We start from the raw sequence: 461373 nt of genomic DNA, 5'->3' as shown, positions 1-461373 counted from the left end.
CAGCTGCGGGGACCCGCAGTGCGAGGCCGATCACGGCTACAGCGGCACCATCGCGCAGGAGGACATCGTCCTGCGGATCAGCGCCGAGGCCGACGGCCTGCAGGCCGTGCAGGATGCCAAGCTCTTCGCGCGCGCCCTACGTGCCGTCAACACCGGCTCCGCGGCACCGGTCCCGCACACCGGGCCCGGTCTGCCGCCCCGACCGCGGATGGGTGTGTTCGGAAACCGCCTCAGCCGCGGCCACCAGCGCTGACATGGCTCACGTCCGTGAGCCAGAGGCTGCCCCGGTGACGGCCGCCGCCGGGTCCTCCCCGCTCCCGCCGGCCCCAGCATTTGGTCACCGCTCGATCGCCGAGGTCCTGACAAGTGCCGCGGCCAGCCTGGGGGTCCCGGGTTTCGAGAACAAATTGCACCTGCCGCCGGCCCAACGGGTCTGTGTGGTGCTGGCCGACGGTCTGGGACGCAACCTGCTGAAGCAAAAGACCGCGCACACGCCGTTCTTGCGCTCGGTCCTTCAGGCCGGGCAGGGCAGCGTCCCGGTGTCACTGGACTCGGCGTTCCCGTCCACCACCGCGGCGTCCCTTGCCAGCTTTGGCACCGGGCTCCCGGCCGGCCAGCACGGCATGGTCGGCTACGACGTCCTCGACCCCGACCAAGACCGGGTAGTGAACATGCTCGGCAACTGGGACGCCGGCGTCGACCCCCAGACCTGGCAGCCGTTCCCCACCGTATTTGAAAGGGCTGCCGACCACGTCGACGTCACGACGGTCAGCCTCCCGCAGTTCAGCACCTCGGCCATGACCCAGGCTGCGCTCCGCGGCGGACGATTCGTCACCGGCATCACCTCACACGCCCGCACCGGCGCGGCGGCCGAGGCTATGGCCGGCGCCGGGCCCTCGCTGATGTACTTCTACGTCAACGAACTGGACAAGGCCGGGCACCGCTACGGCTGCCAGTCACCCCAGTGGGAACACCAGCTCGAAGAGCTCGATGCCACCGTGCGCCGGCTCAACGCCACTTTGCCGCCCGGAACCACCGTTCTGCTTACGGCGGACCACGGCATGGTCGATGTCCCGGAGTCGCAGCGGATCGACTATTCCGCGGATCCGGCGCTCATCGCCGGAGTGCGGCACACCGCCGGCGAGCCGCGGATGGTTCACCTGTACCTTGAGGACGGAACGGACGACGTCGCCCGTGCACGCCTGCTGGAAAGCTGGCGGTCCCGCTTCGGGGACAGAATCTGGGCCTTCACCCGTGAGGAAGCGATCGCAGGCGGATTGTTCGGTGACGTGCGCGCGGAAGCAGCCCTGCGAATCGGGCACGTCATGATCGCGGCCCGGGATTCGCTGGCGCTCTACGATACGCGCCGGGTCCGGCCCACGGCCCTGGAAGTCGTAGGCCAGCACGGGTCCCTTACCAAGGCCGAACGGGAAGTTCCGCTGCTGTGCTTCAAGGCCGACGGTAAGAAAGCGCCCCGCCGCTAAAGCACAGCGGTTGTCCTACTGGTCGTTGCGGGTCCCAAAGACGATTTCATCCCAGCTGGGAACACTCGATCTTTTCGGCTTGGCCGGCTGGCGCTCCGGCTGGTCCGTACCGGCGTCGTTCCGGGTGGCGCCCTGGGACTCGCGGTGCTGCCGGCGCGAGCTTCCGCCGCCGATCAGTTCGTCCAGTCCAGGGCTTGCAGTCGGGTTCTTGGCCGCCGGGCGAAGTTGCGAGGCCGCAATGGTAACTTCCCGCGTCTCAGTGCTGACGCCGTCGTGCAGCTTCAGGACGTCGTCCTCTTCGGGGATGCGCGGTGCCAGGGTCAGACGCGAGAGCATCGACGGCCGGCCGTCGCGGCGGCGCGTGAAGGCATCGGTCTCGACCGGGGCGGCCGCCTCTGCCGAAGGAGTTGCTGGCTGCCCGGGGTCGCTGATATCCGGATTGACGTCGTCAGACTCAACGGCCGCGGGGACGGACTCCGGTTCAACATCCTGCGAAATCTCAGACGCCTCGGACAGCTCCGCCAGTTCGGCTATTTCGGGCACCTCGGCGGGCCGGGGATGGGCCGCGGGGACCCCATTGGTCAGGAGCATGGCGAGGGCGTCGTCGGCGTCCTCGTCCACCCCGATACGGTGACCCCGGCGGGAACGCAACATGTCCAGCAGCCCGTCGGCGTCCTGTTCCTGGTGGATCCGGTCCTGCTGAAGCAGCATCTGATGGATGATGCTGTGCTGGCCTGTCGCCGTCCGGGCTGCGGCCTCGGCATCGGTTTCAAAGTCAAAGGGCCGGTCGGAAACGGCGGTAAGCCGGCGCGTCGGAACGGGGCCTTCGAGAGGCTCGAGTTCGCTCAGCTGCTGGGCCCAGCGGTTCGCGTTGTGCAGCGATTTCCGGGCGGGGTGGAAGGTCCACATGGCCGGCGGTTCCTCGCCGATCCCGGCCGGGCCGCCGGGCTTCGGCTCGAAGCGGGCCACCACGTTCCAGCTGCCGTCGGGACGCCGCCACGAGTCCCATTCCAGACTTGAGGGTTCGACGCCGTAGGCCTTCAGACGGTGCTCGACCATGTCGCTGAGCGAAGCCGGATTGTCCCCGAATACGGACCGGTAGATGTCGTGGCCCGGGGCCGGGGAGGCCACCTCAACCTTGCGCGCCTGTTCGGCGATGTACTCGCGCTCGGCGAGGACCGGCCCTTCATAGCGCTGAACCTTTTCCAGCGGAATGCCGGACAGTTCCGCCACTTCGGTGGCGGTGGCTCCGTTCCGGATCCTGGTCTGGATATCCCGCGGAGACATGGCAATGGGTGCCGCGGCCGCGCTGGAAGCGGCCTTGGCCGCCGTCCGGCTGGCTGCCGCCCGAAGTGCTTCATCGATCGGCAGCTGGAACATCTCGCCGCCGGTGCCACTCAACAGGAGATGCTCTCCGTCGTCGTGGACGCCTACAAGCCGTAGATCCTGCATACAAATCCTCCACCCTGGCATTACTAACAATCGAAACTCTGCCACCAGCGGGACGCATTTCGGGTTAGGACGGCTGGCGCGCCGTGATTTTCCGCGACTTTCCGGCGGTTTTGGCCGGTCTGCGGAAGATAACGGCAGGAAGGGAGCAGCGGGCTCTGGTGTTCGGCAGGAGCTTAAGCAAAAATGACCGACACCGGGCACAAAAACCGCATGTCCGGCGTTGACATCGGAGAACCGCTCCGGGAGCCCGAGGCCACAAGCCCGGCAGGGCTGCCGGGACTGGCGAACCATTTGATCAAATTGAGCAAAATGGTCACATCGATCGAATCGAACGAATGCGGAGTGTGAGCAACAAATAATGGCGACTGATTACGATGCGCCGCGCAAGACCGAAGAAGACCTCAGTGAGGATTCCATTGAGGCTCTGAAGGTGCGGCGTACGGAGAAGCCTTCCGCTGTGGTGGATGAAGACGAGTCCGACCTCGCCGAAGGCTACGAACTTCCCGGCGCTGACTTGTCCGGGGAGGAACTGCTGGTCCGGGTCCTGCCCGCCCAGGCAGACGAATTCACCTGTGCCTCCTGCTTCCTCGTCCGCCACCGTTCGCAGATTGCCCGAGAAAAGGACGGCCTCAAGTACTGCAAGGACTGCGAGGGCTAGGCTCCCGGCAACGGGTGCAAGTCAGGAATTGAGTGTGGCAAGCAGCTGCTCTGGGTGGCGGGTGGATGTGAGCCAGTAAGGGGTGCGGTCCGAGGGGTCCTCGATCTCGATCCGGACCACCGGATCCACCCAGCCGCGGATACATAGGAACGCCAGGCCGTTAAGGCGTGTGCCGCGTTCCGCCGTCGCCTCCTTGCCCCGGAACGCCGTCGCCTTTCCCAGGAACCCGCGTTCGATCGTGGCCCGGCCCACCTTCAGGGTGGTCTTCGTGACGGTGATCGACGGCGTGGAGAGCACCAGAAGTACAGAGATGACGACGAAGAGCACAATGGCTGCGGTGATGCCGGCCCAGATGCTGATGGGCGCCAGCATGAGGATTCCGGCGCTGGAGAGCCCCGCCGACACAAGCCAGATCCAGAAGTTCGGCCAGAGCTTCTCGGCGTACAGGACAGTGGAGTCGCTCGGGGCACTCTTGGGGGCAGGCGCAGCTGCGCTGGATTCGGGCATATGCCCAGCTTTCCATCTTTCGCGGGCTATTTCATCTCGGCTTCACCCGGCTCGAAGTCCATGCCAGCCCCGCTCCTACCCGGCGGCCCGCACGCGCGGCCGGTTGGCAGCCCGCGGGCGCGCAGGCGGCTAGGACGATACTCGTTGCTGGCGTTAGAGTGAGGGACTGTGACTGAAGAAAACACCGCCGTCGCCGGGGCCGCACCAATGGCCCGCGATGCAGAGTATGGAACGCCCACCTTGACGGTACAGCTGAAGATGCTCGACGACGGGCTCGAACCGCCGTCGTACGCGCACCCGGGCGACGCCGGCGCCGACCTTCGCGCCCGCGAGGACGTGGTCCTTGCGCCGGGGGAGCGCCGCCTGGTTCCAACCGGGGTTTCCATTGCCCTCCCTGACGGCTTCGTTGCGCTCATCCACCCCCGGTCCGGCCTCGCCACAAAGCACGGTCTGACCGTTGTGAACGCCCCCGGCACGGTCGACGCCGGCTACCGCGGAGAAATCGCGGTGACACTGCTCAATACGGACCGGGACGAGGCGATCGAGCTGCGGCGCGGCGATAGAATTGCACAAATGGTCATTCAACGCGTGGAGTATGCACGGTTCCTCCCCGTCGAGGAACTGGACGGCTCGGTCCGGGGCGGAGGCGGCTTCGGCTCCACCGGCGGTTTCGGCGGACCGGCCTGAATACAGGTTCCGGCCTGGCCATGAGGGTCATCCGGGATTCTGCAGTGCCGCACACGGCGCTGCAACAAGATCAGCGGTGCAGGGAAAATTGAGCAGGCGGCTGCCGGGTAGCGGACGGCCACGCAGGCAGGCGCCAGGATGGCGCCGCGCGGCGGCACAGGATCACAACTAAGGAGACAACCCCATGGTTTTTGGGCGTGGCAAGAAAGCCAAGCAGGAACAGCTGACAGGGCCCGATACGGACCAGGAGGCTGTTGTTGACGGCACTGCGACTGTGGACGGCACGAAGCCTGCCGGCAACGCAGCCAAGACCGCGGGCCGGGCCTCTACGGGTCCCTTCGACGTCTCGGAAATCGAGGGCCAGGACGGCTACGTGGACCTTGGTGCGCTCCTGATCACCCCCCGCGAGGGACTCCAGCTCCGCCTGGAAGTTGAAGAGGCCACCCAGCGGGTCGTAGCCGTCACGATGGACCTGGAGGGGTCGAGCCTTCAGCTTCAGGCTTTCGCTGCCCCCCGTTCAGAGGGCCTGTGGGACGAAATTCGTGAACAGATCGGCCAGTCGGTCGGCAGCCAGGGCGGCCAGGTCGAAGAGATCGAGGGCAGCTTCGGCACCGAGCTCGTGGCCAAGCTCCCTGCAGGCGGCGCGGACGGCAGCCAGGGCTACCGCGTGGCTCGCTTCATCGGCGTCGACGGCCCGCGTTGGTTTCTCCGCGGCGTCTTCGGCGGCGAGGCGGCACTGGACCGCGACTCCGCGGCCGGGCTGGAAGGGCTCTTCCGGCAGATTGTCGTCGTCCGCGGCGAGAACCCCATGCCGCCGCGCGACTTGCTGCAGCTCCGCCTTCCCAAGGACACGGCGGCCGCGCCCTCCCCGCACGCGGCCCCCGAATTCGAACAGCCCGAACGCGGACCGGAGATAACCCAGATTGGCTGAAGCCGCCGGCAAGAAAGCTACCGCCGCCGTGCCGGTCCGGGACCTGCCGGACCGCGGACGGGTGCTATGCCACGGCTTCATCGAGTCCGTCACGTACGTGCCGGCCAACCAGGTGGCCGCCTTCACCGCCATCGTGATTGATCACGACGCGCCAGCCCCGGTCTCCCGCTTCCTGGGAGCCGGCGCGAAGGGCGGCGCCGGTGCAGAAGCGGCCGGCAGCCTGCCTGCCACCGTGTCCACCCACCGCGTGCGTCCCGGCGCGCAGCGCCAGCGGCCCGCGGGCCCCAAGGACCGGCTGCGCGTCGTATGGCTGGGGCGCCGACGGATTCCCGGTGTCGACGCCGGCACAGAACTCCGGCTCGAGGGCATGGTCACCATCCGTGACGGACTGCCCACCATCTTCAATCCGCGCTACGAAATACTGTCCCGCCAGGAGGAGCAATGACCTTGCCCGAACACCCCGAGCGGGCCCCCCGGCGGGAAGACAGGGAATTGGACCCGCGGGAGCCACGGGAAGCCGCCGGCACCGACCAGGACATTTCCCGCCCCGTCGCGTCCCAGCCGACAGTCTCACAGCCCGTCGCGTCCCAGCCCGTTGCTTCGCAGCCGACCGTGGCCCAGCTTGCCGGCGACTATGCGGCAAAGGCCGGCCTGCACCGGTCGAGCAACGGCAATATTGACGTGCTTAAGAGCGCCGGCGGCATCCAGGGCATCGCGGAGAGCATCCTGCCGGGCCTCGTCTTCCTGATCGCCTTCACCATAGACCGCGAGAACCTGTCGCTGGCCGTCATCGCTTCCGTGGCGGTGGCCGCCGCCTTTACCGTGGCCAGGCTCGTCCAGCGCAAGCCTCTGACGCAGGCACTGGCGGGGTTCATAGGCGTCGGGCTTTCCGCCTGGCTCGCCACCTCGACGGGAAAGGCGGAGAACTTCTACGTCCTGGGGTTCTTCACCAACATGGGCTACATCCTCGCGATGTCCATCTCCGTCGCCGTGCGCTGGCCGATCGCCGGCCTGCTCTTCGGCTTCATCCGCAACGAGGGCCTGGACTGGCGTAAAGATCCGAAGCGGGTAAAGGCCTACGGGATCGGCACGTGGGTGATTGTTTCCGTGCTGGTCCTGCGGCTCGTGGTGCAGGTTCCGCTTTACTTCATGGGGGAAGAAGGCCTCGCCGCCCTCGCCACCACCCGGCTGCTCATGGGTGCCCCGCTCTACATCCTCGGCGTCTGGATTGCCTGGCTGCTGACCCGGCCCGCGCCGGTATTGGCCGAAACAGACGCAGAAGCCGAAACAAAATAGCTCGACCAACCGCTTGAGCTATCAGTTGTGGCTGTTCCCAGTCCTGAGAACAGCCACAACTGATAGCGCAACTGCGGTTTAAAGCCAGTCAGCCGTCGAAGCCGTCGTCTCCGGCCGGCTGGGTCACGTGGCCGTGCTGGTCCGAGGTCACCGGGTGCTGATCATCGAGCGGGGACTCGGGTGCCAGCAGGGCGCGGAGGTCGTCCTCGGCCGCGATAGTAGTCACGAAGAACAACTCGTCGCCGCCGTCGATCACGTCGTCGCGGCTGGGCGTGAGGGGTGCCTGGTCGCGCAGGATCGCCACTAAGGTGGAGTCCTCGGGCCACTGGACATCGCCCACGGTCAGGCCGATCACGTGGGAATCATGCGGGACCGTGAACTCCACCAGCGAGGACACCCCGGTCTGGAGCGTCAGCAGCCGGACCAGGTCGCCGATCTCCACCGCTTCCTCCACCAGTGCGGTCATGAGCTGCGGGGTGTTAACCGCCACGTCGACGCCCCAGGAGTCATCGAACATCCAGTCGTTCTTCGGGTTGTTGACCCGGCCGACGGTCCGCCCCACGCCGAATTCCGTCTTGGCCAGCAGTGAGACTACAAGGTTGACCTTGTCGTCACCGGTGGCGGAAACCACGACGTCGGCGTCCTCGAGTTTGGCGTCCTGCAGCGTGCTCAGCTCGCAGGCGTCACCGACAAGCCAGTGAGCGCCGCGCAGTCCGCTGCGGCCGATGACCTCCGGTTTCTCATCGATCAGCAGGATTTCGTGCTTGTGGGCCAGCAGTTCACGGGCGATCGAGGATCCGACGCTTCCGGCACCGACGATGACGACTTTCACTTAGGACTCCTTGGCGGGGGACTTGGCGAGAATATGGCCGACCTCGGAGCTGCGGTCCACGTTCAGCATGGCGTGGACGGTGTCGCCGTCCTGGTAGGACATGCCGGCGGCGGGCAGGGTCCCCTCGCCGAACCGGGTCAGATACGCGACCCGGATGCCGGCCGCTTTCTCGATCGACGCGAGCGGGTGACCGATCCAGCCGGGGTTGAGGTCCACCTCGGCGAGGACCAGGCGGCCCGAGGGCTCGCGGAAATCGCCGGCGACGTGCTGTTCCGGCAGGATGCGGCGCAGCACCTGGTCGGCGCTCCAACGGACCGCGGCCACCGTGGGGATTCCGAGGCGCTGGTAGATTTCGGCGCGGCCCGGATCGTAAATCCTGGCCACGACGTGGGGAACGTGGAAGGTCTCGCGGGCTACCCGGGTGGCGAGGATGTTGGAGTTGTCGCCGCTGGAGACCGCCGCGAATGCGTAGGCTTCCTCGACGCCGGCCCGCTTGAGGGTCTCGCGGTCGAATCCGACCCCCGTGACCTTACGGCCGGTGAAGCCCGCACGGAGCCGGCGGAAGGCACGGTCGTCTTGGTCGATAATGGCCACTGAATGGCCGGCTTCCTCGAGCGTGTGTGCCAGGGTTGCCCCGACACGGCCACAACCCATGATCACGAAGTGCGCCACATGGGCCTCCTCTTGGTTCTGCGTCTGATACTGCGTAAAACTCTACCGGCCACGGGACGCACGAAGGCCAAGGCCGCGGGCCTCCGGGCGGATCATTGCGCACGCCGACTTCGCCGTCATGACATCGCGTCCGAATCAGACTAGCTTTGTGTGGTGCTGACAATTTTCAATGCCGTGAAGCGGGTGCTGGTAGGCAAGCCCTTCCGGAACGACCGTCTGGCCCACACGCTCTTGCCGAAGCGGATCGCGCTACCCATTTTCGCCTCGGACGCACTGTCTTCCGTGGCCTACGCGCCGGATGAAATCCTCCTGACCCTGGCCCTGGCCGGCGTGAGTGCCGTCGCTATCTCGCCGTGGGTGGGCCTCGCCGTCATGGTGGTGCTCCTGACCGTCGTGGCCTCCTACCGCCAAAACGTCCACGCCTATCCCTCCGGCGGCGGCGACTACGAGATCGCCAACGTGAACCTGGGCAAGTATGCGGGCCTCACCGTGGCCGCCGCGCTGCTGGTTGACTACGTGCTGACCGTGGCCGTCTCCATGTCATCGGCCGCGACCTACCTGACCACCGCGGTTCCCTCCCTGCATGGCCAGCAGGCCGCAATTGCCACCATCGGCGTCGTGATCCTGGCCCTCGTGAACCTTCGCGGCATCCGGGAAGCCGGCAGCGTCTTTGCCGTACCGACCTACATCTTCATGGCCTCCATCCTTGGCATGACCGCCGTCGGCATCTTCCAGGCCGTGACCGGACAGCTGGGCCAGGCGCCGTCGGCGGCCTTCACGATCGTGCCGCAACCGGAATTCGATCAGGGTCTCGTCGGGCTGGCCGGCGCGTTCCTACTGCTGCGCGCCTTCTCTTCCGGCGCCGCGGCCCTGACCGGCGTCGAGGCCATCAGCAACGGCGTGCCCAACTTCAAGAAGCCCAAGAGCAAGAACGCGGCCACCACACTGCTGCTGCTCGGCGTCATTGCCTCCGCCATGCTCGCCGGCATCATCTACCTGGCCAACGCCACCAAGGTGCACATCGTGCAGGATCCGGCCACGGAATTCCTCCTGAACGGCAAGCCCCTGGAGGAGGGGTACATCCAGAATCCGGCCATCAGCCAGATTGCGCAGACCGTTTTCGGCGCGGGTTCCATCCCGTTCTACATCGTGGTGGCCGCCACCGGCGTCATCCTCGTGTTCGCCTCCAACACGGCGTTCAACGGCTTCCCGGTGCTCGGCTCCATCCTTGCCCAGGACGGCTACCTGCCGCGCCAGCTGCGCACCCGCGGCGACCGGCTGGCCTTCAGCAACGGCGTTCTGGCCTTGGCGGCGGGTGCCCTGGTACTGATCATCGCGTTCAACGCCGACGTCACAAAGCTCATCCAGCTCTACATCGTGGGCGTCTTCATCTCCTTCACGATGAGCCAGCTGGGCATGATCCGGCACTGGGGCCGGGAACTGAAACTGTCCAAGGACTCCGCCGTCCGGCTGCGCATCATCAAGTCCCGCACCATCAATACAGTGGGCTTCGGCATGACCGGCCTGGTTCTGGTGATCGTCCTCATCACCAAGTTCACGCAGGGCGCCTGGATCGCGCTGCTCGCCATGTTCGTGCTGTTCCTGATCATGTGGAGCATCCGGGCGCACTACGACAACGTGGCCAAGGAACTCGCCGTGGACGAGGACTCCTCGCCGCGCGCCCTGCCCACCCGTGTGCACGCAGTGCTGCTCGTCTCCCACGTCCGCAAACCCGTGCTGCGCGCCCTCGCCTACGCCCGGGCCTCCCGCCCGTCGCGGCTGGACGCCATCACCGTGGACATCAGCCCGGAGGAGACCGAGGCGACTGTCGCCGACTGGGAGAAACTCGAAATCCCGGTGCCCCTGACGGTGCTTGCCAGCCCGTTCCGCGAAACCGTGACTCCGATCATGGAGTACATCAAGAACATGCGCCGCGATTCGCCGCGCGACCTGATCGTGGTCTACATCCCGGAGTACGTGGTCGGCAAATGGTGGGAGCAGCTGGTCCATAACCAGACCGCCCTCCGCATCAAGACTCGGCTGCACTTCGAGCCCGGTGTCATGGTGGCCAGTGTGCCGTGGCAGCTGAAGTCATCCGAAGAAGCCAAGAAACTGCAGGACATCCAATGACCCAGGACGCCCGGACGCACACCCACACCGAGCTCGTCGTCGACGTCGGGCCTGTCGCCCACGGCGGGCACTGCGTGGCCCGGCATGAGGGCCGCGTCGTGTTCGTCCGCCACGGCATTCCCGGCGAGAAAGTCCGCGTCCGGCTCACCGATGACGGCCCGTCCGCCAAATTCTGGCGTGCCGATGTGGTGGAGGTCCTGGAACCGTCGCCGGACCGCGTACCGCATTTCTGGGACCTTGCCGACTCCGGCCGTTCATGGTCTCACCGTCATCCGCCGGTCGGCGGTGCCGAACTTGGCCACATCTCCCTGGCACGCCAGCGCAGTCTCAAGGCCGAGGTTTTGGCCGAACAGCTTAAGCGGCTGGCCGGCGTCGACCTTTCGCCCTCAGGGCAGATCACCGTCGAAGCCGTCGGCACTGCCGCCGGGGGCCACACCGCGGAAGGCGCAGCGGAGCGCACGGGACCTGACACAGGGGACGGCGATGCCGCCGTGGCCGGCCTGGGCTGGCGGACACGTGCCGCCTTCGCCGTGAACCCCGCAGGCAAGCTCGGCATGCACGCCCACCGCTCCGACGCCATCCTGCCCGTTCGGGAGATGCCGCTGGCCGTGGATGCCATCAACGCACTCCAGCTCTGGGATATCGACCTGCAGGGTATCGACCGCGTCGAGGTCGCCGCCCCGGCGAACGGCTCCCGGCCGCTCGTGCTGCTGGTGCCCGCACCGGGGACCAGGTCCAAGCGGCTCAGCAGCATCCTGGCGCAGCTGCCCGACGACGTCTCGGTGGCCAGTTTGCACCCGACCACCGGCGAGGTCCTGCAACTGCGCGGCCGCACCTATGTTCAGGAATCTGCGGCCGGCCACGACTACCGGGTCACGGGCGACGGCTTCTGGCAGATCCACCGGGACGGCCCGGACACGCTCGTCGGGGCCGTCACCGGCTTCCTGCACGACGGCGGTTACCTCGCGCCTGGCTCCGTGGTGGCTGACCTCTACGCCGGGGCCGGGCTGTTCACGGCGCCCCTGGCCGATGCCGTGGGCGTGACGGGCTCCGTACTGTCGGTGGAGGGGGCGCCGGGAACCAGCCGCGATGCGCGCAAGAACCTGCACGACGCCGCCCAGGTGGAAATTGTCCAGGGCCGCGTGGAGCGGGTGCTGCGGCAGAAACCCCGCAACTTTGACGCCCTGATCCTGGATCCGCCGCGTGCCGGGGCCGGCAAAGCGGTGGTCAAACAGCTGATCGACGCCGGTCCCCGGGCCATCGCGTATGTGTCCTGCGATCCGGCGTCGTTCGCCCGCGACCTCGGCTATTTCCGGCAGGGCGGCTGGGGGATGGCGGCGCTGCGCGCCTTCGACCTCTACCCGCACACCCACCACATGGAGACTGTGGCGTTACTGACTCCCCAACCGTGATGCTACTAGGATGGGCGTAGTAGTCCGTCGTCGCGCTCCATCACACCTGCTGTTAGTGAGACGGCTGTTCCCTGCGTTCCGTACCTGCATCGCCTACAACCATGTACTGATGCCTGTATTAGTTAGGCAGACCTAACTAGCAAGGGTTCAGCGGCGCGACAAAGATGAAACTGTTGCGAGAGGAGTCCTGCGATGAGCATTGTGGACAGCTTCGGTTCAAAAGGCAAACTTAATGTAGCCGGAACCGAATACGAAATTTTCCGGTTGAACTCCGTCGAAGGTGCAGAAAACCTTCCGTTCAGCCTCAAGGTATTGCTAGAAAACCTGTTGAGGACCGAGGACGGTGCCAACATCACGGCCGACCACGTCCGTGCACTGGCAGGCTGGGACCCCAGCGCCGAGCCCGACACCGAAATTCAGTTCACGCCGGCGCGCGTGATCATGCAAGACTTCACCGGCGTGCCCTGCGTCGTTGACCTCGCCACCATGCGTGAGGCTGTCAAGGAGCTCGGCGGTGACCCGAAGAGGGTCAACCCGCTGGCACCGGCGGAAATGGTCATTGACCACTCCGTCCAGATTGACGCCTTCGGCAACTCCGGCGCACTGGAGCGCAACATGGAGATTGAATACCAGCGCAACGGTGAGCGCTACCAGTTCCTGCGCTGGGGCCAGACGGCATTTGATGACTTCAAGGTTGTCCCCCCCGGCACCGGCATCGTGCACCAGGTCAACATCGAATACCTGGCCCGCACCGTCATGACCCGTGAAGTTGACGGCGTGGTCCGGGCGTACCCGGACACCTGCGTCGGCACCGACTCGCACACGACCATGGTCAACGGCCTGGGCGTGCTGGGCTGGGGCGTTGGCGGCATCGAGGCCGAGGCTGCCATGCTCGGCCAGCCCGTCTCCATGCTCATCCCGCGCGTCGTGGGCTTCAAGCTGACCGGCTCCATCCCGGCCGGCGCCACCGCCACCGACGTCGTCCTCACCATCACCGAGCAGCTGCGCCAGCACGGCGTGGTGGGCAAGTTCGTGGAGTTCTACGGCGAAGGCGTCGCGGCTGTGCCGCTGGCCAACCGCGCCACCATCGGCAACATGAGCCCCGAGTTCGGCTCCACCGCCGCGATGTTCCCGATCGACGATGTCACCCTCGACTACCTGCGCCTCACCGGCCGGTCCGAAGAGAACGTCGCCCTCGTCGAGTCCTACGCGAAGGAACAGGGCCTCTGGCACGATCCTTCCAAGGAGATCAAATTCTCCGAGTACCTCGAGCTGGACCTGTCCACGGTTGTTCCGTCGATCTCCGGCCCGAAGCGCCCGCAGGACCGCATCATCCTCACCGAGTCCAAGGCTCAGTTCCGCGAGGACCTGCGCAACTACGTGAAGGAAGACCTCGCTGGCGGAAGCGTCGACGAAGCAATCGACGAGAGCTTCCCGGCGTCCGACTCGCCGTCCTTCACGGGCTCGGCAAGCCACGTCACGGACCAGGCCCCGCACGCCCACGGCCCGAAGTCCAACGGACGCCCGTCCAACAAGGTCAGCGTCACCACCGCCGACGGCCGCGAGTTCGAACTGGACCATGGTGCAGTCTCGATCGCCTCGATCACGTCCTGCACCAACACGTCCAACCCGTCTGTGATGCTGGCCGCCGCACTGCTGGCCCGCAACGCCGTCGACAAGGGCCTGACCTCCAAGCCGTGGGTCAAGACTTCGGTCGCCCCCGGTTCCAAGGTTGTCACGGACTACTACAACAAGTCGGGCCTGACCCCGTACCTGGAGAAGCTCGGCTTCTACATCGTCGGCTACGGCTGCGCGACGTGCATCGGCAACTCCGGTCCGCTGGACGCCGAGATCTCCGAGGCCATCCAGGCCAACGACCTCTCGGTCACGGCTGTGCTCTCCGGTAACCGCAACTTCGAAGGCCGGATCAACCCGGACGTGAAGATGAACTACCTGGCTTCCCCGCCGCTGGTCATCGCCTACGCCCTGGCCGGTTCCATGGACTTCGACTTCGACAACGATGCCCTGGGCCAGGACGAGGCCGGCAACGATGTCTTCCTGAAGGACATCTGGCCGAACCCGGTCGAGGTCCAGCAGGTCATTGATTCCTCGATCGATAAGGAAATGTTTGCCCGCGGCTACGAGGGCGTCTTCGAAGGCGACGACCGCTGGAAGGCACTCGACACCCCGGCCGGTGACACCTTCGCCTGGGACGAGAAGTCCACGTATGTCCGGAAGCCCCCGTACTTCGAGGGCATGAAGGCCCAGCCGGAGCCGGTCCAGGACATCACCGGTGCGCGCGTGCTGCTTAAGCTCGGCGATTCCGTCACCACGGACCACATCTCACCGGCCGGTTCCTTCAAGTCGGACACCCCGGCCGGACAGTACCTGCTGGCCAACGGTGTGGAGCGCAAGGACTTCAACTCCTACGGCTCACGCCGTGGCAACCACGAGGTCATGATCCGCGGCACGTTCGCGAACATCCGCATCAAGAACCAGCTCCTGGACGGCGTCGAGGGCGGTTTCACCCGCGACTTCACCCAGGCCGACGGCCCGCAGGCCTACGTCTACGACGCCGCGCAGAACTACCAGGCCGCGGGCACCCCGCTGGTGGTCCTGGCCGGCAAGGAGTACGGCTCCGGCTCGTCCCGCGACTGGGCAGCCAAGGGCACGGCACTGCTGGGCGTCAAGGCTGTTGTTGCCGAGAGCTACGAGCGCATCCACCGCTCCAACCTGATCGGCATGGGCGTCCTGCCGCTGCAGTACCCGGCCGGCCAGAACGCCGCCAGCCTGGGCCTGACCGGCACGGAAACCTACGCTGTTGAGGGCGTCACCGCCCTGAACGAAGGCACCACGCCGAAGACGCTCAAGGTCACCGCCACGGCCGAGGACGGTTCCGTCACGTCCTTCGACGCGGTCCTGCGCATCGACACCCCGGGCGAAGCGGACTACTACCGCAACGGCGGCATCCTGCAGTACGTGCTGCGCCAGATCTCCGCGAACTAGCGGAGGTCCTCCCGCCGGGAGACACAGCAGTAGCGGCCCCGGCCGGTCATTGACCGGCCGGGGCTTCTGCGTTCCTTCGGTGTTCCTGCGCCGGTCCGGCAGCGGGCGTTCCCCGGAGGCGTTAGAGTTAAAAGGCATGTCTACCACCCGAAGGAGGGGCCGTTGGGAATCTTGGACACCATCCGGAATCCGCAGGACCTGAGTAAGTTGTCCGGGGCGCAGCTGGATCAGCTGGCAGCCGAGGTCAGGGATTTCCTGATCGGCAACGTCTCCCAGACGGGAGGGCACCTGGGCCCGAACCTCGGCGTCGTCGAGCTCACCATCGCGGTACACCGGATCTTCGATTCCCCCCGCGACAGCATTGTCTTTGACACCGGTCACCAGTCCTACGTCCACAAACTCCTCACCGGCCGCCAGGATTTCAGCACCCTCCGCCAGCAGGGCGGCCTCTCGGGCTACCCGGACCGCGGAGAATCCGAGCACGACATCGTGGAAAGCTCGCACGCGTCCTCGTCACTGTCCTGGGCCGACGGCATCTCCCGCGCCCGGCAACTGACCGGCGACGGCGACCGCTTCGTCGTCGCGGTGGTGGGCGACGGTGCCCTGACCGGCGGCATGGCCTGGGAGGCCCTCAACAACATCGCGGCGGACAAGAAGCGCCGCGTCGTCATTGTGGTCAACGACAACGGACGCTCCTACGCCCCGACCGTCGGCGGGTTCGCCGACTACCTTGCATCCCTGCGTCCCACCATCGATTCCCTCCGCGCCGCCCCCGCCTATGAAGGCACGCTCGAATGGTGGAAGCGCAGGCTGCAGAACGGCGGCCCCGCGGGACAGTTCACCTACAAGAGCCTGCACGCCATGAAGAAGGGCCTCAAGGACTGGTGGGCTCCGCAGGGCATGTTCGAGGACCTCGGCATGAAGTACATCGGCCCGGTGGACGGCCACAACCTCCAGGCCATGGAAAACGCCCTCTCCACGGCGAAGAACTATGCCGGGCCCGTGATCGTGCACGCCATGACGGAAAAAGGCCACGGTTACGCTCCGGCCCGCGCCCATGAAGCGGACCAGTTCCATGCGGTCGGGATCATCGACCCGGAGACCGGCGCCCCCGCCGAGGCCGGTGGCGCCAAGTCCTGGACGGCCGTGTTCGCCGATGAGATCGCCGACATTGCCGACGAGCGCAAGGACATCGTCGGCATCACCGGGGCCATGCTGATCCCGGTCGGGCTGCACAAGTTCGCCGCCCGGCACCCGGACCGCGTGTTCGATGTCGGCATCGCCGAGCAGCACGCCCTCACCTCGGCGGCCGGAATGGCGTTCGGGGGACTGCACCCGGTGGTCGCCGTCTACGCAACGTTCCTGAACCGTGCCTTCGACCAGCTGCTGATGGACGTGGCCCTGCACAAGGCAGGCGTCACGATCGTCCTGGACCGGGCCGGGGTCACCGGGCCCGACGGCGCGAGCCACCATGGCATGTGGGACATGGCCATGGTCCAGATCGTCCCCGGCCTCCACCTCGCCGCACCGCGCGACGCCACACGGCTGCGGGAGGAACTGCGCGAGGCCGTGGCCATCGAAGACGCCCCCAGCGTGATCCGCTACTCCAAGGGCAGCGTCGGCGCCGAGGTCGAGGCGCTCGAACGCCTGGGCGACGGCGTCGATGTGCTCGCCCGCCGCCCCGCAGGCTCCACGGAGAACGACGTCCTGATCGTGAGCGTCGGCGCCATGTCCGAACTCGCGCTGGACGTCTCCAACCGGCTCGGCGCCCAGGGGATCAGCTCCACGGTGGTGGATCCCCGCTGGGTCCTCCCGGTCCGGCGGTCCATCATCGACCTCGCCGCGAACCACCGCCTGGTCATCTGCATCGAGGACGGTGTGCGCGCCGGCGGCGTCGGCTCGCGGATCCGCCAGGAGATGCGCGCCGCCGGAGTGGATACCGCCCTCAACGAGGTCGGCCTCCCGGTCGAATTCCTCGATCACGGCACCCGCAAACAGGTCCTCGAACGCGTCGGGCTGACCGCCCAGCAGATCACGCACGACGTCGTCGCCCAGGTCCTGGGCACCAAGGTGCCGTTCGCGCGTCCCTTGCCCGGGCACGAACACCCCAGCACCGGCAGCCTGCCGCTGCTGTAGCCAGCACGTCTGTTGAGCACGACCCCGTACGGCCCCACCCTTGGCGGCGCCGTGCGGCCCAGGAAGGAACTGGCATATGAGTGGAATTATCCGGGTTTACAAACGCGACGAAGAGGGCACCCTGCAGTTCAGGGAGGCCTGGTTTGACGAGGACTACAGCCAGTTCGTGATGAACCACGGCGTCGTCGGTCACCAAAGCAAAACCGACGAGACCGACGTCGAAGACGCCGAAGTTGCCGAGCGCCTCATGGACGCCTTCGCGGTGCAATGCGCCGAGGACGGCTACGCCGAAATTCCGGACGAAGAACAGTTCTGGGTGGTGGCCCAGTACGCCCTGAAGACCAAGGAGGGGACCAGCCGCGACAAGTACCTCGAGGAGAAAGCCAAGGATGCCCTCATCAGCCATCTGGCCTGGCGGGGCCTGGGGATCGTGGACCGGAGCGAGTTTTCAGATGGCCGGCTCAACATCTTCTGCCTCACCCCGGACGTCAACAAGACGGTCAACGCCATCAAGGTCTGCATCCGGGGCGAGGACCTGGACTTCACCAAGCTGAGCATTGGGGCCGCGCCGTTTGGCGAGGAGACCTTCAAGCTCAAACACTCACCGAAACCGGCCAGCAGCTTCACGCTCTAGCCAACACCGGCAAGGAGCCCTGCACGGCTCGCATCAGTTTGGGGGCAACCGACTGAAAGGCAACGCAATGACGCGAAAATCCTCTCAACCAGGCAGCACACCGCTCCCCGCGGGACTGGCGGCGCCGGCGCGCAAGTCGCTCGCGCACGCGGGGGTGGAAACCCTCGAGCATCTCGTGGAGCTTGGCCGTCGCCGGCTTGCCGGGATGCCGGGCGTCTGCCCGCGCACCCTCGCGCAGCTCCAGGACGCCATGGACGAGCACGGCCTGGAACTGCCCGCGGGATAGCCGTGACGGCGGCGTTGGACGGGACGCCCGACCGGCCGTTATAGGGTAAATCCATGACTGAATACCGCCGTGTGGGAAATTCCGGACTATCCGTCTCGGTCGTGGGACTTGGCTGCAACAACCTGGGCCGGCCCGGGACCGTGACGGAATCGCAGGAGGGCACGGACGCCGTCGTGCATGCCGCCCTGGACGCCGGGATCACCTTCTTCGACGTCGCGGACACCTACGGCCGGGAACCCGGACTCAGCGAGACAATGCTGGGCAGGGCCCTTGGCTCACGCCGGGACGACGCCGTGATCGGCACGAAATTCGGCATGGACATGCGCGGCGCCAACGGCGAGGACTTCGGCGCCCGCGGATCCCGCCGCTACATCATCAAGGCCGCGGAAGCCTCGCTGCGCCGGCTCGGCACGGACTGGATCGACCTCTACCAGTTCCACACCCCGGACCCGCTGACGCCCATCGATGAGACGCTCTCAGCCCTCGAGGACCTCGTGACCAGCGGCAAGGTCCGCTACATCGGGCACTCCAACCGGGCTGGTTGGCAGATCGCCGAGGCCGAGTTCGTGGCCCGCGCCCGCGGGGGAGTGCGCTTTATCTCCAGCCAGAACCACTACAACCTGCTGGACCGCCGTGCGGAGCTTGAGGTGACCCCCGCCGCCGAGGCCTACGGCCTGGGCGTCCTGCCGTATTTTCCCCTCGCCAATGGCCTGCTCACCGGCAAGTACTCCGCCGGCCGCGCTCCCGAGGGCTCCCGGCTCAGCCACACCCGCACCAACCTGGTGAACGACGCCGACTGGGAACAGCTGGGTGCCTTCGGCGACTTCGCTGCCGCCCGCGGTCTCACCGAGGTCCAGGTGGCGTTCTCCTGGCTGGCTGCCCAGCCGTCCGTCAGCAGCGTCATCGCCGGTGCCACTACGCCGGAGCAGGTGCGCCAGAACGCCGCGGCCGTGGCCTGGAAGCCCAGCCCTGCCGAGCTCGCCGAGCTGGACGACATCTTCCCGCGCACGCCCAAGGTGGCACTGTTCTGACCAATCAAGCCTCGAGCGATCCGGCGCTGAATACCCAATCGATCCTCATGGACGTCGACACCGGGATCGACGACGCGCTGGCACTGGTCTATCTGCTGTCCCGGCCCGACGTCCGGATCCAAGCCATCACCTGCACCGCCGGGAACGTCGGGGCGCGGCAGGTGGCGTTGAACAACCTGGCCCTGCTGGAGTTGTGCGGCCGCCAAGGCATCGAGGTGGCCATCGGCGCCGAAGTTCCGCTGGAAATCCCGCTGGTCACCACCGAGGAGACCCACGGGCCGCAGGGAATCGGCTACGCCGAGCTGCCGGCGCCGGTCCAACACATCTCGGCGCGGCACGCCGTCGACGTCTGGGTGGAGGAGGTGCGGGCACATCCGGGGGAGATCACCGGACTGATCACCGGCCCGCTGACCAACTTTGCTCTCGCCCTGCGCCGCGAACCGGAGCTCCCTCTGCTGCTGAAGGGGCTCGTCATCATGGGCGGCAGCTACTACTACCAGGGCAACACCACCCCGACGGCCGAATGGAACACCTCGGTGGACCCGCACGCCGCTAAGGAAGTGTTCGCCGCCTACCGCGGGCTGCCCGAGGACAAGCTGCCGATCGTCTGTGCGCTGGAGACCACCGAGCGGATCGAGATGCAACCGGAGCACTTGCGGCGCTTGAGCGAGGCCGCGGGCGCGCCGGAGCCTGAACTGGTCCTCCCGGAGCAGCCCGGGGGCCTGCGCAGCCGGTCCGGGAACCCGCTCGTCGCCTGTCTGTCCGACGCCCTGCGCTTCTACTTCGAATTCCACCGGCTCTACGACCAAGGCTATGTGGCGCACGTGCACGACGCCTTCGCGGCGTGCGTTGCCGCGGGACGCACACCGTTCACCACCCGCCCGGCCACGGTCGACGTCGAATCGGACTCTCCGCTGCTGATCGGCACCACGGTGGCAGACTTCCGCGGGCTCTGGGGGCTGCCGCCCAACGCCAGGATTGTGTCCGATAACCACCCCGAGCGCTGCTTCGACGAACTGATTTCCTCAATTGGTGCCCTTGGACGCGCCGTGGGTGCGCGGTCGCCGGGCACCTGAGGCGTTCCGCCTGAGGCGGGGCGGCCAGTGGGTTCCCGTGCGGGTCCGCGGATCGCTAGGATGGTAGCTGCGCCGAGGTGACATGAGGCGGATGTTGTCGCACCCACCCAAAGGAACACCTCCCATGTCACAGCCAGCTCTTACGGTCACGGACCCTGGACAGGCGGCCGGCCGCGGTCGCCGCCTGCTCGAAATCGCCGGCGCCGCATCCATCGCCGCCACCTACGTCTTCCTGGTGCTGACCCAGCCCGCTGACATTGCCAACGGCCCGGCAAGTTTCTCGGCCCTCGTGGCCCTCGGGGGCTTCCTGCTCGGCGCTGTGCTGCTGATTGTCGCCGTCCTGCCGGTCCTTCCCACTTCCACTCTGGTCCTCATCCCCGTGGCACTTGTCCTGAACGTGGTCCTCGGACAGCTCATGGGCAGCACCGGCCTGCCGTTCTACATCGACGCGATCGGCACCGTGCTGATCGGGGTCCTCGCCGGCCCGGCCGCCGGCGCCGCCACGGGTGCGCTGAGCAGCATCGTCTGGTCCTTCTTCAACCCCACGGTCCTGCCGTTCGCCGGCGGCGCCGCCCTCATCGGCTTCCTCGCCGGCATGGCTGCCCGCGTCGGCCTGTTCCGCCGCTTCTACCTCGCACCCGTGGCCGGCTTCATCACCGGCATCCTCGCGGGCGTCGTCTCCGCCCCGATCGCCGCCTTCGTCTTTGGCGGCACGTCCGGCCTCGGCACCGGTGCGATCGTCAGCGCCTTCCGCGCCATGGGGGACACCCTCCTGGCCGCCATCACCAAGCAGGCCCTGATTTCGGACCCCATGGACAAAGCGATCGTCTTCACCATCGCGGCGCTGCTGGCCTACGCCCTGCCCCGCCGCACCACGTTCCAGTTCCCCTTCGTCCGGCGCTTCCGCGTACTCGCCGGCAAAGCCCCGTCGGCGCCCGACGCCTGAACAATGACGCTGTGACACTGCGGCCCTGATCCTATGACCCTGCGCCTTCACCCCTTCACCGCGCTGACTGCGGCGGCCTGTACTGCCGTCATCACGACGGCGGCAGCCAGCTGGCCGTTGTCCGTCGCCGTCGGACTCGCCTCCGCGGTCGTCGCGGTGCGCCGTGGAGTCGCGGGGCGGGTCCTGTCCGCCGCGGCGGTGATCCTGGTGCCCCTGTTCCTGTCCTTGCTGGTGCTGCACGGGCTCTTCTTCCCCGAAGGCCATACTGTCCTCGCTGCGTGGGGACCGGCACGGGTCACCGCCGAGGGCCTGCGATTTGCGCTGGAGCTCGGAACCCGGACCGCCGCCTGCGTCCTGGTGTTCCTCCTCTTTTCCTTCACGGTGAGCGTTCCGGACCTCGTCTCGGCCCTCTCGGCCCGCCGGATCCCGCCGCAGTTCGGGTTCGTCCTGGCCTCCACCCTGACCCTCCTGCCTGCCGTCGCGGGCCGCCTGGACCGGATCCGGCAGGCCCAGGAAACGCGCGGGATGGTGATCCGCGGCGGCCTGTGGTCGCGCGCCGGCGCGCTGCGCCTGCAGATGATTCCGCTGGTTCTGGCCCTAATGGACGACGCCGGCAGCCGCGCCCAGGCGCTCGAGGCCCGCGGGTTCGGCAGCCCGGGACCCCGCACCAGATACCGCGACGTCGCCGACCCGCCTGCCCAGCGGCTCTTCCGGGCCGCAGCATTCGTGCTCGCTGCCGCAGCCGTCGCTGCGCGGCTCGTTGTCTCCTGGCCTGCCGGAGGCCCGTCGTGACGGCGGCCACCCGCACGGCTCTCCGGGCGCGGATTGATGCCTTCACGTTTCATGGCGAGAGCCAGCCGGCGCTGCGCGATGTAACTCTTTCAGTCACGCCCGGCTCCCTGACCGCCGTCCTGGGCGGCTCCGGGAGCGGAAAGTCCACGCTCGGAAAACTGCTGGCAGCCTGGCTGCGTGCCGGCCAGGCGGGGGAGTTCCGCGGCAGCCTCGAGCTCGACGGCACCCGACTGGAGTTCGCAGGCGCGCCCGGCGACCCGCGGATCAACCCGGCCGAATGGTCCCGCCGCGTGGCCTTTGTCCCGCAGGACGCCGCCTCGATGCTTTCCACGGTGCGCGCCACAGTCGCCGAGGAGCTGGCCTTCGGCCTGGAACTCCGCGCGACGCCACGGGAGGACATGCTCCGCGCAGTCGAGCGCACTGCCGCGCGGACCGGCCTGTCCGGGCTACCGGACCGCGACCCGGCCACCCTCTCCGGCGGCGAGCTGCGCAGGCTCGCCGTGGGCTGCGCCGTCATCACCGAACCGGACATGCTCATTCTTGACGAGCCGCTGGGATCGCTGGACGCGGCCGGAGCCGCCCGGATCGAGGACTTGGTACGCAGCCTCTGTATGGCCGGGACCGGCGTCGTCCTGCTGAGCCAGTCTGCCGACCGGCTTGCCCGCGAAGCCACGCACTGGACCGTCCTCGACGCCGGGACAGTCACCGCCGCGGGGGCGCCGGCACAGCTGATCGGCTCGGCCGAGCTGGAACACGCCGGGGTGCTTGTGCCCGGAACTCACCGCCCTGACGCCGGCGCAGTCCCCGGTCCGGGCCCGGCGTCTCCCGCCGTACCTGGACCCCGGTCGGCAGCGCTCGAACCATGCCTTGAACTATGCGGCGTCGGGTTCGGCTACGGCCAGGACCAGCGGCGGCGCGGGACCGGTCCCCGGCAACGGGTCCTGCGGGACGTGGACCTCGCCGTTCACCAAGGCGAGATCATCGCCGTGACCGGTCCCAACGGAGCCGGCAAGTCGACGCTATTGCGGCAGTTCAATGGTCTGTTACGGCCTTCGGAGGGGGAGGTGCTGGTCTGCGGGCGCAGCATTGCCGGCGTGCCGGTCGGAACTGTCGCGGCCTCGGTAGGCCTGCTGTTCCAGCACCCCCGGGACCAGCTCTTCGAACGGACTGTCCTGCGGGAAGCCGCCTTCGGCCTCCGGCAGCTCTTCGGCAAGGCTGAAGCCGAGGGCAGGGCACGGGCGGCGCTGGACGCCGTCGGGCTTTCCGCCACTGCCGGGGCGGTCCACCCGGCCGAACTGTCCGCCTCACAGCAGCGGCTGCTCGCCCTGGCCACGGTCCTGGCCCGCGAACCGGCAGTGCTGGCCCTGGACGAGCCCACCGTGGGGCTGGACCGGCACGGACTCGAACGGCTCGGCAGAGCCGTCGACGCCGCGGCGGCGCGGGGGACCGCCGTCGTAATGGTCACCCACGACCTCTCCTACGCTCGCGCCACCGCGCACCGGATCCTTGAACTCGACGGCGGGAGCCTGCGGGAGCTCTGACGGGCGGGGCTTGTGACCCTACCGGGCGGTCGGCCAGTAGCCGAGCATTGGGCCATGACCACCACACCGGACGCCGCCCCGGCCACGAGTGCCGCAGTGCCGGCCGTCCTGACGATTTCGTCCGGTATATGGCTGGTGATCGGGGCAGTAGGAACGCTCTGGACACTGATGGGGTTGCTCATGATCCTGGCCTTCGGCGGGATGGTCGCCCCGGCGACGTACCTACCGGCCCTGGCGCTCAACGTTGCCAGTGCCGCAGCGTTTGTGGCCGGTGCTGTGTTCGCCCTGCTCCTGAGACGGGGCCGGCGGCTGGCACGCGTCGTCCTGTCGGCGTATCCGGTGATCCTTCCGGCGCTCTTCTTCGTCCGCGGCGGTCCCTCAGCCGGCGAAGTGCCATGGGGGGACGTTCTGCTGTCTCCCATCGGTGCGATGGGTGTGGTTGCGGTCGTGGCCACGGTACTCATGTGGCTGCCGCCGGCCAACGCCTATTTCACGCGCTGCGCTGCGCAGACGCTGGAAACATCAGCCGGTTCGGAGCCCCCGCCCTACCGCGTGCCGCCAACCGTGGTGGCATCGGTCTGGATCCTGGTCGTCGCCGGCGTTGTTGCCGCGCTGCAGGCGGTGCTGGGGCTGGTCCTCCTTGCGGGAAGTATTGGTTCAGGCGGAAACACGACTCCGGCGCTGGTGCTTTGGCTGACGCTTGCCTCGGTGGCGGCTGCAGACCTCGCCTGTGCCGGGGCGGTCCGGAGTGGAAGACCGTTCGTTCGGCCCATCGTGACCCTTATTCCGCTGGCGGGCCTCGCCCTTGTCGTACTGGCCACGATCGCCGGCTTTGCGTCCTTATCCGCCCAGAGTCCGGCCGCCCCGGGAGGCCTGCTGTCAGGGATCCTCCTGACGGTCTCCACCCAGGGTCTGCCGCTCATCGCCGGCCTCGTTCCTGCGGTCCTTGTCTGGCTGCCCTCTGCCGGTCGACACTTCCACCGCGTCGCGGTGGCTGTTCCGGCCGGCACAGGAGGCCTTGATGCGGCGCCGCCACCGCCCGCACCCGGGTAGGCTGCGGACAGCGGCGGCGGCTCTGCGCGCCCTTGGGGGCCGGTCAGGCGGCGGGCTCGGAGGCTACGCCCGGGGCCAGGAACTTCTTGCCGTTGACTCGCTCCGAGGCGCCCACCCGGTCCAAATACGGGGTGATGCCACCCAGGAACATCGGCCAGCCTGCGCCAAGGATCATGCAGAGATCGATGTCCTCCGGACCGGCCACGACACCCTCCTCGAGCATGAGCCCGATTTCCTCCGCAAGGGCGTCTTGCGTGCGGCGCAGGACTTCCTCCGCGGTGGACGGGCTGCTGCCGAAGGACATCAGCGCGAGGGTCTCGGCCGGGATGACTGGCTTGCCGTCCGCACCCGGAGCCCAGATGGACTTCACGCCGTTGTCGATCAGCGCCTGCAAGTTCGCCGAAACCCGGAACCGGTCCCCGAAGGCCGCGTGCAGCGACTCCTGGACGTGCTGGGCCACCGGCAGGCCCACCATGGCGCCAAGCACAAAGGGAGTCATCGGCAGGCCCATCGGCCGCAGCGCGTTGTCTGCGACCTCCGCCGGGGTGCCCTCGTCGAAGGCGGCGGTTACTTCGCCCATGAGGCGCAGCAGAACGCGGTTGACCACGAATGCGGCGGCATCCTTGACGAGAACGGCGGACTTCTTCAGCCCCTTGGCGAGCTCGAAGGCGGTGGCCAGCACTGCGTCGTCGGTCTTCGGTGCGCGGACAATTTCCAGCAGCGGCATCACTGCCACGGGGTTGAAGAAGTGGAACCCGACGAGCCGCTCCGGGTGTTCGAGGTCCGCGGCCATTGCCGTGACGGACAGCGACGAGGTGTTGGTCGCAAGGATGCACTCGGGCGACACGATCGCCTCGACCTCCTTGAAGACCTGCTTCTTGACGTTGAGTTCCTCGAAGACAGCCTCGATCACGAAGTCGGCGTCCGCGAAGGCTTCCTTGGACACCGAGCCGGTGACCAGCGCCTTGGTGCGGTTCGCGGCGTCGGGGCTGATCCGCTTCTTGGTCAGCAGCTTGTCCACCTCGGCGTGCACGTAGCCAACCCCCTTGTCCACCCGGGCCTGGTCGATGTCCGTCATCACCACCGGCACCTTGAGCTGGCGGGCGAAGAGCAGGGCGAGCTGGCTTGCCATCAGGCCGGCGCCCACGACGCCCACCTTGCCCACCGGGCGGGCCAGCTTGCGGTCCGGGGCGCCGGCAGGGCGCTTCGCGCGCCGCTGCACGAGGTCCAGGAACGCGTAGACGGTCGAGCGGAACTCGGGGGTCTGCATGAGGTCCGCGAGGGTGTCGCACTCGAGTTCGGCGGACTGCGCCTGCGTCAGGGTCCGGTTGGCTTCCATGACATCGAGGACCTTGGCCGGCGCGGGGGAGGCATTGGACGTCTTGGCCTCGACAAAGGCCCGGCCCTTCGCGACGGCGGCCGCCCAGCGCGCTGCGACCTCCGGAGCGGCGGGGTCGACGGCGTTGGCCCGCTCCGGCGCCACGGCGCCGGCAATGACCTTCGCGGCCCAGGCGACGGACTGCTCAATGAAGTCCGCGGGCTCGAACATGGCGTCCGCCACGCCGAGCTCAAAGGCCTGCGGGCCGGTGAGCGTGCGGTTGTTGCTCAGCGGGTTTTCGATCATGACCTTGAGCGCGTTCTCCGGCCCGATCAGCCGCGGCAGGATATACACCCCGCCCCAGCCCGGAATCAGCCCGATGAAGGCTTCCGGCAGCGCCAGCGCGCCGGCGCCCGTGGAAACGGTCCGGTAAGTGGACTGCAGCGCGATCTCCAGGCCGCCGCCCAGGGCCAGGCCGTTGATGAACGCGAAGCTCGGGACGCCGAGATTGGCCAGGGTGGCGTAGACGTCGTGGCCCAGCTGGGCCATCCAGAGGCCCTGTTCACGCCCGCTGACCGACTTGACCGTGGACAGGTCCGCGCCCGCCACCAGGAAGTACGGCTTGCCTGTAACGCCCACGCCGGCAATCTCGCCGCGGGCAGCGCGCTCCTTCAGCCCCTCCAGGACCGTCCCGAGTTCCACGAGGGTGTTGGGCCCGAGCGTGGTGGGTTTGGAGTGGTCCAGGCCATTGTCCAGCGTGATGAGCGCAAAGGTGCCGGGGCTCTTGCCATCATTTGTCTTCCCGCCTGCGGCGGGGAGCTCGATGTCCTGGACGTAGGAGTGTGTGACCGTCTCGTTCGGGAAGAGATCGGCAAGCTTGCGGAAATCAGCGGCGCTCATGCTGTGGCTCCAGTCGTGGTGGTGGCGGATTCGGAGATTGTGTATTCCGTGCCGTAATCCGGGTGGTGCGGGTTCTCCCAGATGACGGTGGCGCCCATGCCGAGGCCAATGCACATGGTGGTCATGCCGTACCGGACCGTGGGGTCTTCTTCGAACTGCCGGGCCAGCTGGTTCATCAGCCGGACCCCGGAGGACGCCAGCGGGTGTCCCACGGCGATCGCGCCGCCGTAGCGGTTGACGCGGGGGTCGTCGTCGGCGATCCCGAAGTGGTCCAGGAAACTGAGGACCTGGACGGCGAAAGCCTCGTTGATCTCGAAGAGGCCGATGTCCCCGATGCCGAGGCCGGCGTTCTTCAGTGCCTTCTCGGTGGCCGGGACCGGGCCGATGCCCATGACCTCGGGTTCGACGCCGGCGAAGGCGTAGGACACCAGGCGCATCCTGACCGGCAGGCCGAGTTCCTCCGCGGCGTCCGCGGAGGCCAGCAGGGCGGCGGTGGCGCCGTCGTTGAGTCCGGCGGCATTGCCGGCCGTGACCCGGCCGTGGGCACGGAACGGGGTCCGCAGCGCGGCGAGGTCCTCCACCGTCGTGCCCGGGCGCGGCGGCTCATCCACCGTGTTCACCGTCCAGCCCTGGCCCGGCTTCATCGTGGCCACCGGCACGAGGTCGGGCTGGATCTGGTCCTTGGCGTAGGCAGCGGCCAGCTTGTCCTGGGAAGCGACGGCGTAGGCGTCGGTGCGTTCCTTCGTGATGGCCGGGAAGCGGTCGTGCAGGTTCTCGGCCGTGTTGCCCATGTTCAGGGCCGCCGGGTCAACGAGCCGCTCCGACATGAAGCGCGGGTTGGGGTCGGCGCCGGCGCCCATCGGGTGGTTGCCCATGTGTTCCACGCCGCCGGCAATGACGACGTCGTACGCGCCGAAGCCGATTCCGCTTGCCGTCGTGGTCACGGCGGTCATGGCGCCGGCGCACATGCGGTCGATCGCGAAGCCGGGCACGGTCCGCGGGAGCCCGGCGAGCAGGGCGGCGGTGCGGCCGATGGTCAGGCCCTGGTCGCCCGTCTGGGTGGTGGCGGCGATCGCGACTTCGTCGATCCGTTCCGCCGGAAGCGAGGGGTTGCGGCGCATCAGTTCGCGGATGCACTTAACCACGAGGTCATCGGCGCGGGTTCCGGCATAAATGCCTTTTTCGCCCGCGCGGCCGAAGGGGGTGCGGACGCCGTCGACGAAGACGACCTCGCGAATGGCGCGGGGACCCACGGTGCGGGGACTCGCGCTGTTGGTTTTCCCGCTGCTGGTTGTTCCGCTCGTGCTGGCTGGGCTCACGTGGTGCTCCTCATTGAGACATGGGTGCCGGATCCGCGCCTGCGGCAAGGCCTGGTGCAGGTCTTGCCGCAGGCAGGAGGAATCCGGGCGACATCATGCATCATGTTACTCGCCAGTAACATAGCTGGCAAGGAGGCGGGGGAGCCGCGTTCGAGGTCTACCGTGAGGGGTGGACTATCCGGCGGAACCGGATGGCACCTCCGCGGAGGCTTTCGGCTCCTTGGCGGGCAGCGGCTCGGGGTGCAGGAAGGCCTCGGTGATGAGCGGAGCGGTGATTTCGATCTGCCACTGGCGTGCTCCGAGGTTCGCGAGCTCCTCGGCCACGCCTTCCTCGCTGAGTTCGGCTGGCGGACGCCATGCGACCCGGCGGAGGTAGTCAGGCGTCAGGAGGTTTTCCACGGGCAGATTCAGTTCCTCGGCCCTGCCCTGAAGCTTGGGGCGGGCCGTGGCAAGCCGCGCGGCGGCCTCAGGGTCCCTGTCCGCCCAGACGCGCGGCGGCGGGGGAGCGTTGGTGGGCAGGTGCAGCGGGGGAAGGTCTTCCAGGGCCCTGGCGGTGGCGATGCAGCGCAGCCAGCGGGGAGCCTCGCGCTGAGCGGCGCGGCCATGGAACCCCTTGGTGCCAAGGAGCTGCGGGACCGTGGTGGGCATGGCCTTGGCGGCGGCGACGAGGGCGGAGTCGGGGATCAGCCGGCCGGGGGCGACGTCGCGCTTCTGGGCCAGGGAATCGCGCTCCAGCCACAGCTCCCTGACCGCGGCCAGCTGGCGGCGGTCCCGGATCTGGTGCAGCCCGGAGGTCTTGCGCCACGGGTCAACGCGCGGCGGGGCCTGTCCGGCCTCAAGGATGGCGGCGAATTCCTGTTCGGCATACTCCAGCTTGCCGTCCGCGACGAGGAGTTCGATGAGTTCCTCGCGCAGCTCGGTGAGTACTTCGACGTCGAGGGCGGCATAGCGCAGCCAAGGTTCCGGCAGCGGTCGGGTGGACCAGTCGGCGGCGGAGTGTTCCTTGGCCAGACCGAAGCCCAGGAGCTGTTCGATCACGGCGGCGAGGCCCACCCGGGGCAGTCCGGCCAGCCGCGCGGCGAGCTCGGTGTCAAAGAGCTTGTCCGGCCACATGCCGAGTTCGGACAGGCAGGGGAGGTCTTGGCTGGCGGCGTGCAGGATCCATTCGACGCCGCGCAGGGCGTCATTGATAATGCTCAAGTCCCCGAACGGTTCGGGATCGATCAACCAGGTCCCGGAGCCTTCGCGCCGGATCTGGACGAGGAAGGCGCGCTGGCCGTAGCGGAAGCCCGAGGCCCGTTCCGCATCCACGCCCGCGGGCCCGTGGCCGGCGGCGAGGGCCGCGGCGCAGCGTTCGAGCCCGGACTGGGTTTCGATGACCAGAGGCACGCCGTCACGGGGGGCGTCGAGGTCGATCACTTCAGGGACCAGGCTGTCGAAGCCTTCCACCGTGATGTGGGCTGTGGTGTCAGTGGCCTCTGTCGTATTGTGAACGGCGCCGGCCGTGCTGATTTCCGGATTTTGAGGGGTCATGGTCTCTACAGTTTACCGACAACATGGCGTATAAGGCCGTGACCGTGGCCGAATAAACGCCTCACGCGTGTCCGCGGGGGCGCCGGGGAAGGGGGGTGACACCCTCGGGCAGGGGCGGCAGCCCGGCGAAGGTGCAGACCATGTCCGACCACGCCTCCAGGTGCGAGGTGATGTCCGGGGTGGCGGGGGTCCAGGAAGCCCGGAGTTCGATGTCGATCGAATCCGGCCGGTCCGACAACGTTCCAAAGCTCTCTGAGAGCACCCTGGTGGCCGTGCCGCCGGCGGAGCGGTAGGGCGCCTGGTGGTTGTCCAGCGCCTCGACCAGCCAGGTCCACGCCACCGATCCCAGCAGTTCGTCGTTGCCCATCTCAGGTTCCAGCTGGGCGCGGATGTACGTGACGATCCGGAACTCCCCGTCCCACACGGCCGAGCCGTCGGGATCGTGGAGCAGAATGAAGCGGCCGGTGGCGAGTTCGACGTCGTCGCTGCCGGACGCACGCGCCAAAGCCGCAGCGGCCGGGCCGTGGATCGCACCGCCGGCGGATTCGCCCGGGCCGATCACTTCTGCGCCCAGGGCGACGGCGAACGGTGCCAGCCGCGACGGCGCCGGAATTTCATCCAGGTGAAGTTCGCTGCGGCACCGAGCCTGTCGAAGGGTCCCCAAGGCGAAGAGGAAATCTGCCGGAACCTGATCGAGGGAGCTCACCATGGAAGATTATGCAACGGCCGTGCCCCTGCCCGGCAGGCTCGCCGCCGGACAGGGGAAGCAGTGCAGGGCTCAGGCAGCTGCGAGCTCGCGCTTGATGGCCGCAATGAACGAATCAACGTCTTCCTCGGTGGTGTCGAAGGAGCACATCCAGCGGACCTCACGGGCCGCCTCATTCCAGTCGTAGAAGCGGAAGGACGTACGCAGCCGGTCTGCGACACCGGCAGGCAGGATGGCGAAGACGCCGTTGGACTCAGTCTTCTGGCTCAGCGTGACGCCGGGGATCGACTCGACGCCGGCGCGCAGCCGGGCGGCCATGGTGTTGGCGTGCGAGGCCGACCGCAGCCACAGATCCCCCTCGAGCAGGGCAATGAACTGCGCTGACATGAAGCGCATCTTCGAGGCCAGCTGCATGTTCATCTTGCGCAGGTAGATCAGGCCGTGGGCGGCATCCGGGTTCAGCGCGATGACAACCTCGCCAAACAGCAGGCCGTTCTTGGTGCCGCCGAAGGAGAGGATGTCCACGCCGGCATCGCGGGTGAAGGCCCGCAGCGGAACGCCGAGGTGCGCGGCGGCGTTGGCCAGCCGGGCGCCGTCCATGTGCAGTTTCATGCCCTTGGAGTGGACATGCTCCGCGATGGCCCGGACCTCCTCCGGGGTGTAGCACGTGCCGAGTTCGGTGGTCTGGGTGATGGAGACGGCCAGCGGCTGGGCGCGGTGCTCATCGCCCCAGCCCCAGGCTTCCTGGTCGATCAGGGCAGGCGTGAGCTTGCCGTCGGTGGTGGGGACCTGCAGGAGCTTGATGCCGCCGATCCGCTCCGGTGCGCCGTTCTCGTCCATGTTGATGTGGGCGGTGGAGGCGCAGATTACGGCACCCCAGCGCGGCAGCAGCGACTGCAGGGACAGGACGTTGGCGCCGGTGCCGTTGAAAACGGGGAAGCACTCGATGCCGTCGCCGAAGTGGTCTTCCATTAGCTTCTGCAGGCGGGCGGTGTACTCGTCCTCGCCGTAGGAGACCTGATGGCCTTCGTTGGCGGCAGCCAGGGCCGCGAGGACCTCCGGGTGCACGCCGGAGTAGTTGTCCGAGGCGAAGCCGCGGACGGAGGGATCATGGAGCCGCACCGCAGTGCTGGCAGGGGCAGTTTCAACTGTGCTGGTCATCGCTTTGCTCACGCTTTCAGTCTAAGAGGTCGGCCCGCAAGGGCTAAGTCCGGTCGCTAAGTCCGGAGACGGCGCTAAGTCCGGGGGCAGTTCAGTGGCTGAGCAGCAACCGCTGGCCGTTCAGTTCCCCGGCGGGAGTGCTGAAGAGCCCGACGGCGGCAGCCGCCAGGTCTGCGACGTCCGTGAAGCCGGGGAATTTGCGCTCGGGGGCCTTGGCCCGCATCGCAGGGTCAACGAGGGCCTTCACCACGAAGATGACGGCGGCGCTGCTCAGTCCCGTTTTGTCTTGGCCGGTGGCGTGCTGCACCGGGCCGGTTGGCTCGGTGCTTCCTGTGCCGTCGGCCGCGGGCCGGCCCCGTCGAAAGCCGTCCGCGACCGCCAGCGTCCAGGCTTCGGCTGCGGCCTTGGCCGCGGCGTAGCTGGCGCCGCCGGCCGTCGGGGCGCTTACGGCCGTTGAGGACACCATGGCGAAGCGCCCGGTGTCCGAGGCTGCGAGGTCATCGAAGAAGACACGGCTGACGTTCCGCAGCGTGGTGATGGCGTTGCGTTCCAGGAAGTCCCAGTCCTCGTCGCTCTGGTCCGTGATGCCTTTCGCGCCGCGCCAGCCGCCCACGAGGTGGATGACGCCGTCGACGCTTCCCACCAGGCCCGCGACGCTCGACCGCAAGGCGCGGACGTCAGACAGGGTGGCGAGGTCGCAGACAAGCGGCGTGACGCCGCTGCCGGCGTCGGCAGCGGCGGCCTCGATCCGGGCGGCGTCTGAGCCGACGGTGAAGACCGCATGGCCCGCGTCGCGCAGGGCGCGGGCCGTCGCGATTCCCGACGGCCCGCTGCCCCCCGTGACCAGCACGTTCAAAGTGCGTCCGGCACTCATCCGGCGTTCAGGGCCTGGGCGCCGCTGCCGCTGGTTTCTCCGGTGTCAGAGGACCCCGTGATGCCGGCGGTGGATTCAATGACCGGCCGCATCTTCTTCTCGAGGGCCTCGTAGAACATGGAGAGCGGGAACTCGTCGTCCAGGACCTGGTCCGTGAGGCCGCGCGGCGGGCCGGCCAGCGGGAGGGCGTCCGGACCCTTGGCCCAGACCGACGCCGGGTTGGGCGTGACCGTGCCGGAGATGAGTTCGTAGGCGGCGAGCCAGTGGGCCATCTTCGGGCGGTCGATCGAGCGCCAGTACAGTTCCTCGATGCGGGCGCCGAGTTCAACCACGACGTCGGCAACTTCGTCCCAGTCGATGCTGAGCTTGCTGTCGGTCCAGTGCAGGACGTGGTGCTGGTGCATCCACGCGAAGAGCAGCTGGCCGCCGAGTCCGTCGTAGTTGCGGACGCGGGTTCCGGTGATCGCGAAGCGGAAGATGCGGTCGAAGATCACGGCGTACTGGACGAGCTTGGCGTGACGGCGTGCCTCAGGGTCGGCGTCCTCGTCCTTCTCGATCTTGACCGACTCGCGGAAGGCGGTGAGGTCGCAGCGCAGTTCCTCGAGCGAGTAGAGGAAGAACGGCATGCGCTGCTTGATCATGAACGGGTCGAAGGGCAGGTCGCCGCGCATGTGGGTGCGGTCATGGATCAGGTCCCACATGACGAACGTTTCCTGCGTCAGCTTCTGGTCCTCCAGCAGTGCTGCCGCGTCGTCGGGAAGCTGCAGCGAGGTGATGTCCGCAGCAGCGCGCAGGACGCGGCGGAAGCGGGCAGCCTCGCGGTCAGCGAAGATCGCGCCCCACGTGAAGGTGGGGGTCTCGCGGACGGCGACGGTCTCGGGGAAGAGCACGGCGGAGTTGGTGTTGTAGCCCGGGGTGAAGTCGAGGAAGCGGATCGGGACGAAGAGCTTGTTGGAGTATTCGCCCTGTTCCAGGCCGCCGATGAACTCGGGCCAGATGACCTCGATCAGCACGGCCTCGACCAGGCGGTTGCTGCTGCCGTTCTGGGTGTACATCGGGAACACGACGAGGTGCTGGAGCCCGTTGACGCGGTGCTGCTGCGGCTGGAAGGCCTGCAGGGAATCCAGGAAGTCCGGCACGCCAAAGCCGCCATCGGCCCAGCGGCCGAAGTCGGTGACGAGCAGTTCAAGGTAGCGGGCGTCGTGCGGGAAGGACGGCGCCAGGGCCGAAATCGCTGCGGTGATGGTTGCGACGTACCCGGCCGCGGCTTCGTGGGCTGTGGTTTCCGGGACGGATCCGTCCTGGATCTGAAGGGCCTGCAGCGCGGTGGCGGCAGCCTTGAGCCGCAGCCATTCCTGGTTGCTGGCCGTGATCTGGGCGGGGGCGGTAAGAGCGGTCGTGGTCATCGTCGACGGTCGCCTTTCTAGTAGCTGTGGTGCGTGTCGCTGGATCTAAATCGAGCGTAGCAAGCAAACAGCAGCTCTAATGCAAAATTGCCTCGAGCATAAGAAAGACTGTGGCAAGTGATTCCGAAAGACTGTTCCAGCGGAAGAAGAGGGAGGGCTGCGGGGCCCGGCGGCGGCGTTTCGGCACCGGCGGGCCCGGCAGGCGGGCTTACTTCCCGGCGTCGTCTGCGGGTACGAGCTTCAGCGAAACGGAGTTGATGCAGTACCGCTGGTCCGTGGGGGTGCCGTAACCCTCGCCGTCGAACACGTGGCCCAGGTGGGAATCGCACGTGGCGCAGCGGACTTCCACCCGGTCCATGCCCATGGTGCGGTCGTGGATATAGCGGACTGTGCCGTCGGCAAGCGGCGCCCAGAAGGACGGCCAGCCGCAGTGCGAGTCGAACTTCTCATTGCTCGTGAAGAGCTCGGTGCCGCACGCCCGGCACTGATACACGCCCCGGGTGTGGGTGTCCCAGTATTCGCCGGTGTAGGGCCGTTCGGTGCCGGCCTGGCGCAGCACCCGGTACTCCTCAGGGGTCAGTTCCTCGCGCCACTGGGCATCCGTCTTTTCGACCGGGTTGTGTTCGACCTGGTTGTGTTCGAGCGGCGTGGTGGCGGTGCCGGCGTCGGGCTCGGCGGAGGGCACTGCCAAGGTCATGGGTTTGGGCCTGTTCTTGAAGATGCTCATAGCCTCAATAACGCTTAGGAGTCCCCGATAAATCCCGAACCGGCGTACAGATGCAGGACGGGCAGGCCCAGCTTGTCCTGTGCCTTGGTGGCCCAGTCGGTGTGGAAGGTGTCGGCGACAGCGTGCGGGCGGGTGATCACCACGGCCTGCCCGGCGCTGAGTTCCTTGACCTTGGCGACCAGGCCATCCACGGCCTTGCCCTCGACGATTTCGCCCGAGACTCCGCCGCCGAGGCCGGCCAAGGCAGCAAGGGACGCTGCCAGGGTGTCGGCGGCCTCGGCCCGCTCCTCGGCGGGGTCGGAATGCGCCGTCAGTTCGCGGAAGGCTTTGGAAACTTCGAGCATGGAAAGGTTTTCCAGGAAATCCACCATCAGGTGCCGCTCGGTATTGGCCGGAACCAGGATCAGCAGGGGCGCATCACCGCCCGCAATCAGGGTTTCGATGTTGACGCGGTCATCCGCACCGAGGGGCTCTTCTGTCAAAATGACGATTGGATCACTCATGACCCCAGCCTAGTCGCGCTCGTGTCGCCGTGCATGGTTCTGTCCCGGCGCGCATCATGCCGTGTCCCGCTGGTGTGTCTTCGCCGCGTGTCGGCCCGGCTCGTGTGTCCGCTCCGCCGTGTCCCCGCTGGCGGGGAACTACCTGCGCGGTGCTGCGGGAGCAACCCCCTTCTTCGTGAAGGGCCATAATGCCGTCGTTGTCGGACAGTTCAGTCAGAATGGTGCCATGGCATCCTCCTTGCGCCTCCCGCCGGATCTCTCCCGGACCGCCACACGCGGAGCGGCAACCACTGTTGCCGCAGCCTCTGCAACGGTCTCTGCTCCATCCGCCGCTGCCGGGCCGTCCGGAAGCGCCAAGTGGGCGGTCGGAGGGATCATCGGAGGCAGCGCCGCTGCGGGCGTCCTCGCCGCCGGATCATCCGCCCTCGCGCTGTATTTCGCCCGCCGTGTCATCACCCCTGCCAGGTTCCGCGACGCGGACCAGGAAGTGCTGGCCGTGATCCGGGAGGGCCGCGGGCTGCAGGTCATCCTGGCCGCAACCCCGGACGCCACGGTGGACGGGGTGTACGGGTTCTTCTTCGACGGCGGCCGGGGCCACGCGCGGATCGGCCGGATCCTCTCCTACTCGCCGGCCGAACGCACCGTGCTGCGGGAAGTCGAGACCGTCTACAGCGGGGACATTTCCACCGCCCGACGCGGCTGGTGGAGCGGGGCGGCCTATCCGGATCCGGCCGCCATCGGACTTTCGGCGGACGACGTGCTGATCGACGTCGAGGGCGGAACCGCGCCGGCATGGCTGGTGCGCGCCGTACCGGAGTCGGAAGACACGGTGTCGGACGTCTGGGCGATCATGGTGCACGGGCGCGGCGCCTCACGGCAGGAGGGCCTGAGGGCCGTCCGGACCGCTCGGGACCTGGGCATGCCCAGTCTGCTGATCTCCTACCGCAACGACGGCCTGGCTCCGTCAGCCAGCGACGGGCGCTACGGGCTGGGCTCCACCGAATGGCGCGACGTCGAAGCTGCCATTGACTTTGCCTTGGAGCAGGGCGCCCGGGAGGTCGTCCTGTTCGGCTGGTCGATGGGCGGCGCGATCTGCCTCCAGACGGCCGACCTCTCGCGGCATCGGCAGCTGATCCGGGCGATGGTCCTGGACGCCCCCGTGATCAACTGGGTCAACGTGCTGGCCCACCATGCGGAGCTGAACCGGATCCCGTCGTCGGTGGGGCGGTACGGGCAACTGATGCTCAGCCACCCTCTGGGCCGGCGGCTGACCGGGCTGGCCGCCCCGGTGGACCTCAAGGCGATGGACTGGGTGTCGCGGGCCGTGGAACTGCGGACGCCGACCCTCATTGTGCACAGCGTTGACGACGAATACGTCCCGTATGGGCCCTCCGCCGAGCTGGCTGAGAAGAATCCCGAGATGGTCACGTTCGAGTCCTTCAACACCGCTCGGCACACCAAAGAATGGAATGTGGATCCGGAGCGCTGGGAGCGGCAGGTCATGGCCTGGCTCCGGCAGCAGCTCGCGCCCCGTGTCAATCCCGGGGACCAGGAGCCGGCGGCCGGGCAGTCCACACCGGGCTGACAGGTGGCGGCGGTGATTCACGCCAATACTGCCGTGATGTGCCGCGCGATCGCCGGGAGAGTCAGTCGTGCCGGGTGCCGATCCTCGCGGTGCGGGCGGCCGTAAGCCGAATGAGCTCGGCCGGATCCAGTTCGATGTCCAGGCCGCGCCGGCCGCCCGAGACCAGGATGGTCGCCAGCGCCAGGGCACTGTCATCCACCACGGTGGGGGAGGACTGGCGTTGCCCCAGTGGCGAAATGCCGCCGAGCACGTAGCCGGTACGTCGCTGCGCGGCGGCGGGGTCCGCCATTGCGGCCTTCTTGCCGCCCAAGGCCGCAGCCATCGCCTTGAGGTCCAGATTTCCGCTCACGGGCACGACGCCGACGGCGAGCCGGCCGTCGACGTCGACCATCAGGGTCTTGAAGACCCGGGCGGGGTCGATGCCCAACATCTCCGCGGCCTCAAGGCCATAGCTCGCTACGGCAGGATCATGCGCGTAGGGGTGCGCGACAAAGGGAACCCCGGCGGCCGCGAGTGCCGCGGTGGCCGGAGTTCCCTGGGATGCCTGTTTTCGGGCCATAACGGCTGATTGTCCTTAGCTGATTGTCTAAGCGCCGCAGGTCAGGACTGCGCCGGCGCGTGCTGGGATCCGGAGGCGGCGACTTTGCGCTTGATCCGGCCCAGCATGGCGGTCATTCCGCGCATCCGCAGGGGAGTGATGGCCCGGGTGAGGCCGAGCTGTTCGGGCATATCGTCCGGGACGGCCAGGATTTCCGCAGCGCTGAGGCCGTCGAGTCCTTCATGGAGCACGCCGGCGAAGCCGCGGGTAGTGGGGGCTTCCTTGGGCGCCTTGAAGTAGAGCCGGACGCGCTCCGGCGCGCCGCCGTCGGCCGGTTCTGTCTCAATGGTGAGGAAGAGCGGCGTCTGGCACTCCACCACCTGCTCGAGCAGTTCCGGGTGGTCCTGGAGCCTCTCCGGAAGCTCCGGTAGTCCCTGCGAGAACTCAAGGAGCAGCTGAAGCCGCTCGGGTTCAGTCAAGGCCTGGAAGTCGTCAACAATTTCCGCCAGTGCGGCGGGGAGGGCAGAAGTATTCATCACTCCCAGCTTACGCACGAGCGGCAATTGTGTCCCGGTCGCAACTGCCGGCGGCGAACCTAGCGACCGGCCGGGACCGTGCCGCGTTCGGCGCCCTTGACGATCGGGACGCGCACGGCGTTGCCCCATTCGGTCCAGGAGCCGTCGTAGTTGCGTACGGTGTCGAAGCCCAGCAGGTACTTCAGCGCAAACCAGGTGTGGCTGGACCGCTCGCCAATCCGGCAGTACGCCACGACGTCGTCGCCTTCCTTGAGTCCGGCCTCGCCCAGGTACAGGGCCTCGAGCTCGCTGCGGTCGCGGTAGGTGCCGTCCTCGGCGGCTGCGCGGGCCCAGGGGATGGAGGCCGCGGTGGGGATGTGCCCGCCGCGCAGGGCGCCTTCCTCCGGGTAGGCCGGCATGTGGGTGCGCTGGCCGGTGTATTCCTCAGCGGAGCGGACGTCGATCAGCGGCTTGCCGAAGTGGGCAAGGACATCCTCCTTGAAGGCGCGGATCGGGGCATCGTTGCGTTCCACCACGGGGTAGGTCCCCGGAGCCGGAACCGTGGTTTCGGTGGTGAGGGCACGGCCCTCGGCGATCCACTTGTCGCGGCCCCCGTCCAGGAGCCGGACGTCCTCGTGGCCGAACAGGGTAAAGACCCACAGGGCGTACGCGGCCCACCAGTTGGACTTGTCGCCGTAGATGACTACGGTGCTGTCCCGGGAAATTCCCTTGGCCGCGGCCAGGGCGGCGAAGGCTTCACCGTCAATGTAGTCGCGCGTGACCTCGTCGTTGAGATCCGTGTGCCAGTCGATCTTGACGGCGCCGGGGATGTGGCCGGTTTCGTACAGCAGCACGTCCTCGTCCGACTCGACCACCACGAGCTTGCCGCCGTCGAGCTCGCCGGCATCAATTGCAGCGGCGAGCCAGTCGGTGGATACCAGGCGCTCGGGGTGTGCGTACGCGGCGAACTTTTCGTTCTGCTCAACGGGGTAGGACATGGTGATGGCCTTTCACTGAAACGGTCAGGAGGCCGGGCGCGGAAAAGAGTGCGCGGCGCCAGCCTGTTACAACACTAGTCACGGCCCCGCGGGAATGCTCCACCGGGTTCACACGGGGAAATGTGGTCTTGCTCACGCCGGCCGCCCGTTCGCATCCGCGCACACGGGGCGGCCTTCCCTTGCCGGTATTCTTGCTGGGGACAAGAGACCAGCAGAACGGACCACCTTGGTACACATCGAACAGCTCGCCGCCCGCACGCCGGCAGTTTCCGTGGACGAACTCCTCAATGGGTTCTATCCTTCGCCGCGGTTTGGTGAGGTGTCGTTTTCGAGCTACCGTCCCGACCCCGCCCAGCCCAGCCAGGCGCACGCGGTCCACGCCCTTCAGCACTTCGCCGCTGGTGTGGGCGCGCGCGACGGCGATGGCCTGTTCAAGCGGCTCTTCGGCAAGAAGGACACCTCCCGGGCGGGGATCTACCTCGACGGCGGATTCGGCGTCGGCAAGACCCACCTGCTGGCATCGCTGTGGCACGCCGCCCCCGGCCCCAAGGCCTTTGGCACCTTCGTCGAGTACACCAACCTCGTCGGCGCGCTGTCGTTCCGCAAGACCGTGGAGGCCCTGAGTCACTACAAGCTCGTGTGCATCGATGAGTTTGAGCTCGACGATCCGGGCGACACCGTGCTGATGTCCCGGCTCATGCGCGAACTCGCCGACGCGGGCGTCAAGCTCGCCGCGACGTCGAACACCCTACCGGGTTCACTCGGCGACGGACGCTTTGCCGCCGTCGACTTCCAGCGCGAAATCCAGGTGCTCGCAGACCAGTTCGACGTCGTAAGGATTGACGGCGAGGACTTCCGCCACCGCGGCCTGCCGGCAGCGCCCGCTCCGCTGCGCAATGATGACCTGACCCACCACATGCAGGCCGAATTCGACGGCAAGACCGTGGCCCGCGACGAGTTCAGCACCCTGATCAACCACCTGGCCGGCGTGCACCCGAGCCGCTACCGCCAGTTGCTGGACGGGATCGAAGGCGTCGTGTGGAAGAACGTGCACACGATCACCGAGCAAGCCGTGGCACTGCGGTTCGTGGTGCTGGCGGACCGGCTGTACGACAAGGACGTGCCCATCCTGGCCAGCGGCGTGCCGTTCGACAAGCTCTTCACTGAGGAAATGATGACCGGCGGGTACATGAAGAAGTACTTCCGCGCCGTTTCCCGGCTTACCGCGCTTGCCCGTGAGGGCCAGAACCACGAACCGTCTTAGCCCCCAATCGGCTTAGTCGAGGACCGGCGTAGGCGTGGACCCGCCTGGGCCGGTATCGTCTCGAGTCTGAACCGTCCGCAGCCGGAACGCGGCGACGTGGTGACACTCCGACGTCGAAACCCCGCTAAGGCGAACCCCTCCATGCAAAGCAACGCGGAGTCACTTCGAGCCCATCCTGAGCTTCCGGATGGGCTCGAAGATCCCCGCGTTGCTTCGTTCGGCGTCGTTAAACGCCGAAGGTGCCGGCGCCGCCTCTCGGCGGGACCGACACCTCGCTGACGTACCTGGGTCAGAGGCCCTGCTGCCGGGTTTCCCCGGCTACAGGAGGCTCATCCGCGACGAGGGGCCGCTCGACGACAGGGGCCGTGGTCGGCCTGTCATCTGCTTGATCCACGAAGTCGGAAGCACCCTTCTGCACTGCATCGACCTTGTCGGCGTACTTGCCGTCGGTCTTCGTGTCGACGAAATCGCCGGCCTTTTCGATGCCGTCCTTGATGGCCTGTTCGTTGCCACCAATGACTTGCTGAGCCTTGCCCTTCAGATCGTCAAGTAAACCCACGGGCACCTCCCTTCGGTCGCGGAGCCAGATCGCTCCTCCGGCTTCCGATACTAACGGCCCGTAGGGGTCATGCCAAGAGTCAGCCCGTTCTCGGGGAACTCCTGTCAAGGGCCTTGTGGCCCGGTCCGGCAGGGCCGGCCCAGATCAACGCCCGATACCGATAATCCAGCTAACATCCAGGACGCCACAAGGGCACGAAAAAAGCAGCTCCAGGGGAGCTGCTTGATGGTGGGCGATACTGGGATCGAACCAGTGACCTCTTCCGTGTCAGGGAAGCGCGCTACCGCTGCGCCAATCGCCCGCAACCGGAAGAATCCGGAGTGGATTTGTGTCAATCATTTACACAAGAGAGCGGACGACGAGATTCGAACTCGCGACATCCACCTTGGCAAGGTGGTGCTCTACCAGCTGAGCTACGTCCGCAATATGAAGTCCATGCCGGCTTGGCCGGTGGTACTGCATCAAGCAAGTTACCTTGCTTTGGTGGGCGATACTGGGATCGAACCAGTGACCTCTTCCGTGTCAGGGAAGCGCGCTACCGCTGCGCCAATCGCCCATTTCATCCGGCCTAAACCGGAAACCATGGTTTTCACCGAGGTGGGTACGGGATTCGAACCCGTGTATACGGCTTTGCAGGCCGCTGCCTCGCCTCTCGGCCAACCCACCGTGTAGGCAGGATTCCGAAGAACCTTTGCCGTGACAGTGTCCTGCGAGCGGACGACGAGATTCGAACTCGCGACATCCACCTTGGCAAGGTGGTGCTCTACCAGCTGAGCTACGTCCGCATTATTGGGGTGCATTTCCTTGCCGCATTCGGCATTTCCTCGCGTTCCAACGAGTAAGAACTCTATAGGAGGTTCTGGGAATCTACAAATCGAGGCCCGATGGCCCCGACTCAATGGCCCTACTTCCTTGATTTCTAGGGGATTTTACGAATTACAGGGCTGTAATTAGCTTCGCAGGCATACCGTGGCGGCGATGGAAGGCGGTCCACCGTTTGGGTTCGGGCTTGGGCTTGGAGTCTCCGGGTTGGGAATTGGGTGGGCGGCTGCGTGCTCGTGGGGGACTCCGTGCCTGGAATCCGGGTGTGGGTCCCAGGGTCTAGGGCGACCCGGCGTTTGGAGTTTCAGGGTCCAGGGGGACCCGGCGTCCGGGGCCCGGGTTGGTAAGGCGACGCTGCAGTCGGGGAGTCAAGGCTCGCCTGTGCTGGTGACGCGTTGCTGGGAGGCGGGTGAGGTGCTTCTCGCGCGGGCAGTGGACTGGCGTAGTGGCCGACCCTTGGTAACGACGGGCGTGACCCCGGTCGAGGAGTCGTCATCGGCGCCGATTTCTGAAATCCGTCCGGGTGGGCTAGCATTCAATGTCGTTGGGGCGATTGGCGCAGTGGTAGCGCGCTTCGTTCACACCGAAGAGGTCACTGGTTCGAACCCAGTATCGCCCACCAACGAAATGGTCCGTTCCGCTGACATGCGGGGCGGGCCATTTTGCTTTTCATCGTTGTCCGACCCCCGTGAAAGAGTCTTTACATGACTGCTCCACTCCTCGCCCACGCCACTGACTATGGCCGGATGTACGCACGCTCCACATCGGCACAATTCTCCGTCCCGTCAATCACTACGGTGATTGGCCAACAGCCCCATGGACTCGATGGCTGGTTCGGCTACATGGGGGCCAACAGCCTTGCCCAGGATCCCGAACTTCCCGGCATTCTGGGGAGCCCAGGCAAGCTGCGGCAGGCAGTCAGCCGGGCAGCCAAGGCAGCGGAGAGCTACCGGGACGAGGCCGCCAAGCGCGGCGACCGGGTCCACAACTACTGTGAGCAGGTTGCGCTGCGCGCGCTCGGCCGGCCGCACCAGATGAAGGAAACCCGCGAAGCCCTCGCCGCCAATGGTGAGGAAGCCTTCGCTGCGCGATTCGATGAATGGTGGGAGCTCTTCCAGGTTGAACCCATCGCCCCAGAGATTACGGTGTGGAACAAGACGGTCGGCTATGCCGGCACCCTGGACCTCGTGGCGAAGATCAACGGCCGGACCTGTCTCATCGATTACAAGACCAAGGGCACCAGCCGGGACGGCACCGTCAAACCACTCGATGACAAGGTCGTGATGCAGCTCGTCGCCGGTATGAAGGCGGAAGAAAGCCTCGTGGATCCCGTGGCGGGGGAGTGGGAAGCATGGCAGCACGGCGAATCGCCAATCCTCCTGGCAGTGGCAGTAGGCGAGACGGAAGTCCGTCCACAGCGGGCCAATCCCGACGTCCTGAAACACCACTGGTGGAAATTCTGCGCTCTGCGCCGCGTCTGGGAAATGTCGGCCGACACCGCCACTGCCGGGGCGGCACTGCTCCCGCTCGCGCCTCCCGTGAAGCGCTGAGCCGGCGCTGCTGAGCCGGAGCCTGAGCCCGAGCTCTCTCGGGCTAACTCTTCCTATCGGGGCACCCCCATGCAGAAGTAGCTCATGGCTCGCCGCCGTGTCACTGCCCCGGCTCCAGCACAGCGCCAGCAACTGCCACCGCCGGTAATTTGCCCGCTGGGGCGCGGGGTCGCATGACATGTTGCCTTGCGTGGCAAAGATGGCATTTGCGGAAGTCTCCCGCGCGCTGGCGTCGTTCCGGCGCCCTCTTGGCTGGGAAACCGCAGTCGCATCCCGGTTTGCTGTCGAATAGCTGCGATGACGTGTTGTTGATGTTTTGTCGGGATGCCGAAACCTAACCGCCGGGCGGGATGCCGTTGTCATCAGGGCTTGCGATTTCACCGCGCGCACCTTGGCCCGGGTGATGCAGCCAATGCCCCAGACTGCCGTAGTGGAACCTGGCCAACTGCCCGGGATGCCGCGCGGGCGTCCGTCAGACGGCCGTAACCGGGAGCCGCCTTCGCTGCCCGGCTACCGCGACCGCCTGGTCTGCGATTCCGTGGTCGTAACTCGGCCCGGGTAACGCAGCGACTGATCCTGCTCGCCGTCGTGCGGCCGTGCCAAGGAGCCGTGGCCACCGCGGACGGCAGCCGTGCTGCCGTTACCCCTGGGTGTGCGATCACGTGGTGGCACGTTGGCCTGTATGACGCCGTCGCTGCCCGAATCACGCCGCGATTGCCGGGTCTGTGATTACACGGCTGGCATCATCGCCGAGATCAGGCCGCCACTGTCCGGGCCGCGGTTATGCGGCCTGAGCGGGTCGGGCGGGTGTGAAGTAGTGGTTGCGGCGGGGTTTCTGGCCGGGGTCGATGTGGGGTGGCGGGATGAACCAGGGAATCCCGGTCCGGAGCCGGATGGTCCACGCTTCCTTGTGGATCAGGTGGTGGTGATGGGAACAGAGCAGGGTTCCGTTCTCCGTGCCCGTGGTCCCGCCGCGGGACCAGTACGTGATGTGGTGCGCTTCGCACCAGGGCGCGGGGATGGTGCAGCCCGGGAAGGCGCAGCCGAGGTCCCGGGTGATGAGGGCTTTGCGGAGGTGGGGCGGGAAGAGCCGGGAGGCCCGGCCGATGTCCAGGATCCGGCCCTCACCCCCGAGCAGGACGGGGATGATGTCGGCGTCGCAGGCGATCTTCCGGACCGTGGAGGCGGTGACGGGTCCGGTGAACAGCAGCGATCCCGTTTCCCGCACCGCCCCCGCGGGCCGGAACGCCCCACCGGTTTCATCCGCCGCGCCGCCCGCCGCGTCGGCCGCACCGGTTTCGTCTGCCCCAGCCGCCGTTTCCTGGCCTTCTGCCGGGCCGGTCTGGCCGTCGGGGGCGGTGCCGAGCCGGGTCAGCAGGTCCCGGTAGTCGATGGTGACCATGATCTGGGGCCGGAGCCCGCCCGCGGCGGGCAGGCCCCCGGTCGCGAGGGCGATCCCGCAGGCACCGACCAGGCCGTCCAGCAGCCGTTGGGCCCGGGACCGGGGATCCAGCCCCGCCGCCCCGGGATCCTCCTCGCACACCGGCTGCCCCGCTGCTGCGGGGGCGTCATCCGGAACGGCATGATTCCCCACGGCGGGAGCCTGAGCCGGGGCCGGGGAGGCAGCCTGGGCATCCGCAAGAGTCGACACACCGCCGGCCCGGGCATCACAGGCCCACACGCCGGCCCCGGCACCCGTGACCGGCCACTCACTGCCGTCACCGGCCGCGTCGACGGGTCCGAGGGTCGAACGCTCGCCGGCGGGAGTGCCGACGACCCAGCCTTGACCGTCGGACAGGCTGGGAGCCCACCCCACGGCGAAGGAAGCTCCGGCGGGCTCGGCGCCCCAGTCAGCAGAAGCGGCGGCACCGGAGGTGGCATCAACCGCCCAGCCGTGACCGGCGGCCGTCTCTGCACCGGAGGCCCATCGATCAGCGGCCGTACCGGTGGCGGAGCCATCATGGGCCCCGGCTCCGGCGGCCCAGCCATCAGCGGCGGCACCAGTGGCGGAGTCCTCAGCGCCGGCCGTGGGGCCCTCAGAAGCGGCGCCGGCGGCCGATACCTCAGAGGCGGCGGCTTTCGTGGGCCCGGCGGCGTGTGTGTTTGTGGTGCGGGGGTTGGTGTCGGTGTTCATGACGGTGAGGAGGTACTCGAACTGTTCGGTGGTCGCGAAAATCTCAAGATGGTGCAGGCCGTGGCGCCGGCGCCGGATGAAGGCGCCCTGCAGCTGGCGCAGCAGCTCCTCGGAGGGCTCGGCACCGTCCTGATCCAGCGCATCCGCCCAGCCCCGGGCCACCCGGGCCAGGAAGTCCGCGTCGTTCTCCGCGGCCGTGCGCGTCAGGGCCTGCTCCATCCGCGCCAACGCCCCGGCGTCACAGACGTGCCGGACCTTCTCCAGCGCCGCAGTGATGATCGTCGCGGCCCGCGACGCGACCTCCCCGGACGCGACCGCCGCACCGAGCTCCGCGTGCACGGCCGGGACGGGCTGGCCGGTGAGTCCCCGGCGGGGCAACAGATTCCAGGCCAGGGAGAGCCTGCGTTTAGCCTCCGGCGCGCTGATCCGCAGCCGCGCCCGGAGGAACTCCGCCGTGTTCCGATACCCGTCATCGACCACCGCCGCGTCACCGGCCGCATCCGACGGCACGCCCTCCCCGGTCAGCGCATCGGGCGAAGCCGCAGCACCGGGCGCTGTCACGCCCGTGAGGGCGTCGGGCGAAGCTGCGGAACCGGGCACACCGTCGATCCCACCGTCGATCCCACCGTTGATTCCGCCGTCGATTCCGCCGTCGATCCCGTCATCGGCCACAGCACCACTCACCGCGCCGGACGGTGCGCCACCGGCGGCCGCGGTGCCGGCGGCCGCGGTGCCGGGGGCGTCGTCGCGCCAGCCCGTCGTCCACGACGTGCCCGCCCCCGCCGCCGTCCTCGCCCCCGCCCCGGCTGCCGCGGCGGACTGCTTCCGGGTCCGGTCCACCGCACCGGCCGCCACCAGCTGCAAAAACTCCGCCCGGCGCGAGAGCTTCTCCACCCGCCCGGCGAAGTCCGCCGCGGCCCGGAAATCCCACGACGCCGCATCCTGAAGCGCCGTCGACCCCACAGCCTCCAACGCGGCCAGGGCAACATCCACACCCGACCGCCCGGCCGGACCCGAACCGGCACATGCGCCGCGGTCCGTGCCGGGATCCGCGCCGCAGCCTGCAGCGCGACCGGTGCACCGATCCGTGCCCTGCCCGTCGTCCCCGAGCGGAATGAAATCCCTGGCGGCTTCCATGACACCAGTCTCCTCCGGGGGTCTGACATTCTTAGCGCGAAGCAGGAGTGATGAACTGAGGGCGGTTTCAGATTTTCGGAGCTACGTCCTGCGGCCGCTTTCAGGGGACGGCGGTCGCCCCTGAGGCCGTTTTCCGTCTACCGTCGGGCCCCAAACGTGAAGACACATGCTGATCTCATTTGACGCCCCAAATGAAGCGAGAGGTCCGGCGCTGCGAGCCTTATAGGCGTGCGCTGCGAACCGTGCGGACCCTACAGGCCGGCCCCACAGCCCGGCCGTCCGGCGCGGCGAACACTGCAGCCCGGCCGTGCGGGCCGGCGCCGCGAACGCTGCGGACAGGCCCTGCGGACACGCCGTGTGGTCCGGCGGCCCGGTCCCCGCGAACCGAACGCCGGCGTTCCACCAGCCAGGCGCACGCGGATCCCCGCACTCGACTCCCTGGACGCCTATCCGCCTGAAGTCCAGGACTCCACGGAGTGCAACTAAACTGGACTGGATCCCTAGCTGCCCACCGTGAGGAAAGACTGCACATGGCCATTTTGAATATCCGCATCATCGGCGATCCTGTGTTGCGCACAGTCGCCGATCCCGTGACGGAATTCGGGCCTGAACTGGCAAAGCTGGTCGCTGACATGACCGAAACCATGGAGGACGTGGAGGGCGCAGGCCTGGCCGCCCCCCAGGTCGGCGTGAGCCAGCGCGTCTTCACGTACCGGATCGGTGGCGTTGAGGGTCACATCATCAACCCCGTGCTGGAAAACAGCGAGGACTTCCAGCCGGACCAGGTCGAAGGGTGCCTGTCCATCCCGGGCCTCGGCTTCCCCGTTCGCCGGCACCGGCTTACCCGCGTGACCGGCGTGGACCTCCACGGCAATCCCGTCACTGTGGAGGGCGAAGGCATGCTGGCGCGCTGCTTCCAGCACGAGACCGACCACCTGGACGGCATCCTCTATACGGATCGGCTCGAGGGCGACGACCGCAAGGCCGCCCTGCGCGCCATCCGCAATGCCAACTACGACGCCATTACCGAACAGACAACAACGAAGCGCGCGAAGACGGTCGGAACGAGCTTTGGCGGGTCCAGCTTCGGAATCACCCCGTGAGGGTTCTTTTCGCGGGAACCCCGGCTGTCGCGGTCCCGTCCCTGGACGCCCTGATCGAGGCCGGGTTCGACGTCGTCGCCGTCCTCACGCGCCCGGACGCCCCGCTGGGCCGTAAACGGATACTGACGCCGTCGCCCGTGGCAGCCCGGGCCGCCGAGCTCGGGATCGAGATCATCCACGCCGCCAAGGTGGACGCCGAGGTCACTGCCCGCGTTGCCGCCGTTGCGCCCGACGTCGCGGCCATTGTTGCGTACGGTGGCCTGATTCCGCGCGCGGCCCTGGAAGTTCCGCACCATGGCTGGGTGAACCTGCACTTTTCTCTGTTGCCGGCCTGGCGTGGCGCCGCCCCCGTGCAGCGCGCCGTCATTGCAGGCGACGACGTTACCGGCGCAGTCACCTTCCGTCTTGAGGAGGGGCTGGACACCGGACCCGTGTTCGGCACGCTCACCGAAACGGTGCACCCCGGCGATACCGCCGGCGCCCTGCTCGAACGGCTGTCCCGTAGTGGCGCGATCCTGCTGGCCCAGACCCTGTCCGCCATCGACGCCGGCAAATCCGTCGCGCTGCCGCAGCAGGGCGAGGTCAGCCTGGCCCCCAAACTCAGCCTCGAGGATGGCCGGCTTGACTGGCGGCAGCCTGCGTTGGCGATCGGGAGGAGGGCCCGCGGGGTGACGCCCGAGCCCGGCGCCTGGACCATGCTGGAAGGCCAGCGGATCAAGCTCGAGCCGGTGCTGCCCGCGCCGGAAGCTTCCGCGCTCCCGCCCGGACAGCTGGCCATGGACGGCAAACGCGTCGTGGTGGGCACGGGCTCGCATCCGGTGGAATTGACCCGGATCCAGCCTGCGGGCAAGAAAATGATGGCCGCCGCTGATTGGGCGCGCGGACAGGCAACACTTGAAAGCGTGGTATTCGAATGAGCGAGTCCGGAACCAGCGGCAGCGGCCGCGGCAGGGGCCACCAGCCCGGCGGCCAGGGCGGCGGCCAGTCCGGCTCCCAGCCAGGCGGCCAGGGTGGTGCCCGCGGCGGCAGCCGGCGGAACGCCCAAGGCCGGGAACGCAACCGCGGCCCGCAGCGCGGCTTCACCGAGAGTGCTCCCTCGCAGCGCACCCGCCGGGCCGACCCGGCCCGGCTAGTAGCCTTCGAAGTGCTCCGCGCCGTGGAAGCCGAGGACGCCTACGCGAACCTCGTGCTGCCCGCCCGGATCCGGCACCACGGACTGGATAAGCGCGACGCCGGTTTTGCCACCGAGCTCAGCTACGGCGCTCTCCGCGGCCAGGGTACATACGACGCCATCCTGGCGCGCTGCGTCGACCGGCCGCTGGACCAGTTGGACCCGGCAATCCTGGATGCCCTGCGGATTGGCGCGCACCAGCTGCTCGCGATGCGGGTGCCCGCCCACGCCGCCCTGGACCAGACCGTGGGGCTGGCCCGCGCCGTGATCGGGGCCGGCCCGTCGGCCCTGATCAATGCGGTGCTGCGCAAGGTCTCGGCCCGCACACTGGAAGAATGGCTCGACCTGCTCCTCAGTACCGAGACCGATCCCACCACGATCGCGTCCATCCGCTACGCCCACCCGGAGTGGATCGTGCGCGCACTGCGCCAATCGCTCGTGGCCCACGGCCGGCCGGCCACTGAGATCGATGAGCTCCTCGAAGCCGACAACGCCGCGCCCGTGGTGAACCTCGTGGCGCTGCCCGGCGTCGGCAGCCTGGACGAGGCCCTGGAAGGCGGGGCCACTCCGGGCGAGCTCGTGGAGGGATCCGCGCTGTCCAGCGGCGGTGACCTCGGCCGGCTCGCCTCGGTTCGTGACGGCAGTACCCGCGTCCAGGACGTCGGTTCGCAGCTCGTGGCCCGCGCCATGGCCGCTGTCGATCTCGGCGCGGAAGCCGCGCAGGGTAGCGAAGGCGCGGGGGAGCGCTGGCTCGATCTGTGCGCCGGCCCCGGCGGCAAGGCTGCCCTTCTCGGTGCCCTCGCGCGGCAGCGGGGTGCCCACCTGCTGGCCAACGAATTTGCTCCGCACCGGGCCAAACTGGTCCGCCAGGCCCTGTCCGCTGTGCCACGGGACGCCTGGGAGGTCAGGACCGGAGATGGCCGGGACCTCGGCACCGAGCAGCCGGAGTCCTTCGACCGGGTCCTCGTCGACGTCCCGTGCACCGGTCTGGGGGCCCTGCGCCGCCGCCCGGAGTCGCGATGGCGGCGCACGCCCAAGGACCTCGTGGACTTGGGCCCGCTGCAGCGCCAGCTGCTCAACTCCGCAATCGACGCCGTCAAGCCCGGCGGCGTGGTGGCGTACGTGACGTGTTCGCCGCACCCGGCGGAGACGACCGCCGTCGTCAGTGACGCCCTGCGTAAGCGGGAGGACCTCGAACTCCTCGACGCCGGCGCCGCGCTGGACAGCGTCAGCCTCACCGGCCACCTTGAGGCCGGGAACGAGCTCACCGCCCAGCTCTGGCCCCACGTGCACCACACAGACGCCATGTTCCTGGCCCTCATCCACAAGAAAGCCTGAACGCCGGGCGATACTTGCCCATAGCCCCGTTCCGCAGGACATGCCCGTTGGACTGAATTTTGGCAGGACCGATTTTCAGCAGAACGGCATGTCCGCACAGCGACTTTCCATCAGACCGATAGACCGACAAGGAATCCCGCATGACCAAGTGCTGCATCAACCCGAGTATCCTGTCCGCCGACTTCGCCAACCTCGAGGCGGAGCTGAGCCGGATCAGCAACGCGGATGCCGTGCACGTGGATGTCATGGACAACCACTTCGTGCCCAACCTCTCGCTGGGCCTGCCCGTCGTGCAGCGGTTGCAGGAAATCAGCCCCATCCCGCTGGACGCGCACCTGATGATCGAGCACGCCGACCGCTGGGCCCCTGCCTACGCCGACGCCGGCGTGGCGTCCGTGACCTTCCATGCCGAGGCCTCGATTGCCCCCATCAAGCTGGCGCGCGAACTGCGGGCACGCGGGTCCAAGGCAGGGCTTGCGCTCCGGCCGGGGACCGGCGTCGAACCGTTCCTGGACATGCTCGGCGAACTCGACATGCTGCTGATCATGACCGTGGAGCCTGGCTTCGGCGGCCAGGAGTTCCTGGACCTGACCCTGCCGAAAATCCGGCGTGCCCGGGCCGCGATCGACCGCTCGGGCCTCAAGGTGGCTTTGCAGGTGGACGGCGGCATCACCGCGGACACGATTTTCCGGGCCGCCGAGGCCGGAGCAGACGTCTTCGTGGCCGGCTCGGCCGTGTACGGCGCAACTGACCCCGCGGACGCAATCGAACGGCTCAGGGTTGCCGGCAGCCGCTGAGGACGGCCCGGGCCGGGCAGCGGCGCGGGGCGGTACGGGGCCGGACTGCCGTAAAGATTACTCGGACCGTAATGTACGCGGCCGGGAATAGCCGGAGACTAGCCCGGGTTGTGTCAGAATAACAACACACATACGTGCTCCGGGGTCGGTGTAAGTCCGAACCGGCGGTGATAGTCCGCGACCCGCGCGCCAGTGCCTCTCTTCGGAAAGGTGCCGGCAGACGGTTGAATCGGTGAAATTCCGATACCGACAGTTAAAGTCTGGATGAGAGAAGCACGTACAGCTGTTACTGCGGCGCCCAGACGGCGCCGCATAATTGTGCTGTCGTATACCCCCGGAGCCATCGCGGTTCTAGAGGGAAGGAACGACACACATGAACTTTCTGCGATGGCTCTTCCAAGCACAGGTCCCGGTAATCGGATCTGTCCTGATTCTTTGTGAAGTGCCTGGCAACATCTCTGGGCTGGCCCCGGCCCTCGGCGGCATGCGCCGCCGGGTATGGGCAGCCTCTAAGATGACCGTCTCCACTGTGGCCGTCCCCGACGTGGGGGTGATGGCATGAGCGGCAGTCACCTGGCCACCACAGCTCCTTTGGGCGAGCCCGACGCCGGAGCCCCCTTCAGCGCCGCGGAACGTGCGGCCATGCAAGCTGCCCTCGCTGCCGCGGCGCAGGGTCCGCGGGGCGCCAACCCGCTCGTGGGCGCCGTCGTCCTCGGAACGGACGGGTCGCCTCTCGTCACCGGGTACCACCGCGGGGCAGGGACTGCCCACGCCGAAGCTGACGCGATTGCCCAGGCGCAGGCGGCGGGTTTGGATCTCCGCGGTGCTTCGATGGTGGTGACCCTGGAACCGTGCAACCACTGCGGACGCACCGGCCCCTGCGCCCGGGCGATCATCAACGCCGGCATCACCGACGTCATCTACGCCATCGATGACCCCCATGACCCGGCCGCCGGCGGCGCCGTGACGCTCCGCGCCGCGGGTGTCCGCGTCCGGTCCGGGCTGGCGGCCGACGCCGCGCTGGATTTAAACCGGCGCTGGTTCGACGCCGTCGCCGCCAAACGGCCCTTCGTCACGCTGCATATCGCACAGACCCTCGACAGCCGCATTGCTGCCGACGACGGCACCAGCCAGTGGATCTCCAGCCCGGAGTCCCTCGCCGACAACCATGCGCTCCGGGGCCGGATTGACGCCATCCTGGTCGGCACGCAGACGGTGCTGGTCGACAACCCCCGGCTCACGGCCCGGAATTCTGACGGCGAGGAGTCCGGCAAGCAGCCGCTGCGCGCCGTGATGGGCTACCGAGGCATACCCGAGGACGCGGCCATCCACGGCGCGGACGGCAACGTCCTGCATCTGGCGACCCGTGATCCGCGCGAGGCCCTGGACCAGCTGTTCCAGAGCGGCGTCCGGCACCTCATGGTGGAAGGCGGTTCCCGGATCCTGAGCGCATTCCTTACCGCCGGTCTGGTCGATGAACTCATCGTCTACCTGGCGCCGACGCTGCTCGGCTCCGGAACGCCCGCGCTCGACGACCTGGGCATCACCACCCTGGCCGATGCCCAACAGTGGGAATGGGACTCCGCGTCCGGGGGCGCCGTCCAGATGCTCGGCCGCGACCTCCGGCTGCATCTTCGCCCGGCGGGTCCCGCGAGCCCGGCCAGCGCGCCCGGCGTGGAGAGCCCGGCCGCCACCTCTACTTCATCCGATACAACCCCGCACCGCAATGGCGCGGACACCGCCGCAGGAGGCAATTGATGTTTACCGGAATTATCGCCGAGCAGGGAAAGGTGCTTTCCGTTGAGCGCAACGGCGACGTCAGCGCCACCGTTCGGCTCCACGCGCCCGGCACCACGGACGGCCTCGCCCTGGGTGGTTCCATCGCGGTCAACGGCGTCTGCCTCACGGCCACGCAAATCGACGGCAAAGACTTCAGCGTCGACGTCATGGGCGAAACCCTCAACCGCAGCACCATCGGTGAACTCACTGCCGGCGATCCCGTCAACCTGGAGCGCTGCGTCCCGGCCGGGGGACGGCTGGACGGTCACGTTGTCCAGGGGCATGTCGACGGCGTCGGGCAGCTTCTGGAACGCGAGGGCCTTGGCAACTGGGACCGGCTCCGGTTCGGTGTGCCGGCCGGACTGGCACGGTACATCGCCGAAAAGGGGTCCATCGCCGTCGACGGCGTCTCCCTCACAGTCACTGCCGTGAGCCCCGCGAACGATCCGGCGCCCTGGTTTGAAGTCGGGCTGATCCCCACGACCCTGGCGGAGACCGGCCTGGGCGGCAAGCCCCTCGGCGGCCGGGTGAACCTTGAAGTTGACGTGCTGGCGAAATACACCGAACGCCTGCTGTCCTTTGCCAGCGGAACGTCGCCCGCAGCGCACCGGGCGTCCGCGGCGCCCGCCGAAGAAGCAGCCCAAGAAGCAGCCCAAGAAGCAGCACTCACGGACGGGGCAGCGAAATGAGCCGCGTCAAGGACCAGGCAGGCCATGTCCTGGCTGAAGAACTCCGCCCCGCCGCGGCGGACTCAGCCGCAGACTCACCTGCACACCCGGCTGCAGACCCCGTTGCAGACTCAGGCAGGACGGGCCTCGATCCGATCGAGGACGCCATTGCCGCCATGGCCGCCGGGCGTCCCGTCCTCGTAGTGGATAACGAGGACCGCGAGAACGAAGGCGACATCATTTTCGCCGCCCAGCACGCGACGCCGGCACTGATGGGCTGGACGGTCCGCTACAGCTCCGGCGTGATCTGCGTACCGCTGGCCGCCGACCGGGCCGACGCCCTCGCGCTGCCGCCGATGGTGGCCGTCAACGAAGACGCCAAGGGCACCGCCTACACCGTGTCCTGTGATGCCGCCGTCGGAGTCAGCACCGGAATTTCTGCCACGGACCGCGCCCTGACAGCCCGGATCCTGGCCGACCCGCAAAGCCAGCCGAAATCCCTGACGCGTCCCGGGCATGTTTTTCCCCTCCGCGCCGTTAAGGGGGGAGTGCGGGAACGTCCCGGCCACACCGAAGCGGCCGTGGACCTGTGCCGGCTGGCGGGACTGGAACCCGTGGGAGTGATTGCAGAGCTGGTGTATGACAACGGAGAAATGATGCGGCTGGACGGACTACGCGGCTTCGCCATTGAGCATGGCTGCCCCCTGATTTCGATTGCGGATCTGGTGGCCTACCTCGAAGCAGGGCAGCACGACAGCTACGCAGCGGATCCCGTCTGATGGAGGAGAAATAGTGACGACTTCTAAGACACGAGAAGAAACGGCCATGGCAGGTCAGCCGCATCCGGTCAGCGCAGGACCCATCGTCCAACTGCCCACCGCATTTGGCGATTTCGTGGCCCAGGCCTGGACCGATCTGGCCACTGGAGCCGAGCACCTGGCGGTCAGTTCACCGATGCAACCTGTGGACGGGATGGCCCCGCTGGTCCGCTTGCATTCGGAGTGCCTCACCGGAGACGTGTTCGGCTCCTACCGGTGCGACTGTGGCGAACAGCTGGCCTATGCCCTCGAGATGATCAACGAGTTCGGCGGTACGCTGCTCTACCTGCGCGGCCAGGAGGGACGCGGAATCGGCTTGGCGAACAAGATGAAGGCCTATGCCCTGCAGGAGGCCGGATTCGACACTGTGGAGGCCAACGAGCAGCTCGGGTTGCCCGTCGATGCGCGCTGCTACAAGGCGGCGGCCCAGATCCTCGCCGATATGGGCCTCCACGAGATCCGGCTCCTGAGCAACAACCCGGACAAACAGGACCGGCTCGCCCAGGCAGGCGTAACGGTGGTGGAGATGGTCCCCACTGAGGTTCCTTCCAGGGAACAGAACATCCGCTACCTGCAGACGAAGAAGGACCGGATGGACCACCGCCTGGTTCTGGACGTTGAACCGGCTCCTGCCGGATTCGAGCACGACCAGGACTGACCCGGCGGCCCTCCGGGCCGTTCCACCCCGCTTCACCCGCCAGCCCGCCGTGCCCGGCAGCCTAAGCTGCCCCGCAGGGCGGACTGGCGGCGGACCAACCACCAGACTCAACAGCAAGGAATTCCCATGAGTGGCCACGGCGCCCCCCAGATCGACCTCAGCACGTTCAAGCCGGAGGAAACCTCGCGGCTCAAACTGGCCATCGTGGCCGCGAGCTGGCACACCCAGATCATGGACGGGCTCCTTGACGGCGCCCTGCGTGCCGCGAAGGACGCCGGCATCAGCGAGCCGACCGTCCTGCGGGTGCCGGGCACGTTTGAGCTCCCCGTCGCGGCTGCCCGGCTGGCACCGCACTTCGACGCCGTCGTGGCGCTCGGCGTCGTCATCCGTGGCGGGACGCCGCACTTCGAATATGTCTGCGAGGCAGCCACCCTGGGCCTGACCGAGGTCAGCGTCCGCACCGGCGTCCCCGTGGGCTTCGGCGTGCTGACGTGCGATACCGAACAGCAGGGCATCGACCGGGCCGGCCTGCCGGGTTCCACCGAGGACAAGGGGCACGAGGCCGTCACCGCCGCCCTGGCCACGGCAGTGACCCTCAAGCAGTTCGGCTGAGCACCGCTTCACCCCAGACAATTCGCCCCGGACAACCGGAGCCCGCACAACTGCAGCTCCACGCGGGGCGGCCGGCAGCCCGCCGGCCGCCCCGCCTGTGATTGACATGCTGTGCAATGCCTCACATCCCGTTCGTCATGCAAGGGCCCGGCAGGCGTTCCCGCGCCGGGAGCAAGTAGGCTTGGGGGCGTGAAGAATTTCGAGTCGCTGTTCGCAGAACTGAGTGAAAAGGCAGCCGTCCGCCCGGAAGGCTCCCGCACCGTCGCCGAACTGGATTCCGGAGTCCATGGCATCGGCAAGAAGGTCGTGGAGGAAGCAGCCGAGGTCTGGATGGCTGCCGAGTATGAATCCGATGAAGCCGCCGCTGAGGAAATTTCGCAGCTGCTGTACCACCTGCAGGTTCTGATGCTCGCCAAAGGACTCACCCTGGAAGACGTCTACAAGCATCTCTAGCCGCGCCCGCACGGGAACCGCCAGGACTCATCCGGCGGAACCCGCGCACCGCGTGGCCGACGTGCCCCAACAGAGACCTTCCACACCCAAGAGAGACTTTCCCATGCTTAGAGTTGCCGTCCCGAACAAGGGATCCCTGTCCGAAGCCGCCTCCGCCATGCTTGCTGAGGCTGGCTACCGCCAGCGCCGCGACACCCGCGAACTGGTCATGGTGGACCCGGACAACGACATTGAGTTCTTCTTCCTGCGTCCGCGCGACATCGCCGTGTACGTGGGCCAGGGAACGCTCGACGTCGGCATCACCGGCCGTGACCTGCTGCTCGACGCCGAGGTCGAGGCCGAGGAACTGCTGCCGCTGGGCTTCGCCGCGTCCACCTTCCGCTTCGCCGGCCCCGTGGGCGATTTCACCTCCATCGAACAGCTCGAGGGCAAGCGCCTCGCCACGAGCTATGACGGTCTGCTGCGCGGCTACCTGGCCGAGCGCGGCATCAAGGCGAAGGTGGTGCGCCTCGACGGCGCCGTGGAATCCTCCGTACGCCTCGGCGTCGCGGACGCGATTGCCGACGTCGTCGAGACCGGCACCACGCTCAAGGCCGCCGGCATGGAGATCTTCGGCGAGCCGATCCTGAACTCCGAGTCGGTGCTCATCGGCCGCAAGGGCGAGCAGAACCCGGCCACCGAGGTACTGATCCGCCGGCTCCAGGGCGTGCTCGTGGCCCGGCAGTACGTGCTGATGGACTACGACATCCGGAAGGAGCTCGTAGAGCAGGCCGCCGGACTCACCCCGGGCCTGGAGTCGCCGACCGTCTCGCCGCTGCGCGATTCGGACTGGGTGGCCGTCCGCTCGATGGTGCCCAAGCGGGAAACCAACCGGATCATGGACGAGCTCTACGACCTCGGCGCCCGCGCCATCCTGGTCAGCAGCATCCACGCCTGCCGCATCTGAGCGCCCACCTGCCGAGTCCCTCCAGCAAACATCAGGAGAAGTCATGACTGTTGCCGTGCGCGTCATCCCGTGCCTCGACGTCGATGCCGGCCGCGTGGTCAAAGGCATCAACTTTGAAGGGCTCCGCGACGCCGGTGACCCGGTGGAACTGGCGCACCGCTACGACAACAGCGGCGCCGACGAGCTGACCTTCCTTGACGTCACGGCGTCATCCGGCAACCGGGAGACCACGTTCGACGTCGTCCGCCGCACCGCCGAGGAAGTTTTCATCCCGCTCACGGTCGGCGGCGGTGTCCGCGGCGTGGCCGAGGTGGACAAGCTCCTGCGCTGCGGAGCGGACAAAGCCGCCATCAACACTGCCGCCGTGGCCCGGCCGGACGTGATCGACGAGATCACCCGGCACTTTGGGTCCCAGGTCCTGGTGCTTTCCCTCGACGCCCGGCGCACCCGCCCGGGTTCGAAGCCCACCCCGTCCGGCTTCGAAGTCACCACCCACGGCGGACGCCAGGGGACCGGGATCGACGCCATCGCGTGGGCCCGGGAAGCTGCCGACCGCGGCGTTGGGGAGATCCTGCTCAACTCGATCGACGCCGACGGCACCAAGGACGGCTTTGACCTGGAATTGATCCGGCTCGCCCGTGCAGGGGTCAAGGTGCCCCTCATCGCCTCCGGCGGCGCCGGCAAACCCGAGCACTTCCCGCCGGCCGTGGCAGCGGGCGCCGACGCCGTCCTCGCGGCATCGGTCTTCCACTTCGGGCCCCTCGACATGATCGCCCAGGTCAAGGCCGCGATCCGGCAGGCAGGCTTCGAGGTCCGCTAGTCCCCACCCGCCCCCTATCCTCGCAAGTCCACACCGGCTCCCTGCCCTCGCAAGCTCGGGCTGGGGCCCTCGCCGGAGCGGCTCCACGGACAGGGACCCTGCGGGCGTGGGCCCACCACCCGCCCCCTATCCTCGCAAGTCCACACCGGCTCCCTGCCCTCGCAAGCTCGGGCTGGGGCCCTCGCCGGAGCGGCTCCACGGACAGGGAACCCTGCGGGCGTGGGCCCACCACCCGCCCCCTATCCTCGCAAGTCCACACCGGCTCCCTGCCCTCGCAAGCTCGGGCTGGGGCCCTCGCCGGAGCGGCTCCACGGACAGGGAACCCTGCGGGCGTGGGCCCACCACCCGCTTACAACAACGCGGGGTCACTTGTCGCCCATCCCGGAGGGGATTATGGGCGGTAGGTGACCCCGCGTTGCTTTGTTGTGGGGGAGTTAGAGGCCGACTTCGGCGGACTGCAGGAGCGCGACGGCATCCGGCTGGCCTTCGAAGGTCACGAGGGCGTGGCGTGTGCGGCCGTGGGCGTGCATGAGGAGTTCCCCGGGCTCGCCGACGATGGCCACCGACACGGGGGCTCGCTTGGCCACGTGCCGCGGGCCCGAAGGGCTCACCAGCACAATGCCCAGGTCCACGCCGCGGTACAGGATGGCCGCCCGCTTGACGAGTTCGTCCCACAGAGCGTCCGAGTAGGCCTCGTCCAGGGCCCGCGGTGCCCAGCGGTCCACGGCGCGGCGCACGTCTTCGGTGTGCACAAAGTATTCGATCAGGTTGGAGCTCTCATCCAGTGCCTTGATCCGCAGCGGCGACAGCGCCGGGGGACCGGCCCGGAAGGCGTTGACCAATTTGGCGTAGTCCTCGGGGGTCTTCAGCGTGCCGGCGAGTTCGGCCGTGGCCTGGTCCGAGGCCTTGGAAAGGCGTTTGATCAGCAGACCAAGTCCGACGGCGATTTTCCGCTCGCGCAGGTACAGGTGCGCGGCAAGGTCGCGGGTGAGCCACCCCGTGCAGAGCGTGGCGGCATCAGGGCCGGCTGCCAGCAGGGTTTCGGCCAGGACTTCTCGGGACGGTTCGACGAAATGCATCACTTGTGAAACTAGCACGAGACGGCCGCGCGTGGGCACAGGAATCGCCGCCGCAGGGGTGCGTGACGGCTTCATCCGGTGGGGGAGCGGCGGGGGAACGCGGAAGGCGCGTCGAAGAGCGGCCAAGTGTTAAGCGGGAGTGTTAAGCGACGGCGTGGACCCGCAGGCCAGCGGCCTGCCCGGAGGCACTAGACTTGATCTGATGTCTGAGCAGCCCGCCCCCGCCAACGCTGTCCCCGGCGACGCCGTCGACACCGACGCCGTCGTATCCGGCGACGCCGCATCCAATGCAGCGCCGTCGGCCCCGGATTCCGCGGCCAGCCCCCTGCCGGCCGGACTGGCGGACGCCCTGAAGCGCGACAGCGCCGGCCTGGTGGCCGCGATCGTCCAGCAGTTCGACACCCACGAGGTGCTCATGCTGGGCTGGATGGACGACGAGGCGTTGCACCGCACCATGACGAGCGGCCGTGTGACTTTCTATTCACGGTCCCGCCAGGAGTACTGGCGCAAGGGCGACACCTCCGGGCACGTTCAATGGGTCAAGTCGCTCGCGATGGACTGCGACGGCGATGCCCTGCTGGTGCGGGTCGACCAGGTGGGCGCGGCCTGCCACACCGGAACCCGGACCTGCTTCGATGGCCGCGAGATCGACGCCGTCGTCGGCCATGGCGGCTAAGCGCCCCCGGCGCGGAAACCCGGCACAGCACTCCGGCACCCCCACAGCTTCACTGACCGGACCACCGGCAGGATCCCACGACCGGATCCGCTACGGGTCCTACTAAAGAACAGGCGGAAAGCACAGCCATGCAGGACCTTGGAATCATCAGCCCTGGCCTTGAAGAGTTCCGTGAACTCGCAGGCCACAGCCGCGTCATCCCCGTCCGGCTCAAGGTGCTCGCTGACGCCGAAACTCCCATCGGGCTCTACCGCAAGCTCGCCCACGGCCAGCCCGGAACGTTCCTGATGGAATCGGCGGCGGTCGGCGGATCCTGGTCCCGCTACTCCTTCATCGGCTCGCGCTCCCGCGCCACCCTGACCACCAAGGACGGCCAGGCGTACTGGCTCGGCGAGCCCCCGGTCGGCGTGCCGCTGGACGGCAACCCCGTGGACGCCATCCGCGACACGGTGGCGGCGCTCCGCACCGACCGTTTCGACGGCCTCCCGCCGTTCACCTCCGGCCTGGTCGGATTCCTGGGCTGGGAAACCGTCCGACACTGGGAGAAACTGACCAGCCCTCCGGAGGACGACCTCGAACTGCCGGAACTGGCCCTCAACCTCGTCACGGACATGGCGGTCCACGACAACATGGACGGCACTGTCCTGCTGATCGCCAACGCCATCAACTTTGACAACAGCTCCGAGCGCGTCGACGACGCCTGGCATGACGCCGTCGCCCGCGTAAAGGCCTTGCTGGAAAAGATCAGCAGCCCCGTCAAGCAGCCCGTCTCCGTCCTGGAAACCGCCGCGCTCGACTTTGCCTCGAGCGTGCAGGAACGCTGGGACGAGGCCGACTACCTCGCCGCCCTGGACCGCGGCAAGGAGGCGATCGTGGACGGCGAGGTCTTCCAGGTTGTGATCTCGCGCCGCTTCGAAATGGAATGCGGCGCGGACCCCCTCGATGTGTACCGGGTCCTGCGGAACACCAATCCCAGCCCGTACATGTACCTCTTCAGCTTCGAAGATGCCGCGGGCCGCGAGTACACGATCGTCGGCTCCTCGCCGGAGGCCCTCGTCACCGTGACCGGGGACGAGGTCATCACCCACCCGATTGCCGGATCACGCCCGCGGGGCAAAACGGTGGAAGCGGACAAGGCGCTGGCCGAAGAACTGCTGGCGGACCAGAAAGAGCGTGCCGAGCACCTGATGCTGGTCGATCTGTCCCGCAATGACCTCTCCAAGGTCTGCGTCGCAGGATCCGTCGACGTCACGCAGTTCATGGAAGTGGAACGCTTCAGCCACATCATGCACCTCGTGTCCACGGTGGTCGGCAAGCTGGCTCCGGAGGCCAAGGCCTACGACGTCCTCAAGGCCACGTTCCCGGCAGGCACCCTTTCCGGAGCCCCGAAGCCGCGGGCCCTGCGCCTCCTGGACGAGCTCGAACCCCACCGGCGCGGAATCTACGGCGGCGTGGTGGGGTACCTGGACTTCGCCGGCGACATGGACATGGCGATCGCGATCCGTTCGGCCCTGCTCCGGGAAGGCCGCGCGTACGTCCAGGCCGGCGGCGGGATCGTTGCCGATTCAGTCAACCCCACCGAGGCCCAGGAAACCGTCAACAAGGCCGCCGCGCCGCTGCGCGCCGTCCACACCGCCGGTTCGCTGCACAACATCACCGCCGACCAGGTGCCCCACGCCGCTGCTGTGACCGACGCCGCTGCTGTGACCGACGCCGGGGCGGACAACTGATGGGGAAGCCGGAAGCCATCGTCAAGACCACCGCAAGGCCGGCCGTTCCTCGCTGGGCCCGCAAGTCCACCCTGGTCCTGGTGATCGCCGCCCTGGCGTTGGCCGTCTTCGGGACCACCACGCAGACCTGGCTGACGGTGCACCTCGATCCCGCCCAGCTCGGCGGCGCCGTGGCCAGCCAGAACGGCCTGCAGGTCCAGGGCAGCAAGGCCGCCACGACCGTCACGGCCCTGGCCCTCGTTGCCCTCGCCGGGGGTCTCGCGGCCTCCATCGCCGGGCGCGTGGCGCGCTGGGTCATCACGGTCATCATCCTCCTGGCCGCCGCGGGCATCGTCGCCGCGGCCGCCGTCGTCCTGGCGGACCCGCTGGCCGCGGCCCAGGGATCCATCGCGGCCGCCACCGGAATCAGCGGCAGCAACGTCCAGGTGGACGTCACAGTCTTCCCCGTCCTGGCCGTCGTCGCCGGGTCCCTGCTGGGGATCTGCGCCCTCGCGATCGTGCCGGCCGGCCGGTACTGGAAGAGCCGCACCAAATATGACGCGGCAGCCGCCACGCGCGCCGACGGCGGGACCGCAGTTGGTGGTACTACCGCCGCAGCGCCCGCGGACGAGATTGACAGCTGGGACCGGTTGTCCCGAGGTGACGACCCCACCTGAGCCGATGCCGCGGGCGCGCCCAGCAGCGCCGCCAGTAACGCGACCAGCAACGCGGACAAAACACACAGCCAAAAAATGGCAGAATGTAAGCAGTATTTATCCTGAGGAGATTTCAATGAGCAAAGCCACTGTTTCCGCATCCACGTCCGCTGCTTCGAAGGGCGTCTACGACGACGTCGATCACAGCGAAGCGCCGGGGCACGGCAACAGCCCGGCCGCGTGGACCTGCGTGATCGTGATGCTGATCGGCGCCCTCATTGCGTCCATCGCCTTCGTCATCGCCAACACGCCCGTCTTTATTGCCGGCGCCGTCGTCATGGTGATCGGCCTGCTGGCCGGCTGGGTCATGCGCAAGGCCGGCTACGGCGTCGGCGGCAGCAAGCTGAAGAACTCCGGCCACTGAGCGTGAGCGTTCTCGACGACATCAATGCCGGTGTCAGGGAGGATATGGAGACGCGCCAGCGCCTCGTCACGCTCGCGGAACTGAGGGAGCGCGCCGCAGCGGCGGCACCTGCCCGCGATGCCTGGGCGGCCCTAGGCGGAAACTCAAGCCCGCGGGACCAGCTCAAAGTGATTGCCGAGGTCAAGCGCCGGAGCCCGTCCAAGGGCCGGCTCGCGGAAATTGCCGATCCCGCTGCCCTCGCCGCGCAATACGCAGACGGCGGGGCCGCCGTCATCAGCGTCCTGACCGAGGAACGCCGCTTCGGCGGCTCGCTGGCCGACCTCGACGCCGTCCGGGCGGCCGTGGACATTCCGCTGCTGCGCAAGGACTTCATGCTCGACGAGTACCAGATCTGGGAAGCCCGTGCCCACGGCGCCGACCTGATCCTGCTGATCGTGGCCTCGCTCTCCGACGCCCAGCTGCGCGAGTTTACGGCCCTCAGCCGCGAACTCGGCATGAACGTGTTGGTGGAGACCCACACGGCTGAGGAAATCGAGCGCGCCGTGGCCGCCGAGGCCCGGATCATCGGCGTCAACGTGCGCAACCTCAAGACGCTCGACGTCGACCGTTCCGTCTTCGCGGAGCTGGCCGGCGGGATTCCCGCCGGTGCGCTCGTGATCGCCGAGTCCGGGGTGCGCGATGTCCAGGACGTCAGCCACTACGCAGCCCGCGGCGCCAACGCGGTCCTGGTGGGCGAGGCGCTGGTCAGCGACACGACCCCCCGCGAACGGATCGCAGAATTCATGGCCGCCGGCGCAACGGCAATCGCCGCCCGCGCCTGAGGCAGGCCGGTCCGGGCGTTTGCGTCCGGGCCGCGAGCGGTTCCGGGCCCGCAGTTGCCCGGACAACGAGCGGATCTCATGTGCAGATCCCCGAAGCTAGCAGTGGAACAGGATGGTGAGACTGATGGTCGATGCGCCAGCAACCGGCTCAGACGAAAGTGCCGTGGACGCGTTCCTGCAGGGCGACCGCCCCCAGGAACATCCCACGCAGGGCGAACCGTCCCTGCGGCACGCCCCGGGACCCTACTTCGGGAACTACGGCGGCCGATGGATGCCGGAGTCGCTCATCGCAGCCCTGGACGAACTCGAGGACACCTTCGAGAAGGCCAAGGCCGATCCTGAGTTCACCGCCCAGATCGCGGACCTGAACAAGAACTACTCGGGCCGGCCCTCACTGCTGACCGAGGCCAAGCGCTTCGCCGAGCACGCAGGCGGAGTCCGGATCTTCCTCAAGCGCGAAGACCTCAACCACACGGGCTCGCACAAGATCAACAACGTCCTGGGCCAGGCGCTGCTGGCTAAGCGGATGGGCAAGACCCGCGTCATCGCCGAAACCGGCGCCGGGCAGCACGGCGTGGCCAGCGCCACCGCGGCCGCCCTGCTGGGCTTGGAATGCGTTGTCTACATGGGCGCCGAGGACTGCCGCAGGCAGTCCCTCAACGTGGCCCGGATGGAACTCCTCGGCGCGACGGTCATTCCGGTGACCAACGGCTCCCAGACCCTCAAGGACGCCATCAACGAGGCCCTGCGCGACTGGGTCGCGAACGTGGGCACCACCCACTACCTGCTGGGGACCGCCGCCGGCGCGCACCCGTTCCCGGCGATGGTCCGCTACTTCCACGAAGTCATCGGCGAGGAAGCCCGGGCCCAGATCCTCGACCAGACGGGCCGGCTTCCGGACGCCGTCTGTGCCTGCATCGGCGGCGGCTCCAATGCCATCGGCATCTTCCACGGCTTCCTCGATGACCCCTCGGTCAAGATCTACGGCTTCGAAGCCGGGGGCGAGGGCGTCGAAACCGGACGCCACGCAGCCACCATCACCCTCGGCAAGCCGGGCGTGCTGCACGGCGCACGGTCCTACCTCATGCAGGACGATGACGGCCAGACCATCGAATCACACTCCATCTCGGCGGGCCTGGACTACCCCGGGGTCGGCCCCGAGCACTCCTATCTCGCTGACATCGGGCGGGTCAGCTACGAGCCCATCACGGACAGCGAAGCCATGGAGGCCTTCCGGCTCCTCTGCCGCACCGAGGGCATCATCCCCGCCATCGAGTCCGCGCACGCCCTCGCCGGCGCCATCAAGGTGGGCCAGCGGCTCGCGGCCGAGGCCGGCCCCGAGGGCAAAGCAACAGACAAGATCGTGATCGTCAACCTCTCCGGCCGCGGCGACAAGGACGTGGCCACCGCCGCGGAATGGTTCGACCTGCTGGACAAGGACTCACCCGAAGCCGAAATCGCCAAAGAGGGGGAGCAACTGTGAGCACCATCCACGACGGCGCCAACCAGGCCGCCGCACAGCACGCCAGCAAGTCGGCGGCCGCCATTGACCGCGCCCGGGCCCAGGGCCGGGCAGCCCTGATCGGCTACCTGCCGGCCGGCTACCCTAGCGTCGCAGACAGCATTGCCGCCGGCATCGCCCTGGCCGAGAACGGCGCCGACCTCATCGAAATCGGCATCCCGTACTCGGATCCGGTCATGGACGGCCAGGTCATCCAGGCGGCCACCACGGAGGCCCTCGCGAAGGGCTTCCACGTCCGGCAGGTCTTCGACGTCGTCCGCGGCATCACGAGCAAGACTGACGCCGCCGTCCTGGTCATGACCTACTGGAACCCCGTGGTCCGGATGGGCGTGGACGAGTTTTCCCGCAGCCTTGCCGAGGCCGGGGGAGCCGGACTCATCACTCCGGACCTGATCCCCGACGAAGCCTCCGAATGGATGGCGGCCTCGGACAAGTACGGACTGGACCGCGTGTTCCTCGTGGCGCCCTCGTCCTCTCCGGAACGCATGAAGCGGACCGTCGAGGCCAGCCGCGGCTTCGTGTACGCCGTCTCCATCATGGGCGTCACCGGCGCCCGGACCTCGGTCAGCTCCGCGGCCAAGGACGTTGTGGCCGCCGCGCACGCCGCGGGCGCCGAACGCGTCTGCGTGGGCCTGGGCGTCTCCAATGCGGACCACGTCCGCGAGATCGCCGAGTACGCCGACGGCGTGATCGTGGGCACCGCCCTCGTCGCGGCCATCCGGGACGGCGGCGTGGATGCGGTAGCCGCCTTGACGAAAGACCTCAGCACTGGCCTTACCAAGGAAGAAGCGTAAGCAATGCAGTCAGTCCTCCACGCGGCGGCGATGATTCCCGCGAGCATTCCGAGCCCTAGCTGGTCCGGATTCGACATCCCGCTGCCGTGGGGGTCACTGCGCATCCACGCCTACGCCCTCTGCATCCTCGCCGGCATCGTTGCGGGCCTCTGGCTCACCTCCGTCCGCTGGGCGCGCCGCGGCGCGCCCGAGGGCAGCGTGTGGGACATCGCCATCTGGGCCATTCCGTTCGGCATCATCGGCGGACGGCTCTACCACGTGTTCTCCTCACCGGATGCCTACTTCGGCCCCGGCTTCAACGGCACCGGCGACCTCTCCCTGATTCCGCAGATCCAGCGCGGCGGCCTGGGCATCTGGGGCGCCGTCGTCCTCGGCGCGGTGGGCGCCTGGATCGGGTGCCGGCGGGCCGGGGTGAAGCTGAGCGCCTTCATGGACGCCGCGGCCCCCGGGCTGCTGCTGGCCCAGGCAATTGGCCGGTGGGGGAACTACTTCAACCAGGAGCTCTTCGGCGGCCCCACCACGCTGCCGTGGGGGCTCCAGATCGACCCCAACAGCCCTAATTTTCCGGCCGGTATGCCCGCCGACACACTCTTCCACCCGACGTTCCTCTACGAGTCCCTGTGGAACCTGGCCGGCGTCGTGATCCTGCTGGCCCTGGACCGGAAGTTCAACTTCCGCCGCGGCCGTCTCTTCTGCCTCTACGCCGTCTACTACACCCTGGGCCGGGTGTGGATCGAAGCCATGCGGATCGACGACGCCGAGCAGATCAGCCTGTTCGGCATCACCACCCGGCTCAACGTCTGGACCAGCATCTTTGTCCTCATCGGGGCTCTGATCGCCTTCATCCTCCTCGGGCTGCGCAAGCCCTCAGGCCCGGACACCCCGTTCCTCCCGGGCCGGGAACCGGCAGCCGAAACCGCCGACGTGGAAACCGCCGGGACGGCCGGGAAGCCTGACGCCGAAGCGGTTCCCGCGGCGGTCTCCGCCGTCGAAACCGGTGCTGCCGCCACTGCTGATAAAGGCACTGCTGACGCTGTTCCCGCCGGCGCAACATCCATCCGCCATGCGGACACACTTGTCTCAGATAGTGAATCCCGTGGTAATCTCCGAGATAACCAAAGCGGACCAGGTCCCGCACCCGCTTCTGTCTCCGCACCTGCGGACGAAGATGCTGGCGCGAGCAAGGACTCCACCGGCGGCACCAAGCCCGCCACCGGAGATCCGGCAGCCGGAGTATCCGGCCGCCAGGCAACCGAAACCGCGCCGGAGGCCGAGGGCACCAAGTAACTCGGCACCGGCAACTCGGGTTGCGGAGCCACCGCTCGCAGGACCCGACACCACAGCGTCGTGGCAAGAGGGAATGTTTTGGACAGCAGATAGGCGCTGTCCACGCAAGCCCTGGCCAGTACCTGCGTAACTGTTACTACAGAAGGCCGGGCTGGCCTACAATTCCAGTTAGAAAAACACTCTGTTGCGCCCATCACACCGGCGTGCCGAGTGGGGCCAATGTTGTCCCTCCCATACGCACGATCAGGAGGAAGGACGTCTCCAATGACCCAAACTCTTCACAGCCCCAGCTGGTCCGATCCGGACCAGCCGACGGCCGCAACGTCACCCTTCGCCCGTTTTGCGTCGATGCCGGCCGCGGCCGGGCTCTACAACCCGGAGAACGAGAAGGACGCCTGCGGTCTGGCCATCATCGCCACGCTGCGCGGTGAGCCGGGCTACGACATCGTCGACGCGGCCCTGACCGCACTGCGCAACCTTGAGCACCGCGGCGCCGTGGGCGCCGATGAGGGCACCGGCGACGGCGCCGGCCTCCTCATGCAGGTCCCGGACGAATTCTTCCGCGCAGTCACCGACTTCGAGCTTCCCGCCCCCGGCCAGTACGTCGTGGGAACCGCCTTCCTGCCGGCCGAGCAGCGCGAATCCGATGCCGCCCGGGCCGGAATCGAAAGCCTCGCCGCCGATGAGGGCCTTACGGTCCTGGGCTGGCGCGAAGTCCCGATTGTGGCGGACCTCGTCGGGGCAATGGCCCGCGCCTGCATGCCGCACTTCTCCCAGCCGTTCTTCGCCTCCAGCACCGGGGAAACCCTCGAACGCAATGAGCTCGATTCCCGCGCCTGGCGGATCCGAAAGCGCGCCCAGAACAAGTTCGGCGTGTACTTCCCGTCGCTGTCCTCGCGGACGATCGTCTACAAGGGCATGCTCACCACCGCGCAGCTGGAACCGTTCTACCCGGACCTTTCGGATAAGCGCTTCAAGACCAAGCTCGCGATCGTCCACTCGCGCTTCTCCACCAACACGTTCCCGTCCTGGCCGCTGGCCCAGCCGTTCCGCACGATCGCGCACAACGGCGAGATCAACACCGTCAAGGGCAACCGCAACTGGATGCGGGCGCGGCAGTCGCAGCTCGCCAGCCCGCTGCTGGGCGACTCGCCCGAAGAGCTGTTCCCGATCTGCACCCCCGGCGCCTCGGACTCCGCCTCGTTTGACGAGGTTGCGGAGCTGCTCTGGCTTTCCGGCCGGCCCATCACCCACTCGATCATGATGATGATCCCGGAGGCGTGGGAGAACCACGCCACCATGGATCCGGCGCGCCGCGCCTTCTACGAGTACCACTCCATGCTCATGGAGCCGTGGGACGGGCCCGCTGCTGTTTCCTTCACGGACGGCAACCTGGTCGGCGCCACGCTGGACCGCAACGGGCTGCGCCCGGGCCGGTACTGGATCACCGAAGACGGGCTCATCGTCTTCGCCTCCGAAGTCGGCGTGATCGACGTCGAACCCTCCAAGGTGGTCAAGAAGGGCCGCGTCTCGCCGGGCAAGATGTTCCTGGTGGACACCGGGGCCGGACGGATCATTGACGACGCCGAGGTCAAGGCCGAGGTCGCCGCGGCGAACCCCTGGGCCGAATGGCTCAAGGACAACCTGATCGACCTCAAGAACCTCCCCGAGCGCGAGCACGTTGTCCACACGGCCGCGTCGGTCAACATCCGCCAGCGGACCTTCGGCTACACCACCGAGGAACTGAAGATCCTGCTCGGACCGATGGCGCGCACCGGCGCCGAACCGCTGGGTGCCATGGGCTCCGACACCCCCGTGGCCGTGCTGTCCAAGCGCCCGCGGCTGCTCTTCGACTACTTCGTACAGTCCTTCGCGCAGGTCACCAACCCGCCGCTGGATGCCATCCGTGAAGAGCTCGTCACGTCCCTGACGTGCGCGATCGGCCCGAACGGCAACCTGCTGGACACCAAGCAGGTCCGGCAGCCGCAGGTCTCGCTGCCGTTCCCCGTGATCAACAATGACCAGCTCGCCAAGATCGCGAACATCGAGAGCGCCGACGGCGACAAGGTCGCCATGAAGGTCCGCGGACTCTACCGCCCCGAAGGCGGCGAGCACGCCCTCCGCGCCCGCCTCACCGAAATCTGCGAGCAGGTCTCCGGCGCGATCAACCGCGGCGTCCAGTACGTAGTGCTCTCGGACCGCGACTCGAACGCCCAGTGGGCGCCGATCCCGTCGCTGCTGCTTGTCAGCGCCGTGCACCACCACCTGCTGCGCAGCGCCAACCGCACCAAGACCGCCCTCGTGGTGGAGGCCGGAGACGTCCGCGAGACGCACCACGTCGCCGTGCTCATCGGCTACGGCGCCTCGGCCGTGAACCCCTACCTGGCCATGGAATCCGTGGAACAGCTCATCGCCTCCGGTGACGTCGTCGGCGTCACCCCGCAGGACGGCGTGTACAACCTGATCAAGGGCCTCGGCAAGGGCGTCCTGAAGATCATGTCCAAGATGGGCATCTCCACTGTGGCCTCCTACACCGGTGCCCAGACCTTCGAGGCGCTCGGCCTCGGCCAGGATCTGGTGGACGAGTACTTCTCCGGCACGCATTCCCAGCTCGGCGGCGTGGGCCTCGATGTCGTCGCCGCCGAAGTCCTGGCACGCCACCGGATGGCCTACCCCGAGAACGGGATCGAACTGCCGCACCAGCCGCTGCTCGGCGGCGGCGAATACCAGTGGCGCCGCGACGGCGAACCCCACCTGTTCAACCCGGAGACCGTCTTCCGGCTGCAGCACGCCACGCGTGAACGCCGCTACGACATCTTCAAGGCCTACACCCGCGGCGTGGACGACCAGTCCGAGAACCTCATGACCCTCCGCGGCCTGCTGAAGTTCAAGGCCGGCCTGCGTCCCGCGGTGCCGCTTGAGGAAGTGGAGCCCGTCTCCAGCATCGTCAAGCGGTTCTCCACCGGTGCCATGAGCTACGGCTCCATCTCCCAGGAAGCCCACGAGACCCTCGCGATCGCCATGAACCGGCTGGGCGGCAAGTCCAACACCGGTGAGGGCGGCGAGGACGTGGACCGCCTGCTCGATCCCACCCGCCGTTCCGCTGTCAAGCAGATCGCCTCCGGCCGCTTTGGCGTCACGAGCCTGTACCTGTCCAACGCGGACGACATCCAGATCAAGATGGCGCAGGGTGCCAAGCCCGGCGAAGGCGGCCAGCTGATGGCGCAGAAGGTCTACCCCTGGGTGGCCCGGACGCGGCACTCGACGCCCGGCGTCGGCCTCATCTCGCCGCCCCCGCACCACGACATCTACTCGATCGAGGACCTCGCGCAGCTGATCTACGATGCCAAGCGCGCCAACCCCTCGGCCCGCGTGCACGTCAAGCTCGTCTCCGAGGTCGGGATCGGCACCGTGGCGGCCGGCGTCACCAAGGCGAAGGCCGACGTCGTGCTCGTATCCGGACACGACGGCGGTACCGGCGCCTCGCCGCTGAACTCGCTCAAGCACGCCGGCGTCCCGTGGGAACTCGGCCTGGCCGAGACACAGCAGACGCTCATGCTCAACGGCCTGCGCGACCGCGTGGTGGTGCAGGTGGACGGCCAGCTCAAGACCGGCCGCGACGTCGTGATCGCCGCGCTGCTTGGCGGCGAGGAGTTCGGCTTTGCCACCGCCCCGCTGGTGGTCTCCGGCTGCATCATGATGCGCGTCTGCCACCTGGACACCTGCCCGGTGGGCGTCGCGACCCAGAACCCCGAGCTCCGCTCGCGGTTCAGCGGCAAGCCGGAATTCGTGGTGAACTTCTTCGAATTCCTCGCCGAAGAGGTCCGTGAAATTCTCGCGGAGCTCGGTTTCCGCAGCATCGAGGAGGCGATCGGCCACGCCGAGATGCTCGACTCCCGCGACGCGATCAACCACTGGAAGGCCGAAGGGCTGGACCTGGATCCGATCCTGCACGGCCTCGAGTTCGACGACGACGCCCCGCTGCGGAACCTCACCGGACAGAACCACGAGCTCGACAAGCACTTCGACCAGCGCCTGATCGCCATGGCGGCCGAAGCCCTCAGCGACCGCACCCCGGTGAAGATCTCGGTGAACGTCATCAACACAGACCGCTCGGTCGGCACCATGCTCGGCCACGTGGTCACGAAGACGTTCAGCACCGACGTGCTGGCGACCGACACCATTGACATCACGCTCAACGGCACCGCCGGCCAGTCCCTCGGGGCCTTCCTGCCGGCCGGCATTACGCTGCGCATGTTCGGCGACTCGAACGACTACGTCGGCAAGGGTCTTTCCGGCGGCCGCATCATCGTCCGGCCGGACCGCACCAACGTGTTCCCGGCCGAACGCAACGTGATCGCGGGCAACGTGATCGGCTACGGCGCCACGAGCGGCGAGATGTTCCTGCGCGGCCAGGTGGGCGAACGCTTCCTGGTCCGCAACTCCGGCGCCACCGCGGTGGTCGAAGGAATCGGCGACCACGGCTGCGAATACATGACCGGGGGCCAGACGCTGATCATCGGCCGCACCGGGCGCAACTTCGGCGCCGGCATGTCCGGCGGTACGGCCTACGTGCTGGACCTGCAGACCGAACGCGTCAACAAGCAGGCCCTCGAGTCCGGCGAGCTGCAGCTGCGTGAGCTCGACGCCGAGGACCGTGACATTGTCCATGGACTGCTGGTCAAGCACGTCGAGGAAACCGAATCGCTCAACGCGGCCCGGCTCCTCGAGAACTTCGACGACACCGCAGCCCGCATTACCAAGGTGCTGCCGCGCGACTACGCGGCCGTCCTGCAAACCCGTCTTGACGCCATCGAAGAGGGCCTTGACCCCGACGGCGAAGAAGTTTGGTCTCGAATCCTGGAGGTGACCGGTGGCTGATCCACGCGGATTTCTGAAAGTACGTCAGCGTGAAACCCAGCCGCGCCGTCCCGTTCCGGTCCGCATCATGGACTGGAAAGAGGTCTATGAAGCCCAGGAGAAGGGCGTCCTGAAGGCCCAGGCCGGCCGCTGCATGGACTGCGGCGTGCCGTTCTGCCACCAGGGCTGCCCTCTGGGCAACCTCATCCCGGAATGGAACGACCTCATCTGGCGGGACAAGGGCGAGGAAGCGATGGAACGGCTGCACGCCACCAACAACTTCCCCGAGTTCACCGGCCGGCTCTGCCCGGCCCCCTGCGAGGCGTCGTGCGTGCTGGGCATCAACCAGCCCGCGGTGACCATCAAGCAGGTCGAGGTATCGATCGTGGACCAGGCCTTCGAGAACGGCTGGGTCAACCCGCTGCCGCCGGCCCGACTGACCGGCAAGACGGTCGCCGTCGTCGGCTCCGGCCCGGCCGGACTCGCCGTCGCGCAGCAGCTGACCCGCGTGGGCCACACCGTTGCTGTGTACGAGCGCGACGACAAGATCGGCGGGCTCCTGCGCTACGGCATCCCCGACTTCAAGATGGAAAAAGAGCAGGTGGACCGCCGCCTGGAGCAGATGAAGGCCGAGGGCACCCGGTTCCGCACCGGCGTGGCCGTCGGCACCGACGTCACGTGGGAGCAGCTGCGCCGCCGTTACGACGCCGTCGTGGTCGCCACCGGCGCCACCGTCCCGCGTGACCTGCCGATCCCGGGCCGCGAGCTCGAGGGCGTGCACTTCGCCATGGACTACCTTGTCCCGGCCAACCGGGTGGTGGCGGGGGAGACCGTCGAGAACCAGATCAACGCCGCCGGCAAACACGTGGTGATCCTGGGCGGCGGCGACACCGGCGCGGACTGCCTCGGCACCGCGCACCGGCACCAGGCCGCCTCCGTGACCACCCTGGCCATCGGCAAGCAGCCGCCCCTCGAGCGTGCCGGCCACCAGCCGTGGCCGACGTTCCCCACCCTGTTCGAGGTCGCCAGCGCGCACGAGGAAGGCGGCGAACGCACCTACCTCGCCTCCACCGTCGAGTTCGTCGGAGAAAACGGCAAGCTCACGGGCGTCAAGGTCGCAGAGACCGAATTCGTCGACGGCAAGCGCCTCCCGAAGGCCGGCACCGAGCGGATCATTCCGGCGGACCTCGTCTTCCTGTCCCTCGGCTTCACGGGAGCCGAGCCGGCCGGGATCACCGAGCAGGTCAGCGCCGACTTCGACGGCCGCGGCAACGTGGCCCGCGACGGCTACTACATGACCAACACCGAGGGCATCTTCGTTGCCGGGGACGCCGGCCGCGGGCAGTCGCTCATCGTCTGGGCCATCGCCGAGGGGCGCGCCTGCGCCGCCGCGGTGGACAAGTTCCTGATGGGCAGCACCATCCTGCCGGCCCCGGTGGCACCGACCGACCGGGCGATGGCCGTCCTGTAGCCCTTCCGGTCACTGGATTTCGGTCATCAGGGATTCACACTCGCTTCAACTTCATCCATGCAACAGACCACTAGGGTAGGTATATGAGACGCGCTAAAATCGTGGCCACGTTCGGACCGGCAATCGCAAGCTTCGAGAACACGCTTGCCGTGCTGGAAGCCGGCGTCGACGTGGCACGCATGAACATGAGCCACGGTGATTACTCCGTGCACGACAACACCTACGAGAACGTCCGCAAGGCTGCCGGGCAGCTTGGCAAGGCCGTGGGCATCATGGCCGACCTGCAGGGCCCGAAGATCCGCCTGGGCCGCTTCGTGGACGGACCGCACCTCCTGGAGGTCGGTGACACGTTCACGATCACCACCGAGGACGTTCCGGGCACCAAGGACATCTGCTCCACGACGCTCAAGAGCCTCACCGAGGACGTCCAGCCGGGCGATGCCCTGCTGATCGACGACGGCAAGGTTGCCCTGCGCGCCATCGAGGTCGACGCCGTCAAGGTCGTTGCCCAGGTGGTTGTCGGCGGCTGGGTTTCGAACAACAAGGGCATCAACCTGCCCGGCGTGGCCGTCAACGTGCCGGCGCTGAGCGAAAAGGACGAGGACGATCTGCGCTGGGCGATGCGCCGCGGCGTGGACATGGTCGCCCTGTCCTTCGTTCGCGATGCCTCGGACATCGTCCGGGTCCACGAGATCATGGACGAGGAAGGCCGCCGCGTGCCGGTCATCGCCAAGATCGAGAAGCCGCAGGCCGTGGAGCAGCTGCCCGAGATCATCGACGCCTTCGACGCCATCATGGTGGCCCGTGGCGACCTCGGTGTGGAGCTTCCGCTGGAGGAAGTGCCGATCGTCCAGAAGCGCGCCGTCGAACTGGCCCGCCGCTGGGCCAAGCCCGTCATCGTGGCCACCCAGGTCCTCGAGTCCATGATCGACAACCCGCGCCCGACCCGCGCCGAGGCCTCCGACTGCGCCAACGCAGTGCTCGACGGCGCCGACGCGGTGATGCTCTCCGGCGAGACCAGCGTGGGCAAGTACCCGATCGAGACCGTTAAGGTCATGGCCCGGATCATCGAATCCACCGAGGTCCACGGCCTGGAGCGCGTCCCCCCGCTGGGTACCAAGCCCAGGACCCGCGGCGGCGCCATCACCCGTGCCGCCGTCGAGATCGCCGACCAGCTGGAAGCGAAGTACATCTGTACCTTCACCCAGTCCGGTGACTCCGCCCGCCGCCTCTCCCGGCTGCGGCCGATCCGGCCGGTCTTCGCCTTCACTCCGGTGGAGCACGTCTGGAACCAGCTCGCGCTGACCTGGGGCATCCAGCCGGTCCTGGTCCCGATGGTGGGCCACACCGACGAGATGACCGCCCAGGTTGACCGCAGCCTTCTGGAACTGGGCTTGGTGGAGGACGGCGACATGGTGGTTATCGCCGCCGGTTCGCCTCCCGGAAAGGCCGGTTCCACGAACCTGCTGAAGGTCCACAAGGTGGGCGACCTCGCCGACGCCGGCAGCCACGGTGCAGCCGCCGTGACCAAGGACAAGCTCGGCCCCTGGCCGGAAAAGAAGAAGAAGAACCGCGGCCAGGGCTAGTCCTGAACGCGTGAACGCTTGAACACAAAAGGGAGGATCTCCGCCGGTTGGCGGGGATCCTCCCTTTTTGTTGCTGAGTTGCTGAGTTGCTTGCGGCCGCGGTTGTGCGGCCGGGGTGCGGCTAGTTGACCTGGTTGATGATGGTTTCGGCGACCTCGCGCATGCTCAGGCGGCGGTCCATCGAGGTCTTCTGGATCCAGCGGAAGGCTTCAGGCTCCGTCAGGCCCATCTTGGTGGTCAGGAGGCTCTTGGCGCGCTCCACGAGCTTGCGGGTGGCGAACTGCTCCTGCAGGTCGGTGACTTCGCTTTCGAGGGCCTTGATCTCCTCGTGGCGGGAGAGCGCGATCTCCAGCGCCGGGATGAGGTCCGCCGGGGTGAACGGCTTGACCACGTAGGCCATGGCGCCGGCGTCACGGGCCCGCTCCACAAGTTCCTTCTGGCTGAACGCGGTGAGCAGAACCACGGGGGCGATCCGGGCCTTGACGATCTTCTCTGCGGCCGAGATGCCGTCCATGACAGGCATCTTGACGTCCATCAGGACGAGGTCGGGCTTGAGCTCCTCGGCAAGCTGCACGGCCTTTTCGCCGTTGTCTGCCTCGCCGACGACGTCGTAGCCTTCACCGCGCAGGATCTCGATGATGTCCAGGCGGATGAGAGTCTCATCCTCGGCGACAACTACGCGGCGCGCCGGCTGGGAAGTGGGTGTTGACTCCGTCTGTTCTGACACGGGAACTCCTTGGAAAGGTACGGCGGGAACTACACCATCATAGGTTTCGTCCGCCGATGTACTTGGACCGGTTTGGTTCGATGCGGCGTCACTGGCGCGATTCTGGAATTCAGCCTATCTGCATGTAGAGTAATTTCGCGCACTGGAAGCGATCGCGTTGCTCACAGCACTGTGGTTGAGTGATTGTTACACTGGTGTACTCCGCGCCCGAGTGGCGGAATTGGCAGACGCGCCGCACTCAAAATGCGGTATCGAAAGGTGTGTGGGTTCGAGTCCCACCTCGGGCACAGTGTTTTCGCAGGTCAAAGGCCTGTTTCCTCTTCGGGTGTTGACAAAACCGCCCAAAGTGTTGACAGCGGCGTACCGTTTTTGTGTGGCCAGCATTCGAAAACGCATCAAAAAGGACGGAACAGCGTCCTACATGGTGTTGTGGCGGGACCCGAAGAGCCGTGAGCAGCAGGGCCTGACCGTCGCCACTCTCGTCGAAGCTGAGACCCTGAAGAGGCTTCTGGACGCCAATGGACAATCCTTCGAGATCGCCCAGCACGCCATCCTCTCCAACGCCAAACGCACACCCACCATCGCTGAAGTCATCCAGGAGCACATTGATCTTTTGGTTCGGCCATCGAGTGGAACCATCAAGACGTACCAAACCATGTTGGATCTCCACGTCCGAAATGTCATCGGTCATGTTCCGGCGGACAAGCTCGACTATCGGTTGCTCGCGCACTGGGTGAAATCAATGATGGCAAAGGGGCTTGCGCCGAAGACAGTCCACAACGTTCATGGCCTCATCTCCGCCGCAATGAATACTGCAGAGATGCTGGGGTACATTCCGCGGAACCCTTGCCGGGGCGTGCAGCTGCCGCCCATTGAGAAGGCTGAGGATGAGGCCATGTTTCTCACCCATGCTGAATTCAGCCTCATCATGGAGGGGATGGGTGAGCGCTACAAGGCCTTCACGAATTTCCTGGTCATGACCGGCACTCGTTTTGGAGAGGCCACCGCGCTGACCGTGGCGGACGTGGACCTCCTGTCCAAGCCTCCGACAGCGCGGATCAACAAGGCGTGGAAACGGGACGGTCACTCGAAGTTTTACGTTGGTGCAACGAAGACCGGTGCCGGCAAGCGGACCATCGGACTTAACCCCGCACTCGTGGAGCTGCTGATCCCGCTGGTCGCCAGCAGATCGGGGAAAGAACTTGTGTTCACTACTCCCAAGGGCGGGCGCATCATTCACAAGCTCTACTGGCACCACTACTGGGTTCCTGCCGTTCGCACGGCCCAGGCTATTGGACTGACGAAGGATCCGAGGATCCACGATCTACGGCATACCCATGCGTCCTGGCTCATTCAGGACGGCGTGCCTCTGTTCACCATCTCACGTAGGCTGGGGCACGCCTCTACAAGGACTACTGAACAGGTTTACGGGCACTTGATGCCGGAAGCCCTGCAGGCCGGTGCGGACGCCACGGAGCGCTCGGTGACGGCCTTTCTCCGGTGAGGGTGCTCAGGTCATGTCGGCGAGTCTTTACAGCGGCATGAAAGTGGAAACCAGCTTCTTCCCTTGGAGGTTTCCATGGACATCGAATTCTTCGAGCCAGCCGAAGCTGCGGCCCTCATGCGCTGCACGGAGTCATGGCTTCGCGACGGCGCGACCAGCGGACGCTTTCCCCATGCCTGCTGGGGAAAAGGGAAGATTGTTTTCACGTCCGAGCACATTCTGGAAATCGCGAAGTTGAGTGAGATCCTTCCGGGTGGCGCAGACGCGCCCCTCGCTGTCAGCCATCGCCAGGCGGCAAAGGAGAGGCTTATCGGCACCCGAGCAAAAATCAGGCTTGCCTCAGCGAACTGAGCAAAGACCATCCGGGGTCCAGCGGATTTGACGAGTGTGACGGGCACCATGCACCGGCTTGCCCGTAACGGGCAGAATGAAAGCTAGCGTGGAACATTTACCGCTGAACATAGAAGGACCAGAAGACCACCCGCCTTCCCGCCAAGGCGTTCGCTGCCATTGCCGCCTTTCTGGTGGCAAGTTCCCTCGCTGGCTGTGACGCCGAGGCCAACACCCTTGAGGTGATGGAGTCGGAATCAAGCGCCACAGTAGGTGCTCCCGTTTCGGTTGACTCGGCCTCTGCCACCGACGCCCTCGTCCAACTGGAGGGTATCCCCGTGAAGGGCCGTGCGCCGAAGACCGGCTACTCTCGCGACGAGTTTAGGTCGGCAACAAAACGACACTGACGACAGTCCGGAACGTCCTGGGCGAGATCAGCACCCGCGAGAAGGCCGGCAACACGCCGGTCGGGCTCGATGACGCCCAGGTGACCTCACTGCTGGAGAAGGAAGCTTCCAAGCGCTGCGACACCGCCCGCATCTACACCGAAGTAGGCGGAACCGACCGCGCCGCGGTCGCAGAGGCGGAGGTCATCGAGGCGTACCTGCCCAAGGCGCTGACCTGTGACGAGGTCGAAACGATCGTCGACGAGGCCATCGAGGCGCTGAAGGCCGACGGCCACGAGCTCTCCATGCGGTCCATCGGCGTCGTGATGAAGCCTGTCACCGCCAAGGTGGCCGGGGGATTCGACGGCAAGACTGTCAGCGAGATCGTCCGCGGCCGCCTGGCTTCGTAGGATTCCGGATAATCCTCAAGACCCCAGTCCCGATCGAGAACGTCGACTTCGGCATGGTTTTCGGGGCCAAGTATTGGATGGTCTGCAAAAACCACCCGGCGAACAGCTACCACAGCAAGATCCCGTGGCAGCGATCCGTGTTTCTTGAGTTCACGCACGAAGACTGCGGATGCCCCAAGGGCGATCTCCTCGTCACATTCATCCCTGATGACCTGACGGATGAGCCGTTTGGCGGTCGGCACTTCAAGAGGGGGATGCCAAGGAGTTTGAGCCGGAGCCTGAAATGGTCCACCTCACGGTCCAGCACCAGAGGTAGCCGGAGCCCAGGTGAAGCCGAATCATCCGAAGCAGCTACGGCAAAGTTCAGGGGAAGCGTTGACCAAGACCATTGAGAGGGGCATCGTGCTTCCGGCCACCGGCAAGAGTCCGCGTGACCCGGACAGGGACCACCGGCAGGAAGTGAAGATCATGGCCCGTACGCAGTAGTCCGGGCAGGAAGTATCCCGGCTCCATATGAAACCCTTCAAACTGCGGAACGTTTGGAGGGGTTTTTCGTGTCTCCGGAGGAACGCGGCACTCCGACGAAAGCATCGACACGTGGGGCTGATTAATGTGGCTAAGTAATCCACAGGGTGTGGATTTCGTCCGCCAGAACGCCTGTAATCCGGGCATTTGGCGGGCCCTTTCCTGTGGATTACCGGTGGGTTAAATGACATACTTGTAATACATCATCTTGGGGTCCGCGTGAGGCTCTTGCACTACATGTAGTATCGACATACAGTTTCAGCGTGCCGCCGGTCGGACAGTGTCGGACCGGGCAAGTAGACTGTGAAGAGTTGGGCCGCTTCCGATGGGTGGCCTACGACGAAGCGCACGATCGGGTGCAACCGGTCATGCGCTTCATTCACAAATAAATAGGGATCGACGCCTCGCGACCAGATCGGTTGCGCAACGGCCCAAGATATGTGTTTTGTCGTTTTCGTTCGAATCAAGGAACGTCAGAACAGACTACGAGCGGTTAGAACAAACTGTCAATCTTGCGCGTTGACTCATGGAAAAGGTCCGTGGAGCCGGGTACGTTGCCTCATCTGAAAAGGTCCGGGAACGACGGGGCCGTGGACATCCTTGAGGGATGGGACTGACGATGAGCCAGCGGAAGGCTGTCACGGTGATCAAGGCCAGGGCGTATGCCCGGGCCGGCCGGCCGGAGAAGGTCCGGATCCTCGATGAGCTGGTGGAGCTCACGGGCTGGAACCGGGACTATGCGCGCCGGGCCCTGCGGCAGGCGCTTCAGCTGCGGCCGGTGCGGGCCCGGGAGCCGAGGCCGCCGGTGTATGGTCCGCGGGTCGTCGAGGCTCTGGTGGTGTGCTGGGCGGTGCTGCGCGCTCCGGCCGGCAAACGTCTGGCCCCGATGCTGCCGGTGCTGGTGCCGTTGCTGCGCCGGGACGGGGAACTGATGCTCTCGGATGAGGAGGCGGAGCTGCTGATGCGGATGAGCGCGGCAACGATTGACCGCCGGCTGGCCCCGGAACGGAAGAAGCTGGTGCTGCGGGGCCGTTCCCACACCAAGCCCGGATCGCTGCTGAAGTCCCAGATCCCGGTCCGGACCTGGGCGGACTGGGACGATGCGGTGCCCGGGTTCGTGGAGATCGACCTGGTGGGGCACGAGGGCGGGGTGGCCTCCGGGCAGTTCTGCTTCACGCTGACGGTCACGGATATCGCCACGGGATGGACCGTGAACCGGTCCGTGCCGAACAAGGCGCAGAAATGGGTGTTCGCGGCCCTGAAGTACGCGCTGGCACGGTTCCCGTTCCCGATCGTGGGGATCGACTCGGACAACGGCACCGAATTCATCAACGACTACCTCTTCGCCTACTGCCAGGAGCACCGGATCACCTTTACCCGGTCCCGTCCGGGGAACAAGAACGATGGCGCCCACGTGGAACAAAAGAACTGGGCCAGGGTCCGGGAGCTGGTCGGCTACTACCGCTATGACACCGCCGCGGAACTGGAGAAGCTCAACGAGATCTGGGAGCTTGACGGGCTGTTCACGAACTATCTGCTCCCGCAGCAGAAGCTGGTGTCCAAGGAACGCCACGGCGCGAAAGTCATCAAGAAACATGATGCCGCGCTCACCCCGCACCAGCGCGCCGCCCGCCACCCGGACACCCGCAAACGCCCCGTCATCACCATGAACGCCCAGTTCAAACGCCTAAAACCCGCGGTGTTGTCCCGGCAGATCCTGGGACTGACAGGTGAACTCGAAACCCTCGCCCAAGCCAAAGCCGCACCCCGCAACTACAAAGTCAACACCTCGTTCAACCCGCCCCTGAACCGGACCTTTTCACGTGAGGCAACGAATCAACCCTCCCGGACCTATTGACGTGAGGCAACAGGTCTTGACAGCGTTCCGTGTCTTGTGCCCGGTGATCCCGGAAAGGAGTAGCCCTTGGCTACACGTGTAGTACGGATCCGCATTAAGCGGACCATCCGTATCCGCCCGACTCGGCGCTAATCGCCAAGCCGTCCGGAGCCGGCGCTCTGAAGTGCTCGACTCAAACGCCGGTGCCACACATTCTTTTTGGAACTACGTAAGGACATGACCTTGGCTAATAACAGCCGCCAGACCAGCAGCAAGGCTGCAACCGCCGCAAGCAATGTGTTGCGCAATCCCCGCTCAAGCGCAGCGGCCAAGACTGCCGCCGCCAGCGCTCTCTCCCAGAAGGGTAAGGGCAAGAAGTGAGGGGCGCGCAGTCCGCACACGAGGAAGATGAACAGGCATTCTCTTGGGGATCGCCTGAGTATCCTCACCCGTTCACCGTGACGTACTACCGCGACAGCGGCACATGGAAACGTGACGAGGTCTAGCTAGGCAGGAAGCCCCGCCAACTCCGGTTGGCGGGGTTTTTTGGTTGCCGTGGATCTCGTTGGATCGGAAATTGGGTTGGTTGGTGGGGGCGGAAGTTCGAGGTATCCGCGTCGGTGGTCGCGGTCCAATGCCTGCCGCCGTCTCCGTGGACGAACGTCTGCCTGGCCTTGATGTTCTGGGCCAGGAGGTAGTCGCGGGGCTTCAACGGGCCAGACATGCTGGGCCTGCGTCTCTTCGCCCGGGTACGGGTTGTTCCGGTTTGGGCCGTATTCGGTGGCCCAGGCGGCTGCTGTCCGCTCGTCCGCCACGCCTGGTCAGATACCCTTCACGCCAGACCGGGGCGAGGGGGCCATAGCGGAGTGTGTGTAACCTGCTTCCGGCCGGTGAAGTGACTGGTCAGCAGGGGTGTGATCGCCGCGGTGGCGATGATTAGGGTAAAGGGCTCCATGCACGTCATGTGTGCGGAAGCGGGCCCAAGGCTCACCCGCCGACCGCAAAAGCCCGGACTGCTGTTCGATAGGGAAAGACCATGCCTCGAAGGCGGAGGATCTGTACGTTTGCCTAGTCCTCGGACTACTCCCAATTCTCCTCTGGACATGTCCAGAGGAGAAGCGTTCAATTGACGTTGCGGCGCCCGAGGCGCCGCGTTGACGGCACCGTTGGCAGTCACGCTTGCTGTTCGCTGCAAGGAGGGGGCGGTATGGACCAGCAAACAATTGAAGGATCGGGGCCGCCGCGCATAGCGGCGGAGGCTTTTCAGGCGCTGCACCTACCCAGCCATCTGACCTTGGCTGGGCTCATTGCGATAGTGGCGGCCCGACGCCGTCGACGTATCGAGATCGAAGCCACGACTATCCTCAACGGTACGTCTGTGTGCGGTCTGTGGTTATCGACGGACACCCGGGAGATAATCCTTCACGCCGTCACAGATTCTGTGTTGCACAAGCAACAGTTCGTCCTTCACGAGCTCGGCCATATGATCCTGCGCCACGATGAGCTGGGTATCTCCTCAGCCTATGCTGGCAGCCTGTTCCCAAATCTCGACGGGGAGATAGTCGCACGAGCCTTGGCCAGAAGCAGCTTCGTGGACGACTTGGAAGTCGCCGCAGAGACTCTCGCAGATCTACTGGCCGACGCAATCCGCGAGAGCACCATGGAACCAAGATCATTTGAACAGGTTTTCGGGTGATCCAGACCGTCGCAGCTTCTGTCATCTGGGGCCTCGTACTGTGCCTCCTGCCTGGTGCGCGCACCCGAAAGGACCACAGCATTCTCGTCGCTGCCGTGGCGATCGCAACCGCGCTTTCCTTGAATGTCGACGTGATTTACATGGTGGGTGATGCGGCCATCGGTGGTCGCAATCTCCTGGATCTTTGCGCGAACATCTTGATGGTGGTGGGAATCTACTTCCTTTCCCAAGCAATCCTCAGGGCGGCCGAACTCAGCGATGCACCTGTACAAAGGAATCGCCTTGGGCTCTTGATCCTGGGCCTTGTCTCCGTGGGACTGGCTCTTGCCTTCCTGCTGATCGAAGCACCCATCTCATCGACGAGATTCATGCTGGATTACGGGGACCAGCCTGCTGCCGCCCTGTATTCTGCCATCCAGTTTTTCTACATTGGCGTGGTGGTCAGTGTGACCGGATATGTGTGTTTCAGATTCCGACGGCGGATGGCCAGTTCCTACTTCCGCGTCGCCTTCACCCTCATTGGCATCGGGTGCTCCCTCGCTCTCGTGGTTGTGTTTGCAGTCCTGGGCATGGACGTCGCCCATCTTCTCGGAGACTTGTCGACGATGGAGAACTTGGCAGCCGTCTACGACACTAGTTTTATCGGCGCGATGGTATTCCTCTGTGCCGGGCTGGCCCTGCCGCCAGTCGCCCGTCGAATCGTTCGACGAAGACAGCTGAGGACTCGAGCTGGCTTACTGGACGACCTCACTTTCACGTGGGAAAAAGCGACAGCTGCCCGGAAGGACGCACGCTTGGCGCCGCCCGCTGAAGTCATCGATGGCGGCGATGCTGCTACCCGGAGACTTCATAGAATGCTCGTTGAAATTCAGGACGCACTCTTGATGGATCCTGCCGCTGCTAAGTTGCTGGATGAAGCTGATGTCCAAACATTGACTCGAACAGAGGACCACCTCGCATCCGTCCATCGCGTGCAAGATGGTCGAGTAGGCTTGGCGCGACGGGGGAGGAGGCACGGTCTGAATGACAGATAACGCCGGTGAACCCTCGGAGTCGCCGCAGGCTAGGCTTGCCCGCAAGATCAACCTCTTGCTCGATCTGTATGAATCTCAAGGGGCGGGGCCGCTGTCCTACAAGGAAATCAGTGAAAACATGGCCAAACGTGGCACGCCTTTGTCGCGTTCTCGATGGGCCTATATGCGAAGCGGCGATAGTTCCCTGGCCATGGACCAGGAGCTGCTGCAAAACCTCGCGGCATTCTTCGGCGTGGATCGCCGGTACCTCCTTGATGCATCCGCAGAGATACCCGACCTGGTGGAGGCCCAGCTCGACCTGCTCAAGACAATGCGTGAAGCTCGCGTCAAGAACTTTGCGGCCCGGCAACTACAGGGGTTGTCTCCTGAAACGCTGGCCCGGCTCCAGGAGGTCATTGATAAACATGTCAGGAGGGATGATGAACACTCCTAGACTCGTGGGGGCGCTGACCCTTGCGGCGGTATGCACTGCCGCCGCACCTCTGCTCGCTGCCGCCTACTTCGCTCGTCGGGTGGTCGTGCCGAGCACATCGCGTCGGGAGGATCTCGCCGTCTGGAAAGTCTTTCTAGGAGACGAGGGGTCGATGCTAATTGATCTTCCCGGCACACCGCTGACGAGGGCACCGGGCCGATATAGCTTGTGGTTCGCTCAGGGTAAGGGCCATGCCTGTATTGGGTCCGTAGTGGCTGAGGACACGAGTGTGGGCACCGTGACGCGGGTCGTTGAGCGCGTCGACTCAGGCGACTTACAGGCTGCCATGGCTGGCATCTGGAGTGGCTACGCGTACTCCAGGCCCGATCAACTGGGCCTGCCTTTTGAAGAGGTGGCGATCCAGGTCGACGGCGGGATGGCTCCCGCATGGAAATTCGAACCGACGGCCGGCGGCCCCGCATCCTCAATATGGGCCATCCATGTTCACGGAATGGGAGGGAAACGAGCCGGCGCACTGCGCGGTGTTCCCATTGCCAGCGAACTCGGTCTGACCTCGCTGGTCGTGTCCTTCCGAAACGACGGCGAGGCGCCGCCGTCCAACGATTCCCGCTACTCGCTCGGCCAAAAAGAATGGCTTGACCTCGAAGCGGCCATCCGGTTCGCGGTCGACCACGGCGCTGAGCGGATCGTCTTATTCGGATGGTCCCTGGGCGGTTCCATGGCTCTGCGTGCAGCGGACCTCTCAGCCCATGCAGCACGGATCAGCGGCCTGGTACTGGTGGCTCCCGTCCTGGACTGGGCTACGACGTTGACGTACAACGGGAGCTCCAGTGGACTGCCGGAGCCGGTGACCAGGGTGGGGCTGAGGATGTTGGGCGCGAAGGCAGGCCGTTGGGTCGCCGGCCTCGAGGAACCCATTGACCTCTCCACGCTGGATTGGGTGGCCCGCAGCGACGACCTCAAGACACCGACACTGATACTGCATGGAATCGAAGACAAGTCGACGCCCGTAGCGGTCTCGGAGCGGTTGGCGGAGCTGCGACCCGACCTCGTTCAGTTGGTTCGCTTCGAAGTTCCGGGGCATTCGCTCGAGTGGAACGGTGACACCGAGAAGTGGGAGGCGTCCGTCACGCGTTTCCTGAAGTCGCTGCCCGCTGACTGAAACTAGCCGCAAGGTCATCAAGCTCCCTTTTGATCTCGTCAGGCTGCGCGCTGTATGTTCCTGCTCCGGGAATGATGATGCCTGACTCGCACAACAGGGTGATGTGTCTTCGGACGGAGGACGGGGAAATGTCGAGGGCGGCCGCTACCTCGCTGCAGGATGCCGGGCCATGGGCGATCAAGTAGCGAATGAGGCGGCTTCGCGTCCGGTTCATCAGGATGTTTGCCATGGAGACCACAATCAAGTGATGAGGAGACTTGACCCGCTGTAGACGGGTCTACACCCCAACGATACGCCGATGCCTAAGTCCATGGAAGCTTTAGCCGCAATTATTGCGAGAGGTGTTGGCCAACGGAATACTGGCAATAAGTAGTGGCGGATTGCCGATTGCTAGATCAAATGGGAGGTGGATGGGTGTCCGGCGATGACGAAGGTCTTATGGATAAAGGTTTGTCTCCCCAGGCCGAGCTGGCACGCCGTTTGAACCTTCTGCTTGATGTCGTTGTTGCTGAGCGAGGACAACCTGTCACGTTCCGTGAAGTCCAAGCAAAGCTGCAGGACAAGGGGATCAAGCTTTCCAGGGCCCGCTGGTTCTACATGAAGGACGGTACGGGAAGACTGGTTAGTGACCCGGCACTGCTGCGCGCCTTGTGCGAAATCTTCAATGTGGATCCAACGTACCTCTTGGGGGGCGACGGCGCCGATCTGCCACAACGAATCGATTCGCAACTCGAGTTCGTGAAATCTCTTCGCGCTGCGAGAGTGAAGACGTTTGCGGCACGCACCCTTGGGGACGTGTCGCCAGAGACGCTTCAAGCGATCACAGAATACTTGAACAAGGACATCAGCCGCCGCCCAGAAGGGGAGCAAGCAGCGACCAGTTCGCAGTCCGAGCCGGGCGAGGCGCCGGAGCACGCTGACTAGACGTTTCTGGCACGTCCCTGACAAACGAGCACAGCTACTGTTCCAGTAAGTACTTGAGGTGAGCGTCGAGCAGTTCCTTGATCCGGACAAGGTTGGCGGAATACCGGGGGGACCGTCCGTGCCGGCGTCCGGGTTCGACGTCGACAATCACCACGCCGGCGTCCTCCAGCGCGGTCAAGTGCTTGGCCACACTGGGATCACTCGCGCTGACAGCCTCGACGATGTCGCCACGGGTTGCAGGTCCATTGGACGTGAGGAATCGGAGAATTTCGTTCCGGGACCTGTTGCCGAAAGTGGCGACGGCAGCTTCGACGTCGGCCGACCAGGCGGCGTCGTACGGCTGCGTAATTCTCGGCATACGGCTCATTCTTCCTCAACACATTAAAAAAAGTAAGAACAGCACTCTTGACGATACTTTAATTATCTTCGACAATAATTCCCATAGCTTCTGCTGATCGTTGATTGGATCTTCGCATCCACCCCTGGAGTGGCGCCTCTCGCGACTCTGCCACGTACTCGATCTGAACAGTCAAAGCGGTGAAGCCATGGAAATCGAAGCCAAGGCGTATCAATCCAGTACGAAATCAGAGACCACCGTTGAGGTCGATGTCTCGTTGCGAAGCGGACCTGCGCCAGGAGAGTCCTTCATCCCGATCGACCAGATCATGGTTGCGGTCGATGGCGTGCACCGCTACGTCGTTTCCCGCCTGACACGCATCGGGCGATCCTGCGACGTTGATGACGTCATGCAGGACATCCGCGTGGCCGTTTGGGACGGTGTTGCAAAGGGTCGCTACCGTGAGCTGCCTGGGATCCCATTTGAAGCCTGGGTTCAAGGGGTCTGCAATAAGATCTGCGCCGCCCATATCCGGCGCGAGCTTAGCCATCGAACGATGCCATTGCTTGTGGACTTCACGACGGCGGAAAGCTCAGCGGAGGTGCTCGCTGTCATAGGCGCGGGAGCGGGTTGGGACAGCGCTGAGAAGTGCATTGATCAGGCCTGGGCTCAAGCCATGCTGGGTCTGGTCCAACAAAGCGTGAGTGAGCAAACCTGGAAGCTTGCCGTGTCCAGCCTGGTGGGGCCACGGCATTACGGACCACCGTCTCCCCAAGACCGACGTCGATGGCACGCCGTAACTGTGGTCCGGCAGACCGCAAAGACACTCAACACCGCGTTGAGCTGCCATCCCGAGCCCGGGTTAGACGTCGATGGTCTCTGCCGGTGCGCTGCCAACTGCCTTCCTACGATCGTCCTCCGAAGAATCGCGGAGGCCATAGTCCGTCCGGGCCTGCGAGGACCGGATCGATCTGTACAGATGGCAGCTCTGGCCGCTGAACTCGGCGTCACCGAGCGGTACATCGCGGTGAATATTGGCTTTGCCCGTCAGTTGTACCGAGCAGCTTGGCGCGTGATCCAGCACGAAGCTAACCGACCGGCTCTTTAGGTGATGGGTGTCGGTATGGGAGCTGGGCGATGAATCTGTTCGGTAGTGCTGGCCGTCGGCACTGGCTTGTTGCAGGGGTCCTGGCCCTGCTGATGATCAGTGCAGTCTTCCTACTTTGGCCTGCGGACAGCCCCGGCCGGGACGAGGTGCCTGCGACGGCCGCCAGCGCCCCGGTCTCGGCGAAGCCTTCAGGCACTTCATCTCTCGGGGCCGAGCCCTCCGCAGTTCCTCTTGAGGAGAAGTCAGCGGCGGCAATTGATGAAGGTTTGCCGCGCACCCTGAGTTACCGGGTGCTCGCTGAAGCGGCCGCGAAGGGAATCTACACCTGGGACAGCCGCTCGTCGTCGTACTCGGATGTGTACGCCCGGGTGCGGTCTTGGTGGGAGTTGCTTCCGGATGGGTCCAATCCCTTGTCCGTGCTAGTTCGAGAATTTGAGGGGACTGGCGTGACACCGGGTGCCTTCGCGGCGCTCGCAGATCAGGCTGCCCGCCGAAGTGGCACCGTTCAATCCCTACGCTGTGATCTTGAGTTGGCAAAAGTCCAGGAGTACCCAGCACCGTGGGATGGACTTCATGTGTGCACCGTGACCGTGCAGGTCGTGGACGAGTCGAAGAACGGCAGGAATGCATATGCGGCGCCGGTTACGGTTATGGTCAACTGCCCGCCTGCGACAACCGCCCCGTCTGAGCGCTGCGCAATGGTTGCCTTTTACGCGACTGCCGAGCGGGTCGTCTACTAGTGGCTGCCCTGGCCGCCTTGGCTGGTGTCATACGACGACGGGCACTGTGGAGGGTTATAGCCAGTGCGGCCACCGCCATGTTGCTCGCCGGCCTTATGGCATTTGTAGGAGGATTGGCTGCGGTTACGGGCATGACCGGCACATCCGCAGTTGCTTGTGCGCCAACCAGCACTGAGGCGAACACGACGCCTAACGGGAGTGGCGTCGGCCTGGCAATCCGCAGCGCCGGGCAGTTGCTCTACGAGCTGAACGGTCGGCAGGAAAGTGTTGCACGGGCGTACATCGCGGTCGGCAAGGAACTGGGAGTTCCGCCCTCCGGGCAAATCATTGCCATCATGATGGCGCTTCAGGAGTCCAGCCTGCGCATGCTTGCGAATCCCAGTGTGCCGGCTTCCCTGAACTTTCCCAATGACGGAGTCGGGAGGGATCACGACTCGATCGGTTCAGCCCAACAGCGTCCCGCGGCAGGTTGGGGGACAGTTGATCAACTGATGGACGCTTCCTTCAATGCCCGAGCGTTCTATGGCGGACCGCAGGGACCAAACCGGGGGAGTCCACGGGGGCTGCTGGATATTCCTGGTTGGCAGGCTATGGACAAGGGGCTAGCTGCACAGGCAGTCCAGATTTCTGCCTTCCCTGAGCTGTATGCGCGTTGGGAACCGGCGGCGACAGCAATCGTTGCTGCGCTGGAGACTGACACGGCTCCAGCGGCCTGTTCGACTTCTTCGGAAGGGCCGCGGCTTGTAGGGTCGTTCGGCAGTTTGAGCCAGCTCCGCCAGGAAATCCTGAGGTTCACTCATGAAGGCTTGGGCGGACGGTATGTGTGGGGTGGCACTGCCTTCAAGGCGTGGGACTGCTCCGGCTACGTGCAGTGGATCTACCGGCAGGCCGGGATCGAACTGCCCAGAGTTGAGCAGTGGCGCGTCGGTGTACGGACCGGAGACCCGCAACCAGGAGACCTGGTGGTTCAAAATCCACAGGGGCCCAACGACTGGGGCCACGTCGGCATCTACGCCGGCGACGGCATGATGTGGAGCGCGTTGAATCCTAGCGTGGGGACTCTGCTGCACCCCGTTAGTTGGAATCCTGGGACGGCCTATTTCGACCTGTTGCAGCGTTAGAGACGTCCGCGTCAACGGTCCGTGGGGAGTCCGCACGGTGTATCTTTCGGAGGCGCAAGCCCGGACGCTCGCGCCTATCTTGGATGGGTTGGAATCCCTGCAAGGCTCTTGCCGCGTAAATGGCTCCAAGCTATCGCTCGACGTGCCAGCCCCGGCCGCGCTGAGGAAGGCGCTGGGAGGCAAGTGAGGTTTACCCTCGTTAATCCCGCGCTGGGATCACACGGATTATGCACCAGATGATGGAACGGAAGACCTGCTGTGTCTGGCCTATTAGGGCTTAGACCCCTTGATGAGGCTCCCGTATACCGGCACACCATAATTGCGCCGCAGGCGCGTAATAAAACCGAGTTGTCGATGTAGCGAGACGGCATAACTACCGGGATCGTGCTCTATTTTTTGGAAGTAGCGCATAATCCGAGCAATATCTGCGTTCGTTATGCGTTCGACCTTGAACACCGCGAGTCGCGACGGATCGTTCGTTGAAAGACTAACAACGCGAATGGAAAACTTCTGGTCTGGCAGTTGACTGCGTAGGACTTCGTCAAGGGCGGGCACCAGCCTTAAGAGACTGTTCAAGGATCGCGAGTTTCCCCCCGCTGAACCCGGGTCCATGCCATTGGTGCGGGCGCCGACTTCAAGAACAATCGAAGGCATGTGCCGGTCAAGGACCTTGTCGTCGAGTCGTTTCCTGAAAGTCTTCCACTTGGTGGTAACCCCGATGGCGAAGCCGATGACCGCAGACGCGATTGTTTCCATGAGCTCCAAATTTTCCTGGACCCACAGGTAGATGTCCATCCAGGGGCCGCCTGCGGCCGCACCTAAACCGCCGACGGCGCAGCGGCGAGTCTTCAGCCCCCGAACGTCGAAGAAGTCCGTGACAACTTTGGCGACTTGATCCTCAATTTTGCGACCGTCGTATATCTGGGGAGCGCAAACGATCGTCGCGAATTCGACTCCAGAAAAGTCGTCGGGTGAACTGCTATCCAGCGGAACCATCCTTCGAGTGTATTGGCAACAGGTGTACGCCTTTGACTCGATGGGAACTGCTCGCCGCAAGGGTTGCGCCGCAGCGACAGACCGTGCCAACCCGCAATGTGCTTCAACGATGTTTGGCCTGCCAGGAATGTGTGCTGCCCACGCAGCTCCCCGCGCGACTTCGTCGTACGTAGGCTTTGTTGTCTCCTGCAGGCATCCAAGCGGACATGGGGCAGTCACCGACTTCGTGTGGGCTAATCGCAGCAGCGAAGAGGCACCATCGAATCTTTCCTCTCTAGGACGGCAGATGGCGTCTCGCTGACTAGGCACACGCGACGCCCGAAAGGTCGATTGCAACGCCGCGATGTTGCCCTGCAGGTTTGAACTTCTTGTCTGACACCCATAAGGACCAGATAGCTGAGGGACCGAAACTCGCATCAGTTTCGACGAAACAATGTTGGTCACAGCACAAATCATGTCGCTCCGTCCCGCAAGTTCCATGAACCTGTGAGCTCATCTGCTCACTCCATGGAACAAGACGGACGGAGCATCCATGTTTTATGCAGCGGTGGACCCGGGGATCACCCCGAACGCGAGCTTTCCCTTCCTGGAATCGCTCAAACAGATCGGCGGCGGCATCCTCGTCGGTGCCTTCATCATCATTGCAATCGTGGCCATCATTGGTGCCGCGATGCTGTTGGCCGGCAAACTTAGTCAGTCGTCACGCCTGGCATCCGGCGGCGGAGTAATCCTCCTCTGGACAGGGCCAGTGGCTGCCATCCTCGGCGGCATCAACGGCTACATCCTCTGGTCGCAGACCGCGTTTCCTCTTGGGTTCTAGCTCATGCCTGTTGAGTGCGACCTCAATGGATGGTGGCCGCCCGGCTGCGGCCTGGTCTCACAAGCGAACGACAACGCCCTGGGCGCAGTCACGTCGCTCTTCGCGAACATCCTTCAGAACATGGCGTCTTGGTTATGGGCTTTCATCACGGGCGCCTTCACCGTGTCGGACGTCGACGACTCACAATGGCTCTCCATCGAAGGGCTGACGAGCTGGTGGGTGGTGGTCATGATGACGCCGCTCGTCGTCGTGATGATCCTTCAAGTCCTGTCAGGCTTGGTGAGCCAGCAGCCACGACGCATCGGACGTGCGATGCTGGGCGGAGCAGCCGCCATTCCACTGGTCGGGGCCGCCGTCTATCTCGTCCGGCAACTGACTCGGGCAAGCGACTTAGCGTCAGCCGCTCTGCTCGAATCGATCGGTTCAGATCCCTACCTGGTCTTTATGAGGCTTTTCGGTTTTCAGCGGGCACCAGAAGGAGCAGGGCGGGAATGGAATCTGGTCTCGTTGGCGCCTGGGACAACCGGGGGCGCTCCTGGCGCCGTCGTCGTGACGGTGATGGCAACTATTGTCGTCTGGATCCTGGCCTTTATCCTGATGTGCTCGATGATCTTCCGCTCCTTCGCGCTCGTCGTGTTGGCTGCCGTCGCTCCGGTGGCCCTTATGCTGCTTCCCTGGGACAAGACAAAGTCTTGGGCACGCCGTTGGTGTGAGGTGGTCATTGCCTTGGTGCTGGCCAAACCACTGGCGGGAACCGTCCTGGCCGTTGCGGTGAAGCTCTTTGCGGAATCCAAGTCCTTTGCGGGTTTGGCAGCCGGCACGGTGGGCATGGCCCTGGCCTGCGGCGCACCTTTGATGGCTTTGCGTTTGGTGAGCTTCGCGGGAGGGGAGCTCGCTGCCGCAGCGCAGACGGCCGGAGGCGGTCACGTTCTGTCCCGGAGCAGCAGCGTGGCGGCCCGCCAGATCAGTAGGCAGACAGGTGGGCGTCTTGCGCTCGCGAACCTGGTAAGTCGCTCCTCCATGACCCGGCCTATCAACTCGAGCCGTAGCGTCTTCCCGACACAAATCTTGGCACCCGCTGTCCGAACCGGGGCGTCTTCCGGAGGTCATGACGGAGGGCAACTGGCTTTGGACACGGCTTCGGCCACTGGTGCCGCGAACGCGCCGCATTCTTCGGAGTCTCCAGGATCCGTGCTTGCAGGCCCTCCCCATAATCAAGGCGGCCGCGCCCCAGCATCTGCCCGACGGAACCCGCCGGGAGAGGCCGAACCGCGAGCGCAGCCCAACGCCAGCGCACCTAGCCCCACGAGAGTGGAAGCTCCGAAACCCCGCCCACCCAGGATTGACCCCCCGAAGGGAGGAACCCCTCATGTCTGAAGATTCGAGGGTTCTTGAGGCCGTCAAATTCCCTAGGTACGAGCGCCGGGGATTCTTCCTCGGGCTCAAGTGGTACCAGTTGCTGATTGTCGCCGGGGGAGGGGCAGTTGCCGTTGTGGCCTCGGCGACTGGCGGTCCCTCAGCCCTATTCTCGACAGGGCCCATGTGGCTGGGGCTCATGTTGCTCGGACTGCTCCAGTATTCCCGCATCCCATATCCGGTGTGGGCGAAGCAGATCGCCATATTCTTCTACCGGTCAGCAGCCGGACAGACGCGTTTCCTCGCTAAGCCAGCCGCGCCACAACTTGCTGGGCGTCTAGCTCTCCCCGGCGGGCTCGGCAATTTGGAGATACGAACAACGGCCAGCGGTGAATGCTTCCTGGTGGACCGCCACGGTAGGGAAGCGATCGCTGTGCTGCGGTGCAGTACGCGATCGTTTGCGCTCCTAGACGCAGACGATAAGGCGTGGGCTGTCCAGGCCTGGTCACGGGTACAGGCCGGCATGGCTCAACGGCAAGGCATCGCCCGGATTGCCGTCCAGGATTACACCGTGCCCTATCCTTCTTCCGCCCTCTGGGAGTTCTACAGAGGCAACGCCATGCTGGCCGACGGTGGCGGCGAAAAGGTCACCTGGGGACAACGCGCGTATGAGGACTTGCTGGGCGCAGCCGGCTCAACCATGAGCCATGAACTCCTGGTGACGATCGTTCTGGACACAAGCAAGGCCCGGCGGCGAATCAAAGAGTCGGGCGGGGGACTAATCGGCCTTGAGCATGTCATGCGGCTGGAAGTCGAAGCCATACAAACGTCGCTGGCTACTCACAACGTGAAGGTGGAGGAGTGGGTCGGAGAACGCGGACTGTTCGGCATCATTCGTGGAGCATTCGATCCCGCATCGCTGCCATCCGCCAAAGCGCCGGTGGCGGCAGCCCCGCCGTCGGACGCGCCGGGAACTGAGGGGATGGATAACCTCCACAGGCATGGTCCGATGGGCGTCGAGGAACACTGGACCTACCTGCGGACCGACTCGGGATTTCACCAGACCTTCTGGATCGCTGAATGGCCCCGGCAGAAAGTCTTCCCAGGATTCCTGCATCCCTTGATCTATGTCGGCGAATTCCGCCACACCTTCACCGAAGTGATACGGGCAGTGCCTACCGCTGAAGCCTTGCATGACATCCGCTCCGCCCAGGAGGCGCATGAGACCCGCCGCCGTATCAACGCCCGGTTCGACAGGCCACTCACACGTGAGCAAAAGGCTGAGGAAGAAGAAGTGAGCCAGCGGGAAGAGGAGATTGTGGCCGGCCATGGCGACGTGCGGCCTGCGGCCTACATGACCGTCACGGCCACCTCCCTGGAGGACTTGGCGCGGCATCGCCAGGAACTTGAGTCCGCTGCCGCAGGAGCATTCGTTGAACTGCGGCTTCTCTACGGACAGCAATGGGCAGCGTTTGTGGCTGGAGGACTGCCGCTTGGAAGGGGACTGCGATGAAGCAGAAGACGAAAAGCCTTGAGTACCTCCCGTCGGGAAAGAATCGATACGAGCGGAAGGCACGACGGCGGAACGCGCCACCAGCCGCACCGTCGGCGAGCGCGGGGGTACGGGAAAAGCAATTCGACTTCGATGGGCTCCGCATCACTAGTGACTGGGGGACTAAAGAGCCGAGCTCCCTGCGGGGTCCCCATCGGCTGCGCCCAGCGCCGCACCGTGCCTCGACTATGACATTCGCCGCTGCCTACCCCTTCCTGACGGAATCAGGTCTGGGGCACGAGGGGACCTATATCGGCACCGACGTCTTTGGCTCCGGGGCCTTCTCCTACGATCCTTGGATCCTCTATGACAAAGGCATCATTAGCGGCCCGTCCATTGTCGTGATTGGTACGGTCGGCACGGGCAAGTCGATGTGCGGCAAATCCCTGGTGGCAAGGTCCATAACCCTGGGGCGAAAGGCGGCTGTCGCGTCTGATCCCAAAGGCGAGTGGGTCGCCGTTGCCAAGGCTGTTGGAGGCAAGGTCATCTCGGTAGGCCCCGGCCGTCCGGCAAGAGTCAATCCACTTGACGCCGGGCCTCGCCCGCGCGCCCTCACCGAAGCCCACTGGCAGGCGGTGGTGAGGCAGCGGCGTCGCTATCTGCTGGTGGCCTTGGTCTCGCTCATGCGGCAGGGCACACCGCTCCTCCCAGTAGAACACACGGCCCTGGACATCGCGCTCATGGAAACCATGGCCGAGAACTCAAACCCCACATTGCCCATGGTGCTGGACCACTTGCTGAAACCATCGAAGGAGATGACGGCCTTGGTTGGTGTCGAGGGAGGAACCGCGGTCAGTCACTCGTTGAGGCGCACGGTGTCCGGCGATCTCGAAGGCATGTTCGATGCGCCGTCCACCGTGGCCTTCGACGCCGACGCCCCAATGATGGTGATGGACACTTCCGCCCTGATCGGGGCGTCGGAGCAGGCCCTGTCACTGGCGGCCGCCTGCGGCGCCACCTGGTTGGAAGCCGCTATTACAAACCCCGACGGCGGCAAAAGGCTTGTCGTCTACGACGAGGGATGGCGGATGCTCGCCGACCCATACATGTTGGCAAAAATGAGCGAACAGTGGCGGCTGGCCAGAACCTACGGGATCGCGAACCTGCTGATCATGCACAAGGTGGCAGACCTCAACGAGATCGGAGACAGCACCAGCGGACACCGGCAGAAAGCACTCGGTCTGCTGACCGAGGCTGACACCAGAATCATCTACCGGCAGAAACACGACGCGATGCGCCTGACCAAAGAAGCGCTGGGCCTCACCGAAGCTGAGTGCGAGCATGTCGAGAACCTGCCGAAGGGGGTCGGGCTCTGGAAAGTAGGGAACCGCTCCTTCATCGTCGCCAACCGCGTGACCACTGATGAACTCGCTGTCTTCGGGACAGACGACAGGATGCTGTGAGACGGCCGGTGAGCTCGCGGGCTGCAAGCGACAATCCACTGGTCACCGCTGGCCTTGTCGGGGCGGCGGCCTACGTATGCCTCTGCGCGATCATCCAGGCTGCAGCGCACATGGCGATCTCTTGGCACTGCGGCGCAACACCGCCGTCGCCCTTCAACCCGGCGGCCGCCGTCGGACTTTTGGCCGACAGGATGGAATGGATAGTTACCCGCCGGGCCGACTGCGCACTTGGCACGGACAGCGTCTGGTGGGTTCTGGCCCCCACGCTCCTCGTGGTTGGTGCGCTCGCCGTTGGTGCACTGGTCGCTTGGCGGCGATGGAAGCAATCGGGCGGGTGGTTGCGCCAGGACATCCTGAACCGCGACGGCATTGCCCGGCGGGCCGAGATTCTCCACGACTTTGGGGCGAGGGCTGTGCAGAAGAGAGGGAGGTTCACTCGCCCAGGAATCGTAGACCCTTTGGTGCAGGACGTGTCGTGGACGCTGGGCCGCTCCCGAGGCGTCACTGTCCATGTCTCCACCGAAGAGTCGATGGTGATTCTAGGCGCCCCGAGATCCGGAAAGGGTCTTTACGTTGTCATCAACGCCATCCTTGATGCGCCGGGTGCAGTCGTCACTACATCAACGCGCGCGGACAACCTGGTTGTCACCATGAAGGCACGGGCGTCCGGCGGAAGACCTGTGACTGTCTTTGATCCGCAGGGCATGTCGGGGATTCCGTCGTCGCTTCGTTGGTCGCCGGTCCGCGGGTGTGAGGACCCGGACATTGCTACCCGGCGGGCGCTGGTCATCACGGCGGACACGGAGATGAAGGGTGAGAACGCAGCGTGGCAGAAGCGCTCACTGATAGTTCTTCAGTGCCTGCTCCATGCTGCGGCACTGTCCGGTGAGGGAGTGACGGCATTTCGGCGTTGGTCATCCAGCCCGGTACTGGCGCGGGAAGCACTGGAGGTGCTCGGCCGGCCCGGAGCGGCACTGGGATGGCAGGCCGATTTGATGGGCATTCTGGAGGACGACCCGCGGAATACGTCCAATTCGTGGATCGGTGTTTCGGCGGCGGTGGCACCGCTGTCATCCCCGAAAGTATTGGCCGCACTGAATCCGCAGGACGAGTCCGAAGACTTCGATCCAAAAGCCTTCATACGGGACCGGGGCACCCTATATCTGATCGGCACGCGGGCGGGGGCAGCTGCAGCAGGACCGTACCTATCCGCGCTGATCGATGACATCGACAATGCGGCGAGGGAGATGGCCTTTGTATCGCCAGGTGGCCGGTTGGAGCCGCCGCTTTCCTTGATCCTCGACGAGATAGCCAACCTGGCCCCGTGGCCGGGACTTCCCGTAGCGCTCTCCGATGGCGGCGGGATCGGCATTTCAACTCTTGTGGTTCTGCAGTCCTTGTCCCAGGCCCGTTCCGGCTGGTCCATCGATGAGGCGGCGACGATTTGGGACTCCGCCATCATCAAGGTGATCTTCGGCGGCGGGTCCGATGAACGGGACCTCCGTTCACTTGCCGGGTTGCTGGGGGAGCGGAGTCTCACTCTCACCACTCGGTCGTGGTCGTACCAGGGCCGGCAGGACGGTGAGCAGATACGCGAAAGTCCGGTCATCGCCTTGGACGAGATCCGACGACTGCCTGCCGGGACCGCGCTCATGCTTGGCCGGCGGACTCGGCCCATCTTGTTGGACCTTCTTGAGTGGCACAAGCGCAAGGACGCAGGGGAGCTGCGCCGCCTGAAGGCCGAAATGGAGCGCGTATTGGCTGACGGTCACCGGCAACGGCAGCAGAAGACCGAAGGGATTCCCGATGAGGAACCATGACGACACTGAAGAGTTCGACATACCGTCCTCGGGTTCCTTTGGGGACGACGAGGTCACTGCGCAGCTGTTCCGATCAGCCTTTGCTCCAGCCATAGTCTCCAAGAACGTAACCCGCCGCTGGCGGGAGATGACGCCAGAGCAAGCGCAGGACGCCTGGGGGTCCCTCGCTTCCTGGGTGCGGTGGCTCATCGCCACCTACCAGCTAACGACGTCGGTCGTTCCGGATTGCTGGTGGCGTCATCCCGAGATCGTGGCTGAGCTCTATGCCCTGCAGCGCGCGGAGCTCGCTTCCTTCACGCCGGACGACCCGGGCTTCGGTCCTCTCGCCTTCCACGAGAGGCTGCCGCACGCCGTCGAACGTCTGAGAATGCACACAAGGACCGCAGGCTGCGTTGGGTTGCAGGTGCACAAGGAACCGGCGCCCCGAATATTGGCGAGCGACGACCCTGCTTTCCTCGAGTGGCGCAAGGCTGCCCATCAGCTGGTTCCTGAATTCTGAGTCATGTTGCTCGTCTGGCTCACAACCATGAACGGGTGTCTGCGCAGCACCGCTGCGATCCAAGAAGCATGAAGGGTGGCTGTCATGGCCGCTAGACCCGAAGTTCCACCATCCATCTCGTCCGACCCGAGTTCCGCGCTCGCCGGACTGGGCGCTCGCCGTCTCGCACCCGAGGAACGCGTCGCAGCACTGATGGACGGCTTGCACTCAATCCTGGAGACGGCTGTTGAGTCGCCCTCACATTGGCAGGTATTGCTCGATGCGTCCGCCAACCTGTGGCGCTATTCCGGCGGGAATGTTGCCCTGCTGATGGTGCAGATGGCACAGCGGGGTACCGAGGAACCGTCACTCGTCGCAGGCTACAAGGAATGGGAGCGACACGGGCGTACCGTCCTTCGGGGTGAGCACGCGCTCTGGGTTATTGCACCCAGGACAGCCCGTGTTCAACAGATGCTTCTGCCCGACGGCACGCGACAGCGGATCCCCGTGGGCGACAGGCTTCCCAGAGGCGCTGTCGATGAGGGAAAGAAGACCTTGATCACCGGTTGGCGAGGGCAGGCTGTCTTTGACGTTTCCCAAACCGAGGGCACTCCGCTCCTGGTTCCACGATCTGCCAATCCTTCTTCCGCTGGGGCACCGCAACTGTGGGCGCCATTGTCCGCAGTTGCCCGCGCTCATGGTTTCTCAGTACACGTCACAGAGGCACAGTACGGGTTGACCAGTGGTTTCACAGATTTCGCCCAGCGCCAGGTTCAGGTGGGTGGATGGCTGAATGCTGAGGAACGCGCTGCAGTGCTGGCGCACGAACTTGGGCACGTTCTGCTGCACGGTCCTGATGACGAAGTCGGCAAGCTTTACGGGAGCAGCGTGGACCACCGTGGACTGGCCGAAGTTGAGGCCGAGTCCGTTGCCTACACCGTGTTGAAAGCGCACGGCATCGATCGGGGTTCCCAATCAGCAAGCTACTTGTCCGGCTGGGCTGACGCAGTGATTGCGGCGGAGCGGGCAGGTGCAGGTGCAGGTGTCTCCCTGAAACAACCTGCTTCACGAGTGGACATAGCGAAGTCGGTACTTGGCCGCGTCACCGTAGCTAGCAAGGTAATACTCGAAGCCACTGACCCTCCGGGATTCGGTGGGAAGGTCCCTGCGACTGAAGCCTCTCACCGAGTGCAGGGCCAGGAATCCTACGTGGGCTTGAAGCAACCGGGCGGGCCGTCGCGTGGCTTGGAGATCTCGGGCCCATAGGTCAGCGGACAGAGTGTTAGACGGGAAAGACCCGTCTGCGAAGGAAAGGACAGAAGATATGAGTACCAAGATTCCGGTCAATATCGCCGGCAATCTCGTCGCGGACCCCGATCTCACCTATGGTGAGTCCGGTGTCGCGCACGCCAAGCTGCGGGTAGCTGTCAACCAGCGGATCCAAGAGGCAGACGGAAGCTGGCACGACGGAGACCCTGTCTTCCACAACGTCTCTGCGTTCCGGGCGCTCGCTGAGAATGCTTCGAGCTCCCTTAAGAAGGGCGACCCCGTTACTGTTTCGGGTGAACTCGAGTTCCGTGCCTTCGAAAAGGATGGGGAGAAACGGGAGGCCCGCCGCATCGTCGCTGAGACCATAGGTCCTGATCTCCGCTTCGGCACAGCCGCATACCAGCGTTCCCCGCGCACGGCAGCTGGCCCTGCAGTTGGGGTAGACACCGGTCTACAAGCGGCGCCTGAGGCAACCCAGCCTGCCTACAGCATCGCTACTAAGGGTCCGGTGGCAGTGCCCCCTTTAGGCGGGCCAGCGCGGAACGAGATTAGCCTCTGACTGCGCGCCTGCGGACGCCGAAGTCTGAATCAGAGTGTGGCCCTTGTGCCACGCCTGAGAACGCGAGCTGGCCTGGTCCTTCCGAAGGATCAGGCCATAGCGTTGTTTCCGGCCTGCTGGGCCACAACATCCGGCTACAGCCCGCTACTGCCCTTCCACTCTTCCGGCCGCACACGTTTGATACCCGATGAGTGGGCCCAGCCCATGTGGTACTTGCCGGAAGTATCCAGCCACTCAATGAGTCCATACTTGGGTGTCCAGCCCACGGCTTTGCCGTAAATACCGCCGACATACACCAGCGGGCGGCCATACTTTGGGAAGTTTTGGATCGGCGCCGGGTCATCTATCGGTCGACTTGCCTCAGCGTCCATCCGAGCCATTATGCGCTCAAGATCTTCAGGGGAGCCAGACTTGATCACGAGGAAAAGTATAGAACATATGTTCGAATGCAGGGATGGGCGCGAGAGCCGCTCAACGAGACCTATAGTCCGTACACTTCCGCTCATCGCTCGCCGTAGTGCTGACGGCACAGGTTCAATTACCCGGCTGAATATCTGATGGGGAATAGGTCCTGGCCGGCCGTCCGTCGCTCGGTGCCCATGCCAGACAGTCAGCGGCCCGTACGAAATACACGTCCGGCCATGGCGTGCCGGGCATTACCTGGGCCGGGTCAGGGGTGATGAGGAGGACGGTTCCTGGCCATAGCGGTTCCGGCAGCGCCTCTATCCAGGCCGGCTGAACATGGTTGAAGCGGTTCCACAGAATGGTGACCCATGAACCGGTGGGTTGCACTGCGTCGACGTTGAGGAGCGTTACTTCGGCCGTGGTGCCGCTGCCTAGCTTGGCATCGTTGAAAGATCTCCACCGTTCCGTTGCGTGGGCCAGCCACATACGGCGTAGATCGGCTTGTCTCCACCAGAGCAACGGCAGCAGCAGCACTCCTGTCAGCAGGACGCCGCCAATGACCGTCTTCAATATCGAAGGGAGTTCAGCGGCAGCTACAAATGCGAGAAAGAGGGCGAGGGCTATGAGGACAACCGTGCTGGCCACTACCAGGCCGGTTGTCGCTACCTTGGGTTTCACCGCCGGATTTACGACCATTCGCCATACCTCTTGCATCAGCTTAGAGCTGCCAGCCGGCACTGGTAAGGACGTCCTGCTGTGGACGGGGCAGATTCATCGCGCTGACGGCTGGTTGAGCCGCATTCGTACGACTGCGAGCACCCTCGATTACTTCGTTAAGTCTTTCCCTCTGCCCCAGCTGTTCCCACTCGTAATCGGCCGGAGCCGGTCCCAGTGGCAGGGGCGAGTCCGATATGCCCCATCTGTCCCTGTAGATGGCGACGTCACGAATCAGGCGACCGGACAGGTCGTCACCCGTGGCCTCTCCGACGGAGGCAATGATGCTGCTCTTCCATTCGGGATCCTGAAGGAGGGCAGCCAGGGCTACTGTTTCGGTCCTTTGCCATATGCGGTTCCTGACTTGATCGATCAGCTCCGCCAAGTCAGGGCGGGAAATATCAAGCACCTCCACCACGGGGTCCGTACCCGCCGTCCGCATCCCCTTCAAACACTGACGCAGCCGCATACTGAGGACAGCCGCGGGATCATGGGCACCCGTTGTGTGTGAGAGAGTCTGCTCCAGGACGTGTTCGGCACCCTCATGGCTGACTGCTGAGGCTTTCCGCCACGCCGCCACGGCCGCACCCCACGATGGCGATTGTCCGAGCCGTGTCGAGATGCCGGGCGTGAACTTGTTCAGACATCTTGTTAGATCCAGGCCTGCTGCGATCTGCGCCAAGTAGTCATACTCCGCGTGGAGCCGCTCAAGGCTGTCCGACTTTGTGCGCTCCGCGTCACGCACTTCATGGGCGGTCCGCTCGGCACCTTCCGCAGCCAGCACCTCGCCCAGAATGCTCCGCCATGAGAGCTGAAGCGAGGGGTCGACGGCAGGATGCTCAGAGTCATCCCCTTCACTGACGTAGGCGAAGTTGGCGAAGCGGCCCCGGGTCATGCTGACGTACAGTAGCTCGCGGGTGAGGCGACCCTCGGTAACTACGGTGTGGCCAGTGTCGACCGTTAGGCCCTGGGACCGGTGAGCGGTGGTCGCGTAACCCAACTCAACGGACGACTCGAGGTAGGCCCGGGGAAGTATGACACTCGCGCCCGTTTCGCGTCGCAGCGCAAGGAGTGAGCCGTCGTGCCTGTTGACGCCTCCGACGTCGAACAGCGTTCCGTTCCGGACGAAGTCACCTTCGCTGTCGATGAGCCTTCGGTCATTTCCACGGGCGATGATCGTGTCACCGGAACCCGCGAACAGGCCATCGTTGAGCAGCAGTGTCTGTTCGGGATCCACCACGCCCTGGGACACCAAATCGGCTTGGGCGCGTTCATTGAGCATGCCGACCGTGTCATTGTCGGCGGCGATAAGGATGGACGATTTGCCCGCCCGGGTATCGGCCTGCCAGGCAAGGTACGCCTGGTCGACCATGTCCTGGTAGGTGCCGTGCCGGATCCGGCCATGCTTCTCATAATCCGGGACCGCGGAGTAGTCTCCCCTCCGCAGCTTGAGGGACGATGCACGCTCCCACTCCTCATGGAATCTCCAGATAGTGCTAAGCCGGGTCGTCTTTCCTTCCCGGTCCAGCCAGCCCAGGACGCCGCCCGCGTCGATCGCGTCCAGCTGGCCCGGGTCGCCTACCAGGAGGATTTTCGCGACGGCCTCCTGTGCTTGCTGCACGAGGGCAGCTAGCTGGAAAGTGGAGACCATAGAGGCTTCGTCGATGATGACGAGTTGATTCGCATGGAAACACCATCGCTGCTGGGTTGCAGCGAGCCGGGCAGCTTCCTGAGCGTACGCGATACTCCGGCGCTCGCCGGAATGTACCCTCGTCAGCCGGGTCTGGATGTCGAAGAAGCGCCCGGCCCTGGAACTTGCCCCTTGGCCCACCGACTCGTGCAGCCACTTGGTGACATTCTCGGTAGCCATAGCAAGTTCCCTGCCCAACACGTCAGCACTCGCCGCCGCTGGGGCAAGGCCTATGACGCTTCCGGCGCCGTACTCTGCTTCCCACGTCGCCTTGACCGCGCCCAGCGTCGTTGTCTTTCCCGTGCCGGCTGGGCCGACGATGGCGTCGAGCCGGTTGCCGCTGAGGACGACGTCGGCAACTGCTGCACGCTGATCGGGGTGCAGCTCCGGCTTCCCGGACCGTCGGACTCGCTCGATCGAATCCATGATGACATCCGCGCGGACGGCCGGGCCGCCGTCGTCCTTTCTTGCCGCCATGATGGCGTCCTCACAGGCGAGCGTCGACGTGTCGGTGTAGAGGCGGGATCCATGGAAGTCGAAGACGCTGTGTTTTCCGAGTCGGAGGTCGAGCCCGGCATCGAGAGGGACACGGTAGCGGCACTCGTTCAGTGGCACTGACTGTTGTTCGGCGGCGGTGGCGACGGCGTCAATCAGCGCGTTCCGGTCTGCAACCGAGCGGCAGCGGAGCTGGGCGCAGACCCTTTCGGCTTCGGCGAGGAGGTTCCACCGGTTCCAGGTTGAGCGCTTGCCCGCGACCCGTTCGCGAGAAATGGTTGCGACGGCGCAGATCCAGCCAGGAGTGAGGTCTGTGAAGGCGAACGGCGAACTCTTGGAGCGGTTGATCGTGGCGGCGAGGACGTTAGCTGGTTGGAAGCCTTTGGCATTCGCTCGTGCCCGCCATTGGTTTGAGAGTTCATGCAGGGGAGTGGGGAGCTCGGCCTTTGGGGCTCGTGTAGCGAGTGTGGCTTGTTGACGGAACTTGATGGTTGTTGCTGCTGTCGGTGGACGACCGTGCTCGGTGACCCATTCCGCCACGAGGCGGTCGGTTTCCAGATTGATGAGACGGGAGCGGTTGGAGAATTCATGGATGAGTTCTTCGTCTACGCCCGTGAGCTGTTGACTGGGGTTGCGGGTGTTGGCGGCGGGGATATGGATTTCGGTGTCGCTTCCGAGGTGCTGGTGGATGGCATCGAACAGGAGCCCGTTGTAGTGTTCGCTAGCGGCGACGGCAGCCTTGTATAGGGTGCGGGAGTCGAGGGTGACCCAGGCGCCATCGGTGATGCGCTGGACGCGGTTGGCGATGACCAAGTGGGTGTGTAGCTGCGGGTCGCCGGCGCGTGATTCCCAATGGTCGAAGGCTGCGGCGATGACGCCCATCGTGCCGACGTGGGCGACGCCGTTCCGTCCGGCGCGTGTGTGGATGACGTTCTCTTCGATCCAAGTCAGGGTTGCTTCGACCGCCTCATGGTGGGTTCGCAGGATCAGGTCCTGCGTACTGCGAGGGCTCAGCGCCCACAGGACCGACACCGATTTCGGGACGCTGAAAGTTAGGTCGAAGCCGACGACGGCGTGCCGTGTGGTGGGCGGGCCGGCCTTTTTGCCGACGACGGTGGGTCGGCCGTGAGGCCGGCCTAGCGGCGTTCCGGTGTCAGGATGAGTCGCTGAATCGAAGACTCCCTTGGCGTCTGTTTCAGTGACGGTGTCAGCCGTTGTTCTGTTGATACCCGTGAGTCCGCTGCCAATCCATCGGCCTTCTGGCGTGCCAGCCTTCATGTAGTACGTGGTGGAGTCCGGGGGAGACGAGGGGAGATCGTCCATCATCGTGGTCTTGAACAAGTAGCGTAGGCCTGATTGTGCCGAGAGCCGCGCGATGGACATCGTCATGGCCGCGGTGCTCCGGCTTGACGCTTCGTTGGATTCCATCCCCGGCGGCGGAGGATCTCCAGCGTTGCGGAGTCGAGTGCGACTCCCTTTGCCTGGGCAAGCGAGACCAGCCAGGCAGCGATGTGGGCGAGGTCCTGGACATTCGTTATTTGGGCGCGTTTAAGGCGGGCGACTTCTGACTGGAGGCGGTTGATGCTCAGGCGCTGTTCGGAGTTCTGGGCTTCGAGTCGGTCGATGTCCGAGGCCTGGGAGCGGAGGTTGGACTGGAGTACTTCGCGCTGGCGTTGGCAGGACTTTGTTTTCGACGCCAGTTGGCGTTTCGTTGCTGTCAGTTGGGCTTTGACGTGAGGCGCCAATGACTTGGGTACGGGAGCCAATCCTGATCGACGGGCTTCTCGACGTTTGCGGTCACGTTGCCGATTGGCGCAGCGCGTGGAGCAGAACCGCTGAGTTCTCCGCGACGGCTCGAAGGCGCCGCTGCACTCTTCACAATCCTTGTTAGTCACACCCGTTCATCAGCGGTGAGAGCCGCGGCGACATGACCCGACGTGGGCGGCTTCCCACGGCCGCGACCTTGGATGCCAGAGGTGTGAGGAAGTGGGAGGAAGTGGGTTGGACGGTGAATGAGAGTCGAGGCGGGCGTCAGTAATTGCGGCCCCATTGGCCTCGGCGAAGTTCATAGCGCTGGGCTCTGGTCGGGGGCCTGGGGTGTGACAACGGGCTATGGCGAGTCTGGTGGGAGTTAAGAAAGCAGGGCCGGCACAACTTAACCGAAGGGAAGCTCGATGAGGTGGCCAGGAAGATGTTCGAACAAAGCAATGTCCGGCTCGGCCACATTGTGGCAGAGCCGGGCATTGCGCGCGGATCGCGCTGAATCACCAAGCTGTGGACCAGATGTCGTTCAAGCTGCGCCCGGTCCTGGGTATCGGTACGCCGTGTCCTTGTCCATATTCCATCCGGCTACCGTCCCGGAACCGATCATGAGGTCGCTGAGCCTGGCCAACCTGTAGCTGGGGTCTGCCTCGAGGGCGAGCTGCAGGAACTGGTGTGCTTTGCTTCCTCTGCCTTCCCACCAATTGATGTAGGCGACAGCGGTGAGTATGGGTGCTGCGTGTTTGGTGCTGCTGAGTGTGTAAGCATGCAGCAGCAGCTGCTGTGCCCATTCGACTCTGGACCACTGTGGCTTGCTATGTGTTTGGGCGAGCAGGATCCGGTCCATGCGTTCGTCAATTCCTGGGATGTCGGCCATCAGTCTGTCTCGGATGGTGGGGATTTGGAGATCCGCGATCAGGCTGACGGTCTTGTCCCGGTCCGGGTAGGTGGCTGAGTCCAGCATGTCTGTCCAGCGCGCCCTGGCTTGCTCGAGCGAATCGCCCAGATCCATGCCGCGAAGTTCCTTCACACGGTTCTGAACAGCGTCAGTGGTTTCGGTTTCTTTGGTCGAAGCTGGCAGGATGATGCGGTTTGTGGGTTCGATGGTGCTGCCGCGGTAGACGAATTCAGCGTTGATCTGGCTGGACTGTGTTGCAGTCAGCGGGAGCGACGGACCGTTCTCGGGACCGCCGTCGTACGGTGAGACTGTCTCATCTCCGACCAAGAGTCCATCACGGATGGACATTCCGCGTTCGGCGAGTGCGCCTGTCAACGCGGCGATGGTTGCCGCGTGCGGCTTCCCCGGGCTGGCCTGCTCTGCTTGTGAGGTGTAAACGGCGAAGAGCACACTCATGGCGTTGGTGTCGTAAGCCAGATATCCAGCGACCGTCTGAGCGTAGCTGATTTCGTTGCCAGGTTTCGGCAGGTCAACGCGGAGCGTGGCGCCGACATGATTATCGGCCAGGGTGATGCAGACGAGACTTTCGCTGGGCCAAAATCCTAGGGTGTGGCCGATGAAGCTGAGAACATCGGCGGGGGTTTGGATGGTGAGCTTTTCCATGTTCTTCTCCTTCTGCGACTGGCGGGCAGATTGTGTGCTCGTCAGAATTCGGCGTCGTTCTGATAGGGGAGCCACCGCTGGGTAGGGGGGCCGGAGTGCAACTTGGGGGACCGGGAACGAACCAAAACTTCGCGAGGAAACAAGCGACGGCGGAGCGCCGAACGAACTTTTGGGTCGTGAGCGGCGCAGCGATGATGGGGATCAGAATGACAAACAGCGACGATGCATCTGCTCATTCATCGGTGGTTTGTGGTGCCGCGGCATGACCTACGGACGCATTAGTCGGCGCAGACCCTGTTGTGGCGCTGGGCCGCGGGACGGGTGCCAAGCTGTGCGATCAGGTTCCGGTCCAGACCACGCTCGTCCACGAGGTCGAGTCGGCGCAGATCCGCGCCCGGGTAGCGTAGCCCGGCCCGCCGGATCAGTCCCTCGACCTTGGCGTGGTTAAATCCGGAGTGGGCCTCGTCGACGATCAGTCGGAGCCGTTCCTCGAAGGCCATGCCGAGCATGAGCGTCTCGTCCTGGGCTTCGAGCGCTTCCAGCATCGGGGCAGCACCCATCTCACGGAGCTTGCGCTTGGTTTCGGTGTCGATTCCGCTCACTTGGCACCACCTACGTAGTATTCGGCGCCGCGCGCGTAGCCGCCGTGTTCAGCCGGTTCATCCAGTGGTGGCCTGAGACCGGCTGCTTTGTCCTGCTCTGTGGCCAGGATCGGCTTCAGGTGCGCATACCGAGGGGACCGCACGCGCCCTGCCAACGCAAGCAGGCAGGCTGCCTCGACCCGTTCTGGCAGTTAGCGTCAGTCGGTACCACCTCGGACTCGAGGTAGATCTGGGCGGTGTCGAGCTTGGCCTGGGGATCGTGCACCACGTTCGGATCCGAGAGGCCTTCGAGGGCGGCCTCGCGGAAGTAGGGTTGGAAGGAGGCAAGGATCTCGTCCGGATCGTTGACGAAGTCCAGCACGAAGGTCTGGTCCCTGCCCACGGCGGTGCGGTTTAGCCGGGACAGCGTCTGCTCGGCGGAGACTCCGGAGAGTTTCTTGTCCACGTACATCGCCACAGGCAGCGGCTGGTCGAAGCCGGTCTGGAATTTGTTGGCCATCAGCATGATCGTGTACTCGTCGGTGGCGAACGCCTCGGGAAGCGTGCGCCCCCTTGAACCCGGGATTCATGTTGAGCTCGGTATGTGCTGCCTCGGCATGACGTCCTCGAATCCTTACGTTTGGCCCAACCACGGAAAGGAATGGCGCGGTGTCGGTGATGGCCGATAGAACTCCTGACCTGTGTCCAATCCATGCACACGGGTCTTGAGGGCCGCGATCCCTCCAAATTTGGGGGTCAACAATTTCTATCAGTTTCATGCGTTGGCTTGGGAAGGCTCGGGAAGAGGCCCCCTTTTCTGTCTCAGGATGGGTTTTGTTTCGGTTCAGTGGAGGAAGCTTTGCGCAGGTGCTCGGTGAGTGCTTCGTCCGCGAGTCCGGTCCGTTCCAAGACGCGCCTGAGCTCGCTGAGTTTCACTTCGAATGGTTTACGCCAGCGTGTAGGGTCTTGGTGGGCCAGACGCTCGTAGATGTTCACCGATTCTTTCAGTCGTGAGATGGCCTCCGCCTCCGATTCAGCAGCAAGGAGGGCGAAGGCCTGGTGGGCCAGTGCCTTGGCGAGGTCGGGTTCGTGCCGGGCGGGGTTGTCTTTGGCCAGGCGCCGGTAGATCGTGACGGCCCCCTCGATCGCGTGCAGTGCCTCGGCGGTGCGCCCCACTGCCTGCTGGAGGGCCGCGGACCGGTTGGCCAGGGCGATGGCGAGGTCGGGTTCGTGCCGGGCGGGGTCGTCTTTGGCCAGGCGCCGGAAGATCTTGACGGCCTTCTCGTTCGCCTGCAGCGCCTCGGTGGTGCGGCCCCCCGCAACGTGGAGGGCCGCGGACCGGTTGGCCAGGGCGATGGCGAGGTCGGGTTCGTGCCGGGCGGGGTTGTCTTTGGCCAGGCGCCGGTAGATCGTGACGGGCTCCTCGGTCGCCCGCAGCACACTGGTGCGGCCCCCGCATCGTGGAGGGCCGCGATCCGGTTGGTCAGTGCCGCAGCGAGGGCTGGTTCGTGCCGGGCGGGGTTGAGCCTGTCAAGTTGTTTGTGTAAGTGAGGCAGGGTGTCATCGGTTCAGGTAGGGTCCGAGCCGGTCGGGGTAGCTCAGGACGAGGATTCCGAGGGCTTCGCTCCAGCCCTGCGTGGCGGTGCCCTCGATGAGTTCGTCGACGGTCTTGGAACGGGTTCTCGCGGGTCTTGCGGTCCAGTTTGGCCCGTTCCCTGGCGCGTTTGTCTTCGATGTTGCAGATGGCGAGCCAGAGCAGTTTCACGGCGGCCGCATCGTTGGGGAAATGTCCTCGGTTCTTGGTGACCTTGCGCAGCTGGTAGTTCAGCGACTCGATGGCGTTGGTCGTGTAGATGATCCGCCGCACCGGTGGCGGGAAGGCCAGGAACGGGATGAACTTCTCCCAGCCGTTGCGCCAGGTCCGCACCGTTGCCGGATATTTCCGGCCCAGCTCGGAGGCCTCGAAATCATCGAGGGCGTCCTGCGCGGCGTCGACCGTCGGGGCGGTGTAAACGGGCCGCAGGGCCGCGGCGACCTTCTTACGGTCCTGGTAGCCGATGAACCGCATCGAGGCACGGATCAGGTGCACCACGCAGGTCTGGACCATCGCGGCTGGCCAAGTCGCGGCGATGGCCTCGGGGAAGCCGGTGAGCCCGTCGCAGCACACGATGAGCACATCCCGGACGCCGCGGTTGGCCAGTTCCGCACAGACCCCGGCCCAGAATTTCGCGCCCTCGGTGGCCTCCACCCAGATGCCCAGGACGTGTTTGATGCCGTCCATGTCCACGCCCACGTCGATGTGCGCGGCACGGTTCTGGACCTGGTACCCGTCACGGACCTTGATCACGATCGCGTCCAAATAGAGGATAGGATAGAGCGGATCCAGCGGGCGCTTCTGCCATTCCAACACCTCCTCGAGGACCTCGTCGGTGATCTTCGAGATGGTCTCCTGGGACAGCTCGGTCCCGAGCGTGGATTCCAGATGATGGGCGATGTCCCGGACCGTCATCCCGCCGGCGTAAAGGCTGATGATCATGTCATCCAGGCCACCGGTCCGGCGCGCGCCCTTGGGCACCAGATGCGGGGTGAAGGACCCGTCACGGTCCCAAGTGGTTCTCACTTCCCGGTTGTACGGCAGATCCGCCGAATAACCGGACACGGCCGCCGTGTCCTTGGCGGCACGTTGCCGGTCCCATGCGTAGGAGCTTGGCTTGCTGGCTCCCACCGCGAGGGCGGCGTCCCTGCGGTGAACTCCTTCCTGGCGCAGGCATAGGTAGTGAAGATGCTTCGCCGATGGGCCTCGGACACCGATGGAAGCTAGGCCGGCGGCCTTGGCCCAGTTGGCGCACGTGGACGGGTTCAGACCGAGCTGCCTTGCGGCCAGAGTGACGCTGCCGACCTCCCGCAGCATGCCGAGGAACTCCTCAACCACCGCAGATGGGTGGCGTTGCGCCGGCCCTGCCTTCAGGTTCTCGTGGCCCGAAACTGCCCTACTTCTGATCGTTGCAGTCCTTCTCTGGATCAGCAGCGACGACCGCGACCAGGGGGCGGCGCTTGCCCTTGTCGGATCGGCTGCCACGCATCTCGCCCGCGAGGCCGCTCTGGTGACCAAACGATTGATCGGATGAAGCTGTGCACTCGCTCGATCTGTCAGCTTGTGATAAGACGCGTCCATCGTCACCGACCTCGAAGGGGTCATGACCACTCTCAAGAACCGCCAGGGCACCCGAGGCGAGGACGCACCTCCTGATTCTCACCATTTGCAGCGCCGATAACGGAGCAGTAACGACGAGGTAACGCCCTTCATGCTGTTATTGCGGTGACTGGAGGAGGACTGTAGGAGCGGGTCGGCATATCGTCGGCCGTAACTACTGCGGTGGTTTCATCCGTCGAAGTATCACGCAGCGTGGACTGCTCTCTGTGTGGATGGGTCACGCGTCAAGGGAGGCAGTCATGTCCATCGCCTACACACTCGATCTCGCCTACACATTCCGCCGTTCGCAGGCGGTCCTCGCCGCTGTCGCCGGAGCTGGAGGGAGCCAGAATGCGGCTACTCTCGCGTCGATCGAGCAGCTGCTCGTGACCGCGGCCGACGACAACCACGCGCGACGATTCACGGCCTCCATTGCTGGCTATACACAGGCGCGGCAGCTGATCTGGGGCCAGCTATTCCCGCTCACGGAGTACATGGACCAGATCGTCGATCACCTCGACATCTCCGAGCCCCTCTTCTCCTACGCGATGGAGTGGCTCAACGTCCTGCCCGTCGAGCAGGGGCTCGACGGCGTGCGGCCTCGCAAGACCGTGGCCGTCGATGCTCCGGTGTACGGCCTGCTCAGCGCAGCGACCGGGCCGGCCGAGGCCGCCGCGGTGGCCGACTACCGGCTGTCGCAGACGCTGGCCGCGAACGGCAGTGTGGAGTCGTCGGCGTTCTTTCTCAACCGTGCGACCGCCGAGGCGCCCACGCTGATCGCCGGCATCACCAAGGCCGAGACTCCGAAGGCCGCAGCGAGGGGTGCCGACGCCGCCGTGGCGGGCGGCGTGGGGCCAGACGCGCTGGACGCCGTGCGAAGCCGGATCCTCGATGCGGGACTCTTCGACGCCGCGGGTCGTGTGGCCATCGACCCCGTCGCGGTCGGCATCCCTCCTGTGCTGACTGTGCAGCAGCGCTCCTATTCGTTCCTGGTCGGCGACGCGCCGCAGTTGATTGCGTGGGCGGAAGGCTCCGCTCCCGACACGGCGAAGCTAGTTGACGTCCTGTACGCTTCTCGCGTCGGGCTCAAGTTCCTTCCGGACGTGCTGCTCGAGCCGAAGAAAGTCGCGGATGTCGCGGCGGGCCTTGCTCATGCCTGGTACTACGAGACGACCCTCGGCCTTGCCGAGGACTACCACGCGCTCGGGCAGTGGGCGGCGGCCGAGATCTGGTACCTCAGGGCCGCGGCCTACACCTACCTGAACGCGGCCGTCGAGGCCCCATATGTCTGGGCCCGCCTCGCGAACCTCTACCTTGCCTGGGGCGACTCGCTGTTCCGTGCCGATGACCCGGCATCCGCTCTGCCCGTCTACGAGAAGGTGCTGACGGTGGACGGCATGGCCCCGAACGCTGCGCTCTACACGCTCGCGCCGCTCACTCCGGCGGCCGACCAAGCGCGGCAGGCGATCTCGCATCTCGCCGACCCGGCGGCGATCACGGCATCTCCTGCGATCACGGCGGTGCTGTTCGACATCCAGTCCCGCTTGGCGAAGATCTCGGGGGGCCTGGACTTCTGGGGTCACTGGGCGCAGCAGGTGCCGATTTGGACGTTCGACTATCTGCAGTCCGTCGCGGTGAACTTCTGCCAGCTCGCGATCGGTGCCGAGCGCGATTCCATGACCTTCTGGGAGAAGGCTGACTCGGGCGACCTCACGCGGACGCAGCTCACCCAGAACATCAGCCAGTCCGCCGCCGAGTTGCAGGCGGCCCAACGGGCCGTCGCTGCCGCCAACGCCGAGGTCGCGGCCTATCAGGCGGGCCAATTGGTCGCGAATCTGCGCGCGCAGGATGCTCGTGACAACGCGAACGAGTACACCGCGAAGTCCTGGGACTGGACGATGCACCAGGCCCTGTCGCAGCAGCTGTCGGGGGGCGAGGACGGCGACGCGAGCCAGCTGAACGCCCTCGCCGACCGCATGATGCAGGGCGGCTACTCGATTGAGGGCGACCGGGGCACGCTCGCGGCGGCCGAGGGGCTGACTTCCGCACGGCAGCAGCGCCACTACGAGATCGACACCCTCAACCGGCAGGCCGCGGAACTCGACGCCGCAGCCGTGCAGGCTGGCAAGGAGGTCGCAGCCTCGCAGGCGCGGGCCGTCGCGGCACAGGCGCAGGCGAACGCCGCCGCGGTGCGCGTCTCCAACGCGCAGCAACTGCTCGCGGCGTTCGACGATCAGCGGTTCACGCCCGACGTGTGGAACGCGCTCGGCGATCGCATGAGCCAGATCTCGGGCCGCTACCTCACGATGGCTCTCGACGTCGCCAAGCGCATGCAGCGCGCCTACAACTTCGAGAACGACGTCGCCATGACCGTCATCCGTGCCGATTACACGGCGAGCGAAGTGCACGGGTTGCTGGCGAGCGATGCCCTCATGGCCGACATCCAGTCCTTCACGTACGACCTCGTCACCTCGACGGCGCCGAAGACGCAACCGATCGCGCAGACGATCTCGCTCGCGGAGCGGTATCCATTCCTGTTCGAGACGCAGCTGAGGCGCACTGGCCGGATGGAGTTCCAGACGGGCCTGGACGATTTCGACCTGAAGTATCCGGGAGCGTATGCGGGTCGGATCGAGGCCGTGGAGGTCGCCGTCGACGGCATCGTGCCGGCACGGGGACTGAGCGGCACCCTCTCGAATGCGGGGATCTCGCACTACCGGGTTCCTGCCGGCGCCGGAGGGGCTACGAAGCATCGCGTGCAGACGAGCGAGACCATGGTGATCTCGGACTTTGATCCGAGAAGGGATGCTCTGCTCGACCACCCGGATCCGCGCCGGCTGCGGGTGTTCGAAGGGGCGGGCATCGCATCCTCGTGGACCCTCGAGTTCCCGAGGGACGCCAACGAACTCCAGTTCGCGAGCCTCATCGACGTGCGGCTGACCTTCACCTACACGGCTCGATTCGACCCCGACCTCAAAGCGACGGTGATCCAGCAGCTCGCGAACCGTCCTGGCGCGAACGATCGCACGCGGCCCTTCCCGCTGCGGTGGGTGTTCGCCGACGCGTTCTTCGCCTTCTACGACACGGGGGTGCTTGATTTCGCGCTAAACCGCACGGACTTCTCGGCCACCGAGACCCTCCCCGTGCTGACAGGTCTGAGCCTAGTCGCAAGCGCGACACCTGCCGCCGGCGCGTCCGGTCTCGTGCTGACGCTGACGGTGCCTGGCGCCGCGCCCGTCAAGGTGACGACCGCTGCCGACGGCTCGGTCGACGCGACCGCACTGCAGGCCGCCGTCACGGGGCAGAGTGCGTTCGGCGACTACCGGATCGCGGTCGACGCAGCCGACAACCCGGGGCGGGTGCACGCGGGTGCCCTCGCACTCGACGACATCGACAACATGGCACTGATCCTCGGCTACTCGTTTACGCCGCGGGCGTGACGGGGAGCGCGCCATGAGCGTTGGAATCGGCTTCGCGAGCCAGGCGCCGTCGCTGCCGGGAGGCGGTTCGGCGGCGGGTCTCGGCGAGACGTTCGCACCCGACCTGTCCACGGGGACGGGAACCCTCTCGGTGCCCATCGAGGTTCCGAACGGTCCGAACGACTGCGGGCCGAAGCTCTCTTTGCGGTACGACTCGGGCAGCGGAAACGGCCCGTTCGGCGTCGGTTGGTCGCTGTCGCTGCCTCGCATCGTGCGCTCCACGATGGTCGGCAGACCCCGCTACGACGACACCGACACGCTCGTACTTGAGGGCTCGGGGCCGCTCGTGCGCCGTGCGGACGGCACCCTCACTCCCCAGGTGGCGACCGGCGACTGGACCCTATCGGCCCAGGGCGACGGATTTGTCGCCATGGACCGCGCCGGCGTGCGCTTCACGCTCGGTACGACCCCGCAGGGGCGGATCCCAGGCGCGGGCGATGTGCCGTGGGCGTGGCTCCTCGAGCGGATCGAAGACAATCTGGGCCAGACGAGCGTGTTCACGTGGCGTGCGGACGGCGCGCAGCGCTACCTCGACACCATCGCATTCGGTCCCTTCACGGTCATGTGGGCGTATGAGCCGAGGCCGGACCGGCTGCGCTGGGGACGAGGCGGCTTCGTGCTCGAGACCGCCGATCGATGCGTGGCGATTGAGCTGCGAATGCCTGCCGACGCGCATCCGCTCGTACGGCGGTGGACGCTCGAGTACAGCCAGGCCGAGCCGAACGGCGCGTCGCAGCTCGCCTCGGTGACCATGACGGGATTCGCCGCTGACGGACGGCACCTGGATGCCCCGACCCTGTCGTTCGGCTACACGGTGCCGGGAACGCCTCGGCTGCGGGCCGTGCCCGCGATCGATGCGGGCGCGGCGCCCCCCGCGCTCGACGGCGGCGGCCGTGTCGAGCTCGTGGACTGGACTGGCGATGGCCTGCCGGACATCATTGAGTTCGGCACGGGCGGGACGGCACGCGTGTGGCCCAACCGGGCCGGTTCGTGGGGCCGTCCTCGCAGGGTCGGAACCGTGCCTGCGCTCTCGGCCCCTGATGCCCGAGCCGCCCTCGTCGACGTCGACGGCGATGGCATGGCCGACGTCGTGCGCGCCGATCTCCCGCTCGCGGGCTACCAGCCGCGGACGGAGGACGGGTTCGACGTGCCGCGGTCGTGGAAGACCGCGCCCGCGGTCGCGCTGGGCGCGACATTCGTCCGTCTCGGCGATCTCGACGGCGACGGCCTGCCTGACCTTCTGTGGAGCACGGGAACCGCACTGCTGATCGCGTCCCGCACTGAGGACGGCTGGAGCAATGTGCCCGCCGTCGTGCCCGCGACGCCCGACGGTCCGCCCACCGACCTCGCCGACCCGCGCGTCTTCTGTGCCGACATGACCGGCGACGGCACTCCCGACCTCGTCCGCGTCGACGGCGCCGGCGTGCGGTACTGGCCCTACCTCGGCTACGGAGCCTTCGGGCCGGCGGTCACGATGACGGATGCTCCGGTTCTGCCCTTCGACACGGCTCCGAGCGACGTGCTCGTCGTGGATCTCGACGGCGACGGCTGCGCCGAAGTACTGCATCTGGCGGCGGGCGTGCTCACGTGGTGGCCGAACCGGTCGGGCGACGGCTTCGGCGCGCCCCGGACGATCGCGCATCTGCCGATCGACGGACTGTCGCGCGTTCGCGTCGCCGACGTCCTCGGGTCCGGCGCGCCGGCCATCGCTTGGACTGCGACCCTGCCGTCCGGCCGATCCCGCTGGTTCGCGCTCGAGCCGCTCGGCGGCGGCCACCCGGGGCTGCTCGCGACGATCGACAACGGCCTCGGACGCCGCACCAAGATCACGTGGACCACGTCGGCGCACGAGGCCGAGCGCGACCGCGCCGCAGCGGCGCCGTGGCCGATGCGACTGCCGATCGTTCTTCCCGTCGTCGCGACGACGACCGTGACGGATGCCGTCAGCGGGCCCGTCGGGCAGACCGACTACGCATATCACGACGGACGTTACGACGGCGTGATGCGTGAAGTCTGCGGGTTCGGCCGCGTCACGATGATCGAACACGGCGACGCGGATGTCGCGACCCTCGTCACCGAGCACACCTTCCACGTCGGGCTCACCGACGCCGGCGCCGAGCCCGCGACCCGCGCCGACCGCCTGCGCGCCCGCGCGATCCGCGGACGCATCCACCGCATCGATCGACGCGGCCTCGATCCGACCCCGACGGGAACGCTCTACGACCGCTTCGAGCAGACCTGGACCGTGCTCGACGGTCCGGACGGCACCGTCGTGCCGCGGCTGGCCGGCTCGACGAAGAGTGTGTTCGAGGGTGCGGTGGACGCGGTCTCGAGGATCGTCACGGAGCAGCTCGCGTTCGACGCCGAGGGCAATGTCGCCGAGGCTCGCGAGCGCTCATTCGACGGCGCCGTGCAGACAGGCGAGCTTCGCACCCATACCGAGTACGCCGTCGACCCGACGGGCCGGTACCGCCAGCGGGTCGTGCGAATCGTGCAGCACGACGGCGGGGGAGCGGTGCTCTCCGACCTGCGCGTCCGGTACGACGGGCTCCCGGCCGGGCAGGTCGGAGCGCAGGCGCTCGTCACCGAGCGGATGGCGCTCGCGCTGACCGCCGCGGACGTCGCAGACGTTTACGGGGGCGAGACGCCCGACTTCGCCTCGCTCGGCTACCAGCAGGTGCCGGGCGACGACGGCTGGTGGGTGAGACTGGGCGCCTACGAGAGGACAGATGCCGGCGGCATCGTGCGCGGCACGGTCACGGGGCCCCTCGGCGGCGTCGCGACGATCGAGTTCGATCCCACCGCGTGCTACCCCGTGCGCAGCGTCGACGCGCTGGGCAACGTCGTGACCGCGGACTTCGACCTCCGCACCTATCGCCCCACGCGCGTCCAGCATCCGTCGGGCGCCCGAAGCGCCGCCGTCTACGACGCGCTCGCCCGCACGGTCGCCACCATCGAGGACGGCGACTCGGAGGCGACGCCGACGGTCGCGTTCGACTACAGCGCGGCATTCGTCCCCCTCGTCGTGACGGCGCATCGCGCGACGCAGCCGGGGTCGGCGCCGACGGTGGAACGGCAGTACCTCGACGGCGACGGACGCATCGTCGAGCGACGCCGCAGCGACACGGCAGGCGAGGTCGCCTACGCCGCGACCGCGTTCGGCGCGCGCGGGCTGCCGGTGCGCGCCTACCTCCCGCGCCGCGTGTCAGGAGCCTGGGCGGCTCCGGCATCCGCTCTGCCTCACACGTCGATGCAGTATGACGCGCTCGGACGGGCGGTGCGCACCGTGCGCCCTGACGGAGCTGTTGCAACGGTCGCCTATGGGCAGGGAGTGATCGAAGAGACGGATGCCGTGGGCTCCCGAACGCGGCGCTACCTCGACGCCGCGGGACACGTCGTGCGCATCGAGCAGCTGCTGGGCGCGGACTGGCTCACGTCGACGTTCGAGATCGATGCGAAGGGTGCCGTATCGGCCGAGGTCGACCCCGCCGGCAACCGCACCGAATTCACCCGGGATCTGCTGGGACGCACTCTCCGCATCCGGCGACCCGAGTCGGCCCAGGTCGTCGTGCTCGACGCCGCGAACAACCCGGTCGAGGCACGCAGCGCGTCGCACCGCGTGTTCCGCGCGTTCGACATCGGCGGACGACCCACCGCAGTGCGGCACGGCACCCCCGGCAGCGCGCCGGTCGTGACGTACCTCTATCAGGACAACGGCGCCCCGGCGCCCGCCGACGCGGGCGCGCACACTGACGGCGGCCGGCTCGTGCGGGTCGACGACGAGAGCGGCTCGACCGTCTTCGACTACGACCTGCGAGGCAACGTCACCCGCAAGACGGTGACTCCCGCAGGCGGATCGCCGCTGACGCTGCAGTTCGCCTATCGCTCGGACGACGTCGTGACCTCGATCGGATATCCAGGCCGCGCGGCCGTGGGCTACCACTACGACATCGCGGGCCGGCTCACGAGCGTCGACGGGGTCATCACGTCCACCGATTACAATGACGCGGGCCACCGCATCCGCACGGTCTATGCGAATGGCGTCACGACCGACGACGCCTTCGATGCCCTCACGGGCTGGCTGGCCAGCACCACGGTCACGGGCCCCGGCGGGACGCTGCGCGAAGTGACGTATCAGCACGACCCGACGGGGGATCTGGCTTGGATCGCCTCGCCCGATGCGGCGCTCGCGTGGACGTACACGTACGACTCACTGCACCGGCTCGTCGGCGCGACCGGTGCCGCGCACACCTACGCGTACACGTACGACGTCGCAGGCAACCTGCAGTCCGACGGCAGCGCCGGGGGAGGCGCGTACGGCTACGGCGGGGCGGGCGCCGCTGCGACCCTGCTCACGTCGGTGGGACCGGATGCCTACACCTACGACGATCGCGGCCACCTTGCGACCGCGCCCTGGGGTGAGCACACAGTCGATGCCGAAGGGCGGCTGCGGCGCATCTCCCGCACCGACGGGGTGACCGAGGACTACATATACGACCACTCTGGCATGCTCGCCGCGCGCCGACGCGTCACCGGAGGCGGCACGAACGTCGTGCTCAGCCCTGATCGGCTCCTCCGCATCGAGGACGGAGTCGTCGTGCTGCAGCTGAGCGACGGCGATCGCATCGTGGCGACGGAGGAGGCAGGGGCGCGCGTCTGGCTGCACACCGACCACCTCGGATCCGTCGTGCTCGCGACCGACGCGGCCGGCGCGGTCGCGGCATCCGTCTCCTACGGACCATACGGCGCGGTGATCGCCCATAACGGCGTCGCACTCGCGCAGGGGTTCGCGACGGGCGAGGCCGCGGACGACGGGCCAGGGCTCGTGCTGCTCGGGGCGCGGTGGTATGCGCCCGCGCTCGGCCGGTTCATCTCGCCCGACTCCATGATCGCCGACGTCGACGATCCGCTCGCCTGGAACCTCTACGCCTACTGCCGCGACAACCCCACGTCGTTCGTCGATCCGTCGGGCCGCAACTTCTGGAAGATCTTCGCCGCAGTCGTCGCGACGATCGCGATCATCGCGGTCGCCGTGATCGTGACCGTCTTCACGTTCGGCGTCGCGGCGCCGGGCGCCGCCGCCCTGACCGTCGGCGGCCTCAGCGTCACGTGGGGGGCCGTGTTCGCCGCGACGATGATCGGCATCGCGGCGGGCGGGGTCATTGGCGGCATCGCCACGGCCCGCGCCGGGGGAGACGCGGGCGACATCTTCCTCGGAATAGTCGTGGGCGGAGCGGTGGGCGGCTGGGCGGCCTTCGGTGCCGCGTTCGCGGGCGTCGTGGTCGCTGGCGGTCTCGGACTCACGAGCGGCACGGTCCTGTGCGGTGCCGTCACCGGTAGCGTCGCCGGGGCCATCAACGGCGCGGCGATGGGCTTCGCGGCGGGATTCGCGGGCGGAAAGAACAAGGGCATCGGCGACATCATGGAGAAGGTGCTCGTGGGGGCCGTCATCGGGCTCGTCATCGGCGCCGCGGTCGGCGCGGTGAGCGGGATGGTCGCACCCAAGACGAGCTTCCAGCAGGATCTCCAGCAGCAGTTCCAGACACCGCAGCAGGGCGGCACGGCCGGGGGGCTGCCCGGTGGCGGCGCACCCGCGGGCGGGCTCACGGGACCCCCTGCCGAGATCAACACGGCGGGCGGCGTGGTCGGCAAGCTCGCCCCCGAGGTCGGCGGGCGCTTCGTAGCCGCGACGGCTCCGCGCATCGCAGGCGCCTTCGCGCCCTACGCGGCCCTGTACCCCGTCCAGGTCGCGCTCGTCGATCTCAACGCCGCGGGCGGCGCGGGCTTCTTCGACGACCTGAAGGAGTACGTGCGCACGCACAAGGTCGACCTCGGCCCGTTCAACTTCATCAAGTCCAAATTCTGATCAAGAGGGGAAGAGATGCCCGGTTGGTATGTCCATCTGGAGGCGGCGCACGACACCGCCAAGCGCCTGCGGGACGGTGTCGTTCCGGACGGCTTCCCGGTGAGCGTCGAGAAGGCGCAGGGCATCGGCGAGCACTGCCATACGTGGCGCAACTAACTGGGACGCTGGCCGCTCGAAGAGCGGGCTCGCGGTGTCGTTGGGCATGGACCGACGGACCGTGCAGAAGTACTTGGCCCCGGCCGAGGCCGAGGGCCTTGTTCCCGGGCTTGGGCTTGCTGCCGAGGAGTGGCGGGACCTGATCGCGGGCTGGTTCCCGACGGCCGTGGACGGCAGGCTGCGGCAGACCACCTGGCCGGAGTTTGACGCCCGGATCGAGCGGGTGAGGGAACAGCTGGAGGCCGGGGTTGCCGGGGCCGTGGTCCACCAGCGCCTGGTCGACGAGCACGGGGTCAGGGCCTCGCAGCGCTCGTTCTACCGGTGGCTGGCCGCGACCCTGCCCGATGCCGGGCGGGCGGGGCGGACCCGGACGGTGCTCAAGCCACCGTCCGCGCCGGGAGAGGGGGCGAGGTCGAATACGGCATGCTCGGGCACTGGCGCGACCCGGACACGGGCAGGGGGCACCGGGTCTGGGCGTTCGTGCTTACGCTAGCTGTGGGCGTATCGGCCATGCAAGGCACCAGAGAACCGGCGGTCCCCGGCTGCTTTGATCCTGCTGGACATAATTCAGGAATCAATCCTACGTTTGTTCAAGATTTGCTCAAGTTCTCCCGAGACGGACGTGACTCAGCGTGGGCCCGCCTTGCATTGAATAACTCGGCGCCTGGTTGAGCGATGAGGTGCCAACGCAGCTGCCGACTGCTTCCGTGCTCGCGGTTGAATGCTTGATTGCAGGAGACTTGATCAGGCTGGCCTTTGTCGGGGCACTAAGGACCGCGGCGGGTGGCTCCCCTGGGCAACTGACCCGTCAGCGCTACGCCTCAGGTCACAGTTGTTTACTGGCCGGCGATAGCGGAGCTCTGCCTGGCCGCTACTGCGTGCCATCTCTCGGGTTCGTAACGAAGCTGTAACGCCAGTCCGCTATGCCTTGAATATGGATTCAATTTGGGGATTACTAGGCGTTGTCGTCAGTGGCCTTCCGGCCATCGGTGGTAAACCAAGCCGCCAGCCATTCCCTGGCGCCGCCGGATACGTCCGATGGCGTGGGAATATACGAATTCTCCATGGAACGTGACGACATGGACGACTATCCGTGGAAACTATTTTTGATTAGAGTCGACCAGTCGCTCCCTGACATTGGAATTCCCCGGAGATATACCGAAACTGTCGGAACCAGTGCTCGCATTCTGGTGGCGAATTGCGCAGGGAAAGGGATGATGAAAATGGCGGCGCCAAGTCCGACATCAAGGTCTCAGACGGCAATTCAGACCCAGCACGAGGATGGCCCGGCTCCAACTGCGTCGCGCGTCGATCCAAATAGAGCCCCAGGAGCGAAGACCGGCGCCCACTAATGCCAGTTGAGGTAAAAATATGACCGACCCGAATATCACTGCTGAACCTCCCTTGTCGCAGTTCCAAAAGTACGGCGGCCCGGGATTCATCCTTCTGACTACGGCAGTCGTCTTGGCCGTCGCGTGGTGGCTTTGGACGTTCGGCGGCGTCCGAGGACAAGGTGCGGCGTTAACCCTTGCTGGGGGTGCCGCGGCGCATCTGCTCAAAGAGACACAGGAAATGCTCAAATTCTGGTGTGTCCGTCGAGAACTTGCCGCCGCCCCGCCGGCAGTTCCTGGAGAGCAGAAGTCAATGCCACCGCCGAAGTAATGGTTTACTTATGGAACCTCATCGATGGCTAGTTCCGGGTCATTGGCGGTGACGATCCAGGCACGGTGGCAATACGCGACAAGCTTACGCGGCGAATTCGGCTGACCCGCTGAAGCATCGGCCAGTGTCCTGAGTAGTTCAGAATCGAATATGCCTAGTTACCAGCAGTAAAAAGCTACTCGCGTCTTCTGCGAATAGATCTCGTGCGATATTGGCTGCCCAATAGGATCATCGCGTTCTTCCCGAGGAATCATGCCCAGATTCTCGTCTGGGCTGTTTCATGGATACGTCTGGTTTTCCGCATAACCAGCGGGAGCTTGGAGCCTTGGCATGCGGCTTCAAGGTTTGTTGGGCAATTGATTACCGAGTGAGTATCAGGCCGCCGTCCGAACGGCACTGGTCATGAGGATAATCGATTTGTAGTTGCCGACGTTGCGATAGCCGCGGCCTGTGTACCTGATCGCGAGACACCTTAGATGCGAGATTCGCATCTAATACTGTAAAACAGTTAACAGATAACGGACCTTCTGTCCGCCGCGGCAGAAAGAGCTTGATGCTGCGGCTGACCGGAATTTCGTTCCGGAAGGCTCCTGGAGCAGAATGCAGAACAGCTTCACCCCGGCGTGGGTGGTGCAATGCTCTGAGTCGGCTAATTTGGGGTGTGTACATTGTGCACCCTTGGGCTTCGGATCGGGTCGTACCGGCATCGTACTGGGCCGGACTGCGGAGGTTTTCGGGGGAGCGGCGGTTTTGCAGGGGCTGGAGTCCGGTTCGAGTCCCACCTTGGGCACGCAAACCCCCTCGTCAGAGTGGGTTCTTGCTTTAAGGTGCTGACAAAGCATCTGGTCAGGTCCTCTGACGGCTGGTTCGCGGGCTGTGGCCTGGCCGCCGCGGTGGTCTATTCGGGTGTGTGGGGTGGGGGAGGGGGCAGGGCCCCGGCTGATGGACCCTCCGCCTGCTCTGCGTTGGGGTGCGGCTCCTCGTTCCAGTTCTGTCAGTTGGCCGTGGATGACTAACACCATCTCATGGTCCGGAACTACGGGTACGACATGACGAGCTCCGAGTCGTGGCCGAAATCTTCTTGGTGTGGGCTTTTGGTCGTCCAGCAGGAGCCGGAGCCAAATTGCTCTGCCAAAGGACTGATTTGGTGGGCAACTGCGTGGCTGCGCCGGATTGGGGGCGGCGGGCCGACGCGTGTTCTAGGGGGCTGTAGCCGGCGCGCATGCTCTGTAGGGCTATGGGCCGAACCGCGGCTCGGGCTGTGGTTCTATCGGTGACGTATTCATCCGGCAGTCCATATATTTTGCGGCTTCGTCCATTTTGTCCCGCCAGACGCTCATCGCCATTTCTCGGTCGCCAGCGTCGATGGCATCGAAGAGGCGTCGGTTCCGTTCTTGGATATCTGCAACGGGGTAGGCGTAGCGGCCGCCCAGCACCGACGCATACATGAGCACCTGTTGCGAGAGGCTTTCCATCGTGACGTGGATACGCCAGAAGCGTGTTGAACGAACGATGGCCGACTGAAACTTCTGTCCGAGGCGGTGGCTCGCTTCGAGTTCGGACTGTGAACAGCGCTCGATACCTTCAAGCACCGACAAAACAGAGGCACGGCCTTCTTCGGTCCACCCTGCTGCGGCAGAGATGATGATTGCGCCGAGTGCCTTGCGGGCCAGGTAGAGTTCCATGACGTCGAAGGCGGTCGGAATGGGGACGGTGGCGCCGTTTCCCGTGTCTACGGTGACCAGCCCGTCGAGGGCCAATTGACGCAATGAGGAGCGGATCTGTGCCCGGGTCGTGTGCAGCCGCTCGGACAGGTAGCGTTCGGTGATGCTGTCGCCGGCGGTGAACTTGCCTGCGGCCATATCCGAGCGGATCGTTTCCAGTACGGTGTCTTCGAGCACCGGCTGATACGTCCAGCGCCTTCCGGCAGATGCGGCGAGATTGCGTCCGACGCATGGGGGAGGGGCGATGCCCTGGCCTTCGCGGTCGATCCATCGGAAGACGGCATGGCTGATGTTGTGCCAGCGTCGTAACCTGTTGCCGAGGTCGCGGAGGCTGGGCATGCTGTCCTGTGATTGCGCGGGCGCGAGGACCTTGTGAAGGTCCTGCCAGGCGCCGGGGTCGTCGCAGGTGATGACGTGGCCGGCGAAGGCCGCGGGGGCCTGGATGGGTGCCGAAGCCACGATCAGCAGATCATCAGTGGGCAGCGGCCCAGTACGCCCTCCGCTACTTCGCCCACGAGACGGAGAACCGGTTCTACGCACTCGATGGAATGCAGTCCATTCCCCGCACCCTCGCCGAACGGCTCGCCCCTGGCGTGCTGCGGCTGAACACCCCGGTCACCGGCATCACCCGCAAGCAGGACAGCGAGGGCAACGGATACTTCAAACTGAGCGTTGACGGCAGCGAACCCGTCGAAGCCCGCGAGGTCGTACTGGCCGTCCCGGCCCCGGTCGCGCTGGCCCTGGCACCGGACCTGCCGCAGTGGAAGCGGGCAGCGCTTGAGGTCGTCAAGACCCCCGGGTCGACAACGTTCGGAGTCACCGTGGATGCCACCGGAATCGACGGCATCGACGACTGGGCCTTCGTTATCACCGCAGACCGGGCGTTCGATGTCATCATCAACCCTCAGCCGGGAGCCGGCCGGGTCGATGCCGAGGGCCGCAAGATCGTGCAGTTCGTCTGCTACGGAAACTCCTCCGGCTACCGCCCCGACCTGGTCGAAGGCGACGCCGGCACGCAGGCCTGGCTTGAAGACTTCCTTGCCGTGGCACCTGAACTCCGCGGCAGGGTGCTGGGGCCCACCTTCAGACCTGGAAGCACTGCTTCGCGATCCTCACACCCGAACGCCTCGCCGCCCTGGACGCGCTGCAGGAATCCGTGAACCGGCTTCACTTCGCCGGTGACCACACCTCCGCCACCGCCGGAACCCACGGCGCCTACACGGAAGCACGCCGGGTCGCCGACCTGATCCGAGCCAAAGTCGTCACCCCCGCCTGACCCAGGCCACCGGCACCGGAACGTCACAACAGGACGCACCGGCTCGGTGCCCAGCACAACCAAACCCCTCGACGAAAGAACTAAGGAAACACACAACATGTCAAAGAAGCTGACCGGCGTACTCACGGCCCTCGTCACACCCTTCGGCCCCGACGGACAGATCGACGAAGCCGCCCTGCGGAAGATCGTTGACCGCAGCATCGACGGAGGAGTCGACGGCGTCGTGGCCTGCGGATCCACCGGTGAATTCTTCTCCCTGAGCAACGCCGAGCGCCGGTTCGTCGTCGAAACCGTCGTCGACCAGGCCGCAGGCCGCGTCCCGGTCGTGGCCCACACCGGTGCGATGAGCACCGCAGAGGCCATCGAACTGACCCTACACGCCCAGTCAGTTGGAGCATCGATCGCGATGGTCGTCGCACCCTACTACGAACCCCTCACCCTCGAGGAGACCGTCGAATACCTTCGCGATGTCGCAGGATCCGTTGACATCCCGATCATGATCTACAACCTGCCCGTCGCAACCGGGGTCAACCTGACACCGGACGTGGTCGGCAAGCTGGCCACCGAGGTCAGCAACATCCAGTACATCAAGGACACCAGCGGCGACATCGCCCAGGCCGGCCAGCTGATCCGGCAGTACAGCGACGTCATCTCCACGATCGTCGGCTGGGACACCCTGATGTTCTCGGCACTGTCCGAAGGAGCCGCCGGTGTCATGCTCGGCATGGCCAACGCCATCCCCGCCGAACTCGTCTCCATCTACCGGGCCTTCTCCGACGGGGATCTGGACCGGGCACGCCAGGAATGGGAAGTTGTCTACCCGCTCCTGAACGCCATCCTGGCAACGCCCTACGCCCAGGGGGTCAAAGCAGCACTCGACGCCCTCGGAGTCCCCACCGGCGGCACCCGCAAGCCCCTGTGCGACCTCGACCCGGCCGACGCGGCACGGATCGCCACGCTTGCCACCGCCCTTCCGCAGAAGTCCAGGCAGGGCTAGGACCCGGGGGACTTCACCTGGACGGCACGTGGCACAGGGCCCGACCGGGCACTTGCCACGGGTGGGCCGGTCGCCCCGCACGACACCGCGGAGGCGGCCGCCTCACCCTCCCGCCGACAGCCCGTCCCTTGACGGACATCAGTGACTGACATCAAGGAAGTTGGTAAACAAGTGACAATCTCAGCAGCAGAAGGCTTCGCCGTCCGCAGAGCCCAGAGCCACCGCATCGATCCCTCGATACTGCCGCCCAAAGGCCAATTCATCCGCGGCCGGTTCATTCCCTCAAACACCGACGCCACCACCCAGCTGGAAGACCCGGCGACCGGCAATCCGCCGACCACCGTGGCCGCCGGCAGCGTGGAAGACGCAGACGCCGCCGTGGCCGCCGCAGTGGACGCCAAGGACGCCTGGGCACACACAACCCCCAGGGAACGCTCCGATGCCCTGCACCGCATCGCCAACATCATCGAAGCGAACCGCGGACTCCTTGAAGAACTGGAATCGGCCAACACCGGCAAACCCGCGGCCGTCGCCGAAGACGATATCTCCAGCACCATCTACACCTTCCGGTTCACCGCAGGGGCTACCCGTTCCCTGACCTCCCTGGCTGCAGGAGACTACGCAACCGGGCACACGTCCGTGATCTTCCGCGAGCCAGTCGGCGTGGTCGGGGTCATCACACCATGGAACTACCCGCTGCTCATGGCCGCGTGGAAAATCGCGCCCGTCCTTGGCGCAGAAAACACCCTGGTCCTGAAACCCTCCGAACAAACGACACTGACCACCCTCAAGCTCGCAAATCCGGTTCAGTAGATCCAGCTCGCCGTAGTTTCGTAGCGGTGGTTACCCATGGCCTGGCCGACGATATGCCAGTTCTTATGCTCCACGTGGGCGCCGTCGTTTTTGTTCCCTGACCAAAACCGGGTGAACGTCTCCGATACGCGCTTCCCGGGCGATCGCCACTTTCTTCTCAACCAATTGGTCATGGATCGATCGATGTACGAGCAAACACGAACCCGCGATGCATGTCTGTCCTGTAGCGGCGAGAATGCCGGCGATCACGCCCACTGCCGCCGCCTCCAGATCAGCATCTTCGAACACGATATTCGGGGATTTACCGTCCAGCACCAATGACACGTGCTTGAAGTCTCTGGCAGCGCTCTCGTAGATCTTCTGTCCCGCAAGCTCTGAACCCCTGAAGGCAACCTTGGCCGTGTCAGAGTGGCCGACCAGTGGCCATGCCTGATCACAGCCATCGTCGTAGTTCCCCAGACACACGGAGCAGTAACGTCGCGATAACGTTCATGTTCAGATAATCAAGGCTGAACGTTCAGGGCCCCATAGGGTACGACCAGCGGAGGCGATCCGAGTTGACGCAAGAGGAAACCGCGCTACCAAATCAGACGCAAGTGCGCGAAGCAAACATCTATACACTTTCTGGCAAAGGGATACAAGTCACTTTCTTTAGCACCGGACTCGATGGTCAACCATCACTTAGCTACCATGACACGCACCTCGCCAAGACGTTCAAAGGCGAGGAAATCCGTCTCGTTCCGGCCGAGAACGGTCAGCTCGCTAGCGTTTCGCGCGAAACGTCCACTGATTTGGGTTACACGTCTTTCACCCTGCTTGTCCCGCGGGTGAATTTGATTCCCGGCCAGAATGCTCACATCACGACGTTGGGAATCACAGGTACGCACCGTCTGACAATCACTACTCCGGCCTTGGGGCAGCTCGACTCTTACGAAGTAACTCGGTTTTCCGGAACGGCGAGCTACGCAGATTTTTAGCACGCTTCAGCAGCGCCGGTGCGTGGACAACTCGGGTCAGGGTGAGATATCAGCCCATGGCTCACACTCTTGGCAGCTCATGCGTGCAACCACTCCGGTGTGCTTGCAACAGGCGACGCCCGGGACAACCGACGTGCAAGAGAGGGGATCTTCTTCCATGAACTCGACAACCATACCGCCAGCGGCGACGCAGCCCGAGGACCACGGCCGCACTCCGATGAACATGCCGACGCCGGTTACCTTCATCGAACTCCTTGCTGCTCGCACCGGAGTCATGTTGAGGAGCGTCGTCCCTGCAGCGACGCCACAGCGCGTCGATCAGGCATCCCTCAGCAGCGCAGACCAGCAGCGCTTCATCGACGCTGTCGACACGCTCAACCTGCCTGATCAGACCGGAATCAGTGCTTTTGGCCGGCTCGTTGCAGTGCACTCGGACATGGGTCATCGGATGCACGCCATGGGCGGAGCTGATCCAGCAACGGACCCTGGCCAGCAGCGCTTCCTCTCCTGGCACCGGGTGTACTTGTATGAATTCGAACAGCTCTTGCAGACCGTGCATCCCGACATCACCATTCCATACTGGGACTGGAGCAGCCCCGCCGAACAGGCGGTGCCGGGATGGCTGGTAAACGTGCGGCCGGTTGTCAACGTCCCTCGGCCCGGCCCCGGGCGGATCACGGTAACTCGGTTCCCCGGCACGATGGGCTTCACCCTGACTGATGTCATAGGAGGCGCCGTTGATGCGAGCATCGCGTCGCTGGCCACTGTTGAGAACGCTACCGACTTCACGAGCTTCGCTAGCGGGCTTGAGTCCATCCACGACCTCGTCCATGTGTGGGTCGGCGGGCGGAGGGGCACTATGGGCAGGCTCGACCGAGCTCCGGCTGACCCGCTGTTCTGGATGCACCACGCCAACATTGACCGTCTGTGGTTCCAGTGGCAGAAAAGTCCGCAGGGCCAAGGACAGCGGCCGAACCTGCAGGGCGGTGACATGATCATGGATCCGTGGGCCTTCACCGACAGCGACACCGAGGACCTGGCCACCTTCAAGTACACGTATCCGTAGCCAGCCTGTCGATAGCGTACCGGAAGCCGACAAGGCCTCCGGCTGTAGGGTCGCCCGGCTGCCTCTATATTCGTTTCCTCGAGAGGTTTGTTGGTCCGCTCGGCGCCCGGCGGACGAGGATCGTCGGGTCGGCCTTGGTGACGAAGCGTTCGGACTAACACCCACGGGCGGTCCCGTACTCGTGGCAGCACGGTGGATCCATATCGCTGGCAAGCGACACTCAGATAACCACGACGGAAGAAGGAAGGGATTTAGATGGTCGACTGGTCCAAGGCAACCGAGGCCGAAGAGGCTGTGGTCCGGGCGTTGGAAGAGCAAGCGCCCAAGACAGCGCAGTCGCTGAACCTCCAGAGCTGCACGATCCTCGAACAGGAGTACGCCGACGCCGTTGCCGAACTGCAGGCTTGTTGGCAGGACAACGACGCGCCTCACCATGCATGTCAAGCTCTCGCTGTCCAGGTCCGCAACTTGAGGCAGAGGCTCCTCGCTGCCGGTTGCCCCCTACCTCCCAACGCATCGTCCTAAGAAAACTGGAGAGGGAGAGGCGGCACGAAATGGCGCCAAACATGGGCAACCTCGCGGGAACCTGGAAGATGGACCACGACGGCTGGAAGGGAACGCTGGTGATAAATCCCTCTGACCAAGCATTCAACGAGGTCGATGGACTGTGCGTGTACCACGGCTTCACCATCGACGGAACATGGACTGGCAACGACGGGGTTCCCTTGGCGGTCAACGGCTCGTTTGGAGGACGTGACCTCAACCGCCGGGCCGGGGAGCAGTGCCCGGCATCCGACCATAAGACGGTCTTTACGATCTCTTTTCCGGGCGTTCCCCCACAGGTCTTCGAGGGCTACATCTTCACGCATGAGACTGGCCGGATGGCCGGCCTTACGTGGTGGCAAGGCATGCCGTTCGCCTGGAACGCAGCCAGGACTGGATGACCCAGATCATACCCAGGCGAACACCGCCCTCGCGGGCTGTCAGCGGAACGCAGGCAGCCCGCGCAGTGTGAGCCGTAGCGGTCCTTTGGGTTTAGAACTCAAGACCAGTGCATGAGTTCTAAACCCAAAGGAACGCTGGTGCTGATTGATTCGCCACCAACGAAGAGGATGAGGGCATTTGGGCCCGGACCCTAGGGCCAGTTCTAAAGGCGCTCAGATCACTCCTTTTGCTTTACAACACCGCAGGATACGGCGGGGCATTGACATCCCTTGCCGAATTGCGGATCCTCGTGGCTAGGAGTGTTCCAGCTCGCAGTGACGCTGGCCCGGGGGGTACCAATGGTGAGCGGCGACTTTTGCCATTTTCAGCTGAGCCTGTTCCAGTCGTGGAAACTCAGCAGGGACTCGTGCATCGTGCATGTTGCGGCGCGTCAGCAAAGGCTCATTACCGCCTTGGCCATTCATGGTCCGCGTCCTCGAAGCTACCTGGTCGGGCTCTTGTGGCCTGAGAGCCGCGAGGCTCGGGCCTTGGAGAGTTTGCGTGTGAGCATGCACCTGGTGTCCCGGCAGGCACCGGGCCTGTTGGTCAACGGGGGCGCCGAGCTATCGCTGAGTGATTTGGTGGACGTCGACTTGCACCGGGTCCGGTCCTGTCTGCGAGAGCTGAGCCAATCCGGGGCTGACGGGGCGGCTGCTTCCTCCCTGAACCTCTTACGCGAGGCCGAACTGCTCCCGGGCTGGTATGACGATTGGGTGCTCTTTGAACAGAGCAGATTGCGGCAGGACCGGCTCCACGCGTTCCACATCATTGCTCGCGAATCGCTGGCACGCGGCGACTTTGAGATTGCCCTGGAAGCCTCGGAGGCAGCCCTTGAACTCGAACCGCTCTATGAAAGTGCGGTAGGCCTTCTCATTCAGGCTCAAAGGAGCCAGGGTAACAATGCCGCCGCGCTTCGGGCCTTCGAAAAGTATCGAGCGAAGCTGAACGAGGATATGGGCCTTGTACCGTCGGAAGGCATCCGGCGCCTACTCGCTGACGTTTTGTGAGAACCTGGTGCGTTACCCGGTCGGCTTCGGCCGCGCTACATCGTTCCGGTGGCAACAATGCGACAACCGGGGTGAAGCTTTCGCTTTGCGGTATCGGGGCGAGTTCCTAATCATCAGGGAGGTCGTCGAGCCAACGGTTCACCGCTGCGACTACTTCCGCCCGGCCGCGAGCATAAGCAACCGTGGGTTCGTTGCCTTCCGCCGATCCGGCGATGATCCGTGCACGGAAGGGTTCGGGACTTTCCGTGTCCCTCCAGACCCGAATGACCAAGCTTGCCTGGATGGGTGCACCACCGCTTGGCCCATCCGGGCCGCCGGAGCCCCCGCACTCAACCCTGCCCATCAAATCAGCTCCCTGGGCTGTTTAGGAGTTTTCGGACAGCGGATTAGTGGTTTTTCTACGCTGCCGTGGCCGGCTGCTGGTAACTATAGTGGACTTCATTCGGCCGTCGGTAGTTGAGCGCCGAATGGCGCCTGCGGCTGTTGTAGAACCCCTCGATGTAGCGGATGATGTCCTTTCGGGCACGTTCCTTGGTGGCATACGTCGTGCGGTACACCCGCTCGTTTTTCAGGGCCGAGAAGAAAGTCTCCGCCTGGCTGTTGTCCCAGCAAATCCCGGGTTTCCCCATGGATGACCGCATACCCAGCCCGGTGACCAGGAAAGACGCCGAGGTATAAACGCTTCCGCGGTCGGAATGCCAGATCGCGTTGGGCTCGATTCGGGTCGTTGCGGCGGCGTTGGACAGGGCCCGTTCCACGAGCTCGGAGCGCATGTGGTCCTCGATCGCCCATCCGACGATCTTCTTCGAATAGCAGTCGATGACCGTGGCCAGGTAGATGAACCCCTGCCACGTGTGCACATAGGTGATGTCCCCGACGAACTTGAAGCCAGGACGAGCGGCGGTGAAGTCGCGTTTGACCAGATCGGGCATGGCCCCGGCCGCTGCGGCGTCGGCGACCGTCGTGGTCCTGAAGGGCCGTGGCTGGCACGGTATCAGGGTCTCTTGCCGCATAATCTGGCGCACCAGCTCCGGGGAACACTCGATGCCCTCGCCGACCAGGTCCGCGTGGATCCGGCGGTACCCGTAGGTCCCGTCTGATTCTTTGAAGAAATGCCGCACACGGGCGGCCAGTGCCTGTCTGCGGGCCGCGGTGGCCGAGACCGGGCGGGATCGCCAGTGGTAGAACCCCGAGCGGGAGACCTCCAGCCAGAGGCACATCGTCAACACCGCCGGCGCCTTCGGCGTTGCCGCGTAGGAGTCGATGAATTCATACTTCGCCACTACCGTGGTTCCCTCGCGAAGTATGCGGCCGTTTTTTTAGGAACGCGGCCTCCGCCTTCAGTTCCTGGTTTTCACGTTCCAGTTCCTTGAGCCGGGCACGTTCGGAGACGTTCAGCCCCGGCTCCGTTTCGGCGCCGCCAGACGCTTCCCTGTACTTCTTCAGCCAATTACGCAGCGTCTCGGCACCCACGCCGTATTCGGTGGCGACGGTCTTGATGGGCTTGGACGACTCGATGACTTCGCGGCACAGTTCATCCTTGAATTCCTGACTGAACCTGCGACGGGTTGATGACATTCTGGTGATTCCTCATTCCGGTAATCCCCATCATTTCATGGGGTACCACTGTCCGAAATCTCCAGAGCAGCCCACAGAGCGTCTACGTGATTTACTGATAGCCAGCTGACCTCGGGTGTTGCATCGACCCCTGGAATTCGCCTCAGAGCACCCTTTCCCTGCTTAAACACACCATCCCGACAGGCCGCCATGAAAACCTGAGGCTAGCCGGCCTCCTGTGGCCCGAGAGTCGGGCCATGGAGAGCCTGCGGGTGAGCATGCAAACCGTGCGCGTAACGCTCCGGTAACGCTCGTCGTACTACATTGGCTTGACCGAAAGAATACGACGGAGTACCGGTAATGGAAAACAACAAAGTTGGGTGTTCGGCTGAGACTCGGGACTGTGACGGGGGCGCGGGCTGGGGGCCGGGAATGGGCGGGGGTGGCGGCCCCGACGCAGGAATCGGTGGGACCGCCGACGCAGGAACCGGTGGTAGCACTGGGCGGGGCGGAGGCGGCGGCGCTGATCATGTTCCCGGTACCGGGTGCCACCCTAATTCTTCAGAATTTCGCGATGTCGCAAACGTTCGCCATGCGAAAATTGCGCAACTCGCTTTCAAGATATGCGAAGATCAAGGTGGGAAGGCGAATATCAACACTGAGCCGCCCGATGAAGCCAGTGGTGAATGGCGAGTGAGAAGCGTGACATGCACCTGGGAGGACATAGGTGTCGTTGATGAAATCTCGACGCCGACCACCTTGGAATGCTGGAATTCGACATTCTGATGTCTGAGCAAACACTTTCTGAAATCCTCCATCGCGCGAGTACCGCTAAGAAGCCGGTGTTGCTGTACTTCGCCGCGGGGGTCCGGTCTTACTCGGCCGTCAGCCGCAAGCTTGAGAAATGCATGTTGAGTGACATAGTTGTCCGAGCGATCGCGGACAACTATGTGTTCCACGTCTACCGCCAGACGATTGGAACCGGGGTGGAGGCGAGCACCAGCTTGGGTGTCCGAACCCTGAACCCGATCTTGATAGTCCTAACTTTCGAGGGAGACGTCGCGCGGCGCTGGGTGATCGAGTCCGTCAACCAAGTACCTGCCCTGCCTCAGGAGCTCGCAGCCTCCCTGGCTGTCTGGGCACGTCAAGCCACGACGACGTCGGTGGAAGTATTTCAAGCGGGCGAATTGCCAAACGCATCCATCGAGCTTTTGATCGAGGCGGCCGAAAGGGCATGGGGCTCAGGTAACGTCCCACAAACAGCGAAGTGGCTGTCAAAGATCACCGAAACCGGGAGCGCGCCGTCAAAGAAAGTAGCTGCTCGCGCGTCATGGCTGCAACTCGTAATCGAATCGTCTGAGAAGACGCGTGGAGTTTGGCAGGAAGCAGCGAAGAACTACCTCACTGAATTCCCAGCGCACGGGCTTCCAGCCATCCGGATGCTCGCAGCGGCCGGAGCCCCCTTCGATGAGTTGGATGAACACACGGCAACGCTTCTCGCGACAGCCAAAGCGTCAGGCGTCAGTCTCGACCTCAACACGATTGCCTACGAAGCGCTGGCGCTCGGCGCAACCGGCGGTGCCCTTCAGGCAGCTGAGCTCCAAACAAAGGACTTCCCAGGGCAGCCGAATTCGTGGGACACTTTGGCGCACGTCCAAGCAGCAAGGGGAGAATTTGCGGCGGCTGTTGAGACTGCTCTGCACGGGCTTGAAGTCGCGACCGAAAGCGATCCCATCAGATGCGTTTTGCAACAGACACTTGGTGACGCGCAGAACCGATCCCCGGGGGAAGTGCGCCCGATCTGCCAACGAAAGTTGAGTAGAAATTTCATGGCCATCCCCGGAGAGGACCCGCTCTTTGTTGATCCGTGGCCCTCAGTCGTTGTGCGCCAAGCTCTGCACGAACCCCTGTGGGAGGTGGTGCAGGAACATGCCTCACTTCTACCCGAGGTTGTGGCGCTACGCATTCATTTCGGCAGTACAGGCGAAGACCTCAGTCTTGCAGCCCTGTCACCCGGGATCTCTTCTGACACCGCCCAGATGGTGGCAGATAAGGTCGCTGCATTGCATCCTCCTCTGCCTTTGCCTGATTTGGACATGGTATTCACGTTCAAAACACCAAACTGACACCTTCCTGCGATCAGCAAAGGTGATGAACGTGCGGAAGCGACCAGGAGTCAAGATGGCTACTTCTCCCTAGAGGCGTCGTCACTAGGGCCATTTGGCTCGGATTCCAGGGCAAGTTTAATGGCGGTTGCTGTTGTGTCCGAGCTGTCAGGTGCCGAGGTCACGCTACTCTACTTCACAAAACTGGCACATCCGGCCGGGCATTGACATGCCCAGCCGGAATGCGGATGCTCGTGGCTAGGACTGTTCCAGCTCGCAGTCACGCTGGATTGGGGGTACCAATGGGAAGCGGCGACTTTTGCCATTTTCAGCTGAGCCTTTTCCAATCATGGAAACTCCACAGGGACTCGTGCAGTGTGCATGTTGCGGCGCGTCAACAGCGGCTCATCACTGCCTTGGCTATCCACGGTCCCCGCCCTCGAAGTTACCTGGTTGGGCTCCTGTGGCCGGAGAGCCGTGAGAGCCGGGCCCTGGAGAGCCTGCGCGTGAGCATGCACCTGGTCTCACGACAGGTCCCGGGCCTGTTGGTCAACGGGGGCGCCGAGCTTTCTCTTAGCGATTTGGTGGACGTTGATCTGCACCGGGTCCGGGAGTGCCTTAGGGAGCTGAGCCAAACCGGGCTCAACGGGAACGCCGCTTCGTCCCTAAACCTACTGCGCGATGCGGAACTGCTGCCGGGCTGGTATGACGATTGGGTGTTCTTTGAACAGAGCAGATTGCGACAGGATCGGCTCCACGCGTTCCACATCATTGCCCGCGAGTCGCTGGCGCGCTGCGACTTTGAGGTTGCCTTGGAAGCGTCGGAGGCAGCCGTTGAACTTGAACCGCTCTATGAAAGTGCGGTTGGGCTTCTCATTCAGGCTCAAAGGCAGCAGGGCAACAATGCTGCCGCGCTTCGGGCCTTCGAAGCGTATCGAGCGAAGCTGAAGGAGGACTTGAGTCTTGCTCCGTCGGAGGGCATTCGGCGGCTCGTCGCTGACGTTTTGTAGGCGCAGGATTGGCTAGTCGGAATCGGGCAAGTTTCTAATCGTCAGGCAGGATGTTTAGCCAACGGTTCACCGCTGCGATGACTCCCGCCCGGTCGTGAGCATAACTAATTGTGTGTTCGTCACCGTTCGGTGATCCCGCAATGATCCGGGCACGGAAGGGTTCGGGGCTTTCCGTGTCCCTCCAGACTCGAATCACCAAGGTTGCCTGGATAAGCGGGCCACCGTTCGGGCCGCCATTCGGGCCGCCATTCTCGCCCTCGGAGCCCCACGACTTTGCGTTGTCTTCCACAATCAGCTCCTCTCGATCCGGCCATAGAGTGGCTCCTTCGATCTGGCTCACCACCGCTGGCGGCTTGGTCTCGCGCAGTCTCTCAGACCAATCTCAAGTTTTTCTGGTACTTCCTCGATATTGGCATGTCCCATGACGCCGGCTTTCCATAGCCCTTATGGCGTACAGTGCCCAAAGTGCGATTTTCAGTATCAGCCAAACCAAATTGCGGTAGCAATGGTGCGACGGAATCACAGCAGGGCCAGGCTCGTTCCGTCGGACCGATGTGGATGGCTCCGCGCCAGGGACGTCGTCAAACTACGCGGCGCCTAAGAGGAAGGGCGAATTCGGGGGTGTTGACACTGTCCACACTTTGGGCTTCGGATCGGTTCGTACTGGGGTCGGATCGGGCCGGATTCCGCATGTTTTCGCGGGTTCCCGGTGTTTGCGGCGGCTGGAATGCAGTTCGAGTCCCACCTCGGGCACAGTGTTTCCGCAGGTCAGCGGCTTGTTGTCTTGTTGCTGTTGACAAAGCTTGACTTTTTGAAGTTTGCGTGGGTGATCTCCCTTCTTTTGGCGGCTTAGGGCGGCCGATGAGGTATCCCTCGGCGGGCCGGAGACGCCGGAACTTGGAAGCAGTCTTCGATGGGAACTTTGGCCGGACACCGGGAAACGAAACCGGTGGCACGCCAGCGTACCGCGGGTAAGCTCGGCCGAGCGGGACAGGGGCACTGCAGGTCCGGGATTTAGAAGCCGCCGGCGTCTCCAGGAGTCAGCTGTGTGCTGCGCACCTCCGTCCCCGCAACCGCCCCCGATCTGTCGGGGCATCCCACTAGAGTGTTTTCTTATAGGAGAACACGCTGACCAACAAGCTCGAGCGGAGGCGACGATTGAGCCCCGGCTCGTTATGAAGGGCGACGACGACAAGCCGTTCATCCAGGGCGAGTTCTTCGTCGCCGCGTACCAGCGCGGCTACCGGTGGGGACGCGACGAAGTGCGTCAACTTTTAGAGGACATCAAGACCCACAAGGGTGAAGCTGGCGGGGGCGCGCCCACCGCCTATTACCTCCAGCCGGTCGTCGTGTTGAAGCGCGATGGTGTGAGCTGGGAGCTCGTCGACGGCCAGCAGCGCCTAACAACCCTGTTCCTGATCACGAAGTACGTCGCCACGAAGATCGCCGGCTCGAAGTTGGACTATCTGCTTACCTACGAAACGCGACGAGGTAGCCGCGACTTCCTGGATACTCTCGACTTCTCGCGCCGTGACGAGAACATCGACTACTACCACATCGCCCAGGCGTACGAGGTCATCGGAGAGTGGTTCGACGAACAGCCAAACGTCACGCAGGCCGCTATCAATTTCCACACGGCGCTTGCTAACTGGGTTTACGTCATCTGGTAAGAGGCGTCGCCGGGCACCGACGCTACCGCACTTTTTACGCGGCTAAATCGTGATCGCATCCCGCTGACGGACTCCGAGTTGATTAAGGCTCTGGTGCTATCAAACAGCGGCACAACCGGGGGCCAGCCGGGGCGGCAACAGGAGATCGCTGCCCAATGGGACGGGTTCGAGAGGGAACTTCGTGATCCTCAGTTCTGGGCATTCCTTACACGCTCATCGACCGAAAGATCGACGCATATCGACTTCCTCTTCGAGTCCATGACGCCGAAAGCGGGTCTAAGAGAACGGCCCCGCTACTGGACCTTCGGCAAAGTCCAGGAGGATATCGCCGAGCGGGGAACGGCCGCCTTTTGGCGGGACGTCGTCGAGCGCCACGGACTGCTGACGGGGTGGTTCCAAGACCGCTATCTCTACCACCGGATTGGCTACCTCATCCAGGTCGGTGACTCGATCCAAGAACTCATCGACTTATCCCGATCCCGGACGCACTCGGTCTTCCGAGAGGCGCTCGTTGAGCGAACGCGCAAGCGCCTTGGTCTTAGTACTGACAAGGTTTCCCTCCTGCGCTACGGGAAGGATAACGGCAAGTGCACCGAGGTTCTGCTCCTCATGAATGTTGAGACCGTGCTCGACAGCAGCGACATCGGGAGCCGCTTCTCGTTCCACGCCTATGTCGATAACTGGTCACTGGAGCACATCCACGCACAAAACTCCGAGGCCTTCGAGAAGGAGACCGAGCGTCGAGACTGGCTGCGCTCGCACAAGAAGAAGATCGAAGAGTGTCACTGGCCACCAGATCAGCGTGCCGGTGTGGACGGGATCATCAACAAGATCAACGCTCATCTGGCCATGGCCGACGGTAAGACCGATGAGCGGAGTTTCGACGGGATCTTCCGGCAGGTCCTGGCGCTGTTCAGCGCTCCTGACACTGACGCCACCGATGACGACACGCACGGACTCGGCAATCTGGCGCTGCTCCAACGCGACCTCAACAGCAAGCTGAACAACGCGGTCTTCGCCCTCAAACGCGAACAGGTGATCGGGCTTGACCAGGATGGGGCCCACATCCTGCCCTGCACCCGCAACGTCTTCCTGAAGTACTACACGGCCGCGGCCGACCAGCAACTCTCTCTGTGGGGTCCCCAGGATCAGGCAAACTACGTTACTGCGTTGATCGACAAGGTGGAGCGCTTTCTGATCGGCGAGAGCTCTTTCGCTAACGAGGTCCACGCATGAAGGGTTACCCAGTCACGTTCCTCGGTCTATTCGACGAAGCCGTCGGAGACCGTCCAGGCGTCACTGAGATCGAGATCCCGATCATTCAACGTGGCTTCGCGCAAGGGAGAGCTGACGAGGAGGTCAGTGCCCTCCGGGACCGCTTCCTTGACAAGGTCATCGAAGCCGTCACGACTGACAGGCACATGGGTCTCGACTTCGTGTACGGCGACGTTCAAGCCGGAGTCCTGCAGCCACTCGACGGTCAACAACGCCTCACTACCCTGTTCTTGCTGCATTGGTACGTCGCTTCGCGAGCAGATAAGCCCGACCCGGACGCCCCTTGGCTGCGCTTCTCGTATTCGATCCGGCCCACAGCTAGAGACTTCACCCAGACAATCGCCAACAACGCGTATCCCGGCGGGTTGGCCTCTCCATCGGCCTGGATCAGCGACCAGCCGTGGTACGTCTACCCATGGCGCCACGACCCGACCATCGCTTCGATGCTGGTCGTCCTCGACGCGATCCATCGGAGGCTCGACTCGCGCACCGACGAAATCGACGCGATCTGGGACCGGCTCGCCGCTCGCCCCGCCGACGTCCAGAACAGTGCCATCTGGTTCTTGTTCCTCCCAGTCGTTGATATCGCCCACGGCGAAGACCTCTATATCAAGATGAACTCGCGTGGGAAGCAACTGACGACGTTTGAAGTCTTTAAGGCGGACTTCGAAAGCATCATCAAGTCAGCCGACCCTGGCAGCTACAAGCACCTCGTCGACAGCATCGACGGCGCCTGGGCCGACCTGCTCTGGGAGTACGAGAAGCGGGCGGCGAGCGACTACACGATCGACGACGAGTTTGAGCGGTACCTCACTTTCATCATCGAAATCTGCGAGTGGCGCGACGGGAGGTCTGACCGAAAGTGGCACGACAAGCAGGCACGAAGGCTTTGGCCGATCGAGGAACGAGCCCGACTCGCATTCGCCGACCCCGACAACGAATATGCCACTCGGAATCTAAACTTCTTCTTCCACGCGTTCGATACGTGGATTCGCGCCGACCCCGTCACCAATATCAGAGTTCCTTCCGACCCGAGCGTCGAGTTCAGCAAGCTGTTCACCGCCGTCGGCGTCGGGGAAGGACCGGTTCCGCTCTTCTCCACAACGCCTGTTCTGTTAGGCGGCTGCATTGTCCGGTATGGAACCGACTTCTCGGCACAAGAGACGCTGCTCCTTTTCGGAGTCCTGCTCGCGCGACAGGCCACCGACACAATCAGTCAGGACGAAATTGTCAAGCGCCTGCGTTCTCTACGCAATATCACTGCCGCGTTCCTCGACTTCAATCGCATGCCTGCCTACGTCGCGCAGACCGAGAAGCTGATTGTTCACGGCGAGCTGGAGGATTCAGGAGCTTTCCGAAGCGATTGGGTTGCTGATGAAGTCCTCAAGTGGTCCTTTCTGGAGGAGCACCCAGAAGCCATCGCCGCCGTGCATCAACTCGAAGATCACCCACTGGTACGTGGACGCTTCATGGCGTTCGAGCTCGATGCGGCCACGCTGGAAGCACGGGCTGAGGCGTTCGCAGACGTGAGCCGACCGGAACTGCGTGACCTGCTGGGAGCCGCTTTGCTCACCAAAGGGGACTACTCACGCGGTGTTGGTTGGGAGGGAAGGCGTCGCCAGCTCGGAAGTTCCCAAAAGGACGACTCCTGGACTGACATGCTCACCACGGGGTCTCGGGCGAATCTAGCCAACATCCGCGAGCCGCTGGGGGCTCTGCTGGAAGACGTCGCCACGCGGGCGGAGACCGGCACGAACCAGCCGAGCAACGCCCTCGAAGCGATCTGTGCCCAGTGGCTCGCTGAACGCGAGTCCCGCAACTTCTACGACTGGCGCTACTACCTTCTCCGCTACGCCGGCGCCCGTAGCTCGAAGGGCGATGGCTACTACCACGGCACATACGACAGCGCGACCGACGGATTCGCTTATCAGCGCCTCCGGATGCTTCGCGGTAGCAACTACAACGCCTATTTCAGCGACGCGCTGCTACGTGCGGCCTGGGTCGACGGCTCACTTGGTTCTGATGCCGAGGAACCAAGCTGGTGGCACCGCGACGACCCAGGCCTCACGCTCAAGAAGTCCCGCATCGAGATTCGCTGTGATGACAACTCTTTCGAACTCATCCTTCCAGACGACCGTGAGACCCTGAGGGGCAAGGTCGCCAAGGCTCTGACGGCGTTCGACTGTGACGACCACTTACGGGTTCTGGTCCAGCAGACTCCCGAGAGCGGTCGGCTGGTGGATAGCGAGAACCGGATACAGCTTTGTGTGCGACTGGTGCGCGCCTTGGCAGTCGAGGGCCTCTGACGCTCACTGCAGAACGCCGTGGCCGCAGTGATTCGCATCCTTCGCTCCAACGTGGCGCACGGTGCAGCCTCGATGACCGCCGTCGAGACCCCGTACGTCATCCACTATTCAAACGGACGAAGCCATGACCCAGGAAAGCCCGAGCTCAAGGAGACCGTGTAGCAGGCTTTCCGGAGCCTGATTATCTCCCTATGCCGGTGATGCCAGCGTGCCGCATCTTCCGTCTTGCGGGGGAATGCCGGGTCGCAATCGGTAGTGACGGCCACCACGCTGTGAGCATTGCTATTACCTGGCCGGGGGAGGGTTGGCAATCAGGGTGACACTTTCCTGGTCGGAGTTACTTCCAGGGTCGGTTTTCGTGGAGCAAGTTGAGAATACCCCGAGCGTCATTGATCTCTTTTGTATTCTTGCTACGGCCGCCGTCGTCGTCGCTGTATTCGAAATCTTCACGGATGCCGATATCGTCGGTGAAAGTATGTGTGGAGGTTCTCTTATAGGTGTACTTGCCTTCCGAGCTCCAACCCTCACCCTCCGTGGTCTGCGTCCGGGTCTTACCCTTGTAGTCGTCATAGCTGTCGATGAAATCTCGCAGTTCTACTGCCTCATGGTCGGTCAGGCGCGCCTTCGATACGTCGATGTGCTCGCCTATGTACGCGCGGGCTTGCTTCTTCTCGTTCGCGTCCATAATTTTGTAGTCTCCGTTCACGCCATTTCAGTTGTCGGCTCCTCGAATAGTACTGCTAACCCCCGAAAATGCGGGCAGGGTCGGCAATGGATTCAGTCCTGAACGAAGGACGGGACGCTGGACTGCCTGAAGGGCTGGAACCCGTGTTCAAACCGCATGGCGCGATGCGGAACTGTCTCAGGAACGCCCGGTCGTCCTCGAACTACTCAAAGATCCGGTCGAACATCGTGTGCAGTCGAAGTATTCGACAGCGGCCTCCTCCAGAAATGTTCCGCCAGCGTGCGGGAACGTCTAGCCTCGATTTTTCATGACGGTGGGTGATGGTCGCCGGTTCGGGCCGGCGGGTTGATCGGCGGTTGTTTTCTGTTTCCGGGCGGGCTGGTGTGGCCCGTTGGATCGCCTGGGTGTTGGCGCCGGTTCCACTTCCGGTGACGGGGCTTCTCGTCGGGACAGGATGGGTGCCCGCTCAGCCGGGGGCGGGCAGGATCTGTTTGAGGCGCCCGGTGTTTTCCAGGAGCAGTTTCAGGAGGTCTTTTTCCGGCGCTGATTCCGGTAACAGCAGCTGGTTGCGGCGGGCGCGGGTGATGATTTTCCCGGCCGTCGCGAAGAGCCGGTAGCGCCAGCGTTTGATGTCCCAGGCCTTGGCGCGGTGGCCGTCCGGGAGGGCCGCGAGCTGGAGCCAGGAGACCAGGTTGAAGGCGAGGGCGGCGATGTTCGCCCAGGCCTGGTTCGCGGCGAAGTCGAAGAACGGCAGCTTCCCCAGGCCGGTGTTTTTCAGGGTTTTGATCCGGTTCTCACACCGGCCCCGGGCACGGTGCCGGGCGTCCAGGAACGGTCCGTGCCAGCGCGGCGAGTTGGTCAGGAACGCGGTGATCCGGTGCCCGTCGACATCGAGCAGGGTCGGCTGCGCTCCGGGGTGCAGCGGCTCGGCCCGGAGGAACAACTGTGTGTCCGGAGGATAGTCCTGGAGCGGGATGATGTCGGTGGCGTTGATGACCCACGCATCGGCGCGGTCGGCCCCGTCCTGGTCCAGGGCCGGCTGCCAGTACTGTTTGTCGGTGATCCAGTCGATCATGTGGGCCTTGCCGAACGGGAGCGTGTAACTGGTGGAGAACTGCACGCCGAGGCTGTGCAGGTGCCAGAGGAACTTCCTGGATGCCCCGGCACTGTCGGTGCGGACCAGGACCTTCTCCCCGGCCAGAGCCCCGGCGTCGTTGAAGAACCCCTCGGGCAGTTGGGCCACGGCGGTGTGGAAGACCCGGATATGATCCTCGGCGCTGTTCGCCCCGGCGTTGCCGGGCCGCAGCGCCGCGGCGAGGATTTCCCCGGAGCCGTTGCCGGCACCGTAATCGCAGGACGCGATGAACGGGGCGAACCCGTAGCCGCCTTTGTAGGTGCCGGCGACGTTTTCCTTATCGGAGTGCGAGGTCACCAAGGTCGCGTCAAGATCGATGATCAGCGGGTCCGCGGCCGTCGCGGACAGCGCCGGGTTCCGGTCCCCGGCGGCGTCCCAGGCCCGGGTGCGCAGGGCCCGGGTGAGGGTCTCAAAGCCGTAGCTGAACAGCTCCGGGTTCGTCACGGTGCGTTCGAAGAACCGGGACACGGTCGCGTTCGAGGGCAGCTGACCGAAGGCGCCGGGTGAGGAACGCAGGATGTCCAGGTCCGAGGCATGTCCGCCTCCGGCGGCGAGCATCGCTGCCAGGGAACCGAGGACTTTGCCCGAACGATGCCGTGCGCCGGAGGGAACAAACTGGCCGAGCCTGTCCTCGCACAGCCGGCCGAAACCCAGGGCGTCCATGAAGCCCGTGAGGACCGTGACTCCGGCATGGGAGATCAGCGACTGGCCGGTGAAAGTGACGGGGACGGACGGAAAAACACGGGTAGAGTGGTGCATCGAAAAGGTGCTCCTTCACGACCGGGATAAATTGGCTTAGACACCACTATTTTCCCTTGTCAGAGCACCTTTTCGCCTTTTAAACACACCCCTCAACGCCGAACCCGTGAAACCCCCGGGCTAGATCATTGGCTTCAACGAGAACTTCGGCCTCATCCAGCGGGCACTCGACCGCCGGCGACGCCGGGTGATCCAGGTCTGTTCGATGTCAGTTCTGTCATGGCTTCCAGCTCAGAGACAGCCCGGAGATGCTCTAATAGCTGGTCGACCATGATGACCGAGGCGTCCACGACCTCACTTCGGCCTGCGCACGAGCTGTTGAAGAAGGTGAAGCAGCGCTACATGAAGCCATGCGATTTCAACGCACTGCATATCAATACGACTTGGAACTTACGCGACCATATTGAGGCCCGCGGCCGAGCTGCCAACGCCGGCCGCATCGAAGTCGTGGGCCCGACCGACTACCCGAACATCGACATCCGGCCCTGGCCGTCGCGCCGGACAGTCGCCGAGCAGATTGAAGGGCTCTTGGGTTCGCCTGCGATGGCTACGGGGTATGCCTCACCCTATAACTAAGCGGTGTAGGTTCCTGTGATGTCGACGCAGAGTCGGTTACCGAAGCTATAGTCCAACCACCTTCGTCGGTGAAGCTGGTGGACAGCCAGGCCGGACGAGATGCCGACTTCTGCTGCTTTTTGCTTTGTCTCATTATCGCGAGTCAGGCCTCGGAACTCCTCGAGGCCCGTTTCCCCGAAAAGTCACCATGTTGGCCGTTGTTCAACCGGAGCCCCAAACTTCCGGGTCGGCAGCATCTTGCGCCCCACGCGGCGTCAAACTCAGGCAGCAGCTAGCCTGGCTGTTCGGTCAGCTGGTGCACGAGGATGAGCTGCGCCGATCCTAGGCGCAGGCATCAGCGCAGAGGAGATGCTGCGGAATGCAACGAAGACAGTCTGTAGCCAGATGCTGGCCACCGTGCAAGACCTCCACCTGATTGAGCGGCTGGGGTAACCGACGGTCGCTGGAGGTCGCCGAGGATCTGTTCACTGAACGTGTCGGCGTGACGGCCACCGTAGGAGTAACTCAAATGGCCGGCGCCTATGTTGCTGAGTTGGGAACAGCCACGCCTGAAAGCGCTTCAGAACCGCTCGGCAGCCAATGGAGTGAGGTTCACGATCCCTTCGATTTCAACCCGCCCGCCAGCGGTTTGTCCTCAAACCATCGTTAATCGGAGGCTCACGCCTCACCAAAGGCTTTTAGCGTGAGATCGGTGTCCCCATCCTCGGCGGTTTCGACTTGTCGCCGGCGCATTGCTTCGACTGCCGCATCTAGTACTCGCTGACCGGGGTCCCTGCCCAGTCGGCAGTGAGCCCGATTGGTTCTTTCGCGGAGCGGCGATTGTCGCCATTATGTCCTGAATTTGCGTCGCGAGGGAGGCGTCCGTCGTGACGTGGTTGCGCACCCATTGTTCGACGACTGACCGGCGCCATAGCCATTTGAATTTGGGGTTGTCTGCGCCTAATCCGAAGTGCGTATACCAAAGAGCTCCCAACAACGAGGCGGCTTTTTTGGCTGTCGGCGACTGACCGAGCGCTCGCTCGATCTCCGGCACACGCGGGCACCAAAGTTGAATCTGCTATTCCCACGCGTCATAATCGTTGATCGTGGTCTTGCGGGTGGTTGGCCCTGAATCCCTCGGTGTCAGGAAGGGCGGAGCTAGCGATCTGGGGCCCTAAGCCCAATCCGTCCTGAAGTTGCGCTGACTTCAGAGCAAGGAGGACGTCTCTTCCGAACCTGTCGTCCCATGTGGGAGGAATGTAGGCCCTGTCGTTGTAATCGTCGTAGGCCCAGTCCAACAGGTTGGAGATTTGTTGAGCGATTGCCGGATCCGGCGAGATATTTTCACGCGCCCAACGCCGCTGAAATTCAGTGTCGGGGTCGTGGTAGAAATCGTCATCGTATCGCTCGCCACCCCACTCTCCGAACCAAAGTGGTAAGAGTCGCGTAACGCACTCGGTTACAGTGGGCGATCCGTCAAGGTGTTCTATCACGGCTCGAATATGCTCTTTGAGGTCGTCTCGTTCAATTCCACGAGGTTCCACGGGGGGCCGAACATTTGTGCTCCCCACCGCTTGCGCCTCGACTGTAGGGGAACGTCCCTGCACTAGCTGCTGGCTGGTCGGCATCTTCCCTGATGTCTCTGGAGACTTGAAACCTCGCGCAACATCTTTGAAGGTGGAGATTTCCTGATCGTGCCTAACCGGGTTTTCTGCCGCGGAAACGGCTGTCTCCATCACGAGGGGCGATGGTTCGGCCAGGCGCAGGTCTATCGCGGGCCAGCCCGTTTTCTTTCGGTCCTGGCGGACAGCAATCACGTGCACCTTGACGGACTCGTTCCGGATGAAAGTGGAGGGAGCTCGCCCGCGGAGAGTGCGCAGGTGGATGAGTCCGTCGATCGCAGGGGTAAGGCGGACGAACACCCCGAGCTTGTCGATTGTGTTCGTCACGCGCCCGGTGCAGCTGGCGCCGGATCTGATGCCGAGATGTTCGAGCTGTTCCCATACGGTCGGGACCGGCAGGTCGGGGAGTTTTATGTGTACCTGCGCGTGGCCGCGCTGCTCGTTGATGCTGGCGGCGAAGCCGGTCACCGACTGACCGATCGCCAGGACACACGTCAAGTCAAGCACCGGAGTAGCGCCAATGTCAGCGGTGACGCATGTGGCCGGTAACCCGTCGGGCAGCTCGAGAATAGCTCGCCCGCCTTGGATGGACTTGACCGTAGCGCTCATCGGGGTTCCGGGCGGGTAACTCGCCCGAGCACTGTCGAGGGTCGGGACCGGCGGCGGCGACTGGAATGCTATATCGGGCGTTGTGGGGGGCAACTTACGTAGGCTAAGGGTGATCTGAGCGGGCCCGATGCCCTTGTCAAAGGACCCAGTTACATAGCCGGTGACAGTGCCGCCTAGGGGGGTGACCTGAGACAGGGGCCGACCGTCGGTCAGGTCGACGTCCCTGGCGGCTACTGACGCAGGTGTACCGTCGGGCAGCCGCAGCCAAGCCCGTCCCTTTTCATCAAGGACGGTGGTGACGACCGCAGTCGTTCGGGAGCCAACCGGGTGCAGCGCCAGGAGAGCCGTGCCTGGCAGGTGAAGCTCGGGGGCGAGTTCGACTCGAGGCCCCGCGGCGTAAACGATAGGTTCGCTGGCCTGGCCCGGGCGAACGTTCGCGATCCGCCTGTGCCGGGATCGGGCCCACAGCAGCCAAACGTCCCTAGCCCAGGTCGCATCGATGTCCAAGGCCGCCAAGTCCAGGGCGGTGGCGGTGGGGATCTCGGTCGTGGATTCGAGGCGAGTCATGGAGGTGCCGACAGGGGGCAGCGGTCGCCCCGTCGGCAGGCCGGCGAGGCGCACACCCGTCACAGTGTCAAGCAGGTGGTGCAACTCGACTAGTGGTCGGCCCTGCAGGGGCAGGCGGGGGGTGGCGCGGCGCACGTCAATCAGGACTGGGGTGCCGGGTTCGGGCGGCGGTGTGCCGTTCAGCGATCCGGACAGCCGGTGCCGTAACCCGATGGTGGTGTCGGTCGCGAGAAGGTGCACCTCGACAAACTTCCCATTTGGATGGGCCGCTTCAACCACTGCCGGAGTGTCTTTGCCGGCCCGGCCAGCTCCAGGTGCGTTCTGCAGATGGGCGGCGGCCAGGTCGAGAAAGGTGATCGTGAAGTGGTCGACGTGGGACCGAGGCAGGGCGGTGGCCACGAGTGTGGCGCCAGGGACGAGGTCGGCGAGCTGGCCCGTGTCACGCTCGCCGAGGGAGATTGCAAGCTGGGCGAACTTGGCCTGCGTGCCGGCATCGGGTGTGGCTTCGCGCAACAGGAAGCGCCCGCGTCCGTCGGTTCGCGTGAAGACTCGCAGGTCGCCGTGGTGGTCGCGGACTACTCCACCGACCCTGACCTCGATGTGGTTGCCGGCTGTCAGGTCGGGGTGCTGGGCGGGTCCCCACACATGGTCCGGGGTGCGCCAATCTGTCCGGAGGAGGATCGCCGGGGGCTGGTTGAACTCAGGCCGGGTGTATGCGTAGATCTCGTACCAAGTGTCGTCCTCGAGAACGGTGTCTGGGTCGGGCACGACGGCTGGGCTCGTCACGTCTGCGTTGATCGCCGTTCCCGCCCGCAGGGCGGCGACTAAGTTGGAATTCTCATCGACAATCCCCACGAACGGTGGCGCCCAGTCGATGCGGGTGTCGCGTCGGTCGGTGCATTGGTGAAGGTTGCCGTCCAAGCACGGCAGACAGGTGCCGCACGCGTACTCCGCCCCTTCGATGTCGCGGTGGTCGAGCACGGCTGTGCGCGCCACGGCGTCGGTGTCCGGGACGGGAACATTCGGACTCGGCCAGCTGGTGTCGAGCTCGGGGGCGGCGTCGGTGACAGTGCCGCCACCGTGGGCTTCCGCGTGCGCCGCGTCGAGCTCAGCCAGCTCCTCCGCAGCGGCGGGCAGGGGGGGCGGGTTATGTCGCGCGTTGACGGCGGCGACGACGATATGCGGGGCGGGGGAGAACCGCATGAGGGCGCGCGTGCCGGCGGGCCAAGCGGCCCACAATAAACCCACAAGGTTTCGGTGCCGCTCGACCATGCCGTCGCGCGCGGACGCGACGAGTAACTCGACGGCGGCGGCCGGCCCGGCCACGCCCCGGGTGCCGTGGGCCCAAGCCTCCGCTGTAACGAAGTTTGACAAGTAGGTGGTGCCGGCGTATCGGGACCGATTGAGGGGGATGCTGCAGGCCGGTGGCGTCGTCACGGTGTTGCCGTGCACTCGGATCGGCCCGACGCCGTCCTTGCCGGGGGACAAGGCGGCGCGGTCACCGGACTCGACCACATCGGCCGCTTCGACTACAGCGACGAGGTCGGCGAGTTCTTCGTCGCTGAGGTCGGCGTCCATGTCCAGGTCAATGCTGCGGTCGATCTGGGGTCGGGGCTTCGCGCCCATCTCAGGGTCCGCGTCGGCGGGGTCGGGATCCGGATCAGCAGCCGCGGGTGTGAAGGCTGTGCCGTCGAAGGTGTGCTCTAGGTGGGCGAACGCGCGGGTGATGGCCCCTCGTGCGCGGCGAAGGAGGGACGGTTCGACGAACCGTTTGACCTCTTCTGACAGGACCGGGGACAGCCCACCCAGGATGTCGCGGCGCACGGTGGCCGCGGCCAGCAGGGTGTCATGGTTCACCCACCACTGAGCCGCCCATGCGGCGCGGGTGCTCGACGGCTCCCATGGGGGGGTGGCCGGATCGGCGCGCTCCCACGCGGCCACGACTTGCAGGACGAGCTCGGCGTCGTCCTCGCAGGCGCTGGCGAGGGCTCGGTGCCGTTCCGCGGCTTCCAGACGCCACTCGTCGGGCCATGTGTGGTCTGACAGCAGCATTCCCCTGGTGGACACCAGCCAGACCCGGCCGGTGCCCTGGAGCAGGGTCAAGATCGTTGCAACCTCCGGCAAGCACGCGAGTCGGTCCGCATACATGATCGCCATGGCGGCACTTGCCGACCCGAGAACCTGCAGCCGGGACAACTCCTTGCCAAAGCTGGTCGGGTCTCCGGCGTCGTCGAGGGCGCCATTGGCGTGCAATGCAGTCTGCGCTCGGGCGAGCTCGCGGATGAACACGCTCCGAGCCGTGCGGGCCGCGGCGTCCTGCATGACGGGGGGTTCCGGCTCGAACGCTGCTGGCCAGACGATGTCGTACACCGAACCCAGCCCGCCGAGCTTGGCGGTCATGACAAGGTCCTCAAGGTTGGAGCGGGTGGCCCCGGGGGAGGTGTCCTCATCCAATGTAAGCAGCTGGTCTTTGGAATAGAGCGGAAATACCCATCCAGGTGCCTTGCGACCGACCCGTCCCCAGCGCTGCTTGATCCCAGACTGAGAGTGACTCTTGGTACGTACGTCGCCTTGCGCCGTGATCACGTCCCATTCGCTCTGGGCAATCAGGCCAGAGTCGACGACGAATCGGACCCCTTCGACGGTCAACGATGTCTCCGCAAGGTTCGTCGAGATGACAATCTTGCGGCGATCACCCTTCCGTCGACCGGCCAGCGCCGCTTCCTTCTCTGGCGTGGGTAGGGACGCGATCAGGGGATACACGTCGACGAGGTCAGCGAGGTTGGCCGTGACGATGGCGCACGCCTCTTCGATGGCGCGGGTAGTGGGCAGGAACGCGAGGATGTCGCCGTAGATGCCCGCTTCGTCCATGTCACTCGTTAGGGCCACGACGAATTCGGCCACGGCGGCGGGCATGTCCTCCTTCCACGCCTTGACAGGGATGGAGGTGCGGGCGCGCATGCCGAACAGCGCGCGGGTTGTGGCGTGCAGGTCTTCGGTGTAGCCAATATCCCTCGGGTCGACGACGTCGTCCGGGCCGAGCGGGTCGGCATACCGTGGCCAGGAAGACGCAATGAGGTTCTCCGAGTCGGAGGGTCCAGGGCCGGGTGCCAAGCGCAGCTCGGGGGCCATGCGGGACCAAGCGGCCAGGGCCTGTTGACCCGCCGGTGGGGCGTCGAGCTCGCTGAAGAGAGGCCAGCCGTACCCGATGGTCTTGACCGCCGGAATCTCGAGCACGTTGGTGCGGTTCGCACCAAAATACTGACGGTAGAACTCGGCGTCGAAGGTGGCCGACGTAATGATGACGCGCAGGTGGGGGTATCGGTCTAGCTCGCGGTGTAGGAACCCGAGGATGAAGTCGATATTGGTGGAGCGTTCGTGGGCCTCGTCGACGATTAAGGTGCCGATGCTCGATAACCGACCTTCTCGCAGCCAGTTGATCACGGTGCCGTCCGTGACGTAAATCAGCTGGCACGCAGAGTCGTGCTGGCGGTTTCCCTTGACTTGGAACCCGACAGGGTAGCCGGGGCCGACGCCACCGGTGCCGGACATCTCTCTACCCACGAACGTGGCCACCCCAACCGTGGCTTGCACGCGCGGTTCTGTGACGATGATCGGGCCGAGGTCGGTGAGGCGAAACGCGTCGTCGGGCGGATCTAGGAGCTTGTAGGGCATGTACGTCGACTTGCCGGTGCCGGTGCCGGCCTTGACGATTAAGACTCGCCGGTCCGGGTCGGAGAGGTGGTGGAGCATGGTGCGAATGTGCGTCTCATCCATCCCGAACCCGAACTTGCCCAGGTCGACGCCAGGGGTATCGGCAACGAGGTGAGCTGCTGGCAGGGGCCCGAGCGCGCCGAGTGGACCGGTGGGGTGGTCCCGATCGGTGACCTCCCCGGTAGTGTCAAGGTCAATGTAGGCGACGGTTAGCCCAGCGATGTCGCCGTTGTGGGCCGCCCGATGCTCCCGGCACCGGTCAGTGCGCGAACCCCCGCGTTCGATGGTCGCCACTGCCCATGCTTCGGGATAGGTGAAGTACTGGCTTCCGTCCTCGCGTGTGCCAGCGAGGACCTCTCGCAGGCAGTCCTTGCACTCGGCGACTCGCACGTTAGGACGCGACCGTCCACGTCCGGCTGCCGGGGTTGTCGGTGTCACGCTGGGGTCCGGGTGCACCACGGGCGGCCTGGTCGGAACGTAGTTGTGCCTGAGTGGCGGGCGACTTCGGCGAACATTGGAATGACAGTCAGCGTTCCGGGGAACGTGAGCAGATGTGTCGTCACCGACCGGTAGAAGCCGACGATAGCCGCGTCGAGGCCAGTCTGGTAGAGGTACAAGGTGGCGGTTCGCTGGCCGTGGCCGGTCAGGGCGGTTAGCTGAGCCAATGACGTGGTGTACACGAAATCGTCGGTCTCGGCCCGAGGGCGGGGACGTGACACCTCTGCGTTCCGAAGCCAGGCGCCGTCCACCACTGTGTCCATTTCGGTGTGCCGGATGGACAGCAATGCCATGCGCAGTTCGATGTGTGTGATGGCCGGCGGGTGGTCGACCATGTCGAGGGCGTGTAGCGGGAATGCCTGACTCGCCGCGGACCCGTCGTCGTACGCGACGTGAACGTCAATACGACTGGCGCCAGCGGCGTGCTCACGTAGGACGTTGGTGATCACGCGGTTGTGCACTCCGGAGGGGTTGATGACGGTCCGGGTCAGCATGTCCGATCCGCTGCGGGCGGGCGTGACGGCGGCGGTGACTTGGTCGCGGAACCTGGCTTCGACAGCGGCGGCGCCGTCGACACCGACCGGTGCAAGCCAAGTGTCGGCGACGGCGGTGGGACCGAGCCGCCCAGGGGGGTGAGGGGTGTTTCCTGGGGCGTGCGCGGTCGTAACGGCGACCACGAAATACCCGGAGTTCAACCAAGTGCGCGTCTGCTCCGCGGCTGCCGGTGGCAGCAACTCGAGCAGGCCTCGTCCGAGGGGATCGGTCAGGTTGGGACCGACAACGGGGAGGTGAGGCCCGAGCGGGGGCGCGGCCAACGGCATGGTCGGTGTGGAGTTGGCGGCGGCGTGGTTGGCGGCGAGTCTTTCCAAAGCGGTGCACAACCGCTCGTACCGGGCGATGTCGGTGCGGTCCCCCGGGTCAGACTTCGTCGCGCGAACGGCAGCGGTCAGTATGTCGCCAACCAGGGCGCGCACATCAAGGCTGTCGGGTATGGCAACCAGGGTGGTAGCGGTGACGGTCATGCGCGAGCCGTTCGGGAGCGGGTCAATGTGGCCTCAAGCAGACGGTCAAGGTCCGAAAGCCGATCGGGGCAGCGCAGCACCGGCACCGTCGTTCCAGGGGGTGCGGGCACGTCAGCAGGTAACAGCAGCGCGGCGGCCCGCCCCGCTTGCAGGTGAGTGCGGACCGTCGCGAGGTCGGTGTCGGTGACGTGGACTCGTGGTGCGACGTGCACCGTATCCGTGATCAGCGGTGCGTCGGTGGTCCACGGCAGGGCAGTCACGCCGGGCAGGTGGAATGTGATGATCGCAGTGCCGTCGTCGATGTCCCAGGTGACGCAGGTGCGGGAATCTTCAACGACGCGCGGACCCGTGCTGCTCCCAGCGTGGTCCGTGCCGTCCAGACGGCGGTGAAACATGCCGCCGAGCAGGGCGGCGCGCGCGGCGTCAGATTCCGCCTGCCGGGCGCTGCGGTCCGTCCACGAGACACCGCCGGTGAGGATGGACGGAGTGTGCTCGCTAGTTGCTAGCAGCATGTCAAGCTCGACGGGGTGCCAGATAGCCGAGGCCATGGTGTAGCAGGCGCGCTCGGGGGTCAAGGTGGTGGTGGCAACCGCGCCGCTGAGGCGGGTGCGGAGACTGTCGGGCATCGAGGTCACAGCCCAGAACAAGGCCCGCGCGTCAGTTGGGGTCAGCGCCGGCGCGGCTGGGTCTACGTATGCGCCCACGGTGCGTGCGTAGCGGGCCAGCGAGGCTGGGATTCTGCCTTCAGGGTGGCCACGGTAGGTGATCGATTTCCCGTTGAGCGCGATGCTCACTTGCCGGTCGAAGCGCACCTCCATCGTGCCACCGTGCGCAAAGGTGTCGCACAGGGTCAGGGTGAGCAGAGCGCGATTAGCTTCGTGAGTAGCGACGTGGGGGACTTCCGCTGTCTGCCAGGCGACAGCGGCCAGGCCGTCGATGGCGGAATCGCCAGCGATCGCGGCCAGCGCCACGATCACATTCTGGCAAGCCAGGCGTACAGGGCGCGCAACGAAGTCACGTGGGTGCTTGTCGCGGTCAATGTAGGCAGCCTTATAAGCCGGGCCGATCTCGTCCAGGACCCGCGCGAGGCCCACGGAGCGGGCGGTCAGCTCGGCCTCGAGGGAGGACACGTACGCCAGCGGGTCGATGTCCAGAACGGCTAGCTGGTGGCGGGGGTGCACTTCGGTGAGGAAGACCCGCACTACGTGCCCGGGTCGAAGGGCTCTGTCCCCAACCTGCAGGGGCTCGAGCACTGTGCAGGCCAGCGACGCCTCGTCCACGACAGACAGAGGTAGCAGGACCCTCGCGATGTCGTCGGGCAGCAGGCGGTGGAGCGCGTCGACGGCTATGGGCGTCGACACCGGGGCCTCTGCATCCACGAGCAGCCGGGTGACCGCTGAGGACCATTTGGTGGTTTGAGCCAGGGCGTGGGAGTGCAACACGTCGTCGGAGACGACCGGTGCACTCATGGGCGATCCGGTCGGGTGAGGGCGGCACGGAGCGCCTGGACCCGCTCGCTGACCACTGCTGGCGCTGGTGGAGGTGCTAGGCCGACGACCTTACGGGCGGCTTCGACGGCTGCCAAACGGGATTTGTCTTGGCCGCTGGTCCCCGGCTCGAGGATCGTATCTGGGCTGTGGTCGTCCCTGCCGAGGCTGGCAGTTACGCCATCGTCCCCCCGGGGCGTGGAGTACTCATGCACGTGTGGGTAGACGTTGCCCAGGCGGGGCATTCCGCGCTCGTCGGTGTAGACGTCGACCTTGCCTGTTTTACTCCTGTACGTGCTGGCCGCAGGCTCGTACAGGTCGCCTTTGGTTACGGGTCGCCACCCCACAGAGGTAGCGGCGATCTCGGATATCTGACGGTATAAGGCATCACGGTCAGGCTCGATGTTGATCGTCGAACCGACATCGGCGCGCTCGATGTGGTTGTTCCCGCAAGCCATGGTGCCTCCTGCCCGGGCCCGCGTCTTAGAACGTCGCTGGTCCTGAAACCTGCGGGGACGGACCGAGACAACTCGAGCGGGTACCATATGATGCTCTGCGGGCGGCCGGCCGGTCAAGCCCTCGCGTTTATTCTTGAAGATGCGCGCGTAGCAGCGCGTCTGTTGGGGTGGTATCCGCCGGCCCAGCACTGTGAGCCATGGAGCCCACCATGACGCTCAGTGATTCCCAGCTTGAGACTGGCCTCCCGCATGTCAGTGGTTGGAATCGAAGCAGGGCACCGAATCCGCGACAAGACCCTAGCGTCGGGTGACGGCGGCCAGCAGGCAGGGGACTCCGCTTCTTATGGGCTGGGGCAGTCCGCTGGACGGTACATCAAAGTGGTCAAAAAGGGGGCGTGTACATTGTCCACATTTCGGGTCTCGGATCGAGCCGTACTGGGGTCGGTTCGGGCCGGATTCCGCATGTTTCCGCCGGAGCGCAGTGTTTGCAAGGTCCGGAATGCAGTTCGAGTCCCACCTCGGGCACAGTGTTTCCGCAGGTCAGAAGCTTTTTGGTTTTTTGGTGTTGACAAAGCTTGACATTTTTAGGCTCAGGTGTCGCGCCAGTCTTAGATCAGCAACCTTATGTGTGCCCGTCGGCCTCCTTTACGGAGCCCGCGAAGCGATCGACAAGTTTTTGAACCTCCGCAACGATCACGGCATGACGCGTGAGCTTGGCGACGGCGGGTCCCCATTAGAGAGCGGATCATAGACTCACCGCCCAACGCGGATGGCTTTCGCTTCTCCAGGATCCTCGCGATTGCGGGAACTTCCCCTAGATAGTTACCGGGCTCCTGCGGCCGTGTGGCACAGCATGGCGATGAATTCGTGCCCCGCTGCGGAGGTCTCGCACGGCCATCACCCCCACTGCGCATGGCTGCAAAAACGGCGTTTGAAGGGTCCGTGGTCGGGCCGCCAGTGCCTGGCTCAGGACGGTGTAATGCTAGGCCCTTGTCAGGCCAATGGAAGGATATCGGTGGCCCGCTCACATGGTCGAGCGGCAACGGGCAAGCGCGAGAGGAACTGGGGGTGGGAGGGCCCGGCAAGGGTCAACCGCGTGAGACTGACTGGTCGAATTTGGGTAGCGAACCGTGATCCGGATGAACCAGACCCTGAAAACCACGCTACTTTCGTCCTCCCCGCCATCGTTAAATTGTGTAACCCGTAGAAAGACCAGATTCGTGACTCACAGCAGATGGATACCGATTCTAAGCTGTTCCTGCCCCTATGCTGGGGTGTCGGCAGCTCCCGGCCATGACACCAGAGAGAGGGTCCTTCTGATGACAGACCGGCCGCCATTGACGGTAGCTGAGCCCAGCCGGCCGGAGGCCACGAAAAGCCAGCACGCTGTCCGCGTCTTGGTCCTGCTCGACAAATGCGGTGATCCGGTTACGGATGCCGATCCGGATGGGTTTGTGAAAGTAATCCGCAGCGAACTGCGCTTGCAGGCTCTCGACTTTTGGCTGAGGAACCCCGATTATTTGGCTGATCAAATCATCAGCAAGGTGGCGGCCGGTGAGCTGCCCGCCAGGAAGTACTTGCCGCTCGCCCAGGATCTACTCGATGGATTGGAGCCGAACCTGCACTGGTATCCAATGCCTAAGTGGCTGCGAGGCGCGTACGAGGCTCTTGACGACGCCTTCTCGTTGCTGCAGTCCTATGGACTTGCCGAAGTTCGTCGCAAAGGCAAACCTCCACAACGGCATCGCAACGAGTTTTTCCTGAGACCAGCAGGTGTCGCCGCGGCGGTCGACCTGGCCGCGGACCCGGTTCTGTCTTGGTATGGACGGCAGGCCGAGCTTGTCGATCTGGTCGCCGGTTCAGACAAGGGTAGCCGGCTCAAGGAGCGACAGTATGAGCAGGCGGAGTATGCCGAGACGCAGTTGGGCCTGAGGATCGCGTCGATTGCGCCGGTTGTGCGGGAGCGGCTGAGTACACAATTTCAACTGAGCGGAGCGCTTAATTGACCATTCTCGGTGCTGAGATCCACGCGAAACTCGTAAAGAAGTGGGAGGGCCTCGAACTCGGTCGGGTCGAACAGATCTTGGCCAAGGAGGGCATCGTAGACCGATCGAATGCCGGCGTCCCCGTGCAACTGCAAATCGTTCGAGTGGCATTCTCGGGGGTGAAGTCGCTAGTGGTGAACAAAGGTGGGGACGCTGTCCCGCCCACTGATCACGACGGAGACAAGCCTCGGATGAACGTGCCGTTCAAGATCGATTGGAGCCCCGGCGCCGGTGTCAACGGCGTCGGCAGCGAGAAGAACCTTCGTGGTAAGTCTTCGGTACTGAAGGTCATAGCGTGGGCGCTCGTGGGCCGATCTCCGCTGCGAGCGGACGTCCAACAGTGGATCAGCAGCGTGACCGTGGAGTTTAAGATCGACGGGACGTTGTTCGCTGTCGTGTTTCAAGCGGTTGACGGGATACCAAACGGGTACCTGTGGCAACGTCTTCGGTCTGGACAGAGTGAGGGCGTCAAGCTGGGTTCGTTCAGCAATTCGGATACGTTCGAAGCGCTGATGAACTCTTTCATGCTTGAGCGCCTGCGGCTTGAGGACCTCAGCGTCTGGGCTAAGGACAAACTGCAGCCGCACGCCTGGCCCTCATATGCTGGGGCGCTGAACTTCTTCGCCGACCAGCTTGACCCCCTCATTGGCAACGTGTCGTCGTTGTCGACTCGGCTCCTGCAGATGTTCGCTGGCACATCATGGGCGCCGCCGGTCGGACACGTTAACGCGGCCCTCGGCCGGTACGAATATGAGAGCAAATTGGCGGCGCAGGAGGCTTTGGCTGGCGCAGAGTTCGCCAGGGCACGGCGCGCTGACGCTGAGGCTCGTTTCGAACAGGCGCGGGCCGCGCTGGATGCATTGCCGTCGAATGTAACGGACGTTGCAAGTGTGTTTGCGTTGGTGAGTCACGCCAACGACACATCGCGGACGGCTCACGCACTGAGGTTGCAGCTTATGACTGCTCGTGGGGCACTCGATGAAGCGCGCGCCTGCGTTCAGGCCGAATCGGCGCGCAGGCGTGCGGCAACAGAGGACAGGTTGGCGCGCAAGTTCTTTAATAGCATGCAGCCGACACAATGTCCTCGTTGCGCTTCGAAGGTGACCGCGGAGCATCGTCGGGCAGAAAATGATGAGCATGAGTGCTCGTTGTGCCACGCCGGACTTGACCTGGCTGCGCTCGATGACCAGGTCATGGTGGCGTCCAACGTCTCTGACAGCGAGCGTGAACAGCTTCGCAGCAAGGCATCGCGGGTGATGGATGTCGTCGACGATGATGATGATGATGATGATGATGACGGGGGCGCTGTCGACGATCTGGCTTCGCTGGAGCAAATTGTTGCCGCCGCCGAGCGATCGGTGGAGTCGATCGAGGCTGACCTGGCTGACGCCGAGGGCTCTGAACAAGAAGCCATCAGCTCGGTGAAGGCGGCTCAGGATGGCCTTGTTGCGGCGGAGCGTCGCCAACAGGCCATGATCGAACTCGCGCATGCCCAAGGCGCCCTGGAGTCGCTAGGACTCCCGCCTGCCGATACCGGGGGGAGTGGCGAAACCGACCTAGTTGGCGCCGTTCTGAGGGCTGCCAAGCCAATTGTCGACAAGTGGTTGAAGGCGGATCAGGACCCCATCTTGGACTTGGTTTCTGAGGAGATCGCACGGCTGGCGCGTGACTTCGGTATCGACAACTTGGAACGCGTGGCTCTCAAGGGCAACGGGAACATGACGGTGTGGACGGGAGGCGCCCCCGAGGGTTACGCGTCAATCACCGGTGGTGAGCGCATCCGCCTGAAGATCGCGACCGCTATTGCGCTGATGCGTGTGGGCAAGCGCGAAGGCGTCGGCCGCCATCCAGGGCTATTGTTCATTGACTCCCCGGCCTCGGAGGAGATTGATGAGACTGACCTAGCGGAGATGCTCGGGGCCCTTGTGGACGTGGCAACGGAGGCGAACGTACAACTGTTCGTAGCGACCGCTCACACAGCCCTGTTGAAGAAGGTTCTGAATGAGGATAACGTGCTGGCCGCTGATGGCGACGGCTATGTCTGGTGACAGACCACGGCCCTCGGCACTGAACCGACACAACCGACGATGAGGCCGAGATAGGGAATGAAGCAGGACACCATCGGGCGTCTGCGCTCGTGTTTGAATGGGCGGGAACCACGAACCTCCATCGTTGCGGACATCGGTGGCTGGGATGCATTGGCTGAAGCTATGGCTACGCTTACCGACGACCCTATGCTCTACGTGGTCGCCAACATCGTGTGCCGGGACCTCGACCCCGCCGACCCGGCTTGCATCGCGACTACACACGCTCTGGTGGAGGTAGTCGCAGAGACGCAGGACCCCATGACATTCGCGTTGGTCACTGAGACCATGTGTGGCTCCCCAGAGTTCCTCGATGTCGCAGGTAGTAGGCTCGCTGACGCTTGTCTATCGCTGGCAGGCCCTCCAGACAGCCAGGGACTACCTGGCACATTTGGGGATGTGGTTCGCGCCGGAGAGGCGCTCGAAGTGCTGACACGTCTTGCTCTTGACGGGCACGGCTCGCGGTTCAAGGTTCTGGCGCTGCTTAGCGATATTAAGGGCGTCCAGCCTCCTCGCTATGCGCGAGCCGTCTTGCGAAGCATTACCGCTGCTTACGACCACTGGGACGGAGTTGACGACGTTGTTGAGGTCTTGAAGGAAGTAACAGAGGACGGGGGCATTGTTGATGATGATGTTGAATGGACGGCCGCCAACATCGAGGTTCTCCGAGCACTCCGGTCGAGCACTGCAACCGCAGCCCTTACGCACTTCAGCGCCGCACGTGCTCGACTCCTAGGGATTGAAGATGAGCGCGAAGACGCCAACATCCTTAACCGCGTGCTCGGCCATCTCGAACACCTGATGGCAATTGCAGCCGCCGGTGGTACGGTTCCCACCCGAGCGTTCATATTCGAGGCTGACGCGTTGACAGCGCTGCGGCGCGACGCTGAGCGGTATGCTGTCAACTCGTCCGGCCTCGGCCACTGGGCAGGAAACCGCAAGCAAGTGGTCGTTGCCAGCTGGGTTAGTCTCGCCGAGGACCTCACATGGCTGGGCGACCAGATTGACCGCGACGTGTTCTACGAAGTCGCTGTTGTCGTTGACCGCATCGTAGCCATCTACGATGCATCGCACTCGTATGATTTCGGCAGCCACCGCGACGGTGTGGGAATCGTCCGAAAGGTCCTCCGTCCCGCCATCGAGGGCGGGTTTGTTCAACGCGCCACCCTACTGCGGCATCTGAGCGACCACGCGGACGCACTGCAGCATCAAGCATGCGCTGCGCCAGATGACGCTGATCGCGATCGTCGGCTCGTAGGCGTACGAGTCCTTCTCGAAGCGGCCCGTGAACGCCTGCTTGTCAGCGAGCCGCCGGGAAAAGACGACGAGCAGGTAGTCGTCCCGCCGCTGCTTGCTGACCTGTTGGAAGGCCGAGCTGAATTGGCCGGTAAGATCGCTCGCACACTTACTGCCGGCGACCTTGCAGAAGTCGCAACAGCCATAGCCACGTACCAACACATCTCCCGTACTGAACCCGACCTCACCGTGGAAGCGATCATCACGAACATCGTCACGAAACTGCATGGCAGTGACGACTTTAAGGGAGACGTGGCAGATGCCGTCACCCGCGTCATCAGGGCCCTCACGTTGTACGTAGCCTCGATGACCAACGCTCAGAAGTCTGAAGAACCGTGGTTGTTCAAGGCTCGTGTGGCGGAATCCGAACTGCACAGCCACCTCCTCGGGTGGTTATGGTCCAACCACTTTCGCCAGCGCGCCAAGTCCGAAGTGCAGAGCGTTGCCGGGGGACGCACCGACATTCAATTCGCGTTTGAGGGGTTTACCCTAGTCGCCGAACTCAAGGTCGACACGACGCATGTCGCACTTGAAGACAAGCCGAAGTACATCCGGCAGACCGCGGCATACGGGAACACTGACATCAAGATCGGGTTCCTCGTAGTCCTACGCACCCCTGCGTCAGGTGCCACCAATCTGGACGACCTGGCCGGTAGTGTCGTACACACCACGATTGATGGTAGTAGCCGTGCGGGCGACCGTCACGTGGTCATGTTCGACATCCCCGGAAACCGAACACCGCCGTCAAGTGGCTGAGATAATTGAACTCATGCTTATTGAGAGACCAATCAACTTCAATTGCCGAGGATGCGGCCTTCCCGAGAATTGCGAGCAAGGCATCGAGTTTTCGTCTGATCAGTATTACTCGGCCGAAGACACGGAGTCGTCTGTATGCCACGTTTGCGGTAGAAAATTGACCGCGGGGTCAGGTTCTGTCGTTCGGCCCCATCCAAAGGTGCCTGCCACCAAGGAACTCCACCAACTAGCGTGGTACCACACATCGGTTGAACCCGAGTGGCCAGCAGTCTCATTCAAATGGTCAGCGAAAGATGAAGTGTCCTTCAGCCGTTTCTCGACCCAAGAGCAATTTGAACAAATCAAGCGTTCCAAGGAAGACCAGGCCTTGCACCTCGGTACCTACGAAGCCGCGATTGAAGCAATGCTCCGCCGCATGGAGCAGCGGGACGAGCGACACTTGCGGTTCAATCTCTACAGGGTGGAGTTGAAGGACGAATTGATTTTCAAGAACGAGGTTCAGAAGGACGAATTCGCCGATAAGATCACGCAGTCGGAGCTTCGCGACATGGAGGTTGATGGCATCCAGTACCTGAATGCTCACGAGTCGGTTGGTAGCATCTCGCTTGCCGTCGCCCGCAAAGCGATCAAATCGACTCAGCGCATAAGCCTGCCCGTGGAGGGTCTTGTTGAGGATCCAGCCCCTGGGATGCTTGACGACTTACGTAGCCTCCGGGAAGCATCGGACAGACAGTTGCAGGCGCTTCATGGTCGCGAGTCGCTCTCGGCAGAGATCGAACGCAAACTCGGTCAAACTCCTACTCGAGTCAAAGCACCTGTTTCGTCGGTTAGGTCTGTACCGGCCACCATGTCCCGACTCGTGGCTGAGCATTACCTCAAAGGTGTCTCGCCCGCACTCCGGAAAAAATACTGCACGGCACTTTCAGGAGCCGGGACAGTGGGCGATAAAGGGGCCGACGACGTGTGGCGCTGCTTGTTCGTAAATCTCTCGGCAGTCATTACTCGCCCTGAGAAGATACTGGCAGCCCTGCACCGGACGATCCCGCAGGATGTGGTTCCGGCGTCGTAAGCCGGGCACCGACGTCGATCATCAAGGGGAGGGGCGCCGTTGCCACGGAACTCCCTTCTGTACTACGAACAGTCAGTCCAAGAGCACCCTGGCGACGGCCGTCTCCCGGCGGAACACCTCGTCGTAAACTCTTGTCCGGCGAAAACCCCTGACGTGCACAAGAGTTGGCCGTGTTACAGCCTTGCGTCGGCGTTGCTTTTGACGAGCAGGTCATGTTGTTCAGAGGTGAAGGAGGGATAACGAAGAAAGATCTTTGCCGTAGCCCAGCGCTGAAATCGGGACTTCCAGTTGCCATCCTGTGGCCCGTGGGTTGGGTCCGCCTCGCCCTCGGCATCGAACCTACAGGTCGGACAAAGAGAGAGTGTGGACAATGTCCACATTCTCCATCCCGGACGGGCGAGTAAACCTGCCCGAACTGGCCCGGATGCGGCATGATCCGCGCCCTCCCACTGTTTCCGAGGCCCAGGAATCGTGTGAGCGCCTAGCCTTTCATAGTCCTCCTCGCATTAATGCGCGGTAATTCCTCCTTTCTCAGATGCAGCCGATCGGCTCTCCGCATATAGGATCCGGGGGTGAATGTTTTCGTATGCGGTGACGCGCTGTGAAGTTCTTGAGGTTGACGCTGGCATGGATCCTTGTTGTTGTCCTTGCTTGGTGGATGACGGTGCAGGGCATTCGCCTGGATCAAGGCATTCCGGACCCGTTCATTGGGTTCACCCGAGGCCAGTGGGCTATTCTGCTCAGCGGGTTCATCGGTGCTGGGTTGAGTGCCGGAATCGCGTACATTGCTTTCAAGCGGACTCTTGTGCTGCAGCGACGCCAGTTCGCGGCACAGGCCAGGTCCGACGAAGAACGGCTGGAGCTGCAGCTCAGGGCACAAAGAAAGCAGTTTTACGAGCAACTCGCTTCCCAGGACGAAGCTCTTCGTGAGCAGCTCGATGCCAATTCTGATGAGGCCAGTAGGGGCCGAGCGCTTGCGGCCGCCGCTGATGCAGTGGCTACCCTTGAGCGGGTCACTGAGGAATATGCAGACTCTCAGGCTTTGACGATGGCACGGCAGTATTCCGTCGCAATCATCAGATGGACGTTCGAACTAACTGATGAGCCGCTTCGAACTGAGCTCAGACTTTGGCGGACTATTGTGCGCGATGCTGTCTTCGAGTCGAGCCTGGAGCATCGAAACATGCGTCCTGTGACCGGTTCTCCTCAACGGTTAGAAGCACTGGCTGAGGGCTTCCAAGAGGCTGTCGTAGCGTGGGAGGCGGGGAGGGCCCAGGAACGCACAGTTGACTTCACTCGCATGCTCACTGAAGCGCGCACAAAATACATCAACACCAAGCTCCAGTCTCAAAGGCAAGGAAGTTAGCTCGGCCCGACTACGCGGCAAGCCCCCTTCCTGCTGCGGACTACGACGGCGGCCAGTTGCAAGGCACCCGACGGGAACCGCAGGGTGCTGTTTCTTGACGAGACGTCAATCGATAGCACCCCACAGTCCCGGTCAACGTGAAACCAGTCCCGTTTGGATGTGGGCCACTGGTGGTGAAACCACAAAGGACCAGAGCTATGTGAGGGCTCTGGTCCTTGTAGTTGCATGTTCTGGACTCGGAGTTAGCGACGAATGATCCTGCCCACGGGTGAGGCTACGTGAGTGTTGGCTATGGCTTCAGGTTTGAGAGCGCCTTGTGCGATTTCTGAAAGGGTCAGAACGGGGGCATACACGATATGCCCGACGATGAAGGCATTGAAGAGTTCTTCGTTTGCCTCCGCACGTTTTTTCGCAGCCTCCCGCAGTAGTAACAATGCAGCGATTCCGATGCCCACCCCTAATACGAGGGCGAGCATCAATTGATCCTCGCTTATCAGGCGGGCGGCCAGAACGAAGGCAAGCAGCAGAGAGGGAAAGACGAGAGCAGCCCGAAAAGCGGCTTCAGACTTGGCCTTGTCGTACTGGTCGTACGCCTTGTCGTGCTTCGAGTGTAGTTGGACAGCCACAATGTCCAAGTCATCTATCAGGGATGTCACGATCTGGTTGTGAAGATAAGTCTCTACTTCAATCTCATCAAGATTCATCGAGGTAAGCCGATCTCGCGTCCGGTCGGCGTCAGAAACTGTCGATTTCAAGACGACGCCGGCTGGTGCCTTGTCCAGCGCGGCCCTGATTTCAGCGGTGAGTTTTTTTGACAGCCGCTGATAACTGGTGGCAGACACGAGAAGGACGGGAGGACCCGACTTCTTCCACTTGCGCTCCAAAAGCAGGTACATGACCGCCCGGTCGAGCGAAAGAACCATGCCCACGAGATAGCCGACGAAAGCAATCAATCCGAGCGACCCGGCCGGTCCGAGATAGTCCATCAAGCGCCTGATGTTGCCCGTTAGGGAATCTCCTTGGTCCACCTTAGCTACGGTGTTTCCGAAAATGAGCCACAGAGTAAGGAGGAGCATCATGCCGGACGACAATGAACTCTTCATGTCGCGCAAGTTCGTCAGGATGAACCGTCCCGGGTTTGATGCCGCTATCTTCTTTGAGAAAGATAGTGATTATGCCCAAGCAGTTCCCTCCCGAGGTCCGTGACCGTGCAGTGCGCATGACCCTGGACAGGTTGTCCGAATACCCGTCTGTTTATGCCGCTTGCAAGGCACTCGCGCCGAAGCTCGGAGTCGGTGCAGAATCGCTGCGTCGTTGGGTTGTCCAGGCCCAGGTCGATGCCGGCGAGAAGACCGGACCGAGCAGTGACGAGCTGGAGGAAATCAAGCGGCTTCGGGCTGAGGTGCGGGACTTGAAGGAGTCCAACGAGATCCTGAAACAGGCCTCGATTTTCTTCGCGAGGGAGCTCGACCCTCGCCGCCGCTGATCTGTCGGTTCATCGACGAAATGCGCGCTGTTGGTTATGCGGTCGAGTCGATCTGCGCCGTCCTGCGGGAGCAGGGCGTGCAGGTCGCCGCACGAACCTACCGGGCGTGGAAGAAGCGCCTGCCTGCCCTGCGCACCATCGAAGACGCACGAATCACCGACGCGCTGCGCAGCTTGAAAGTCCCCGACGCGAAGGGACGCCCCCGGCCCGAGATCATCTACGGGCGGCGGAAGATGACGCAGTGGCTGCGCCGTAACGGCTTCCCCGAAGCTTCCAAACACACCGTGGACCGGCTCATGCGCGACGAGGGCATGAACGGCCTCGTCCGGGGTCGCAAGACCCGCACCACGGTCCCCGGCAAGGATGGCCGCCGCGCCGGCGACCTGCTGGACCGGGACTTCACCGCCCCGGCCCCGAACCGGGTCTGGGTGACGGATTTTACGTATGTCCCGGTGTACTCGGGATTCGTCTATGTCGCCCTGGTCATCGACCTGTACTCCCGGGCGATCGTCGGCTGGGAAACCTCAACCGTCAAGGACACGGCGTTCGTCGAACACTGCCTGCGGATGGCCCTGTGGCGGCGGGAGCAGACCGGCCGGCCCGTGCCGGCGGGACTGATCCATCATTCCGATGCGGGCAGCCAATATACCTCCATCCGGTACACCGACACACTGGCCCTGGAGGGCCTGCAGCCGTCCATTGGCAGCGTCGGTGATGCCTATGACAATGCTGCCGCGGAGACCGTGATGGGGCTGTTCAAGAATGAGGCCGTCGCGAAGGATTCACCGTTCCGCACGGGGGCGTTGAAGAACGAAACCGATGTGATGGAGATCGTTTTCGAGTGGGTCCACTGGTACAACAACCAGCGCCTCCATTCCTCCCTCGGGCACCAGACGCCCGAGGAATTCGAGCAGGCATACTATGCTCGAGAAATCGGCTCGTTACCCGACGACGCCGCCAACAAACAGGCGGCATGATTCCCGGGACGGTTCACCCGACTTGTACAAAAAGGTGGGGGAATCACTAAGGATCAATGCCGAGAGCGTTTCCGGCAGCAGCAAGGCCTGCCAATCCGTTCAAAAGCTATTCCGTACTCTGGCGACGACGGTGCAGTGTGTTGTTGAGTTGCGCAACGAGATTGGGACAGGGCATGGGCGCACGACCGAGAGCATTGCTACAGAGGCGCACGCTCGTCTGGCATTGAACAGCACTGTTACCATCACTGAGTTCTTGCTCGATACGCTGGGCCGGCGAAGGTCTAGTCAGGCGAGTTTCACATTGTGATCTTGATTGAACTGCGCCACTACAGCAGTCACGGTGATAAGTGACACGGGGGTGAATGTCCTTGAGCGTTTTCGGGGCCCCCGGCTGCCACGAAAGTTTGTCTAAACCTGTGCGAGGTCCGCACGGGAGGGCAGCCCAGTCGAAGGGGACTCGCTTTGGGACGCCGGCAAGATTTTCGGGGCGGCGTAGCTGGATAAGGTCGGAGAACTCAAGGAAATACTTGCGACGGAATCTATTGATGTCTTCATACTTCTCGCGTAGCCAGTGCGAGTGTGGAATACGACCCGGTGATATGGCCTCCGCAGTTTCGGGTGCCTGGGGGCTGAAATTCGCGCCCTCGTGGCAGGGTCATGAAAATCAGAGTGCCATCACCCGCATGCGATGACGACGTCAGGTGCTGCCAGGCTGATCCTCCGGTATGCCAGGACGTGTCAGTAGCATCCGCTAGTCTAACGGGATGAACAGCGAGCGTGGGGACTCCCAAGAAGTACTGGACGAAGCAGAGGTTGAGGAGGACCAAGGGCCAAGTCCAGAAGAGCGGCAAGATTATCGGTTCAGCCAGATATGCCAGGATTTCGTCGAGTACCTTGAGTCGGTATCCGATTTGCTCGACGAGTTGGCCCCTCATGTTGAACATCTCGACAATCGGGCGCGGGATGTTGAAACTATTCTCGCGGGCAGCGAACACACTTTCAGTCGGGATGACATCAGTGAGATCGAGGTGTTCTTCGACAAGCATCTATTTGTTGAAGAGCCCAAGCCGGTGGGTGCGCTTATTGGCACCCTCTACGCGTCCTACCAAGACAAGTCATGGCAACCCGGGCTCGTTTATCTTCTATACAAGCAAGCTACATATAAACCAAAGCTCACTATCCTCAATAACTCTCAGATCACCATGATTATCAGCGGGCTCGAGTCAGTGCTGGGAGAATTGACCACGCACTACTTCCGGGTGGCGCCACAGGCGCTGGAAGCGGGGCGAGAGCGGGAGAAAGAATTTTCCCTGGGCGATTTGAAGAAGCTGGGCAGCATAGAGGACGCCGTTGAATCTGCCATTGCCTCGCGTGTAGATGGGCTCCTTCATGGCAGCATCGCTGGGTGGCGCAAGTTTTATAAGGACCGACTCAACTTCGACTTCACCGATCTTGCTATCGATTGGGCCACTGCTGAAGAGGTATTTGAACGCCGACACGCAATTATTCATAACGGCGGCCGGGCGACTAAAAAGTACCTCAACGTGACCAAACAAACCGGCATCGTTGTCGATGAGCCGCTCATATCTGATGCAGAGTATGTACGTTCGGCCATCGATCAGTTGCTTGTTCTTGGTTACTCGTTGGCTATTAGCGTTTGGCGGAAGTTCGCACACAGTAAGGGCCGCCCTGACAGCAGCCTCCTTGACGTCTCCTACAAAATGCTCGTTCGCCGACGTTGGGCCGCTGCCGAGCAACTGTGTGCCCATGGTCTAGAACACGCGGCCTCTGCGGAAAATGCGCATCTGTACCGCGTGAATCTGTGGCTGGCCCGGCGCGGGCTAGGGGAGGCCAAGGCAGTTTCCAAGGAAGTCGAAAACTGGGACGTTTCAGCTTTGAAAGTCGATTTTCAGCTGGCAAAAGCCTGCCTCAGCGAGGACTACGACACTGCCTTTGACCTCCTGCCGGAAATGGTCAAATCAGGCCGGATCAGCGGTGACGATTTACTCCGCTGGCCACTCCTTGAAGGTATGCGCGCGGATGCACGCTTTGCTACGTTCGCGGGTGCCATTGAAGCATCACTGAGCGAATCAGACCTCGTCTACCAACTGCCGGGGGGCAAGGTTTATCACTTAACCTCCTGCGCTAGCCGTGGGGCGGGAGCGAGGTTAGTTCCGCTTGAAGAAGCGACCGAATCAGGAGCTCGCCCATGCAAGACTTGCCACGGGCGAGAGAAGGACGCGGCGTAAACAAGAAAGTATTGCTAGGGCTCGGCAGGTGCCTAATTATGTGAGCAATGGCAACCACCTTCAATCTCCGTTACAGTCGCGTTGTCGCTCCGCGCCCACCCGGATGACGTCAACTTGGGTGCGTATCCGCGCCAAGCGTGCGGGAATTAGAGATGTGGGGTGGTTGGTGAACTACTCGATAGGGGCCTCAAACGGGGTGTGGACATTGATGCTCCTATACACGTCAATGTTCTCTGAGCCAGGTTTCGTAGCGCTGGTGGAAGACATCATCCCGGCTGAGTCCGCGTTCCAGGCGGGACAGGGCGGTGGGCCAGACGTGGAGGGCGTCGGCGGCTTGCTGAAGGGTCAGGTGCTTAGCTGTGCGTGTTGTCCGGAGAGTTCCTGCGTCGGGGGCGGGGCGCGGGTGGCGGAGTTGGTCGTAGATTTCCCGGGCGACGTAGCGTTTGAGGCAGCGCATGATTTCTTTGGTGCTTTTGCCCTCCTGACGCCGTCTGGCTACGTAGGCCCTGGTTCTGCTGTCGTAGCGCATCCGCACGAGGACCACGTGGTGGATGGCTTTGTTGGCCTGCCGGTCGCCGGCGCGGCTGAGCCGGTGACGGGAGGTCTTTCCCGATGATGCGGGGATCGGTGCGACGCCGACCAGGGCGGCGAACCCCGAGAGTCAACGAAATCCGGGGCAGTCCCCTTGGAACTGCATGACTTGCTGAGACTCGGGATCAAATCCTCATGTTCAGCCCGGTCGGCCGCCGGAATTCCTGGGAAAGTCTCGTCATGCCCCTCGATGATGTTCTCGAGCATCGGGTAGGGGCAGCACGCGCACCGCGGCGGCGATCAGGATGGCCGTGACGGCCTCCTCATAGGGGCGGTTCCCCGTCTTGCAGAACTCCGACATGCCTGGGTACTTGGGGTCCTTGGTCCCGCGCAGATGGAACGTCTCATAAGCCTCTCCGGCAGCCTCAAAGCCGTTCAGCCGGACCCCGTCGGTCTCGTTCATGATCGGCAGGCCCTGCCCGTTCCGGCCGCAGATGGTAACCCCGGCGGCGGCGATGATTTTCCGCGACTCGGCAATGACCTCGGCCGTGGCGGTGAGGTCCGGAAAGTAGTGGGTGTAGCCCGTGGGTGCTCCTTATTTGCCAGGAGACTTTGATACCTCATGAGCATTTGCCTTGAGGCCTCCGGAACCCTCGGCCACGGCGCGCTGCAGCTCGGCTCGGCGGGTACTCATCAAGGTGACCCGCACGGTGCCTGCAAAGTCGAGTACAGGATACTCATGACACCCACAGTGACAGGATGCAACAGTTGGCATTCGGTGATCTGACGGGGGAGTACGAGTGACAAAACTACATCGGCCAACGCGCGCACTTTCGATTGGGGCGTTCTGTGCCATGATGCCGGTCATGGCCGGTTGCTCCGGAGCCGCCACGTCTGGGCCGGCGGCCACGGTCACGGTGACGGCGGAGCCGACGGTAACGGCGGTGGCAGCAGCGACGCCCAAGACAACGATTGCTCCCAGCCAATCCTCGCAAGCCCCTATTACTGCCAAGGCAGACACAGGCCACGCCGACTGGATCGAGTATGTTCGCAACCGGGCCGTGAGCGGTACCGTCCGGAGTCAGACAGACGTTGAAATCGTGGCAAGTGCAAAGAAAATGTGTGACCAGATGCGGGGCGGAGATCTGTTCGAGGAGGCGGCCATAAAATTGGTTGCCACTGGCCTGCCAAAACCCTACCAAACCGACATGCAGCTCATCCTGGGTACAGGAACCGCCGCGTTCTGTCCTGAATTCCTCGCTGGTTCAGGCACAGACGACGCCGCAATTCTCCAGAGGCTGCGGACTGTCGCTCCCACCATCGCTCACAACCCCGACGCTGGCATATTGGAACAAGCACGCACCGCGTGTCCGTCCATTTCCGAAGGGCCGGCCGGCGCCGCCGCAACGATTGCGGAGGCACGCCGTGCCTGGGGCCACGACCAGGGCTACAAATTCATCTTCATATCTGCTCGGTACTATTGCCCGGCCCAAATGGAAAACGTCATCGCGAAGAAGTAGCCGCTCCTCGATGCCCGGCCCTTCAAGGATCGGTTGGAAAAGATGGCTGAGCTCATGGAGGGTAGCGAAAAGGAACTGGGCGGGGACACACAAGTAGGTAGCTGAATCCTGCCCTGACCATTGCTCCAGCTGTTCGTCCACTCCGGGATTGTCTGCGATGAGCCTGTCCGGGATCGCCGGGAACTGCAGGCTGGCAACTAGCGCGTAGCAATCGTCATCACTGGGGAAGGTCTTGGAATCGAGCATGTCAGCCCAGAGTTTCCGGCCTTGTTGCAGCGCAGTATCGGTTTGCTGGGATGTGATGGTTTCGATGTGGTGTTCGACGGCAGTCGCCTTGGCTGCTTCCTGGCCGGGGGTTGGGAGGGTGATGCGGTTGGTGGGTTGGATAGAGCTGCCGCGGTAGATGAACTCGGCGTTGATCGCGCTGGTCTGGGTGGAGCTGACGGGCAGTGCGAGGCTGGTGCCTTGTTCGCCGGCGTCCGGGGAGAAGATTTCGTCCCCGACGAAGAGCCCGTGTCGGATGGTGATGCCCTGCTCGGCGAGGACCCGGTCGGTGCGGCGATGGTGCCGGCATACGGCCGGCCTGGCTCGCCGTGAGCACCTGTCTGACGTCAGGTTTGGGTGTAGTCCAACTTGGTTTGATCTCCCGGCGTGCAACGCCTTCGAGGAGGCTGATCGTTGGGTGTGGCGGGCAGCCAACCCTGATTCTTCAGTTCCCTGGCGACCAAATGAGGGTCGGTGGCGTCGCGGCGCACGCAATTCTCGGCGGCCGTGTCAATGCTGGGCATCACTTGCCTCCCCAGGCGGCGATGGCGCGCTCGACACAGGTTGTGACGCAGGCGCGTATGTTGGTTTCGGGGTTGAGGAGCCATTGCAGGCCGATGCCGTCCATCATGGCGGTGAGTAGCCGCACCTCGATTTCGATCTGCCTAGGGGCGAGGGGGGCGATGTCCCCGGCCTCGACGGCTTCGCGCAAGTGCGCGGCGAGGGTGCCCAGGTTGGCGGCGTACCGCTGAGTGATGAACGCGTGGGCAGGGTGGGCCGGGTTGGAGGCCTCGGCTGCAATGGTCGTGAACAGCTCAAGCGGCCCCCGGTTGTCCCGGTGGGCTGCCATGACGTCTGGCAGCCGCCGGAAGTAGTCCAGGCCGCTGACGTCGGTCAGGCTGTTTTCTACGGTCTGTCGGTCCCATTCGTCCAGCACGGCCGTGAGCAGCCCTTCCTTGCTGCCGAAGTGCTGGATCAGGGTGGCGTGGTTGACTCCTGCCTGCTCGGCGATCGTGCGGAGTGAGCCGCCGGCGAAGCCGTGTTCGCCGAAGACGTCCATGGCGATGCCGATGAGCTGCTCGCGTCGGCGGATTCCTGTTCGGTAGGGGCCTCGTGTTCTGGTCTGCGCGGTTTCTGGCATGCCACTACTTTCTCACGGACATTGCTGAAATATAACCGATCGGTTAGTGTTTAAGGTGAGACGGCCCGTGCCGCCCGGGACGTCCCGACAGATCGCCGCACGTGTCAGCCCAGTCCCGAAACTCGCAGATGGGAATCCTTTAGATGAAGTACTCCGTTCTCGGCCCGACCGGCGTGCGTGTGTCACGCATCTGCGTGGGCACGGCGACCTTCGGCGTGGCGCCGAGCGCACACGAAGCTGATGGCGTCGTGGGAGCAGCCCTGGACCTGGGCATCAACTTCTTCGACACCGCGGACGTCTACGGTGCCCCACCCGCCTCAGAGCGCGAGTCCGCCGAGGTCATCCTCGGCCGCGCCCTCGCCGGTCATCGGGACGAGGTGGTGCTGGCCACGAAGTCGGGGGAGTGCCGCTTCGACCCGGATGCCGGACTCTCGCGCCGGTACGTCATCCAGCGGGTCGAGCAGAGCTTGCGGCGGCTGCGCACGGACCGCATCGACCTCTATTACGCGCATTTCCCTGATCCAAGCACGCCGCTGGAGCAGACACTCGCCGCCTACGACGACCTGATCCGTCAGGGAAAGCTGCGTTACGTCGCACTGTCCAACCACCCGGCCTGGCAGGTGACTGAGTCACTGTGGATCGCCGATGACCGTCGGCTGGTCTCCGCTCCCGTGGCTGCGCAGGTGATGTACAGCCTCCTGGACCGAAGCGTCGAGCGGGAGCTGAGTGGCGCGTGCACGCGGTTCGGTCTGTCGATCATTCCCTACGCACCGTTGCATGGTGGCCTGTTGGCCGACCTGTCGGTGCTGGACCGACCGATCGCCGGAGGCAAGCGCCACGGCGGACCCGGATATTCGGAGTCCGAGATCGCGGTCGCCCGCCAGCTCGACCGGCTGGCCCGCGAGTGGGGGTTGGGAATGCAGCAGGTCTCGCTGGCGTGGCTGCTGTCCCGGCCTGCCGTGGCCTCGGTCATCGTCGGAGCCGAGACGATCGATGAGCTCCGCGCCAACGCTTCGGCTGCCGATGTCGAGCTCACCCAGGAACAGCTGGATGCGGTCTCGGCACTGACGGCCGAGACCAGGTCCTGATCGGAAGAGACGAGGAACGTTGATGAAGTACTCACTTCTTGGCCAGACCGGTGTCAGGGTCTCACGGATCGCGCTGGGCACCGCCACTTTCGGGGTCGCACCGACCGCGGAAAACTCAGACCGGGTCGTCGGCGCTGCGCTGGATCTTGGCATCAACTTCGTCGACACGGCAAACGTGTACGGCAACATGCCCGTATTCGACCGGCCTGGAGCCAAGCCTGCCGTGGAACGCGAACCGGCCGAACGGATCCTCGGGCGTGCCCTGCGCGGACGCCGTGATGAGATGGTGATCGCCACCAAGTCCAATGGCATCGTCGGGCTCGGGCTCAATGACCGCGGGCTGTCACGCAGGCACATCATCGATCAGGTAGAGACGAGCCTGCGTCGCTTGCAGACCGATTACATCGATCTCTATTACGCCCACGACATCGACCCGGACACACGGCCAGAACAGACGCTTGCCGTCTATGACGATCTGATCCGACAGGGCAAGATCCGCTACGTCGGGCTGTCCAACCACCCGGCCTGGCAGGTCACCCGCGCGCTGTGGATCGCTGACGACCGCCGGCTGGTCTCCGCTCCCGTAGCCGCACAGGTGAAGTACAACCTCATCGACCGCGCCGCCGAGCGGGAGCTCGCACCGGCGTGCGAGCAGTTCGGACTCTCAATCATTCCCTATGCCCCGCTGCATGGCGGCCTTCTCGCAAACCTCTCGGTCCTCGGACGCGAGGTCTCCGGCGACGAGCGATTCGGCGCACCGGGGTTCACCGAGGCTGAGATCGCCCTGGCCCGCGAGGTGCACCGGCTCAGCCGTGAATGGGGCTTAAGCCCGTACCAGGTCGCCCTGGCCTGGCTGCTGTCCCGCCCCGCCGTCGCCTCCGTGATCGTCGGCCCCGAGAACGTCGATGAGCTTCGCGCGAACGCCACCGCCGCGGACATCGCGCTCGAACCGGTCAAGCTGGATACCCTGACGGCGCTGGTCGTCGAACCACCGGCCTTCCACCACCGTGCCGGGGGCGGGCCCATCAGGCCACCCGACACAGACTCAACCGTCTGAGCCACCACTCACTCGAGTTTTCCATGCACAAACAACACAGTAAGGAACCAACCATGTCCCGTGCCGACCAGACCACCGTCGACTTCCTGACCGAGTACTTCGCCGTCATGGAGAAGAAGGATTACGAGCGCCTCGGCGACTACTACGCCGACGACATCACCCTCACCTTCGCCAACGCCCCGACCGTCAAGGGCAAGGACGTCGTGCTGGCGCAGATGACCGCGATCGGCGGCAAAGTTGAATCCCTAGCCCACCCGTTGATCAACGTCTGGCAGGAAGAAAACAGCGTCGTCGTGTTCGAGGTCGACAGCGCCTGGCGCTTCCTTGACGGGGTCGAGGTGACGATCAGGGCCTGCTCGATCTTCACCATCGCCGACGGAAAGTTCAACGACCAGCGCATCTACGTCGACAACAGCCCCATCAACTCCTACCTAAGCTAAGCCCGGCAGCGATTGTGTGTGGCCCTCCTTTGCAGCGGGTCATCATTTCCAGCACGCGACGACCGGCAGGCACTCGCCCGGGAATTCGGGGCGACCGACGGCCTTGCCGCGCGCGGCGGGGCCTTCGTGGAGAAGGTCAAGGCGCTTACCAATGACTTTGGCGCGAACAGCGTCATCGAGGCAGTCGGCATGGCCGAGGCGTTCGCCCAGGCACGCAGGTCGGTCCGTCCAGGCGGGCAATCGGCTATGTCGGCATCACCCGTGACGTGCACATCCCTGGCGACGAGCTGTGCTTCGACCAGATGCACCTTCACGGCGGACCAGCACCTGTGCGCCGTTTCCTGCCCGAGCTGATCTGGGACCGGAAGATCGATCCGGGCTGGGCCGCCTCGGCTAGCGAAGTTGTCTTTCGACCCGCCTTTGTCCCACAGTCTGTTGCACAATTGCCTTGGGGTCACATCACCGTGCTCTGGAAGAGGCCGAAACCCCGGAACAGCGTTCCTGATGTACCTCCGCCGCCGTCGAGTAAGGCTGGTCGCGGAGCCTACATATGAACATGATGATGAACAAAACGCTGGAATGGACGGGCGCAGCGCCCTCGCACTCCCGGAAGCAGGCGTCCCCGATGCTCGGCCAGAAAAGCGAAGACGCCGACCGGAGCCCACAACTTACCGGCCAGCGCGTCCACATCTAATACCCGCGTTGCGCGTCCTCGCGTCCCTGCATAACCCAACTCAACCATCAGGCACACGAGTCCAGCCGACGCGCCCGATCCGCGATGATTTCAGCAGTCTCCTACGGTCGGTGGCGGGGACCGGGAAGGGAAGTCAATGCTGCGAGTGCGCAGGCGGGCTCAGGCCTGATGCTTGGGCGCACGCCCGTCGGCGTCACTATGCACGGCACTGGCCAGAACCTCAATAACAGCGAGCTGGCCGGTCGTGTCGGGGAGGCCTGGAAACTGTGGAGCATCAGCAGTCGGCACGGGCGGCTGGCTCGCTGATCGCATGCGAAGAAGCGCAACGGCGGAAATGAGGAACCATGCGATGTTCGTGACCACGGAAGGCCATGCTTCGTGGACCGCGCCATTGACAATGAAGGCACAAGCGCCGACGAGGTTTGCCGTCTGGAAGCGCCTGCCGGCCTTCAACCAGCCCATGGAGACGGCCAGATAGGCAGTCAGAATCAGAGCCGCGCCTGCCCATCCGGCGATTTCCCAGAGCACTTCCATGGTGTCCTTTCAAAAAGCGGGCCCACCGTGTTAGCTGCTGGGCTTTCGGAGTTTACTTTCGGTCGGGCCATTGGCGAATGTGTCAGGCGCCGGGCGCCACGCCGCTTTCCGCGGCTTTGTCGACTTCCAGGTACAGCCCTTCCCAAGGTGCCGCGGTGATCCGGGAACTCGGTGCGCTGGGCCGGACCTCGGCGACCGCGGCCTCGTGGCTGGACTGGGTGCCCCAATGTCGGGTGGCCCGACGGTGTCGCAGGGCTACAGAAAAGCGGCGTTGGACGGTGGTCATGATGGCTTCCTTTCTGAAGCTATCGGCAGACATGTGAGGCGCTCAAAAATGAGCGTGCCGTTCATCAGATGAACGCAGAAGGATCATGACATATGTCACTTCCCGCGCGCAAGGGGTCGGTATGGCACGAGCGCATCGTAGACAAAAAAGTGAACACGAAGTTCATTTTCTCTATTGCGCGCGCGAGTGAGCTGCGTCACAATAGAAGTAGTTCATTTATTGAACGTCACGTTCAATTTTCTTCTAGCTGTGGGTGTGATCGGTGATGACACGACGGGACAGGATCGGGGCAGGAGGCCGGAACTCGGCAGAGACCGCGCCGGCCATGGAAAAGAATGTCCAGACCGCGACTGTGCAGAGTCCAATGGCGGATTACGAGGGGGCGCTCTTCCCCGACATGGCGGACTAGCCGCGTCCCTCAGCCTCTGGTCACGTCTTAGGGAAGCAGTCGCCTGACGGCCATGCCGGGATTTATACTCACGAGAACAAGGAAGTTCACCGTGAATCCACCTGTAGACCCGGTCAATGGCCCGTCCGAAACGATGCGAACGACGCCGGATCCGCGCAAGACGCGATTCATCTACAAGCTCAGCGCCATCATCGCCGGCGGCATGTACATCGACGGCTTCATCCTTGGAAGCATCGGTCTGGTCATGCCGGCCCTGAGTGCCGACCTTAACCTCTCCTTCGCATGGCAGGGACTGATCGGGGCGTCGGCCCTCATTGGAATCTTCTTCGGAGGACCGATCGGCGGCTACCTGGCCGACAAAGTCGGACGCAAGCCGATGTTTATCGTCGATCTGGCCGTCTTCCTGATGGGTTCGGCCGCACAATTCTTCGTGGGGGAGGCCTGGCAGCTCTTCGTAGTCCGCCTCGTCATGGGGATGGCAATCGGCGCGGACTATGCGATCGGCTGGCCGTTGCTGGCCGAATTCTCACCCGCCAAACTGCGGGGCAAGCTGCTGGCCTTCCAGGAAGTGGCCTGGTACGTCGGCTACCTGAGTTCCTACGCGATCGGCTATGTCATGTCCAGGGCGATCCACGCCGACTGGCGCGTCATCCTGGGCATGAGCACCATCCCCTCGCTCATCGTGTTCCTTCTGCGTCTCGGCACACCCGAGTCACCCCGTTGGCTCCTCAACAAAGGACGCGTGGACGAAGCCATGGCCATCGCCAACGAGTGCATGGAGCCTTCCGACGTCCGTGAACTGGAAGCTGAAAAGCGGGAAAAGACGAGCTTCCGCAAGCTCTTCTCGCCGGAGTACCGCAGGGCAACCATCTTCATCTGCGTCTTCTGGGTCTGCAATGTCACCCCATATTTCGCCATTGCGACCTTTGCGCCCATCGTGCTCGAGAGCCTGGGCGTCGAAGACGGCCTTGCCGGCGCCCTCCTCCTCAACGGCGTCGTCGTCGCTGGCTCCCTTGCCTCGATGTTCCTCATCGAGCGGGTCGGGCGCCGCAAGCTTTCCATCCCGCCCATGTGGGCTGCCGCCGTCGCCCTCGTCATCATCGGACTGTTCGCGCACGTATCACCGCTCGTCATCCTGGTCTGCTTCGTGACCTTCTCCTTCGCCAACGCCGTCTCGACAGCACTCACCGGGGTTTACCCGGGCGAAGTCTTCCCCACGGAGATCCGGGGCGCCGGCGTAGGCTTCGGCGCAGCCGTCTCCCGCATCGGTGCAGCGGCGGGAACGTTCATCCTCCCGCTGTCCGTGGACGGACTCGGCGCGGGAATCACCATGCTCTTCGCCGCGGCCATCTGCATCATCGGAGCCGTAGTCTCCCAGTTCCTGGCGCCGGAAACCCGGGGGCTGAGCCTGAGTGAAGCGTCTGCGCCCTTCGGTAAGGCTGCGGTCAAGCAGCCCTCCAGTGACCATCCCGCCCAACGGCGGATCGGAGGTTAAGCCCAGCGAGCCAACTAAATGAACACGACATTCAAATTGGGGGCCTAGGATGGGAAAGAGGGCTCTTGTTTCGTCGTGCACACACGATACAGGCGTCCTCGGCCCATAAGTCCCCCGACGAACGGTGTAGAAGTGACTGACTCAGACGTAGAAGAGCTGGCGCAAGAACCCACGGATATGACCAACAAATCGGTCATTAAAGCCGGTGCCCTGCTCCGGGAACTCGGGCGTCACCCGCAAGGGATCACTGTGACTGAACTTGCTCAGGCCGTCGGGATGACCCGCCCCACCGCCTTCCGCCTGCTCCTGACGCTTGAGCAGATCGGGTTTGTCGATCGCGACGACAACCTCTACAAACTCGGCTTCGAGATCGCCCGCCTCGGGCGTCTGGCTGATCCGATATCCGGGCTGGCGGCGCGCCTCCAGCCGATCCTGGATGACCTGGCCGCCGACCTCAACGAGTCGATTGGCTTCGCGATCGTCAACGGCGACCTGGACTACGACCTCGTCGCAGAAAGTTCCGGTTCACGGATCCTCAATGTGCCCCAGCAGTACATCGGCCGAAAGTATCCCCTGCACGCAAGTGCAACGGGCAAGATCCTGCTGGCCGAACTGAGCGACGAAAAGATCGCAGAGGTTTTGCCAGACATGCTGGAGAGCTTCACGCGCCACACCATTAACCGGCGGAGTGATCTGATCCGGGAAATTCACGAGGTCAGGAAGCAGGGCTATGCCACGCTGGATAACGAGCTCGAAGAGGGCCTTTTCACGGTCGGATGCGGGGTACGTGACATCAGCGGGCGCCTGACAGGCGTCATCACGGCGAACGGACCGGGTGAGCGCCTGAGGACCGGCCGCCTGCCGGCCACCGTCGAGAGGCTCCGACAGGCAGCGGACGAGATCGCCAAGGCAATCCTTTGACACTGCCTGACGTTCTCGGGCTGCCGAGCCTCAGAGTGAGGCGAACGTCCGCGGTCCGTTGACATGGGCGGAGTCCGCACCTGGTACCAGAATGACCTTGCCCTGGTTGTCCGCGACTCCAGCGCAGCGTGCGCTTCTCCGGCCTGCTCCAGCGGGAAACGCGCGCCGATCTCGACCTTCAGGATCCCTTCGGTGACCAAATCGGATAGTTCCTGCGACCGCCATCGCCGCTCCTCGGCATCGAGCAGGAAGTCATCGAGCTTGGGGCGGGTGACGGTCAACGAACCGTATTGAGCTGTTGCAGATCGAACGGGGGCACCTGCCCGGAGGCGCCGCCGAAAAGCACGAGCGTGCCGCGGACACGCAGCGCGTCCAGGGAACCTTCGAAGGTGTCCTTGCCGACGCCGTCATACACGACGTCGACGCCTCGGCCGCCGGTCAGCTCGCGCACGCGCTCCGGAACCTGCGCGTACTCAAGGACAAGATCAGCGCCGGCCTTCCGGGCCTGACGGGCCTTTTCCGGAGTGGACGTCGTGGTGATCACGGTGGCCCCGCGATGTTTGAGCAGTTGGGTCAACAGCTTCCCGACACCCCCGGCGCCGGCGTAGGTCAGGACCGTTTCGCCGGGCTGAACCCGGTAGCTGGAATTGATCAGATAGTGTGCTGTGATGCCCTGGGCGAGTAATGCTGCGGCTACATCGTCAGGGACGCCGTCGGGCACTGGAAACGCCTTGTCGGCGTCGAGCACCATGTACTCGGCGTAACTTCCGGTGCCTTCCGTGGTGGCGACCCTGGCGCCCGGGGAGAACCCCGCGACGCCGTCGCCGGTCTCCTCGATGATCCCGGCGGCTTCTACGCCCGGAACCAGGGGGTAGTCGACAGCGTAGACACCTTTGCGCTGGTACGTCTCGATGAAGTTGACGCCGACGGCGGTGACGCCGCACCAACAACTGTCCCGGCCCTGCGACTGGGCGCGGGGTGGCGATCCGCTTGAAGACTTCGGGACCGCCCGGGGGAGGATTTGCATGGCGTAGGGCATGGGTGGAGTCTTCTGGGTTGTCATCCTGCGGCAACTTCGGCCGGCGACGACGGATGGCTCGTGGCCCTTGCTGCTGCCAGTCTTTTCGAGGCTGACACGGCGTTGCGTGCTGCGACGGCGAGCAGCCCGGTGTCCGACGCCGTGGGCATGAAGCGGAAACCGAGGGCGACCATTTTTTCGGACAGTTCCGGTTCGCCCGTGTAGATGCCCGGCGTGACGCCTGCTGCTGTGCAGCGGCGGGCGATGCCGGCCAGGACGCCGTCCTCCCCTTCGCTGGTGAGCTGCTCCAGGGTGCTGCCCAGGCTGAGGGAGAGGTCGTAGGGTCCCACGAAGATCGCGTCGGGTCCGGTAGCCAGGATGGCGTCGAGGTTGGCCAGGCCCTCTGCTGTTTCGATCATCAGGATGCACAGCGTGTCGTCCTGCCGATTGCCTGGAACCGGCTTGGGGTAGCGGGGGCTGCGCCGGGTGGGGCCATAGCTTCGCTTCCCGAACGGGGGGAAACGGCACGCGGAAATGAGGGCAGTCGCGACAGCTGCACTTTCGACGGTGGGGAAGATGATTCCCTTTGCGCCCGCGTCGAGGACCCGGCCGATCGTCCCCATGTCGTGGCCCGGAACGCGGACAACGGACGGCACTGAGAACAGCTGTGCGGCTTCGATCAATGGCTGCATCTCGTGGGTCTCGGGGCCGCCATGCTGGCCGTCGATGCAGATCCAGTCGAATCCCTCGGCGGCCAGGATGTCCACCACCGCCGGATCGCGGAAGCTGACCCAGGCGCCCGGGTGCGGCTGTCCGTCGTCGAGAGTCAGCCGCGGGGTCGGAAGGCCGCTGTGGTGTTCGCTTTCGCCGTAGATCTTCATGCGTTTCTCCTGTTGTTCGTCAAAAGACGTTTGGTGCCCACGGAATGGCGCCTGACCGGCTGGACCGGCCAGGCGCCCGTGTCCGCACGCAGTTACTTCACTAGTGCTTTGCCCAGCGGCGCTGAGGTGTCACTGAGGCTGAGGCCCTTGGTTTCGGGTGCCAGGTACTGGGAGATGATGGCGCCCAGGGCGCAGATGCTGGCGGCGATCATCATGGTGATGCCAACGCCCAGGCTGTCGACCGACATGGGGAGGATGAATGTTCCTGCAGCAGCCCCGATCCGGGAGAACGCGGCGGCGAAACCGACGCCGAGACCTCGGATTTCCGTGGGGAAAACTTCGCCCGGGTACACGCCCGTCAGCGCCGTGGAGACGGCGTTGAAGAAGGAGAAGGTCATGAAGCAGATCAGGATGATCATGGGCGAGACATGCGCGAACAGGCCGATGATGACCAGTGCGACGGCGGCAATCCACATCGGCGGGATCGACAGTTTGCGGCGTCCGACCCGTTCGATCAGGTACATCGAGGCCAGCGAACCCGCGACGACCACGCTATTGAGCAGCAGGGCACCAGCCAATCCGTCCTCAACGCCGAGGCTTTCGAGCACGATGGGTGCGAAGGTGGCGATTGCGAAGTACGGGGTGACATTGCAGACCCAGAACATGCAGACGAAGATCGTTGATTTGCGGTATTGCCGGGAGAAGAGCTTGCTGAACCTGGCCCGCGCCGGCTTTTCGTTCGCCATGTCCTGGACGTCGGCCTCCTCCATGTATTCGTGGGCAATGGCGAGGCCCTCCTCAGTCCTGCCCTTGCTGATGAGCCAGCGCGGGGATTCGGGGGAGCCCAGACGCAGGAGGAACACAATGAGCGAGGGGATGGTGCTCATGCCCAGGATGATGCGCCAGTCAGCGTGCAGCGACGTGGACATGAAGTAGCCCACCGCGTAGGAGAGCAAATAACCGACGTACCATGCCACTTCCTGGAAGGCCATGAGTTTGCCCCGCAGCCTGGCGGGCGAGAATTCGACAAGCAGCGGCCATCCGATCGCGTAGTCGGCGCCGATCGCCATGCCCATGAGCAGGCGGATCGCAAACAGCTGCCAGGGCTCGGCCACGAAGAACTGGGCCGCAGAGCCAACCAGGAAGACGGCCAGGTCCACGATAAACATCGGCTTGCGCCCGACCTTGTCGGCCAGGGCCCCGCCAATGGGACCACCGAAGAAGATGCCGATCAGGGCCGAGGCGCCGAGCAGCCCCTGCCAGGTGGCGGAAAGGTTCAGATCCGCGGTCAAGGCCGGCATGACCAGGCCGATGCCGCCCAGGATGAAGCCGTCGATAAACATGCCGCCGGCGATCACCGCGCTGAGCTTGTACAGGAACCGCTTCTTCTGGGGGTCCAGGGCGGCCGGTGACTTCAAGGACGGCCCGGGGGCCGGTGTGACAGGTGCATTCACGATGGACTTCCTTGTTCTCGTGTTTTTCTAACCAGTGGGGGGCCGATGGCTGGGCAGTCGGCGAAAAAGATATGGCCTGAAGATTCAAGGCTCATACGTTCAGTTCTCGAACGTCGTGATCAAAAATATGACACGCACCACATTGGCTGTCAAGGGTTCTCGACGAACTTGCGGATCTGCGTCCCACCCCTTGACAGTGAGCCACGTAACAATCTAAATTGAACGCAGTGTTCAAGTTATGAACGTTGTTAGTGAAGTTGTCGCATTGCCGGCACGAGTCCAAGGAAGCACCGCTGCCATGAAAAATGAACCTTTGAGCCTGTTTGCTTTTGATGTCTTCGCCCCCTCCCACCTGACGTCCGGGTCATGGCGCAACGACGGCGATCAGGGCCACCGCTATACCGATCTCCAGTACTGGACCGGCGTCGCCCGGATGCTTGAGAAGGCCGGCTTCGACGGCATCTTCTTCGCCGACAACGTCGGCTACCACGATGTCTTCCGCGGAAACGGGGATGCGGCCCTGCGCGACGCCGCGCAGTTCCCCATCAATGACCCGACGGTACTGATCAGCGGCATGGCCGCCGTGACCAAGCACCTCACCTTCGGCGTGACGTGCTCGGCAACCTATGAGCCGCCCTATCTGCTGGCCCGCAAGTTCAGCACCCTGGACCACCTCACCTCCGGCCGCGTGGGCTGGAACATCGTGACCTCCTACTCGGAGGCCGCCGCCCGCAACCTCGGCAAGGAACAGCAGCTCACCCCCTTGGAGCGCTATGACATGGCCGACGAGTACATGGAAGTCGTCTACAAGCTCTGGGAAGAATCCTTCGAGGAGGACGCCGTCGTCCGGGACGCCGAATCGGCAACATACATCGACCCGGCCAAGGTGCTTCCGATCAACCACGCCGGTGAGCACTTCACGGTGCCCGGGTTCCACCTGTGCGAGCCTTCCCCGCAGCGCACCCCCGTGCTGTTCCAGGCCGGGTCCTCCGCCCGGGGCATGGAGTTCGGCGGCAAGCACGCCGAAGCGGTGTTCATCCAGAGCACCTCCGTGGAGGGCGCCAAGCGCACCGTGGCCAAGCTCCGACAGGCAGTGGCAGACGCCGGCCGCGATCCCCGGGACGTCAAGATCGTCATCCTGCTCACCGTGGTGGTCGCACCGACCGATGAAGAAGCCCAGGCCAAGTACCGGAAGGCCGTGGACAACGCGCCGATCGACGGCATCCTGGCCCGTTTCAGCGGCTGGACCGGCATCGATATGTCGGAGTACGACCTCGATACTCCCTTGCGGTCCGTCGGAACGAAGGCGGGGCAGTCCATGGTGGACATGTTCTCCAAGGCCGACCCGGACCGGGACTGGACGCCGCGCCAGATCGCGGAATTCCTCGCCGTCGGCGGCACCGGTTCCACCATTGTCGGTTCTCCGGAAACGGTTGCTTCCGAACTGCGCCGCTGGCGCGACGAGGCCGACGTCGACGGCGTCAACCTCAGCTACACCACCAAGCCCGGCAGCTGGGAAGAATTCATTGAACTTGCCCTGCCGGAGCTCCGCGCCCAGGGAATTGTCGCCCCTGAACGCCCGGAGGACCAGGAACCGGTCACCCTGCGCGAAAAGCTCTTCCCCGGCCACAAGTACACCCTGGACGGGCACCCCGCAACGGCACACCGCACCAAGCACCTCAGCGAAGCCGCCCGCTAAGACCCGCCGCCCACTACATATCAACGGAGATATTCCAATGACTGAACAGACTGACGTAGTCGTCATCGGTGCCGGTCTTGCCGGCCTCATCACCGCCCGTGAGCTCGGCAACCGCGGCCACAGGGTGGTTGTCCTGGAAGCCCGCGATCGCCTTGGCGGCCGCCTGTGGACCGAGCGCCGCCTGGGCCAGAACCTGGAGCTCGGCGGCAACTGGCTGCACTGGACCCAGCCTCATGTCTGGGCCGAGGTCACCCGCTACGGCCTGGAGGTCTCCCGCGGCCCCCGCTCGGAAGAAACCTACTGGCTGGCCGGCAACGAGGTGCGCCGCGGCAACCTCGATGACTTCATGAAGCTGATCGACCCCGGCATGACCCGTCTGCTCGAAGACACCGTGACGTGGCTGCCCCGACCGGACGCGCCGCTGACCGTGGAGAACCTTGCCGAGGTTGACCAGTACAACCTGCAGGAAATGCTGGACAAGCTGGACCTCTCCGAGGACGAGCGCAACGCGAACGAGGCCGCCTGGGTGGGCCACTTCAACGCACCCCTGGACCAGTGCGCCTACGTCAACGCCCTGCGCTGGACCGCCGGATCCTCCGGGCACTGGCACCTGATGCACGAGGCCTCGGCGATCTACCGCCTGAAGCACGGCAACGACACCCTGGTCACCGCCATTGCCGAGGACACCAACGCCGACATCCGCCGCAACACGCCGGTGACCAGCGTCCGCCACCACAGCGACGGCGCCACCATCAGCTACGGCGAGGGCAAGGAGATCCAGGCCAAGAAGGTGGTCATCACCCTGCCGCAGAATGTGCTGCACAAGCTCGATGTCCAGCCCGCCCTGTCCGAGGGCAAGCTCGCCCCCAGCCGGGAAAGGACCGCATCCCAGGGCGTCAAGGCCTGGATCCGCGTCAAGGGACCCATCAAGCCCTTCTTCGCCTACTCCGCCCAGGACAAGCCGCTGTCCGTGATCCGCACCGAGTTCGTCGGAGAAACCGACGCCGTCCTGGTCGGCTTCGGCGCCGACGCGACCCGCATCGATGTCACCGATCCCGAGCAAGTCCAGGAAGCCATCAAGGTATGGCGCGACGACCTGGAAGTCCTCGAGGTCACCGGACACAAATGGGGCGAAGACCCCTACGCCGAGGAAACCTGGCAGATCCAGCGCCCCGGCCAGCTCACCAAATACCACCAGGCACAGCAGGCCAGCGAAGGCGCGCTGCACTTCGCCAGCAGCGACACCGCGAACATCTGGGCCGGCTTCTTCGACGGGGCGATTGAAAGCGGACTCCGGGCAGCCCGTAACGTCGGCGCTGAACTGAGGGCGGAGTCATGAGCGCTCCAGCCATAGCCCGTCCGATCGACTCGCAGCTCTACCGCGCCGTCATGCGCCACCTGCCCACCGGCGTCGCCGCCGTCTGCTCCACAGACCCCGCAACCGGCGCCCAGAACGCCATGATCGTCGGGACGTTCGCATCCCTCTCCATGGAACCCGCACTCGTGACGTTCAGCGTGATGCACACGTCCACGAGCTGGCCCAGGATCGCCGCGGCCGAGCAGTTCAGCATCAGCCTGCTCGCCGAGGACCAGGAGCAGGTCTGCCGCGCCCTGTCCGCCAAGGGCGAGGACAAACTCAGCTCCGTTGGCTGGTCCGAGTCCGGCTGGGGAACCCCGCACATCCACGGGTCCCTCGCCTGGTTCGATTGCCGGATCGAACAGCAGTTCGTCGCCGGCGACCACGTCGTCGTCATCGCCAGTGTGCTGGACATGACGCCCGGTGAGGGCGCCCCCCTCATCTTCCACGGCGGCCGCTTCGGAAGCTTCCGCGAAGTCGCCTGATCCAAATCACCTGATCAAGGAACACTGACATGGACATTACTCCAGCAACCGCCGCCAGCCCCGTGGCTGACATCACGCCCGCTTACTACCGCCAGATCCTGGGCAAGCTGCCCACCGGCGTCACGGCCATCACCGGCGTCAACGACGACGACGAGAAGCTCGGCTTGGTGGTCGGCACCTTCCAGTCCCTGTCACTGGACCCGCCCCTGGTCATGTTTTGCGTCGACAAGTCGTCCTCCACCTGGCCGAAGATGCGCAAGCTGCAGAACTTCACGGCCAACATCCTCTCCGACGACCAGATCGGCATCTGCCGGTCCCTGTCCCGGAAGGGACCTCAGAAGTTCGAAGGGCTGCCCTGCACCACCGGCCCCCTCGGAACCCCGCACCTGGACGGAGCCACAGCCTACATCGACTGCGTCGTCACCGCAGAGGTTGTGGTGGGCGACCACTACATGGTGGTGGGAGCCGTGACCAACATGGACGAAGGAAGCGGCGACGCGCTGCTGTTCAGGGGCGGGAAATTCGGACAGTACCTGCCCATGGAGATCCCGGCACCAGCACAATCGGCACCAGCAGAAGCAAGGAGCGCATCATGAGCCGGCGGGAAACCATTCTTAACGCCTGGAACCGCGCCTGGGGCGACGGAGACCTGGCCGCCTTCGAACAGTTGCTTTCACCGAACTACGTCCGTCGCTCCAAGTCCGGCAGCGAAGACTACGCCAGCCTGAGGAAAACCATCGAAGCCACACACGTCGCGTTCCCGGACACGACCACGGAAATCCTGCACATCATTGAAGATGGCTCGACCGCAGCGATCCATTGGCAGACCAGGGGCACGCACCAGGGCGAGTTCATGGACGTGCCCGCCACGGGGCGCAACATCACCGTAACAGGCGCATCCTTCCTTCGGTTCGACGGCGACAAACTCGCCGAAGAATGGGTTGTTTGGGACCCGCGCGAACTCCTCTCAGCCCTCGGCATCTGGCACTTGGGCGCCGGCAACGCCTGAACACTTCAGTCGAGCCGGCCCAACAACCCCGGTCGGCGGCACGTCGAGGTGCCGCCGACCCCAGCAGGCTTTCAACCGCCCCAGGAGGCGCACCAATGACACTTGAAGGACATTCCCTCATCGCAGGGGAAACCACACCCGGCACCAATGGCACGGTCCACGGGATCAATCCCGCCACCAACGAACAGCTGGAGCCGGCCTACACGCTGGTCAGCGAGCAGCAGCTGAGGAAGGCCACCGAAGCGGCCGCCGACGCATTCGACTCATTCAGTGCACTGGAACCGGAACGGCATGCCAGGTTCCTGGAAGCCATCGCCGAGAACATCGACGCCATCGGTGATGAACTGATTGAACGGGCATCGACCGAGACCGGACTTGGTCTTGACCGGCTGCGCGGCGAACGGGCGCGGACCACGGGACAGCTTCGCCTCTTCGCCGACGTCGTCCGGCAAGGAGATTTCCGCGGAGTCCGGATCGACCCCGCACTGCCTGGGCGGACGCCCTTGCCCAGGGCCGACATCCGGCAGCGCCAGATTCCCCTCGGCCCCGTCGCCGTCTTCGGCGCCAGCAACTTCCCGCTGGCCTTCTCCGTGGCCGGCGGAGACACAGCCTCCGCGTTCGCCGCAGGTTGCCCGGTGATCGTCAAGGCGCATAATGCCCACCCGGGGACCGCCGAGCTCGTGGGCCAGGCAATCGTCAAGGCAGTCCGCGACCTTGACCTCCACCCCGGAGTCTTCTCCCTTGTCTATGGTGCGGGCTCGAGCATCGGCCAGGCACTCGTTGCGGACCCCGCCATCAAGGCAGTCGGCTTCACGGGTTCCCGCGCCGGCGGTACCGCGCTGATGCGCACAGCCGCAGCCCGCCCGGAACCGATCCCGGTGTACGCGGAAATGTCCTCCATCAACCCCGTCTATGTCTTCCCGGGCGCACTGGAAGACGACATCGAAACACTCGCACAGCAGTATGTCGCCTCCGTAACGGGTAGCTCCGGGCAGCTCTGCACCGCACCGGGGCTGGTCTTCGTACCCGCCGGCGAGGCCGGGGAACGTTTCGCCGCAGCTGTCACGGAAGCCGTCACCAAGCTTTCCGGCCAGACCATGCTGACCGGCGGCATCGCCTCCGCATGGCAGCACGGCTACAACACCCTGGCATCCGTTCCCGAAGTCGAGCTGATCGGCGAGGGAACCCCGGGGCCTTCCGAAAACGCTCCGGCCCCTGCCGTCTTCGGCGCAGACTTGGACGTCTTCACCACCAACCCCCTCCTGCACGAGGAAATCTTTGGTGCCGCGAGCCTGGTGGTGCGTTACAAAGGAGTCGACGACCTGATCGAGGCCACCGGCAAGCTCGAGGGCCAGCTCACGGCCTCCCTGCACGTCGCTGACAAGGACTATTCTGCGGCCTCGGGCCTGATACCCGCACTGGAACGCAGGGTCGGCAGGATCCTCCTCAACGGCTGGCCCACCGGCGTGGAAGTCGGCCACGCCATGGTCCACGGCGGCCCCTACCCGGCAACCTCGGACTCCAAGACAACTTCCGTGGGAACGCTGGCGATCGACCGGTTCCTGCGCCCCGTGGCCTACCAGAACTTCCCGGAGCAACTCCTGCCGGCGCCGCTGCAGGATGCCAACCCGTGGAACGTCCACCGTCTTGTCGACGGCAAGCCAGAGCAGGACCGCTAAGCCTGCCCGGCACAAGCTTCCGGCCCCGGACAGACCTCTCCAACAACAAATCGTCCGGGGCCGGAGATCCAATCCCACCCGAAACGGCTTGCCCTCAACGCGATGCCGAGCACGCAAAGGATTTCACCATGTCAACCAACACGCTTGAAGATATCGCGGACACCCTCCGCACCGCCCGGCTGAAGGGCGAACCGATCGCAGCCCCCACGGAGACCTGGCCGTCCCTGGACGCTGACACTGCCTTCGAAGTTCAGAAGATCAACGTCGACCATGCAGTGGCAAACGGCGACCGGCTCGTAGGCTACAAACTGGGGAACATCGCCAAAGTCATGCAGGACGCCTTCGGCCTGGACCAGCCGGACTACGGGCACCTCCTGGCCGGCGGCTTCGCCTTTGAAGGAACCACCCTGGAGCTGGACAAGTTCATCGAGCCCTTCGTGGAACTCGAACCGGCTTTCGTCCTCCGCAGGCCCCTCGGTGGCAAGAACACGACCATCGCCGACGTCATCAACGCCATCGACTACGCGTTGCCGGCCATCGAAATCATCGACTCCCGGGTGCGGAACTGGGCCATCGGACTTCCGGACACGCTCGCGGACAACGGCTCGACAGGCGCGGTCATCCTCGGCGGCACGCCACGACTCATCACTGAACTGAACCTTCGCGACACCCGCGGCGTCCTGAAGTTTAACGACCGCGAAGTCATCACCGGAACGACCGGCAACATCCTTGGCAACCCCCTCGCGGCGGTCGCCTGGCTTGTCAACCGCCTCGCCGAGTACGGCGTCGAGTTCGAAGCCGGACAGGTCATCCTGCCGGGAAGCTGCCTGCAAGCGGTGCCCATGAAGGAAGCGGGCCGCTGGTCCGGCACCTTCGAAGGCTGGGGCACTGTCGAATTTGACGTCTCCGCCTGACAGGAAATGAGGCGGTGTGCCCGGCGGCCCTCTGCAGGCCGGGCACACCACCCACGCTTCGAACCGCTCGACACTTTATCGCCCCCGACCAGAAGGACCACGCGTGCGCCTGGCCAACATTGCCAACCGACTGACGCTCGTCACGCCGGACAGCCACCTCATTGACATCTCACAGGCAACCCGGGGGCGTTTCAGCCCGGCCATCCAGGACTGCTACGAACGCTGGGACGAGCTTGTGGAAGTCGCGGCCAGACTTCACAACAAACCCGGAAAGCCCCTGGCGCACGTGCCGCTGGGGGAGTTCGGCAACCCTGCACCGCGACCGCGTCAGGTCTTTGCCATCGGACTCAACTACGCCGCCCATGCAGCAGAGGCTTCACTTGCCGTACCCGAGGACCTCACCGTCTTCACAAAGTTCTCCAGCTCACTGGCCGGCCCCTACGGAAACATCAAGCTTCCGCCCGGAACCGTGGACTGGGAAGTCGAACTCGTGGCAGTTATTGGCCGCGGCGGCAGAGACATCCCTGCAAAGGACGCGTGGAACCATGTCGCGGGCGTATCCGCGGGACAGGACCTCTCCGAGCGCACGATGCAGGCCCAGGGTCCCGCCCCGCAGTACAGCCTGGCTAAGTCTTTCCCCGGTTTCGGGCCCGTTGGTCCCTTTCTGGTCACCCCCGATGAATTTGACGACCCGGACAGCCTCGAACTGGGCTGCATCATCAACGGAGAAGAAGTTCAAAAGGGCAACACCTCGGACATGGTGTTTCCGGTTCCCGAGATTATCGCCCGCCTGTCCAAAGTCACCACGCTGCTCCCGGGAGACATTATCTTTACCGGCACGCCACCAGGGGTAGGCGTCGGACGAGTTCCCCAGCGCTTTCTCGCACCCGGGGACGAACTCGTCACCCGTATCGACGGCGTCGGCGAGATGCGCCACCGGATGCAGTAGCCCATAGAGGCGCGTACATACGTACGCACCTCTATGCTTGCCGTTCCCCAGCCCATCGTTGTGGCATGCTCAGTGATGGCTCAGCCGGGTATATCGCGCAGCGTTCCGGGTGCTGCCGCTCCGGTCACGTTGCATGCCTGGAACAGCAGGCCATCGCTGATCCAGCCGAGCGAGATCGACGTGCACCCCGCCCAAACGGCCCTCGCGCCGCCGCAAAATACGGCCATGAATTCCGTTGGCGGTTTCCTCATGAGCTGGTGCCCCACTGTGGTGGTCTGGTGTCAATGTGGCGTGTGGGAGGCCTGGCCCGGGATTGCCGCGTATCCGAGAGCACGCTTGAACGGGCCGACAGTGGGCTGCCTTAGGCCGCCATCTTGATGACTTGGGGATTGTCCGCGCTGCAGATCATTACCCTTCCGAGGCCCGCGGACTGGATCAGCCAGAAGACGCTCCGGTCTGCCGCGATGACGTCGATTCGTCCTGTGACCGGAGTGTCATTTCCGTGGCGCACGTGAACAAGGTCGTTGCGGGAAAGCTTGGACCAGTCCGGAACAGGCATGGCCGGCAGCGACCCGTCCCGCGCTTGCCGGGTCATGGGAGGTGTGGTCATCTTCGAGCTCTCGTATAAGTGGTGGAAGCCAGCATTCACAAATTTTGAACGCGTTGTTCAATTTATAGCTTCGCGCCCTGATTTGGTCAAGACGCGGCACGCAAAGAGCCCTCATTGCGCCCAGGACTGCCGGGAACGAGGGGGTGGCCCCCAGAGATTCCGCCCCGCAGATCTTGATTGCGCGTGTGATATGTGCCATAGTCTTACCAGTCGTTCAAAAAGTGAACATGACGTTCATTTTTAGCATCTGCCGCTCACTCAGGTACGAAGACGCGCCTGGGCCGGATCGAAAGGGAAGTCGAATGTCGATCATTCATCGTTTTGCAAAGAACTCCGCGGCGCGCAGGCCGTCCGGCACTATTGCGGGACCGCGGAACCATGTTGAACCCCAGGTGTTCGGCCCTGCTGGGCAGATTGTCTGCTCACCCTGGGAAGGGATCTATCTTGAGCAGGGCCGCTCCTGGGTCCCGGAGGGCGAAGCGGACTCTGCGCTCAGCCTCGAACTTGAACGATTCCTGACGTCGGTGCTCAGCGGAGACAGCGACCTGCGCGGGGAGCGGGTTGAGCCGGACTTCCAGGAGCGCGGCTCGGATGCGGAATGACCATGAGCATCACCGCTGAAGTGACAGGCGCTCCGGCGCCCATAGCCCCGCCAGCCCGTGCCGTCGTCGCCGTCGTTATCGAATGGCGGGGAAAGATTGCACTGCTCAAGCGTAGTCAGCACCTGAATCACGACAGGGGCCGCTGGCACTGCGTCACTGGATTCCTCGAAGCGGGCGTGTCGCCGCACCAGCAGGCAGACCGGGAGCTCTTCGAGGAGACCGGGCTGCAGTCTTCGGATCTCCTCGACCTTCGTCAGGGACCTGCCCTGCTGCTCAATGATGACTCCGGAGGGTCCTGGGTCGTCCACACCTTCACTGCCGTCACCGCGCGACGCCGGCTACAGATTGACTGGGAGCATGACGACTACCGCTGGACTGCCCCCGGGAAAACGCGCCGCTTCGCCAACCGGGTTTCCTGGCTGGATGTCGTGCTCGGCGCAACCGGACACCTCGGCAGCTGACGCCCCGGCGTCCCCGCGGCTGCGTTCAAGCGCCGCGTCGCCAGTCGCTGGGAGATTCGCCGAAGGCATCACGGAGTGGCTGAAGTGGGCGGCATCCAGGAAGTCACAGCGCGCGGCCACAGCCCCCACCGGCACATGGACGCCGGCTATCGGCCTGCTGTGACTCACGGACTCCGGTAGGACCGACTACTCAGTCTGCTGCTCCATCGGTCAGGTTACGGGCTCATCAGCGAACTCGACCGGTTCGGCTATGAGGCCACCGGAGTGCCATTGGATGGCATGGGCCACGCCGTCGGCGATCCGGTGGTGGGATGCAGCGATGCTGGCGGGGGTCCGGACAGAGCGCTTTTCTGTTGCATGACAATGGCGTAGATCTCAGACCAGGTCATTCCCTCTCATTCAGGCTGTGGCAAGCGCCAAGACTTCGGTGCGGCTTGCTTCAGGATATTTGAGGCGGGACAGTCATCTTCTCGTGGGAGGCTTCGGCGCCTACACTAGCCAGGTGGTTCATGGAGGAGTGAACTTAGTTCAGCATTGTTGGCTGGCCGTTTCCCTGGTTCCCACGCAGCGCTTTGGGCTGCCTGAAATGTGGCAAGAAGGAAGTGTGTACAAAGTACACACTCTGGGCTTCGGACTGCGTCGTATGTGGACCGGATCGGGCCGGAATCCTTATTTTTCCGAGGGAGCCCAGAGTTTGCAGGGGCTGGAATACAGTTCGAGTCCCACCTCGGGCACAGCATTCCCCCTCGTCAGAGGGGGTTTTTGCTTTAACGTGCGTACATCGACCCGGTTTGGGTCCAGTTGACGCTGGTCGCGGCCTGTGGCCTGGTCGCCGCGGTGGCCTATTCGGTTTTGTGGGTGGCGGGGTCAGGGTCCTGGCTGGTGGGCCCTCCGCCTGCTGGAATCTAGGGTATGCGGCGTCCTATCTGGCTGTTCCGGTGGCCAGTTGTTGGCCGTCACTCTCATTCATGGCCGGGAGTTGTGGTGACGACATGACGAGGCCGATTTCTCTTCGGGGATCTTCCGCGGATATCTGTTTTTCTGCGAACCGGACAGAGTCCGCTCATCGGGTGCTTGTCCGGCCAAAGGAGGTGTGGACAATATCCACACCTTGTCCACGGCCGGCTTTTCGGGGTAGGCCGATGCCGACAGCGATGATGTCCGTTGCCGGACGCTTCTTCGTTTCCAAATGACCCTGCAGTGTCACCGCTAGCCAGTCCAGAACAAATTCGGGTCCGCACGAAATCTCAAGTCGTTCAGTGGTTTCCAAGAGAATCCTTCCCGACAGGTCCGTGAGAGTCACGGTCGCGTGTGTGGCGCCGATGTCGGCGGCAGCGACCAGCCTTGCACCGGGGTTGAAGGCTAGTCGCGCCGAGGGGCGTCCTCCGGTGGAAGCCGCATCCGACACCGGCACAACTAGCCCGAGTTCCAGGAGGGCCTCGAGGCGGGAACTGATGGCAGCTCGCCCCAAGCCCATTATCCCGGCCAGATCGGCCCTGGTTCGCGGGCGTCCGTCCCGCAGGATGTGCAAAAGTTCGCCGGGGCCGCCGTGGTTCAGGTCTCTCCGTTTCGGGGCTCCAAAGAGGCGAATAATGAGACTGAGGACTTGACGCATCAGGCTCACAGGACCCGGGGGGACCTTATCTCCACTCAGTGTCACGGCGTCCACTCGTTCGCGTCCACTCCTCGATGCCCACAGGATCATAAAGTGCAGCTTCGGTGCGCATTCCATCGCCAAGAGCGTCAAACGGTGCAGACTTTTGCTGGCTGACTGATAAAGCCACGTGGTGCGTGTCACTGTTGGCATGGAAAACGACAGAACCACAACAGCCGCTTCCCGGTTGCGGGTTCAGATAAATATGGGACAAAAGACGGCTGCTTCCGCTTCCGTCTGGGCATGTCCCCTCTCCCAAAATCCTGAGGATGGATCTAATGGCTACTAATTTGTCGAGGCGCGGTTTCCTTGCACTGAGTGTTCTAGCTGGCGCGACTCCGTTGATCGCGTCCTGTACGTCGCGCGGGGCCACGGCGGGCGGCGGTTCCAGTTCCACTCTTGTTTATGTTGGCTCCGATTTCCCCGCCAACTTTGATACCGACAGCGCTGCCGGAGCGAACGTGGCCGGCGAAAACATAGTCGGAAACACCTATGGCGGTGACATCGTGGCATTTGGCAAGACGCAGGTCAATGGCACCTCCATCGCCGATATCCTTGCGAGTGGAATAAAGGGCGGCCTCGAGAATGGATTTGCCAAGACAATCGACGTCTCGGCTGATCAGCGAACCATCACCATTACTCTCAGGGACGACATCGTCTCGAATTTGGGCAACAAGTTGACGTCTGCCGACGTCCTCTGGTCCTTTCAACGCAACTTCGCCCTCAAGCAAACCGGCCTGTTCATGGCCAACTCGATGGGAATCACAAGTGCTGACCAAGTGGTGGCCCTGGACGAGCGCACAGTCAGGTTCGCCCTCGACAAGCCGAATAGCATTTTCTTTAAGGTCGACGCAGCCAAGCTCTATGCAGGACTATTTGACTCCGTTGCCGCAAAGCAGCACGCCACCCCCGACGATCCATGGGCTCAGGGTTGGCTCGGCAAGAACACAGCCGGCTTCGGCGCTTACACCGTTTCGGCTTTCCAAGAAGGCCAAACGGTCACGCTCTCCGCCAACCCGCATTCCTTGACAAGGCCTGACTTCGACAAGGTCGTATGGCGCTCTGTGCCGACCAGCGCGAACCGGCTCGCGTTGCTGCAGTCTGGCGAAGCGGACATCGCCATGAACCTCAGTCCGAGCCAGCTGCAGTCGGCCGAGAAGGCGGGGCTCACCGTCACGTCCTATAAGTCGAATAAGATCCAAGTGATGCCGCTCAATGCGCTCGACCCGAACTTGAAGGATCCCCGGATCCGCCAGGCAATCGCCTACGCCTTGCCTTACGCCGACATCCTGAGCAGCGTGTACCTAGGCACGGCAACCGGCTTGAACAGCCCCCTTCCGGAGGACTACCCGGGCCACACCGCAAAGTATAACGAGTACAAGACCAACCTCGACAAGGCCAAGAGCCTAATGGCGGAGGCCGGCGTGTCCGGATTCAACTTGACGTTGACCTTTTCCAACGACAACTACGAAGATCCGCTGATAGCGCCCATCGTTGCGTCCGCCCTGAAGCAAATCGGGATCAACGTGCTGCTCGAAGGATTGCCGGCGTCGAGCTACTTCGACAAGCTGTACAAGCGCGGGGGTCAAGCCTATCTCGCCGCATTCTGGCCCTTCGTCGCTGACCCAGCCTATGCCCTCGGTGTCTACTGGAAGTCCACGTCTTACCTCAACGTCGGGTCCTGGAAGAACGCAGAGTTCGACACGCTAATCGAAGAGATGCTGGTCGAACCCGAGCCATCAGCCCGTAACCTGAAGGCTGGCCGCGCCCAGCAAATCTGGATGCAGGAGCAGCCCTGGGTGCTCCTAGCCAACCCCGGATGGCACGTCGCGCATTCAAAGCGCGTCTCCAACGTCACGTGGTATCCGAATAATGGGGTCCGCTTCGCCGATCTCAAGCTCGTGAAGTAGGGCCGTGTCTTGGGCCGTTTCCTCCTCCGACGTCTTTCCCTACTACCCGTCCAGCTCTTTGGCTTGCTCGTCCTTGTTTTTTTCCTCACTCGACTGATACCCGGCGATCCTGCCTATGCCCTCGCCGGGGGGCAGGCAACAGCCGAGCAGGTGGAGCGAATTCGCCAGTCGATGGGACTGGACCAGCCTCTGTGGGTCCAGTTCTGGCACTACGTCTCCGGTGTCCTCCAGGGGGACTGGGGCACCTCCATCCAAACCAACAGCCCCGTCGTCCAGGACCTCGTGCAGAGGGCACCCGCAACCCTGCTCCTGATGTTCTTCTCCCTACTCATGATCATCCTGCTGGCGCTAGTGCTAGTCGGGTGGCTGCTCTGGCGGCCACAGGGAGTCGCCCGCAAGGTCGTCAGCGGATACGGGTTTCTCGCTGGCGTCGTTCCCGATTTTTGGGTTGGCCTCAGCCTAGTCTCCCTACTCTACGTGCAGCTCGGAATCGGCGCATCGCCGAGCGGCCAGCTGGACGCGAGAATTACCGTCCCTCCGGTAACGAACGTCGGACTGATCGACGCCGCCATCGCCGGCGATCCACCAGCTGTCGCAAACGCAATAGCACATCTCATTTTGCCCTGCATCACGTTGATCTTTGTCTACCTGGCACCTGTCATCCGGATCATGTCCGCAGTGACCGAGAAAGTCAACGGCTCGGATTTCGCCCGCTTCGCTGATTCCTGGGGTATCTCTCCGTGGCGACGTGTTCGATACATTCTGCGTTTCACGTCGCCAACTATGGTCACGACGCTCGCCTCTACCACCGTCTTTCTCGTCGGCGGAGCCGTCCTCGTCGAAACCGTCTTCTCCTGGGGAGGTGTAGGACAGTATGCAGTGGCAGCTGTGACCCGCTCCGACTACGTGGGCGTGCAGGGCTTCGTTCTCATTGCCGGACTGTTTACAGCCATGGTCTACCTCGCCAACGACCTTCTACACGCCGCAATCGATCCGCAATTGAGGAAAGCATGAAAAGCCTGATACCCACCACACTTGCGGGGAAGGTAGGCGTGATTGGCAGCTTCATCTCCGTCGTCTGTGCCGTCATCGGCCCCTGGATCGCTCCCTACGACCCGGAAAAGCCCACGGTGGATGTCCTCCAGGAACCCAGCTTCACGCACCCCTTCGGAACCGATGCATCTGGTCTCGACATCTTCTCAGTCGTCATCGCGGCCTTCCGTACGGACCTCTCGATCGCGCTGCTTGGCGTCGGCGCTTCGTTCGTCCTCGGACTCCTGCTCGGTTCTATCAGTGGCTTTTCCGCCGCTGGCGGCCGGATCTGGAGGGCGCTCGCCCGGATCGTCGATGCTGCCCTCGATGTTTTCCAGTCGATTCCAGTCACCGTCTTTGCGTTGGCACTAACGGCGATTTTTGGTCGAGGAACCGGTGCCGTGATTACTGCAGTTATCTTTGTGGCCACCCCGATCTTCGCCCGGCTGATCCGCTCATCCCTGCATTCCGTAGTGCAGGGAGGCCTCGTGGCATCCTGCCGTATATTGGGCCTCGGAACGATCCGTACACTTACGCGGCATGCCCTCCCCAATTCCGTTGACAGCGCAGTGGCGAATATCTCGGTCAGCCTCGGTGTCTCCGTACTCCTCACCGCCGCACTGAGCTTCCTAGGGGCCGGTGTCCGTCCCCCTACACCCGAATGGGGCTACGTGATCTCCATGGGAGCCAACTATGTCGCCACCGGCCAGTGGTGGATTAGCCTCATGCCGGGTCTGGTGCTCTGCCTGTCAGTGGTCTCCTTTGCCTTGACCGGCGAGGCCGTCAGGGAATGGCTCGCCGGTGCTGGGCTAAGTTCGGCTGCCAACGAAGAAATCACCTTTTCCACCGGACAAACCGAGAGGACATCATGACCAAGTTCTACACTCCAATGGGGGAGGACCTGGGCAGGCACGTGTTGAGAATCGAGGATCTCCGACTAACTGCCTCCCAGGGAGCCCGGGACCTGGTCAAGGGAGTTTCACTTTCGGTCGCCCCCGGTCGAGTGCTGGGACTTGTCGGTGAGTCTGGCAGCGGTAAAACGCTTACCGGGCTGAGCTGCCTCGGGATGCTGCCGCAGGGCATCGAGCGCACGGGTGGAGAGGTCTTTGTCGCGGGGCAACCGATCCTGGATCTCGCCCCGAATGAACAGCGCCGCCTCCGAGGCTCCGTCGTATCAATGGTGCTGCAGGATCCGCTGAGCGGCTTCCACCCGATGCTCACCGTAGGCAAGCAGATCTTCCACTCCTTGCAGGATCATGGCGTTGGAAAGGAATCCGCACGGGCAAGGGTGCTCGAGGTGCTCGGTCAGGCGCGACTGCCTGAGCCAGAGAAGGTGGCAAACCGGTTTCCGCACCAGTTGTCCGGTGGTATGCGCCAACGGGCAATGATCGCCCTCGCACTTGCCAACCGTCCCAGTCTCCTGATCGCTGACGAGCCTACAACCGCCCTGGATCCTACGGTTCAGGCAGGAGTACTCCGTCTCCTGCGCCAGCTGGCCGACGATGGTCTCGGTATTGTCTTCGTTACGCACAACCTCGGCGTCGTGGCGGGACTCTGTGACGAGGTCAGCGTCATGGAGCATGGGCTCATCGTCGAATCGGGCGACGTTGCACCGGTCCTGGAGAACCCGCAGCACCCCTACTCGATCGAGCTGCTCAGTGCCTCGCCCCGCCTCTCGTCGCCGCACGTTCTGCGCGCTCCCCTCAATGCAGCCCGGACGAATGAACCCGCTGCCATTTCCGTTCAAGGCGCCAGCCAGCGGTACGGCGCGCGGGGTATTTTCGGCCGAGGAGCAGTTGTTCACGCCCTGAGTGACGTCAGTTTTGAGATCCCGCGCGGCAGCACCACCTCTATCGTCGGCGAATCCGGATCAGGCAAGTCAACATTAACGCGTCTGCTGGTAGGCCTCGAAAAACCGACAGCTGGCCGCGTCACCGTAGCAGGTCAAGACATGGCGAGGCTTAATCCGGCGTCAGAACGGGAGTTCCGGCGTAAAGTCCAGCTGGTATTTCAGGATGCCAGCCGAAGCCTGGACCCCCGCAACACGGCCGAAGAGCTCCTCCTCGAGGCACTGGGCGTCGCCGACCGGAAGGCTTCGCCGTCTGCGGTCCTCGAGCTGTGCGATCGAGTGCACCTCCCTCGGACCATTCTCGGACTGCGCACCACCCATCTTTCCGGAGGCCAGCGCCAGCGCGTCGCCATCGCGCGGGCGCTGGCGCCGAATCCGGAAATCCTTGTTGCGGATGAGCCGGTCAGCGCCCTGGACGTCACCAACCAGCAACGCATCATGGGTCTGTTCCAGGAACTCGTGGGCGAAAACAACCTCACGCTGATCATGGTGTCCCACGACCTCGCGCTGGTGAGGGACATGACCGACACGGTAATAACGATGTACAAGGGACGGCTCATGGAAGCGACTCCCGCCGAAGAGTTCTACTGCAAACCGCGAAATCCGTATTCGCAGGCCCTTCTCGATGCGATGCCCGACCCCACCCGAATCGGGGAACTTCCGACCGTCACCGTCCCGGCTTTGCCGGGCCGCGTGGGCTGAAAGCAGGTAACTCGAATGTGCACCCTCCTTGCCGCGCAATCCACGGCCGGACCGGTACTAGGCAGCAACAGCGATAATCCGTATCTCGTTGGCAGCCGGGTCTTGGCATCAACCGAAGGGGCCTATCCATTCATCGGGACGGAAGTGACCACCTACAGGGCCGCTGAGGCGGTCCCTTGGAACTCGGTGATGACCAGGGGCCTGAATGCACGTGGAGTCGCTTTCACTTATTCCTTCGTGCCCGCATCAAAGTCGGAATCCAATGGGTACAGGAAGCTGGTAGACCGGCGGGGAACCCGCGATGCACTGGGCCAGGCGGCTTCGGCGGAGGAACTCGTTTCATTGCTGCAACAGCGGGCTTCCAGACTAAACGACGGGAACTATCTGATAGCCGATGGCAAGGGGGTTGTTGTGGTCACCATCAATGGTCAACGCTCGACCCAGAAAACAATTGAACCCGGGCAAAACATCGCCTGCACCAATTCCTGGTTCGCGGGACAAGAGCCCGACGATGACGCTTGGGTAGGAGAGAGCTTTTCCAAAGAACGCCTCGGCCAGGCCGCCGTCGTGCAGTCCACGCCACTCCTCGAAGTACAGGATGTCCGTCAAGCCCTACATTCGGCCCTTGCCCAAAATGATGACCAGGAAGACGCCAACAGCCAGGAGGCGCGGACCGTCGATGCTCACGGCAAGGACAGCGGAACGATATCCAGTGAGATCATCGTCCCTGCTGAGGGCACCCTTTGGTGGTGCTACGGATGGCCCTCAGGCACGTCTCGCGGGTACGAAACTTTTATTCGAGACTCCTGGGGTGAGTACCTGCCGTTTCAGGTATCGAAGGTGGACCATACAGGACTGCTAACCACAGAAGATGGCACAGTAACTCTCTACGGAACGAAGGTACTCGCAGCATGACCAACCTCCCCGCGCGCATGGCGCCCTCAAAAGCCCGCGGAAAATTTCGCAGGGGGCTAGTCACCCCCACGGCCGGATGGAGCGACGGTTTCACTCAAGCCAACTTAATCGCGGTCCCCGCTGACTACGCCGAAGAAGTATTGGAGTTCTGTGCACTCAATGCCCAGGCCTGTCCGGTTATTGACGTCATCCGGCCGGGTGAAGTTACTAGCGCACTGGCTGCTGGCTCCGACATCCGCACCGACATTCCCGCCTACCGGGTTTGGCAGAACGGCGAGCTGACTGGGGAGACCGATGACGTCACTTCAGTCTGGCGCGATGACCTGGTCGGGATCCTCATCGGTTGCAGCTTCACCTTCGAGGCTGCGTTGGTCAAGGAAGGCATCCCCCTGCGTCATGTCGAGATGGGTCGGAACGTTCCGATGTACCGCACCACCATCGAATGTACCCCGGCAGGGCGGATACACGGCCCAATGGTAGTTTCAATGCGCCCGATGCCGCCGGAATTGGTTGCGACGGCAGCCCGTATCACGGGTGAGGTGCCGCAAGTACACGGCGCACCCATCCATGTCGGTTCTCCGGATAAGATCGGCATTCTGGACATCAACCGCCCGGACTTCGGTGATGCTGTGGAGATACGCCCGGGCGAGGTTCCGGTCTTCTGGGCCTGCGGCGTAACGCCGCAGAGCGCGGTCATGGCTTCCAAGCCAGAGTTCGCCATTAGCCACGCTCCCGGGTACATGTTCATCACCGACGTTCTGGAGAGCAGCTACCGAACTAATGCTCCATCCTGATTGGCGCACTGACGCCGACAGGTTTGGATGGCCCCCTGGCAGGCCTCATGGGAGCAGCTTTTCGGCCCCGTCCACGCGCCACCCGCCACCCGCCACCCGCTGCAGGCTGGAAACGCGCCCGGCCGGGCCGACAACAGGGCCCCCGAACAGGACCAAACGTGGAACATTCCGGCAGCAAGGCCGGCACTCTGACCTGCCCGAGCCCGAAACCGCGCCGATCTCGGATGGGAGCCAGACCCCGACCCCATCGGCGGATTGTTGTTAGCGGCCATGAAAAACTGCCCGTAGCGGCTGAGCGGCGCTGCCGCTCCGTTCGCATCGAAAATTTGCGCATGGGTCACCCCGACCTGTGGCTATGTCTGGGCTAGACGATATGAAGTGTGGTGCGGATCCTGTCCGTCCGGGGCGGCCATTATCGCCGGGCCGTCCCGCAGCGCCGGCTTGGTGTGAACTGTGCGCTCCGGTGGGGCGGCGGCGCTGCGGGGCCTGAATCCCGGCGGTGATGTCCTTTATCCGGACGGGCAGGACACGGTCCAAGTCCGGTGAGGCCGGGACCTTCGGTGTCACAGGGTCCGTGGGTTGCCATTAACGGCTCCCTTGGCCTGCTGGCTCGTCGGGGGTGCAATGGTAGTGCCACATGTGAGTCTTGGGAGGTCCCGGCTATGTTTGAGCATACTTTCATTGGTCTGGATGTTCACGCGGTCAACGTCGTGGGCCATGCACTGACCCCGGACACCGGCGAAATCAGCAGCCACACGATGGCCGCTGACCCGGCCGTGGTCCTGGAATGGGTCCGCCGGTTCGCACCGCCCGTCAAGGCCGTCTACGAATCCGGCCCTACCGGGTTCGTCCTGGCCCGCTACCTGCGGGCCGCGGACATCAACTGCGTCGTCGCGGCGTCCTCGAAACTGCTCCGTGCCCCGGGGACCGGGTGAAAACCGACCGGCGCGACGCGCGTGTGCTGGCCGAGATGCTCGCCGTGGGCTCGGTGACCGAGGTGAGGGTCCCGGATCCGGAGGAAGAAGCGCTGCGGGACCTGTCCCGACTGCGCTCCGGCACGGCCAAAGACCTCGCGCACGCCCGTCAGCACGTAAACGCCATCCTCTTACGGCACGGCGTCCGCTACCCCAAAGACACCAGATGGACGAGGGAACACAGTCGGTGGCTGCACCGCCAGCGCTTTGACGAACCGGCGCTGCAGTTCACCTATCAGGCCGATGTCGAGCAGACCGAACTTCTCGCCGGGCATCTGGCACGCATCGACAGGCAGGTTGCCGCCACGGCCGCGGCCTGCCGCTACAGCTCTGTCATTGATGCGCTGATGTGTTTGCGCGGAATCCAGGTCACGACCGCGTTCGGGCTGGCCGTGGAGATCGGGGACTGGACCCGCTTTACCGGTTCGTCCATCGGGTCCTACCTCGGGCTGGTCCCCAGCGAAAACTCCTCCGGCCAGTCACGCCACCAGGGCCCCATCACCAAAGCCGGCAACACCTACGCCCGCAAACTCCTCATCGAAGCCGCGTGGCAGCACCGGCGCCCCTACGCCCGGCCCGGGGAACGGCTGCTGCGCCAACTCGATCGCGTCGCCCCGGCAACCCGCATCCGCGCCCTGGAGGGAAACCACCGGCTCCACCACAAGTGGGAGCACTTCGACGAACGCCACAAAATGTCCGTCAAGGCCAACACCGCGATCGCCCGCGAGCTCGCCGGCTGGTGCTGGTCCCTGGCCGCCCCGCTCCAGCAAGGAGAACGCATGGACGCGGCCTGACCCGAACGTGCCCCCGGGACGTGGTGCAAGTGCGATGGCAGCACACGGAGCCAACTCGAGAACGCCGCTATGAGCAGACGGTCCCACACCGTCGACGCTCGATGCTAGACCCACCGATAGCGCTCCAGCCGAACACATCGTCATGCGGTAACCAACCCGCGAATATCTCTAATGGTTAGTAGCCGACCCGAGGCCGGCTGGCAGACTGGCTGCCATTCCTGCCGGGCGTGACTCAGCGCATATCTGACCTGTTCGCTATTGCAGTGTCTTGAGACTGACCCGTCCGCCCGGCCGGAGCGGCACCAGTCTGACCCACTGCGATGGCTTGATAGAAGGTTGTCCGTCCCGCCCGTGACCGGCCGGCCGTGACTCGTTAGAGATTTGCCTCGAAGTGACTCTTCCCCCGGACCGGCGCCGTGATGGCCCCTAACGAAAGGAGACGCCACAGTGACCATCGTGGCAGAGAAGTACACGCACGTCATCGGGGTGGACACCCACTCAAGAACGCACACGTATGCCGTGTTGGCCGCGGCGACCGGTCAGGTCATCGACACCTCGACCTTCCCGGCCAGCCAGGCCGGCATTTCCCGCGCCATCAGCTGGATGCAGCGACGAACAACAATCGGGGAAGTCCTGGTCGCGGTTGAAGGCACCGGCTCCTACGGGGCAGGCCTGACCCGCGCCCTCCGCGCCGCCGGCCTTCCGGTGTGTGAGGCCAGACCGCCCAAGCGACAAAACCGCGGCAGCATCGGCAAGTCCGATGAGATCGACGCCCGCGCCGCGGCACGGGCCGTGCTCGGGACCGACATCGCAGCCCTGGCCCAGCCACGGGCAGAAGGCGCACGGGATGCCCTGCGGGTTCTGTTGGCCGCCCGGCGGTCCATGGACGGTCAACGCACCGCCGACCGTCATGCCCTGACCGCACTGGCCCGCACCATGGACCTGGGCATCGACGCCCGCAAGGCCATCACGGACCGACAACTCCACACGATCGCGGCCTGGCGTGATCGCCCAACGGACGACGTCAGCACAAAAGTTGCCCGATCCGAGGCCACACGCCTCGCCACCGCGGTGCTCCGGCACACCAGCGCACTGGAGACCAACCGGGCCGATCTGGCGCAACTCGTGGATCAGATGGCCCCCGGCCTCCAGGATCTCCGGGGTCTTGGACCCATCACCGGCGCCATCATCCTGACCGCCTACTCCCACCCCGGCCGCATCCACTCCGAAGCCGCCTTTGCCGCCCTCGCCGGCGTGAACCCGATACCGGCATCCTCCGGCAACACCACCCGGCATCGTCTCAACCGGCACGGCGACAGGCAACTGAACCAAGCCCTGGACGTCATCGCCCGCACCCGCATGGCATCCGACGCCGACACCCGCGCCTACCTCGACCGGCGCACCCAGGAAGGCAAAACACGCCGAGAAATCCGCCGCTGCCTCAAGAGGATCATCGCCCGGCAGATCTACCGCAAACTCACCACACTCATGGCTTGACACCACCCATAGAAGGGTCAGCCTGACACTGCAGTCGACAAACGACTCGCCACCACCTGTTACCCCACCCGGCCAGACGGTCCCACACCGTCGACGCTCGATGCTAGACCCACCGATAGCGCTCCAGCCGAACACATCGTCATGCGGTAACCAACCCGCGAATATCTCTAATGGTTAGTAGCCGACCCGAGGCCGGCTGGCAGACTGGCTGCCATTCCTGCCGGGCGTGACTCAGCGCATATCTGACCTGTTCGCTATTGCAGTGTCTTGAGACTGACCCGTCCGCCCGGCCGGAGCGGCACCAGTCTGACCCACTGCGATGGCTTGATAGAAGGTTGTCCGTCCCGCCCGTGACCGGCCGGCCGTGACTCGTTAGAGATTTGCCTCGAAGTGACTCTTCCCCCGGACCGGCGCCGTGATGGCCCCTAACGAAAGGAGACGCCACAGTGACCATCGTGGCAGAGAAGTACACGCACGTCATCGGGGTGGACACCCACTCAAGAACGCACACGTATGCCGTGTTGGCCGCGGCGACCGGTCAGGTCATCGACACCTCGACCTTCCCGGCCAGCCAGGCCGGCATTTCCCGCGCCATCAGCTGGATGCAGCGACGAACAACAATCGGGGAAGTCCTGGTCGCGGTTGAAGGCACCGGCTCCTACGGGGCAGGCCTGACCCGCGCCCTCCGCGCCGCCGGCCTTCCGGTGTGTGAGGCCAGACCGCCCAAGCGACAAAACCGCGGCAGCATCGGCAAGTCCGATGAGATCGACGCCCGCGCCGCGGCACGGGCCGTGCTCGGGACCGACATCGCAGCCCTGGCCCAGCCACGGGCAGAAGGCGCACGGGATGCCCTGCGGGTTCTGTTGGCCGCCCGGCGGTCCATGGACGGTCAACGCACCGCCGACCGTCATGCCCTGACCGCACTGGCCCGCACCATGGACCTGGGCATCGACGCCCGCAAGGCCATCACGGACCGACAACTCCACACGATCGCGGCCTGGCGTGATCGCCCAACGGACGACGTCAGCACAAAAGTTGCCCGATCCGAGGCCACACGCCTCGCCACCGCGGTGCTCCGGCACACCAGCGCACTGGAGACCAACCGGGCCGATCTGGCGCAACTCGTGGATCAGATGGCCCCCGGCCTCCAGGATCTCCGGGGTCTTGGACCCATCACCGGCGCCATCATCCTGACCGCCTACTCCCACCCCGGCCGCATCCACTCCGAAGCCGCCTTTGCCGCCCTCGCCGGCGTGAACCCGATACCGGCATCCTCCGGCAACACCACCCGGCATCGTCTCAACCGGCACGGCGACAGGCAACTGAACCAAGCCCTGGACGTCATCGCCCGCACCCGCATGGCATCCGACGCCGACACCCGCGCCTACCTCGACCGGCGCACCCAGGAAGGCAAAACACGCCGAGAAATCCGCCGCTGCCTCAAGAGGATCATCGCCCGGCAGATCTACCGCAAACTCACCACACTCATGGCTTGACACCACCCATAGAAGGGTCAGCCTGACACTGCAGTCGACAAACGACTCGCCACCACCTGTTACCCCACCCGGCCGGCACACGAATGAGCGGCCCCCGGAACCAAAAGCCAGGAGCCGCTCATTCATGCCTCTTGACAACCGGACCTACATATCAGCGGTCCAGCGTCGCTGTCGCGCCGCGGTGGGAGAAAGTATGCGGTTGCCTCGCCCCGGGCTCTGGCCGCGACGACACCCCACAGAATTCAGGGTGTTGCGCTCACCTCCTGAACTCGCCCGTCACTTCTGCCGGTGTTTGCGAGACAGTTCCGCAAACGGAAACAACCGGATGACCGTCTGATGGATCGCGCATTGCGAGCGCACAGATCCAATCGAGATCACCCCAGGAGGTAACCCGAGGGCGGCCCCGTTACCTAGGGGATCCTCCAGGAACTGTCTGCCTTGTTCAGGCTGTCTGGGACGCTTTGATCGCTTCCATGACGCGCTCGGTGACCTCATCAATGCCGCCGATGCCGTCCACCTGGGTCAGGATGCCGCGCTCGGCGTACTCTGCCACAACGGGCTCGGTCTGCTCGTGGTACAGGTCCAGCCGGTGACGGATGACGGCCTCGTTGTCGTCGCTGCGGCCTGTTTCCTTGGCACGGCCCAGGAGCCGCTTGACCAGTTCTTCATCGTCCGCGGTCAGCTGCAGGACGACGTCGAGCTTCTGGTCGCCGTCGGCCAGGATCGCGTCGAGGTAGTCCACCTGCTCGGTGGTGCGCGGTAACCGTCCAGCAGGAAGCCCGGCTCGACGTCGTCCTCGCCGAGACGGTCGCGGACCATCTTGTTGGTGACGCTGTCCGGGACGAAGTCCCCCGCGTCCATGTACGTCTTGGCCTCGACGCCCAGCGGCGTCTCCCCCTTGACGTTGGCGCGGAAGATGTCTTCCCGTGGAGATCGCAACGACGCCGAGGCGCTCCGAAATGCGTTCCGCCGGCCCCTCACAGGGAAGGCGGCACGGGGGTCCCGCGGTCGTTAAACCAGGAAAGCCCCCTCGTTGGGGGGCTTCCTGGTCGTGGGGCAAATTCTTCAGCGCAGGAATCCAAGCGCCGGAGCGCTCAGATCCACTTCGGGGCGGGGGGAACCGTGCCGTTTGATGTTTCAGTGCCGGTGGTGGCTGCGGGCCTGGCGGCGGTGACGCCGCTGTTGCCGCGGCCGGCGGCCCATTCGACGACGGCGGCCAGGGGTCCGGAGACCACCGTGGGGGAGGCCGACGTCGTGTCTCCGAAGGTGAGATCCGGGTCCGTTACCTTGACGACGAGGTCCTTGTCGGTGCCGCGGGTGTGCCAGGCGCCGGTGATGTCCGTCAGCAACCGCTCCAGCACGGGGACCGGGATGTCCCGGAACGCGGCCCCGTTGTCCAGGTCGACGGCGTGGATCCAGACTTCGCGGCTGCGCATCCAGACGGTTTCCGTGGCGGGCACTTCGCGGCCCTGGATGGTCCGGACTGTGTGGTGCCAGGCGTCCTCGGGCAGGTCCCGCCATTCGACGTTCAGGTGCACGGCGGAGTGGTCGAAGAGGTGCCGCAGCGCGATCGGGCTCAGCGTGGCGCCGAAGTTGATCTCGTGGTCCCGGACGTCGGTGGAGGCATACATCGGGGTCTCGACGCCGGTGGCCGCCCACTCGATGAGCCGGGCGATGGCCCGGGCGTTGTAGCCGATGTGCGCGGTGATGTGGCGGCGGGTCCAGCCCGGCAGCAGCGAGTCGCCGTCAAGCTCCGCGTCGGACAGTTCGTTGAGCTTGCGGGCGAAGAACGCGGTGCCGCGCCGGGCCTGCAGCAGGGCCGCCAGCAGCTCCGGTTCCGTCGTCTGGTCGTGGCGGGCAACCATCAGGCTTCCTTGACCACGCGGTTCTTCAGCTCTCCCAGGCCCTCGATGGTGGTGACCAGGATCTGGCCTTCCTGCAGGTAGCGCTTCGGATCCTGGGCGTGGCCGACGCCGCCGGGTGTGCCGGTGGCGATGACGTCGCCGGGGTTCAGCGTGATGATGGTGGAGATGTAGGAAACCAGGAACTCCGGGGTGAAGACAACGTCGTTCGTCGGGGTCTGCTGCTGGATCTCGCCGTCGACCGCGGTGGTCATGAGGCCGCCGTTGAACTCGTCCTTGGTCACCAGGGCGGGGCCGAACGGGGTGGACTTCTCCCAGGTCTTGCCCTGCAGCCACTGGATGGTGCGGAACTGGTAGTCGCGCATGGACACGTCGTTGAGGACGGCGTAGCCGGCGATGTGGTCCGCGGCGTCGGCTTCGCTGATCCGGCGGCCCTTCTTGCCGATCACGACGGCGAGTTCGGATTCCCAGTCAACAGTGGACGATTCCTGCGGCAGGGCCAGGTCATCGTTCGGGCCGATCAGGGATTCCTGGTACTTGGCGAACAGGGTGGGGAACTCGGGGACTTCCCGGCCCATTTCCTTGATGTGGTTGCGGTAGTTGTGGCCCACGCAGATGATCTTGCCGGGGGAGGGGACAACGGCGTCGAGGTCAGCGCCCTCGGACGGGTGCGTGGCGCCGTTGGCGGCCTTCGCGGTGGCTTCCCAGCCCGGGGTGCGGAGGAGTTCTCCGACGTCGGCGAAGCCGTCGATCTCGGTCAGGGTGTCGCCATCCTGGCGGACAGCCTTGGTGACTGTTTTTCCCTCAACGGGGAGGCGGAGGGTGAGGAGTCTCATTTGTTGTTGCGTCCTTCGATGTAGGTGCGGTTGAAGTTCAGCCGTTCGAAAATGGGGGCGTCGCTGAAGCGGAACAGATCGAATTCCGTCTCTGCCTGCAGGGACCAGGCGGCCCAGGACGGGACGACGAAGAGGTCGCCCTTGGCCAGGGTCCTGGTCTCGCCGTTGAGGACCACGGAGCCGGTCCCTTCGAAGACCTGCCAGACGCTGGAGCCGACCTCGCGGACGGTTTCGGTGGTGGCGCCGGCGCGGAGCCGGTGGAATTCGGCCCGGATGGTCGGCATGACGTCCCCGCCGGTGGTGGGGTTGGTGTAGCGGACGGCGGCGTGGCCCTGGGACACGGTGGCCGGGTGGCCCTCGTCCTCGAGGAGCAGCTGCTCGGTCAGGGCCCGGTCCGTGTATTCCCAGCGGTAGGCCGCAATGGGGGAGCTCGTGGTGTCATCCAGCCCGGAGAGCGGCCGCAGCCCGGGGTGGGCCCAGAGCCGTTCGGAGCGGGAGATGTCCGGGGTGGCCTCGTCGGTGACGCGCTCGGTGCCGAACTCGAAGAACCCGGCGTCGGCGTAGTGCACGAACGGGATGTCCAGGCCGTCGATCCAGGCCATCGGCTCATCGGTGTCGTTGTGGTGGCCGTGGAAGTTCCAGCCCGGGGTCAGCAGGAAGTCCCCGCGGGACATCCGGACCGGGTCCCCGTTCACGACCGTCCACACGCCCTCGCCCTCGACGACGAAACGGAACGCGTTCTGTGAGTGGCGGTGTTCCGGGGCGGTCTCGCGGGCACCGAGGTACTGGATCGCCGCCCACAGCGTCGGGGTGGCATACGGGGTACCGGCCAGGCCCGGGTTCGCCAGGGCGATGGCCCGGCGTTCCCCGCCCCGGCCCACCGGCACCAGGTCCCCGGCACGGGCGGCCAGCGGGTACAGATCGCTCCACCGCCACACATGCGGCACCGCCTTCGGGGACGGGACCATCGGCATCAAATCCGCGATCTCGGTCCACAGCGGGACCAGGTTCTCGCGGTCAAAATCCCGGTACAACTCCTTGAGCTGTGCGGCTTCTTCGGGCGTCGGCTCCGGAGCAATATGCCCCGCGGCCACAGATTCATGAGTCGTATTCTCGATCATGGCAGTCTTCCTATTGTGCGTGGACGCCAGCGGCAGCCAGGCGTTCGGCGATGTCGGCACGGAGGTCCTTTTTGTTGATCTTGCCGACCTTGGTAGTGGGCAACTCGTCGAGGACCACGAGTCGCTCAGGTATTTTGAATGCAGCCACACCGGTCTTGCGCAGCAGGTCCTGAATCTGTTCAAGGGTTACTTCGCGTCCGGGTTTGACCGTGATGTAGAGGCAAAGCCGCTCACCGAGCATCGGATCAGGCATCGCGACTGCGGCCGCCATGGTCACGTCTTCAAGACGGTAGACCAGGCTTTCAATTTCCTCGGCCGAGATCTTCTCCCCGCCTCGGTTGATCATGTCCTTGTCGCGGCCCTGGACGATCAGGTTGCCGTCAGGACGCCGCTGGACAATGTCTCCGCTGGCATACCAGCCATCCGGAGTGAACGCCCGGGCGTTGGCTTCGGGGGCGCGGTAATAGCCCCTCGGGGTGTAGGGTCCGCGGGTCAGGATGGATCCGGGAACCCCGTCCGGCAGGTCCTCGCCGGCTTCATCGACGATCCGCACCTCGTCGGCCTCGGATACGGGGCGCCCCTGCGTCGTGCAGATGACATCCTCGGGGTCATCCAGCCGGGTGGTGTTGATGAGACCCTCAGCCATGCCGAAGACCTGCTGCAATGTGGCGCCCAGGATCGGCTTCACCTTCCGGGCAATTTCGTCCGGCAGCCGTGAACCACCGACTTGAAGCACCTGGAGGCTGGCCAGCTGCTTAGTGCCGGTTTCCTGCTGATACTCGATCCATCGCTGGGCCACGGCAGGGACAGCCGTTGAGAGTGTAACTTTCTCACGTTCGATGGCGGCGAAAGCCTTGCGTGGTTCGGGGCTCGGCAGCATGACCACGCGGCCGCCCGCGAAAAGAATACCGAGAATACCCGGGCAGGCCAGCGGGAAGTTGTGGCTGGCCGGCAGCGTGCCGAGGTAGACAGTGTCCTCGGTGACTCCCGTGGGAACCGACGTGGCTTTGACGTTATAGGCGTAGTCGTTGTGGGTCCTGGTGATGAGTTTGGGCAGCCCGGTGGTTCCCCCCGAGAGCAGAAACAAGGCCGGCGAGTCGGGCGACGGCGCAGCAGCGTCCAGCCTCGCGCGGGCACCCGAAACGTCCTTGCCTGGTGCCAGAATTTCCTCGAGACGTACGTTAAGGGGGTGCGCTGCACCGGAAACGAGGATGATTTCCAGCGAAGGAATGCTTGACGCAAGTTCTTCGGCCATCGCCTGGTGGTCAAAGTCCTTGATCACGTCCGGTACGGCGATGGCCCGTGATTCGGAGAGCTCTGTGAGGAACGACAGTTCATATTGCCGGTGTGCCGGCAGAGCCATCACCGGGATGATGCCGGCACGGAAACACGCAAGGGTCAGAACCGTGAACTGCCAGCCGTTGGGCAACTGGACCATGATGCGGTCGTCCGCTTTCAGGCCCAACTGCAGCAGGCGTTCCGCGGCCGCATCCATTCTGTTGGCCAACTCGGCGAAGCTGAGCCGGACGTCACCGTCCACTATTGCGATTTTTTCCGGCAGCCGGTCGGCCGTTTCGAGGATGTAGGCGCCGAGGGGGCGGTCTTCCCAGTAGCCCTTGTTGCGGAATTCTGCCGCAAGGTCCGCCGGCCAGGGGATGGTTCCCTCACTGGTGTGGCTGGTCATTTCATGTCCTCCTCGACATTGATAACTACTGCATCAAGGGCCACGAGCCCGTCATGGGTCAGGCGCAGGGGGTTGATTTCGATTTCTGCAATTGCGTCATTGGAAACAAGCGCATCGCCGAGCCTGACCAGCAGGGCCGCCAAATCCTCCGTCTCCAGCATCGGCCCGGAACGGAAACCGTACAAGAGCTCGCGCGCTTGCAGGTCACCGGGCATGCCCTCCGCCACACGGACGGAAAGGGGAGCGGAACGGATGGAAATATCGGCGAAGACTTCCGCAGTGGTGCCACCCAGACCCAGAACGGCGATCGGTCCGAAGACCGGATCACGGCGGACGCCAACCACGAGGTCGACGCCGGACGGGGCCATGGCTTCGACCAGGAATTCGCGGGCGCCGGCCGCTTCAAGACCGTCCAGCGCCCGGTCCATGGCCCCGGGGGAGTTCACCCCCAGGTGCACACCGCCGATCTCGGTCTTGTGCAAAATAGCGGCGTCGAGCAGCTTGACCGCAACCGGACCGCCCAGCTCGGCGAGAGCGTCGTGAGCCGCGGCGCGGGTGCTGCAGCTTCGCCGGGCAGGTGTGGCGATGCCGAGTGCGCCAAGGAGTTCCTTGGCGCGGTTCTCGTCCCAGGGCCCTTCCAATGCCGGCCAGGTGAAGGCTCCAGCAGGTGCTTCGGCGCGTTGGAATTGTCCCCGGGCGTCGTTGACCAGAGCCGTAATGCCGTGGGCCAGAGAGGTCGGTCCGCAGATCAGTGGCAGGTCGTGGTGGCGGGCTGACTTCCGGGCACGTTCAAGGTCGCCGTCGGGTCCGTCGACGCCGATCAGGAACGGCATTGTGTTAGCCGCCCCGGAATTGGCGACGGAGAGAGGAAGGTCGGCGACGGGTTCGGTCAGGCCGTACACCGCGACTACATTGATGGCCGGGTCGGAGGCCACTGCGGCCACGACCTTTTCGTACCCCGGACCGGGGCGGCCGGTGTCCACGGGGTTCGCCTGGAAGGTCAACGGTGGCAGCAGCGTGCCGATGGTGTCCTGGCTGGCCTGTGCCAGGCGCGGCAGCATCACGCCGGCGCTGTGGAGGGCATCGGCGATCAACAATCCAGGGCCTGCCTGCCCCGTGATGAGTCCGACTCCGGGGTCGGCCCCCGGCGCAAGCCTACGCCCTGCCAAGGCGGTGACAGCGGCAACCAGCTGGTTCTCGTCGTCGACGACCACGGCACCGGCTTGCTTCAGGACCGCCCGTGTGGTGCGCCAGGATGTGGCCAGGGCGCCCGTGTGGGACTGGGCGAACTCCGAGACGTCATTTCGCCCGACAACCAAAGCCACGACCGGTTTGACGGCACTGAGGCGTGAAACGGCGTCAATGAGCGCTGGTCCGTCGGCGACGGTTTCCAGATGCAGGGCAACCGCTTTGGTTTGTTCATCGGAGATCAGGTAGTCGAGGACATCGGGTGCGCTGATGTCGGTCCCCGCGCCGATGCCGACGGCGAGGCTGACGCCCACTCCGGCGCGCTGCAGGTGGAAGGCTAAAACGTGGTTGACTCCGCCGCTTGCCGCCACCACGGCCACCGAACCCGGTTCCAGTTCTGCGACGCCGGGTACGAAGCTGGCGCGCAGGTTGCGGCGGGGCACGAAAAAGCCGGACGTGTTCGGGCCGAGCAGCCGAATGCCGGTGTCGCGGACCGCGGCCTCCACCTGGTGGGCGAACTCGATGCCGGGACCGCCGGCTTCGGCAAACCCCCCGGCGCAGACAAGGGCAGCCTTGGCGCCGTTCGCTGCACTGTCGCGCAGTGCCTGGGCGGTGGCTGCGGCAGGTACGCAGAGCACCGCCAGATCGGGGCCTCCCGGAATTGCGCTTGCGGCGTCGGCGATGCTGGTGTGCATGCCGTTTTCACCGCGGCTGTTGACGAGTTCAACAGGAGCCGGGTAGTTGGACAGCGACTGCGCCATAACGGCGCCGAGCTTCTCCGGACTGGACGAGGCGCCCACGACGATGATGCCGCGGGGTGCGAATAGTGGAGTGAGACTATGCATTGGTTGCCTCCCTGCCTTCCACTACAATGGCGTCTGCCCGGCCGGAGAGCACCAGAGTCAGAGCCGACACCGGTCCCCGGTCATCGACGATGACGCTAGTCAGGCCGCGGCCCAGGCGGGCTTCCTCTGAGAGGAGGATCCGCGTGAACGGATTGCCGCCCTGGATCACGACGGCTGCGGCGCTGGACGGCAGTTGGTCGAAAACGGCGTCAAGTCCGTCTTCCGTATCCGGCGCGGTGAGCAGTAGTCCCGTGTTGGCGTCGGCGTCCGCCGGGTCGGTGGTCAGGGCAATGCTGCCGGCGGCGCCGGTCAACGCCGGCTGACCGTTCCGGTGTGTGAGGGAAAGCAGGCGTCCGCTGAATTCGACGGATCCTGCCGGAAGAGGTGTTTCCAGCGGCGTGCTTCCGTGCCTGTCCAGCCAATCCTGTTCTGCGGATTCAACCAGGCCGGGATCCCGCTGGCGGATCTTGTCGATGTCGATGCTGCGGGAAAAGAAGTGGAAGGTGAACTGGGTGGGGTCGAAGGAGTTGTAGTACCGGGCGAAGTGTTCCCACCAGCTCAGTCCACCCCGCGCCTGGTTCTGGATCTTGGCGACCTGGGGCTGGCGTTCGGCCTCGTAGTTTGTGAAGGCCAGTTCGAGGTCGTCCTGGTGCGCAGCGACTTCTCGAACCAGTGTGATGGCGTCTTCCATGGCCATCTTGGTGCCGGAGCCGACGGAGAAGTGGGCGGTGTGCACGGCGTCGCCGAGCAGGACGACGTTGCCCTTGTGCCAAGTGCGGGTGCGGCGGGTGCGGAAATTCGCCCATCGGGAGTTGTTGGCCACGAGGGGCTGTCCCGCGATGTCTTCGGCGAAAAGCTTTTCGAGGAAGCGCTGGGTCTTCAGGTCGGAGGGGCCCGGAGGCTGGCTGGCGTCGAATTCGTCGAGGCCGGCCTTCCGCCACGTCGTTTCGTCAGTTTCGACGATGAAGGTGCTCAAGTCGTCGCTGATCGGGTAGCCATGGACTGCGAAGTTGCCGAATTCACTCTGTCGGTGGACGAAGGTGAGGCCATTGAACTTGTAGGTGGTCCCGAACCAAATGAACTTGGCTGTTGCGGTCTCTGCGGTGTGGCCCAGGCTCTCACCGAGCTGTTCGCGTGTCGACGAGTTGGCACCGTCGGCGCCGACGATCAGGTCGAATTCCTCGAGCTGGGACAGGTCGGGAACATACTGGCCAAAGCGCATGTCGACGCCGACTTCTGCGGCCCGGTCCTGCATGAGCTTCAGGAGGGTCTTGCGGTAGATAGCAGCCATGCCGTTGCCGGCGAAGGACTTCTGTTCGCCTTTGAGCCAGACCTCGATGTCCTCCCAATGCGTTCCGAAGTCCCGGAGGCCGTTGCGAACAACGGGATCGGCGTCGTTGATGCGATTCAGCGTTGCGTCGGAGAAGACCACGCCAAAGCCAAAGGCGTCCGTCGCCTGGTTCCGTTCGAAGAGCACGACGTCGGCGTCGGGAACGGTCTGCTTGAACAGGGTTGAGAAGAACAGTCCGCCGGGACCGCCGCCAATGCAGGCTACGCGAAGTGCCATCGATGCCACCTTCTAGAGTTTGGGAAGTCAGTGAGAGAGGTCTCACTAAAATTATGTAACCATTCTACGCTGTGCGTCAACCATTTGTTACATGTAGTTTTCGATGACTGCCCGGACGGACCTTCCGATGACTTCCTCGACGAACGTCCGCGCCTGTGGTCCCGGTTGTTCGCGGGCCCGGCTCAAGAGGTTCAACGCAGCAGGGCCCAGCCGCGAGGCCGGGGCCGACTCCGGCGTCTGGTAAAGGACCATGGTCCGTAAGTCTTTGCCAGGCTGTTCCGTGAGTAGCTGGCAGTCTGATGCTGTGGGCCGGCCGGGTCATAGCCTTCCGGACAATCAGGGCGGCGCTACCGGGAAACCGGTTGCACATGACGTTGGCCGAGGCCCGGGACTCCCCGGTCTTGCAGTTGTTTTCGGAGGCGAAGCTGTAGCCTCTTCACGCGGCCGGCTCAGGCTGCCGGCGCAGGCCCTTCCGGAATTCCGTCGTGGTAGCGCACGGTGTTTCGTTTGAATACCTCTGCATAGATGGAGGATCGGGCCGAGGCCACGCCTTCCCGTTTCTGGAGGTCAGACAGCAGCAGCCCAAGGTCCTCCAGTGCGGTTACCGCCACCTGTGCCACAAGTTGCTCGCCGGAGGCAGCGGCCCAGCGCGTGACAGGGAGGCTGGCCACGTATTCCCCCAGCGAGCGTGTCGATGCGCCTTCGCAGGTGATCGTGATCAGGGATTCGACGGGAAAGCCCAGGGCTGCCAGGTCCACAACGGCCCTGATGAACAAGATTCCGGAACTGGTCATCGCATCCAGACGCCGGCTGACGGTTGCCTTGGAGACGGACAGTTCAGAAGCGAGTTCATCCAAGGTCGCCCTGCCATTGCCGTGCAGCAGCATGGCCAGCATCCGGCTGGTGTCATCGAGCGGTGGATGGTCGGTCGCCGGACCGGCTAGGCGGCCGTCCTCATCGGAGTGGAGCGCTGCGTACTGTTGTTTGCTGAGAACATCCGGCGTCCAGCCGGAGGGTGTGCGGAAGTAGTCGAACAGCGGCATCATGGTGAACGATTGGATGCCGTCCACCGTCGCGAGACGGTGGTAAAGCAGCTCTGCGAGTTCATCGGGAGCGAGGAAGATTCCCGCCACTGCCTCGTTCGCCCCTGATAGGGCGCTGACCCACGAGGGCTCGTCCTGGTCGGCGAGCCACGAACAGACCTGGCGCAGCTCTCTGGGAGCCGCCTTCACGCGAAGCAGGAACTCGGCGCGAGAACTGACTGCTGCGGGGTTGATGAAGGCGTTGATGCGTACGGCACCGGATTCGAGCAGTTTGTTGCCGCGGCGTGCCACGGTCCGTTCCTGTTGGCCCAGGACCTCGGCGATCAGCCGCCACGGGGCGCGGCCATTGCGAACTAGTGCGGCCATGATCTGCCGATCGAGCGAATCAAGCTGCTCCATGTCCGGTTCCTTCACTGCTGATTTTTCGTCTTGGACACCGGCTTGGGTGGGTATCTGAAGTGCGCGGGGCGGCCAGGCTGTCCGGACGCCCCGCGCCGTCTCAGTTCCGGCCCAGATAGGCTAGCACTCCGGAAAGCGCCGCACCTGTTCCTCCGACAACGGCAGCGTGTGCCTCCGGCGCGAAGAACGGCGAATGGTTGCCGGCCGGCGAAGTGCCGCCCTCGAAGAGTTCCGAAGCGAAGGCGCCAAAGGCCCAGTAGACACCGGGAACGCCGATGGCGTCGCTGAGCAGGCCCGCATCTTCGGAAGCCATCCCGAGCGGGGCTTCGGTCAGTGCGTCCGTGCCGAAGTCCGCAGTGAACGCTTCGATGATGCGGCGGGTGGCTGCCGGATCGTTGTAGCACCGGGGGAAGGTGTTCAGTTCAGTGATGGTGGGTTCGGGGGCTGCCGAGGCAGCGGCTTCGGCGGAGATGACCCGACGGATTGCTGCGAGCACGGTTGCGCGGGTGTCTTCGTCCGGGGTCCGGACGTTGATGGATAACTCCGCAGACTCCGGGATGATGTTTTCCTTCAGGCCGGCGTGGAAGGTCCCGACAGTGACAACGGCCGGCGTCGACGGTGCCAGCTCGCGCGAGACGATGGTCTGGAGCCGAAGGACCATGGCAGAAGCGGCAACGATTGGATCGACGGATTTCTCGGGCTGCGAGCCGTGTGCCTGCTTGCCGTGGACGGTGATCTTCCAGGAGTCTGCGAGTGTGGCCATGTGCCCGTCCCGGATGAAGAGATTGCCCTTGCCCGCGGGCAGGACGTGTTGGGCCAGCACCACCTCGGGTTTGGGCGCCCGGTGCCACAGGCCGTCGTTGATCATCGCCGTCGCCCCGTACGCTGTCTCCTCGCCGGGCTGGAAGATTAGGACCAGGGTTCCCGCCCACAGCTCGCTGCGTTCTGTGAGGAGGGCAGCAAGCGCGAGTGCGGCAGTGATGTGGGTGTCGTGCCCGCAGCCGTGCATTACCGGGACGGTGGCACCGTCCGGCTGCGTGCCCGTGGCCTCGCTGGAGTAGTCCAGGCCGGTCTGTTCGGCGATGGGCAGGCCGTCGGTGTCGGCCCTGAAGCCGACGACGGGTCCGTCGCCGTTCTTCAGGACACCCACCACACCAGTGACTCCGCAGCGGAAGGATTCAATCCCCAGGCCCGCCAGGTGGGCTTCGATGTAGGCGGCAGTCTCGAATTCCTGGGCAGAGAGCTCGGGGTGGGCGTGAAGGTGCTTGTAGACTCCGACGTATTCGTCCACAAATGATTCGGGAACCTCTATCGCGGCGGTCAGGCGTACGCCCGTGGTGGTGGTCATTTCTGGTTCCCTTTCAGCGGGTGGGTTCGGAGATGTGTGCGGGGGGACTTGCCACACCGGGCGTTGCGGCAGGACCGGACGGCGGGGTTTTGGACCGCGCAAACCAGGAGACGGCGATGGTGATGATCACGGCCAGCGCCGTGGCATAGTAGGTCAGCGCCGGCACGAGCGGAACTACAACGAAAACGATGAGGGCGGCGACGACAACGGCCACGATGGTGGTGCGGCGGCTCTTCAGGGCCATCACGCTCTGCAGGACGACGGCACCGAAGACCGCGGGCAAAATGTAGCCGCGGGCCGTGGCGATAAGCGGTGCGGGGAGCGTTCCCACCAGCCAGGTTCCCAAGACGCCCACAAAGAGGATTAGGGTGGCGATGTGGATCAGCACCGCGCCGATAATGGCGCTGCCGGCGATGAGTTCTGCCCGGCGGGTGCCCGGCCTCTCACCAAGGTTTGCCTGGGCAACAACGGCCGCGGGGAGGAGCTTGTTAGCAATGTTGCCGATCAGGAACGCCTGGTACATGGCTGAGCGCCCCAGGATCGGGAAGTACGAGATTGGCTCAATGACGGCGATGACGCCGAAGGTTGCCAGCACGGCACCGACGGCGGTCATGAGCTCCACCGCCGTGATGCCCATGCCGGAGCCGAAAGCGGCGTAGAGGGCAGCACTCAGGGAGATGAGCAGCCCAAGCCCCAGTGTGATGGGGCCCCAGATGGAGGTGGTGCGGTCAAATGCTGCAAGTCCTGCGGATGTGTCAGCGGAAGTCGTTGTGGACATCAGAATGGCTCCTTTCAGGTGGTTTTCAGGCTGCGGTCATGAAAAATGCGGCTGCGAGGGCCACGATGATGGCGATTCCCAGTCCCCACTCGCGCAGCCAGGGACGCCGCAGCTTGTGGGCCAGCAGGATGCAGACTCCCATCGCCGCCGCTGACACGATCATCGTGACCAGATGCGCGGGGGACTTGACCACTTCGGTGAAGGTGAGAGTGAAGAACGCGCCCAGCAGCGCCGCCGTCGGGACGATGGCCATCACCGCGGGATTAACTTTGCGGAGCGTGGCATCGCCCTTGCTCAGGATAGGCGTGAGGATCAGAGCGGAGAGCATCCAGGCGAGGCCGCCGATGGTCATGGCGGCGAACGCGAGGGCGAAAATCTTCTGGGTGTAGGTGGGCCCGCCCAACTGAGCATGCTGGGTGCCTGCCGAAATTCCGGCGGCGGCGACGTCGAAGGCAGCCGAACCCACCAGCCCGACGCGGGTGAGCACCGCCGGTGTTCCGAAAAGCGGGAGGAGCGAAACCGCAATCAGCGCCACAGCGAGGGACGGCCCGATTGCCGCGACAGCTCCGGAGCGGACTGAACTGGTGACCTGCGCAGGCGTCAGCCCGGCGGCCGGCGCTGCTTTCCGGATGGCCCTGAAATAAATGACGGACTGGAGGATGACCACGGCGAAGACGCCTGCGGCGCAGGCCCAGAGGACCGGATGCTGGATGAGGGTGGTTATCTCTGTGGAACTGGGATCGACAACTGCAACAGCCACGTTGGCTCCCTTGCAAAGTGTGAGGAACACCCACGAACAGGGGTGTCTAAAAGATGGACTAAACGAACAGATTGTGCCGTTATGTTTCATTTGTACAGCACTGAATGTCCATAAGTACATACTTTGTCGATGTCTGGCGTGTATCAGCCACGTCGCATGAACGTAAATTGTTCAGGGCTCTGTCGCCGCCCCGGTTGAGTCGGTGCCGGATGGTATTGCCGGAGGACGCCGGAATCGGGTTGACTCCGGCCGGGGAGGCGAAGGCTGCTTCGGAGCGGATCCGTCCGTGGTGGGACCACGCGGTAAGGCAAATGGCGCACGTCCGGGCCGGGTCGTTGACCCGGGGCAGGGCGGTCAGCGCATTCACGGCCCTGGTGCGCCCGGTGGTCATGGATTTCCGCGCGGTGACCAGGGCCTGCAGGACCGCGCGCACTCCTTCGTTCAGCCGCGGCCGGCGCAGTTGCTGCTCATCCAGGGGCAGAGCGGCTCCGGCGATCCGGTGCGCGTCCAGCGGATCGGATTTGCCGTCCCCGTGCCGGGCATCCATGCGCGCGGCTTCAGCGACCTGGTAGCCGGCCACGCCGACTGCACAGGCCAGCAGGGCGCCGTAGGATCGGCGCCCTCGATCACCCAAAACGTGGCCAAGTCAGCGCCGGTCCGGCCCAGACTAGCTGAAACCGAATGCTCCCATACGACGTTTTTTGCACCGACAATAGGCAGGAGCGGCTGCGGGCGCTTCCTGCACGTCGCAGTACCCGACGCACGCTATATGCGGGCGGCGATCTTGTGGCGGGATTCAACCTCGCCGCTGCCTGCGCTCGTGCCAATGCGCCCCACCCGCTTCGTGGACAGTACTCGCTTGGATAGTGTCGGCGACTGATTGACTCAGCAACTCTGACGTCTAGAGCCGCCAAGTCTCTAGCCGCCCGACCCTACGGGTATAGAAGCATCGGCGGTCGCAGCGCTCCTCCTTGCGGTGGAAAGTCCGCGAGCAGCCTGGACGAGGATGTCGAATGGCAGGCCGCTCAAGGACGGTCTCCGGGCTCCCTGCGCGTGGTGAACCACCCCTCGTGATCCACCTGATCCACGTCAGGCGGTCACCGGGTACGAAGCCTCGGCGCCCGGCTTATGCCACAACCTCCTGGCCTTGCCCGACGGGCTGGCCGATGATGCCGGATACGAACTCCGTGGCCGCAGGGCCGAGCTGGCGGTGCACTGCACCGAAGAGGCTGAACGCTTCGCTGCTCGGCCAGCCCTGGGGCTGTAGTTCACGGGGTAGGTAGGGGTCCCGGAACGGGAAGCGACGGAAGTCCCCGATGATACGCATCCGTTCGATGAGCGCCGTTCGCCCGTCTTTGCCCGCATTCAGGGTCTCGTCATTGAGTGCGGCATAGGTGCCAATGAACTGCCGATAGTCCGCGCCGAGCTGCTCAAGATCCCAGCATCGCGCGGCAAGGTCCCTGTCCTCGTCAAGTTCGCCCGTCCCGCACCAGAGGGCATCCACTTTTGCCAGCGGATATTCCGCGGCGAGCTCGCGGACCTCGGACATGAGGTCGTGGGGACTCAGCCACGTTGACGGGGACAGCTGGCCGAAGCCATGCCACGCGAGTTGTTTTCGGAGCTGTTCGCGGACGGCCCGTTCGGATTCCGGCACCTGGTAGATGGCCATGGTCCAGCGTCCCTCCCAGCTCTCGTCCCGGCGTCGGAAGATGCGTTCGCGTCCTTCGTCAAGGATTTCCAGCATGTGGGGAGTGAGGGAGTACACCGTTTCCCGCCCGACGCGCCGGGTGGTGAACCAGTCCTCCTTGCGCAGGCGCGACATGTTGACGCGGACCGTGGCCGCCTCAATATCAAAGACGGCCAGGAGTTCGGTGATGTCAGCAAGCCGGACCTCGTTCCCGGCGTACCGGAGGTAGTCCCCAAAAAGATCCAGGATTAGGGCTCTGGGCTTCCACTGCATAATGCTTCTCCAATACTTGCGTGCCCGGGCGGCTGTTATTCGCAGAACATGCAACAAGTCTGTTGACGAACAACATATTTATGTTACATTCAGTTGTGGGTCAGATCACAGCCGAACGGCCCCTCATCTCTGGCACAGTCACAACGTCGTGTATATCACCTGGAGTCCCCAATGGCTTTTCAATCGCCTGCCTCACTTCCGGTTCGCCCTCGCAAATCGGCAGCCGCTGTCATCTTTCTCTGTTTCCTGGCCATCGTTTTCGACGGATACGATCTGGTTGTCTACGGTGCAATCGTTCCCAAACTTCTTGCGTACGAACCTTGGGGCCTGACTCCGGTGCAGACCGGCGCGATCGGCAGCTACGCGTTGGCCGGGATGTTCATGGGCGCCATCCTCATCGGGTACCTCACGGACATCGTCGGGCGGCGGAAGGTCATGATGGTTTCCATTGCAGCCTTCTCACTGCTCATGCTGCTGACGGCCTGGGCACCGACTCCCGAGCTCTTCGGTCTGTTCCGCTTCCTGGCAGGCCTTGGCCTGGGCGGTGTCATCCCTACGGCCATCGCACTGACAGTGGAGTTCTCAAAGTCGAACCGGCGCAACTTCAATAACGCCCTGATGTTCTCCGGATACGCTGTTGGCGGGATCCTCGCCGCCCTGGTCGCCCTCGCCTTCCTGCCCGCACTCGGATTCCGGGGGATGCTGGCCCTCGGCGGCGTTCCACTCGTTGCCGTGTTGCCTCTGCTATTCAAGTTCCTTCCCGAGTCCCCAGCTTTCCTCGCTGTCAAGGGTGACCGGGCCCAGGCGGACCGCATCATCGCCGACTACGGACTGGAACCGCTTCCCGAAACACCCGTAGACTGCGGCGCGCCGGTGGCCGGCCGTTTTCGCACCCTGCTGACCGGGCGCCTGCTCGGGGCGATGGTCCTCTTCTGCCTGGCTGGTGTCTGTGGCCAGACGCTCGTGTACGGGCTCAACACCTGGCTGCCGCAGCTCATGGTCATCGCCAAGTACTCGCTGGCCTCTTCGCTGACATTCCTTCTCACGGTCAACATCGGCGCCGTCGTGGGTGTGCTCGTGTCCTCCCGTCTGGCTGACCGATTCGGACCCCGCCCGGTGACCGCAACGGCTTTCGCCAGTTCCGGCATAGCGCTCGTTCTCATGGGGACCAGCCTCATGCCACTTCCGGTCATGTATCTGCTTGTCGCGGTGGTCGGTTTCGGGTCAGTGGGAGCGCAGATCCTGGTGAACGGCTTCGTTGCAACTTACTTCTCAGGCGCAACGCGTGCCACGGCCCTAGGCATCACGCTCGGGATCGGGCGGATCGGCGCGGTCCTGGCTATCTCGGGCGGCGGCGTCCTGGTAGCGGCCTCACTGGGCAACTTCATCAACTTCTCCGTCTGGGCTATAGCAGCAGCAATCGGCGTAGTCGCCGTGCTGTCGGTGCCGCGGCTTCTCGCCGAGGCAACCACCAGCCCGGACGTCGAGGCCGTTCGGCCGACAATATCCAACACCGCCATACCGCACTGAGACGAGCCTCGTTGTCCCGGTTGAGGCCGCCGCCGGTGGAATCCGGGCATCAAGAATTCCTGCAGGCATAGCGCCGGCACATCAGCGCAGCCCGGCAACATCATCAAAAAGAAACCAAGGAGAACAGAGTGCAAACGCAACTCATCATCGACAACCAGCCCCGGAGCGCCCGCGAAGGCAAGACGTTCGAGCGGCGAAACCCGGTTTCGGGCGCTCTCGTGACCGAAAGCGCGGCAGCAAATGTAGACGACGCTCTCGATGCGGTTGAGTCGGCGTCAAAGGCCTTCAGTTCGTGGTCCACAACCGGCCCTACCGAGCGACGGGCCGTGATGCTGAAAGCAGCAGAAATCATGGAGCGACGGGGCCCCGAGTTCATCGAAACGATGATGTCAGAAGTGGGTGCAGCACAGCTCTGGGCCGGGTTCAATGTGTTCCTCACCGCGCAGCTGTTCCGTGAAGCGGCGGGGCTCGCTACTCAGATTCAGGGTGAGACGCTCCCCACGGATAAGCCCGGTACGCTCTCCATGACTGTCCGGCAGCCCGCCGGAGTTGTTCTCAGCATGGCTCCCTGGAATGGGGCAGGCGTGCTGGCGGCCCGGGCCATTGCCTACCCCATCGTCTGCGGCAACACGGTGGTCTTCCGCGCTTCAGAAACCAGTCCGAAGACCCATGCGATCATTGCGGAAGTCCTGCACGAGGCGGGACTTCCTGCCGGCGTTCTGAACTTCCTGACAAGCACCCCGGAGGACTCCGACCGGGTCGTCGAATCCATTATCGCGCACCCGGCGGTTCGGCGGATCAACTTCACCGGCTCTACGGCAGTCGGGCGCATCATTGCGGAAAAGGCCGCCCGCTACCTCAAGCCGGTACTGCTCGAGCTCGGCGGGAAGGCGCCTTTCGTCGTCCTCGACGACGCCGATATTGACGGCGCCGTCAATGCGGCCGTCTTCGGCTCCTTCCTCTACCAGGGCCAGATCTGCATGTCGACCGAACGTTTCGTCGTTGACGACAGCGTGGCCGACGAGTTCGTCTCCAAGTTCGCAGCACGGGCGGCGCAGCTAAGCGCCGGCGATCCGCTGGCCGATGACGCCTGCATCGTCGGTCCGATGATCCGCGAAGAGTCGGGTGCCCGCATCAACGGTCTCATCGATGATGCACTCGCCAAGGGAGCTGAACTTATCGTCGGTGACCGTGCCGACGGTGCCTCGATGCCTGCCACGATCATCGACAAAGTGCGGCCCGAGATGTCCATCTACGACCAGGAAACCTTCGGCCCCATCACCACGGTTGTCCGCGTTTCCGGCGTCGAAGAGGCGGTCCAGGTGGCCAATGACACTGAATATGGACTCGCCGCCGCCGTTTTTGGGGCAGACAGCACCAGGGCCTTGCAGGTTGCCATGCGCATCCAGGCCGGACACGTGCACGTCAACGGGGCAACCGTTCAGAACGAGGCTCAGGCTCCTTACGGCGGCATGAAAAACAGTGGCTACGGCCGGTTCGATGGCCGGGCCGTCATCAACGAGTTCACTGATCTCAAGTGGATCACGGTGGAGCAGTCCGACCAGCAATACCCGTTCTGAACCAAGAGGCCGAGGCATCCGAAAAGGAGAGACATGACAATGCAGGTAACCGCAGCGGTAGCTAGGGAACCGCGGCAACCGCTCACGATTGAAGAGCTTGAACTGGACGATCTGCGCCCGAACGAAGTACTTGTAAGAATGGTGGCCTCGGGCGTGTGTCACACCGATGCCATCGTCCGTGACCAGGTCTATCCCACACCATTGCCCGCGGTCCTCGGACACGAGGGCGCCGGAGTAGTGGAGCGGATCGGGGATTCAGTCACCACGGTACAGCCTGGTGACCACGTACTGCTGGCGGCCGCCTATTGCGGCAAGTGCGACCGCTGCCGGTCCGGGCAGATGGCCTATTGCGAGAACCTCTTCGCTGCGGACTTCGGCGGGCGGAGGCCTGACGGAACCACTGCGCTGAGCAAAGACGGGGAAGTGATTTCCTCCCACTTCTTCGGCCAGTCGTCATTCGCAACGTACGCCAACGTCGTCGAGGAAAGCGTCGTCCGGGTCGATCCCGACGTCTCCCTCGAGGTCGTTGCGCCGCTCGGGTGCGGCATCCAGACGGGAGCCGGTGCGGTCCTCAACGAACTCAAGCCCGCCCTGAACAGCACGCTCGTGGTTATCGGTACCGGCGCTGTAGGTTCCGGGGCCATCATGGCAGGCGCGATCGCAGGGTGCGCCCGCATCATCGCCGTCGACATCCACACGTCCCGGCTCGACCTCGCAAAGGAACTTGGAGCGACGGACGTCATCAACACAAAGAACGGTGACCTGACGGAAGAAATCCTCCGTTTGACGGACGGACGCGGCGCCGACTACGTAGTCGACACCACAGCCCGGCCCGAGTTGCTCCGCAAAGCGGCCGATGCTCTCGCCCTCAGGGGCACCCTGGCGCTGGTCGGCGCTGCCGCTCCCGGAACGGAGGTCTCCTTCGAGATCGGACTTTCACTGGTTAAGGGATGGACGTTCAAAACCGTGATTCAGGGAAGCTCCGTACCCCAGGTATTCATTCCCAAGCTCATCCAGTTGTGGAAGGAAGGTCGGTTCCCCATGGACAAGCTGATGCGCAACTACAGCCTGGGGGAGATCAACCAAGGCTTCGAAGACTCCGCCAACGGCACCGTCATCAAGCCCGTCATCGTTTACTAGCCAGCACCTGGTCTCCATGTGACGCCTTGGCGCTCATTACTGCATACGGAAGAGGACGACGGCGGGATGCTTCCCGCCGTCGTCCTCTTATGTTTGGTTTTTGATGCCTATCGGTGTCCGGGTTATTTGGTGACCTGAAGTCCGGTGTCCCAGTTGAAGTCGGCGAACTCCGGGTTGGCCTGCATGGTCATGAGGACGAACTGGAAGCCTTCGAGTTCCCGGGAACGCTTGAGCGGTCCGACGACGAGGGGGCGCATGCCGCCGGCGCTGACCAGGCTGCTGACCGCTGCGGTGGCGTCGGCGTTGTCGCCGGCGATGAAGACGTCCAGCGGCTGTCCGCCGGACTCGCCGGCGACCAGGGTGCCGGCGAAGGTGGTGTTGAACGCCTTGACGACGTTGGCGCCGGCGGGGGCAAGGTGTGCGATTTCTTCGGCGGCGGAGGTGCCGGGTTCAACGACCAGGGAATCGAAGGTCTCGAAGTTTACCGGGTTGGTGATGTCCACGATGGTCTTGCCGGTCAGGGCCTCGCCGTACGTGCTGACCACGGACTTGGCGGCGTCGAAGGGGACGGCCAGGACCACGATGGCGCCCTGGGGGGCGTCGGCGGTGGTGCCGAAGGTGACGCCGGTGCCCAGTTCGGCGGCCAGCTCCTTGGCCCTGGTGGCGTCCTGTCCGAGGATTTCGACGGTCAGGCCGCCGGCCAGGGCGCGGGTTGCGATGCCGCGGGCCATGTTGCCGTTGCCGATGATGGTGAGGTTCGTCATGGGAGTCTTCTTTCCGAATATGCGGGCCAGGAGGGTGTTCATCAGAGTCTGTTCTCTCGGGGGAGTGATGATTGAAGCTACAACTAAATATAGGCCGTGAAAGTTGAAGCGTCAAGTATTTTTCTGAACAGAATTTGATATTTGCTTTTAACGGCCACGCGACGGGCGGGCATGGTCAAGTGAGTTCTCCCCGGGCTTTGGTGCGGGGATTAGTAGATGCGGAGGCCGGGCTGGCGCTTATGACGGGCGCCGGGCCGCATCCATGGCATCTTGAGCGAGCAGTTCGCTGGTGCGCATGATGGCCGCGCGCCTGCGTTCTCCGTCCGGCGTCCCGGTGATTACGAGGGGGACATTCGGGCTCGAGACCCAGGCGTGGCACAGCGTGACAATGGTCAACAGGAGATCCTCCGCCGCCGGCTCGCTCAATGCCGGAAGGGCATCCCGGAGTTCGGTCACCTTGTTTGCCGAGCGGAGTGCGCGGGTCTCGGCTCCTACCGGATGCCCCTGCTCAAGCCCCTCCCAGAAGGTGAGGCGTGCGAGACTGGGGCGGCTCCTGGAAAAATCAAAGTACCGCCCCGCGAAATCTCCGATCGCAACAGGACCCGAGCCGACGATCGGGAGGTCATCCAGGGCGGTGACGAGTTCGCGGGTCAGTGCCGCTTCGAAGAGTCCGGCCTTGCCGCCAAAGTAGAAGTAAATCCTCTCCCGGTTGCACCCCGAGATCTGCGAAATCTGGTGGATGCGCGCACCGGAGAAGCCCCGTTCGGAGAACTCGGTGATTGCGGCATCGAGGATCTTCTTCTGCGTCGCGTCAGTGTCCCAGGCCATGGGTCCCATCATATCTCCAACCGTTCGTTTGCTTTTACGAAACGCCGGGCAGTAGCATCAATTCCAACCAGACGTTTGGAGATTGAGTGGAACACGAAGGCAAAGCGCTAGCGGCCGATGAAACGGATGCGCATCATCACCGAACCGTCGGTATGGCATCCGTCCATGTAAGGGCTGCTATCACTTGGGTGGCGATCTTTCCGCTGGCCGCAGTAGGGATGAGTATTTTGGCCGCATTGGCGCCGGAGTGGCCTCCGGTCCTGCGCGCTTTCACGCTCACACTTGTGGTCGTTCCCATTGCCGTCTACTTCGCTGTTCCCCGCCTTCTCCTGCTCCAGACGAAGCTGGGCCAAGCTGCGACGCGCACTCAGGCGCGGCACAGTGCGAAACGCAATTCGCGGGTTCGCAACCCACGCCGGGGTGCAGGATCATCCCGGCCACGATGATGAGGAGTCTGCCATGCAGATAACTGCCGCTGTTGCGCGCGAGCACAACACACCGTTCACAATCGAACAGCTTGAACTGGATGCCCTGAGGCCCAATGAAGTCAGGGTCCGCATGGTTGCAACCGGGATCTGCCACACGGACGTGCTCGTCCGCGACGGGGTTTATCCGACACCCCTGCCTGCCGTCCTCGGTCACGAGGGGGCCGGTGTTGTCGAAGCGGTCGGCGACTCGGTCGTCTCTGTGGCGCCTGGCGACCATGTTGTCCTCGCTGCCGCGTACTGCGGTCACTGCAAGCGTTGCCGGAACGGCCAGATGGCGTATTGCGAAAACCTTATGGCGGCGGACTTCGGCGGGCGACGTCTGGACGGCCAAACCTCGCTAAGCAAGGACGGAGAGGCCATCTCATCCCACTTCTTCGGCCAGTCATCCTTCGCGACCTACGCAAATGTCGTCGAGGAGTCGGTTGTCCGTGTCGACAAGGACGTCCCGCTCGAGCACCTTGGCCCCCTGGGCTGCGGCATCAACACAGGGGCGGGAACCGTCCTCAATGAACTTAAGCCGGAAATCGGGTCCTCGCTGGTTGTCTTCGGCACCGGCGCCGTCGGCTGCGCCGCAGTCATGGCTGCGCGCATCGCGGACTGTGCCACTATCGTCGCCGTTGACATCCACGACTCACGGTTGGAACTCGCCCAAGAGCTCGGCGCTACACACGTGATCAATTCAAAGACCGAAGACGTCGCGGGGCGGCTTCGTGAAATCACGGCTGATGCAGGCGTTGACTATGTCGTGGACACCACGGGTCTGCCCTCGCTCCTTCGCCAGGCGGCCGATGCCTTGGGCGTGCGCGGCACACTCGCCCTCGTTGGTGCGGCCAAACCTGGCACGGAGGTCAGCTTCGAGATCGGCGCGTCCCTTGTGAAGGGCTGGACGTTCAAGACCGTGGTCCAGGGCAGCTCGGTGCCGCAGGTCTTCATCCCCCGGCTGATCCAGCTCTGGAAGGACGGCAGGTTCCCCTTCGAAAAACTCGTCAGTGACTATGCCCTTGGCGACATCAACCAGGGCTTTGAAGACTCCAAGAGCGGGAAGACGATCAAACCGGTCATCGTTTTCTGACAGGTGCAAGGCCGGTGGTCTCCAGGGCCCCATGGATTTCCCTTCTTGGGATCACCTGACCGCCGGCCTGCCGGGTGCTTGCTACTGTCCCCAGGGGTACCGCCCGGGTTCGAGCGGGTTCGCCAAGTCAGTAGCCTCGTCCATATGGCCGGATCGGAGAGCCATTGGAGTTGCGGGCCATCCATGGCGGGTTATGAGACCGCGGGCAGGACTCCGCTGGAGTTCTTCCTTGAGGGCATTGTTTTCGGTGGCCTCCGCCAGAGCCTTCGTATTCGCTCGGCGGAGAGCCCGCAACTAGGCGTTGGAGTGAGGCTCCTCATGCACTGCTTCCAGTATTTCCTCCCGCCGGTTGCACTGTCGGAACCTTGGGGCGGCCGCTGGTGGGGCGGCGGTGAAGCAGTGGCAATCGGCATTGTGTCTCCTGATTCACGGTCTGACCAACAAGGGAGCCGCCCCCTCGGGGCGGCTCCCTTGTTAGTCAGTTCCTCGGCCGAGAAGCTCGCCGGGCCCCCGGCGGCGTTCCGGACGGCCACGGTATCCGGGGGGCGGTATCTCTGGGGCTCGACGATTCAAACCCCTGCCCATCCTGGCTGACCCGCGATCACGACGGCCGACAGGGCGTTGTGCCAATTCTCCGGCCCAGACCCTCAGTGCCCAGTAGGAGCCTGAAGGTGGCAATACTTCGCACGCAGCCAGGGCTCAGGGGCATTGGGCCGGCTCTTGGTCCCCCACGGGGCGCAAACGCGCAGATTGCAGTGTGTTCGACTCACCGTCGGCAGGCCCGGGTTACCTGGCCGTCGCGCAGGCGCCGGCGCTGGCGGCAGACATGGACGTCGGCTGCAGCACTTGGCCGTGGCTCTGCAAGGCAGGCGGCGGCAGGCCCGCGGCGGCGGTGGTTGAAGCGCCGTCCGTCGCGGGCCTGAAGAGTTGCGGACGTGAGACACCGCGGGTCAAGAGGGGATCAGCTCAGCTGCCCCGTAACCCACTCGGCAAGGGCTGCGGCGGTGCCGGCATCAAGGCTGTGTCCGCCGGTGGAGCGGACGGCCGTGGTCTCGGCGCCGGACTCCGCGCCGAGATAGCGCCACGTGGCATCCAGCAGTTCCGCCGGAATGACCGTGTCGGAGTCCCCCTGGGCGACGAACATCGGCACGCCCTGCAGCCGGTCCGGAGAGGTGGGAACTCCTGCATCGAATGGCAGCGTCCCATAAAGAATTGCCGCACCCGCAAAGCGTTCAGGGTCGTCCAGGATGAGTCCTCCGGCGAAGGCGGCGCCACCACTGAATCCGATGAGTATCACTGGCCGCCCGGCCGGGGCGACGCCTTCCAGCCACTCCCTGAACCAGGCCATGTTCTGAGCAAGGGAATCCGGCAACGGGCGGCCGATGCCGCGGTTAGCGAACCAGGCGAACCCCCGGCCTTCGGCGATGGGGGCCCGGACGGCCGCGTAGCTTGCAGCGGTGGGGAGGTAGTCTGCCAGTCCGATGATCTCCGTTTCGCGGGAGCCTCGGCCGTGGAGCAGGACTACGAGCGGTTGCGTGGGATCGTCGGTGGAGTGCCACTGGACAAGGGGATCCGGGAGGTGGTTCACGCGTCTGCCCCCGTCAGTTCGTCCGTCGTCGTGAACTCGGCGATGTTGGTCAGGGCGTAGGTCAGCGCGGCGCCGTGCCAGTCGGCATTGATGCTCGATGTCGCATCCGTAACGATGATGGGCCGGTAGCCGTGATCGGCCGCGTCCCGGAGCGTGTGTTCCACGGCCATGTTGGTCCAGACCCCTGCCACCACCACCGTGGTAACGCCCAGGTTCCGCAGCAGCAGATCGAGGCCGGTGCCGTTGAAGCCGCTCATTCGATTCCGGAGGAGAACCGGTTCTCCCTCGACAGCCTCCAGCCCTTCCAGTGCGTCGGCGCCCCATGAGCCGAGCTTGAGCGACTCGGGTCCGATCATCCGGAAGATGGGGGCGTTGCTGCCGCCGAAGTCACCCCCGGGGTAGAAAACAATGCGATTGTGGATGATAGGCATCGACTGGCTGCGCGCCCATTCGAGCAACTGCTTCACGTGCGGCACCAGTTCCTGCTCAACAGCATGGCCGGCGGAGCCTGACGAGGCGAATGCACCGTCAGGATGGACGTTGTCGTTCTGAAGGTCCACCAGCACTAGGGCGGTCTTGGTGAGGTCGAGTGGGGCGGTCTGCATGGAGTCTCCTGATTGGGGCCGTCGAATAATTGCTTTAAGTTTCAACTAAGTCATGGGTGTTTCTATTCCCCTCACGGCGCGGGAGTACTCAGCGCGGAGTGAGGACGAGGTTGGAGAAGAAGGCTTCGGTGCCGATATCCGCGAAGAGACCTATCTTGCCGTCGTGGATGTTGCCGGCTTCATTCTCGAACCGCCGTTTCCGGCATCCTGGCCAGGACCGGAAGGGTGGCCAGCGCGACTGCGGCCACAAGGGCGCCGGGCATCAGGTTCCATCCTGTTGCGTGGGTCAGGAACTCCGCGGCGTAGGGCGCGATGCCACCAAAGACGGCTGTGGCTGCCGTCGCGCCCAGGGCGAGTCCCGTGAGCCTGCCGGCAGGGGCGAACTGTTCTGCGGCGGCGGAGGCGCCGACGGCGGTGATGCCGCCCGCGGTGCAGGCAAGGACGACGGCGCCGGCCAGTGCCGCGGTGACTGAACCGGCCGTCATGAGGGCGAACATGAAGACCGGCAAAGCGATGGCAGCGGCGCAGAGCCCGAGCAGCGTAGTCCGTCGCCCAATCCTGTCCGAGAGCGCGCCGGCGAACGGGGTTACCGCGATCACGGTGACTGAAGCCGCAGTGGACAGCCACAAAGAGTTGCCTTCCGGAAAGCCGGAGACCGAGGTGAGGAAGGTCGGGACGTAGATGATGCCGATGTAGTAGGCAATGGACGCCAGCGCGGAAATGGCGAAGGTTCTGTAGAGTCCGGCGCGCTGGGTGCGGAGGGTGAACCGCAGGGGCCGGTGCGTCCCGCCGGTCGGCTGTCCGGCAAAGACAGGAGTTTCGCGCAGCGTGCTCCTGGCCGCAAGCGTTGCCAGTGCCAGGAAGGTGCCGAAGGCGAAGGGGATGCGCCATCCCCAGTTGTCCAGGGCCGCCTGGTCCAGCATCGTGGTGGTGATGGCGGAGACCGCAACGGCTAGCAGTGCTCCGATTTCGCTGGCCATCGAGGCCAGCGAGGCGATCAGGCCGCGGCGTCCGGGCCGGGCACCTTCGTAGAGGTAGGTGCTGATGGCGGAGTATTCCCCGCCGACGGAAAAGGCCATCAGGCATCGCAGGGCGAGGAAAGCGGCCCCGGCCGTGGCGCCCGCCTGTGCGTGCGTGGGGAGCAGGGTGGTAGCGAACATGGCCGCAGCCATGATGGCCATGCTCGCCAGCAGTACGGGCCGCCGGCCGATGCGGTCCCCGAATCGTCCGAACACTAGTGCGCCTACAGGCCGCAAGAGGTAGGAAACTGCGAACACCGCGAGCGTGGCCAGCAGGGATTCCGTGCCGCCGCCGAAAATGACCCGGGACAGGATGGTGGCCATGAATAGGTACAGGGTGAAGTCGTACCATTCCACGATGGTGGACAGGGCTGCGACGGCGATCGAGGTCCGAGGCAGGGAATCGCCGGCGGCGGTGCCACCGGCCGGTCGTTCAGCCTGGCGTGGTGGGCGGGGGAGGGCAGCGAAAAGGGGCATGGGATCAACTCCTGGGGTTGGAGGCAAGGCAGAGGCCGGCCCATGAGGTTGAGTCGTGCCGGTTCGGGTTCTTTTGGCGGTGAAGCTTAGGTGGTGACGACGAGTTTGCCGCTGGCGCGGCTTTCCTCCATGTCGGTGTGGGCCTGGACGATGTCGTCGAGGGTGTAGACCTTGCCGATGGGGACGGTAGCGGTGCCGTCGCTGACCGCCTCCAGAAACTCCTGGAGCACGCTGCGGGGAAGATCGGCGGCTCCGCCGGTGTAGGAGGTGAGCCGGACGCCTCGCGGGATGTAGTCGATCGGATAGAAATCCGGGACTGTCCACTGGTTTGAGAGCATGCCGGTAAAGCAGACGACGCCATGGATCCGGGTGGCCCGCAACGTGTCGCGCAGCGTCGGGGTGCCGACGAGCTCTAGGGCGGCGTCCACGCCGTCGGGAACGATGCGGCGCACGGCGGCGGCGAGATCGCCGTCGTCGATCAGGACATGGTCGACGCCGATCGCGAGAAGTGCTTCCCGCTTGGCCTCGGTGCGGGTTGAGGCCACGACAGTGAGCCCGCGGCGTTTGGCAAGGATTGCGGCGGCCATGCCGACGGAGGAGGTTCCGCCGCGAATGAGCAGGCTTTGGCCGGGCCGGATGTCGAGGCCGATCGTGAGGGAGCCGTGTGCGGTCTGAAGCATCTCCGGGATGGCGCCGATGACGGACCAGGGCAGCTCTGATTCGAACGGTATGACCTGCCCGGCCGGCACGCACGTGTACTCGGCGTAGCCGCCGTCGAAGACGCGGCCCATGCCGCCCATCAGGGTGGCGACTTTTTGTCCGGCCCGGAATTCGCCGCCGGGGGAGTCCGCCACTTCTCCTACAGCTTCGATCCCGGGCACGCGTGGAAACGTGACGCCCTCGGCCAGGCCCAGGCGTGTATGCAGTTCCGAGCGGTTGAGCCCGAAGGCCCGGACCCGGATGAGCACCTGGCCGACCCGAGGCACGGGGATGGGCCTGTCGCGAATGACCAGCGCCTCGGCCGGCCCCGGCCCGTCCAGCACAACGGCCCGCATGGTGCCGCCGCTCACTGCACGGCCTTCCGGGAGTTCATCGCCGTGGGTTTTAGCGCCGCGGACTCCGGCGAAGGTCGGGGTGTGCTGCGGACCCGTGACAGGAGGTCCAGCAGCGTGTCTGCCTCCTGCCTGGTCAGGGCCGGGGCGAACCAGCGGGCAAGTTCGTCCTCGACCACGCGGCGGCCCTGCTCAACCACCGAGGTCCCCTCCGCCGAGAGTTCCAGAAGGGAGGAGCGCCGGTCGCCCGGGTTCATCTTCCGCGAGCAGTAGCCCGCCGCCTCAACCCGGTCAATGAGCTTGCTGGCGCCGCCCACCGTAATGGACAGCGCCGCGGCAATATCGAACACCCGGCACGCGCCAAGGGATGCAAGCACCACCATCGCTTCATACCTTCCGAGTGGAGTACCGCATTCCTGGCGCAGGCGGGCGTCAACCGCGTCCCACAGTTCCGTCTCAAGCCGGGTCAGCGTGCTGAAGAGCGGATAGAAGTCAGTCTGGTCAGTTCTGGTGTCCATGGACCAAGATTAGCAGTTAGATTCCATGGAAGATACTTCCTCGGATTTCACTCTTGTTGAGGTGATTAGCTTGCGGGGTCGACCAGCAGTTTCATCTTCTGGCCGGCGCGGAGCTTCTCGAAGCCTTCCTGGACCACCCCGCTCAGGGGGATGTCCTCAACCCATCCCGTGGTCTTGTAGTGGCCTTTGGCCATAAGGTCGATCACCGCTGAATAGTCCGCCCCGGTGTAGCAGATGGTGCCTTGGATGCGCCGCTCCCGCAGCACGAGGTTGATGAGCGGCGTCGGGAGCGGCTTTTCATAGATCGCCACGCTGACCAGCGGACGGCGTTCGCCAAGGCATTGAAGGGCTGATTCCACAGCAGGGGCAACCCCGGCGGCGTCGAAAGCAGCGTCAACGCCGTCGCCATTGGTCCGGTCGGCGATGAGTGCGGTGACGTCCTGGCTCATAGGGTCCAATGTCCGTGCGCCGAGTGCCTCGATTGAATTGCGGCGCGTTTCGGACGGTTCGACCACGTCGATTTCGGTCAGGCCCATCCCGCGGAGGGCGAACCACAGGCCGATGCCGATAGGCCCCGCGCCGTAGATCAGGGCGCGGCTCTGGTCATTGACTTCGCCCATGGTCGCGGCGTGATAGGCGACGGACATCGGCTCCACCAGCGCGCCCATTTCGAGCGAGACATTGTCGGGGAGTTTGTGCACCTGGTTGCTTGGCACGACCGTGTACTCTGCCATTCCGCCGTCGGCCATAAGCCCGTGGAATCCGATCACGTTGCACAGGTTGTAGTGCCCGGTCTTACAGGGGCGGCACTCCCCGCAGCGGTAAATGGGCTCCACCGTGACTCTGTCGCCCTCGCGGACGTCGGTGACGTTCTTACCGACTTCCGTAACCACGCCGGAGAATTCATGACCCAGGGTCAGGGGCAGGCACTGGCCCGTGAGGGGGTGCGGATCGGTCGGAGGAATAAAAATAGGCCCGTCGTAGTACTCGTGAAGGTCGGTGCCGCAGATCCCGTTGCGGCTGACCTTAATCTTCACCTGGCCGTCGCCGGGAGATGGTTCCGGAACGTCCTGTATCTCAAGTTTGGTTTTTCCGTAGTAGACCGCCGCGCGCATGGCGCCTCCCAAATGTTGTGTCTAGCCTCAGATGATGCGGATAAGTTTCTTGTTCGCGAACTCGTTGAGCCCGAATTTGCCGAGCTCACGCCCGATTCCGGAGGTCTTGACTCCGCCGAAGGGCAGGTCGGGGGCGCTCTTGATCGTGGTGTTGACACCCACCATTCCGACTTCGAGGCGGTTGGCAACGTACTCGGCCTGCCTCTCGTCCTCCGTAAAAACCGCGCTGCCCAGCCCGTATGGAGAGTCATTGGCCAAGTCGATTGCCTCATCCACAGACTCGACACGGTAGAGGATTGCTACGGGCCCGAAAAGCTCTTCGCGATACGCGCGCATCTCCGGTGTCACGCCGGAGAGGACTGTCGCCGGGTAATAGGCGCCGCGGCCTTCCGGGACATGCCCGCCAAGATGGACTGTCGCTCCCTTGGATACCGCGTCGTCAACTTGTTCGGCGAGTTCCGCCCGGGCCTGGGCAGAGGCCATAGGACCGAGGCGGGTGTCTTCGCTCATGGGGTCTCCGGTTTGCCATTCCGAGGCCTTGGCCGTGAATGCTTCAAGGAATTTGTCCCAGTTAGAAGCATCAATGATGAGCCTTTTTGAAGACGTGCAGGCTTGGCCGGCGTTCCCGAACCGTCCCGCCGCTGCCGCGCTGGCGGCCTTGTCGATGTCGGCCGCCGGAAGCACGAGGAACGGGTCGGAGCCGCCGAGCTCCAGCACGCACTTCTTCAGATACTGTCCGGCAAGTGCGCCGATGATACCGCCTGCTCGCTCTGATCCAGTGAGGGATACGCCTTGCAGTTTGGGGCTTGCGATGATGTCAGCGACTTGTGCAGAGGTTGCGAACAGGTTCTGGTAAACACCTTCCGGGGCCCCGGCCGCGTCAATGATCTCGGCAATTCGCAGAGCTTGTTGCGGGCAGTTGCTTGCATGCTTGAGCAGGATAGTGTTGCCCAGCAGTAGGTTGGGCGCGACGAAACGGGCCATCTGGTAGTAGGGGAAGTTCCACGGCATGATGCCGAGGAGCGGGCCGATGGGAGCTGTGCGTACCAACGCCCGTCCGGCGCCCGCGATCTCGAGTTCTTCGTCAGCGAGCAGCTTTTCGCCTGATGTGGCGTAGTACTCGTAGATGGCAGCGGAGAGCTCGACTTCAGCCTTGGCCTGGGCGATAGGTTTGCCCATTTCGAGGGTCATCAGCTTGGCAAGGTCTATGGAGTGCTGCCTGTGGAGGTCTGCTATGCGCTGCAGGAGGGCGCAGCGCTCGGCAAGATCCTTCGTGTGCCACGACTGGTAAGCGGCGTGGGAGCGTATCAGGGACGTGGTCACCTCGGAGGAGGACATGCTGTCAAACTCCTGCACCACCTCGCCACTGGTGGGGTCGACCGTTGCATATTTCTTCATTGAAATTCTCTTATCATGTTGTGTGCGCCCGGGACGGGGTAGCGGTCTACCGTCCGTCCCGGGCAGCAGCTGGTGTGGTGCTGGTCAGGCCGGCGTCAGCGATTCGGCCGCGGTCATGAAGTTCGGGTACTTGTCCGAGGCCTCCTCAGCGAGGATGGAACGGTATTGCTTTATGCCACCGAGGTAGAACATAACGGTCCGCTTCTTGCCGGGGATGTTGGCCCCGAAGATCCACGAGGCGGCTTGCGGGAAGAGCGTCTGGTGGGCGATATCTGAGCACGTTTCCGTCCAGTCGGCCTCAGTTTCGGCCTTGGCTTCGATCCAGCCGGTACCGGAGGTCGAAATGTGGCTGATCGTTTCGCTGATCCACTCGACCTGGGCCTCGATCGAGGGCGGAAGGTTCGTGAAGGGGCCGTTGGGGCCGAGGATCATGAACATATTGGGGAAGCCGCTGGTTGCCATGCCGAGATAGCTGGTCGGGCCGCCGGCCCAGTGCTCCTTAAGCGTTTCGCCACCGCGGCCGCGAATATCGACTCGGACATAATTGCCATCCACAGCGTCGAAGCCGGTGGCGCAGATGAGGACGTCAAGTTCGTGCAGGGTGCCGTCGGCCGTGACGATGCCCTGTTCCGTCACCTTCTCGATCGGGTTCTCTTTGACATTCACCAGGGAAACGTTTGAACGGTTGAATGTTTCGTAGTAACCGGAATCGCAAAGCGGCCTGCGGGCGTAGAGGTCCGTCGGCGTAAGCTTTCGCCGGGTTTCCGGATCTTTCACGATTTCGGCGATCTTCCGGCGGATGAACTTCGCCGCTTCTTCATTGGCGTCCGGGTCAGTGGCGATGTCCGAGAAGGTCTCGAACATGAAGCGGAACCCTCCGCCTTCCTCCCAGGTCCGCTGGTAGATGCGCTCGCGCTCTTCAGGGGAGACGCTAAACGTCGGAACGGCGCTCTCTACAAAGCCCATGGCGACGGACGAGTTCCGAACCTGGTCCCAGTTGGCCTCGAAGTTCTCCTGGTGCGCCCGCTGTTCCCGCGACGTAAGTTCACGGTTGCCCGCAGGGACGCTGTACTGCGGGGTGCGCTGGAACGAGGTCAAGTGGGCCGCGACGGGTGCGCTGGCCGTAATCACCTGGTTGCCGGTGGAGCCGTTGCCGATTACACCTACCCGCTTGCCAGCCAGATCCAGGTCTTCGGGCCAGGCTCCCGTGTGCACCAGCCGGCCCTGGAACGTTTCCATCCCCGGGAATTTGGGTAGGTTTGTGGCGGAGAGCAGGCCGAGACCGGTGACGAGGAACCGGGACTTGAAGGTGACGCCCCGGTCGGTACGCACTGTCCAGATGCCGTTGGACTCGTCGAATTCGGCGTCGGTCATGCCGGTCCCGAGTTGAATGTGTTCGCGGAGGCTGTACCGGTCAACAACTCCATTCAAGTACGCCAGAATCTGGCGCTGGGGCACATACTTGGTGTTCCACGGAGTCTGCTTATACAGCTCGCGATCGAACGAGTACTGGTAGACGAAGCTTTCAGAGTCGGAGAGGGCGCCGGGATACTTGTTCCAGTACCAGGTCCCGCCTACGCCTCCTGCGCGGTCAATGGCGACCGCGTTGAGACCCAGTTCGTTGCGCAGCTTGTGCAGCATGTAGATTCCACCGAAGCCTGCTCCGACGACGAGTGCGTCGAGTTGGTAGATCTTCTCGGGGACGGCGTTGTCCATGATGTCTTTTCCTCCGACTATTAGGGCTCTGTGAGATAATTCACTTTGTAGTTACCAGTCTGTGGTGGCACAACAAGGACCTTGTGTCCCAATTTGGGACACACCCGTACGGCCGGAAAAGTCGCGATTGATACCACATCAGCAATAATTCCGGTTGCAGAAGAGTGCCGACGTCCGGCATCCGGGCAGGTAGCCGACGTTGCGAAGGAGCGATTATGTCCGACCCGGTGCGGGAAGCGCGGGAGCACCTGATTCGCGTTGGCCTCACTGGTCACTTTGGACCAAACAATGCGGTGCCCGACCTGATTGTGCGAAGCTGGCGCCGATCGATCAGCAGCGCAGTCGAAAGTTCCGTCCCGTCCCAGCGCTATCAGGACGTGGATACGGACTCCCTGCTGTGCCGGGCTGCTCTGCCCGTACTCGACCGCTGGCAGCATCAGTTGGCCGACACCGGGACTACTCTCTTCCTCAGCGACCGGGGCGGCAGCATCGTTGCCCGGCGAACGAGTGACAACAGTGAGCGACGCCGTCTGGACAGCATGCACGCGGCAGAGGGGTTCGATTATTCGGAAGACTCTATCGGGACCAACGGCTTAGGGACGTCGATGGTTGAAAAGCGTCCGGTTTTCGTCAAGGGGAGTCAACACTACAATGACGCCTTGGCCGCTCTGGCGTGCGCGGCTGTGCCGGTATATACGCCGGCCGGTCTTGTCGTTGGTTCTGTCTCACTCGGAGGGCCGCTCGAAGCTGCCAGTCCAATTATGCTGTCGCTTACGCGAGAGATCAGCCAACAGATCGAGGAGAGATTCCGGGTATCCTCCCGGCCTCAGGATCTCGCGCTGGCGATGTCTTTCATGCGCTTCAGCAGCTCGCAGCGTCCTACAGTTGTGATGGATCAGGAGTCCATCCTGGCTAACACGCCGGGTTTGCCTTACGTCAGCGTTGCATCGCACGTCATGCTCTGGGAACTGCTCAATTCCCACAACTGGTCCTCCAGCAGCACACTGCATCGTGAACTGGACGGTACCCCCTACGAGGTCACGGCACGGAGGGTGGTCGACGGTCCGCGCGAGCACTACGTGGTGCACTTCTCCGATCTGAGTGAAGCATCGGATCGCCAACCCGGACTTGCCTTGTCCTCCCGGGCCCAGGGACTGGGCGCATATGCGCTGGCCCCAAGTGCGGCCGCGCCGGCAGTTGTTCTTGTGGATGGACCGCGCGGATCCGGACGGGCCACTGTCGCCGGGAGACTGCGCACGAAGCGGGGAAGTACAGCACGCCTGGAAGTGTTTGTTGCATCCGCGGAGGCGGCCATGCCATGGACGACCATCGAGGACCTCTTGGCAGATGGCGTCGATGTAATGATCCGGCGCTTGGAGGAGATCGCCGCGACCGAAGTCACCCGCATTGCCAGACTTGTCGATTCGCACCGGACGGCGCGGACCGCCGGGCAGCGCGCCAGCAGTCTTCTGCTGACATCCTCGCGCGATCAGGCCGCACCGGCCGTTCAGGCGTGGATCGACACCACAGGACCAGTAGAGCACACGGAGGCACTAGCCCTGACCCCGGAAAGGATTCCCGGTCTGGTCAAGGCCATCCTCAACGTTGTTGATCCTGAATCCCGGCACACCATCTCCCCGGCTGCTCTGCAGTCGATGGTCCAGTGGAACTGGCCCGGTAATATCGCCGAACTTGCTGACACTGTGGCCGGGCTGATCGGGGAGTCGAAAGGCTCAGTCATCGAACGCCGGCACTTACCGAAACATTTGCAGCAGGCACCCCCACGACGTCACATGAGCATGATCGAGACTGCGGAGCGCGGGGCCATCATCAAGGCGCTCGATGCTGCTGGAGGCAACAAATCCGAGGCTGCCGCCCTCCTGGGCATGGGCAGGTCAACCCTGTATCGGCGACTGCGCCAGCTTGGCCTTGATACGGGCGAGGGTTCGATCTGATTCTGCAGACGGCTGGATCGGCAAGTCTTAGGCCAGGCTGGTCTCATCTAGGCTGCCGACTTCTTCCAGCACGGCCTTAAGAGCCGGACTTGCGTCGTCGCGGCGCCATGCTGCCCTCAGATCCACGTCGGCGGTTGCGTCCTCCAGCGGGACGAACACGATGTGCGGGTCCGTCGCGCTTCGGGCGACAGAGGCCAGTGTCAGATGGCATCCGACTTCCGCACTGACCAGGGCCAGTGCAGTTTGGGTGTCGGGCGCCACCTGAACGATGTCGGCGACGAATCCGTTGTCGTGTGCCAACCGCCTGAGCCGGTCGGGCAGGACTGCACCTTCGAAAGGCCGAAGTGAGATAAATCCGTCGCCGGCAAGCCGCGCGATGGAAAGCCGACGAGCGCCGGCCAGTACGTGCGTGTCGGGCAGGGCCACGACGAGCGAGTCCTTCATGATCACACGCGAGGAGACCACCGGGGGGATGACATCCCAGCGCCCCAGGGCGAGGTCGGTGTCGCCCTCGACGAGCTTCTTCATGGCTGGCTGGGCGAAGTTCTGGCTGGACAGCTCGAGCTGGATCCCGGGCCGATTGGACCTGATCAACCTTGCGAGCCGGGCAACAAGCGGGTGGGTGGAGACTCCGGCAAAGGCGATCCGGACGAGTCCGGACTCTCCGTTGTCGGCGGACCGCACGGCCTCTTCGGCGCGGCGGAGGGCCTCCAGCACTTCGGCGGCCGGTGCCAGGAGCGCCTGCCCGCTGGAGGTGAGCTTCACGGAACGGGTGCTTCGATCCAGCAGGCGCGTCCCCAGCTCGGACTCGAGCTGCTTGATAGTGCGGCTGAGCGGTGGCTGGGCGATGTGCAGCCGTTCGGCGGCCCGCCCGAAATGGAGTTCCTCTGCCACGGCCAGGAAGGCCCTGAGTTGGCCCACGTCCATGATTCCGCCCCTAGTCCGCCATTATTGATTCAACAGTATCACTGGCTCGCCTTTGAGATGCCTGACGGCAACAATGATCGAACCTTCGGGGGCGAACTTTCGACGCCCGGGAAGGGACCGTCGGGCTGTCCCGTGTTCATTTCCAGTCGTAGAAGCCCTTGCCGCTCTTGCGTCCGAGCTCGCCGGCCGTGACTTTGTCGCGCAGGACCTGGGGCGGTGCGAAGCGTTCGCCCAGGGTTGAGTGCAGGTACTCGGCGATGCCAAGGCGCACGTCCAGGCCTACGATGTCCGTGGTTTTGAGCGGCCCTACCGGGTGCTTGTAGCCCAGGACCATGGCGTTGTCGATGTCTTCGGCGGTGGCGACCCCCTCCTCGACCATCCGCATGGCCTCCAGCGCGATGGCAACGCCGAGGCGGGAGGACGCGAAGCCGGGTGCATCCTGGACCACGACGGCGGTCTTGCCCAACCCGGACACCCATCGCCGGGCAGCCGCGACGGTGCCCTCCGAGGTCTTCTCGCCAACGACGACTTCAATGAGAGTGGACGCGGGGACAGGGTTAAAGAAATGCAGACCCAAAAAAGACTCCGGCCGCGGCAACGATTCGGCCAGCCTGCTGACCGACAAGGACGACGTGTTGCTCGCCAGGTAGGCATGCGGGGCAAGCTGAGCAGCCACGGCGCTGAGCGCGTTCGCCTTGAGCTTTTCATCCTCGGGAACGGCCTCGACGACGAGGTCACAGGAGGCAAAGCCGGCATAGTCGACGCTCGTCGCAAACCTGTGTAGAACTTCGGCGCGGTCGCCCTCGAGCACGCCTCGGTCGAATGACGCCGCCACGGAGGCCGCGACGCGGTCCCGAGCACCCCGGGCAGCGTCCTCGTTGCGCTCGACGACTAGGACCCTCGCACCATTGATCAGGAAGGCGTGGGCGATTCCCGCACCCATGCGGCCGCCGCCGAGAACGCCGACTGTGGCCGGAAGGAGGCCGGAAGGGGTTCTCAGAGATGTTTCGTTGGTATTTGTCACGGCTACTTCTTCCTGTCCAGGAACTGCTGCATGCGGTCATATTTGGCCTGGGATTCAAAGAGCATGCCCTGAGCCAGCGTGTCGATGAGGGGGTGGACCTCCCGCGGGGAGTGGTAAACGGCCTTCGTCAGGCGCACCGCGAGGGGGTCCTGACGCGCGATCCGGTCTGCCAGGGAGTGGGCTGCCGCCAGGAGTTTCCCGGGTTCAGCCAGTTCTGAAATCAGCCCGGCCTTAAGGCACTCCTCGCCTGTCAGGATGCGGCCGGCGAGGAGGATCTCCTTGGACAGCGGTTCTCCGACGAGTTCGCGAAGCCGCCACGTGGCACCCGCCGCGGCCATGATTCCCAGGCCGGTCTCCGGGTTGCCCAGGCGCAACGCGGCCGTGCCGATCCGGAAGTCAGCGGCGTAGGCCAGCTCCGCGCCCCCGCCCAGGGCGAATCCGTCGAGGGTCGCGATAACCGGCATGGGCAGCTTCGCGATGCGTTCAAAGAGCGAGGAGTTGATGCCTGCCAGAGCGTCATCCCGACGGCGTTCGCGTAGTTGGGCGATGTCGGCGCCGGAAGCGAAGACGGCCTTCATTCCCGTCTCCTGGTTCTCCGGTGTTCCCGACAGGATAAAAATCTTGGGCGCCGCTTCCAGGTGCGCGCAGACGATGTGAAGCTCGCGGACCATGTTCGCATCGATCGCGTTGCGCACCTCCGGGCGGTGCAGGCGGACGTGGATGCGGTCATCATCCTCGGAAACCAGGAGTGCAGTGAAGGCGGTGGCGTCGAGATCCGCGGATTTCTGGTCGGGCGAAGTGCCCAACCCGTCGTGGGTTTGCTGAGTGCTCATTACACTCCCTCCAGAAGGAGGGCGGTGCCCTGGCCGACGCCGACGCACATCGTTGCCAGGCCGAGCTTGCGGACGTTGCCGGCCAGTTCACGTTCCATGCGCCCGAGCAGGGTGACGACAAGCCGGGACCCCGAGGAGCCGAGCGGGTGTCCCAGGGCGATCGCGCCGCCGTCGGCGTTGACGGTGTCCTGGTCCAGCTTGAGTTCGCGCATGACCGCCAGCGACTGCGAGGCGAAGGCCTCGTTGAGTTCCACGGCACCCAGATCACGCACAGTCAGGCCGGCGCGTTCAAGCACCTTGCGCGTCGCAGGGATGGGGCCGATTCCCATGATCTCCGGAGCCACACCGGCAGAACCCCCTTCGAGGATTCGGGCCCGCGGCGTCAGCCCGTACCTCTTCACCGCCGCCTCGGAAGCAATGACGATTGCGGAGGCGCCGTCGTTGAGGGAGGACGCGTTGCCCGCGGTGACTACGGAGCCGCCCTTGACGACGGGTCGGAGCCCGGAGAGGACCTCCATGGTGGTCCCGGACCGAGGACCTTCGTCGGTGTCGACGACGGTTTGGACACCCTTGCGCCCGGTGATGGTGACCGGAACTGTTTCCGCGGTAAAGCGGCCGGCCGCGATGGCCGACAGCGCGCGTTCGTGCGAGCGGACGGCGAAGGCGTCGCAGTCGTCCCGGGACGTGCCGAAGACGCGGGCCACTTCCTCAGCCGTTTCCGGCATCGAGAATGATGCCTTGCCGTCGCGGGAGTGCTGTCCTGTGAGGAAGGCGGGATTGACGAAACGCCATCCGATGGATGTGTCCACGATGTCTCCAGGCTTGGCGAAGGCCTTGTCGGGTTTCTCCATGACCCACGGGGCGCGGCTCATGGATTCGACGCCCCCGGCGACCACGATGTCTGCAGCGCCGGCCTTGATCATATGGCCGGCCATGATGATGGCGGACAGGCCTGAGGCGCACAGGCGGTTGACGGTGATGCCGGGCACGCTGTCCGGGTAGCCCGCCAACAGCCAGGCCATGCGGGCGACGTTGCGGTTTTCCTCTCCGGCACCGTTGGCGTTGCCGAGGATCACTTCGTCCACCACGCCAGGGTCAATGCCGGCGCGTTCGACGGCGGCCCGCACGGTCAGTGCCGCGAGGTCGTCCGGCCGGATGGAGGAGAGCGCGCCGCCGTAGCGGCCGACGGGTGTCCGGGCGCCGCCGATCAGAAAGGCTTCAGCCATGTTTGGGTTCCTTTATTCGTTTCGCTGTCCGGGTTGGTCAGTGGCAGGATCAGCCGGTTCAGTTGAAGGCGGAGATGCCGGTGATGTCGCGGCCGACAATCAGGGCCTGCATGGAGTCGGTGCCCTCATAGGTGGAGACAACTTCCATGTCGGTCATGTGGCGGATGACGTGGTTTTCCAGGAGCAGTCCGTTGCCGCCCAGCAGGTCCCTGGCCTCGTTGCAGATCCACTTGCCTTTCTGGGAGGTGGCCATCTTGACCATTGAGGCCTGGGCGTTGGTGAGCTGGCCCCGGTCCGCCAGTTCGGCCATGCGCGTGCACAGCAACTGCATCGTGGTGAGTTCGCTCAGCATGTTCGCCAGCCGGGACTGGACCAGCTGGTAGGACGCGATGGGTTTGCCGAACTGGTGACGCGTCTGGGCATAGTCGGCGGCGATTTCGAAAGCCGCCATGGCGTGCCCGACGGCCTCCCAGGCGGCACCGCCGCGGGTTGCCTGGAGGACGCGGGAAACGTCGCGGAAGGAGTGGCACCCTTCCAGCCGGCTGCTGGCCGGTAGGTGCATCTCGTCGATGACGATGTCGGCCTGGAGAATGGCGCGTTTGCCCACTTTGCCGGTGATCACGGTGGGGGAGTAGCCGGCGGGGTACCGGCCGTCGTCGTCCTTTTCAATGACGAAGGCGTTGACGTTTCCGTCGTCGGTGTTGCGGGCGAACAGGACGATGACATCGGCCACATGCCCGTTGCCGATCCAGCGCTTGTGGCCGTTGAGGACCCAGTGGTCCCCGTCGCGCCGGGCCCGGGTTTCCAGGGCGACGGAGTCCGAGCCGTGGTCGGGCTCGGTCAGTGCGAAGGCGCCGGTCTTTTCAATTCTGGCCAGGGCGGGGAGCCAGCGTTCCCGCTGCTCGGCGCTGCCGAGAATGTTGAGGGCGCCCATGCACAGGTTGGAGTGGATGCCGAGGAAGGTGTTGAGGCTGCCGTCTGCGCGGGCCATTTCGCGGGCCACCATGCCGGCGGCTTTGCGGCTCATTCCGGGGCATCCGTAGCCCTGGATCGTGGTGCCGATAATGCCCAGTTCGGCCAGCGGCGGCAGCAGTTCCGCCGGGAATTCGGCCTTTTCCCAGTAGTCGTTGATGACTGGCAGGACACGCTGTTCGGCGAACTCGCGGACCTTGTTCCGGATTCCGATCTCCTCGGGGGTGAGGTCGTCATCCAGGCGGAAGTAATCTGACGTCGCGCTCTGGCGGTCGGTGGTGGTGGTCATTGAACTTTCCCTTGTTGAGCCTGCTTGAATTTCGGTGATACCGGCGACGGCGGGTTGGGGTTCCGGGGTGCCGATCGAAGCCATTCGAGAATTGGCTCGCGGTGCGCGTCGTGATCCGGTGGGATGAGGTCGTAGCTGACAGGAGTTTCCGAGAACGTGATGGGGTTGCGGATCCCAGGCAGGGTCTCAGTGCCAACACCGACGTCGACGACGGGATTCAGCCCTATTCGCTCGGCGAATTCAAGGCCTTGTCCGACGTCGTTGATCGGGGCACAGGGGATTCGCGCCTCCGTGAGGACCTCGAACCATTCGGACGAGCTGCGGCTTCCGAGCGCTTCCTGCAGCAACGGCCGCAGCTCTTCACGGTTCAGGCTGCGCTGGTGAGCTGTTGAAAACCGGGCATCGTCGCTAAGGGCCGCCACATCCAGAGCCAGGCACAGCCGGCTGAATTGGGGATCGTTGCCGATGGCGATGACGATGTCGCCGTCCCGTGTGGCCAGCGGCTCATAGGGGTAGATGCTGGGGTGCTCGTTGCCGAGCCTTGTGGGAACGCTGCCACTGAGCAGGTAGCCCGCTGTCTGGTTCACCATCCCGGAGAGCGCGGAGGACAGCAGGTTGACTTCGATCCGTTGGCCCCGCCCGCTGCGTTGACGCTCCTGGAGCGCCGCGAGGATCCCGATGGCTGCGTGCAGGCCGGTGATCACGTCAAAAACGGCTACGCCGGAGCGGAACGCCGGTGTATCCGGCGCTCCGGTAAGGCTCATCAGGCCGGACGACGCCTGAACCAGCAGGTCATATCCGGGCAGCGAGGCCCCGCCGGCCGTTCCAAATCCGGTGATGGAGGCATAGATGACCTTGGGGTTCCCCGCTGCGACCGAATCGTAGTCGAGGCCAAACCGGTCCAGCCCGTACGGTTTGAAATTCTCCACCACGACGTCCGCCCGCCTGGCGATATCCTGGGCGATGTCCCGGTCCTCCGGATCCTGGAGATCCAGGCTGATCGATCCCTTGTTCCGGTTGATCGACAGGTAGTACGTCGACTGGCCGTCGCGGACCGGAGGCTTCCAAGTGCGCGTTTCGTCGCCGTCGGGGCTCTCGATCTTCACCACGGTTGCGCCCATATCCGCCAGCAGCATGGTGCAATAGGGGCCAGCCAGCACTCGCCCGAAGTCCGCGATGAGCAACCCGGACAGAGGTCCGGTACCAGTACGGCCGAACATATCTGACGTGGAGGGCCGCTCCTCGCTGGTGAGGGACTGCTCCCGCGCGGCCTCGGATCCGGCATCCTGCGGCCAGGCAGTCCTGGGGCTTGTTTCAGTCGTCACGGCTCTCCTCGGAATCGTCGTCGATGCATTCAACGATGCCACCGGAATTACCTCCAGTCCAATACTTATTAGAGTGAGTATTGTTGCTTCAGAGGTAATAATCGAACCGAGTTCTCCCTTCTGTTGAAATCAGGAGAAAACACGCCAAGCACCCCGGAAGTTGTCCGGGGTGCTTGGTCGGCTGATCTCTACGGCCGCATGGTTTAGTTCCTCAGACGAGGACCATCCCGCCGTCGATCATGACAACTTGGCCTGTCATGTAGTCGGAGTCCTCTGAGGCGAGGTAGAGGGCTGTGCCAGTCACGTCCTCAGGCGTCCCGGCGCGGCCGGCGAGAATGCCGCCCGAGAACTCGGCGAAGGCCTGCCCCGGCGCCGAGGTGTCCCCGAGTTCCATGAGGTCCAGATCGAGTTTGCGCCACAATGGCGTGTCGACCACGCCGGGAGCGAAAGCGTTGCACGTGATGCCGTGCTCAGCGAGTGCCCTTGCCGCCGCTTGCACCAGCGCGTTGACAGCGAACTTGCTCGCACAGTATGGCGCAAAGTTCGGGTAACCCTGGCGGCCTGCGATCGAAGACGTGAGAACCAGTTTGCCGCCCGTGCCTTGGGAGATCATCTGCTTTGCGGCCTCTTGCTGACAGATCAACGACCCGAGGCCGTTCACGTCCAGCGTCGAACGCCAGTTCTCCTCCGTCACGTCTAGGAAGTGCATCGGGCGGATAATGCCGGCGATTGAAAACATCACGTCCAGGCCGCCGTATGCTTCCACTCCTGCGGCGACGGCAGCTGCGACGTCCTCTCTGTTCACGACATTCCCTGAAGCCGCGATGACCGTCCCGCCCGCAGCTGTGAGTTCATCACTTGTTTCTGCGGCTGCCTCGGCGTTGAGGTCGAAAATTGTTAACCTTGCTCCTTCTGCGGCCAAGCGCCGGGCAACAGCCCGCCCCATACCGCTTCCCGCTCCCGTAATGAGGATCCGCTTGCCGTCAACACGTCCTGCCATGAACTAACCTCCTTGTTATTCGAGGTCCGAGGGGGCGCATAACACATGAGGGGCGCCGACACCGGACCGCGCACCATTCGTTTCTTGTCATTCGCCGGACAGGCGTCTTTGCTGCATCCGGGATTGCGTTGCGGTGTTTCTAAGGTAGGCGGCGTGACTTATCGAAGGGAAATACCTATTTTGGGTCCCATTGATACCCCGCATGCATAGATATCGAATTGTGGCGCACGCCGCCTCCCGCCGGTCGCGATCGAGCAGATCAGGCAGGCCGCGGTTTATGTATCTGCCGAGCTCTCAGAGCAACATGATCAGCACCCGCTTCGGCTGGTCACAGACGGCCAGCATGCTGCGCCGGGCTTGCGGTGCCCAGGACACTGCGTTCGCGGCGTCCCTTCCCGTGGGTCTGGTCTGCCCAGGCATAGCCTCTTGCGCTGCGAAATCAAGGACGCGCTGTAATGGCCCGCATGAATTTCTTGACCCTACTCACCAAGCCGGCTGGAACACCGGTCAAGCCTGCGCCGGCGAGGAAGGATGGGAAGGAAGCGCGTCAGTCAAGGCCGGTTGCCGTGGCTGGACCGGACACGGCGGCGGGATGGCCGCCCAGGGCGTCCACCCTCTAATCCTGTGCGGAGAGCAGCGGACGCCCGTCAGGTGCGTTTGCCTGCGGATATTCTCGTTCAAGGCTGTGCGGGACCACGCATTGTCAGCTGCTTCTCGTGCGTACCGACCCCTATTACTCGCCGCCGGCCGGGGCCTGTCCGCGGGACCAGCTGGCTGTGCCCATGCCGTCAATGGCTTCGCGTGTCTGTGACGCTGGTACCGGTGGGGATGCTCTGAGGGACTCCAATTGATGCTCTTGTTGTGGTCGATCAGTCATCCCAATCCGTAGTTGGACCACGGTGATCAACAGCATGCTTTTCCACCTGGTCGTCCTCGTTGACCTGGCGCGTCATCAGAAAGCCGCATCAACGGCGATGGGCGGGATCCGCGAGGTCGGACCGAAGCCGACGGTGAGGCTGGCCTGTACAGGGTCCCACGGAAAATAGTTTCGGCGATCGTGCGGCTTGACTGAAAAGCCTCGAGCGGGAATTCCGGGCCGTACGACATTGTGTGTGGCTGGTACTCGGCGCACGATGAGGGCCCAACTATCCAGCCGGCACGGCTAATAGCGGTCCAAAGCCCGTAGGAGTGAGATAGTTTGGGCGTTGGTGTCGTGCACCAGGAAGTTACCCACGCCGTTGCTGCCAATCGCGTATGTCTCGCATCCTCGTCTGCCCATATGCAGGGTGATCATGCCGGTATCCAGGCAGCCGAAAATTTTCAAGTTCTAAGAGAAGACCCCGGTTCTTCCGCACCGGGCTGCTCACACCCGGTACTTTGCTGTGAAAAGACAGAGCCTTCAAAGGGCGGTTTGCAGGGGCGTTCTCCAGCCGACTGATCGTAGCGCTCCGGCGGCGAAGGGTCAGGTTCCTGCGGTCATGACTTCCGCCCGGCGTATTTTCGCCGCGTCATATTGGGGGCGTATGAAGACTGCGGCGATGATGCCGGCAAAGACGAGTAGGAGGCCGTTGAGGGTGAACGCGGTGTTATAGCCGCTGACGGGGTCTGCTGCGCCCTCGACAACGCGCCCGACGAAGTATGGGGCGATAGCTGCGGAGAGGGTATATAGGGCGACGTACGTACCCAGAACGCCGCCACGCTGGACGCTGGGCGCGATTTCGGCGTTGATGGTCAGTGTGATCGGGAAGATGGGGGTGCCGAGTCCAAAAGCTAGTGCGAGCAGGATGATCTGCAGCGGACCGGCGGGGGCGGCGACCAGGAGAAGCATGGCCACGCCGGCGAGGAATGTGCAGGCACCGCCGAGCACCCCGCGGGCGATGCGGCTAGATACTCCGCGGCGCATCATGGCCTGCGTAATGAATCCCTGGGCCACCTGTGCTGCGCCGAAGAAGGCCCAAGGGACGATGACTAGGGAACCGGCGGCGGCTTGGCTGTAGCCCAGAGCGTCTTGCAGGTACAGCGGCACCCAGGAAGTAAGTACGGCCAGTGTCCAGTAGACGGCGAAGCCGGCGAAGAGGCTGGAGAGCCAAGTGCCGGTGGCGAAGATTCGCAGGTAGGGCACTTTTGTTGTGGGTCCGCTCTTGGGCTCGGCGGCGGCCAGCGCGGTGGAAGGCAGGGGAGTTTCTTCCCGTTCAGGGCCCTCCCGTCCGATCCGGGCCCAGACGGTGGCCCAGGCTAGGCCGACGATGGCCAGGGCGAGGAAGGCCGAGCGCCAACCGTGGTTGATGATCAGCCAGGTCAGAAGGGGAGAGGCAACGATCACCCCCAGCGGGGCACCCACGGTCAGCAGCGAGGTGGCCACGCCGCGATCTCTGTCGGAGAACCATTTGTGCAGGGCATGGGCGGCTACTGGGTAGGCAGGCCCTTCGGCGGCGCCGAGAACGACCCGGCTGGCGAACAACATTGCGAAGGTGGCGCTCAGGAGAATCGGGATCTGGGCCACCGACCAGAGGGCCGCCATGATGAGCAGCAGCCATTTGGTACGAATTCGGTTGGCCATGAAGCCACCCAGCATCGCCGAAGCGCAGAAGACGAAGAAAAAGCCGCTGGAGACAAGCCCGTACTGGGACGGCGTGATGCCCATTTCCTGCATAAGGGGAGCCGCAGCCAAGCCCAGGACGGCCTTGTCGGCAAAGTTGAGCATCATGAAGAGGACCAATAGTGTCGTTATGCTCCAGGCTTGCCGCCGGGGCCTGGTTTCCGTTGTTGGAGTCATAAGGAGTGCTCCACAACGCTCGCTTGGATCCTCTCGATACATTCTTTGACAAGGATCCCGAACTTCGGCATCACCCGGGAAGGCATGCGGAATGCCGGCGCGGACAAGGCTACCGCCGCCACGCGGCGCTTGTCGTGATCTGTTATGGGCATGGCGAGGGAATTAACTCCGCGCTCGGCACGGCCGATGGAGACGGCATAGGGCCTAATGATTTGGAGCGACGCGTGAAATTCTGCAATGGTCTGTGCGCCGGAGTCAGCCGGAGGGCCATCTGGGTAGATGGCGGCAAGTTCATCTACGTTCATCCCTCCGAGGAACAGCTGCCCCGCTCCGGAGATATGCGCAGGAATCAGGACGCCAACCCGGCTGCCAACACGGAGCGACTGCGATCCCTCGACGGAATCGATGATCCTAACCACGCGACCCTCTGGCGCAATCAGGTGTGCAGTCTCGTCTGTCTTTTCTACTAGCCACTCGAGATGCGGCCGGGCGACCGGCGCGAGGGATTCTGCCGTAAGCGTTCTGTGCCCGCGTTGCAAGGGGCTGAGCGCATAGGACCTGTCGCTGTCCTGGATGGCGAATCCGTGTTCCCTCAGCGTCGCGAGCAGGCGGTGTGCAGTCGAACGGGCTACCCCCAACTCGTCTGCAGCATCGCTGACGCGGAGAACATCACGCTCCTGCAAGAGACGCAAAAGGACAAGCGCGTTACCAACCGAAGATGCATTATTCGACATACAGGAATTGTATCCTAAGAGAATTCCTTGTCTTAGAATTGGACCGATGCCGGTCCATCCCGGTAGAACTTGGGGAATCGGATCATAAGGGAACCTGCTTATGACACTTTCCCTTCCAGCAATCCCTGGGCATGTGCGGTTCGGGCGCCCAAGACCGGGATGCCGATACCCTGGCACACGGACGTCCTGAATAGTGCCAGGTTTCACTCTGGTGTTGGGCCACGAACGAACGTTGAACGGGCAGGCCCTTCGATCATCTGGCTTCCGTTACCCAGGTCTAGGGTTATGGAATCCGCACGAGTTTCTTGTTCGCGAATTCGTTGATCCCGTATTGAGCCAGTTCACGTCCGACGCCCGAACGCTTGACGCCGCCAAAAGGCAGGTCGGGTGCGCTCCGGCTAATGCTGTTGATCCAGACCATTCCGGTTTCAAGCTTGTCGGCGAGCTGCTGGGCCGCCTCAATGTCGGCGCTGTAGATGGAGCTGGACAGGCCATAAGGAGAATCGTTGGCCAGATCGATGGCAGCCTCGGGGGAGTCGACGTGGAAGACCACTGCCGCCGGGCCGAAAATCTCTTCCGAGTAGGCGCGCATCTGGGGTGTCACACCGGTAAGGACCGTCGCAGGGTAATACGCGCCCGGTCCGTCAGGGCCGGCACCGCCTGTGACGGCGGTTGCGCCCTTAGCGACAGCGTCCTGGACCAGCTCGTCAACTTCTTCGACGGCGGACTGGGAGGACAGCGGACCGAAGGTTGTTTTTGCGTCGGTGGGGTCACCCGGCGCGATCCGGGACATGGCATCGGTGTAGCGGCGCAGGAATTCGTCGTAGACGTCACCGACGATGATGAAGCGCTTGGAAGCTGTGCAGGCCTGACCGCCGTTATACATGCGGCCGGAAACGGCGCCGGCCACGGCCTTGTCCAGATCGGCATCCGGCAGCACGATGAACGGGTCTGAACCGCCCAGCTCCAGCACATACTTCTTCAGGTGGCGTCCGGCAACCTCTGCGACGGCGGACCCGGCCTTCTCGGACCCTGTCAGGGAGACGCCCTGGACCCGCGGGTCGGCGATCATTGTGGCGATCTGGCCGCTGGTGGCAAACGCGTTGATATAGACGTCGGCCGGCAGGCCGGCATCGCGGAGGACTGCCTCGATGGCCAGCGCCGACTGCGGGCAATTGCGGGAGTGCTTCAGGATGACCGTGTTGCCGAGCACAATGTTCGGCGCGGCGAAACGGGCCACCTGGTAATACGGGAAGTTCCACGGCATGATGCCAACAAGAGGCCCAACGGCTTCGGTGCGAACCACAGCCCTGCCGGGCCCCATGACGTCCAGGGGCTCCTCGCGGAGGAAGAGTTCGGCATTATCCGCGTAGTAGTCATAGATGGAGGCAACGAGGGCAACCTCGGCCTTGGCCTCCGCCGTCGTCTTTCCTACCTCAAGGGTCAGCAGGGCGGCCAGCTGGTCGGAGCGTTCGCGGTGTAGTACGGCGACCCGGCTCAGGATAACAGCGCGTTCGACCAAGGGAACTGAGCGCCATTCACGGTATTCCGTGAAGGAACGCTTCAGTACGTCCTGTACGTCCTCATCGCTGAGTGACGGGAACTCGGCAACGCGTTCTCCGGTTGCTGGGTTTGTGGTCGCGTAGTTACTCATCGTCCGGAGCTCTTTCTGAAGGCAAAGCATTGTCTTAACCAACACGCTCCCAGCTGCCGGCCATGCAGTCCAATACTTAGGGCATAAAATTCGACATAGCGGAATATTTCGATTCAAGTATTCCTACCGATCGAATTCAGGATTTGCAGTTGACCTCGCAAACGAGGCAGCAAGGGAGCTGAGCGTGTCTTCAACTGTTCGATCCGTTTAGCCTCAGGCCTTTGGGGATTCCCAACCGCGCCGATGTCGCCACTGTGCATGTACTCGGCGTGGAGCGGAGGCACTCAAGCCGAGGTGTCCCTTGGAGTGGCAGCTGACGCACCTCCCCAGCCGAATTTGCAGGGGGAGATGGCCTCATTGTGGTTTGAGGCCACGGCTGTCCTTTTCGATGGTCGGATTACGCCGTGGGACCTCGGACTGTGGAACGCCGAGCAAGAAATAGCCCTCGGCCGGATAGCCAATAGCATCCGCGAACACGGTGCAGTGGCGGGCACCAGGGGAACTAAGCCGGGAATAGATCCTCGCGTTTGTGGAGGACTTTGCCGCGGCCGCCAGGCGTGCACTGGTGGTGGACGCTGTCAGGGCGCTATGGCCTGCGGAACTTCCCGTCTTTTCCGCCCCTGACTTTTTGTCCGTAAACCCAAGCGATGCGCGGGAACGGTGGTCTCTGGCAGACAGCGTACGCCTGGCCGGGCGCGGGGCGTAGACCTCCTCGATGTATGGTCGGGCGGGCTCGTCCCTGATGCACGTATGTCCACGCAGTAAGGCTATGCAGTGAAAACGCGCCTCCGGGCGTTCCAGCGAACCGCCAGCTTATTCCGCTATACGAAACCAGCGGACCTATTCGTGTTCGAGGACGCTGGCCTGAATCCGCTGGACGCATTCCTTGACAAGGGCGGCCACCCCCGGCATCCCCTGGGGAGGCATGCGGAATGCCGGTGCGGACAGGGCGACTGCGGCCACACGTCGCTTGTTGTGGTCTGTTACCAGCATGGCGAGTGAATTGACTCCGCGCTCGGCTTGGCCAAACGAAATCGCGTAGGGCCTGTTGCCTTGGAGGGACGCGTGAAATTCCGCGATGGTCTGTGCCCCGGAACCCGGCGGAGGACCATCGGTGTAGATGGCGGCAAGTTCTTCGGGGGATAACGCGCCGAGGAAGAGCAGGCCCGCTGCGGCGACATGAGCCGGCAACAGGACGCCAACCCGGCTGCCGACGCGAAGCCCCTGTGATCCCTCGATGGAATCGATGACCCGAACCATGCGCCCCTCCGGGGCGATGAGGTGTGCAGTCTCGTCGGTCCTCGACACAAGCCACTCAAGGTGCGGCCGGGCAATCGGCACGAGGGTTTCCGCTGTGAGCATTCCGTGCCCCAGCCGTTGCCGGGGATCGAGGGCGTACGATCTGTCGCCGTCCTGGACGGCGAAGCCATGCTCCCTCAGGCTCGCGAGGAGGCGGTGCGCGGTCGACCGGGCTACTCCCAACTCGCTGGCAGCATCGCTGACGCGGAGGAATTCACGCTCCTGCAGGAGGCGCAGAAGGGCAAGAGCATTACCAACCGAGGATGAACTGTTCGACATAGCGGAATTCTATCGCAAAAGTATTCCTGTGAGACGAATCACGGTCCTACAGTCGGAGGGAAGTCAAAGCAACGCAGCAAAGGAGCTGAGCGTGTCTTTACAAGTTGACCGACCCGCACCGTCCGTAACCGGCCGGTTTTCGGGTGATGAGATTGTGGTGGATCGGGTGTCGCAGTCGTTCCGGTCGCCGGATGGTGGTTCGGTGTTGGCGTTGGATACGACGAGCCTGAGGGTTGCGCCGGGTGAGTTTGTGTGTCTGGTGGGTCCGTCCGGCTGCGGCAAGACCACGGTGCTGAACATGGTTGCCGGCCTGGTGCAGCCCACGGAGGGTGAGGTGACCCTGGCGGGGGAGCCGATCCGGGAGGGGAACCATGATGTGGGTTACCTGCTGGCACGGGACGGCCTGTTGCCGTGGCGTACTGCGGTGGCGAACGTGGCGTTGCCCTTGGAGTTGCGCGGGACCGCCAAGCGCGAGGCGCGGGACCGCGCTGCTGAGGTGCTCGATTCGGTCGGGCTCGGAAAATTCCTGAAGTCCTATCCGTCCCAGCTCTCGCACGGGATGCGCCAGCGTACGGCGTTGGCACGGACGCTGGTCAGCCATCCGGGCACGATCCTGATGGACGAGCCGTTCTCGGCGCTGGACGCGGAAACACGGATGCGGCTGCAGGGGGTGTTCCTGCAGCGGTGGGAAGAGCAGAAGAGTTCGGTCCTGTTCGTCACCCACGATCTCGCCGAGGCGATCGTGATGGCCGACCGGGTCCTGGTGTTCTCGTCCCGTCCGGGAAAGATCATTGCCGAGTTCCGGATCGATCTTCCGCGGCCGCGCAACGTGCTCGAGCTGCAGTCCAGCAGCACCTACCACAAGTACTACCAGGACATCTGGTCCGTGTTCCGCGAGGAGTTGGCATCATGACCGTCAAGAACGCACCCGGGCCCCAGATAATGGCACCGCCGAGCAGCCGGCCGGACCCGCCCCGGGAAGGACGGTCCGGGCAGCGGCCCAGGTCCTCCGGGGCGTCCCTGCGCTCCACCGTGATCCCGCGCCGGCATTATGTGTGGGCTGTGCCGCTGGGGTGGATCATCCTGGGCGTGATCATGTTCGGTTCCTGGGAGCTGCTGGTCCTCAACCACACGCTGAACCCGATCTACGTGGGCCAGCCCTCGGCCATCGTGACTGCCTTGTGGGCATCGCTGGGTACTGATCTGGTCACGGTCCACGCTGTTTCGACCTTCACCGGGGCGATCGCCGGGTGGGCGCTGGCCTCCGTCGCCGGGGTGCTCGCGGCCCTGGCGCTGGCGGCCTCACCGTTCATGCTGCGCGTCATCGAGCCGTACCTGACAGCCATCAACGCGCTGCCGCGCGTTGCCCTGGCCCCGATCTTCCTGCTTTGGTTCGGGATCGGCGTGGAGTCCAAGATCGCCCTGGCCTTCAGCCTGGCCTTCTTCGTGGTGTTCTCCAACACCCTCGCCGGTGTGCAGAGCGCGGACGGGGACCGGCTGCTGATGGCCCGGGTGCTGGGCGCAAAGAAGCACGAGACCTTCACCAAATTCATCCTCCCCGGCGCCGTGCCAGGGATCTTCACCGGCCTGGAACTGGGCTTCATCTTCGGGATGCTCGCCACCGTGGCCGGGGAAATGATCGCCGGCCAAAGCGGCCTGGGCGTCCGGCTGCAATACTTCGCCGCGGCCTTCCGCATGGACCAGTACTTCGCGACCCTGATCATCCTCGTGGCCGGCACCATGCTCATCTCCTGGTGCCTGCGCACCATCCGCACCAAACTCCTCCGCTGGCAAAACAACTAAGACATCCCCAAGACATCCCCTCTATCCGGGCACGCTTGTGCCCGGAGAAGGAACGGCTATGACCATCCAAGCAAATTTCAAGGCCATGTCCCACGATGAGCTGCTCCGCAAGCTCTCACACACCGACCCCACCGCGCTCCTGCTGGCACTCGTGGAAATGACCGGTGACGTCACTCTGCTCCATGAATGCCGGGCCTACATCACCGGACCAACGTCGGCCGACGCGAAGTTCCCTGACCAGGTCCTGAACCGGCTCCGCGAACGCATGGCGAGTGTCCTCACCGAAACCGGCGGTGCGCATCCGGATGCCCCGGCTAGCGGCGAGGTCTTCGATTCACTCGCTGACACCGTCGCCGGACGGGAGATGGCGGGCCACGAGAAACGGGTCATCCTGAAGGAAATGGGGCTGCTCAGCGACGCCTTTGTCGATTGGAGCTCGGTCCGCCCGGAGTCGGCCGATGACTTCTCGGTCACCATCATCGGAGCCGGCATGTCCGGCATCGCGACGGCGATCCACCTCAAGCGCATGGGCATCCCTTTCCACATCTACGACTCCAATGACGAAGCCGGCGGGACATGGGCGGTCAATACCTACCCAGGTTGCGGCGTTGACATCGCAAGCCACTACTTTTCCTTTTCCTTTGCCCGCAGGCAGGACTGGAACCGGTACTACGCCAAGCAGCCGGAAATCCTCGCCTACATCCAGGAATGCGTCCGCATATTCGGCCTTGAGGAACACATCTCCTTCGGTGTCCGCATCGGCTCCGCTTCCTACGACGAGACCACCGCGGAGTGGGTCCTCGAAACCATCACTGGGGCGCGCACGCAGACGATCCGCACAAACGTCCTGGTCAGCGGAATCGGCCAGCTCAGCGTGCCCGCCGTTCCGGACCTCCCGGGCCGCGGAAACTTCCGCGGCAAGGCATTCCACTCCGCAGAATGGGATCACTCCGCTGACCTGACCGGCAAGAAGGTAGTGCTCGTGGGCAACGGCGCCAGCGCCAACCAGATCGGTCCGGCCATTGCTCCGCTCGTCGACACGCTGACCGTCCTGCAGCGCAGCCCGCAGTGGGTGGTCGGCGTTCCGGGATACCTGGAAGACGTGCCGGAGTTCGAGAAGTGGGTCCTGGGGAATGTTCCTGCCTACGAACGCTGGTTCCGAGCGCGGACCATGCTCTCCATGAATGACGTGATGCGCCCGGCTGCCCTCGTGGACCCGGCTTGGGACCACCCCGACGGCACCATCAGTCAGGCCAACCAGGCTCTTCGTGAACGCCTCCTGCGCTACATCTCCGATGAGCTGGGCGAACGCCAGGACCTCCTGGAAGCTTTGGTTCCCACCTTCCCGCCGCTGATGAAGCGGATGCTGCGGGACAACGGCTGGGTCCGGATGTTCCGGCGCCAGAACGTGGAGCTCGTGAACGCCCGGGCACTGGAATTCACCGAGACGGGCGTGATTGACGGGGACGGGCGGGCACACGACGCCGACATCGTTGTCTTCGCGACCGGGTTCAAGGCGGCACGGATGCTCTCCTCCGTGGACTTCGCAGGCAAGGGAGGCGTGACCATCCGCGACGTCTGGGGCGACGAGGACCCCCGTGCGTACCTGGGCATCACCGTCCCGGACTTCCCGAACCTCTTCGTCCTGTACGGGCCCAACACAAACGTGGGGGTCGGCGGCAGCATCTTCTTCCAGGCCGAAGCGCAGAGTGGCTACATCGCGACCATTATTCGGGACATGATCGAACGTGGTATCACCAGCGCAGAGGTGAAGCGCGAAGTATTCGAGGACTACAACGCACGCATGGATGCGGAGCTGGAGAAGATGATCTGGACCGTGCCCACCGGCTCCACGTGGTACCGGAATTCGAAGGGACGCGTCACAGCGAACATGCCCTGGACGTCCGCGGACTACTGGCAGATGACGTCCGAGGCCAGCCTGGAGAGCTACGACGTCGAGCCGTCGCCTATCGGCCTGCCGGTCCCTGCCAGTGAGGCGGCGCAGACCAATGCAGCCCACGCCTGACCCGGTGCTCCCCACGAAATTCATCGAGACCAGCACCCCGGAAGCGGGGGTTTCCCCGTCCACGGGCGTGGTCTTCATCCACGGGCTGGGAGGCAATTCCAACGTCCATTTTCCGCTCCGGAGCGCCATCCAGTCCGGGTATCCGACGGTCTCGATTGATCTCACCGGCCTCGGCCGGAGCAACGGGCGCGGGCCACAGGGGTTCGGGGACTGGATTATCGACGTCGAAAACGCCATCGCGAAGCTGGGGGAAGTCGACAGCGTCATCCTCGTCGGGCATTCGTTGGGAACGCTCATTGCCAGACATGTGGCAGCCCAGGAGCCGCGGGTCCGGGGGATGGTGCTCTTCGCACCGATCGCCGGACCCGAACTTTCCCAGCGGCCGGCATTTGCAGCCAGAGCAGCCGCCGCGCGGGCTAACGGGATGGCGAGCGTCGCGCACGATTTCGGCTTGGCCGCCCTAAGCCCGCACACGCTGAAGTCCCGTCCTGTGGCCGTGACACTCGTGCGCGAGTTCCTCATGGGACAGGACGCCGATCGCTACGCCGAGTGCTGCGCGGCGATCAGCGAAGCCGGTGAAGCCGCTCCTCCGGAGGACCAGGACTGCTCGGTCCTCCTGGTCCGCGGTGCCGACGACGCCATCTCCACGGCCCAGGAAGTCGCCGCATGCGAGGCGGCACTGCTGCCGGCGCGCACGGAGACCGTTGTCCTGAAGAACGTCGCCCACTGGCCGACAGTGGAGGATCCCGAATCCTCCATCGCAGTCTTACAAAGGTTCCTGGCCGAAACGGCCGCATCCTCTCACCCCGTTACATCAGGATTGGAAAGAAAATGAAGCCTCTTGAGGGAAAAGTTGCCATCGTCACCGGAGCAGCCCGCGGGCTGGGCCTCGACTACGCCAAGCGCCTGGCCCAGATGGGCGCCCATATCGCCATCAGCGACCTCAACCTGGACTCCGCGTCCGAGTACGAGGCCGAAAAGAGCCAGCTCGTGGACGGCAGCCTGGAAAAGACACTCGCCCAGTACGGTACCGAGGTCTTCATGAAGCAGGTCGACGCAACCGACGAGGAGGCGACCAAGGCGTTCGCCGACGACGTCTACGCGAAGTGGGGCCGCATCGACGTCGCCGTCTGTAACGCCGGGGGAGGCGGGGATTTCTCGGCCGCGCAACCCACACAAATCGTGGACGAGTCGATGAAGGCAACGTTTGCCCGGAACTTCTACTCCACCGTGTACACCGCCGGTGCGGTGGCCCCTTACATGAAGCAGCAGCAGTCCGGGAAAATCATCACGATCTCGTCGTTCACAGGCGTGATGGCCCTGGGCGAGGGCCACGGCGCCGACTACGCAGTGGCCAAGGGGGCGGTGGCCCACTACACGCGCTGCCTCGCCCAGGAGCTCGGGCCCCATGGTGTCAATGCCAACGCCATTGCTCCCGGTTTCATCGCCACCGGCCAGTTCAAGGAACGCCTCGGCGCAGCTGATCCCGAACGCCTCAAGCAATGGACCCAGATGAGTGCGCTGCGCCGGCTGGGACGGCCCGAGGATTGCACCAACGTCGTCGAGTTCCTCGCCAGTCCACTGTCCGATTTCGTCTCCGGCCAGGTCATCTGCGTCGACGGCGGAATACTCCGCGGAGCGAGCTAGTCAGCTGCCCTCGTTTGTCTAACCCCCTCTCTCTGAAAGGCATCATCATGTTCCGTGCAAAGAAGCACGCAGGCCGCGTCGCCCTTATGACCGCTTCCGCGGCAACCGTCGTTCTAGCCATGACCGCGTGCGGCGGCACGGCCAATTCATCCAGTGCTCCATCCGGTGAAGTAGATCCTTCCTGTCAGAAGGCATATCCGGCCAAGTATCAGTGGTACGACGGCAATATCATCAACATCCAGGCCGCCGTGGCCAAAGACAAAGGGTTCTTTGCGAAGAACTGCATTGCCGGAACCCCGGTAAGCATCGCGTCAACTCCAGCGTCGATTACCGCCATGGTCGGGGGCCAAGTCGACTTCATCAACACGGGGCCGGACAACGTTCCGCCCGCTCGCGCTCAAGGTATCGACCTGAAAGTGGTGACGAACATCCTGACCCGGCCCATCTACAGCCTCGTGGTCCTCAAGGACAAAGTAGGTGGCACCTATGAGGAGACGCTGAACAATATCAAGACCGTGGGTGTGGTGGCCCTCGGGGGCAGCGCGGAATTCCACTCCCACACGAACTTTGAGGACGCCGGCATCGACCCGGGGACGAAGACCTTCGTGGCGCTGGGCCAGACTTCCACGATGCTCGCGGGACTTGAGAACAAGAAGGTCGACGCCGTCTACTTCTACGGCACCGCCCAGGACATCGCTGTCGCGAAGGGATTCGGAGTCATGGTTTCCGACTCACGCAAGGCAGCGACGAATGAGAACCCGGTACCCAAGACGCTCCAGGGGGTGGGCAAGACCTCACTGCTATGGGCGGCGCAGGGCAGCTTCCTTGAGAAGAACCCGGAAACCGGCAAGCGCTTCCAGACTTCCCTGGACGAGGCCAGCCAGTGGATCCGGGATCCGAAGAACCGCGAGGAACTCTACAAGATTCTGCGGAACCAGGTCTCCGTGCCCGCGGATCTTGCCAACGCCGACGAAGTGTACAAGGCCTCCGTCGACATTTACGCCGAAAACGTTGATACGAAAGTCGACCTGACAGCGCTCCAGGCCTATGTCGATTTCACGGTCAAGACCCGGGGCACCAAGATCACGGAGCAGGCCAAGGACATGGTCTGGTCCGAGAGCGTCAAATGACCATGCGAACCCCATCCGACGTCACCCGGGACCCACGGTTTTCGGGTGATGAGATTGTGGTGGATCGGGTGTCGCAGTCGTTCCGGTCGCCGGATGGTGGTTCGGTGTTGGCGTTGGATACGACGAGCCTGAGGGTTGCGCCGGGTGAGTTTGTGTGTCTGGTGGGTCCGTCCGGCTGCGGCAAGACCACGGTGCTGAACATGGTTGCCGGCCTGGTGCAGCCCACGGAGGGTGAGGTGACCCTGGCGGGGGAGCCGATCCGGGAGGGGAACCATGATGTGGGTTACCTGCTGGCACGGGACGGCCTGTTGCCGTGGCGTACTGCGGTGGCGAACGTGGCGTTGCCCTTGGAGTTGCGCGGGACCGCCAAGCGCGAGGCGCGGGACCGCGCTGCTGAGGTGCTCGATTCGGTCGGGCTCGGAAAATTCCTGAAGTCCTATCCGTCCCAGCTCTCGCACGGGATGCGCCAGCGTACGGCGTTGGCACGGACGCTGGTCAGCCATCCGGGCACGATCCTGATGGACGAGCCGTTCTCGGCGCTGGACGCGGAAACACGGATGCGGCTGCAGGGGGTGTTCCTGCAGCGGTGGGAAGAGCAGAAGAGTTCGGTCCTGTTCGTCACCCACGATCTCGCCGAGGCGATCGTGATGGCCGACCGGGTCCTGGTGTTCTCGTCCCGTCCGGGAAAGATCATTGCCGAGTTCCGGATCGATCTTCCGCGGCCGCGCAACGTGCTCGAGCTGCAGTCCAGCAGCACCTACCACAAGTACTACCAGGACATCTGGTCCGTGTTCCGCGAGGAGTTGGCATCATGACCGTCAAGAACGCACCCGGGCCCCAGATAATGGCACCGCCGAGCAGCCGGCCGGACCCGCCCCGGGAAGGACGGTCCGGGCAGCGGCCCAGGTCCTCCGGGGCGTCCCTGCGCTCCACCGTGATCCCGCGCCGGCATTATGTGTGGGCTGTGCCGCTGGGGTGGATCATCCTGGGCGTGATCATGTTCGGTTCCTGGGAGCTGCTGGTCCTCAACCACACGCTGAACCCGATCTACGTGGGCCAGCCCTCGGCCATCGTGACTGCCTTGTGGGCATCGCTGGGTACTGATCTGGTCACGGTCCACGCTGTTTCGACCTTCACCGGGGCGATCGCCGGGTGGGCGCTGGCCTCCGTCGCCGGGGTGCTCGCGGCCCTGGCGCTGGCGGCCTCACCGTTCATGCTGCGCGTCATCGAGCCGTACCTGACAGCCATCAACGCGCTGCCGCGCGTTGCCCTGGCCCCGATCTTCCTGCTTTGGTTCGGGATCGGCGTGGAGTCCAAGATCGCCCTGGCCTTCAGCCTGGCCTTCTTCGTGGTGTTCTCCAACACCCTCGCCGGTGTGCAGAGCGCGGACGGGGACCGGCTGCTGATGGCCCGGGTGCTGGGCGCAAAGAAGCACGAGACCTTCACCAAATTCATCCTCCCCGGCGCCGTGCCAGGGATCTTCACCGGCCTGGAACTGGGCTTCATCTTCGGGATGCTCGCCACCGTGGCCGGGGAAATGATCGCAGGCCAAAGCGGCCTGGGTGTCCGGCTGCAATACTTCGCCGCGGCCTTCCGCATGGACCAGTACTTCGCGACCCTGATCATCCTCGTGGCCGGCACCATGCTCATCTCCTGGTGCCTGCGCACCATCCGCACCAAACTCCTCCGCTGGCAAAACAACTAAGACTGAATGGAGATTCTCATATGATCAAGCAACAGATAGTCGCTTTTATCGGTCTCGGAGCAATGGGACAGCCCATCGCCCGCCACATCAGCGATGGCGGATATGCGTTGCGGGCGGTGGACAGCTTCCCCGGAGCACGGTTACGCGCCGCAGAGGCGGGACTCGAGACTTTCGAATCCGTCGAGGACGCCGTTCCGGGCGCAGACTTCATTCTCATGATGCTGCCCACCGTCGAGATCGCGCACCACGTGTTCGAGTCCGTGGTGGCGTCGGCAGACCCCGGGTCGATGATCATTGAAATGGGTACCATCGGACACGAGGCATCGGCCGCCCACGCGCGTATCGCGCAGGGCCGGGGTGTCAGGTATTTGGACGCGCCCGTGATCGGCGGGGGCCGCGAGGCGGCGGAAGACGGCCGGCTCAAGATTCTCGCTGGTGGGGACGAGGAAACCGTGCAGTCCGCCGATCCGCTGCTCCGCTGTTTCAGCACCCTGACGTACCACGTCGGTGGCGACGGCGCCGGCCAGGTCATGAAAGTCATCCACAACCTCCTACTGGCAGGGATCACTGCGGCGACAGCTGAAGCTCTGGTGTTGGCAGGACGGCTCGGTGTCGAGCCTGACAAGGCTGTTGATATCCTGGATTCATCCTCGACCAGCACCTTTGCGCTCAATTGGCTTTTCCCGCCAGCGCTGCGTGAGGACTACTCGGGCGGGGCGAAGGTGGACATCTTGCTCAAGGACATCAGGCTCGCGATAGGGGATATCCGCTCGGTGGCTCCGGAGGAGAGCTGGACCGTCGCCGAACGCGTCCACAGGCTCTACGAGCGGTGCCAGGAAGCCGGCTACGGCGGAGACGACATGGCAGTCGTCTACCGGCTGTTGCAGACTGACGTCGCATCCGCCCCGCCGGCAGTCTCTAGCACTGCTTCGGCGTAGGTCTACGAAAAGGACCTTCGCCGTGCACAACAACGAAATAGCGCCCACTGACACCGGTCAGGTCTCACGCGGGAAAATTACTGCACGTCTGCTTCCCGGCGGCACCGAACCGGATCCACGCTTCACTCTGGCAAACGAACGCACTTTTCTTGCTTGGATCCGCACATCTCTTGCACTCGTGGCCGGAGGTATTGCCATTGAGGCCTTCACCTCGGGCCTCTTCGTGGAGCCGGCGCGCAAGGGACTCGCGGTCCTGCTGCTGCTCCTCGGCATGATGCTGAGCGCGGGCGCCGCGGTGCGCTGGATCCGGGTGGAACGGAGTATGAGGAACAAGGAGCCATTGCCGATGCCCCTCATCGTGCCGTTTCTGGCAGCAACGGGGGCGCTGGCTGCCATCGTCATCCTCATTTTCATTGTCTGGCGTTGAGGCGAGTGGTCCGAGCTAGCCAGTCCCATCAGGGCCTACACGAGGATCCGGGCCTTCAACCCGAAAGAACGGCTTTAGCCTGGGGCCGGAGCACGCTGGCGCTCGTTACGGTCAGTGCCATCTCCCTGCGATGGCTTCCTCATTACGGCCTGCCTATCCTGTTGCTTGCGGCCGTATCAATAGCCTCTGCTTGCACTATCTACCTCACGCAGCGGTGCCGGTACAGCTCGAGCGCCCGCGGGATCGCTCAGGAATACATGGACACCAACATGCCTGCCATTCTGTGGACGGCGTGCGCCGGAATATCGCTGGGAGGGCTCGCAGTTGCCGTGGTCCTCGGCGGGTGAAGATATTTAAAGAAGGGCATCCGGGCCGATCACCACCGTGAATGGATCCTCCATATCGGACATCAGCCAAGATTTCGGTGCGGCCTGCTTCACGATATTTGAGGCGGGACACTCATCCTCTCGTGGGCGGCGTCGGCGCCTAAACCAGCCGGTTGGTTTATGGAGGCGCGAACTTAGTTCAGCATCGTTGACTGGCCGTTTCGCTGGTTCCTACGCAGGGCTTTGGGTTGCCTGGAATGTGGCAAAAAAGGAAGTGTGTACAAAGTACACACTTTGGGCTTCGGACTGGGTCGTACCGGTACCGGATCGGGTCGGATTCCGCATGTTTCCGGGGGAGTCCAGTGTTTGCGGGGGAGCGAATGCAGTTCGAGTCCCATCTCGGGCACAGCATTCCCCCTCGTCAGAGGGGGTTGTTGCTTTAACGTGTGTTCATTGACCCTGAGTGGGTCCCTCTGACGCTTGTCGCGGTCTTGTGCCTGGCCGCCGCAGTGGCCTGTGAAGTTGTGTGGGTGGCGGGTCAGGTGCCCGGCTGGTGGGCCCTCCGCGTGCTGGGATGTGGGATAACTCTGGTGTCCTTTCTGGGTGCTTGTGGTGGCCGGCGTTCGCCTAGTACTTATTCATGCCGTGTGGTGGTGATGATGACATGACCAGCGGGGATTCCTGAAGAATTCTTCTACAGATTCGTTGGTGGCTGTGGGGTGTGGGCGAGAAGGTTGGCTGTGTGTCCGGCCCCAGGCGGAGTGCACATAGTCCACACCGTGTAGTCGGGGTGCCCCGGCTCATCGGTGACCCTCTCCGTGCTTCCTTTTCTGCTGACATGAGTTCATGCGGCCATGAGTTCTGTGAGACATGACTTTCAGGTTTGGTTCTTGACCTTTACGGGGCATGACACGGCGGCCTATTCGAGTGCTTTGGCGGGACGCCCGCCATGGACTGCATTGACTGGGTGAGGGCTTATTCTTCAGTGGGGCAGCGAAGTCCGGACATCTACGTTGGCGCTGGCATCAGCCTCACTCCGGGCCAGGCCGAGGCCGCTACTGCAGGGCGAGGTGGCTTCCTGGTCAGCCCGGTGTGACACCGGGCCTGCTGGCACACATGCTGTCGCTTGGCGTTCCGGTCCTCCCGGGAGTTGCCAGGCCGGTGAGGTGATGATGATGGTCCTCGAGCACGGCCCGAAGGCCATGAGGTTCTTCCCGGCGGGGCCTGCCGGCGGCCCCGACTACCTCGCCGCCATTTCAGCGCCCATGCAGCTGGTGCAGTTCTGCCCGAGGCGGCGCCAGTCTCGGCTCAGCACCCGGATACCTCGCCTGGCCGAACGACTCCTGCGTGGGCGGCAGCTGGCTCACGCCGAAGGCAGCCGTAGAAAACAACGACTGGGAGCAGATCATCAGGCTCGCGCAGGAAGCTGCCGGACTCAGGGTGGATTGAAGAGGATCACCGGAACTGACCGGTGAGGATGGAGATTCGGCTGCGGCCGTCGGCCACAGTCATCTCTCTCATGACTCCGTTCATGCGAAGGTGCACAGAGATGTACATAATCGCGGAAAGCGCTGAACAGCGATGCTGGCGCTCGCCGGGTTCGTGATGCGCTCGACGACGCCAAAGTGCGGGCGCCTTTGCCTGGGCGAGGAGGCCCCCGCGAGCTGTCGAAGTCCTCAGCTGCCCAGGGCAGACCGGGCTGGCGCTTTCGCGGTGGTCGTACCCAGGCTCAGTTCAAAGTGTGGAGGTTCCGGAACGTGCGGTGAGGTGCTGGCATCGGCTATGTAGCGGGCCGCGAGGCCGCCCAGTTCCACTAATGGCAACGTCATCGTTGTGAGTCCAAACACGGCGCCGCCGCGGGTGCCGCCGATGCCCGCGACGGACACGTCGTCGGGTGTCTTATAACCGGAGGTCCACAGGCAGGCGAGAACGCCCACTGCGATTTCGTCATTGGCGCACACGATCGCTTCCGGAAGCTGACCTGATGCGATGAGCCGTGCCATCGCGTCCCGCCCTGATTCCTGGCGCATGCCAGTCCCGCCAATGACGTGGGGGAGTGCCTGCGCCTCATACATCGCGCGGCGATAGCCGACGACCCGCTGTTCGACTGCTGTCAGACCAGGCATACCGCCAATGAACGCAATTCTTCGATGGCCAAGGGACAGCATGTACCGCGTCAATTCGTAGGACGCAGCGTCGTTGTCTATGACGATCTTCGTCGAATCGAATCCCCGCGGCGCCAGGGCCACGACTCTTGTTCCGGCCCTCACCGCGAGGTTAACCTCCCGCGCGAGCTGGGCGGTCCCGGGTGCGCCCTCAATGTCGCTGCCGCAAAAAACGATCCCGGAGGCCTGGTGTTCCCGGAGGACCCGGAACTTGGTCCGTTCCTGTTCGGGGTCCCTGTTGGCATTGGCCAGAATGGTGACGTACCCGGACTTGGCCGCTTCGATCTCTATACCCCGAGTCAATTCGGCGAAGTAGGGGTCGAGGATGTCGCTGGCAATGACTCCGATGATCTTGCTGCGCTGCTGCTTCAAGGCCTGGGCGGCGGCGCTCGGCGTGTAGCCCAGGGTTTCGGCCGCCGTACGCACACTATCCCGAATTTCGCGCGATACCGGATGCGCCGAACCGTTGAGTACGCGCGAAGCTGTGGCCACTGAAACGGCCGCAAGCTCGGCTACTTCCCGCAATGTGGCCATCGTCCAGACTCCTTCGGTGTATGCCTCGGTCCAGCCTAGCTGGCACTTCGGTATGTCCAAGCCGCCGTCATTTACTTCTTGACAGGTTCCTGCACACCCCATTAGCGTAATGGTAAACCTTTGCCATTGCCACTAGCGGGCATTTACACATAGTGGCAAACGTTATCCGTTTCAAACTCACAGGAGAGATGCAATGACTGACCTTACAAAGCCCTTCGATTTGGTAGTGGTGGGAGCCGGCGCGGCCGGACTTGCCGCCGCGAACCGGGCCGTCGATCTCGGAGGACGGGTTCTCCTGCTCGAGAAAGGCCCTGCCGCCGGCGGCTCCGCGGCTCTGTCGGCAGGCATTCTCTGGACGGCGCCGAACGTGGAAGTTCTCCGCCGCATCCAACCCGACGGCGACCCCGTTCTTGGACCGCTCGTCGTCGAAGGGTATGAGCAAGCCGTGCAGGACGTACGCGACGCCGGCGTCAGAGTCAGCGACGAATGGCTCGATCACCTCGAATGGGGACGCGCGTGCAAGATCGACATTCAGAACCTGATCGCGACGTGGTCAGCAAAAGTCGATTCCACCGGCGGTGGCCTCCTGACCAGCGTCAACGACGTCGAACTCATCCTCGACGACGGCCGCGTGGCCGGAGTGACTTTCATGCACGACGGCGAAAGGAAGACGGCGATCGGCAACGCGACCGTCCTGGCTACTGGCGGATTCCAGGGGGATCCCGAGCTGAAGCAGAAGTTCATCGGCAGCGGTGCGGACGACATTGGCGTTCGCAGTAACCCGCAATCGGTCGGTGACGGTTTCCGCATGGGTGCAGCCGCAGGCGGCGCCGCGAGCCGGCATCTTTCAGGCTTCTACGGTCACACTCTTCCCAGCCCGCTGCCTGTTTCCCCCGAAGTGTTCCTCCGACTCACCCTCTACTTTTCCGCCTACGGAATCGTGGTCAACCGGCTCGGCAGGCGCTTCACGGATGAGTCGCTCGGTGATGAGGTTTCGAACCAGGCCGTGGTTCGGCAACCGGGCCGGAGGGGTGTCCTGATCTGGGATGACGAAGTCCAGCAGCAACGTGCCCTGGCCGTTCCATATCCCAGCGGCATGGCACTTGACCGGCACGCCGAAGCGACCCAACTCGGCGCGCGTACTGCCGAAACCGAGACCCTGGAGGAACTGATTGAAGTAGTGGCCGGTTGGGGGGTCGATCGCGCGGGCCTCGCCACGACGCTGGAGAACTACCGGCGCGCCTCCAACGGAGAATCCGTCAGCCTCGACGCGCCGCTGCCGGAGAGCCCGAGCCCGCTCAAGAAGGGCCCGTTCCGCGCCGTTGAGCTGCAGCCGTGCATCACGATCCCCTTCGGCGGCCTGCGTGTCAACGCCGATAGCCAGGTCCTGGACCGTGACAACCGTCCGGTCGCCGGGCTGTTCGCCGCGGGCGCCGACGCGGGCGGCGCACAGGACCTCCGATACGTCGGCGGGATCATCTTCGGCTTCGTGTTCGGTCGACGCGCAGCAGACGCCGCCATGCTCAGCGCCGCAGCGCCGCGCAGCGGAGCCGAACTGGTTTCAGCCTCATGAAGACCTCGACGCTTGGCCGTGGAGTGGCTTGGGCAGGACCCGAAAAGCTCCTCATCGAGGACCGTCCGTGGTCAACGCCGGCGCCTGACGAAGTGGTGATCCGCATTGAGAGCATCGGCGTGTGCGGCACAGACGTCAGCATCTGGCGCGGCAACTACCCCGGCGTCCCGGCCGGGACCGTCCTCGGCCACGAATTCGGCGGCACCATCGTGGAAGTCGGCGCCAACGTCACGGACCGAAGCACCGGTCAGCTGGTGGCCGTCGACCCCAACATTGTCTGCGGACATTGCCTGGACTGCGCCACCGGCTCCCGCGCCCTGTGCAGTGAGCGTCGGCTGATGGGGCGGGACCTCGACGGCGGCCTGCAAAGCTTCCTCGCGGTCGATGCCGCCCAAACAATCGCAGTTCCCGGAACACCGGATCCGCGGGCCCTTGCCCTCGTGGAGCCCATCGCCGTTGGGGTCCACGCCTGCGCGCGGGCCGGAGTTACCGCCGGTACCCGGCTCGGCATCATCGGCGGCGGTGCGATCGGGATGGCCGGCGCACTTCAGGCCCGCAGCCTCGGCGCCGAAAGCATCACCGTCGTCGAGCCTGACGCACTCCGCCGGGCAACAATCGAAGAGTACGGCGTGACGGCGATCGCCCCCGGGGACGTGCCCGAACAGCGCTGGAACGTCGCGATAGACACCGTAGGGAACGGTGCCACCATCAGCGCCGTCATGGAGCTGATGGAACCCGGTTCCACAATTTGCGTCGCCGGTCTCGCCCCGGGAGGGACGCTCCCGACGGCCCAGGAATTGGTCCGCCGCGAGCTGACCCTGACCGGAACCTTCTGTTACACCACGGCTGACCTCCTCACAGCCGCCGAACTAGTGGCCGCCCACGGCCTCACCGCACTTCCCAATGACCTGATCCACGGTTTCGACGCCGTACCAGCAGCGATCCAAGCCTTTGCCCTCGGTCATCTCGGGCGCGGCAAAACCATCATCATCCCCTAGCCCCCAACGGGACTCAAACGACTGAATCTGCAATGAAGGAGAAATCAGTGAACACCTCCCTGCAAGCCGCCGCGGTCCATCCGCCGCGTGCAAAAAACAGCCCTGCCCGTGCGGCCGTAGCCAGCATGGCCGGCGGAACACTGGAGTACTACGACAACTACATCTACGCACTGGCTGCTGCTCTCGTCTTCGGGAAGGTCTTCTTCCCGGAGGCCGGAGGCGTCGCAACACTCGCGGCGTTGGCCACCTTTGCCGTCTCCTACGTGGCCCGCCCGCTCGGCGCCGTCCTCTTGGGACACTTCGGCGACCGGATCGGCCGGAAGAAGGTCCTCGTATTCATTCTCATTCTCATGGGAACGTCCACTTTCCTGGTTGGCTGCCTTCCCGGATACTCCCAGATCGGCGCATTGGCACCCGTGCTGCTGATTACTCTCCGTATCCTCCAGGGCATCTCCGTCGGTGGCGAGACTGCCGCCGCGACGGTGCTGACCATCGAAGTATCTCCGGAGGGTCGCCGAGGCTTCTTCACGAGCTGGGCGCCTAACGGCATCGTGGCCGGATTCGTTCTGGCGACACTGGTATTCCTGCCGATCTCTGCGATGCCCGAAGCGCAACTCCTCAGCTGGGGTTGGCGCATCCCGTTCCTCCTCAGCGCATTCGTCACCATCGCCGGATTCGTGATCCGGTCCAAGCTCACCGAGCCTGAAGCCTTCCTTGAAGCCCGGGAGGACCACGCCTTGGTGAAGGTGCCCGTCGTGGAAGTGTTCCGGTCCCACTGGAGTGCCATCGTGCGAGTCACTTTCTGCTCGCTGGCCTTCGCCATCGATACGGTCATCAAGGTCTTTGCACTCTCATTCGCCACCGGCGTCTATGCCATCCCGCGAAGCACGATGCTGTGGGTCCTAATCGTCAGCCACATCTGCGCTCTCGCGACCCAGCCTCTGCTGGCCAAGCTGTCCGACCGGATCGGGCGCAAACCGGTGTTCATTGCCGGAAACCTCGGCTGCGCCGGAATGATCTTTGCCTACTTCGCATCAATCCAATCGGGCAACGTGCCGCTGCTGTTCCTCACCGGCTTCCTGTCAGTGTCGTGCGCTTACGCCGCGATCAATGCCACATATCCGTCCTTCTTCGCAGAGATGTTCAACCTCAAGGTCCGGCAGACGGGCATGGCCCTCGGACTGCAGATCGGCTTGATCGCGGCCGGCTTCGCTCCCACGATCTACACCGCCCTGACGGCCGGCAACCCAACGGACTGGCTGCCGGTGGCAGTGATCTCAGCGATCATCTCCCTCGTCGCCGTGGCAGGCGCCCTCACTGCCAAAGAGACCTTCAAAATCCCCCTGGACAAGCTCGGAGCACCGATCTCCACCGACAAGCCACAGACCGCCGCCATCCCGTCAGGAGAGCACTCATGAGTCACCCCTTCCGCGTCGGAATCGTCGGCTGCGGCAACATCGCCGATAACCATTTCCAGTCCTACTCATCCCTGCCCGACGTCGAAATCGCCGGCGTATGCGACGTCGACCTCGGACGTGCGCAGGCCTTCGCGGCCGAGCGCGGCATCGCAGCCGCCGTCGGCTCGGTCCGTGAGCTCATCGACCTGGGCATAGACGCGCTCAGCGTCTGCACGCCGCACCCGACCCACGAGGCCGTCGTGACCGAAGCCGCGGTGGCGGGCGTGCATATCTTGTGCGAAAAGCCCGTCGCCACCGATGTCGCCGCCGCCGAACGGATGGTGCTCGCGGCCGAGCGTCACAATGTCACGTTCGGAGTAGTGTTCCAGCGCCGCTTCTGGCCTGGCGCACAAGCCCTCCGGGCCGCCATCGACGACGGCCGCCTCGGCCGGCCGATGCTGGGACATTGCCAGGTGCTCCTGCACCGCGACACCGACTACTACAACGCTGCCGCATGGCGCGGCACCTGGGCCGCCGACGGCGGGGGAGTGCTGATGACCCAGGCGATCCACTACATCGACCTCCTCCAGTGGTTCATGGGCGATCCCGTCGAAGTCAGCGCCAAAGCCGGGACCTTCGTCCTCGGGGAGGCGATCGAAGTCGAAGACACCGCGGCGGCGCTCATCACGTTCGCGTCCGGGGCCGTCGCCACCCTCAGCGCCACGGTTGCCGCGGCCCCGAATCTCGGGACCCGCCTCGTTGTCACCGGAAGCAACGGTGCCACCGTGAACGTCACGGAGTACCCGGAAGGTTCCGACGCAGTCAATGACCTATGGGCAGTTCCCGGCGAAGAGCAGGCGGGCACCGTGTTTTCGGACGGTCTCACGGGAGACATTCCCGTATCTGAAGTCAACGCAAGGCTTCTGCCGTTGCACAAGCTCCAGGTCGCCGACTTCGTCGGCGCAGTGCGCGCCGGCCGTGCGCCCTGCGTCAGCGGGCGCGAGGCGATGAAGTCCCTGCAGATCGTCGCCGCCGTCTACGAATCAGCCCGTACGGGCCTGCCGGTTCGAATCGGCAGCACCTCCGTGCAATCACCTCGCTTCACCCATATGTCGAACTCACTGGCCGAATCGGGGGCATCCCGATGACACCCCAACCGCACCAGGAGACCACCATCGAGCTCAGCCTCAACCAGGCCACGACACGCCCGTACCCGCTGATCGCGACAGCAGAAGCTGCGATGCGTGCCGGAATCCGACACATCGGCCTCTGGATCGAACCAGTGGAAGAGATCGGCATCGCCCGCACCCGGCGGCTGCTCGCCGACGCGGGCTTGTCCGTCAGCTCTGTGTGCAGGACTGGATTCCTTGCCGACAAAGACGGCGCCGAACTGAGGACCGCGATGGACGGCGTCAAACGGGCGCTCCACCTCTCGCATGCGGTCGGCAGCCCCATGCTGACCCTGATCGCCGGCGGACTTCCAGCCCGGGACCGCAGCATCCGGCACGCGGAGCAGCGGCTGCGCACCGCGCTGGAAGAGCTTGAACCGCATGCCCGGGAAGCCGGTGTCCGACTAGCTCTCGAACCGCTGCACCCCTTGTTCGTGGACGGCCGCAGCATCGTCACCACAATCGCCCAGGCGCTGCGCGTCATCAAGGATCTGCCGGCCGACACCGTAGGAATCCTTGTTGATGCCTACGCCACCTACTGGGACTCCAATTTTCACGACGACATACTGGAGGCCGGCCCGCGGATCGCCGGCTATCAGGTCAGCGACTTTGCACTGCCGCTGCCTGGAGCGGAAAACATGAACGGCCGGCTCTTCCCCGGAGACGGAGGTATCGACCTCGCCTCCCTGACCTCCTCCGTCCGCCGCGCCGGCTACACCGGCCCTGTGGAGGTCGAAATCTTCAACGACGACATCTGGACGTTGCCGTTGGAAACCATCATCGAACGCACCGTAGCCAGCTTCAACCGCTACGTCACCGAACCCGTCAACGCAATGGAGCGCCAACTCGTATGAGCACCGTGAACACCATCCAGCTTCCCGCCCCGGACGGTCAGTACCGCACCGTCAAACTCGCCGAGCCGGCAGAACTTGAAACCTGCAGCACCCCGCCCGCGTCCCGCATCGCTTACGCCGCCGGGCACGTCGTGGCGGATCCGCTCCTGGCCAGTGCCGGTTCCGCGGCCATCGACTGGGACGCGACCCTCAAGATCCGGCATGCTCTCTGGGATCTGGGCCTGGGCGTCGCCGAGAGCATGGACACCGCACAGCGGGGCATGGGACTCGGCCCCAAGGAGGCCCTCACTCTCGCCCGGCGCACCCTTACAGAAGCCCGCGCCGTCGGCGGCTCCGTCGTCGTCGGAATCGCAACGGATCAGCTTAACCCGGGCCCCCATCCGCTGGAAGAAATCGCTGATGCCTATATCGAGCAGCTCGGCGAAATCGAGGCGGCAGGAGGGAACGTCGTCATGATGGCCAGCCGCCACCTTGCACTGTCCGCTAAGAGCCCCGATGACTACCTCGAGGTCTACGGCAAGGTCCTGGACGCCGCGCAGCGGCCGGTGATCCTGCATTGGCTCGGGTCCATGTTCGACCCCGCCCTTGAAGGATACTGGGGCCACCGATCCATCCCGCAGGCAGCCGAAACCGTGCTGGGTCTCATCGAGTCGACGAAGGACAAGGTCGCCGGGATCAAGATCTCACTGCTCGATAAGGATCATGAGATCAGCTTCCGGCGCCGGCTCCCAGCGGGAGTCCGCCTCTTCACCGGCGACGACTTCAACTACGCCGATCTCATCGCCGGGGACGAACACGGGCACAGTGACGCCCTCCTGGGCGCGTTCGCCGCAGTGCCCCGTTTCGCATCAGCCGCGTTCGCCAAGCTTGACCGCGGAGACGTCACCGGGTTCCGGCAAATCCTCGACCCGACCGTCCAGCTGAGCCGCCTGATTTTCGAAGCCCCGACCCAGTACTACAAAGTGGGCGTCGTCTGGCTCAGCTACCTTACGGGGTGGCAGAGCCACTTCCGAATGGTCGCCGGCCTTGAATCCGGCCGCTCAATCCTGCATCTGGCGGACCTTTTCGAAGCGGCGAACAGCATCGGGCTGTTCCCGGACCCCGCAGCATCCGCCGCCCGGGCCTCGGCGTATTTCCGCGCCCAGGGGCTCTGAACCGATGCCGAACCACAGCATCGCCGACGACGCAAGTCACGAACCGACGGCGGAAGTATTCGCCAGACCCAGCGACCCTGGGGGTTTCCGTTGCTTCGTGGTGGGGGCGGCCTCCGGCATGGGCCAAGCAACGGCAGAGCTACTGGCGAGGAAAGGGAACCGGGTGGTCAGCGCCGACCTTGCGACAGCCAATTGGCCCAGCCACGAAAGCCGGTACCCGCAATTGTCCATCGACATCTCAGACGGTCGATCCGTCAAGGACGCCGTTAAACACGCGACCTCACTGCTGGGTGGCATGGACGTCGTCGTTAATACAGCCGGGATCCTGGGGAAGATCCAGCCATCCGCGGAGGAAACCCTCGACGAGTTCGACAAGCTCATCCGCGTCAATCTCACCGGTGCGTTTGCCCTTTCCCAAGCGGTCCTCCCGCAGATGGCTGCCAACGGCTTTGGTCGGCTCATTCACTTCTCGTCCACTGCGGGCAAGGAGGGCGTCCCCGGGATGACCGGGTACTCCGCCAGCAAAGCCGGAATTACCGGCCTCGTGAAGGCCCTGGCAAAGGAGTACGCCACGACCGGAGTCACCATCAATGCCATCGCACCGGGCAAGATTGCTACTCCACTTATCAGCGGCAAGCCGCCGACAGCCGAAGACCTGCAACGGATCCCGATGCGGCGCCTGGGAACCCCGGAAGAGGCCGCAGCACTGGTCGAATACATCGCGTCACCGGAAGCCTCCTACACGACGGGTTTCGTTTTCGACCTCTCCGGAGGCAGAGCAGTCTACTGACAGGGAGAGCGCCTGCCGGTTCAGGAGAACCCGCAGGCGCTTCCCGGGCCTGCCCACACTGTGTCGGAAGAGCCCATGCCTTCTCCCGGGACCCCAGCCCGACACGATGCAGCAGCTGCCGGGGGCGCCGGCTCTTCCATCCCCGCAAATCTGCCGCCCCCGGAAACCCAACTCATGTCATCACCGGCGGTCCCTTGGCCCCACCAGCCTGCACTGTCCGAGACGCTGCACCCCGGTATCACCGCGAAGGAATCCACATGCGAATAGTAATTGCAACTGACAAATTCAAAGGCTCGCTGTCCTCGGCCGAGGCAGCCCAAAACCTGAGCCGAGGAATCAAGACGGCATCACCGGGCACCATCATTGAGGAAATCCCAATAGCCGACGGCGGAGAAGGGACCTTGGACGCAGCCATCGCTGCGGGCTTTACGAGGCACGTCGTGACGGTGTCCGGCCCGACCGGCCTTCCGACAGAAGCTGCGTTCGCCAAACGCGGCCACGAAGCGGTGATTGAACTCGCCCAGGCCTCCGGGCTGGCCCTGCTCCCCGACGGCGTCTTCGATCCTCTCGGAGCCACGAGCCTTGGAACAGGGCAGCTGATTCGGGCAGCTCTGGATGGCGGATGCACCAAGATCATCGTCGGTGCCGGCGGAAGCGCCAGCACCGATGGGGGAGCCGGCCTGCTCACAGCCCTGGGCGCAGAATTCCTGGACTCAACCGGCACGCCCATCGCAAGGGGTGGCGCAGCTCTGGCGGACATTAGCCGCATCCATTTGGAGGGCTTGGACAGACGCCTGCGCTCGGCACGGTTCGTCCTTGCCAGCGACGTCGACAACCCCTTCCTTGGACCGCACGGGGCAGCAGCCGTTTTCAGTCGCCAAAAAGGGGCCGGCAACGACGAAGTAGAACAGCTCGAAGGCGCCTTGGCCCACTTTGCCGGCATGCTTGAAGCGGCGATCGGCCCGCGCGCGGCCAAAGCGGCGCGGGCCGGAGGATCCGGCGCGGCCGGGGGCGCCGGATACGCCCTGATAGCCGTCCTCGCCGCCCGTCGCGAATCAGGAGTGAGCTTCGTCCACGACCTGACTAATTTTCATGCCCGGCTGGCCGGAGCCGACCTCCTTATCAGTGGCGAGGGTCGTCTGGACCATCAAAGTCTGGGAGGCAAAGCCGCCGTCGGCACCGCAAAAGCAGCCATATCAGCAGGCATCCCGGTCATCGCCGTGTGCGGAAGCACAAGCCTCACCGAAACAGAACTCCAGGACGCCGGGTTCCGCAAGTCATACAGTCTCCTCGACCTCGAACCCGACCTTGAGACATGCTTGCAAAATGCATCAGCTCTGCTGGAGCGCACGGGCAGGATCGTCGCCGAGGAACTGCACGCGGCGTAGCCGGAACAAGTCCTCCGCCGTCATGACGCCCGGACTTTACGGCGCGAGCCATCCGAATCGCCACCCTATTGCCTGGAAACACAAAATGAGAGCGAACCCACAGCTGTGATCACACCGACCATCAAACTGGCGAATGGGGTGCAGATGCCTGTCTTGGGTCTCGGCACATGGCCCATGAACAATGTCGAAGCAGCCACGGCAGTCGAAACTGCGGCGGCCCACGGATACCGGCTCATAGATACGGCCGAGAACTATGGAAATGAATCCGGAGTCGGTGAGGGCCTGCGCCGCAGCGGAATCGCTCGTGAGGACGTTTTCATTACTTCCAAGTTCAATAAGCAGTGGCACAGCATCGGCGGAGTCCTCCAGGCCTTTGAATCCAGCGCCTCACGCCTCGGCGTGGACTACATCGACCTTTTTCTCATACATTGGCCAGACCCCGCCCAGGGCCGTTACGTTGAAGCCTTCCAAGGCCTGGAAGCTCTGCTTCGAAGCGGCAAAGTCCGTTCGATCGGCACGTCGAACTTCAAACCGTCCCACCTGCAGCGGCTCTTCGACGTCGGTCTTGTGCCGCATGTCAACCAAATCCAGCTCGATCCGGAACACGTGTCCACCGACATCCGGGAACTTCATGGTCAGAATGGTGTTGTCACCGGTGCCTACAGCCCACTTGGGAGGGGCGGCTCATTCCTGCAAGACCCGGCAGTAACAGCACCGGCAGCAAAGTACGGCAAGACGCCGAGCCAGGTCGTTCTCAGATGGCACACCCAACAGGGAATCCCGACCGCAGCCAAGTCCGCAAATCCGCAGCGGCAGCGGGAGAATTTGGACATTTTTGACTTCGAACTCACCGAGACCGAACTCCTTGGAATCAATTCACTCAACACAGGGAGACCGGCACGGCTAGATTCGGACAGCTACGCCCACTGACACAGGTCCGCTGGCGAGCGCTTGGTGGCCGGTCTCTTGCACCTCACGCGGCGTCAGGAAATTAGCGTTGTCTACATGGCAGAGTCAACCGGGGATGGACCACTGTGGACCATCGGTGAACTTGCCTGTGCGTGCGGCGCCACGGTCCGGACACTCGGGACCCGAAGGGGCATCTGGGCCGGCAGCTGATTCCTGCCGTGGACGGGGCGGAGGGAGGCCACGATGCCGTTCGGGGCTTCTACGTCCTGGACGGTACGGGCAACGGCAACGGGGGCCAGTTCCATATTCTTCGCAATGACATCAGTGACAGGATCTTCCAAACCCACCACCCCCCGAGCTGAAGCTGTCCCTATCTCTCCGCCAGCCCGCCCACGAGCCGTAGCCGGGCGATCCGCCTACTAGCCGCTTCTGAGGGCGAGCTTGACGCAATATCGTCTATCAGCGGGGATCTTCCTGCGATCGAAGGAGCTAGGGTGGGGCTACGTCCTGATCTTGGAGCTGGCCAATTTGGGGTGTGTACAAAGTACACACTTTGGGCGTCGGACCGGGACGTACTGGTGCCGGACTCCGCATATTTCCGGGGGAGTCCATTGTTTGCAAGGGATGGAATGCAGTTCGAGTCCCACCTCGGGCACAGTGTTTCCGCAGGTCAGAGGCTTTTTGTTTCCTGCCTGTTGACAAAGCTTGACTTTCAAAGCCGAATGACTTCTACGGTGAACCGTGCCTCCATCCACTGGCTCGGCAACAAGCGGACGGGCTGGCGTCGCTGGATCGCCCAGAGCCGCGTGAACGTAGCAGACCAGCTGGTTCCTCAAGGAGCTTGTACCAGGCGCGCGGGTCATCTAGGTACGGCGCCACGGCCCACGTTAGTCAACGAGGGCGTCCCCGTCCCGTCAAGACCAAACAGACGCTGAAAATGGAGGGCCGGAGGCTCTGGACCACGCAGGGGCACCCGCACGTATCAAACCAGCCGTTTCCTTTAGGACTCAACCCGAACTACTTGCCGGGTAAGAGCTCGTACCAGGGGCCCGGGTCATCCAGGGCCGTGGGCTCGTCCATGCTGGGGACTACGAGGGCGCCTCCGTGCCGGTTAAACCGCAGCTCACTGAGCTGCGACCACACGGCATCTCTGCCGAAGGCCATGTTTGCGCCGGCGGCATCAAACGCAACATCGGCCGGAGTCAGGCATTAACAGACGCTCCGCTGCGTGGCACTCCGGGACGCTTAGGTCACGGACCTAGACAGTCCGCGGGACCCGCGGATTTTCTGCAGGGCTTGCTTCGTTTTACCTTGACATGACTGGGGACTGTTGTCGCGGTATTACGGTTCCGTCCACATCGTAAATCGCAAGGTTGGGCACGCGGCAACACGCTTTGGAAGATCAGCTCGAGACATCGCAGGCCCTTCGGCCCGGATACTACCGTAGACGACGATGGCGTGCCTTCATCGCTGCGTATATTCGCGAAGCTTGTCCTCGATCCAGCGCTCCACTTTCGAGGACATCTTGTCCGGGTGCTTCGCACGCATGTATTCCATGAATGGCAACATGCCTGCTTCCTGATTATTACCGTGGGTGTCCACCGTTGGACGCTCGATAAGATCATCGAGATCAGCTTTGGTTAGTTCTTCAGCAATAACTTCGAGCCTCATCAGCATGACGTTGCTATGGTCGTAGCTACGGGTGAAATCAGCTTCCGCAAGCCATTTTTCCTTGAGCACCCGGCGCACCGAGGCCGACTTCAATTCCTCTGGCAGGCTGATGCTATCGAGCCATCGTCCACCTTCAAATACTCGATAAAAAGCAGAGGCTGAGAGGCTGCGTCGCTTGGCGTGGATAATACCTTCGACCTCCGCAATCACTTCATCGCTTACGTAGCGTGTGATCAGATCGTAGGCGAGACTTGCGAGCGAGATGTAGTGCAGAGCGAGGTTCGACTCAAGCGGCGTTGCGGGAGTGTGGGCTTTCTCGTTGCGCAGGAATTGAATCGACATGTTCAGATACTTAACTCCATCATAGAAGTCTTTCTCGGCGGGGTTGCGGCTAGCATGACCAAAAATCTTCTCCTGGTTCGACGCTGCAAATGCATCCGTGGCCTTCTCGCTGCCGGTCTTCTCGCGGAGCTTTTCTCGCACGAGCTTGTACGACTCCTCAACCGCGTGAAAGTAGTCGCCGTTGACTAGATACTGGTCAATATGGTTGTAGATGTCCTCGTGGATCTCGATCTGAATCTTATTGGCCGCGACTGTCGCCTCCGTAGTGAAGCTAGCGTGTACGCCACCAGCTAACGGGGTCTTCGCATCTTCCGCCCGCGTGCTGCTCAAGCTGCGCGCGATGTCATCTATTCGTACAACCTGCTCATCAGTGATGTCGGCTCCCAAAGCAGCTGCTGCTTTCTTGACATCGAGGTACTCGGCGAGTGCATGCAGGGAGGTGGCAACCTCTATGTCGGATCCGCTCTTCCAGAGAGCACGGATCCTATTTGCCTTTGAATCGCCGAATCCGGGGTAGCGTTCAGCATCGTAGATATCGATGTTGAGTTCACGAAAGAAATTCGCGAACGAGGCGTTCGAGAAGTCAAGAACGTATCCACTCGTCATGCCGAGAAGGGCTTCGAGGTACGTCTTGTTAGCTACGCTGAGTCCGCTCATTCGACATCTTCTTTCCTTGTCTGGGCGTCCTCACCGAGTGCTCGGGCGGCGTCCGACATTTCAGTTTCGTTTCGATCACGAAGTAGGTTGTAGAGCCAGTCAGGAACAAGTGGTGCATCTCGTCGAAGCGCAAAGAGCTGCGACTGCCATGCGACGAGTTGCTCTGGCTGAATCGGCGCGGTGCGATTGGTAGAGATTGCGTCCTGGATTTCGTTAGCGAGTGCCTCTCTCTCGCGTCCAGCGGCACGCACTTTTTGAAACTCATCCCAAGCGTCCAGGAGAGGGGGCATGACCGGGATGGCAACGACCAGCAAGAAGGTCGCCAGGCTGAAGCCGCTAGTAATGGAGATTGTTACCGCCATAATCGCCCACGTGACCAGCAGGCCAAGCCACAGGGCCGCGTTTCGGTCAAGGAGCCGTCGGGAATACGCGACGTTACCGCGTTGGGCAATCGCGATAGCGACGGCGCCAGGCACATTCTTCTGAATCGAATACCAATCGCGGAGTCTCTCTATCGAGTAGGCATAGCGTCTGCTCGCTCTTGCGCCAGCCCCAGCACCGGTGAGCTGCGATATGTCTTCAGGAAGCACGCGCAGTTCTCGCACTGCGATTGTCGGCATTCCGAAGATCGTTGTATCAAATTGCTCCTGTATGGTCGCCGCGCGCGTTGCGCCACGACGCTCCAAGAATTTGAAGAGAACATGATTTAGGACGTACCAGACTGCGGCCACGGTAGCCGCGGGGACCGCAGCCTCTGGCCAGATAGCGGTCAGAATCGGCGCGCCGATCGCTACGACGCCAACTCCCACCCCACGAACGCTCGTCCAAATCTTCGTCTTTGAGTAGAGCCGCCGCTGAGCGAGTAACAGCTTTAGGTTGGCATCAAGGTTCTGTGCCTTCGCAACATCGTTTGCTGATGGGGGGCGGTAAGACGGGTCTGTTGAGCTCACCTGTTGAACAGCAGCTTCAACTGCTCGATAGCCATGGCCTCATTGCCTTGCTTGTAGTGGTCGAGTGCCTTACTTGCCCTGCTGACGGCAGTCGAGAGCTTGGAGAGGGCGTCGGCCCTGGTTGCGTCAGAGGAACAAGCCGTGAACCGTGAGCCAAGCCCGGTTGGATCATTCATAGCAGCCAGGCTGGCTGTGTGGAGATTGCTCAACCCGAGGTATAGATCATAGATCTGGATGTACGACTGCTGTCCCTCCATGTACTTTGCGGCGCGCATTTCCAAGTAACAAGACGAGATGGGCACTTGCCGCTTGTACTTCCAGACCTTGAGTTGTCGCGCGAGGGTCTTGACGCCGCCGTTGAACTTCCTGTTCACGGTATTCACATACTCGTTGTGGGCTGCTGGGTAGGTCTTCATCCACCCACCAGGCAACGTAGGGTCTGCAATCCAGTACCCATATCCGCTGGTCGCATCGGTCACATAGCCTGGCACAACTTCGATCTCGCAGTCCGAGAAACGGCACACGACCGCTGGACTGCGAACTGAGATCGTCGTAGTCGGGAATCGAGCCATTAGAGCCTCGCGAACCTTGTTAAGCACGGTCGTTGAGGATGCCGGCCGAATGCCTTTCAAGGAAGCGAGGTAGTCGGCATCACTGAACTGCCAGACGCCAGTACCTTGGCGAAGCGAGCCGATCTCAAACATGCGATGGACGCCGATGACGTAGTCGAGTCGCGCCTCGATGGAGGCCCTATGGCTCTTTGCGGCGTCGAAATGAGTAGGTAGCGGTGTGTAGAGCGAGTTCAATCCTGCAAGCCAGGACGAGACAGACTCGGCCATCTACTTATCCCCTTGATTGCTCAGTCCAAAAGAACCGTTGGAAGAACGCGGGGAGCCATAGCTTTTGAAGTCCCAACCGTCCAGGCTCCCTCGAAGGTCGTTGGCGACACGCCAGGCCGTCGTGTGTGGCTCCGCGCACTGCGCATCCTTGGTGGTCCCAGCCATGGTTGTCTCTATACTCCTTGCGCGTGCGCGCCTAAGCCTTGATCCACCGATGCTGATCGGGGCGCTGTCGGCGGTTTAAACCGAGAATGCCTGTCTTGTCGCGGAAAATGGGGTTTGTCTAGAACACCTTTTCACCGAAAAGAGAGGCATCTCGTAGATGCAACTTTCCCATACCGGCGCGTCCTTGTCAGTTTCCTTCGACGAGCCCAACCTTGTGTCGGCCGCCGGCCTGGTCCCGGTCATGGGACTGGCCCTCGAAGCCGGACTCGGCGGCCTGGCCGATGAGTGGCTGAGCGTGCCGACGGACAAGGGCTCCAACGCCGGGCTGAAAGTGGCGTCGCTGGTCGCCGGGATGGTTGCCGGCGCGGATTCCATCGATGACATGGCCCTGCTGCGCCACGGCGGCATGGGCAGGCTCTTCAAGGCCTGTTACGCGCCCTCGACGCTGGGCTCGTTCCTGCGTTCCTTCACGTTCGGGCACGTCCGCCAGCTGGACGCGGTCGCCTCCCGGTTCCTGAGGAATCTGGCGGCACAGGCACCGCTGATCGGCAACAGCGCCGGGGAATACACCTTCGTTGACGTGGACGACACGATCATCGAGGTCCACGGATACCAGAAGCAGGGTTCCGGCTACGGCTACTCCGGGGTCCGGGGCCTGAACGCGCTGCTGGCCACCGTCAGCACGAAGGACACGGCACCGGTCATCCTCGCCCAGCGGCTGCGGAAGGGCTCGGCCGGTTCGCCCCGCGGCGCGGCCCGGCTGGTCGCCGATACCCTGGCCACCCTCAAACGCATCCGTGGCGGGGCCGCCGGCACGGTGCTGTTGCGTGCGGACTCGGCGTTCTACGGGTACGCCACCGTGGCCGCCGCTGCCAAAGCCGGTGCCGCGGTTTCCGTCACGGCCCGCATGGACCCGGCCATCAGGAAGGCCATCACGGGAATCGGGGAGGCCGCCTGGACGCCGATCCAGTACACCGATGCGGTCTTCGATGAGGCCGCGGACCGGTGGATCTCCTCCGCCGAAGTCGCCGAAACACCGTTCACCGCGTTCAGTTCCCGCAAACAGGGCGAACGCGTCACCGGGCGCCTGGTCGTCCGCAGGATCCCGGACCTGAACCCGCACGCCGGCGCCGGACAGCCGACGATCTTCCAGACCTACCGGTTCCACGCGTTTTTCACCACCGGCACCCTGGACACCGTGGCCGCCGATAGGGCCCACCGCGGGCACGCGATCATCGAGCAGGTCAACGCCGATCTGAAGGACAGCGCACTGGCTCATTTACCCTCAGGTGTTTTCACGGCCAACGCGGCCTGGCTGGTCCTGGCCGCCATGGCGTTCAACCTCACCCGCGCCGCCGCAACAGCGGCAGGGAACGGGCTGGCCAAAGCCCGGACCGCAACGGTCCGCCGCAAACTGATCAGCGTCCCGGCCAGAATCGCCTCCTCCGCCCGGAAGCTGCGCCTCCACCTGCCCGCCAACTGGCCCTGGGAAACCGCCTGGACGGACCTGTTCAACCGGATCTTCCCGCGGCCGGCAAAGACCTGACCCGCCACCCCGTACCGAAACGACCAAGGACCACAGTGGAACACCACCGGCAGCGGGGCCGGGCAATCCGCCATGCCCCGACCCCGACCCTCCCGGCCAAACCAAATCCCGGGGGCCCTCAACCAGCCCGTCGGTGGATCAAGGCTAAGATCCCTGAGGTTGAACTCTCAACATAGCAGCGAGCACCGACAAGGTTTGGATCGACTCGTTCCTGCCGTTTCATGGCTGCTGCGACCGTCCCCCCAACAGCGGTGCATCTCGCTTCTGACACCAGCCGCAACAATGCCGGGGGTCGCATGGATGCTACGGCGCGGTGTGCCGGCGGGGGCCGCCATGCCGACTGGGGCAAACGGGGCCGGCGCTGGGGCTGACTGGTGTTCAGTAGAAGGTGTCGGAGTTCTGGTGCTTTCTTTTTTGTCCGTTCACTACGGCCGTTTGACCGTGCGAGGAAAAAGATGCGACTAAAGGTGTCGGCCCCGCAGGTAGGCTTCCGATCAAGTACTGATCCACGCACGTTAGGTGTCTAAAGTAAATGGTCGATCTGGAAGTCGCTGCAAAGTCCCCATCAACGCTTCGGCAGCTGCATCTCGTTGGCGAGATCTATCGGCTGTCAGAAGGCTGGAAGCGACGCCAGATTCCCACAGCCGGCCTGTACAACGAGGGGCACGACTGGGGGATTGATGTCTCCGCACTCCGAAGCGACTTCACTGCACTGATGGCTGCTGGCTGGCTCTACTTTGAGGCGAGTGCTGCCGGCGTGGACGAAATCCTTATTACTCAGGAGGGCATTGATGTTGCCTTGGAGTTCCAGGCGAAGCGGAGCAACCCTCGCCAACGAGCTTCGTCACTAAAAACTGCACTCCTCAACTGGCTCTACGATCAGTACCTCGCGGGGGAGGAACCGATAGACTTTGTGTCTTTTAAGGCCGATCCCGTGGGCAGCTATCTAGGCCTTGCATACACCGACGATGAGATCACACGTACGGCCAAGTGGTTGAAGGACAAGGGCTACATTCAGGCCTGGACTCCAATAAATGGGGATGAACTTCGCTCTAAACAGTCCTGGCGCCGTGCAAAGCAACACCCTCACTGCTGCGCAGGTTGATGAGGCTCGTAAGGTCGCCACTGCGTTTCGTCAGATGCTGCCGATCCTTGGTGTTCCCGAAGACAGCCACGATGAAGCCGTACACGTAATAGCGGAGCTTGAAGAAGAAGCCTCGGCTCCAGAGCCGAACCAGAACCGCATCAAGAACCTTCTCTTCAAGTCCTTGGAGCTCATTGCACTTGGCACAGCCGGCGGTGCGGCTGACGCGCTGGGTGCTATGACACAGTCCGCCATCGACGGTTTGGGCTAAGGCTCCTCAACCTGCGGCAAGTTATCCAGCGCCTTACCGGTGAACTCGCCAGCCTTCTTACCTACTTCCCATCCTCCGCTGATACCAAGTGCGGCGACAATCTTTTCCAGGTCGGGATACTCCGTGTTGATGTTCAAGATGACGCACGTGACTGCCATCATTACTGCGAAGCGCACGAACCAGATCACAACCGTTCGGTCGGTCCTAGAAAGCGCATATAGGGCGGGAAGCTCTTCGATGGATTCCGCGAGGTCGGGGTGATTCTCGAAGAAGTCATCGGTTAGGTCATCAAGATGCTGCTCAGCTAGTTCGGCGCGGAATCCGTCGGCCAGGACCATGTTGATGTAGGACGTGTCGATGGACGCAGCCAAGGATTTGGTAAGTGCTACAACAGGCAATTGGAACTGCTCTTGCAAGCCCAAGCCAGCCACCATGTGGAGCGAAGGATAGAGTCCGCGCATCATCTCGGTGTTGGAGTCGAGGAACATCTTCGCGACGTTATTCACGCCGGAAGCGTCGATGATCATCTTCTGGATGCCGGCCAGCTGGGCCGACGGGTATGCCATTTCCATCGCCGATGCCACGGTCTTCGAGATGTCTGCAAGTAGTGGCGACATCATCTTGTTGAAGTCGGGCATGAGGGAGCTAATGTCAAACATGAAGGGCTTCGCCAAGAGAGGCGACGCGTCCATCGTTGCCCCCACACTGGCAAGACTGGTGGACGTGGCCGAGTTGAGGATGGAGTTAGTCTCGCGAAGCGGATCATTTGAAGTCACCCTTCAAGCGTAATGAGGGGTACCGACATCTGTGGGACGACTACCTTCGCCGACTGAAGCCGTTTGCGACGTGGAGGCCTCGGCGCATAGGGGCTTGGGTAACTCGGCGACCGAGGCCGTTCGCGCCCTCAACAGCGAATCCGCGTTCGGCACTGCGCGGCCCAGCCCAGCAGTTGCTCGGCAGTGCCTGCGTGACCACGAAACGTCGCACCGAGAGCTGACAGCCTCTGGAATCTATAGCTGCGGCGGTAGCGGAGGATTCTTGCGGGTCGATGCCGATAACGGTTGTGTCCGGGTTCCTTTCGCCAATGGAGGTGGTGGATCATCCGTGGCGGGCACCCCGACTTGTAGTGTTTGCATGCCTCTGTCGAGCCACGCCCCGGGCGGGTGTCAGCGGCGCGGCAGGCTATCTGTGAGTCAACCTGAACGAAATGGGCGGCAAGGAGCGTGCGGACCTATGGCGGCTGACACCCTGGCCGCTACAAGACTTCAGATCCCGCGGCAGACCACCACCATCAACGGAACAAGTCAGGTGCATACAAGCGTTCGGCGGCTGCAATCGCGTCGACGATGCCGTAGACCCAAGCTCCAAGAGCAGGTCGAAGCACGTTGTGAGACTCATCGCCCTCTGAGCCCGGACTAGCGGGGCGCCGGCCCGACGTGAATACCCTGACCACGTCATCTGGCGGCACATTTCCGGGCGAGACACGTTCAAGGCGGATGAGCAGAGCTAAACACTCGTTGATAGTCTTACGGAGGTATCTTGTGAGGGAGTAGTTCTTGAAGGTTTTTATCAGCTGGTCCGGAGAAAAGTCACGCGATTTCGCTCTCGAACTCAAGGGCTGGCTTCCCTTCGTGATTCATGATCTTGAACCCTGGGTGAGCGATGTGGACATTGATTCGGGGACGATGTCCATGCAGGCCATACACGATCAGCTCCAAGAAGCTCATTATGGAATCATCTGCACCACAGCCGAGAACCAGAATAGGCCATGGATCAATTATGAAGCTGGGGCTCTCTGGAAGTCTCTGGACAACTCTTCGAATGTTGTTCCGCTTCTGATTGATGTCGATCGTGGCGCGATCAACAGCCCACTGAAAAATTTTCAATCTCGTGTACTAAATAATCCACTGCTGCGAAAGTCAGAAGTGCGGAAGCTAGTTGGATCACTGAATGATGCCAGAAGTCAGCCCGTTGTTGAGAAAGTCCTGGAGGAGTCGTTCGAGACTCAGTGGCCGAAACTTGAGGACGTTATCGAGCATATCGCCTCCAACGTTTACGCCTATGTGCCAGTGATGACGGATGAAGAACGCAAACTTGAGGATATCAATCAGCAGATCTTGAAGCTAGTGGAAAGCCACAAGTCTCATGCAGAGGCCGTAAACGATTCCTTGGATCAGATATTGGAACGCAAAGAAACACTCGAATTTGGAAGTATGTCGGCGCAAGTCAGCAGGCAGGCCAGATTTGAAGAGGTGATCAACAACAGTCTCATCGCGAGAGGTTCATGGGACCGTGCCCATGTTCACAGGGTCGAGCACAACATTTATGCCGTTTACACTGCCGCGAGACTTCCGGATGAGATCAAGAAGGTGGTCGAGCAGTCTGGCATGGCAGTCATGGACGACGTCATGTTCGACTACATGTTGACTATGACGGATGATCCAGGTCCTGACGATCTCTAATTTGGACATGCTCGTAAAATTATTGCGATGGCGGCCGTAGCTTCACGCGGGCTCATCGTCGGACCATCGAAATCCTCCCCGACCTGTCACGACCGACGCCGGCGCGCCGACGACACTCCGCTACTGCACTTTCTTGATGGACCGCAAACGGGCGGGAGTGTCCGTTGTTCGCCGAGGGGCGCCACCGAGGCACTCTCCTTCACAACCTCAGCCGTCTCACAGCAAATAGCGAAACTCGAACACGAAGTCGGTGCTGCGCTTGTGGAGCGGCACCCGAAGGGAGCGGTGCTCACCGAGACAGGACAGGCCCTTCGGGGGTATGCGGACGACATTGACAGGACCATTGACGCTGCCCGGGCCGAGATGGAAGAGTTTGCCGGCCTTCGGCGGGGCCAGTTGCGGCTGGGGACATTCCTCACGGTCGGAACGTCCCTGATGTCGGAAATGGTGCTCGCGTTCCGGTCCCGCCACGAAGGGGGCGTCACAGTCATAACAGCCCGTCGGGAAGGCCTGCTCAAGCGGCGGTCGGCGGGACATCGAACTGACGCTCCTAAACTACCCCTGGCAACCCATCGAGCATGATGACTTGACCCTGGTCACGCTCATGAACGATCCCAAGATGCTGCTCGTGCCTCGCAACCATTCCTTGGCAAGGCACGATTCAGTCCGCATCGATGCCCTGAGCGAGCAAGAATGGATCGTTCGCGATGAGCACCCCGTGGCTGATGTCCCGCGCCGGGTATGCAGTGAGGCGCGCTTCGAACCACGAATTGCCTTCGCAGCCCGCTACGGATACCGCCGTTCTTCCGGGCCTGTTTCACTGGACTGGGGGCCATCCCATGACTCGGGAGGTGGGTCAAGGATCTTCTTCGCGGTCATGATCATGATCCACCCGGACAGGTAGTATCCGCCTGCGCCGATGCTGCCTCCGATGACAGGGGGGAGCCGCTGGCCGAGGAATAACTCGGTCACGAACTCCGGGCCGAGGACATCGTTGGCTCTGTTGATCGCTGACATGGGAATCGAGTCGATAAGCTTCTTCGCCAAATGGGGCACGGTGCGGCTCTTCACCGGTTCCGAGGTGGTGGCACGGGAGAGTACGTTTCCTGCGAGGACAAATTCCAGCAGTTGGGTTCGCCGCTCGAAGTCTTCGGGGTGCAGGCTGTGAATCTCGGCCAAGGTGAGCATGTACAAGGCCGAAGCCTGCCGGAGCTCCCGTGGATCGCCGGGGGCCCTTTGGCCAATCGTCGCGGCGCCAGCGGCCGCGCCAATTCTTCTGACTTCACGGAGAAAGGAACGGTTGAGGTGTGATGCGAGTTCTGCGGGGGATTTGTCAGGGTTGACCCGCCGCAGACGCGCAACCTCTGAGACCGCCAGCGGTTGCTGACTCTGCATGACCTTGTCGATACTCGCCTTGGTAACAGCTTGGTGCGCGAAGTACTCGTCTTTTTTCACGAGTCAAGTATGCGGTGAAGCAGCGGCAGTCGGCCGCTTCTTCTGATGGTCAGTCCGCGTGTTGCTTCATTCTCGGTCGTATCGATGCGCGAAGCATCCAGAGGGGGCCTAGACTACGTGCTTCGGTTCGCCGTTCGGAGGCGGCCCTCGGATAGGGCACTTGACCCCTCAGGCTCCAGCCATGTCGTCATCCGCGGCGCTGGCACGAGGATCCATGCCGCGGCAGTAGAACGAAGTTTCTCAAACTCTCAGGAAAGGGCGTTGACAATGTCAACAGATTGGGCACCGGTTCGGGTCCTACATCGGGGGAACTTGCTCGGATTCGGTATGTTTTCTGGACTTCCCAGTGTTTTCAAGGCCAGGAATGCAGTTCGAGTCCCACCTCGGGCACAGTGTTCCGCAGGTCAAAGGCCTGTTTGACCCCTGAGTGTTGACAAAGCTTGACATTTTTCATGTTTGGTGCGGTGGAGCATCGATCCGTCGTCGAGGTGGATTAAGTTGACGTACTTGTCGCTCACTTAGGTCTGCAGTTGTCCCGGGTCGTGCCGAATGCCGAAACTCCCGGCGAATCACCTTGGGGCCGTCATCGTGGTGAGTGAAGGTTTGGTCTACACCAACGCTGCAGATTGGCTGTACAACGCTATCGACGACGTCGACGGCGATGTAATTCTGGCGAGTCCCTATGTGTCTGCCGAAGTATCCTCCCAGCGCAAGATCCGATTCCGCAGCACTCGAGGACCGGAGCTGCAGACCGACCCGCGGCGCTGAATCTGCCCGGCGATAGTCACCCAAACCCTCGACTTGCAAGTGACACGGAAATCGCGGGAACATCGGGCAGTGCTCAAGAAGGACCCCTGCCTGCCGCAGGGGTCTTCTCTTTGCGAAGGCCAGAAGCACTGCTGATGATCTGCGTGCACAGTTAAATTTGGAGCGACTGCTAACGTAAGAAGTAGATACCAACGTGTGCTTTTACGCGTAGCCAAAACCTATTGACACGACCCGCCATCATGATTCGTATAGGCAGTCTGATAGCCAGCCTTCAGGCCGTGTGATCATCGCCGTTGAATTGGTAACGGCATACGGGGCATACTGTCTCAACAACCTTCGAACCTCTGCAACAGCAGGGGTTCTTTTCTTTTAAGCACTGAAAGGAGCCAACCTCTACGCCCTAAGTCAGCCTCAAAATCAGGACCCCTAAAGGGACCGTCCCCTGGACGGTCCTTTTCTTTTGCCCTTATCCGAAACTTCCGGGCGCCGCAGACGCCCTCAGACACAGAAGGTAACCATGAAGTCACACCCATATGCACGCTTCATCAACTGGACCGCGGCGACTTACATCGAGGAACGCCAACCGGGCACCGGGCAGTCTCAGGCGGTACTCACTTGGCTAAGGGCCTATGGCATTACAGCCGCTAGGGTCGACGCCTTCCTGCGGCTTAGCGGCCGGCACTCCGCGACGATGCCCAACGCGCTTGTCATGGACATTCTGGAGCTCAGCAACTCAAAGGTCCGCCAAACGCTGAAAGACGAATTCCTTCTCGATGCGCTGCTCCATACCTGGAGCTCCCTGGCGAATGTCTACGGCAGGGCCGCTACCCCGGCCAACCGCGAAGTGGCCAGAATCCAGCTGATGGTTGAAGCCGGCCACGCGCTCATCATGGCAGAAGGTACGGGATACCCCGGAGAAGAGACATTGCTGAGGAGGTACTGCCTGGAGACCGAGATGTTGGACCTTTCCCAGATTCACAAAGGCACAGCTGGTTTCAAAGATGTCGGCAGTGACCTCGAGTACATCAAGCGGCAGAGAAAGGAGCTTCCACAGCGGCCAACTCCTGTGCGGCTCCCACAGCAGCAACAACCTACAAAGCCGACGCCAAACGGTTCGGCAAACCCGCGCCCTGGCGCCTTCACGCCTGCCCAGGACCCGGATCGACTCCCGCCCCTGCCGACCAGCGGCCGCCATTGGCGTAAGCCCTCTGCAGATCTGAACGATGGACTGTACGGAAACTGGCGCGACCATTGGGACAACACGTTGCCCGAACGATAAAGTATGCGACTCCAACACCCGCCGCTTACGGCGCGACCGGGGGGTAACGGCGCCCCGTCCCGCCCGTTCGCGCGTTGACACCGCCAACCGCCCCTGATATCTGTCAGGCAACGTCGGCGGAAGGCCTCAAATTGGCGGAACTGCGGCCAAAAGCGGTTGGTCGAAGTTTCATGAACAACGCTGCCGGGTAAACCTTGGGGCTGTCTCGGAGCGCGGGGGAGGGGAGGGGCTTACTCCAAAGCTGCGTGGCGGAGGTACTCTTCGCCGTCTTTCATCGCTGGGGTAGTCGGTGGAAGAGAGCATGTCTGCCCAAAGTTCCCTCCCGTGCCGGAGAGCAGCCTCGGCGGGTTGAGTCCGGATGGAGTCCATGTGGCTTTCGACTGCAGTCTTCACGCCACGGTACAGCCCGGGTTTCCGGTATCAAGGGCCTCCCTTCCGGTCGTATGGCGAGCCATACTATGCTGGCTTTCCATAAAGCGGACGCGGCTGGTGGTGTTAGGCCGGATCTCTAGGGTGTGACTCCGAAGGGGAGGACATGGCTTCTTTCAAGGAACGTATGGCGGCTGCCAAGGATTCGATTGTCAATACCTACAAGGAGGCGGCTGCTGAGGATAAAGCCAAGCGAGAGGCGAAGACAGCCGAGGATAAAGCCAAGCGAGACGCGAAGGCAGCCGAGGAGAAAGCCAAACGAGCGACACTCATCTTGGAGTTGACCAGCGTCAAGGGCTTCTTGAGGCTGTACCCCGACTTCATAGAATGGAAGCTAGGCATAGGAGTTGCTGACGACGTGCAAAGGATTCTGTACAGCGAAGTTAACTCTGTAAGCATGCACGGCTCGATCGCCCCACCGGGCGGCGTTACCGCAACTTTCTTGTCTGGTGGGATGAACCTTTTGGCACCGAAACTGAAATCGATCACGCTGAATGTCGGCGGAGCCGCCCACACGTTTGAGTTCAACTTGGAGACCACCGACAAGGTGCGCGAAGCGGTCGACCTCATCTCCCGGAAATCTTTTGAGGCGAAGAAGAAGCCTATGCAGGCCCTTGCAACGAACGCACCGAGCGCCGCCGACGAGATCGCGAAGTTGGCTGCGCTGCGTCGAGACGGCGTACTCACCGACGGAGAGTTCACCAAAGCGAAGGTCAGGCTTCTCGGGGGCGATTAGGCCGCCCCTCCAGGGGCCAGAAAGTAAGAATCTGCGAAATACGCGGTTCATCGTCGCGGCCCAGCTGCCGACCTCAGACATCGACGAGGATGGCTACGTGGCCTTGGGGGATATCCTGCGTTATTTGATCGACAACAACGGCGCAATGATTCAGGCGGATGGTGAGGGCTTCTACGAGGGCGAGAAGATCATCGTCGCGCTCGACTAGTTGTACGTCCTGCACCCTCGTCTTGTGAAAACCCCGAGCCCAGGCGGAGTTTCGTGTTGGCAGTGATTGAGGGCGGAGCCGGTCGGTTAGTTCAGTTGTCGGCGTTCCGCGCCTAACAGCACCCCCGGTGTGCTCTTGCTGGCGACTTGAATCAGTTCCACGAATCGCTGCTGCATCGGCGGCAGTTCATCAATCCTCCACCAGCGCACGTCCGAGGACTCGTCATCTCCGATCCGGGCCTCGCCGCTGACCCGGCTGCAGCTAAAGGCGACGACGAAGTACTGAACCTTATCCCCGTTGACATACTCCGACTCTGGAAGAGCCTGAATCCAGAGGACTCTATCCACTTTCACATGTACGGTCGTTTCTTCGAACACCTCGCGCACCGCCGTGATGTCTGGGTCCTCTCCTGGATCGGAGAATCCCGACACCGGGGTCCACTCGTTGTTGTCGCTGCGACGTACGAGCAGGACTTCGGGCTGTCCGTTCGAGCTATCGAGAACAATCGCGGTAGCGCCGGGAAGCCAGAGCAGCTCACGGCCAACTTTTTGTCGGTGACGGTCGAAAACTGAGCCATTGTGACGGTTGAAAACTGAGCCACCTTTTCCAAACGATTGGGTGGGTGATCACAGTGGAGGATTGGGCGCTTATTCGGCGGTTGCATCTTGCCGAGGGTGAATCGATGAGGTCGATAGCGGCACGGCTGGGGATTTCCCGGAACACCGTCGCGAAGGCAGTCCGTGCTGAGCGGCCGCCAACCTATGTGCGTGCCCCGCAGGACTCCGGGATCAAGGCGGTGGAACCGGCGGTCCGTGCGCTGTTGAGGGAGAACCCGCGGATGCCGGCGACGGTGCTCGCGGAGCGTGTGGGCTGGTCCGGGTCCCCGGCATGGTTCCGGGAGAACGTGGCCCGGATCCGGCCGGAGTATGCCCCGGCAGATCCCGCGGACCGGATCAGTTACGAACCCGGGGACCAGGCGCAGTGCGATTTGTGGTTTCCCGAGGTGCGGATACCGGTCGGGGGCGGGAAGCCGCGGGTTTTGCCAGTGCTGGTGATGGTGTCCTCGCATTCGCGGTTCATCATGGCCAGGATGCTCCCGTCCCGGATGACCGGGGACCTGCTGGCCGGGATGTGGGACCTGATCGGATCCCTTGGGGCGGTTCCACGGCGGCTGATCTGGGACAACGAAGCCGGCATCGGCCGGCGGAACAGCTACGCCGCCGGCGTGGCTGCGTTCGCCGGGGTCCTCGCGACCAGGATAGTGCAGGTCAAACCCTACGACCCGGAGACCAAGGGCGTGGTGGAGCGGGCGAACCAGTTCCTGGAGACCTCGTTCCTGCCCGGCCGGACCTTCACCTCACCGGAGGATTTCAACGCCCAGCTTGGCCAGTGGCTGCCGCTGGCTAATGCCCGGCTGGTCCGGCGGACCGGGGCCAGGCCAACGGAACTGCTCGCTCAAGATAAGGCGGCGATGCTGGTGTTGCCGCCGGTTCCGCCCGTGACCGGCTTCGCGACCCGGGTCCGGCTCCCGCGGGACTACTACGTCCGGATGGGGTCCAACGACTACTCCGTGCATCCGCAGGCGATCGGCAGGTTCGTCGACGTCACCGGAGACCTGGAAACAGTCACGATCAGCCTGGACGGGCGGTGCGTCGGGAACCACACAAGGTCCTGGAGTGCCGGGTTGACCGTCACCGACCCGGACCACGTCGAGGCCGCCCGGACCATGCGGAAAGCCTTCCAAAACCCCGCACCTACCGCAGACACGGCCGGGCTGCGGGATCTGGCGGACTACGACCGGGCGTTCGGTGTCGTGCTCGATGACGGGCAGGTCGCGTGATGACCGAAGCAAAGGAAACCGCCGGCCAGATCGAGTACTACTCCCGGGCCATGAAGGCACCAAGGATCAGGGAAGCAGCAGCCAGGCTCGCGGAGCAGGCACGTGACGGAGGCTGGACCCATGAGGAATACCTCGCCGCGGTCCTGTCCCGGGAAGTCGCCGCCCGCGAAGCCTCCGGAGCCGAGATGCGTGCCCGGGCGGCCGGGTTTCCAGCCCGCAAGTCGCTGGAGGACTTCAGCTTCGACCATCAGCCCGGCCTCAAACGCGACACCATCGCGCACCTGGCCACCGGCGCGTTCCTCACCGAAGCCTCCAACATCGTCCTGCTCGGCCCGCCCGGAACCGGCAAAACCCACCTCGCCACCGGGTTGGGGCTGCGCGCGACCCAGCTCGGCCACCGGGTCCTGTTCGCGACCGCCATCGGCTGGGTCGCCCGGCTCCAGGCTGCGCATCAGGGTGGGAGGTTGCCGCAGGAGCTGGTCCGGCTGCGCCGCTACGGGCTGATCATCGTCGATGAGGTCGGCTACATTCCGTTCGAGCAGGACGCCGCGAACCTGTTCTTCCAGCTCGTTTCCTCACGCTACGAACACGCCTCGCTGATCCTGACCTCGAACCTGCCGTTCGCCCGCTGGGGCGACGTGTTTGGTGACCAGGTCGTCGCCTCAGCCATGATCGACCGCATCGTCCACCACGCCGAAGTCATCACCCTCAAAGGCTCCAGCTATCGGCTCAAACACGCACAGACAGACTCTTTGCCCTCGACAAGACCGGAAAATACGGCAGAATAACCAATGTCAACGTGGCTCACTTTTCAGCCCGCGAAATGGCTCACTTTTCGACCAGCGCTGACACTTTTTGACGTAGCTGGGCAATATAAGGCGGCATGGCCATATTCGTCCCCCGTTCGAACCGGTGTGTGCAGCCCATGCCCTGCTCCTTGGGTTGTTCCTAGAATGACCGAAAGCTTTTCAAGTAGCGGCAGAAAGCAAGAGGGGCTGCCCTGTAGCATCGCCGACAAGATTTGGAATTGGGCGAAAAGGGAGCTGTTGACAGTGTCAACATCTTTGGCTTCGGATCGGGGAGTATGTTGTCCGGACTGACCCGGATTCGGCATGTTTTCGCGGATTCCCAGAGTTTTCAAGGGTTGGAATGCAGTTCGAGTCCCACCTCGGGCACGTGTTTTCCCTGTTCAGGGGCTTGTGGGCCGCTGAGCGTGTACAAATTTCCTTTTATGGGCTCCTGCGGGGGCCCATTTCTGTTGGTGGCCGTTGCGGTTTGGCGGCTCCTTCCCTTGGCTTGGACAGTGGTGTTGCTGCGTACTCCTTCATGGCCGGGAGGGCTTGGAACTGCATGACTTGCTGTGGCTTGGGGCCACTCGCGCGTCCTTTCTTGCTGTATAGGTCGGGCGTGGTTGGCCTTGTACCTGTTCATCTCCCGGAGTTGTGGTGATGACATGACCTGCGGGGAGTTTCTGGGAGATTTTTCTGGTCCTCGATTCGCTCCTCTTGTTGGCCGGAGAGAGGTGGGCGGGCGTTGGTCCGTCAACGGTTGTGTGGACATCGTCCACGCCGATGTAACGTGATCCCGTAGAACACCGGTGACCTTCCTGCCCCGGTTCAGGCACGAGCCGGAAAGAAGAGGCGATGAACACCCCTCTACACCTGCGCTGGGACGAATCCGGCCGGCAGCAGCTCCTCGCCCGGGCTGAAGCGCTGCTCCAGTGGCGAAGACGGAGCCTGCTCGGAATAGCCGGGCCGCCTGGTGCCGGAAAATCCACGATCTCCGAATGGCTGCTGGAGCACCTGCTCACCAACCATCCCCGGCAGGTAGCCCTGGTCCCCATGGACGGATATCACCTGGCGCAGTCGCTGCTCGAGTCCCGCGGGCTGGAGCACCGCAAGGGCGCTCCGGACACCTTCGACGGTGTCGGGTACGTCGCGTTGCTCCGTCAGTTGCGCTCGGAGACCTCGCGGGAAATCTTCGCACCGGTGTTCCGCCGCGAAGTCAACGACGCGATCGCCGGGGCCATCCCCGTCCCGCCGGAAACACGCCTGATCATCACCGAGGGCAACTACCTGCTTTTTGACGAGGCCCCCTGGAACGAGGTCGCAGCCCTCTTGGATGAAACCTGGTTCGTCGAGCTCGAACAGGACGAACGGGTGCGCCGGCTCACCGCCCGGCACCTGAGGTTCAACAAGGACGCCGCTATCGCCGAATGGCGCGCAACCGGCAACGACGAACGCAACGCCCGCCTGGTAGCAGCAGGAAGCCAGCGGAGCACACTCGTCATCGAGCACACACCCGCGACCGTCTAGAATCAAGCGGCCCCGCTTTCGGCTTGGGTTCGTGTTTCCAGCATCTTGTCCAGGGGCTTGGCGTATCGCTCCTGGACAATCCTCAGGTGCAGCCAGGACTCGACGCTGGCCACGGAGACCATGGCGCGCACGTGGTCCAAGATTTCATACATTTCGTCCAGAGAGCTCACGCCAACGGTAGCCACCAGGTCATGCCGTCCGAAGCAGCTGGCAATGAATTCCACGCCGGGGGTGGCGGAGAAGAAATCGATGGCTTCCTGGGTCCCAGAAGACGTCGAGATGCCAAATCCAAAGGCCATAGCACGCGAGGAACCTGAGCGGCTGCGGATTGGCCCGATCTGCATCACGCGCGCGTCCAGGAGGCGCATGACCCGGTTCCTTGCGGCACTGGCGGAGAGTCCGATGCGTTCCCCGAGCGCCTCGAAGCCCAGCCGGCCATCGAGCTGAAGCTCGCCCAGGATCAGCAAGTCCGCATCGTCCAGTTCCAGCCCCGGATCCGGCGGCTCCTTACCGAGGAAGAGGCTGCGGACGACCTCTTTGTACATGAGGACGTCCACGGCGGCGACGCCTTCGGAGAGGCGGATGGTCTCCACGTCCTCGTAGAGCCGTTCCACGGTCGGCAGGCGCAGCTCGGCGATGATGCCGTACTTGCCGGTGGTCAGCGAAGCGAAGACGGCGCCGTCCATCTGGCTCAACTTGTCCAGGGCCGGCTGGGCGGAGCCGTGGAGTTGGATAGAGACGTGCGCGACAGCGGTCAGTCCGAGTAGTCGCGGGTGGACGGCGGCGACGATGCGCAGCTCGCCCGAGGATATGAGTTCGTTGACCTTGGCTGTCGCCACTGAGCGGGTCACGCCCAGCTGCTTGGACAGGTCGCTGAATGACGCGCGGCCGTCGGCCTGCAGTAGTCGGATCAGCCGATTGTCCAGATCATGCATGGTCTTCACAATAAACGCCTCTTGTTGATGGGCGCGGTTGCGGCGCACCCGGGGCAGCTTGGCGCAGGTAGTCTTGCGTCGAATCAATTGTCCCACGAAAGTCCCTCTAGGCAGTGGATTTGACTGATCTTCCGGTCATAATCATGCAAATACCGTGTTTTGAAGCAATTTGACGACGGATTCGTTTGCAATTGGATGGAACTTGGTTAGTATCGTGACCACCGCCACATCGGCTCCGCCCGCTTTTCGCGCCCGTTCGCGAATCAGATGTTCATTGGAGATCTGCACATGCCTAAGTTCACGAAGGCCGCCATGGCTGCGGCCGCCCTGGCCCTGCTATTGAGTGGCTGTTCCGCTGCCGCGTCCACGAGTTCCGAAGGGAAGGCCCCGGCTGCTGCCGAGGCCCCGAAGGGGCTGGCGACGAGTGGCAAGCTCACGCTCTGCATCGACCCCGAGTACGCGCCTTTGGAGTACTACGCAAACGGTTCAAGCGGCAACATCGTCGGATTCGACGCCGACGCGGCCAGGGCGCTTGCCAAGCACTGGGGGCTTGAGGCCAAGTTCGCGGTAACCACTTTTGACGGGCTGATGCCGGGGCTCCAGTCCCGCCGCTGCGACGCCATTTTCGGTGGCCTGTACATGAGCGAGGCCCGTCTGGCAGTGGCCGACGCCGCTCCGGTCATGAACGCCGGACCATCGATTCTTGCCGGGCCGGCCCTGGCAGGGCAGTTCAAACAGCCGCTGGACCTCTGTGGCCGTAGCGTCGCTGCGCAGACCGCATCATCCAACGCGGCACGGATCGGCAAGCTGAAAGAGGAATGCAAGGCAGCCGGCAAGGACGAGCCGAAGCTCACCGAATACCCGAAGACGGCGGAAACCGTGCTCGCCGTCATGAACGGCAAATCAGATGCCCTCATCGAGACCAATGTCGCCGCTTCCTATATGGCGGCCCAAAACGAGGGCAAGCTGGCCGTCGCGCCGGATGTTTTTGAAACGGACACCACGTTCGGGGTCTTCACCCGCAAGAACGATCCGATCTCCCCGGTTCTCGCCGAGGCCCTGAAAGCCCTCCACAAGGACGGCACGCTGGCCCAGATCGCGAAGGACAACAAGCTCGACCCGGCCATCGTCGACGTTCACTAGTTATCGCGCCGGGACCACGGTGCCGTGGTCCCGGCCCCACCCGAAAGGAGAGTCCGATGGAATTCGATGTCGGTATCTTCGTCCAACAGCTCGTGAACCCGAGCTACCTCTACGGTGCCTTCCTGTCGGTGGCCGTTGCCGTGCTGGCGCTGGTCCTGGCCACCGCCGTCGGGTTTGCCGTGGCACTGGGTCGTACCTCGACTAGCCGCATCGCTCAGGGTGCGGCGGGGTTGTACACATGGTTCTTCCGCGCCATCCCGGCGCTGCTTGTCCTGCTCATCATCTGGAACGCGTTGCCGCAGCTGTTCCCTGTGTTGCGCCAGGAATGGTTCACCCCGTTCATTGCCGCGTTCATCGGTCTGGGTATCGTGGAAGCCGCCTTCATGGCGGAAATCATCCGCTCCGCGCTGCTGAGCGTCGACGAAGGACAGAACCTGGCCGGTCGTGCCCTGGGGATGTCGCCGGCGAAGGTCATGCTCAAGGTCGTGTTGCCGCAGGCCATCCGCATCGCGCTTCCGCCGACGGGCAACGAGTTCATCGGCCTGGTGAAATTCTCCTCCCTGGCCTCCGTCATCTCCCTGCAGGAACTGCTGACCACCGCTCAGGTAGGGGTCAACATCACCTTCCGCTACGCCGAGTACTACGCGGCCGCCATCATCTACTACCTGATCATCGTGAGCCTGCTGACATTGCTCCAGAACTACGTTGAGAAGAAATTCCTATGGACCTCGCGCTCAAAATCCAAGAAGCCATCCACGCTGGAACCGATCGGCCAAGGAGTTCACGCATGACCCAGATGCCACAGCCTACGGAGGCCCCGGTGTGGACACCTGCAGACCCCGTGCTGCAAGTGCGAAACCTGCACAAGAGCTACCAGGACCAGCACGTTCTCCGCGGCGTTGAATTCGACATCCACCAGGGCCAGGTGAAGGCCGTCCTCGGCCCCTCGGGCTCGGGAAAGTCCACAATGTTGCGCCTCATGGCACTGCTGGAACCGGCCAACGACGGTGAGATCCTTCTTCGCGGCCGCCGCCTCGGCGTCCGGGAGCGCGGCGCCACCACCGTTCCGCTGCCAGAGCGGGAGCTCGCCAAGGAACGGCGGGACATCGGCATGGTGTTCCAGAAATTCAACCTCTTTCCCCACCTCAGCGCCTGCCGGAACGTGATGCTCGGACTGACCTCGGTCCAGAGCGTCCCCCACAAAGAGGCTGAGGAACGCGCCATGGCCATGCTCGAACGGGTGGGTTTGTCCCACCGCGCCGGGCACTACCCCTCGGAGCTCTCGGGCGGCCAGCAACAGCGCGTGGCCATCGCCCGCGCCCTGGTCATGAACCCGTCCGTGCTGCTCTTTGACGAGCCGACGTCGGCCCTGGACCCGGAGCTGGTGGGCGAGGTCCTCGACGTCATGGAAGGCCTGGCCAACGATGGCATGACCATGATCGTGGTCACCCATGAGGTCCGTTTCGCCCGCCGGGTCGCGGACCAGGTCACCTTGTTCGACAGCGGCGTGATCGTGGAGCAGGCCTCGCCGGACGAATTCTTCGACAACCCCCAGCACCAGCGCACCAGAAAGTTCCTCAGCCATGTCCACTAACGCCATCTTCACCGACGCGCGGCTGCCCGTCCGGCCCGTGGCCGTCTACACGGACATGGAAGACATCGACTATTCCGCCGGCGTCGCCCTGTTGGAGGCGAACGGCTACGACGTCCGGTATCTCGGCAGCCAGGACCCTTCCGCCATCATGGAACAGGCCAGGGACGCCGAAGCCCTGCTGGTCGGCTACGCCCCCGTGACGGCGGAGGTTATGGACGCCATCCCGGGTTTGAAGATCATCGCCCTGGTTTCCATGGGCTTCGACAACATCGACCTGGACGCCGCCAAGGAGCGCGGCATCTGGGTCAGCAACCTTCCCGGCGTCGCCACCGAGGAAGTCGCCTCCCATGCGCTGGCCCTTGCCCTGGCGGTCACCCGCGAGATCCCGTTTTTCCAGGGCCGGGTGGCCGAAGGCGACTGGAACGGACGGCCGGAAACCACGGTGTTCCGGCTCAGCCAGGAGCGGCTCGGACTGATCGGCCTCGGCAGGATCGGCAGCCGTTTCGGGGAGCTGGCTTCCGGCGTCTTCGGCGAAGTCATCGGCTACGACCCCTACCTCCCGGACACCCCGGCCACCCGGGACATGCTGGCCAAGGCAGGCATCCGCCGGACAAGTCTGGACGAAGTGCTGGCGGAGTCCGCCGTCGTGTCCCTGCACATGCCGCTCACGGAGGAAACCCGGCACCTCATCAACACAGAAAGCCTCGCGGCCATGCGGCCGGGCAGCTATTTGGTGAACGTGAGCCGGGGTCAATTGATCGACAACAGTGCCCTCCGCGCAGCCGTCGACTCAGGACACATCCGTGCGGCGGCCCTGGACGTGCTCGACGTCGAGCCTGCACCGGCCGACCACCCGCTCATGGGTCACCCCCGGATCCTCGTAACACCGCACATCGGTTTCCTCTCGGACCATACCCTGGCCGAGTACATCAGGATCCAGGCCCAGAACGTCATCACCCGTGCCCGCACCGGTGCCCCGGACACCCCGCTGTTCGAACTGGAACCCGCCGGCTAAGGGCCGGCTGGCTCGCCGCGGCACCGCACTACTCCTACACGTAAAGGTCACTCCCATGTCATTGCCGACATCCCATGAAACGTCCGCCGCCGCACCGCCGGCAACCCTGTTCTTTGGCGGCCCCATCCGTACGGTCGACGCCGAGGATTCCGTCGCAGAGGCGATGCTGGTGATCGGCAACCGCATCGCCGCCGTCGGGACGCCCGAGGAATGCCGCACTGCGGCCCGCGAACTGAGCACCTCGGTCCCGGAGGTTGTGGACCTCCAGGGCCGGACCCTGGTTCCGGGGTTCGTGGACCCGCATGCCCACCCGCTGATGTACGGGCAGCTGCTGTCCTGGGTGGACTGCGGGCCTGTTGCCGCGCCGGACATCCCCACCATGCTCGAACGCCTGGCACGGGCCGCGGCGGAGAATCCCGGCGACGGCCCGATCCGGGGCTACGGGTATGAGCACCGCAACCTGGCCGAGCAGCGCCACCCGAGCCGGCAGGAACTGGACACGGTCTCCACCACCCGCGAGGTCTACGTCATGAACGCCAGCGGCCATGGCGGCGTCGTGAACTCGTTTGTCCTGGACAAATCCGGGATTGACTCCGCCACCCCCAACCCGCCGGGCGGCACGTTCTTCCGCGACTCAGAGGGAAACCTGACCGGTGAGCTCTCCGACGCCGCCTGCGACATTCTCACCGGCGAGGACGGAGTGAAGCTCGGCCACCATGGCCCCAATTTCCACCTCGCGGACAGCAGGGAACAGCACCGCGGTCAGCTCCTCCACGCCCAACGCGAGTTCCTCAGCCACGGCGTCACCATGATCGGCGACGCCCAGGTCACCAAGCGCGAATTCGCTGCCTACCTGGACCTGGTGGAGCGCGGGGAACTGGTGACCCGCATCAACGCCTACTTCCTTTCCAGCCTCCTGGATGAAGTCCTGCAGCTGGGCCTCGTGGACCGCTTCGGCGATTCGCTCCTGTCCTTCGCCGGCATCAAGCTCTACGCGGACGGAACCCTGGGCGGCTGGACGGCGTACTTCCCGGAGGGCTACCGTGACGACCCGTGCCGCACCGGTTCGCTCTACCACGAGCCCGCGGAATACCGTTCACTGGTGGTCAGGGCCCACAGCGCCGGGCTGCAGACGGCCACCCACGCACAGTCGCCCACGGCCATCCAGCTCGTGATCGATGCCGTGAAGGAAGCCACTGCCGCCGCGCCACGGACAGACCATCGCCACCGGATCGAGCACTGCGGCCTGCCCACACCCGAACAGATCACCGAAATGGCCCGCCTCGGCATCCTGCCGGTCAACCAGCCCCAGCACTACTTCAACTGGGGCCCGGGTGTCCTCGACGCGATCGGCAGCCCGGGGGAGCGCTTCAACCCCTTGGGCGAATTCGTCGCCGCGGCACTTCCCGTCACCATGAGCTCAGACGCCCCCGTAGCCGACCCCCGCCCCCTCGAGGCCATCCAGACCGCCGTGACCCGCAAGACCCGCTCCGGCGTGCAGCTCGGCTCGGACGGACTGAAGATCGACGCCCCCGCCGCGCTCCGGGCCCACACCATCAACGGCGCACGGGCCATGGGACGTGAAAAGGACCTGGGTTCCCTGGAACCGCAAAAGCTCGCTGACTTCGTGATCCTCGCCGAGGACCCGCTGGCGGCGCCTGCAGACCGAATCAGCAGCATCGACGTCGTGGAGACCTGGGTGGACGGTACCCGAGTCTACAAGCGCTAGCCGCCCGCCCGCACAATCAAAGGACCCAGCCGTGACCAGCACCATCCCCACCAACAACGTCGGCCTCGCCGTCATGACCACCCTGCGGAACTACGGGATCGACGCAATCTTCGGTATCCCCGGCACGCACAACCTCGAGTTCTACCGGCACCTCAAACCGCTCGGCATCCGCCCGGTCACCACCCGCCACGAGCAGGGAGCCGGATACGGCTCCGACGGCTGGAGCCAGCTCAAGGGGCTTCCCGGCGTCGTGATCACCACATCCGGACCGGGACTACTGAACGCCATGTCAGCCGCCGCCACCTCGTACTGCGAATCCCGGCCCATGATCATCCTGTCCCCGGGCGCACCGCGCGGCAGCGAATTCTCAGACATCGGACTCCTGCACGAAACCAAGGACCCCACCGGCGCCGTCCGGGCACTGATCGGGCGCAGCACCCGCGTTTCCAACGGCACCGAGGCCGTGGAACTGATCCACGAGGCCTTCGCGTCCTTCGCCCACGGGCGACCGCGCCCTGTCCACATCGAGATCCCGCTGGACCTGCTGGAGTCCGCCTCAGACGTCCCGCCCGCCGTCCTGGAGGCACGGCCGCTCGGCGCCCCGCAGAAAGCTCCCGACGACGCCGTCGCGGCCGCAGCGGAAATACTCCGGAACGCGTCCAACCCCGTAATTCTGGCCGGCGGCGGATCCCTGGGAACCGGCGCCGCCCTGCTCCAGCTCGCAGAGCTCCTGCAGGCCCCGGTGATCACCACCATCAACGGCAAAGCCGCCATCCCGGAAGTACACCCGCTGTCCCTCGGCTCGGAGATCCGGCTCACCGCGGCCCAGGACCTCTGCAACGCCTCCGATGCGTTGCTGATCGTCGGCAGCAAGCTCGGCGAGTCAGAAATGTGGGGCGGAAAGATCCTCCCGCAGGGTCGCTGCATCCGGATCGACATCGACCCCGTCCAGCTGCACTGCAACCTCAGCCCCGAGCTGGAACTCCTGGGCAACTCGGCCGCCGTAGTGCCCCAGCTGCTCACGGCACTCGCCGGTCACGAGCCGGCAGCGACGCCGGACCTGGCCCCCCTGCGCGCCGAGTTGCAGGCCGAAGCCCGCTCCATGGCGCCCGTGCTGGCCAGGATCAACGAGATCCTCGCCGGCGCACTGCCCCCGGATACCGTCATCGCCGGCGATTCCTCGCAGATCACCTACTTCGGCACCACATCCTTCTTCCCCATGCAGCAGCCGCACCAGCTCCTGTACACGCCGGCCTACGCCACACTGGGCTACGGGCTCCCAGCCGCGATCGGCGCCAAGGTGGCCGCACCGGACCGCCCCGTGGTCGGCCTGATCGGCGACGGTGCACTCATGTTCGCCGTCCAGGAATTCATCACCGCCGTCGAACAACGCGTGGACCTGCCCATCATCTGCATCAACAACGGCGGCTACGGCGAAATCCGCCAGAACATGGAGGACCGCGATCTGCCTCCTGTCGGCGTGAACCTGACGCAGCCGAACTGGATCCGCCTGGCCGAAGGCTTCGGCCTCACGGCCTTTAATGTCGAGTCCCTCGACGACCTGGCAGAGACCGTCACCAAGGCACTTGCCGTGAAGGGCCCCAGCCTCATCCACATGAGCATCCAGTGAGCGCCACAGCCACGGCCGGCACCGCGTTCCGCGTGCTCAATCCGGCCACGGGAGAGGTCCTTGCGGAGTACGCGGAGGCCGCAGCAGCGGAGGTTGATGACGCCGTCGAATCGGCGCGCCGCGCCTTTGCCGGCTGGGGCCAGACGACGGCGGAACAGCGGGCTGCGGTGCTGGGGAGGGCGGCCGGGCTGCTGCTTGAAAGGAAGGAGACGCTTGCCCGGCTTGCCACCGAGGAAATGGGCAAGCTGCTGCGCGAAGCCGCCGCCGAAGTGGAGTTCTGCGCCGAGATCTTCGCTTACTACGCCGGGCACGGGCCGGGATTTCTGGCGGACGAGACGCTGGACTTTGCCGACGCGGTACTGCAGCGACGACCCCTGGGGCCGATCCTTGGCATCATGCCGTGGAACTACCCGTACTATCAGATCGCCCGCTTCGCGGCGCCGAACCTCATGCTCGGCAATACGCTGCTGATCAAACCGGCGCCGGCCTGCCCGCGTTCGGCCCTCGCGCTAGAAGAGCTGCTGCTCGACGCCGGCCTGCCCGCAGGTGCGTACCGCACCGTACTGGCCGGCGGGGAACAGACAGCCGTAATGGTGTCCGATCCCCGCATCCAAGGGGTCTCGCTCACCGGTAGCGAACGGGCCGGCGCTGCAGTGGGCGCCCTGGCCGGGGCCGGACTCAAGAAGCACGTCCTGGAGCTGGGCGGCTCGGACGCCTTCATTGTGATGGACAGCGAGGACCTAGACTCCGTGGTTGACCTTGCCGCCGCGGCGCGGATGGAAAACGCCGGTCAGGCCTGCACCTCGCCCAAGCGTTTCATTGTGGCCGCTCCCCTGTACGAGGACTTCGTCGCCGGGCTGCGCACGAAACTTGCGGATTTCGTTCCGGGGGATCCTTTGGACCCCGGCACCACTCTGGCCCCCATGTCCTCCACAACAGCGGCCCGGAACCTGATCGCCCAGATTAATGCCGCAGTCGCCTCCGGGGCCAAACTACACAGGGGCGGCAGGCTGAGCGGGACGGCCTTCGTGACGCCGGCACTCCTGACAGACATCCGCCCGGGCACGCGCGCCCACCGCGAGGAGCTCTTCGGCCCGGTGGCCGTTGTCTACCGGGCCGAAGACGAGGACGACGCCGTTCGCCTTGCCAACGATTCACCGTACGGGCTGGGAGCCGCGGTCTTCACGCAGGATCCCGAGCGGGCCGCCCGTATGGCCGAGCGGCTGGACGTCGGGATGGTCAGCGTGAACCGGCTGGCGCCCTCCTCGGCTGCGCTGCCCTTTGGAGGGGTCAAGAACAGCGGCGTCGGCCGCGAACTGGGGCCGCTTGGCATGGACGAATTCGTGAACCGGAAACTGCTGGTCCGCTGAAGCAGACGCAGGAATCTTTGAACATTGAGGAAGGAACGCAATGAACGACATCAAGAATGCCGGGCCGAAGTCCACCGCGTGGGAGTGGGTTGAGGAGCAGAAGGAACAGCTCTCCGCTTGGCACACGAACATCTGGGAGCTTGCCGAGCCTGCCTGGCGGGAGTACGAGTCCTGCGCCTGGTACGTGAAGACCCTGCGCGAGCACGGCTTCACGGTGGAGGAAGGCAGCGGCGGCATGCCCACGGCCTTCTACGCCGAATGGACCAGCCCGGCAGGTCCGGGCGCCCGGATTCTTGGCTACGCCGAATACGACGCGATCCCGGGCAACTGCCAGGCGGCGTCCACCAAGCGTGAGCCCCGCACGGGGATGTCCCGGTTCGCGCCAGGCCACACGGATCCCCATTCCGCCTTGGGTATCTCAACCCTGGCCGGTTTCCTCGCGGCGAAGGACGCCATGAAACGCCACAGCATTCCGGGCACCCTGGTGTACACGGGAGAGCCGGCCGAGAAGGTTCAGGGATCCAAGGTGGTCCACGGCCTGCGCGGCTATTACGACAACCTCGACGCCATCATTTCCTACCACCCGTTCTACATGATGCCCCTGTGCAATACCGCGCGCTGGGACACCCACTGCGGCTCGTACTACAGCAAGATCTACACCTTCACGTGCGACAACCCCGAGGGCTGGAACAACACCTACGGTGACAGCCCCATCCCGTCCTCGCACTCCGCTGCCCGGGCTCCGGGCGCCGACGCAGCACTCTTCACGATGTTCTCGCTGACCAAGACCACCCAGGATTCCATGCTGCCGCAGGCCGGCGGCTGGTCGCTGTCCGAGGCGATTCTCACCGCCGGACAGGCCACGGCCGACAACCAGCCGGCAGGCCTGGCCCAGATCCAATACTCCTGGCGCTGCCCGAGCCTGGCAGAAGCTGACTCGGTGCTGGCCGTGCTGGACCGCAACGCCGAACTCGCCGCCGCCGCCTCGCACTGCACGGTCAGCTCGCGCTGGGTGGCACGGAACCGGCCCGGCATTGCCAACCACACCGTGGCGCAGGTGGCGTGGGAGAACATCGCCGCCGTTGGGGCACCCGTCCTGGACGAACGGGCGCGTGAAATCGGGCGCGAAATCCAGGCCTCGTGCGGGGTGGAACCCATGGAAGATCCTTTCCACCCGGCAACCGCCAAGCTCATCAACCCGCAGGACGCCGAGGCGGAGCTGCGGCGCCACATCCCGGCAACCCAGCAGAACTGGACCAGCGACGACTACGTGGAGATGACCTGGTACGCACCCACCATCCGCTTCTACACGGCCCGGCCCACGCTGGCCCCGGATGGAAAGGGCACCGCGTACCCCGGCTGGGCCATGACGGCCATGGGCGGCATCCCCGAAACCATCGACCCCACCATCACGGCCACCGGCAAGATGATCGCAGGCATGGTGCTGGACCTGGTGACCCAACCGGATATCCTTGCCGCGGCGAAAACCGAATTCGAATCCGAGAAGATCCGGCGCGGATCCCTGGCACCGCTCCTGCCCGCCGGATTCAGTGCGCCCACGGACTTCCGCTGGCCCCAATACATCGGTGAGGGCGATGCCCGTGACTGGTGGATCCCCGTTTCCGAGGAAGGGTGGAACACCGCGGTCGGCAGCTAGTGTTCCGCGCCTGAAATCCGGATCCTGGCATGGGGAGTGCCCCATTCGAGAAGGGAGTCTTAGTAGTTCGCAAATATTCAGAGCTGCCAAACACTACCAAATGCATCGCGGGAACCCTTAAAGGAAGAGAGCCGAGGACAGGCCCCACGATGTCGGGGATGCCGCAGGGCGGCGCACAATGTGAGCGCTACCGCCGGGCGCGACGCCCTCGTCCACCGGCCGATGCAGCGGTATCGTGCCCACGGAATTTCAAACCTACAGAGTCTGGAGGCGAGAGTGACTGTTACTAGAGCTTGCGGAATCGGACTTCGCCTGCAACGAGAGTAAGGACTTATGACCATTCAAACGCGGTTCCCCATTTCCGCTCGGTCGTGTTTACCGACTGTATCTGCCGGCACGGGCGGCTCCCTGCACGGTGTCTTCCTCGCGCCGACCAACAGTGTCGCTGATGAGTACGAGTCGGATCGGGTAGCGTCATTGACCTTGTTTCGTTGTCTGCCGCGCGATGGGGGAGTGCCCGCAAAGAGTGTCCCTGTTCCTTGGCAGTGGGACTACGAGGGCCTTCAGGTTGAGTTGACCTCAATGCCAAGATCCGACATTCATCACCGGCTGGAACGACCGATGCCACCCCTTCGTCTGGCCCAAGACGAACGAACAGATCCTCCCGAAAGTCAACCGTCCCACAGCTTCAGAAACGCGATACTGGATCCGAGGGACCCGTATGCGGGACTCCGGCCTGGCTCGTTTACATGAGAGCATCCGGGATGCCGAATCGCCTCCCAATGAGTACGCGAATGGCCGCAAGTAAAGGCTGATCTTCCAGCTCAACGCCCTCGCCTCCGTAATACACGCCGCCCGTTTCGTCGGCCACTGCATCAATGTCTGAAAGCCTGAGAATCTCGCTCACGCGAAACTGATACTCGACGGGGGTCATTTGGCGAGACACACGAACTGGAATTGTGCTGAGTTTGCGCGCGACCTCAGCATCGGTGGATTCGGTCATGGGCGCTCGTCGCGCTAACTGGTTCCGGTGCTGTCCGTGGGAGAAGATGACTTCCTGGTTCGCATCCAAGCGAAGGTCATCGGTGGTGACGCCGGCCAGCGTCAACAGAACGTGCGTCTCGAAGATCCGGATCGCACCGATCTTTCCGTAGATGACCTCGGCACCCTTGGTGAGGCCGAAGTGGGCCCCGATGAAGGATTCGTTCAAATCCCTCGCCGGAACCGCGTACTGATCGATGCTGCCGCCTGGGAAGATCATGTGTTCCTTTCGTAGGTGGACCTTGTCGTGCCGATCCTACGGGAGCGGCAATATGCGGCGTCGGGCTTGTTGCTTGCCCTCTACAGCATGATCGCCGAGGGTATGTGAAGCAGATTTTCTGAGCCTTGGCCGAACGATCGGCTGCCGGACTCTAAAAGTGGGTCAACGAGAGCAGATGGTTGTTCCACTCCTTGTCGGCATATCAGCGCAGGTAGGGCGACCGGCCCTCGGGCGTTACAACGCCTACATATGCCTCGTGTGGACCGCTCCCGACGTAGGCAGTGCCCTATTTGACGTCGATCCATTCGAGGGTCCTCGCTGCGAAATGCGGCGGCGAGCCATAGAGGCAGGAACATCTCCACTGGAACCCCTGGCCAGGGAGCGCAACGCGCACAATATGAATTAATCCTGATCAGGCCTCAGCCGGGGAAACAGCGCCTCGGAATTGCCGCGGTCTATCGCCGCGCGCAGGGAGGGATCCAACGGATAATTCTCATATTCCATATTCAGGAAATCGATCGCCGCAGAGGGTGCGAACGGGAAGTCAGTTCCGTACGTGATGCGGCCCGGGTCAGCTACCTCGAGCAGGCTGGGCAGCGCCGCCGGGCTGGCGGACAGGGCCACGTCGTAATAAAATCGCCGCAAGACGGACTGCTTCTTATCTCCCAGCGCGGCCAGCGCGCTGAGGGCCAGGTCCTTATCGTTGAGCATCGTCAGCAGGATCCTGTGGGCGATGTAAGGCACGAAGCCGCCCGCGTGGGCGAGGATGAACTTGATTCCCGAGAACTTTTCCATCGCACCGGACAGGATCAGGCTGATAGCAGTGCGGGTGGTGTCGAGCATGAAATCTGCGGCAAAGGCGGGTATGCCCGGCACCGCCGGGGCCGGCAGTTCAGCGGGGTGGATGAACACTACGGCCCGGCGGTGGTGCAGGAACTCCAGCAGAGGCTCAAAGCCAGGATCGCCCAGATAGCGCCCGGCGTTGTTGGCCAGCAACACGATCCCGTCCGCGCGCAGGGTGTCCAGGGCGTACTGGGCCTCCGCCAGGGCGCCTTGTACGTCCGGCAGCGTGAGCGTCGCGAAGAACCCGAACCGCTCAGGCCGGGCCGCGACCACCTCTGCACTGTATTCATTGATCTCCCGGGCCCGCCGCCGTGCCTCCGCAGCGTCCCCGAAGTACACGCCGGGCGTGGACAGGGACAAGATGGCGGTCTGCACGTCGTGCCTGTCCATGAACTTTAACGCTGAGCGCTCGGACCACGACGGCAGGCCAATGCCACCGGGGCGGATACCCTTTTGATGCATCCAGCGCGCATACCCAGGCGGAACGATGTGCTGGTGAGTGTCAATGCGGTACGGACGGGCCATCCGGATCCTTGTCCACGTGCTCGTTTCGCTGATACGCGGGACCCTCAGCGGATGTGAACAATCTACTCCCAAATCCGACCCATGAGCAGACCACCGGACCGTGCCAGGGACTCAGCCAGACCGTCAGTGGGCGCTCTTCACAATCGTGTGCACCAACCGCCGCGGGCGCTGGGGGCCGTTCACTTAGTCGCCCTGCTGGTGCTCCGCGGTCAGCGTGCGTCCGGGGGTGTCCCTATGCTTTTGGTCAAGCGGCCTGGAGTGCCTTTTCTTGGTAGAGGGTGCCGTTTTTGAGCATCGCGTGGATGACGTCGCAGCGCCGGCGGGCGAGGCAGATGATGGCGGCGTTGTGTTTCTTTCCTTAGGCGCGTTTCCCGTCGTAGTAGGCATTGGAGAGCGGGTCGTGGCAGGAGGCTATCCAGGAGGATCTGAAGAGCGCATTTTTGAGTTGTTTGTTGCCGGAGCGGGCAGGGAATTCGCCGCGGATGGAGGTGCCGGACCGGCGGGTGACGGGCGCGATGCGGAACGACGACCGGCAAGTACCTTGATCTTCAACGACCCAAGGAATCCGGCGCACAGGACGGCATCCAGTCCCTCCGCCATTGAACCTGTGCTGTCAGTCAATGTGCCTCCCGATTGTGGCCGCCTGAACTGGACCGGATGGCACTTGTTGTCCATTCTTCCGCGGCCTGTGAGCGCCATGGCCCCGTTCTTTGGCGCCTACCGTCCTGATTCGCTGCCAGACAGAATAGGTGTGTTGCCCCGGATCCTGGTGGCGCCATCCTGTCAGAGCACTTTCCAGGAGGCCCGTGATGCGAGGCAACCCCACGATCGGTCAAGCGTCCACCCATCCGTACCAGCGGTCCGGGCCCATCACAGATGTTCCGCGCCTCGGACACAGTCAACCGGATGCGGAGCAGCGGGGCCAGCAACCTGATGCCGGCCGGGCGTGGCCGCCGTCGACGTCGGCCCTGGGTCTCGAGGAGCTCGCCGCCGAGCTGGCCGGGTTCCTGGGAAGACGGCAAAGACCGGGTCTGAACCGGCCGCCATCTGCCACTGGTCTTAGAAGCAGCGTGCAGGATTCTGGCGTTTGGCGGGACCAGCTGCTGGCAGAGATCGAGGATCTCGCCAGGGACCTGAAAAGAAAGGTCGCCCGGTATGCGTCGTTGCGGGCAGCCCACTCCGGCGCGAGCACGGCCCCGGCCGATGCCGCCGCCGTGACGTGCATCCACCAGGCTCTGGAAGATATCGCCGCGACTGCCCTGGGAGTGGAGACCGCATTACGGGAATTGTTCCTTCGGGCAGGGATGAACGCCGGGCGGGCTTTGAAAGTTGGGACAGCACAGGAAGAAACGGCAGCAACCGCAGAATAATCCGCCGCATCGGAGTTAGACAGACCTATCCTCGACGCCACCAGCCCTTTCTGGGTCGACGCCCTCACCGGGCTCCGCGGTACCCCCGGGTCTATGGGGCGTCATGCTGGCAACGACCGAATCGGCCACCAGGCCACGGAGAACTGTGACCGGATCGACGGCACGACCCCCGGTCATCCTCCTCGTCGAGCCGCCACTGGCATTGAGGAAGCCAACGACGCGAAGGCCCAGGTTGCCGTCCGCCTTGCCTTTGGCTCGGGTGACTTCCGCCGCGACACTGGCATGGCGGCCACCCCGGAAGCCATGGGCTACCCGCGCCAAGCTGGTGGTAGCCAGCCGCGTCGGCAACCTACCCGGCCCCATCGACGGCCACGGCCGGCACGAGGACGCCGCCTAAAAGGGAATGACCGGCAACTTGTCGTCACACAGGAAACGCTGAAGAAAATGTGGTGATACACGGGCTGTTCCCTCGCCTCGGTGACATCCATTGCTTCTGTACGCCATGAGGGCCCAGTCCTGACTCCGTTCACAGGTCGATAGCATCGCAGTGACCCGGCCTGCACCAGCCTCTGAAGGTATCTCGGATGAAGATAACAGTTGTCGGATGGAAACTTGGTCCTCTGCCCCAGCACTCCGGCGCTATGGGCATGGGCGTGTCTATTCGGGGCCGCGGATGTCGAGCTGGGGGTCCTCGGGTTGGGCTTCCGATGCCACCCGGTTGGCTGGCCGCTTGGGCGGAATCTGGGCCGTCACCAGCCTCCGGGTTCCACTCCAAAGTGCCGGGGGTGCGTCGATGAAGTAGGCCAGTCGGTAGGCAACTGCCTCATAGTTAAGCCTCCACCCCCGGAAGTGCGGCCACGCCTGTTCCGCCGAATGTTCCACCGGGTACCCGACCGACCGGAGCATATCCACGGCCTCGTTGAATTCGGCAAACGTCAGCTCGGTCTCCGCGTCCGGGTCGACGTCCTCCACGACGGGAATGGAAAGCGCGTAGGCGATCTGGTTCAGGCAGGAAAATCCCATCCGTATGAGACGCCGGCGTTCATGACCTTCCCGGTCGATGCCGGTCTGCCGGGCAGAACAGGTTCCGCGGCCTAGTACAGCTGGATGGTGATGGTGCGGAGGACAGCTTTGCTGGCGAACACCGTGACGGCGGGGGGTGCCTCTATGGTTTTCGTCAAGCGGCTGAGGGTTGTCGTGGTTCGCAGAAGGTGCCGTCTCTGAGCATGACGTAGAGGGTGTCGCATCGGCGGCGGGCGAGTGCGATGAGGGCCTGGTTGTGGCGTTTGCCCTCGGTTCGTTTCCGGTCGTAGTAGGCCCTCGACAGAGGATCCTTCAAGGCGGCGAATGCGGAGAGGAACAGGGCGCGCTTGAGAATCTTGTTTCCTTTCCGGGATGGGTGGTCACCGCGGATGGAGGACCCTGATCGCCAGGTCACCGGTGCCAGGCCTGCGTAGGACGCCAGGTGGCCTGCGGAGCCGAAGTCTTTGCCGACGATCTCGGTGAGGATCCGTGCTGCGGTCCTGACGCCGACCGCCGGCAGAGACGTCAGGACCGGGTGAACAGGGTGGGCCTCCACGAGGGCTTCGACCTGGGTGAAGACGGTCTCCGGGACTCGCGGATGTCGGCGAGCATCCGGGCCAGCTGGGGCAGCACGATCGTGGCCGCGTTGGTCCCCACGACGGTGACTGTTTGCTGGTCCAGGGCTTCGATGATCTCCCCGCCAAGGCGCTTACCCATCCGGGGTGCAAGCTTTGTCAGCCGGGTCTCGATCCGGCGCCGGCCCGCGTGGCGCAAGGCTTCGGGGGTCGGCCGGGTCCGCAGCAGATCCAACACTGCCGGGTGGTCCAGTCGCGGGCCAAGGACACGCTCCAGTGCCAGGTGGATCTGGGTGAGCAGGCCGCGGATCCGGTTCGACGTTGCGGTGGCCTGTTTGGCCAGGTCGTCGTAGAAGCCGCAGAGCATGGTCAGCTCGGCGCGCGACACGATGATCGAACGCACCAGGGCCGGGCTCGTAGCGGCCGCAGCCAACAACCGCCACGGTGGGAGGCCCCGCAAAATAGACGACGCTGCCGCTGCCCGGGCCAAGGCGCTCAAGGGCAAAGGCATCAGCGCCTCTGACATCGGCAAGATGCTCGGAGTCTCCCGCGCCACTGTGTACCGATACTTTCTCTAAGCGGTCTGGCTTCTAGGGTTGATAGACGCCCTGGACTGTAGCGCTTAGGGCACGTTGACCGGGCTTTTGTGGGCCGGGCATAGGGGGATCAGAGGTTCGTGTATTACGGGCGCTTCGGACATCCGGTAGGGGTCATCGGTGGCTCCCGAGGACCCGGTCGCTAGCCAGCCCTGACGAACGAGGTCCCATGGATCCGCGGGCACGGCACCCCTCCGCCCCGCTGGACGTACGCCGTGTGGTGTGGTCAGGTTAGGGAATGGAGCGTTGGGACGGCACGACCAACCGGATCACGGTCCTCCACGACGCGTTCGGGAACCGACCCGGCCTGATCAAGGACTGGGGATTCGCCGCACTCGTCGAGTTCGAGGGGCGTCGGATCCTTTTCGACACCGGAAACGACTCGTCGACGCTTGCCGCCAACGCCGACGCCCTCGGTGTTGACCTGCGCGCGATCGACCTTGTTGTGGTCTCGCATCGGCACGGCGACCACACCTCCGGGCTCGGTCACCTCCTACACATAAACCCCGACGTCCCTGTCTACGCCCCGGCCGAGTTGTACGGCGTGTTCGGCTCGCGCCTGCCCGGCCACTTTTACCCGCGCCGTCCGTCGCTGCCAAGGTCCATGCAGTACTACGACGGCGAACCTCCCGACGTCATCCACCACGGCACGCCGTGGCCCGGCGCACGATTCAGCTGGGTCGAGGAATTGACCCCATTAGGGAGCAACGCGTGGCTGATCCCCGTCGTCTCGGAGGTGCCGGGAACGCGTGAGCTGCGCGAGATCACCCTCGCGCTGTCGACATCGCAGGGACTAGTGCTCGTGGTGGGATGCTCCCACCCGGGGATCGAGCGGATCCTGGAGGCCGCTGCCGCGATCGACGACCGTGTCTACTGCATCGTCGGCGGCCTCCATCTAGTCCTCGCCGACGAGCCCGAGGTGCGTCGCGTCGCGCACGCACTTCGCGACAATTGGCACGTGCAGACCATCGCCCCGGGACACTGCACGGGTGAACCTGCCTTCCTGACACTGAGCGAGGCGTTCGGCGACCGCTACCTCTACGCCGGCCTGGGGGAATCGGTCCCAGTCCCGCGACCCGCCGCGATGTGACGCGGATACCACTGATCTGCGGTCGCCCGTCGCCCGCGCAGCCACGATCAAGGCATCGACACCCGCACGGTGACGTGATCGACTGGGTCAACGCTGCTTGACATGGAAAAGGAGCTCATCACCGCCGAGCCGAATGCCGGCCACATGGCGAGGCCGTGTCGGCGACTCAATCAGTCTGTAGCGAATCCGGCCTGCTTGAGCTCGCGGCGCCACACTTCCCGCCATTGAGAGTCGTCGGCGTACGGGATGTAGACGAGGCCATTGATGGCTCTTCGGACATTCGGTGGCGTGTGGGGCTCGCCGGGTTGATGCTGGGCGGGTAGGGGTCGAGGTCCCCGAGGATCAGTAGTGCTAACTCCCTGATTCCGACCGAGGACCTCGACGTGCTTCACCTTACTTCGGGGTGCGCTGACGCGCGCTCTGCCACCGCCCCGTGTTCCCGTTGTGACCTGCTTGTTGGTCTCGATGGTGTTCATGTCGAGCATGTCGACCGCCGTGAGGACGTGCTAGTCGTGACGGTATCCAGCCCGGCCGCCCCGACCGGATGCCCGGCGTGCGGCGTGATCGCCGTGGGCCGCGGACGACGCCGACGGGTCCTGCACGACGTGCCCAGCGTGACGCGGGTGCGGATCGTGTGGCGGCAACGGGTCTGGCGGTGCACCGACGATGCGTGCAGCGAGAAGACGTTCGTGGAGCAGCTCCCATCGATGGTCGCTGCGCGGGGTTCGATCACGCAGCGCACAACCGCGTGGGCGGTCGGTCAGTTGCGTCGCGAACACGCGACCGTGCACGGTCTGGCCCGGCAGCTGGGCACGTCGTGGAAGACGGTGTGGCGTGCGATCGAACCCGAGCTGGTGCGGCTCGCCGCCGACGAGTCTCGGTTCGAGAACGTCACGACACTCGGGGTGGACGAGCATGTCTGGCATCACGTCGACTCGCGAAAGCGGGGCCCGAAGGAGCTGACCGGGATGGTCGACCTCACCCGCGACGCGAAGGGGAGAACGCGGGCCAGGCTGCTGGATCTCGTGCCCGGCCGGTCCGGGGCCGTCTATAAGGTCTGGCTCGACGAGCGTGGCGACGCGTTCCGGGAGGGCGTCAAGATCGCCGCGTTGGACCCGTTCGCTGGCTACAAGACCGCGATCGACGACAAGCTGCAGGACGCTGTCGCGGTGCTCGACGCATTCCACGTGGTCAAGCTCGGCACCGCAGCGGTCGACGAAGTCCGCCGCCGGGTGCAGCAGGACACGCTCGGGCATCGGGGACGCAAGGGCGACCCGCTCTACGGGATCCAGACCATCCTCCGTGCCGGGGAAGAGAACCTCACCGACAAGCAAAGCGCCCGCCTGCACGCCGCGGTCGAGGCCGACCCCGCGCACGACGAAGTGTTCGTCGCGTGGCAGTGCGGCCAGCTGTTCCGCTCCGCCTACCACCAGAAGAACCTGGCCGACGGACGACGAATCGCGCAACGCGTTGTAGACACGTTCCCCACCTGCCCGATCCCCGAGATCGCCCGCCTTGGCCGCACCCTGCGCCGATGGAAGGACGCGTTCCTGGCCTACTTCACCACCGGGCGATCGCCGGCGTGCAGAAACGCGACGTCTTCGCCGACGTGACCCCGGGAACCAAGACCGCGATCGAGCGTCCCGGGATGAAAAAGCTCCTCGAGTACGCCGAGGATGGCGACACCGTCGTGGTGTGGCGGGTCGACCGGTTGGGCAGGTCACTGATCGACGTGCTCAACACCGTGACCGTGACCGTGCTGCGCGACCGCGGGATCCATGTTCGCTCGATCGCCGACGGCATTGACCCGGCAACCTGGACCGGGCGCATGATGCTGAATATGCTCGCCACCCTTGCCGAGTATGAGCTCGAGCTGATCGTAGAGCGGGTCACCGCCGGCATTGCAGCCGCGAGGCAGAACGGCACACGCTTCGGCCGGCCGGTGTCCGACCCGAACGTCATCGCGGACAAACTGGCGATCGCCCATGACGCCCGCGCGAAGGGACGCACCGCCGAAGACGCCGCCCGCCTCGTCGGCTGGAGCCGCGCAACGCTCTACCGCCACCAGCAAGCCATCGCTGCACGCGAGAGCACCACAACATAGGTGCTCCTGAACGGCGGGTGACGGAGGCCTTCATTTCCATCCTCACCCAGGTAGCGCCCGAGTTAGGCCCTCGGACCTCGCTGCGCTCGGGCTGTAGAAGCTCTTTTTCTTTTTTGCTGCTGTCCTTCGGCCATTGGACTGACCACCCGGAGTCCGGCACGCGCAACGCGTCGGATGCGCTGTTGGAGGGGATCGACCTCGCGGTCGCGGCCGAGGAGTTGGGGGCGGATGGCGCTTACTTCCGTGTCCACCACTTCGCGCAGCAATACGCCTCCCCGTTTCCGCTGCTCGCTGCGATCGGGGCACGGACAAGCGGCATTGAGATCGGTACCGGCGTGATCGACATGCGCTACGAGAACCCGCTCTACATGGCGGAGGACGCCGGCGCGGCCGACCTGATCTCGGGCGGACGGCCGCAGCTGGGCATCAGTAGGGGTTCACCCGAGCAGGTCGTCGACGGGTGGCGTCACTTCGGCTTCGCCCCCGGCGAGGGCGAGTCGGACGCCGATATGGGCCGCAGGCATACTGAACGTCTGCTCGAGGTACTCACTGGCGAGGGCTTCGCGGCGCCGAGCCCCCGCCCGATGTTCCCGAACCCTCCGGGACTGCTGCGCGTGGAGCCGTACTCGGAGGGCCTGCGCGAGCGCATCTGGTGGGGTTCCGGTTCGAACGCCACGGCTATCTGGGCGGCGAAGCTCGGCATGAACCTGCAGAGCTCCACGCTCAAGGATGACGAGAGCGGCAAGCCCTTCCACGTCCAGCAGGCCGAGCAGATCGAGCTCTACCGGCAGGCCTGGAAGGAGTCGGGGCACGAGCGGGAGCCGCGCGTCTCGGTCAGCCGCAGCATCTTCGCACTGACGGACGAGTGCGACTGGCAATATTTCGGCCGCGACCGCCACAGCTCCGACCAGGTGGGCAACATCGACGAGAAAACGCGCGCGGTCTTTGGCCGCTCCTACGCCGGCGCCCCGGATGAGCTGGCGGCGAAGCTGGCGGAGGACGAGGCGATCGCCAGCGCAGATACCCTACTGCTCACGGGCCCCAACCAGCTCGGTGTCGACTACAACGCCCACGTCATCGAGTCGATCCTGAAGTATGTGGCGCCGCAGCTCGGCTGGCGCTGACCCCGCATGGCAGATTCCCCCTAGGAGACTGCTGAATTAGGGGCTTGGTTGGCCAATGCATGGGCGCCTGAGGCGTGTCGGGATAGGTTTAGCCTTCTTCCACCGGCGATCCGGAATCCGGTGCCACCGTGTCGTCGGCCAAGGCTTTACGCCGTCGGTAGATCTGGATGCCGATGGCTGCCGGTATCACGGCTAAGGCAGCTGCCCGCATCCAGGGCCGGTCCAGGACGTGGCCGGTCAGCGAGTCCAGGGAGAAGGGTCCGGGCCCTCCGATGGTGAACGATGCTGCCGCCAAGCCCAGCACCGCGGGGTACTCAAGGCCGCCCTCTGTCGCGAAGAAGCCGTTAGGGGCATGGACGCTGGCCGCGACGCCCATCGTGGTGGCAGCGGCGGCGCCGGCGGCGGGAGTGGCCAGCCCCAGGGCCAGGGCAACACCGGCTCCTGCTTCACCCACGCCTGCGAGGATGGCACTGGGTTTTGCTGGGCGAAAGCCCATGGCGTGCATGCCCTTGCTGGTCCCTTCGATGCCTCCTCCGCCGAACCACCCGAAGAGTTTCTGGGATCCGTGAGCGATGAGCACGCCTCCGAGGGCGACCCGGAACAGGGTTTGTGCGGCGGCGGCAGCCTCAGGGCTGGTTGTGGCATGGCGCATAGGGTCCTCCTTGGATTGGCCGTGGCGCTGCGCCGCCCGGCGCTCCTTGTCCAGCACGATTCTACGTCGGCGGGACGAACCGGTCACGGGAAGGAACGTTCAGGAAGACTCTTCTCCCGCCGCAGGCGTCAACAGGAGTCACCGGTACTGCAAGAAGTCGTGCAGCAACATGACAGCTCCTGAGCGGGTTTGGCGCGCCCGGCGGTGGTGTTCCCCTAGTCGTTGAGTTCGAAGGCGGGATCGAGGTCCTGCAGTGTTCTAAGGCGTGGCCAGGTTGAGGCGACCCGGGCGGTGGGCAAGGTTGACGCGATGGGCATCCGGGCCCCGGCGGAAGTCAAACACCACGCCTCAGGCATCCCGCCTGCCATGATCCGGGCCGTCGTCGGGGTGGCGCACATCGAGGGCAAGCAGGCGCTGTTCTTCGCGAGGACCGGACACACGGAGGCGTCGATTGAGTTCGCCGACCGGGCAGGCGCGGCCCTCTTTGTCTACGACTTCGAGCGCAGCACACTGCAAGCCCGGACCGAGGCCGCTCAGCGCGCTCTTGCCGGCGGCCTCCCTGCCATCGTTCCCGGGCGCTAGGTGTGGCCTGGAGGAGAGGATAGCCGAAGGCCCGATTCGACGCCCGGTATTTGGTGGAATCAAAATAGGCCAAAAACTCGCGTTCCCGGCACACTAATTCTTGAAGTGACAGGTGGGTCCTCGACTTGATCGGCGACCTGCTGCCCGGATTAACGTCATCGTGCCAGATGTTTACTCTGGCTCCCGGGCAGAGCAAGAGACTGGCCGGCCGCATCGGCTGACCAGTCTCTCGGGGACTGTTAGAGCGGCTGGATGTTCTCAGCCTGGGGGCCCTTGGGGCCCTGAGTGATGTCGAACTGAACCTTCTGGTTCTCGTCGAGCGAGCGGTAACCGCTGGATGCGATTGCCGAATAGTGTGCGAACACGTCAGCGCTTCCGTCGTCAGGGGCAATGAAGCCGAAGCCCTTTTCGGAGTTGAACCACTTGACAGTACCTGTTGCCATGCTTGATTTCCTTCACGGGTCGCTGGGCGGTTCCGCTTCTCGGAATACCGTCCCCGCCACTCACATGGACGAGCCTATGTGCGATCGTTTGCAGGGGCAACAGTTGGTGTCGGCAATCTGGTTGACCTGCGCTCCTGGGACTTCGGGATGTGGAGTGCCCCGCAAGCCCGGTCGGGTGAACCGGCCAGTGCGGGGGCCATAGGCAGTGCACTGCTGCCGGTCTGCCTCAGCGGGTCTGAGAGGTGATCCGTTGCCGGGCATCCGGCTCTCCGATCCGGCGGTGCAGGGTCGCGCGGGACATGCCCAGGTCACGGGCCACAGCTCAGAATGGCGGTTATGCACGCACCGGTCGTCTTGCATGGCATGGGTTTCGAGACACCGAGGTTTCGAGACGCCGAGTCGGATTAGCAGAAGGAGTCTGCCTGCCCGCAAGGGGAACCCTCAGCGGGACGCGGTAGGAAATTTCAGCCGGCAGTCAGTTCCTCGTCGTTGGCGACAGCCTCGATCCAATCCACAGCCTCGTCGGAAAGCCGGGGACCGTCTGCTGGTTCGCCAGCCCACCACTCAGAATCGGTCGTGCCGCCCGTAACCGCCATGATGCCTGCGATTACATTCGGTGGCAGCGGCTCCCCGTTGTGCTCAAGGAGCCAGTCGCGTGTTTCCGCATCGACCAGAGGCCACCACTCTTGGATGTTCATGAACGCAGTATTGCATCGACGAAGTCGTGCGTACACATTCCCAGCGGGCCGAACTACGGTGAAGGTACCGGCTAACGAGCGCAGCTTCCCCCGCTAACGACGCCCTTAGGGATCCCTCAACGGGTGCCTTGTGGGTGGCGAGTTCGGAGCCGTGGGGATCGGTTTTCGCGAAGGCTCACGCTGTTTTTGCTGGCGTGAGCTGGATCAGCTTCGCGAGTTCGTAGGCCGTGTGGCGGTCATCTTCGTTGGCGACGAAGACCCGACCGATCAGCAGGGCGGAGTTGTGGGGCACGTCGATCCGGGTCATGCCGTGTGGCGTATCCCCGTGCCATTTGGGTTCGCAGAGGAGGAAGTCGCCGTTAGCGGTTCCAGTGGTGCGTTTGCCCACGTAGGCAAAGTTGGCGCCGCTGGTCGGGTCGGTGAACTGCACGCTGTAATAGCGTTGTTCCATCTCGGGCACGTGCAGCACTTGTGGTCCGGCGGTGACATCCAACCAGCCGCCAAAGTACAGGACGTCGTCGGTGCCGGTCGCGATGACACTGCCGGACAAAGCGGACTGAGACGGGCTCTCTGGCACGGCACAGATCGTGTTCACAGGGATCGGTCCGCCACCCAGCCCGCGCCGGACAAATATTCGTTTGAAGCCGCCCACTGTGATCCGCGGCCAGAAGTAGATGAAGACGATTGTCCCGATCACCCAGATGGCCACAGTTGTCGCTGCCAGCAGAGTGATCGAGCCCAAACCGCCGGCCGCGATTCGCCTGTAGGTGACCCACGCGAAGATTGCCAGGATGGCGATGGTCGCCGGAGTGGCGTGTTTCAGGATCAGGCGATTCATGACTGCACCTGTACGACCGGCGGAGCCTCGTACCAGCCGTCTAGGATGGCCGCTCCGGGTAGATAGACGCGGAGCATGAGCTTGAACCGGCCGGGCGGTGTCGCTACCCAGTTCTGCGCTGTGCCGGATGGCTGATTCGGTTGGAGCAGAATGTCGACTGAGCCGTCGGCGTTCGTCACGAGACCAGAGTGGTCGTTCACGCTTGCCCGCCCGGTTGGGGCGTTGACCATATAGCCGACGGTGTCCGTCGCGGTTAGCGACCAGAAGGCATCATGCGGTGGAAGCTGACCTGCCGAGAAATGAAGGCGATACGCATGTTCCCCACTGAGACGCTTCCCCGCGTCATCACTGGTCGCTGTCCAGTAGGCGGCCTCTTCAAACACGCTGACAACCGGGAGCGCCTTCTGCAAGGCCGCACGAACCAGTAGTCCGTTGCCTGGACGGCCAGCTTTGCGAATCGCGCTCCAGCCATTGACGGTCTTCGTCTCCGTCTTCGCCACGGCGTTCAAGACCAGGACTGTGGTGAGGTACGCGAAGGTTAGGCCCATGATCAGACCCTGGACTATGCCGGAACCCGCGACCCAGGCAAGGAAGCCGCTCACGATGACATCCGCATCACAGCACCCCAGTTCTGAACAGCACGACAACGGTGACCACCGCGGCGACGATGACGCCAGTGGTCAGCCCGCCCTGCAACGAACTGGGATGCCAGCCCGCGTTGGACTTGTTTGGTCGGAACCACGGCTTCGGCGCTTTAACATCCATGAGTGAAAACCTAGCCTGATTCCCATCGCATGAGAGACCAAAGGGCCAGCGCTACGCACGCGTTGTTAGGGCCTCCAGCAACAATGCGACCCGCGCCCGCTAGCCGGTCCCTCAACGGCCCCGCCACTTTCATGGCGTCCTTCCCGTTCTCCACGGCATCAGCCCCACCGTATTCCCGCGTCCGGCGGACTGGCGATCCGGGCTCACCATGACCGGCTACTGGTGGTCGGAAGGTGAGCCGGGCTGGCAGCCACCTGCGGAGCTGGTCGAATACCTCGCGGATGGACCGCCCCCCGGTGTTCATCGGCTTTGGTAGCAGTGCGGCCCTGGACGCAGAATTCATGCTCGACGCCGCGCGCCGTGCCGGGGTTCGCGCGGTACTGCAGGGCGTACAGGGTGTCGCCGGGCCCGATGCCATCAGCATCGGTGCTGTTCCGCACGAATGGTTGTTCCCGCAGACGGCCGCGGTCGTCCACCACGCCGGAGCAGGAACCGCCGCGGCGGGGCTGCGCGCCGGAGTGCGGACGGTCTGCGTGCCGATATATACGGACCAACCGTTCTGGGCCGCACGGATCACGTCCCTCGGCGCGGGCCCGCAACAGGTCCCCTACAAGGAACTCACCACCGAACGGCTGTCCGACGCCATCATGCAGGCCGCCACGACGCCGGCCTGCGCCGCACGAGCACGCCAGCTGGCAGCCACGCTCGCAACGGAAGACGGAACCGCGCCCCTCGCGACAGCGCTGCGGGCCGCTGCTAAGTAGATGTAGCGCGTTCCAAAAACGACCGTATCTGCTACAAATGAGCAAACTCATCAAAGAGATTCAATGATCCCTCGATCTTTGTAGCGAAACTAAGTGCCGGTTTCTATGTGCCGGTTCTTCTGCTTGTTGACGGGTATTGGTACATTTGGGCGCATGGGACATCTGTTGGGCTATGCCCGGGTATCGACCGGCGATCAGGACGCGGCCCTGCAGCAGGACGCCTTGAAGGCTGCCGGCTGCTACCGGATCTTCACCGACACGGCTTCCGGGTCTCTGGAGTCCCGGCCTGAACTAACGAAGGTTCTGGATCAGCTCCGTCCCGGGGACACGCTGGTTGTGTGGAGACTGGACCGGCTCGGCAGGTCCATCCGGCATCTGATCGACCAGCTGGCCGATCTTCAGGATCGGGGGGTTGGGTTCCGGTCCGTGCAGGAGGCAATCGACACTACCTCCTCAGGCGGACGTCTCGTCTTTCACGTGTTCGCGGCACTTGCCGAATTCGAGCGGGATCTGATCCGTGAGCGGACCAACGCAGGCCTTCAGACTGCGCGGGCGCGCGGGCGCGTTGGTGGTCGGCCCCCTTTGCTGACGAAGGACAAGCTCCGGACCGCCCGCCGGATGTATGAGCAGAAGGACATGACGGTCGAGAAAATCGGCGAGGTCCTCGGCGTCAGCCGGACCACCGTCTACCGGGCGCTCCGGCGCGAACCGGGCCCTGTTGCGACGCGGCGGCGTTCAACAGCGGCACAGAAAACAGTCCGATGACGGCCGGAGGCAGCGGCACCCTCACCGGTGACACTGCCTCCATGCCTGATCAGACAGCGTTGGTGCGCTGGCAGATCCTGCGCCGGCATATCGAAGAGGGCGTGCCGCTGACGACTCTCTCCGCAGACGAAGGCATCGGACTGCGGACGCTGCAGCGCTGGCACGCAGCCCACAAACGCGACGGAGGAGTGAACGCGACGGGCGGCAGCGGAGTTCGCACCGGGACGCTCCGGGTACGAACGCCTAACCATCCACAGCCCGAGTCATAGTCGGTGTCGTTGCCGGCACGGAGCGGCCGTTGACTGCACCCCACCTCTCAGTCCGTCGATGTCGTACCAAACTCCCGCGACGCCACTCACACAGAGAAGAGCACCTCATTATGACCACTGTCCTCGTCGCCGGAGCCACTGGTGACCTCGGCCACCGGATCGTCCGAGAGCTGCTCGCCGCCGACCCCGAAGCCTTCGTTCGTGTTCTGACCCGCCCGGGCGGCGGAACCGCCCAGGCGATGTACGGGGAGCGGGACCGCGTTGAGATTCGCGAGGCCGCCTATACGGACCACGTCGGCCTCGTCGACGCCCTCTCGGGAGCCGACATCGTTGTGTCCGCAGTCAGCGGCGGGCGCTCCGTCATCCTCGACGTCCAGCAGGCGCTGCTAGCTGCGGCCGTTGAGGCCGGTGTGACACGCTTCATCCCGTCCGACTACTCGGCTGATTATCGCCGGGTCACCCCGGGCAGCAACCGCAACTTCGAGCTGCGCAGGGAGTTCGCCGCCGACCTCGATGCCAAGCCGCTCCACGCCACGTCCGTGCTCAACGGAGCCTTCGCGGACATGCTGACCGGACAGGCTCCGATGATCCTGTTCAGGCGGCACAAGATCCTCTACTGGTCCTCGCCGGACCAGCTGCTGGACTTCACCACCAAGGACGACGTCGCCCGCACCGTCGCGCACGTGGCACTGGACGACGCCGCGCCACGCGTCGTCGAGGTGGCCGGGGACCGCGTAACAGCCCGAGGCATCGCGCGGATCATGACTGAGCTCACTGGCGCTGCGTTCACCACCCAGTGGGCAGGCACCACGGGAATGTTGTCCGGCATGGCCCGGATCGGGCGTCGCGTATCAAAGGACGAGGAAGCGGCCTTCCCTGCCTGGCAGGGTATGCAGTACTTCGTCAGTATGTTCAGTGGCGAGGCTGAACTGCATCACGTGAACAACGACCGCTACGGGCCGCAGGCTTGGACGAGCGTCCGTGACGTCCTTGAGGCGCACATAAAGCACGGCGCGACCTAGGGCTGAGGACGGCGAAAGCTACTCAGCTTGGCCCGCAGCCACCCAACTCGCACCCTGCGTCCGCCACCCGGTGTTTGTTACTTCCATGCCCGAGTCGGTGCAGCGAGTACACCCGAGCGGTCCTGAACGTTAAAGGATCCGCAAAGGGCACCCGCGCGTCTCGTGCCCCCGCTTGGAAACAGGGTGTCAGGCGTGGTTTTTGAGGCGGATGGTTCGTGCCTGATGAATGGCAGCCAGGGCCGTGGCGCTGGCGGTGAGTCTGAGCGCGTGGACCCTGTACCAGCGCTGCAGCAGGGGCTGGCGGAGGCTTTCGCTGAGTGGTTGTGGGCTGAAGAACAGCTTGGGGTTGATGTTCCGGAGCAGGTACGCGGTCGCGGCCGCACCGGTTGTGGAGCTGGCGGCGGCCACTATCAGCCAGGGCCTGCTGTCGGCGTGCTTCCAGCCGGCCACGAGGGCGGCGATGGCGGCAGGGGCGATGACCGGGGCGATCGGGGCGTAGTACCGGCCCGGGCTTCCGGCGCCGAAGGGGGACCGGGGGAGTTCACGGCTGGCTTCGGCGGCCGCGACCCGGTGCGGGACTTTGACGATGGCCTCGTAGAGATTGCCGAAAAACCAATGCGCGTGGCTGAACTCCGCGATACCCAGGAGCCGATCAGTGAGCACATCCCGATGGTCTGAGGAATTCTGTCCCATGGCGACAACCTACCGCCGATGCCCGGGGCCCGGCTACCGGTCCACGTGGACGGTCGACATGATCATGGCATCCGCATCCGCATCCGCATCCGACTCTGGACCCGGGCCGTGGGGGACTCCGTACGACGGACTGCGTCCAAGAAACGGGGTGTTTCGACGTTTTCAAGACCGCGACTGAACGCGGCGGCTGTCACCGGTGGGCGTAATGTCCAGCGGTCACAAGAGATGCAGAAGGTCGGGTGCTAGTCCTTGGCGCCGGCGATGTTGACCAGCCATGCCACACCGAATTTGTCGTTGCACATGCCGAAGGTGTCGCCCCAGGGCGCGGTTTCGAGTGGCATGGAGACGGCGCCGCCGTCGGCGAGCTTCTCCCAGTAGCCGCGGAGTTCGGCGTCGTCATCACCGCTGAGGGAAACGCTGTAGGTGTTGCCGGGCTGGAACTCCATGCGGGCGGGCGTGTCCGACCCCATCAGTGTCAGCCCCGAGGGCGATTCCAGCTGTGCATGCATCACCAGATTCTCTTCGGCAGGATCCTGGCTCGCCTGAAAGTCGGCAAAGGTGCTGATGGTCAGCTCGCCGCCGAAGACGTCCTTGTAAAACTCCATGGCTTCGCGGGCATTGTTGCGGAAACTCAGATAGGGATTGAGTCGGGTCGTCATCGGGATTCTCCTTGGCTCCGGGTGGGCGATTACGTCACCACCGGCCCATGCTAGCAGTGCGCCACCGGCCCGCAACAGGGGCCCGGCACGACGGTTCAGAGTTCCCTTGTTCTCTGAGATTTACATCGGAGTGCTGCGCTTTAACGAAAGATCAGCAGGAGGAGTAGGAGGAAGAGTCCGGTGAAGAAGAGTACGCCGCGGAGCCACGCGCCGACGGATTGGGCGGTCCTGACCAGCGCCGGGTCCGCGGGGATTTGGACGTTGTAGAGGGCCGCTGCCACCCTCACCTGGTAGCGGACTACCTCCTGGCGGAAGATGAACCAGTTTCCCGCCAGGAGTAGCATCCCGAGCCCAAGGTCCAGACTGATTCCTGTTCCGGCTGAATCGATCCCTACCCCGGGCACCAAGACGACGTATAGGCCACCGGTAGCCAGGAATACGCACCCTGCGCGAGTTAGCTGCCTGCTCTGCCGGTGGCCGCCGTCGCGGTTTCGCTGCAAAGGGGAACGACCGGCTATGAACCCCAATGCCAGGGCCAGTGCGACAAGCGAGGCGCCGGACAGAACCAGCAGTGGCTCGCGCACGGAAATCCTCTCCGAAGATTCAATGAGGCCAGATTATGGTTGGCGCCGGTTTGAAACCAGCATCGGCAATACTCCCGGTAGTTCAGTTCCCAAGGGAATTGGAGGTCAGGTTTTAGGGTTGAGTGTTCCGCGGGCGATGCTGTCGGCGGAGTCGGGCCGGGTTCCCGTTGTACGGCTGGTCGGAGATGTCGACGATGGGGTATTGGGCCAAGTCGACGCCGGCAGGGATGGTAAAGACGCCGGATTCATTGGCGAGGACGCCCAGACTGACCATCTTGGATAGGTCGGCAGAGCCGACCCACACCCCCCGGAACCCGGAAATGTGGTCGTTGGAGAGCCGGATGATCAGGTGCCGGGTTCCATCGGGGAGTTGCTCCACCTGGGCGTCACCGCTGCCGGTGTGCGCGGGCAGTGGAGTCAGGGATGTTTGGGCGAGGATGATGGCGGCGGGACCCGACTGGGTGGGTGCGGGGGCAGGCGTGCCGGTGTGTTCGAGGACTCCGGCGGCGGTCCATCCGGCGGCCGTGCCGAGAACGATTCCGGCGGCAACCGCGGTAATCCAGAGACCGGGACGGGCATGCCGCTTTTTGGCGCCGCGCCGCAGTGGAATCGGCGCCTGTGGTTCGGTGCCGCGCTGCTGCGGTGTGTCCGCTGCAGCAGGACCGGTGGCCGGCGTCCCTGATGCCACGGGAGGCCAGTCGCTTCGCCGGGTTAGGGGGTCCGTCGCGAGGTCCGGGGAGAGCCCGAGGGCTTGATGGATGGCGGTCCAGTTCTGGCTGCCGGGTTTCTCGAGTTCGATGTCCGTGGGGTCGAGGGTGGCTATGTGCACGGTGTGCCGCAGGTTTCGGAGGGTTTCGCCGCACTGGGGGCAGTTGGCGAGGTGGTCTGCGTCGTTGTCTGTGCCCAGGGGCTCGCCAAGGGCCAGCAGACTGAGAAGTTCGGCGTCAAGGTGTTCCATGTTCCACCTCCAGGCGGGTGCGTAAGCGGGTGAGGCTGCGCCGGATGTGGCTTTTGACGGTCCCGAGCGGCAGGTTCAGCCGCGATGAGATCTGGTCGTGGGTCAGGTCTTCGTAGAACGCCAGCCGCATTATTGTCTGCTGTGGATCCCCTAAGTGCTCCAGTTCTTCGTCCAACGTCAGGCGGTCGGCGACCTCTTCGACGTCCCCAGCATCTGGGCGGGAAACGGGGGCAACCACCAGGTGAATGGCCGCTTGTTCGAGATGGCGCTGGCGGGAGCGGGCGGACAAAGCGTCGGAGACTGCGTTGCGGGCAATCCCGATCAGCCACGCCGGCAGCCGCGCCGCCTCGGGGCGAAAGCTGGTCCGTGATTTCCAGGCCCTAATGAAAACCTCCTGGGTGACGTCGTCGGCAGCGGCACGCTCTCCCAGGGATCTCAGCGCCAGCGTGTAAACCAGCGGACTAAACCGTCGGTAGACCTCGGCAAGGATGCGTTCGTGGCCGCCGGCAAACGCCTGATCGAGACCGGGGTCCCAATCATGCGCGGCGGCAGCCTCCATCAGGTGCTCCTTTGAGCGGCAACGGGCCTTGTTGAACCACATTATGCCGCTCCGGCGGGGGACTCCGCCATGGCCGGACGGCGTCAGCCGTCCGGGTGGTCACGGTGCGCGGGCCGGTGGGGACGCGGACAACGCGTCCCCACCGGCAGAACGGGCTGGGCTGCAGGAGCTGCGGAGGGCTACTCGTGGTGGCCTTCGTGTCCGTGCGATGAGGAGTCCACGACCTGTACGGCGACGTCGAGGTTGTCCGCGAGGCTTCCCCAGGCGTAGACGATGGTGTTTTTTCCCTCGGTGACCTTGACGTCGGCGGGGCCGATCAGCGGAGCTGTGGTTCCCTCTGCTGCGACCGAGGCAGAGACGGTTCCGGCCTTGAGGGTGAGGGTCTTTTGATGCGGGTTGGTGAGTCCTTCAATGACTACTGTCCCGCCGGCCAGGACATCGACGGCGGGGGCCGCAGCGACGTGCCGGACGGTCAGCTTGCCCTTTCCATCCGGGCTGGTGGAGGTGTCATTGGTGAAAAGGGTGGCCGTGGGGGTCCCGTCAGCGGCCAGATGAGCGACCGCCGTGTAGTCCCGGCCCGCTTCGAGGTCCACTGTGACCGGGCCTATCACGGGGTTGTCGGCGCTGGTGGCGTCGGCACCGGTGATCGCAATCTTGTGGTCTCCGTCCGGGACGTTCAACGGCCCGGCCAATGTGCCCGGTGTGAAGTTATCCAGGGTGAGCTTGCCGTCGACCCAGACGTCGACGGTAAGGCCCGGAACGCCGTGGAGGACGGACAGTCTTGCTGTTCCATCGTCGCGGTGGTGCCAGGTGCCGGCCTGGGCCGGGGCGGCCAGGGCCAGTGCTGCCAGTAGCGTCATTGCTCCGGCGGCTGCAGAAAGTGTTTTACGCATTTCCAACTCCTCATCGAGGCCCACATGGGGCGGTGGTTGTACTTACACCCTTACTACCGGCCAAAGGCCCTGCCCGGATGCACCCTTACCAAAGTTTTCTTTGGCCCTGGCTTAGCCTCTCGGCGGATTCGGATTCGGATTCGGATTCGGATTCCGGGCGGAGGGCTGTGGCTCCGCGGACCACGGCGCAGCCGGGCTGGTTCATCAAGGGCATGCTGACTGTGCACGGCTTTACGGGATACCCGTGTCCGACGGCGCAGACGCCAGACTGGCTCCATCGTCAATGGACGATGGAGCCAGTCTCTGGGGTTGCGAATCGTCATTCCGAGCGAGAATGACGCTGTGGCGTGCCCCTATGCGGGCTGCTGTGCCACGGCACAAAAGTATGCGTCTGACCTGCGTTTTTCCTTGGCCTCACCCGAGCAGGCCGGCACCCCGAAATCCCAGCTCGCCGCGACTACGGACTGAGCCGGGAAACGGTCTACCAGGACCTGCGGCGGGCACCCGCAGTGCTGGCCGAATCGCCATCCACGATGGAGGATTAGCCGCTATGCGTGTCGACGAGCCTGGCCCGTTTCTGCAGGGGTGTGCTTTGCATGTTCCCGGAGGCTTTCAAGGTTCGGGGCTGGGCGTAATGGTGGCGCTGCGTTCTTCGGGGTTGATAGCGGGCTGGCGGGGCGGGACCCGCGCATCGTAATGATCTGGGGGGAGGCATCCAACGGTGTCATCGGCCGCGGCGGCACCATGCCCTGGCATAAGTGCCGGGACGGGCGCCCTAAAGTCTGACATAGCCGCTATTCCCTCCCGATGCTGCGCGGGCCATCATAAGGATCGAGGGCAGCGCCCCATCCGCGCCAGGTGAAGCCCGCAATAGGAGTGGTTAGTACATCAACCGACAGATCCGAAACTTGGTGCCGCTAGCTGTGACACTGGCCAGCAGCGGTGAGGATCTCTTGATCAGGTCCTTGTCCGGGAACGGTGGCCCATATCCTGCCTGCAAGAGCGCGTGCGTGGATGATTTCAGTTGTCATCCGTACGGAGGTGCTCCTGCTATCGCCTCTGGCCGTTTCGTTGGAGCTCGGTCTGCGGGTCACGCCTGGGTGGTGATCCTAGACCGGATTGGTGTCTGCCGGCGGTGGAACAAGTGCTCTTTTGGCGTATGGTGCTGGCAGGCGGGGTGGGTTTCCTACGGTTCGAACGGGTCCGGAGCCGGTCCATCCTGTGCAATGACATTGGGAGACGGTAGATTTCTGCTGTCGGAGCTTGAGGCAACGCTCAGGTCTTGATCGCCCAGTGTCCGCCGGCATGCGGGCGGCGCCGGAAAGGTTCATGATGTTGGTCCGTTTACTGGGCGAAATCTCAGTTATCACCGATGAGTCGCCGTCCTTTACTCCGACGGGTACGTCGGCTTCCGTCCTTGCGTTTCTGGCGCTTGCCGAGGGCCGTCTCGTCGCGACAGAAACGCTCATAGACGCGGTGTGGGATATCCCGCCCGAGACTGCACGCAATGCCATTCAAGTGGCCGTATCCCGTCTCCGGCGGGGGCTGGGAAGCGGGCTGCTCCTCGGGAACCGATACGGTTACAGACTGAGTGCTGCGGTTCTCAGAATCGACATCGTGGAGGCCGGGCAACTGTTGAAGCAGGCGCTTGTTCATCTCGACGAAGGCAGATTCGGATCTGCCTATGACCTCTCTGAGAAGTCCGCGCAATTGTTCGTGGGGGAGCCCTTGGCGGGTCTCCAATCATCCGCCGCCGTCGCGGCGAAGCAACGTGCCAAGGAAGTCAGAAGCGCGGTAGCCATCGTTCAAGCACAGTCCTCACTAAGGCTTGGTCAGCCTATGGAGGCAACAGCCGTACTGAGGGACGAGATTTCACGCGAGCCCCTGAATGAGGCAGCCTACGCATTGCTAATGGAAGCCCAAGTATCGGCAGGGCGTGGGCCGGATGCACTGCGCTCATATGATTCCTTGCGTCAGGCTCTCGCCGACGAGCTCGGGGTCAGCCCGTCTCGGGAGGTGGAAGAGGCCTTCCTCCAAATCCTGAATGGGACGAATAGGCCCGGTGCCCACTCTTTGGATATAGCGCCGACCCCCGTTTCTTCCCCTAAGGTGGATCTCCCGTTCCCTTCCAGACCCTTGATCGGTCGTCAGGCCGAAGTGCGCTCAACGGCACAAGTTATCGAAGACGGCAACCGGGTCGTTACGCTGGTAGGACCGGGAGGAATAGGGAAAACCAGACTCGCCATAGCTGTTGCAAGGGAAGCGGCGCGGTCGGCTCTCCGTCCCGTGGTGTTCGTCGATCTCGTACCGGCCACAAACGCAGACGAGACACAGAGGGCAGCTGCCCAGGCCGTCGGCTTCGAACCCGCTGATTTGCTATCAGCTCTGGAAGGTTCAGAAGCCCTGCTCGTCTTGGACAATGCCGAGCATGTTCTGGTTCATGTCAGATCCATGGTCTCGTCGCTCCTTGCACGCACGTCGGTAAGTGTCTTGATAACGTCCCGATCGCCGATCCGTGTGCCTGGCGAACGGATCATAGAGGTCGGCCCCCTGGACGTGGGAACCCTGGACAGCCCGGGAGTCCAGTTGCTGTTGTCGCTGGTGGGACCCGAAGCGGACCAGAACCTGGCGCCGCTAGATCTCATTCCACTGGCCCGCGCGATCGACGGTGTTCCTCTTTTCCTCGAGCTCATTGCCGGGGCGCTGCGATGGAATTCAGTCGCAGAGGTGTTGGGCCAACTACCCGAATATCTCCAGTCGCAGGATCCTGGCTTGACCGAACTCCAGAATCAACGGCACCTCAGCGCAGCCAATGTCATCAACTGGAGCATCGATCAGTGCAGCTCAAACTGCAGAGCAGCTCTGGCTGCCCTTGCAACAATCCAAGGCGAATTTTCTGAGCCGGCAGCACACGCGGTCATAGATGCAGCCGCGCCTAGTCTTCTTAGCCGGTCCATCCTCAGCGAATTGCTGGATCTGTCTTTGGTCATGAGAGTGCCCTACCCAGGAATCATAAAGTTCCGTCTTCTGCAACCGGTCAAACTGTATGCCCGAGAATCGGGACGTTTACCGGCCCCCGGATGGGAGGTGCATCGTGCACGCTCAGAATACTATTTGTCGGCCTTGACACGGGTGCACCAGGGCCGGGGACCCTGGTCGGACGCATACACGGAAATGATAGAAGCTGAGGACTCAAATCTGTCCCCGGCACTCGAATGGAGCTTTGCCAATGACACTTCCCTGGTGATGGAATATGGCGCAGCTGTACTGTACGGATGGGGAATCAAGAGCAGGCATGCGGAGGTGGAGAACGCGGTCCGTGGCGCTCTCGGCCTGTCGGGCGGAACGGCCCTGCAAAGGACCCTGCTCAAGCTGTCATGGCTGTCTTCCCTGCTCATGCAGGAGGGTTCGGACGGCCGCCTTCTCGATCAACTTTCGAATGACATAGAGCCAGAAGCATCCGGCTTCAGCGATTACTGGTTTAACGCCTGGGTCGATACCCAGGAGACGCGAATGCGTCTGGAAGGCAATCTCAAAGCAGCCCTTGCCTGGACAGATTCCTACAGAATTACCGGCGGACCGGACTACCGTGCGACATCCCGTGCTGCGATATTTGCCAGTCTCGGCCATTGGAAGAACGCCGCACAAGAACTGCAGAGGAGCGTGGACCAGGGAGCGTTTCCTGACTATTCCTGGAACGACTTCTACAAGAAATCAGCGCTGGGATACCTCTATCTGGTTCAGGGGGCCCTGGAACTGGCAGGCCCGCTACTCGATGACGCGTTGATTTTGGCACAACGTAAGAGCTTGGTGATTCCACGGATAGAGGTGTCGATCAACAAGGCGTGGCTCTCGTTGGCCTCGGGCGCACCCAGGGACGCCTTGCGCTCGGTTCACTCGATTCTCACAGAGCCGATCGGCCTTAACCGTCCCGGATTTTTCATCGAGCTTATGACGCTAAGCGGCCTGTCCATCCTGGAGTTGGGAAACTCTGCAGAAGCCGCACTGATCGCCCGGGAAGTCAGCCGGCGCGCTCCCGCGATCCGCGGAATGCTTGATGCATACGTGAACACCGCTGTGGACCGGTTGCTGGAGGCGACCCGCGCCGAGGCCCCCTCTGACTGGCTGGAAACCATTAACGCCTCCCGGCTGAGCCAGATCATCGACAGCCTTCTTCGCCAAGGACAGCCGAAATCCTGAACTGGGCCTTCTTTCCCAGAGACAGCATCAACGATCTTCATCCGGTGGACTAAGGGCTTCGCGCTGGACACACGGGCATTCGGGCCCAAATCGAAAGGTCCAAGGTTCCTTGTCCACGGAAGAACTGTCGCGTGGACGCGGAAGACCAAGGAAGATCTGTCGCCGCGGGCGCAAAGCGCCAGCAACGGATCCCTCGGGACTCCTGCAGGTGGCTGCACGCGCCACTACCCTAGAGCCGCGCATTAGGACCGTGCAATTCTCGCCAGCCGCTGGCGCTCGACTCTGAGCAGCGCGACTACGCGGGCCGCGCGCAGGCAGGGAGGTAGGCACCTGGCTTCGCAGGCTGCCATTTGGCTCCGGATAAGCGATTGGTAAGCGGTCAGTAAGCGCCCCGGAGGAGATTGGTCCCCATCGAACCATCGCTCCTCCGAATGAAAGCAGCTGATTTCCATGAACAGCAGCATCCGCAACCAATACCGCGCCTTCCTGACAACACTCGCGCTGATCGGGACTGCCTTCGCCCTCAGCCTTCCGGCGACACCGGCATCTGCATACACAGAATCGACCACAGGTTCCCGGCCCGGCAGCGTCTATATGCCCAAGGTGCAAGCCCTGCATTACAACGCCTGTGCCAGCACCCTTTACCCGTGCTACAACCCTGAAATCTTCGTCCCCGCACCATATGTCTACAGGTCCTCTGCCACCACAGGGCAGCAGCGCCTGAACGCCGTCACCGTCTTGTCCCGCTGGAACGGATCGTCCTGGGTTCAGGTCGCCACCAAGAGCGTGACCCGGGTTCTTGAGGCAGGGCAAAACGGCGGCTACCTCACCGACACGGACTTCCGGCTCAGCTCGGCGGGCTACTACCTGGTCTCCATAGGAATCGGCTGGACGAATCCCGGCGAGACGGCCGACTTCGGATCGAGAGTGATGGTCTTCAACACTGCGGGTGACTACACCTGCGTCGGACGGTTTACGGCATCCTGCAACGCCAGCGGCGGCTACGTCTATCTGAGATCACCGGGGCTATAGGTCCCCATTCGTCCCGGGGAGTCACTCGGCTCTCCTTGAACAAGCGGCATCATTCCATACACTGCAAGGAGAAGATCATGAATCACACCCAGAATAAGTTCTCATGCGTCGTCCTGATCACAGTGCTCGGCCTATGGGCGACAGGATGCGGAACGGCGGCGGCATCCCGCCCAGGGTCGGCGTCAACGGCCGAAGTGTCGGCACCGCCGGAAGTGTCCTCGGCCAGTCCCTCACCAAGCCAAACCCCGGATTTCAGGGGCCAGTCTGTCCAACCATCCGCTCCACAGATCCAGTCCAGTGCACCCCAGGGATCGCCTGTGCAGTCACAGGGTTCCTCGGTTGGGAGTCCAATGGACCAGGCGCCGGCCGGGGCAGCACCGCCTCAGATCAAGGTGTCGCCCACGGACGAATTCGGCTACACAGTCGAGGAGTACCTCGATTTCATCATTAGGGATCTAGACAAAAAATGGTCGAACTGGTTCGTATCGCAACAGCTCCCCGAGCCATGGATCACCATCGAGAAAGTCGAACCCGGAACCACGGTGACCACAAAGTGTGATGCGAACCCGATTCCGGCAGATTACAACAATGCCTTCTATTGCGCGGCCGACGCTGATGGCAGAAGCGACGGGTCGCTCGTCTTGCCGGTATCGACATTCCAGAAGATGTGGGTCGGCGACATTTTTCAGAACAACAGCAAAGAATTGGGCGATTTCGCCGCCGCGATCATCACTGCCCACGAGTTCGGTCACCACGTCCAGAATGCGATCTATCTGGAAAACAACGCGGCGCACCCGGACGCCCAATTTCCGGTCCTTGCGCACGGCAACGTCAACAAGGAGCTGATCGCTGACTGCTTCGCCGGTGTCTGGATGGCCTCCACCTACTACGACGGGCTCCTGCAGCCAGGAGACTACGACGAAGCAGTGGCCGCGCTCGAATCCATCGGCGACACCGTCGCCAGCAACGATCCTCATGGAACGCCGGAGCAAAGGAAGGAGGCACTGCTGGCCGGGTACAACGGGATAGAGGGTCAAACGAACTCAGGCGACCCGCTCACTTGCATAGCGACCTACTGGAAGTAGGGGGCGGTTGGAGTTCGAACTGGCGGGCAGCCTGACAGGCTGCCCGCCAGTTCTGCACGGTCCTGCGGGCGACCGCCGTGGCGTTGGGGAAGTCCGGATTTCTGTGCTATCGCATATTGCATTTGTAGAAAGGGCCGTGAGGTCCAGGAATGTGGGCTGGCGAATCAGCAGACGGTCCCACCTTCCGACGAGGCAGTTAGAAGGTGTTGACACTGTCAACACCTTAGTCTTCGTATCGAGTCGCAGACCGGTCGGGTCGGGCCGGTTCGGTGATGTTTTCTCGAGTTCCCAGTGTTTGCAAGGGCTGGAACCCGGTTCGAGTCCCACCTCGGGCACGCATTCCCCCTCGTCAGAAGGGGTTTTGCTTTGACGTGTTGACAAAGCTTGTGGTCGCGTCGCTGACGGCTGGTTCGCGGGCTGTGGTCTGGCCGCCGCGATGGCCTGTTCAGGTGTGTGGGGTGGCGGGTTCAAGTCCCTGGCTGGTGGGCATTCCGCCTGCTGGGAAGTGGGTTCTGGCGTTTCCTCGTTCCGGTTCTCGTTGGGTGGGCCCGGGGTGGCCTACACCTATTCATGGGCCGGGGGAGCAGGGACGACATGACCACAGCGATGTCGACGCATGGCTTCAAGGTGAGGGCTCGGGGGACCGTTCGAGAAGCCCCGTACCTGTGTTTGTCCAGCCAAAGAGGGTGTGGACATTGTCCACACTTATATCCGCTTTATTGAGGGTGCGGGTGGCAGGGCCGCGTCCGGTGTCAGGTTTGGACCTCGGAGTTCTATGCGGCTGTGTCAGAAAAGAACGAAACCGAGCCAAATCTGACGAGCTCTGACCACAGCCTGACGTCAGCTTGGGGTGTACTTCAACCTGACAAGGGTAGTGACCAATGCCGAAATTTGGCATTGGCTCCCGCTGGCCCGGGACCCCCCGAGGGTTCACGGATGGACCTGTTCCGATGTCAAAGGATTGGACCGTTCTCTGGAGGCCCTGCGGTCGACAAACGCCCCGGATGCCCGCCGCGTCGTCCGGGAGCTCGACGGGACCGACGGGCTGGATGAAACCATGACGTTTGGGAGAGTTTGTCGCCGAGGAACTCATCGTTCAGGTCATTCCCAGGCCAAGGACGAGTTCATCTGCCATTCCTGTTTCCTGGTCCGGCACGGGTCCCCACTTCCCGCGAAAGGAACGGCCACTCGTACTGCATCGAATGCGAAGACTAAGACGCTTCTCCTTCACGGCATCCGACCAACAACAGCCTTATCGGCGACCCAGTCCACGCTCTCGCTATTGGCTGACCTTCAATAGAGCCTCAGGCCAAGGGCGAACCGATGAGTGGGCGTATCAGGCGACGCGCCTTTCCTCGCTGAATGGTTCGAACCAGCGCTCCATTGCCATTGGTGCCCGACGAAGCTGGTCGCTCGGAGAGGGTCGCCCGCGGAGGTGCTGGCCGGCGCGGGTGCCGGCGAAAAGCCAAGGCGTATTGGCCACGGCAAAGCCGAGTTCACCATCCGCGGTCTGCGCAAGCATCCACGACCCGACGAAAGCGCTTGCAGGACCGGGCCGGCGTGAGGGGACTGACGGCGGCCTTGGCCCGCGAACGTTATCATTCGCGAAACCCCTACCAGTATCTCAATGCAGACGGCAAGAAGCACCGGGTTTAGCCGCCACGAGCCGTGCGGCGGGACCGCGAGTCAGGTCGCTTCGGGGTCGAAGGCCATCCTCTTAGCCTGCCGGGAGATGTTCGGTCGGGAGGGCCGCAGGAGGTGCTGCAGTTGCCGGTCCGGTGGCGGGAGTGTCGGATGGCGCTGGCGGGATGTCGTCGGTCAGTGCCTCGCGGATGATCCGGCGCGGATCGTACTGTCGGGGGTCCATCTGCCCCCAGTCCAGGTCCTGGAAGTCGGGACCGAGTTCCTCGTTCAGCCGTTCCCGGGCGCCGGATGCCATTCGTCGTACCTCCCGCACGAGGTGGCCAAGCTTCGCCGCGTACTCCGGCAGCTTGGTCGGTCCAAGGACCAAAGCAGCAATGATGAGGAGAACAACGAATTTCTCAGCGCCAATCCCAAACATATCCAATCCTTTGAGTCGGGGAACCGGCACTGCGCGGGCTCCGGTGGGGATTCATAACGAAGCCTAGAGATTCTCCAGCTCGGAACTTGGTGTGGCCTGGTCCGCGGTGGCTTCGGTCTCGGCGGCGCGTTTGACGGCGCGTCGTTCGCGCCGGCGGTCGTTGAGCATGCACAGCCCGATCGCTGCGAAGAACAGGGCCAGCATGGGGACGGCGAGGTAGAACATGCTCGTGGCGTCGGCGCCGGGAGCCGCCATGGCGGCGAAGAGGCAGACCAGGAACACGGTGATCCGCCAGCTTTTGAGAAGTTGCTGGCCCTTGACGATGCCGGCCAGGTTCAGCCCGACCAGGACCACCGGCAGGAGGAAGGCGATGCCGAAGGCCAGCAGCAGCCGCAGGACAAAGGTCAGGTAGACCTGGGCGCTGATGAAGTTGGAGCCGCCCGCCGGCGTGAATTCGGTCAGCACGCGCACCGCGTTGGGCAGCACGAGCCAGGCCAGCAGGACGCCGCCGACGAACAACGGCACGGCCGCTGCCACGAACGACAGGGCGATGCGGCGTTCCTTCTTGTGCAGCCCGGGCACGATGAAGGCCCAGAGCTGGTAGAGCCAGACGGGGCTGGCGATGATCAGGCCCAGGAACACGGATACCTGGATCATGAGGTCGAACGAGCTCGCGACCCCGTCAAAGTTCAGCGTCGCCTGCCGGCCCTGCTGTTCGTTCAGGTCTCGGATCGGCTTGGTCAGCGCAGCCAGAAACGGCTGGTAGACGAGGAAGCCCGCCACCGTCCCGATGACGACGGCGATTGCCGCCCTGAAGAGCCGGTTGCGCAGCTCTTTCAGGTGGTCAAGGAGCGCCATCTTCCCCTCGGGGTTTGATCGACGGCTCATGGTTACTGCCATGCGGTCTTAGGCGCGGGTCGACGGCGGAACGTCGGTTCCGTCGCCCGTGCGGCTTTCCGGGGCGGCGGCCTGCGGGTGGTTAACAACCCGGCCCTCGACCGGCTCGGAGCCGTCCTTGGCGTCGGAGGTGCCGTCCTTCTTCATTTCCCGGACTTCCGACTTGAAAATGCGCATCGACTGGCCCAGGCTGCGGGCCATGCCCGGCAGCTTCGGTGCAGCGAACAGCACCAATGCCAGAACGATGATGATGATGAGATGCCAGCCTTCAAGCCTCATGTCAAGAGGTCCTTTCGTTTGAATAATGTCTATGTCTTGCCGTCTCCCACGCCCGCCCACTCACCCGGGAGGGCCGGGATCCTCGAGCGGGCCGAAGCCCTTGCCGCGGAGCCCGGTGGAAAAGGCGCGGAACCAGTCGGCGAGGCCGCGGACGTCGCCGCTGCGCAGGAAGTAGCCGAGGTAGCCGCCTACATCAGCGATGAAGGACTTGACCCGGAAATGGCGGCGGATCATGTAGCCGCGGTTCCGGTAGTAGAAGTAGCGCTTGAAGGCGGAGTCCGGAACGATCACGTGCCACCGTGCGCCAAAGACGTGCTTGGTTTCGGAAAACGCGTGCGGGTGGGTGATGGCCGCGGTGGTGACCGTGCCGAAGCGGATCCCGGCCTTCCGAAGCCTGAGCGTGAAGTCCACCTCGTCGCCGCGGATGAACAGGCGCATGTCCGGCAGGCCCACCTTGAAGAAGACATCGGAACGGATCAGGGCGCCGTTGAAGAAGTGCCCGTCCCCGGGCAGGAACCCGGCCTTTTCCACCTCGGCGCGCTCGTGCGTGACCTTGCCGTTGAGGCGGAAGAAGAAGGACAGCCGGTCCGGGTGGCCGGGGGCCACCACGAGCGGGACCACGGCGTCCAGGTCCCGGTCCTGCGCTTCGCGGAGCAGCGTGGCGAGGCATTCCGGGTCGGCGGGCTCGGCGTCGTCGTCCATCATCCAGATCCAGTCAGCCCCGCTGGCCACGGCCTTGAGGATGGCCAGCGAAAAACCGCCGGCGCCGCCGAGGTTGGCCTCGGACCGGACGTAGTCCACGTTGGCGTGCCGGTCGGCGACATCCTTGGAGGGCACGGTGCCGCTGTCGACGAGGCAAATGGAGCGGACCGCAGCGGTCTGGTTGTTGATGGCATCCAGCAGGACTGCCAGCTCCCGGGGGCGGTCCAACGTCACGGCAGCGACTGCAACCGAGGGGGTCATCGCGGGGTCCTTTCAGCACTAACGTCAGTGGTCTTCCCTCCGGCGGAGGGCCGTGTGACGCGAAAACAGGTGGCCGTTGGCATTAGTCTCGTGACGACAGCCCACGGTAATACAGCCCAGTCAGGCACTACGCACCGGTGCCCGGGGGTGACCTCCTACGCTCGCGTAACCGCGGAGGAACGGTCAGGTTGAACCGTCCCGGATCGTGGTTTGGTTCTGAGGCGGCACGGGTTGCTCCCTGGGGTGAGCAACCCGTGCCGCTGACTCGGTGCGTCGTTTCTAACCCAATTTCCGGCTCGGTCTGCCTGAAATTATTGGTGGGTGTTGAGTTTCATACCTCCTCATCCGTTTCCGTTGGCACGTGATTAATGTGTGAGGACGGCGATCTTGGCTGAGTCGGTCAGCCGCTGGGCAATATCGAGTACTGTCGCAGCTTCCATAGCCGTGGTTCCTTCCGACGGCCCGCCCGCGGCGTGCCGGGCGAAGGCTTCAGCTTGGAGGCGCAGCGCCTCCAGTTGCGGGGCTTCACCGCTCTCGGGCGATACGACCTCTATGCGGGAGTGCCCGTTCGAGCCGAATACTTCCGCGGTGACGACGTCACCGCCGGGGTAGAAGCGTCCAAGGGAGACGATTGCGGTGGCCCCCTCCGAGAGGGAGATGAGCGCCTGTGCGCTGTCGACATCGTTGGCCGCGTCCGGGTCTTCCGTGGCGGGCCCCGCCACGGCAGTCGCGTCGCACACATTCTGGTCAAGGAGCCAGAGCATCTGATTGATCTCGTGAACACCCATGTCGATGTAGATGCCACCGCTGTGGTTCCGGAAACTTGCGGGCGGCGGCGCTTCATCCCACTGCGAGCACACGACAAGATGGATGTTCCCCAGCTTCCCGGACGCGATATCCTGGCGGAGCGCAACCAGTTCGGGGATGAAGCGACGCCAATACGCGATCTGCAGAGCGACGCCGCGTTCAGCGGCCAGCGCGGCAGCCTTCCGCGCGTCCTCGGCGGAGATACCGAAGGGCTTCTCACAGAGGACGGAGACGCCGGCTTCAATGACCTGGGTGGCCAGCTCGACATGCTGATCGGTGGGTGCGGCGATAATGACACCGTCAAGGCCGCCGGCAGCGAGCATCTCGTCCACGGTCGGGTATACCGCCAGGCCCATTGATCTCAGTTCCCGTGCGGACGGTTCGAAGGGCTCCGCAACGGCAACGCACTCCACGAGGGCTGAATTCTTCAGGGCCCGCAGATGGGTGCGTCCCATCCGGCCGCCACCAATGAGTCCGAGGCGAAAGCGCGGGCTCACAGTCCACGCTCCGCAAGGAAGGTCCTGTTGGCCTGTTGGTCCGCGATGGCGCGCTCGAAGCGCTCCGCAGTCTGGGGCAGGATGTCCTGCTCAACAACCAGCCAGCCCGAGTACCCGATGTCTTTCAGTGTGGAAATAAATGCATCGCAGTCAAGGTCGCCTTCGCCCAGCACAGGGAACACTTCCCGTTCCCAAATTGCTGTCGTAGGCAGGCTCTCCGCAACGACTTCATTGAACCGGGCGATACTCGCGCTCTTCAGATGCACATGATTGATTCGGTCGGCCCAGGTGCGGAGATATTCCACGGGGTCGCCGCCGCCGATGAGGAAATGTCCGGAGTCCAGGCACAATCCGATGTCCGAGATTTCCAGTACCTTGGCGATCTCCTCCGGCGACTCGACATATGTACCGGTCTCGTGATGGAACGTCGGCTCGTAGCCGCGCTTGCGGCAATGTTCAACCACACGGGCAAGCCCGACGGCGAAGGCGTCCCATTGCTCCGGGCTGTAGCCGCTCGTGGGGTTCCTCTGACCGGAGCCAGGAGCGTTCCGGCGGTGTTCCGCACCTGCATCGGCGATGGTCGGTTTCGGCGGCAAGCCCCGTTGGAATTCGGAAATAGCATCGAAGGTGTCCAGCATGGCATCGAGTTCGGGCATCATCGCGTCCAGCTCGGAGGCGTCTGAGAACGGCAACTCAAGGTAGGCGCCGGTCAGACCAAGACCGTGCGCGGCGAGGCCTTTGCCTAGCTCCGCCCCATCACCCAAATAGCCGACAGGACCGAGATCGATTCCGGCGTACCCCGCCGAGCTGACCGCCTCGAGGATGGCAGCCCCGTCGGGGACATTCGGATCGATCCCGACTGTGACTTCAAATGCTCCGTAGCTGATGGGGGCGTTGGCCACCACGATGCCGGTGTTATTGCTCTGCATGATCAGAATCCTTGATTAGTTAACGAACGCGGGTGCGTCAATCGAGCTGGGGTACGCAATGGACTCTCCCTGCTGGATGTATCGAATGATGGACTGGCAAAGAGCCAGGTCGTGGAGTGCATCCTGAGCGTTCGTGAGCGGTTCGGTGCCCTCGACGACGCAATCGTGGAAGGCTTGGAGCTCCAGCTTGAATGAGCTTTCGTACGACACGGTCTCGCTGATGTTTCGGGATTTCGCCGTGCCGACTTCGCCGTCAATGATCTCGACGGTTGCCGGCGCGCTGCGCAGGAAGGGTGACGGGAAGCTCAGCGTAGTGCGGGATTCCGGCCCGTAGAGCGCGAACTCCATCTCGTAACGGGTGATTCCCGGGAGGTCAAGCCAGTGGATCGCCGCGGTAAGGTCCTCGAATTTGAGCACGACGGTGAGGCTTCCGGCCGTCAGGTCGACATATTCCAGGCTCGTGGGTTCGCCCAATACGCCGCGAATGGTGTTCAGTTCATGCACCAGGGTGTCCAAGAGGACCGCGTGGTAGCTCTCGCGCAGGAACGGGTCGGCATCCCCGATGGCCCGGGTGATGCTCTCCTGGGTCTGGGCCTTCCACAGGGCAATTGCCTCGGCGGGAATGGGGGACACCGGCGCCAGGGAGTAGTGCTGGACGTAGGGCAGGAAGGGTGATTCGAAGGTCGTCACCCGGAGAAGACGAGGATCCACCGTGTCGATGGCCAAGTCCCGGAAGCGTTCATAGGCCGGATCGTACCGTTTGGGATAGGCGACCATGAGCACGGTGCCGGCTTCCTGGGCGGCCGCCTGCATTTCCAGGCCTTCTTCGACCGAGAAGCACATGGGCTTCTCGACCAGGACATGCTTGCCCGCTTTCGCCGCGGCGATGGCGATGGGAGCGTGGCTTCCCGACGTTAGGATGAGGACCGCATCAATCGGTTCCTGGAGCATTTCGCGCCAGTCGGAGAAGGTCTTCGGAATGTTGTACCTCTCGGCATTGTTCTTGGCGTTTTCCGCCGAGATGTCGCACAGCGCGGCAATTTCGTACCGGTCAGATAGCTCTCTGAGGTAGTTGAGGTGCATCACTTGGGCGATGAGGCCGGCACCGACGACACCAACTTTGAGTCGACGAGTCATGATTTGGTTCTCCTTGAGATGAAGTAGTTAGGGGGTGAGGTTTGCAAATTGGGGAGACGCGTTTGGCCAGGTGGCACTGAGGGCGCGGTGTATCAGCCCTGCGGCTTCCTTGACGCCTGTCTTGGCGTCCACGAAGGGGTCCTCATGTTCGATGGAAATGCTTCCGACGGGAGAGTCAGCGAACTGGGCGATGAGCCCGCGCCACCAGGCTTCGTCGTGGCCGCGACCCGGTACCGAAAAGTTCCATGGCATGTCCGCCGGGCTGGCCGGCCACCGGTGGTCGAGCAGCCCGTTCAGGGCAAGCGCTTCCTCGTTGAATGAGGTGTCCTTGGCATGGACGTGGCCAATCCTGGGCAGGATCCGCTCGACAACCTTGTTCGCGTCCATGCCCATCCAGAAGAAATGACTAGGGTCCAGGTTCGCGTAGAGGTTCGATCCAAGGGCCGTGAATTTTTCGAACGTCTCCACGTTGTACACCGTCGTTCCAGGGTGCAGCTCGATGCACAGGTTGACGTCGGGGTTCTCCCTCTTGGCGAAGTCGGCGATTTCGGACCAGTACGGTGCGACCCGGTCCTCCCACTGCCGGTCGTGGACGCCCTCCAGATACGGGAGCCAGCCGCCGGCACCGAAAGAAGCAGACACGTCAGCTGCAGTGGCGCCTGGACATCCGGACATTGCCACGATCGTGTTCGTACCGAGGGGCCCGGCAAGACGGATGGCCCGTCGTAGTGCATGGTCGTGGGCGCGGGAGATTTCGGGGTCAGGGTGCAGGGGGTTGCCCCACACGTTGAGCGCATCCAGGGTGATGTCGTGCCGTGCCAGTGTGGAGAGCCACTGCCGTCGGCTCGAGTCGCTGCCGAGCAGCTCCTCCGGAGCGCAGTGCGGGTGCGGCGCGTACCCGCCGGCCCCGACCTCGACAGCGGTTACTTCGGGAACCTCCCGGCTCAGCCAGGAAAGCACCTCTTCCAGCGGGGTGTCGGCGAATGCCTCCAGGACGACTGAAATTTCGCAAGACTTTTTCATGCAGGCACTCCTGTTTGTTCTTCTTGCCTGCTCTTTGCGGTCAACATTTTGATCAGGCGCAAACCCAGCGCTGTGACAACGACCAGAGCGATCGTTCCCAGGAGCATGAGAGAGGCCAAAGCGTTAACTTCCGGGGTAATCCCGAATTTGAGCTGACTGTAGATATAGATCGGAAGCGTCTGATCGCTGCCGATGATGAAATTGGTGACAACGAACTCATCCAGCGACAGCGTGAAGGCCATGAGGGCCGCGGCCACGATCCCCGGGTAGACCAGGGGCAGGACAACAAAGCTGAATCGTTGCACCGGCCCTGCGCCCAGGTCCGATGCCGCGCGCTCGAAGTTTCGGTCCAGGCTCTCCAGCCGCGAGGACACCACGAGGATGACAAACGGTGTTGCCAGGACTGTCTGACCGATCACTGCGATCGGCAACGACGGCTGCAGATGCAGGATATTCGTCGAAAGCACGAGGATCGCGACGCCGATGAGGAGCCCGGGAATCATGATGGGCAAGGTGATGAAGACCCGGACTGCGCTGCGGTACTTGATCTGGGCACGCACCAGCGGGAACGCTGCAGCGGTGCCGATGACCGTCGCGAGTACCGTGACCGCGACTCCTACGGCGAGGGACTTCCCGAGCGCGTCCTGAATGATCAGGTTTTGTGTGAGCGACGCATACCAGTCCAGGGTAAGCCCTGTCATCGGAAAGCCGACCACTTTCGATTTGTTGAACGAAAGCAGAATCATCACGGCGATGGGAGCGAAGAGAAACAGGTAGATCAGGACCCCGTAGGCCGTGAGGATGACTCGAAAGAGCCCGGCGCGGGGGTTTACGACTTCCATGTCATGAGCCATAGAGATCCTTAGTGTCGAGTCCTCGGCGGAAGAGGACAAGGAGGGTGAGAATCACCAGTGCAATCAATACGCTGGCGGCCGATCCGAGCGGTAGCAGATATCCCGCGAAGAAGTTGGCAATGAGGTTCCCCATGAGCACTCCGTTGGTCCCGCCGACGATCGACGGTGCGACATACTCTCCCAGGATGGGGATGAAGACGAAGATTCCGGCTGTGACCATGGCCAGTTTCATCTGGGGGAGCAGGATTGTCATAAGGCTTCGCATGGGCGAAGCGCCCAGATCAACGCCGGCCCGGAGCAGGCGCCAGTCGAAGCGGTCGAGCGAGGAGTACAGAGTGAGGGCGGCAAAGGGAAAATACAGGTAGACAAGGACGATGAAGACGCCCGGGGTGTCGTACAAGAAGAGTCGCACCGGTTCGTCGACGAGCCCCAGGTTCTTCAAGAGAACGTTGATAGCGCCGTTGTCGCCAAGAATCGCGACCCATGCGTAGACCCTCAGCAGGTAACTGGTCCAGAACGGCAAGATGACGAGAAGGAACAGGACTCTCTGCAGCCGCGGCGGAACGTACCTGACCAGCCAGTAGCAGAACGGGAACGCGATCGCCAGCGTGGTTGCGGTGGCGAGGAACGCCATCAGGATCGTCTTGCCCAGTGTCTTGATGTACGTGTCCGTTGTGGCGATTGCTTCGTAGTTCTTCGTGGTGAAGCCTGGCACCAGGGTGTAGTCCTTGGTTTGCCAGAACGAGTAGACAACAATCAGGCAGAGTGGCGCGATAAAGAAGACGCCGAAGACGACGGCGGCAGGGGTAAACCCGACGTATTGCCGCCAGTTCTTGCGTTCGCGCCGGGCGACTCGCGAGCGGGGGTTGGCCGGTCCTGGTCCGGCGTCCGGGACCCTGGTGGCGGTCTCAAGGGTCGCCATCTTAGGCGCCAAAGATCTGGTTGAAGGCCTCCGTGTAGGACTGCTGGTTTTCAGCCGGTCCCTTGAGCGTCATGGCGAGGGCTTTCTCGGGGTTCCCCATGAAGAGGCGCTTGGCGTCCTGGGCGGTCTTCGGATCGTTGAGCAGGATGTTGGCGGCTTTCTCGTTGAACAGTGGCCGGCCGTTGGTCTTGAAGTTTTCAACGATGTACTCGGATGTCTCCATGGCGTTCAGGAAGGGCCGTACCAGCTTCTGGTTGGCGCCCTTGGACGTGATCATCTCGGCGTCGATGAAACCAATCGTGCCTTCCGTCGGGTAGGCCGCCTCAATCTGCGGGCCGCCGGCGGACTTGACGCGGAGATCCGTTCCCAGGTTTGAGATTCCGATCGCGGCCTCACCGCTGGCGAGCATCGAGATAATTTCGTTGTTCTGGCTCGCCAGCTTGAGCACGTTGGGTTTCAGGGCCTTGAGGAAGTCTGAAGCCTTCGTGAGGCCATCGCCCTTAAGCGCATACGGATCCTTGGAGCCGGTGGCAATTCCGCCAATGGCAAGCAGGTCGGTCGGAATGTTTTCGGCAACGATCAGGCCCTTGTACGCGGGGTCAGTGAGCGACTCCCACGAGGTGGGGGGAGTTTTGACCAGTTTGGGGTTGAAATAGATCTGGACACTCGACCAGGAGAAGGGGTATCCCAGGTAGCCTTGAGGGTCTTTGAGGAAGGAGAAGTCCCGGGCTGCCGAGTACAACTCCTTGCTCACTGGGATCTCGTCCATCTGGAACGGATCGATGAGGCCTTCTTCCCTGTACTTCTTCACCCACAGTGCGTCGCCGGAGACAATGTCGAACTGGCTGCCGGTCTGTTTGATCTGCAGGAGGGCATCGGCGTTGTCCGAGAACAGTTTGGGTCCGCCCGTGATTTTGGAGGAAGCGGCGACCTTCTGCAGCTGGTCATTTGAAAAGTGGTCTGACCAGGTCAGCCAGTTAACCTTTCCTCCGGCTGCACCTGAGTCACTGGCACCGGAGGCACATCCCGTCATCACGAAGGAACTCGCGCCCAAAGCCAAAGACCCGAGGAGCAGCGTGCGGCGGTCAAATTTGGTGTTATGCAGACTTGCCATTGTGGTTTTCCTTCTTCTCAAGCTGTTCTACGAGTGGGTGGGCGGCCTTGGTAGACCATGCGAGCTTCACCGTCTGGCCAATCTCGAGCCCGGTTCCGTCATGGTCCTCGAGCGCATGGTCACTGAGCGATGACACGACAAGTTGTTCACTGCCGGAAAGCCGCATCACGATCCGCGTGGTTGATCCGAGGTATGCGCGGGAAACGATCTCGGCGTCGATGAAGCCGTTCGCGGCTATCCTGAGGGATTCGGGGCGGATCACAATCGACGTCGTGTCTTCGGGTGCATTGGCCGAAATGGGCACTGGTGCACCGTTTTCAAGATGGAATACCCCGCCTTCCTTCCGGCCGGCCAGGATGTTGGATTCGCCGATGAACTCTGCAACATAGCGGCTGCAGGGCCTCCGGTAAATTTCCTCTGGCGTCCCGATCTGCTCGATCCGCCCGCCGTTCAGGATCGCGATGCGGTCCGCGAGACCCATTGCCTCCTCCTGGTCGTGAGTCACGAACACGAAGGTTGTCCCGACCTGGCGCTGGATGATGGAGAGCTCGGTCTGAAGCCGTTTCCGGAGCTTGAGATCCAGCGCGCCAAGCGGCTCGTCCAGGAGCAGAACTTTGGGTTTGTTGACAAGGGCTCTGGCAACAGCCACGCGCTGGGCCTGTCCGCCGGAAAGCTTGGTGACGGCGCGGTCGGAGAAGGTGCCAAGGCCGACCAGATCCAGGGCCTCTTGCGCCCTCTTGAGACGCTCGGGTTTTGACACCTTCGCCATCCGCATTCCAAACGCAACGTTTTCTATGACATTCAAGTGAGGGAAAAGTGCGTAGGACTGGAACACGGTGTTAATCGGTCTGCGGTTGGGCGGAAGTTTGGTCACGTTCACCCCTGCAACGCTGACCACCCCTGCCGTGGCTCCGACAAAACCGCCGATGATGTTCAAGGTGGTGGTCTTGCCGCACCCGGACGGGCCCAGCAGGCAGAAGAATTCGCCATCAACGATGTCCAGGTCAAGTTCATGGAGAGCGACTTCGTCCCCGTAACTCTTCCGGATTCCCCTTAACTCAATGGCATTTTTTGCCGTCCCGCCGATTATTGGCCGGGAGCTGGCCGGGCTGTCTTCTACGAGGAGATTAGTCAATGTCGATCGCCTTCCGGGTTTGAGCGCTTTCTTGAATTGCGTGGACCAGCGAAACCAGCCGTTGGCCGTCGGCGAAGGTCGGGTAGGCCACGCCGCTGCCTCCAATGGCCGAATACACGTCACGGATGAGGTTTCTAAACGCGTCACCAAATCCCTCTGCGTGCCCTGCAGGAGTGAACGCGATTCGTCCGGCGTCGACAGAGAGCTGCTCGGGATCCCGGGTAATCGTCAGGACCGAGGCATCAGAACGCCGATGCCGAAGTACGTTGGGGTCGTCGGCCTGCCAGTGGAAGCCGCCATCCACTCCGTCCACGTCGATGGAGCAAGCGTTAGGTTCCCCGGCGCATACGCCCGAGAAGACTGCGGATCCGGGGGTGCCGTCCGAAAGCTGAAGGAACACCCTGACGTAGTCTTCGGCTTCGACGTCGATTTCAACCCCGTCCTTGAAGCGTTTGGGCCGCAGGGTCGAAAACCGCGCCTCCACCTGGCTGATTTGCGAGCCTGTCACGTACTCGACAAGATCCAGCCAGTGGACACCCAGGTCTGCTGTTGCGTAGGAAGTGCCGGCAATCGCCGGGTCGAATCCCCATCCCCAGTTGTCGTGGTTAGAGTCCCAGGACAGGAACGCCCCACGCACTGCCTGTACCTTCCCGATCTCTCCGGAAAGAATTCGGGCGCGCAGCTCGGCAACCATCGGATAGGAACGCTGGATCAAACACACGGCTGCGTGTATTCCTGCGGCGTCGCTCGCCTCCACCAGACGTTGTGCATCGTCAACGGTGGTGGCCAGTGGTTTTTCGCAGATGACATGGATGCCCCGTTTGATGGCTTCGAGCGCATGACCGGCATGGAAACCATGCGGTGAGCAAACGTGAAGAACATCCGGCCTGGTCTCATCAAGCATCCGGCCCAGATCATCGAACGAGGCAATGCCGTCCCCTCCGCGGACGCCGGCCCCCCGACCGGCGGGCTGCAGATCGGCGGCAAGAGCCTGAGCCTTTGAAAAGTCCCGGCCGCAAACCCCGACCACTTGAGATCCCAAGTCGTGGATCCGCTGGCCATGGATCCGGGCAATGCCGCCGGTCCCTACGATGGCGGCCCGAAGCTCGGGCGGGTAGTACGTCTTTGCAACTTCATTCCTGTCCCCGGGCCGGGGCACACGAAGCCGCTCAAGCGTTGTTTTTTGCACGCAATTCTCCATTGAATAAGGGGCAGGGAGCCTGACGCGAATAACCGGCTACTCAGCCTGGTTTCGCCTCCAGTGATCCGTATGTCGACCAACTCTGGACATCGTTTCGCGATTTGTCAAGACATGCTGACAACCGCATTTTTTGGATTGGGCCGTCCCGGCGCAGGTCCGTCAGCACCCCGTTGTACCGAACATTCCCGGTACCCGGAGCTGAGATCTGGCGCCTGAACGTGCACTGTTCCTCGTAGATCGGAATGACGCAATTTGTGGAATTACGAGGATTTGTTAGTAAAAGCATGGACTTGTGGGCGCGCGAAGTCAAGGGGTTTCTGTGGCTGTCATCACATCGTCGATCGTGCGGGCGAGTCCAGACTCCCGCCGCCCCTCCCTGCTTGAAGATCCAAGGGGTGCTTCGCGGGCCACCACCGCACGGAAGGTGGTTGGAATGTTGAGTTGTTTTGTGCAATCTAGGTATGATCTGAAGCGCAGGGTTGGCAGCTTCTCGCTGAGAGGCCGTCAAAGCCGTGGATTTACTCAGGTGTGCCAGCCATAGATTTGCCAGCCGTTAGGGTGTGGAGACCATGATCCGTCCGATGAAGCAGCCGGCCGCCGTGCGGCGCCGCAGGATTGTCGAGCTTGTTGGCCAGGGCGAATATCTCCGGCCGGCCGACATTGCCGCGCAGATGTCCGTGTCCGGGGAAACGGTCCGGCGTGACCTCATGGCATTGGAACGTTCCGGCGAGCTCAAGCGGATCCATGGAGGCGCAATGGCCCCCGTGCGGTTGGTCGACACGGAACCGGACCGCGCAATCCGCTCCACGGAGAACCGGGCGGAGAAGGAAGAAATCGCAGCCGTTGTCGCATCCATGATTTCGGATACGGACACGATCTTTCTCGACGTCGGAACAACTGTCGAGACCGTTGCGATGGCGCTGCCCGGAACCTTTCACGGGATCGTCGTTACGAACAGCCTCTCCGTCGGCTCGATCCTGGGAGGCCGGCCAGGTATTGAACTCTACGTACTGGGCGGAAGGGTCCGCACAGGCGAAATGACGACCTACGGGCCCGAAGTTCTGGCCCAGGTGCGAAGCTTCAACGCGAACTGGGCCTTCCTGGGCGCCGGCGGCGTTGATGTGGCTGCCGGGTTCACCGACTATGCGAGCGAAGACGTACCGATCAAGCAGCTGATGATTCAACAGTCGGCGAAAGCCTATGCCCTCGCAGTCGGCGAAAAACTCGGCCGCACCGCCTTTCGCCACGTATGCGGGCTGGACAAGCTGTCGGGCATCATCACCGACAGCAAAACCAGCCGTACAGACATTGAGGCGCTCCGGGAGGCCGGAATCGAAGTGCTCCAACCCGAGTCCAAAGCACGTGCGAGTTGGCGGGGGGATGGGGAGCCTGCAGTTCGAAACCACAAAACCTGACGGGAAGTTCGGCCGTGCCCGGTCAGAAAGCTGGTTCAAAGACGAAGACGGATTCCCTGTCTTGGTCGGCATCTCTCGATAAAGACGACTGCCAGCGGTTAGTCAGGACGAGGGTGGGTTCATCGGTGCTGAGAGTCCGGTAGTGGTGGGCAAAGCCGATGCGGCTGCAGCGCTGGGGTAGCGGGGGAGGCGTTTTTCGATGCCGGGGGATGCCGAAAAGGATGACTCCCATGGTGTGGCGGTCGTAGTAGTCCCTGACATGCTCGAGCGCCGGAGGTTTGAGTCGGTCGGCCTCAGGAGGTCAAGGCCCTCGTGCCGGCGGGCATTCTGGGGATCCACCCTCCGGTCCTTAGTCGAGGCAACCCGACGAGTCAAGATTTATTCTGACATTCTTACAAATCCATCGCGCCGGTTCATGAAATCGGATGGCACGCCTCCCCGGCACCACCGGTGAGTTTATCGAAATTCCCCGCCGGCGCGGCGGCGCGCCTTGACGTCATTGCCCACATGGCGGCGGTTGAGGCTCGAGTCGACCTTCCGGTCGCGACACTTCAGATTTGCACTATGTCCTGACAAACGTTTGACAGGACATGACTTATGACGGAAAGTGGATGTGGCCCGGCTCACGCGGGCCCCTAAGCACCGAAGCTCAGGCTGCGAAAAGGTACCGAGTTCACACCAGAAAGGTCCACGATCACCGTGACCCACGAACTGCTCACGATCGGGCGAATCAGCGTTGATATCTACCCGAACGACATCGGGGTGGATCTGGAGGATGTCACGTCCTTCGGAAAGTACCTTGGCGGATCCCCGTCCAACGTAGCGGTCGCCGCTGCCCGCCATGGCCGCCGCACCGGCGTCATCAGCCGCACCGGCGACGATGCCTTCGGCAAGTACCTGCACCGCGAGCTGCGCAAGTTCAACGTGGACGATTCCTACGTCACCGCGGTCAAGGAGTGGCCCACTGCGGTCACGTTCTGCGCGATCAAGCCGCCGGAAGACTTCCCGCTCTACTTCTACGGCCGGTTCCCCACGGCGCCGGACCTGCAGATCAGGGCCGAGGAACTGGACCTGGACGCCATCAGGGACGCTGGAATCTTCTGGTCCACCGTCACCGGCCTCTGCCAGGAGCCCAGCCGCACCGCCCACATCAAGGCCCACGAGGCACGTCCACGCACCGGGCTGAAGCCAGGCCAGTTCACCATCCTTGACCTCGACTACCGGCCGATGTTCTGGGCCTCCGAGGAGGAAGCCCGGGAACAGGTCGGCAAGATCCTGCCGCACGTCACCGTGGCAATCGGCAACGACAAGGAATGCGCCGTTGCCGTCGGCGAGGGCACCCCGGACGAACAGGCCGACCGGCTGCTCGCCGCCGGCGTCGAAATCGCGGTCGTGAAGCTTGGACCGGAAGGCGTCATGGCCAAGACCCGCACCGAACGCATCGTCTCCGCCCCGGTGCCGGTGGAAACCGTCAACGGCCTCGGCGCCGGCGACTCCTTCGGCGGGGCATTCTGCCACGGTCTGCTCTCCGGCTGGCCGCTGGCCCAGGTGCTCGACTTCGCCAACGCCGCCGGCGCCCTGGTCGCCTCCCGCCTGTCCTGCGCCGACGCAATGCCGACGCCGGAGGAAGTCACGGGCCTGCTCGCCGAACGCGGCCGCACCATCCCCGGTGCTTCCACTCTTGCAGCATCCACTCTTGAAGGAGCAGTGCGTTGAGCCTGAACACGATTCCCGGCGTTGCCGGTGTAAACGATGATCCCCGCCGTTACGAGCACCTGAGCATCATCCGGCTCGAAGACCCGGACGCGATCGCCCGCGCCGCGAAGGCCCGGCGCCGCCACCCCGGCGTCAAGGCCGGCAAGCAGAACTTCATCGTCGCCGCCGACCACCCCGCCCGCGGGGCCCTCGCGGTCGGCAGCGATCCGGTGGCCATGGCCGACCGCCGCCAGCTGCTGGACCGCCTGCAGATTGCGCTGGCAAACCCGGACGTGGACGGTGTCCTGGCCTCGCCGGACATCATGGACGACCTCCTCCTGCTCGGCTCGCTCGAGGGCAAACTGCTCTTCGGTTCGATGAACCGCGGTGGTCTTGCCGGCTTTGTCGGCGAGTTCGATGACCGCTTCACCGGCCACACCGCGGCCGCCCTCGAGGCCCTCGGCGCCGACGGCGGCAAGATGCTGACGCGCATCTGCCTCGGTGATCCGGACACCGTGGCCACGCTCGAGGCAACGGCGAGGGCGATCGATTCCCTGGCCGAGCGCAAGCTGATCGCCATGGTGGAGCCGTTCCTGTCCGTCTGGGAGAACGGCAAGGTCCGCAACGACCTCTCCACCAACGCTGTGATCAAGTCCGTCGGCATTGCCGAAGGCCTCGGCGCGACCAGCGCCTACACCTGGATGAAGCTCCCCGTGGTGGCTGAGATGGAACGTGTCATGGCGTCTACCACCATGCCCACCGTGCTCCTGGGCGGAGACCCCGAGGGCAGCCAGGAGGACGTTTTCGCCAGCTGGCAGGCGGCCCTGGCCCTGCCGGGTGTCCAGGGCCTCACGGTCGGCCGGACCCTGCTCTACCCGCACGACGGCGACGTCGCCGGCGCCGTGGCAACCGCCGCCTCGCTGCTAAACAACAAAGCGTCCGTGCCCGCAGCCGCAGAGCACGCTGGGATTGCTGGGCCGACCTGGTCGGACCGCATCCCCCTGAAAGCATCGGAGTAACTTCCCATGGGAATGAGAACTGCCTCAGGAACACGCAGAATGACAGTCGCCCAGGCTGTCGTGGAATACCTGTCCAAGCAGTACACCGTCGATTCGATCGGCGGCCGGGACTTCCGGGAACGCCTGATTCCGGGCACGTTCGGCATCTTCGGCCACGGCAACGTTGCCGGCGTCGGCCAGGCCCTCAAGCAGTACCAGCAGCTCGATCCGACGATCATGCCGTACTACCAGGGCCGCAACGAACAGGCCCAGGCACACCAGGCTGTCGGCTACGCCCGGCACACCCGGCGCCGCCAGACGTTCGCGATCAGCACCTCGATCGGCCCGGGTTCCTCAAACCTGCTCACCGGCGCGGCGCTGGCCACCACCAACCGGCTGCCGGTCCTGCTGCTGCCGAGTGACACCTTCGCCACCCGTGCCGCCGACCCTGTGCTGCAGCAGCTTGAGCAGCCCTACGCCTACGACATCACCGTCAACGACGCCTTCCGGCCGCTGTCCAAGTTCTTCGACCGGGTCTCCCGGCCCGAGCAGCTGTTTTCGGCGTTCCACCACGGCCTGCGTGTCCTGACCGACCCGGCCGAGACCGGTGCGGTCACCATCTCGCTGCCCCAGGACGTCCAGGCCGAGGCCTTCGACGTGCCCGAGGAATTTCTCGCCGAACGCGAATGGCGGATCCGCCGCCCCGACGCCGACGACGAGGACGTCCGCCGCGCCGCCGACGCGATCCGCGCCGCCAAGCGCCCCCTGATCATCGCCGGCGGCGGCGTCCTCTACGCCTACGCCAACGAGGAACTCGCCAAATTCGTCGAACTTACCGGCATCCCGGTGGGCAACACCCAGGCCGGCGTCGGCGTCCTGCCTTGGGACCACAAGTTCTCCCTCGGCGCGATCGGCTCCACCGGCACGACGGCGGCCAACGCCATCGCCGCCGAAGCGGACCTCATCATCGGCATCGGCACCCGCTACGAGGACTTCACCACCGCGTCCCGGACCGCGTTCCAGAACCCGGACGTGAAGTTCATCAACATCAATGTCGCCGCCATCGACGCCTACAAACACGGCACCTCCCTGCCGATCGTCGCGGACGCCCGCAAGGCCCTGGTGAAGCTGAACCAGGCCCTCGGCGGCTACCGGATCGGCGCGGACCTCGAACAGCAGATCGCGAACGAGAAGACCCGCTGGAACGCCACCGTCGATGCGGCCTTCGACACCCGCTTCACCCCGCTGCCCGCGCAGAACGAGATCATCGGCGCCACGAGCCGCGCCATGGACGCGGCGGACGTCGTCATCTGCGCCGCCGGGTCCCTGCCCGGAGACCTGCACAAGATGTGGCGCGTGCGGGACCCGTTCGGCTACCACGTCGAATACGCCTACTCCTGCATGGGCTACGAAATCCCCGGCGGCCTCGGCGTCAAGCGTGCCGCCCTGGCCGAAGCCGCGAAGGGCGGGGCGCAGCGCGACGTCGTCGTGATGGTGGGGGACGGCTCCTACCTGATGATGCACACCGAACTCGTCACCGCCGTCGCCGAACGGATCAAGCTGATCGTGGTCCTGATCCAGAACCACGGCTACGCCTCGATCGGCTCGCTCTCCGAGTCCCTCGGCTCGCAGCGCTTCGGCACCCAGTACCGGGCCCTGGATGAGGAACACCACAGCTTCGACGACGGCGAGCGGCTGCCGGTGGACCTGGCCCTGAACGCCGAGTCCCTCGGCGTGAAGGTGATCCGGATCGAACCCGGCGAGAAGGTCATCGCCGAGCTTGAGCAGGCCATCCGCGACGCCAAGGCCGCCCCGGAAAACGGCGGCCCGATCGTCATCCACGTCGAATCCGACCCGCTGCTGGATGCCCCCAGCTCCGAGTCGTGGTGGGACGTTCCGGTCTCCCAGGTCTCCGAACTCGAATCCACGAAGCAGGCCTTCCAGACCTACGTCGACCACAAGAGCCGCCAGCGCAAGCTGCTCGGCTGACCCCCTCACCACCACGAACAGCCACAGACCAAGGAAGTCCATCACCATGTCAACGACGACCGTCACCACCATCAGCCACTTCATCAACGGCGCCGAAACCTCCGGCGAGGGCACCCGCACCCAGCCCGTCTACAACCCCGCGACCGGCGCGGTCTCCGCGGAGCTGCGGCTGGCCAACCGGGCGGACCTGGACGCCACGGTCGCCGCGGCCCGCAAGGCTGCGGACACCTGGGGCGATATCTCCCTGGCCAAGCGCACCGCGGTGCTGTTCAAGTTCCGCGAACTTGTCGCCTCCCACATCGACGAGCTCGCCGAGCTGATCACCGCCGAGCACGGCAAGGTCCTCTCCGACGCCAAGGGTGAGATCGGCCGCGGCCTGGAGGTCATCGAGTTTGCCTGCGGCATCCCGCAGCTGCTCAAGGGCGACTACTCGGACCAGGTCTCCACCGGCATCGACGTCTTCTCCTTCCGCGAGCCCCTCGGTGTCGTTGCCGGGATCACCCCGTTCAACTTCCCGGTCATGGTGCCGCTGTGGATGGCCCCGATGGCGATCGCCACCGGCAACGCCTTCATCCTCAAGCCCTCCGAACGCGACCCCTCCGCCTCCATGCTCCTGGCCAAGCTGTGGAAGCAGGCCGGCCTGCCCGACGGCGTCTTCCAGGTCCTGCACGGCGACAAGGAAACGGTCGACGGCCTCCTGACCCACCCGGACGTGGACGGCATCTCCTTCGTCGGCTCCACCCCGATCGCGAAGTACGTCCACGAGACCGCCACCAAGCACGGCAAGCGCGTCCAGGCCCTCGGCGGGGCGAAGAACCACGCGATCATCCTGCCCGACGCCGACCTCGACAACGCCGCCGACCACCTCGCCGCCGCCGCCTTCGGCTCCGCCGGCGAACGCTGCATGGCCATCTCGGTTGCCGTCGCCGTCGGCGACGCCGCCGACCTGCTGGTCAAGAAGGTCCAGGAACGCGCCCTGGACATCAAGGTCAACAACGGCACCGTGCCCGACGCCGAAATGGGCCCGGTCATCACCCCCGCCTCCAAGGAACGCATCGTCCGGATCGTCACCGAAGCCGAAACCGCCGGCGCCGCCATGGTGGTCGACGGCCGCGACCTCGTCGTCCCCGGCCACGAGGACGGCTTCTGGGTCGGCCCCACCGTCCTGGACCACGTCACGGCCGGGATGACCGCCTACACCGAGGAAATCTTCGGGCCCGTCCTGGTTGTGGTCCGCGTCGAGGACCTCGACGCCGGCATCGCCCTGATCAACGCCAACCCGTACGGCAACGGCACCGCGATCTTCACCTCCTCCGGCGCCAGCGCCCGCAAGTTCCAGCGCTCCGTGGACGTCGGCATGATCGGCATCAACGTCCCCCTGCCCGTGCCGGTCGCCTACCACTCCTTCGGCGGCTGGAAGGCATCCCTCTTCGGTGACAAGCACATCTACGGCCCCGAAGGCGTCTCCTTCTACACCCGCGGCAAGGTGGTCACCTCCCGCTGGCCCGAAACGCATCACGCCTCCGGCGCCTCCTACAACTTCCCCTCCAACTGATATGTAGGTTCGGTTACCACGAAAACGTAGTTGAGCGGCTCCTGGCTCTTTGGTTCTGGGGGCCGCTCACTGTGTGTCGGTCGAGGTGGTGATCGTGCTGGCGAGCCGTTCTTCGACTGCATTGTCAGACTGAGCGTTCTATGGGTGAAATCAAGCCATGGATCGCGTTGACTCTGCCGCGTTCGCCGTTGACAAGGACCACGAAGTCGCCCAGGTAGCTGAATCCGGCCCGCCGCAAACGCTCCAACCCCCGCGTCGTCAAACGCAAAGTCCTCAAATGGGCAGCCAAATGCACCCGCCACAGCCAATGGCCACAACCGGAGCACAGCCCACACATCCAGATCCAAGCTCTTAACTGAACGGTATTGGGGCTAGCCAGGAGCCCCTGGCCGCGCGTTCACGGCGCTGACCACGCAGGCCGTGGCGCGCCGGGGCGCACCACGGGCTGGAAAACCCTCAGGCGGCCCACGAGCACACGGCTCGCCGCCCTGCACGAAGGAGGGTATCTCATCCTTATGCTGACGCGCTCGTTGCTCACGTCTCGATCGTCAAACCCTGTGACGCGAAGGACCGAAGAAGAGGGCTCCATCGTCAGACGACGTGACCGACCCGTCGTCAAATAACGTGCGCGGTAACACCTGGAACCAAAAGCCAGGAGCCGCTCAACTACGCCTCTTGACAACCAGGCCTAAATATCAGCGTCGTGCCTCTACTTGCCTGCCGGGCCGTTTTCGAGGTCTTGGCCAGCGACGGTTTCTGGGCAACGGCGGCCCAGGTGTGGTGCCCTGGGGCTTGTCTGCCAGAGCCGGGATTTTACGGCTTCGCGATCGTAGGCATTCCATACGGTGGCTGTCTCGTGTGCTCGTTCGATCATTTCGGGAGTGGCCTTGTCCTACCAGTCCTCGGGGCCGTCTGCGCCAGCTGGGCCCGGGCAGTAGTGCGCTGAGCCTCAAAGCGCGCTCCCGGATCTCACGGGCGTGCTGTTCCTCTGCTGCGGCGATGTTGCGTACGCCATAGAAGTTCGGGCACGCAGACACGGCGGAGGCCGGCCGCTCCAACGGGCGCCCATAGGCAGCGTCGATGGATCTGCGCAGGCCGTCCATCTTTGGGGAGGGCCATGGCAGGATGGGGCCATCATGGACCGGCGGTCCGGCGCGCACCGAACGCCGAATGGGCGCTGATGTACCGGCTAGAACTGGGTCGGCAACGCATAGCTGCCCTCGTGCGCGCAGAGGCCGCCGGCCGATATTCCTGCGGTGAATGCTGTCAGACGAATTCTGGGCGCATAAAGGTTTTGCCAATTGTACCAATTTGCTCACAGCATGGTGTGGGACGAATTAGCTGCGGAATCCATGACCTCTTCGCTTTCGGCTGGCTGCTCGTTCAAAAGCGGCTCCGCGAATTACCGACTCCACCCGGCGGCAGGCCTTTTTTCGATAAGGGACGGACCGACAGGAACGGCCGGCGCCGGCGCAGTCACTGACCGTGAACCAAGGTCATTGTGAATGCGTATGAATCGGCCACGTAGGCATGGCGACCGATTTCTAATCTGCGTCCGGATTCGTCTATTGCGGTGCGTTCCATGGTCACGAGTGCTGAGCCCGCGTCGGCCTGCAGAACGTTTGCCTGGTAGTCATCCGCGACCGTAGCGCCTATTCGTTGGTTGACCACGCGGATGTCGACTCCCGATGAACGGAGAATCTGGTACAGGCCCCGGGACCCAAGGCTGACTTCGTCCAGGTTCACGATATCGTCCCGGACCCAGTTCTCCATCAGGGCCTGAGGCCGGCCCCCAACCTTGCGCAGTCGCATGAAGTGGTAGACGCGTGCGTTGACAGGAAGATTCAACGATTCCCGGGTCGCGCTGTCTGCTTCCAGATGCGAAAAACGCAGCACCTCCGACGTCGGATCGTTCCCGAGGCGGTGCATGTCGTCAAAGTGACTCAAAATCCCGCGGGCGGGAGTAGCCTGGGTGGCGATCACCTGGGCTCCTACCCCCCGCTTTCGAACCACGAGTCCGGACTGGACCAGTTCCTCAATGGCTTTATGCAACGTCGGGCGGGAGAGGTTCAGCCTGGTGGCCAGATCCATTTCGCTGTCCAGCCGTGACCCTCCCGGAAGCGCGCCAGCGCGGATCGCGGCCTCTATGCTCTGAGCCACTTGATGGTAAAGGGGGACAGGCGATGCTTTATCAATGACAATGTTCAACGAGGATGCCACCGGCATCTCCTCCTATATTGGTCGGTTTGAGCTCGATCGACACGCACCTCGCCTTTGACGCGGATGCCGATCGATATAGCAAGGAATTCCCGCGACTCTTGAACAGCGGGAGCTAAGACGGCGACTCCGCTTTGAGGTGAATTTCGTCTTTCGTCGGGGACGTCTCTTATCTCGTACGTGTGGCCAGCTGCCACTTCGTCGTCCGTGAAGGCCTCAGGGAGAGGCAGCGCATTCATCGGATCCCTTGCATCGGCTCCGTTAGCTGTGTTTTTCGCCTCGGCAAAGCCCGGCAGGCGGGGCCACGGCCTTCACGAGTCCCGAAGCGCAGGGTTCCCAGATTTGATGCCGGCCAGTTTCGCTGCACTTGCGCGCCGCCCCGAATGGGAGCAACGAACCCGCGGGTCTGACGTAGGCCGGGGGTGATTTGTTTCCGATGTGTCCTGTGATGAACAAAGGATGGTTTCCCCGCGCGGGGCCAACGTCATCGTGCGCGATCCTCCCGTGGCTCAGCTGTTCACTGGTTCACCACACAAGTCAGGCCCGAATTCCTCCATCCAGTGGCGGGAATTCGACGGGACCTGGACTGTTGGCACCCGTGATACCAAGCACGACCGCAGGCGTGCCTCATCTTTGGACGTACTGCCCCTACGGCATCACCGGGTCCCGCTGTCCGCGAACGTTCATCCGCGCGGCAATCTCGGCCGGCCGGAGACATTCGCCCCGGCCGACAAGCTCGACAATCCTGCGGCGCCGCACTGCGGCCGGCTGCTTCATCGGACGGTTTATGGTCTCCACACCCTAACGGCTGGCAAATCTATGGCTGGCACACCTGAGTAAACCTACGGCTTTGACGGCCTCTCATCGAGAAGCTGCCAACCCTGCGCTTCAGATCATACCGAGATTGCACAAAAAAACACAACATTCCAACCACCTTCCGTGTGGCGGTGCCCCGCGAAGCGCCCCCTGAATCTTCCTGCGGCGGGTGGCTGGACTCGCCCGCACGATCGACGATGTGATGACGGGCACAGAAACCCCTTGACTTCGCGCGCCCACAAGTCCATGCTTTTACTAATAAATCCTCGTAATTCCACAAGTTGCGTCATTCCTATCTACGAGGAACAGTGCACCTTCAGGCGCCAGATGATCATCGCGGCTTGCACTGAGGGCTCCCGCCAGCACGGCGACCCGCAGTCTTAGTCCTTTCCAGGGGAATACATCGAAGGAGATTCGTCCCCATGACACACAACTCAGTGCCGGGAACTCCGGCCGGGGCGGCCGATGACATAGCCGTCCTCGAGTTCGGCTACGAGCAGGAAATGAAACGCGGCACGGGCCGCTTCGCCTCCTTTGCGGTGGCCTTTGCCTTCGTGTCGATCGCCACGGGCATCTTCACCACCTACGGCGCGGTGCTGAACAGTTCCGGCCCCGCGGGCATTTGGACCTGGCCCATTGTCGTGGTGGGGCAGCTCGCCGTGGCGTTGATCTTCGGTTCGCTGGCAGCCCGCATCCCCGTGACCGGGTACTCCTACCAGTGGATGTCCCGCCTCGCCAACCCCGTGCTGGGATGGATCATGGGCTGGATCTCCTTCACCTTCCTCGCCGTCGTGGTCGTCGCCGTCGACTACACGATCGCTTCCACCGTCTTGCCCGCGCTCCTCGGCTATGGAGGCACACCGGCCAATGCCTGGGTGATCACAAGTATTGTGCTGGTGCTACAGGCCTTACTGGTTGCCTTCTCTACCCGCTGGACCGAACGGGTCAACAACTTTGCCGTCTCGGCCGAGCTGATCGGCATGATCCTGCTGGTTGTCCTGCTGATCGTTGTCGGGGCCGTGGCCAAGGAACTGAACTTCGGGAATCTCTTTTCCACCGGTGCGATCCCGTCGGAAAACTATTTTGGTGTGGGAAGCCTGCTGCATGTCGGCCCGTGGATGATGGGCACGCTGCTGGGCGGCTTCACGATCGTCGGTTTTGAGTCCGCTGCGAACCTGGCCGAAGAAACGAAGGATCCGGCACGGGTTGTGCCCCGTGCCATGTGGCAGGCGGTTCTGGCCTCGGGCATCCTGGGATTCCTGTTTCTCCTGGCCATTACGCTTCTCGCCGGTGACCCGGTGGCGCTGGCCGCATCCGGCACTCCGGTGGCTGACGTCATCGACCGGGTGCTCGGGCCGGTCGTCGGGACCGCGCTGCTCGTTATGGTCGTCGTGTCAATCTTTGCCTGCGGCATGGTGATCCTGATGACCGGTGTCCGCCTGGTTTGGGCCATGTCACGGGACCGGCGCTTCCCGGGTTACGCGCTCTGGCACTACGTGTCACCGCGGTTTGGAACCCCTGCCGCGGCGACCGGGCTGATGTTCGTACTCGCCCAACTCATTCTCGGGGTCTTCGCCCTTCGGCCCGACGCCCTGTTCAGCCTGTTTGGTGCCGCAACCCTGCTGCCGGCGGTCATTTATGCAGCGACCGTCCTGCTCTACATCGTCAAGCGAAAGCACTTGCCCGCCAGCCAAGGCTTCAGCCTGGGCAGGTTCGAGGTTCCGGTGATCATCGTCGCCTCCGCGTGGCTGGTCTTCATACTGATGATCTTCCGGGACGCATCCTTTATCAGCTCATGGGTGTACGTGGCGATCATGGTGGCCATCGGCGCGGTCTACCTCGCGTTCCTCCTCATCAAGCGAGGGGGACCCTCCGGGCTGGCCATGCCCGGCCTGCACTCCATCGATGCGGAACTGGACACGAATGTCCGCCACAAGGAAAGGAACCACCGGAGGTGACCACCGTCCTTGCCATCGACCAGGGAACATCCGGGACCAAAGCCGTCGTCGTCGCCGCCGACGGGAAAATCCTGGGCCTGGCGGAACAGCCGGTCCGCCCGCACTATCTGGACGGCAGCGGAGTGGAACAAGACCCGCAGGAGCTGTTGGACTCCGTCCTGGCCACCGGCCGGGCCGCAGTTGCACGGTCCGGTGCCCTGGTCGACATTGTCACCATCGCCAACCAGGGCGAGACCGTCCTGGCCTGGGACCCGGACACGGGAAAGCCCCTGTCCAACATGATCGTCTGGCAGGACCGCCGGGCCGAGGCCATCTGCGCCTCGCTCGCCGGCTTCAAAGAGGACTTCGCCAAACGCACAGGGTTGGTCCTTGACCCCTACTTCTCGGCACCGAAGCAGGCCTGGATCCGCAGGAACGTCACTCGGGAAGGCGTTGTCACCACATCGGACAGCTGGCTGGTCCACCAGCTGACCGGCGAGTTCGTCACGGACGTCTCAACCGCGAGCCGGTCCCTGACGACCGACTTGGACAGTACCGAATGGGACCGCGAGCTCCTGGAGCGCTTTGGACTGGGAGATGAGCGCCTTCCCCGCATTATCCCATCGGACGCCATCGCCGGATCCACCACCGCGTTCGGCGGGATGATGGCGGTCGGCGGACTCATCGTGGACCAGCAAGCAGCACTGCTGGCCGAGGACTGCCTGCAGCCCGGAGAAGCCAAGTGCACATTCGGCACCGGGGCCTTCCTGCTGGCCAACACCGGCAGCAGCGCCGTACGCTCCACGGCCGGGCTCGCAGCTTCGGTGGCATGGACCGTCCGGGGCCAACCGACCTACTGCTTCGACGGACAGGTCTACACCGCAGCCTCGGCGGTCCGCTGGCTCCAGGACATGGGCTTCATCAAGCACGCCGCCGAACTGGACGTCGTCGCAGCGGCAGATTCAGGCGGAGTCCTCAGCGTTCCCGCGTTCGCCGGTCTGGCAGCTCCCTGGTGGCGGCCGGAGGCCAAGGCCTCGCTGACGGGAATGAGCCTGTCCACCGGACCGGCACACGTGGTTCTCGCCGTCCTTCAAGGCATCGCCGCCCAGGTAGCCGAACTCGGAACCCTCATAGCCACCGACACCGGCCGGCCCCTGCAGCGGCTGCGGGTCGACGGAGGCCTGACACAGAGCCGGGTGCTCATGCAGGCCGTCGCCGATCTCATGCAGATCGAAATCGACGTCTACCCGTCCCAACACGCCACGCCCCTGGGAGCAGCGGCATTGGCCAGAATGGCGCTGGAACCATCACGGACGCTGCAGGACGCTATCGTCCCCTGGAAGCCAAACACAGTTTATGAACCGAAATGGTCGGGAGGCCAGGCAGCCGAGTTCCGGACCCGGTGGACCTCCGCCGTCCAAGCAACCCGGTGAACAAGGAGAAACAAGGATATGTGTAATACCCAGACCAGGACTTACGACGTAGCAGTGATCGGCGCCGGGATCGTCGGCTCCGCCATCGCACGGAAACTCGCCGGCTACCAGCTCAGCATCGCCCTCGTGGACGCGCGCGACGATGTCGGAGACGGCACCAGCAAGGCCAACACCGCCATCCTCCACACCGGCTTCGACGCCAAGCCCGGAACCCTTGAATCCCGCATGGTCCGGGAGGGCTACCACCTCCTCTCCGAGTACGCGAAAGCCACCGGTATCCCGGTGGAACACACCGGCGCTATCCTGGTCGCCTGGGATCAGGAACAGGTCAACGCCCTGCCGGGGCTAAAGGACAAGGCCGAAGATAACGGCTACGACAAAACCGAAATCATCGACGCGGCCGAGGTCTACCGGCTCCTGCCCCACCTCGGCAAAGGCGCCCTTGCCGGGCTCAGCGTCCCCGATGAGTCGATCATCTGCACCTGGACAACCAACCTCGCCCTGGCCACCGACGCCGTGCAGCGCGGGACCGAGCTCCTGCTGGGACGCCGGGTCTCCGGCATAGAGACCGACACGGCCAACCGCATCACCCATCTAAACACCAGCATCGACCGTGTCAGCGCCCACTGGGTGATCAACGCCGCCGGACTGGGCGGGGACACCATCGACCAGCTGTTCGGCTACGACAGGTTCCACATCACGCCCCGCCGCGGCGAGCTGCTCGTCTACGACAAGCAGGCACGCCCGCTCGTGGACAAGATTGTCCTTCCCGTCCCGACCGCGCTCGGCAAGGGCGTGCTCGTCAGCCCGACCATCTACGGGAACGTCATGCTTGGACCCACCGCGGAAGACCTCACCGACCGCACCGACACCGGAACCTCCGAAAGCGGATTTTCCTTCCTGCGCGGCAAGGGCGAGAAGATCATGCCCCGACTCCTCGAGGAGGAAGTCACAGCCACGTACGCCGGGCTGCGCGCGGCCAGTGACTACCCCGACTACCTCATCGAGGTCGACACCGAACAGCAGTACGTGCTCGTCGGAGGTATCCGCTCCACCGGCCTGACCTCGGGGATCGCCGTGGCCGAATACGTCGACGGGCTGCTGAAAAATTCCGGAGCCATCAAGCTCGTCGAACGCGTTGACGTACCGGAAGCGCCGCACATGCCCAACATCGGAGAAGCGTTCCTGCGCCCCTACCAGGACGCCGCACGGATCGCGAAGGACCCCGCCTACGGCAAGATCGTGTGCTTCTGCGAACGCGTCACCGCCGGCGAAATCCGCGACACCTTCACCTCACCCATCCCGCCGCGGACCCTCGACGGGCTCCGGCGCAGGACCCGCGCCCAGAACGGCCGCTGCCAGGGCTTCTTCTGCGGCGCCGAAGTCGCCGAACTCCTTGAGACCCGAGGTAAAAGCCTCACCCCGGCAAACACCGCCGCCACACGCCTTTCCACCCTGGGGACCGCAAAATGACAACGAACGGAAACACCCTGACCCCGCCAGTCGTCACCCCGACCGTTCTCACCCCCACTGTCCTCATCATCGGCGCGGGTCCCTCAGGCCTGCGCGCCGCCGCAGAACTGGCACCCCGGGTGCCAGGCGAGGTCCTGGTCCTCGAACGCGAGAGCACAGCCGGAGGGATACCCCGGCACAGTGACCACCCCGGATACGGCATCCGCGACATGGGAACGTTCATGGGCGGCCCGAAGTATGCCGGGATCCTGCGCGACCGGGCCCTCAAAGCAGGTGCGCGAATCCTCACCAACGCCACGGTCACAGACTGGGCCGGCGACCGGTCGGTCAACGTCACCATGCCCGAAGGGCGCGTCCGGGTCGACGCCGACGTCGTCGTTCTCGCCACCGGAGCCAGGGAACGGCCGCGAACCGCCCGGCTGATCCCCGGAGACCGGGGCCAAGGCGTCTACACCACCGGACAGCTGCAAAACACCGTCCATCTCAAACACGGCACCGTCGGAAAACGCGCCGTCATCGTCGGCGCGGAACTGGTCAGCTGGTCCGCGGCGATGACGCTTCACCACGTCAAGTGCAAGACGGTGCTGATGACCACCGAATACCCGAAACCGGACGCCTACCGCCTGTTCAGCGGCCCCGGAAAGTTCTTCTTCAACACCAGAGTCTCCACACGCACCCGGGTCACCCGCATCATCGGCAAACCCCAAGTCCAAGCGGTCGAAATCGAGAACATCGACACCGGCCAACGACGGACCGTTGCCTGTGACACCGTCATCCTCACCGGCGACTGGATCCCGGACAACGAACTGGCCCGCGCCGCAGGAATCGACATCGATACCACCAGCAAGGCGCCCTTCGTCGATGCCGCGCTGCGCACCAACAAACCGGGCATCTTCGCCATCGGCAACGCCCTCCACCCGGTCGACACCGCCGACGTCGCAGCGCTCGACGGCGCCGCCGTGGCCGACCACGTGCTCGCCCACCTTGGCGGAAGCCGTCCCTCCGGCACCGCGATCAGCCTCAAAACCGAAGCCCCGTTCCGATGGGTCGCCCCGGCCATCCTCCGCCAGGACGACCCCGCTCCACCGCGAGGCCGGCTACTGCTCTGGACCGACACATATGTTCCGTTCCCCACGGTCGTGCTGCGCCAAAACGACCGGGTCATTGCCCGCAAACGCCTGTGGTGGCCCGCAGCGCCCGGGCGTGTCTTCCGAGTCCCATCCAGCATCCTCCAACACATCAACTGGGAAGCCGGACCCGTAACCATCGGCCTCGTCAACTAAACCAATCCCAACCACACCCGTCCGAGTCCCAAGGACTGCCCCGGGACTCCACCCGAACACGGGCGGCACCACCGGTCCTTACGCTGGCCATGCGTCAACTTAGATGGAAACGGACAGGGGCTTTTTGACCCCTTTTGGACCACCCGTTACATTTATTGGGTTCCCGACCGCCGGGGACATGGTCGCTGGACCCGGTATGACTTTCCTGCCCTGTCACTGATGATCCGGGGGGTGTTGTCGCCGGGTCCGGAGGCACTTGTTGACCGCTGATAGGGACAAGGCCGGACCAACGGGTTCAGGTCTCTTCGTAACGTGGGTGCCGGCAGCGGGTGTCGTGACTGCGGCCATAGAGTGGTGCGAAGGAGCGCCAGTATGGATCAGGGATTCGACGTTTACTGCGGACTTGATGTCGGCAAGAGCGAACACCACGCCACCGCGCTGAGCCGCGCCGGCGAACGCCTTTTTGATAAGCCGCTGCCGCAGGACGAAGCCCGGCTGCGGGAGCTTTTCACGACGCTGCAGCAGCATGGGAACGTGCTGATGGTCGTGGACCAGCCCAACACCATCGGTGCCCTGCCCGTGGCGGTGGCCAGGGATTGCGGCTGCGAAGTCGCTTACCTGCCCGGGCTGGCCATGCGCAAAGCGGCGGATCTGCATCCCGGTAATTCGAAAACAGATGCCCGGGACGCATTCATCATTGCCGAGACAGCCCGGGCGATGCCTCACACGCTGCGGGCCGTGGACCGGGACAGCGAAGTCCTCTCCGCACTGAAAGTCCTCTCCGGGTTCGACGCCGATCTGACCCACGAATGCACCCGCGCCATCAACCGGCTGCGGTCCCTGCTGCTGCAGATCTTCCCGGCCCTGGAACGTGCCTTCCCCGGCACGGTCCTGACCCGTCCCCTCGTCCTGGACCTGCTGATCAAATACGCCGGTCCCACGGGCCTGCGCGCCGCAGGCCGCACCAACGTGCTGCGCTGGGCCCGCCACCACAGCCGGAAAGACCCCGTCCAGCTTGTAGATGCAATCTTCACCGCGCTCGGAGAGCAGACGGTAACCGTCGCCGGAACCGAAGCCGTCGAACTCGTCATCCCGCGCGTCGCCGCCCAGATCAAGGAACTCAAACACCAGCGCGCCATCGTCGCCGACGAAGTCGAGAAACTCCTGGACGACTTCCCTCTTTCCCGGGTCTTGATGTCCATGCCGGGAGTCGGCATCAAGACCGCAGCGACGATACTCCTGACCATCGGCGACGCAAGCAGCTTCAAAACCGCCGGGCACCTCGCCGCCTACGCCGGCATCGCGCCCGTCACCCGCCGGTCCGGCACCTCCATCCGCGGCGAATTCCCGGCCCGCTCCGGCAACAAACAACTCAAGAACGCGCTCTTCCGATCCGCCTGGATCGCCTCGTGCCATGACCCGCTCTCCAAGGCCTACTACGACCGGAAACGCGCCCAAGGAAAGAAGCACAACGCCGCCATCATCTGCCTCGCCCGGCGCCGCTGCGACGTCATCCACGCGATGCTCCGAAACGGGACACTCTACGAGGAAAAAGCTCCCCAGGCCGCTTGACCAAAAGCATAGGGACACCCCCCCCGGGATTTCAAACGCCGATAAGGGACCTTCTGTCTCCCGCGGCAGAGGGCGCCTCGTGCTGCGGCTGACCGGAATTCCATTCCGTAGGGCACCTGATGTATGAATCAGAAGAGCCTCACCTCTGCGACGTAGATGCGGCTGATGGCTGCATGCCTTGAGCTGGCAAATTTCCGGCGACCCACCGCGTTATCCAGGTGACCATGGGCTGAGTGAAGCTGAGGAAACATGAAGTGGGCAAGGTGCAAAGTAGACGGACGAGACTGGAAGGCAAGTGAGTTCAGCAGACTTGATGCCGCCCGACGCCAGGCAAGGAGGACCGACTTGGTCTGTCTGGGCTGCGGCGGTCCAGCGTTCTTCCGGTCGCCGTCCGACAAGAGGCCCGCCACTTTCGCTGCCAAGCATCAAGCTGATTGTGCCGCGGTGGCAGTGACGTGGACGGTGTTCCGTTATCTGCAGTAATCTCCCCTAAGCCGGGAACTGCGGTGCAGCCGCCGGGCCTCAAGCGAATGAATTCGCGGCACGCAATAGCTTTGGCCGTGTCTGATCTGTTTCACCGGTGCTCTTTTTGGTGTGGACTACTCGGCGATGTCCTCGGCCCATAGTTCAGGGAGTTCATCCTGGAAGGTGCGCATCATCTCGACGCATCGGGCATCGTTCAACACGACTACTTCGACGCCGCGTGCGCGGAGAAGTTCGAATTCGCCGGGGAATGTCTCGGCTTCGCCCACCACCACGCGCGGAATCTTGAACTGGATGATGGTCCCGGTACACATCGCACACGGTGCCAGGGTGGTGTAGAGGGTCGTGTCCCGGTAGCTCTTCTGGCGTCCGGCAGCCCGCAGCGCAGACATCTCGCCGTGGGCGATTGGATCTCCATGCTGGACACGCTCGTTGTGGCCACTGGCAATCACTTCCCCGCCGCGGGCCAGGGCAGCGCCGATCGGGATGCCGCCCTCTCGGAGGCTCTTTTGTGCTGCCTCGTAGGCGGCCTCGAAGACCGGGTCTGTGATGGTTCGTTCAGTTTCTGACATGGGTGCAGTCTAAATCGCACGTGGAAGATATGTTGTTGGCCATCGACGGCGTGACATCGAGGCTATGTGACCGGGGTCCGACCAACGGGAACACTGTCCGTGGCATCAGGCACCTGCCGGCCCCGCGTCCCACGTCTGGTGACAATCCGAACCTGCCCGCTCACCATAGGGGATGATCAAATGCGGCTAGCCACTCCGCTACCGGCCTGCGTACCCTAACTCACAGACTCAGTCCTCGGTCCCGCCTCCGTGGATGCCGGCAAGCTGGAGGGCATAGCAGCAGCCGCCCTGCAGGACCCGGCAGCGGAGTTGCAGTCAGCCAGCGCCACAAAGTTCGCCGATGTTCAGCATGAACACTGGCGGCCTCTGGCGGGTCGAAGGCACAGCACGGACCCGAGACGGCGCCGGCGGCCCCCGCCCGGGTCGCAGCATTCAGCACCGTCGTTCAGCTGGTTCAATCCCCGTTGCTGTGGAGCGGCATCAGGCAGGTTCCTCCGAACGTCAGAGACGACTTGGTCCGCTACTATCCGCTGCGCACCGAAGTCGATGTTCATGCCTCTGGCCTGGCGGAGGCCATGCCAGCCGGCGGCCGGCTATCCGACGTCTACCGAATCGACGAACTGGACGGCCAATGCACCGCCATCTGGATGGAGGACATCCCCGAAACTCCGGGTGGAGAGTGGTCTGCGGGCCGGTTTCGGGACGCCGCGATGCTTCTCGGCAGGCTGGCCGGCAGCAGTGAGGTGTGGGATGGCGGCCCCGGCATTTCCTCCGCCAGAGACGCTGCCAGGATGCGGTTCCATCTGGCTACCGCGAACTCTTCTCCCTAGAACCTGATAACGATCCGACAGTACAGCCAACCGCATTCAATGCAATACCGCCGTCCATGAACGCGGATGCATCCGATGGTCAGTCCTACCGCCTCGGGATGGCCAGGTTGCACGAGCACCAGAGTCTGCCCCTTGTGATCCTCGTTGGTTCCAAAATCTTCAGTACCACCGACCCACGTAATGGGCTCTCGCTGCCAGCCCGTTGGCGCTGTCAGACCCAGTTCTTCGACAACATGGCTGACATCTTCGCCAGGCTTGAGTCGGCGAACCGTCAACGCACGGATGAAGTCATGCAGAAAATTTTGGAGCTCAATCACGTCCAGCAGAGAATCGTTAAGACGATCACCCGTGTCCATCGGAACCTCCCTCAAGTACGCCCAAGTCTACGATCGATTTGGGAGAATTTCATTTGGTTTCGCGGCCGGAGATGCGCGTAGCTGGGGTCAGGAAGATGTGACGCGACCACATTTGGGTTAGCCGCAGCCCAGACGAAGCTCGGGGATATCGTTGGCTCCTTGACAGCGCGCCTGATCAGGCGAACCATGTCGGGTAATTGGCCTACAGTCGGGAGAATTCCGCCGCCGGCGGACTGGCGCAGGCGCTGGCGAGCATCGGACTCGCGCCTCCGGTTTGGGCCATTTGGGGAGGGTTTGAATCATGACAAATTTCACGCGGGTGGGCGACAGCGGAGCATTGGCTGGTGCCGCTACTGATATAGCGGTTGAGCAGCTCGGGTTTTATTCGCTGACGGCGGTAAGAACGGGGTCGGGCAATCTGAAACTGATCAATTGGAGCACTGGCGGCCCGGGCGCTGTTACTCGGAACTCGGACAGCGACGATCAGGCAGGCGAGGTAAGCGCGATTGCCGTCGCAAGAAATCGGAACCTTACCGTCACCGCCGTCCGCGACGGCAGCGGAGATCTGCTTCTCATTTCTTGGGATGACGGGATCGGTTCGGGCCCCATCTCTCGTCTCAAAGACACTCATGGCAAAGCTGGGGCAGCCAGCATTGTCACCATCGTGCCGGGGCCGCCGAAGACAGCAGCGGACCTGGTGACGGCGGTTCGGGCGGGCAATGGCTCTCTGAAACTCATCAGCTGGGCTCTCGACAACGCCACGGGAACGATCACGCGTCTGGGCGACAGCGATGACCAGGCGGGCGCAGTAAGCCTCATCGCGGTCTCGGTGCCGTTGCCGAATGTTGTGCTCACCGCCGTTCGGGCCGGTAATGGCAAGCTCAAACTCATCAGCTGGGGCTTTTCCGAAGACGGCAAGAATATTTCCCGCCTGGGCGACAGCGGTGACCAAGCCGGTGAGGTGAGTGAAATCGCCATGGCGGGGCTGGCCACGGCGGTCCGGGCTGGCAACGGCTCGCTGAAGCTCATCAGCTGGTCGCTGTCACCGGACGGTACGCAGATCCAGCGGCTCCACGACAGCGACAACCATGCCGGCCCCGCAACCTGCATCTGCATCTCGCGTTTAGGCGACGCGCGATACGTGACGGCGGTGCGCGCCGGCAACGGCTCCTTGAAACTGATCAGTTGGGATGTCGATCCGAACAGCGGAATTATCCAAAGAACTGGGGACAGCGATGACAAGGCGGGTGCTGTCAGCGAAGTCGCTTTGGCAGTTCCCAGTGGAAACAACATCACGACTGCGGTGCGCGCCGGCAACGGGACGTTGAAGCTCATTACGTGGCGGATGGAGGACTAGAGGCCATATGAAGCGCGCGGGTGGGCTGACATAGGACTGGAACCAGGGTGCAAGGAGGTTCGGGGGTTATCCGGTCCGCGGCCTTGAACTGGACTGGTCCTGGCAGAGAATCCCGGGGAAGGCATCGGGAAGCTGTCCCCGGAGCAGGCCGAGATCCCACGGTTGCGACGTCAACTGGAGGTGAGCGAGAGCCGGTTGAAACGATCCGACGCAGCCCTTGGTGTGATCGGTAAGATACACGCCCCCTCGTGCTGTGCTTATTCGGGGCCGGTCGTATTCCGGAGGTCGACTCTTACTGCCGGAATGAAATCGCCAGTCAAAACTGTTCCGCACGGACGGCCGTTTCGGCAGCCCGGTTGGGGCGCCGAAGTGGGCCAGAAAGAGGGTGTGCACATTGTGCACACCCTGGGCTTCGGATCGGGTCGTATGTCGGCCGGATCGGGTCGGATTCCGCATGTTTCCGGGGGAGCCCAGTGTTTGCGGGGGAGGGAATGCAGTTCGAGTCCCACCTCGGGCACGTTTTTTCCCTGTTCAGGGGCTTGTGGGCCGCTGAGTGTGTACAAATCTCCTTTTATGGCCCCTGCGGGGCCCATTTTTGTAGGCGGCAGTTGCGCTCTGGCGGCTCCTTCTCTTGGCCTGGGACAGCGGTGTTGCTGTTCACTCCTTCATGGCCGGGAGCGCCTGAAACTGCATGACTTGCTTGGACTTGGGATCAAACCCTCATGGTCATCGCTGTTGGCGGCCGGAACCCTTGGGAAACTCTCGTCATGTCCTCGATGATGATTTCGAGCACCGGACAGGGGCCGGGCGAACGGATCGAGTTTGGTGACGACCAGGGTGCCCCCGGCCCGGTAGCCGCCCCGCTTTGTTGACTCCCGACCGTTCCCGTCGCGCCGAGGTGACCATTGATCCGGTCCTCGGGGACGCCCAGACGCGGGGCTATTTCATGACGCGGGCGCCGTGGGATTCCTGTACCGCCACTACGGATCACCTTCCCCGGATGAGGTCCAGACACACGGTGCGGGCAGACAAAAGTCGGACTCGCGCATGGCAGGCCCGCCTGCCGCAATCCATTTCGAAAAGGAGCCTCCAGTGTCCAGACCACACACGGTCCTTGCAGGAGCGATCGTAGCCGCGGCAGCCATCGCACTGCTCACGAGCTGCAGCACGTCCAGCCCCGGCACCAGCGTCAGCAGCGCCAGAGCGGAGAAGAACGTTTCGCAGGCCTGCGCTGCTGCCAGCGCCTTCGCCGGGTCCCTGACAAATTTCAAACAGACACTAAAGCCGGGCGCCACGATAGAACAGATCAAATCGGCAAGGGAACAGGTCGCGAAGACCTACGACGACCTGGTCAAGGCCAGCCAGGAGGTAGCCAAGGACGAGATGGACGCCGTCAAACCGGCCGAAAACAAGTTCGACGCAGCCGTCAGAGCCGTCCCGGATGACGCCTCGCTGACCCAGGCAGCAGCATCCCTGCGGGACGATGAAGCTAACGTCCAGGCCGCCATCAGTGACCTCCAGACGGCGACCAAATGCTGATGCCCAGGCTCCTCCGGGGGACCTGCGCCCAGCTTCGGCACGGTCCAGGATGCATCCCCGTACAACACCGCTCCCATCGAAAGCAGCGAAGCTGACATGAATTTCTTGGAAGACTTTTGGGACCCTCTTGTGGTGGTTTTTCTGCCTGTATGCCCTGATCGCCTTCCTCTGGGCGTTGTTCGCAGTCATCGGCGATCTCTTCCGCGACGACAAGCTGAGCGGCTGGTCGAAGGCCCTCTGGATCCTCTTCCTGGTCTTCGTGCCCTTGTTGGGCGTGCTGGTGTATTTTGATTGCCCGCGGAAAGGGCATGGCGGAGCGGTCCATGGAACGGGCGCGGGCCAACCGGGAGTCCTCGAATGCCTACATCCGCAGTGTCGCGGCAGCTAGTCCCAGCGAGGAGATCTCCGAAGCCACGGCTGTTCGGGACTCCGGAACCATCAGCGCTGACGAGTTTGAAAGGATCAAGACCTAAGCCCTGGTCTGAGAGCGCCATCGACCGGCGCCGCGAGGCAGCAGAGATGCAGCACTCCTCGGCCGACGCTGTAGTGGCTGTCCTTTCGTGGCCTGTCGGGTCAGTCAGCTAGTTTGCAGGCGCCGGGACCGGCGACGAGGTGCCGGGGCGGTCCCGTGGGTGTGTCCGATGGCCTCGAGCACCACGGCGGGCAGGCTCTGGGTGCTCATCATGATCTCGCGCTGCCGGCGTGCGCCCGTGCCGGTGGTCAGGATCCGGGCCACTTCCGAGGTCACTTGCTCCTCGTCCCCGCTGTCGGCCAGGGCTGGCCGGATATGGGAGAGGAGGACCTGGACCACTTCGGCGGCCGGGCATGGAGCGTTCAGCAGGGGGTGCAGGAGGGTGTCGTCGACTCCTGATTGACTTGCCTTCCACGCCGCCAGGCGCAGTTGCCCGGCGGATAGCGGGGGCGCAGAAATCCCGGCGCGCCATTCCTGGGCGGCCCGTTCAACGAGTGCCCGCACGATCGCGGCAATGGCGGCCGCGTGTGAGGCCTCCATGCAGACGTCGGCAATGCGCACCTCCACCGTCGGGTGATTCCGGGAGAGGCGCGCGTCGAAGTACACCATGCCCTCGTCGAGGAGTACGCCCGTTGTCAGCAGGGATTGCACGTACCGGTGGTATTCCCGTTCTGATCCGAACCTTTCGCTGGGCCCGGCGGTCGGCCAGCGGTTCCACACCTGGTAGCGGAAGCTTGCGTATCCGGTGTCGGCGCCCTGCCAGAAAGGGGAGTTCGCGCTCAGCGCCAGCAGCACGGGCAACCAGACCCGGATTCGGTCCAGGACTGCCACCCCTTCCTCACCGTCGGTGATACCGACATGAATATGGAAGCCGCAGGTGAGTTGCTCCCGAAGCGTCAACCCGAACCGGGTTGCCATGTTCAGGAAACGGGGCTGCGGTACGAGGGTAGGACTGGCCGGGACGGGACTGGTGGCCACGGCGGCCGCTCGTGCGCCCACCGAGCGGGCCGCCTCGTCGGCAAGCCGCCGGCCCTCTCGGATCCCCGCAATTACTTCCTGGAGCGTGGAACAGACAGGGCCAACGGCCTCGAGCTGCTCTTGCTGGACCTCCAAAGCCAAGAATGGGCCGCCACTCGTTCCGGGGTGCTGTGGGGCCTTGGCCAAGCACGCTTCCGCGGCGGGTACGGGCTGCCCCGTCGTGGCATCGACGAGCAGGAATTCCTCCTCGACGCCGAACGTCCTCTGAGCCCCGCCGCCAGAACGGTTGGGTGGTCTCGTCATTGAAGAATTCAAGGCAGCTCCTAACAGGAAGGCCTCCAGCCCTGCTGCGGCAGGGCGGCTGCCAATGACGCTATACAGCCTCCTCCACGAGCCATGACCACCGGCTCGCTCGCGCTGCTGATTTCCCCAGAATATCCCCGACAAGAGCCTGCCGGAAGGAAAAGCCTGTTGTAAGACGGTCATCCAGACGCAAGTGCCCCAACGGGCCCCACCTTGCGGGCAACGGGACGCGTAACGGAATGTCGGGGCAGTGATGCGGGATTACCGGAGGCTCGTCCCTCCGCACTGGCAGCGGTCGTAGGCGCGATGGGTTGACCGGTGATGCTCCGCGCACGACAATGCGAACCATGAGTGATCATCGCAGCTTTTCCGAGCCGGCTCCGTTCACCGCCGGTGACTTCGCCGAGCGGTTGCGGCGAGCAGCTCACGCCGCCCAGGATGCCGGGCTCGACGGCATCCTGGTCACTCCTGGACCGGACTTGCTGTACCTCACGGGGTATGCGCCCGTGGCCATCACCGAACGCATCACCATGCTCGTGGTCCCCGTCGACGCGGAGCCCGCCATGATCGTTCCGAGGCTCGAGAGGCCCGACGCGGAAGCAGCCGCCGGCGCCTCGATGCTGAGGATCACCGACTGGACAGACGGGAGCGACCCCTACACGGAATCTGCGGCGCTGATGGCTGGCACCGGACGTTATGCCGTCTCTGACTCGGCCTGGGCCATGCACCTCCTCGGCCTGCAGGACCGACTGCCCAAGTCGTCCTACGTCTCGATGACGTCCGCCCTGCCGATGCTTCGGGCGATCAAGGATGACGACGAGATCGAGCGGCTGGCGGCGGCTGGCGCGGCCGCAGACCAGGCGTACGAGGAGATCGTCACAGTGCGGTTCGCTGGGCGCAGCGAGGCTGACGTCGGCTCTGATCTCGCGGACCTGCTTCGCCAATTCGGTCATTCGCAGGTGGACTTCACCGTCGTCGGTTCGGGTCCGAACGGCGCCAACCCTCACCACGAGATCGGCCCGCGGATCATCGAGGACGGTGACATGGTGGTGCTTGACTTCGGCGGCCTCAAGCACGGCTATGGATCAGACACGACGCGGACTGTGCACGTCGGCGAACCCACCGCCGAGGAGCGCGAGGTTCACGACGTTGTCAAACACGCACAGCAGGCCGGGTTCGAGGCCGTGCGGCCAGGAGTCGAGTGTCAGGAGATCGATCGAGTGTCCCGGGCGGTGATCGCTGAAGCCGGCTACGGCGACTACTTTATTCACCGGGTCGGGCACGGAATCGGATTGACGACCCATGAGCCGCCGTACATGGTCGAGGGCGAAACCCAGATCCTCCACCCCGGCATGTGCTTCTCGATCGAACCCGGAATCTACCTGCCGGGCAGGTTCGGCGTAAGGATCGAGGACATTGTGACGGTCGTTCCTGACGGCGGACGGCGACTCAACCAGACCTCGCACGAAATGAGAATAGTCCACTAGTCAGCCGACGTGCTCCACACACTGACGTGGACCCGGAACGAGATCGCTCCTGAGAGTCCTCAGGAGCGATCTCGCATTGGCCAGGCCGAGCGCTGGGCAGAACCCATGCGACCCACCGATGCCGCCGGCAGGCGCGATTTGGCCGATGCAGGCAAGCAGGTAGTCCGGCTTAGCGGCCACGGCCGAACCGCGGCCGTTGCCCCAGTCACAGAGCGTGACTGGTTTATGCGAACCTCATCAACGCGGTGGTGGTCGTCCACCGGTACGGGCGGGGGCGGCTAGCCGGACAGGGTGGTGTAGTGCTGGAGGAAGAGGGCCAGGGACTCGGCCAGGGCGCTGATTTCGCCCGGATCGACGCTCTCGTTGGGTGCGTGGATGAGTGCGAGCGGTTCTTCGACGCCCAGCAGGATGATTTCCGCGTCCGGGTAGGTGTCGGCGAAGACATTGCAGAGGGGGATTGATCCGCCCTGGCCCAGGGTGGTCATCGGCTGCCCGTATGCCTCGGCCATTGCGGCACTCATGGCATTAAACGCCGGCCCGCCAACTGCCGCCTTGAAGGGTGACCCGATGGCCTCCAGGTCCACGGCGACGTGGACTCCCCAGGGGGCGGTGGCCTTGAGGTGGTCGACCAGCGCTGTGTGGGCGTCAGCGGCTGCCATGCCGGGCGGGACGCGCAGGTTCAATCGGGCGGCGGCCCGCGGTACGATCGCCGCGGTCGACCCCGTCACCGGCGGGCAATCAATGCCTAGCACGGTGACGGCCGGACGCGCCCAGAGCATGTCGGAAACGGTGCCACTGCCTAGCAACGTGACGCCCTCGAGCACCCCGGCGTCGGAACGGAACTGCTCGGGCGGGTAAGGTGCGCCCGTCCAGGTCTGGACGTTGTCCAACCCGGTGACAGTGGTGTTGCCTCGCGTGTCGCGCAGCGATGCCAGCATCGAGATCAGAGCGGCGAGGGCATCGGGCGCTGCGCCGCCGAACATGCCTGAGTGGAGTTCGGATGTCATCGCCTCCACGCTCACCACGACGTTGACCATGCCGCGGAGGGTCACTGTGGCCGCAGGGTGTCCCACGGCGGCGTTGCCGGTGTCGCAGACCAGGATGGTATCGGCTCTGAGCAGCCCGGGGCGGCTCGCCACGAATGCCTCGAGCCCGCCGGTGCCCTGTTCCTCCGATCCCTCGACAACGAGCTTCAGATTCACCAGTACGTCGTCGCCGAGCGCCCTGAGTGCGAGAAGGTGGGCGAGGATGTTGCCCTTGCAGTCGGCGGCGCCGCGGCCGTACCAGCGGCCGCCCACTTCGGTGAGTTCGAAGGGCGGGGTGCGCCACGCGGCATCATCGAGGGGTGGCTGCACGTCGTAGTGCGCGTAGAGGAGCACGGTGGGCGCCTCCGGATCGGGGCCCGGTCTTGAGCCGACGACTGCGTCGGAGCCGTCCGGCGTCCGCTCGAGATGGGCATCGGAAAATCCGAGCTCAGCGAATTTTTCGAGCACCCACTGAGCGGCCCTGGCACACTCCTCGACGGGGAACTGCCGCGGGTCCGCCACAGACCGGATGGCGACGAACTCGGCCAACTCCTCCCGTGCCGGTCGCATTAGTTCGGTGATGCGGTCTCGGAGGTCCACGGCTCACGCACCACCCGTGCGGTACGTCTTGAGGGCATTGATGAACTGCTGGAACTCAGCGAGCTGGTCCGGGCAGTAGACCTTGATAATCGCGACCTCGCCGATGGCGATGCGGGCGTTCGCGATCACGGGCCTGTTGCCTGGCCCGGTGGCCCCGTTCGTCAGCTGGCTCAGGAAGGTGGCCCGGCTCAGCGCATTGTTCGGGTTCGCGCAGACCGCGCCGCCGTCGTCGCCGAGTACACGGGCTATCTGTTCGCGCGAGGGGGCCGTCCCACCGGCCGATTCGATCGTCGCGATCAGCTGGTCGGCCTTCGTCAGGGACTGTTGCGTCTCCCTCGCCTGCCTGAAGTTCAGCAGTGCGACAACGGCGAACACCACGAGCAAGGTCATGGCAACGATGTAAATGACCGAGCGGCTGCGCTTGGTCGAGGACTCAGTCTGCGTGCTCATGACTTCGGCACCTCCGTCTGCGTTTGTTGGTCGGGCAGCTTCCAGGAGGGCTTGCGGAACCTATAGAAGAGGAACGGCACGAGCAGGCCGAGCCCCAGTGCGCCGCCGCCGACGATCAGGAAATAGACAAGCGGATCCCCGTTGCCGAATTGCGACGGCGGGACGAACCCGACAAGCAGCGCGGCCAGGGAGGCTGCGAATCCTACGCCGCACAGCGTCAGCAGCATCGGCGCTCGGAAGCCACGCGGGTGCTCAGGGTCGTTGCGGCGGAGCCGGACGGCGGCCACGAACATGAGCAGGTACATGATCAGGTAGACCTGCGTGGTGATCACCGAGAAGATCCAGTACGTGCTCGAGACGTCCGGGATCAGCGCATATCCGAGAGCGATCACGGTGGTGACGAGCCCCTGGATGACCAGGAGGTTCTGCTGGATGCCGTTCTTGTTCAGCTTTTGCAGGAACGGCGGGAGGTAGCCTTCCTCACGCGAGATCAGCAGCAGGCCCTTGGACGGACCGGCCAGCCAGGTCAGCATGCCGCCGAGGGAGGCCGCGACGAGCATGATGCCCAGGATCGGCGTGAGACCTTGCATGTTGAAGGACGCCAGCACCGCGTCGAAGGCCTGCATGACACCCGCGGTGAGGGAGAGCTCATCGGCCGGGACGATCCAGCTGATCGCTAGCGCCGGCAGGATGAAGATGAGCAGTACGAGTCCCATGGCCAGGAACATCGACTTCGGGTACTCCTTGGACGGGTTCTTCAGGGAGGACACGTGCACCGCATTCATCTCCATGCCGCTGTAGGACAGGAAGTTGTTCACGATCAGCACGAGGCTGGCCAGTCCGGCCCACTCGGGGAAGAAGTTTGCCGCGGTCATCGGAGCGGCGGACGGATTGCCCTGGCCGAGGAAGACCACACCCAGGATGACGAGCAGGGCGCCCGGGATCAGGGTGCCGATGATCAGGCCACCGCTGGCCAGGCCTGCCACGCCCTTCGTGCCGCGAGAGGAGACATACACGCCGGCCCAGTAGAACACCACGATCACCAAGGCTGTCCACACGCCGTTGCTGGCCAGTGCCGGGTTGAAGACGTAGGCGAGCGTGCTCGCGACGAATCCCAGCAGGGTCGGATAGTAGAAAATCGTCATTGCGAACTGGCACCACACCGCCAGGAAGCCCATTGGTTTGGAGATTCCGGACGATACCCAGTTGTAGATGCCGCCCTTCCATCCGGAGGCCAGCTCGGCGGACACGAGGGAGGTGGGCAGCAGGAAGACGATCGCGGGAACCACGTAGAGGAAGACTGAAGCGAGGCCGTAGACGGCCATGGTCGGGGCCGCTCGGAGACTGGCGACCGAACTGGTGGTCATCAGCGCCAGGGCCACCCAGGAGATCCACACGGCAGGGGGCGCCTTCGGCCGGGTCAGTGCCTGTTCGCTCACGGGAGCCACATCCCGGGGCGCCCCGTGGTCTGTGCCACGGGCCAGGCGGAGCTATACCGCCTGGGGCGAGTAGTCGACGGTTTGAACATGCCACTGCCCCCTTATCACACAAAGTTCTCGGTGCCTACAGCATGGACTTAGAAATTAGCAGGGAACAGTCCCTAACTCCCCTATGCGTCAGGTCTGCGGGGTGCTAATTTGCGCGGTTTCGGGTGCGTTTCCAGAGCAGGTCGGTGATCAGGGCCAGGGCGAGGATAACCGCCAGCGCGGCGGCGGTGGCGGGTTCGTTGACGAGCGTGGTGGTGCAAAATACGACGAACGTTCCCAGGGTCGCGATCAGGGCGATGATGAGCATGAAAAGCAGGGCACCGGTCTCCCGGTACACCTTGAAGTGGGCCAGGGTGACGGCGGAGAAAATGAGCAGTGCTACCGCACTTCCGAGCGATGCGATGCTGTTCAGGTTGAACAGCAGCACCATTACTGCCGCGAGGCCGGCCATGACCAGCAGCCCGACCGGTACTTGCCGGCGGCCCAGGGAGCGGCCGAAAACCGGTGGGAACTGGCCCACCGAGGCCAGATGCCGGGTCATCCCCACAGAGGGGTAGAGGCTGGCGTTCACCGCCCCGGAAGTAGAGAGCAGGGCCGTGATGACCATCAGTACGTAGCCGAACTGGCCGAGCGTGGGCTTGGCGGCCTCGGCCAGCGCCGTGGCGCCGTAGGCGACGACCTGGTCGGCGGTCAGCGTCCCGAAGACGCCCAGGGAGACGGCTACGTACACCGTGGTGGCGATCGCCAGCGCCAGATACATGGCGCGGGGCAGTTGACGCGACGGGTCAGGCAGATCCTTCGCGGTGAAGGTGATGACACCGAACCCGAGGAAGGCGAAGAACGTCAACGCCACGCTCGCGACGATCTCGCGAACGCCTGGGTAGCCCGCTGGGTCGAGGAGCGTCGGGTTCCAGTTAACGATCGTGACGATCGCGAACACGGACAGGATGCCCAGCACCACCTTCACGATCACGGACTGGACTTTTGCCACCGCCGTGGACCCGACGGCGTTCAGGAAAGTCATGACCGCGATGAGCGCGACGGCGAACACCTTGGCCCAGCCTGGGTCACGATTGGTCAGCACTGCACTGGCATAGCCGCCGAAGGACGACGCCACCATTGCTCCGACGATCGCTCCGGTCACATAGAACAGCCATGAAACGATCCCGGTGACGTGGCCTTCTCCGAACCCTCGGGCCAGGTAGGCGAGCATGCCCCCACCGGAAGGATAGGTGGCGCCAAGCTTTGCAAACGAGTACCCCTGAAGACCTGCGATGGCTCCGGCGACCAGAAAGGACACCCACACGGCCGAGCCGGCGACGGCGCCCGCTGCTCCTAAGAGGGCGAAGATTCCCGCGCCCACCATCGAACCCACGCCGATGAAGGCCGCTTGAATGACGGTCATCTGCTTCTTCGGAACCCTGGTCGACATGGTGGCCCTCCCCGTCGTTGGGCCCTCGCGAACGGCCCCGCCTGGAGGCTACCACTGTGCCTCCGGTCTGCGGAACCGGTCAACGGCCTGGATGCGGCACCGGAGGGCAACATGTCCCGCCAAGCTCCTCAAATAGTCCGACGCGCGGGTGAGAGGTCAGCTAGCCTCTGACCCCGGGGCGAGGGAGCAACTCCGGGCGCCAGCGGCACGAGGTGATGTTAGCCAAGGACCCACGACCGGGAACGGCAAGGCTGGGAAACCCGGCGGCACCGGCGGCTACCGGGCGTTGAAGACGTCCGGGCCGAAGCTGTTCTGGCCGGCCGCCCCCGCGTATCCGAGCCGGGGTACTGAAAAGATGTCCTCGATGCTGGCGAGCAGGCTGTAGTGGTTGTACATCCTGTCCGATGTTGTTCCCCCTTTGGTGAACGGCGAGATCACCAGCGCGCCGACCCGCCCGCCAGCCGTGCCTCCGGGGACTCCCGACGGACCGGAGGTCTTGCTGTCGGCTTCGTCGAAGGTAATGACCAGCACCCCGTCCTGTTTGAAGGCCGGTGAGTCCAGGATGCCCGGAATCTGCTGCTGCAGCCAGCTGTCGGCACTTTCGAGGCCGCCCGGCCTGCCGTCGACGCAGGGGCTGTCGTGCCCGTCATTGCACAGGTTGGGTGTGATGTAGGAAAGGTTCGGTGTCGTGTCCGGGGACTTCAGATCATTAGCGAAATGGGTGTAGTCCACGACGTTTTTCTGGCAGTCCGGGGAGGACGTGATTTCCTCAAAGTACACGAACGGGTTGTGGCGCGTTGCGTACTGGTCGCCGACTTTGGCTCTCTGGCGATCGTCCCTGGAATCGAGTTCGGGATGCTGGCAGGGAGCGCCCATGTCCTCCATGTAGCCCTTCCAGGTCTTGCCGGTAGAACGATCGCTGGAGCTCCTCTTCTCCCGCAGTCGTCCCCCCGTGTTGGAGGCTTTCGCAGCCCAGTTGGACGATCAGTTGACGGGGTTGCCGAGTTCGCGCAGCGGGGTCTTGCTGGTTTCGCGGGCCCATGCGGCGCCGGCGACGGCCAGGAGTGAGGAGGCGGCGACGATCCAGGCGGCCGGGCCCCAGTTGGCTTTGTCCCCACCGACCAGCGCGGTGCCGAGCAGCGGGGTGAAGCCGGCGCAGAGGATGCCGATCTGCAGGCCGATCGCCATGCCGGAGTAACGGACCTTGACGTTGAACAGCTCGGAGAACCAGGCCGGGTAGACGGCGTTCGAGGCGGCGTAGGTGCCTGCGGTGATCAGCGTGCTGGCCACGAAGATCATGGGGATGTTGCCGGTGGAGATCACGGAGAAGTAGACGAAGATCATCAGCCCGGACCCGATGACGCCGGTGATGAAGACAATGCGGCGTCCGAACCGGTCGGAGAGGCGGGCCGCGAGCGGCTGCGTGACGATTGCGATCACGTTGCCGAGGATGCTGACCGTCAGCATGGTCGATGCACTCACCCCGACGGACACTGCGTAGGCCAGGCCGAAGGACTGCATGAAGGTGTTGGTAACCACTTGGAAGGACATGAGGGCGACCTGGAAGAACTGCGCCGGGTGCGTCTTGAACATCTTGGCGAAGGGCAGCTTCACGAGTTCGCCGTGGTCGTGCTTTTCTTCGAAGACCTCAGGTTCTTCCAGCGTGCGGCGGACGAGGAACGCGACGATCAGGACGAAGATGGAGAGCCAGAACGGGATGCGCCAGCCCCAGGCGAGGCGGTCGGCTTCGCTCATGGCGGCAACCGGCAGGAACGCCAGCGAGGCCAGCACGATGCCGAAGGAGATGCCGCTCATCGCGAAGCTCGCGAAGAAGCCGCGGCGGCCGGTGGGGGCCTCTTCCATGGTCAGGGCGGAGGCTCCGGCGGTTTCGGCGCCGGCGGAGAGGCCCTGCATGAGGCGCAGCAGCACCAGCAGGGCCGGTGCCCAGTATCCGGCGGTGCTGAAGTCGGGCAGCATGCCGATGAGGAAGGTTGCAGCGCCCATCATGACCAGGGTCAGGACCAGTGTGGACTTGCGGCCGATTTTGTCGCCGAGGTGGCCGAAGAGCACCGCGCCGAAGGGCCGTGCCACGTAGGCGACGCCGAAGGTCGCGAAGGATGCCAGCAGGGCGGCCGTGGGGTCGCCGGGCGGGAAGAAGATCTTGGAGAAGATCAGCGATGCCGCGGTGGCATAGATGAAGAAGTCGTAGTACTCGAGGGCGCCGCCCAGAAACGCGGCCAGGGCCGCCTTCTTGGCTCGCTTGAGCTTACGCTCCTCCTCGACGACCGTGGGGATGGTTGCGAGTTTGGTCATGGTGCTGGTCCTTCCGCACTGAAAGACGGGGATTTGGAGATGGGAGATTTTTAGTGTGTGCGCATACCGCGCATCTGTGCGGTATGCGATTATGGAATAGCATACCGCAGCGTGAGGTGCCTCACAACGATTGATTGCTTCGCCCGGCGGCTTCCCCTCCCTGAAAGGCGGCACCATGGACAACCAGACACCGGCCTCCCGGCTGTTCCTCATCGGCTCGGAAGCCTCGCAGGCCATGTCGCCGGGGCTGTGGAATCCCGTCCTCGAACAACTCGGCAGTAGCTGGGCCTATGAGGCCTGGGATGTGCCTCGCGACGTGCCCATGGCCGGGGTCCGCGCCCGGCTCCTGGAATCCGACGTCGTCGCCGCCAATGTCACGATGCCCCACAAGAAGTGGGCCGCGCAGGCCGCCGACGTTGCGACCGAAGCGGTCCGGCTGGGCGGCGCCTCCAACTTGCTCATCCGGGACGGGCGGAGGCTGGCCGCGTACAACACCGACGTTGCCGCCGTCGCTGAACTGCTCGGTGGCCGGCACCAGCGGCATGCGGTCATGCTGGGGGCCGGCGGCGCGGCCCGGGCAGCGCTTGTGGCGCTCAAGGGGCTGGCCGGGCGGGTCACGATCTCCGACCGGGACCCGGGGGCCGCGCGGCAGCTGCTTGCGCTCGGCGCGAGCCTGGGCATGGACGCGGAGGCGGCCTCGTGGGCGGAGGCGCAGGAACAGGCGTCCCGGGCCTCGCTGATCGTCAACGCGACGCCGGTTGGCAAAGGAAGCGACGACGCGCCTGTCTGGGGCGGGGGCCGGCTGGCCGGGGACGCGTTCGTCTACGACTTCGTCTACGCCGGACACGTGACCGGCACAATAGCCGCCGCGAGGGACCAAGGACTGTGCTGTGCCGACGGCTGGGACCACCTCCGAGCCCAGGCGGCCGCGATGATTCCGCTCCTGGACCTGGCGCCGCAGGCGGATGCCCTGATACAGCGCACGCTCGCCGCCATCCGGACGAAGAGCTGACATACAGCCCGACGCCGGGACGCACGCGCCGCCGTCGTTGTCCGGGGCCTTATATGATCGTAAAAGCCTGCAGCCTTTCGGTATCTGCGGGCCCTAGTGCAGGTTCAAGAAGACAGGGAGTCCATGGAGGAGCAACCGGCGTATTTTGTGAAGTCGGTGGAAAAGGCCTTCGACGTCCTGCTCGCCTTTACCGCGGCCTCTCCGCGGCTGACCGTTTCCCAGGTCGCCGTCAAGGCGGACATGACCCGGGCCTCCGCGCGGCGGTTCCTGCTGACCCTGACGGATCTGGGCTACCTCCGCGCCGACGGCCCGCAGTTCGAGCTGACGCCACGCTCGCTGGACATCGGCCAGTCATTCCTGGCGAACCTGACGCTTCCCAGGGTGGCGGAGCCGCACCTGAAGTCCCTGGCAGCGCGGCTCAACGAAACAACCTCGCTGTGCATCCTGGACGGCACCGACGTCGTCTACGTGGCTTGCGTGCCCTCTCCGCGGCTGCTCAGCGTCTCCATCAGTGTGGGCACTCGGTTCCCAGCTTGGGCGACGTCGATGGGGCGCGTCCTCCTGGCGGCGCTATCCGAACCGGAACTGCAGGCCTACTTCGACTCGGTCCATCTGCAGCGCTTCACCGAGCGTTCCATCGGAAGCGTCGACCAGCTCCGGGCAGAAATAGACTCGGCCCGCGTCAAGGGCTGGTCGATGGTGTCACAGGAACTGGAGGAGGGCCTGCGCGGCGTGGCCGTGCCCGTGTGGCGCGGCAACGACGTCGTCGCGGCCATCAACGTCTCCTTGCAGACGCACCGGGCCCCCGCGGAAGCCATCGAGAAAACGGTCGTTCCGCTCCTGCAGGACGCCGCGCGGCAGATCGGCAACGACTTCGGCGGCCGGCGGGCAGGATTGTCCAAGGCTGCAGGGCAACGATAGTGCGGACCTGGTGGACCGAGGCGACCTTGCTGCGGAACAGCGATCTGGACTCGTCGCACGCTCGCAAGTGACGCCTGCCAAGCCGAAGCCCCAGTGCTGGCGGCCCCGGTTCACGGACGAGCTGCAGCCGGCGCCTCGGTAGGTCCTGCTTGAGCCTTTCCAGTTTCCTGACCCACAGGGCGACCGGTTCAGTGGGAGTGGACGGTGGGTGCGGTCCAGCTGGCGAGTATTCGCATGGCGTCGGCGGTCGCGGATCCGGGTTCGACGGTGTAGACGAGCATGACCAGGCCTGGGTCTGTGGAGAGTTCGAATGATTCGTAGCCGAATTCGAGGTCGCCGACGGCCGAGTGGGTGAGCATTTTTCCTCCGGACCGGTAGCGGAAGACGTCGTGGGAGGCCCAGAGCGAGCGGAAATCATCGCTTTGGGTCGAGAGGGTGCCGATGATCTCGATCAGTTCCTTGTCGTAGGGGTCCTTGGCCGTTGCGGCGTGCAGGAGCGCGACGACGTTGTGTTTGGCGGTGTCGAAGTCGCGGTGGAACCGTTGGGCTCGTGAGTCCAGGAACAGGTAGTGCGCGTAGTTGAAGCGGTCGCGGGATCCGTCGTCAGGCAGTGAGTAGAGTGCCCGGCCGATTCTGTTGGAGGCGAGGCGGTCAAGTCGGGCGTTCTGCACGAAGGCGGGGGCATCGATGGAGTCCAGGACACTCTGGATACCTGGCCTGACGGTGCTGCGGTTGGAGGGTTTCCGTCGCGGCGCGCGCCGTTGGGTGATCCGGGTGAGGTCGAGCAGGTGGTCGCGTTCGTCTTCGTCGAGCTGCAGGGCGCGGGCTATTGCTTCGATGACTTCGCGGGACGCACCGGAGATTTTGCCGCGTTCGAGACGGGCGTAGTAGTCGACGCTGACGCCGGCGAGGTGCGCTACTTCTTCGCGTCGCAGGCCGGGGACGCGGCGGGCTCCGCTGTAGAGCGGGACACCTGCCTGCTCGGGGGTGAGTTTGGCGCGGCGGGACGTGAGAAAGCTGCTGATCTCGGACCGGGAATCCATATCTCCAAGGGTAGGCGAGCAGCCTTGGGTGCTGACAGGACCTGTCAGGTCCCCCCAACGCTCAGGTGCGTTCATCGCCGCGGCAAACGGGTGGCGAGGGGTGCCATTGCCAGGGCGAGACCGGCCGCTATCAGCAGGCTGGTGGAGAAGCCTTGAAGGAAGGTGGTCGAGCGGGCGAGCAGGGAGCCGAACACCGCGACCGCCAATGCCCCGCCAATCTGACGGCTGGTGTTGAAGATGCCGCTCACGGTACCCGCACGCTGTGGATCGAAGTTGTTCAGCAGGACGGCGGTGATGGTCGGGATGACCAGGGGCCCCGCGAGACCCACAAGGATCATCACAGTGGCCACTACCCAGACCGGTATGGCCGCCGGCAGGAGGGCGATAAGGGTGAGTCCTGCGGCCATGAACGTCATTCCGCCGGCGATGAGTGTGCGTGCGCCGAGTCGTTCCGAGAGCCTGGCGATGAAAGGCGTGAGGACCGCACCGGCGAGCATCATGGGAACGAAGACCGCTCCGGTTTCCACCGGTGAGAGGCTGCGTTCCTGCTGCAAGTAGAGGCTCATGACAAACGGCAGGCCAAAGTAGCCCACCATGTAGGAGAAGCCAATCCCGATGGACACGGCCATCGTGCGGTTACCCAGCAGCGGCAGCGGCACCATGGGGTGCGCTCCGCGGCGCTGCGAAACGACGAAGTCTGCACCTGCAAGGACGAACAAGCCAAACGCAACGATCGTTGGCGGTGCCGTGATGCCGGCCGCTCCGGCTTCGATGGCACCGTAGGTGAGGGCCCCCATGGCGGTGATCGCGGTGACCTGTCCGGCCCAGTCGACAGGGACGGACAGTTGCGGCGACCGTGGAACGCGCCGCAGCAGCAGCAATGCCCCCGCCCCGACTGGAAGGTTGATAAAGAAGATCAACCGCCAGTCGACGAGCGAAAGCAGACCGCCCAGCACGGGTCCGGAGATTGACGCCAGCGCTCCTCCCATGGCCCACATCCCGACGGCGCGTGCACGCTTGATGGGGTCGGGGAAGGCTTCGCCGATCAACGCCATCGACGCGGGAAGCATCACTGCCGCCGCAGTTCCCTGCAGGATCCTTGCCCCGAGCAGCACAGTGACTGTGGGCGCGAGTCCGCATCCCAGCGAGGTGACCACGAACGCGGTCATGCCGATTGCGCATGCACGCCTGGCCCCGACCCGGTCAGAAAACGCTCCGGCCGATAACAAGCACGAGGCGAACAACAACGTGTATCCGTCAACGATCCACTGCAAACCGGTGATCGTCGCCCCGAGGTCGAGGCTGATTTGGCGCAGAGCAACGTTGACCACCACAGCATCGAGCGTGATGACGAAAAATCCGGTGACGGCGGCGAGCAGCGCTGCCCTTGAATGACGGACTCCCGCTGGAGTGAGTGTGGTGGTGTTCAAAGACGTTCCTTCTCAAGGGGTCGGCGTTCTCGAATGGGCCGCCTTGCTGACGTTACGAGGAACGGAAGAGACGAAACAGGACCTGCCAGACCATGTCTCAACAGGGCCTTCTCCGCGCAGGGCAGGTACGGGATCGTCAAAGGGCCGGAACCTATCGGTTCCGGCCTCCACTCCACCGAAAGAAGCTTTGCGCGTATGACGACATCCACTACTCCGGCAGTGCCGACACGGCAACGGCTCCCGTTCGTCGTTCCGCTGCTTGCGTTGGGTACATTCTTGATCACTACCGAGTACATCGTCGCGGGACTTCTCCAGGAGATCGCGGCCGATCTGGGTGTCGGTCTTGCCCGGGTCGGGCTCCTGATCACGGCCTTCGCGGTCGGAATGATCGTTGGTTCCCCTGTCATGGCTCTGGCGACTCTGCGCCTGCCGCGGCGCGCCACGCTCGTTTTCGCGCTGGTGGTCTTCGCGGCCGGACACGTCATGGCGGCGCTGGGAAGCGACTTCGGGATCGTTCTCCTCGCGCGTGTCATCACTGCCCTGGCGGCAGGGTCATTCTGGTCCGTGGCCGCTGTCGTCGCCACGCAGGCGGCCGGCCCGGCCAACAGCTCCCGTGCCCTGGGTGTCATGATGAGTGGCGTCGGCCTTGCCACCGTTGCCGGCGTCCCGCTCGGATCCTTCGCCGGCCAGCTCCTTGGCTGGCGAGGGACATTCTGGGCCCTGGCGATCCTGTCTCTCCTCGCAGCTCCCGTTATTGCGCGGTTCACGCCCGCAGACACCCGCTCCCACGTGCCATCCGTGCGTGCCGAAGTAAGGGCGATCATGACCGGCCGGATGGCCATTCTTGTCATCGCGACCGTTCTTGCCACCGGCGGCTACATGACAGCCTTCAGCTATCTTTCCCCGCTGGCCACCGACCGTGCAGGAATGCCGACCTGGGCAGTGCCCTTGATCTTCGTCGTCTTCTCATGTTCCTGCTGGGCATGGCCGGTATGGGCATACCACCGGTCGGAACCGGCCTCGCCGTCCTCTTTGCCCACGGTGCGCCAACAATGGCTGCCGCAGTTTCCGTGTCTGCGTTTAACGGTGGAACGGCAATCGGCACCTGGTTTGGCGCGTCGGCGCTCGAATCGACTCTGGGCGTCCTGGGCCCGCTGACCATCGCGATCATCATGGCAGTCCTCGGTTTGCTGACGCTCCTGGTCCTGGCCCGTACCCGGGCAACGTCCCAACAGGACGCCGAAGCCAGCCTGTAAGTCCGTCCACGATTCCGGCAGGAATCATGGCGGACGCTTTCCAGCCAACACCGACCAGAAGGACAACCCTTGGAGTCAATAACTGCACCGGCGCCGGCACGAATCAACCGGGCCATGATCCTGCTCTTTGCGGTCGCAGGTGGAGCAGCCGTGGCGAACCTGTACTGGGCACAGCCGCTGCTTGAGGAGATAGCGTCGTCGTTCGGAACCTCGCTTGGGGCCGCCGGGCTGCTGGTGACGACCGCGCAGGTCGGTTACGCCGTCGGCACCTTCCTGATCGTTCCGTTAGGTGATGTCGTGGACCGTCGACGTCTCCTGCCGCTGATGATGCTCCTTTGCGCCGCCGCCCTTACTGCCGCTGCGGTAGCTCCGACCTTTGAGGTGTTGCTCTTCGCACTGGTCCTGGTTGGCTTCACAACAGTGTCCGGGCCCCTGCTGACGCCTCTTGCCGGTGACCTTGCCGGGCCCGGGCAGCGCGGTCACGTGATCGGAACCGTCGCCTCGGGGCTGATGATCGGAGTTCTTGCTTCGCGCACGATCAGTGGCCTTCTCGCCGAAGCGTTCGGGTGGCGGGCGCCGTACGCCGTAGCTGCCGCCCTGGCCCTTGTCTTGGCGGTCCTCCTGCGACGGACCATTCCACCGATGGATCCACGGGCCAAGCTGGGTTACGCCGCCCTGCTCGGCTCCACCTTCGGCGTGATCAAACGACACCCCTCCGTTCGCATGTCACTGTTCGTCGCCGGAACTGCCTTCGGCGTGCTCACGCTCTTCTGGACGGCGTTGACGTTTCTGCTCGCATCCCCACCGTTCTCGTACTCCGTCACCACGATCGGCCTGGTCGGGCTTGCGGGAATCGCCGGCGCCGTCGCGGCACAACGATCCGGGCGCCTGCACGATCGAGGCTTGTCCACGCCCGCCATCAGCGCAGCTCTGGCGCTGACCCTGGTGTGCTTTTTCCTCGCCTGGATCGGGGCCACATCCATCATCGTGCTGCTCGCAGTGATCATCCTTTTGGACATTGCGGTGCGGGCGGTCTCGACCTTGACTCAGGCCCGTGTTCTTGCCGTCGACCATGGGGCACGCAGCCGTCTCAATACGGCGTATGTGGTGAGCAACTTCATCGGCGGGGCCGCCGGTTCGACGCTCGCGACCGCTCTCTGGCAGCTCGGAGGATGGACAGCGATCATGATCGGCGGGGCTGTCGCGACAGCCATCGCGCTAATCCTCTGGGTCGCTTCTTCAAGCAGAAGGCGTGACAACGCGGAACACCCGATATCGGCACAAACGACCAGCCAAGAAACAGAGTGAACTGCCGTTCTGACGGGACAGATGACCACATCCTCGCGGCCGAGGACGCGGGGTCGTGGTTATCGCTGAGGAGTTCCAGGGCGGTCATGACAGCCAATCCGTCACAGCGAGACCTCAGGGCGCGCCAAAACTATGCAAAGACTTGATAGACGCCGCGAGGTCGGAGCGGAAGAAGGCCAACAGCTCCGCCGCGCCCGCCGCGTCGCTGGAGGATGTCGCGACAGCACCCGCGAAGACCGTGCTGATCGCGCAGTCGGCGGGGAGGACGCCGAGGATGCGCACGCCGGGCTGCCCGACCAACTCGCTGAGCTGCTGCAGGCCGAGATCGACCTCGCCCTCGGCGAGCAGGCGCGCCACGGGCACGCCTGGACGGGCCTGCACCAGCCGGTCGCGGACCTCATCGGTCATGCCCCATTGGTCGATCATTAACAACAGTTCGGTTCCGCTCGGACCGGTGGAATAGCCGATGCGGGATGCCGTGCGCAGGGCGCTGCGAAGCTCATCGGCATTAGCAAAGGCCGTGCCTTCGGGACGTTTGGCTGCATCGGGGCTGCGTGTGGGCACGCCTACGGCTACCTCCGACAGGACGACCGGGGTGATGGAGGCCGGATCGACGTGCCGCTCGGCAGCGAGGCGTTGGAGAGCGTCCACGGCGAGGAACACAAGGTCGAACGGCTCGCCGCCGGCAACCCGCCGGGCGGCGTCCACTCCGCCGACGGATTCGATCTGTAGAAGCGGTAGCCCGGCCGCGGCGGCAGCTTCAGCGAGGTCGGCGAGAACGTGGCGGGTGGCCATCGACGAGATCGCCTTCATGCGGCATCCTCGAAGGTCTCGGCGTCGACTTCGGCGGCAGATGCCGGTGCATAGCGCGCGCCAGAGATCGTGGCCGTGCCAATCAGCCCGCCGGCCCGCGCCAGCAGCGCGCCGTCGACAGAGATGCCGGCCGCCGCCATGTTCTCACGCAGGTGCGCGATGCTCGTTGTTCCCGGGATCGGCAGAACGTGATCGCCGCGGGAGAGCAGCCAGGCCAGTGCGAGCTGTGCGGGCGTGCAACCGGCCTCCGCGGCCAGCTCCCGCCAGGATTCCAGCAGTGCCGCATTCGCACCCCAGTGCTCGGGCTGGAAGCGCGGCATGCTGCGGCGGATGTCGTTCGGGGCCATCTCGCCCGGGTCCTTGATCGCATCCGCGAGGAAGCCACGTGCGACCGGCGAAAACGCAACCAGAGTCACGCCGTCCTCGCGAGTGGCGTCGAGCATGCCAAGCTCGGCATTGCGACTCCACAGCGAGTACTCGTTCTGCACGGCCGCAATAGGGGCGATTGCCTGCGCCTCGCGCAGCCGCGCCACCGACACCTCGGACAGGCCGATTGCGCCGATCTTGCCCGCGGCGACCATCTCGGCCAGCGCGCCGACGCTGTCGCCGATCGGCACCTTCTTGTCCCACCGGTGCAGGTAGTACAGGTCGATGTAGTCGACACCGAGCCGGCTCAGCGAAGCATCGACCTGTGCGCGCAGCGTATCGGGGCGTCCATCGATGACTTTCACGCCGTCGACGGACGCCATCCCGCATTTGCTCGCCAGGAACACCTCGTCACGGCGCCCCGCGATCGCGGCACCGACAAGTTCCTCGTTGCGGCCGCCGCCGTAAAGCGTCGCCGTGTCGAGCATCCCGATGCCTTCATCAAGAGCCGCGCGCAGCATCGCCAGCCCCTCGTCACGCGACGGGGGGACGCCGTACGCGTGGCTCAGCGACATGCAGCCGAGCCCGGTGGAGGGCAGCCTCACGCCAGCTGCTTCTCAAGCGAGCCGAGCACGCGGTAGCAGTCGATCACCTGGCGAAGCGACGAGTTCGGCTCGCGTCCCTCGCGGATTGCCGAGATGAACTCACGATCCTGCAGCTCGATACCGTTCATGCTGACAGCGACGTGCGACACGTCGATCGACTCCTCACGGCCGTTGTAGAGCTCGTCGTAGCGCGCGATGTAGGTCTCGGTGTCGCCGATGTAGCGGAAGAACGTGCCGAACGGCCCGTTGTTGTTGAACGACAGCGACAGCGTACAGATCGCGCCCGACTCGCTCTTGAGCTGGATGGACATGTCCATCGCGATGCCGAGTTCGGGGTGGATCGGGCCCTGGATCGCGTTCGCCTGCACGATCTTGCCGGCCTGGTAGGCGAACAAGTCGACGGTGTGCGCAGCGTGGTGCCACAGAAGGTGGTCGGTCCAGGACCGGGCCTCGCCCTTCGCGTTCGTGTTGGTGCGGCGGAAGAAGTACGTCTGCACGTCCATCTGCTGCACGTTGAACGAGCCCTCGGCGATCCGGTTGTGCACGAGCTGGTGCGAGGGGTTGAACCGCCGCGTGTGGCCCACCATGGCGACGCGGTCGGAAGCTTCGGCCGCGGCGAGCGTCGCCTCGGCGTCGGCGAGCGAGTCGGCGAGCGGGATCTCGACCTGCACGTGCTTGCCGGCCTTGAGGACCTCCTGCGTCTGCGAGGCGTGCAGACCTGTGGGCGTCGCGAGGATCACCGCATCGACGTCGTCGCGCTCGAGCACGGCGTCGAGCCCGACGACGGCGTTGGCGACGCCGTATTTCGCGGCGACTGCCTGGGTCGGTTCGAGCCGCGTGCCGCTGACGACGGTCACCTCGGCATCGGGGATGTTCATCAGGCCGTCGAGATGTTTCATGCCGAAGGCGCCTGCGGCGCCGACGACGGCCACACGGATCTTGTCAGTCATGGGGGCTCCTATGTTGCGGATGCGGTCAGTCGGTCGGGTTCGTGAGAACAAGGTGGCCGACGGCGGTGTTCGACGCCGGCACGTGGTAGAACCGGTGGTCAACAGAAGGCGCCTCGCCGCCGAACTGGTCGTCCATCGCGCCGCGCGCGATCAGCCAGTCGACGAGCTCGATGCCCTCGGAGCCCGCCTCATCGACGTACTCCATGTGATCCCACTCGGTCAGGCCCAGCGGGTCGGCGATGAGGTGGTCGAGGAACGCGTTGTCCCACTCCTCGTTGATGAGGCCGGCACGCGGACCCTGGAGCTGGTGGCTCATGCCGCCGGTGCCCCAGATCTGTACGTTGAGCTCCGGGCCGTCCCACTTGTCGAGCGCACGGCGGAGCGCACGCCCGAGCTCGTAGCAGCGGCGGCCGGAAGGCACCGGATACTGCACCACGTTGACGGCCAGCGGGATGACCTTGCATGGCCACTCCTCGACGTCGCCGAAGACGAGCGAGAGCGGCACGGTGAGCCCGTGGTCCACGACCATCTCGTTGACGAGGGTGAGGTCGAAGTCGTCCTGGATGACCGACTGCGCGATGTGCGCGGCGAACTCCGGGTAGCCCTTCACGTCGGGCACAGGGCGGGGGCCGTAGCCCTCGTCCGCGACCGGGTACTCTGCCCCGGTGCCGAGCACGAAGGTGGGGATGATCGACGAGTCGAAGGCCGTGGCGTGGTCGTTGTAGACGAGGATGACGACGTCGGGCGTATTCTCCTTGGCCCACCTGCGGGTCCACTCGTACCCGGAGAACACCTTCTTCCAGTACGGCTCCTCGGTTTTGCCGAGGTCCATCGCGGCACCGATCGCCGGGACATGCGAGGTGAACAGCGCCGACATGTACTTCGCCGGGGCGTTCTCGCGCATGGTCTCGGACTTCTCGCGCGGCGCCGGCGGGGCCCAGCCGTCGAGGTCCTTAAGGCGGTTGCCCTCGGGGCGGCGTCCGCCGCCGATCATCATGTCGCGGTAGGCGGCCTCGGACATGCCAGTCATGGAGCCGGCCATCTGCTGGAAGCTCAGGCCGTGCGTGGCGCCGATCTTGCTCAGGAAGTAGATGTTGCCGCCCTCGGCCATCATGGCGTTGAGGTCCATGTCCAGCACAGCCTGGCGCTGCTTGGGCGAAAGGGGCCACTCATCGAGGTACGCCTCGCGGTCGGCCAGGTAGCGCTTGCGGTTCTCGGGCTTCATCAGCGACATCGAGAACTGGTTGAGGTGGTATCCCTTGCGGGCCATCTCCGCGTCGAAGATGATCGTGCCGGGAACGTCCTTGTACGGCTTGTCGAGTGCCATGTCATGCTCCTTCGGGCCAGTAGAGGCGGCGCGGATTGTCCACGAGCAGCTTCTGCTGGAGCTCGGGCGTCGTCGCGATCTGTGGGATGTAGTCGACCAGCAGCCCGTCGTCGGGCATGTGGTCCTTGAGGTTGGGGTGCGGCCAGTCGGTTCCCCAGAGGACGCGGTCGGGGAACTCCTCGACCACGCGGCGGGCGAACGGCACGACGTCGCGGTAGGCGTGCTGCTCGCCGTCGAGAGCGCGAGGTCCGGTGACGGACAGACGCTCGGGGCAGGAGACCTTGGTCCACACGTTGGTGTTCTCACGCATGAACCGCAGGAACAGCTCGAACTCGGGACCGTCCGGGTCCTTGGTCACGTCGGGCCGTCCCATGTGATCGACGACCACGTCGGTCGGGATCGACGAGAAGAAGTCGTACAGCTCGGGCAGGTCCTCGGCCTCGAAGTAGATCACAACGTGCCATCCGAGTGGCGCGATCTTCGCCACGATCTCCTCGAGCGAGTCGGTGGGCACGCGGTCGACCAGGCGTTTGACGAAGTTGAACCGCACGCCCCGTACCCCGGCCTCATGCAGCTCGGCGAGTTGCTCGTCGGTCACGTCACGGCGGACGGTCGCAACGCCGCGGGCGCGACCTGCGCTGCGCTGCAATGCGTCGACCAGGGCTCGGTTGTCGGAACCGTGGCATGTCGCTTGCACGATGACGTTGCGGTCGAAGCCCAGATGGTCTCGCAAGGCGAACAGCTGGTCCGCCGAGGCGTCGCACGGGGTGTACTTGCGCTGAGGTGCGTAGGGGAACTGTCCGCCCGGCCCAAACACGTGGCAGTGGGCGTCTACAGAGCCCTCTGGGAGCCGGAACGTCGGGGTGCTCGGCCCGTCGTACCAGTCGAGCCAGCCCTCCGACTTCTCGAAATCTCCGGTGGTGTCGCCGTGTGTCATCATCAGTTCTCCACGTATTCCAGGCCGGCCTTGGCGAGAGGCTCGCGCATGCCGTAGATGTCCAGGCCCAAGACGCCCTCGCGGAACTTTACGCGTTTGGCTTCCTCGTTATCCTCGCGCTTCTGGCTGGCGTCTGCCACCGCTCCGACCAGCTCGCGCGGGACAACCACGACGCCGTCGACGTCGGCCACGACCACATCGCCCGGGTTCACCACGGCGTTCGCGACCACTACGGGGATGTTCACCGATCCGAGGGTGGCTTTGACCGTGCCCTTGGCGTTGACAGCGCGGGAGAACACCGGGAAGTCCATCTTCTCCAGATCGGCGACGTCGCGGACACCGCCGTCGATCACCAGGCCCTTGCAGCCGCGGGCGGTCAGCGAGGTGGCGAGCAGCTCGCCGAAGAAGCCGTCCTCGCTTTCGGTGGTGCAGCCGGCGACGATCACATCGCCCTCCTGCACCTGCTCGGCCGCGACGTGGAACATCCAGTTGTCACCGGGCTGCAGCAGCACGGTCACTGCCGGACCACAGAGCTTGGCCCCGGTGTAGGCCGGCCTGATGTAGGGACGCAGGAGCCCGACTCGACCCATCGCCTCGTGGATGGTGGCGACGCCGAACTGCGAAAGCCGTTCGACGTCCGTGGGATCCGGCCGTTCGATGTTGGTGCGGACGATGCCGAGGTTGTTCAGTCGCATGGATGGTCCTTTCAGAGTCCGCGCGCAGTGAGGGCGCGGTCAAGCCGTGGGTAGACACGGCGGGCGTTGGCTTCGAACACCTGCGCGCGCTGCGCGTCGTTCAGGTTCGTGGTGGCGTCGACGTACCGCTTGGTGTCGTCGAAGTAGTGTCCGCTGCGCGGGTCGATGTCGCGCACGGCGCCGATCATTTCGCTCGCGAAGAGGATGTTCTCGGTCGGGACGACGTTGGTGAGAAGGTCGATGCCCGGCTGGTGGTACACGCAGGTGTCGAAGAACACGTTGTCCAGCAGGTGCTCCTCGAGTTCAGGCTTGCCCAGCGCCATTGCGAGTCCGCGGAAGCGCCCCCAGTGGTAGGGAACGGCGCCGCCGCCGTGGGGGATTACCAGCTTAAGCTCGGGGAAGTCGCGGAAGAGGTCGCCCTGGAGCAGTTGCATGAACGCGGTGGTGTCGGCGTTGAGGTAGTGCGCTCCGGTCGTGTGGAAGGCCGGGTTGCACGACGTGCTGACGTGCACCATGGCCGGGATCTCGTACTCGACGAGTTTCTCGTATATCGGGTACCACGAGCGATCGGTCAGCGGCGGGGACGTCCAGTTGCCGCCGGACGGGTCGGGGTTGAGGTTCACGGTGACGGCGCCGAGTTCCTCGACGGCGCGAGTAAGCTCGGCAACGCTCGTCGCGGGATCCGCACCGGGGGACTGGGGGAGCATCGCCCCCATCAGGAAGCGTTCGGGGTAGAGCTCGCTGACGCGGGCGCACAGGTCGTTGCAGATCCGGGCCCAGGTCTCGCTCACGGCGAGGTCTCCGATGTGGTGCGCCATGAACGAGGCACGAGGGCTGAATACGGTGACGTCGCTGCCGCGCTCGTTCATGAGCTTGAGCTGGTTGGCCTCGATGGTCTCACGGATGTCGTCATCGCTGATGCGCAGGGTCTCGGGATCAGGAGCGTCCGCGCGTCCTTCAGTAAAAGCGATCTGCAGGTCACGCCAGGCTCCGAGCTGCGCTGGAGCTGTGGTGTAGTGGCCGTGGATGTCGATAATCACGCGTGTCGTCCTTGTCACTGAGTGTAAGCGGTGCGAGAGCAGCTGCACGTTGTTGAATCGGTGCTGCCTAAAACTGACTTTAGGGGATGTGGGCCACTGTGATCCAATAGATATGCAAAGACAGAGCCATAGATGGGATCTATGAGATGACGTTCACCGACCTGAACCTGATCCGGACATTCGTCACGCTGTACGAGCTGCGCAGCGTCACGGCCGCCGCCGGCCGGCTGCACGTAACACAGCCCACGGTCAGCTACTCCCTGAAGCGGCTCAGGGAACGGTTCGGCGACGAGCTCTTCCGTCGGGAGGGGAACGACATGGTGCCGACCGCGAAGGCGACGCAACTATTTGGGCCCCTGCACAACGCCCTGGCACAGATAGACGCGACCGTCATCGGATCGGAGGTGTTCGAGCCGACCGGATTCAGCGGCGAACTCGTCCTCGGACTCACCTCGGTCGGCGAGCAGACCTTCCTCCCGCCGATCATGACCGCCCTCAGCCGGGTCGGCGCCGATCCGCGGCTTCAGGTGGAACGTCTCGATTCGGACGAGGTCGAGGGCGGTCTGATCCGCGGAACCGTCGATCTGGCACTGACAGTGTCGCGGATCACCACGCCGCGGCTGTGGCGGACGCACGTGCGTTCGGTCGAATACGTGGCGCTGTCGTCCGGGGCGCATCCGCTGCCCGCGACAGGGCCTGACATGTTCGCGGGGCGGCGCTTTGTGCGGGTCTCCGCCCGGGGCGGGCACGTGTATCCCGTGCAGACGCTGACCGAACACGACCTGATGTCCCAGGTCGTGCTGACCATGGAGGAATACGGCACCGTGCCCGCCGTACTCGAGGCGACGGATCTGGTCGTCCTGCTGCCTCGACATGTAGCGGGGGTGTTCTGTGGCTGGTTCCCCCGCCTTCGCATCGCCGAGCTGCCCTGGTCCGGGCAGAGCACGCCGGTGGAGTTGTACACGCGGCGCGAGGCCAGCCTCTCCCAGGCGCAGCGATGGTTCCGCTCGCTGGTGCTTGATGCGGTTGCGGCGGATGAATACAGGTCGTAGTGGCTACTGTCTGCGGTCGTCTCAAGATCGGACGGGCCCTTCATGCTGCGTCGGCGCGACTGAAGAGGTCTGTGGGGACCGTGCGACCCGGCGTCGCCAGTCGACCTAGAGATTGTGAGGTTCTTTTAATGAAGGCGGCTGTTATCCACGGCACGGGCAGCATGACCTGGGAGGAGGATGCCACGACTCGCTCTTGTGAATCGGCTGGGTCCTAGGCCACCTCATCGACACTGCATAGGCAGGGTAAGTCAGGGCTCCCATCGCCGGCGGGCTCAAGCGGGAGGCTAGCGTTTCGTCCTGTTCCAGCTGGCCTTACCCGGAGCGAACGGGCTACGCACGTGGATCGACCACGACGAGTGCGGGTGGATCGTCAGAATCGCGTGCTCCCACCAGGCGCGGGCTTCGTCTGAGAGCTCCGGTAGCACCGCATCCTTGTCGGCGTCGTCCTCCGGGCGGGGACGCAGCGCCTTCCAGACCAGCTGCACCTCGGGCGCCCCGGTCGGGATCCCGTCGACGTCGATCACGGCACGATCCCACGGCAGCTGCAGTCGCGGATCTCGGCGGTAGACCCAGACGCGATCCGTGCCGTCCTCGACGTCGATCTGCAGTACCCATGCGCCCGTCGCGTCGTCGTGGATACGGACCGGCTGCAGATCGGCATCCATATCGGCCTTTGCCCAGGGGATCACGCCGTCGCCTGACGGAACCCAAGCGCTAAACGGCGCCGGAATGTCGTGCACCAGCCGGGGCAGGTCGGCAGCCGTCGTGCTGACATCGGTATTGTGGTGCTCGCGAGTGCTCGTGCCGAGCCAGTGGTCGAGTGCCACCCCGCCGGAGAGCCACCAGCGCGCCGATGACAGACCGAGCAGCTCGGCAGCGGCGCGCGGGGTCAGCGGATCCCAGCGCGTCGCGAGGGTGGGTGCGGATGAGGCCATGAACCAAGGCTACCCGCCGACGGCGGCGGTTTGTCGAGGTGGTAATGGGATCGAGACCGCAGGAGTGCGCATAACGCCGACGACCGCGGGGAGATCCGGGGTGAATGTGAGTGATCAGAGCAGATCAAGGGAGTCGGCTGATGACATTCTTCGAGGACACCCCCGTGCGCGGTTGGGGCGTACATCGGAGGTCCCTAATCCAATGACGGCCTGCACTAACTGGCATGCACGGGTAAAGACGGGTCGGGAGTAGCCGCCCCATGAGAGTCTGCCCCAGTAGTGGCGACTACGCCCGGAGGCTCACAATTTTCGGGCGGACAGCAAGTCTCGGAGTACTTCGACGGCTGCAGTCAGTTCCTCACTGGGATCTAGGGTGAGTTCCCCTGGGCCACCCATGTGCTCGGCCTTCGAACTGCGCGAGCTCGAAGGAGAGCCGGACGTGTCCATCCCGCAGCAGGTTCCCGAAACGGAACGCTTCGGATCCGTTCTGTCTGCGGGCGGGGCCAGCTAAACTCGCTGGTACTAACGAGGTTGGGGGAACCGAAATGAGTACGCCTATAGTGCCGGCTCGCACGTCAACTGCTCGACTGAACAAACTGGCCGTTGCGGCCATCATTTTCGCCGCCATCGCTGCATCAGGATTCTGGGTATTTGGCGTCGCGGTTCTCGCTGTATTTGCAGTGGGGGCAGGACACGTTGCCCTCAATCAGATCCCACTGAGAGGCGAACGAGGCCGCGGGCTAGCCTTTGCTGCCCTGGCCATTGGGTATGGCATAGCCACACTGGCATTGATCAACACTCTGGGGTTCATACCGAGCGCGGTCCAGCAGATCTCCATGTAGTACTGCGGCTGACGAGCCTAGCCTCCAGCCTTGACCCTACTTCCTCGGGACTACGGCAAAGACTTACACGAAAAGGGTTGCCGTAACAGGATCCATTATCGGACGGCCGCACGCTCGGCACGGGCGGGAAGCTTTTGCGCATCGGTAGGCTAAGCCCATGGCATTGGGGGATGCGGCGCAGCCGCAGGCAGTTCGGTCACACAGGGTGGTCCTGGATGCGTACGCGTTCATCAAGGGCTGGCTCATCGCCACCTCGCTCTGGGTGGGCGTGCTACTGCTCCTGGTTGCGGGAGGCTATGGCGTACCCGCCGCGCGGGACGGCGCTGACGCCGGCCACGTGTGGGGCTTTTTGGGCATGGTGATTTTGTATGGCTTCGGAGGTTCTTTGGTGGTTGCGGCGCCATTGGCCTGGGTGTTGGCCTATCTTTTGGGACCGGTCCGGAATCAGTGGATCCACATCGGGGCCTTTTTCGCGGTGCCCACCCTCGTGTTCTGGCTGCTGGGAAGCGTCTTGGGCTTCGGCTGGCAACCCTGGCTGCTGATCCCATGGGCCACTGTTGGCGCAGCGGCAGCCATCGGCCGTTGGGCAATCCACAAAGACGTCCTTGCCTCGAATTCTGCAGCTAACCCGGCCTGACCGCCCGTTGCACGATCCCCAACGGTAGACCCCTGGGGCGTCGCTATCGGGGTTGGCCGCGCTCGTTGACCGGTGCCTCCGCCGGAGTTACTCCCACTGCGGACTGTGTGCGCACGATTTCGTCGGTGCAATACTGCGTTGATGAACATCTTCGAGTGGTGGCCTCTGGTCGATGCGGAATCACGCGACTGGCTCATTGAGCACAACGGCGAACCGCTGCCGCCGAATGTAATCGCCGACATCATGGCAGTTACGGGCGGCACGACCGATTCTGAGTGGTGGGCTGGCGAATCAGCAGTCGGTCCCCAGCTTTCCGACGAGGCGGTGGATTGGATCGAGGCTGTCGCTAACGACGAGGAGCCGACTGCCGACTGAAATGTTCTGCTGAGTTCTGCTGAGGGTTCCCGATAGGGACCTGTAGTGGCCGTGCAGACGACTCTGGACATTTCGTGCAGACGACTTTGGAATTACGTTGCCACGGCGGCGGGACTGGACCGCCCTACCAGTTGCCGTGGCCGTCGGACATGGCTAGCGTGGCGATTAGGAAGTGGCCCGAGGTAACTATTTATTGGGGGTGGGCCGGTTCCCCTCGCACCTTCCCTGAGGAACCAACGAAAGCCCCCAACTATCCGGGATCATCCCCGGACGGTTGGGGGCTCTTCTGTATGCGTCAGCGATGAGCCGGCCCTTCCGCCCTTAAAGGACCCGCGCCGGACAAGGCTCCCCGCTTCGCCGCCCCGGTTAGACGGCGGATTCTTCCAACCTCAGCCGAACCGGCAGCCGGCACAGCCATTTCCCCCTGACGGTGCGGCCTTGGGATGACGGTACGTGCAGGAGGAATGGCTTGATCCGGAGCTGATCATGAGGCCGGTGAGCCTGGCCAGTCGGTTGGCGGGCTGGCTTCGAGGGCGGGTTGTAGGAATTGGTAGGCCTTGCTGCTATGGTCTTCCCACCTCTTAACCCACCGCCGCAGCCATTATTTTCGCCCTCATCGCCGTCTGCATGTTCGGCGCGCGACCAGGTACGGTTCACACCGTCGTCGAGCGGGTGGTTAGGGTGGGTGGATGGCGACAGTTATTCTCGTGCGGCACGGCCGCACCACAGCCAATGCCACTGGACTGCTGGCCGGTCGGGCCGTCGGCGTCAGCCTGGACCAGATCGGGCGGGACCAGGCGGCTCTGACCGGAGACCGGCTCGCGGCCGTGCCAGTGGTCGGGGTGGTGTCGAGCCCTCTTGAGCGTTGTCAGCAGACCGCCCGGCTCATCCTCGATCGCCAGGCTGGCACGCCGTACGCGCCGGTCGATCTCGATCTCACCGAGTGCGATTACGGCCACTGGCAGGGCCGCAGGCTCAGTGATCTCGCGACCGAGGATTTGTGGCCGGTCGTGCAGTCGCAACCGTCCGCCGTCGTCTTTCCCGGCGGCGAATCCATGGCCGCGATGCAGGCTCGGTCGGTGGCAGCGATTCGACGCCACGATGCAGCCTTCGAAGCCGAGTACGGGCCAGGGGCCGTGTGGGTGGCGGTGAGTCACGGTGACATCATCAAGTCAATCCTCGCCGACGCGCTCGGTATGCACCTTGACCTGTTCCAGCGTATTAACGTGGGCCCCGCCTCCGTGTCGATCGTGCGCTACGGCGCTAGTCGACCGAGCGTCTACGCGACAAACACCGACGCGGGTGATTTGTCGTGGCTCTCTAACGGCATCCACTCCGGCGATGCGCCGGTGGGCGGCGGCGCGGGACAAAAGGCGCCATGAACCTCATGTGCCTAAAATACTGACATGCCTACACGCGTTCACGAGTTTTCCTGGCCTGATCGGGTCGTCGTTGGCACCATTGGCCTTCCGGGGGCGCGCACGTTCTACCTGCAGGTGCGCGCAGGGACGCAGATCGTGAGTATCGCCTTGGAGAAGCAGCAGTCGGCTCTGCTCGCGGAGAAAATCGACGACATTCTCGATCAGCTCATCACCGTCGAGGGCAACCCCTTCAGCGTTCCCTCGAGTACGCCCATTGAACTTGTCGACAATGACCAACTCGAGGCCGTTCAGGAGCGGTTTCGCACCGGCGCCATTAGCTTGGGTTGGGACCCAACCACGGCCCAGGTCGTTATAGAGGCCTACCCCATCACCGATGTCGATGCTGATGCTGATGACGAATCGCTCGATGAGGACGGCGCTAACGAGCCCGAAGAAATGCTGCTGGTGCGAATGCCGGTCGGGACCGCCCGCGCATTCGCCAAGCGCACCCTTGAGATCGTGGGCGCCGGGCGTCCGACGTGCCCGCTGTGCGGTTACCCCATAGACGCCGACGGGCACATCTGCACCCTTCCCGAGGTCTGATGCCAGCGCCGGACCTAGTGACCGCCGCTCTGACGCTCACCGGCCGCATCACGACGGCTTCAAACGCGACATTTCTGGGCAGCATCGGCGACGTGGTGGTCGTCTATAAGCCGATAGCAGGCGAAAGTCCGCTGTGGGATTTTCCCGATGGCAGTCTGGCTTACCGGGAGGTGGCCGCCTACCTGGTCTCGCAGGTCTTCGGCTGGGACGTCGTGCCGCACACCTGGCTGCGCGATGGTCCGATGGGTGAAGGAATGGTGCAGCTCTGGCAGGAGCAGGACCCGGCCCAGAATGCTGTGGACCTGGTCGCGACGGACCACGTGCCCGAGACGGGCTGGAAACAGGTTCTCGAGGGACGGGATGAGAACGGACGGATGGTCACCCTCGTTCACGAAGACTCGCCAGCGCTCCGACGCATGGCGGTGTTCGACCTGGTCGTCAACAACGCCGACCGCAAAGGCGACCACATTCTTGCCATGACGGACGGACACCGGTACGGCGTGGACCATGGGCTCACCTTTCACCGTGACCACAAGCTGCGCACGGTGCTGTGGGGATGGCTGGGAGACACTCTGACCGCCGAGGAACGCGACGGCATAGATCGTGTCAGCGAAGGACTGCACGGTGGGCTGGGCCGAGACCTGGCGGACTTGCTCAGCGCCGAAGAAATTGCATCGCTCACCGCGCGCTGCGCCCGGTTGCGCTTGACAGGGCGGTTTCCGGCTCCGAGCGGTGAGATGTCGGCGGTGCCATGGCCGCTGTTCTAAGGGAATTACGGCTACAGGCTTCGCAGGCTGTGTCACGTTGATGGCATGGAGCTTAAGGTAGCGACGGAGCTCATCATTCCTGAGCGCGAGCTCGGCTGGCGAACTTCCCAAGAGCCAGGCCCCCGGCCGGCAACCCTCTGTTCCGAAGGTTTGGGCGACGGGAGTGACATCAACTGTCACCGGGAGTCCGGTGGAGGGGAGTTGGGATGGCGAAATTAGGGTGTGTACATTGTGCGCACCCTGGCCCGCGGATCGGGTTGTTGCGTCTTGTTCTTGACGGTCATGGCCGAATCGGCCATGGGAATGCTCTGGCGCATCCCCAGCCGTGGGCATCAATGGTGATGGGCGGGCGCGATTGACCGGAAGTCAGGGCGCCGGTCGCCGTCGTCGGTCATTCCCGGCGTCGGACGGCCCGAGCCTCGGAAAGGGTCGACATGCTGTCGGCGTTCTTCGAGTTTGATTGACGCCGACCCGATGTTTGACGGGATGAAGCTGATCGCTGAACCGTGGACCGCGACCCCGGCGGCTACCAGACGATCTGCCTCGCCATGGCTTCCAGGGGCGCCGGAGGCGCCGGCCCTCGCTGGCATCCCTTCCGGACACGGTGCCCGGAACGGCGTGCCCGTTTGCCGTGCGGGTTGCCTCCGCGGACAAGTCGTCGGCATCACGCGGTGTTCTCTGCGGAAACCGAAGGCAAGGTGTTCCGGCGGTGTCCTTCGGCTCGACGGGTCGCCCTGTTAGAATGCCGTCACGGTTGGTCGAGGCCGGAAGGAGAGCCGGATGTCGCAGGCCGCGCAGTGGACACCAGGGGACCAATCGTGGGTCAGGGACAATCTGCGCCACGCCATAGACCATCTCGTTGAGCTCGGTTACTCGGTGCGCGGCGGACAGGGCGAGGACCCGGAACTGATCGATCCCGGCGGTTCGGCCGTGGAGACGTGGCGGGAGGGCTACCCATACGAGGAACGGATGTCCCGTGAGGACTACGAGCTGGAGAAATACCGGCTGCAGGTTGAGCTGCTGAAATTCCAGTACTGGGGCCAGGACCAGGAGCACCGGCATGTGATCGTCTTCGAGGGCCGGGATGCGGCCGGCAAGGGCGGAACGATCAAGCGCTTCACCGAGCACTTGAATCCCCGCTCGGCCCGGGCGGTGGCGCTGGCCAAACCCTCCGACCGTGAACAGGGCCAGTGGTATTTCCAGCGCTACATCCAGCACCTGCCCTCGGCCGGGGAGATCGTGATGTTTGACCGCTCCTGGTACAACCGGGCGAATGTCGAACGGGTCATGGCCTTCTGCTCGGAAGAGGAGTACGCGACGTTTATGGTTCAGGCACCTCTCTTCGAGAGGATGCTGGTGGACTCCGGCATTCACCTGACCAAGTTCTGGTTCTCGGTGACCCGGCATGAGCAGCGCACCCGCTTCGCGATCCGGCAGATCGATCCCGTGCGGCGCTGGAAGCTCTCGCCGATGGACCTGGCTTCTCTGGACCGGTGGGAAGAGTACACGGCGGCCAAGCAGGAGACGTTCCTGCGCACCGACACGGACCATGCTCCGTGGATCACGATCAAGTCCAACGACAAGAAGCGGGGGCGGATCAACGCCATGCGCTTCTTCCTCAACCAGTTCGACTACGACGGCAAAGACACCTCGGTAGTCCACGACGCCGACCCGCTCATCGTGCGACGCGGCCGCGAGGCCGTCGGCGACTGAGCCGGCCAGCTATTCGCGGGAACCCGCATAGCGTTTGCGAGGCTCCCAAACATCGCCCGCATAGCGATCGGGCGGCGCGCACGTTGTCCAGACCGGAGTGAGTTTCCTGCCGTTGCTGCCTTGTGGCTCGCTCCTTGCCTGCTTCCCACGAGACCGGCAGGAAGATCCCCGGAAACCCGGGGATCTTCCTGCCTCAACTCACGCAACTTCAGGTTAGGGGCGCGGGCTGTCAGGTTGCTTCCCGATCCTCGGTCGATCATCCACTTCTCACGCAGGCAGTGCTGTCACACCGTGGGGGCGATGTTCTGGTTCAACCGGAATAGATTGGTGGGGTCGTATTCGTTCTTTAGTTCCACGAGCCGCCGGTATGTGTCCGCCGGGTACGACGCCCGGACGAGCGCCGTATTCGCTTCACCTGTGAAATTCACGTAGGCCGCCACATCCGGACCGAGCGCGGACGTCACGCCCCGGGCCCATTCGACGACATCCGCGAAACCTTCCGCCGTCGGCGTGCGCGCAATAACATTGATGACGAATTCCTGGTCGCGGAGTGCGAAGGCCGTTGCTTCGGCCGGAACCCGGCCGACCGCGCCGCCAAGGTGGTGCAGGTGAATCTCCGTCATGGCGTTGGGAAATGCGGCAAACGAGTCCAACAGCACGCGCACGGACGCGTCGTCGGCGGCGCGAAGAAATGCCGAGCGGAAATAGTTGTGCACGCCCCGCGGGTACAGCGGATCGAGCGCCTGTTGCCACCCCGCGTACGGGTTGGCCCCGAACACATCGGCGATGACCGTGCCCAATGACCGGAAGGGCGCGGTGGCGGCCTCGCCGGCATCGAGATCGCCGGACCAGCAACCTCCCACAGCGATGACTGGCTTGCCGTGCACCGATTCTGGCAGGAACGGGACCGGCGGCGCCGTGGTCAGGTTGACCAGGGTGGTCAGCTCATCGGGGGCCGCCGCGCAGGCTGCCCGATAGCCGCGCAACACCTGCTCCGCCTCTTCTGCGGGGTAGAAAACCAGGCCGGAAAGGACGATGGGCCCCACTTCGTGCAACTGATAGTCGAAGGACGTCACCACCCCGAAATTGCCGCCGCCGCCGCGCAGTCCCCAGAACAAATCGGGGTGCTCGTCGGCACTGGCGTGAATAAACTGCCCGTCAGCGGTGACGACGTCGGCGCCGACCATGTTGTCGCTGGCCAGCCCGTGCTTGCGCACGAGCCAGCCGATGCCGCCGCCGGTGGTGAAGCCGGCGATGCCGGTCGAGGACACCAGGCCACCGGTCACCGCAAGCCCGAATTGCTGTGTCTCTGCATCCACGTCTTTCCAGGTACACCCTGCCTGTGCCGCCACGCGGCGGCGGGCAGGGTCTACCTGGACCCCCTTCATCAGCGAAAGGTCCAGCACGATACCGTCGTCGACGGTGGAAAACCCGGGGATCGAATGGCCACCGCCGCGAACCGACAACGGCAACCCCTCGCTGCGCGCGAGATCGACCGTGCGGATCACATCTGCCACACCCGCACAGCGTGCGATGAGCGTCGGGCGGCGGTCGTGCGCCCCGTTCCAGATGCTGCGTTCGCGGTCGTAGTCCGCGTCCCCTGGCCGGACGACCTTGCCGCGCAGGCCGGCGGCGAACTCGGCGATGGTGGCCTCGCCGATGCGGGTCGGCCCAGTCTGCGTCGTTGTCACGATGCGTTCCTCCTGATTGCTGTTTGTTTGTCAGACCCATTTGCCAGATCCAGGAATAACGCTAGTGAACCGTCCTCAACGAGAACTCAACACCGTCTCAACATCATCATCCGAGCCCCGCCTACGCAGTGCGGCGAGCCGCTGACCGGCGATGAGGCATCTCGTTCGGTCGAAAATCGCTCCAGCTCTGTCAATTTCGCGGGCCGCCCGATGCGGATCGCCGAGTTCATTGGATAGCTCTGCCACCATCAATCGCTGCCAGCCAGCGTGCCGCCGCCACGGGTCGAGTCTTTCCGCTGCTTGCCTGTACATTTCCCGCGCCGCCCGGACCTCCCCGGAGATCAGTTCGGCGGCACCGAGAATGGTCAGCGTGGCGCCCATCCCCACCTGATCTCCCGCGGACTCGAACCCTGAAAGGCAACGCCGAGCGTCTGTCAGGCCACGGTCGATATCACCACCCATGGCGCGGAGCAGGGCGATATTAATCTCCGTCAGCAGCTCGCCGCGCCGGTCGCCCAGGCCGAGCCGAAGCTCCCGCGCCAAGGACAGGGCCTCATCGGCCTTGCTGTGGTCGCCACAGTCGCGCAGAATGCAGCCAAGTTGGTGAAGTGTTTGCGCCCTAGCCAGGTCATCTCCTAACTCGGCGAAATGTTCGGCTGCATCCGTGATGACGGATATCGCAGACTGCGTGTCTCTCGAAAGCCTGGCCGCGTAGCCGATAGCGGACAGCACGTAGCCTTTGGCTTGGATGACGCCAACCCGCCGGCCCAACAGTAGGGTCTCCTCGAGGCAGGGGACCAACCGTCCGGCGATGGGTACCAGTTGCAGGCTGGGCGTGATCACCGGCAGGAAGGGTGGAGTGCTGGTCTCAGACTGTGCGAGTTCGCTCAGGCAGGTGTTTAGGTGACGGGCGGCGAGTGGTCCGTCCTCCCGGGACAACGCGCACTGGCCGAGCAGCCAACTGCTGGCAGCGGCATGTTCGGGTCTGCCGCACTCGGCTGCCTCGGTGTGGACGTCGGCTGCCAGCTGTTCGGCCTCGTCCAAGTCGAAAGTGCTCCAGGCGAGCGAGGTCTCAATGAGCCGGGCCATCGTCACCTCGTCGGGGTTGCCGATCTCCCGCATGATTGCCAGGGCCTCCGCGCCGAGCGCCCGATGCCGATCGCTGCGGCCCTGCCGGCTGTCCAGCCCGGTCAGGCCGATCAAAGCGGCCGCGCGCGGCCGGGTCGGGTCGGGAGCCACCGCCAAAGCACGCTCGACCCACCGTGCTCCCTCGACCGCGTGACCGCGGACGAACCAGAACCGCCATAGGCTGGCGGCGAGCCGGAGCGCGGTCTCGGGCTCGCGGGCGCACGACCAGCGCAGCGCAGCGCGCAGGTTATCGTGCTCGCGGTCGAGCAACTTCGGCTGTTCGATGACCACCCCGGTGGCCTGTTCGGGATTGTGGGATTCGGCGACGGCAAGGAAATAGGCGCAATGCGCAGCCGCCAGTTGAACCGCCTCACCTGCATGATCGAGATTCTCGTGGCCAAACTGGCGGACGGTCTCCAACTGCCGGTATCGGGTCCCGGCGCCCCTCCTTTCGGTGATCACCAAAGATTTGTCCACCAGCTTGGCCAAAAGGTCGAGCATTTCGATCTGCTGGAGGGGCGCGTCAGCGCAGACTGACACCACAGCGTCGAGGGTGAAACCTCCCGCGAACACTGAGAGCCGGCGCAGCAGAACCTGCTCCGGTTTGGTGAGCAGTTCGTGGCTCCATTCCAAGGTGCCGCGCAGCGTCTGGTGCCGCGTGACGCCGCTGGTTCCCCCGCCGAGCATGGACAAAGCATCGCCCAATCCCTGGACGATCTCGGCGGGTTCGAGTACGGCGGTTCTGGCCGCGGCCAATTCCAGGGCCAGCGGCATCCCGTCGAGCCGTCGGCACAACTCTGTCACCCCCTGCGCGTTGTCGGCATCGAGCGCGAAACCCGGCCGGACCTGCGCTGCCCGCTCAACGAAAAGCCGGACAGAGGGCAGACGGCCCAGCACGTCCAGGTCGAGAGCGTCGGTCCGCTGGGGCGAGGGGACGGCCAACGACGGCACCCGGTAGGTGTACTCCCCGTCGGCATGGAGTGGCTCCCGGCTGGTGGCCAGCACTTTAACCCCCGGGGATCCATCAAGTAGTGCGACGACGAGTTGCGCACTGGCCGCGAGCAGGTGTTCGCAGTTGTCCAGCACGAGGAGCAGCGAGCGTCGCCGCAGTTGGTCGACCAGCGCTTGCACGCGGCTTGGTGCCGCGCCGGAATCCAACCCGAGGACCTCGGCGACGGCATCGGCCACTAGCAGCGACTCGCCAACGGCCGCGAGGTCGACGTACCAGACTCCGTCCGCGTACTGACGACGAACTGCCTTCGCGGCCTCCAATGCCAGTCTGGTCTTGCCGCTGCCGCCAGCCCCGGTGAGGGTGAGCAGACGGGCATGGCTCATCAGCCGCTGGACGTCGACGAGTTCACGCTCGCGCCCGATGAAGCTTGTCAACGGGGACGGCAGGTATCCGATGGCATGGTCTTTGCCGGTCTCGCCGGCGGGCTGGTGGAGGCGCTCCTCGGGCGGCGAGCCGGTCAACAACTCGCGAAACAGCGCCGTCGTCCGGGGGTCCGGGTCGGTCCCGAACGCGTCGAGGAGTTCGTCGACCAGCCGCTCATATCGTGCCAATGCTTCCGACCGCCGGCCCATTCGAGCCAGCACCACCATCTGCGCGCGCACGGCTGCCTCGTGGACGGGATCGGATTCGAGCACATGGGTGAGAATGACCAGCGCTTCCTCCGGTGCGCGCTGCGCCACCGTGGACGCCAGTTTCACCAGTACTTCGCGATGGATTTCCCGGAGCTCATCGCGGCGTGTCGTCAGCCAATCCGCATCCGGCAGATCCGGTAAAAGATCACCACGGTACAAGTCGGCGGCATCGCGTAGGCTTGCCTCGACACCGTCAGCCAACGCTGCCACGGCCGAACGCTCGAACTGCAGGGCATCGACGTCGACCGGGCCCGTGTCATCCAGCACGACCACTTCACCGCGGATGGCGAGCAGCCCGTCGCGGCCTGCTCCAGCGCCAGCGAGCGTACGGCGAGCGACGTACAGGGTCTGATGCAGATTCCGTGCGGCGGCCACCGGCTCCATGTCAGGCCACAGGTGGTCCAGTACCTGCTCGCGACGGCCACGCTGACCACGCGCCAACGCCAGCATCGCCACTACGGCCTTTGCCTTCTGCAGCCGCCAGTGGCTGTTCTCGACGGCGTTCCCGTTGACGTACACGATGAACGAGCCGAGAAGCTGGATGCGCAACCCGCATTGGGTAGGCTTCATGGTTCTTCAGTATCCGCTCGCCAACCGGCGTTGTCGAACAAAGTAATTTCCCACACGATCGCTGCCTTGGCGCACTCTGTGAGCGGCCCATCACCAGCAAGCAAACCACCAGAACCACAGCAGCAAATCGCCCCCATCCGGCTCGATTCAGCAGTTTGGGTCGACTGTGATGAGACAGCGTGGGAACCGCGCAGGTTAGGGATTGGTTCGCAGCGCGTCCTGTCAGGTCAGGGGTGAACGCCTGTGGGTGTCGGGCTGGGATGGAGCGCGGAAAGAGAGTCCGTCTGTGGTTGTTGGCGGCACCATAGGGCGGTGGCGTCGGCCTATTCTTGGCGGCTGAAGACACTTTCTCCATCCACCCAGGTCGATTCGATCGGGAGGTCAATGAGGTCGTCGGCGGAAACCAGAAGGGGATCGTCGGCCCATATCGCGAGATCGGCCTTGTTCCCGGGCCGGATGGTTCCCTGGTCATAGTCTCCTTGGGCCTCGGCGGCCCAGACCGAGAAGCCCTTGAGCGCTTCGAGCGCCGTCAACCTTTGTGAAGACTCAAAGACAGGCGCATCGGTCTGGCCCGGGATGCGACGCAGGCGGGCCCATGCCATGCCGATGCGTGCGTCGTATTGAGCCACCGGCCAATCCGAGCCCAACGCGACGGGAGCACCTGAATCTATGACGTCACGGATCCTCCAGGCCCGTTTCGATCGCTCGGTCCCCAGACGGCTGGACCATGAGTCCGATCCGTCCGGCTTTCGCCATTGCATGTGCAGGGGCTGCATCGATGCGGTGATTCCTGCCGTGGACAGGCGTGCGAGGTCCCTGTCCGCAAGGCACTCCAGATGCTCAATCCGGTGCGGGGCTCCCCGCCGGGACCTCACGCCGGCCGAGACGTATGCGTCGATCGCAGCACCAATGGCACGATCACCGATAGCGTGCGTCGCGATCTGAAATCCTGCGTCGCCATATTGTTTGACGGTTGCCGCATACTCAGCCGGATCGGGCCAGAATGATCTCAGTCCGCCGCCCAACGTGTCCGGTTCATAGAGCCAGCCGGTTCCCGTATCGATAACACCATCCAGGAAGAGTTTTACGAGCCCGCCGCGCCAACGGCGACCCCGTCGATCCCTTGACAGGACGTAGGGCCGGGCTTCTTCAGCAGTCAGGCCGGGCCGATGCTCGAGTGCGGAAACCAGCCTGACCGGCAGCCCCGATCCGGTGCTATCGATCTCGTCGATGAAATCGAGCGAAGCAAGGTCACCATCCATGATCGTTCCTGAGGTAATGCCGGTTCTCGACAAGCAGGAGATCAGCTCCCGTGCCCTCTCAACGGCCTGCGCTGCAGAAAGAGCCGGCGCGACGGCTCCAACCAAGTCGTAGGCGGTGGCTTCCCGCAGTTCCCCGGTGGGGTTCCCGGCGTCGTCAACAACTATCTCTGAGTTGTCGCAAAACCGGCGACCTCCCGTGATGCCACTCAGTCCCAGAGCTTCTTTGCTCGCCAGTGCGGTGTGAAGGTCAAAGAGCAGAATGTACGTCGGGAGGCCGTAGACCGACTCCTCAATCAGGTCAGCGGATATTCGTCTGCCTTCAAAGACGCCGTAATCAAGGTTCCATCCGCGGACCCACCCCTTCGAATCCTCCGAAAGCACTCGAAGTGCTTCGGTGCGCAGGACGGCGAGGAAACCGGCAAACGTTGACACTGGGCCGAAATCGACACCGACCGTGATTTCCGAACCCTGGATGGGGTGGATGTGCCCGTCGATGAGTCCCGGCGTGATGGTTTGGCCCTTGGCATCGTGCACTCGTGTTCGTGGACCCCGGTGCTCACCAAGAAGGTGGTTGCCGCCAGAGGCGAGGATCCTGCCGTTCGCGATGACGATTGTGCTAACAGATGGTTGTCGTGCATCGAGGGTGTAAACCCTGGCATTAACGATGACAGTGTCCGCGGATTTGAGGTTATTGGGCATCAGACTTCCCCTGATCTTGAATGTTGCGCACGCGCCTAAAACGTTGGCGGCAAGGGTCACACCGCTTCACAGCGACCGACAGCTGGCGGGTGCGGATGAGATCGTGCCGGCGATGGTCGTTTCTGGCAACGAGTGCGTACCTCCGGGACCGGAGGTACGCACTCGTTGTGGTGGTGGGGCGCGGCCGTGGAAAAGCGGTCAGGCCGTTGAGGGGCTGAGCTGGTTCACGCGTGAACCGTCCGGGTCCGGGGTGCTCCACGCCGGGGGCTGGAAATGTGCGCCGCCGTACATCGGGTAGCGCAGGATTCCTTCCTGGTCGTGGAGCTGAGCCCATGGCCGATTGATGCCGTGGGTTCCGTAGCGGCGGACCTGTGTGACCCGGTCGAGGTCCAGGACGCCGAAGAGGATTTCCTCGCCTCCTCTGGCCTGCTGCATGATGGTGCCCTCCGGGTCCACAATCACGCTCTCCCCGACGGCTGACGGGTCGGCGCCGTTGACGTTCACGACGTAGATCTGGTTTGCGAAGGCGTTGGCCTGTGACATCACGATTTCCATCGCCCTGTCCCGGGTTGTGGTGAGGGTGGGCTGGATGATGACCTCGGCTCCGAGCCATGCCAGTTGCCGGGCGACCTCGGGAAAGCTTCCATCGAAGCAGATGGCGAGGCCTACGCGTCCCCGGCCGGGGATGTCGAAGGTCACGAACGAGTCGCCCGGCGTCGTTGTTTCGAAGGGGCGCCAGGGAAAGAGCTTCCGGTACCGGGCCACGATCTCGCCGTCGGGGGAAACGGCGATTGCCGTGTTGTAGGTGTTCCCGCCGTCGGTTTCCAGCAGGGATCCGGGCACGAGCCAGACCCCCAGACGGCGGGCCAGGTCCGCGATCCGGTCGGTGAGCGCGCTGGGGATGGGCCCGGCGGACCGGGTTTCGGCCTCAGGGTCCGGGACCAGGAATTCTCCGGGCGCTGCGAGCAGAAGTTCGGGGGCGACGATGATGTCGACCTCGGGGCCAAGGTCCTTGGCCGTTTCGGCCTGGGCGGCGAAGCGTTGCCAGGTTGCTTCGACGTCGTAGGGTACGGGTTTGGTCTGGATTGCTGCAATGGACAGGACGCGCATTTATGCCTCGGTTTCGCTGCTCAGGATGGATGGCAGTTCGTGTCGGGTGGAGAAGGTTCCGCGGGGGATGGTTTGTCCGGCAAAGTACGGCCGGAGACCGGGCCGGATGATGGCGATGACCAGGACGCCGAGGGCGAGGGCGCCGATGCCGATCCAGAACACGCTTCCGATGCCGAGCCAGGAGAGGCCGGCGTAGTCGGGGGACAGCATGTCGACGGCGGTGTACGCAAAGGCTCCAGTCATCAGGAGGGCGCCCATGCCCGGGAGGATGCCCTTGACCACAAGGGCGGAGGCGGAGGTGCGCATCTGGGGAGCGAAGTACACCACGCAGGCCAGCGCCGTCGCGGCGTAGTAGGCGGCGATCATCAGGCCGACGGAGAGAATGGCCAGGCCGATGAAGTCGGCGCTGATCGCTGTCAGGACGACCGTAACGGCAATGCTGAGGAGCGCCCACCAGATGATTGACGTGGTGGGTGTCCCCCTGGAGGGATGCATCTTCGTGGTGGCGGCGGGCAGTGCGCCGTACGTGCCCATGCTGAGCCAGGACCGGGGGTTGCTGATCGCGACGGTCATCAGCGCCGCCAATGCCGAGGTGCCCACGGCGAGGATGATGACCTGCCCGAAGAGGCCGCCGGTGGCTTGGGGGCCGAGCACGGACAGGACGTCCGAGACGGTTGCGGGATCCGTGATGCCGGCGGTTCCGGCAAATCCGACGGCTGCCGTCGCGGTCACGACGTAGAAGAACAGCAGGATCACCGTCGTGATGACCACGGCCCGCCCGGGTGTTCCCTTGCGGTCGGTTGTTTCCTCATTGACCGCTATCAGCGCGTCCCAGCCCCAGTAGATGAACAGGCACAGGATGACGCCGTGGACCAGGCCGGAGAGATCTCCGGAGGCAAAGGGGTTGAACCAGTCCAGCCGTGGCCGCTCGGCGCCCGCCGCCGCGGTGCCGGCGGCCATGGCGGTAAAGGCGCCAATGCAGAAACCGCCCAGGGCAAGCAGTTGCAAGGCAATGAGCGCGTATTGAAGCCAAGCGGAGAGTTCGATACCCCGCGCCGCCACGACGCCGCTCATGGCGATCAGCCCGCACGCGATGGCCGTGACGATGACCGGTTGCGAGGCGGCCCAGCCAAGCCCCAGAAAGGTCAGAAGATACGTCGTGGCAACCTGTGCCAGGGCCGCGCTGGAGATGAAGGTGGCAATCTGGGGGACCCAGCCTCCGAAGAACCAGCCCGACCACGGGCCGAAGACCCGTGAGATCCATACGAAAACCCCGCCGCAGTCAGGCATTTCCCGATTGAGGTCCCGGAATGCGAAGGCCGTGAAAAGGATGGGCACGAAGCCCAGAAGGAATGCGGCGGGAGTGCTCGACCCGACCGCCAGGACAACGAAGCCCAGGGTGACGGCCAGGCTGTACGCGGGGGCCACGGCGGCTAGACCCAGCGCCACGGTGGGGCCGATGCCGATCGAGCCGGCCTTCAGTCCCTTGCTCGCAGCGATGGCCGGAAGGGTGGCTGCCGGAGGGGTGGCGGGCGGAGCGGCGGGGGGTGGAAGGGGATGTGACACGGAGACTCCTTATCGAATCAAAGTTATTTGAATCACATTCAAATTTGAATGCCATTCAATACGGGTCTAGACTCGTTGTCAATAGGCATCGGGCCAGGGGGAGGAATGGCAATGGCAGATCTCAGCAAGAGGGAAGTGCGCCGCAGGGAAATTGCGGCAGCAGCACAGGCCGTTGCGGCCCGGGACGGCGCGGAGGCTGCGACACTGCGGGCGATTGCGGCGGAGGCGGGCATGGCCGCCAACGCGGTTCTGTACTACTACGGAAGCCTTGCGGAGATCACCGCTGCGGCCGTCCAGGCCTCATCCGACCGGTTCCTCGCGCGTCTGGCGGAGGCAGCGGACCCCGCCATGAGTCCCACCGTCAGGCTCGCCGCCGTCATCAGCGCAGGCACCACTGCGGGACTGGACGACGACGCGTCCCGGATACTCTACGAATACTGGACCCATTCGCTCCGGGACCTGGAACACCGACGGATACAAGCGGAACTCACCCGTACCCAGCAAGCTACGTATGAACGAATCATTGCCGATGGCATGCAGGCCGGTGAGTTCTTTCCGGTCCTGGAACCTGCGAAGATTGCGCGGACTTTGGTGGCCCAGGAAGACGGCCTGGTCATGGATGTACTGGCCGGCACCGCCAGCAGCGAGGACGTGCTTGATCTGGTCGCCAGTCTCGCCTCGGCCCTTCTGGGCCTCGACCGCGACACGCTCCTCGACCACATCGGAAGCCTCACCTTCTCCCATCCCGGCCAATAGCGGCCGGATCGGGTCGCCGACAATAGCAGTCGAACATCGTCCCATCTCTGGTGAATGAGACGAAGGCCCCTTCAGTCGCGGCCACGGGCTTCCATGCATCCAGCGCCCCGTCCAAGGATGCATCTAATGCCAATGCGGGTGATCGGGCCGGAATTTGTTGGAGGTGCCGTTCGCGCCCTGCCAATGGGATTGTCGGGGCTGAACCGTTCACCACCAGCTCGCTCAGCGGCGATCGCCAACCAGGTGCGGGTTCGGTCCCGCCAATAAGACTCCACCTAGCGTTTGCGGAACAGCGAGGACCGGTCTGGGACCACGACAGGCGCACGAGTGCCGAACGTGAACTGGCGCATCCTCGACGGCGGCGGCTGGCGCGCCCACGGCCGTTCAGAGCAGGTCAAGGGACGCGGGGATTGGATACGACTACGTCCATTCGCATAGGGCGCCTGATTCGATCCCCCGGAAGACCGGGCCCTACGCTAAGGCGGCGGCGGACCGGTCGGTGCTTGGACCTTTGGTAAGCGGTGTTCTCCGTGATGGACATTTGTATAGCACTTCCTGCGCGGGCGTGCGCTTACGGTGGCAACAGATGATTTCCATCGCCTCCGCACCGTAGAAAGAGAAGACTGTGTCTGATAGCAACGAACTGCAGGTTGTCCCGCACTTTGTCGGCGGCCAGGAGATGCCCTCGTCGGGTGACCGCACGGCCCCGGTGTTTGATCCTGCCCTCGGCAAGGAGTCAAAGCTGGTCGGGCTCGGCTCCGCCGCGGACATCGAGGCGGCAATCTCCTCGGCCCACAAGGCATTCCCCGCATGGCGGGACCTGTCCATCACCAGGCGCCAGCAGATCATCTTCCGGTTCCGGGAGCTGCTCAATGAGCGAAAGGGCGAACTGGCCGGGATCATCACCTCGGAGCACGGCAAAGTGGTTTCCGACGCCCTCGGCGAAATCACCCGCGGCCTGGAAGTCGTCGAGCTGGCCACCGGCTTCCCGCACCTGATCAAGGGCGAGCACTCCGAGAACGTCTCCAGCGGCGTAGATGTCTACTCCACCAAGTCACCGCTGGGCGTCGTGGGCATCATCAGCCCGTTCAACTTCCCGGCCATGGTGCCGCTCTGGTTCTTCCCCATCGCTATCGCGGCAGGCAACACTGTTGTCCTGAAGCCCAGCGAGAAAGACCCGTCCGCTGCCAACTGGCTCGCTGCGCTCTTCACCGAAGCCGGCCTTCCGGAGGGTGTCTTCAACGTCCTGCACGGCGATAAGGAAGCCGTGGACGGACTGCTGGAGCACCCGGACGTCAAGGCGATCTCCTTCGTCGGTTCCACCCCCATCGCCCGGTACATCTACGAATCCGCGGCCCGCCACGGAAAGCGCGTCCAAGCCTTGGGCGGCGCCAAGAACCACATGCTCGTTCTCCCGGATGCCGATCTCGAGCTCACCGCCGACGCGGCCATCAACGCAGGATTCGGCTCGGCGGGGGAGCGGTGCATGGCCATCAGCGTGATTGTCGCCGTGGAACCGGTGGCGGACCAGCTGATCGAAAAGATCACCTCCCGCATGGCCGCGCTCAAGATCGGTGACGGACGCAGGAACTGCGACATGGGCCCCCTGGTCACCCGGCAGCACCGGGACAAGGTCGCCTCCTACATAGACCTTGCCGAGACCGACGGCGCCAAAGTCGTGGTGGACGGCCGGAACATCAAGGTCGACGGCGACGAGAACGGCTTCTGGCTCGGCCCGACGCTGATCGACGACGTGCCGGTGACCTCGCGCGTCTACCAGGAGGAGATCTTCGGGCCGGTCCTGTCCGTGGTCCGCGTCAGCTCCTACGAAGAGGGCCTGGAACTGATCAACTCCGGCGCATTCGGCAACGGAACAGCTATCTTCACCAACGACGGCGGCGCGGCCCGCCGCTTCCAGAATGAAGTCCAGGTGGGCATGGTGGGCATTAACGTGCCCATCCCCGTCCCGGTGGCCTACTACTCCTTCGGAGGGTTCAAGGCCTCCATCTTTGGAAGCGCCAAAGCCTACGGCATCCAGGGCTTCCAGTTCTTCACCCAGGAAAAAGCGATCACGTCCCGCTGGCTCGACCCCAGCCACGGCGGAATCAACCTGGGCTTCCCCCAGAACTGAGTCCCGGCGTCACCGACTGAGGGGCACGCGGCGCGTTCAGCGCTCCGGGTGCCCCTCGTCTATCTCCAGGAACTGGAGCGCCGTGAACAGTTCCAGCCGGTCCCGCAGCCCGTCCAGGTTCAGACCCAGGATGCTGCCCGCAGCCGCAACCCTGTTCCGCAACGTGTGCCGGTGCACGCCCAACTGGCGCGCGGTACGGTCCCAGACACAGCTATTGGCCAGCCACGCAGCAACTGTCGGCAGCAGCTGTGACTGTTCCACGTCGTCGTGCTTCACCAGTGGATCCACGAGCCGGCGTGCCACCGATTCAGCTTCCTCCCGCGGGAGCAGCCCAAGCATGCCGCCACCGGCAATATCCGCGAAGGTGACCACCGCCCGTGACAACTCGGTCGCCCTGGCCAGGGCCTTCTCGCCTTCCTTCACGCCCCGCAGCAGGCCATCAAAGGCAGTCTCTGCCGACGTCCCGGCCCTGGCGCCATATCTTCCCAGGACCGCCTCCACCTTCTGTTGGTGCACCGGATTGGCAAGCACGACGACCTTTTCGCCCCGCTGTGCGTAGAAGACCGCGCCGCGGTGGTCATCGGAAAGCAGTTCGAGGGCCTCGAGCAGGTTTTGTCCCTGCCGCGGCGGCTGGGCCACCGTCACGATGACCGGTTCGCCGGGCAGCTTTCCCCACACCTGCCGTGCCGTCCGCGCGGCCACCTCGGTGTTTCCGGAGAGCATCTGCTCAAACACGCCCGAGCGCAGGTGCCTGCGCGCCGTGTCCAGTGTCCGCGCCTGCTCCAGCGCGAGGCTGGCCAAGGCGATCACACTGTTGATGATGTCTGTGCGGGCCGGATCCAGCGGCTCGATGGCGCCCAGGGCCAGGACCCCCCTGAGACTGTGCCGCCGGCCGAGGGTCTGCAGGGTGACCTGCTGGTCTTCCACCGTCAGCTGGGCCACGGACCTGTTGCCCTGCTCCAGTGCGCGCAGTACGGCTTCCCGGACCGCCGGCATCAGATCCGACGGCACCGGGCGGCTGTTGGGCATCAGGAGGTGGTTTCCCGCTGCATCAAACAGGGCAACCCAGCAATGAAGCTGCCGCTCCAGCTCGGCAAGTATCGACCGCAGCCCGTCCGGGCGCAGGGCCGCCCGGGCGATGGCCCGCTGCGCCTGGAGTGACCACTCGGACCTGGCGTTCTGCTCCTTGGCCAGCCAGTCCGCCACGGTGCGGATAACGGCAATGAACGGCGTGCGGTCCGGCACCTCCAGCAGAGGCAGGCCCTGCTCGCGGCAGGCCGCTACCAGTCCTTCCGGAAGCACTCCATGGATCACCTGGGTGGCAAAGCCCAGGCCACAGATTCCGTGGTCCACCAGGCGCCTGACGTAGCTGCCGTATGCGTCGGCGGCCGCTTCGCTGAACGGGAACTGCGTCCCGTCGGTCAGCAGCAACTGTCCCGGGTCTAGAAACGGCGTCGGGTCATCCAGATCCGAACTGTGCACCCAGGACACAGGCGCGTCCAATGCCGGACTGGCCGGGTCGGGGACCACGAGCCGCAGATTCAGGGCCCGGGTGTGCAGCAGGGCGGTAATGGTGGGCAGCACTTAGGCCACCCCTGCCGGATCGTCGAAACTCATAGCCACGAGTATACAAATGTACAAGGACATGACTGGATGTTGCGGCGGACTATGAAGGGGAACGCACTACACCGTCCCCGAGAGGAACCATCATGGCCCACAGCCGGACCGCTCTAGCCGCACCTATCACCAACTCGGACGTGATCGCCCTGGACCGGGCGAATGTCTTCCACTCGTGGTCGGCACAAAAAGCCCTGAATCCGATGGTCATTGCCGGCGGTTCGGGGAGCACTGTCTGGGACCATGACGGCCGGACCTACCTGGATTTCTCCAGCCAGCTGGTCAACACGAACATCGGGCACCAGCACCCCCGCGTGATCGAGGCGATCAAGGAGCAGGCCGACGCCCTGGTTACCGTTGCCCCGGCCCACGCCAACCACACCCGCGGGCTGGCCGCTGAGCGGATCCTGGCCCACGCGCCGGCAGGCATGAACAAGATCTTCTTCACCAACGGCGGCGCCGACGCCAACGAGAACGCCATCCGCATGGCACGCCTGCACACCGGACGGGACAAGGTGATCTCCCGGTACCGGTCCTACCACGGCAACACGGGAACGGCGATCGTGGCCACCGGCGACTGGCGGAGGATCCCCAACGAATACTCCCGCGGCCACGTCCACGTCTTCGGACCCTACCTGTACCGCTCTGAGTTCTGGGCGGAGACGCCGCAACAGGAGTCCGAGCGCGCGCTGCAGCACCTGCGCCGGACGATTGAACTCGAGGGACCGCAGTCCGTGGCGGCAGTGCTCCTGGAAACCGTTCCCGGCACCGCCGGCATCCTACTCCCGCCGCCCGGGTACCTGGAAGGCGTCCGCGCCCTCTGCGACCAGCACGGCATCATGCTGATCCTCGACGAAGTGATGGCAGGGTTCGGCCGCACCGGCGACTGGTTCGCCCTGGACGCCTACAACGTCAAGCCGGACCTGATCACCTTCGCCAAGGGCGTCAATTCAGGCTACGTCCCCGTCGGCGGTGTCATCATCTCCGAAGACATATCTGCCACGTTCGATGAGCGGGTGTTCCCCGGAGGACTGACCTACTCCGGCCACCCCCTCGCGGCCGCCTCCATCGTCGCCTCCATCGATGCCTTCGAAGAGGACAACATCGTGGAAAACGCCGCACACATCGGCCGCGACCACCTCACGCCAGGCCTGGCCGCCCTCGCCGCCCGCCATCCGGTCATCGGAGAAGTCCGCGGACGCGGCGTCTTCTGGGCCCTCGAGCTCGTCCAGGACCAGCAGACCCGCCAGCCCGTCACCCCCGCCTTCATGGGGCGCATCAAAGCTGAACTCCTGAACCGCGGGCTCTTGCCCTTCATCGCCGACAACCGCATCCACGTCGTCCCGCCGGCAGTCGTCACACCCGAGGAAGTCCGGAGGGCCCTGGACATCTACGACGAAGCACTCTCCGCAGTGAACTAGCCCCACAAACCGAGAAAGTGCAACGCCGGCCGATCGCCTTAAGTGGCGACCGGCCGGCGTCGGGGTTGCTTTCGGGCCGGGACGGTCAGTTGCGAAGAGCCGCGGTGCGCTTGGCCGAGCGAAAATACGCGGCCTGTCTGGATTCCGTCAACGGACTTGACGTAGGCCTGGCCTACTTCTTCCGCCGGGATCCGCGCGAAACCGGGAAAGTAGCTGTGGTAACCGGTTGCTTCCTCCAGGACCGAGGGACTCACAGCGTTGATGCGCAGACCGCGGGGAAGCTCGGCAGCCGTGGCCATCACAAATGATTCGAGGATCCCCGTGCATGCTACGACGGCGTCCACCTTGCCGACGCGGTCGAACATATCCGCGATGGACGCTGAACTTGCCAGATCCACCTCGACTTCTCCGGACCTGGGGCCGGGAGAACCTCGTGGCGCCCTTCCAGCGCGCTGGCAGCGGCCGTTCCCGGAAGCCCGCTCGCTCCGATGACCAATATCCTCATACTGTTTTGCCATCTCCGCTCAGCAGCGCAATCAGTTCCTCGGCGCTGTCCATGGTGTGCGTCGTGAAGGCCGCTTCCATGGCCGCCATATCGCCGGTCCGCAAGGTGGCGACGAGTTGTTCATGCACTTCATGTGCGCGGACCGTATCCGCACGCGTGGCCTTGTCCTGGGCCAGGGCAATCGTCAAGTGCGCTTCAGTGACCGGCCACAGGCGAAGCAGCAAAGCATTCTCCGACGCTTCCCAGAAGCTGCGGTGGAAAGCAATGTGCGAATGCCGCCGGGGAATGGCCGACGACGTGGCGGAACGGTGGGACGCCGTGGCGCCTATGGAGCGTTCGGTGCCAGGTCCGCGTGGCCGGCCAAAGCACCCGCGACCGACCCGACGGCCTCCTTGTTCCGATGAGAACCGTTTCGTCAACCAGTCACGGAGCTTGGATGGTTTGATTAGTCCGTGCTCCGTCTAAAACGCCTTATGGTTTTCAGCCTGTTCGCGGTTTGCGTCATCACCGCGTTCTCGTTCTGGGCAACTCGGCAGCCCGGCGCAGACGTCCGCGGCGCCCTGTCTCCACCGCCGCGCGCGGGGGCGAAACTCGAAGTGTTCTCCACCGGCATCACCACCGCCGTGAACGTAACCCGGAGCCCGGATGCCCAGTGGCTCATCCGGGCTGCCGCGCAGACCGGGATCCCTGCCCGCGCGCTCCGGGCCTACGTTGCTGCGGCAGCCACGGCCAACGATTCCGCTCCGATGTGCGGGATCGGTTGGAACACCGTGGCAGCTGTCGGCTTCGTCGAATCCGCGCACGGAACCTACGGCGGCGGCAGCCTTAATACCGCAGGGCAGGCGAGCGGCCCAATTGTGGGCCCGAGCCTCAATGGCGCCGGATTCGCCGCCATCGCCGACACGGATGCGGGCGCCCTGGACGGCGACGCCCGCTGGGACCACGCCGTCGGACCCATGCAGTTCATTCCCTCCACCTGGCATCTTGTAGGGCGGGACGGGAACGGGGACGGAAAAGCCGACCCGTTCAATATTGACGACGCCGCCCTCAGCGCGGCGACCTATCTGTGCGCCCACGGACGTGACCTCACAACCGCGCAAGGGTGGACGGACGCCATCTACTCCTACAACCAGTCCGATTCCTACATTCGCCGGGTGCGGGCCCAAGCCACTGCATACGCCGCGAAGACGGGCACCGCCGAATGAGTTCACGGGCTGAAGGCCCATGGCGGTGAATGCCAGGGGGCGGCGAATCCAGGTGTTTCAAGCGGCTGGCGAGTTTGGCCCTGTCTTCGACACCCAGATTCCTCTGGCGCGTCATCGTACGGGCGGCCGGGCGCAACTGGTCTGAAGCGAAGGCGCCGGTCGCCGTCGTCGAGGATTCCCGGCGTCGTACGAGGTCGGTGAGCGCCAACGGGGCTGGGTGGATATTGGACCGCCAGGCGACAGGCGCATGATGTCGCGGCACACGATGGCTTTGGCACGGTCGCGACCCCTTTCACCGTTGTTCCTTTCTGCTGCTGATTACTCGGCGATGTCCTCCGCCCACAGCTCAGGGTGTTCGTCCTGGAAGGCGCGCATCATCTCGACGCATCGGGCATCGTTCAATACGACTACTTCGACGCCACGTGAGCGCAGAAGATCGAATTCGCCGGGGAACGTCTCGGCCTCGCCCACCACCACGCGCGGAATCTTGAACTGGATGATGGTCCCGGTACACATCGCACACGGTGCCAGAGTGGTGTACAGGGTAGTGTCCCGGTAGCTCTTCTGGCGTCCGGCAGCCCGCAGCGCAGACATCTCGCCGTGGGCGATTGGATCACCATGCTGGACACGCTCGTTGTGGCCGCTGGCAATCACTTCCCCGCCGCGGGCCAAGGCAGCGCCGATCGGGATGCCGCCCTCTCGGAGACTCTTTTGTGCGGCTTCGTAGGCAGCTTCGAAAGCCGGGTCTGTGTTGGTTCTGTGAGTTTCGTTCATGGGTGCAGTCTAAATTGGCGTGCGTTCTAATTGTCGGTGGGCGCTCGTAGCGTGGCATCGAGGTTCAACCACAGCAGCTAGTGGACCCTCCGCCTGCTGGGGGGAGCGGGCGGCGGACGTTTGTCCGGCCAAGAGGGGGTGTCCAAGGTCCACACCCGTGTCCGTGTGATTCCGTGGCTCATCCGCGACCCTCGCGTTGCCTACTTCTGCTGACACGAGTTCATGCGCCTATGCAGTCTGTGTAACATGCCTTTTCGAAGAATCTGGCGGGACGTCCGCATGTAGTGTGTCAGGACTGTTCGCGGCACGATTGAGAACCAGGGCAGCTGTGCTGTCTACACCGATTGGCAGTGTTGCGGCAGCTGACCTTGAGCGCTGCAGTGGATCGCCTTGCGGCGGCGAGCGGATCCGGCCAGGCGACATTGCTGACAGTGTCGCCCGTATCCTTAATAGATGAGTGACATCGCGCATTCAACCGTCACATTTGATGGCCGCTTCGCCCGGGAGTTCAAGGAGATGGCCATTCCTTGGCGCGCGCAGGAGGCTCCCGACCCGCACCTTCTGGTACTCAACGAGCACCTCGCCACCGAACTAGGTCTCGATCCGGCCTTTCTCAGGAGCCCTGAGGGTCTGCGTCTGCTGATCGGCAACGCCATCCCTGGGGAGTCCAGCCCGGTGGCACAGGCCTACGCCGGCCACCAGTTTGGCTGGTACGCACCCCGTCTCGGCGACGGGCGCGCACTGCTGCTCGGCGAGATCGGGCACGCGGACGGGCAGCTCCGCGACATCCATCTCAAGGGATCAGGACGCACGCCGTTTGCGCGAAACGGCGACGGCCAGGCAGTGGTCGGTCCTATGCTGCGCGAATACATCGTGAGCGAGTCAATGCACGCGCTGAACATCCCCACCACGCGATCCCTCGCCGTCGTCGCGACGGGGCGTTCGGTGCAGCGCGAGACGCTCCTGCCAGGCGCCGTTCTTACCCGGGTTGCCAGCAGCCACCTGCGTGTGGGGAGCTTCCAGTACGCCCGGGCCACGGGCGACGTAGGACTCCTTCGCCGCCTCGCCGAATACGCGCTAACCCGTCATTACCGGGTCGCCGCGGACGCCGAGAACCGTTATCTCGCACTATTCCAGGCGGTCATATCAGCCCAGGCTTCACTGGTGGCCCGGTGGATGCTCGTAGGGTTCGTTCACGGGGTCATGAACACCGACAACATGACGATCTCGGGCGAAACACTCGACTTCGGGCCGTGTGCCTTCATGGAAGGCTTCGACCCCGCCGCCGTCTATAGTTCGATCGACGAGACCGGACGGTATGCCTACCGCAATCAGCCGGTGGTGGCGGAGTGGAACCTTGCCCGGCTCGCAGAGTCTCTCCTGCCTCTGCTCCACGATGACCAGGAGCAGGCGGTGGAGCTCGCGATGGAAGCACTTAGGGGGTTCCGCCGGCAGTACAGTGAAGCCTGGTCGGCAGGAATGAAGGCCAAGCTGGGGTTCCGTGAAGGGCTCGACGATGAGGTGACCTCGCCTCTTGTGGACGAACTGGTGGCTCTGGTTCAGGAGTCCAGGGCGGACTACACAACGTTTTTCCGGCATCTCGGCCAAGCCGCCCGCGGCCAGGCCGAACCTGCACGCGGCCAGCTTCTGAACCCGGCAGGGTTCGATGCCTGGGCGAGGCGCTGGCGTGCCTTCGCTCCGGACGCAGACGCCATGGACCGGGTCAACCCCGTCTACATCCCGCGGAACCACCTGGTGGAGGAGGCCCTGGCTGCCGCTACCGGCGGGAATACGGGTCCGTTGGAACGGTTGATAGACGCAGTAGCCTCACCCTTCGACGAACGGCCCGGTCTCGAACACTACGCCGACGCCGCCCCGGAAAGCTTCGGCCCTTACCGGACGTTCTGCGGAACCTGAACCGCTGAAGCAGGATGCGGCACGACCCCTGCAGCTGGGTCCGCAGGCACAATCTACGACAGAACGCTTTCTTCCAACACCGGGGAGCTCATCATGGACACCGAATTCGCTGAGGTCATCGATCATGACGTCACCACCATCACCTGCGTATGCGGCAATACCGTCAGTAACCAAGGATTGATTCAGGCCAACTCACAAGGCATTCCCGTTCACAACGACGCAAACACTCCCGTGCCCGCGGGGCTGGCTGCATGGCCTGAGGACGAGGATATCTACACCCTGTGTCCCTCATGCGGCCGCGTTTACCACGACGCGGTTATCGAAGAGACAGGGACCGCGCCCGTTGCTCTGCGAGTCGAAGTCACGGCCGGACCGATTGCAGAGGCAATCCGTGTCCACTGGGACCTCAACACGTAGCCCTGTAACCGTATCCAGGATCAGTAACGGTGTGCCGGGGACCGCCGGGTGAACCTAGAGACCACGCCCTCCTGGGATCTGTCCGCGTTCACGATTCCGGCTGGCGGGCACGGCAAATCCCGGTCCGCTGCGGGATCCGGTTGATCGCCACGTCTGCGAGAGTCCTGAACCCGGCAGACTCGTCGTCCTTGGGCGAGCGTTTGTTGATCGGCATTGGTACCTTGGCTCCGGGCAATGTGTGCCTTGGAAGCCTACGGAAGACGTTCCCGGAGGCCGGAATCAGCCACGGGTGAAGGTGCCCAGTCCGGTCGGATCGTAGAAGTCGAGCCTCACGCTCGACGCCGTGCCGCCGGCACCGGGCGCCGCACCTGCGGCAGAGGCGAAGATTGCCCCTGCGAGGCCGTTGGCGTTCTCCCCGATGGATTCAAAGCTGAAGGTATCGCCGTCGAAGTGGTTGAGGGGGAACCTGGTGGTGCTGCCAGCGGGGCCGAGCTCCATGAACAACCCGCCGTTCTCCACCGCGACGCTGAGCGGGCCGTAGTAGGGGTTCGCATAGCTGCCTATGTAGAAGTCGCTGCCCCGCGCCGGTTTGGCCTGTGCGGGCGCCTGGGAGTAGTCGACTTTTGGCTTGTCCGCCTCGTCGATCTTCTGGAAGACGCCCGCGGTGAATCCGAACCAGTCAACTGTCGCGGCGCCGTTCTGGGCGGTGTCCAGGAATGCGGCGCAGATGGCTTCCGGAATGCCCTGCGGACGGCCGTTCGTCAGGGCCACGATGCCCAGCTGCTCGCCCGGCAGCATGGAGACGGCGGTCGCGGCACCGAGGTTGAAGGCTCCTGAGTGCCCGAGTTGGAGCCGGGCGAAATCGTCGTAGGAGACGTTCCAGCCGAGGCCGTAGAAGCGGGTGCGGGCGGCCGGTGCCGCGGGAAGGCCCGACACTGCGTGCGGGACATGCGTGACGCCAAGCTCGTCAGGGTCCACAACGTCCTTGCCTTCAAATCTGCCGTTGGCGAGCTGCAGGCGGATCCAGCGGGCCAGGTCATTCACGGAGGAGCTGGCGCCGCCGGCGGGTGCTTCGGCGTCGGCGTCCCGGCTGTATTTGGCGACCCAGGTCTTGTTGCCGGCGGGCACATGGATGAGAGCCCTGTTAGACGCTTTTCGGTAGTCCGCATGGCGGTAGCTGGTGGAGGTCATGCCAAGGGGCTTGAACAACACGTCTTCGGCGAGGTCTGCCCATGGCATATTCATGGCATCGGCAGCGGCCTTGGCGCCGGAGGTGTAGCCGAAGTTGCTGTAGTTGTAGCTTGACCTGAATGTGTCGAGCGGTTGCTGGTTGAGGTGGCTGAGAATGTAGGACTGGTCGAATGCGAGGTCTTCCAGCAGATCACCTGCTCCCGTCCGCAAGCCGCTTTGATGGGACAAGAGGTCCGCCATCGTGGCGTTTGCCGTAACGAAAGGGTCTTTGAGGGCGAACCCCGGACTGTGCATGATCACCGGGTCCGTCCAGGAGATGGCCTTGCGGCCCACGGCTACGGCCGCCACCGTGGAAGCCAGTGGTTTGGACACCGAGGCCAGTTGAAAGACCGTGTCCGCGTCGACTGTCTCGGGCTTGCCCGACTCCCGCACGCCGAAGCCCTTGGCGTACAGCACCTGGTCCCGGTAGACCACTGCCACCGCGATTCCGGGGACTCCGGTGCTCTCCATTGCCCCCTGGACTATCCCGTCAAGCTTGGCAACGGCGTCATTGACCTTCTGTTGGTCCAGGAGCGGTTTGACCTGTGGTTCCGGTGCCGGCAGGAGCGAGGCCGACGGCGTGCCGGAGGCGCCAGATTGACTGGCTCTTTGGTCGGTGCAGGCGGCCAGCAGCGGCATCCCTGCCATGCCCGCAGCTCCGACGCCGACTGCCTTCAACAGCGAGCGGCGGTCAGCTGGCACCGAGCTGATCGGCAGCACGAATGAATTCCTGTGGTTCATGGACATACCCCCAACGCGTCTGGAACGCCGAGCTGACGCCTTCTCCCCATGATGGACCCAAGCCGACGTTCGAGACGAGTATTTCGGCTGATGGATCCGCGGGGCGGCCGGGCCGCCAAGTCCGAGAAGATCGCCACCACCACACTGTTTCCTGGCCAGCGACGACTCCTCCTAGATCACCGGGACAGACATCGTCGGCGGCTTCCTTAAGCACTTCCAATAAAGGATCCGAGGCAGCACATCTCAGCCGTCCGCAACCGCCACGACGGTCAGGGGCAGGCGCTCCAAGCCCTCGTGCAGACGGCGGTTCAGGTCATATGGTCGAAGTCTCCTCGCGCCCAAGCAGCGTGCCGTTGGGCTGAATCGTGCAGAATGGCCTTTGCGCCGGAGGCGATTACATTGTTGAAGTTGCCGTAGATCCGGTCGAACTTGAGCTCTCCCAACTGCGCGGCGAGCCGCAACGCCACCGCGCCGGATAGCGGCAAATGATTCGGGTAGCTGCGCATGAAGGCGATGGAGCGACGGTCCGGATTCGGATACACGCTGTCACCGGTCAGCAGAACTCCTCTGCCGCCAGCCCCTGCGGCCCAGTTCACCACCGCGCTGCCCGGGAAGTGTCCGCCGGTCTGGTGCAGTGTCAACCCTTCGGCGATTGCTTGACTGCCGGACCAGCATTCGATGACCGGATCATCGCGTCCCAGCCATCCCCGGTCTGCGTCGGCCACAAGTACAGGGACGCCACCGAGCCGATGCGACCATTCGACCTGCACACCAAACATGTGTGGATGGCTAGCGGCGATCGCCAGGACCGGGCCCCGCTCGAGGACTGCCTGCACAGCGCTGTCATCGACATATCCGACCGGATCCCACAGCAGCGAACCCTCGTGTGTCACCACAAGCTGGGCGGTCTGGCCGATCCCGACTTTGGGCTCCGTCGTGATCCCGGTCAGTCCCGGCTCGTTCTCCTTCAACACTGTCTGCTGGCCCTCCTGCGCCAGACCGTCCAGCGTGAGCCATTTTTGGCCGTCCTCGGGCACGTACTGCCGCTCATCGGCGCAAATCGGGCAGACCTCCGGGGTAGGTTCGTCGCGTTCGACGCCGCAGGTTGCACAGAGCAGCATGGTTGGTCCCTTCTACGCGTCTTCTGTCCTGCTTTCCGCCCTTTTCACCTTCGGCCGCAGGCTGGCGTGCCCAGACTATGGCACGCGAAAGTCTCCTAGGAAGAGAGCTCAGGACCTTATTCCGTCTCATCCAGGTTGTGGGCGGGGAAGTGTGTACAACGTACACACTTTGAGCTCCGGACGTGGTCGCACGGGAGTTGGATCGGACCGGATTCCGCGTGTTTCCGGGGGAGTCCAGTGTTTGCAGGGGAGGAAATGCAGTCCGAGTCCCACCTCGGGCACAGCACACCTCGTCAGAGGGGTTTTTGCTTTAGAGTGTGGGCATTGCCCCTTCCACCCTGCGCGGAGGAACCCGAGTGCCTACTTGGATCCTCGTACCGCACGGCGAATGCGGCGACAGGAACAGCCGCCTAACCGGGAGTACCTGGGCGGACGTTCAAGCGTAGGGGCCGAGGTTGATCCCGCGCGGGGCAGCTAGGCCCCGGCTTCATTCGGCGTCGGGCACGCCGTCCCCTGACGCCTGCGCTGACTTGAGCTTCCGGCGTCTGCGCCGGCGCCAGACGATCACCAGGCCAAGCACGACGATGGGGACCAGCACCCAGCCGCCGATGTCGAGAGCGTCACCGATGGCATGGGCCAGCGCCCCGGCCAGATAGGCGAGAACGCTGAGGCTCGCGACCCACGCAATGGACCCCGTGATGTTCCACAGCAGGAACTTGGGCCACGGCATCTTGGCAGCCCCCGCGGCAATGGCACCCCAGAGCCGGACGACAATGACCCAGCGGCCGAAGAACAAGGCTGTTCCGCCGTGCCGATCGAAGAACGACTCCAGCTGGACGATGCGATTTTCGTCGGCGTGGAAGCGCCGTGCGAGTCGCAGCATCAACGGACGGCCTCCCACCCGCCCAAGTATGTAGCCAATAGTGCTGCCGAGCATGGCGCCCAGGCTGCCGACCGCGATAACGGCAGCAAGGTTCAGATCTCCGTGGCGCGCCGAGGCGTAGGCCCCAAGCAGTACGGCCACGGCGGGAAGCGGTACACCGGCGCACTGGGCCAGCACAATCACGAAGACGCCGAAGTAGTACGCCCATTCGTCCGCAGTCCCTGCTTCCGCGGCGACGAAGCCTGCCGAGCCGAGCGCCACGAAGCGGAGGGCGGCTAATCCGGTCATCGCTCACACCTCACTTCGCTGCTCCGCCACGGTTCATAATGACGGTCCCCGCGCCGCCCGAGTTTGTTCCACGGTCATAACCCCCGCGACGACACCGAGATGGCCCTTGTATACGCTTGTGGCCGCGCCGCGTCAAGACCACGCTGCGGTCACGGCACGGCACGGCACGGCCCGCGGCGGCACAGCGCCCCCTGACCTCACCGTGCAACAGATTTAGAAGGATCAACGCGTCAATGAGGCATTTCGGGAGCCAGTGAGCTCGGCGAGTAGGCCGTCCGCGCCGCCGCAGCGCTCAGCTGTGTGCGTGAGACATCCGATGATCCCCGCACATGCTGTTCGGCGCTTTGCGGGACACCGCTTCCATTGAAAAGCGCGCCGCGGCCAGGTCAGGTGCCCACCTGGCAGGCAGCCCGGTTCGCCGGATAAAACCGGGCCGGGTATTCCTGCGCCGGCCTCAAGTCCGACCATGAGCCAAGGCATTGCGGCCCTGATGCCTGCCAGAGGGTTCTTCGCTGAACCAGTGACTTAGGGCCCTGCCGGTGCGAGCCTGCCGGGGCAAGAGTTGGACCTACCCGACGACCGATGTGCGTACGGCGCCGGTCCGGGCGCGACAGGCCTCTTGCAGCTGGGGCGGTTCTGTCTAAGACCGTCCGGAGACAGCATCCAGTAGGAAGCGGGGTGGCCGTTACGCCGGCCAGAACCAAATGGAGGGCACACCATGGCAGAGCACAACTACATCTTGTTCGTTTCGTCGTACGCCGACACGGGCTCGGCGGCGGACGATTTCAAGGCGATCAAGAGCATGGACGACGCGGCTGTGGCGGCTGCGGTCGTACTGTCGCGTGACGCCTCGGGCAAGACCGAGGTCAAGGAGCATGGGGGCGGACTGGTCGCCGGCGGCACCAAGGCCGGCGCCATCGGCGGGCTGGTGGTCGGACTGTTCGCTCCGCCGCTTCTGCTGTCCGGCGTGATCGGTGCTGGGATCGGCGCAGGTGTGGGGGCCATCGCGAAGCGTCACGAGGAGAAGTCCATCGGCGTCGACGCGGAGGAGTGGCTGCCTCCGGGCTCCTCGGCGATCGTTGCCGTCGTCGACGACCTCTACCTCGACCGCGTCGACAAGGCGGTCGACAAGGCCACCAAGAAGGTCAGCAAAGCCATCGAAACTGGTGACTACGACGCCGTGGTCAAGGCCGTGAACGAGGGCGACGAGAAGATCATCGAAGCCGCTTCGTCCTGATCGGCCGACGCAACCGCCCCTGAGCGGGCCGCTCAATATCGACGATCGCCTACCGCGTGGGCGCCGGAGCATCGAACCGGGGAACGTCGAAATCCATCCTCGACATCATCGTCCTGGTCCTCCTGCTGGCCGCAGCGGTGCGTAAGGACGAGACACCAACGCCGTCCGCGCCCCTAAATGGATGGGCAGGCTTGAAGAGGTCCAACCGGAGGACTCGTTCCGGCTCGGTTTCCTGCTCTTGGGTGTTCCCGTCGGACATCCTCACCTCGGTCGCCGTCGGCGGTTCGGCATCGGCCCACCAAGTTTCGTGGTGGGCGGTGATGTCTTTCGTGCTGACGCCGCTGCTGCTCGTCGCAGTGTTCATCGCACTCGCCGTGAGCAACCTCGTTTCAAGTTAGGACTCCTCCACGCCGACGATGCCACACACCGCAGGGCGATGACGGGACACGGGTCCGACCGAACGTCGCGATGCACAAGGTGACCGGCCCTGACACGTCTTGGGAGCGCGCTCGGCGTTGACCTTGTTGCGGGACGATTCATTTTGGTGCTGGCGCCGTGTCTTGCTGGTTGTGCAAGACACCCGAGATCCTGGCGGGGAGATGGAGAAAGGACGGGGTGCGTGCGTGCTTACGGAACGGGCCGAACTATGTTCTGACGTCCGCGCAGGCCTAGAGATTCTCCAGTTCGGAAGTTGGTGTGGCCTGGTCCGCGGTGGCTTCGGTCGTATTGGACGATCTTCGCGGCCACGAGAGACGCGCGAACCCGAAGCCGTGAACGCTCATGTCACCATCAGCGTAAAGACCAAATTGCTTCCCGGTGCCGTGTCGTATGACCCCCGGATCGTACTAGGCTCCACCTTGTGATCCCGAGCCCTGTCCCCGGCTTGTCGGCGGCCGCACCACGGCGCGTCCGGGTGGGGGCCGTGGCGGGCATGGCGGGCGCCGTTCTGTTTGTATCCGTCTTCACCGTTTACGGGTGGCTGTACCCCGGCTACTCCTGGACGGGTATGTTCGTCAGCGAGCTGGCTCTTGGCCCCTATGGGTGGGTCCAGGTCCTCAACTTCGTGCTGACGGGCGCCTTGGTGTTGATGTTCGGCCGCGGTCTGGCCGCTTATTTCAGCGCCGGCGCGGTTTCCCGGGCCGGGCCGTTTCTTGTGCAGGGGATCGGCGTCAGCCTGATTGCCTCGGGGCCGTTCGTCACCGACCCGTCGGCGATGTTCGGCCAAACCAGTCCGCATGGCATGGTGCACGGTATCTTCGGCGCCATCGTCTTCACGTTCGCGCCGTTCAGTTGCTTCGTTTTCTACCGGCGCTTCCGCAGGGACCCGGCCTGGCGCCCCCTGGCGGGGTGGACACTTCTCAGCGGCGTGGTCCTTACTCTCGGGATCGTTCTGCTCAAGATTAGCCAGCAGCCCGGTAGCGGACTCTTCGACTGGAAAGGGCTCGTGCAACGGGCCATTCTGGTCACGTTTATGGCTTGGATCTTCGCGGTCGCATTCCGGCTGCGCCACCTCTGCCCCCTCCCGCAACACAGCCCATCAACGAGGGCGTAGGCCTGGGCTCGAGGACGCGGCGGAGCACACTGTGGCCTCGCGGCCCCGTTTACACCGGGCCGGTCGGACCTGCCACGGCCGGCCCGAAGGGTTTGGTCTAGCGAGGGCCGAAGGTTTCGAGGCCGCGCCGCAGGGGAGCAGGGCCGCCCTCCGGCCCTACCGGGATGACGCGGGACGGCCTATCGTGGTCCTGACACAGCCCGAGGGAAAGGAACGACGATGTTCACCCTGCAGATTAGCTATCCGGTCCGGGACTACGAGGCATGGAAGAAAGTCTTCGACACCGATCCCGCAGGCCGCGCCGCCTCGGGCGCCCGGTCTATCCGGGTTTTCCGGGACACGGAGGACCAGAACAGCGTGGCCGTGCTCCTCGACTTCGATACCAAGGACGCCGCGACCGTCTTTCTGGAAACGTTGCGCAGCCAGGTGTGGGACAAACCCGAGGTGATAGGGCAGCTGATGACGGCAGCGCCGACGGCCAGGATTCTGGAAGAGGTGGCCCGCGAGGGCCAGGGCGCGGGCTGACCGCTGAGGGGCTGAGTCGGTCGTCTTGAGCCGTGTTTCGCTGCGTACTGTGGTGGCTCAGCTGGCGAGTAGGTTGAGTGCGTCGTGGCCCGTGGTGCCCGCTTGTGCGCTATTTGCAGAGTCCCCATCCGTGCCTGCCCTCATTGCAGGAACTGGATTTGCTCAGAGGCGGCGGAGGAATGCCGACCGGCGGCCATACAGGGTGAGCAGGAGGGCTGCGATCCCGAGGGCGATCATGACTACCGGTAGCGCCAGCCCGTCGAATGGCGTCAGGAGGAGTGCGCCGAGGATGCCGGCGCCGAAGATTGCTATGTTGAAGGCGACCGGGAGGAACGCGTTGGCGACGTCGGCGTTTTCGCCTCCTGCGGTGGTCAGCGGGCCCTGCAGCTGGGCTGACGCGCCGCCGAAGGCGACGCCCCAGAGGGCGGCGGCGATCACAATGGCCAGGGCCGATGTGTGTCCGATGAGCAGGATGACTCCGGATGCGACGAACGCGGTGACGCTCAGGTGCAGGAGGGGCCGGGGGCAGCGGTCCAGCAGCGCTCCGGTGATGGCCACGCCGATGACCGATGCGATGCCGTAGATCAGTAGGACGAGGTCGGCGGAGAGGCCGGTTTCTGTGGCGCGGAGGTAGGGGGCAATGTAGGTGTAGATGGTGCTGTGGGCGAGCATCCAGACGACGATGACGGTGAGGATGAGGGCTACTCCGGGGATCCGGAACACGCGCCCCAGGGGAAGCCGCAACGTGGCCGGTTGCCCGGGGGCATCAGGGACGAATGCGATGATCAGTGCGCCGACGACGAGTGCGAGGACGGAGAGCGCGCCGAAGGACCATCGCCAGTCGAAGGTCCTTCCGATCCAGGCGCCGAGGGGGGTGCCGAAAGCGAACCCGAGGGGAGCGCCCATGGAAACGATGGCCAGGGACAGCCCGGCGTTTTGGGGCGGGCTGATGCGGCGGCCGTAGGCAGCGAGCATTCCCCAAATGGTTCCCGAGAACGCGCCGGCGAGGAATCGTGAGACGAGAGACAGTGTCGCCTCAGGAGAGAACGTGGTGAGCGTGTTGGCCATCACGAGTCCGGCGATACTCGCGAGCAGCAGAGGCTTTCGTCGCATGCCGCGGGTGAGGGTGATCGCGGGAATGGTGGCGAGGACCGTCCCGAGAGCGTAGGCGCTGACGAGCAGACCGACAGTTCCTTCGCTTGTGTGGAGGCCTGCTGCGATGACGGGGAGCAGGCCGGCTGGCATGGTTTCGGTAGCGACGAGGATGAATCCCATTGCGGCCAGGACGACGAGGGCGAGCAAAGGCAGCTTTTGCTGTGCCCTGACTTCTGGTGCAGGTGTTCGTGTGGGGACGGTTGTCATGTGGCTCCTTTCGTGCGGGGCGGTGATGCCGGGGATCGGGCTTGGAGATCGGACGCGGCGGGAGGTCTATCCCACGGGCCGTGGGATAGACCCCTTGGCGCCGAGCTGCTTGGCGGCGAGGATCGCCGAGAGTCCGACGGCGCCGTACATGACAACACCACGCATAATTTGCTCTCCTGTTCATCGGGTCCAACCAGTCCAACTTTCTTTCCGTGCGCGGGGGAGTCTCTGTTGAGGGGTGTACCGAGAGGGAACCCCTCGTTCCTCCCTGCCGATTTACCCTTGAACCATGGATAACCGGGCTGAAGTGCGAGAGTTCCTGATGTCGCGGCGCGCACGACTCACACCGGAAGACGCCGGCATTGCCGCGGGGTCGAATCGTCGGGTGGCCGGGCTGAGGCGCAGCGAAGTCGCGTTACTCGCCGACGTCAGCGTGGAGTACTACGCGAAGCTCGAGCGCGGTTCCATCGCGGGCGCGTCCGCGTCCGTGCTCGAATCCGTCGCCCGCGCCCTTCGTCTCGATGACACCGAGCGGGCGCACTTGTTCGACCTGGCCCGGGCGGCAGATGGCATCCCGACCTCCGGGAGGCTCCGCAAACGCGCCACCGCCCAAGCCGGGGCCCGCTTGAGCCTGCAGTGGGCGCTGGAAGCGATCACCGAGGGTGTCGCATTCGTCCGCGACCCGTACCAGAACCTGCTCGCGACAAACGCCTTGGGGCGCGCCTTCTACTCGCCGGTGATCGGAGACAGTGGCCGCACCCCGAACCTCGCGAGGTTTCAGTTCCTGGACCCGGCTTCGCGCGACTTCTACCCCGACTGGGAGCAGTTTGGCGAGATGTGCGTGGGCATCATGCGTGCCGAAGCGGGCCGGGACCCTCACGACCGCACAATGCAGGACCTTGTCGGAGAGCTCTCGACACGAAGCGAGACCTTCCGTGCACTATGGGGCGCGCACAACGTACGCACCCATGGCTCCGGAACAAAACGCTTCCATCACCCCGTGGCCGGGGAACTTACCCTCGCGTACGAGGAACTCGCGATCACCGCCGAGCCAGGCCTCGTGCTTATGGTTTACACCGCAGAGCCAGGCTCCCCTTCAGCGGAACGTCTCCGCCTCCTCGCAAGCTGGGGAGCGAGCGAGCACACACCCACTGAAAGGCACCGAACCACGAGCTGACAAAAGTTTCACCGGCTCTGGCTCCTGAAAGCGTACGGGATTTTCCCTTCTCGAGCTATTTGTGAGCAGCCCTTCGGCCAGACGCTCATGAACTCGTTTCCGGAATTCGCTCCAAACATTTCCGGGATTTCACCCGCAGCGGGTGAGGTCCATGCCGGGCTTAGCGCCAACAATAGTCATACCCTCCACGGGTAGGGCTGAGGGACAGGCCGTCCCGGAAACGAGACCGCGTCTTTGAGAGCAGGTAACACAAATGAGTTTCTGGGAAAACTCGTGGGATATTTTCTGGCGGTTCTTCGCTGCGTCCGTTTTCTTTGCCTACCTGTTTGGTGTTTTTGCGATCATCGGTGACCTTTTTCGCGATCAGTTTGAAAGAATCAAAAGCCGGGTGCTGGTTTGACGGCCTTCGCGGCATCGAAGTAGGCAGCCGTGCGCGGATTCTTCCAGGACGCTGAAACATTTGCGTTGCTCCTGCTTGCGGCCCACATATTGCTCGTGACCGTCGCAGCTGTCCTCGTGTCGATGAATCGCCGTCCGTCCTCGGCTATTGCCTGGGTGCTCGCCATAATTTTCATACCGATCCTGGGTGCAGTCGCGTATTTCTTTGTCGGTTACTCGAAACTGCCCAAGGCGCGCCGGGACAAACAGCGCGAAGTCAACGCTCTGGTCCTGGCGCGGACTGAAGGCAGCCCACTGATCAGCCGCGGCCTTGACTGGCCGGAGTGGCTCCATTCGGCGGTAGTGTTGAACAGCAACCTTGGGGCGCTCCCTATGGTCGCGGGCAACAGTGCGACCCTGTTGGGCGACTACAACGGCACTTTCGATGCCATGATCGCTGAGATCGATTCGGCCACCAGTTATGTGCACGTGGAGTTTTACATCCTGGTGTTGGACGCAACGACGGCGCCGTATTTTCAAGCGTTGGCCCGAGCAAGATCACGCGGCGTTGACGTGCGGGTTCTGTCCGATCATCTGGCTGGCCTAAAGTTCCCCGGCCGGAAAGAAACCTTGGACTTCCTCCAGAAGATAGGGGCGGAATATCGCCCCATGCTGCCGGTGCGGCCGTGGCGCGGCGAATGGCAGAGGCCGGACCTGCGCAATCACCGGAAGATCTTCGTCGTCGATGGCCGCGTGGGATTCACTGGGTCCCAGAACGTCATCGACGCGAGCTACGACACGAAGGGTAACCTGAAGCGCGGGCTCCAGTGGCATGAGCTGATGATGCGCGTCGAGGGACCTGTGGTCCGGGAGCTGGATGCGGTCTTCGCAACGGACTGGTACAGCGAAACGGGTGTGATACTGCCACTGGATTCAAGCCCCCTAGGAGTCAGCCAACGTTCCGCGCTCGTTGACGCACAGGTCCTGCCCAGTGGTCCCAGCTTCGACAACGACAACAATTTGAAGCTCTACGCGACGCTAATCCACAAAGCTGAGCGTCGCGTCAGCATCACCAGTCCATACTTTGTCCCGGACGAATCCATCCTGATGGCTATTGTCACGGCAGCCGCGCGGGGGCTAAGCGTCGAGCTCTTTGTTTCCGAGGTCGGAGACCAGAGCATGGTCTATCACGCGCAGCGTTCCTACTACGAGGCACTGCTCCGCGCCGGCGTCAGGATTTACCTTTACCGGGCGCCAAAGGTACTGCACTCTAAGCACTTCACCATCGATGAGGAGGTTGCGGTGATTGGGTCCAGCAACATGGATGTCCGTTCTTTCAGCCTCAACATGGAAGTTTCCGTCCTTGTGCACGGCCGCGGTTTTGTGGACGCAATTCGCCGGATCGAAGACGGGTACCGCGTGGAAAGCCGTGAGCTGCAGCTCGAGGACTGGATCCGGCGGCCCATAGCCCAAAAAGTATTCGACAACCTGGCGCGCCTGACGGCGTCCCTCCAATAGGGAAATTGGTCCAGACCCGACGGCGCTGAAACACCGAAGCCCTTGGGGGGAAAGCCGCGGTTAGCGGCCGTTGTACTCGTCGTCTGTTATGTGCTCGCGCCAAGTGGTGGTCTTGGACGGGTCTTCGCCGTTTTGGATCATGGCAATGTGTTCCATGAAGCAGCCCGGGGCGGCGGCGTGCCAATGCTCCTCGCCGGGCGGGGTGTAGAGCGTCTGGCCGGGATGGACTTCGATGATCTTTCCGTCTCGGGTACCGAAACGGCCTACACCTTGGGTGACGCGCAGATATTGACCGTGCTGGTGGGAGTGCCAGGCTGTGCGTGCTCCGGGCGCGAAGCGGACGGTCGCGACGACCATCGTCTGGTCAGACTCGTGGGGGAGCGCGATTGGGTCGAGCCAGACGTCGCCAGCGAACTGGGCCGCCGGGTTTTTCGTGGTGGGCACAAAGGGTTCGATGTTCATGATGTTCCTTACTTGTTGTCTGTGAAGAGCTGTTTGGCGACGCCCATGGCAGACATGCCCTGGGGCCAGCCCGCGTAGAGCGTGACGTGGGTGATGGCTTCGATGAGCTCCTCTTGGGTCACACCGTTCTCGATGGCGCGGCCGAGGTGGAAGCCCAGCTGGGCGGTGTTTCCGCCAGCGGTGAGCACGGCCACGGTGATGAGGCTGCGGTCCCGTGCGGAGAGTTCAGGCCGGTTCCAGACGTCTTCGAAGAGGACGTCGTCAGTGAGCGCGGCAAGCTTTGGCGCGAAGTCGCCGAACATCTTTCGGCCGCCACCGAGCTGCTTGGGTTGGTTAGTCATGATGATCCTTCTTTCGGTTTGGAATCTTTCGTGCGTCAAATGGACGGGCTGCGTGGGAAATACCAGGTGGATGCGACGGTGCGTGCTATGACCCAGTCGTCTCCGTGGGGTTCGAACCAGGAACGCAGCGTCAGGCGCCAGGTGGACCTGGATCCCCAGATCGTGGCGTCGGTGAGTGTGCGGGCGGTCAAACCGGGCGTGGTCCCTTCCGTTCTGATGGCGGCCTCGACTATTTCCATCCGGTGGTACCGCATCTGGCCGGTATCGATGGCACCAAGCCATTCCGCCTTCGACTGCACGTATCCGGTCATGTGGGTAAGCGTGAAGTCGTCGGCGAGGATGCTGTCCAGCTCCGCCACGTCACCGCCCACCATCGCCTCGCACAGGGTGCCATGGAGCGCTTCTACCGCCGCGGCGGTCACGCCTGTCACCGTCGCCGCGCCTGCGCCGTGAGTTCGTGGGTACCGTAGCTGTTGTCGTCAGGGTTGACAGTCACGCCGGGGGCGACGAGTTCGTCGATGCGGTCCAAAACGTCGCTGGACAGAGTGATGTCGGCGGCGGGCAGGTAGGACTCGAGCTGTTCCAGGGTGCGCGGTCCGACGATCGCTGCCGTGACGCCGGGGTGGTTGATCACGAAGGCTATGGCGAGCTCAATGAGGGTCAAACCGGCCTGTTCGGCCAGGTGGGCGAGATCTTCGACGATGTCGAGTTTGCGCTGGTTGGCCGGGCTTGTCATGTCGAACCGGGCATTCGGACGTGCGGAAGAGGCGGGTGCGGACGCCGAGTCTTTCCGCCAGCGCCCGGAGAGCCACCCGCCGCTGAGCGGGCTGTAGGTGAGGGTACCCATGCCGTGGCGCTGCACCGTCGGCAGGATGTCCTCTTCGATGCCGCGGACCAGGATCGAGTACGGCGGCTGCTCGGTGACGAACCGCTCCAGGTTCCGTGTACGCGACGCCCACTGGGCTTCCACGATCTGGGATCCGGAGTACGACGAGGAGCCGATGTAACGAACCTTCCCCTGACGGACGAGGTCGGTAAGGGCGCCGAGGGTTTCCTCGACATCCGTGTCGGGGCTGGGCCGGTGGACCTGGTACAGGTCGAGGTAGTCGGTGTTCAGACGACGGAGGGAGTTTTCGACCTCGCGGATGACCCAGCGGCGGGATCCGCCGCGCTGGTTGGGGTCCTCGCTCATGGGCATGAAGAACTTCGTCGCGAGGAACACGTCGTCGCGGCGTCTCTCGAGAGCCTGCCCAACGATCTCCTCGGATGCCCCGCCTGAGTAGACGTCGGCGGTGTCAATGAAGTTGATGCCGGAGTCGAGGGCGCGGTGGATAATCCGGATGGCGTCCGTACGGTCGTCGTTGCCCCAGGGGCCGAACATCATCGCTCCGAGGCATAAGGGACTGACCTGCACGCCGGTGCGGCCAAGTGGGCGATATTCCATGGTGGTGTCTACTCTCTGTCTCAGGCTTCGGGGATGACCATGGCGAAGCGCTCTTCGCGGGCCTCGTCGGGGTCCGGTCCGTTGCGCACGCCCGTATCGAGCGCGTCGACGGCGGCGAGTTCGTCGGCACTGAGTTCAAAGTCGAAGACGTCGAAGTTCTCGGCGATGCGTGCGGGGTTGGTCGACTTCGGGATGGCTGAACGGCCCTGCTGCAAGTGCCAGCGGAGCATGACCTGGGCTGGGCTCTTGCCGTGCGTTTGTCCGATGCTGGTGATCGTCGGGTCTTCCATCACGTTCCTGCGGTCCTCGCCCCATCCCGGGTAGAAGGTGATGCCGCCGATCGGTGACCATGCCTGGGTGAGGATCCCGTGTTCGGTGTCGGCTGCCTGGACGTCCGGCTGGGTGAAGTACGGGTGCAGTTCGATCTGGTTCACGGCCGGGACGATCTCGGTGGTGGCCAGCAGCTGCTCGAGGTGGTGCGGCATGAAGTTGCTGACGCCGATGGCCCGCACGCGCCCGTCAGCGAGCAGGCGCTCAAGTGCTTTGTACGCGGCAATGGTTTTCTCGAACCGGTCCGGGGCGGGCTGGTGCAGGATGAGCAGGTCCAAGTAGTCAACGCCGAGCTTGCCCGTCGCCTTGTCCCAAGCATGCAGCGTCTCGGCGTAGCCGTAGTCGCTGACCCAGACTTTGGTCTCGATGAACACCTCTGAACGGTCCAGGCCCGAGTTGCGGATGCCCTCACCGACCTCCCGCTCGTTGCCGTACGCGGCGGCGGTATCGATATGCCGGTAGCCGGCAGCAAGCGCGGCCTCGACGGCGGCCGTGGTCTTCTCGGGGGCGCTTTGGAAGACGCCCAGACCGAGGGCGGGCATCGTAATGCCGTTGTTGAGAGTAAGTTTCATGTCCATGCCTTTCACGGTATTCAGAGGTGGGGAGTTGTGGGAGGGCACATCATTACCTCCATCGAGCGGGAGGCGGCACCGCGAGGGGTGCCGCTCGTTGGTGTTGCCCTGGGCTTGCCGGCCGGCCAGCTCAGCGGACGCGCTCGGCCTCCGGTACGGGCACGGCTATCCGGGGTGCCCTGGTGCGGCGGGCAGCCAAGTCTGCTGGCAGGATGAGGGTGGCGGTGACACCCAGGGCAAGGAACAGTAGGACGCTGCCCGTGGTCAGCGCAACGCTGACCTGCGCGGCCAGGTGGGCTACGGCAGAGCCCGGGGTCGGGACGGTGGCTGCGGCAGCGACCGCGATACCAAGCCCGAGGCAGGTGCCGACCTGGTGGAAGGTGTTCACCAGGCCGGATGCGGCGCCGGCGTCGGACGCGGGGGCGCCGGTGATGCCGAACGAGGTCAGTGGAGCAAAAGCGAGGCCCTGACCGGCCCCGATGAGGATCATCGGCAGAGCCACCCCTGTCAGGTATGCGGAGTCGACTCCGGCTCGGCTGAGCCAGAACATCCCGGTCAACGTGAGCAGGATCCCGGTCAGGAGCGGGACCGAGCCCGGCATCCGGCCTACGAGCCGGGGGATGCTCATCGCGACGGCGAAGTTGACCGCCGTCATGGGTAGGAATCCGATGCCGGCCCGCAGCGGGTCGAAGCCGAGCACTTCCTGCAGGAACTGGGTGGTGAAGAAGAAGAACCCGATCATTGCGCCCAGATACAGGAAACGTGCCAGGTAGGCGCCGGTGCGGCGGCGGCTCGCGAACAGCCGCAAGGGCATGATCGGCTGGGCCGCCCTGCGCTCGATCAGCACGAACACGACCAGGAGCACGACGCCGGTACTGACGGCCGTGATTGTGACCGGTGAGGTCCAGCCGGCGTCGGTGGTGTTGATGATGCCGAACACGAGAGCTCCGACGCCCAGTGTGGCGCTGAGCGCCCCGAGCACGTCGAAGCGGCCGCGGGCGCGGCCTGTTTCCGGGATGAACCGCGGCGCGAGCGCGATCATCGCGGCGCCAATGGGTACGTTGACGAAGAACCCGGCGCGCCAGGAGATCCAGTGGGCCAGCGCGCCGCCGATGACCAGCCCCAGGCTTGCGCCGATCCCCGCGGTAGCACCGTACAAGGCGACGGCACGGGTGCGTTCACGGCCCTCCGGGAAGCTCGCGGTGAGTAGGGACAGTGATGCGGGCGCGACGATCGCGGCTCCGATACCCTGGACGGCGCGGCCGGCGATCGCCCACCACCCCGCCGGGGCGACGCCGATCAGCAGGGACGCGATCGAGAACACCACCAGCCCGAAGACGAAGACACGCCGCCGTCCGAGCAGATCGCCTGCACGGGCGCCAAGGAGGAGCAGGCCGCCGAAGACCAGCGTGTACGCATCCTGAACCCAGGAAAGCTCGCTGGTCGTCAGCCGCAGATCGGCCTGCAGGCTCGGCAGCGCGGTGAAGATGACCGAGTTGTCCAGCAGGATCATAAAGTAGCTGACGAGGATGATCGCTAGGATCGCCGCCGGGTGCGGAGCGGTTGCGGGTGCAGGTTTCATGCTTTCAATGCAACCTTGATTCCTTACGGGCCGGGAGTCACTGTCGTTCCGGGTAATGCCAGTCCCTCCCTCGTCCCATCGACCGCGCGTAGCGTGGATGCCATGACACACAGCGACGACGTGCGGAAATTCCTGACCTCCCGCCGTGCAAGGATCACGCCCGAGGAGGCCGGCCTGCCGGCCTATGGCGGCAACCGGCGCGTTGCCGGCCTGCGCCGCGAGGAAGTCGCCATGCTCGCCGGAATGAGCATCGATTACTACATACGCCTTGAGCGGGGAAACCTCTCGGGCGCCTCGGACGGTGTCCTTGAAGCCCTCGGGCGTGCCCTGAAGCTCGACGACGCCGAAACGGCCCACCTTTTTGACCTTGCCCGCGCCGCGACCGCCTCCCCCCGGGTGCGGCGCAAGCGCAGCCCCCAGACGGTGCGGCCGAGCGTGCAGCGCGTCATCGATGCGATCACGACGGCGCCGGCCTGGGTCCGCAACGACCGAGGGGATGTCCTCGCCTCCAACGAACTGGGGCGTGCCCTTTATCTGGACATGATGGCAGAGGGGCCCACTCCGCCGAACAGCGCACGCTTCACCTTCCTGAATCCGAAAGCGCGGGAGTTCTTCGCTGATTGGGAACGAGCAGCGGACGACGTCGTCGCAGTCCTGCGCTCCACGGCCGGGAAAAACCCGTACGACAAGGACCTCACGGATCTGATCGGTGAACTCTCAACCCGCAGCGAGGAGTTCCGCACCCGGTGGGCCCGTCACGATGTGAAGTACCACCGCGCCGGCCGGAAGCGGCTCCACCACCCGATCGTTGGCGACTTGGACTTGAGCTTTGAAGCACTTGAGCTGCCCGCAGACCCGGGACTGCGCATCAACGTGTACACAGCAGATCCCGGGACACCCTCCGAAGACGCTCTGAAAGTCCTCGCCAGTTGGGCCGCGACCCAGCAGCCCACCCCGCAGATCCCCGTCAAGGAGAAGAAGTGATCGACCGTCCCTCCACCGTGCTCATCGTTGGCGCCACCGGCAGCATCGGCCGCCACGCAGTGGCCGAGGCGCTGCGACAGGGTTACGCGGTCCGGGCGCTCGTGCGCGACCAGACCCGCGCCGCCCGCCTACTCCCCGAAAGTGTGGACCTGGTGATCGGGGATCTGACTCGTCCCGAAACCCTCGGGCCGGCCGTCGACGGAGTCGACGCAATCGTGTTCACCCACGGATCCACGACCAGCGAACGCGACGTGCGGGATAACGACTACGCCGGCGTCGCCAACGTCCTGAAAGCCTTGGGCGGCCGCCGGCCACGCATCGCGCTCATGACCGCCATCGGGATAACACGACCAGGCGTCGCCTACGCCCAGTGGAAGCTGCGCAGTGAGCGCCTCATCCGCGGCAGCGGTAACCCGTACACGATCGTGCGCCCCGGCTGGTTTGACTACAATCAACCCGACCAGCGGAAGGTCGTCATGCTCCAGGGCGACAGGCGCCAGTCCGGCTCACCCTCCGACGGCGTTATCGCCAGGGACCAGATCGCCCGCGTCCTCATCGACAGTCTTGATATTGATGCCGCCGACCACAAGACTCTCGAACTCGTCGCCGACCACGGACCCGAACAAGACGACCTCACCGCCGTCTTCACCTCCCTGACACCAGACTCAGTCGAATCTCTCGATGCAGCCGAAGACATCGTGGACCTCCCTGTCGCCAACGAGCCCGAAATGTTCCGTGACGACCTCGCCACCGTCAAAGCAGGAAGCCTCAAAGCCGGGGACTAAATGGGGGCTTCGACTCCGCATGACGGCCAAAGTTTGCCGATGCAGCAAAGAATCCGGTCATCGATCCCAATTCTCCGGAGGTGGGTGGATTTGCCCCCTTCCGGGAGCAAGTGATCGCAGCGGCTCTGTTCGCGTATGCGGCCAAGGCGAGCAGTTCGTCCGGGCCAAGGTCTTGCAGGCGTGATCTGGATGCGGCCCCGAGTAAGTCCATTTGGGCGAGTCCGGAGATCAGTGCGGCCATGAAGGAGTCCCCTGCCCCGACGGTGTCGGTCACGGTGACGGATTCTCCGGGCATCTCCACACGGCAGCGCCGGGTGAGGATCACCGGGCCCTGGGCGCCACGGGTCAGTGCCACTAACGATGGTCCGAGCTCCAGCCACGCTGCCATCGATTCGTCCTGGGTCCTGCCGGGGTAGAGCCAGCGGAGGTCTTCGTCGCTGGCTTTGACGATGTCGGCGACGGCAACGAAGTCCTCTGCCCGTTGGCGGGCGGCAGCCGGTTCGGGGCTGATGGCGGGCCGGCAGTTGGGATCGAAGCTGATGGTGGCGTGGGGCCGGGCCGCCTCGATCAGTCCCCGTACCGACGTGCCCCCCGGGGGGAGCGCCGTCGCGATGGAGCCGGTGTGGACATGGAGTGAGCTCTCCACTGCAGCCAGGGCCGGGATGGAGGCCGCGTTTATATCCCAAGTGACGGAGAACGAATATTGCGCGGCTCCGGTGGCGTCCAGGGATGCCAGCGCGGTTGATGTCGGCAGGGAACCGCCGACGATGGCCCGGACGCCGTTGCTGTCCAGATGCTCGGCGATCATCCGCCCATGGCGGTCTTCGGCGAAGTGCGTGATGAGGCTGGTTCGGAGGTCCAGGCGGGCGCAGCCGACTGCAACGTTCAGGGGGCTGCCTCCGGGGTGGGTTTCGGGCGCGGTGGTTCCTCGGCGCGGGTCATCGATGATGTCGACGAGTGATTCGCCGATGACGGTGAACAGGGGGACGTTGTCAGAGAGGTCTGGCTGGGGACCGTTCTCGGGTGGTGGCATGTCTGCTTCCTTGCAGGTTGGTGCTGAGAGTGGTTGCTGATGTCCCGGAGCCGCGGAGCCTAGCGGCCCGGGTAGACGACGGCTTTGAGCTGGCCGGTCTGCTTTCCCGCCTTCAGGGCTTCTTCGGATTCGGCGAGGGTGAACTTGCCGGTGACCAGGATGTCCAGGTCCACCTTGCCGTCGGCGATGAGCTGGATGGCAAGGGGCCAGGTGTTGGTGTAGCGGAAGACGCCGGAGAGCCAGATTTCGTGGTTCTGGATGTAGGAGACGGGGAGTTCGACGTCGTCGGCTCCGAGCCCGACCAGGATGACCCTGCCGGCGGGGCCTACGGCTTTGATGCCCGAGCGGACGGCTTGCGGGGCGCCGGAGGCGTCGATGAAGGAATCGACGTCGAGCCCTTCGACGCTGTCGGTCCCGGCGTTGAGGGCGTGCGTGGCGCCGTGTTTCAGGGCGAAGGCCAAGCGGTCTTCGGCGATGTCGCTGATGTAGATTTCGGCGGCGCCGTAGGCGCGGGCGGCCTGGGCGGCGATGATGCCGATAGGCCCGGCGCCGGCGATCAGGACGCGGCTGCCGGGCTTGATACCGGCGCGTTCGCAGGCCCAGAGGCCGACGGAGAGCGGTTCAATGAGGGCGGCTGCCTCGTCGCTGACGCTGTCCGGGATCTCGTAGGCGAAGTCGCCCTGGATGGTCACGTATTCGGTGAAGGCCCCGTCGACCGGCGGGGTGGCATAGAACTCGATGTCGGGGCACAGGTTGTACCGTCCTGCTTTGCACTGCCTGCATTTCCGGCAGGGCCGCTGCGGTTCGACGGCGACCCTCTGGCCGATGCGGCCCGGGTCAACATCGCTTCCGACGGCGGCGATCCGGCCGGAGAGCTCGTGGCCGAGGATCAGCGGGTGGTCCACGACGTAGTCCCCGATCCGGCCGTGCTCGTAGTAGTGGACGTCGCTGCCGCAGACGCCGACGGCGGCGACCTTCACCAGGACCTGGTCCGCTTCCAGCTTCGGGACGGGCAGGGTTTCCATGGCCATGTCGCCCTGGCGTTTGAGGACGGCGGCGCGCATGGTGGCCGGTACTTCAGAATGCCCGGAGGCGCGGGACTGTGCGGTTGACGTTGTCATCGAAGTATTCCTTTGAGAATCGAAGGGGGCCGGTTACTTGACGGCGCTATTTGACGGCGCCGAGGGAGAGTCCCTGGACGAGTTTGTCCTGGGCGGCAAAACCGGCGAAGAGTACGGGCAGGGAGATCACGACGGCGGCGGCGCAGACCTTGGCGAGGAACAGTCCTTGTCCTGAGACGAAGCCGGTGAGGAAGACCGGGGCGGTGCCGGCTACGACGCCGGTGAGGACCCGGGCGAGGAGGAGTTCGTTCCAGCTGAAGATGAAGCAGATCAGCGCGGTGGCGGCGATGCCGGGCATCGCGACGGGGGCGACGACCTTCCGGAGCGTCAGCAACAGGCCCGCGCCGTCGATCTGGGAGGCCTCGAGCATTTCAACGGGCACTTCGTCGAGGAAAGAGCGCATCATCCACACGGCGATGGGCAGGTTCATCGACGTGTACATCAGGCCCAGGAACCAGATGTTGTCCAGCGCCCCGGCGGTTTTGGCGAAAAGGTAGAGCGGCAGGACGGCCGCGACGACGGGCATCATCTTGGTGGAGAGGAAGAAGAACATGACGTCGGTCCACTTCTTCACCGGCCGGATGGACAGGGCGTAGGCGGCCGGGATGGCCAGCAACAGGACTAGGACGGTGGAGAAGATCGAGGCGGTGGCGGAGTTGATCAGCGACGGCCACGGGCTGACGCCGGAAGTTGCCCCGAAGAATTCCTTGTAGGCGTCCAGGTTAAGGTCGGCGGCGATGGAGGGCGGGTTCGTCGCGGCGTCCGTTTCCGAGTGGAACGAGGTCAGGATCATCCACAGAACCGGTACCGCGAACAGCAGGGCCAGCAGCCAGGCGGCGATGCCGGCGGCCGTGTTGTTGCGCGTGGGGTCCATGCGTGACTTGCCCCGGCGTCGGGAACCGGTAGTGCGGGCGGGCGGGGCGGGGACTGATGCCCGGGGTTCGGCCGGGGTGAGCGTGCTCATCGTGCTGCCTCCTTCTTGAAGAGCGAGAATACGGTGCGGAGTGCGAAGGTTGCCACGATGATGGTGCCGATGACCACCACGACGCCGGCGGCGGACGCCAGCCCGTATTCGTTGGCGTAGTAGAACGTCTCATAGATGGCGTAGGGCAGGTTGGCCGTGCCCAGGCCGCCGGAGGTGATGACGAAGGTAGCGTCGAAATTCTGCACGATGTAGATGGCCCCGAGCAGTCCGCCGAGTTCCAGGTACTGCCGCAGGTGCGGCAGCGTGAGGTGGCGGAAGATGTCCCAGGGGCTTGCGCCGTCCATCTGGGCGGCTTCGACGGTGTCCATCGGACGGGACTGAAGGCCGGCGAGGAGGATGAGCATCATGAACGGAGTCCACTGCCAGACCAGCGAGACGATGATGGCCATTAGGGGCGCCTGGGACAACAGGTCCGGCTGGGGCGGGGCGTCGCTGCCAAAGAGCGACCAAATCCAGGTGAGGGCGCCGTTGATCAGGCCGTAGACGGGGTTGAGGATGGCATGCTTCCAGATGAGCGCCGCGGCAACCGGAACTATGAGGAACGGTGCGATCAGCAGGGTTCGGGCCAGGCCGCGGCCAATGAACTTCTTGTCCAGGAGCAGGGCCAGGCCAAGGCCGAGGACCAGGCTGGCCAGGACCACCGAGACGGTCTCGACGATGGTGGTGACGATCGCCTGCAGCATGTAGGGATCGGTGAGGACCTGGATGTAGTTCTCAATGCCGGCGAACCCGGTCTTGTTCGGGCTCAGGCTGTTCCAGTTCATGAACGAGATGATCAGGGTCACCACGAACGGGAGCTGGGTGACGATGATGAGGAAGATCAGTGCCGGCAGCAGCGGTGCACGCCGTGCCCAGGCCACGGCGCGTTCCCGCGCGCTGGCGTTCTTGGAAGGTGTGGCTGTGCTGCTCCCGTGCCGGGAGACGCGCGCCGTTGCGGTAGTCATGATGTTCTCCTGCGGTTCGGTTGTTGCTACTTGTACTTGTCGCCGACCTTTTGTGCGGCTTCCTGGCCCTTGGCCACGGCATCGGCCACGGAGCCCTGGCCGGCGATGGCGGAGCTGACACCTTGGGACACTCTGGTGCCTAAGGCGGCGAACTCGGGGATACCGACAAATTGGATGCCGACAGCCGGCCGCGGCTGGACGCCGGGGTTTTTCGGATCGGCGTTTTCGATGGCAAAGCGTTCGGCTTTGAAGAATGGCGCTGCCTGCTGGAAGTCGGCGTTCTCGAAGGTGGAGATGCGCTTGCCGGACGGGACCTTGGCCCAGCCGAGCTTGGCAGCGACCAGTTCCTCGTACTTCTTGGAACTGGCCCAGGCAATGAACTTCCCGGCAGCGTCCTGCTTCTTGGAAGCCGCCTGCATGGCCCAGGACCAGGTCCACAGCCAGCCCGAGGACTTAGTCTCCTTCACCGGGGCCTGGGCGTACCCGATCCTCCCCTTCACAGGGGAGGCCTCCGCTTCCAGTGCCCCGGCCGCCGAGGTGGCGTCGTACCACATCGCGGTCTTGCCCTGGCTCATGTTGTTCAGGCACTCGGTGAACCCGGCCTGGGCGGCCCCTGCTTCGCCGTGGTCGCGGACCAGCTTGGTGTAGAAATCGACCGCCGCGGTGAACTCGGGAGCGTTGACCTTTGCGTTCCAGTCCTTGTCGAACCAGGTCCCGCCGAACGTGTTCACCACGGTGGTCAGGGGTGCGAAGACCTGGCCCCAGCCGGGCTCGCCGCGCAGGCAGATGCCCTTCATCCCCGGCGCTGCCCCGTCGACCTTGGCGGCGAGGGCTGCGACCTCGTCCCACGTCGGTTTCTCCGGCATCGTTAGGCCCTTGGCGTCGAAGATGTCTTTCCGGTACATCAGGAAGGAAGACTCACCGTAAAACGGTTCACCATAGAGCTTGCCGTCCTTGCCGGTCAGGGAGGCGGTGTAGGCCGGCAGGATGTCCGCCTGGTTGAACTCGGCATTCTTGGCCACGTTGTCCAGCGGTGCCAGCCAGCCGTTGGCGGAATAGAAGGGGATTTCGTAGTTGGACAGCGACGCAATGTCGTACTGGCCGGCCTGGCTCGAGAATTCCTGGCTGATTTTGGCTCGGACGTCGTTTTCCGGCAGGACGGTGTAGTTGACCCTGATTCCGGTTTCCTTGGTGAAGTTATCAGCGGTGAGCCGCTGCAGGTCCTCCATTTGGGGGTTGTTCACCATCAGGACATTGATGCTGTTGGGGTCACCGGCGGAATTGCCGCCACCGGCGCCTGCGCAGGCCGAGGCGCTGAGTGCCACGCACAGGGCGCCTGCCGCCAACGTGGCGACGCGTATTTTTGCGCGCATTAAGGACTCCTTTGTTCTTCAGGGGGTGCGATGCTGCCCATTCCGACTGCTGCGTCGGGGTGCATTCCGACTGCTGCGTCGGGGTGCGGGGCCGAAGACGGGCGACCGGCTCGAGGCCGGTTGCCGTGCTGCTGTTCCTCAAGATTAGGCCTGTGGGGTATGACACAACTAGCGTCCTGGTTGCCAATTTCTGATACTAATTTTCGCCGCTCTTCTTCCAAGAAGCCGCTAACCTAGGGGAAGGCGCTTAGGTGCCGTCCAGATTTCATAACCACTCACCAAACGGAGAATTGCAATGACTGCCGCGGAGCCTCCCGACGGAGCAACTGCCAGGCTGGCCGAACGGCTGCTGGGAATGCACGCCAACCGGGAGGTTATCCCGCCCGACCCCAACCACTCGGTCCGGTGGCATGAGCACGACTACCCCAGCCCTGTGGCGCGCTGGAATTATCATCCCGAGTACGAGATCCACCTCATCCGCAAGGGCACCGGAAAATTCATCGTCGGAGACCACATCGGCACCTTCGAGGCCGGCCAGGTGTCTCTCGTGGGGTCGGGGCTGCCGCATGATTGGGTCAGCGACCTTGAGCCCGGCGAAGTCCTGGAGAAGCGGGACGCGGTCATCCAGTTTGACGGAAAATGGGTCGAGCAGACCGCTGCCCTGGTCCCAGAACTGGCCGAGCTCAAACCCCTGCTGGAACAGTCCGCACGCGGCGTCGAGTTCCTGGGCCGCTCAGCCGCGTCGGCCGCAGCGTCCATCGAGGCGATCGGCGCGTCCACCGGCTTGGATCGGCTCCGCCACCTCTTGGAGCTATTTACAATTCTGGCGCGGGCGCCCCAGGAGGAACGGCGCTACCTTGCCGACGAATGGTTCAGGCCGCAGCTGGACGGCCAGGCCGCGGCCGTGGTGGACATGGTTCTCGAGTACGTATTCAGCAACCACGCCGGCAGCGTCAAAATGTCGGAGGCCGCAGCCATGGTGGGGATGCCGGAGCCGACATTCTCGAAGTACTTCAAACGTGCCACAGGCCAGAACTTCAGTGACCTGGTCCGGAAACTTCGGCTGGCCCACGCACGGCGCCTGCTGGAGCGGAGCGAAAAAGCGATCTCCGAGATCTGTTACGAAGTCGGCTTCTCGAATCTGTCCAACTTCAACCGGCACTTTCTCAACGACGCAGGGGAAACTCCGCGGCAGTACCGGCAGCGAGTCCAAAGCTGACCACTGCGCGCCATTCCAAGCTGCGACTTGGCCGCCGGCGACATCAATGTCCAGCTGATCGATGATCTTTCTGGGGAGGATGCCGAGGAAGCCGTGCGGTTCTCAACCGAGGGCACCGACTACGGAATAGACCTGTCAGCCGGGAACGCGGCCGAACTGCGCTGTTGCCCGGAGGCTGTTAGGACTAAGCGGGTATTAGGTCTAGCGTGGGGAGAAAGGACCGGCGCGCATGAATGCGCGCCGGCAGGGGGCCGGATGGGGATCCGGGTTCGTCTTCGCATCAGTGGGGCCGGCGTCAGGGATTCACTAACAACGCCTCTGGGGTCTCAAAGGCGAAAGAACGGAACAGCAATGATGGCTGACCCGGAAAACCACCCGCACAACAGCTTTGCCGGCCGAGGCGTGTATCTGCTGGACGACCACGAGGTCGTGAGGCGGGGCCTGCGTCAACTGATCGAGTCCGATGGCCTGAGCGTCGCCGGGGAATCAGGATCCGCCCGCGAAGCAGTCCGGCGGATCCCTGCCCTTCGCCCGGAGTTGGTCATTCTTGACGATGATCTTCCCGACGGTTCCGGTGCGGACGTGTGCCGGGCCATCACCGCGGCCGACCCGGGCATCCGCTGCGTGCTGATGACCGCGGACACCGACGAAGCCGTGCTGATCGAATCCATTCTGGCGGGCGCTCGGGGGTGCCTGTCCAAGCAGGACGACAGCAGCGAACAACTCAGGCTCATCCGCCGGGCCCTGGCCGGGCATACCGCGTACAGCGCCCGGTTCCATCCGGCGCTCGTGGCCCCGTTCTCCCTGCTCGGGCCGCAAGGGCAGGACGAGAGACTCCAGAGACTCTCAAAGCGGGAAATGACTGCCGCCATCGGCCTGGCGAAAGGGCTGAGCAACCGCCAGATCAGCCAGGAGATGTTCCTGGCAGAAAAGACCGTGAAGAACATGGTCTCGACCATCCTGATGAAACTCGGCATGGCACGCAGGACCCAGGCCGCCGTGCTCGTCACCAGAGCCCTGGGCCACGTCGAAGACCCCGCCGACGGCGGCTACCGGTTCAGCCGGTTCCCGGATCTGGTCGCCGAAGTCACGGCCGCGCTGCTGAACTGCACCAGCGAGGCCCCCACCGTGCCGCCCACAGACGGCGTGCGGGCAGGGGATGCCCTCCGGCTTGCCGATGCCCTTGCCGCGACCGGGGCCGTACGGATGGTCATCCACCCTCAACCAAGCCGCACGTAGGAGCCAGGGGCGCGAACGGCGTTCCCGGGTCCGGGCAAGCAGGAAGACCGGCTCCCGGAGTATCCATTGGTGGATGACCCGTTCTCTTTCACCCGCGTTGGGTGACGACTGCCCCCACCGGAAGCGTTAGCGTGAAGAACACGTGATTGACCAGCCTCTATCGCTTGTGCGACCTCACTGAACGCTCCCGCCGTCGAGCGGAGGGCCAGCGGAAGGAGCAGGGATGCTCAACTGGTACCACGGGCGCACCGCACCCGTTCTCCAGGTCCTATCGGCGCCTCCGTTTGCTGGGGGCCGTCTTTCGGACGGACGATGGAGATTCGGGTTGACCCGAATCGTCACAGTCGCACCGGGTTGCCCGGAATGAGCGAGCCTGCGGCGTCGCCGCCCAGTATCGATCCGACCGTCGTGATTCGTTCCAGGCCATACATCGCAGCGCTCGTGCTGGCAGCGGTCTTGGGCGTTCCCATCTCGGTCATTGCCTACGGTTTTCTCGCTCTGGTCGCGGCGGTCCAGCGGTTCGTCTTCGTCGGGCTGCCGAGTCAAGTCCTCGGGGGTTCTGCTCCTGCGTGGTGGCCGGTTCCGTGGTTGGTGCTGTGTGGGCTGTTGACGGCGTTGACCATCCGGTATCTGCCCGGAACCGGGGGCCACTCACCCGCGTTCGGATTCAAGACAGGCGGCGGTCCGCCCAGCAGTCGGGAACTCGTGGGCATCGTTCTCGCGGCACTGACTACGCTCAGCCTGGGTGCCGTGCTCGGGCCCGAGGGGCCGCTGATCGCGATCGGTGGCGGCCTCGGGGCGTTGGCGGTGCACCTCGTGAAGAAGGACGCTCCGCCGATGGCCCTGACGATCATGGCGTCGGCTGGCAGCTTCGCAGCGATCAGTACCCTGCTCGGCTCGCCCGTGCTCGGTGCATTCCTGATCATGGAGGCTGCCGGGATCGGGGGAATGACGCTGAGTCTGGTGGCCCTGCCCGGACTGATCGCATCTGGTGTGGGGGCGCTGGTGTTCGTCGGCTTGGACGGGTGGACCGGGTTGGGCAGCTTCTCGCTGGCGCTGCCCGCGGTGCCGCCTGCGGTGCCGCCGACGTTGGCGACGATGGGCTGGGCGGTGATCATGGGCGCGGCCGGCGCGCTGTTGGGATGGTTGATTCGCTGGGTCGCGTTGTCGCTTCGTCCGGTCGTGCATCTGAACCGGGTGTTGGTGACGTCTGCGCTGGGCTTGCTGATCGGTCTTACCGCGATGGCGTACCAGCTGATCTCCGCGCACAGCTTCACGCAGGTGTTGTTCTCGGGGCAGGACGCACTTCCGGAGCTGGTCGCAGACGCCGCGGACTACCCGCTTGCTGTGCTGGTCCTGCTGATCTCCTGTAAGACCCTGGTCTATGGGCTCTCGCTGAGCGCATTTCGTGGTGGGCCGGTGTTCCCGTCGATGTTCATCGGTGCGGCGCTCGGTATTGCTGCGAGTGGGTTGCCCGGAATGAATCTCGCGGCAGCGATCGGCATGGGCATAGGAGCCATGTGCGCGGCCATGCTGCGGCTGCCGTTGACGTCGACGCTGCTGGCCACACTGCTGCTGGGAGTGGACGGTGTGGCCGTAACACCCCAGGTGGTGGTGGCTGTGGCGGTGTCCTTCGTGATCATCAATGTGCTCCCGGTCCCGGGCCCCAGGGCGCCCGCGGCGCCTGACGATCCAGGCAGCGTCCAACATCGGGCTTCCTCTGGGGTCGACCATGACTGAGATCTCGAGCGCGCGCCGTTCGACCATACGGGACCGGTGGATCGCATGGTTGTTCATCATTGGCTCGAGTCTGTTCGCTTTGGGGGCGGTGCCGTCATACTCCGAGGCCGTGGGATTGCGCTGGTGTGCCGCCACATTCTTCGTCGGTTCGCTGTTCTTCACCTCTGCGGCATTCCTGCAGTACCGCGAAGCCGCTGACGCGCTTCCGGCCGTGCGTGCCACTGCGCGCCACTCGCCTTGGGTCTGGGCGCCGCGGAATCTCGTTTGGCTCGCTGCCGCGGTTCAACTTGCCGGCACACTGTGGTTCAACTGGAGTACGGGAAACGCGGTGCGGGATAATCTCAGCGCGGCGCTGGCCGACCAGCGGGTGTGGCGACCCGACGCTCTGGGATCAGTCGCCTTCCTCGTTGCCAGCGGTGTGGCGCTGCGCGATGCGGGCCGCGGCGCCATCCCCGGCCGGCCCAGGCCCCGGACATGGAAGATCGCCGTCATCAACGTGGCCGGTTCGGTTGCGTTCGGCATCTCGGCGGTCGCGGCCTTTGTCATCCCCTCGAGCGGCGACGTCTGGAACGCCGAACTGTCCAATCTCGGCACACTCGTGGGAGCCCTGTGCTTCCTCACCGGTGCGATTCTCATGCTGGGTCCGGAATCCACCGACGTCTCGGTTCAAACGGACCGGGGAACTCATCCGTAGCCCCCTTTCAACAGTTTCTGAAGGAGAAGTGATGTCAGTAAATTCCCAGCCGGCGGATGCCGACGTGGCGCTGTTCGGCAACCGATTTATCACCCAGGAGGTTCCGAGCCGGGAGTTCCCGGAGACCGGCATTCCTGCTCAGGACGCTTTGCGGTTGGTGTCGGAGGACTTGGCGCTGGAGGGTGATCCCGCCCGGAATCTGGCGACCTTCGTGACGACATGGATGGAGCCACAGGCCCAGGAGATCATTGCAGCGAACCTGCACCGCAATTTCATCGACCACGCCGAATATCCCCGCACGGCCGAGATCGAGCAGCGCTGCATCCGGATGCTCGCAGACCTCTTCCACGCACCCGGCGAGACGACGGGAGCCCGAACCCAGGGATCGTCCGAGGCGATCATGCTCGGCGGTCTGTCCCTGAAGTGGAACTGGCGCAAGCGTCGCGAGGCTGCCGGCGCGTCGACGTCGAGCCCGAACCTGGTGTTCGGCGGCGACGTGCATGTCGTGTGGGAGAAGTTCTGCCGCTACTTCGACGTCGAGCCGCGGATCGTGCCACTGCAGCCGGGGAAGTACACGATCGGCCCGGACGACGTGCAGGCCCATGTCGATGAGAACACCATCGGCGTCGCGGCCGTGCTGGGGACGACGTTCACCGGGCACAAAGACGACATCGTCGGCATCAACGACCTGCTGGTGCAGATCAAGAATGAGCGCGGCCTTGATGTGCCGTTGCACGTGGACGCGGCCAGCGGGGGGTTCGTCTGGCCCTTCCTCTACCCCGACTCGGAGTGGGACTTCCGGCTCGATCAGGTCCGTTCGATCAATGTCTCCGGGCACAAGTTCGGCCTGGTCTATCCCGGCATCGGCTGGCTGATCTTCCGGGAGAAAGCGGACCTCGCCAAGGATCTCGTCTTCGAGGAGAACTACCTCGGCAAGACCGACTCGACCTTCACCTTGAACTTCTCCACCGGCTCGTCGATGGTTCTCGCCCAGTACTACAACTTCGTGCGCTATGGCCGCGCCGGTTACACGTACATCATGCAGAACATGCAGACCAACGCCCGCGTCCTAGCTGAGAAGCTGGACGCCATGGGCCGCTTCGAGATCATCGGCGCCGCCGAGGAGCAACTTCCCCTGGTGGCGTTCCGGCTCGCCTCCGACCCCGGGTACGACGAGTTCGACATTGCCTGGCAACTCTCGGCCGAGCGCGGCTGGATGGTGCCGGCCTACACACTGCCGCCGAACGCCCAAGACGTGACGATCATGCGCGCCCTGGTCAAGGAAACGTTGAGCCGCGAGCACGTAGACACGCTCGCCCGCGACATCGAAGAGGCGTGCTCCACGCTGGCGAAGAAGGGCGGCGCGCACGAATCCGAACGAAACAAGATCATCATCGGACCCGGTCATTGACCCAAGGCAACGGTGACACCCCGGGCCTGACCGGCGGGGAGAGGTCCTCAGCGGCTTTGCTTTGGCTTCCACCTTCATGCGGCACGGCCTGATCGACGAAGTCCCTCTTGGCTGCGCCGCGGTGTTGCCGGACGTATGAGGAAGCCTCCGCGCGAATCCAGGACTCAAGCGCGGAGGCTCCCGGCTCTCCAAGCTGGGGGGAACTGGAGAGCCGGTCTGAGTCTACTAGCACGCCTGACGTCCCGGCCGATCGCGTGCGGCGCGGCCTTCGGGTCAACGGAGGCGGAGGCTGATCAGCGCTCGGATGCCTTCGCGGCTTTAATAGCGGCCTTGGCAGCCTGCTTGCTGGCGCGCACCTTTATCAGCGACTCGGGGTCCACGATGTCTGCGACAGAAAGATATGTGCTCTCCTGGCCATAGGGGTCCGCAGCCTCACGCCAGCCTTGTGCCTCGAGTCCGCACTGCTTGCCGAGTAGTGCGAGGAAGATCTTTGCCTTTTGCTCTCCGAAGCCGGGCAATCCCTTCAACCTGCGAAGCACTTCCTGGCCATCAGGGCTGTCCTGGTTCCAGATGGCAGTTGCGTCCCCATTCCAATCGTGCTGCACGGTCGCGGCGAGGTCCTGGACGCGGCTGGCCATGGAGCTAGGGAAGCGGTGGATGGACGGACGCTCCTTGAAGATCTCAACGAAGCCTGCGGGGTCATATTCGGCGATTGCGGCCGGGGCCATGGACCCGATGCGCGTCCGGATCTTTTCGGGTCCGGCAAACGCGGACTCCATGGTCACCTGCTGGTCAAGCAGCATGCCGATGAGGAGTGCGAACGGGTCATTGCTGAGCAGCTGGTCGGCGGCGGGGTCGCCAGTGATGTGCAGTTCCATGCGCCCATCCTCCCACCTGCTCCGAGCTGCGTCATGGCACCTACGGGGATTGATGAGGACCGGGAACCGCCGTGGCCGACGACGAATTGCCCGGTCCCGGCTCGCCACTTCACTCAGAGGCCGCGGCGCCCTAGCCACAGCCCGTGCAGCAGCGGAACCACTGACACGATCATTAGCACGCTGCCGAGCACCGTGTCGTCCGCGCGGACCACGGAACCGGCGATAAGCAGGGCGGCGAATACCAGCGCCGATGCCGATCGCTGCGCCGTGCGGTCCAGCCGTGCCATCTGCCGTTCAAGACGCGGATTAGCCACGGATAGTGCACCGTCCTCGATGCGGCTGACAAGCCCATCCAGGCGTTTCGGCAGACGCAGCGCGATCCCGGCGGCGTCGAGCGCCTGCTGAGCCGCGTCCTGCACGATGTTGCCACGCTCGTCGCGCAGTAACTGCGCCGCATAGGGTTCCACCGCGTCCCACAGATTGAACCGGGCGTCCAGCGAGCTGCACACACCCGAGGTCAGTGACATCGCCCGGATGATGAGCAGGAAATTCTCCGGCAACTGGAACGGCAGCGAGCGAACCAGGTCGCCGAACTCCACCGCAAAATCAAGGAACTCCCGCTGGTCCACCTCGCGAAGTTCGGCGAAGCCCATCCCACCAAACCGGGCGAACAGGTGCGTCATCGCCCGCTCAAGCTCGGCTTTGTCGGCCGATGGCACCAGCACACCCACGTCGCTGATCGCGCTCACAAGGCCCTTGCCGTCACGCGAGGCGGCCGCGATCAGAAGTTTCCGCAGGCCGCTGCGAGTGCTGGGTGGAACCTCGCCCATCATGCCGAAGTCGATGAACGTCAGCTTCCATGGGCGCCCTGCGGATGAACCGGTAACCGGAGTGACAAAGATGTTTCCGGGGTGCGGATCTGCATGGAAGAAGCCGTTGGTGAACATCTGGTCGAACATGACCGACGCGAAGACCGGGGCAACCTGCGCCGGATCGATGCCCGCCGCAAGAAGCGCCTCCGAGTCCGTGATCTTGATCGCCGTGACATCTTCGAGGATGAGCACGCGGCGGGTGCTCCACTCCCATGCCACGTCGGGTACATCCACCCGGTCGTCGTCGGCGAAATCAGCCGCGAAGCGCTCTGCATTCGCTGCCTCATGCAGGTAGTCGATCTCCTCAAGACTGGTTTGCGCAAACTCCTCGACCAGGGCGGCCATGTCCGCCCGATCGGACACCAGTCGCACGTGGCTGAGCCAGCCGCCCACTTTGCGCAGTGCCGCCAGGTCGACGTCGACAATCGCGTCGATGCCCGGGCGCTGCACCTTCAACACCACCCTGTCGAGCCCCGCGTCGGCGGCATTGGCGGGAAGGAGCCGTGCCAGGTGCGCCTGCCCGAGCGATGCGGCGGCGATTGGGGTCTCCTCGACCGAGGCGAAAACCTGGTTCAGGGCCACACCCAGCTCGGCCTCGGCAAGTGCACGGATTGCGGGGAACGGAACAGGGGGCACCTCGTCCTGCAGTCCCTCAAGCTCCTTGGTGATCTCGGGCGGAAGTACGTCGAGCCTGGACGACAGGAACTGACCGACCTTGATCATCAGGCCGCCCAGATTTACCGCGAGCACGTGGAAGTGCTGCGCGAAACTCCGCATCCTCTTTGCCCGGGTGCGTTCGGCAACTCTGCCTAGCCCGATGCGGGGGAGGAACAGCTCAAACCACCAGGTCAGGGCGAGATGCCACGCTGCGAAGCGCAGGATGCGACGGTAACGGGCACGGGTGTCTCCGGCGCCGGGGACCGGATCTGCTCGTTCCCGACGAACCGACGTCACCCCCGTCAGTCCTGGGCGAGGATCGAATACAGGCGACGACGTGCCTCGTGCAGCACCGCCACGGCCTGCTGCACCTGCTCCGGCGAGCCGGTGCGACCCACCTGGGACGCGGCCTGGGCGAGCTCGACGCCGGCCTTCGGCAGTGCCGCGAATCCGGTGCCGGATGCCGGGCCCGTTGACTCCCATGGTGCTGACGCATCGGCATGGGCTACATCCTCCCGGCCTGCTTCGGTCAACGAGTAAATCTTGCGACCGTTGGACTCTTCGGCACGGATCAACCCCTCATCGGCCAGCAGCTGCAGCGTGGGGTAGACGGAGCCGGCGCTCGGCTTCCAGCTGCCATTGCTCCGCTCCTCGATTTCGCGGATGATCTGATAGCCGTGCATCGGCCGCTCCGCGAGCAGGGCCAGCACCGCGGACCGCACCTCGCCTCGCCCCGCGCGGGTGCCCGAGCGCTTCTCAAATCTTGAACGCAGCTCTTCTACGGCCTGCCACATGCCGTCGATGTTGGGACCGCCAAATCCGCCAGCCGAGTATGAATTACGCATGCTGCTCTCCTTAATGAATCCCGAACGATACTCAACGATACATTCCGATATACGCGATAACCAGCAGTGCGAGAAGCCGGGGGAGGGAGGCCGGATTGCCCCAACATCGAGCGCGGTAGTTGGACGGGGCCTGTGCCGGAGCTCGACCCTGGCCGCGGTGGCACAGAGGGCGTGTGCATAATGTGCACACCCTGGCCGTCGGACGTTCTACGCCGGTCCGTGACGACCTCCGGTGCGGGTTCGGGCTGCGGCGAGGTGGGTGGCCGGTGCCCGATGGCGGCGGTCAGCCCGTGAGGCGCTGGCTGAAGGACACGAGACGCGATTGCATCTCCCAGTACGGAGTGGCGGCAGGCGCCTGCTTGCCGTCGCGCAGGGCGCTGACTACGTTTACCGCCGCGTCAACTGCCGCGCGGTACGGCAGGGAGCCGGAACTCACCCGCCGAACCCCCAGATCACCCAGTTCGGCAACAGTCAGCGAGGGATGGGCCAGCACGTTGACCGGCAGCCCGATGCCGGCGGTGACGATCTGGATGTCCTCCGGCACCACAAGTCCGGGGACAAAGATCCCGTCCGCCCCGGCGTCGGCGTAGACACCCGCCCGGAGCAGGACGGCATCCACAGTGGCCTGTTCGCCGAACCATATGTTGTCCACCCGCGCGTTGATGAACACAGCCGGGCTGCGTCGCTTGACGGCGGCAACCTTGTTGGCAAAGGCTGCTGGATCGACCAGACGCCCGGCCGTGCTGTCCTCCAGGTTGACCCCGGCCACGCCAAGGGTAGCCAGTTGGGCCACAAGTTCCGCAACCTCGGCGGGGTCATCGGAGTAGCCGTCCTCGATGTCCGCCGTGACGTGTACAGGCAGGCGGCACAGCTGCGCCACCAGTGCGGTGGTTACCGCTTTGCTGGACCGGCCTCCGTCCGGCAGGCCGGCACTTGCCGCAATGCCAAAACTGGTGGTGCCGACGGCGGGGAATCCCGCTGTCGCAAATGCCAAGGCTGATCCGACGTCCCACGCATTGGGCAGCAGGAGCGGTGCCGTCGTGTGGTGGAGTTCCCGAAAAGTGGCCATTTTCATTCCCATCTCCTGCCAACCGAATAGGTGAATCCCTGCTCAGTGTACAAACGTGGCCGGGCGCCGCAAGGGATCGACGTTTCGGACGCCCGCGCAGCACGTCGTCACGTTATCGTTGGTCCCATCACATCTGACCAGGAGGCCGCATGCCGTACGTCGTTGACTTTGAGAACGTTTCCACTGTCGGCCTGGAATCGTCTCCCGTTGCCGAGGCGCTCGCCGGGTTGCGCGCCAACGAGGGCCGCTACTACCGGAACAAGTACGATCACGTCTTCACTGTTAGCCCTGCGACCGAGCTTCCGGAGGTGGTCGAGCGGGTGAGCCGCATCCTCAAGGACGAGCGCGACATCGTCATCGGCTCACGCTCGCTCGAAGCGGCCGCCTTCGAAGTGGAAGGTTTGCGGATGGCTTACGTGTTCTACGAGTCGGGGCTGTCCATCAACGTCATGTACAGCATCGAGGGCGGCGGGAAGCGAGCGGTCGGATTCAAGCTTGCCGAAGGCATGGAGATTCCGGAGGAACTGGCGACACGCTTCAAGTTCGCTCGCCAGAAGTCGAAGCTGGCAGGCGTTATCCGCGGCTCCTTCTTCGTGATCAAGGGCGAGTACTGACCGGTTGACGTTGCGCGCCCGGTGGGGCTTCGGCCGGAATCGCACTGCTCGTTCGCGGTGCCAGGGATGACGGTCAGGGTCACTCAAGGCTAATGAGTTTGGCCGTACTCAAAGTGATCCATTCCTTTAGGGAGATGCTCTGGTGGCTGTCCCAGCGGGGGTAGGTGAGCCAGACCTTGCCTTTGCGGTCAAAGTCGACATTCACCAGGTTGTCGAGCGCGGTCCGGGGCCAGCGCGCTACTGCACGGTTGCCGGTGAACTCGACGAGGCGCTGCGGAGCGGTCATCCAGGCCGGCTCTTTGCCCGGTTTGCGGGCCGGCAGGGAGATCACGCGGCCGGACTCCGGGACCAGAGCTTTGGGGTTGACCAGTTTCTTGATGGCGCTGCCGCCTTCGAACGTGCTCAGGACGGTGTCAGAGGTGAGGAATTCGTCGCCGCCGAAGGTTGTGGACCGGCGGTAGAAGCAGATGCGGCCGTCGACGCTGAGGAAGGCAGTGCCGTCGTCTTCGTTTTCAAGGGGCCAGCCGAGGGACAGGGCGACGAAATGCCACGTGGTCCAGTCGGTGCCGCTCGTGACGGCGGCGAGGCTGGTCGGCACGGAGCGCTTTAGTAGTCGCTTGCTGGCCCGTCCCAGGATACGTTCCATACGGTCCGCGGCGGCGCGGCGTGCCGACTCATAGATCCCGGGGACGGTCTCATTGGCGGCGCCTCCGGCGACGGGAGCGTGGGTTATCTCCGCTTTCGGTCTACGCCCCGCATGTTCGAACGACATCACAGCTCTCCACTGTTGGTGCTTCGCCCTCCGGTCACCTCGCGGCGCGAAGGCTTCCGCATCAGCTTATGTCGTGCCCGAGGGCCTGAAGCGGGCGGACGCCCAATGTTCATCGAACGATCACCGAACCCGCTCAGTCCCGGGCGCAGCCGTCATCACGTCATACGCAAGAGGACGACGGCGGAAGCTCCCCGCCGTCGTCCTCTTGTGTCTGGTTTTTGACGTCTATGGCTGGTCGGGTTATTTGGTGACTTGAAGTCCGGTGTCCCAGTTGAAGTCGGCGAACTCCGGGTTGGCCTGCATGGTCATGAGGACGAACTGGAAGCCTTCGAGTTCGCGGGAGCGCTTGAGCGGGCCGACGACCAGGGGGCGCATGCCGCCGGCGCTGACGAAGCTGCTGACCGCTGCGTTGGCGTCCGCGTTGTCGCCGGCGATGAAGACGTCCAGCGGCTGTCCGCCGGACTCGCCGGCGACGAGGGTGCCCGCGAAGGTGGTGTTGAATGCCTTTACGACGTGGGCGCCGGCGGGGGCAAGCTGTGCGATTTCTTCGGCGGCGGAGGTGCCGGGTTCAACGACCAGGGAATCGAAGGTCTGGAAGTTCACCGGGTTGGTGATGTCCACGATGGTCTTGCCGGTCAGGGCCTCGCCGTAGGTGCTGACCACGGACTTGGCGGCGTCGAAGGGGACGGCAAGGACCACGATGCCGCCCTGCGGGGCGTCGGCGGTGGTGCCGAAGGTGACGCCGGTCCCAAGCTCGGCGGCCAGTTCCTTGGCCTTGGTGGCGTCCTGTCCGAGGATTTCGACGGTCAGGCCGCCAGCGAGGGCACGGGTTGCGATGCCACGGGCCATGTTGCCGTTGCCGATGAGGGTGAGGTTCGTCATGGGAGTCTTCTTTCCGAATATGCGGGCCAGGAGGGTCTTCATCAGGTTCTGTTCTCTTGGAGGAGTGATCATTGAAGCTGCAACTAAATGTACGCCGCGAAAGTTGAAGCGTCAAGTAATTTTGCGAGCAGAACGAGGTGCTTGCGTTTGATGGCCACGCGGCAGGCGGGTGTGGTCAGGTGAGTTCCCCTGGGTCGGTACACCAGCCGCAAGCTGCTGGCCGGAAACAGCGGGCGGGATGGCACGCGCAGAATTCCCTGGGAGCGCTCAACTCACCCCTTGCGCGATTTCTACGGAGGCTGGATTATTTGCATTGATAGGCATGTGTGTATCCCGCGGTTGATCTAAGTGGACATTAGGCTCCGGCGTTACCTGCACTGCCGGTTCCTTGGTAGGGAGACAAGATGGCAAGCACCGTTCATTCCGGAGCCAAGGAAGTCGACAGCAAGGGCCTGAAGGGCGGTGCCCTCGGCCTCCTATCGAGTGTCGTTGTGGGTGTCGCTTCGACGGCCCCGGCCTACAGCCTCGCGGCCAGTTTGGGATTCATCGTCGTGGGCGGCACCGTCTTCGCGGGAGTCAAGGCACCCGGAATAGTCCTTCTCGCCTTCATCCCGATGTACCTCATCGCGGTTGCTTACCAGGAGCTGAATAAGGCGGAGCCTGACTGCGGCACAACTTTTACGTGGGCGACGCGGGCGTTTGGCCCGGTCCCCGGTTGGATGGGTGGCTGGGGCATCATCATCGCCGACGTGGTCGTCATGTCCAATCTGGCCCAGATCGCAGGCGCGTATTCGTTCACCTTTGTGGGAGGATTCGGGTTCCCGGGCGTCGCGGACTTGGCCAGCAATGTCGTTGCGACGACCATCGCAGGTCTGGTGTGGATCGCCCTGATGACGTGGATCTGTTACCGGGGCATCGAGATCACTGCCATCGTGCAGTACGTGCTGCTCTCGTTCGAAGTCCTAATCCTGATTTTTTTCGCGGTGTTCGCACTGGTCAAGGTGTATTCGGGAACTGCCGAGCCGTACTCCCTCATCCCGTCGTGGGACTGGTTCAATCCGTTCACGCTCGACTTTGGCCAGACTGTTGCCCCGGCAATGCTGACTGCGATCTTCATTTACTGGGGCTGGGACAGTGCGGTCTCGGTGAATGAGGAGACGAAGGACCCGGCGAAGACCCCGGGGCGGGCGGCCATCATCAGCACGGTCCTCCTGCTGGCCACCTACGCGATCGTGACCGTCGCCGCCGTGGCCTTTGCCGGCGTCGGCGACTCGGGAATCGGACTGGCGAACCCCGCTAACTCGGCCGACGTCTTTTCGGCCATTGGACCCACGTTGTTCGGCGAGGGCCCCGTTGGATCGATCCTCATGACGCTCCTCGGATTCTCCATTCTGACGTCGGCGTCGGCATCGACGCAAACGACCATCCTTCCGACGGCACGCACAGCGCTCTCGATGGCGGTCCATAAGGCGATCCCGGAAAAGTTCATGCGAATCCACGAGAACTACCTCACGCCGACCTGGTCCACCATCGGCATGGGTATCGTTTCCGCGTTCTTCTTCATCGTCTTCACGTTCATCAGCCCGTCCCTTCTGCTCGCCCTGATCGGGTCGATCGGGCTGATGATCGCGTTCTATTACGGACTGACCGGCTTGGCGTGCACGTGGTTCTATCGCAAGACACTTACGTCGTCGTTCCGGAACTTCGTCATGCGCGGACTGTTCCCGGCGGTTGGCAGCCTCATTCTCGCGGCCGTCTTCGTCTATGGCCTGTCCAACTTCGCCCAGCCTGATTGGCTGAAAGACGCAGACGGCAACAACGTGACGATTTTCGGTATCGGGGCCGAGGCAGTCGTCGGCATTGGCGGCCTGCTGATCGGGGCCGTGCTCATGGGGATCTGGTGGATCCGGAAGCCGGGCTTTTTCCGCGGTTATACACTGCCCCGGCGCTCGGACAAGCCTGAGGCGCGCCGTCAATGAATCCCAGGCCGGCGTCGTGGCTCCCGCTGCCGGGGCGGGCTGTCCGCAGGACTGAGCGCATGACACCACTCGTGGCCACCGCATTCCCGCGCATCTCGGCGCCTTGG

The 461373-nt window shown here is 64.1% G+C and carries 401 protein-coding genes, 7 tRNA genes, 16 pseudogenes and 1 riboswitch (1 of these 425 running past the window's edge); of the genes and pseudogenes, 240 read left to right on the top strand and 184 right to left on the bottom strand.

Going from position 1 to position 461373, the window contains the following annotated elements; all coding sequences use genetic code 11:
- On the top strand, positions 1 to 253 hold the 3' end of the coding sequence (locus ACVWZ7_RS03365; RefSeq protein WP_091255674.1) for a DUF5998 family protein. 491 nt of this gene lie to the left of the window's left edge; 253 of the gene's 744 nt are visible here — the last part of the coding sequence; the start codon falls outside the window, past its left edge; the stop codon is at positions 251 to 253.
- A gap of 1 nt (position 254) precedes the next feature.
- Positions 255 to 1484, top strand: coding sequence for an alkaline phosphatase family protein (locus ACVWZ7_RS03360; RefSeq protein WP_116768192.1), 1230 nt, complete (start codon positions 255 to 257; stop codon positions 1482 to 1484).
- Between the two features lie 15 nt (positions 1485 to 1499).
- Here the strand turns inward: ACVWZ7_RS03360 and sepH are convergent, their stop codons facing one another.
- On the bottom strand, positions 1500 to 2936 hold the full coding sequence (gene sepH, locus ACVWZ7_RS03355) for a septation protein SepH (RefSeq protein WP_456506981.1): 1437 nt from the start codon (positions 2934 to 2936) through the stop codon (positions 1500 to 1502).
- 358 nt (positions 2937 to 3294) lie between these two features.
- On the opposite strand from sepH, the gene ACVWZ7_RS03350 reads away from it, so the two are divergent.
- A complete protein-coding gene (locus tag ACVWZ7_RS03350; RefSeq protein ID WP_091255680.1) occupies positions 3295 to 3594 on the top strand; it encodes a DUF4193 domain-containing protein in 300 nt (99 codons plus the stop codon).
- A gap of 21 nt (positions 3595 to 3615) precedes the next feature.
- On the opposite strand, the gene ACVWZ7_RS03345 is transcribed toward ACVWZ7_RS03350, so the two are convergent.
- The gene (locus ACVWZ7_RS03345) at positions 3616 to 4101 is read right to left on the bottom strand and encodes a DUF3093 domain-containing protein (protein ID WP_456506980.1); all 486 of its coding nucleotides are present in this window, start codon (positions 4099 to 4101) and stop codon (positions 3616 to 3618) included.
- Positions 4102 to 4269: 168 nt separating this feature from the next.
- Here ACVWZ7_RS03345 and dut point away from each other — a divergent pair, with 168 nt between their 5' ends.
- The 4 genes from dut to ACVWZ7_RS03325 all read left to right on the top strand — a co-directional run bounded on the left by dut (position 4270) and on the right by ACVWZ7_RS03325 (position 7015).
- Positions 4270 to 4788, top strand: a complete 519-nt coding sequence (gene dut / locus ACVWZ7_RS03340; protein ID WP_116768189.1) for a dUTP diphosphatase — start codon at positions 4270 to 4272, stop codon at positions 4786 to 4788.
- A gap of 184 nt (positions 4789 to 4972) precedes the next feature.
- Positions 4973 to 5719 (top strand): DUF3710 domain-containing protein, encoded by a 747-nt coding sequence (locus ACVWZ7_RS03335; protein ID WP_116768188.1) that lies wholly within the window; start codon positions 4973 to 4975, stop codon positions 5717 to 5719.
- Complete coding sequence (locus ACVWZ7_RS03330; RefSeq protein ID WP_116768187.1) at positions 5712 to 6164, top strand: hypothetical protein; 453 nt, start codon at positions 5712 to 5714, stop codon at positions 6162 to 6164. The genes ACVWZ7_RS03335 and ACVWZ7_RS03330 overlap by 8 nt, the downstream gene beginning before the upstream one ends.
- Positions 6161 to 7015: a DUF3159 domain-containing protein gene (locus ACVWZ7_RS03325; RefSeq protein ID WP_456506979.1), complete on the top strand. Its 855-nt coding sequence runs from the start codon at positions 6161 to 6163 to the stop codon at positions 7013 to 7015. The genes ACVWZ7_RS03330 and ACVWZ7_RS03325 overlap by 4 nt, the downstream gene beginning before the upstream one ends.
- Positions 7016 to 7103: 88 nt before the next feature.
- Here the strand turns inward: ACVWZ7_RS03325 and ACVWZ7_RS03320 are convergent, their stop codons facing one another.
- A complete protein-coding gene (locus ACVWZ7_RS03320) occupies positions 7104 to 7847 on the bottom strand; it encodes a potassium channel family protein (RefSeq protein WP_456506978.1) in 744 nt (247 codons plus the stop codon).
- On the bottom strand, positions 7848 to 8519 hold the full coding sequence (locus ACVWZ7_RS03315; RefSeq protein WP_344365688.1) for a potassium channel family protein: 672 nt from the start codon (positions 8517 to 8519) through the stop codon (positions 7848 to 7850).
- A gap of 153 nt (positions 8520 to 8672) precedes the next feature.
- Between ACVWZ7_RS03315 and ACVWZ7_RS03310 the strand changes: the two genes are divergently transcribed.
- The 12 genes from ACVWZ7_RS03310 (at position 8673) to ACVWZ7_RS03255 (ending at position 24562) form a co-directional block, all read left to right on the top strand.
- The gene (locus tag ACVWZ7_RS03310) at positions 8673 to 10649 is read left to right on the top strand and encodes an APC family permease (protein WP_202615915.1); all 1977 of its coding nucleotides are present in this window, start codon (positions 8673 to 8675) and stop codon (positions 10647 to 10649) included.
- Positions 10646 to 12061: a class I SAM-dependent RNA methyltransferase gene (locus ACVWZ7_RS03305; RefSeq protein WP_456506977.1), complete on the top strand. Its 1416-nt coding sequence runs from the start codon at positions 10646 to 10648 to the stop codon at positions 12059 to 12061. Before ACVWZ7_RS03310 ends, ACVWZ7_RS03305 begins: the two co-directional genes overlap by 4 nt.
- Positions 12062 to 12253: 192 nt before the next feature.
- Positions 12254 to 15067: an aconitate hydratase gene (locus ACVWZ7_RS03300; protein ID WP_116768182.1), complete on the top strand. Its 2814-nt coding sequence runs from the start codon at positions 12254 to 12256 to the stop codon at positions 15065 to 15067.
- Between the two features lie 162 nt (positions 15068 to 15229).
- Positions 15230 to 17203 (top strand): 1-deoxy-D-xylulose-5-phosphate synthase, encoded by a 1974-nt coding sequence (dxs, locus tag ACVWZ7_RS03295; protein WP_456506976.1) that lies wholly within the window; start codon positions 15230 to 15232, stop codon positions 17201 to 17203.
- Between the two features lie 76 nt (positions 17204 to 17279).
- Positions 17280 to 17837: a hypothetical protein gene (locus tag ACVWZ7_RS03290; protein WP_116768180.1), complete on the top strand. Its 558-nt coding sequence runs from the start codon at positions 17280 to 17282 to the stop codon at positions 17835 to 17837.
- A gap of 67 nt (positions 17838 to 17904) precedes the next feature.
- Positions 17905 to 18123 (top strand): helix-hairpin-helix domain-containing protein, encoded by a 219-nt coding sequence (locus ACVWZ7_RS03285; protein WP_116768179.1) that lies wholly within the window; start codon positions 17905 to 17907, stop codon positions 18121 to 18123.
- A gap of 53 nt (positions 18124 to 18176) precedes the next feature.
- Positions 18177 to 19154: an aldo/keto reductase gene (locus ACVWZ7_RS03280; protein ID WP_456506975.1), complete on the top strand. Its 978-nt coding sequence runs from the start codon at positions 18177 to 18179 to the stop codon at positions 19152 to 19154.
- A 47-nt stretch (positions 19155 to 19201) separates the two neighbouring features.
- Positions 19202 to 20230, top strand: a complete 1029-nt coding sequence (locus ACVWZ7_RS03275; RefSeq protein ID WP_456506974.1) for a nucleoside hydrolase — start codon at positions 19202 to 19204, stop codon at positions 20228 to 20230.
- A gap of 124 nt (positions 20231 to 20354) precedes the next feature.
- The gene (locus ACVWZ7_RS03270) at positions 20355 to 21176 is read left to right on the top strand and encodes an ECF transporter S component (RefSeq protein WP_456506973.1); all 822 of its coding nucleotides are present in this window, start codon (positions 20355 to 20357) and stop codon (positions 21174 to 21176) included.
- Positions 21177 to 21209: 33 nt separating this feature from the next.
- Positions 21210 to 21968: an energy-coupling factor transporter transmembrane component T gene (locus tag ACVWZ7_RS03265; RefSeq protein WP_456506972.1), complete on the top strand. Its 759-nt coding sequence runs from the start codon at positions 21210 to 21212 to the stop codon at positions 21966 to 21968.
- A complete protein-coding gene (locus ACVWZ7_RS03260) occupies positions 21965 to 23509 on the top strand; it encodes an ABC transporter ATP-binding protein (RefSeq protein ID WP_456506971.1) in 1545 nt (514 codons plus the stop codon). Before ACVWZ7_RS03265 ends, ACVWZ7_RS03260 begins: the two co-directional genes overlap by 4 nt.
- Positions 23510 to 23563: 54 nt before the next feature.
- Positions 23564 to 24562, top strand: coding sequence for a hypothetical protein (locus tag ACVWZ7_RS03255; protein WP_456506970.1), 999 nt, complete (start codon positions 23564 to 23566; stop codon positions 24560 to 24562).
- 43 nt (positions 24563 to 24605) lie between these two features.
- On the opposite strand, the gene ACVWZ7_RS03250 is transcribed toward ACVWZ7_RS03255, so the two are convergent.
- From ACVWZ7_RS03250 to ACVWZ7_RS03210, 9 genes are all read right to left on the bottom strand, one after another.
- A complete protein-coding gene (locus ACVWZ7_RS03250) occupies positions 24606 to 26780 on the bottom strand; it encodes a 3-hydroxyacyl-CoA dehydrogenase NAD-binding domain-containing protein (RefSeq protein WP_456506969.1) in 2175 nt (724 codons plus the stop codon).
- Positions 26777 to 28018: a thiolase family protein gene (locus ACVWZ7_RS03245; protein WP_344365742.1), complete on the bottom strand. Its 1242-nt coding sequence runs from the start codon at positions 28016 to 28018 to the stop codon at positions 26777 to 26779. The genes ACVWZ7_RS03250 and ACVWZ7_RS03245 overlap by 4 nt, the downstream gene beginning before the upstream one ends.
- Before the next feature lie 255 nt (positions 28019 to 28273).
- On the bottom strand, positions 28274 to 29632 hold the full coding sequence (locus ACVWZ7_RS03240) for an HRDC domain-containing protein (protein WP_344365711.1): 1359 nt from the start codon (positions 29630 to 29632) through the stop codon (positions 28274 to 28276).
- A gap of 61 nt (positions 29633 to 29693) precedes the next feature.
- A complete protein-coding gene (locus ACVWZ7_RS03235; protein ID WP_456506968.1) occupies positions 29694 to 30341 on the bottom strand; it encodes a DUF3000 domain-containing protein in 648 nt (215 codons plus the stop codon).
- 69 nt (positions 30342 to 30410) lie between these two features.
- Complete coding sequence (locus ACVWZ7_RS03230; RefSeq protein WP_456509058.1) at positions 30411 to 31499, bottom strand: threonine aldolase family protein; 1089 nt, start codon at positions 31497 to 31499, stop codon at positions 30411 to 30413.
- Positions 31500 to 31590: 91 nt separating this feature from the next.
- Complete coding sequence (locus ACVWZ7_RS03225) at positions 31591 to 32373, bottom strand: SDR family NAD(P)-dependent oxidoreductase (RefSeq protein WP_456506967.1); 783 nt, start codon at positions 32371 to 32373, stop codon at positions 31591 to 31593.
- Entirely contained in the window at positions 32370 to 33779 is a 1410-nt protein-coding gene (locus ACVWZ7_RS03220) for a DUF6421 family protein (protein ID WP_456506966.1), read from the bottom strand. The genes ACVWZ7_RS03225 and ACVWZ7_RS03220 overlap by 4 nt, the downstream gene beginning before the upstream one ends.
- Before the next feature lie 208 nt (positions 33780 to 33987).
- A complete protein-coding gene (gene msrB / locus ACVWZ7_RS03215) occupies positions 33988 to 34506 on the bottom strand; it encodes a peptide-methionine (R)-S-oxide reductase MsrB (protein ID WP_344365719.1) in 519 nt (172 codons plus the stop codon).
- A 14-nt stretch (positions 34507 to 34520) separates the two neighbouring features.
- Positions 34521 to 35009, bottom strand: coding sequence for a hypothetical protein (locus ACVWZ7_RS03210; protein WP_116768165.1), 489 nt, complete (start codon positions 35007 to 35009; stop codon positions 34521 to 34523).
- Positions 35010 to 35235: 226 nt separating this feature from the next.
- Between ACVWZ7_RS03210 and ACVWZ7_RS03205 the strand changes: the two genes are divergently transcribed.
- Positions 35236 to 36594 (top strand): alpha/beta hydrolase family protein, encoded by a 1359-nt coding sequence (locus tag ACVWZ7_RS03205; protein ID WP_456506965.1) that lies wholly within the window; start codon positions 35236 to 35238, stop codon positions 36592 to 36594.
- Positions 36595 to 36655: 61 nt separating this feature from the next.
- Here the strand turns inward: ACVWZ7_RS03205 and ybaK are convergent, their stop codons facing one another.
- Genes ybaK through ACVWZ7_RS03190 form a run of 3 tightly spaced genes read right to left on the bottom strand, consistent with a single transcriptional unit; the run spans position 36656 to position 38645 of the window.
- On the bottom strand, positions 36656 to 37153 hold the full coding sequence (gene ybaK / locus ACVWZ7_RS03200) for a Cys-tRNA(Pro) deacylase (protein WP_456506964.1): 498 nt from the start codon (positions 37151 to 37153) through the stop codon (positions 36656 to 36658).
- Positions 37154 to 37194: 41 nt separating this feature from the next.
- On the bottom strand, positions 37195 to 37668 hold the full coding sequence (locus tag ACVWZ7_RS03195) for a SufE family protein (RefSeq protein WP_344365728.1): 474 nt from the start codon (positions 37666 to 37668) through the stop codon (positions 37195 to 37197).
- A 59-nt stretch (positions 37669 to 37727) separates the two neighbouring features.
- The gene (locus ACVWZ7_RS03190; protein WP_456506963.1) at positions 37728 to 38645 is read right to left on the bottom strand and encodes a sulfurtransferase; all 918 of its coding nucleotides are present in this window, start codon (positions 38643 to 38645) and stop codon (positions 37728 to 37730) included.
- Between the two features lie 226 nt (positions 38646 to 38871).
- Here ACVWZ7_RS03190 and zapE point away from each other — a divergent pair, with 226 nt between their 5' ends.
- Positions 38872 to 39909 carry a cell division protein ZapE gene (gene zapE / locus ACVWZ7_RS03185; protein WP_116768161.1) on the top strand — a complete coding sequence of 346 codons (1038 nt, stop codon included), beginning with the start codon at positions 38872 to 38874 and terminating at the stop codon, positions 39907 to 39909.
- Between the two features lie 289 nt (positions 39910 to 40198).
- Here zapE and ACVWZ7_RS03180 read toward each other — a convergent pair whose 3' ends face one another.
- From ACVWZ7_RS03180 to ACVWZ7_RS03155, 6 genes are all read right to left on the bottom strand, one after another.
- Entirely contained in the window at positions 40199 to 40468 is a 270-nt protein-coding gene (locus ACVWZ7_RS03180; protein WP_456506962.1) for an antitoxin, read from the bottom strand.
- A 226-nt stretch (positions 40469 to 40694) separates the two neighbouring features.
- A tRNA-Val gene (locus ACVWZ7_RS03175) sits at positions 40695 to 40769 on the bottom strand.
- A 49-nt stretch (positions 40770 to 40818) separates the two neighbouring features.
- Positions 40819 to 40891, bottom strand: a tRNA-Gly gene (locus ACVWZ7_RS03170).
- A 58-nt stretch (positions 40892 to 40949) separates the two neighbouring features.
- Positions 40950 to 41024: transfer RNA gene (locus ACVWZ7_RS03165), tRNA-Val, on the bottom strand.
- A 39-nt stretch (positions 41025 to 41063) separates the two neighbouring features.
- Positions 41064 to 41134, bottom strand: a tRNA-Cys gene (locus ACVWZ7_RS03160).
- A gap of 46 nt (positions 41135 to 41180) precedes the next feature.
- Positions 41181 to 41253, bottom strand: a tRNA-Gly gene (locus ACVWZ7_RS03155).
- Between the two features lie 584 nt (positions 41254 to 41837).
- On the opposite strand from ACVWZ7_RS03155, the gene ACVWZ7_RS03150 reads away from it, so the two are divergent.
- Positions 41838 to 41912: transfer RNA gene (locus tag ACVWZ7_RS03150), tRNA-Val, on the top strand.
- An 82-nt stretch (positions 41913 to 41994) separates the two neighbouring features.
- Positions 41995 to 42840, top strand: coding sequence for a cytochrome (locus ACVWZ7_RS03145; protein ID WP_344365735.1), 846 nt, complete (start codon positions 41995 to 41997; stop codon positions 42838 to 42840).
- Between the two features lie 781 nt (positions 42841 to 43621).
- Here ACVWZ7_RS03145 and ACVWZ7_RS03140 read toward each other — a convergent pair.
- Entirely contained in the window at positions 43622 to 46111 is a 2490-nt protein-coding gene (locus ACVWZ7_RS03140; protein WP_456506961.1) for a DUF222 domain-containing protein, read from the bottom strand.
- 530 nt (positions 46112 to 46641) lie between these two features.
- Here ACVWZ7_RS03140 and def point away from each other — a divergent pair.
- The 13 genes and pseudogenes from def to hisF all read left to right on the top strand — a co-directional run bounded on the left by def (position 46642) and on the right by hisF (position 57274).
- The gene (def, locus tag ACVWZ7_RS03135; protein WP_344368065.1) at positions 46642 to 47214 is read left to right on the top strand and encodes a peptide deformylase; all 573 of its coding nucleotides are present in this window, start codon (positions 46642 to 46644) and stop codon (positions 47212 to 47214) included.
- Complete coding sequence (fmt, locus tag ACVWZ7_RS03130) at positions 47211 to 48131, top strand: methionyl-tRNA formyltransferase (RefSeq protein ID WP_456506960.1); 921 nt, start codon at positions 47211 to 47213, stop codon at positions 48129 to 48131. The genes def and fmt overlap by 4 nt, the downstream gene beginning before the upstream one ends.
- Entirely contained in the window at positions 48128 to 49723 is a 1596-nt protein-coding gene (locus ACVWZ7_RS03125) for an RsmB/NOP family class I SAM-dependent RNA methyltransferase (RefSeq protein ID WP_456506959.1), read from the top strand. The genes fmt and ACVWZ7_RS03125 overlap by 4 nt, the downstream gene beginning before the upstream one ends.
- A 140-nt stretch (positions 49724 to 49863) precedes the next feature.
- Entirely contained in the window at positions 49864 to 50520 is a 657-nt protein-coding gene (gene rpe, locus ACVWZ7_RS03120) for a ribulose-phosphate 3-epimerase (protein ID WP_116767471.1), read from the top strand.
- A 130-nt stretch (positions 50521 to 50650) separates the two neighbouring features.
- Positions 50651 to 50801: riboswitch (FMN riboswitch) on the top strand.
- Between the two features lie 92 nt (positions 50802 to 50893).
- A pseudogene (locus tag ACVWZ7_RS03115) lies at positions 50894 to 51025 on the top strand (nicotinamide riboside transporter PnuC); the annotation flags it as partial.
- 53 nt (positions 51026 to 51078) lie between these two features.
- The gene (gene ribD / locus ACVWZ7_RS03110) at positions 51079 to 52278 is read left to right on the top strand and encodes a bifunctional diaminohydroxyphosphoribosylaminopyrimidine deaminase/5-amino-6-(5-phosphoribosylamino)uracil reductase RibD (protein WP_456506958.1); all 1200 of its coding nucleotides are present in this window, start codon (positions 51079 to 51081) and stop codon (positions 52276 to 52278) included.
- Positions 52278 to 52988 (top strand): riboflavin synthase, encoded by a 711-nt coding sequence (locus tag ACVWZ7_RS03105; protein WP_456506957.1) that lies wholly within the window; start codon positions 52278 to 52280, stop codon positions 52986 to 52988. Before ribD ends, ACVWZ7_RS03105 begins: the two co-directional genes overlap by 1 nt.
- Positions 52985 to 53746 (top strand): 3,4-dihydroxy-2-butanone-4-phosphate synthase, encoded by a 762-nt coding sequence (ribB, locus tag ACVWZ7_RS03100; RefSeq protein WP_116767468.1) that lies wholly within the window; start codon positions 52985 to 52987, stop codon positions 53744 to 53746. Before ACVWZ7_RS03105 ends, ribB begins: the two co-directional genes overlap by 4 nt.
- 46 nt (positions 53747 to 53792) lie before the next feature.
- A complete protein-coding gene (ribA, locus tag ACVWZ7_RS03095) occupies positions 53793 to 54443 on the top strand; it encodes a GTP cyclohydrolase II (protein WP_116767467.1) in 651 nt (216 codons plus the stop codon).
- A 126-nt stretch (positions 54444 to 54569) separates the two neighbouring features.
- Entirely contained in the window at positions 54570 to 55055 is a 486-nt protein-coding gene (ribH, locus tag ACVWZ7_RS03090) for a 6,7-dimethyl-8-ribityllumazine synthase (protein ID WP_090581814.1), read from the top strand.
- A gap of 189 nt (positions 55056 to 55244) precedes the next feature.
- Complete coding sequence (locus ACVWZ7_RS03085) at positions 55245 to 55508, top strand: phosphoribosyl-ATP diphosphatase (RefSeq protein WP_018772463.1); 264 nt, start codon at positions 55245 to 55247, stop codon at positions 55506 to 55508.
- A 103-nt stretch (positions 55509 to 55611) separates the two neighbouring features.
- Positions 55612 to 56454 carry an ATP phosphoribosyltransferase gene (hisG, locus tag ACVWZ7_RS03080; RefSeq protein WP_344368055.1) on the top strand — a complete coding sequence of 281 codons (843 nt, stop codon included), beginning with the start codon at positions 55612 to 55614 and terminating at the stop codon, positions 56452 to 56454.
- Between the two features lie 43 nt (positions 56455 to 56497).
- Positions 56498 to 57274, top strand: coding sequence for an imidazole glycerol phosphate synthase subunit HisF (hisF, locus tag ACVWZ7_RS03075; protein WP_116767466.1), 777 nt, complete (start codon positions 56498 to 56500; stop codon positions 57272 to 57274).
- A gap of 434 nt (positions 57275 to 57708) precedes the next feature.
- Here hisF and ACVWZ7_RS03070 read toward each other — a convergent pair whose 3' ends face one another.
- Positions 57709 to 58353, bottom strand: coding sequence for a TIGR03085 family metal-binding protein (locus ACVWZ7_RS03070; protein ID WP_344368053.1), 645 nt, complete (start codon positions 58351 to 58353; stop codon positions 57709 to 57711).
- Between the two features lie 202 nt (positions 58354 to 58555).
- Here ACVWZ7_RS03070 and hisI point away from each other — a divergent pair, with 202 nt between their 5' ends.
- The 11 genes from hisI to pyk all read left to right on the top strand — a co-directional run bounded on the left by hisI (position 58556) and on the right by pyk (position 74159).
- The gene (hisI, locus tag ACVWZ7_RS03065; RefSeq protein ID WP_456506956.1) at positions 58556 to 59029 is read left to right on the top strand and encodes a phosphoribosyl-AMP cyclohydrolase; all 474 of its coding nucleotides are present in this window, start codon (positions 58556 to 58558) and stop codon (positions 59027 to 59029) included.
- A 128-nt stretch (positions 59030 to 59157) separates the two neighbouring features.
- Positions 59158 to 60759 (top strand): anthranilate synthase component I, encoded by a 1602-nt coding sequence (locus tag ACVWZ7_RS03060; protein WP_344368051.1) that lies wholly within the window; start codon positions 59158 to 59160, stop codon positions 60757 to 60759.
- Complete coding sequence (locus ACVWZ7_RS03055) at positions 60759 to 61415, top strand: Trp biosynthesis-associated membrane protein (protein ID WP_456506955.1); 657 nt, start codon at positions 60759 to 60761, stop codon at positions 61413 to 61415. The genes ACVWZ7_RS03060 and ACVWZ7_RS03055 overlap by 1 nt, the downstream gene beginning before the upstream one ends.
- 115 nt (positions 61416 to 61530) lie before the next feature.
- Positions 61531 to 61818 (top strand): HGxxPAAW family protein, encoded by a 288-nt coding sequence (locus tag ACVWZ7_RS03050; protein ID WP_116767461.1) that lies wholly within the window; start codon positions 61531 to 61533, stop codon positions 61816 to 61818.
- A 2-nt stretch (positions 61819 to 61820) separates the two neighbouring features.
- Positions 61821 to 62639 (top strand): indole-3-glycerol phosphate synthase TrpC, encoded by an 819-nt coding sequence (gene trpC / locus ACVWZ7_RS03045; protein WP_344368049.1) that lies wholly within the window; start codon positions 61821 to 61823, stop codon positions 62637 to 62639.
- Positions 62640 to 62763: 124 nt separating this feature from the next.
- Entirely contained in the window at positions 62764 to 64122 is a 1359-nt protein-coding gene (trpB, locus tag ACVWZ7_RS03040) for a tryptophan synthase subunit beta (protein WP_116767459.1), read from the top strand.
- The gene (trpA, locus tag ACVWZ7_RS03035) at positions 64119 to 64955 is read left to right on the top strand and encodes a tryptophan synthase subunit alpha (RefSeq protein ID WP_456506954.1); all 837 of its coding nucleotides are present in this window, start codon (positions 64119 to 64121) and stop codon (positions 64953 to 64955) included. The genes trpB and trpA overlap by 4 nt, the downstream gene beginning before the upstream one ends.
- Positions 64956 to 64958: 3 nt before the next feature.
- Positions 64959 to 66242: a prolipoprotein diacylglyceryl transferase gene (lgt, locus tag ACVWZ7_RS03030; protein ID WP_344368047.1), complete on the top strand. Its 1284-nt coding sequence runs from the start codon at positions 64959 to 64961 to the stop codon at positions 66240 to 66242.
- A gap of 264 nt (positions 66243 to 66506) precedes the next feature.
- Positions 66507 to 71123, top strand: coding sequence for a glutamate synthase large subunit (gltB, locus tag ACVWZ7_RS03025; RefSeq protein WP_456506953.1), 4617 nt, complete (start codon positions 66507 to 66509; stop codon positions 71121 to 71123).
- Positions 71116 to 72573, top strand: a complete 1458-nt coding sequence (locus ACVWZ7_RS03020) for a glutamate synthase subunit beta (protein WP_456506952.1) — start codon at positions 71116 to 71118, stop codon at positions 72571 to 72573. The genes gltB and ACVWZ7_RS03020 overlap by 8 nt, the downstream gene beginning before the upstream one ends.
- A gap of 83 nt (positions 72574 to 72656) precedes the next feature.
- Positions 72657 to 74159 carry a pyruvate kinase gene (pyk, locus tag ACVWZ7_RS03015; protein WP_116767454.1) on the top strand — a complete coding sequence of 501 codons (1503 nt, stop codon included), beginning with the start codon at positions 72657 to 72659 and terminating at the stop codon, positions 74157 to 74159.
- Positions 74160 to 74280: 121 nt separating this feature from the next.
- Here pyk and ACVWZ7_RS03010 read toward each other — a convergent pair whose 3' ends face one another.
- On the bottom strand, positions 74281 to 74886 hold the full coding sequence (locus ACVWZ7_RS03010; protein WP_018772478.1) for an ANTAR domain-containing response regulator: 606 nt from the start codon (positions 74884 to 74886) through the stop codon (positions 74281 to 74283).
- Positions 74887 to 75091: 205 nt separating this feature from the next.
- Between ACVWZ7_RS03010 and ACVWZ7_RS03005 the strand changes: the two genes are divergently transcribed.
- The 10 genes and pseudogenes from ACVWZ7_RS03005 to ACVWZ7_RS02960 all read left to right on the top strand — a co-directional run bounded on the left by ACVWZ7_RS03005 (position 75092) and on the right by ACVWZ7_RS02960 (position 84203).
- A tRNA-Leu gene (locus ACVWZ7_RS03005) sits at positions 75092 to 75173 on the top strand.
- Positions 75174 to 75259: 86 nt separating this feature from the next.
- Entirely contained in the window at positions 75260 to 76390 is a 1131-nt protein-coding gene (locus tag ACVWZ7_RS03000; RefSeq protein WP_456506951.1) for a tyrosine-type recombinase/integrase, read from the top strand.
- Positions 76391 to 76465: 75 nt separating this feature from the next.
- Complete coding sequence (locus ACVWZ7_RS02995) at positions 76466 to 76741, top strand: hypothetical protein (RefSeq protein WP_456506950.1); 276 nt, start codon at positions 76466 to 76468, stop codon at positions 76739 to 76741.
- A 367-nt stretch (positions 76742 to 77108) separates the two neighbouring features.
- Positions 77109 to 77516: pseudogene (locus tag ACVWZ7_RS02990) on the top strand (GatB/YqeY domain-containing protein); the annotation flags it as partial.
- Positions 77517 to 78660: 1144 nt separating this feature from the next.
- Complete coding sequence (locus tag ACVWZ7_RS02985; protein ID WP_456506949.1) at positions 78661 to 79899, top strand: integrase catalytic domain-containing protein; 1239 nt, start codon at positions 78661 to 78663, stop codon at positions 79897 to 79899.
- Positions 79900 to 80121: 222 nt separating this feature from the next.
- Complete coding sequence (locus ACVWZ7_RS02980; protein WP_456506948.1) at positions 80122 to 80259, top strand: hypothetical protein; 138 nt, start codon at positions 80122 to 80124, stop codon at positions 80257 to 80259.
- Between the two features lie 826 nt (positions 80260 to 81085).
- Entirely contained in the window at positions 81086 to 81574 is a 489-nt protein-coding gene (locus tag ACVWZ7_RS02975) for a hypothetical protein (protein WP_456506947.1), read from the top strand.
- A complete protein-coding gene (locus ACVWZ7_RS02970) occupies positions 81571 to 82608 on the top strand; it encodes a hypothetical protein (protein ID WP_456506946.1) in 1038 nt (345 codons plus the stop codon). Before ACVWZ7_RS02975 ends, ACVWZ7_RS02970 begins: the two co-directional genes overlap by 4 nt.
- Complete coding sequence (locus ACVWZ7_RS02965; protein WP_456506945.1) at positions 82598 to 83041, top strand: hypothetical protein; 444 nt, start codon at positions 82598 to 82600, stop codon at positions 83039 to 83041. The genes ACVWZ7_RS02970 and ACVWZ7_RS02965 overlap by 11 nt, the downstream gene beginning before the upstream one ends.
- 268 nt (positions 83042 to 83309) lie before the next feature.
- The gene (locus ACVWZ7_RS02960; protein ID WP_456506944.1) at positions 83310 to 84203 is read left to right on the top strand and encodes an alpha/beta hydrolase family protein; all 894 of its coding nucleotides are present in this window, start codon (positions 83310 to 83312) and stop codon (positions 84201 to 84203) included.
- Here ACVWZ7_RS02960 and ACVWZ7_RS02955 read toward each other — a convergent pair.
- On the bottom strand, positions 84169 to 84417 hold the full coding sequence (locus ACVWZ7_RS02955) for a winged helix-turn-helix domain-containing protein (protein ID WP_456509057.1): 249 nt from the start codon (positions 84415 to 84417) through the stop codon (positions 84169 to 84171). The two genes, ACVWZ7_RS02960 and ACVWZ7_RS02955, sit on opposite strands and share 35 nt — an antisense overlap.
- Before the next feature lie 200 nt (positions 84418 to 84617).
- On the opposite strand from ACVWZ7_RS02955, the gene ACVWZ7_RS02950 reads away from it, so the two are divergent.
- Entirely contained in the window at positions 84618 to 85127 is a 510-nt protein-coding gene (locus ACVWZ7_RS02950) for a hypothetical protein (RefSeq protein ID WP_456506943.1), read from the top strand.
- Between the two features lie 34 nt (positions 85128 to 85161).
- Here the strand turns inward: ACVWZ7_RS02950 and ACVWZ7_RS02945 are convergent, their stop codons facing one another.
- A complete protein-coding gene (locus ACVWZ7_RS02945) occupies positions 85162 to 85485 on the bottom strand; it encodes an ArsR/SmtB family transcription factor (protein ID WP_456506942.1) in 324 nt (107 codons plus the stop codon).
- Positions 85486 to 85672: 187 nt separating this feature from the next.
- Between ACVWZ7_RS02945 and ACVWZ7_RS02940 the strand changes: the two genes are divergently transcribed.
- From ACVWZ7_RS02940 to ACVWZ7_RS02930, 3 genes are all read left to right on the top strand, one after another.
- Positions 85673 to 86572, top strand: a complete 900-nt coding sequence (locus ACVWZ7_RS02940) for a hypothetical protein (RefSeq protein ID WP_456506941.1) — start codon at positions 85673 to 85675, stop codon at positions 86570 to 86572.
- A 29-nt stretch (positions 86573 to 86601) separates the two neighbouring features.
- Positions 86602 to 87312 carry a hypothetical protein gene (locus ACVWZ7_RS02935; protein WP_456506940.1) on the top strand — a complete coding sequence of 237 codons (711 nt, stop codon included), beginning with the start codon at positions 86602 to 86604 and terminating at the stop codon, positions 87310 to 87312.
- Between the two features lie 131 nt (positions 87313 to 87443).
- Positions 87444 to 88433 (top strand): C40 family peptidase, encoded by a 990-nt coding sequence (locus ACVWZ7_RS02930; protein WP_456506939.1) that lies wholly within the window; start codon positions 87444 to 87446, stop codon positions 88431 to 88433.
- A gap of 270 nt (positions 88434 to 88703) precedes the next feature.
- Here the strand turns inward: ACVWZ7_RS02930 and ACVWZ7_RS02925 are convergent, their stop codons facing one another.
- Entirely contained in the window at positions 88704 to 89429 is a 726-nt protein-coding gene (locus tag ACVWZ7_RS02925; RefSeq protein ID WP_456506938.1) for a hypothetical protein, read from the bottom strand.
- A 532-nt stretch (positions 89430 to 89961) separates the two neighbouring features.
- On the opposite strand from ACVWZ7_RS02925, the gene ACVWZ7_RS02920 reads away from it, so the two are divergent.
- From ACVWZ7_RS02920 to ACVWZ7_RS02890, 7 genes and pseudogenes are all read left to right on the top strand, one after another.
- Entirely contained in the window at positions 89962 to 90249 is a 288-nt protein-coding gene (locus ACVWZ7_RS02920; protein ID WP_456506937.1) for a hypothetical protein, read from the top strand.
- A 3-nt stretch (positions 90250 to 90252) separates the two neighbouring features.
- Entirely contained in the window at positions 90253 to 91626 is a 1374-nt protein-coding gene (locus ACVWZ7_RS02915; RefSeq protein ID WP_456506936.1) for a type IV secretion system protein, read from the top strand.
- Positions 91619 to 93118 carry an SCO6880 family protein gene (locus ACVWZ7_RS02910; RefSeq protein WP_456506935.1) on the top strand — a complete coding sequence of 500 codons (1500 nt, stop codon included), beginning with the start codon at positions 91619 to 91621 and terminating at the stop codon, positions 93116 to 93118. The genes ACVWZ7_RS02915 and ACVWZ7_RS02910 overlap by 8 nt, the downstream gene beginning before the upstream one ends.
- A gap of 227 nt (positions 93119 to 93345) precedes the next feature.
- A complete protein-coding gene (locus tag ACVWZ7_RS02905) occupies positions 93346 to 94560 on the top strand; it encodes an ATP-binding protein (protein ID WP_456506934.1) in 1215 nt (404 codons plus the stop codon).
- Positions 94561 to 94832: 272 nt separating this feature from the next.
- Positions 94833 to 96380, top strand: a complete 1548-nt coding sequence (locus tag ACVWZ7_RS02900; RefSeq protein ID WP_456506933.1) for a type IV secretory system conjugative DNA transfer family protein — start codon at positions 94833 to 94835, stop codon at positions 96378 to 96380.
- Positions 96367 to 96879: a hypothetical protein gene (locus ACVWZ7_RS02895; RefSeq protein ID WP_456506932.1), complete on the top strand. Its 513-nt coding sequence runs from the start codon at positions 96367 to 96369 to the stop codon at positions 96877 to 96879. Before ACVWZ7_RS02900 ends, ACVWZ7_RS02895 begins: the two co-directional genes overlap by 14 nt.
- 84 nt (positions 96880 to 96963) lie before the next feature.
- Positions 96964 to 97305 (top strand): annotated as a pseudogene (locus ACVWZ7_RS02890) (ArdC-like ssDNA-binding domain-containing protein); the annotation flags it as partial.
- Positions 97306 to 97563: 258 nt separating this feature from the next.
- Here ACVWZ7_RS02890 and ACVWZ7_RS02885 read toward each other — a convergent pair.
- Positions 97564 to 97833, bottom strand: coding sequence for a hypothetical protein (locus tag ACVWZ7_RS02885; RefSeq protein ID WP_456509167.1), 270 nt, complete (start codon positions 97831 to 97833; stop codon positions 97564 to 97566).
- A 349-nt stretch (positions 97834 to 98182) separates the two neighbouring features.
- On the opposite strand from ACVWZ7_RS02885, the gene ACVWZ7_RS02880 reads away from it, so the two are divergent.
- A complete protein-coding gene (locus ACVWZ7_RS02880; protein ID WP_456506931.1) occupies positions 98183 to 98686 on the top strand; it encodes a single-stranded DNA-binding protein in 504 nt (167 codons plus the stop codon).
- A 134-nt stretch (positions 98687 to 98820) separates the two neighbouring features.
- On the opposite strand, the gene ACVWZ7_RS02875 is transcribed toward ACVWZ7_RS02880, so the two are convergent.
- From ACVWZ7_RS02875 to ACVWZ7_RS02835, 9 genes and pseudogenes are all read right to left on the bottom strand, one after another.
- Complete coding sequence (locus ACVWZ7_RS02875; protein WP_456506930.1) at positions 98821 to 99105, bottom strand: hypothetical protein; 285 nt, start codon at positions 99103 to 99105, stop codon at positions 98821 to 98823.
- 115 nt (positions 99106 to 99220) lie between these two features.
- A complete protein-coding gene (locus tag ACVWZ7_RS02870) occupies positions 99221 to 99787 on the bottom strand; it encodes a hypothetical protein (RefSeq protein WP_456506929.1) in 567 nt (188 codons plus the stop codon).
- Between the two features lie 22 nt (positions 99788 to 99809).
- A complete protein-coding gene (gene mobF, locus ACVWZ7_RS02865; RefSeq protein WP_456506928.1) occupies positions 99810 to 103379 on the bottom strand; it encodes a MobF family relaxase in 3570 nt (1189 codons plus the stop codon).
- A complete protein-coding gene (locus tag ACVWZ7_RS02860) occupies positions 103376 to 103735 on the bottom strand; it encodes a hypothetical protein (RefSeq protein WP_456506927.1) in 360 nt (119 codons plus the stop codon). Before ACVWZ7_RS02860 ends, mobF begins: the two co-directional genes overlap by 4 nt.
- Positions 103736 to 104280: 545 nt before the next feature.
- Entirely contained in the window at positions 104281 to 105312 is a 1032-nt protein-coding gene (locus ACVWZ7_RS02855) for a DUF4192 domain-containing protein (protein WP_456506926.1), read from the bottom strand.
- A 290-nt stretch (positions 105313 to 105602) separates the two neighbouring features.
- Positions 105603 to 105914: pseudogene (locus ACVWZ7_RS02850) on the bottom strand (ATP-binding protein); the annotation flags it as partial.
- Positions 105915 to 106029: 115 nt separating this feature from the next.
- Positions 106030 to 106413: a hypothetical protein gene (locus ACVWZ7_RS02845; protein ID WP_456506925.1), complete on the bottom strand. Its 384-nt coding sequence runs from the start codon at positions 106411 to 106413 to the stop codon at positions 106030 to 106032.
- Positions 106414 to 106715: 302 nt separating this feature from the next.
- Positions 106716 to 107333 (bottom strand): hypothetical protein, encoded by a 618-nt coding sequence (locus ACVWZ7_RS02840; RefSeq protein ID WP_456506924.1) that lies wholly within the window; start codon positions 107331 to 107333, stop codon positions 106716 to 106718.
- A 120-nt stretch (positions 107334 to 107453) separates the two neighbouring features.
- Positions 107454 to 108498, bottom strand: a pseudogene (locus ACVWZ7_RS02835) (IS256 family transposase); the annotation flags it as partial.
- 848 nt (positions 108499 to 109346) lie between these two features.
- On the opposite strand from ACVWZ7_RS02835, the gene ACVWZ7_RS02830 reads away from it, so the two are divergent.
- The 4 genes from ACVWZ7_RS02830 to ACVWZ7_RS02815 are packed head-to-tail and all read left to right on the top strand — an operon-like array spanning position 109347 to position 119080.
- Complete coding sequence (locus ACVWZ7_RS02830) at positions 109347 to 112526, top strand: Tc toxin subunit A-related protein (protein ID WP_456506923.1); 3180 nt, start codon at positions 109347 to 109349, stop codon at positions 112524 to 112526.
- A gap of 13 nt (positions 112527 to 112539) precedes the next feature.
- Positions 112540 to 118431 (top strand): toxin TcdB middle/N-terminal domain-containing protein, encoded by a 5892-nt coding sequence (locus ACVWZ7_RS02825; RefSeq protein WP_456506922.1) that lies wholly within the window; start codon positions 112540 to 112542, stop codon positions 118429 to 118431.
- Positions 118432 to 118446: 15 nt separating this feature from the next.
- The gene (locus ACVWZ7_RS02820; RefSeq protein ID WP_456506921.1) at positions 118447 to 118587 is read left to right on the top strand and encodes a hypothetical protein; all 141 of its coding nucleotides are present in this window, start codon (positions 118447 to 118449) and stop codon (positions 118585 to 118587) included.
- Positions 118588 to 118633: 46 nt separating this feature from the next.
- Positions 118634 to 119080 carry a hypothetical protein gene (locus ACVWZ7_RS02815; protein WP_456506920.1) on the top strand — a complete coding sequence of 149 codons (447 nt, stop codon included), beginning with the start codon at positions 118634 to 118636 and terminating at the stop codon, positions 119078 to 119080.
- 2404 nt (positions 119081 to 121484) lie between these two features.
- On the opposite strand, the gene ACVWZ7_RS02810 is transcribed toward ACVWZ7_RS02815, so the two are convergent.
- On the bottom strand, positions 121485 to 122432 hold the full coding sequence (locus tag ACVWZ7_RS02810) for a GntR family transcriptional regulator (RefSeq protein ID WP_456506919.1): 948 nt from the start codon (positions 122430 to 122432) through the stop codon (positions 121485 to 121487).
- Here ACVWZ7_RS02810 and ACVWZ7_RS02805 point away from each other — a divergent pair.
- The 4 genes from ACVWZ7_RS02805 to ACVWZ7_RS02790 all read left to right on the top strand — a co-directional run bounded on the left by ACVWZ7_RS02805 (position 122420) and on the right by ACVWZ7_RS02790 (position 125059).
- Positions 122420 to 123133: an FAD-dependent oxidoreductase gene (locus ACVWZ7_RS02805; protein WP_456506918.1), complete on the top strand. Its 714-nt coding sequence runs from the start codon at positions 122420 to 122422 to the stop codon at positions 123131 to 123133. The genes ACVWZ7_RS02810 and ACVWZ7_RS02805 overlap by 13 nt on opposite strands.
- Positions 123130 to 123249, top strand: a complete 120-nt coding sequence (locus ACVWZ7_RS02800; protein ID WP_456506917.1) for an FAD-dependent oxidoreductase — start codon at positions 123130 to 123132, stop codon at positions 123247 to 123249. Before ACVWZ7_RS02805 ends, ACVWZ7_RS02800 begins: the two co-directional genes overlap by 4 nt.
- Before the next feature lie 97 nt (positions 123250 to 123346).
- Positions 123347 to 124246: a 4-hydroxy-tetrahydrodipicolinate synthase gene (gene dapA, locus ACVWZ7_RS02795; protein ID WP_456506916.1), complete on the top strand. Its 900-nt coding sequence runs from the start codon at positions 123347 to 123349 to the stop codon at positions 124244 to 124246.
- A gap of 171 nt (positions 124247 to 124417) precedes the next feature.
- A complete protein-coding gene (locus ACVWZ7_RS02790) occupies positions 124418 to 125059 on the top strand; it encodes an aldehyde dehydrogenase family protein (RefSeq protein WP_456506915.1) in 642 nt (213 codons plus the stop codon).
- Positions 125060 to 125122: 63 nt separating this feature from the next.
- Here ACVWZ7_RS02790 and ACVWZ7_RS02785 read toward each other — a convergent pair whose 3' ends face one another.
- Positions 125123 to 125524 carry an aldehyde dehydrogenase family protein gene (locus ACVWZ7_RS02785; protein ID WP_456506914.1) on the bottom strand — a complete coding sequence of 134 codons (402 nt, stop codon included), beginning with the start codon at positions 125522 to 125524 and terminating at the stop codon, positions 125123 to 125125.
- A gap of 92 nt (positions 125525 to 125616) precedes the next feature.
- Here ACVWZ7_RS02785 and ACVWZ7_RS02780 point away from each other — a divergent pair, with 92 nt between their 5' ends.
- The 5 genes from ACVWZ7_RS02780 to ACVWZ7_RS02760 all read left to right on the top strand — a co-directional run bounded on the left by ACVWZ7_RS02780 (position 125617) and on the right by ACVWZ7_RS02760 (position 129093).
- Positions 125617 to 126036 carry a hypothetical protein gene (locus tag ACVWZ7_RS02780; RefSeq protein ID WP_456506913.1) on the top strand — a complete coding sequence of 140 codons (420 nt, stop codon included), beginning with the start codon at positions 125617 to 125619 and terminating at the stop codon, positions 126034 to 126036.
- Between the two features lie 157 nt (positions 126037 to 126193).
- On the top strand, positions 126194 to 127102 hold the full coding sequence (locus ACVWZ7_RS02775) for a tyrosinase family protein (protein WP_456506912.1): 909 nt from the start codon (positions 126194 to 126196) through the stop codon (positions 127100 to 127102).
- A gap of 255 nt (positions 127103 to 127357) precedes the next feature.
- Positions 127358 to 127627 carry a hypothetical protein gene (locus ACVWZ7_RS02770; RefSeq protein WP_456506911.1) on the top strand — a complete coding sequence of 90 codons (270 nt, stop codon included), beginning with the start codon at positions 127358 to 127360 and terminating at the stop codon, positions 127625 to 127627.
- Between the two features lie 41 nt (positions 127628 to 127668).
- On the top strand, positions 127669 to 128046 hold the full coding sequence (locus ACVWZ7_RS02765) for a hypothetical protein (protein ID WP_456506910.1): 378 nt from the start codon (positions 127669 to 127671) through the stop codon (positions 128044 to 128046).
- Positions 128047 to 128595: 549 nt separating this feature from the next.
- Positions 128596 to 129093: an AfsR/SARP family transcriptional regulator gene (locus ACVWZ7_RS02760; protein ID WP_456509056.1), complete on the top strand. Its 498-nt coding sequence runs from the start codon at positions 128596 to 128598 to the stop codon at positions 129091 to 129093.
- A gap of 398 nt (positions 129094 to 129491) precedes the next feature.
- Here the strand turns inward: ACVWZ7_RS02760 and ACVWZ7_RS02755 are convergent.
- Positions 129492 to 130671 (bottom strand): IS3 family transposase gene (locus ACVWZ7_RS02755; protein ID WP_456506909.1). Its coding sequence is split into 2 segments (ribosomal slippage): positions 129492 to 130407 and positions 130406 to 130671, totalling 1182 coding nucleotides; the frame shifts between segments, so codons are not numbered across the junction.
- A 445-nt stretch (positions 130672 to 131116) separates the two neighbouring features.
- Between ACVWZ7_RS02755 and ACVWZ7_RS02750 the strand changes: the two genes are divergently transcribed.
- The 7 genes from ACVWZ7_RS02750 to ACVWZ7_RS02720 all read left to right on the top strand — a co-directional run bounded on the left by ACVWZ7_RS02750 (position 131117) and on the right by ACVWZ7_RS02720 (position 139178).
- A complete protein-coding gene (locus ACVWZ7_RS02750; RefSeq protein ID WP_456506908.1) occupies positions 131117 to 131347 on the top strand; it encodes a hypothetical protein in 231 nt (76 codons plus the stop codon).
- Between the two features lie 67 nt (positions 131348 to 131414).
- A complete protein-coding gene (locus tag ACVWZ7_RS02745) occupies positions 131415 to 132776 on the top strand; it encodes a hypothetical protein (protein WP_456506907.1) in 1362 nt (453 codons plus the stop codon).
- A gap of 491 nt (positions 132777 to 133267) precedes the next feature.
- A complete protein-coding gene (locus ACVWZ7_RS02740; protein ID WP_456509055.1) occupies positions 133268 to 133765 on the top strand; it encodes an AfsR/SARP family transcriptional regulator in 498 nt (165 codons plus the stop codon).
- Positions 133766 to 134940: 1175 nt separating this feature from the next.
- Positions 134941 to 135435 carry a DUF262 domain-containing protein gene (locus ACVWZ7_RS02735; protein WP_456506906.1) on the top strand — a complete coding sequence of 165 codons (495 nt, stop codon included), beginning with the start codon at positions 134941 to 134943 and terminating at the stop codon, positions 135433 to 135435.
- 78 nt (positions 135436 to 135513) lie between these two features.
- Positions 135514 to 136671, top strand: coding sequence for a hypothetical protein (locus ACVWZ7_RS02730; protein ID WP_456506905.1), 1158 nt, complete (start codon positions 135514 to 135516; stop codon positions 136669 to 136671).
- A complete protein-coding gene (locus ACVWZ7_RS02725; RefSeq protein ID WP_456506904.1) occupies positions 136668 to 139016 on the top strand; it encodes a DUF262 domain-containing protein in 2349 nt (782 codons plus the stop codon). The genes ACVWZ7_RS02730 and ACVWZ7_RS02725 overlap by 4 nt, the downstream gene beginning before the upstream one ends.
- Positions 139017 to 139034: 18 nt before the next feature.
- On the top strand, positions 139035 to 139178 hold the full coding sequence (locus ACVWZ7_RS02720; RefSeq protein ID WP_456506903.1) for a hypothetical protein: 144 nt from the start codon (positions 139035 to 139037) through the stop codon (positions 139176 to 139178).
- A gap of 175 nt (positions 139179 to 139353) precedes the next feature.
- On the opposite strand, the gene ACVWZ7_RS02715 is transcribed toward ACVWZ7_RS02720, so the two are convergent.
- Positions 139354 to 139701 carry a hypothetical protein gene (locus ACVWZ7_RS02715; RefSeq protein ID WP_456506902.1) on the bottom strand — a complete coding sequence of 116 codons (348 nt, stop codon included), beginning with the start codon at positions 139699 to 139701 and terminating at the stop codon, positions 139354 to 139356.
- Between the two features lie 466 nt (positions 139702 to 140167).
- Complete coding sequence (locus tag ACVWZ7_RS02710; RefSeq protein WP_456506901.1) at positions 140168 to 141595, bottom strand: IS1380 family transposase; 1428 nt, start codon at positions 141593 to 141595, stop codon at positions 140168 to 140170.
- A 270-nt stretch (positions 141596 to 141865) separates the two neighbouring features.
- Here ACVWZ7_RS02710 and ACVWZ7_RS02705 point away from each other — a divergent pair, with 270 nt between their 5' ends.
- A complete protein-coding gene (locus ACVWZ7_RS02705) occupies positions 141866 to 142171 on the top strand; it encodes a hypothetical protein (RefSeq protein ID WP_456506900.1) in 306 nt (101 codons plus the stop codon).
- A gap of 1070 nt (positions 142172 to 143241) precedes the next feature.
- Here ACVWZ7_RS02705 and ACVWZ7_RS02700 read toward each other — a convergent pair.
- Positions 143242 to 148701, bottom strand: coding sequence for a helicase-related protein (locus tag ACVWZ7_RS02700; protein ID WP_456506899.1), 5460 nt, complete (start codon positions 148699 to 148701; stop codon positions 143242 to 143244).
- 9 nt (positions 148702 to 148710) lie between these two features.
- Here ACVWZ7_RS02700 and ACVWZ7_RS02695 point away from each other — a divergent pair, with 9 nt between their 5' ends.
- Complete coding sequence (locus ACVWZ7_RS02695; RefSeq protein WP_456506898.1) at positions 148711 to 148875, top strand: hypothetical protein; 165 nt, start codon at positions 148711 to 148713, stop codon at positions 148873 to 148875.
- 221 nt (positions 148876 to 149096) lie between these two features.
- Here ACVWZ7_RS02695 and ACVWZ7_RS02690 read toward each other — a convergent pair whose 3' ends face one another.
- From ACVWZ7_RS02690 to ACVWZ7_RS02680, 3 genes are read right to left on the bottom strand one after another with little or no spacing between them, the layout of a single operon-like run.
- Positions 149097 to 150182 carry a hypothetical protein gene (locus ACVWZ7_RS02690; protein ID WP_456506897.1) on the bottom strand — a complete coding sequence of 362 codons (1086 nt, stop codon included), beginning with the start codon at positions 150180 to 150182 and terminating at the stop codon, positions 149097 to 149099.
- The gene (locus tag ACVWZ7_RS02685; protein ID WP_456506896.1) at positions 150179 to 151651 is read right to left on the bottom strand and encodes a hypothetical protein; all 1473 of its coding nucleotides are present in this window, start codon (positions 151649 to 151651) and stop codon (positions 150179 to 150181) included. Before ACVWZ7_RS02685 ends, ACVWZ7_RS02690 begins: the two co-directional genes overlap by 4 nt.
- Complete coding sequence (locus ACVWZ7_RS02680) at positions 151648 to 152127, bottom strand: hypothetical protein (protein WP_456506895.1); 480 nt, start codon at positions 152125 to 152127, stop codon at positions 151648 to 151650. The genes ACVWZ7_RS02685 and ACVWZ7_RS02680 overlap by 4 nt, the downstream gene beginning before the upstream one ends.
- Before the next feature lie 1397 nt (positions 152128 to 153524).
- Here ACVWZ7_RS02680 and ACVWZ7_RS02675 point away from each other — a divergent pair.
- From ACVWZ7_RS02675 to ACVWZ7_RS02655, 5 genes are all read left to right on the top strand, one after another.
- A complete protein-coding gene (locus ACVWZ7_RS02675) occupies positions 153525 to 154133 on the top strand; it encodes a hypothetical protein (RefSeq protein WP_456506894.1) in 609 nt (202 codons plus the stop codon).
- Positions 154130 to 156220 carry a hypothetical protein gene (locus ACVWZ7_RS02670; RefSeq protein ID WP_456506893.1) on the top strand — a complete coding sequence of 697 codons (2091 nt, stop codon included), beginning with the start codon at positions 154130 to 154132 and terminating at the stop codon, positions 156218 to 156220. The genes ACVWZ7_RS02675 and ACVWZ7_RS02670 overlap by 4 nt, the downstream gene beginning before the upstream one ends.
- Positions 156221 to 156382: 162 nt before the next feature.
- On the top strand, positions 156383 to 158308 hold the full coding sequence (locus ACVWZ7_RS02665; protein WP_456506892.1) for a hypothetical protein: 1926 nt from the start codon (positions 156383 to 156385) through the stop codon (positions 158306 to 158308).
- A gap of 199 nt (positions 158309 to 158507) precedes the next feature.
- Entirely contained in the window at positions 158508 to 159377 is an 870-nt protein-coding gene (locus ACVWZ7_RS02660) for a hypothetical protein (RefSeq protein ID WP_456506891.1), read from the top strand.
- Positions 159378 to 159993: 616 nt separating this feature from the next.
- Positions 159994 to 160743, top strand: coding sequence for a hypothetical protein (locus ACVWZ7_RS02655; protein ID WP_456506890.1), 750 nt, complete (start codon positions 159994 to 159996; stop codon positions 160741 to 160743).
- Between the two features lie 242 nt (positions 160744 to 160985).
- On the opposite strand, the gene ACVWZ7_RS02650 is transcribed toward ACVWZ7_RS02655, so the two are convergent.
- Complete coding sequence (locus ACVWZ7_RS02650) at positions 160986 to 161855, bottom strand: hypothetical protein (protein ID WP_456506889.1); 870 nt, start codon at positions 161853 to 161855, stop codon at positions 160986 to 160988.
- Between the two features lie 62 nt (positions 161856 to 161917).
- Between ACVWZ7_RS02650 and ACVWZ7_RS02645 the strand changes: the two genes are divergently transcribed.
- The 3 genes from ACVWZ7_RS02645 to ACVWZ7_RS02635 all read left to right on the top strand — a co-directional run bounded on the left by ACVWZ7_RS02645 (position 161918) and on the right by ACVWZ7_RS02635 (position 165455).
- Positions 161918 to 163206 (top strand): IS3 family transposase gene (locus tag ACVWZ7_RS02645; RefSeq protein ID WP_456509054.1). Its coding sequence is split into 2 segments (ribosomal slippage): positions 161918 to 162191 and positions 162191 to 163206, totalling 1290 coding nucleotides; the frame shifts between segments, so codons are not numbered across the junction.
- A complete protein-coding gene (locus tag ACVWZ7_RS02640) occupies positions 163151 to 163513 on the top strand; it encodes an abortive infection family protein (protein ID WP_456506888.1) in 363 nt (120 codons plus the stop codon). The genes ACVWZ7_RS02645 and ACVWZ7_RS02640 overlap by 56 nt, the downstream gene beginning before the upstream one ends.
- A 457-nt stretch (positions 163514 to 163970) precedes the next feature.
- On the top strand, positions 163971 to 165455 hold the full coding sequence (locus ACVWZ7_RS02635; RefSeq protein ID WP_456506887.1) for a hypothetical protein: 1485 nt from the start codon (positions 163971 to 163973) through the stop codon (positions 165453 to 165455).
- 223 nt (positions 165456 to 165678) lie between these two features.
- Here the strand turns inward: ACVWZ7_RS02635 and ACVWZ7_RS02630 are convergent.
- Positions 165679 to 166113, bottom strand: a pseudogene (locus ACVWZ7_RS02630) (transposase); the annotation flags it as partial.
- Positions 166114 to 166224: 111 nt separating this feature from the next.
- On the bottom strand, positions 166225 to 166449 hold the full coding sequence (locus ACVWZ7_RS02625) for a hypothetical protein (protein ID WP_456506886.1): 225 nt from the start codon (positions 166447 to 166449) through the stop codon (positions 166225 to 166227).
- A gap of 337 nt (positions 166450 to 166786) precedes the next feature.
- Here ACVWZ7_RS02625 and ACVWZ7_RS02620 point away from each other — a divergent pair, with 337 nt between their 5' ends.
- Positions 166787 to 167506: a DUF732 domain-containing protein gene (locus ACVWZ7_RS02620; RefSeq protein ID WP_456506885.1), complete on the top strand. Its 720-nt coding sequence runs from the start codon at positions 166787 to 166789 to the stop codon at positions 167504 to 167506.
- Between the two features lie 267 nt (positions 167507 to 167773).
- Entirely contained in the window at positions 167774 to 168103 is a 330-nt protein-coding gene (locus tag ACVWZ7_RS02615) for a hypothetical protein (RefSeq protein ID WP_456506884.1), read from the top strand.
- A 190-nt stretch (positions 168104 to 168293) separates the two neighbouring features.
- On the opposite strand, the gene ACVWZ7_RS02610 is transcribed toward ACVWZ7_RS02615, so the two are convergent.
- A complete protein-coding gene (locus ACVWZ7_RS02610; protein ID WP_456506883.1) occupies positions 168294 to 168911 on the bottom strand; it encodes a TetR/AcrR family transcriptional regulator in 618 nt (205 codons plus the stop codon).
- 143 nt (positions 168912 to 169054) lie between these two features.
- Between ACVWZ7_RS02610 and ACVWZ7_RS02605 the strand changes: the two genes are divergently transcribed.
- The 5 genes and pseudogenes from ACVWZ7_RS02605 to ACVWZ7_RS02585 all read left to right on the top strand — a co-directional run bounded on the left by ACVWZ7_RS02605 (position 169055) and on the right by ACVWZ7_RS02585 (position 172190).
- On the top strand, positions 169055 to 169999 hold the full coding sequence (locus tag ACVWZ7_RS02605; RefSeq protein ID WP_456506882.1) for an aldo/keto reductase: 945 nt from the start codon (positions 169055 to 169057) through the stop codon (positions 169997 to 169999).
- A gap of 22 nt (positions 170000 to 170021) precedes the next feature.
- Positions 170022 to 171056 (top strand): aldo/keto reductase, encoded by a 1035-nt coding sequence (locus ACVWZ7_RS02600; RefSeq protein ID WP_456506881.1) that lies wholly within the window; start codon positions 170022 to 170024, stop codon positions 171054 to 171056.
- 53 nt (positions 171057 to 171109) lie between these two features.
- Positions 171110 to 171496, top strand: coding sequence for a nuclear transport factor 2 family protein (locus ACVWZ7_RS02595; protein ID WP_456506880.1), 387 nt, complete (start codon positions 171110 to 171112; stop codon positions 171494 to 171496).
- A gap of 60 nt (positions 171497 to 171556) precedes the next feature.
- Positions 171557 to 171876, top strand: a pseudogene (locus tag ACVWZ7_RS02590) (zinc-binding dehydrogenase); the annotation flags it as partial.
- Positions 171877 to 172052: 176 nt separating this feature from the next.
- Complete coding sequence (locus ACVWZ7_RS02585) at positions 172053 to 172190, top strand: hypothetical protein (RefSeq protein WP_456506879.1); 138 nt, start codon at positions 172053 to 172055, stop codon at positions 172188 to 172190.
- 159 nt (positions 172191 to 172349) lie between these two features.
- Here ACVWZ7_RS02585 and ACVWZ7_RS02580 read toward each other — a convergent pair whose 3' ends face one another.
- Both ACVWZ7_RS02580 and ACVWZ7_RS02575 read right to left on the bottom strand, forming a co-directional pair.
- Positions 172350 to 172724, bottom strand: coding sequence for a CBU_0592 family membrane protein (locus ACVWZ7_RS02580; protein WP_456506878.1), 375 nt, complete (start codon positions 172722 to 172724; stop codon positions 172350 to 172352).
- Between the two features lie 82 nt (positions 172725 to 172806).
- Positions 172807 to 173010 (bottom strand): hypothetical protein, encoded by a 204-nt coding sequence (locus ACVWZ7_RS02575; RefSeq protein ID WP_456506877.1) that lies wholly within the window; start codon positions 173008 to 173010, stop codon positions 172807 to 172809.
- 500 nt (positions 173011 to 173510) lie between these two features.
- On the opposite strand from ACVWZ7_RS02575, the gene ACVWZ7_RS02570 reads away from it, so the two are divergent.
- Together ACVWZ7_RS02570 and ACVWZ7_RS02565 are read left to right on the top strand one after the other, a co-directional pair.
- A complete protein-coding gene (locus ACVWZ7_RS02570; protein WP_456506876.1) occupies positions 173511 to 174914 on the top strand; it encodes an MFS transporter in 1404 nt (467 codons plus the stop codon).
- A gap of 132 nt (positions 174915 to 175046) precedes the next feature.
- Positions 175047 to 175835, top strand: a complete 789-nt coding sequence (locus ACVWZ7_RS02565; RefSeq protein WP_456506875.1) for an IclR family transcriptional regulator — start codon at positions 175047 to 175049, stop codon at positions 175833 to 175835.
- A gap of 30 nt (positions 175836 to 175865) precedes the next feature.
- On the opposite strand, the pseudogene ACVWZ7_RS02560 reads toward ACVWZ7_RS02565, so the two are convergent.
- From ACVWZ7_RS02560 to ACVWZ7_RS02550, 3 genes and pseudogenes are all read right to left on the bottom strand, one after another.
- Positions 175866 to 176821, bottom strand: a pseudogene (locus ACVWZ7_RS02560) (quinone oxidoreductase family protein).
- A gap of 73 nt (positions 176822 to 176894) precedes the next feature.
- Positions 176895 to 177734 (bottom strand): HpcH/HpaI aldolase family protein, encoded by an 840-nt coding sequence (locus ACVWZ7_RS02555; RefSeq protein ID WP_091252548.1) that lies wholly within the window; start codon positions 177732 to 177734, stop codon positions 176895 to 176897.
- A 92-nt stretch (positions 177735 to 177826) separates the two neighbouring features.
- Positions 177827 to 179188 (bottom strand): MFS transporter, encoded by a 1362-nt coding sequence (locus ACVWZ7_RS02550; RefSeq protein WP_456506874.1) that lies wholly within the window; start codon positions 179186 to 179188, stop codon positions 177827 to 177829.
- Between the two features lie 313 nt (positions 179189 to 179501).
- On the opposite strand from ACVWZ7_RS02550, the gene ACVWZ7_RS02545 reads away from it, so the two are divergent.
- The 8 genes from ACVWZ7_RS02545 to ACVWZ7_RS02510 all read left to right on the top strand — a co-directional run bounded on the left by ACVWZ7_RS02545 (position 179502) and on the right by ACVWZ7_RS02510 (position 187280).
- Positions 179502 to 180887: an LLM class flavin-dependent oxidoreductase gene (locus ACVWZ7_RS02545; RefSeq protein ID WP_456506873.1), complete on the top strand. Its 1386-nt coding sequence runs from the start codon at positions 179502 to 179504 to the stop codon at positions 180885 to 180887.
- Positions 180888 to 180924: 37 nt separating this feature from the next.
- Positions 180925 to 182226 (top strand): flavin monoamine oxidase family protein, encoded by a 1302-nt coding sequence (locus tag ACVWZ7_RS02540; RefSeq protein ID WP_456506872.1) that lies wholly within the window; start codon positions 180925 to 180927, stop codon positions 182224 to 182226.
- Positions 182223 to 182729 carry a flavin reductase family protein gene (locus tag ACVWZ7_RS02535; RefSeq protein ID WP_456506871.1) on the top strand — a complete coding sequence of 169 codons (507 nt, stop codon included), beginning with the start codon at positions 182223 to 182225 and terminating at the stop codon, positions 182727 to 182729. The genes ACVWZ7_RS02540 and ACVWZ7_RS02535 overlap by 4 nt, the downstream gene beginning before the upstream one ends.
- Positions 182730 to 182758: 29 nt before the next feature.
- Positions 182759 to 183325 (top strand): flavin reductase family protein, encoded by a 567-nt coding sequence (locus ACVWZ7_RS02530; protein WP_456506870.1) that lies wholly within the window; start codon positions 182759 to 182761, stop codon positions 183323 to 183325.
- Complete coding sequence (locus ACVWZ7_RS02525) at positions 183322 to 183738, top strand: ester cyclase (protein WP_091252540.1); 417 nt, start codon at positions 183322 to 183324, stop codon at positions 183736 to 183738. Before ACVWZ7_RS02530 ends, ACVWZ7_RS02525 begins: the two co-directional genes overlap by 4 nt.
- Positions 183739 to 183833: 95 nt before the next feature.
- The gene (locus ACVWZ7_RS02520) at positions 183834 to 185417 is read left to right on the top strand and encodes an aldehyde dehydrogenase (NADP(+)) (RefSeq protein WP_456506869.1); all 1584 of its coding nucleotides are present in this window, start codon (positions 183834 to 183836) and stop codon (positions 185415 to 185417) included.
- Positions 185418 to 185545: 128 nt separating this feature from the next.
- Positions 185546 to 186331, top strand: coding sequence for a 2-keto-4-pentenoate hydratase (locus ACVWZ7_RS02515; RefSeq protein WP_091252536.1), 786 nt, complete (start codon positions 185546 to 185548; stop codon positions 186329 to 186331).
- A 103-nt stretch (positions 186332 to 186434) separates the two neighbouring features.
- Entirely contained in the window at positions 186435 to 187280 is an 846-nt protein-coding gene (locus ACVWZ7_RS02510; RefSeq protein WP_456506868.1) for a fumarylacetoacetate hydrolase family protein, read from the top strand.
- Between the two features lie 361 nt (positions 187281 to 187641).
- Here ACVWZ7_RS02510 and ACVWZ7_RS02505 read toward each other — a convergent pair whose 3' ends face one another.
- Complete coding sequence (locus tag ACVWZ7_RS02505; protein ID WP_456506867.1) at positions 187642 to 187890, bottom strand: hypothetical protein; 249 nt, start codon at positions 187888 to 187890, stop codon at positions 187642 to 187644.
- Between the two features lie 302 nt (positions 187891 to 188192).
- On the opposite strand from ACVWZ7_RS02505, the gene ACVWZ7_RS02500 reads away from it, so the two are divergent.
- Positions 188193 to 188492 carry a hypothetical protein gene (locus ACVWZ7_RS02500; RefSeq protein ID WP_456506866.1) on the top strand — a complete coding sequence of 100 codons (300 nt, stop codon included), beginning with the start codon at positions 188193 to 188195 and terminating at the stop codon, positions 188490 to 188492.
- 2 nt (positions 188493 to 188494) lie between these two features.
- Positions 188495 to 188953, top strand: coding sequence for an NUDIX domain-containing protein (locus ACVWZ7_RS02495; protein ID WP_456506865.1), 459 nt, complete (start codon positions 188495 to 188497; stop codon positions 188951 to 188953).
- Between the two features lie 25 nt (positions 188954 to 188978).
- Here ACVWZ7_RS02495 and ACVWZ7_RS02490 read toward each other — a convergent pair.
- Positions 188979 to 189082, bottom strand: a pseudogene (locus ACVWZ7_RS02490) (AraC family transcriptional regulator); the annotation flags it as partial.
- 934 nt (positions 189083 to 190016) lie between these two features.
- On the bottom strand, positions 190017 to 190223 hold the full coding sequence (locus tag ACVWZ7_RS02485; RefSeq protein ID WP_456506864.1) for a hypothetical protein: 207 nt from the start codon (positions 190221 to 190223) through the stop codon (positions 190017 to 190019).
- 662 nt (positions 190224 to 190885) lie between these two features.
- On the opposite strand from ACVWZ7_RS02485, the gene ACVWZ7_RS02480 reads away from it, so the two are divergent.
- From ACVWZ7_RS02480 to ACVWZ7_RS02435, 10 genes are all read left to right on the top strand, one after another.
- The gene (locus tag ACVWZ7_RS02480) at positions 190886 to 192517 is read left to right on the top strand and encodes an ABC transporter substrate-binding protein (RefSeq protein ID WP_456506863.1); all 1632 of its coding nucleotides are present in this window, start codon (positions 190886 to 190888) and stop codon (positions 192515 to 192517) included.
- Positions 192518 to 192526: 9 nt separating this feature from the next.
- Positions 192527 to 193531 (top strand): ABC transporter permease, encoded by a 1005-nt coding sequence (locus tag ACVWZ7_RS02475; RefSeq protein WP_456506862.1) that lies wholly within the window; start codon positions 192527 to 192529, stop codon positions 193529 to 193531.
- On the top strand, positions 193528 to 194421 hold the full coding sequence (locus ACVWZ7_RS02470) for an ABC transporter permease (protein ID WP_456506861.1): 894 nt from the start codon (positions 193528 to 193530) through the stop codon (positions 194419 to 194421). Before ACVWZ7_RS02475 ends, ACVWZ7_RS02470 begins: the two co-directional genes overlap by 4 nt.
- On the top strand, positions 194418 to 196100 hold the full coding sequence (locus tag ACVWZ7_RS02465; RefSeq protein WP_456506860.1) for an ATP-binding cassette domain-containing protein: 1683 nt from the start codon (positions 194418 to 194420) through the stop codon (positions 196098 to 196100). Before ACVWZ7_RS02470 ends, ACVWZ7_RS02465 begins: the two co-directional genes overlap by 4 nt.
- Positions 196101 to 196115: 15 nt before the next feature.
- Positions 196116 to 197015 carry a carcinine hydrolase/isopenicillin-N N-acyltransferase family protein gene (locus ACVWZ7_RS02460; protein WP_456506859.1) on the top strand — a complete coding sequence of 300 codons (900 nt, stop codon included), beginning with the start codon at positions 196116 to 196118 and terminating at the stop codon, positions 197013 to 197015.
- Positions 197012 to 197809: a putative hydro-lyase gene (locus ACVWZ7_RS02455; RefSeq protein ID WP_456506858.1), complete on the top strand. Its 798-nt coding sequence runs from the start codon at positions 197012 to 197014 to the stop codon at positions 197807 to 197809. The genes ACVWZ7_RS02460 and ACVWZ7_RS02455 overlap by 4 nt, the downstream gene beginning before the upstream one ends.
- Before the next feature lie 662 nt (positions 197810 to 198471).
- The gene (locus ACVWZ7_RS02450) at positions 198472 to 198744 is read left to right on the top strand and encodes a hypothetical protein (protein ID WP_456506857.1); all 273 of its coding nucleotides are present in this window, start codon (positions 198472 to 198474) and stop codon (positions 198742 to 198744) included.
- Positions 198741 to 199577 (top strand): IS110 family RNA-guided transposase, encoded by an 837-nt coding sequence (locus tag ACVWZ7_RS02445; protein WP_456506856.1) that lies wholly within the window; start codon positions 198741 to 198743, stop codon positions 199575 to 199577. Before ACVWZ7_RS02450 ends, ACVWZ7_RS02445 begins: the two co-directional genes overlap by 4 nt.
- Positions 199578 to 200024: 447 nt before the next feature.
- Positions 200025 to 201074 carry an IS110 family RNA-guided transposase gene (locus ACVWZ7_RS02440; protein ID WP_241709585.1) on the top strand — a complete coding sequence of 350 codons (1050 nt, stop codon included), beginning with the start codon at positions 200025 to 200027 and terminating at the stop codon, positions 201072 to 201074.
- Between the two features lie 446 nt (positions 201075 to 201520).
- Positions 201521 to 202570, top strand: coding sequence for an IS110 family RNA-guided transposase (locus tag ACVWZ7_RS02435; RefSeq protein WP_241709585.1), 1050 nt, complete (start codon positions 201521 to 201523; stop codon positions 202568 to 202570).
- A gap of 442 nt (positions 202571 to 203012) precedes the next feature.
- Here the strand turns inward: ACVWZ7_RS02435 and ACVWZ7_RS02430 are convergent, their stop codons facing one another.
- The 14 genes and pseudogenes from ACVWZ7_RS02430 to ACVWZ7_RS02365 all read right to left on the bottom strand — a co-directional run bounded on the left by ACVWZ7_RS02430 (position 203013) and on the right by ACVWZ7_RS02365 (position 217961).
- The gene (locus tag ACVWZ7_RS02430) at positions 203013 to 203630 is read right to left on the bottom strand and encodes an adenylate kinase family protein (RefSeq protein WP_456506855.1); all 618 of its coding nucleotides are present in this window, start codon (positions 203628 to 203630) and stop codon (positions 203013 to 203015) included.
- Between the two features lie 34 nt (positions 203631 to 203664).
- Positions 203665 to 204435, bottom strand: a complete 771-nt coding sequence (locus tag ACVWZ7_RS02425) for a maleylpyruvate isomerase family mycothiol-dependent enzyme (RefSeq protein WP_456506854.1) — start codon at positions 204433 to 204435, stop codon at positions 203665 to 203667.
- Positions 204435 to 205268, bottom strand: coding sequence for a fumarylacetoacetate hydrolase family protein (locus ACVWZ7_RS02420; protein ID WP_456506853.1), 834 nt, complete (start codon positions 205266 to 205268; stop codon positions 204435 to 204437). Before ACVWZ7_RS02420 ends, ACVWZ7_RS02425 begins: the two co-directional genes overlap by 1 nt.
- Positions 205265 to 206389 carry a cupin domain-containing protein gene (locus ACVWZ7_RS02415; RefSeq protein ID WP_456506852.1) on the bottom strand — a complete coding sequence of 375 codons (1125 nt, stop codon included), beginning with the start codon at positions 206387 to 206389 and terminating at the stop codon, positions 205265 to 205267. The genes ACVWZ7_RS02420 and ACVWZ7_RS02415 overlap by 4 nt, the downstream gene beginning before the upstream one ends.
- Positions 206390 to 206399: 10 nt before the next feature.
- The gene (locus tag ACVWZ7_RS02410) at positions 206400 to 208073 is read right to left on the bottom strand and encodes a (2,3-dihydroxybenzoyl)adenylate synthase (protein WP_456506851.1); all 1674 of its coding nucleotides are present in this window, start codon (positions 208071 to 208073) and stop codon (positions 206400 to 206402) included.
- Entirely contained in the window at positions 208070 to 210106 is a 2037-nt protein-coding gene (locus tag ACVWZ7_RS02405) for an acetate--CoA ligase family protein (protein WP_456506850.1), read from the bottom strand. Before ACVWZ7_RS02405 ends, ACVWZ7_RS02410 begins: the two co-directional genes overlap by 4 nt.
- Complete coding sequence (locus ACVWZ7_RS02400; protein ID WP_456506849.1) at positions 210099 to 211673, bottom strand: FAD-dependent monooxygenase; 1575 nt, start codon at positions 211671 to 211673, stop codon at positions 210099 to 210101. Before ACVWZ7_RS02400 ends, ACVWZ7_RS02405 begins: the two co-directional genes overlap by 8 nt.
- 87 nt (positions 211674 to 211760) lie before the next feature.
- Positions 211761 to 211925, bottom strand: coding sequence for a hypothetical protein (locus ACVWZ7_RS02395; protein WP_175460521.1), 165 nt, complete (start codon positions 211923 to 211925; stop codon positions 211761 to 211763).
- 197 nt (positions 211926 to 212122) lie between these two features.
- On the bottom strand, positions 212123 to 213115 hold the full coding sequence (locus ACVWZ7_RS02390; protein ID WP_091252965.1) for an Lrp/AsnC family transcriptional regulator: 993 nt from the start codon (positions 213113 to 213115) through the stop codon (positions 212123 to 212125).
- Positions 213116 to 213215: 100 nt separating this feature from the next.
- Complete coding sequence (locus ACVWZ7_RS02385; RefSeq protein ID WP_456506848.1) at positions 213216 to 214463, bottom strand: amidohydrolase; 1248 nt, start codon at positions 214461 to 214463, stop codon at positions 213216 to 213218.
- 13 nt (positions 214464 to 214476) lie between these two features.
- Positions 214477 to 215241 (bottom strand): hypothetical protein, encoded by a 765-nt coding sequence (locus ACVWZ7_RS02380; protein WP_091252968.1) that lies wholly within the window; start codon positions 215239 to 215241, stop codon positions 214477 to 214479.
- A 25-nt stretch (positions 215242 to 215266) separates the two neighbouring features.
- On the bottom strand, positions 215267 to 216001 hold the full coding sequence (locus tag ACVWZ7_RS02375; protein WP_456506847.1) for a DUF5058 family protein: 735 nt from the start codon (positions 215999 to 216001) through the stop codon (positions 215267 to 215269).
- Positions 216002 to 216167: 166 nt separating this feature from the next.
- Positions 216168 to 216661, bottom strand: a pseudogene (locus tag ACVWZ7_RS02370) (IS110 family transposase); the annotation flags it as partial.
- Between the two features lie 466 nt (positions 216662 to 217127).
- Complete coding sequence (locus ACVWZ7_RS02365) at positions 217128 to 217961, bottom strand: PaaX family transcriptional regulator (protein ID WP_456506846.1); 834 nt, start codon at positions 217959 to 217961, stop codon at positions 217128 to 217130.
- A 171-nt stretch (positions 217962 to 218132) separates the two neighbouring features.
- Between ACVWZ7_RS02365 and ACVWZ7_RS02360 the strand changes: the two genes are divergently transcribed.
- The 3 genes from ACVWZ7_RS02360 (at position 218133) to ACVWZ7_RS02350 (ending at position 222211) form a co-directional block, all read left to right on the top strand.
- Positions 218133 to 219491 carry an MFS transporter gene (locus ACVWZ7_RS02360; RefSeq protein WP_456506845.1) on the top strand — a complete coding sequence of 453 codons (1359 nt, stop codon included), beginning with the start codon at positions 218133 to 218135 and terminating at the stop codon, positions 219489 to 219491.
- 128 nt (positions 219492 to 219619) lie between these two features.
- Positions 219620 to 221071 carry an aldehyde dehydrogenase gene (locus tag ACVWZ7_RS02355; protein ID WP_091252974.1) on the top strand — a complete coding sequence of 484 codons (1452 nt, stop codon included), beginning with the start codon at positions 219620 to 219622 and terminating at the stop codon, positions 221069 to 221071.
- Positions 221072 to 221104: 33 nt separating this feature from the next.
- Positions 221105 to 222211 (top strand): NAD(P)-dependent alcohol dehydrogenase, encoded by a 1107-nt coding sequence (locus tag ACVWZ7_RS02350; RefSeq protein ID WP_254788448.1) that lies wholly within the window; start codon positions 221105 to 221107, stop codon positions 222209 to 222211.
- Positions 222212 to 222333: 122 nt separating this feature from the next.
- Here the strand turns inward: ACVWZ7_RS02350 and ACVWZ7_RS02345 are convergent, their stop codons facing one another.
- Together ACVWZ7_RS02345 and ACVWZ7_RS02340 are read right to left on the bottom strand one after the other, a co-directional pair.
- On the bottom strand, positions 222334 to 222975 hold the full coding sequence (locus ACVWZ7_RS02345; protein WP_091253031.1) for an NADPH-dependent F420 reductase: 642 nt from the start codon (positions 222973 to 222975) through the stop codon (positions 222334 to 222336).
- Positions 222976 to 223212: 237 nt separating this feature from the next.
- Positions 223213 to 223803, bottom strand: a complete 591-nt coding sequence (locus tag ACVWZ7_RS02340; protein ID WP_175460522.1) for a TetR/AcrR family transcriptional regulator — start codon at positions 223801 to 223803, stop codon at positions 223213 to 223215.
- Between the two features lie 459 nt (positions 223804 to 224262).
- Here ACVWZ7_RS02340 and ACVWZ7_RS02335 point away from each other — a divergent pair, with 459 nt between their 5' ends.
- The gene (locus ACVWZ7_RS02335; RefSeq protein ID WP_091252977.1) at positions 224263 to 225363 is read left to right on the top strand and encodes an NAD(P)-dependent alcohol dehydrogenase; all 1101 of its coding nucleotides are present in this window, start codon (positions 224263 to 224265) and stop codon (positions 225361 to 225363) included.
- A 961-nt stretch (positions 225364 to 226324) separates the two neighbouring features.
- Here ACVWZ7_RS02335 and ACVWZ7_RS02330 read toward each other — a convergent pair.
- From ACVWZ7_RS02330 to ACVWZ7_RS02295, 8 genes are all read right to left on the bottom strand, one after another.
- Positions 226325 to 226951 (bottom strand): alpha/beta hydrolase, encoded by a 627-nt coding sequence (locus ACVWZ7_RS02330; protein ID WP_456506844.1) that lies wholly within the window; start codon positions 226949 to 226951, stop codon positions 226325 to 226327.
- Positions 226948 to 227556, bottom strand: a complete 609-nt coding sequence (locus ACVWZ7_RS02325) for a cysteine hydrolase (RefSeq protein WP_456506843.1) — start codon at positions 227554 to 227556, stop codon at positions 226948 to 226950. The genes ACVWZ7_RS02330 and ACVWZ7_RS02325 overlap by 4 nt, the downstream gene beginning before the upstream one ends.
- Before the next feature lie 179 nt (positions 227557 to 227735).
- Complete coding sequence (locus ACVWZ7_RS02320; protein ID WP_456506842.1) at positions 227736 to 229052, bottom strand: MFS transporter; 1317 nt, start codon at positions 229050 to 229052, stop codon at positions 227736 to 227738.
- An 86-nt stretch (positions 229053 to 229138) separates the two neighbouring features.
- Positions 229139 to 230122, bottom strand: a complete 984-nt coding sequence (locus ACVWZ7_RS02315; RefSeq protein ID WP_456506841.1) for a zinc-binding alcohol dehydrogenase family protein — start codon at positions 230120 to 230122, stop codon at positions 229139 to 229141.
- Positions 230119 to 230622, bottom strand: coding sequence for a MarR family winged helix-turn-helix transcriptional regulator (locus ACVWZ7_RS02310; RefSeq protein WP_456506840.1), 504 nt, complete (start codon positions 230620 to 230622; stop codon positions 230119 to 230121). Before ACVWZ7_RS02310 ends, ACVWZ7_RS02315 begins: the two co-directional genes overlap by 4 nt.
- Positions 230623 to 230687: 65 nt before the next feature.
- The gene (locus tag ACVWZ7_RS02305; RefSeq protein WP_456506839.1) at positions 230688 to 231737 is read right to left on the bottom strand and encodes a 2,3-butanediol dehydrogenase; all 1050 of its coding nucleotides are present in this window, start codon (positions 231735 to 231737) and stop codon (positions 230688 to 230690) included.
- 27 nt (positions 231738 to 231764) lie between these two features.
- A complete protein-coding gene (locus tag ACVWZ7_RS02300; protein WP_456506838.1) occupies positions 231765 to 233135 on the bottom strand; it encodes an NAD-dependent succinate-semialdehyde dehydrogenase in 1371 nt (456 codons plus the stop codon).
- 84 nt (positions 233136 to 233219) lie between these two features.
- A complete protein-coding gene (locus ACVWZ7_RS02295) occupies positions 233220 to 234851 on the bottom strand; it encodes a flavin-containing monooxygenase (RefSeq protein WP_456506837.1) in 1632 nt (543 codons plus the stop codon).
- Positions 234852 to 235066: 215 nt separating this feature from the next.
- Between ACVWZ7_RS02295 and ACVWZ7_RS02290 the strand changes: the two genes are divergently transcribed.
- On the top strand, positions 235067 to 236806 hold the full coding sequence (locus ACVWZ7_RS02290; protein ID WP_456506836.1) for a helix-turn-helix domain-containing protein: 1740 nt from the start codon (positions 235067 to 235069) through the stop codon (positions 236804 to 236806).
- Positions 236807 to 236833: 27 nt separating this feature from the next.
- Here the strand turns inward: ACVWZ7_RS02290 and ACVWZ7_RS02285 are convergent, their stop codons facing one another.
- The 11 genes from ACVWZ7_RS02285 to ACVWZ7_RS02235 form a co-directional block, all read right to left on the bottom strand.
- Positions 236834 to 237733, bottom strand: a complete 900-nt coding sequence (locus ACVWZ7_RS02285; RefSeq protein WP_456506835.1) for a LysR substrate-binding domain-containing protein — start codon at positions 237731 to 237733, stop codon at positions 236834 to 236836.
- Between the two features lie 136 nt (positions 237734 to 237869).
- Entirely contained in the window at positions 237870 to 238757 is an 888-nt protein-coding gene (locus tag ACVWZ7_RS02280; protein WP_456506834.1) for a 3-hydroxyacyl-CoA dehydrogenase family protein, read from the bottom strand.
- A gap of 2 nt (positions 238758 to 238759) precedes the next feature.
- Positions 238760 to 239590, bottom strand: a complete 831-nt coding sequence (locus ACVWZ7_RS02275; protein ID WP_456506833.1) for an enoyl-CoA hydratase/isomerase family protein — start codon at positions 239588 to 239590, stop codon at positions 238760 to 238762.
- Entirely contained in the window at positions 239590 to 240816 is a 1227-nt protein-coding gene (locus ACVWZ7_RS02270) for an acetyl-CoA C-acyltransferase (protein ID WP_456506832.1), read from the bottom strand. Before ACVWZ7_RS02270 ends, ACVWZ7_RS02275 begins: the two co-directional genes overlap by 1 nt.
- A 58-nt stretch (positions 240817 to 240874) precedes the next feature.
- Positions 240875 to 242077 (bottom strand): acyl-CoA dehydrogenase family protein, encoded by a 1203-nt coding sequence (locus ACVWZ7_RS02265; protein ID WP_456506831.1) that lies wholly within the window; start codon positions 242075 to 242077, stop codon positions 240875 to 240877.
- Entirely contained in the window at positions 242074 to 243402 is a 1329-nt protein-coding gene (locus tag ACVWZ7_RS02260; protein ID WP_456506830.1) for a CaiB/BaiF CoA transferase family protein, read from the bottom strand. The genes ACVWZ7_RS02265 and ACVWZ7_RS02260 overlap by 4 nt, the downstream gene beginning before the upstream one ends.
- A 211-nt stretch (positions 243403 to 243613) precedes the next feature.
- Positions 243614 to 244402, bottom strand: a complete 789-nt coding sequence (locus tag ACVWZ7_RS02255) for an SDR family NAD(P)-dependent oxidoreductase (protein WP_456506829.1) — start codon at positions 244400 to 244402, stop codon at positions 243614 to 243616.
- Between the two features lie 1462 nt (positions 244403 to 245864).
- Positions 245865 to 247109 carry an MFS transporter gene (locus ACVWZ7_RS02250; RefSeq protein WP_456506828.1) on the bottom strand — a complete coding sequence of 415 codons (1245 nt, stop codon included), beginning with the start codon at positions 247107 to 247109 and terminating at the stop codon, positions 245865 to 245867.
- 65 nt (positions 247110 to 247174) lie between these two features.
- A complete protein-coding gene (locus ACVWZ7_RS02245) occupies positions 247175 to 247912 on the bottom strand; it encodes an IclR family transcriptional regulator (protein WP_456506827.1) in 738 nt (245 codons plus the stop codon).
- 283 nt (positions 247913 to 248195) lie between these two features.
- Positions 248196 to 249566 (bottom strand): NAD-dependent succinate-semialdehyde dehydrogenase, encoded by a 1371-nt coding sequence (locus ACVWZ7_RS02240; RefSeq protein ID WP_456506826.1) that lies wholly within the window; start codon positions 249564 to 249566, stop codon positions 248196 to 248198.
- 840 nt (positions 249567 to 250406) lie between these two features.
- Positions 250407 to 251144, bottom strand: coding sequence for an IclR family transcriptional regulator (locus ACVWZ7_RS02235; RefSeq protein ID WP_456506825.1), 738 nt, complete (start codon positions 251142 to 251144; stop codon positions 250407 to 250409).
- 91 nt (positions 251145 to 251235) lie between these two features.
- Between ACVWZ7_RS02235 and ACVWZ7_RS02230 the strand changes: the two genes are divergently transcribed.
- The 12 genes from ACVWZ7_RS02230 to ACVWZ7_RS02175 all read left to right on the top strand — a co-directional run bounded on the left by ACVWZ7_RS02230 (position 251236) and on the right by ACVWZ7_RS02175 (position 262595).
- Positions 251236 to 252057, top strand: coding sequence for an ABC transporter ATP-binding protein (locus tag ACVWZ7_RS02230; protein WP_456506824.1), 822 nt, complete (start codon positions 251236 to 251238; stop codon positions 252055 to 252057).
- Positions 252054 to 252947 (top strand): ABC transporter permease, encoded by an 894-nt coding sequence (locus ACVWZ7_RS02225; RefSeq protein ID WP_456506818.1) that lies wholly within the window; start codon positions 252054 to 252056, stop codon positions 252945 to 252947. The genes ACVWZ7_RS02230 and ACVWZ7_RS02225 overlap by 4 nt, the downstream gene beginning before the upstream one ends.
- Before the next feature lie 58 nt (positions 252948 to 253005).
- A complete protein-coding gene (locus ACVWZ7_RS02220; protein WP_456506823.1) occupies positions 253006 to 254973 on the top strand; it encodes a flavin-containing monooxygenase in 1968 nt (655 codons plus the stop codon).
- Positions 254957 to 255808, top strand: coding sequence for an alpha/beta fold hydrolase (locus tag ACVWZ7_RS02215; RefSeq protein ID WP_456506822.1), 852 nt, complete (start codon positions 254957 to 254959; stop codon positions 255806 to 255808). Before ACVWZ7_RS02220 ends, ACVWZ7_RS02215 begins: the two co-directional genes overlap by 17 nt.
- Positions 255805 to 256620, top strand: a complete 816-nt coding sequence (locus ACVWZ7_RS02210; RefSeq protein WP_456506821.1) for an SDR family NAD(P)-dependent oxidoreductase — start codon at positions 255805 to 255807, stop codon at positions 256618 to 256620. Before ACVWZ7_RS02215 ends, ACVWZ7_RS02210 begins: the two co-directional genes overlap by 4 nt.
- A gap of 47 nt (positions 256621 to 256667) precedes the next feature.
- The gene (locus ACVWZ7_RS02205; RefSeq protein WP_456506820.1) at positions 256668 to 257750 is read left to right on the top strand and encodes an ABC transporter substrate-binding protein; all 1083 of its coding nucleotides are present in this window, start codon (positions 256668 to 256670) and stop codon (positions 257748 to 257750) included.
- Between the two features lie 2 nt (positions 257751 to 257752).
- Complete coding sequence (locus tag ACVWZ7_RS02200; protein WP_456506819.1) at positions 257753 to 258565, top strand: ABC transporter ATP-binding protein; 813 nt, start codon at positions 257753 to 257755, stop codon at positions 258563 to 258565.
- On the top strand, positions 258562 to 259455 hold the full coding sequence (locus tag ACVWZ7_RS02195) for an ABC transporter permease (protein WP_456506818.1): 894 nt from the start codon (positions 258562 to 258564) through the stop codon (positions 259453 to 259455). Before ACVWZ7_RS02200 ends, ACVWZ7_RS02195 begins: the two co-directional genes overlap by 4 nt.
- A 20-nt stretch (positions 259456 to 259475) precedes the next feature.
- Positions 259476 to 260393 carry an NAD(P)-dependent oxidoreductase gene (locus tag ACVWZ7_RS02190; RefSeq protein WP_456506817.1) on the top strand — a complete coding sequence of 306 codons (918 nt, stop codon included), beginning with the start codon at positions 259476 to 259478 and terminating at the stop codon, positions 260391 to 260393.
- A gap of 22 nt (positions 260394 to 260415) precedes the next feature.
- On the top strand, positions 260416 to 260820 hold the full coding sequence (locus ACVWZ7_RS02185; RefSeq protein WP_456506816.1) for a YidH family protein: 405 nt from the start codon (positions 260416 to 260418) through the stop codon (positions 260818 to 260820).
- Between the two features lie 5 nt (positions 260821 to 260825).
- On the top strand, positions 260826 to 261167 hold the full coding sequence (locus ACVWZ7_RS02180) for a DUF202 domain-containing protein (RefSeq protein ID WP_456506815.1): 342 nt from the start codon (positions 260826 to 260828) through the stop codon (positions 261165 to 261167).
- A gap of 1326 nt (positions 261168 to 262493) precedes the next feature.
- On the top strand, positions 262494 to 262595 hold the full coding sequence (locus ACVWZ7_RS02175) for a hypothetical protein (protein WP_456506814.1): 102 nt from the start codon (positions 262494 to 262496) through the stop codon (positions 262593 to 262595).
- 227 nt (positions 262596 to 262822) lie between these two features.
- Here the strand turns inward: ACVWZ7_RS02175 and ACVWZ7_RS02170 are convergent, their stop codons facing one another.
- Positions 262823 to 263845 (bottom strand): LacI family DNA-binding transcriptional regulator, encoded by a 1023-nt coding sequence (locus ACVWZ7_RS02170; RefSeq protein ID WP_456506813.1) that lies wholly within the window; start codon positions 263843 to 263845, stop codon positions 262823 to 262825.
- Between the two features lie 193 nt (positions 263846 to 264038).
- On the opposite strand from ACVWZ7_RS02170, the gene ACVWZ7_RS02165 reads away from it, so the two are divergent.
- The 9 genes from ACVWZ7_RS02165 to ACVWZ7_RS02125 all read left to right on the top strand — a co-directional run bounded on the left by ACVWZ7_RS02165 (position 264039) and on the right by ACVWZ7_RS02125 (position 274098).
- On the top strand, positions 264039 to 265418 hold the full coding sequence (locus ACVWZ7_RS02165; protein WP_456506812.1) for an FAD-binding protein: 1380 nt from the start codon (positions 264039 to 264041) through the stop codon (positions 265416 to 265418).
- Positions 265415 to 266416: a zinc-dependent alcohol dehydrogenase gene (locus tag ACVWZ7_RS02160; protein WP_456506811.1), complete on the top strand. Its 1002-nt coding sequence runs from the start codon at positions 265415 to 265417 to the stop codon at positions 266414 to 266416. The genes ACVWZ7_RS02165 and ACVWZ7_RS02160 overlap by 4 nt, the downstream gene beginning before the upstream one ends.
- Positions 266417 to 266463: 47 nt before the next feature.
- Positions 266464 to 267834, top strand: coding sequence for an MFS transporter (locus ACVWZ7_RS02155; protein ID WP_456506810.1), 1371 nt, complete (start codon positions 266464 to 266466; stop codon positions 267832 to 267834).
- Positions 267831 to 268961, top strand: a complete 1131-nt coding sequence (locus tag ACVWZ7_RS02150; RefSeq protein WP_456506809.1) for a Gfo/Idh/MocA family protein — start codon at positions 267831 to 267833, stop codon at positions 268959 to 268961. Before ACVWZ7_RS02155 ends, ACVWZ7_RS02150 begins: the two co-directional genes overlap by 4 nt.
- Entirely contained in the window at positions 268958 to 269836 is an 879-nt protein-coding gene (locus tag ACVWZ7_RS02145; RefSeq protein WP_456506808.1) for a sugar phosphate isomerase/epimerase family protein, read from the top strand. Before ACVWZ7_RS02150 ends, ACVWZ7_RS02145 begins: the two co-directional genes overlap by 4 nt.
- On the top strand, positions 269833 to 270990 hold the full coding sequence (locus ACVWZ7_RS02140) for a dihydrodipicolinate synthase family protein (protein WP_456506807.1): 1158 nt from the start codon (positions 269833 to 269835) through the stop codon (positions 270988 to 270990). The genes ACVWZ7_RS02145 and ACVWZ7_RS02140 overlap by 4 nt, the downstream gene beginning before the upstream one ends.
- A gap of 4 nt (positions 270991 to 270994) precedes the next feature.
- On the top strand, positions 270995 to 271780 hold the full coding sequence (locus tag ACVWZ7_RS02135; RefSeq protein ID WP_456506806.1) for an SDR family NAD(P)-dependent oxidoreductase: 786 nt from the start codon (positions 270995 to 270997) through the stop codon (positions 271778 to 271780).
- 257 nt (positions 271781 to 272037) lie between these two features.
- Positions 272038 to 273168, top strand: a complete 1131-nt coding sequence (locus tag ACVWZ7_RS02130; RefSeq protein ID WP_456506805.1) for a glycerate kinase — start codon at positions 272038 to 272040, stop codon at positions 273166 to 273168.
- Positions 273169 to 273273: 105 nt separating this feature from the next.
- On the top strand, positions 273274 to 274098 hold the full coding sequence (locus tag ACVWZ7_RS02125) for an aldo/keto reductase (RefSeq protein ID WP_456506804.1): 825 nt from the start codon (positions 273274 to 273276) through the stop codon (positions 274096 to 274098).
- Between the two features lie 1443 nt (positions 274099 to 275541).
- Here the strand turns inward: ACVWZ7_RS02125 and ACVWZ7_RS02120 are convergent.
- The 3 genes from ACVWZ7_RS02120 to ACVWZ7_RS02110 are packed head-to-tail and all read right to left on the bottom strand — an operon-like array spanning position 275542 to position 278536.
- A complete protein-coding gene (locus ACVWZ7_RS02120) occupies positions 275542 to 276747 on the bottom strand; it encodes a TIGR02391 family protein (protein WP_456506803.1) in 1206 nt (401 codons plus the stop codon).
- Positions 276744 to 277697 (bottom strand): S-4TM family putative pore-forming effector, encoded by a 954-nt coding sequence (locus ACVWZ7_RS02115; RefSeq protein WP_456506802.1) that lies wholly within the window; start codon positions 277695 to 277697, stop codon positions 276744 to 276746. The genes ACVWZ7_RS02120 and ACVWZ7_RS02115 overlap by 4 nt, the downstream gene beginning before the upstream one ends.
- Entirely contained in the window at positions 277694 to 278536 is an 843-nt protein-coding gene (locus ACVWZ7_RS02110) for an SMODS domain-containing nucleotidyltransferase (RefSeq protein ID WP_456506801.1), read from the bottom strand. The genes ACVWZ7_RS02115 and ACVWZ7_RS02110 overlap by 4 nt, the downstream gene beginning before the upstream one ends.
- A 322-nt stretch (positions 278537 to 278858) precedes the next feature.
- On the opposite strand from ACVWZ7_RS02110, the gene ACVWZ7_RS02105 reads away from it, so the two are divergent.
- From ACVWZ7_RS02105 to ACVWZ7_RS02095, 3 genes are all read left to right on the top strand, one after another.
- Positions 278859 to 280247, top strand: coding sequence for an IS1380 family transposase (locus tag ACVWZ7_RS02105; RefSeq protein ID WP_456506800.1), 1389 nt, complete (start codon positions 278859 to 278861; stop codon positions 280245 to 280247).
- 532 nt (positions 280248 to 280779) lie between these two features.
- Positions 280780 to 281352 carry a hypothetical protein gene (locus ACVWZ7_RS02100; protein WP_456506799.1) on the top strand — a complete coding sequence of 191 codons (573 nt, stop codon included), beginning with the start codon at positions 280780 to 280782 and terminating at the stop codon, positions 281350 to 281352.
- Positions 281318 to 281602: a hypothetical protein gene (locus tag ACVWZ7_RS02095; protein WP_456506798.1), complete on the top strand. Its 285-nt coding sequence runs from the start codon at positions 281318 to 281320 to the stop codon at positions 281600 to 281602. Before ACVWZ7_RS02100 ends, ACVWZ7_RS02095 begins: the two co-directional genes overlap by 35 nt.
- On the opposite strand, the gene ACVWZ7_RS02090 is transcribed toward ACVWZ7_RS02095, so the two are convergent.
- Positions 281599 to 282378 carry a hypothetical protein gene (locus ACVWZ7_RS02090; protein ID WP_456506797.1) on the bottom strand — a complete coding sequence of 260 codons (780 nt, stop codon included), beginning with the start codon at positions 282376 to 282378 and terminating at the stop codon, positions 281599 to 281601. The genes ACVWZ7_RS02095 and ACVWZ7_RS02090 overlap by 4 nt on opposite strands.
- A gap of 780 nt (positions 282379 to 283158) precedes the next feature.
- Here ACVWZ7_RS02090 and ACVWZ7_RS02085 point away from each other — a divergent pair.
- Genes ACVWZ7_RS02085 through ACVWZ7_RS02075 form a run of 3 tightly spaced genes read left to right on the top strand, consistent with a single transcriptional unit; the run spans position 283159 to position 284968 of the window.
- Entirely contained in the window at positions 283159 to 284064 is a 906-nt protein-coding gene (locus tag ACVWZ7_RS02085) for a toll/interleukin-1 receptor domain-containing protein (RefSeq protein ID WP_456506796.1), read from the top strand.
- 27 nt (positions 284065 to 284091) lie between these two features.
- A complete protein-coding gene (locus ACVWZ7_RS02080; protein WP_456506795.1) occupies positions 284092 to 284646 on the top strand; it encodes a LysR family transcriptional regulator in 555 nt (184 codons plus the stop codon).
- A 22-nt stretch (positions 284647 to 284668) separates the two neighbouring features.
- Entirely contained in the window at positions 284669 to 284968 is a 300-nt protein-coding gene (locus ACVWZ7_RS02075) for a LysR substrate-binding domain-containing protein (RefSeq protein ID WP_456509053.1), read from the top strand.
- Here the strand turns inward: ACVWZ7_RS02075 and ACVWZ7_RS02070 are convergent.
- Positions 284851 to 285519 carry a hypothetical protein gene (locus tag ACVWZ7_RS02070; RefSeq protein ID WP_456509166.1) on the bottom strand — a complete coding sequence of 223 codons (669 nt, stop codon included), beginning with the start codon at positions 285517 to 285519 and terminating at the stop codon, positions 284851 to 284853. The genes ACVWZ7_RS02075 and ACVWZ7_RS02070 overlap by 118 nt on opposite strands.
- A gap of 591 nt (positions 285520 to 286110) precedes the next feature.
- On the opposite strand from ACVWZ7_RS02070, the gene ACVWZ7_RS02065 reads away from it, so the two are divergent.
- The 3 genes from ACVWZ7_RS02065 (at position 286111) to ACVWZ7_RS02055 (ending at position 288731) form a co-directional block, all read left to right on the top strand.
- Positions 286111 to 286287, top strand: a complete 177-nt coding sequence (locus tag ACVWZ7_RS02065) for a hypothetical protein (protein ID WP_456506794.1) — start codon at positions 286111 to 286113, stop codon at positions 286285 to 286287.
- A gap of 517 nt (positions 286288 to 286804) precedes the next feature.
- Positions 286805 to 287566 carry a hypothetical protein gene (locus tag ACVWZ7_RS02060; RefSeq protein ID WP_456506793.1) on the top strand — a complete coding sequence of 254 codons (762 nt, stop codon included), beginning with the start codon at positions 286805 to 286807 and terminating at the stop codon, positions 287564 to 287566.
- A gap of 535 nt (positions 287567 to 288101) precedes the next feature.
- Complete coding sequence (locus ACVWZ7_RS02055; protein WP_456506792.1) at positions 288102 to 288731, top strand: hypothetical protein; 630 nt, start codon at positions 288102 to 288104, stop codon at positions 288729 to 288731.
- Positions 288732 to 289025: 294 nt separating this feature from the next.
- Here the strand turns inward: ACVWZ7_RS02055 and ACVWZ7_RS02050 are convergent, their stop codons facing one another.
- Positions 289026 to 289445 carry an NUDIX domain-containing protein gene (locus ACVWZ7_RS02050; protein ID WP_456509052.1) on the bottom strand — a complete coding sequence of 140 codons (420 nt, stop codon included), beginning with the start codon at positions 289443 to 289445 and terminating at the stop codon, positions 289026 to 289028.
- A 116-nt stretch (positions 289446 to 289561) separates the two neighbouring features.
- Here ACVWZ7_RS02050 and istA point away from each other — a divergent pair, with 116 nt between their 5' ends.
- The 3 genes from istA (at position 289562) to ACVWZ7_RS02035 (ending at position 293094) form a co-directional block, all read left to right on the top strand.
- Positions 289562 to 290779: an IS21 family transposase gene (gene istA, locus ACVWZ7_RS02045; RefSeq protein WP_456506791.1), complete on the top strand. Its 1218-nt coding sequence runs from the start codon at positions 289562 to 289564 to the stop codon at positions 290777 to 290779.
- The gene (gene istB, locus ACVWZ7_RS02040; protein ID WP_456506790.1) at positions 290779 to 291567 is read left to right on the top strand and encodes an IS21-like element helper ATPase IstB; all 789 of its coding nucleotides are present in this window, start codon (positions 290779 to 290781) and stop codon (positions 291565 to 291567) included. The genes istA and istB overlap by 1 nt, the downstream gene beginning before the upstream one ends.
- 855 nt (positions 291568 to 292422) lie before the next feature.
- Entirely contained in the window at positions 292423 to 293094 is a 672-nt protein-coding gene (locus ACVWZ7_RS02035) for a nucleoside/nucleotide kinase family protein (RefSeq protein WP_456506789.1), read from the top strand.
- Between the two features lie 2 nt (positions 293095 to 293096).
- Here the strand turns inward: ACVWZ7_RS02035 and ACVWZ7_RS02030 are convergent, their stop codons facing one another.
- A complete protein-coding gene (locus ACVWZ7_RS02030; RefSeq protein ID WP_456509051.1) occupies positions 293097 to 294029 on the bottom strand; it encodes an Lrp/AsnC family transcriptional regulator in 933 nt (310 codons plus the stop codon).
- A gap of 141 nt (positions 294030 to 294170) precedes the next feature.
- The gene (locus ACVWZ7_RS02025) at positions 294171 to 294317 is read right to left on the bottom strand and encodes a hypothetical protein (protein ID WP_456506788.1); all 147 of its coding nucleotides are present in this window, start codon (positions 294315 to 294317) and stop codon (positions 294171 to 294173) included.
- Here ACVWZ7_RS02025 and ACVWZ7_RS02020 point away from each other — a divergent pair, their 5' ends adjacent.
- The 8 genes from ACVWZ7_RS02020 to ACVWZ7_RS01985 are packed head-to-tail and all read left to right on the top strand — an operon-like array spanning position 294318 to position 304167.
- A complete protein-coding gene (locus tag ACVWZ7_RS02020) occupies positions 294318 to 295172 on the top strand; it encodes a transporter substrate-binding domain-containing protein (protein WP_456506787.1) in 855 nt (284 codons plus the stop codon).
- A 56-nt stretch (positions 295173 to 295228) separates the two neighbouring features.
- Positions 295229 to 295963, top strand: coding sequence for an amino acid ABC transporter permease (locus ACVWZ7_RS02015; RefSeq protein ID WP_456506786.1), 735 nt, complete (start codon positions 295229 to 295231; stop codon positions 295961 to 295963).
- On the top strand, positions 295960 to 296766 hold the full coding sequence (locus ACVWZ7_RS02010; protein WP_456506785.1) for an amino acid ABC transporter ATP-binding protein: 807 nt from the start codon (positions 295960 to 295962) through the stop codon (positions 296764 to 296766). Before ACVWZ7_RS02015 ends, ACVWZ7_RS02010 begins: the two co-directional genes overlap by 4 nt.
- Positions 296756 to 297781 (top strand): C-terminal binding protein, encoded by a 1026-nt coding sequence (locus ACVWZ7_RS02005; RefSeq protein ID WP_456506784.1) that lies wholly within the window; start codon positions 296756 to 296758, stop codon positions 297779 to 297781. The genes ACVWZ7_RS02010 and ACVWZ7_RS02005 overlap by 11 nt, the downstream gene beginning before the upstream one ends.
- A gap of 55 nt (positions 297782 to 297836) precedes the next feature.
- Positions 297837 to 299510, top strand: coding sequence for an amidohydrolase (locus tag ACVWZ7_RS02000; protein WP_456506783.1), 1674 nt, complete (start codon positions 297837 to 297839; stop codon positions 299508 to 299510).
- Positions 299511 to 299541: 31 nt separating this feature from the next.
- Entirely contained in the window at positions 299542 to 301140 is a 1599-nt protein-coding gene (locus tag ACVWZ7_RS01995; protein ID WP_456506782.1) for a thiamine pyrophosphate-binding protein, read from the top strand.
- Positions 301137 to 302510 (top strand): aldehyde dehydrogenase family protein, encoded by a 1374-nt coding sequence (locus tag ACVWZ7_RS01990; protein ID WP_456506781.1) that lies wholly within the window; start codon positions 301137 to 301139, stop codon positions 302508 to 302510. The genes ACVWZ7_RS01995 and ACVWZ7_RS01990 overlap by 4 nt, the downstream gene beginning before the upstream one ends.
- 40 nt (positions 302511 to 302550) lie before the next feature.
- A complete protein-coding gene (locus ACVWZ7_RS01985) occupies positions 302551 to 304167 on the top strand; it encodes an amidohydrolase (RefSeq protein WP_456506780.1) in 1617 nt (538 codons plus the stop codon).
- A 745-nt stretch (positions 304168 to 304912) separates the two neighbouring features.
- Here ACVWZ7_RS01985 and ACVWZ7_RS01980 read toward each other — a convergent pair.
- The 3 genes and pseudogenes from ACVWZ7_RS01980 to ACVWZ7_RS01970 form a co-directional block, all read right to left on the bottom strand.
- A complete protein-coding gene (locus ACVWZ7_RS01980) occupies positions 304913 to 305428 on the bottom strand; it encodes a hypothetical protein (protein WP_456506779.1) in 516 nt (171 codons plus the stop codon).
- A 402-nt stretch (positions 305429 to 305830) separates the two neighbouring features.
- Entirely contained in the window at positions 305831 to 306796 is a 966-nt protein-coding gene (locus ACVWZ7_RS01975) for an amidohydrolase family protein (protein ID WP_456506778.1), read from the bottom strand.
- Between the two features lie 244 nt (positions 306797 to 307040).
- Positions 307041 to 307313: pseudogene (locus ACVWZ7_RS01970) on the bottom strand (transposase); the annotation flags it as partial.
- 553 nt (positions 307314 to 307866) lie between these two features.
- Here ACVWZ7_RS01970 and ACVWZ7_RS01965 point away from each other — a divergent pair.
- Both ACVWZ7_RS01965 and ACVWZ7_RS01960 read left to right on the top strand, forming a co-directional pair.
- On the top strand, positions 307867 to 308166 hold the full coding sequence (locus ACVWZ7_RS01965; protein WP_456506777.1) for a hypothetical protein: 300 nt from the start codon (positions 307867 to 307869) through the stop codon (positions 308164 to 308166).
- Between the two features lie 27 nt (positions 308167 to 308193).
- Positions 308194 to 308570 (top strand): annotated as a pseudogene (locus ACVWZ7_RS01960) (CoA ester lyase); the annotation flags it as partial.
- Positions 308571 to 308823: 253 nt separating this feature from the next.
- Here ACVWZ7_RS01960 and ACVWZ7_RS01955 read toward each other — a convergent pair.
- Complete coding sequence (locus ACVWZ7_RS01955) at positions 308824 to 309189, bottom strand: hypothetical protein (protein ID WP_456506776.1); 366 nt, start codon at positions 309187 to 309189, stop codon at positions 308824 to 308826.
- A 154-nt stretch (positions 309190 to 309343) separates the two neighbouring features.
- A pseudogene (locus tag ACVWZ7_RS01950) lies at positions 309344 to 310191 on the bottom strand (IS110 family RNA-guided transposase); the annotation flags it as partial.
- Between ACVWZ7_RS01950 and ACVWZ7_RS01945 the strand changes: the two are divergent.
- The 5 genes and pseudogenes from ACVWZ7_RS01945 (at position 310130) to ACVWZ7_RS01925 (ending at position 314678) form a co-directional block, all read left to right on the top strand.
- Positions 310130 to 310342, top strand: a complete 213-nt coding sequence (locus ACVWZ7_RS01945; protein ID WP_456506775.1) for a helix-turn-helix domain-containing protein — start codon at positions 310130 to 310132, stop codon at positions 310340 to 310342. The pseudogene ACVWZ7_RS01950 and the gene ACVWZ7_RS01945 sit on opposite strands and share 62 nt — an antisense overlap.
- Positions 310343 to 310598: 256 nt before the next feature.
- Positions 310599 to 311450: an MBL fold metallo-hydrolase gene (locus tag ACVWZ7_RS01940; protein ID WP_091254656.1), complete on the top strand. Its 852-nt coding sequence runs from the start codon at positions 310599 to 310601 to the stop codon at positions 311448 to 311450.
- A gap of 383 nt (positions 311451 to 311833) precedes the next feature.
- Positions 311834 to 313063: an ISL3 family transposase gene (locus ACVWZ7_RS01935; protein WP_456506774.1), complete on the top strand. Its 1230-nt coding sequence runs from the start codon at positions 311834 to 311836 to the stop codon at positions 313061 to 313063.
- Positions 313027 to 313554, top strand: a pseudogene (locus ACVWZ7_RS01930) (recombinase family protein); the annotation flags it as partial. The gene ACVWZ7_RS01935 and the pseudogene ACVWZ7_RS01930, both read left to right, overlap by 37 nt.
- 119 nt (positions 313555 to 313673) lie before the next feature.
- The gene (locus ACVWZ7_RS01925; protein WP_456509050.1) at positions 313674 to 314678 is read left to right on the top strand and encodes an LLM class flavin-dependent oxidoreductase; all 1005 of its coding nucleotides are present in this window, start codon (positions 313674 to 313676) and stop codon (positions 314676 to 314678) included.
- Positions 314679 to 314766: 88 nt separating this feature from the next.
- Here the strand turns inward: ACVWZ7_RS01925 and ACVWZ7_RS01920 are convergent, their stop codons facing one another.
- A complete protein-coding gene (locus ACVWZ7_RS01920; protein ID WP_456506773.1) occupies positions 314767 to 315330 on the bottom strand; it encodes a DoxX family protein in 564 nt (187 codons plus the stop codon).
- Positions 315331 to 315621: 291 nt separating this feature from the next.
- On the opposite strand from ACVWZ7_RS01920, the gene ACVWZ7_RS01915 reads away from it, so the two are divergent.
- A complete protein-coding gene (locus ACVWZ7_RS01915) occupies positions 315622 to 315912 on the top strand; it encodes a restriction endonuclease (RefSeq protein WP_456506772.1) in 291 nt (96 codons plus the stop codon).
- Positions 315913 to 316151: 239 nt separating this feature from the next.
- On the opposite strand, the gene ACVWZ7_RS01910 is transcribed toward ACVWZ7_RS01915, so the two are convergent.
- The 5 genes from ACVWZ7_RS01910 to ACVWZ7_RS01890 form a co-directional block, all read right to left on the bottom strand.
- Positions 316152 to 316355 carry a cold-shock protein gene (locus tag ACVWZ7_RS01910; RefSeq protein ID WP_055802320.1) on the bottom strand — a complete coding sequence of 68 codons (204 nt, stop codon included), beginning with the start codon at positions 316353 to 316355 and terminating at the stop codon, positions 316152 to 316154.
- 464 nt (positions 316356 to 316819) lie between these two features.
- The gene (locus ACVWZ7_RS01905; protein WP_456506771.1) at positions 316820 to 317053 is read right to left on the bottom strand and encodes a hypothetical protein; all 234 of its coding nucleotides are present in this window, start codon (positions 317051 to 317053) and stop codon (positions 316820 to 316822) included.
- Between the two features lie 175 nt (positions 317054 to 317228).
- Positions 317229 to 317891: a DUF1254 domain-containing protein gene (locus ACVWZ7_RS01900; RefSeq protein WP_456506770.1), complete on the bottom strand. Its 663-nt coding sequence runs from the start codon at positions 317889 to 317891 to the stop codon at positions 317229 to 317231.
- Complete coding sequence (locus ACVWZ7_RS01895; protein ID WP_456506769.1) at positions 317888 to 318493, bottom strand: DUF1214 domain-containing protein; 606 nt, start codon at positions 318491 to 318493, stop codon at positions 317888 to 317890. Before ACVWZ7_RS01895 ends, ACVWZ7_RS01900 begins: the two co-directional genes overlap by 4 nt.
- Before the next feature lie 13 nt (positions 318494 to 318506).
- Positions 318507 to 318656: a hypothetical protein gene (locus ACVWZ7_RS01890; protein WP_456506768.1), complete on the bottom strand. Its 150-nt coding sequence runs from the start codon at positions 318654 to 318656 to the stop codon at positions 318507 to 318509.
- A gap of 281 nt (positions 318657 to 318937) precedes the next feature.
- Here ACVWZ7_RS01890 and ACVWZ7_RS01885 point away from each other — a divergent pair, with 281 nt between their 5' ends.
- The 4 genes from ACVWZ7_RS01885 (at position 318938) to ACVWZ7_RS01870 (ending at position 321476) form a co-directional block, all read left to right on the top strand.
- The gene (locus tag ACVWZ7_RS01885; protein WP_456506767.1) at positions 318938 to 319420 is read left to right on the top strand and encodes a glycosyltransferase; all 483 of its coding nucleotides are present in this window, start codon (positions 318938 to 318940) and stop codon (positions 319418 to 319420) included.
- A gap of 153 nt (positions 319421 to 319573) precedes the next feature.
- A complete protein-coding gene (locus ACVWZ7_RS01880; protein ID WP_456506766.1) occupies positions 319574 to 320185 on the top strand; it encodes a recombinase family protein in 612 nt (203 codons plus the stop codon).
- Positions 320186 to 320226: 41 nt separating this feature from the next.
- Positions 320227 to 320454 carry a helix-turn-helix domain-containing protein gene (locus ACVWZ7_RS01875; protein WP_456506765.1) on the top strand — a complete coding sequence of 76 codons (228 nt, stop codon included), beginning with the start codon at positions 320227 to 320229 and terminating at the stop codon, positions 320452 to 320454.
- Positions 320455 to 320564: 110 nt separating this feature from the next.
- On the top strand, positions 320565 to 321476 hold the full coding sequence (locus ACVWZ7_RS01870; protein ID WP_456506764.1) for an NmrA family NAD(P)-binding protein: 912 nt from the start codon (positions 320565 to 320567) through the stop codon (positions 321474 to 321476).
- 186 nt (positions 321477 to 321662) lie between these two features.
- Here ACVWZ7_RS01870 and ACVWZ7_RS01865 read toward each other — a convergent pair whose 3' ends face one another.
- The 6 genes from ACVWZ7_RS01865 to ACVWZ7_RS01840 form a co-directional block, all read right to left on the bottom strand.
- Positions 321663 to 322169, bottom strand: a complete 507-nt coding sequence (locus ACVWZ7_RS01865; protein ID WP_456506763.1) for a hypothetical protein — start codon at positions 322167 to 322169, stop codon at positions 321663 to 321665.
- Positions 322170 to 322411: 242 nt separating this feature from the next.
- Positions 322412 to 322828 (bottom strand): VOC family protein, encoded by a 417-nt coding sequence (locus ACVWZ7_RS01860; RefSeq protein WP_456506762.1) that lies wholly within the window; start codon positions 322826 to 322828, stop codon positions 322412 to 322414.
- A gap of 140 nt (positions 322829 to 322968) precedes the next feature.
- Positions 322969 to 323412, bottom strand: a complete 444-nt coding sequence (locus ACVWZ7_RS01855; RefSeq protein ID WP_456506761.1) for a hypothetical protein — start codon at positions 323410 to 323412, stop codon at positions 322969 to 322971.
- Between the two features lie 112 nt (positions 323413 to 323524).
- Positions 323525 to 324370 carry an anti-sigma factor gene (locus ACVWZ7_RS01850; RefSeq protein WP_456506760.1) on the bottom strand — a complete coding sequence of 282 codons (846 nt, stop codon included), beginning with the start codon at positions 324368 to 324370 and terminating at the stop codon, positions 323525 to 323527.
- A complete protein-coding gene (locus ACVWZ7_RS01845; protein ID WP_456506759.1) occupies positions 324357 to 324929 on the bottom strand; it encodes an RNA polymerase sigma factor in 573 nt (190 codons plus the stop codon). Before ACVWZ7_RS01845 ends, ACVWZ7_RS01850 begins: the two co-directional genes overlap by 14 nt.
- Before the next feature lie 179 nt (positions 324930 to 325108).
- Entirely contained in the window at positions 325109 to 325822 is a 714-nt protein-coding gene (locus ACVWZ7_RS01840) for a DUF4397 domain-containing protein (protein WP_456506758.1), read from the bottom strand.
- Positions 325823 to 327151: 1329 nt separating this feature from the next.
- Between ACVWZ7_RS01840 and ACVWZ7_RS01835 the strand changes: the two genes are divergently transcribed.
- The 4 genes and pseudogenes from ACVWZ7_RS01835 to ACVWZ7_RS01820 all read left to right on the top strand — a co-directional run bounded on the left by ACVWZ7_RS01835 (position 327152) and on the right by ACVWZ7_RS01820 (position 333354).
- Positions 327152 to 330022 (top strand): AfsR/SARP family transcriptional regulator, encoded by a 2871-nt coding sequence (locus ACVWZ7_RS01835; RefSeq protein ID WP_456506757.1) that lies wholly within the window; start codon positions 327152 to 327154, stop codon positions 330020 to 330022.
- Positions 330023 to 330472: 450 nt separating this feature from the next.
- Positions 330473 to 331054: a hypothetical protein gene (locus ACVWZ7_RS01830; protein WP_456506756.1), complete on the top strand. Its 582-nt coding sequence runs from the start codon at positions 330473 to 330475 to the stop codon at positions 331052 to 331054.
- A 350-nt stretch (positions 331055 to 331404) separates the two neighbouring features.
- The gene (locus ACVWZ7_RS01825; RefSeq protein WP_456506755.1) at positions 331405 to 332139 is read left to right on the top strand and encodes a neutral zinc metallopeptidase; all 735 of its coding nucleotides are present in this window, start codon (positions 331405 to 331407) and stop codon (positions 332137 to 332139) included.
- Positions 332140 to 333046: 907 nt separating this feature from the next.
- Positions 333047 to 333354: pseudogene (locus tag ACVWZ7_RS01820) on the top strand (DUF4193 family protein).
- Positions 333355 to 333856: 502 nt separating this feature from the next.
- On the opposite strand, the gene ACVWZ7_RS01815 reads toward ACVWZ7_RS01820, so the two are convergent.
- The 13 genes from ACVWZ7_RS01815 to ACVWZ7_RS01755 all read right to left on the bottom strand — a co-directional run bounded on the left by ACVWZ7_RS01815 (position 333857) and on the right by ACVWZ7_RS01755 (position 345947).
- On the bottom strand, positions 333857 to 334201 hold the full coding sequence (locus tag ACVWZ7_RS01815; RefSeq protein ID WP_456506754.1) for a twin-arginine translocase TatA/TatE family subunit: 345 nt from the start codon (positions 334199 to 334201) through the stop codon (positions 333857 to 333859).
- A 63-nt stretch (positions 334202 to 334264) separates the two neighbouring features.
- The gene (tatC, locus tag ACVWZ7_RS01810) at positions 334265 to 335059 is read right to left on the bottom strand and encodes a twin-arginine translocase subunit TatC (RefSeq protein WP_456509049.1); all 795 of its coding nucleotides are present in this window, start codon (positions 335057 to 335059) and stop codon (positions 334265 to 334267) included.
- A 48-nt stretch (positions 335060 to 335107) separates the two neighbouring features.
- Positions 335108 to 335377, bottom strand: coding sequence for a Sec-independent protein translocase subunit TatA (gene tatA, locus ACVWZ7_RS01805; RefSeq protein ID WP_344367679.1), 270 nt, complete (start codon positions 335375 to 335377; stop codon positions 335108 to 335110).
- A gap of 60 nt (positions 335378 to 335437) precedes the next feature.
- Positions 335438 to 336340, bottom strand: a complete 903-nt coding sequence (locus tag ACVWZ7_RS01800; protein ID WP_456506753.1) for a glycosyltransferase — start codon at positions 336338 to 336340, stop codon at positions 335438 to 335440.
- Positions 336341 to 336705: 365 nt separating this feature from the next.
- The gene (locus ACVWZ7_RS01795) at positions 336706 to 337644 is read right to left on the bottom strand and encodes a Gfo/Idh/MocA family protein (RefSeq protein ID WP_456506752.1); all 939 of its coding nucleotides are present in this window, start codon (positions 337642 to 337644) and stop codon (positions 336706 to 336708) included.
- A complete protein-coding gene (locus ACVWZ7_RS01790; protein WP_456506751.1) occupies positions 337641 to 338573 on the bottom strand; it encodes a sugar phosphate isomerase/epimerase family protein in 933 nt (310 codons plus the stop codon). Before ACVWZ7_RS01790 ends, ACVWZ7_RS01795 begins: the two co-directional genes overlap by 4 nt.
- A 15-nt stretch (positions 338574 to 338588) precedes the next feature.
- Positions 338589 to 339710 (bottom strand): Gfo/Idh/MocA family protein, encoded by a 1122-nt coding sequence (locus ACVWZ7_RS01785; RefSeq protein WP_456506750.1) that lies wholly within the window; start codon positions 339708 to 339710, stop codon positions 338589 to 338591.
- Positions 339711 to 339737: 27 nt separating this feature from the next.
- Complete coding sequence (locus tag ACVWZ7_RS01780) at positions 339738 to 340733, bottom strand: sugar phosphate isomerase/epimerase family protein (RefSeq protein ID WP_456506749.1); 996 nt, start codon at positions 340731 to 340733, stop codon at positions 339738 to 339740.
- Positions 340730 to 341587, bottom strand: a complete 858-nt coding sequence (locus ACVWZ7_RS01775; RefSeq protein ID WP_456506748.1) for an ABC transporter permease — start codon at positions 341585 to 341587, stop codon at positions 340730 to 340732. Before ACVWZ7_RS01775 ends, ACVWZ7_RS01780 begins: the two co-directional genes overlap by 4 nt.
- On the bottom strand, positions 341577 to 342509 hold the full coding sequence (locus tag ACVWZ7_RS01770; RefSeq protein WP_456506747.1) for an ABC transporter permease: 933 nt from the start codon (positions 342507 to 342509) through the stop codon (positions 341577 to 341579). Before ACVWZ7_RS01770 ends, ACVWZ7_RS01775 begins: the two co-directional genes overlap by 11 nt.
- A gap of 1 nt (position 342510) precedes the next feature.
- Complete coding sequence (locus ACVWZ7_RS01765; protein ID WP_456506746.1) at positions 342511 to 343623, bottom strand: ABC transporter substrate-binding protein; 1113 nt, start codon at positions 343621 to 343623, stop codon at positions 342511 to 342513.
- Positions 343607 to 344758 carry an ABC transporter ATP-binding protein gene (locus ACVWZ7_RS01760; RefSeq protein WP_456506745.1) on the bottom strand — a complete coding sequence of 384 codons (1152 nt, stop codon included), beginning with the start codon at positions 344756 to 344758 and terminating at the stop codon, positions 343607 to 343609. The genes ACVWZ7_RS01765 and ACVWZ7_RS01760 overlap by 17 nt, the downstream gene beginning before the upstream one ends.
- Positions 344751 to 345947 carry a Gfo/Idh/MocA family protein gene (locus tag ACVWZ7_RS01755; protein ID WP_456506744.1) on the bottom strand — a complete coding sequence of 399 codons (1197 nt, stop codon included), beginning with the start codon at positions 345945 to 345947 and terminating at the stop codon, positions 344751 to 344753. The genes ACVWZ7_RS01760 and ACVWZ7_RS01755 overlap by 8 nt, the downstream gene beginning before the upstream one ends.
- 581 nt (positions 345948 to 346528) lie before the next feature.
- On the opposite strand from ACVWZ7_RS01755, the gene ACVWZ7_RS01750 reads away from it, so the two are divergent.
- From ACVWZ7_RS01750 to ACVWZ7_RS01725, 6 genes are all read left to right on the top strand, one after another.
- The gene (locus ACVWZ7_RS01750; protein WP_456506743.1) at positions 346529 to 347374 is read left to right on the top strand and encodes a DeoR/GlpR family DNA-binding transcription regulator; all 846 of its coding nucleotides are present in this window, start codon (positions 346529 to 346531) and stop codon (positions 347372 to 347374) included.
- A complete protein-coding gene (locus ACVWZ7_RS01745; RefSeq protein WP_456506742.1) occupies positions 347340 to 347456 on the top strand; it encodes a DUF6984 family protein in 117 nt (38 codons plus the stop codon). Before ACVWZ7_RS01750 ends, ACVWZ7_RS01745 begins: the two co-directional genes overlap by 35 nt.
- A gap of 617 nt (positions 347457 to 348073) precedes the next feature.
- Complete coding sequence (gene iolC / locus ACVWZ7_RS01740; protein ID WP_456506741.1) at positions 348074 to 349090, top strand: 5-dehydro-2-deoxygluconokinase; 1017 nt, start codon at positions 348074 to 348076, stop codon at positions 349088 to 349090.
- Complete coding sequence (locus ACVWZ7_RS01735; RefSeq protein ID WP_456506740.1) at positions 349087 to 350088, top strand: Cgl0159 family (beta/alpha)8-fold protein; 1002 nt, start codon at positions 349087 to 349089, stop codon at positions 350086 to 350088. Before iolC ends, ACVWZ7_RS01735 begins: the two co-directional genes overlap by 4 nt.
- Positions 350089 to 350127: 39 nt before the next feature.
- On the top strand, positions 350128 to 352056 hold the full coding sequence (gene iolD / locus ACVWZ7_RS01730) for a 3D-(3,5/4)-trihydroxycyclohexane-1,2-dione acylhydrolase (decyclizing) (RefSeq protein WP_456506739.1): 1929 nt from the start codon (positions 350128 to 350130) through the stop codon (positions 352054 to 352056).
- Positions 352057 to 352102: 46 nt separating this feature from the next.
- Positions 352103 to 353611: a CoA-acylating methylmalonate-semialdehyde dehydrogenase gene (locus ACVWZ7_RS01725; protein WP_456506738.1), complete on the top strand. Its 1509-nt coding sequence runs from the start codon at positions 352103 to 352105 to the stop codon at positions 353609 to 353611.
- 1476 nt (positions 353612 to 355087) lie between these two features.
- Here ACVWZ7_RS01725 and ACVWZ7_RS01720 read toward each other — a convergent pair.
- Complete coding sequence (locus tag ACVWZ7_RS01720) at positions 355088 to 355831, bottom strand: GntR family transcriptional regulator (protein WP_456506737.1); 744 nt, start codon at positions 355829 to 355831, stop codon at positions 355088 to 355090.
- A 1235-nt stretch (positions 355832 to 357066) separates the two neighbouring features.
- On the opposite strand from ACVWZ7_RS01720, the gene ACVWZ7_RS01715 reads away from it, so the two are divergent.
- The 5 genes from ACVWZ7_RS01715 (at position 357067) to ACVWZ7_RS01695 (ending at position 364342) form a co-directional block, all read left to right on the top strand.
- On the top strand, positions 357067 to 358602 hold the full coding sequence (locus tag ACVWZ7_RS01715) for an amino acid permease (RefSeq protein WP_456506736.1): 1536 nt from the start codon (positions 357067 to 357069) through the stop codon (positions 358600 to 358602).
- Positions 358599 to 360014 carry an FGGY family carbohydrate kinase gene (locus ACVWZ7_RS01710; RefSeq protein WP_456506735.1) on the top strand — a complete coding sequence of 472 codons (1416 nt, stop codon included), beginning with the start codon at positions 358599 to 358601 and terminating at the stop codon, positions 360012 to 360014. Before ACVWZ7_RS01715 ends, ACVWZ7_RS01710 begins: the two co-directional genes overlap by 4 nt.
- 18 nt (positions 360015 to 360032) lie before the next feature.
- The gene (locus ACVWZ7_RS01705; RefSeq protein ID WP_456506734.1) at positions 360033 to 361487 is read left to right on the top strand and encodes an FAD-dependent oxidoreductase; all 1455 of its coding nucleotides are present in this window, start codon (positions 360033 to 360035) and stop codon (positions 361485 to 361487) included.
- Positions 361484 to 362770, top strand: coding sequence for an NAD(P)/FAD-dependent oxidoreductase (locus ACVWZ7_RS01700; protein ID WP_456506733.1), 1287 nt, complete (start codon positions 361484 to 361486; stop codon positions 362768 to 362770). Before ACVWZ7_RS01705 ends, ACVWZ7_RS01700 begins: the two co-directional genes overlap by 4 nt.
- A 372-nt stretch (positions 362771 to 363142) precedes the next feature.
- Entirely contained in the window at positions 363143 to 364342 is a 1200-nt protein-coding gene (locus tag ACVWZ7_RS01695; protein WP_223987885.1) for an IS110 family RNA-guided transposase, read from the top strand.
- Positions 364343 to 364941: 599 nt separating this feature from the next.
- Here the strand turns inward: ACVWZ7_RS01695 and ACVWZ7_RS01690 are convergent.
- Together ACVWZ7_RS01690 and ACVWZ7_RS01685 are read right to left on the bottom strand one after the other, a co-directional pair.
- The gene (locus tag ACVWZ7_RS01690; RefSeq protein WP_456506732.1) at positions 364942 to 365397 is read right to left on the bottom strand and encodes a nucleoside deaminase; all 456 of its coding nucleotides are present in this window, start codon (positions 365395 to 365397) and stop codon (positions 364942 to 364944) included.
- Between the two features lie 826 nt (positions 365398 to 366223).
- Positions 366224 to 366583 carry a hypothetical protein gene (locus ACVWZ7_RS01685; protein WP_456506731.1) on the bottom strand — a complete coding sequence of 120 codons (360 nt, stop codon included), beginning with the start codon at positions 366581 to 366583 and terminating at the stop codon, positions 366224 to 366226.
- 301 nt (positions 366584 to 366884) lie between these two features.
- Here ACVWZ7_RS01685 and ACVWZ7_RS01680 point away from each other — a divergent pair, with 301 nt between their 5' ends.
- The 4 genes from ACVWZ7_RS01680 (at position 366885) to ACVWZ7_RS01665 (ending at position 369952) form a co-directional block, all read left to right on the top strand.
- Positions 366885 to 367940: a hypothetical protein gene (locus ACVWZ7_RS01680; RefSeq protein WP_456506730.1), complete on the top strand. Its 1056-nt coding sequence runs from the start codon at positions 366885 to 366887 to the stop codon at positions 367938 to 367940.
- A gap of 1092 nt (positions 367941 to 369032) precedes the next feature.
- Positions 369033 to 369479, top strand: coding sequence for a hypothetical protein (locus ACVWZ7_RS01675; RefSeq protein WP_456506729.1), 447 nt, complete (start codon positions 369033 to 369035; stop codon positions 369477 to 369479).
- Positions 369480 to 369606: 127 nt separating this feature from the next.
- The gene (locus tag ACVWZ7_RS01670) at positions 369607 to 369867 is read left to right on the top strand and encodes a PLDc N-terminal domain-containing protein (RefSeq protein WP_456506728.1); all 261 of its coding nucleotides are present in this window, start codon (positions 369607 to 369609) and stop codon (positions 369865 to 369867) included.
- Positions 369788 to 369952: a hypothetical protein gene (locus ACVWZ7_RS01665; protein WP_456509165.1), complete on the top strand. Its 165-nt coding sequence runs from the start codon at positions 369788 to 369790 to the stop codon at positions 369950 to 369952. Before ACVWZ7_RS01670 ends, ACVWZ7_RS01665 begins: the two co-directional genes overlap by 80 nt.
- A 104-nt stretch (positions 369953 to 370056) precedes the next feature.
- On the opposite strand, the gene ACVWZ7_RS01660 is transcribed toward ACVWZ7_RS01665, so the two are convergent.
- The gene (locus ACVWZ7_RS01660) at positions 370057 to 371232 is read right to left on the bottom strand and encodes a glutamate--cysteine ligase 2 (RefSeq protein ID WP_456506727.1); all 1176 of its coding nucleotides are present in this window, start codon (positions 371230 to 371232) and stop codon (positions 370057 to 370059) included.
- Positions 371233 to 371579: 347 nt separating this feature from the next.
- Here ACVWZ7_RS01660 and ACVWZ7_RS01655 point away from each other — a divergent pair, with 347 nt between their 5' ends.
- On the top strand, positions 371580 to 372719 hold the full coding sequence (locus ACVWZ7_RS01655) for an aminopeptidase P family protein (protein ID WP_456506726.1): 1140 nt from the start codon (positions 371580 to 371582) through the stop codon (positions 372717 to 372719).
- Positions 372720 to 372997: 278 nt separating this feature from the next.
- On the opposite strand, the gene ACVWZ7_RS01650 is transcribed toward ACVWZ7_RS01655, so the two are convergent.
- The 6 genes from ACVWZ7_RS01650 to ACVWZ7_RS01625 all read right to left on the bottom strand — a co-directional run bounded on the left by ACVWZ7_RS01650 (position 372998) and on the right by ACVWZ7_RS01625 (position 380026).
- Positions 372998 to 374344: a M20/M25/M40 family metallo-hydrolase gene (locus ACVWZ7_RS01650; protein WP_456506725.1), complete on the bottom strand. Its 1347-nt coding sequence runs from the start codon at positions 374342 to 374344 to the stop codon at positions 372998 to 373000.
- Between the two features lie 3 nt (positions 374345 to 374347).
- A complete protein-coding gene (locus tag ACVWZ7_RS01645) occupies positions 374348 to 374794 on the bottom strand; it encodes a hypothetical protein (RefSeq protein ID WP_456506724.1) in 447 nt (148 codons plus the stop codon).
- The gene (locus ACVWZ7_RS01640; protein WP_456506723.1) at positions 374791 to 376233 is read right to left on the bottom strand and encodes an APC family permease; all 1443 of its coding nucleotides are present in this window, start codon (positions 376231 to 376233) and stop codon (positions 374791 to 374793) included. The genes ACVWZ7_RS01645 and ACVWZ7_RS01640 overlap by 4 nt, the downstream gene beginning before the upstream one ends.
- A gap of 193 nt (positions 376234 to 376426) precedes the next feature.
- A complete protein-coding gene (locus tag ACVWZ7_RS01635; RefSeq protein WP_456506722.1) occupies positions 376427 to 377713 on the bottom strand; it encodes an APC family permease in 1287 nt (428 codons plus the stop codon).
- A 276-nt stretch (positions 377714 to 377989) separates the two neighbouring features.
- A complete protein-coding gene (locus ACVWZ7_RS01630) occupies positions 377990 to 378655 on the bottom strand; it encodes an alkaline phosphatase family protein (protein ID WP_456509048.1) in 666 nt (221 codons plus the stop codon).
- 42 nt (positions 378656 to 378697) lie between these two features.
- A complete protein-coding gene (locus ACVWZ7_RS01625) occupies positions 378698 to 380026 on the bottom strand; it encodes an MFS transporter (protein ID WP_456506721.1) in 1329 nt (442 codons plus the stop codon).
- A 175-nt stretch (positions 380027 to 380201) separates the two neighbouring features.
- Here ACVWZ7_RS01625 and ACVWZ7_RS01620 point away from each other — a divergent pair, with 175 nt between their 5' ends.
- Positions 380202 to 381038, top strand: coding sequence for a shikimate dehydrogenase family protein (locus ACVWZ7_RS01620; RefSeq protein WP_456506720.1), 837 nt, complete (start codon positions 380202 to 380204; stop codon positions 381036 to 381038).
- A 123-nt stretch (positions 381039 to 381161) separates the two neighbouring features.
- On the top strand, positions 381162 to 381959 hold the full coding sequence (locus ACVWZ7_RS01615) for an IclR family transcriptional regulator domain-containing protein (protein WP_456506719.1): 798 nt from the start codon (positions 381162 to 381164) through the stop codon (positions 381957 to 381959).
- Between the two features lie 188 nt (positions 381960 to 382147).
- Here the strand turns inward: ACVWZ7_RS01615 and ACVWZ7_RS01610 are convergent, their stop codons facing one another.
- The gene (locus tag ACVWZ7_RS01610; RefSeq protein WP_456506718.1) at positions 382148 to 383002 is read right to left on the bottom strand and encodes a helix-turn-helix transcriptional regulator; all 855 of its coding nucleotides are present in this window, start codon (positions 383000 to 383002) and stop codon (positions 382148 to 382150) included.
- A 71-nt stretch (positions 383003 to 383073) separates the two neighbouring features.
- Positions 383074 to 384432 carry an MFS transporter gene (locus tag ACVWZ7_RS01605; protein WP_456506717.1) on the bottom strand — a complete coding sequence of 453 codons (1359 nt, stop codon included), beginning with the start codon at positions 384430 to 384432 and terminating at the stop codon, positions 383074 to 383076.
- 195 nt (positions 384433 to 384627) lie between these two features.
- On the opposite strand from ACVWZ7_RS01605, the gene ACVWZ7_RS01600 reads away from it, so the two are divergent.
- Complete coding sequence (locus ACVWZ7_RS01600) at positions 384628 to 385590, top strand: MFS transporter (protein ID WP_456506716.1); 963 nt, start codon at positions 384628 to 384630, stop codon at positions 385588 to 385590.
- A 212-nt stretch (positions 385591 to 385802) separates the two neighbouring features.
- Entirely contained in the window at positions 385803 to 386996 is a 1194-nt protein-coding gene (locus ACVWZ7_RS01595; protein ID WP_456506715.1) for an MFS transporter, read from the top strand.
- A gap of 114 nt (positions 386997 to 387110) precedes the next feature.
- Here the strand turns inward: ACVWZ7_RS01595 and ACVWZ7_RS01590 are convergent, their stop codons facing one another.
- The 7 genes from ACVWZ7_RS01590 to ACVWZ7_RS01560 are packed head-to-tail and all read right to left on the bottom strand — an operon-like array spanning position 387111 to position 393729.
- Positions 387111 to 387809, bottom strand: coding sequence for a substrate-binding domain-containing protein (locus tag ACVWZ7_RS01590; protein WP_456506714.1), 699 nt, complete (start codon positions 387807 to 387809; stop codon positions 387111 to 387113).
- Entirely contained in the window at positions 387806 to 388780 is a 975-nt protein-coding gene (locus tag ACVWZ7_RS01585) for an aldo/keto reductase (protein WP_344367985.1), read from the bottom strand. Before ACVWZ7_RS01585 ends, ACVWZ7_RS01590 begins: the two co-directional genes overlap by 4 nt.
- Positions 388777 to 389730: a Gfo/Idh/MocA family oxidoreductase gene (locus ACVWZ7_RS01580; protein ID WP_456506713.1), complete on the bottom strand. Its 954-nt coding sequence runs from the start codon at positions 389728 to 389730 to the stop codon at positions 388777 to 388779. Before ACVWZ7_RS01580 ends, ACVWZ7_RS01585 begins: the two co-directional genes overlap by 4 nt.
- Before the next feature lie 25 nt (positions 389731 to 389755).
- Positions 389756 to 391057, bottom strand: coding sequence for a protocatechuate 4,5-dioxygenase subunit alpha/beta (locus ACVWZ7_RS01575; RefSeq protein WP_344367982.1), 1302 nt, complete (start codon positions 391055 to 391057; stop codon positions 389756 to 389758).
- 1 nt (position 391058) lies between these two features.
- The gene (locus ACVWZ7_RS01570) at positions 391059 to 391997 is read right to left on the bottom strand and encodes an amidohydrolase family protein (protein ID WP_456506712.1); all 939 of its coding nucleotides are present in this window, start codon (positions 391995 to 391997) and stop codon (positions 391059 to 391061) included.
- Positions 391997 to 392689, bottom strand: a complete 693-nt coding sequence (gene ligK, locus ACVWZ7_RS01565; RefSeq protein WP_456506711.1) for a 4-carboxy-4-hydroxy-2-oxoadipate aldolase/oxaloacetate decarboxylase — start codon at positions 392687 to 392689, stop codon at positions 391997 to 391999. Before ligK ends, ACVWZ7_RS01570 begins: the two co-directional genes overlap by 1 nt.
- 11 nt (positions 392690 to 392700) lie before the next feature.
- On the bottom strand, positions 392701 to 393729 hold the full coding sequence (locus ACVWZ7_RS01560; RefSeq protein WP_456506710.1) for an amidohydrolase family protein: 1029 nt from the start codon (positions 393727 to 393729) through the stop codon (positions 392701 to 392703).
- 146 nt (positions 393730 to 393875) lie between these two features.
- Here ACVWZ7_RS01560 and ACVWZ7_RS01555 point away from each other — a divergent pair, with 146 nt between their 5' ends.
- Positions 393876 to 394781: a LysR family transcriptional regulator gene (locus ACVWZ7_RS01555; protein WP_456506709.1), complete on the top strand. Its 906-nt coding sequence runs from the start codon at positions 393876 to 393878 to the stop codon at positions 394779 to 394781.
- A gap of 284 nt (positions 394782 to 395065) precedes the next feature.
- On the opposite strand, the gene ACVWZ7_RS01550 is transcribed toward ACVWZ7_RS01555, so the two are convergent.
- Positions 395066 to 395716 carry a nucleotidyltransferase domain-containing protein gene (locus ACVWZ7_RS01550; protein ID WP_456506708.1) on the bottom strand — a complete coding sequence of 217 codons (651 nt, stop codon included), beginning with the start codon at positions 395714 to 395716 and terminating at the stop codon, positions 395066 to 395068.
- A 999-nt stretch (positions 395717 to 396715) separates the two neighbouring features.
- On the opposite strand from ACVWZ7_RS01550, the gene ACVWZ7_RS01545 reads away from it, so the two are divergent.
- From ACVWZ7_RS01545 to ppk2, 6 genes are all read left to right on the top strand, one after another.
- Positions 396716 to 397195: a hypothetical protein gene (locus ACVWZ7_RS01545; RefSeq protein ID WP_456506707.1), complete on the top strand. Its 480-nt coding sequence runs from the start codon at positions 396716 to 396718 to the stop codon at positions 397193 to 397195.
- Between the two features lie 141 nt (positions 397196 to 397336).
- A complete protein-coding gene (locus ACVWZ7_RS01540) occupies positions 397337 to 397570 on the top strand; it encodes a hypothetical protein (RefSeq protein WP_456506706.1) in 234 nt (77 codons plus the stop codon).
- Positions 397571 to 398259: 689 nt separating this feature from the next.
- Complete coding sequence (locus ACVWZ7_RS01535) at positions 398260 to 398952, top strand: MSMEG_4193 family putative phosphomutase (protein ID WP_456506705.1); 693 nt, start codon at positions 398260 to 398262, stop codon at positions 398950 to 398952.
- Between the two features lie 24 nt (positions 398953 to 398976).
- Positions 398977 to 399534: a DUF3090 domain-containing protein gene (locus tag ACVWZ7_RS01530; protein ID WP_456506704.1), complete on the top strand. Its 558-nt coding sequence runs from the start codon at positions 398977 to 398979 to the stop codon at positions 399532 to 399534.
- A complete protein-coding gene (locus tag ACVWZ7_RS01525; RefSeq protein WP_456506703.1) occupies positions 399534 to 400301 on the top strand; it encodes an SCO1664 family protein in 768 nt (255 codons plus the stop codon). Before ACVWZ7_RS01530 ends, ACVWZ7_RS01525 begins: the two co-directional genes overlap by 1 nt.
- 780 nt (positions 400302 to 401081) lie before the next feature.
- Complete coding sequence (ppk2, locus tag ACVWZ7_RS01520; protein ID WP_456506702.1) at positions 401082 to 402014, top strand: polyphosphate kinase 2; 933 nt, start codon at positions 401082 to 401084, stop codon at positions 402012 to 402014.
- A gap of 284 nt (positions 402015 to 402298) precedes the next feature.
- Here the strand turns inward: ppk2 and ACVWZ7_RS01515 are convergent, their stop codons facing one another.
- The 5 genes from ACVWZ7_RS01515 to ACVWZ7_RS01495 form a co-directional block, all read right to left on the bottom strand.
- A complete protein-coding gene (locus ACVWZ7_RS01515; RefSeq protein ID WP_456506701.1) occupies positions 402299 to 403705 on the bottom strand; it encodes an FAD-binding oxidoreductase in 1407 nt (468 codons plus the stop codon).
- A gap of 75 nt (positions 403706 to 403780) precedes the next feature.
- The gene (locus tag ACVWZ7_RS01510) at positions 403781 to 407047 is read right to left on the bottom strand and encodes an ATP-binding protein (protein WP_456506700.1); all 3267 of its coding nucleotides are present in this window, start codon (positions 407045 to 407047) and stop codon (positions 403781 to 403783) included.
- Positions 407048 to 407370: 323 nt separating this feature from the next.
- On the bottom strand, positions 407371 to 409008 hold the full coding sequence (locus ACVWZ7_RS01505; RefSeq protein WP_456506699.1) for an amidohydrolase: 1638 nt from the start codon (positions 409006 to 409008) through the stop codon (positions 407371 to 407373).
- Positions 409009 to 409206: 198 nt separating this feature from the next.
- Complete coding sequence (locus ACVWZ7_RS01500) at positions 409207 to 410118, bottom strand: carbon-nitrogen hydrolase family protein (RefSeq protein ID WP_344367960.1); 912 nt, start codon at positions 410116 to 410118, stop codon at positions 409207 to 409209.
- Positions 410119 to 411684 carry an APC family permease gene (locus ACVWZ7_RS01495; protein WP_456506698.1) on the bottom strand — a complete coding sequence of 522 codons (1566 nt, stop codon included), beginning with the start codon at positions 411682 to 411684 and terminating at the stop codon, positions 410119 to 410121.
- Positions 411685 to 411795: 111 nt separating this feature from the next.
- Here ACVWZ7_RS01495 and ACVWZ7_RS01490 point away from each other — a divergent pair, with 111 nt between their 5' ends.
- Positions 411796 to 412440, top strand: coding sequence for a TetR family transcriptional regulator C-terminal domain-containing protein (locus ACVWZ7_RS01490; RefSeq protein WP_456506697.1), 645 nt, complete (start codon positions 411796 to 411798; stop codon positions 412438 to 412440).
- A 625-nt stretch (positions 412441 to 413065) separates the two neighbouring features.
- Positions 413066 to 414571 carry a CoA-acylating methylmalonate-semialdehyde dehydrogenase gene (locus ACVWZ7_RS01485; protein ID WP_456506696.1) on the top strand — a complete coding sequence of 502 codons (1506 nt, stop codon included), beginning with the start codon at positions 413066 to 413068 and terminating at the stop codon, positions 414569 to 414571.
- Between the two features lie 36 nt (positions 414572 to 414607).
- On the opposite strand, the gene ACVWZ7_RS01480 is transcribed toward ACVWZ7_RS01485, so the two are convergent.
- Positions 414608 to 416155, bottom strand: a complete 1548-nt coding sequence (locus ACVWZ7_RS01480) for a PucR family transcriptional regulator (RefSeq protein ID WP_456506695.1) — start codon at positions 416153 to 416155, stop codon at positions 414608 to 414610.
- Positions 416156 to 416280: 125 nt separating this feature from the next.
- Here ACVWZ7_RS01480 and ACVWZ7_RS01475 point away from each other — a divergent pair, with 125 nt between their 5' ends.
- A complete protein-coding gene (locus tag ACVWZ7_RS01475; protein WP_456506694.1) occupies positions 416281 to 417609 on the top strand; it encodes an aminotransferase class III-fold pyridoxal phosphate-dependent enzyme in 1329 nt (442 codons plus the stop codon).
- 38 nt (positions 417610 to 417647) lie between these two features.
- Here the strand turns inward: ACVWZ7_RS01475 and ACVWZ7_RS01470 are convergent, their stop codons facing one another.
- Positions 417648 to 418007: a hypothetical protein gene (locus tag ACVWZ7_RS01470; RefSeq protein WP_456506693.1), complete on the bottom strand. Its 360-nt coding sequence runs from the start codon at positions 418005 to 418007 to the stop codon at positions 417648 to 417650.
- Between the two features lie 103 nt (positions 418008 to 418110).
- Positions 418111 to 418533, bottom strand: coding sequence for an FCD domain-containing protein (locus ACVWZ7_RS01465; RefSeq protein WP_456506692.1), 423 nt, complete (start codon positions 418531 to 418533; stop codon positions 418111 to 418113).
- A 54-nt stretch (positions 418534 to 418587) separates the two neighbouring features.
- On the opposite strand from ACVWZ7_RS01465, the gene ACVWZ7_RS01460 reads away from it, so the two are divergent.
- Complete coding sequence (locus ACVWZ7_RS01460; protein ID WP_456506691.1) at positions 418588 to 419319, top strand: lytic transglycosylase domain-containing protein; 732 nt, start codon at positions 418588 to 418590, stop codon at positions 419317 to 419319.
- 318 nt (positions 419320 to 419637) lie between these two features.
- Here the strand turns inward: ACVWZ7_RS01460 and ACVWZ7_RS01455 are convergent, their stop codons facing one another.
- The gene (locus ACVWZ7_RS01455; RefSeq protein WP_456506690.1) at positions 419638 to 420093 is read right to left on the bottom strand and encodes a nucleoside deaminase; all 456 of its coding nucleotides are present in this window, start codon (positions 420091 to 420093) and stop codon (positions 419638 to 419640) included.
- Positions 420094 to 420546: 453 nt separating this feature from the next.
- On the opposite strand from ACVWZ7_RS01455, the gene ACVWZ7_RS01450 reads away from it, so the two are divergent.
- Complete coding sequence (locus ACVWZ7_RS01450) at positions 420547 to 422010, top strand: protein adenylyltransferase SelO (RefSeq protein ID WP_456506689.1); 1464 nt, start codon at positions 420547 to 420549, stop codon at positions 422008 to 422010.
- Positions 422011 to 422103: 93 nt separating this feature from the next.
- Positions 422104 to 422427, top strand: coding sequence for a hypothetical protein (locus ACVWZ7_RS01445; RefSeq protein ID WP_116767402.1), 324 nt, complete (start codon positions 422104 to 422106; stop codon positions 422425 to 422427).
- A gap of 88 nt (positions 422428 to 422515) precedes the next feature.
- Here ACVWZ7_RS01445 and ACVWZ7_RS01440 read toward each other — a convergent pair whose 3' ends face one another.
- The 4 genes from ACVWZ7_RS01440 to ACVWZ7_RS01425 all read right to left on the bottom strand — a co-directional run bounded on the left by ACVWZ7_RS01440 (position 422516) and on the right by ACVWZ7_RS01425 (position 426690).
- Entirely contained in the window at positions 422516 to 422641 is a 126-nt protein-coding gene (locus ACVWZ7_RS01440; RefSeq protein WP_456506688.1) for a hypothetical protein, read from the bottom strand.
- A 65-nt stretch (positions 422642 to 422706) separates the two neighbouring features.
- Positions 422707 to 424398, bottom strand: coding sequence for a serine hydrolase (locus tag ACVWZ7_RS01435; protein WP_456506687.1), 1692 nt, complete (start codon positions 424396 to 424398; stop codon positions 422707 to 422709).
- A gap of 308 nt (positions 424399 to 424706) precedes the next feature.
- The gene (locus ACVWZ7_RS01430; protein WP_456506686.1) at positions 424707 to 425519 is read right to left on the bottom strand and encodes a hydrolase; all 813 of its coding nucleotides are present in this window, start codon (positions 425517 to 425519) and stop codon (positions 424707 to 424709) included.
- A 487-nt stretch (positions 425520 to 426006) separates the two neighbouring features.
- Entirely contained in the window at positions 426007 to 426690 is a 684-nt protein-coding gene (locus tag ACVWZ7_RS01425) for a DedA family protein (protein WP_456506685.1), read from the bottom strand.
- A gap of 718 nt (positions 426691 to 427408) precedes the next feature.
- Here ACVWZ7_RS01425 and ACVWZ7_RS01420 point away from each other — a divergent pair.
- From ACVWZ7_RS01420 to ACVWZ7_RS01405, 4 genes are all read left to right on the top strand, one after another.
- A complete protein-coding gene (locus tag ACVWZ7_RS01420) occupies positions 427409 to 427927 on the top strand; it encodes a DUF1269 domain-containing protein (protein WP_456506684.1) in 519 nt (172 codons plus the stop codon).
- Positions 427928 to 427983: 56 nt separating this feature from the next.
- Positions 427984 to 428325 (top strand): hypothetical protein, encoded by a 342-nt coding sequence (locus ACVWZ7_RS01415; RefSeq protein ID WP_456506683.1) that lies wholly within the window; start codon positions 427984 to 427986, stop codon positions 428323 to 428325.
- 533 nt (positions 428326 to 428858) lie between these two features.
- Positions 428859 to 429479: a DUF998 domain-containing protein gene (locus ACVWZ7_RS01410; protein ID WP_456509047.1), complete on the top strand. Its 621-nt coding sequence runs from the start codon at positions 428859 to 428861 to the stop codon at positions 429477 to 429479.
- 219 nt (positions 429480 to 429698) lie between these two features.
- On the top strand, positions 429699 to 430004 hold the full coding sequence (locus tag ACVWZ7_RS01405; RefSeq protein WP_456506682.1) for a hypothetical protein: 306 nt from the start codon (positions 429699 to 429701) through the stop codon (positions 430002 to 430004).
- Positions 430005 to 430166: 162 nt separating this feature from the next.
- On the opposite strand, the gene ACVWZ7_RS01400 is transcribed toward ACVWZ7_RS01405, so the two are convergent.
- Positions 430167 to 431366, bottom strand: coding sequence for an MFS transporter (locus ACVWZ7_RS01400; protein ID WP_456506681.1), 1200 nt, complete (start codon positions 431364 to 431366; stop codon positions 430167 to 430169).
- 289 nt (positions 431367 to 431655) lie between these two features.
- Here ACVWZ7_RS01400 and ACVWZ7_RS01395 point away from each other — a divergent pair, with 289 nt between their 5' ends.
- From ACVWZ7_RS01395 to cls, 3 genes are all read left to right on the top strand, one after another.
- The gene (locus ACVWZ7_RS01395) at positions 431656 to 432543 is read left to right on the top strand and encodes a helix-turn-helix transcriptional regulator (RefSeq protein WP_456506680.1); all 888 of its coding nucleotides are present in this window, start codon (positions 431656 to 431658) and stop codon (positions 432541 to 432543) included.
- Positions 432544 to 432796: 253 nt separating this feature from the next.
- A complete protein-coding gene (locus ACVWZ7_RS01390; protein ID WP_344367937.1) occupies positions 432797 to 432943 on the top strand; it encodes a hypothetical protein in 147 nt (48 codons plus the stop codon).
- A gap of 29 nt (positions 432944 to 432972) precedes the next feature.
- Positions 432973 to 434439, top strand: coding sequence for a cardiolipin synthase (gene cls / locus ACVWZ7_RS01385; RefSeq protein WP_344367936.1), 1467 nt, complete (start codon positions 432973 to 432975; stop codon positions 434437 to 434439).
- Between the two features lie 60 nt (positions 434440 to 434499).
- On the opposite strand, the gene ACVWZ7_RS01380 is transcribed toward cls, so the two are convergent.
- The 6 genes from ACVWZ7_RS01380 to ACVWZ7_RS01355 form a co-directional block, all read right to left on the bottom strand.
- Positions 434500 to 434901, bottom strand: a complete 402-nt coding sequence (locus ACVWZ7_RS01380) for a (R)-mandelonitrile lyase (protein WP_456506679.1) — start codon at positions 434899 to 434901, stop codon at positions 434500 to 434502.
- A gap of 8 nt (positions 434902 to 434909) precedes the next feature.
- A complete protein-coding gene (locus tag ACVWZ7_RS01375) occupies positions 434910 to 435242 on the bottom strand; it encodes a carboxymuconolactone decarboxylase family protein (RefSeq protein WP_456506678.1) in 333 nt (110 codons plus the stop codon).
- A 35-nt stretch (positions 435243 to 435277) separates the two neighbouring features.
- Positions 435278 to 435673 (bottom strand): nuclear transport factor 2 family protein, encoded by a 396-nt coding sequence (locus ACVWZ7_RS01370; protein ID WP_456506677.1) that lies wholly within the window; start codon positions 435671 to 435673, stop codon positions 435278 to 435280.
- Positions 435670 to 436686: an aldo/keto reductase gene (locus tag ACVWZ7_RS01365; RefSeq protein WP_456506676.1), complete on the bottom strand. Its 1017-nt coding sequence runs from the start codon at positions 436684 to 436686 to the stop codon at positions 435670 to 435672. The genes ACVWZ7_RS01370 and ACVWZ7_RS01365 overlap by 4 nt, the downstream gene beginning before the upstream one ends.
- 20 nt (positions 436687 to 436706) lie before the next feature.
- The gene (locus tag ACVWZ7_RS01360) at positions 436707 to 437588 is read right to left on the bottom strand and encodes an aldo/keto reductase (protein ID WP_456506675.1); all 882 of its coding nucleotides are present in this window, start codon (positions 437586 to 437588) and stop codon (positions 436707 to 436709) included.
- Positions 437589 to 437718: 130 nt separating this feature from the next.
- The gene (locus ACVWZ7_RS01355) at positions 437719 to 439170 is read right to left on the bottom strand and encodes an MFS transporter (RefSeq protein WP_456506674.1); all 1452 of its coding nucleotides are present in this window, start codon (positions 439168 to 439170) and stop codon (positions 437719 to 437721) included.
- A gap of 102 nt (positions 439171 to 439272) precedes the next feature.
- Between ACVWZ7_RS01355 and ACVWZ7_RS01350 the strand changes: the two genes are divergently transcribed.
- Together ACVWZ7_RS01350 and ACVWZ7_RS01345 are read left to right on the top strand one after the other, a co-directional pair.
- Positions 439273 to 440154 (top strand): helix-turn-helix transcriptional regulator, encoded by an 882-nt coding sequence (locus ACVWZ7_RS01350; RefSeq protein ID WP_456506673.1) that lies wholly within the window; start codon positions 439273 to 439275, stop codon positions 440152 to 440154.
- The gene (locus ACVWZ7_RS01345) at positions 440151 to 440939 is read left to right on the top strand and encodes an SDR family oxidoreductase (RefSeq protein ID WP_456506672.1); all 789 of its coding nucleotides are present in this window, start codon (positions 440151 to 440153) and stop codon (positions 440937 to 440939) included. Before ACVWZ7_RS01350 ends, ACVWZ7_RS01345 begins: the two co-directional genes overlap by 4 nt.
- Here ACVWZ7_RS01345 and ACVWZ7_RS01340 read toward each other — a convergent pair.
- From ACVWZ7_RS01340 to ACVWZ7_RS01320, 5 genes are read right to left on the bottom strand one after another with little or no spacing between them, the layout of a single operon-like run.
- Positions 440923 to 441972, bottom strand: a complete 1050-nt coding sequence (locus tag ACVWZ7_RS01340) for a carbohydrate kinase family protein (protein ID WP_456506671.1) — start codon at positions 441970 to 441972, stop codon at positions 440923 to 440925. The genes ACVWZ7_RS01345 and ACVWZ7_RS01340 overlap by 17 nt on opposite strands.
- Positions 441973 to 442031: 59 nt before the next feature.
- Positions 442032 to 443093, bottom strand: coding sequence for an NAD(P)-dependent alcohol dehydrogenase (locus ACVWZ7_RS01335; protein ID WP_344367928.1), 1062 nt, complete (start codon positions 443091 to 443093; stop codon positions 442032 to 442034).
- A gap of 46 nt (positions 443094 to 443139) precedes the next feature.
- Complete coding sequence (locus ACVWZ7_RS01330; protein ID WP_344367927.1) at positions 443140 to 444057, bottom strand: carbohydrate ABC transporter permease; 918 nt, start codon at positions 444055 to 444057, stop codon at positions 443140 to 443142.
- Positions 444054 to 445022, bottom strand: a complete 969-nt coding sequence (locus tag ACVWZ7_RS01325) for a carbohydrate ABC transporter permease (protein WP_456506670.1) — start codon at positions 445020 to 445022, stop codon at positions 444054 to 444056. The genes ACVWZ7_RS01330 and ACVWZ7_RS01325 overlap by 4 nt, the downstream gene beginning before the upstream one ends.
- A 26-nt stretch (positions 445023 to 445048) precedes the next feature.
- Positions 445049 to 446395 (bottom strand): ABC transporter substrate-binding protein, encoded by a 1347-nt coding sequence (locus tag ACVWZ7_RS01320; RefSeq protein ID WP_456506669.1) that lies wholly within the window; start codon positions 446393 to 446395, stop codon positions 445049 to 445051.
- A gap of 295 nt (positions 446396 to 446690) precedes the next feature.
- Here ACVWZ7_RS01320 and ACVWZ7_RS01315 point away from each other — a divergent pair, with 295 nt between their 5' ends.
- The 6 genes and pseudogenes from ACVWZ7_RS01315 to ACVWZ7_RS01290 all read left to right on the top strand — a co-directional run bounded on the left by ACVWZ7_RS01315 (position 446691) and on the right by ACVWZ7_RS01290 (position 452698).
- Positions 446691 to 447614 (top strand): AraC family transcriptional regulator, encoded by a 924-nt coding sequence (locus tag ACVWZ7_RS01315; protein WP_116765894.1) that lies wholly within the window; start codon positions 446691 to 446693, stop codon positions 447612 to 447614.
- A gap of 27 nt (positions 447615 to 447641) precedes the next feature.
- Positions 447642 to 447764, top strand: a pseudogene (locus tag ACVWZ7_RS01310) (Lsr2 dimerization domain-containing protein); the annotation flags it as partial.
- Positions 447765 to 447965: 201 nt separating this feature from the next.
- Positions 447966 to 448853: a response regulator gene (locus ACVWZ7_RS01305; protein ID WP_237563306.1), complete on the top strand. Its 888-nt coding sequence runs from the start codon at positions 447966 to 447968 to the stop codon at positions 448851 to 448853.
- Positions 448854 to 449216: 363 nt separating this feature from the next.
- The gene (locus ACVWZ7_RS01300) at positions 449217 to 450593 is read left to right on the top strand and encodes a chloride channel protein (protein ID WP_456506668.1); all 1377 of its coding nucleotides are present in this window, start codon (positions 449217 to 449219) and stop codon (positions 450591 to 450593) included.
- Positions 450586 to 451287: a hypothetical protein gene (locus ACVWZ7_RS01295; protein WP_456506667.1), complete on the top strand. Its 702-nt coding sequence runs from the start codon at positions 450586 to 450588 to the stop codon at positions 451285 to 451287. The genes ACVWZ7_RS01300 and ACVWZ7_RS01295 overlap by 8 nt, the downstream gene beginning before the upstream one ends.
- Before the next feature lie 31 nt (positions 451288 to 451318).
- The gene (locus tag ACVWZ7_RS01290) at positions 451319 to 452698 is read left to right on the top strand and encodes a glutamate decarboxylase (protein WP_456506666.1); all 1380 of its coding nucleotides are present in this window, start codon (positions 451319 to 451321) and stop codon (positions 452696 to 452698) included.
- 293 nt (positions 452699 to 452991) lie between these two features.
- Here ACVWZ7_RS01290 and ACVWZ7_RS01285 read toward each other — a convergent pair whose 3' ends face one another.
- The 4 genes from ACVWZ7_RS01285 to ACVWZ7_RS01270 all read right to left on the bottom strand — a co-directional run bounded on the left by ACVWZ7_RS01285 (position 452992) and on the right by ACVWZ7_RS01270 (position 457025).
- Positions 452992 to 453576 (bottom strand): HhH-GPD-type base excision DNA repair protein, encoded by a 585-nt coding sequence (locus tag ACVWZ7_RS01285; RefSeq protein ID WP_456506665.1) that lies wholly within the window; start codon positions 453574 to 453576, stop codon positions 452992 to 452994.
- Positions 453577 to 453689: 113 nt separating this feature from the next.
- A complete protein-coding gene (locus ACVWZ7_RS01280) occupies positions 453690 to 455402 on the bottom strand; it encodes an ABC1 kinase family protein (RefSeq protein ID WP_456506664.1) in 1713 nt (570 codons plus the stop codon).
- 5 nt (positions 455403 to 455407) lie between these two features.
- On the bottom strand, positions 455408 to 455950 hold the full coding sequence (locus tag ACVWZ7_RS01275; protein WP_344367916.1) for a PadR family transcriptional regulator: 543 nt from the start codon (positions 455948 to 455950) through the stop codon (positions 455408 to 455410).
- A gap of 283 nt (positions 455951 to 456233) precedes the next feature.
- Complete coding sequence (locus ACVWZ7_RS01270) at positions 456234 to 457025, bottom strand: isocitrate lyase/PEP mutase family protein (protein ID WP_456506663.1); 792 nt, start codon at positions 457023 to 457025, stop codon at positions 456234 to 456236.
- 143 nt (positions 457026 to 457168) lie between these two features.
- Here ACVWZ7_RS01270 and ACVWZ7_RS01265 point away from each other — a divergent pair, with 143 nt between their 5' ends.
- The gene (locus ACVWZ7_RS01265) at positions 457169 to 457633 is read left to right on the top strand and encodes a phage tail protein (protein WP_456506662.1); all 465 of its coding nucleotides are present in this window, start codon (positions 457169 to 457171) and stop codon (positions 457631 to 457633) included.
- 79 nt (positions 457634 to 457712) lie between these two features.
- Here the strand turns inward: ACVWZ7_RS01265 and ACVWZ7_RS01260 are convergent, their stop codons facing one another.
- Both ACVWZ7_RS01260 and ACVWZ7_RS01255 read right to left on the bottom strand, forming a co-directional pair.
- Positions 457713 to 458405: a hypothetical protein gene (locus ACVWZ7_RS01260; RefSeq protein ID WP_456506661.1), complete on the bottom strand. Its 693-nt coding sequence runs from the start codon at positions 458403 to 458405 to the stop codon at positions 457713 to 457715.
- 240 nt (positions 458406 to 458645) lie between these two features.
- The gene (locus tag ACVWZ7_RS01255) at positions 458646 to 459287 is read right to left on the bottom strand and encodes an NADPH-dependent F420 reductase (protein ID WP_456506660.1); all 642 of its coding nucleotides are present in this window, start codon (positions 459285 to 459287) and stop codon (positions 458646 to 458648) included.
- A 404-nt stretch (positions 459288 to 459691) separates the two neighbouring features.
- Here ACVWZ7_RS01255 and ACVWZ7_RS01250 point away from each other — a divergent pair, with 404 nt between their 5' ends.
- Positions 459692 to 461266, top strand: a complete 1575-nt coding sequence (locus ACVWZ7_RS01250) for an APC family permease (protein ID WP_344367909.1) — start codon at positions 459692 to 459694, stop codon at positions 461264 to 461266.
- Positions 461267 to 461373 lie beyond the last annotated feature (107 nt).

The organism is Arthrobacter sp. TE12232 (assembly GCF_054062615.1).
The sequence above is the reverse complement of the archived record's forward strand: the minus strand, read 5'-3'. Positions and strand labels throughout refer to the sequence as shown.

What these genes read in the sequence shown, in the direction of transcription:
- ACVWZ7_RS03360 (WP_116768192.1), top strand. Translation starts at nt 255, where the DNA reads ATGGCTCACGTCCGTGAGCCAGAGGCTGCCCCGGTGACGGCCGCCGCC.
- sepH (WP_456506981.1), bottom strand. Translation starts at nt 2,936, where the DNA reads ATGCAGGATCTACGGCTTGTAGGCGTCCACGACGACGGAGAGCATCTC.
- ACVWZ7_RS03350 (WP_091255680.1), top strand. Translation starts at nt 3,295, where the DNA reads ATGGCGACTGATTACGATGCGCCGCGCAAGACCGAAGAAGACCTCAGT.
- ACVWZ7_RS03345 (WP_456506980.1), bottom strand. Translation starts at nt 4,101, where the DNA reads ATGCCCGAATCCAGCGCAGCTGCGCCTGCCCCCAAGAGTGCCCCGAGC.
- ACVWZ7_RS03335 (WP_116768188.1), top strand. Translation starts at nt 4,973, where the DNA reads ATGGTTTTTGGGCGTGGCAAGAAAGCCAAGCAGGAACAGCTGACAGGG.
- ACVWZ7_RS03325 (WP_456506979.1), top strand. Translation starts at nt 6,161, where the DNA reads ATGACCTTGCCCGAACACCCCGAGCGGGCCCCCCGGCGGGAAGACAGG.
- ACVWZ7_RS03305 (WP_456506977.1), top strand. Translation starts at nt 10,646, where the DNA reads ATGACCCAGGACGCCCGGACGCACACCCACACCGAGCTCGTCGTCGAC.
- ACVWZ7_RS03300 (WP_116768182.1), top strand. Translation starts at nt 12,254, where the DNA reads ATGAGCATTGTGGACAGCTTCGGTTCAAAAGGCAAACTTAATGTAGCC.
- ACVWZ7_RS03290 (WP_116768180.1), top strand. Translation starts at nt 17,280, where the DNA reads ATGAGTGGAATTATCCGGGTTTACAAACGCGACGAAGAGGGCACCCTG.
- ACVWZ7_RS03285 (WP_116768179.1), top strand. Translation starts at nt 17,905, where the DNA reads ATGACGCGAAAATCCTCTCAACCAGGCAGCACACCGCTCCCCGCGGGA.
- ACVWZ7_RS03280 (WP_456506975.1), top strand. Translation starts at nt 18,177, where the DNA reads ATGACTGAATACCGCCGTGTGGGAAATTCCGGACTATCCGTCTCGGTC.
- ACVWZ7_RS03275 (WP_456506974.1), top strand. Translation starts at nt 19,202, where the DNA reads ATGGACGTCGACACCGGGATCGACGACGCGCTGGCACTGGTCTATCTG.
- ACVWZ7_RS03270 (WP_456506973.1), top strand. Translation starts at nt 20,355, where the DNA reads ATGTCACAGCCAGCTCTTACGGTCACGGACCCTGGACAGGCGGCCGGC.
- ACVWZ7_RS03265 (WP_456506972.1), top strand. Translation starts at nt 21,210, where the DNA reads ATGACCCTGCGCCTTCACCCCTTCACCGCGCTGACTGCGGCGGCCTGT.
- ACVWZ7_RS03255 (WP_456506970.1), top strand. Translation starts at nt 23,564, where the DNA reads ATGACCACCACACCGGACGCCGCCCCGGCCACGAGTGCCGCAGTGCCG.
- ACVWZ7_RS03250 (WP_456506969.1), bottom strand. Translation starts at nt 26,780, where the DNA reads ATGAGCGCCGCTGATTTCCGCAAGCTTGCCGATCTCTTCCCGAACGAG.
- ACVWZ7_RS03240 (WP_344365711.1), bottom strand. Translation starts at nt 29,632, where the DNA reads ATGACCCCTCAAAATCCGGAAATCAGCACGGCCGGCGCCGTTCACAAT.
- ACVWZ7_RS03235 (WP_456506968.1), bottom strand. Translation starts at nt 30,341, where the DNA reads ATGGTGAGCTCCCTCGATCAGGTTCCGGCAGATTTCCTCTTCGCCTTG.
- ACVWZ7_RS03230 (WP_456509058.1), bottom strand. Translation starts at nt 31,499, where the DNA reads ATGACCAGCACAGTTGAAACTGCCCCTGCCAGCACTGCGGTGCGGCTC.
- ACVWZ7_RS03225 (WP_456506967.1), bottom strand. Translation starts at nt 32,373, where the DNA reads ATGAGTGCCGGACGCACTTTGAACGTGCTGGTCACGGGGGGCAGCGGG.
- ACVWZ7_RS03220 (WP_456506966.1), bottom strand. Translation starts at nt 33,779, where the DNA reads ATGACCACGACCGCTCTTACCGCCCCCGCCCAGATCACGGCCAGCAAC.
- msrB (WP_344365719.1), bottom strand. Translation starts at nt 34,506, where the DNA reads ATGAGCATCTTCAAGAACAGGCCCAAACCCATGACCTTGGCAGTGCCC.
- ACVWZ7_RS03210 (WP_116768165.1), bottom strand. Translation starts at nt 35,009, where the DNA reads ATGAGTGATCCAATCGTCATTTTGACAGAAGAGCCCCTCGGTGCGGAT.
- ACVWZ7_RS03205 (WP_456506965.1), top strand. Translation starts at nt 35,236, where the DNA reads ATGGCATCCTCCTTGCGCCTCCCGCCGGATCTCTCCCGGACCGCCACA.
- ybaK (WP_456506964.1), bottom strand. Translation starts at nt 37,153, where the DNA reads ATGGCCCGAAAACAGGCATCCCAGGGAACTCCGGCCACCGCGGCACTC.
- ACVWZ7_RS03195 (WP_344365728.1), bottom strand. Translation starts at nt 37,668, where the DNA reads ATGAATACTTCTGCCCTCCCCGCCGCACTGGCGGAAATTGTTGACGAC.
- ACVWZ7_RS03190 (WP_456506963.1), bottom strand. Translation starts at nt 38,645, where the DNA reads ATGTCCTACCCCGTTGAGCAGAACGAAAAGTTCGCCGCGTACGCACAC.
- ACVWZ7_RS03145 (WP_344365735.1), top strand. Translation starts at nt 41,995, where the DNA reads ATGACTGCTCCACTCCTCGCCCACGCCACTGACTATGGCCGGATGTAC.
- ACVWZ7_RS03140 (WP_456506961.1), bottom strand. Translation starts at nt 46,111, where the DNA reads ATGGAAGCCGCCAGGGATTTCATTCCGCTCGGGGACGACGGGCAGGGC.
- def (WP_344368065.1), top strand. Translation starts at nt 46,642, where the DNA reads ATGGCCATTTTGAATATCCGCATCATCGGCGATCCTGTGTTGCGCACA.
- ACVWZ7_RS03125 (WP_456506959.1), top strand. Translation starts at nt 48,128, where the DNA reads ATGAGCGAGTCCGGAACCAGCGGCAGCGGCCGCGGCAGGGGCCACCAG.
- rpe (WP_116767471.1), top strand. Translation starts at nt 49,864, where the DNA reads ATGACCAAGTGCTGCATCAACCCGAGTATCCTGTCCGCCGACTTCGCC.
- ribD (WP_456506958.1), top strand. Translation starts at nt 51,079, where the DNA reads ATGAGCGGCAGTCACCTGGCCACCACAGCTCCTTTGGGCGAGCCCGAC.
- ACVWZ7_RS03105 (WP_456506957.1), top strand. Translation starts at nt 52,278, where the DNA reads ATGTTTACCGGAATTATCGCCGAGCAGGGAAAGGTGCTTTCCGTTGAG.
- ribB (WP_116767468.1), top strand. Translation starts at nt 52,985, where the DNA reads ATGAGCCGCGTCAAGGACCAGGCAGGCCATGTCCTGGCTGAAGAACTC.
- ribA (WP_116767467.1), top strand. Translation starts at nt 53,793, where the DNA reads ATGGCAGGTCAGCCGCATCCGGTCAGCGCAGGACCCATCGTCCAACTG.
- ribH (WP_090581814.1), top strand. Translation starts at nt 54,570, where the DNA reads ATGAGTGGCCACGGCGCCCCCCAGATCGACCTCAGCACGTTCAAGCCG.
- hisG (WP_344368055.1), top strand. Translation starts at nt 55,612, where the DNA reads ATGCTTAGAGTTGCCGTCCCGAACAAGGGATCCCTGTCCGAAGCCGCC.
- hisF (WP_116767466.1), top strand. Translation starts at nt 56,498, where the DNA reads ATGACTGTTGCCGTGCGCGTCATCCCGTGCCTCGACGTCGATGCCGGC.
- ACVWZ7_RS03070 (WP_344368053.1), bottom strand. Translation starts at nt 58,353, where the DNA reads ATGCATTTCGTCGAACCGTCCCGAGAAGTCCTGGCCGAAACCCTGCTG.
- hisI (WP_456506956.1), top strand. Translation starts at nt 58,556, where the DNA reads ATGTCTGAGCAGCCCGCCCCCGCCAACGCTGTCCCCGGCGACGCCGTC.
- ACVWZ7_RS03060 (WP_344368051.1), top strand. Translation starts at nt 59,158, where the DNA reads ATGCAGGACCTTGGAATCATCAGCCCTGGCCTTGAAGAGTTCCGTGAA.
- ACVWZ7_RS03055 (WP_456506955.1), top strand. Translation starts at nt 60,759, where the DNA reads ATGGGGAAGCCGGAAGCCATCGTCAAGACCACCGCAAGGCCGGCCGTT.
- ACVWZ7_RS03050 (WP_116767461.1), top strand. Translation starts at nt 61,531, where the DNA reads ATGAGCAAAGCCACTGTTTCCGCATCCACGTCCGCTGCTTCGAAGGGC.
- trpB (WP_116767459.1), top strand. Translation starts at nt 62,764, where the DNA reads ATGGTCGATGCGCCAGCAACCGGCTCAGACGAAAGTGCCGTGGACGCG.
- lgt (WP_344368047.1), top strand. Translation starts at nt 64,959, where the DNA reads ATGCAGTCAGTCCTCCACGCGGCGGCGATGATTCCCGCGAGCATTCCG.
- gltB (WP_456506953.1), top strand. Translation starts at nt 66,507, where the DNA reads ATGACCCAAACTCTTCACAGCCCCAGCTGGTCCGATCCGGACCAGCCG.
- pyk (WP_116767454.1), top strand. Translation starts at nt 72,657, where the DNA reads ATGAGACGCGCTAAAATCGTGGCCACGTTCGGACCGGCAATCGCAAGC.
- ACVWZ7_RS02995 (WP_456506950.1), top strand. Translation starts at nt 76,466, where the DNA reads ATGGACATCGAATTCTTCGAGCCAGCCGAAGCTGCGGCCCTCATGCGC.
- ACVWZ7_RS02985 (WP_456506949.1), top strand. Translation starts at nt 78,661, where the DNA reads ATGAGCCAGCGGAAGGCTGTCACGGTGATCAAGGCCAGGGCGTATGCC.
- ACVWZ7_RS02975 (WP_456506947.1), top strand. Translation starts at nt 81,086, where the DNA reads ATGGACCAGCAAACAATTGAAGGATCGGGGCCGCCGCGCATAGCGGCG.
- ACVWZ7_RS02965 (WP_456506945.1), top strand. Translation starts at nt 82,598, where the DNA reads ATGACAGATAACGCCGGTGAACCCTCGGAGTCGCCGCAGGCTAGGCTT.
- ACVWZ7_RS02955 (WP_456509057.1), bottom strand. Translation starts at nt 84,417, where the DNA reads ATGAACCGGACGCGAAGCCGCCTCATTCGCTACTTGATCGCCCATGGC.
- ACVWZ7_RS02945 (WP_456506942.1), bottom strand. Translation starts at nt 85,485, where the DNA reads ATGCCGAGAATTACGCAGCCGTACGACGCCGCCTGGTCGGCCGACGTC.
- ACVWZ7_RS02940 (WP_456506941.1), top strand. Translation starts at nt 85,673, where the DNA reads ATGGAAATCGAAGCCAAGGCGTATCAATCCAGTACGAAATCAGAGACC.
- ACVWZ7_RS02935 (WP_456506940.1), top strand. Translation starts at nt 86,602, where the DNA reads ATGAATCTGTTCGGTAGTGCTGGCCGTCGGCACTGGCTTGTTGCAGGG.
- ACVWZ7_RS02930 (WP_456506939.1), top strand. Translation starts at nt 87,444, where the DNA reads ATGACCGGCACATCCGCAGTTGCTTGTGCGCCAACCAGCACTGAGGCG.
- ACVWZ7_RS02925 (WP_456506938.1), bottom strand. Translation starts at nt 89,429, where the DNA reads ATGGTTCCGCTGGATAGCAGTTCACCCGACGACTTTTCTGGAGTCGAA.
- ACVWZ7_RS02920 (WP_456506937.1), top strand. Translation starts at nt 89,962, where the DNA reads ATGTTTTATGCAGCGGTGGACCCGGGGATCACCCCGAACGCGAGCTTT.
- ACVWZ7_RS02915 (WP_456506936.1), top strand. Translation starts at nt 90,253, where the DNA reads ATGCCTGTTGAGTGCGACCTCAATGGATGGTGGCCGCCCGGCTGCGGC.
- ACVWZ7_RS02910 (WP_456506935.1), top strand. Translation starts at nt 91,619, where the DNA reads ATGTCTGAAGATTCGAGGGTTCTTGAGGCCGTCAAATTCCCTAGGTAC.
- ACVWZ7_RS02905 (WP_456506934.1), top strand. Translation starts at nt 93,346, where the DNA reads ATGACATTCGCCGCTGCCTACCCCTTCCTGACGGAATCAGGTCTGGGG.
- ACVWZ7_RS02895 (WP_456506932.1), top strand. Translation starts at nt 96,367, where the DNA reads ATGAGGAACCATGACGACACTGAAGAGTTCGACATACCGTCCTCGGGT.
- ACVWZ7_RS02880 (WP_456506931.1), top strand. Translation starts at nt 98,183, where the DNA reads ATGAGTACCAAGATTCCGGTCAATATCGCCGGCAATCTCGTCGCGGAC.
- ACVWZ7_RS02870 (WP_456506929.1), bottom strand. Translation starts at nt 99,787, where the DNA reads ATGGTCGTAAATCCGGCGGTGAAACCCAAGGTAGCGACAACCGGCCTG.
- mobF (WP_456506928.1), bottom strand. Translation starts at nt 103,379, where the DNA reads ATGACGATGTCCATCGCGCGGCTCTCGGCACAATCAGGCCTACGCTAC.
- ACVWZ7_RS02855 (WP_456506926.1), bottom strand. Translation starts at nt 105,312, where the DNA reads ATGGAAAAGCTCACCATCCAAACCCCCGCCGATGTTCTCAGCTTCATC.
- ACVWZ7_RS02845 (WP_456506925.1), bottom strand. Translation starts at nt 106,413, where the DNA reads ATGGCCAACAAATTCCAGACCGGCTTCGACCAGCCGCTGCCTGTGGCG.
- ACVWZ7_RS02830 (WP_456506923.1), top strand. Translation starts at nt 109,347, where the DNA reads ATGTCCATCGCCTACACACTCGATCTCGCCTACACATTCCGCCGTTCG.
- ACVWZ7_RS02825 (WP_456506922.1), top strand. Translation starts at nt 112,540, where the DNA reads ATGAGCGTTGGAATCGGCTTCGCGAGCCAGGCGCCGTCGCTGCCGGGA.
- ACVWZ7_RS02820 (WP_456506921.1), top strand. Translation starts at nt 118,447, where the DNA reads ATGCCCGGTTGGTATGTCCATCTGGAGGCGGCGCACGACACCGCCAAG.
- ACVWZ7_RS02815 (WP_456506920.1), top strand. Translation starts at nt 118,634, where the DNA reads ATGGACCGACGGACCGTGCAGAAGTACTTGGCCCCGGCCGAGGCCGAG.
- dapA (WP_456506916.1), top strand. Translation starts at nt 123,347, where the DNA reads ATGTCAAAGAAGCTGACCGGCGTACTCACGGCCCTCGTCACACCCTTC.
- ACVWZ7_RS02775 (WP_456506912.1), top strand. Translation starts at nt 126,194, where the DNA reads ATGAACTCGACAACCATACCGCCAGCGGCGACGCAGCCCGAGGACCAC.
- ACVWZ7_RS02770 (WP_456506911.1), top strand. Translation starts at nt 127,358, where the DNA reads ATGGTCGACTGGTCCAAGGCAACCGAGGCCGAAGAGGCTGTGGTCCGG.
- ACVWZ7_RS02765 (WP_456506910.1), top strand. Translation starts at nt 127,669, where the DNA reads ATGGGCAACCTCGCGGGAACCTGGAAGATGGACCACGACGGCTGGAAG.
- ACVWZ7_RS02760 (WP_456509056.1), top strand. Translation starts at nt 128,596, where the DNA reads ATGCACCTGGTGTCCCGGCAGGCACCGGGCCTGTTGGTCAACGGGGGC.
- ACVWZ7_RS02745 (WP_456506907.1), top strand. Translation starts at nt 131,415, where the DNA reads ATGCTGGAATTCGACATTCTGATGTCTGAGCAAACACTTTCTGAAATC.
- ACVWZ7_RS02740 (WP_456509055.1), top strand. Translation starts at nt 133,268, where the DNA reads ATGCACCTGGTCTCACGACAGGTCCCGGGCCTGTTGGTCAACGGGGGC.
- ACVWZ7_RS02735 (WP_456506906.1), top strand. Translation starts at nt 134,941, where the DNA reads ATGAAGGGCGACGACGACAAGCCGTTCATCCAGGGCGAGTTCTTCGTC.
- ACVWZ7_RS02725 (WP_456506904.1), top strand. Translation starts at nt 136,668, where the DNA reads ATGAAGGGTTACCCAGTCACGTTCCTCGGTCTATTCGACGAAGCCGTC.
- ACVWZ7_RS02715 (WP_456506902.1), bottom strand. Translation starts at nt 139,701, where the DNA reads ATGGACGCGAACGAGAAGAAGCAAGCCCGCGCGTACATAGGCGAGCAC.
- ACVWZ7_RS02710 (WP_456506901.1), bottom strand. Translation starts at nt 141,595, where the DNA reads ATGCACCACTCTACCCGTGTTTTTCCGTCCGTCCCCGTCACTTTCACC.
- ACVWZ7_RS02705 (WP_456506900.1), top strand. Translation starts at nt 141,866, where the DNA reads ATGATGACCGAGGCGTCCACGACCTCACTTCGGCCTGCGCACGAGCTG.
- ACVWZ7_RS02700 (WP_456506899.1), bottom strand. Translation starts at nt 148,701, where the DNA reads ATGCTCCACCACCTCTCCGACCCGGACCGGCGAGTCTTAATCGTCAAG.
- ACVWZ7_RS02690 (WP_456506897.1), bottom strand. Translation starts at nt 150,182, where the DNA reads ATGACCGTCACCGCTACCACCCTGGTTGCCATACCCGACAGCCTTGAT.
- ACVWZ7_RS02685 (WP_456506896.1), bottom strand. Translation starts at nt 151,651, where the DNA reads ATGAGTGCACCGGTCGTCTCCGACGACGTGTTGCACTCCCACGCCCTG.
- ACVWZ7_RS02680 (WP_456506895.1), bottom strand. Translation starts at nt 152,127, where the DNA reads ATGGCTTGCGGGAACAACCACATCGAGCGCGCCGATGTCGGTTCGACG.
- ACVWZ7_RS02665 (WP_456506892.1), top strand. Translation starts at nt 156,383, where the DNA reads ATGGCTACGCTTACCGACGACCCTATGCTCTACGTGGTCGCCAACATC.
- ACVWZ7_RS02640 (WP_456506888.1), top strand. Translation starts at nt 163,151, where the DNA reads ATGCTCGAGAAATCGGCTCGTTACCCGACGACGCCGCCAACAAACAGG.
- ACVWZ7_RS02635 (WP_456506887.1), top strand. Translation starts at nt 163,971, where the DNA reads ATGAACAGCGAGCGTGGGGACTCCCAAGAAGTACTGGACGAAGCAGAG.
- ACVWZ7_RS02625 (WP_456506886.1), bottom strand. Translation starts at nt 166,449, where the DNA reads ATGAACGAGACCGACGGGGTCCGGCTGAACGGCTTTGAGGCTGCCGGA.
- ACVWZ7_RS02610 (WP_456506883.1), bottom strand. Translation starts at nt 168,911, where the DNA reads ATGCCAGAAACCGCGCAGACCAGAACACGAGGCCCCTACCGAACAGGA.
- ACVWZ7_RS02605 (WP_456506882.1), top strand. Translation starts at nt 169,055, where the DNA reads ATGAAGTACTCCGTTCTCGGCCCGACCGGCGTGCGTGTGTCACGCATC.
- ACVWZ7_RS02600 (WP_456506881.1), top strand. Translation starts at nt 170,022, where the DNA reads ATGAAGTACTCACTTCTTGGCCAGACCGGTGTCAGGGTCTCACGGATC.
- ACVWZ7_RS02595 (WP_456506880.1), top strand. Translation starts at nt 171,110, where the DNA reads ATGTCCCGTGCCGACCAGACCACCGTCGACTTCCTGACCGAGTACTTC.
- ACVWZ7_RS02585 (WP_456506879.1), top strand. Translation starts at nt 172,053, where the DNA reads ATGATGATGAACAAAACGCTGGAATGGACGGGCGCAGCGCCCTCGCAC.
- ACVWZ7_RS02580 (WP_456506878.1), bottom strand. Translation starts at nt 172,724, where the DNA reads ATGGAAGTGCTCTGGGAAATCGCCGGATGGGCAGGCGCGGCTCTGATT.
- ACVWZ7_RS02575 (WP_456506877.1), bottom strand. Translation starts at nt 173,010, where the DNA reads ATGACCACCGTCCAACGCCGCTTTTCTGTAGCCCTGCGACACCGTCGG.
- ACVWZ7_RS02555 (WP_091252548.1), bottom strand. Translation starts at nt 177,734, where the DNA reads ATGAAGATCTACGGCGAAAGCGAACACCACAGCGGCCTTCCGACCCCG.
- ACVWZ7_RS02540 (WP_456506872.1), top strand. Translation starts at nt 180,925, where the DNA reads ATGACTGAACAGACTGACGTAGTCGTCATCGGTGCCGGTCTTGCCGGC.
- ACVWZ7_RS02535 (WP_456506871.1), top strand. Translation starts at nt 182,223, where the DNA reads ATGAGCGCTCCAGCCATAGCCCGTCCGATCGACTCGCAGCTCTACCGC.
- ACVWZ7_RS02530 (WP_456506870.1), top strand. Translation starts at nt 182,759, where the DNA reads ATGGACATTACTCCAGCAACCGCCGCCAGCCCCGTGGCTGACATCACG.
- ACVWZ7_RS02525 (WP_091252540.1), top strand. Translation starts at nt 183,322, where the DNA reads ATGAGCCGGCGGGAAACCATTCTTAACGCCTGGAACCGCGCCTGGGGC.
- ACVWZ7_RS02520 (WP_456506869.1), top strand. Translation starts at nt 183,834, where the DNA reads ATGACACTTGAAGGACATTCCCTCATCGCAGGGGAAACCACACCCGGC.
- ACVWZ7_RS02515 (WP_091252536.1), top strand. Translation starts at nt 185,546, where the DNA reads ATGTCAACCAACACGCTTGAAGATATCGCGGACACCCTCCGCACCGCC.
- ACVWZ7_RS02505 (WP_456506867.1), bottom strand. Translation starts at nt 187,890, where the DNA reads ATGACCACACCTCCCATGACCCGGCAAGCGCGGGACGGGTCGCTGCCG.
- ACVWZ7_RS02500 (WP_456506866.1), top strand. Translation starts at nt 188,193, where the DNA reads ATGTCGATCATTCATCGTTTTGCAAAGAACTCCGCGGCGCGCAGGCCG.
- ACVWZ7_RS02495 (WP_456506865.1), top strand. Translation starts at nt 188,495, where the DNA reads ATGAGCATCACCGCTGAAGTGACAGGCGCTCCGGCGCCCATAGCCCCG.
- ACVWZ7_RS02480 (WP_456506863.1), top strand. Translation starts at nt 190,886, where the DNA reads ATGGCTACTAATTTGTCGAGGCGCGGTTTCCTTGCACTGAGTGTTCTA.
- ACVWZ7_RS02470 (WP_456506861.1), top strand. Translation starts at nt 193,528, where the DNA reads ATGAAAAGCCTGATACCCACCACACTTGCGGGGAAGGTAGGCGTGATT.
- ACVWZ7_RS02465 (WP_456506860.1), top strand. Translation starts at nt 194,418, where the DNA reads ATGACCAAGTTCTACACTCCAATGGGGGAGGACCTGGGCAGGCACGTG.
- ACVWZ7_RS02460 (WP_456506859.1), top strand. Translation starts at nt 196,116, where the DNA reads ATGTGCACCCTCCTTGCCGCGCAATCCACGGCCGGACCGGTACTAGGC.
- ACVWZ7_RS02455 (WP_456506858.1), top strand. Translation starts at nt 197,012, where the DNA reads ATGACCAACCTCCCCGCGCGCATGGCGCCCTCAAAAGCCCGCGGAAAA.
- ACVWZ7_RS02450 (WP_456506857.1), top strand. Translation starts at nt 198,472, where the DNA reads ATGTTTGAGCATACTTTCATTGGTCTGGATGTTCACGCGGTCAACGTC.
- ACVWZ7_RS02425 (WP_456506854.1), bottom strand. Translation starts at nt 204,435, where the DNA reads ATGGTTGCCCGCCACGACCAGACGACGGAACCGGAGCTGCTGGCGGCC.
- ACVWZ7_RS02420 (WP_456506853.1), bottom strand. Translation starts at nt 205,268, where the DNA reads ATGAGACTCCTCACCCTCCGCCTCCCCGTTGAGGGAAAAACAGTCACC.
- ACVWZ7_RS02415 (WP_456506852.1), bottom strand. Translation starts at nt 206,389, where the DNA reads ATGATCGAGAATACGACTCATGAATCTGTGGCCGCGGGGCATATTGCT.
- ACVWZ7_RS02410 (WP_456506851.1), bottom strand. Translation starts at nt 208,073, where the DNA reads ATGACCAGCCACACCAGTGAGGGAACCATCCCCTGGCCGGCGGACCTT.
- ACVWZ7_RS02405 (WP_456506850.1), bottom strand. Translation starts at nt 210,106, where the DNA reads ATGCATAGTCTCACTCCACTATTCGCACCCCGCGGCATCATCGTCGTG.
- ACVWZ7_RS02400 (WP_456506849.1), bottom strand. Translation starts at nt 211,673, where the DNA reads ATGGCACTTCGCGTAGCCTGCATTGGCGGCGGTCCCGGCGGACTGTTC.
- ACVWZ7_RS02395 (WP_175460521.1), bottom strand. Translation starts at nt 211,925, where the DNA reads ATGGTCCTTTACCAGACGCCGGAGTCGGCCCCGGCCTCGCGGCTGGGC.
- ACVWZ7_RS02390 (WP_091252965.1), bottom strand. Translation starts at nt 213,115, where the DNA reads ATGGAGCAGCTTGATTCGCTCGATCGGCAGATCATGGCCGCACTAGTT.
- ACVWZ7_RS02385 (WP_456506848.1), bottom strand. Translation starts at nt 214,463, where the DNA reads ATGACCACCACCACGGGCGTACGCCTGACCGCCGCGATAGAGGTTCCC.
- ACVWZ7_RS02380 (WP_091252968.1), bottom strand. Translation starts at nt 215,241, where the DNA reads ATGTCCACAACGACTTCCGCTGACACATCCGCAGGACTTGCAGCATTT.
- ACVWZ7_RS02365 (WP_456506846.1), bottom strand. Translation starts at nt 217,961, where the DNA reads ATGCAGTGGAAGCCCAGAGCCCTAATCCTGGATCTTTTTGGGGACTAC.
- ACVWZ7_RS02360 (WP_456506845.1), top strand. Translation starts at nt 218,133, where the DNA reads ATGGCTTTTCAATCGCCTGCCTCACTTCCGGTTCGCCCTCGCAAATCG.
- ACVWZ7_RS02350 (WP_254788448.1), top strand. Translation starts at nt 221,105, where the DNA reads ATGACAATGCAGGTAACCGCAGCGGTAGCTAGGGAACCGCGGCAACCG.
- ACVWZ7_RS02345 (WP_091253031.1), bottom strand. Translation starts at nt 222,975, where the DNA reads ATGACGAACCTCACCATCATCGGCAACGGCAACATGGCCCGCGGCATC.
- ACVWZ7_RS02340 (WP_175460522.1), bottom strand. Translation starts at nt 223,803, where the DNA reads ATGGCCTGGGACACTGACGCGACGCAGAAGAAGATCCTCGATGCCGCA.
- ACVWZ7_RS02335 (WP_091252977.1), top strand. Translation starts at nt 224,263, where the DNA reads ATGCAGATAACTGCCGCTGTTGCGCGCGAGCACAACACACCGTTCACA.
- ACVWZ7_RS02325 (WP_456506843.1), bottom strand. Translation starts at nt 227,556, where the DNA reads ATGCAGACCGCCCCACTCGACCTCACCAAGACCGCCCTAGTGCTGGTG.
- ACVWZ7_RS02320 (WP_456506842.1), bottom strand. Translation starts at nt 229,052, where the DNA reads ATGCCCCTTTTCGCTGCCCTCCCCCGCCCACCACGCCAGGCTGAACGA.
- ACVWZ7_RS02310 (WP_456506840.1), bottom strand. Translation starts at nt 230,622, where the DNA reads ATGGACACCAGAACTGACCAGACTGACTTCTATCCGCTCTTCAGCACG.
- ACVWZ7_RS02305 (WP_456506839.1), bottom strand. Translation starts at nt 231,737, where the DNA reads ATGCGCGCGGCGGTCTACTACGGAAAAACCAAACTTGAGATACAGGAC.
- ACVWZ7_RS02300 (WP_456506838.1), bottom strand. Translation starts at nt 233,135, where the DNA reads ATGAAGAAATATGCAACGGTCGACCCCACCAGTGGCGAGGTGGTGCAG.
- ACVWZ7_RS02295 (WP_456506837.1), bottom strand. Translation starts at nt 234,851, where the DNA reads ATGGACAACGCCGTCCCCGAGAAGATCTACCAACTCGACGCACTCGTC.
- ACVWZ7_RS02290 (WP_456506836.1), top strand. Translation starts at nt 235,067, where the DNA reads ATGTCCGACCCGGTGCGGGAAGCGCGGGAGCACCTGATTCGCGTTGGC.
- ACVWZ7_RS02285 (WP_456506835.1), bottom strand. Translation starts at nt 237,733, where the DNA reads ATGGACGTGGGCCAACTCAGGGCCTTCCTGGCCGTGGCAGAGGAACTC.
- ACVWZ7_RS02275 (WP_456506833.1), bottom strand. Translation starts at nt 239,590, where the DNA reads ATGAGCACTCAGCAAACCCACGACGGGTTGGGCACTTCGCCCGACCAG.
- ACVWZ7_RS02270 (WP_456506832.1), bottom strand. Translation starts at nt 240,816, where the DNA reads ATGGCTGAAGCCTTTCTGATCGGCGGCGCCCGGACACCCGTCGGCCGC.
- ACVWZ7_RS02265 (WP_456506831.1), bottom strand. Translation starts at nt 242,077, where the DNA reads ATGACCACCACCACCGACCGCCAGAGCGCGACGTCAGATTACTTCCGC.
- ACVWZ7_RS02255 (WP_456506829.1), bottom strand. Translation starts at nt 244,402, where the DNA reads ATGGCAGGACGTGTTGACGGCAAGCGGATCCTCATTACGGGAGCGGGA.
- ACVWZ7_RS02250 (WP_456506828.1), bottom strand. Translation starts at nt 247,109, where the DNA reads ATGATGCTCAACTTTGCCGACAAGGCCGTCCTGGGCTTGGCTGCGGCT.
- ACVWZ7_RS02245 (WP_456506827.1), bottom strand. Translation starts at nt 247,912, where the DNA reads ATGTCGAATAATGCATCTTCGGTTGGTAACGCGCTTGTCCTTTTGCGT.
- ACVWZ7_RS02240 (WP_456506826.1), bottom strand. Translation starts at nt 249,566, where the DNA reads ATGAGTAACTACGCGACCACAAACCCAGCAACCGGAGAACGCGTTGCC.
- ACVWZ7_RS02235 (WP_456506825.1), bottom strand. Translation starts at nt 251,144, where the DNA reads ATGTCGAACAGTTCATCCTCGGTTGGTAATGCTCTTGCCCTTCTGCGC.
- ACVWZ7_RS02225 (WP_456506818.1), top strand. Translation starts at nt 252,054, where the DNA reads ATGACCGTCAAGAACGCACCCGGGCCCCAGATAATGGCACCGCCGAGC.
- ACVWZ7_RS02220 (WP_456506823.1), top strand. Translation starts at nt 253,006, where the DNA reads ATGACCATCCAAGCAAATTTCAAGGCCATGTCCCACGATGAGCTGCTC.
- ACVWZ7_RS02215 (WP_456506822.1), top strand. Translation starts at nt 254,957, where the DNA reads ATGCAGCCCACGCCTGACCCGGTGCTCCCCACGAAATTCATCGAGACC.
- ACVWZ7_RS02210 (WP_456506821.1), top strand. Translation starts at nt 255,805, where the DNA reads ATGAAGCCTCTTGAGGGAAAAGTTGCCATCGTCACCGGAGCAGCCCGC.
- ACVWZ7_RS02205 (WP_456506820.1), top strand. Translation starts at nt 256,668, where the DNA reads ATGTTCCGTGCAAAGAAGCACGCAGGCCGCGTCGCCCTTATGACCGCT.
- ACVWZ7_RS02200 (WP_456506819.1), top strand. Translation starts at nt 257,753, where the DNA reads ATGCGAACCCCATCCGACGTCACCCGGGACCCACGGTTTTCGGGTGAT.
- ACVWZ7_RS02195 (WP_456506818.1), top strand. Translation starts at nt 258,562, where the DNA reads ATGACCGTCAAGAACGCACCCGGGCCCCAGATAATGGCACCGCCGAGC.
- ACVWZ7_RS02190 (WP_456506817.1), top strand. Translation starts at nt 259,476, where the DNA reads ATGATCAAGCAACAGATAGTCGCTTTTATCGGTCTCGGAGCAATGGGA.
- ACVWZ7_RS02170 (WP_456506813.1), bottom strand. Translation starts at nt 263,845, where the DNA reads ATGGCCACATTGCGGGAAGTAGCCGAGCTTGCGGCCGTTTCAGTGGCC.
- ACVWZ7_RS02165 (WP_456506812.1), top strand. Translation starts at nt 264,039, where the DNA reads ATGACTGACCTTACAAAGCCCTTCGATTTGGTAGTGGTGGGAGCCGGC.
- ACVWZ7_RS02160 (WP_456506811.1), top strand. Translation starts at nt 265,415, where the DNA reads ATGAAGACCTCGACGCTTGGCCGTGGAGTGGCTTGGGCAGGACCCGAA.
- ACVWZ7_RS02150 (WP_456506809.1), top strand. Translation starts at nt 267,831, where the DNA reads ATGAGTCACCCCTTCCGCGTCGGAATCGTCGGCTGCGGCAACATCGCC.
- ACVWZ7_RS02145 (WP_456506808.1), top strand. Translation starts at nt 268,958, where the DNA reads ATGACACCCCAACCGCACCAGGAGACCACCATCGAGCTCAGCCTCAAC.
- ACVWZ7_RS02140 (WP_456506807.1), top strand. Translation starts at nt 269,833, where the DNA reads ATGAGCACCGTGAACACCATCCAGCTTCCCGCCCCGGACGGTCAGTAC.
- ACVWZ7_RS02135 (WP_456506806.1), top strand. Translation starts at nt 270,995, where the DNA reads ATGCCGAACCACAGCATCGCCGACGACGCAAGTCACGAACCGACGGCG.
- ACVWZ7_RS02130 (WP_456506805.1), top strand. Translation starts at nt 272,038, where the DNA reads ATGCGAATAGTAATTGCAACTGACAAATTCAAAGGCTCGCTGTCCTCG.
- ACVWZ7_RS02120 (WP_456506803.1), bottom strand. Translation starts at nt 276,747, where the DNA reads ATGAGCGGACTCAGCGTAGCTAACAAGACGTACCTCGAAGCCCTTCTC.
- ACVWZ7_RS02110 (WP_456506801.1), bottom strand. Translation starts at nt 278,536, where the DNA reads ATGGCCGAGTCTGTCTCGTCCTGGCTTGCAGGATTGAACTCGCTCTAC.
- ACVWZ7_RS02105 (WP_456506800.1), top strand. Translation starts at nt 278,859, where the DNA reads ATGCAACTTTCCCATACCGGCGCGTCCTTGTCAGTTTCCTTCGACGAG.
- ACVWZ7_RS02100 (WP_456506799.1), top strand. Translation starts at nt 280,780, where the DNA reads ATGGTCGATCTGGAAGTCGCTGCAAAGTCCCCATCAACGCTTCGGCAG.
- ACVWZ7_RS02080 (WP_456506795.1), top strand. Translation starts at nt 284,092, where the DNA reads ATGGCGGCCGTAGCTTCACGCGGGCTCATCGTCGGACCATCGAAATCC.
- ACVWZ7_RS02075 (WP_456509053.1), top strand. Translation starts at nt 284,669, where the DNA reads ATGAACGATCCCAAGATGCTGCTCGTGCCTCGCAACCATTCCTTGGCA.
- ACVWZ7_RS02060 (WP_456506793.1), top strand. Translation starts at nt 286,805, where the DNA reads ATGAAGTCACACCCATATGCACGCTTCATCAACTGGACCGCGGCGACT.
- ACVWZ7_RS02055 (WP_456506792.1), top strand. Translation starts at nt 288,102, where the DNA reads ATGGCTTCTTTCAAGGAACGTATGGCGGCTGCCAAGGATTCGATTGTC.
- istB (WP_456506790.1), top strand. Translation starts at nt 290,779, where the DNA reads ATGACCGAAGCAAAGGAAACCGCCGGCCAGATCGAGTACTACTCCCGG.
- ACVWZ7_RS02035 (WP_456506789.1), top strand. Translation starts at nt 292,423, where the DNA reads ATGAACACCCCTCTACACCTGCGCTGGGACGAATCCGGCCGGCAGCAG.
- ACVWZ7_RS02030 (WP_456509051.1), bottom strand. Translation starts at nt 294,029, where the DNA reads ATGCATGATCTGGACAATCGGCTGATCCGACTACTGCAGGCCGACGGC.
- ACVWZ7_RS02020 (WP_456506787.1), top strand. Translation starts at nt 294,318, where the DNA reads ATGCCTAAGTTCACGAAGGCCGCCATGGCTGCGGCCGCCCTGGCCCTG.
- ACVWZ7_RS02015 (WP_456506786.1), top strand. Translation starts at nt 295,229, where the DNA reads ATGGAATTCGATGTCGGTATCTTCGTCCAACAGCTCGTGAACCCGAGC.
- ACVWZ7_RS02010 (WP_456506785.1), top strand. Translation starts at nt 295,960, where the DNA reads ATGACCCAGATGCCACAGCCTACGGAGGCCCCGGTGTGGACACCTGCA.
- ACVWZ7_RS02005 (WP_456506784.1), top strand. Translation starts at nt 296,756, where the DNA reads ATGTCCACTAACGCCATCTTCACCGACGCGCGGCTGCCCGTCCGGCCC.
- ACVWZ7_RS02000 (WP_456506783.1), top strand. Translation starts at nt 297,837, where the DNA reads ATGTCATTGCCGACATCCCATGAAACGTCCGCCGCCGCACCGCCGGCA.
- ACVWZ7_RS01985 (WP_456506780.1), top strand. Translation starts at nt 302,551, where the DNA reads ATGAACGACATCAAGAATGCCGGGCCGAAGTCCACCGCGTGGGAGTGG.
- ACVWZ7_RS01980 (WP_456506779.1), bottom strand. Translation starts at nt 305,428, where the DNA reads ATGATCTTCCCAGGCGGCAGCATCGATCAGTACGCGGTTCCGGCGAGG.
- ACVWZ7_RS01975 (WP_456506778.1), bottom strand. Translation starts at nt 306,796, where the DNA reads ATGGCCCGTCCGTACCGCATTGACACTCACCAGCACATCGTTCCGCCT.
- ACVWZ7_RS01955 (WP_456506776.1), bottom strand. Translation starts at nt 309,189, where the DNA reads ATGGGATTTTCCTGCCTGAACCAGATCGCCTACGCGCTTTCCATTCCC.
- ACVWZ7_RS01945 (WP_456506775.1), top strand. Translation starts at nt 310,130, where the DNA reads ATGGTCAGCTCGGCGCGCGACACGATGATCGAACGCACCAGGGCCGGG.
- ACVWZ7_RS01940 (WP_091254656.1), top strand. Translation starts at nt 310,599, where the DNA reads ATGGAGCGTTGGGACGGCACGACCAACCGGATCACGGTCCTCCACGAC.
- ACVWZ7_RS01920 (WP_456506773.1), bottom strand. Translation starts at nt 315,330, where the DNA reads ATGCGCCATGCCACAACCAGCCCTGAGGCTGCCGCCGCCGCACAAACC.
- ACVWZ7_RS01910 (WP_055802320.1), bottom strand. Translation starts at nt 316,355, where the DNA reads ATGGCAACAGGTACTGTCAAGTGGTTCAACTCCGAAAAGGGCTTCGGC.
- ACVWZ7_RS01905 (WP_456506771.1), bottom strand. Translation starts at nt 317,053, where the DNA reads ATGAACATCCAAGAGTGGTGGCCTCTGGTCGATGCGGAAACACGCGAC.
- ACVWZ7_RS01900 (WP_456506770.1), bottom strand. Translation starts at nt 317,891, where the DNA reads ATGAATCGCCTGATCCTGAAACACGCCACTCCGGCGACCATCGCCATC.
- ACVWZ7_RS01890 (WP_456506768.1), bottom strand. Translation starts at nt 318,656, where the DNA reads ATGGATGTTAAAGCGCCGAAGCCGTGGTTCCGACCAAACAAGTCCAAC.
- ACVWZ7_RS01885 (WP_456506767.1), top strand. Translation starts at nt 318,938, where the DNA reads ATGGACCGCCCCCCGGTGTTCATCGGCTTTGGTAGCAGTGCGGCCCTG.
- ACVWZ7_RS01880 (WP_456506766.1), top strand. Translation starts at nt 319,574, where the DNA reads ATGGGACATCTGTTGGGCTATGCCCGGGTATCGACCGGCGATCAGGAC.
- ACVWZ7_RS01875 (WP_456506765.1), top strand. Translation starts at nt 320,227, where the DNA reads ATGCCTGATCAGACAGCGTTGGTGCGCTGGCAGATCCTGCGCCGGCAT.
- ACVWZ7_RS01870 (WP_456506764.1), top strand. Translation starts at nt 320,565, where the DNA reads ATGACCACTGTCCTCGTCGCCGGAGCCACTGGTGACCTCGGCCACCGG.
- ACVWZ7_RS01865 (WP_456506763.1), bottom strand. Translation starts at nt 322,169, where the DNA reads ATGGGACAGAATTCCTCAGACCATCGGGATGTGCTCACTGATCGGCTC.
- ACVWZ7_RS01860 (WP_456506762.1), bottom strand. Translation starts at nt 322,828, where the DNA reads ATGACGACCCGACTCAATCCCTATCTGAGTTTCCGCAACAATGCCCGC.
- ACVWZ7_RS01850 (WP_456506760.1), bottom strand. Translation starts at nt 324,370, where the DNA reads ATGGAACACCTTGACGCCGAACTTCTCAGTCTGCTGGCCCTTGGCGAG.
- ACVWZ7_RS01845 (WP_456506759.1), bottom strand. Translation starts at nt 324,929, where the DNA reads ATGGAGGCTGCCGCCGCGCATGATTGGGACCCCGGTCTCGATCAGGCG.
- ACVWZ7_RS01840 (WP_456506758.1), bottom strand. Translation starts at nt 325,822, where the DNA reads ATGCGTAAAACACTTTCTGCAGCCGCCGGAGCAATGACGCTACTGGCA.
- ACVWZ7_RS01835 (WP_456506757.1), top strand. Translation starts at nt 327,152, where the DNA reads ATGATGTTGGTCCGTTTACTGGGCGAAATCTCAGTTATCACCGATGAG.
- ACVWZ7_RS01830 (WP_456506756.1), top strand. Translation starts at nt 330,473, where the DNA reads ATGAACAGCAGCATCCGCAACCAATACCGCGCCTTCCTGACAACACTC.
- ACVWZ7_RS01825 (WP_456506755.1), top strand. Translation starts at nt 331,405, where the DNA reads ATGGACCAGGCGCCGGCCGGGGCAGCACCGCCTCAGATCAAGGTGTCG.
- ACVWZ7_RS01815 (WP_456506754.1), bottom strand. Translation starts at nt 334,201, where the DNA reads ATGTTTGGGATTGGCGCTGAGAAATTCGTTGTTCTCCTCATCATTGCT.
- tatC (WP_456509049.1), bottom strand. Translation starts at nt 335,059, where the DNA reads ATGGCGCTCCTTGACCACCTGAAAGAGCTGCGCAACCGGCTCTTCAGG.
- tatA (WP_344367679.1), bottom strand. Translation starts at nt 335,377, where the DNA reads ATGAGGCTTGAAGGCTGGCATCTCATCATCATCATCGTTCTGGCATTG.
- ACVWZ7_RS01800 (WP_456506753.1), bottom strand. Translation starts at nt 336,340, where the DNA reads ATGACCCCCTCGGTTGCAGTCGCTGCCGTGACGTTGGACCGCCCCCGG.
- ACVWZ7_RS01790 (WP_456506751.1), bottom strand. Translation starts at nt 338,573, where the DNA reads ATGCAGAGCAATAACACCGGCATCGTGGTGGCCAACGCCCCCATCAGC.
- ACVWZ7_RS01785 (WP_456506750.1), bottom strand. Translation starts at nt 339,710, where the DNA reads ATGACTCGTCGACTCAAAGTTGGTGTCGTCGGTGCCGGCCTCATCGCC.
- ACVWZ7_RS01780 (WP_456506749.1), bottom strand. Translation starts at nt 340,733, where the DNA reads ATGAAAAAGTCTTGCGAAATTTCAGTCGTCCTGGAGGCATTCGCCGAC.
- ACVWZ7_RS01775 (WP_456506748.1), bottom strand. Translation starts at nt 341,587, where the DNA reads ATGGCTCATGACATGGAAGTCGTAAACCCCCGCGCCGGGCTCTTTCGA.
- ACVWZ7_RS01770 (WP_456506747.1), bottom strand. Translation starts at nt 342,509, where the DNA reads ATGGCGACCCTTGAGACCGCCACCAGGGTCCCGGACGCCGGACCAGGA.
- ACVWZ7_RS01765 (WP_456506746.1), bottom strand. Translation starts at nt 343,623, where the DNA reads ATGGCAAGTCTGCATAACACCAAATTTGACCGCCGCACGCTGCTCCTC.
- ACVWZ7_RS01750 (WP_456506743.1), top strand. Translation starts at nt 346,529, where the DNA reads ATGATCCGTCCGATGAAGCAGCCGGCCGCCGTGCGGCGCCGCAGGATT.
- ACVWZ7_RS01745 (WP_456506742.1), top strand. Translation starts at nt 347,340, where the DNA reads ATGGGGAGCCTGCAGTTCGAAACCACAAAACCTGACGGGAAGTTCGGC.
- iolD (WP_456506739.1), top strand. Translation starts at nt 350,128, where the DNA reads ATGACAGTCGCCCAGGCTGTCGTGGAATACCTGTCCAAGCAGTACACC.
- ACVWZ7_RS01725 (WP_456506738.1), top strand. Translation starts at nt 352,103, where the DNA reads ATGTCAACGACGACCGTCACCACCATCAGCCACTTCATCAACGGCGCC.
- ACVWZ7_RS01715 (WP_456506736.1), top strand. Translation starts at nt 357,067, where the DNA reads ATGACACACAACTCAGTGCCGGGAACTCCGGCCGGGGCGGCCGATGAC.
- ACVWZ7_RS01705 (WP_456506734.1), top strand. Translation starts at nt 360,033, where the DNA reads ATGTGTAATACCCAGACCAGGACTTACGACGTAGCAGTGATCGGCGCC.
- ACVWZ7_RS01700 (WP_456506733.1), top strand. Translation starts at nt 361,484, where the DNA reads ATGACAACGAACGGAAACACCCTGACCCCGCCAGTCGTCACCCCGACC.
- ACVWZ7_RS01695 (WP_223987885.1), top strand. Translation starts at nt 363,143, where the DNA reads ATGGATCAGGGATTCGACGTTTACTGCGGACTTGATGTCGGCAAGAGC.
- ACVWZ7_RS01690 (WP_456506732.1), bottom strand. Translation starts at nt 365,397, where the DNA reads ATGTCAGAAACTGAACGAACCATCACAGACCCGGTCTTCGAGGCCGCC.
- ACVWZ7_RS01685 (WP_456506731.1), bottom strand. Translation starts at nt 366,583, where the DNA reads ATGGACACGGGTGATCGTCTTAACGATTCTCTGCTGGACGTGATTGAG.
- ACVWZ7_RS01680 (WP_456506730.1), top strand. Translation starts at nt 366,885, where the DNA reads ATGACAAATTTCACGCGGGTGGGCGACAGCGGAGCATTGGCTGGTGCC.
- ACVWZ7_RS01665 (WP_456509165.1), top strand. Translation starts at nt 369,788, where the DNA reads ATGGCGGAGCGGTCCATGGAACGGGCGCGGGCCAACCGGGAGTCCTCG.
- ACVWZ7_RS01660 (WP_456506727.1), bottom strand. Translation starts at nt 371,232, where the DNA reads ATGACGAGACCACCCAACCGTTCTGGCGGCGGGGCTCAGAGGACGTTC.
- ACVWZ7_RS01655 (WP_456506726.1), top strand. Translation starts at nt 371,580, where the DNA reads ATGAGTGATCATCGCAGCTTTTCCGAGCCGGCTCCGTTCACCGCCGGT.
- ACVWZ7_RS01645 (WP_456506724.1), bottom strand. Translation starts at nt 374,794, where the DNA reads ATGAGCACGCAGACTGAGTCCTCGACCAAGCGCAGCCGCTCGGTCATT.
- ACVWZ7_RS01635 (WP_456506722.1), bottom strand. Translation starts at nt 377,713, where the DNA reads ATGTCGACCAGGGTTCCGAAGAAGCAGATGACCGTCATTCAAGCGGCC.
- ACVWZ7_RS01625 (WP_456506721.1), bottom strand. Translation starts at nt 380,026, where the DNA reads ATGACCAAACTCGCAACCATCCCCACGGTCGTCGAGGAGGAGCGTAAG.
- ACVWZ7_RS01620 (WP_456506720.1), top strand. Translation starts at nt 380,202, where the DNA reads ATGGACAACCAGACACCGGCCTCCCGGCTGTTCCTCATCGGCTCGGAA.
- ACVWZ7_RS01615 (WP_456506719.1), top strand. Translation starts at nt 381,162, where the DNA reads ATGGAGGAGCAACCGGCGTATTTTGTGAAGTCGGTGGAAAAGGCCTTC.
- ACVWZ7_RS01610 (WP_456506718.1), bottom strand. Translation starts at nt 383,002, where the DNA reads ATGGATTCCCGGTCCGAGATCAGCAGCTTTCTCACGTCCCGCCGCGCC.
- ACVWZ7_RS01600 (WP_456506716.1), top strand. Translation starts at nt 384,628, where the DNA reads ATGACGACATCCACTACTCCGGCAGTGCCGACACGGCAACGGCTCCCG.
- ACVWZ7_RS01595 (WP_456506715.1), top strand. Translation starts at nt 385,803, where the DNA reads ATGATCCTGCTCTTTGCGGTCGCAGGTGGAGCAGCCGTGGCGAACCTG.
- ACVWZ7_RS01590 (WP_456506714.1), bottom strand. Translation starts at nt 387,809, where the DNA reads ATGAAGGCGATCTCGTCGATGGCCACCCGCCACGTTCTCGCCGACCTC.
- ACVWZ7_RS01580 (WP_456506713.1), bottom strand. Translation starts at nt 389,730, where the DNA reads ATGACTGACAAGATCCGTGTGGCCGTCGTCGGCGCCGCAGGCGCCTTC.
- ACVWZ7_RS01575 (WP_344367982.1), bottom strand. Translation starts at nt 391,057, where the DNA reads ATGGCACTCGACAAGCCGTACAAGGACGTTCCCGGCACGATCATCTTC.
- ACVWZ7_RS01570 (WP_456506712.1), bottom strand. Translation starts at nt 391,997, where the DNA reads ATGATGACACACGGCGACACCACCGGAGATTTCGAGAAGTCGGAGGGC.
- ligK (WP_456506711.1), bottom strand. Translation starts at nt 392,689, where the DNA reads ATGCGACTGAACAACCTCGGCATCGTCCGCACCAACATCGAACGGCCG.
- ACVWZ7_RS01555 (WP_456506709.1), top strand. Translation starts at nt 393,876, where the DNA reads ATGACGTTCACCGACCTGAACCTGATCCGGACATTCGTCACGCTGTAC.
- ACVWZ7_RS01550 (WP_456506708.1), bottom strand. Translation starts at nt 395,716, where the DNA reads ATGGCCTCATCCGCACCCACCCTCGCGACGCGCTGGGATCCGCTGACC.
- ACVWZ7_RS01545 (WP_456506707.1), top strand. Translation starts at nt 396,716, where the DNA reads ATGGCATTGGGGGATGCGGCGCAGCCGCAGGCAGTTCGGTCACACAGG.
- ACVWZ7_RS01540 (WP_456506706.1), top strand. Translation starts at nt 397,337, where the DNA reads ATGAACATCTTCGAGTGGTGGCCTCTGGTCGATGCGGAATCACGCGAC.
- ACVWZ7_RS01535 (WP_456506705.1), top strand. Translation starts at nt 398,260, where the DNA reads ATGGCGACAGTTATTCTCGTGCGGCACGGCCGCACCACAGCCAATGCC.
- ACVWZ7_RS01530 (WP_456506704.1), top strand. Translation starts at nt 398,977, where the DNA reads ATGCCTACACGCGTTCACGAGTTTTCCTGGCCTGATCGGGTCGTCGTT.
- ACVWZ7_RS01525 (WP_456506703.1), top strand. Translation starts at nt 399,534, where the DNA reads ATGCCAGCGCCGGACCTAGTGACCGCCGCTCTGACGCTCACCGGCCGC.
- ppk2 (WP_456506702.1), top strand. Translation starts at nt 401,082, where the DNA reads ATGTCGCAGGCCGCGCAGTGGACACCAGGGGACCAATCGTGGGTCAGG.
- ACVWZ7_RS01510 (WP_456506700.1), bottom strand. Translation starts at nt 407,047, where the DNA reads ATGAAGCCTACCCAATGCGGGTTGCGCATCCAGCTTCTCGGCTCGTTC.
- ACVWZ7_RS01505 (WP_456506699.1), bottom strand. Translation starts at nt 409,008, where the DNA reads ATGCCCAATAACCTCAAATCCGCGGACACTGTCATCGTTAATGCCAGG.
- ACVWZ7_RS01500 (WP_344367960.1), bottom strand. Translation starts at nt 410,118, where the DNA reads ATGCGCGTCCTGTCCATTGCAGCAATCCAGACCAAACCCGTACCCTAC.
- ACVWZ7_RS01490 (WP_456506697.1), top strand. Translation starts at nt 411,796, where the DNA reads ATGGCAGATCTCAGCAAGAGGGAAGTGCGCCGCAGGGAAATTGCGGCA.
- ACVWZ7_RS01475 (WP_456506694.1), top strand. Translation starts at nt 416,281, where the DNA reads ATGGCCCACAGCCGGACCGCTCTAGCCGCACCTATCACCAACTCGGAC.
- ACVWZ7_RS01460 (WP_456506691.1), top strand. Translation starts at nt 418,588, where the DNA reads ATGGTTTTCAGCCTGTTCGCGGTTTGCGTCATCACCGCGTTCTCGTTC.
- ACVWZ7_RS01455 (WP_456506690.1), bottom strand. Translation starts at nt 420,093, where the DNA reads ATGAACGAAACTCACAGAACCAACACAGACCCGGCTTTCGAAGCTGCC.
- ACVWZ7_RS01450 (WP_456506689.1), top strand. Translation starts at nt 420,547, where the DNA reads ATGAGTGACATCGCGCATTCAACCGTCACATTTGATGGCCGCTTCGCC.
- ACVWZ7_RS01445 (WP_116767402.1), top strand. Translation starts at nt 422,104, where the DNA reads ATGGACACCGAATTCGCTGAGGTCATCGATCATGACGTCACCACCATC.
- ACVWZ7_RS01440 (WP_456506688.1), bottom strand. Translation starts at nt 422,641, where the DNA reads ATGCCGATCAACAAACGCTCGCCCAAGGACGACGAGTCTGCCGGGTTC.
- ACVWZ7_RS01435 (WP_456506687.1), bottom strand. Translation starts at nt 424,398, where the DNA reads ATGAACCACAGGAATTCATTCGTGCTGCCGATCAGCTCGGTGCCAGCT.
- ACVWZ7_RS01430 (WP_456506686.1), bottom strand. Translation starts at nt 425,519, where the DNA reads ATGCTGCTCTGTGCAACCTGCGGCGTCGAACGCGACGAACCTACCCCG.
- ACVWZ7_RS01425 (WP_456506685.1), bottom strand. Translation starts at nt 426,690, where the DNA reads ATGACCGGATTAGCCGCCCTCCGCTTCGTGGCGCTCGGCTCGGCAGGC.
- ACVWZ7_RS01420 (WP_456506684.1), top strand. Translation starts at nt 427,409, where the DNA reads ATGGCAGAGCACAACTACATCTTGTTCGTTTCGTCGTACGCCGACACG.
- ACVWZ7_RS01410 (WP_456509047.1), top strand. Translation starts at nt 428,859, where the DNA reads ATGGCGGGCGCCGTTCTGTTTGTATCCGTCTTCACCGTTTACGGGTGG.
- ACVWZ7_RS01405 (WP_456506682.1), top strand. Translation starts at nt 429,699, where the DNA reads ATGTTCACCCTGCAGATTAGCTATCCGGTCCGGGACTACGAGGCATGG.
- ACVWZ7_RS01400 (WP_456506681.1), bottom strand. Translation starts at nt 431,366, where the DNA reads ATGACAACCGTCCCCACACGAACACCTGCACCAGAAGTCAGGGCACAG.
- ACVWZ7_RS01395 (WP_456506680.1), top strand. Translation starts at nt 431,656, where the DNA reads ATGGATAACCGGGCTGAAGTGCGAGAGTTCCTGATGTCGCGGCGCGCA.
- ACVWZ7_RS01390 (WP_344367937.1), top strand. Translation starts at nt 432,797, where the DNA reads ATGAGTTTCTGGGAAAACTCGTGGGATATTTTCTGGCGGTTCTTCGCT.
- ACVWZ7_RS01380 (WP_456506679.1), bottom strand. Translation starts at nt 434,901, where the DNA reads ATGAACATCGAACCCTTTGTGCCCACCACGAAAAACCCGGCGGCCCAG.
- ACVWZ7_RS01375 (WP_456506678.1), bottom strand. Translation starts at nt 435,242, where the DNA reads ATGACTAACCAACCCAAGCAGCTCGGTGGCGGCCGAAAGATGTTCGGC.
- ACVWZ7_RS01365 (WP_456506676.1), bottom strand. Translation starts at nt 436,686, where the DNA reads ATGGAATATCGCCCACTTGGCCGCACCGGCGTGCAGGTCAGTCCCTTA.
- ACVWZ7_RS01360 (WP_456506675.1), bottom strand. Translation starts at nt 437,588, where the DNA reads ATGAAACTTACTCTCAACAACGGCATTACGATGCCCGCCCTCGGTCTG.
- ACVWZ7_RS01355 (WP_456506674.1), bottom strand. Translation starts at nt 439,170, where the DNA reads ATGAAACCTGCACCCGCAACCGCTCCGCACCCGGCGGCGATCCTAGCG.
- ACVWZ7_RS01350 (WP_456506673.1), top strand. Translation starts at nt 439,273, where the DNA reads ATGACACACAGCGACGACGTGCGGAAATTCCTGACCTCCCGCCGTGCA.
- ACVWZ7_RS01340 (WP_456506671.1), bottom strand. Translation starts at nt 441,972, where the DNA reads ATGCCACCACCCGAGAACGGTCCCCAGCCAGACCTCTCTGACAACGTC.
- ACVWZ7_RS01335 (WP_344367928.1), bottom strand. Translation starts at nt 443,093, where the DNA reads ATGACAACGTCAACCGCACAGTCCCGCGCCTCCGGGCATTCTGAAGTA.
- ACVWZ7_RS01330 (WP_344367927.1), bottom strand. Translation starts at nt 444,057, where the DNA reads ATGAGCACGCTCACCCCGGCCGAACCCCGGGCATCAGTCCCCGCCCCG.
- ACVWZ7_RS01325 (WP_456506670.1), bottom strand. Translation starts at nt 445,022, where the DNA reads ATGACTACCGCAACGGCGCGCGTCTCCCGGCACGGGAGCAGCACAGCC.
- ACVWZ7_RS01320 (WP_456506669.1), bottom strand. Translation starts at nt 446,395, where the DNA reads ATGCGCGCAAAAATACGCGTCGCCACGTTGGCGGCAGGCGCCCTGTGC.
- ACVWZ7_RS01315 (WP_116765894.1), top strand. Translation starts at nt 446,691, where the DNA reads ATGACTGCCGCGGAGCCTCCCGACGGAGCAACTGCCAGGCTGGCCGAA.
- ACVWZ7_RS01305 (WP_237563306.1), top strand. Translation starts at nt 447,966, where the DNA reads ATGATGGCTGACCCGGAAAACCACCCGCACAACAGCTTTGCCGGCCGA.
- ACVWZ7_RS01300 (WP_456506668.1), top strand. Translation starts at nt 449,217, where the DNA reads ATGAGCGAGCCTGCGGCGTCGCCGCCCAGTATCGATCCGACCGTCGTG.
- ACVWZ7_RS01295 (WP_456506667.1), top strand. Translation starts at nt 450,586, where the DNA reads ATGACTGAGATCTCGAGCGCGCGCCGTTCGACCATACGGGACCGGTGG.
- ACVWZ7_RS01290 (WP_456506666.1), top strand. Translation starts at nt 451,319, where the DNA reads ATGTCAGTAAATTCCCAGCCGGCGGATGCCGACGTGGCGCTGTTCGGC.
- ACVWZ7_RS01285 (WP_456506665.1), bottom strand. Translation starts at nt 453,576, where the DNA reads ATGGAACTGCACATCACTGGCGACCCCGCCGCCGACCAGCTGCTCAGC.
- ACVWZ7_RS01275 (WP_344367916.1), bottom strand. Translation starts at nt 455,950, where the DNA reads ATGCGTAATTCATACTCGGCTGGCGGATTTGGCGGTCCCAACATCGAC.
- ACVWZ7_RS01270 (WP_456506663.1), bottom strand. Translation starts at nt 457,025, where the DNA reads ATGAAAATGGCCACTTTTCGGGAACTCCACCACACGACGGCACCGCTC.
- ACVWZ7_RS01265 (WP_456506662.1), top strand. Translation starts at nt 457,169, where the DNA reads ATGCCGTACGTCGTTGACTTTGAGAACGTTTCCACTGTCGGCCTGGAA.
- ACVWZ7_RS01260 (WP_456506661.1), bottom strand. Translation starts at nt 458,405, where the DNA reads ATGTCGTTCGAACATGCGGGGCGTAGACCGAAAGCGGAGATAACCCAC.
- ACVWZ7_RS01255 (WP_456506660.1), bottom strand. Translation starts at nt 459,287, where the DNA reads ATGACGAACCTCACCCTCATCGGCAACGGCAACATGGCCCGTGGCATC.
- ACVWZ7_RS01250 (WP_344367909.1), top strand. Translation starts at nt 459,692, where the DNA reads ATGGCAAGCACCGTTCATTCCGGAGCCAAGGAAGTCGACAGCAAGGGC.